This is a genomic window from Paenibacillus sp. JJ-100 (genome assembly GCF_948329825.1).
Lineage (GTDB): Bacteria > Bacillota > Bacilli > Paenibacillales > Paenibacillaceae > Paenibacillus.
The window spans coordinates 115344-576716 of the sequence record NZ_CAOJCM010000002.1 but is presented as its reverse complement, the minus strand read 5'-3'; the positions used below and the strand labels follow the sequence as shown (position 1 = coordinate 576716).

At 44.6% G+C, this 461373-nt stretch carries 435 protein-coding genes, 4 pseudogenes, 4 riboswitches and 2 other annotated features (2 of these 445 running past the window's edge); of the genes and pseudogenes, 366 read left to right on the top strand and 73 right to left on the bottom strand.

What is annotated here, in order from left to right:
• The 12 genes and pseudogenes from adhE to PQG66_RS09250 all read left to right on the top strand — a co-directional run.
• Positions 1-2060: the 3' portion of a bifunctional acetaldehyde-CoA/alcohol dehydrogenase gene (adhE, locus tag PQG66_RS09305; RefSeq protein ID WP_272037408.1), read on the top strand. 553 nt of this gene lie to the left of the window's left edge; 2060 of the gene's 2613 nt are visible here — the last part of the coding sequence; its start codon lies beyond the left edge, outside the window; it ends in the stop codon at positions 2058-2060.
• 517 nt (positions 2061-2577) lie between these two features.
• Positions 2578-2790 (top strand): hypothetical protein, encoded by a 213-nt coding sequence (locus PQG66_RS09300; RefSeq protein WP_272037407.1) that lies wholly within the window; start codon positions 2578-2580, stop codon positions 2788-2790.
• A 228-nt stretch (positions 2791-3018) separates the two neighbouring features.
• Positions 3019-5277, top strand: coding sequence for a formate C-acetyltransferase (pflB, locus tag PQG66_RS09295; protein WP_272037406.1), 2259 nt, complete (start codon positions 3019-3021; stop codon positions 5275-5277).
• 85 nt (positions 5278-5362) lie between these two features.
• Entirely contained in the window at positions 5363-6115 is a 753-nt protein-coding gene (gene pflA / locus PQG66_RS09290; RefSeq protein WP_272037405.1) for a pyruvate formate-lyase-activating protein, read from the top strand.
• 320 nt (positions 6116-6435) lie between these two features.
• Entirely contained in the window at positions 6436-8709 is a 2274-nt protein-coding gene (locus PQG66_RS09285; protein WP_272037404.1) for a stalk domain-containing protein, read from the top strand.
• A 313-nt stretch (positions 8710-9022) separates the two neighbouring features.
• Positions 9023-9493, top strand: a complete 471-nt coding sequence (locus PQG66_RS09280) for a Fur family transcriptional regulator (RefSeq protein WP_272037403.1) — start codon at positions 9023-9025, stop codon at positions 9491-9493.
• Between the two features lie 2 nt (positions 9494-9495).
• Positions 9496-9750 carry a membrane protein insertion efficiency factor YidD gene (gene yidD, locus PQG66_RS09275; protein WP_272037402.1) on the top strand — a complete coding sequence of 85 codons (255 nt, stop codon included), beginning with the start codon at positions 9496-9498 and terminating at the stop codon, positions 9748-9750.
• 433 nt (positions 9751-10183) lie between these two features.
• A pseudogene (gene metG / locus PQG66_RS09270) lies at positions 10184-12238 on the top strand (methionine--tRNA ligase); the annotation flags it as partial.
• A 251-nt stretch (positions 12239-12489) separates the two neighbouring features.
• Positions 12490-13557, top strand: coding sequence for a metal ABC transporter solute-binding protein, Zn/Mn family (locus PQG66_RS09265; RefSeq protein ID WP_272037401.1), 1068 nt, complete (start codon positions 12490-12492; stop codon positions 13555-13557).
• Between the two features lie 110 nt (positions 13558-13667).
• Entirely contained in the window at positions 13668-14426 is a 759-nt protein-coding gene (locus tag PQG66_RS09260) for a metal ABC transporter ATP-binding protein (protein ID WP_272038124.1), read from the top strand.
• Between the two features lie 49 nt (positions 14427-14475).
• A complete protein-coding gene (locus tag PQG66_RS09255) occupies positions 14476-15279 on the top strand; it encodes a metal ABC transporter permease (protein WP_272037400.1) in 804 nt (267 codons plus the stop codon).
• Between the two features lie 54 nt (positions 15280-15333).
• Positions 15334-16047, top strand: a complete 714-nt coding sequence (locus tag PQG66_RS09250) for a cytochrome c biogenesis CcdA family protein (RefSeq protein ID WP_272037399.1) — start codon at positions 15334-15336, stop codon at positions 16045-16047.
• 145 nt (positions 16048-16192) lie between these two features.
• Here PQG66_RS09250 and splB read toward each other — a convergent pair whose 3' ends face one another.
• On the bottom strand, positions 16193-17263 hold the full coding sequence (gene splB, locus PQG66_RS09245) for a spore photoproduct lyase (RefSeq protein WP_272037398.1): 1071 nt from the start codon (positions 17261-17263) through the stop codon (positions 16193-16195).
• A 189-nt stretch (positions 17264-17452) separates the two neighbouring features.
• Here splB and mntR point away from each other — a divergent pair, with 189 nt between their 5' ends.
• The 3 genes from mntR (at position 17453) to PQG66_RS09230 (ending at position 20831) form a co-directional block, all read left to right on the top strand.
• Complete coding sequence (gene mntR / locus PQG66_RS09240; protein ID WP_272037397.1) at positions 17453-17881, top strand: transcriptional regulator MntR; 429 nt, start codon at positions 17453-17455, stop codon at positions 17879-17881.
• 208 nt (positions 17882-18089) lie between these two features.
• A complete protein-coding gene (locus tag PQG66_RS09235) occupies positions 18090-19700 on the top strand; it encodes a family 10 glycosylhydrolase (RefSeq protein WP_272037396.1) in 1611 nt (536 codons plus the stop codon).
• Positions 19701-19829: 129 nt separating this feature from the next.
• Positions 19830-20831, top strand: coding sequence for a patatin-like phospholipase family protein (locus tag PQG66_RS09230; RefSeq protein ID WP_272037395.1), 1002 nt, complete (start codon positions 19830-19832; stop codon positions 20829-20831).
• A gap of 90 nt (positions 20832-20921) precedes the next feature.
• Here the strand turns inward: PQG66_RS09230 and PQG66_RS09225 are convergent, their stop codons facing one another.
• The gene (locus PQG66_RS09225) at positions 20922-21260 is read right to left on the bottom strand and encodes a hypothetical protein (protein WP_272037394.1); all 339 of its coding nucleotides are present in this window, start codon (positions 21258-21260) and stop codon (positions 20922-20924) included.
• A 5-nt stretch (positions 21261-21265) separates the two neighbouring features.
• On the bottom strand, positions 21266-22258 hold the full coding sequence (locus PQG66_RS09220) for a DUF1385 domain-containing protein (protein WP_272037393.1): 993 nt from the start codon (positions 22256-22258) through the stop codon (positions 21266-21268).
• Between the two features lie 317 nt (positions 22259-22575).
• Here PQG66_RS09220 and PQG66_RS09215 point away from each other — a divergent pair, with 317 nt between their 5' ends.
• The 5 genes from PQG66_RS09215 (at position 22576) to PQG66_RS09195 (ending at position 26758) form a co-directional block, all read left to right on the top strand.
• A complete protein-coding gene (locus PQG66_RS09215; protein WP_272038123.1) occupies positions 22576-23082 on the top strand; it encodes a YqhR family membrane protein in 507 nt (168 codons plus the stop codon).
• Between the two features lie 77 nt (positions 23083-23159).
• The gene (gene aroQ, locus PQG66_RS09210; protein WP_272037392.1) at positions 23160-23603 is read left to right on the top strand and encodes a type II 3-dehydroquinate dehydratase; all 444 of its coding nucleotides are present in this window, start codon (positions 23160-23162) and stop codon (positions 23601-23603) included.
• 39 nt (positions 23604-23642) lie between these two features.
• Positions 23643-24716 carry a M24 family metallopeptidase gene (locus tag PQG66_RS09205; protein WP_272037391.1) on the top strand — a complete coding sequence of 358 codons (1074 nt, stop codon included), beginning with the start codon at positions 23643-23645 and terminating at the stop codon, positions 24714-24716.
• A 39-nt stretch (positions 24717-24755) separates the two neighbouring features.
• Positions 24756-25313 (top strand): elongation factor P, encoded by a 558-nt coding sequence (gene efp, locus PQG66_RS09200; RefSeq protein ID WP_272037390.1) that lies wholly within the window; start codon positions 24756-24758, stop codon positions 25311-25313.
• Positions 25314-25504: 191 nt separating this feature from the next.
• Positions 25505-26758: an aspartate kinase gene (locus PQG66_RS09195; protein WP_272037389.1), complete on the top strand. Its 1254-nt coding sequence runs from the start codon at positions 25505-25507 to the stop codon at positions 26756-26758.
• Positions 26759-26835: 77 nt separating this feature from the next.
• Here the strand turns inward: PQG66_RS09195 and PQG66_RS09190 are convergent, their stop codons facing one another.
• Positions 26836-27576 (bottom strand): 2-phosphosulfolactate phosphatase, encoded by a 741-nt coding sequence (locus PQG66_RS09190; protein ID WP_272037388.1) that lies wholly within the window; start codon positions 27574-27576, stop codon positions 26836-26838.
• Between the two features lie 257 nt (positions 27577-27833).
• Here PQG66_RS09190 and spoIIIAA point away from each other — a divergent pair, with 257 nt between their 5' ends.
• The 25 genes from spoIIIAA to spo0A all read left to right on the top strand — a co-directional run bounded on the left by spoIIIAA (position 27834) and on the right by spo0A (position 49741).
• Positions 27834-28838 (top strand): stage III sporulation protein AA, encoded by a 1005-nt coding sequence (spoIIIAA, locus tag PQG66_RS09185; RefSeq protein WP_272037387.1) that lies wholly within the window; start codon positions 27834-27836, stop codon positions 28836-28838.
• The gene (spoIIIAB, locus tag PQG66_RS09180) at positions 28831-29349 is read left to right on the top strand and encodes a stage III sporulation protein SpoIIIAB (protein ID WP_272037386.1); all 519 of its coding nucleotides are present in this window, start codon (positions 28831-28833) and stop codon (positions 29347-29349) included. Before spoIIIAA ends, spoIIIAB begins: the two co-directional genes overlap by 8 nt.
• A gap of 29 nt (positions 29350-29378) precedes the next feature.
• Positions 29379-29582 (top strand): stage III sporulation protein AC, encoded by a 204-nt coding sequence (spoIIIAC, locus tag PQG66_RS09175; RefSeq protein WP_017687585.1) that lies wholly within the window; start codon positions 29379-29381, stop codon positions 29580-29582.
• Positions 29583-29613: 31 nt separating this feature from the next.
• Positions 29614-30003 (top strand): stage III sporulation protein AD, encoded by a 390-nt coding sequence (gene spoIIIAD / locus PQG66_RS09170; protein ID WP_123062262.1) that lies wholly within the window; start codon positions 29614-29616, stop codon positions 30001-30003.
• An 18-nt stretch (positions 30004-30021) separates the two neighbouring features.
• The gene (gene spoIIIAE / locus PQG66_RS09165) at positions 30022-31212 is read left to right on the top strand and encodes a stage III sporulation protein AE (RefSeq protein WP_272037385.1); all 1191 of its coding nucleotides are present in this window, start codon (positions 30022-30024) and stop codon (positions 31210-31212) included.
• A 32-nt stretch (positions 31213-31244) separates the two neighbouring features.
• Positions 31245-32084, top strand: coding sequence for a stage III sporulation protein AF (gene spoIIIAF / locus PQG66_RS09160; RefSeq protein WP_272037384.1), 840 nt, complete (start codon positions 31245-31247; stop codon positions 32082-32084).
• A gap of 15 nt (positions 32085-32099) precedes the next feature.
• Complete coding sequence (spoIIIAG, locus tag PQG66_RS09155; protein ID WP_272037383.1) at positions 32100-32738, top strand: stage III sporulation protein AG; 639 nt, start codon at positions 32100-32102, stop codon at positions 32736-32738.
• Positions 32739-32820: 82 nt separating this feature from the next.
• The gene (locus tag PQG66_RS09150) at positions 32821-33651 is read left to right on the top strand and encodes a SpoIIIAH-like family protein (RefSeq protein WP_272037382.1); all 831 of its coding nucleotides are present in this window, start codon (positions 32821-32823) and stop codon (positions 33649-33651) included.
• A 138-nt stretch (positions 33652-33789) separates the two neighbouring features.
• Entirely contained in the window at positions 33790-34260 is a 471-nt protein-coding gene (gene accB, locus PQG66_RS09145) for an acetyl-CoA carboxylase biotin carboxyl carrier protein (protein WP_272037381.1), read from the top strand.
• Between the two features lie 55 nt (positions 34261-34315).
• Complete coding sequence (gene accC / locus PQG66_RS09140; protein WP_272037380.1) at positions 34316-35659, top strand: acetyl-CoA carboxylase biotin carboxylase subunit; 1344 nt, start codon at positions 34316-34318, stop codon at positions 35657-35659.
• Between the two features lie 213 nt (positions 35660-35872).
• Complete coding sequence (locus PQG66_RS09135; RefSeq protein ID WP_090922519.1) at positions 35873-36283, top strand: Asp23/Gls24 family envelope stress response protein; 411 nt, start codon at positions 35873-35875, stop codon at positions 36281-36283.
• Positions 36284-36430: 147 nt separating this feature from the next.
• The gene (gene amaP / locus PQG66_RS09130) at positions 36431-36970 is read left to right on the top strand and encodes an alkaline shock response membrane anchor protein AmaP (RefSeq protein ID WP_272037379.1); all 540 of its coding nucleotides are present in this window, start codon (positions 36431-36433) and stop codon (positions 36968-36970) included.
• Positions 36971-36984: 14 nt separating this feature from the next.
• The gene (locus PQG66_RS09125; protein ID WP_272037378.1) at positions 36985-37218 is read left to right on the top strand and encodes a DUF2273 domain-containing protein; all 234 of its coding nucleotides are present in this window, start codon (positions 36985-36987) and stop codon (positions 37216-37218) included.
• Between the two features lie 211 nt (positions 37219-37429).
• The gene (gene nusB, locus PQG66_RS09120) at positions 37430-37882 is read left to right on the top strand and encodes a transcription antitermination factor NusB (protein ID WP_272037377.1); all 453 of its coding nucleotides are present in this window, start codon (positions 37430-37432) and stop codon (positions 37880-37882) included.
• Positions 37883-37978: 96 nt separating this feature from the next.
• Positions 37979-38836, top strand: a complete 858-nt coding sequence (folD, locus tag PQG66_RS09115) for a bifunctional methylenetetrahydrofolate dehydrogenase/methenyltetrahydrofolate cyclohydrolase FolD (protein WP_272037376.1) — start codon at positions 37979-37981, stop codon at positions 38834-38836.
• 61 nt (positions 38837-38897) lie between these two features.
• The gene (xseA, locus tag PQG66_RS09110) at positions 38898-40211 is read left to right on the top strand and encodes an exodeoxyribonuclease VII large subunit (protein ID WP_442955088.1); all 1314 of its coding nucleotides are present in this window, start codon (positions 38898-38900) and stop codon (positions 40209-40211) included.
• Complete coding sequence (gene xseB, locus PQG66_RS09105) at positions 40201-40458, top strand: exodeoxyribonuclease VII small subunit (RefSeq protein WP_272037374.1); 258 nt, start codon at positions 40201-40203, stop codon at positions 40456-40458. Before xseA ends, xseB begins: the two co-directional genes overlap by 11 nt.
• Positions 40430-41356: a polyprenyl synthetase family protein gene (locus tag PQG66_RS09100; protein ID WP_272037373.1), complete on the top strand. Its 927-nt coding sequence runs from the start codon at positions 40430-40432 to the stop codon at positions 41354-41356. The genes xseB and PQG66_RS09100 overlap by 29 nt, the downstream gene beginning before the upstream one ends.
• 278 nt (positions 41357-41634) lie before the next feature.
• Positions 41635-43542: a 1-deoxy-D-xylulose-5-phosphate synthase gene (dxs, locus tag PQG66_RS09095; RefSeq protein ID WP_272037372.1), complete on the top strand. Its 1908-nt coding sequence runs from the start codon at positions 41635-41637 to the stop codon at positions 43540-43542.
• Positions 43543-43571: 29 nt separating this feature from the next.
• The gene (locus tag PQG66_RS09090; RefSeq protein ID WP_272037371.1) at positions 43572-44417 is read left to right on the top strand and encodes a TlyA family RNA methyltransferase; all 846 of its coding nucleotides are present in this window, start codon (positions 43572-43574) and stop codon (positions 44415-44417) included.
• A gap of 87 nt (positions 44418-44504) precedes the next feature.
• Positions 44505-44990: a hypothetical protein gene (locus PQG66_RS09085; RefSeq protein ID WP_272037370.1), complete on the top strand. Its 486-nt coding sequence runs from the start codon at positions 44505-44507 to the stop codon at positions 44988-44990.
• Positions 44991-45079: 89 nt separating this feature from the next.
• On the top strand, positions 45080-45529 hold the full coding sequence (gene ahrC, locus PQG66_RS09080) for a transcriptional regulator AhrC/ArgR (protein WP_272037369.1): 450 nt from the start codon (positions 45080-45082) through the stop codon (positions 45527-45529).
• A gap of 23 nt (positions 45530-45552) precedes the next feature.
• Positions 45553-47271, top strand: coding sequence for a DNA repair protein RecN (gene recN / locus PQG66_RS09075; RefSeq protein ID WP_272037368.1), 1719 nt, complete (start codon positions 45553-45555; stop codon positions 47269-47271).
• A 120-nt stretch (positions 47272-47391) separates the two neighbouring features.
• Entirely contained in the window at positions 47392-48720 is a 1329-nt protein-coding gene (spoIVB, locus tag PQG66_RS09070; RefSeq protein WP_272037367.1) for a SpoIVB peptidase, read from the top strand.
• Between the two features lie 202 nt (positions 48721-48922).
• Positions 48923-49741, top strand: coding sequence for a sporulation transcription factor Spo0A (spo0A, locus tag PQG66_RS09065; protein ID WP_272037366.1), 819 nt, complete (start codon positions 48923-48925; stop codon positions 49739-49741).
• A gap of 184 nt (positions 49742-49925) precedes the next feature.
• Here the strand turns inward: spo0A and PQG66_RS09060 are convergent, their stop codons facing one another.
• Positions 49926-50738, bottom strand: a complete 813-nt coding sequence (locus tag PQG66_RS09060) for a FlxA-like family protein (RefSeq protein WP_272037365.1) — start codon at positions 50736-50738, stop codon at positions 49926-49928.
• A gap of 350 nt (positions 50739-51088) precedes the next feature.
• On the opposite strand from PQG66_RS09060, the gene PQG66_RS09055 reads away from it, so the two are divergent.
• The 3 genes from PQG66_RS09055 (at position 51089) to PQG66_RS09045 (ending at position 54056) form a co-directional block, all read left to right on the top strand.
• Positions 51089-52126 carry an NAD(P)/FAD-dependent oxidoreductase gene (locus tag PQG66_RS09055; RefSeq protein WP_272037364.1) on the top strand — a complete coding sequence of 346 codons (1038 nt, stop codon included), beginning with the start codon at positions 51089-51091 and terminating at the stop codon, positions 52124-52126.
• 251 nt (positions 52127-52377) lie between these two features.
• On the top strand, positions 52378-53028 hold the full coding sequence (locus PQG66_RS09050; protein ID WP_272037363.1) for a hypothetical protein: 651 nt from the start codon (positions 52378-52380) through the stop codon (positions 53026-53028).
• A 551-nt stretch (positions 53029-53579) separates the two neighbouring features.
• Positions 53580-54056 (top strand): hypothetical protein, encoded by a 477-nt coding sequence (locus tag PQG66_RS09045; protein WP_272037362.1) that lies wholly within the window; start codon positions 53580-53582, stop codon positions 54054-54056.
• 136 nt (positions 54057-54192) lie between these two features.
• On the opposite strand, the gene PQG66_RS09040 is transcribed toward PQG66_RS09045, so the two are convergent.
• Positions 54193-54792 carry a thymidine kinase gene (locus PQG66_RS09040; protein ID WP_272037361.1) on the bottom strand — a complete coding sequence of 200 codons (600 nt, stop codon included), beginning with the start codon at positions 54790-54792 and terminating at the stop codon, positions 54193-54195.
• Positions 54793-54965: 173 nt separating this feature from the next.
• Here PQG66_RS09040 and PQG66_RS09035 point away from each other — a divergent pair, with 173 nt between their 5' ends.
• Positions 54966-55178, top strand: coding sequence for a hypothetical protein (locus PQG66_RS09035; RefSeq protein ID WP_272037360.1), 213 nt, complete (start codon positions 54966-54968; stop codon positions 55176-55178).
• A gap of 85 nt (positions 55179-55263) precedes the next feature.
• Here PQG66_RS09035 and PQG66_RS09030 read toward each other — a convergent pair whose 3' ends face one another.
• Positions 55264-55581, bottom strand: coding sequence for a DUF2627 domain-containing protein (locus tag PQG66_RS09030; protein WP_272037359.1), 318 nt, complete (start codon positions 55579-55581; stop codon positions 55264-55266).
• Positions 55582-55814: 233 nt separating this feature from the next.
• Between PQG66_RS09030 and lpdA (PQG66_RS09025) the strand changes: the two genes are divergently transcribed.
• From lpdA (PQG66_RS09025) to lipB, 5 genes are all read left to right on the top strand, one after another.
• Complete coding sequence (gene lpdA / locus PQG66_RS09025) at positions 55815-57239, top strand: dihydrolipoyl dehydrogenase (RefSeq protein WP_272037358.1); 1425 nt, start codon at positions 55815-55817, stop codon at positions 57237-57239.
• A 140-nt stretch (positions 57240-57379) separates the two neighbouring features.
• Complete coding sequence (locus PQG66_RS09020) at positions 57380-58408, top strand: thiamine pyrophosphate-dependent dehydrogenase E1 component subunit alpha (protein ID WP_272037357.1); 1029 nt, start codon at positions 57380-57382, stop codon at positions 58406-58408.
• A 2-nt stretch (positions 58409-58410) separates the two neighbouring features.
• Positions 58411-59397, top strand: a complete 987-nt coding sequence (locus PQG66_RS09015; RefSeq protein WP_272037356.1) for an alpha-ketoacid dehydrogenase subunit beta — start codon at positions 58411-58413, stop codon at positions 59395-59397.
• Positions 59398-59477: 80 nt separating this feature from the next.
• A complete protein-coding gene (locus PQG66_RS09010) occupies positions 59478-60950 on the top strand; it encodes a dihydrolipoamide acetyltransferase family protein (RefSeq protein WP_272037355.1) in 1473 nt (490 codons plus the stop codon).
• A gap of 116 nt (positions 60951-61066) precedes the next feature.
• Positions 61067-61774 carry a lipoyl(octanoyl) transferase LipB gene (gene lipB, locus PQG66_RS09005; protein ID WP_272037354.1) on the top strand — a complete coding sequence of 236 codons (708 nt, stop codon included), beginning with the start codon at positions 61067-61069 and terminating at the stop codon, positions 61772-61774.
• 33 nt (positions 61775-61807) lie between these two features.
• Here the strand turns inward: lipB and prli42 are convergent, their stop codons facing one another.
• A complete protein-coding gene (gene prli42 / locus PQG66_RS09000) occupies positions 61808-61909 on the bottom strand; it encodes a stressosome-associated protein Prli42 (protein WP_188591092.1) in 102 nt (33 codons plus the stop codon).
• Between the two features lie 81 nt (positions 61910-61990).
• Between prli42 and PQG66_RS08995 the strand changes: the two genes are divergently transcribed.
• Positions 61991-63121 carry a M20/M25/M40 family metallo-hydrolase gene (locus PQG66_RS08995; RefSeq protein WP_272037353.1) on the top strand — a complete coding sequence of 377 codons (1131 nt, stop codon included), beginning with the start codon at positions 61991-61993 and terminating at the stop codon, positions 63119-63121.
• A gap of 87 nt (positions 63122-63208) precedes the next feature.
• Here the strand turns inward: PQG66_RS08995 and PQG66_RS08990 are convergent, their stop codons facing one another.
• Positions 63209-63346 carry a Z-ring formation inhibitor MciZ gene (locus PQG66_RS08990; protein ID WP_272037352.1) on the bottom strand — a complete coding sequence of 46 codons (138 nt, stop codon included), beginning with the start codon at positions 63344-63346 and terminating at the stop codon, positions 63209-63211.
• Positions 63347-63492: 146 nt separating this feature from the next.
• Between PQG66_RS08990 and PQG66_RS08985 the strand changes: the two genes are divergently transcribed.
• The 11 genes from PQG66_RS08985 to sigF all read left to right on the top strand — a co-directional run bounded on the left by PQG66_RS08985 (position 63493) and on the right by sigF (position 72167).
• Positions 63493-64086, top strand: a complete 594-nt coding sequence (locus PQG66_RS08985; RefSeq protein ID WP_272037351.1) for an NUDIX domain-containing protein — start codon at positions 63493-63495, stop codon at positions 64084-64086.
• A 2-nt stretch (positions 64087-64088) separates the two neighbouring features.
• A complete protein-coding gene (locus tag PQG66_RS08980; RefSeq protein WP_442955087.1) occupies positions 64089-65306 on the top strand; it encodes an endonuclease Q family protein in 1218 nt (405 codons plus the stop codon).
• Positions 65307-65445: 139 nt separating this feature from the next.
• Positions 65446-66075 carry a stage II sporulation protein M gene (spoIIM, locus tag PQG66_RS08975; RefSeq protein WP_272037349.1) on the top strand — a complete coding sequence of 210 codons (630 nt, stop codon included), beginning with the start codon at positions 65446-65448 and terminating at the stop codon, positions 66073-66075.
• 107 nt (positions 66076-66182) lie between these two features.
• Positions 66183-66650: a ferric iron uptake transcriptional regulator gene (fur, locus tag PQG66_RS08970; protein ID WP_272037348.1), complete on the top strand. Its 468-nt coding sequence runs from the start codon at positions 66183-66185 to the stop codon at positions 66648-66650.
• Positions 66651-66807: 157 nt separating this feature from the next.
• A complete protein-coding gene (locus tag PQG66_RS08965; RefSeq protein WP_272037347.1) occupies positions 66808-67050 on the top strand; it encodes a DUF4227 family protein in 243 nt (80 codons plus the stop codon).
• Positions 67051-67140: 90 nt separating this feature from the next.
• Positions 67141-68031 carry a tyrosine recombinase gene (locus PQG66_RS08960; protein ID WP_272037346.1) on the top strand — a complete coding sequence of 297 codons (891 nt, stop codon included), beginning with the start codon at positions 67141-67143 and terminating at the stop codon, positions 68029-68031.
• 197 nt (positions 68032-68228) lie between these two features.
• On the top strand, positions 68229-69053 hold the full coding sequence (locus tag PQG66_RS08955) for a purine-nucleoside phosphorylase (protein WP_272037345.1): 825 nt from the start codon (positions 68229-68231) through the stop codon (positions 69051-69053).
• A 220-nt stretch (positions 69054-69273) separates the two neighbouring features.
• Positions 69274-70449 carry a D-alanyl-D-alanine carboxypeptidase family protein gene (locus tag PQG66_RS08950; protein ID WP_442955068.1) on the top strand — a complete coding sequence of 392 codons (1176 nt, stop codon included), beginning with the start codon at positions 69274-69276 and terminating at the stop codon, positions 70447-70449.
• 142 nt (positions 70450-70591) lie between these two features.
• Entirely contained in the window at positions 70592-70945 is a 354-nt protein-coding gene (gene spoIIAA / locus PQG66_RS08945) for an anti-sigma F factor antagonist (protein WP_272037344.1), read from the top strand.
• Positions 70942-71397 carry an anti-sigma F factor gene (spoIIAB, locus tag PQG66_RS08940; RefSeq protein ID WP_272037343.1) on the top strand — a complete coding sequence of 152 codons (456 nt, stop codon included), beginning with the start codon at positions 70942-70944 and terminating at the stop codon, positions 71395-71397. Before spoIIAA ends, spoIIAB begins: the two co-directional genes overlap by 4 nt.
• 14 nt (positions 71398-71411) lie before the next feature.
• Entirely contained in the window at positions 71412-72167 is a 756-nt protein-coding gene (gene sigF / locus PQG66_RS08935) for an RNA polymerase sporulation sigma factor SigF (RefSeq protein WP_090922432.1), read from the top strand.
• 121 nt (positions 72168-72288) lie between these two features.
• Here the strand turns inward: sigF and PQG66_RS08930 are convergent, their stop codons facing one another.
• The 4 genes from PQG66_RS08930 to PQG66_RS08915 all read right to left on the bottom strand — a co-directional run bounded on the left by PQG66_RS08930 (position 72289) and on the right by PQG66_RS08915 (position 74524).
• Positions 72289-72699: a GNAT family N-acetyltransferase gene (locus PQG66_RS08930; RefSeq protein WP_272037342.1), complete on the bottom strand. Its 411-nt coding sequence runs from the start codon at positions 72697-72699 to the stop codon at positions 72289-72291.
• A 61-nt stretch (positions 72700-72760) separates the two neighbouring features.
• Positions 72761-73261 carry a GNAT family N-acetyltransferase gene (locus PQG66_RS08925; protein WP_272037341.1) on the bottom strand — a complete coding sequence of 167 codons (501 nt, stop codon included), beginning with the start codon at positions 73259-73261 and terminating at the stop codon, positions 72761-72763.
• Between the two features lie 134 nt (positions 73262-73395).
• The gene (locus tag PQG66_RS08920) at positions 73396-73662 is read right to left on the bottom strand and encodes a CD3324 family protein (RefSeq protein ID WP_272037340.1); all 267 of its coding nucleotides are present in this window, start codon (positions 73660-73662) and stop codon (positions 73396-73398) included.
• 613 nt (positions 73663-74275) lie between these two features.
• Positions 74276-74524, bottom strand: coding sequence for a hypothetical protein (locus PQG66_RS08915; RefSeq protein ID WP_272037339.1), 249 nt, complete (start codon positions 74522-74524; stop codon positions 74276-74278).
• A 290-nt stretch (positions 74525-74814) separates the two neighbouring features.
• Here PQG66_RS08915 and PQG66_RS08910 point away from each other — a divergent pair, with 290 nt between their 5' ends.
• The 24 genes from PQG66_RS08910 (at position 74815) to PQG66_RS08795 (ending at position 99210) form a co-directional block, all read left to right on the top strand.
• Complete coding sequence (locus tag PQG66_RS08910) at positions 74815-75471, top strand: stage V sporulation protein AA (protein ID WP_272037338.1); 657 nt, start codon at positions 74815-74817, stop codon at positions 75469-75471.
• Positions 75452-75880, top strand: coding sequence for a stage V sporulation protein AB (locus PQG66_RS08905; RefSeq protein ID WP_442955067.1), 429 nt, complete (start codon positions 75452-75454; stop codon positions 75878-75880). Before PQG66_RS08910 ends, PQG66_RS08905 begins: the two co-directional genes overlap by 20 nt.
• Positions 75881-75910: 30 nt before the next feature.
• A complete protein-coding gene (locus PQG66_RS08900) occupies positions 75911-77560 on the top strand; it encodes a spore germination protein (RefSeq protein WP_272037336.1) in 1650 nt (549 codons plus the stop codon).
• Between the two features lie 124 nt (positions 77561-77684).
• The gene (gene lysA, locus PQG66_RS08895) at positions 77685-79016 is read left to right on the top strand and encodes a diaminopimelate decarboxylase (protein WP_272037335.1); all 1332 of its coding nucleotides are present in this window, start codon (positions 77685-77687) and stop codon (positions 79014-79016) included.
• Positions 79017-79266: 250 nt separating this feature from the next.
• The gene (locus PQG66_RS08890) at positions 79267-79698 is read left to right on the top strand and encodes a peptidylprolyl isomerase (protein ID WP_272037334.1); all 432 of its coding nucleotides are present in this window, start codon (positions 79267-79269) and stop codon (positions 79696-79698) included.
• Positions 79699-79973: 275 nt separating this feature from the next.
• Positions 79974-81299, top strand: a complete 1326-nt coding sequence (locus PQG66_RS08885; protein WP_272037333.1) for a hypothetical protein — start codon at positions 79974-79976, stop codon at positions 81297-81299.
• 159 nt (positions 81300-81458) lie between these two features.
• A riboswitch (FMN riboswitch) is annotated at positions 81459-81635 on the top strand.
• Positions 81636-81977: 342 nt separating this feature from the next.
• Entirely contained in the window at positions 81978-83081 is a 1104-nt protein-coding gene (gene ribD / locus PQG66_RS08880) for a bifunctional diaminohydroxyphosphoribosylaminopyrimidine deaminase/5-amino-6-(5-phosphoribosylamino)uracil reductase RibD (protein ID WP_272037332.1), read from the top strand.
• Between the two features lie 12 nt (positions 83082-83093).
• Complete coding sequence (ribE, locus tag PQG66_RS08875; protein WP_272037331.1) at positions 83094-83762, top strand: riboflavin synthase; 669 nt, start codon at positions 83094-83096, stop codon at positions 83760-83762.
• A 96-nt stretch (positions 83763-83858) separates the two neighbouring features.
• Complete coding sequence (locus PQG66_RS08870) at positions 83859-85100, top strand: bifunctional 3,4-dihydroxy-2-butanone-4-phosphate synthase/GTP cyclohydrolase II (protein ID WP_272037330.1); 1242 nt, start codon at positions 83859-83861, stop codon at positions 85098-85100.
• A 114-nt stretch (positions 85101-85214) separates the two neighbouring features.
• Positions 85215-85682 carry a 6,7-dimethyl-8-ribityllumazine synthase gene (gene ribH / locus PQG66_RS08865; protein ID WP_272037329.1) on the top strand — a complete coding sequence of 156 codons (468 nt, stop codon included), beginning with the start codon at positions 85215-85217 and terminating at the stop codon, positions 85680-85682.
• 104 nt (positions 85683-85786) lie between these two features.
• On the top strand, positions 85787-86587 hold the full coding sequence (locus PQG66_RS08860) for a segregation and condensation protein A (RefSeq protein ID WP_442955065.1): 801 nt from the start codon (positions 85787-85789) through the stop codon (positions 86585-86587).
• A complete protein-coding gene (gene scpB / locus PQG66_RS08855) occupies positions 86556-87248 on the top strand; it encodes an SMC-Scp complex subunit ScpB (protein ID WP_272037327.1) in 693 nt (230 codons plus the stop codon). The genes PQG66_RS08860 and scpB overlap by 32 nt, the downstream gene beginning before the upstream one ends.
• Before the next feature lie 211 nt (positions 87249-87459).
• Entirely contained in the window at positions 87460-88209 is a 750-nt protein-coding gene (locus tag PQG66_RS08850) for a DUF2953 domain-containing protein (RefSeq protein WP_272037326.1), read from the top strand.
• Between the two features lie 182 nt (positions 88210-88391).
• The gene (gene ytfJ / locus PQG66_RS08845) at positions 88392-88871 is read left to right on the top strand and encodes a GerW family sporulation protein (protein ID WP_272037325.1); all 480 of its coding nucleotides are present in this window, start codon (positions 88392-88394) and stop codon (positions 88869-88871) included.
• A gap of 136 nt (positions 88872-89007) precedes the next feature.
• On the top strand, positions 89008-90207 hold the full coding sequence (locus tag PQG66_RS08840) for a D-alanyl-D-alanine carboxypeptidase family protein (RefSeq protein WP_272037324.1): 1200 nt from the start codon (positions 89008-89010) through the stop codon (positions 90205-90207).
• 57 nt (positions 90208-90264) lie between these two features.
• Positions 90265-90849: a nucleoside recognition domain-containing protein gene (locus tag PQG66_RS08835; protein WP_272037323.1), complete on the top strand. Its 585-nt coding sequence runs from the start codon at positions 90265-90267 to the stop codon at positions 90847-90849.
• Between the two features lie 49 nt (positions 90850-90898).
• Entirely contained in the window at positions 90899-91432 is a 534-nt protein-coding gene (locus PQG66_RS08830) for a spore maturation protein (protein WP_272037322.1), read from the top strand.
• A gap of 66 nt (positions 91433-91498) precedes the next feature.
• Positions 91499-92317: a S1 family peptidase gene (locus PQG66_RS08825; protein WP_272037321.1), complete on the top strand. Its 819-nt coding sequence runs from the start codon at positions 91499-91501 to the stop codon at positions 92315-92317.
• Positions 92318-92539: 222 nt separating this feature from the next.
• Positions 92540-93289, top strand: coding sequence for a pseudouridine synthase (locus tag PQG66_RS08820; RefSeq protein WP_272037320.1), 750 nt, complete (start codon positions 92540-92542; stop codon positions 93287-93289).
• A gap of 135 nt (positions 93290-93424) precedes the next feature.
• Entirely contained in the window at positions 93425-93952 is a 528-nt protein-coding gene (locus tag PQG66_RS08815) for a redoxin family protein (protein ID WP_272037319.1), read from the top strand.
• A 14-nt stretch (positions 93953-93966) separates the two neighbouring features.
• Positions 93967-95640, top strand: a complete 1674-nt coding sequence (gene resB, locus PQG66_RS08810; RefSeq protein ID WP_272037318.1) for a cytochrome c biogenesis protein ResB — start codon at positions 93967-93969, stop codon at positions 95638-95640.
• Positions 95637-96899: a cytochrome c biogenesis protein CcsA gene (ccsA, locus tag PQG66_RS08805; protein ID WP_272037317.1), complete on the top strand. Its 1263-nt coding sequence runs from the start codon at positions 95637-95639 to the stop codon at positions 96897-96899. Before resB ends, ccsA begins: the two co-directional genes overlap by 4 nt.
• A 141-nt stretch (positions 96900-97040) precedes the next feature.
• Positions 97041-97757 carry a response regulator transcription factor gene (locus tag PQG66_RS08800; RefSeq protein ID WP_272037316.1) on the top strand — a complete coding sequence of 239 codons (717 nt, stop codon included), beginning with the start codon at positions 97041-97043 and terminating at the stop codon, positions 97755-97757.
• Positions 97758-97812: 55 nt separating this feature from the next.
• On the top strand, positions 97813-99210 hold the full coding sequence (locus PQG66_RS08795) for an ATP-binding protein (protein ID WP_272037315.1): 1398 nt from the start codon (positions 97813-97815) through the stop codon (positions 99208-99210).
• Positions 99211-99484: 274 nt separating this feature from the next.
• Here the strand turns inward: PQG66_RS08795 and serA are convergent, their stop codons facing one another.
• Entirely contained in the window at positions 99485-101080 is a 1596-nt protein-coding gene (gene serA / locus PQG66_RS08790) for a phosphoglycerate dehydrogenase (RefSeq protein WP_272037314.1), read from the bottom strand.
• 201 nt (positions 101081-101281) lie between these two features.
• Positions 101282-101512, bottom strand: a binding site (T-box leader).
• A gap of 335 nt (positions 101513-101847) precedes the next feature.
• Here serA and PQG66_RS08785 point away from each other — a divergent pair.
• From PQG66_RS08785 to PQG66_RS08775, 3 genes are read left to right on the top strand one after another with little or no spacing between them, the layout of a single operon-like run.
• Positions 101848-102441, top strand: a complete 594-nt coding sequence (locus PQG66_RS08785; RefSeq protein WP_272037313.1) for a type II CAAX endopeptidase family protein — start codon at positions 101848-101850, stop codon at positions 102439-102441.
• On the top strand, positions 102438-102890 hold the full coding sequence (locus PQG66_RS08780) for a hypothetical protein (RefSeq protein WP_272037312.1): 453 nt from the start codon (positions 102438-102440) through the stop codon (positions 102888-102890). Before PQG66_RS08785 ends, PQG66_RS08780 begins: the two co-directional genes overlap by 4 nt.
• Before the next feature lie 23 nt (positions 102891-102913).
• Positions 102914-103732, top strand: coding sequence for a metallophosphoesterase (locus PQG66_RS08775; RefSeq protein ID WP_272037311.1), 819 nt, complete (start codon positions 102914-102916; stop codon positions 103730-103732).
• 59 nt (positions 103733-103791) lie between these two features.
• On the opposite strand, the gene PQG66_RS08770 is transcribed toward PQG66_RS08775, so the two are convergent.
• Positions 103792-104628, bottom strand: a complete 837-nt coding sequence (locus PQG66_RS08770; protein WP_272037310.1) for a polysaccharide deacetylase family protein — start codon at positions 104626-104628, stop codon at positions 103792-103794.
• Positions 104629-104722: 94 nt separating this feature from the next.
• Between PQG66_RS08770 and PQG66_RS08765 the strand changes: the two genes are divergently transcribed.
• The 54 genes from PQG66_RS08765 (at position 104723) to PQG66_RS08500 (ending at position 152673) form a co-directional block, all read left to right on the top strand.
• Positions 104723-105073: a hypothetical protein gene (locus PQG66_RS08765; RefSeq protein WP_272037309.1), complete on the top strand. Its 351-nt coding sequence runs from the start codon at positions 104723-104725 to the stop codon at positions 105071-105073.
• A 187-nt stretch (positions 105074-105260) separates the two neighbouring features.
• Positions 105261-105875, top strand: coding sequence for a genetic competence negative regulator (locus tag PQG66_RS08760; RefSeq protein ID WP_272037308.1), 615 nt, complete (start codon positions 105261-105263; stop codon positions 105873-105875).
• A gap of 48 nt (positions 105876-105923) precedes the next feature.
• Positions 105924-106622: a glutamic-type intramembrane protease PrsW gene (gene prsW, locus PQG66_RS08755; RefSeq protein WP_272037307.1), complete on the top strand. Its 699-nt coding sequence runs from the start codon at positions 105924-105926 to the stop codon at positions 106620-106622.
• 423 nt (positions 106623-107045) lie between these two features.
• Positions 107046-108392: a germination protein YpeB gene (gene ypeB / locus PQG66_RS08750; RefSeq protein WP_272037306.1), complete on the top strand. Its 1347-nt coding sequence runs from the start codon at positions 107046-107048 to the stop codon at positions 108390-108392.
• A 143-nt stretch (positions 108393-108535) separates the two neighbouring features.
• Entirely contained in the window at positions 108536-109192 is a 657-nt protein-coding gene (locus tag PQG66_RS08745) for a flagellar brake protein (RefSeq protein WP_272038121.1), read from the top strand.
• A gap of 63 nt (positions 109193-109255) precedes the next feature.
• Positions 109256-109480, top strand: a complete 225-nt coding sequence (locus tag PQG66_RS08740; protein WP_272037305.1) for a hypothetical protein — start codon at positions 109256-109258, stop codon at positions 109478-109480.
• 105 nt (positions 109481-109585) lie between these two features.
• Positions 109586-110290, top strand: a complete 705-nt coding sequence (gene cmk, locus PQG66_RS08735) for a (d)CMP kinase (RefSeq protein ID WP_272037304.1) — start codon at positions 109586-109588, stop codon at positions 110288-110290.
• Positions 110287-110874 carry a lysophospholipid acyltransferase family protein gene (locus PQG66_RS08730; protein WP_272037303.1) on the top strand — a complete coding sequence of 196 codons (588 nt, stop codon included), beginning with the start codon at positions 110287-110289 and terminating at the stop codon, positions 110872-110874. The genes cmk and PQG66_RS08730 overlap by 4 nt, the downstream gene beginning before the upstream one ends.
• A 135-nt stretch (positions 110875-111009) precedes the next feature.
• A complete protein-coding gene (rpsA, locus tag PQG66_RS08725; RefSeq protein WP_272037302.1) occupies positions 111010-112224 on the top strand; it encodes a 30S ribosomal protein S1 in 1215 nt (404 codons plus the stop codon).
• Between the two features lie 184 nt (positions 112225-112408).
• Entirely contained in the window at positions 112409-113731 is a 1323-nt protein-coding gene (gene der, locus PQG66_RS08720; RefSeq protein WP_272037301.1) for a ribosome biogenesis GTPase Der, read from the top strand.
• A gap of 11 nt (positions 113732-113742) precedes the next feature.
• Positions 113743-114366, top strand: a complete 624-nt coding sequence (gene plsY / locus PQG66_RS08715; protein ID WP_272037300.1) for a glycerol-3-phosphate 1-O-acyltransferase PlsY — start codon at positions 113743-113745, stop codon at positions 114364-114366.
• The gene (locus PQG66_RS08710; protein ID WP_272037299.1) at positions 114359-115399 is read left to right on the top strand and encodes an NAD(P)H-dependent glycerol-3-phosphate dehydrogenase; all 1041 of its coding nucleotides are present in this window, start codon (positions 114359-114361) and stop codon (positions 115397-115399) included. The genes plsY and PQG66_RS08710 overlap by 8 nt, the downstream gene beginning before the upstream one ends.
• Before the next feature lie 104 nt (positions 115400-115503).
• Positions 115504-115779 (top strand): stage VI sporulation protein F, encoded by a 276-nt coding sequence (locus tag PQG66_RS08705; RefSeq protein ID WP_272037298.1) that lies wholly within the window; start codon positions 115504-115506, stop codon positions 115777-115779.
• Between the two features lie 171 nt (positions 115780-115950).
• Complete coding sequence (locus PQG66_RS08700) at positions 115951-116130, top strand: DUF2768 family protein (protein ID WP_090917248.1); 180 nt, start codon at positions 115951-115953, stop codon at positions 116128-116130.
• Between the two features lie 82 nt (positions 116131-116212).
• Entirely contained in the window at positions 116213-116848 is a 636-nt protein-coding gene (locus PQG66_RS08695; protein WP_272037297.1) for a hypothetical protein, read from the top strand.
• Positions 116848-117201: a 2Fe-2S iron-sulfur cluster-binding protein gene (locus PQG66_RS08690; RefSeq protein WP_272037296.1), complete on the top strand. Its 354-nt coding sequence runs from the start codon at positions 116848-116850 to the stop codon at positions 117199-117201. Before PQG66_RS08695 ends, PQG66_RS08690 begins: the two co-directional genes overlap by 1 nt.
• A 59-nt stretch (positions 117202-117260) precedes the next feature.
• Positions 117261-118049: a hypothetical protein gene (locus PQG66_RS08685; RefSeq protein WP_272037295.1), complete on the top strand. Its 789-nt coding sequence runs from the start codon at positions 117261-117263 to the stop codon at positions 118047-118049.
• Between the two features lie 485 nt (positions 118050-118534).
• Positions 118535-120013: a stage IV sporulation protein A gene (gene spoIVA / locus PQG66_RS08680; protein WP_272037294.1), complete on the top strand. Its 1479-nt coding sequence runs from the start codon at positions 118535-118537 to the stop codon at positions 120011-120013.
• A gap of 229 nt (positions 120014-120242) precedes the next feature.
• Entirely contained in the window at positions 120243-121340 is a 1098-nt protein-coding gene (locus tag PQG66_RS08675) for a sugar ABC transporter substrate-binding protein (RefSeq protein ID WP_272037293.1), read from the top strand.
• Positions 121341-121417: 77 nt separating this feature from the next.
• Positions 121418-122935: a sugar ABC transporter ATP-binding protein gene (locus PQG66_RS08670; protein WP_272037292.1), complete on the top strand. Its 1518-nt coding sequence runs from the start codon at positions 121418-121420 to the stop codon at positions 122933-122935.
• Positions 122932-123918: an ABC transporter permease gene (locus PQG66_RS08665; protein ID WP_272037291.1), complete on the top strand. Its 987-nt coding sequence runs from the start codon at positions 122932-122934 to the stop codon at positions 123916-123918. The genes PQG66_RS08670 and PQG66_RS08665 overlap by 4 nt, the downstream gene beginning before the upstream one ends.
• 216 nt (positions 123919-124134) lie before the next feature.
• Positions 124135-124407 (top strand): HU family DNA-binding protein, encoded by a 273-nt coding sequence (locus PQG66_RS08660; RefSeq protein WP_272037290.1) that lies wholly within the window; start codon positions 124135-124137, stop codon positions 124405-124407.
• Positions 124408-124662: 255 nt separating this feature from the next.
• Complete coding sequence (gene mtrB / locus PQG66_RS08655) at positions 124663-124884, top strand: trp RNA-binding attenuation protein MtrB (protein ID WP_272037289.1); 222 nt, start codon at positions 124663-124665, stop codon at positions 124882-124884.
• A 193-nt stretch (positions 124885-125077) separates the two neighbouring features.
• Positions 125078-125623 (top strand): hypothetical protein, encoded by a 546-nt coding sequence (locus PQG66_RS08650; RefSeq protein ID WP_272037288.1) that lies wholly within the window; start codon positions 125078-125080, stop codon positions 125621-125623.
• A 107-nt stretch (positions 125624-125730) separates the two neighbouring features.
• A complete protein-coding gene (locus PQG66_RS08645; protein WP_272037287.1) occupies positions 125731-126582 on the top strand; it encodes a heptaprenyl diphosphate synthase component 1 in 852 nt (283 codons plus the stop codon).
• 25 nt (positions 126583-126607) lie between these two features.
• Positions 126608-127336: a demethylmenaquinone methyltransferase gene (locus PQG66_RS08640; RefSeq protein ID WP_272038120.1), complete on the top strand. Its 729-nt coding sequence runs from the start codon at positions 126608-126610 to the stop codon at positions 127334-127336.
• Positions 127329-128195: a UbiA-like polyprenyltransferase gene (locus PQG66_RS08635; protein WP_272037286.1), complete on the top strand. Its 867-nt coding sequence runs from the start codon at positions 127329-127331 to the stop codon at positions 128193-128195. The genes PQG66_RS08640 and PQG66_RS08635 overlap by 8 nt, the downstream gene beginning before the upstream one ends.
• A gap of 2 nt (positions 128196-128197) precedes the next feature.
• The gene (locus PQG66_RS08630; RefSeq protein WP_272037285.1) at positions 128198-128815 is read left to right on the top strand and encodes a UbiX family flavin prenyltransferase; all 618 of its coding nucleotides are present in this window, start codon (positions 128198-128200) and stop codon (positions 128813-128815) included.
• Positions 128816-129154: 339 nt separating this feature from the next.
• Positions 129155-130129, top strand: a complete 975-nt coding sequence (locus PQG66_RS08625; protein ID WP_272037284.1) for a polyprenyl synthetase family protein — start codon at positions 129155-129157, stop codon at positions 130127-130129.
• Positions 130130-130321: 192 nt separating this feature from the next.
• Positions 130322-130765: a nucleoside-diphosphate kinase gene (ndk, locus tag PQG66_RS08620; RefSeq protein ID WP_272037283.1), complete on the top strand. Its 444-nt coding sequence runs from the start codon at positions 130322-130324 to the stop codon at positions 130763-130765.
• 24 nt (positions 130766-130789) lie between these two features.
• Positions 130790-131581 (top strand): CheR family methyltransferase, encoded by a 792-nt coding sequence (locus PQG66_RS08615; protein ID WP_272037282.1) that lies wholly within the window; start codon positions 130790-130792, stop codon positions 131579-131581.
• A gap of 168 nt (positions 131582-131749) precedes the next feature.
• On the top strand, positions 131750-132919 hold the full coding sequence (aroC, locus tag PQG66_RS08610; protein ID WP_272037281.1) for a chorismate synthase: 1170 nt from the start codon (positions 131750-131752) through the stop codon (positions 132917-132919).
• Between the two features lies 1 nt (position 132920).
• Positions 132921-134015: a 3-dehydroquinate synthase gene (aroB, locus tag PQG66_RS08605; RefSeq protein ID WP_272037280.1), complete on the top strand. Its 1095-nt coding sequence runs from the start codon at positions 132921-132923 to the stop codon at positions 134013-134015.
• Between the two features lie 5 nt (positions 134016-134020).
• Positions 134021-134389: a chorismate mutase gene (aroH, locus tag PQG66_RS08600; RefSeq protein ID WP_272037279.1), complete on the top strand. Its 369-nt coding sequence runs from the start codon at positions 134021-134023 to the stop codon at positions 134387-134389.
• Between the two features lie 524 nt (positions 134390-134913).
• The gene (trpE, locus tag PQG66_RS08595; RefSeq protein WP_272037278.1) at positions 134914-136482 is read left to right on the top strand and encodes an anthranilate synthase component I; all 1569 of its coding nucleotides are present in this window, start codon (positions 134914-134916) and stop codon (positions 136480-136482) included.
• Positions 136483-136570: 88 nt separating this feature from the next.
• The gene (gene trpD, locus PQG66_RS08590) at positions 136571-137593 is read left to right on the top strand and encodes an anthranilate phosphoribosyltransferase (protein WP_442955086.1); all 1023 of its coding nucleotides are present in this window, start codon (positions 136571-136573) and stop codon (positions 137591-137593) included.
• Positions 137583-138374, top strand: coding sequence for an indole-3-glycerol phosphate synthase TrpC (gene trpC / locus PQG66_RS08585; protein ID WP_272037277.1), 792 nt, complete (start codon positions 137583-137585; stop codon positions 138372-138374). Before trpD ends, trpC begins: the two co-directional genes overlap by 11 nt.
• Positions 138371-139108, top strand: coding sequence for a phosphoribosylanthranilate isomerase (locus PQG66_RS08580; RefSeq protein WP_272037276.1), 738 nt, complete (start codon positions 138371-138373; stop codon positions 139106-139108). The genes trpC and PQG66_RS08580 overlap by 4 nt, the downstream gene beginning before the upstream one ends.
• A complete protein-coding gene (gene trpB / locus PQG66_RS08575) occupies positions 139105-140301 on the top strand; it encodes a tryptophan synthase subunit beta (RefSeq protein ID WP_272037275.1) in 1197 nt (398 codons plus the stop codon). The genes PQG66_RS08580 and trpB overlap by 4 nt, the downstream gene beginning before the upstream one ends.
• Complete coding sequence (gene trpA, locus PQG66_RS08570) at positions 140301-141107, top strand: tryptophan synthase subunit alpha (RefSeq protein WP_272037274.1); 807 nt, start codon at positions 140301-140303, stop codon at positions 141105-141107. Before trpB ends, trpA begins: the two co-directional genes overlap by 1 nt.
• A gap of 46 nt (positions 141108-141153) precedes the next feature.
• Positions 141154-142254: a histidinol-phosphate transaminase gene (gene hisC, locus PQG66_RS08565; RefSeq protein ID WP_272037273.1), complete on the top strand. Its 1101-nt coding sequence runs from the start codon at positions 141154-141156 to the stop codon at positions 142252-142254.
• A gap of 27 nt (positions 142255-142281) precedes the next feature.
• Positions 142282-143376 (top strand): prephenate dehydrogenase, encoded by a 1095-nt coding sequence (locus tag PQG66_RS08560; RefSeq protein ID WP_272037272.1) that lies wholly within the window; start codon positions 142282-142284, stop codon positions 143374-143376.
• Positions 143377-144060: 684 nt separating this feature from the next.
• Positions 144061-144654 carry an RNA polymerase sigma factor gene (locus tag PQG66_RS08555; RefSeq protein ID WP_090917194.1) on the top strand — a complete coding sequence of 198 codons (594 nt, stop codon included), beginning with the start codon at positions 144061-144063 and terminating at the stop codon, positions 144652-144654.
• The gene (locus PQG66_RS08550) at positions 144651-145286 is read left to right on the top strand and encodes an anti-sigma factor family protein (RefSeq protein WP_272037271.1); all 636 of its coding nucleotides are present in this window, start codon (positions 144651-144653) and stop codon (positions 145284-145286) included. The genes PQG66_RS08555 and PQG66_RS08550 overlap by 4 nt, the downstream gene beginning before the upstream one ends.
• 43 nt (positions 145287-145329) lie before the next feature.
• Positions 145330-145929 (top strand): histidine phosphatase family protein, encoded by a 600-nt coding sequence (locus tag PQG66_RS08545; RefSeq protein ID WP_272037270.1) that lies wholly within the window; start codon positions 145330-145332, stop codon positions 145927-145929.
• Between the two features lie 246 nt (positions 145930-146175).
• On the top strand, positions 146176-147294 hold the full coding sequence (locus PQG66_RS08540) for a hypothetical protein (protein ID WP_272037269.1): 1119 nt from the start codon (positions 146176-146178) through the stop codon (positions 147292-147294).
• 45 nt (positions 147295-147339) lie between these two features.
• Positions 147340-147846, top strand: a complete 507-nt coding sequence (locus PQG66_RS08535; protein WP_272037268.1) for a gamma carbonic anhydrase family protein — start codon at positions 147340-147342, stop codon at positions 147844-147846.
• Positions 147847-147869: 23 nt separating this feature from the next.
• Positions 147870-148049, top strand: coding sequence for an IDEAL domain-containing protein (locus tag PQG66_RS08530; protein WP_017687723.1), 180 nt, complete (start codon positions 147870-147872; stop codon positions 148047-148049).
• Positions 148050-148232: 183 nt separating this feature from the next.
• Positions 148233-148640, top strand: a complete 408-nt coding sequence (locus PQG66_RS08525; RefSeq protein ID WP_272037267.1) for a DUF2487 family protein — start codon at positions 148233-148235, stop codon at positions 148638-148640.
• Positions 148641-148832: 192 nt separating this feature from the next.
• Complete coding sequence (locus PQG66_RS08520) at positions 148833-149375, top strand: QcrA and Rieske domain-containing protein (RefSeq protein ID WP_272037266.1); 543 nt, start codon at positions 148833-148835, stop codon at positions 149373-149375.
• A gap of 15 nt (positions 149376-149390) precedes the next feature.
• A complete protein-coding gene (qcrB, locus tag PQG66_RS08515; RefSeq protein WP_017687726.1) occupies positions 149391-150062 on the top strand; it encodes a menaquinol-cytochrome c reductase cytochrome b subunit in 672 nt (223 codons plus the stop codon).
• A 22-nt stretch (positions 150063-150084) separates the two neighbouring features.
• The gene (locus PQG66_RS08510; protein WP_272037265.1) at positions 150085-150969 is read left to right on the top strand and encodes a menaquinol-cytochrome c reductase cytochrome b/c subunit; all 885 of its coding nucleotides are present in this window, start codon (positions 150085-150087) and stop codon (positions 150967-150969) included.
• A 141-nt stretch (positions 150970-151110) separates the two neighbouring features.
• Entirely contained in the window at positions 151111-151737 is a 627-nt protein-coding gene (locus PQG66_RS08505) for a DUF1405 domain-containing protein (protein ID WP_272037264.1), read from the top strand.
• Positions 151738-151803: 66 nt separating this feature from the next.
• Positions 151804-152673, top strand: a complete 870-nt coding sequence (locus tag PQG66_RS08500; protein ID WP_272037263.1) for a sporulation protein YpjB — start codon at positions 151804-151806, stop codon at positions 152671-152673.
• 126 nt (positions 152674-152799) lie between these two features.
• Here the strand turns inward: PQG66_RS08500 and PQG66_RS08495 are convergent, their stop codons facing one another.
• Positions 152800-153669 carry a YitT family protein gene (locus PQG66_RS08495; protein WP_272037262.1) on the bottom strand — a complete coding sequence of 290 codons (870 nt, stop codon included), beginning with the start codon at positions 153667-153669 and terminating at the stop codon, positions 152800-152802.
• A gap of 174 nt (positions 153670-153843) precedes the next feature.
• Between PQG66_RS08495 and PQG66_RS08490 the strand changes: the two genes are divergently transcribed.
• The 25 genes from PQG66_RS08490 (at position 153844) to PQG66_RS08370 (ending at position 178602) form a co-directional block, all read left to right on the top strand.
• Positions 153844-154173 (top strand): nucleotide pyrophosphohydrolase, encoded by a 330-nt coding sequence (locus PQG66_RS08490; protein ID WP_272037261.1) that lies wholly within the window; start codon positions 153844-153846, stop codon positions 154171-154173.
• A 50-nt stretch (positions 154174-154223) separates the two neighbouring features.
• A complete protein-coding gene (locus PQG66_RS08485) occupies positions 154224-154748 on the top strand; it encodes a tetratricopeptide repeat protein (protein ID WP_272037260.1) in 525 nt (174 codons plus the stop codon).
• Positions 154749-154841: 93 nt separating this feature from the next.
• A complete protein-coding gene (gene dapB / locus PQG66_RS08480) occupies positions 154842-155645 on the top strand; it encodes a 4-hydroxy-tetrahydrodipicolinate reductase (protein ID WP_272037259.1) in 804 nt (267 codons plus the stop codon).
• 17 nt (positions 155646-155662) lie between these two features.
• A complete protein-coding gene (gene mgsA / locus PQG66_RS08475) occupies positions 155663-156103 on the top strand; it encodes a methylglyoxal synthase (RefSeq protein ID WP_272037258.1) in 441 nt (146 codons plus the stop codon).
• Positions 156100-156789, top strand: a complete 690-nt coding sequence (gene bshB1, locus PQG66_RS08470) for a bacillithiol biosynthesis deacetylase BshB1 (RefSeq protein ID WP_272037257.1) — start codon at positions 156100-156102, stop codon at positions 156787-156789. Before mgsA ends, bshB1 begins: the two co-directional genes overlap by 4 nt.
• 160 nt (positions 156790-156949) lie before the next feature.
• Positions 156950-158110, top strand: coding sequence for an N-acetyl-alpha-D-glucosaminyl L-malate synthase BshA (gene bshA, locus PQG66_RS08465; protein WP_272037256.1), 1161 nt, complete (start codon positions 156950-156952; stop codon positions 158108-158110).
• Positions 158111-158145: 35 nt separating this feature from the next.
• Positions 158146-159447 (top strand): CCA tRNA nucleotidyltransferase, encoded by a 1302-nt coding sequence (locus PQG66_RS08460; protein WP_272037255.1) that lies wholly within the window; start codon positions 158146-158148, stop codon positions 159445-159447.
• The gene (locus tag PQG66_RS08455) at positions 159434-160411 is read left to right on the top strand and encodes a biotin--[acetyl-CoA-carboxylase] ligase (RefSeq protein ID WP_272037254.1); all 978 of its coding nucleotides are present in this window, start codon (positions 159434-159436) and stop codon (positions 160409-160411) included. Before PQG66_RS08460 ends, PQG66_RS08455 begins: the two co-directional genes overlap by 14 nt.
• A 354-nt stretch (positions 160412-160765) precedes the next feature.
• Positions 160766-161641, top strand: a complete 876-nt coding sequence (gene panB / locus PQG66_RS08450) for a 3-methyl-2-oxobutanoate hydroxymethyltransferase (RefSeq protein ID WP_272037253.1) — start codon at positions 160766-160768, stop codon at positions 161639-161641.
• Complete coding sequence (gene panC, locus PQG66_RS08445) at positions 161638-162549, top strand: pantoate--beta-alanine ligase (protein ID WP_272037252.1); 912 nt, start codon at positions 161638-161640, stop codon at positions 162547-162549. The genes panB and panC overlap by 4 nt, the downstream gene beginning before the upstream one ends.
• On the top strand, positions 162542-162925 hold the full coding sequence (gene panD / locus PQG66_RS08440) for an aspartate 1-decarboxylase (RefSeq protein WP_272037250.1): 384 nt from the start codon (positions 162542-162544) through the stop codon (positions 162923-162925). The genes panC and panD overlap by 8 nt, the downstream gene beginning before the upstream one ends.
• Before the next feature lie 117 nt (positions 162926-163042).
• Positions 163043-163666 carry a tetratricopeptide repeat protein gene (locus tag PQG66_RS08435; protein WP_272037248.1) on the top strand — a complete coding sequence of 208 codons (624 nt, stop codon included), beginning with the start codon at positions 163043-163045 and terminating at the stop codon, positions 163664-163666.
• 144 nt (positions 163667-163810) lie between these two features.
• A complete protein-coding gene (gene dinG / locus PQG66_RS08430; protein WP_272037246.1) occupies positions 163811-166672 on the top strand; it encodes an ATP-dependent DNA helicase DinG in 2862 nt (953 codons plus the stop codon).
• A gap of 205 nt (positions 166673-166877) precedes the next feature.
• Positions 166878-167531, top strand: a complete 654-nt coding sequence (locus PQG66_RS08425; protein ID WP_272037244.1) for a redox-sensing transcriptional repressor Rex — start codon at positions 166878-166880, stop codon at positions 167529-167531.
• Positions 167515-168822, top strand: a complete 1308-nt coding sequence (locus PQG66_RS08420; RefSeq protein ID WP_272037242.1) for an amidohydrolase — start codon at positions 167515-167517, stop codon at positions 168820-168822. Before PQG66_RS08425 ends, PQG66_RS08420 begins: the two co-directional genes overlap by 17 nt.
• A 43-nt stretch (positions 168823-168865) precedes the next feature.
• Entirely contained in the window at positions 168866-169396 is a 531-nt protein-coding gene (locus PQG66_RS08415) for a DUF5590 domain-containing protein (RefSeq protein ID WP_272037240.1), read from the top strand.
• A gap of 316 nt (positions 169397-169712) precedes the next feature.
• Entirely contained in the window at positions 169713-170240 is a 528-nt protein-coding gene (locus tag PQG66_RS08410) for a hypothetical protein (protein WP_272037237.1), read from the top strand.
• The gene (locus tag PQG66_RS08405) at positions 170233-171735 is read left to right on the top strand and encodes an AAA family ATPase (RefSeq protein WP_272037235.1); all 1503 of its coding nucleotides are present in this window, start codon (positions 170233-170235) and stop codon (positions 171733-171735) included. The genes PQG66_RS08410 and PQG66_RS08405 overlap by 8 nt, the downstream gene beginning before the upstream one ends.
• Before the next feature lie 136 nt (positions 171736-171871).
• The gene (locus PQG66_RS08400; RefSeq protein WP_272037233.1) at positions 171872-172744 is read left to right on the top strand and encodes a 3-hydroxyacyl-CoA dehydrogenase family protein; all 873 of its coding nucleotides are present in this window, start codon (positions 171872-171874) and stop codon (positions 172742-172744) included.
• Positions 172741-173946 (top strand): acetate/propionate family kinase, encoded by a 1206-nt coding sequence (locus tag PQG66_RS08395; protein ID WP_272037231.1) that lies wholly within the window; start codon positions 172741-172743, stop codon positions 173944-173946. Before PQG66_RS08400 ends, PQG66_RS08395 begins: the two co-directional genes overlap by 4 nt.
• Positions 173947-174047: 101 nt before the next feature.
• Positions 174048-175343 (top strand): asparagine--tRNA ligase, encoded by a 1296-nt coding sequence (asnS, locus tag PQG66_RS08390; protein WP_272037229.1) that lies wholly within the window; start codon positions 174048-174050, stop codon positions 175341-175343.
• Between the two features lie 29 nt (positions 175344-175372).
• Positions 175373-176068 (top strand): DnaD domain-containing protein, encoded by a 696-nt coding sequence (locus tag PQG66_RS08385; RefSeq protein WP_272037227.1) that lies wholly within the window; start codon positions 175373-175375, stop codon positions 176066-176068.
• A 226-nt stretch (positions 176069-176294) separates the two neighbouring features.
• Positions 176295-176795: an RNA polymerase sigma factor gene (locus PQG66_RS08380; RefSeq protein ID WP_272037225.1), complete on the top strand. Its 501-nt coding sequence runs from the start codon at positions 176295-176297 to the stop codon at positions 176793-176795.
• A complete protein-coding gene (locus PQG66_RS08375; RefSeq protein ID WP_272037223.1) occupies positions 176788-177240 on the top strand; it encodes a hypothetical protein in 453 nt (150 codons plus the stop codon). Before PQG66_RS08380 ends, PQG66_RS08375 begins: the two co-directional genes overlap by 8 nt.
• A 36-nt stretch (positions 177241-177276) precedes the next feature.
• Entirely contained in the window at positions 177277-178602 is a 1326-nt protein-coding gene (locus tag PQG66_RS08370) for a multi-tm2 domain protein (RefSeq protein WP_442955059.1), read from the top strand.
• A 123-nt stretch (positions 178603-178725) separates the two neighbouring features.
• On the opposite strand, the gene PQG66_RS08365 is transcribed toward PQG66_RS08370, so the two are convergent.
• The 7 genes from PQG66_RS08365 to PQG66_RS08335 all read right to left on the bottom strand — a co-directional run bounded on the left by PQG66_RS08365 (position 178726) and on the right by PQG66_RS08335 (position 186134).
• Complete coding sequence (locus PQG66_RS08365) at positions 178726-179379, bottom strand: methylthioribulose 1-phosphate dehydratase (RefSeq protein ID WP_272037219.1); 654 nt, start codon at positions 179377-179379, stop codon at positions 178726-178728.
• A gap of 2 nt (positions 179380-179381) precedes the next feature.
• Entirely contained in the window at positions 179382-180059 is a 678-nt protein-coding gene (locus PQG66_RS08360; protein ID WP_272037217.1) for a 2-hydroxy-3-keto-5-methylthiopentenyl-1-phosphate phosphatase, read from the bottom strand.
• Positions 180056-181279: a 2,3-diketo-5-methylthiopentyl-1-phosphate enolase gene (locus tag PQG66_RS08355; RefSeq protein ID WP_272037215.1), complete on the bottom strand. Its 1224-nt coding sequence runs from the start codon at positions 181277-181279 to the stop codon at positions 180056-180058. Before PQG66_RS08355 ends, PQG66_RS08360 begins: the two co-directional genes overlap by 4 nt.
• The gene (gene proC / locus PQG66_RS08350; protein ID WP_272037213.1) at positions 181272-182138 is read right to left on the bottom strand and encodes a pyrroline-5-carboxylate reductase; all 867 of its coding nucleotides are present in this window, start codon (positions 182136-182138) and stop codon (positions 181272-181274) included. The genes PQG66_RS08355 and proC overlap by 8 nt, the downstream gene beginning before the upstream one ends.
• 38 nt (positions 182139-182176) lie before the next feature.
• On the bottom strand, positions 182177-183424 hold the full coding sequence (locus PQG66_RS08345) for a glutamate-5-semialdehyde dehydrogenase (RefSeq protein WP_272037211.1): 1248 nt from the start codon (positions 183422-183424) through the stop codon (positions 182177-182179).
• A 31-nt stretch (positions 183425-183455) separates the two neighbouring features.
• Positions 183456-184559 (bottom strand): glutamate 5-kinase, encoded by a 1104-nt coding sequence (gene proB, locus PQG66_RS08340; RefSeq protein ID WP_272037209.1) that lies wholly within the window; start codon positions 184557-184559, stop codon positions 183456-183458.
• A 369-nt stretch (positions 184560-184928) separates the two neighbouring features.
• Positions 184929-186134, bottom strand: coding sequence for a pyridoxal phosphate-dependent aminotransferase (locus PQG66_RS08335; protein ID WP_272037207.1), 1206 nt, complete (start codon positions 186132-186134; stop codon positions 184929-184931).
• A 236-nt stretch (positions 186135-186370) separates the two neighbouring features.
• Here PQG66_RS08335 and PQG66_RS08330 point away from each other — a divergent pair, with 236 nt between their 5' ends.
• Positions 186371-187189, top strand: a complete 819-nt coding sequence (locus PQG66_RS08330; protein WP_272037206.1) for a carbon-nitrogen family hydrolase — start codon at positions 186371-186373, stop codon at positions 187187-187189.
• Between the two features lie 89 nt (positions 187190-187278).
• On the top strand, positions 187279-187461 hold the full coding sequence (locus PQG66_RS08325; RefSeq protein WP_272037204.1) for a hypothetical protein: 183 nt from the start codon (positions 187279-187281) through the stop codon (positions 187459-187461).
• A 397-nt stretch (positions 187462-187858) separates the two neighbouring features.
• Here PQG66_RS08325 and PQG66_RS08320 read toward each other — a convergent pair whose 3' ends face one another.
• A complete protein-coding gene (locus tag PQG66_RS08320; RefSeq protein ID WP_272037202.1) occupies positions 187859-188779 on the bottom strand; it encodes a LysR family transcriptional regulator in 921 nt (306 codons plus the stop codon).
• A 342-nt stretch (positions 188780-189121) separates the two neighbouring features.
• Between PQG66_RS08320 and leuC the strand changes: the two genes are divergently transcribed.
• From leuC to PQG66_RS08200, 24 genes are all read left to right on the top strand, one after another.
• Complete coding sequence (gene leuC, locus PQG66_RS08315; protein WP_272038118.1) at positions 189122-190543, top strand: 3-isopropylmalate dehydratase large subunit; 1422 nt, start codon at positions 189122-189124, stop codon at positions 190541-190543.
• A gap of 31 nt (positions 190544-190574) precedes the next feature.
• A complete protein-coding gene (gene leuD, locus PQG66_RS08310) occupies positions 190575-191177 on the top strand; it encodes a 3-isopropylmalate dehydratase small subunit (protein ID WP_272037200.1) in 603 nt (200 codons plus the stop codon).
• A gap of 290 nt (positions 191178-191467) precedes the next feature.
• Positions 191468-192877 carry an N-acetylmuramoyl-L-alanine amidase family protein gene (locus tag PQG66_RS08305; protein ID WP_272037198.1) on the top strand — a complete coding sequence of 470 codons (1410 nt, stop codon included), beginning with the start codon at positions 191468-191470 and terminating at the stop codon, positions 192875-192877.
• A gap of 254 nt (positions 192878-193131) precedes the next feature.
• The gene (locus PQG66_RS08300) at positions 193132-194541 is read left to right on the top strand and encodes an N-acetylmuramoyl-L-alanine amidase family protein (RefSeq protein ID WP_272037196.1); all 1410 of its coding nucleotides are present in this window, start codon (positions 193132-193134) and stop codon (positions 194539-194541) included.
• Positions 194542-194575: 34 nt separating this feature from the next.
• Positions 194576-195253, top strand: coding sequence for a GerMN domain-containing protein (locus PQG66_RS08295; protein WP_272037194.1), 678 nt, complete (start codon positions 194576-194578; stop codon positions 195251-195253).
• A 69-nt stretch (positions 195254-195322) separates the two neighbouring features.
• Positions 195323-198061, top strand: a complete 2739-nt coding sequence (locus PQG66_RS08290; protein WP_272037192.1) for an S-layer homology domain-containing protein — start codon at positions 195323-195325, stop codon at positions 198059-198061.
• Between the two features lie 161 nt (positions 198062-198222).
• On the top strand, positions 198223-198921 hold the full coding sequence (gene nth / locus PQG66_RS08285) for an endonuclease III (protein WP_272037191.1): 699 nt from the start codon (positions 198223-198225) through the stop codon (positions 198919-198921).
• 20 nt (positions 198922-198941) lie between these two features.
• Positions 198942-199214, top strand: coding sequence for an NAD/NADP transhydrogenase alpha subunit (locus PQG66_RS08280; protein WP_272037189.1), 273 nt, complete (start codon positions 198942-198944; stop codon positions 199212-199214).
• A gap of 389 nt (positions 199215-199603) precedes the next feature.
• On the top strand, positions 199604-203275 hold the full coding sequence (locus tag PQG66_RS08275; protein ID WP_272037187.1) for a dynamin family protein: 3672 nt from the start codon (positions 199604-199606) through the stop codon (positions 203273-203275).
• Positions 203276-203676: 401 nt separating this feature from the next.
• On the top strand, positions 203677-205449 hold the full coding sequence (locus PQG66_RS08270; RefSeq protein WP_272037185.1) for an ABC transporter ATP-binding protein: 1773 nt from the start codon (positions 203677-203679) through the stop codon (positions 205447-205449).
• On the top strand, positions 205446-207296 hold the full coding sequence (locus tag PQG66_RS08265; protein WP_272037183.1) for an ABC transporter ATP-binding protein: 1851 nt from the start codon (positions 205446-205448) through the stop codon (positions 207294-207296). The genes PQG66_RS08270 and PQG66_RS08265 overlap by 4 nt, the downstream gene beginning before the upstream one ends.
• A gap of 375 nt (positions 207297-207671) precedes the next feature.
• Entirely contained in the window at positions 207672-208859 is a 1188-nt protein-coding gene (gene purT / locus PQG66_RS08260; RefSeq protein ID WP_272038117.1) for a formate-dependent phosphoribosylglycinamide formyltransferase, read from the top strand.
• Complete coding sequence (locus PQG66_RS08255) at positions 208849-209307, top strand: GNAT family N-acetyltransferase (RefSeq protein ID WP_272037181.1); 459 nt, start codon at positions 208849-208851, stop codon at positions 209305-209307. The genes purT and PQG66_RS08255 overlap by 11 nt, the downstream gene beginning before the upstream one ends.
• Positions 209308-209639: 332 nt before the next feature.
• Positions 209640-210371: a CAP domain-containing protein gene (locus PQG66_RS08250; RefSeq protein WP_272037178.1), complete on the top strand. Its 732-nt coding sequence runs from the start codon at positions 209640-209642 to the stop codon at positions 210369-210371.
• Positions 210372-210600: 229 nt separating this feature from the next.
• Positions 210601-211476 carry a GDSL-type esterase/lipase family protein gene (locus PQG66_RS08245; protein ID WP_272037176.1) on the top strand — a complete coding sequence of 292 codons (876 nt, stop codon included), beginning with the start codon at positions 210601-210603 and terminating at the stop codon, positions 211474-211476.
• A complete protein-coding gene (locus PQG66_RS08240) occupies positions 211477-212451 on the top strand; it encodes an ABC transporter ATP-binding protein (RefSeq protein WP_272037174.1) in 975 nt (324 codons plus the stop codon). It begins immediately after the preceding gene.
• Positions 212444-213433, top strand: coding sequence for an ABC transporter permease (locus PQG66_RS08235; protein WP_272037172.1), 990 nt, complete (start codon positions 212444-212446; stop codon positions 213431-213433). The genes PQG66_RS08240 and PQG66_RS08235 overlap by 8 nt, the downstream gene beginning before the upstream one ends.
• 77 nt (positions 213434-213510) lie before the next feature.
• Positions 213511-215487 carry a DNA topoisomerase IV subunit B gene (gene parE / locus PQG66_RS08230; RefSeq protein WP_272037170.1) on the top strand — a complete coding sequence of 659 codons (1977 nt, stop codon included), beginning with the start codon at positions 213511-213513 and terminating at the stop codon, positions 215485-215487.
• Positions 215488-215499: 12 nt separating this feature from the next.
• Positions 215500-217962, top strand: coding sequence for a DNA gyrase subunit A (gene gyrA, locus PQG66_RS08225; RefSeq protein ID WP_272037168.1), 2463 nt, complete (start codon positions 215500-215502; stop codon positions 217960-217962).
• A gap of 228 nt (positions 217963-218190) precedes the next feature.
• The gene (locus PQG66_RS08220; RefSeq protein WP_272038116.1) at positions 218191-218637 is read left to right on the top strand and encodes a MarR family winged helix-turn-helix transcriptional regulator; all 447 of its coding nucleotides are present in this window, start codon (positions 218191-218193) and stop codon (positions 218635-218637) included.
• A 268-nt stretch (positions 218638-218905) separates the two neighbouring features.
• Positions 218906-219223, top strand: a complete 318-nt coding sequence (locus PQG66_RS08215) for an ArsR/SmtB family transcription factor (RefSeq protein ID WP_272037166.1) — start codon at positions 218906-218908, stop codon at positions 219221-219223.
• Positions 219216-221690 (top strand): FAD-dependent oxidoreductase, encoded by a 2475-nt coding sequence (locus tag PQG66_RS08210; RefSeq protein WP_272037164.1) that lies wholly within the window; start codon positions 219216-219218, stop codon positions 221688-221690. The genes PQG66_RS08215 and PQG66_RS08210 overlap by 8 nt, the downstream gene beginning before the upstream one ends.
• A 324-nt stretch (positions 221691-222014) precedes the next feature.
• Positions 222015-222449, top strand: a complete 435-nt coding sequence (locus PQG66_RS08205) for a MarR family winged helix-turn-helix transcriptional regulator (protein ID WP_272037162.1) — start codon at positions 222015-222017, stop codon at positions 222447-222449.
• 7 nt (positions 222450-222456) lie between these two features.
• A complete protein-coding gene (locus PQG66_RS08200) occupies positions 222457-223974 on the top strand; it encodes a DHA2 family efflux MFS transporter permease subunit (protein ID WP_272037160.1) in 1518 nt (505 codons plus the stop codon).
• Between the two features lie 148 nt (positions 223975-224122).
• On the opposite strand, the gene PQG66_RS08195 is transcribed toward PQG66_RS08200, so the two are convergent.
• The 3 genes from PQG66_RS08195 to PQG66_RS08185 form a co-directional block, all read right to left on the bottom strand.
• On the bottom strand, positions 224123-224476 hold the full coding sequence (locus PQG66_RS08195) for an MGMT family protein (RefSeq protein ID WP_272037158.1): 354 nt from the start codon (positions 224474-224476) through the stop codon (positions 224123-224125).
• 146 nt (positions 224477-224622) lie between these two features.
• On the bottom strand, positions 224623-225357 hold the full coding sequence (locus PQG66_RS08190) for an RluA family pseudouridine synthase (protein WP_272037157.1): 735 nt from the start codon (positions 225355-225357) through the stop codon (positions 224623-224625).
• Between the two features lie 2 nt (positions 225358-225359).
• Positions 225360-226223 (bottom strand): class I SAM-dependent methyltransferase, encoded by an 864-nt coding sequence (locus PQG66_RS08185; protein WP_272037155.1) that lies wholly within the window; start codon positions 226221-226223, stop codon positions 225360-225362.
• A gap of 269 nt (positions 226224-226492) precedes the next feature.
• Here PQG66_RS08185 and PQG66_RS08180 point away from each other — a divergent pair, with 269 nt between their 5' ends.
• From PQG66_RS08180 to PQG66_RS08170, 3 genes are read left to right on the top strand one after another with little or no spacing between them, the layout of a single operon-like run.
• Positions 226493-226945, top strand: a complete 453-nt coding sequence (locus PQG66_RS08180) for a flavodoxin (RefSeq protein ID WP_272037153.1) — start codon at positions 226493-226495, stop codon at positions 226943-226945.
• Complete coding sequence (locus PQG66_RS08175) at positions 226894-227757, top strand: hypothetical protein (protein ID WP_272037151.1); 864 nt, start codon at positions 226894-226896, stop codon at positions 227755-227757. Before PQG66_RS08180 ends, PQG66_RS08175 begins: the two co-directional genes overlap by 52 nt.
• A gap of 45 nt (positions 227758-227802) precedes the next feature.
• Positions 227803-228372, top strand: coding sequence for a nitroreductase family protein (locus PQG66_RS08170; protein WP_442955058.1), 570 nt, complete (start codon positions 227803-227805; stop codon positions 228370-228372).
• Positions 228373-228425: 53 nt separating this feature from the next.
• Here the strand turns inward: PQG66_RS08170 and PQG66_RS08165 are convergent, their stop codons facing one another.
• The 3 genes from PQG66_RS08165 to PQG66_RS08155 form a co-directional block, all read right to left on the bottom strand.
• Positions 228426-229883, bottom strand: a complete 1458-nt coding sequence (locus tag PQG66_RS08165) for a 4-hydroxyphenylacetate 3-hydroxylase family protein (protein ID WP_272037149.1) — start codon at positions 229881-229883, stop codon at positions 228426-228428.
• Positions 229884-230068: 185 nt separating this feature from the next.
• The gene (locus tag PQG66_RS08160) at positions 230069-231535 is read right to left on the bottom strand and encodes a HAMP domain-containing sensor histidine kinase (protein ID WP_272037147.1); all 1467 of its coding nucleotides are present in this window, start codon (positions 231533-231535) and stop codon (positions 230069-230071) included.
• Positions 231520-232206, bottom strand: a complete 687-nt coding sequence (locus PQG66_RS08155; RefSeq protein WP_272037145.1) for a response regulator transcription factor — start codon at positions 232204-232206, stop codon at positions 231520-231522. Before PQG66_RS08155 ends, PQG66_RS08160 begins: the two co-directional genes overlap by 16 nt.
• A gap of 192 nt (positions 232207-232398) precedes the next feature.
• Here PQG66_RS08155 and PQG66_RS08150 point away from each other — a divergent pair, with 192 nt between their 5' ends.
• The 5 genes from PQG66_RS08150 (at position 232399) to PQG66_RS08130 (ending at position 240594) form a co-directional block, all read left to right on the top strand.
• Positions 232399-233118 (top strand): YceI family protein, encoded by a 720-nt coding sequence (locus PQG66_RS08150; protein ID WP_272037143.1) that lies wholly within the window; start codon positions 232399-232401, stop codon positions 233116-233118.
• Between the two features lie 293 nt (positions 233119-233411).
• A complete protein-coding gene (locus PQG66_RS08145; RefSeq protein ID WP_272037140.1) occupies positions 233412-237782 on the top strand; it encodes a glycosyl hydrolase 53 family protein in 4371 nt (1456 codons plus the stop codon).
• Between the two features lie 176 nt (positions 237783-237958).
• Positions 237959-239002, top strand: coding sequence for an SPFH domain-containing protein (locus PQG66_RS08140; protein ID WP_272037139.1), 1044 nt, complete (start codon positions 237959-237961; stop codon positions 239000-239002).
• Between the two features lie 101 nt (positions 239003-239103).
• A complete protein-coding gene (locus PQG66_RS08135; RefSeq protein WP_272038114.1) occupies positions 239104-240078 on the top strand; it encodes a sugar kinase in 975 nt (324 codons plus the stop codon).
• 174 nt (positions 240079-240252) lie between these two features.
• Positions 240253-240594 carry a cupin domain-containing protein gene (locus PQG66_RS08130; RefSeq protein ID WP_272037136.1) on the top strand — a complete coding sequence of 114 codons (342 nt, stop codon included), beginning with the start codon at positions 240253-240255 and terminating at the stop codon, positions 240592-240594.
• A gap of 208 nt (positions 240595-240802) precedes the next feature.
• Here the strand turns inward: PQG66_RS08130 and PQG66_RS08125 are convergent, their stop codons facing one another.
• From PQG66_RS08125 to PQG66_RS08110, 4 genes are read right to left on the bottom strand one after another with little or no spacing between them, the layout of a single operon-like run.
• Positions 240803-241102, bottom strand: coding sequence for a metal-sulfur cluster assembly factor (locus tag PQG66_RS08125; RefSeq protein WP_272037134.1), 300 nt, complete (start codon positions 241100-241102; stop codon positions 240803-240805).
• A 24-nt stretch (positions 241103-241126) separates the two neighbouring features.
• Positions 241127-242359: a hypothetical protein gene (locus tag PQG66_RS08120; RefSeq protein ID WP_272037132.1), complete on the bottom strand. Its 1233-nt coding sequence runs from the start codon at positions 242357-242359 to the stop codon at positions 241127-241129.
• Positions 242360-242373: 14 nt separating this feature from the next.
• Positions 242374-243015, bottom strand: a complete 642-nt coding sequence (locus tag PQG66_RS08115) for a DUF2249 domain-containing protein (RefSeq protein ID WP_272037130.1) — start codon at positions 243013-243015, stop codon at positions 242374-242376.
• A gap of 17 nt (positions 243016-243032) precedes the next feature.
• Positions 243033-243266 (bottom strand): DUF2249 domain-containing protein, encoded by a 234-nt coding sequence (locus PQG66_RS08110; protein ID WP_272037128.1) that lies wholly within the window; start codon positions 243264-243266, stop codon positions 243033-243035.
• A 323-nt stretch (positions 243267-243589) separates the two neighbouring features.
• On the opposite strand from PQG66_RS08110, the gene moaA reads away from it, so the two are divergent.
• The 6 genes from moaA (at position 243590) to PQG66_RS08080 (ending at position 252875) form a co-directional block, all read left to right on the top strand.
• Positions 243590-244591 (top strand): GTP 3',8-cyclase MoaA, encoded by a 1002-nt coding sequence (gene moaA / locus PQG66_RS08105; RefSeq protein WP_272037126.1) that lies wholly within the window; start codon positions 243590-243592, stop codon positions 244589-244591.
• Positions 244592-244788: 197 nt separating this feature from the next.
• On the top strand, positions 244789-248505 hold the full coding sequence (locus PQG66_RS08100) for a nitrate reductase subunit alpha (RefSeq protein WP_272037124.1): 3717 nt from the start codon (positions 244789-244791) through the stop codon (positions 248503-248505).
• Complete coding sequence (narH, locus tag PQG66_RS08095; RefSeq protein ID WP_272037122.1) at positions 248495-249967, top strand: nitrate reductase subunit beta; 1473 nt, start codon at positions 248495-248497, stop codon at positions 249965-249967. The genes PQG66_RS08100 and narH overlap by 11 nt, the downstream gene beginning before the upstream one ends.
• 14 nt (positions 249968-249981) lie before the next feature.
• The gene (narJ, locus tag PQG66_RS08090) at positions 249982-250641 is read left to right on the top strand and encodes a nitrate reductase molybdenum cofactor assembly chaperone (protein WP_272037120.1); all 660 of its coding nucleotides are present in this window, start codon (positions 249982-249984) and stop codon (positions 250639-250641) included.
• Between the two features lie 14 nt (positions 250642-250655).
• On the top strand, positions 250656-251363 hold the full coding sequence (gene narI / locus PQG66_RS08085) for a respiratory nitrate reductase subunit gamma (protein WP_272038113.1): 708 nt from the start codon (positions 250656-250658) through the stop codon (positions 251361-251363).
• Positions 251364-252875: a nitrate/nitrite transporter gene (locus tag PQG66_RS08080; protein WP_272037118.1), complete on the top strand. Its 1512-nt coding sequence runs from the start codon at positions 251364-251366 to the stop codon at positions 252873-252875. It abuts the gene before it with no gap.
• A gap of 240 nt (positions 252876-253115) precedes the next feature.
• Here the strand turns inward: PQG66_RS08080 and PQG66_RS08075 are convergent, their stop codons facing one another.
• Positions 253116-253817, bottom strand: a complete 702-nt coding sequence (locus PQG66_RS08075) for a Crp/Fnr family transcriptional regulator (RefSeq protein ID WP_272037116.1) — start codon at positions 253815-253817, stop codon at positions 253116-253118.
• A 106-nt stretch (positions 253818-253923) separates the two neighbouring features.
• On the opposite strand from PQG66_RS08075, the gene PQG66_RS08070 reads away from it, so the two are divergent.
• Positions 253924-254664 carry a YwiC-like family protein gene (locus tag PQG66_RS08070; RefSeq protein WP_272037114.1) on the top strand — a complete coding sequence of 247 codons (741 nt, stop codon included), beginning with the start codon at positions 253924-253926 and terminating at the stop codon, positions 254662-254664.
• Positions 254665-254715: 51 nt separating this feature from the next.
• Here PQG66_RS08070 and PQG66_RS08065 read toward each other — a convergent pair whose 3' ends face one another.
• The 4 genes from PQG66_RS08065 to PQG66_RS08050 form a co-directional block, all read right to left on the bottom strand.
• Positions 254716-254868 (bottom strand): hypothetical protein, encoded by a 153-nt coding sequence (locus PQG66_RS08065; RefSeq protein WP_272037112.1) that lies wholly within the window; start codon positions 254866-254868, stop codon positions 254716-254718.
• Positions 254869-254961: 93 nt separating this feature from the next.
• Positions 254962-255384, bottom strand: coding sequence for a YlbF family regulator (locus PQG66_RS08060; RefSeq protein WP_272037110.1), 423 nt, complete (start codon positions 255382-255384; stop codon positions 254962-254964).
• 123 nt (positions 255385-255507) lie between these two features.
• The gene (locus tag PQG66_RS08055) at positions 255508-256191 is read right to left on the bottom strand and encodes a Crp/Fnr family transcriptional regulator (protein WP_272037108.1); all 684 of its coding nucleotides are present in this window, start codon (positions 256189-256191) and stop codon (positions 255508-255510) included.
• Between the two features lie 94 nt (positions 256192-256285).
• The gene (locus PQG66_RS08050; protein WP_272037106.1) at positions 256286-257278 is read right to left on the bottom strand and encodes a multicopper oxidase domain-containing protein; all 993 of its coding nucleotides are present in this window, start codon (positions 257276-257278) and stop codon (positions 256286-256288) included.
• A gap of 260 nt (positions 257279-257538) precedes the next feature.
• On the opposite strand from PQG66_RS08050, the gene PQG66_RS08045 reads away from it, so the two are divergent.
• The 8 genes from PQG66_RS08045 to PQG66_RS08010 all read left to right on the top strand — a co-directional run bounded on the left by PQG66_RS08045 (position 257539) and on the right by PQG66_RS08010 (position 264188).
• Positions 257539-258153, top strand: coding sequence for a hypothetical protein (locus tag PQG66_RS08045; protein WP_272037104.1), 615 nt, complete (start codon positions 257539-257541; stop codon positions 258151-258153).
• Positions 258154-258188: 35 nt separating this feature from the next.
• On the top strand, positions 258189-258839 hold the full coding sequence (locus PQG66_RS08040) for a hypothetical protein (protein ID WP_272037102.1): 651 nt from the start codon (positions 258189-258191) through the stop codon (positions 258837-258839).
• Positions 258836-259396 (top strand): hypothetical protein, encoded by a 561-nt coding sequence (locus tag PQG66_RS08035; protein WP_272037100.1) that lies wholly within the window; start codon positions 258836-258838, stop codon positions 259394-259396. Before PQG66_RS08040 ends, PQG66_RS08035 begins: the two co-directional genes overlap by 4 nt.
• Positions 259397-259493: 97 nt before the next feature.
• On the top strand, positions 259494-260231 hold the full coding sequence (locus tag PQG66_RS08030) for an SMI1/KNR4 family protein (protein ID WP_334220772.1): 738 nt from the start codon (positions 259494-259496) through the stop codon (positions 260229-260231).
• A 28-nt stretch (positions 260232-260259) separates the two neighbouring features.
• The gene (locus PQG66_RS08025; protein ID WP_272037095.1) at positions 260260-261561 is read left to right on the top strand and encodes a hypothetical protein; all 1302 of its coding nucleotides are present in this window, start codon (positions 260260-260262) and stop codon (positions 261559-261561) included.
• Between the two features lie 10 nt (positions 261562-261571).
• On the top strand, positions 261572-262036 hold the full coding sequence (locus PQG66_RS08020; RefSeq protein ID WP_272037093.1) for a hypothetical protein: 465 nt from the start codon (positions 261572-261574) through the stop codon (positions 262034-262036).
• Complete coding sequence (locus PQG66_RS08015; protein ID WP_272037091.1) at positions 262033-262650, top strand: SMI1/KNR4 family protein; 618 nt, start codon at positions 262033-262035, stop codon at positions 262648-262650. The genes PQG66_RS08020 and PQG66_RS08015 overlap by 4 nt, the downstream gene beginning before the upstream one ends.
• 827 nt (positions 262651-263477) lie before the next feature.
• On the top strand, positions 263478-264188 hold the full coding sequence (locus PQG66_RS08010; protein WP_272037089.1) for a DUF1361 domain-containing protein: 711 nt from the start codon (positions 263478-263480) through the stop codon (positions 264186-264188).
• Between the two features lie 130 nt (positions 264189-264318).
• On the opposite strand, the gene PQG66_RS08005 is transcribed toward PQG66_RS08010, so the two are convergent.
• Positions 264319-265344: a serine hydrolase domain-containing protein gene (locus PQG66_RS08005; RefSeq protein ID WP_334220764.1), complete on the bottom strand. Its 1026-nt coding sequence runs from the start codon at positions 265342-265344 to the stop codon at positions 264319-264321.
• Positions 265345-265453: 109 nt separating this feature from the next.
• Here PQG66_RS08005 and PQG66_RS08000 point away from each other — a divergent pair, with 109 nt between their 5' ends.
• The 7 genes from PQG66_RS08000 to PQG66_RS07970 all read left to right on the top strand — a co-directional run bounded on the left by PQG66_RS08000 (position 265454) and on the right by PQG66_RS07970 (position 271466).
• Positions 265454-266521, top strand: coding sequence for an ankyrin repeat domain-containing protein (locus PQG66_RS08000; RefSeq protein WP_272037087.1), 1068 nt, complete (start codon positions 265454-265456; stop codon positions 266519-266521).
• Between the two features lie 279 nt (positions 266522-266800).
• The gene (locus PQG66_RS07995; protein WP_272037081.1) at positions 266801-268102 is read left to right on the top strand and encodes an SPFH domain-containing protein; all 1302 of its coding nucleotides are present in this window, start codon (positions 266801-266803) and stop codon (positions 268100-268102) included.
• A gap of 3 nt (positions 268103-268105) precedes the next feature.
• Positions 268106-268837, top strand: a complete 732-nt coding sequence (locus PQG66_RS07990; protein ID WP_272037079.1) for a hypothetical protein — start codon at positions 268106-268108, stop codon at positions 268835-268837.
• 19 nt (positions 268838-268856) lie between these two features.
• Complete coding sequence (locus PQG66_RS07985) at positions 268857-269228, top strand: hypothetical protein (RefSeq protein ID WP_272037077.1); 372 nt, start codon at positions 268857-268859, stop codon at positions 269226-269228.
• Positions 269229-269307: 79 nt separating this feature from the next.
• The gene (locus PQG66_RS07980) at positions 269308-269850 is read left to right on the top strand and encodes a hypothetical protein (protein ID WP_272037075.1); all 543 of its coding nucleotides are present in this window, start codon (positions 269308-269310) and stop codon (positions 269848-269850) included.
• Between the two features lie 181 nt (positions 269851-270031).
• A complete protein-coding gene (locus PQG66_RS07975; protein WP_272037073.1) occupies positions 270032-270598 on the top strand; it encodes a cupin domain-containing protein in 567 nt (188 codons plus the stop codon).
• Positions 270599-270785: 187 nt separating this feature from the next.
• The gene (locus PQG66_RS07970) at positions 270786-271466 is read left to right on the top strand and encodes a hypothetical protein (protein WP_272037072.1); all 681 of its coding nucleotides are present in this window, start codon (positions 270786-270788) and stop codon (positions 271464-271466) included.
• 120 nt (positions 271467-271586) lie between these two features.
• Here the strand turns inward: PQG66_RS07970 and PQG66_RS07965 are convergent, their stop codons facing one another.
• A complete protein-coding gene (locus PQG66_RS07965; protein ID WP_272037066.1) occupies positions 271587-272471 on the bottom strand; it encodes a LysR family transcriptional regulator in 885 nt (294 codons plus the stop codon).
• A gap of 112 nt (positions 272472-272583) precedes the next feature.
• Between PQG66_RS07965 and zwf the strand changes: the two genes are divergently transcribed.
• From zwf to PQG66_RS07945, 4 genes are all read left to right on the top strand, one after another.
• Positions 272584-274107, top strand: a complete 1524-nt coding sequence (zwf, locus tag PQG66_RS07960; RefSeq protein ID WP_272037064.1) for a glucose-6-phosphate dehydrogenase — start codon at positions 272584-272586, stop codon at positions 274105-274107.
• A gap of 31 nt (positions 274108-274138) precedes the next feature.
• The gene (gene fsa / locus PQG66_RS07955; RefSeq protein WP_272037062.1) at positions 274139-274804 is read left to right on the top strand and encodes a fructose-6-phosphate aldolase; all 666 of its coding nucleotides are present in this window, start codon (positions 274139-274141) and stop codon (positions 274802-274804) included.
• A 62-nt stretch (positions 274805-274866) separates the two neighbouring features.
• Positions 274867-276285, top strand: a complete 1419-nt coding sequence (gene gndA, locus PQG66_RS07950) for an NADP-dependent phosphogluconate dehydrogenase (RefSeq protein ID WP_272037060.1) — start codon at positions 274867-274869, stop codon at positions 276283-276285.
• Positions 276286-276580: 295 nt separating this feature from the next.
• On the top strand, positions 276581-277684 hold the full coding sequence (locus PQG66_RS07945; RefSeq protein WP_272037058.1) for a metallophosphoesterase: 1104 nt from the start codon (positions 276581-276583) through the stop codon (positions 277682-277684).
• Positions 277685-277866: 182 nt separating this feature from the next.
• On the opposite strand, the gene PQG66_RS07940 is transcribed toward PQG66_RS07945, so the two are convergent.
• Complete coding sequence (locus PQG66_RS07940) at positions 277867-278886, bottom strand: hypothetical protein (protein ID WP_272037056.1); 1020 nt, start codon at positions 278884-278886, stop codon at positions 277867-277869.
• 173 nt (positions 278887-279059) lie between these two features.
• Here PQG66_RS07940 and PQG66_RS07935 point away from each other — a divergent pair, with 173 nt between their 5' ends.
• Complete coding sequence (locus tag PQG66_RS07935; RefSeq protein ID WP_272037054.1) at positions 279060-279632, top strand: 5' nucleotidase, NT5C type; 573 nt, start codon at positions 279060-279062, stop codon at positions 279630-279632.
• 33 nt (positions 279633-279665) lie between these two features.
• On the opposite strand, the gene PQG66_RS07930 is transcribed toward PQG66_RS07935, so the two are convergent.
• The gene (locus PQG66_RS07930) at positions 279666-280547 is read right to left on the bottom strand and encodes an AraC family transcriptional regulator (RefSeq protein WP_272037052.1); all 882 of its coding nucleotides are present in this window, start codon (positions 280545-280547) and stop codon (positions 279666-279668) included.
• 136 nt (positions 280548-280683) lie between these two features.
• Here PQG66_RS07930 and PQG66_RS07925 point away from each other — a divergent pair, with 136 nt between their 5' ends.
• From PQG66_RS07925 to PQG66_RS07905, 5 genes are all read left to right on the top strand, one after another.
• A complete protein-coding gene (locus PQG66_RS07925; RefSeq protein WP_272037051.1) occupies positions 280684-283368 on the top strand; it encodes an alpha-L-rhamnosidase in 2685 nt (894 codons plus the stop codon).
• A 523-nt stretch (positions 283369-283891) separates the two neighbouring features.
• Positions 283892-284197 carry a hypothetical protein gene (locus PQG66_RS07920; RefSeq protein WP_272037049.1) on the top strand — a complete coding sequence of 102 codons (306 nt, stop codon included), beginning with the start codon at positions 283892-283894 and terminating at the stop codon, positions 284195-284197.
• Positions 284198-284403: 206 nt separating this feature from the next.
• A complete protein-coding gene (gene licT, locus PQG66_RS07915) occupies positions 284404-285243 on the top strand; it encodes a BglG family transcription antiterminator LicT (RefSeq protein WP_272037046.1) in 840 nt (279 codons plus the stop codon).
• Between the two features lie 349 nt (positions 285244-285592).
• Entirely contained in the window at positions 285593-287503 is a 1911-nt protein-coding gene (locus PQG66_RS07910; RefSeq protein ID WP_272037044.1) for a beta-glucoside-specific PTS transporter subunit IIABC, read from the top strand.
• 61 nt (positions 287504-287564) lie between these two features.
• Positions 287565-289007: a 6-phospho-beta-glucosidase gene (locus tag PQG66_RS07905; RefSeq protein ID WP_272037042.1), complete on the top strand. Its 1443-nt coding sequence runs from the start codon at positions 287565-287567 to the stop codon at positions 289005-289007.
• 213 nt (positions 289008-289220) lie between these two features.
• Here the strand turns inward: PQG66_RS07905 and PQG66_RS07900 are convergent, their stop codons facing one another.
• On the bottom strand, positions 289221-290381 hold the full coding sequence (locus tag PQG66_RS07900; protein ID WP_272037040.1) for a S8 family peptidase: 1161 nt from the start codon (positions 290379-290381) through the stop codon (positions 289221-289223).
• 215 nt (positions 290382-290596) lie between these two features.
• Between PQG66_RS07900 and PQG66_RS07895 the strand changes: the two genes are divergently transcribed.
• Complete coding sequence (locus PQG66_RS07895) at positions 290597-291103, top strand: GNAT family N-acetyltransferase (protein WP_272037039.1); 507 nt, start codon at positions 290597-290599, stop codon at positions 291101-291103.
• Between the two features lie 65 nt (positions 291104-291168).
• Entirely contained in the window at positions 291169-292029 is an 861-nt protein-coding gene (locus PQG66_RS07890; RefSeq protein WP_272037036.1) for a Cof-type HAD-IIB family hydrolase, read from the top strand.
• 218 nt (positions 292030-292247) lie between these two features.
• Here PQG66_RS07890 and PQG66_RS07885 read toward each other — a convergent pair whose 3' ends face one another.
• The 4 genes from PQG66_RS07885 to PQG66_RS07870 all read right to left on the bottom strand — a co-directional run bounded on the left by PQG66_RS07885 (position 292248) and on the right by PQG66_RS07870 (position 296763).
• Complete coding sequence (locus PQG66_RS07885) at positions 292248-292970, bottom strand: HAD family hydrolase (RefSeq protein WP_272038111.1); 723 nt, start codon at positions 292968-292970, stop codon at positions 292248-292250.
• A 118-nt stretch (positions 292971-293088) separates the two neighbouring features.
• Positions 293089-294126, bottom strand: coding sequence for a zinc-dependent alcohol dehydrogenase (locus PQG66_RS07880; protein WP_272037034.1), 1038 nt, complete (start codon positions 294124-294126; stop codon positions 293089-293091).
• Positions 294127-294206: 80 nt separating this feature from the next.
• The gene (locus PQG66_RS07875; protein WP_272037032.1) at positions 294207-295445 is read right to left on the bottom strand and encodes an aspartate aminotransferase family protein; all 1239 of its coding nucleotides are present in this window, start codon (positions 295443-295445) and stop codon (positions 294207-294209) included.
• Between the two features lie 109 nt (positions 295446-295554).
• A complete protein-coding gene (locus tag PQG66_RS07870; protein ID WP_272037030.1) occupies positions 295555-296763 on the bottom strand; it encodes an MFS transporter in 1209 nt (402 codons plus the stop codon).
• Between the two features lie 306 nt (positions 296764-297069).
• On the opposite strand from PQG66_RS07870, the gene PQG66_RS07865 reads away from it, so the two are divergent.
• From PQG66_RS07865 to tyrS, 7 genes are all read left to right on the top strand, one after another.
• Positions 297070-297780 carry a pseudouridine synthase gene (locus PQG66_RS07865; protein WP_272037028.1) on the top strand — a complete coding sequence of 237 codons (711 nt, stop codon included), beginning with the start codon at positions 297070-297072 and terminating at the stop codon, positions 297778-297780.
• 176 nt (positions 297781-297956) lie between these two features.
• The gene (locus tag PQG66_RS07860; protein WP_272037026.1) at positions 297957-298160 is read left to right on the top strand and encodes a Dabb family protein; all 204 of its coding nucleotides are present in this window, start codon (positions 297957-297959) and stop codon (positions 298158-298160) included.
• Positions 298096-298278, top strand: a complete 183-nt coding sequence (locus tag PQG66_RS07855) for a Dabb family protein (RefSeq protein WP_334220763.1) — start codon at positions 298096-298098, stop codon at positions 298276-298278. The genes PQG66_RS07860 and PQG66_RS07855 overlap by 65 nt, the downstream gene beginning before the upstream one ends.
• 179 nt (positions 298279-298457) lie before the next feature.
• Entirely contained in the window at positions 298458-299927 is a 1470-nt protein-coding gene (locus tag PQG66_RS07850) for a protein adenylyltransferase SelO (RefSeq protein WP_272037022.1), read from the top strand.
• A 214-nt stretch (positions 299928-300141) separates the two neighbouring features.
• Entirely contained in the window at positions 300142-300582 is a 441-nt protein-coding gene (locus PQG66_RS07845) for an Imm63 family immunity protein (protein ID WP_272037020.1), read from the top strand.
• Positions 300583-300606: 24 nt separating this feature from the next.
• A complete protein-coding gene (locus tag PQG66_RS07840; protein WP_272037018.1) occupies positions 300607-301062 on the top strand; it encodes a DMP19 family protein in 456 nt (151 codons plus the stop codon).
• 58 nt (positions 301063-301120) lie between these two features.
• Positions 301121-301362: a binding site (T-box leader), on the top strand.
• A gap of 115 nt (positions 301363-301477) precedes the next feature.
• Entirely contained in the window at positions 301478-302737 is a 1260-nt protein-coding gene (tyrS, locus tag PQG66_RS07835; RefSeq protein ID WP_272037017.1) for a tyrosine--tRNA ligase, read from the top strand.
• 78 nt (positions 302738-302815) lie between these two features.
• Here the strand turns inward: tyrS and PQG66_RS07830 are convergent, their stop codons facing one another.
• From PQG66_RS07830 to PQG66_RS07815, 4 genes are all read right to left on the bottom strand, one after another.
• The gene (locus PQG66_RS07830) at positions 302816-303097 is read right to left on the bottom strand and encodes a YxcD family protein (protein ID WP_272037014.1); all 282 of its coding nucleotides are present in this window, start codon (positions 303095-303097) and stop codon (positions 302816-302818) included.
• A 5-nt stretch (positions 303098-303102) separates the two neighbouring features.
• On the bottom strand, positions 303103-303597 hold the full coding sequence (locus tag PQG66_RS07825) for a hypothetical protein (protein WP_272037013.1): 495 nt from the start codon (positions 303595-303597) through the stop codon (positions 303103-303105).
• 98 nt (positions 303598-303695) lie between these two features.
• On the bottom strand, positions 303696-304262 hold the full coding sequence (locus PQG66_RS07820) for a PadR family transcriptional regulator (protein WP_272037011.1): 567 nt from the start codon (positions 304260-304262) through the stop codon (positions 303696-303698).
• A gap of 172 nt (positions 304263-304434) precedes the next feature.
• Positions 304435-305010 carry a beta-class carbonic anhydrase gene (locus PQG66_RS07815; RefSeq protein WP_272037009.1) on the bottom strand — a complete coding sequence of 192 codons (576 nt, stop codon included), beginning with the start codon at positions 305008-305010 and terminating at the stop codon, positions 304435-304437.
• A gap of 219 nt (positions 305011-305229) precedes the next feature.
• Between PQG66_RS07815 and PQG66_RS07810 the strand changes: the two genes are divergently transcribed.
• The 21 genes from PQG66_RS07810 to PQG66_RS07710 all read left to right on the top strand — a co-directional run bounded on the left by PQG66_RS07810 (position 305230) and on the right by PQG66_RS07710 (position 332320).
• Complete coding sequence (locus PQG66_RS07810; RefSeq protein ID WP_272037007.1) at positions 305230-306744, top strand: carboxypeptidase M32; 1515 nt, start codon at positions 305230-305232, stop codon at positions 306742-306744.
• A gap of 134 nt (positions 306745-306878) precedes the next feature.
• The gene (locus PQG66_RS07805) at positions 306879-307886 is read left to right on the top strand and encodes an ABC transporter substrate-binding protein (protein ID WP_272037006.1); all 1008 of its coding nucleotides are present in this window, start codon (positions 306879-306881) and stop codon (positions 307884-307886) included.
• Positions 307887-307981: 95 nt separating this feature from the next.
• Entirely contained in the window at positions 307982-308776 is a 795-nt protein-coding gene (locus PQG66_RS07800; RefSeq protein WP_272037004.1) for an ABC transporter ATP-binding protein, read from the top strand.
• A gap of 83 nt (positions 308777-308859) precedes the next feature.
• The gene (locus PQG66_RS07795; RefSeq protein WP_442955085.1) at positions 308860-309621 is read left to right on the top strand and encodes an ABC transporter permease; all 762 of its coding nucleotides are present in this window, start codon (positions 308860-308862) and stop codon (positions 309619-309621) included.
• Between the two features lie 280 nt (positions 309622-309901).
• The gene (locus PQG66_RS07790) at positions 309902-310882 is read left to right on the top strand and encodes an aromatic acid exporter family protein (RefSeq protein ID WP_272037000.1); all 981 of its coding nucleotides are present in this window, start codon (positions 309902-309904) and stop codon (positions 310880-310882) included.
• Positions 310883-310964: 82 nt separating this feature from the next.
• On the top strand, positions 310965-311525 hold the full coding sequence (locus PQG66_RS07785) for an outer spore coat protein CotE (protein WP_272036998.1): 561 nt from the start codon (positions 310965-310967) through the stop codon (positions 311523-311525).
• Between the two features lie 225 nt (positions 311526-311750).
• Positions 311751-313001 carry a putative amidoligase domain-containing protein gene (locus tag PQG66_RS07780; RefSeq protein ID WP_272036996.1) on the top strand — a complete coding sequence of 417 codons (1251 nt, stop codon included), beginning with the start codon at positions 311751-311753 and terminating at the stop codon, positions 312999-313001.
• Between the two features lie 204 nt (positions 313002-313205).
• Positions 313206-316052, top strand: a complete 2847-nt coding sequence (gene mutS / locus PQG66_RS07775) for a DNA mismatch repair protein MutS (RefSeq protein ID WP_272036994.1) — start codon at positions 313206-313208, stop codon at positions 316050-316052.
• Between the two features lie 22 nt (positions 316053-316074).
• Positions 316075-318306 (top strand): DNA mismatch repair endonuclease MutL, encoded by a 2232-nt coding sequence (mutL, locus tag PQG66_RS07770; protein WP_272036992.1) that lies wholly within the window; start codon positions 316075-316077, stop codon positions 318304-318306.
• 17 nt (positions 318307-318323) lie between these two features.
• Positions 318324-319109 carry a class I SAM-dependent methyltransferase gene (locus PQG66_RS07765; RefSeq protein WP_272036990.1) on the top strand — a complete coding sequence of 262 codons (786 nt, stop codon included), beginning with the start codon at positions 318324-318326 and terminating at the stop codon, positions 319107-319109.
• On the top strand, positions 319090-320046 hold the full coding sequence (gene miaA, locus PQG66_RS07760) for a tRNA (adenosine(37)-N6)-dimethylallyltransferase MiaA (protein ID WP_272036988.1): 957 nt from the start codon (positions 319090-319092) through the stop codon (positions 320044-320046). The genes PQG66_RS07765 and miaA overlap by 20 nt, the downstream gene beginning before the upstream one ends.
• Before the next feature lie 556 nt (positions 320047-320602).
• A complete protein-coding gene (gene hfq / locus PQG66_RS07755; protein WP_090916826.1) occupies positions 320603-320845 on the top strand; it encodes an RNA chaperone Hfq in 243 nt (80 codons plus the stop codon).
• Between the two features lie 166 nt (positions 320846-321011).
• A complete protein-coding gene (locus tag PQG66_RS07750) occupies positions 321012-323681 on the top strand; it encodes a transglycosylase domain-containing protein (protein ID WP_272036986.1) in 2670 nt (889 codons plus the stop codon).
• 318 nt (positions 323682-323999) lie between these two features.
• Entirely contained in the window at positions 324000-324563 is a 564-nt protein-coding gene (locus PQG66_RS07745) for a DUF402 domain-containing protein (protein WP_272036984.1), read from the top strand.
• A 114-nt stretch (positions 324564-324677) separates the two neighbouring features.
• A complete protein-coding gene (locus tag PQG66_RS07740; RefSeq protein ID WP_272036982.1) occupies positions 324678-325649 on the top strand; it encodes an AAA family ATPase in 972 nt (323 codons plus the stop codon).
• Between the two features lie 115 nt (positions 325650-325764).
• A complete protein-coding gene (gene hflX / locus PQG66_RS07735) occupies positions 325765-327051 on the top strand; it encodes a GTPase HflX (RefSeq protein WP_272036979.1) in 1287 nt (428 codons plus the stop codon).
• An 83-nt stretch (positions 327052-327134) separates the two neighbouring features.
• Complete coding sequence (locus PQG66_RS07730; protein WP_272036978.1) at positions 327135-328388, top strand: methionine gamma-lyase family protein; 1254 nt, start codon at positions 327135-327137, stop codon at positions 328386-328388.
• Between the two features lie 82 nt (positions 328389-328470).
• Entirely contained in the window at positions 328471-328881 is a 411-nt protein-coding gene (locus PQG66_RS07725) for a MerR family transcriptional regulator (protein WP_272036975.1), read from the top strand.
• A gap of 134 nt (positions 328882-329015) precedes the next feature.
• Positions 329016-330344, top strand: coding sequence for a type I glutamate--ammonia ligase (gene glnA / locus PQG66_RS07720; protein WP_272036973.1), 1329 nt, complete (start codon positions 329016-329018; stop codon positions 330342-330344).
• A gap of 366 nt (positions 330345-330710) precedes the next feature.
• Positions 330711-331544 carry a hypothetical protein gene (locus PQG66_RS07715; RefSeq protein ID WP_272036971.1) on the top strand — a complete coding sequence of 278 codons (834 nt, stop codon included), beginning with the start codon at positions 330711-330713 and terminating at the stop codon, positions 331542-331544.
• Positions 331545-331873: 329 nt separating this feature from the next.
• On the top strand, positions 331874-332320 hold the full coding sequence (locus PQG66_RS07710) for a DUF5412 family protein (protein ID WP_272036969.1): 447 nt from the start codon (positions 331874-331876) through the stop codon (positions 332318-332320).
• A 118-nt stretch (positions 332321-332438) separates the two neighbouring features.
• On the opposite strand, the gene lexA is transcribed toward PQG66_RS07710, so the two are convergent.
• Positions 332439-333065, bottom strand: coding sequence for a transcriptional repressor LexA (lexA, locus tag PQG66_RS07705; protein WP_272036966.1), 627 nt, complete (start codon positions 333063-333065; stop codon positions 332439-332441).
• Between the two features lie 296 nt (positions 333066-333361).
• Between lexA and PQG66_RS07700 the strand changes: the two genes are divergently transcribed.
• The 8 genes from PQG66_RS07700 to PQG66_RS07665 all read left to right on the top strand — a co-directional run bounded on the left by PQG66_RS07700 (position 333362) and on the right by PQG66_RS07665 (position 340462).
• A complete protein-coding gene (locus tag PQG66_RS07700; protein ID WP_272036962.1) occupies positions 333362-333739 on the top strand; it encodes a LysM peptidoglycan-binding domain-containing protein in 378 nt (125 codons plus the stop codon).
• A gap of 95 nt (positions 333740-333834) precedes the next feature.
• Positions 333835-334044, top strand: coding sequence for a DUF896 domain-containing protein (locus PQG66_RS07695; protein ID WP_272036960.1), 210 nt, complete (start codon positions 333835-333837; stop codon positions 334042-334044).
• A 133-nt stretch (positions 334045-334177) separates the two neighbouring features.
• Positions 334178-334690 carry a hypothetical protein gene (locus tag PQG66_RS07690; RefSeq protein ID WP_272036958.1) on the top strand — a complete coding sequence of 171 codons (513 nt, stop codon included), beginning with the start codon at positions 334178-334180 and terminating at the stop codon, positions 334688-334690.
• Positions 334691-334718: 28 nt separating this feature from the next.
• Positions 334719-335510: an HAD family hydrolase gene (locus tag PQG66_RS07685; RefSeq protein WP_272036956.1), complete on the top strand. Its 792-nt coding sequence runs from the start codon at positions 334719-334721 to the stop codon at positions 335508-335510.
• 639 nt (positions 335511-336149) lie between these two features.
• Positions 336150-337112, top strand: a complete 963-nt coding sequence (locus PQG66_RS07680; protein WP_272036955.1) for an ABC transporter permease — start codon at positions 336150-336152, stop codon at positions 337110-337112.
• A gap of 12 nt (positions 337113-337124) precedes the next feature.
• A complete protein-coding gene (locus tag PQG66_RS07675; protein ID WP_272036953.1) occupies positions 337125-337997 on the top strand; it encodes a carbohydrate ABC transporter permease in 873 nt (290 codons plus the stop codon).
• Between the two features lie 38 nt (positions 337998-338035).
• Entirely contained in the window at positions 338036-339682 is a 1647-nt protein-coding gene (locus tag PQG66_RS07670) for an ABC transporter substrate-binding protein (protein WP_272036951.1), read from the top strand.
• A gap of 105 nt (positions 339683-339787) precedes the next feature.
• Positions 339788-340462, top strand: coding sequence for a GntR family transcriptional regulator (locus PQG66_RS07665; protein ID WP_272036949.1), 675 nt, complete (start codon positions 339788-339790; stop codon positions 340460-340462).
• Between the two features lie 159 nt (positions 340463-340621).
• On the opposite strand, the gene PQG66_RS07660 is transcribed toward PQG66_RS07665, so the two are convergent.
• On the bottom strand, positions 340622-341167 hold the full coding sequence (locus PQG66_RS07660; protein WP_272036947.1) for a cupin domain-containing protein: 546 nt from the start codon (positions 341165-341167) through the stop codon (positions 340622-340624).
• Between the two features lie 179 nt (positions 341168-341346).
• Here PQG66_RS07660 and metH point away from each other — a divergent pair, with 179 nt between their 5' ends.
• The 26 genes from metH (at position 341347) to PQG66_RS07530 (ending at position 368825) form a co-directional block, all read left to right on the top strand.
• Entirely contained in the window at positions 341347-344787 is a 3441-nt protein-coding gene (metH, locus tag PQG66_RS07655; protein ID WP_272036945.1) for a methionine synthase, read from the top strand.
• Positions 344788-344861: 74 nt separating this feature from the next.
• The gene (rnz, locus tag PQG66_RS07650; RefSeq protein WP_272036943.1) at positions 344862-345806 is read left to right on the top strand and encodes a ribonuclease Z; all 945 of its coding nucleotides are present in this window, start codon (positions 344862-344864) and stop codon (positions 345804-345806) included.
• A gap of 353 nt (positions 345807-346159) precedes the next feature.
• Positions 346160-346969: a TIGR01457 family HAD-type hydrolase gene (locus tag PQG66_RS07645; RefSeq protein ID WP_272036941.1), complete on the top strand. Its 810-nt coding sequence runs from the start codon at positions 346160-346162 to the stop codon at positions 346967-346969.
• A 7-nt stretch (positions 346970-346976) separates the two neighbouring features.
• Positions 346977-347798, top strand: a complete 822-nt coding sequence (locus PQG66_RS07640) for an Fpg/Nei family DNA glycosylase (protein WP_272036939.1) — start codon at positions 346977-346979, stop codon at positions 347796-347798.
• Entirely contained in the window at positions 347788-348636 is an 849-nt protein-coding gene (locus tag PQG66_RS07635; protein ID WP_272036937.1) for a deoxyribonuclease IV, read from the top strand. Before PQG66_RS07640 ends, PQG66_RS07635 begins: the two co-directional genes overlap by 11 nt.
• 18 nt (positions 348637-348654) lie before the next feature.
• Positions 348655-348996 carry a cyclic-phosphate processing receiver domain-containing protein gene (locus PQG66_RS07630; protein ID WP_272036935.1) on the top strand — a complete coding sequence of 114 codons (342 nt, stop codon included), beginning with the start codon at positions 348655-348657 and terminating at the stop codon, positions 348994-348996.
• A complete protein-coding gene (locus PQG66_RS07625; protein WP_272036932.1) occupies positions 348993-349310 on the top strand; it encodes a thioredoxin family protein in 318 nt (105 codons plus the stop codon). Before PQG66_RS07630 ends, PQG66_RS07625 begins: the two co-directional genes overlap by 4 nt.
• Positions 349307-350086, top strand: a complete 780-nt coding sequence (locus tag PQG66_RS07620; RefSeq protein WP_442955055.1) for an ABC transporter ATP-binding protein — start codon at positions 349307-349309, stop codon at positions 350084-350086. The genes PQG66_RS07625 and PQG66_RS07620 overlap by 4 nt, the downstream gene beginning before the upstream one ends.
• Positions 350087-350092: 6 nt before the next feature.
• On the top strand, positions 350093-351142 hold the full coding sequence (locus PQG66_RS07615) for an SAM-dependent methyltransferase (protein WP_272036930.1): 1050 nt from the start codon (positions 350093-350095) through the stop codon (positions 351140-351142).
• 186 nt (positions 351143-351328) lie between these two features.
• Complete coding sequence (locus PQG66_RS07610; protein WP_272036928.1) at positions 351329-352807, top strand: serine/threonine protein kinase; 1479 nt, start codon at positions 351329-351331, stop codon at positions 352805-352807.
• Positions 352808-352833: 26 nt separating this feature from the next.
• On the top strand, positions 352834-353856 hold the full coding sequence (locus PQG66_RS07605; RefSeq protein WP_272036926.1) for an SAF domain-containing protein: 1023 nt from the start codon (positions 352834-352836) through the stop codon (positions 353854-353856).
• A 59-nt stretch (positions 353857-353915) separates the two neighbouring features.
• Positions 353916-354629: a hypothetical protein gene (locus PQG66_RS07600; RefSeq protein ID WP_272036924.1), complete on the top strand. Its 714-nt coding sequence runs from the start codon at positions 353916-353918 to the stop codon at positions 354627-354629.
• Positions 354626-355456, top strand: coding sequence for a hypothetical protein (locus PQG66_RS07595; protein ID WP_272036922.1), 831 nt, complete (start codon positions 354626-354628; stop codon positions 355454-355456). Before PQG66_RS07600 ends, PQG66_RS07595 begins: the two co-directional genes overlap by 4 nt.
• A 7-nt stretch (positions 355457-355463) precedes the next feature.
• Positions 355464-357290: an ATPase, T2SS/T4P/T4SS family gene (locus tag PQG66_RS07590; protein ID WP_272036920.1), complete on the top strand. Its 1827-nt coding sequence runs from the start codon at positions 355464-355466 to the stop codon at positions 357288-357290.
• On the top strand, positions 357280-359346 hold the full coding sequence (locus tag PQG66_RS07585; RefSeq protein ID WP_442955053.1) for a hypothetical protein: 2067 nt from the start codon (positions 357280-357282) through the stop codon (positions 359344-359346). Before PQG66_RS07590 ends, PQG66_RS07585 begins: the two co-directional genes overlap by 11 nt.
• Positions 359347-359408: 62 nt before the next feature.
• Positions 359409-359894, top strand: a complete 486-nt coding sequence (locus PQG66_RS07580; RefSeq protein WP_272036916.1) for an ABC transporter permease — start codon at positions 359409-359411, stop codon at positions 359892-359894.
• Positions 359895-359910: 16 nt separating this feature from the next.
• A complete protein-coding gene (locus PQG66_RS07575) occupies positions 359911-360309 on the top strand; it encodes a hypothetical protein (RefSeq protein WP_272036914.1) in 399 nt (132 codons plus the stop codon).
• Positions 360306-360857, top strand: a complete 552-nt coding sequence (locus tag PQG66_RS07570; protein ID WP_272036912.1) for a hypothetical protein — start codon at positions 360306-360308, stop codon at positions 360855-360857. The genes PQG66_RS07575 and PQG66_RS07570 overlap by 4 nt, the downstream gene beginning before the upstream one ends.
• On the top strand, positions 360844-361824 hold the full coding sequence (locus tag PQG66_RS07565) for a hypothetical protein (protein WP_272036910.1): 981 nt from the start codon (positions 360844-360846) through the stop codon (positions 361822-361824). Before PQG66_RS07570 ends, PQG66_RS07565 begins: the two co-directional genes overlap by 14 nt.
• Before the next feature lie 96 nt (positions 361825-361920).
• Entirely contained in the window at positions 361921-363474 is a 1554-nt protein-coding gene (locus PQG66_RS07560; protein ID WP_272036908.1) for an ABC-F family ATP-binding cassette domain-containing protein, read from the top strand.
• Between the two features lie 39 nt (positions 363475-363513).
• A riboswitch (TPP riboswitch) is annotated at positions 363514-363623 on the top strand.
• Between the two features lie 246 nt (positions 363624-363869).
• The gene (locus tag PQG66_RS07555; protein ID WP_272036906.1) at positions 363870-364649 is read left to right on the top strand and encodes a thiamine phosphate synthase; all 780 of its coding nucleotides are present in this window, start codon (positions 363870-363872) and stop codon (positions 364647-364649) included.
• Between the two features lie 40 nt (positions 364650-364689).
• Positions 364690-365931: a glycine oxidase ThiO gene (gene thiO / locus PQG66_RS07550; RefSeq protein WP_272038109.1), complete on the top strand. Its 1242-nt coding sequence runs from the start codon at positions 364690-364692 to the stop codon at positions 365929-365931.
• Positions 365928-366131: a sulfur carrier protein ThiS gene (gene thiS, locus PQG66_RS07545; RefSeq protein WP_272036905.1), complete on the top strand. Its 204-nt coding sequence runs from the start codon at positions 365928-365930 to the stop codon at positions 366129-366131. Before thiO ends, thiS begins: the two co-directional genes overlap by 4 nt.
• Positions 366132-366192: 61 nt before the next feature.
• On the top strand, positions 366193-366960 hold the full coding sequence (locus PQG66_RS07540) for a thiazole synthase (protein ID WP_272038108.1): 768 nt from the start codon (positions 366193-366195) through the stop codon (positions 366958-366960).
• Positions 366957-368006, top strand: coding sequence for a ThiF family adenylyltransferase (locus PQG66_RS07535; protein WP_272036902.1), 1050 nt, complete (start codon positions 366957-366959; stop codon positions 368004-368006). The genes PQG66_RS07540 and PQG66_RS07535 overlap by 4 nt, the downstream gene beginning before the upstream one ends.
• A gap of 120 nt (positions 368007-368126) precedes the next feature.
• Positions 368127-368825 (top strand): response regulator transcription factor, encoded by a 699-nt coding sequence (locus PQG66_RS07530; protein WP_272036900.1) that lies wholly within the window; start codon positions 368127-368129, stop codon positions 368823-368825.
• A 142-nt stretch (positions 368826-368967) separates the two neighbouring features.
• Here PQG66_RS07530 and PQG66_RS07525 read toward each other — a convergent pair whose 3' ends face one another.
• On the bottom strand, positions 368968-369468 hold the full coding sequence (locus tag PQG66_RS07525) for a C40 family peptidase (RefSeq protein ID WP_272036898.1): 501 nt from the start codon (positions 369466-369468) through the stop codon (positions 368968-368970).
• Positions 369469-369865: 397 nt separating this feature from the next.
• A complete protein-coding gene (locus PQG66_RS07520) occupies positions 369866-370507 on the bottom strand; it encodes a thiamine diphosphokinase (RefSeq protein ID WP_272036896.1) in 642 nt (213 codons plus the stop codon).
• Positions 370508-370714: 207 nt separating this feature from the next.
• Here PQG66_RS07520 and PQG66_RS07515 point away from each other — a divergent pair.
• A pseudogene (locus tag PQG66_RS07515) lies at positions 370715-371041 on the top strand (trimeric intracellular cation channel family protein); the annotation flags it as partial.
• Between the two features lie 4 nt (positions 371042-371045).
• Positions 371046-371516, top strand: a complete 471-nt coding sequence (locus tag PQG66_RS07510) for a low molecular weight protein-tyrosine-phosphatase (protein WP_272036894.1) — start codon at positions 371046-371048, stop codon at positions 371514-371516.
• 259 nt (positions 371517-371775) lie between these two features.
• Here PQG66_RS07510 and PQG66_RS07505 read toward each other — a convergent pair whose 3' ends face one another.
• Positions 371776-372510, bottom strand: a complete 735-nt coding sequence (locus PQG66_RS07505) for an alpha/beta hydrolase (RefSeq protein WP_272036892.1) — start codon at positions 372508-372510, stop codon at positions 371776-371778.
• 256 nt (positions 372511-372766) lie between these two features.
• Here PQG66_RS07505 and pdhA point away from each other — a divergent pair, with 256 nt between their 5' ends.
• From pdhA to PQG66_RS07460, 9 genes are all read left to right on the top strand, one after another.
• Positions 372767-373834 (top strand): pyruvate dehydrogenase (acetyl-transferring) E1 component subunit alpha, encoded by a 1068-nt coding sequence (gene pdhA / locus PQG66_RS07500; RefSeq protein WP_272038107.1) that lies wholly within the window; start codon positions 372767-372769, stop codon positions 373832-373834.
• Between the two features lie 104 nt (positions 373835-373938).
• Positions 373939-374916, top strand: coding sequence for an alpha-ketoacid dehydrogenase subunit beta (locus PQG66_RS07495; RefSeq protein ID WP_272036890.1), 978 nt, complete (start codon positions 373939-373941; stop codon positions 374914-374916).
• 176 nt (positions 374917-375092) lie between these two features.
• A complete protein-coding gene (locus PQG66_RS07490) occupies positions 375093-376400 on the top strand; it encodes a dihydrolipoamide acetyltransferase family protein (RefSeq protein WP_272036888.1) in 1308 nt (435 codons plus the stop codon).
• Positions 376401-376403: 3 nt separating this feature from the next.
• Positions 376404-377819, top strand: coding sequence for a dihydrolipoyl dehydrogenase (gene lpdA, locus PQG66_RS07485; RefSeq protein WP_272036886.1), 1416 nt, complete (start codon positions 376404-376406; stop codon positions 377817-377819).
• Between the two features lie 297 nt (positions 377820-378116).
• A complete protein-coding gene (gene thyA, locus PQG66_RS07480) occupies positions 378117-378911 on the top strand; it encodes a thymidylate synthase (RefSeq protein ID WP_272036884.1) in 795 nt (264 codons plus the stop codon).
• Between the two features lie 88 nt (positions 378912-378999).
• On the top strand, positions 379000-379488 hold the full coding sequence (locus PQG66_RS07475; protein WP_272036882.1) for a dihydrofolate reductase: 489 nt from the start codon (positions 379000-379002) through the stop codon (positions 379486-379488).
• Positions 379489-379829: 341 nt separating this feature from the next.
• Positions 379830-381317, top strand: coding sequence for a glutamate synthase subunit beta (locus PQG66_RS07470; RefSeq protein ID WP_272036880.1), 1488 nt, complete (start codon positions 379830-379832; stop codon positions 381315-381317).
• 325 nt (positions 381318-381642) lie between these two features.
• Positions 381643-382131, top strand: a complete 489-nt coding sequence (gene fur / locus PQG66_RS07465; protein ID WP_293201458.1) for a ferric iron uptake transcriptional regulator — start codon at positions 381643-381645, stop codon at positions 382129-382131.
• 125 nt (positions 382132-382256) lie between these two features.
• Positions 382257-384557, top strand: coding sequence for a type IA DNA topoisomerase (locus PQG66_RS07460; RefSeq protein WP_272036878.1), 2301 nt, complete (start codon positions 382257-382259; stop codon positions 384555-384557).
• Positions 384558-384632: 75 nt separating this feature from the next.
• On the opposite strand, the gene PQG66_RS07455 is transcribed toward PQG66_RS07460, so the two are convergent.
• Both PQG66_RS07455 and PQG66_RS07450 read right to left on the bottom strand, forming a co-directional pair.
• Entirely contained in the window at positions 384633-385397 is a 765-nt protein-coding gene (locus tag PQG66_RS07455) for an HAD family hydrolase (RefSeq protein WP_272036876.1), read from the bottom strand.
• 44 nt (positions 385398-385441) lie between these two features.
• Positions 385442-386362, bottom strand: a complete 921-nt coding sequence (locus PQG66_RS07450) for an ArsR/SmtB family transcription factor (RefSeq protein ID WP_272036874.1) — start codon at positions 386360-386362, stop codon at positions 385442-385444.
• A 218-nt stretch (positions 386363-386580) separates the two neighbouring features.
• Between PQG66_RS07450 and PQG66_RS07445 the strand changes: the two genes are divergently transcribed.
• The 5 genes from PQG66_RS07445 (at position 386581) to PQG66_RS07425 (ending at position 392181) form a co-directional block, all read left to right on the top strand.
• Positions 386581-387762: an MFS transporter gene (locus tag PQG66_RS07445; protein ID WP_272038105.1), complete on the top strand. Its 1182-nt coding sequence runs from the start codon at positions 386581-386583 to the stop codon at positions 387760-387762.
• 84 nt (positions 387763-387846) lie between these two features.
• Positions 387847-388572, top strand: coding sequence for a phosphonate ABC transporter ATP-binding protein (locus PQG66_RS07440; protein WP_272036872.1), 726 nt, complete (start codon positions 387847-387849; stop codon positions 388570-388572).
• 71 nt (positions 388573-388643) lie between these two features.
• Positions 388644-389972: a hypothetical protein gene (locus PQG66_RS07435; protein WP_272036870.1), complete on the top strand. Its 1329-nt coding sequence runs from the start codon at positions 388644-388646 to the stop codon at positions 389970-389972.
• A gap of 14 nt (positions 389973-389986) precedes the next feature.
• Positions 389987-390685, top strand: a complete 699-nt coding sequence (locus PQG66_RS07430) for a response regulator transcription factor (RefSeq protein WP_090916668.1) — start codon at positions 389987-389989, stop codon at positions 390683-390685.
• Positions 390682-392181 carry a sensor histidine kinase gene (locus PQG66_RS07425; protein ID WP_272036865.1) on the top strand — a complete coding sequence of 500 codons (1500 nt, stop codon included), beginning with the start codon at positions 390682-390684 and terminating at the stop codon, positions 392179-392181. Before PQG66_RS07430 ends, PQG66_RS07425 begins: the two co-directional genes overlap by 4 nt.
• 101 nt (positions 392182-392282) lie before the next feature.
• On the opposite strand, the gene PQG66_RS07420 is transcribed toward PQG66_RS07425, so the two are convergent.
• On the bottom strand, positions 392283-393509 hold the full coding sequence (locus PQG66_RS07420; protein ID WP_272036863.1) for a glucose-1-phosphate adenylyltransferase: 1227 nt from the start codon (positions 393507-393509) through the stop codon (positions 392283-392285).
• Between the two features lie 195 nt (positions 393510-393704).
• Between PQG66_RS07420 and glgB the strand changes: the two genes are divergently transcribed.
• Together glgB and glgA are read left to right on the top strand one after the other, a co-directional pair.
• On the top strand, positions 393705-395714 hold the full coding sequence (gene glgB, locus PQG66_RS07415; protein WP_272036861.1) for a 1,4-alpha-glucan branching protein GlgB: 2010 nt from the start codon (positions 393705-393707) through the stop codon (positions 395712-395714).
• Positions 395711-397135: a glycogen synthase GlgA gene (glgA, locus tag PQG66_RS07410; protein WP_272036859.1), complete on the top strand. Its 1425-nt coding sequence runs from the start codon at positions 395711-395713 to the stop codon at positions 397133-397135. Before glgB ends, glgA begins: the two co-directional genes overlap by 4 nt.
• Before the next feature lie 173 nt (positions 397136-397308).
• Here glgA and PQG66_RS07405 read toward each other — a convergent pair whose 3' ends face one another.
• Positions 397309-398484 carry a M20 family metallopeptidase gene (locus PQG66_RS07405; protein ID WP_272036857.1) on the bottom strand — a complete coding sequence of 392 codons (1176 nt, stop codon included), beginning with the start codon at positions 398482-398484 and terminating at the stop codon, positions 397309-397311.
• Positions 398485-398681: 197 nt separating this feature from the next.
• Here PQG66_RS07405 and PQG66_RS07400 point away from each other — a divergent pair, with 197 nt between their 5' ends.
• The 3 genes from PQG66_RS07400 to PQG66_RS07390 all read left to right on the top strand — a co-directional run bounded on the left by PQG66_RS07400 (position 398682) and on the right by PQG66_RS07390 (position 401908).
• A complete protein-coding gene (locus tag PQG66_RS07400; RefSeq protein WP_272036855.1) occupies positions 398682-400142 on the top strand; it encodes an ABC transporter substrate-binding protein/permease in 1461 nt (486 codons plus the stop codon).
• Positions 400129-400851, top strand: coding sequence for an amino acid ABC transporter ATP-binding protein (locus tag PQG66_RS07395; RefSeq protein ID WP_272038104.1), 723 nt, complete (start codon positions 400129-400131; stop codon positions 400849-400851). Before PQG66_RS07400 ends, PQG66_RS07395 begins: the two co-directional genes overlap by 14 nt.
• Before the next feature lie 189 nt (positions 400852-401040).
• A riboswitch (cyclic di-AMP (ydaO/yuaA leader) is annotated at positions 401041-401234 on the top strand.
• Positions 401235-401236: 2 nt separating this feature from the next.
• Positions 401237-401908, top strand: coding sequence for a 3D domain-containing protein (locus PQG66_RS07390; protein WP_272036853.1), 672 nt, complete (start codon positions 401237-401239; stop codon positions 401906-401908).
• Between the two features lie 108 nt (positions 401909-402016).
• Here PQG66_RS07390 and PQG66_RS07385 read toward each other — a convergent pair whose 3' ends face one another.
• Positions 402017-402811, bottom strand: coding sequence for a polysaccharide deacetylase family protein (locus PQG66_RS07385; RefSeq protein WP_272036851.1), 795 nt, complete (start codon positions 402809-402811; stop codon positions 402017-402019).
• A gap of 164 nt (positions 402812-402975) precedes the next feature.
• Here PQG66_RS07385 and PQG66_RS07380 point away from each other — a divergent pair, with 164 nt between their 5' ends.
• The 17 genes and pseudogenes from PQG66_RS07380 to PQG66_RS07305 all read left to right on the top strand — a co-directional run bounded on the left by PQG66_RS07380 (position 402976) and on the right by PQG66_RS07305 (position 420116).
• Positions 402976-403305 carry a prenylated flavin chaperone LpdD gene (locus PQG66_RS07380; RefSeq protein WP_272036849.1) on the top strand — a complete coding sequence of 110 codons (330 nt, stop codon included), beginning with the start codon at positions 402976-402978 and terminating at the stop codon, positions 403303-403305.
• Positions 403306-403490: 185 nt separating this feature from the next.
• Positions 403491-404162: a PspA/IM30 family protein gene (locus tag PQG66_RS07375; protein WP_272036847.1), complete on the top strand. Its 672-nt coding sequence runs from the start codon at positions 403491-403493 to the stop codon at positions 404160-404162.
• Between the two features lie 95 nt (positions 404163-404257).
• The gene (locus tag PQG66_RS07370) at positions 404258-404659 is read left to right on the top strand and encodes a DUF350 domain-containing protein (RefSeq protein WP_272036845.1); all 402 of its coding nucleotides are present in this window, start codon (positions 404258-404260) and stop codon (positions 404657-404659) included.
• A gap of 31 nt (positions 404660-404690) precedes the next feature.
• Positions 404691-405197, top strand: a complete 507-nt coding sequence (locus tag PQG66_RS07365; protein ID WP_272036843.1) for a DUF4178 domain-containing protein — start codon at positions 404691-404693, stop codon at positions 405195-405197.
• Positions 405198-405208: 11 nt separating this feature from the next.
• Entirely contained in the window at positions 405209-405949 is a 741-nt protein-coding gene (locus PQG66_RS07360) for a DUF4247 domain-containing protein (protein ID WP_272036841.1), read from the top strand.
• A 363-nt stretch (positions 405950-406312) separates the two neighbouring features.
• Positions 406313-407878: a contractile injection system protein, VgrG/Pvc8 family gene (locus PQG66_RS07355; protein ID WP_272036839.1), complete on the top strand. Its 1566-nt coding sequence runs from the start codon at positions 406313-406315 to the stop codon at positions 407876-407878.
• Positions 407879-407898: 20 nt separating this feature from the next.
• Positions 407899-409041 carry a pentapeptide repeat-containing protein gene (locus tag PQG66_RS07350; protein ID WP_272036837.1) on the top strand — a complete coding sequence of 381 codons (1143 nt, stop codon included), beginning with the start codon at positions 407899-407901 and terminating at the stop codon, positions 409039-409041.
• Entirely contained in the window at positions 409041-409568 is a 528-nt protein-coding gene (locus PQG66_RS07345; protein WP_272036835.1) for a hypothetical protein, read from the top strand. The genes PQG66_RS07350 and PQG66_RS07345 overlap by 1 nt, the downstream gene beginning before the upstream one ends.
• Complete coding sequence (locus PQG66_RS07340; RefSeq protein WP_272036833.1) at positions 409569-410231, top strand: PAAR-like protein; 663 nt, start codon at positions 409569-409571, stop codon at positions 410229-410231.
• 27 nt (positions 410232-410258) lie between these two features.
• Complete coding sequence (locus tag PQG66_RS07335) at positions 410259-413543, top strand: hypothetical protein (protein ID WP_272036831.1); 3285 nt, start codon at positions 410259-410261, stop codon at positions 413541-413543.
• Positions 413509-414072, top strand: coding sequence for a hypothetical protein (locus tag PQG66_RS07330; protein WP_272036830.1), 564 nt, complete (start codon positions 413509-413511; stop codon positions 414070-414072). The genes PQG66_RS07335 and PQG66_RS07330 overlap by 35 nt, the downstream gene beginning before the upstream one ends.
• A gap of 93 nt (positions 414073-414165) precedes the next feature.
• Positions 414166-415275: pseudogene (locus PQG66_RS07325) on the top strand (IS3 family transposase).
• A 156-nt stretch (positions 415276-415431) separates the two neighbouring features.
• Positions 415432-415815, top strand: coding sequence for a ribonuclease toxin immunity protein CdiI (gene cdiI, locus PQG66_RS07320; RefSeq protein ID WP_272036827.1), 384 nt, complete (start codon positions 415432-415434; stop codon positions 415813-415815).
• Between the two features lie 518 nt (positions 415816-416333).
• A complete protein-coding gene (locus tag PQG66_RS07315) occupies positions 416334-418100 on the top strand; it encodes a CdiA family toxin C-terminal domain-containing protein (RefSeq protein ID WP_272036824.1) in 1767 nt (588 codons plus the stop codon).
• A gap of 7 nt (positions 418101-418107) precedes the next feature.
• A complete protein-coding gene (cdiI, locus tag PQG66_RS07310; RefSeq protein WP_272036822.1) occupies positions 418108-418506 on the top strand; it encodes a ribonuclease toxin immunity protein CdiI in 399 nt (132 codons plus the stop codon).
• Positions 418507-419275: 769 nt separating this feature from the next.
• A pseudogene (locus PQG66_RS25360) lies at positions 419276-419642 on the top strand (zincin-like metallopeptidase toxin domain-containing protein).
• A 132-nt stretch (positions 419643-419774) separates the two neighbouring features.
• Positions 419775-420116, top strand: a complete 342-nt coding sequence (locus tag PQG66_RS07305; RefSeq protein ID WP_272036820.1) for a hypothetical protein — start codon at positions 419775-419777, stop codon at positions 420114-420116.
• A 693-nt stretch (positions 420117-420809) separates the two neighbouring features.
• Here the strand turns inward: PQG66_RS07305 and PQG66_RS07300 are convergent.
• A complete protein-coding gene (locus tag PQG66_RS07300) occupies positions 420810-421100 on the bottom strand; it encodes an HNH endonuclease (protein WP_272036818.1) in 291 nt (96 codons plus the stop codon).
• A 220-nt stretch (positions 421101-421320) separates the two neighbouring features.
• On the opposite strand from PQG66_RS07300, the gene PQG66_RS07295 reads away from it, so the two are divergent.
• Together PQG66_RS07295 and mobB are read left to right on the top strand one after the other, a co-directional pair.
• A complete protein-coding gene (locus PQG66_RS07295) occupies positions 421321-422589 on the top strand; it encodes a molybdopterin molybdotransferase MoeA (RefSeq protein WP_272038103.1) in 1269 nt (422 codons plus the stop codon).
• A gap of 6 nt (positions 422590-422595) precedes the next feature.
• Positions 422596-423153, top strand: a complete 558-nt coding sequence (gene mobB / locus PQG66_RS07290) for a molybdopterin-guanine dinucleotide biosynthesis protein B (protein ID WP_272036816.1) — start codon at positions 422596-422598, stop codon at positions 423151-423153.
• Positions 423154-423646: 493 nt separating this feature from the next.
• Here mobB and xerS read toward each other — a convergent pair whose 3' ends face one another.
• A complete protein-coding gene (gene xerS / locus PQG66_RS07285) occupies positions 423647-424738 on the bottom strand; it encodes a tyrosine recombinase XerS (protein ID WP_272036814.1) in 1092 nt (363 codons plus the stop codon).
• A 221-nt stretch (positions 424739-424959) separates the two neighbouring features.
• On the opposite strand from xerS, the gene PQG66_RS07280 reads away from it, so the two are divergent.
• From PQG66_RS07280 to PQG66_RS07270, 3 genes are all read left to right on the top strand, one after another.
• Entirely contained in the window at positions 424960-425448 is a 489-nt protein-coding gene (locus tag PQG66_RS07280) for a GNAT family N-acetyltransferase (RefSeq protein WP_272036812.1), read from the top strand.
• Positions 425449-425547: 99 nt separating this feature from the next.
• Positions 425548-426321, top strand: coding sequence for an SDR family NAD(P)-dependent oxidoreductase (locus tag PQG66_RS07275; protein ID WP_272036810.1), 774 nt, complete (start codon positions 425548-425550; stop codon positions 426319-426321).
• A 27-nt stretch (positions 426322-426348) separates the two neighbouring features.
• The gene (locus PQG66_RS07270; protein ID WP_272036808.1) at positions 426349-427239 is read left to right on the top strand and encodes an aldo/keto reductase; all 891 of its coding nucleotides are present in this window, start codon (positions 426349-426351) and stop codon (positions 427237-427239) included.
• 512 nt (positions 427240-427751) lie between these two features.
• On the opposite strand, the gene PQG66_RS07265 is transcribed toward PQG66_RS07270, so the two are convergent.
• On the bottom strand, positions 427752-428396 hold the full coding sequence (locus PQG66_RS07265) for a LysE family transporter (RefSeq protein WP_272036802.1): 645 nt from the start codon (positions 428394-428396) through the stop codon (positions 427752-427754).
• A 201-nt stretch (positions 428397-428597) separates the two neighbouring features.
• Positions 428598-429347 carry a YqcI/YcgG family protein gene (locus tag PQG66_RS07260; protein ID WP_272036801.1) on the bottom strand — a complete coding sequence of 250 codons (750 nt, stop codon included), beginning with the start codon at positions 429345-429347 and terminating at the stop codon, positions 428598-428600.
• Positions 429348-429532: 185 nt separating this feature from the next.
• On the opposite strand from PQG66_RS07260, the gene PQG66_RS07255 reads away from it, so the two are divergent.
• On the top strand, positions 429533-430387 hold the full coding sequence (locus PQG66_RS07255) for a manganese catalase family protein (RefSeq protein WP_272036799.1): 855 nt from the start codon (positions 429533-429535) through the stop codon (positions 430385-430387).
• A 63-nt stretch (positions 430388-430450) separates the two neighbouring features.
• Here PQG66_RS07255 and PQG66_RS07250 read toward each other — a convergent pair whose 3' ends face one another.
• Complete coding sequence (locus PQG66_RS07250; protein WP_272036796.1) at positions 430451-430804, bottom strand: hypothetical protein; 354 nt, start codon at positions 430802-430804, stop codon at positions 430451-430453.
• Positions 430805-431010: 206 nt separating this feature from the next.
• Between PQG66_RS07250 and PQG66_RS07245 the strand changes: the two genes are divergently transcribed.
• Positions 431011-432456 (top strand): amino acid permease, encoded by a 1446-nt coding sequence (locus PQG66_RS07245; protein ID WP_272036795.1) that lies wholly within the window; start codon positions 431011-431013, stop codon positions 432454-432456.
• On the opposite strand, the gene PQG66_RS07240 is transcribed toward PQG66_RS07245, so the two are convergent.
• On the bottom strand, positions 432449-433081 hold the full coding sequence (locus PQG66_RS07240; protein WP_272038102.1) for a LysE family transporter: 633 nt from the start codon (positions 433079-433081) through the stop codon (positions 432449-432451). The genes PQG66_RS07245 and PQG66_RS07240 overlap by 8 nt on opposite strands.
• A gap of 133 nt (positions 433082-433214) precedes the next feature.
• Here PQG66_RS07240 and PQG66_RS07235 point away from each other — a divergent pair, with 133 nt between their 5' ends.
• The 3 genes from PQG66_RS07235 to PQG66_RS07225 are packed head-to-tail and all read left to right on the top strand — an operon-like array spanning position 433215 to position 437176.
• Complete coding sequence (locus tag PQG66_RS07235; RefSeq protein ID WP_272036794.1) at positions 433215-434831, top strand: spore germination protein; 1617 nt, start codon at positions 433215-433217, stop codon at positions 434829-434831.
• A 12-nt stretch (positions 434832-434843) separates the two neighbouring features.
• On the top strand, positions 434844-436058 hold the full coding sequence (locus PQG66_RS07230) for a Ger(x)C family spore germination protein (protein ID WP_272036792.1): 1215 nt from the start codon (positions 434844-434846) through the stop codon (positions 436056-436058).
• 20 nt (positions 436059-436078) lie between these two features.
• Positions 436079-437176, top strand: coding sequence for a GerAB/ArcD/ProY family transporter (locus PQG66_RS07225; protein ID WP_272036790.1), 1098 nt, complete (start codon positions 436079-436081; stop codon positions 437174-437176).
• 171 nt (positions 437177-437347) lie between these two features.
• Here the strand turns inward: PQG66_RS07225 and PQG66_RS07220 are convergent, their stop codons facing one another.
• The 3 genes from PQG66_RS07220 to PQG66_RS07210 form a co-directional block, all read right to left on the bottom strand.
• The gene (locus tag PQG66_RS07220) at positions 437348-437860 is read right to left on the bottom strand and encodes a DUF3231 family protein (RefSeq protein ID WP_272036789.1); all 513 of its coding nucleotides are present in this window, start codon (positions 437858-437860) and stop codon (positions 437348-437350) included.
• Between the two features lie 212 nt (positions 437861-438072).
• The gene (locus PQG66_RS07215) at positions 438073-439569 is read right to left on the bottom strand and encodes an amidase (RefSeq protein ID WP_272036787.1); all 1497 of its coding nucleotides are present in this window, start codon (positions 439567-439569) and stop codon (positions 438073-438075) included.
• Positions 439570-439752: 183 nt separating this feature from the next.
• Positions 439753-440730, bottom strand: coding sequence for a DMT family transporter (locus PQG66_RS07210; RefSeq protein WP_272036785.1), 978 nt, complete (start codon positions 440728-440730; stop codon positions 439753-439755).
• Between the two features lie 145 nt (positions 440731-440875).
• A riboswitch (FMN riboswitch) is annotated at positions 440876-441029 on the bottom strand.
• A gap of 144 nt (positions 441030-441173) precedes the next feature.
• On the opposite strand from PQG66_RS07210, the gene PQG66_RS07205 reads away from it, so the two are divergent.
• From PQG66_RS07205 to PQG66_RS07175, 7 genes are all read left to right on the top strand, one after another.
• On the top strand, positions 441174-441827 hold the full coding sequence (locus tag PQG66_RS07205; protein ID WP_272038101.1) for a CGNR zinc finger domain-containing protein: 654 nt from the start codon (positions 441174-441176) through the stop codon (positions 441825-441827).
• A gap of 198 nt (positions 441828-442025) precedes the next feature.
• Positions 442026-442865: a BglG family transcription antiterminator LicT gene (licT, locus tag PQG66_RS07200; RefSeq protein WP_272036782.1), complete on the top strand. Its 840-nt coding sequence runs from the start codon at positions 442026-442028 to the stop codon at positions 442863-442865.
• A 145-nt stretch (positions 442866-443010) separates the two neighbouring features.
• A complete protein-coding gene (locus PQG66_RS07195) occupies positions 443011-444879 on the top strand; it encodes a beta-glucoside-specific PTS transporter subunit IIABC (protein WP_272036780.1) in 1869 nt (622 codons plus the stop codon).
• A gap of 22 nt (positions 444880-444901) precedes the next feature.
• Positions 444902-446353, top strand: a complete 1452-nt coding sequence (locus PQG66_RS07190) for a glycoside hydrolase family 1 protein (RefSeq protein WP_272036778.1) — start codon at positions 444902-444904, stop codon at positions 446351-446353.
• Between the two features lie 591 nt (positions 446354-446944).
• Complete coding sequence (locus tag PQG66_RS07185) at positions 446945-448039, top strand: hypothetical protein (protein WP_272036776.1); 1095 nt, start codon at positions 446945-446947, stop codon at positions 448037-448039.
• Positions 448040-448112: 73 nt separating this feature from the next.
• Positions 448113-449036, top strand: a complete 924-nt coding sequence (locus tag PQG66_RS07180; protein ID WP_272036774.1) for a tyrosine-type recombinase/integrase — start codon at positions 448113-448115, stop codon at positions 449034-449036.
• A 106-nt stretch (positions 449037-449142) separates the two neighbouring features.
• A complete protein-coding gene (locus tag PQG66_RS07175) occupies positions 449143-450360 on the top strand; it encodes a chromate transporter (protein ID WP_442955050.1) in 1218 nt (405 codons plus the stop codon).
• A 151-nt stretch (positions 450361-450511) separates the two neighbouring features.
• Here PQG66_RS07175 and PQG66_RS07170 read toward each other — a convergent pair whose 3' ends face one another.
• Positions 450512-451441, bottom strand: a complete 930-nt coding sequence (locus tag PQG66_RS07170) for an L-lactate dehydrogenase (protein WP_272036772.1) — start codon at positions 451439-451441, stop codon at positions 450512-450514.
• Between the two features lie 344 nt (positions 451442-451785).
• Here PQG66_RS07170 and PQG66_RS07165 point away from each other — a divergent pair, with 344 nt between their 5' ends.
• Positions 451786-453066, top strand: coding sequence for a WD40/YVTN/BNR-like repeat-containing protein (locus PQG66_RS07165; RefSeq protein ID WP_272036770.1), 1281 nt, complete (start codon positions 451786-451788; stop codon positions 453064-453066).
• Positions 453067-453283: 217 nt separating this feature from the next.
• Positions 453284-453493, top strand: coding sequence for a hypothetical protein (locus PQG66_RS07160; RefSeq protein WP_272036768.1), 210 nt, complete (start codon positions 453284-453286; stop codon positions 453491-453493).
• Between the two features lie 426 nt (positions 453494-453919).
• Here the strand turns inward: PQG66_RS07160 and PQG66_RS07155 are convergent, their stop codons facing one another.
• Positions 453920-454483 (bottom strand): hypothetical protein, encoded by a 564-nt coding sequence (locus tag PQG66_RS07155; protein WP_272036766.1) that lies wholly within the window; start codon positions 454481-454483, stop codon positions 453920-453922.
• Between the two features lie 991 nt (positions 454484-455474).
• Here PQG66_RS07155 and PQG66_RS07150 point away from each other — a divergent pair.
• The 7 genes from PQG66_RS07150 to PQG66_RS07120 all read left to right on the top strand — a co-directional run.
• On the top strand, positions 455475-456254 hold the full coding sequence (locus tag PQG66_RS07150; RefSeq protein WP_272036764.1) for a phosphotransferase: 780 nt from the start codon (positions 455475-455477) through the stop codon (positions 456252-456254).
• A 30-nt stretch (positions 456255-456284) separates the two neighbouring features.
• On the top strand, positions 456285-457064 hold the full coding sequence (locus PQG66_RS07145; protein WP_272036761.1) for an HAD family hydrolase: 780 nt from the start codon (positions 456285-456287) through the stop codon (positions 457062-457064).
• A 24-nt stretch (positions 457065-457088) separates the two neighbouring features.
• Positions 457089-457565 (top strand): GNAT family N-acetyltransferase, encoded by a 477-nt coding sequence (locus PQG66_RS07140; RefSeq protein ID WP_272036759.1) that lies wholly within the window; start codon positions 457089-457091, stop codon positions 457563-457565.
• Between the two features lie 119 nt (positions 457566-457684).
• Positions 457685-458173, top strand: coding sequence for an AAA family ATPase (locus PQG66_RS07135; protein WP_272036757.1), 489 nt, complete (start codon positions 457685-457687; stop codon positions 458171-458173).
• 176 nt (positions 458174-458349) lie between these two features.
• Entirely contained in the window at positions 458350-458748 is a 399-nt protein-coding gene (locus tag PQG66_RS07130; protein WP_272036755.1) for a DUF2500 domain-containing protein, read from the top strand.
• A gap of 190 nt (positions 458749-458938) precedes the next feature.
• A complete protein-coding gene (locus PQG66_RS07125) occupies positions 458939-459688 on the top strand; it encodes an SDR family NAD(P)-dependent oxidoreductase (protein ID WP_272038099.1) in 750 nt (249 codons plus the stop codon).
• Between the two features lie 206 nt (positions 459689-459894).
• Positions 459895-461373, top strand: the 5' portion of a protein-coding gene (locus PQG66_RS07120) for a hypothetical protein (RefSeq protein WP_272036753.1). The gene runs 222 nt beyond the window's last position; only the first 1479 of its 1701 coding nucleotides appear in the window; the start codon lies at positions 459895-459897; its stop codon lies off the right edge, out of view.

Genomic DNA, 461373 nt, shown 5'->3' with positions numbered 1-461373 from the left:
TGGATCGTACCAACGCACTGATGAATCATAATGACGTGGCGCTCATCCTTGCGACAGGTGGATCAGGAATGGTACGTGCAGCATACAGCTGTGGTAAACCGGCACTGGGCGTAGGGCCAGGTAACGTACCTTGCTTTATTGAAAAGAGTGCAGACATCAACCAAGCGGTAACAGATTTGATTCTGTCGAAGTCTTTCGATAACGGTATGATCTGTGCATCCGAACAAGCGGTAATCATTGAAGAGCCAATCTTCGACCAAGTGAAAAAGAAAATGATTGCGAGCGGATGTTACTTCGTAAATAAAGATGAAGCGGCAAAATTGACAGCAGGTGCAATCAATGCAGAGAAATGCGCGGTTAACCCGGCGATTGTAGGTCAGTCCGCTGTGAACATTGCGAAAATGTGCGGCATTGAAGTGCCGGCGGGCACTAAAATTCTGGTAGCCGAGATAGAAGGCGTAGGTACGAAGTTCCCACTGTCGGCTGAGAAACTGAGTCCAGTGCTGGCTTGTTACAAAGTGAAAACGGCAAAAGAGGGTATTGAGCGTGCTGCAGAAGTGGTTGCATTTGGCGGAATGGGTCACTCCTCAGTTATTCACTCGAACAACGAAGAAGTGATCAATCAATTCGCAGATCGTCTGCAAACAGGCCGGATTATCGTGAACTCACCTTCGACCCATGGTGCGATTGGGGATATCTACAATACGAACATGCCATCACTAACGCTGGGGTGTGGATCGTACGGACGTAACTCAACATCTTCTAACGTAACTGCTGTGAACCTAATTAACGTGAAAAGGGTGGCTCGACGTACCGTGAATATGCAATGGTTCAAAGTGCCGAACAAAGTCTACTTCGAAAAAGGGGCAACACAATACCTTGCTAAAATGCCGGATATCACTCGTGTAGCGATTATTACAGATGCGATGATGGTGAAACTTGGATATGTCGAAAAAGTAGAGCATTACCTTCGTCAACGTCAGACACCTGTAGCGATTGAAGTGTTCTCTGAAGTTGAGCCAGATCCATCAACAACAACGGTAGATCGGGGTACAGCGATGATGGAACGCTTCCAGCCAGACTGCATTATCGCACTCGGCGGCGGGTCCCCAATGGATGCTGCGAAAGCGATGTGGCTGTTCTATGAATATCCGGATACAGACTTCAACAACTTGAAACAAAAATTCATGGATATTCGCAAACGGATCTACAAATATCCAAGACTCGGTACAAAAGCAAAATTCGTAGCGATTCCGACAACATCCGGTACAGGTTCGGAAGTTACATCGTTTGCGGTTATTACAGACAAAGAGCAAGGCAATACGAAGTATCCGCTGGCTGACTATGAACTGACACCAGACGTAGCAATTGTAGACCCTGAGTTCGTATACAGTTTGCCAAAAACCGCAGTAGCCGACACAGGTATGGACGTTCTGACTCATGCGATCGAAGCTTATGTATCGGTTATGGCGAATGACTACACAGACGGTCTGGCGATTAAAGCCATCCAACTGGTGTTCCAATACCTGGAGCAATCGGCACTGCAAGGTGACAAACTGGCACGCGAGAAAATGCACAATGCTTCCACAATTGCCGGTATGGCCTTTGCCAACGCGTTCCTCGGCATTAACCACAGCTTGGCGCACAAATGGGGCGGTCAGTATCATACCGCGCATGGACGTACCAATGCGATCCTGATGCCACACGTTATTCGCTACAATGCGAAAAAACCGACGAAATTTGCATCGTTCCCGAAATATTCGCACTTTGTAGCAGATGAGCGGTATGCTGAGATCGCGCGTATTCTGGGATTGCCAGCTCGCACAACTGAAGAAGGCGTGAACAGTTTGATTAACGCAATTCGCGATCTGAACAAAAAACTGGGCATCGAGGAATCGTTCCAGGAGATTGGATTTGACGCCAAAGATTTCGAATCACGTGTGGACTACTTGGCAGATCGTGCATTCGAAGACCAATGTACAACAGCGAATCCAAAACTACCGCTGGTAACCGAACTTGCTGAAGTTTACCGCAATGCATTCTATGGCAAGTTTGAATAACAGGCAGCATAAATAATTATCAACCTCTTCAGGCTGAGGCAATGGATTTAGGGTTCCCCACATCGGGGAGCCCCAATTGCCGTATCTTGGCCTAAAGAGGAGAGAAACAGGAAAGGAGGTGAGAACGGAAGGGGAACTCGCAAAAGAGATGGGCAGAAAAACGGAGGGGCGAAGCGTCCGTTTTTCAGGACCGACAGCCAGGACTTGTGCGAGGTTGAAGTGAAACGTCCGCAGGCGCAATGTAGACTAGGTCATCGCAGTGAGCCAGAATGGGCAGAAAAACGGAGAGATGAAGCATCCGTTTTTCAGTAGTAATCTAGTATTGCATGAACGAGGTCACACTAGTAATGCACTAGTGGGGCTGAAGCAAAGGTGAAGTCCGCGTAAGCAGCAAAAAAATGGGCAGAAAAACGGAGGGGTGAAGCCTCCGTTTTTCAGGACCCTCCTTCAAGCCCTGTAGTTGCTCCGGGCATAGCGGAGCAATGGTTCCCAAATCAGGTAGGAACGGAAGGGGGAGGTGGCTGTTTGCACAATAGAGGTTCTCACAATAACGGAGCGGGCAGGACAGACGGAAGAAGCGGAGCGTTCGCATTTATCAACGGATTTTCACTTTGGAAAAGTGAATGGAAAAAATCCGGGGATAACGGCGATCTGGAGTTGTCCTGCCCGCGGAGTGGCTAAGAGTGAACAATCCCTTGTCGTGCAATTGGACCACACCCAACTGGAGTGACATAGATTGCCTGCTTTGTGACAAAAATCACAGATGGTGAAACCCGCACGACGTATACTGAAATTGTAAGAAAAACATTCATTCCGCGGTTCCGGTTCCCCAGTAGAGAGATCGTGTTCCGGATTATGTGAAACAATTCACAAAAAATCGCGGCTCTGAACACTCCAAAATACGTTTATTGCAGCAATGCGAAGTTGTTCAGAAATCCAAATAAGCGGAGGGATTACGATGTCGGTGATCGAAAAAGAGGTTAAACAACAAACAGGCTGGAGAAATTTTAACAAAGGAACATGGACTAAAACGGTAGATGTGAATGATTTTCTCGTACACAATCTGTCTCCATACTATGGGGACGAATCATTTCTTGCAGGCGCTACTCAGAATACAAAGGAATTGTGGGATATCGTCTCCGATCTGACCAAAAAAGAGCGCGATAATGGTGGAGTTCTTGATGTGGATGTAAATACACCTTCTACCATAACATCTCACCAACCGGGTTACCTGGATCAGTCGAAAGAACAGATTGTCGGTGTTCAAACAGATGCTCCATTCAAACGTTCCATTCAGCCATTCGGTGGTATTCGTATGATGATTGATGCTTGTGAAGCATACGGTTTCGAAATGCCACAAGGTGTCATTGATATATTTACAAACATTCGTAAAACGCATAACCAAGGTGTATTCGATGCTTATACTTCCGAGATGCGTGCAGCACGTAAAGCAGGGATTATCACAGGTCTTCCTGATGCATATGGCCGCGGACGGATCATCGGAGACTATCGCCGGGTTGCCTTATACGGGGTAGATTTCCTGATTCGAAACAAAAAAGGTGAACTCAATGCACTGGAAGTCGATGTCATTGATGAAGATGTTATTCGACTGCGCGAAGAGTTGTCCGAGCAGATTCGTGCACTGCAAGAGCTGAAACAATTGGGTGAAATGCATGGCTTTGATATTTCTTTGCCAGCTACTACTGCAAAAGAAGCGTTCCAATGGCTGTACTTCGGTTACCTTGCAGCGATCAAAGAGCAAAACGGTGCTGCAATGTCCCTTGGACGTGTATCTTCTTTCCTGGACATCTACATTGAACGTGATTTGCAAGAAGGTATCTTGACAGAAGAACAGGCTCAAGAGCTGGTTGACCACTTTGTCATGAAACTGCGGATTGTCAAATTCCTGCGTACGCCGGATTACAATGAGTTGTTCAGTGGTGACCCGACTTGGGTAACCGAGTCCATCGGTGGCATGTCAATGAATGGTGAAACACGGGTAACCAAAAACAGCTTCCGCTTCCTGCATACACTGCACAACTTGGGTCCTGCACCAGAGCCGAACCTGACTGTACTGTGGTCCACGAAATTGCCTCAAGCTTTCAAGGATTATTGCAGTAAAGTATCTATTGAAACGAGCTCCATCCAGTATGAAAATGATGATCTGATGCGTCCAATCTACGGCGATGATTACGGCATTGCCTGCTGTGTATCTGCGATGAAGATCGGTAAACAAATGCAGTTCTTCGGAGCACGTGCCAACTTGGCAAAAGCGTTGTTGTACGCAATCAACGGTGGCCGTGACGAAAAATCGGGAGCACAGGTTGGCCCAGAGTATCCTGCGATTACAAGTGAAGTACTGGACTACAATGAAGTCATGAAACGCTTCAAACCAATGATGGAATGGCTGGCTAAACTGTACATGAATACTCTGAACGTGATCCACTATATGCACGATAAATACAGCTACGAACGGATCGAAATGGCACTCCATGACCGTGACATTCTGCGTACGATGGCTTGCGGTATTGCGGGACTGTCGGTAGCAGCTGACTCACTTAGCGCCATCAAATATGCCAAAGTTAAACCGATCCGTAATGAACAAGGAATTGCAGTTGACTTTGAAATCGAAGGTGAATTCCCTTGTTACGGGAACAATGACGATAGCGTAGACAGCATTGCTGTAGAGCTGGTTGAGAGCTTCATGGGCATGATTCGCAAACACAAAGCTTATCGTAACGCTACTCCAACTCAATCCGTACTGACGATTACTTCCAATGTGGTGTACGGTAAGAAAACAGGAACAACACCAGATGGACGTAAAGCAGGCGAACCTTTTGCACCAGGGGCTAACCCAATGCATGGTCGAGATAAAAAAGGAGCACTGGCATCCCTCGGCTCTGTAGCGAAACTGCCTTATGAACACAGCCTTGACGGTATTTCCAACACCTTCTCCATCGTGCCAAAAGCATTGGGTAAAGAAGATGCTACACGCAAATCCAATCTGACTGCGATGATGGATGGATATTTTGGTCAAAACGCGCATCACTTGAACGTAAACGTATTTGATCGTCAGCAACTGATCGATGCTATGGATCACCCGGAACAATATCCGCAATTGACTGTACGGGTGTCGGGTTACGCAGTTAACTTCATTAAACTGACACGTGAGCAACAGCTGGATGTCATTAACCGTACTTTCCACGGTTCGATGTAAGTCACTTTTCCATTAATCCAGTCTAGGTTACGAATTCAACATAAAATCAACGCATAGCGGATGCGAAAAGAAAGGAAGAGGCAGCATGGTTAAAGGACATATACATTCACTCGAAACTTTCGGGACCGTAGACGGCCCAGGCATCCGCTTCGTGCTTTTTATGCAAGGATGCCTGCTCAAATGTCAGTATTGTCATAATCCTGACACGTGGGCACTGGATGGTGGTAAAGAAATGACATTGGAGGAGGTAATGGCTGAAATCCAGCCGTACCTGTCCTACTACCGTAGCTCTGGTGGTGGACTAACCATTTCTGGCGGTGAACCTACCCTGCAAGCGCATTTTGTCGCAGAAGTATTTAAGGAAGTAAAACGTCGCTGGGGACTTCATACGACGTTGGATAGCAACGGGTTCAATGAACCAGACCGTATTCATGACTTGTTAGATAACACAGACCTTGTAATGCTCGATCTGAAGCATATGGATGACGAGAAGCATATCAAGCTGACTGGCAAATCCAATGAACGAACATTAAAGACAGCACGATGGTTATCCGATCATGGCCGAAAAATGTGGATCAGACATGTATACGTGCCTGGCATCCATGACCAGGAAGAGGATTTGTTGAATCTTGGTCGTTTTATTGGCACACTAAATGGCGTGGAGAAATTTGAAATTCTTCCTTATCATCAAATGGGGATCTACAAATGGGAGGCGCTTGGTAAAGTTTATCCGCTGGATGGCGTACCTTCACCAACCGAAGAGGAAGTTGAACGAGCATATCGTCTGATTGAGCAAGGCCGAGAGGAAACAGCAGGATTGGTTTGTTCAGGAGATTAAGCGAGTAATTATTCATAAGCAGCCTTTACGAACGATGTTTCGTAAGGGCTATTTTTAATTTTTTTCAAAGTAAACTCTAGTCTAAACAAACTGGGATACAAAAGATGGTGGATTTTGAACCAAATGTATCATTTAGAAATGTGCGTAGGAGAGCTTGTTTATATTAACACATCACTATTTTCATAGTTTTTCACACGTAATAAAAGTTTACAATTCTTATTCATGTTTTTTAGCAACTTTTCCCGTTTCGGAGCGTCTAATCATATGACTTTTAGAGGGGATATTAATAAAATGGGAGCAGAAGGAGCCAAAGACAAAGAATGAATTTGAAAAAGAAATTATCTATACTTACCGCTTTTGCTGTATTTCAGGCCTTTGCGGTCATTCCTGCGAATGCACAAACAGCAGAATCAAGCGATACTACGTCAGTGAATACTGCAAAAGTGAAATCCGTTGAGGTTTTGAAAAAAGAGCAGCCGATTAATGAATCTGAAGTAAAAACAGGAACGGCTACGCCGGCTACCAATCAACCTGGTAACACTCAACCCGCTAACAATGAAAGTACGATAGAGACGGAAACCGAAACTGAAACAACTGCTCCTTCCGGAACAGAAGCTAAGCCGGTTACTCCTGAAACAGATGAAGAACAAGGAGAAGGTGAAGATACAACCCCGACACCTGTAGAAGTGGAACAGCCAACGACAAATGGCGGGTCCGCTACTGCAAAATCTGGCGGTGATCTCACCCTTTACATGAATAGCAGCAAAATGGTTCAAGACGGGAAAACATATACAGCTGGACAGCCAATGGCCGTGAAAAAGGGTGTGTCATATGTTGCCATTCGCGCTTTGGTTGACCGGGTAGGCTATGATGTGAAGTACGACAATACCACCAAAGAGACGATTATTATCAGTGGTACAGACGAGCTTCGTTTTAAAACAAACAGTAAAGTGTATACCGTTAACGGTGAAGCTAGAACGATGAAAGGTGCTGCATATCAAGAAAAAAATACGTTTATGATTCCATTAACGTCGATTACACAAGCACTCAAAATCACATATACCGTTAATCAGCCTTCCAAAACGGTTGTGTTGAAGCTAAACTCGAAGCCGGTAGCCAGCTTTACGGTTCAAAAAGAAGTTTTTGCCGGGGAACCCGTGATCTACACTACAAAAAATAGCGCAGCGAACGGTCTGACCATTGTGGATGAACGCTGGACAGGACGCCAGGATTCTTTTGACGAGCCAGGGGTTTACAACGTAACCTATGCCGTTCAAGATTCAAGTGGTCAATGGAGTGATCCGTTCTCACTTACGATCAAAGTAGAGCGTCCTAATCTTCCGCCAGTAGCTATGTTTGTAACGGACAAGGAAGAGTACAAAATGGGTGAAAAAATCACCTATATTGATCAAAGTACAGATGATGAGAATGCGATTGAGAAAAGAGAGTGGGAAAATAACGCTCTTGCATTTTTCGTTCCAGGTCCTAAGACCGTATCTCTTACCGTTACAGATAAGCATGGTTTGACCAATACGTATACGAAAGTTATTAATATCACAAGTGAGACGCTCTATAGTATGTCTGATTTCAATCAATTGTTTACACCAGTAGGTGAGAAATTCTCGTTCAATGGCGGGGAAGTACCTGCTATGGAAAAGATACCATTTACGTACCAAGATGAGTCCAGCTTGCTGATTCGCAGTAACAGCCCTGAAACTGTTAACCAGGAAGGGATCGTCTACAAGGAATCTTCTATTGGACAGACACGTTTCATGATTCACCATGTCAACAATACGGGAAAAAGAGTGAAGATGTACGTAGTTGCAACGAACAACAATCCATATACTGCTGTGTTTGAACAGCAAAATATGGGTTTTGCAGGTCCAACTCCATTTGCTACGGTAGCTGGTAAATTGTCTATTGATAAATGGTTGCAATCCATGCAAACTGGCGCAGATCAGAAGAGAGTGTATATCGAGCCAGGACAAAGTAAACTGATCCTGACGGAACTTAACAACATTCCGATGAAAGAAGCACAGGTTATCTCACTTTACTCGGACGCTTTCAGTGATTATGAACTTGACTACAACGTTATCATGATTGAAGAAAATAAAGATCCGATGACCGAGTTGTCTTCATTGCCTGTTCTGGATCGCGACGGTGTTCATAACCGTGGGACTTATCCGAATGCAACACGGATCATTACGTATGATCAAGAAGTAGGCACGAAGCCAGCACGTCTCCCATTAGGAGATAATGCAAGTGATCCGAACCTTGTGGGGACAGATCCTATGGCGTATACCGATGCTTCTAACGCAGGTAACTTTGGTGTACTGTACAAAATTACTCTGAATAATGTTGCTCCGCGTACACTTATTTCATTTAATCCTCGCGGAGGCAAATATTATGGATCAGCACTTGTGAACGGTCAATTGGTACAGTTGTCCAGTAAATCCTTGAGTGCGCCGAATGAACAAGGTGTGCTGTATCGCACAGGTTCTTATGGAGAGAGTGTAACCATTATTTTCTCTGCAGCACCAGGCAGCAACTTGCCTGTAAATCTGCTGTTCACACCACTTCCAGCAGAGAAGTAAGGGAACAAGATTTAAGTGAATGTACGGTTTGGAGTGAAAGCTTATAATTTTTATACCCGTTCACCCCAAAAGTCGCTCTAATTATTCATCTTCTGAACCGTCAGAAAGGACTCCATGAAAATGGAGTCCTTTCTTCATTAAGTTGATATAAAAGGTGCAATGTACTTGGATTGTATACCTTCGTTGACTCTACACTTTATTTCATGCATTATTAGAGGTGGACGAATAGCACGAAATAGTTGCTTTTGTACAAGAAGAATATCGCATGATGAAGAATGCAAAAATGTTTGTATGACAGGAGGTGCTTTAAGTCATGCTTTCGACAGAACAAATTATAACGACGATGTCCTCACAGGGGTTACGGATAACCGACCAGCGCAAATCACTTGCCCGGTTATTTGCTGAATCACCGGGGTATCTTGCACCCAAGGACGTCTACGAATATATGGGTAAAACCTACAGCGGATTAAGCTTTGACACCGTATACCGCAATTTGCGTGTCATGCAGGAACTGGGTGTACTGGAGCAAGTCATTTTTGAAGATGGCGTGAAATTCAGGGCACATTGCAGTGAACATCATCATCACCATCATATGATCTGCCTGAATTGCCAGAGGACATACCCGATCGTTTTTTGCCCGATGCAGCTTGCTGATGCTCCAGAGCAATTTCAGGTTGTGGATCATAAGTTCGAAGTGTTCGGATACTGCAAGGATTGTGCTGAACATGCTCCTGCGAAGAAAGATTCGGCACACCAGCATGTGCATAGTCACGGAAAGAACTAGGGATGAAACTTTCACGCAGAATCGTGCAAGCTCCGATCCGGGTGTACCGCAATTACATTTCTCCCTTAAAACCGCCAACATGTCGATTTTACCCAACGTGTTCCGCGTATGCGATGGAAGCGATTGAGGTGCATGGTGCACTTAGAGGTTCTCTTCTAGCTGCGAAGCGGATTGCGAAATGCCATCCGTTTCATCCGGGCGGCGTAGATCTTGTTCCGCCAAAGGTAGAGAAAAAAGCTGCTGTATCGGAGCCTTAAAGTATAGTCGAGCTTGGCAATGAATGTATCCATGATCTGTACGTTCCTGAAGCTAACAGATTGGAGCTGCTCGGCCGTAAACTTGACAAGAAGGTTAGCATTTCAGTATATTTTCTGTATATGATTTTCCAGTGAAGGGATAAGTACAGACACACCCCCAGCGCAGAGAGCCGGAGAAGCTGAGAACCGGTCTGGGAGGAGGATGGAAGATGGTCCCGGAGGAACCTCTTTCGAGCGTACAACGAGCGACTTGTCGCTATTGTCGTAAGGCTGAGGCGTGATCCAGCGTTAATGGGCGGTCGAAAGACCGGATAAGCCTGCGTTTTGTGAAAAATGTGGGGAATTTGGGTGGTAACACGTGAGAGATACTCTCGTCCCATAGGGCGGGGGTTTTTTTGTATTTATTTTCAGTTAAGTAGCCTGGACCCATCAGGACATATCAAGGAGGAGAATAATGATGACGAACCAAAAAACATTTTATTTGACGACCCCAATCTATTATCCAAGCGACAAACTACATATCGGTCATGCGTATACAACAGTAGCTGGAGATGCGATGTCCCGTTACAAACGTTTGCGTGGGTACGAGGTACGTTATCTGACAGGTACCGATGAACATGGTCAGAAGATTGAACGTAAGGCTCAGGAGAAGGGACTGTCTCCTCAAGCTTTTGTCGATGAGATTGTAGTGGGGATCAAGGAACTGTGGAACAAACTGGATATCTCCAATGATGATTTCATCCGTACAACCGAAGAGCGTCACAAAACAGTAGTAAAGGATATCTTTGACCGTTTGCTGAAGCAGGGCGATATCTATAAAGGAGAGTACGAAGGCTGGTACAGTATTCCGGATGAAACATATTACACTGAAACTCAGCTAGTGGATGTAGAGAAGAATGAAAAAGGCGAGATTATCTCGGCTAAAAGTCCGGATAGCGGTCATCCGGTAGAACTCGTCAAAGAAGAATCATACTTCTTACGCATGAGTAAATATGCAGATCGTTTGCTGAAATATTACGAAGAGAATCCTGGTTTTATTCAACCGGAATCCCGTAAAAACGAAATGATCAACAACTTCATCAAACCAGGTCTTGAGGATTTGGCCGTATCGCGGACAACATTTGAGTGGGGTATCAAGGTTAAAGGCGATCCGAAACACGTCGTTTACGTATGGATTGATGCGTTGTCTAACTACATTACAGCACTGGGCTACGGTTCTCCGGATTCTTCATTGTACGACAAGTTCTGGCCTGCAGATGTTCATCTGGTGGGGAAAGAAATTGTTCGTTTCCATACGATATACTGGCCAGTTATGCTGATGGCACTGGATTTGCCATTACCGAAAAAGGTGTTTGCACATGGCTGGCTGCTAATGAAAGATGGTAAAATGTCCAAATCCAAAGGGAATGTAGTAGACCCGGTGACGCTGATTGATCGTTATGGTCTGGATTCCCTTCGGTATTACTTGCTGCGTGAAGTACCTTTCGGATCGGATGGCACATTTACACCAGAAAGCTTCGTTGAGCGTGTGAACTCGGACCTTGCGAATGATCTGGGCAACTTGCTGAATCGTACTGTCGCGATGGTAGACAAATATTTTGAAGGCAAAGCTCCTGCTTTTGCTTCCAATGTAACGGAGTTTGATGCTTCGCTGGAAGAGGCAGGACATGCAACGGTGGAAAAAGTAGAGCAAGCGATGGAGAACTTGCAGTTCTCTGTGGCACTGACGGCAATTAGTCAATTTGTTAGTCGCAGTAACAAATATATTGATGAGACACAGCCATGGGCTCTAGCACGTGATGAAGCGAAACGGGATGAGCTGGCATCTGTCATGTCTCATCTAATTGAAAGCTTACGTATTGCTTCCATCCTGCTCCAACCGTTCCTGACTCGCGCACCGCGCAAAATCTGGGAACAGCTAGGCATTCAGGAAGGTGAACTGACGGCTTGGGATTCAGCGAAGCAATGGGGTATGGTACCTGCTGGTAACGCATTGCACAAAGGCGAGCCAATCTTCCCGCGTCTTGATGCAGAGCAAGAGATTGCTTATATCTCTGAAGCGATGACAGGAGGCCAAAAGGCTGAACAGTCTAATCCAAACCAAACAGAAGCGGGATCAGAAGCTTCGGCACCAGCAGAACCTGTGGCTGCACCTGAAGGCAAGGAAGAGATCGGCATCGACGATTTTGCTAAAGTGGAGCTGCGTGTGGCTCAAGTTATTGCTTGTGAACCTGTTAAAAAGGCAGATAAGTTGCTTAAGCTGCAACTGGATCTTGGTTATGAAAAGCGGCAGGTCGTATCGGGAATTGCGAAGTTCTATTCGCCAGAAGAGATGGTTGGTCGTAAAGTGATCTGCGTGACGAACCTCAAACCAGTGAAGCTTCGTGGAGAACTGTCTCAAGGTATGATTCTCGCAGCTTCGCATGGCGACCAATTGACCTTAGCTACAGTGCCTGACAGCATGCCTAACGGTGCGCAAGTGAAATAGAGAAGGTATAGAGTATAGAACGAGTTTTTTTTACAGCCATGGTGGCTGATTGAAACAAAAGTGGTCCGAAGTGATTCGGACCACTTTTGTTGTTTTACAGTAGATCTGATCGCAGGTAAACAAGCATATACTGTTATGAACTCCGGACTTACGGAAAGAATGAATAGAACATAAGCCTTGACAAGCAAGATGATGTTACCTATAATTCTATCAGTAATGATTACGATTAAGTGATACGGAGTGAAGTATAAATGACATTTGATAAAAAGGGTAGACAGGCTGAGCGGAGTCAGAATCTCAAACTCAACAGAAGGAGTACATTCAAGCTTCTTTGGAGTAGTTTGCTCATCCTTACTTTGCTCGTATTGTCCGCATGCGGACAGAATAGCAATAATACAGCCAAGATTGTTGAAGACAAAGTGAATGTTGTAACAACATTTTATCCGGTATATGCATTTACTACGGCAATTGGTGGAGAGGATGCTAACGTTATTAACTTGCTGCCAACAGGTGTAGAACCTCATGATTGGACACCGAAGAGCCAGGACATCGTAAACACATCCAAGGCACAACTGTTCCTTTACAATGGAGCAGGACTGGAAGGCTGGGTACCGAACTTTTTGAAATCACTGGACAGTGATTCAAAAGTGAAATCCGTGGCAGTGAGTGAAGGTATAGAGCTGCTAACGGCCGAAGGGGATGACGGCCATGGACATGGACATGGCGAAGAGCATGGGGACGAACATGTTGATGATCATGCAGACGAGAGCGGCCATGAGGAACAGGTAGCTGACCATCATATTGATCCCCATACTTGGGTTAGTCCAAAATCTGCAATGATTATGGCAGAAAATATTAAGAATAGCCTCGTAGAAGTTGATCCTTCACACCAAGCAGGTTATGAGCAACGTTACGAAGAACTTCGTACTAAACTTGAGGCTCTCGATCAGCGTTTCACCGATGAACTCGCCTCAGTGCCAAACAAGGAAATTGTGGTATCACATCAAGCCTTCGGCTATCTTGCACGTGATTATGGCTTGAAGCAGCATGCCATCATGGGGCTTTCCCCAGATGCAGAACCGACAGGCCAAGACATTGTTAAGCTGGCTAAACTGGTTAAAGATGAGGGGATCAAGTACATTTTCTTTGAAGAGCTTGTCTCGGACAAACTAGCTAAAACACTTGCGAGTGAGGCAGACGTAGAAACAATGGTGTTAAACCCGGTGGAAGGGCTAACCCAAGAACAGGTAAAAAACAAAGATGATTATTTCACTCTGATGGAGAAAAATTTGCAAAATCTGTTGATCGCATTAAAATAAGAAGAATGAGAGTAAACGTCCAGAAGTCTTTGCTGTTTCATCGGCGAAGACTTTTGGAGTGTTATGCAGTATGTTTAGGTCATTTATTTATTACGAAGGGCGGCTTTGCCATGCAGCAAATCATGCCACTATGTCATGATCCAATTATCGAGATTGAAAATCTTTCGTTTTCCTATGGAGATCAGCGTGTGATTGAAAATCTCAATTTTATGGTGCAACAGCGAGATTTTGTGGGTATTATTGGTTCCAACGGAGCAGGGAAAACAACGTTGCTTCGTATGCTGGTAGGGTTACTGCCTCCTGCACAGGGGGATATCAAACTCTTTGGTCAGTCGATTCGCAAATTTAAGGATTGGAACCGGATTGGGTATGTGCCTCAAAAAAATGCATTTAATCCGTTGTTCCCGGCTACTGTGCGTGAGGTGGTCATGTCCGGACTATACAATAACAAAAACATGTTTCGCCGAATCTCCCGCCAAGCTCATCAACAGTCCATTGATGCGATGAAAGTGATGCGAATCGAAGATATCGCAAACAAACGCATTGGACAACTGTCTGGCGGTCAGCAACAACGGGTTTTTCTTGCTCGTGCACTGATCAATCATCCAGATCTACTCATTCTTGATGAACCTACGGTGGGAATTGATGCGGAGTCACAGGCTAGTTTTTTTGAACTGATTACACACATGCATGAACATCATCGAATGACGTTTCTGATGGTATCTCACGACATGGACCGAATGGAGAGTTATTTGGGCTCGGAAGCAGCCCTTAGTAATGGCAAGATCCACTTCCATGTACGGCATTCACATGAGATAGAAGATTGTGTAGAGACTAACCTGCAGCATACTACCGCGCAGGTACGCTAGTTATGTTTGTGGGCCATTAGATTAACAGGCCGAAGGAGTCGAGTTTGTTTTGGAGATATTATGGAGTGATTTTTTTCAGCGTGCACTTGCAGGTGGATTGCTTATCGGCATTACGGCTCCGCTGATCGGACTTTTCCTCGTATTACGAAGATTGTCGATGATAGGAGATACCTTGTCGCACGTCACAATCGCAGGAGTAGCGCTCGGTTTTCTGATCGAGGTTTATCCGATCGGTGTAGGTCTGATCTTTGCAGTACTCGCCTCGTTCGCCATTGAGAAGCTTCGCAAGGCATATAAAAGCTATGCGGAATTGTCCATAGCTATAATCATGTCTGGAGGCGTGGCGCTGGCATCCCTCTTTTTCACACTAGGAAAAGGGTACAACGCAGATGTGATGAGTTATTTGTTCGGCAGCATCTACACCCTGGATGCAACAGATCTGAAGTTGGTTGGAATTGTGACATTAATCGTTGTTATCGTCGTGGCTCTTTTACATAAGGAGTTCTTCTTGCTCAGCTTCGAAGAAGATGCGGCTGCTGTCACTGGACTACCGGTTAAAATTCTAAATATGCTGATCACGGTGATGACTGCTCTGGTGATTAGTACAGCGATCAAAATTGTTGGGGCGTTGCTGGTGTCGGCACTGCTAACCATCCCTGTAGCCGTCAGTTTGCTCATGGCTCGAAGTTTCAGATCAGCGATCATTCTCTCGGTCGTCATCGGAGAACTTGCTGTTGTAATTGGACTGGTTACAGCAGGGATATGGAATCTTGCCCCAGGTGCCACCATTGTATTATTGCTGATCATGATGCTGATCCTTACGATGATTGGAAAAAAAGGGTTTCGGGCTTGACCTCATCCAAACAATGATCAAGCAAGTGAGCCCGAGGAAGGGAGACATTGCTTCATGCCTGATGTTAATGTATGGCTGGCTTTTATTGCCGGCCTCGCTTCTTTTATATCACCCTGTTGTCTTCCACTATATCCTTCTTACCTTTCCTATATCACAGGAATGACTGTTCAACAGTTGAAGGAAGATCGTAATCAGCGGGAAGTACGTTTGAAGACGATGACGCATACATTGGCGTTTATTTTGGGCTTTTCCGCTGTGTTTTATTCGCTTGGTCTTGGTGCAGGATTATTTGGACAATTTTTCAATGAAAATCGGGATCTAATTCGCCAACTGTCAGCAATTCTTATTATGTTAATGGGGTTGTTTTTATTAGGCATTTTCAAACCTCAGTTTTTGATGAAAGAACGAAAGTTGGATATGAAGTGGAAACCAGCGGGGTATTTAGGGTCTTTTGTTTTTGGGATTGGCTTTTCCGCAGGATGGTCACCTTGTATTGGACCGATTCTGGCGACCATTATAGCAATGGCTGCAAGTGAACCATCCACATGGCTGACACTGATTACAGGATACACTGTAGGATTCGCGTTACCTTTCTTTGTTTTGGCATTTTTCATTGGCTCTACACGCTGGATTTTGCGGTATTCCAATGTCATGATGAAGATTGGCGGGGCATTGATGCTGCTGATGGGTATCTTGTTATTTACAGACCAGATGACCAAAATAACCATTTGGCTGCAGAAAATCACACCAGAGTGGATGATTATATAACAGTAGAACGACAGAATATAAAAAGACAGAATATAAGGTGAATCGTTTACCTGAAGCAGACTGCATCAACCAGATCATCTGGAGCATGCAGCCTGCTTTTTTAATTTGAACGTGTAAAATGTGAAAAGTTAAAAGGATATCTCTTTTAGGTGAAATAATCAATGTTCGCTAACGGGAAATGCTCGAAAATGCGTTCAGTGATAAACTCACGCAGAGCATCCTGTTGATCGTCTTTGTATACATATTTGTATTGGCCCCATCGGCCCCATTTCATTTTGCGCTTCTCAATATCCATTTCCAGCTTGGTTTTGGGATAACGTTTCTCTATAGTTGCTTTTGCCGTTTTAGTGAAACGATGCTGAATCATCTCAAACGTCAGATCTTTAGTTGCTTCTTCAGGCAAGGTATCCGCGAGTTTTTGCAGCAATTCTGCGTAGCCCTCTTGCCAGCCATCATACCAGATGATTGGAGCAATAATAAACCCGAGCGGATAGCCAGCATGGGCAATTTTTCCTGCCGCTTCGATCCGTTCTTCAAAACGTGAGGTTGCTGGTTCAAAGTTTTTAATAACATAGTCGGAATTCACGCTAAATCGAATGCGCGTGTGGCCATTATGCTTGATCCCCAGCAGAGGCTCTACATGGTGATATTTGGTGACGAAGCGTAATCGCCCATACTCTTCATCTGCCATAAAACGGATGAGGTCGCTAAGGTTCTCTGTGATATGTTCCAAGCCAACAGGATCCGAAGTACAAGCAGCTTCAAAGCGAGTGATTTCAGGTTTTCGCTCCTCGATATATCCCTTGGCTGCCTCAATGATTTCTTCGGTATTTACATATACGCGTACATAAGGTTTGGCGCCCAGTGTTGTTTGAAGATAACAATAATGACAATGCCCCATACATCCTGTAGAGATTGGAATAGCGTACTCCGCTGATGGTTTCGACTGGTCAAATTTTAGCGTTTTACGAACACCGACAACCAACGTTCGCTTGGCCATTCGATACTTCTCCTGCTCCGTCTCACCGGGCAGATTGGTGATTCGATTGTGAGAAGTTGTCATCTGATAAGGAATATTTCGAGAAGTCACCCATTCCATAATGCGTTTGCCTTTTTCATATTCTAATGCACCGGGTTCAAAGTACACCAAATCGGGAATAAAAGGTTTAGTGCCCTTTGCTTTTCGAACAGGGGGCTGGGCCACACTTGTGCTCACAAAATCACTCCTTTCAGTACGGAACTGAACTTAGTTTGCCTCTACAAAAGAAAAGTCACGCCTGCCAAATCCTTGTGGAATGAAACGGACTGAAATGGGTAGGACTTGCCAATGCACATTGATAACATGTATCATTAGAGGATAGGGACCTGGTACGAAGAACCGGTCAGAGAGAAGAGAGGGAAGCAGATGCCAACGCCCAGTATGGAAGATTATTTGGAGCGTATATACAAATTAATTGAAGAAAAGGGCTATGCTCGTGTGTCTGATATAGCTGAAGGACTAGAAGTACATCCTTCATCCGTGACGAAGATGATCCAAAAGCTGGACAAGGACGAGTACCTGATCTATGAGAAGTACCGCGGGCTGGTACTGACACCCAAAGGAAAAAAGATGGGCAAAAGATTGATGGAGCGCCATCATCTGCTCGAGGAGTTTCTATCGACCATAGGTGTGCAGGAGGAGAATATTTATAACGATGTGGAAGGTATTGAGCATCATTTAAGTTGGGATTCCATTACGTGTATAGAATCTTTGGTGGAATATTTCCGTCAGGATGAGAGTCGCCTGCAAGATCTGAGAAACATTCAGGAAATCATGAGTAACACGGACTCTTGAACCTTGAATTTATATGGTAACACGTAAGAAATGCTTCTCGCCAAAGGTAGGTATATGGCGAGGAGCATTTTTTATGTTTATGGATTGTATACGATATTTTGAGGCCACCCGTCATTTTACCAATTTCGCAACTAAACCACTCTGCTATGCGTCTATTAAACTAGTAGAATTTACCGCAAATTATAAAGATGCTGGAGGGTTGGATTAAATGAAGTTTCGTAAAGGACTCATGTTTTTACTTATTTTCGTACTTGCATTACAGACAACCGGTTTCACTGCTCAGGCAGCGGCCAAGAAAGAGATTGCAATTTTTCTGGATGGTCAACGTCTGGAAACGGATGTATCACCTTACATCATGCCCAAGGTGAACGTAACGATGGTCCCGCTGCGTGTTATCAGTGAAGGACTAGGTGCTACTGTTTTATGGTCTCAGGCAAACCGGACGGTGACGATTCAGAAATCGGACTCGATTATCAAGATGACGAGTGGGCGTCAGCAAGCCACAGTAGATAATGCGGTGGTCAATTTAGATGCTTCAGTGCAACTAAAGCAAGGTCGTGTGATGGTCCCGATTCGTTTTGTAAGTGAGAATTTGGGCATTCAGGTCAACTGGAATCAGACTGCCCAGACGATTGATCTGTACAGTGGAGATGTCATGAAGCCAACACCAGAACTGCCGCCAGTAACTCCTGCACAGCCTGGGGAAGAGGTCAAGCCGCCAGTGAACGATGAGATGCGTGGAGCTTGGATCTCAACAGTGAATGGAGACTGGCCATCATCTGGAGCCAGAGGTAATGTAGAAAAACAAAAGCAGGAGTACACAAGTCAACTTGATCAATTAAAAGCAATGGGGATCAACGCAGTATTTGTGCAAGTCAGAGCCAATGCAGATGCCGTCTATCCCTCCAAGCTAGTGCCTTGGAACAGTGTCCTGACAGGGACACAAGGCAAAGATCCGGGATATGACCCGCTGGCTTTCATGGTTGAGGAAGCACACAAACGTGGTCTAGAATTTCACGCCTGGTTTAACCCGTTCCGTGCAACCAATTCAGCATCGACTGCTAATCTGGCAGCTAATCATGTTTCCAAACTTCATCCAGAATGGATTGTGAATGCATCTGGTAAATTATACATTAACCCAGGTATTCCAGAAGCAAGGCAGCATATTATTGATGCCATTATGGAAGTTGTGAACAATTATAATGTAGATGGCGTTCATCTAGACGATTATTTCTATCCATCCAATGTAACCTTTAATGATGATGCTGCGTTCAAAGCGTACAATACGCTAGGTACAGCCGACCGCGCAGCGTGGCGCCGTGACAACATTAATCAATTTGTGAAACAGCTTGGTCAGAGCATTGACCGGGTAAAAGCGAATGTTGAATATGGCATTAGTCCATTTGGGGTTTGGCGGAACAAAGCGAATGATCTAACGGGATCGGACACCAAGGCGGGCGTCACCGCATATGACAGCATGAATGCGGATGTCAGAACATGGATCAAACAGGAATGGATCGATTACGTTGCACCTCAAGTGTACTGGAGCATGACTCTGAGTGCAGCGAGATATGACAAAGTCGTCGATTGGTGGGTGAATGAGGTAGCGAATACCAATGTAAAACTGTACATTGGCCATTCTCCATATAAACTGGGAACACCAGAGATTGGATGGCAGTCGTCTCAAGAAATTATTGATCAATTAAATTACAATAAAAAATACCCGTCAATCAGTGGGGATATTTACTTTAGTTCACAATATCTTACGAAAAACCCACTGGGCATCATCGAGCGTTTAAAAGCCTACTATGGGCTGTAGACTTCAACAAGAAATGATATAAATACAATCTCAATCTCTTTTCCATCATATCATGGTTATATAAACAACCCTCGTTCTCATACAGTGGCAATAGAAGCACGTCTGCCTGGGAGAACGGGGGTTTTTTTTGTGTTAATTAATGGAGTGTTTGAAGGTGGAGGGGTTAAGGGGATCTCACTTGCTGGTGCTGTACAGGGAGCGCAAGACTGCGGAATGAAGTTCAATCGGGTCGCTGGGACATCATCCGGTTCGATTGTTGCTGCGCTTCTAGCAGCTGGTTATCGAGCAGAAGAAATGAGAGTGATTATTGAGAGTACACCCTTTGCTTCGTTGCTGCAACGGTCACCCATTTTTAATACACGCTGGATTGGACCAGCAGCAAGGCTATTTCTTAAAAAAGGACTATATTCAGGCGAAGCGCTGGAAGCATGGATTCGCGAGATGCTTGCACAGAAAGGAATACGAACGTTTGGGGATTTGCCGCAGGGGAAGTTGCTCATTACAGCCTCCGATATATCCAATGGAAACATTCTAGTGCTGCCCGATGATATCCGGCGATTTGGCATCGAGCCTACTAAACTGGAAGTTGCCAAAGCGGTACGTATGAGTTGCAGTATCCCTTATTTCTTCGATCCCGTCATTATTCGAAAATCACCGAACATGTCCCGTGGATTATCCTTCCAAGATCAGTTTGTTTATGTGGTAGATGGTGGGTTGCTCAGCAATTTCCCACTCTGGTTGTTTGATGGAGAGCGCTCTGAATCAGGAGGAGATATCATTCCGGTAGTCGGTTTCAAGATGGTAGGCAAGACTGAAGTGGACCCCCCGCGAATCAAAGGGCCTCTAACCATGCTACAAGCACTCGTGGAGACCATGCTGACGGCACATGACGAACGTTACATTGAGCAGATCAACCGGTTTCGTACCGTAAAGATTCCAACACGTGGTATTAAACCAACCCAGTTTAATCTTTCCATGCAAGAAAGTACGAACTTATATCATGCGGGCTTGTCGGCCGGGTTGGAGTTCTTTAACGAATGGAATATGAAGATGTATAAAGAGCAGCTAGAGAAGCAGCGAAAAGAAGACCATAAGAAACTGGCGGATTCACCACCGCCGGTTCTTGTATAAACAAAATAAGCAATTCTCCTATTGATGGAGAATTGCTTACAAGGTACTTTTTTTGATCATAAACGTGTGGATTGACCAACGAATCGGTACTTAGTGATACTTGGGAATGTCCTCTTCGTTGTTTTTACCTTTTTGTCCTTGAATAACCTGGAAGGGGTATTCCTTACGTTTTTTGGACGAACTGCTTTTTCTGGTGGCAGCATTATGCTGCGCATTGATTTTAGCCATTGTTTTCGCCGAAGGTTTGATCTTCGGTGTTTTTGCTTTTCGTGACCAGCGAGCAGGTGGATATTTGTACAGCAGGAACACAACTCCGAACACGATTAGTGGGATGAGAATATTGGCCAAAGACAGCCTGCCTAATAATCCGATCAGCCCAAAAGCAGCCAAAATAATCAACGCCCAAAATAAAATACCCTGCTTATTCATATCATTCACCCTTTCACAGGATCAAATGTTGCTACAGGAACTTCAGTTGCAGTCGACACGTTAGCGAGCTTGGCATCCAGTTCACGCATCCGGTTAAATGAAGCGATGGAAACTTCCACTTGAGCATTGGTAGGCTCTTTGGTCGTGAGCAACTGTAGCCACAGACCTGGATATCCCAGATAGCGAAGTACAGGAATATCTCGAAGTGAGTTCGTAATTTTCAGCAACTCGAAAGAGATACCCAGCACGGCTGGCAATAAGAGCAGACGCTGTCCCATTCGTTCCCACAGGTTATCATATGTGAAAACGGAGTATAGGAATATACCGATAATAACAGTAAGCATGATGAAGCTGCTTCCACAACGGTAATGGAGCCTGCTGTACTTCTGTACATTCTCAGGTGTCAGTTCTTCTCCTGCTTCATATGCGCTAATCACTTTATGCTCCGCCCCATGATATTGGAACAGACGTTTGATCATAGGTGTCTGAGAGATTAACCATAGATAGGCAAGTAACAAAATCAGCTTGATGACACCTTCCAATACATTATGCAGGAATTGATTCTCGAATACATTTTTAAACAAGAAGTCCTCGATCACGACAGGAAGCAGTGTCAGAACAACCTTACCAAAAAGGAAGGACAGAATCGCAACAGCAGTCACACCAATAATCATGCTAAGGCTCCAGCCGGACCCTTGTTTTTCTTGTTGTTTTGCTTTTTCTTCCGGTTCCAGTTCATCATCAGCATAAGCGTCAGCAGAGTAGTTCAGATGTTTACTGCCCTTGACACTTGAATCTATAATGCTGACAATTCCGCGTAATAAAGGAATCCGCCGCAATTTCATGACCCAGGTCTTGTCTTGCTTGGGAACTTCCAGATACGTAATTTCGCCGTCTTTTCTGCGAACTGCAGTAACATTGACGTGTTTACCGCCAAACATTACGCCTTCGATGACAGCTTGCCCCCCGTAGCTGACAGGCTTGGATTGTTGAGGCAAATTATTCACCTTCCTATTCTGTTCTAAGCCTCTACAATGAAAGGCAGTTTATAACCTTATTGTATCGAATTTTGAGAGCAATTTCTAGTTTTCGAGAGAATCGCCAAGTGTTGCTGTTAAGATTGTCCTATTTTGAACATACTACGCCCTAGAACTGTGAAGAAATATCTAGCATTGTTGAAGGAAATGATCTTGCCAAGAAGGGGATATGGATAATGGCTAATAACCATGAAGATGTAATCAAAAATCAAAATCACGAAGCACAAACTGATGGTCATAAACAGCGCAAGGGGAAGGACGAACGTGATAAGGGAACTATGGAACGGCGTTCCGTTCCTAGGCAAGGGGATGCTCACTATTATACGAACCGGTTTTCTTTTGCGCTGGAGCTGGGGTTCTTTGCCGGGCTGATCTGGGGTGGTATCCACTGGCTGTTCCATCTTCTGCATTTTACCGTTGTACCTGTTGGTTTTTTGGCAGAGCCTTTTTTTAAACATAAGTTTATATATACTCCTGCAGGACATTTGACAGGCTGGCTTTGTTTCATCGTATTTTCCATCTTGGCTTCGCTGCTATATACCTATACCATTCGAAAATTAAAAGGACCATTCCCCGGTATGGTGTATGGGATTGTCTGGTGGATAATTCTCTTTGTTCTGATAGGCCCCAAACTAGGTATGATGAAACCGTTGAACCGGTTAACATGGGATTCAATTTTTACAGAAATTTGTTTCTTTCTACTCTGGGGGCTGTTCATTGGGTACACTGTAGCAATGGAGTATACGGACGAACGGAAACGGGAACCGGAGCATGCAGGGGCCTAGACGCAAAAAAGCTTCTCAATCCAGTGATGGCTGTGTTAAAATAGCAGTTGGTTATTTGCAGAGAGGGTGGAGCAGCAGTGAAACGAATTATTGTGATCAATGGCCCGAACCTGAACATGCTTGGTGTTCGTGAACCTGGCATCTATGGAACGCTTAGTCTGAAGGATATTGAAGACAACATTCGCAGACAGGCTGAGAAACTGGGAGTCTCCATCGCTTTTTATCAATCCAACCACGAAGGGGACATTATTGACCGCATTCATGCGGCAATGGGTGAGGCAGACGGAATTATGCTTAATGCCGGGGCGTTTACTCATTATAGCTATGCTATACGTGATGCAATCAACGCCGTGAAAATTCCTACCGTGGAGGTTCATCTATCCAACATTCATGCACGCGAAGCGTTCAGACATCATTCAGTGCTTGCAGCAGAAACGATCGGGCAGATTGCCGGATTTGGCGAAGTAAGCTATGAACTGGGATTGCTGGCTCTCGTGCGTCATCTGGACAAACTAACCTGAGCCGGGAACCCGGGAATGTGAGAGAAAGAAGGGTTACCGATGGAAAACAAACGAGTACACAAGTTACGCGAGGCGATGGCCGGGCGTGAACTCAAAGCAATGCTGATTACGAATCCGATTAATCGTCGCTATATGACGGGATTTACGGGCTCAGCAGGATATGTGCTCATTACTGAACAGGAAGCTTATTTGCTTACTGATTTCCGTTACATGGCACAGGCTTCCTCGCAAGCCCAAGGTTTTAACGTTGTGGAGCACGGTGTAAAACCGATGGATTCTGTTCGTGATTTGCTGGTAGCGGCGAATATTAATGAAGTTGGTTTTGAACAGGATTCGGTTACGTTTGGTACGCATGCTGCTTATGCAGAAACGTTGCAATCAGTTAAACTGAAAGCTGTATCAGGCATTGTGGAGCAGCTTCGTATGTTCAAGGATGCAGAAGAGATTGCAGTGATGCAACGTGCTGCAGATTTGGCAGACGCTACGTTTAGCCATGTCTTGCAATTTGTCAAACCGGGCATGACTGAACGTGAAGTCGATCTAGAAATGGAATTTTTCATGCGCAAGCATGGAGCAACAAGCTCTTCCTTTGACACGATTGTCGCTTCAGGTGAACGTTCTGCAATGCCACATGGTGTAGCAAGCAGCAAGGTGATCGGTCAGGATGAACTGATTACATTTGACTTCGGTGCGTTGCTGGATGGTTACTGTTCCGATCTGACACGTACGATTGCAACAGGTAATCCTGTACCAGAACTGCGTAAGATTTATGACATCGTCTTGGAAGCACAGTTACATACGCTGGAGAACTTGAAACCAGGTATGACCGGTCGGGAAGCGGATGCACTTGCACGGGATATCATTGCAGGCTATGGATATGGAGAACAGTTTGGACACAGCACGGGCCACGGCCTCGGTATGGAAGTTCATGAAGCTCCGCGACTGTCCAAGCTTAGCGATGATGTATTGAAACCTGGGATGGTTGTTACGGTTGAACCGGGAATTTACATTGATGGACTTGGCGGCGTACGAATTGAGGATGACGTTGTGATTACCGAGACAGGTATCCATATTTTAACGAAATCTGACAAGAAATTCACCGTTATTGGCTAACATACCACACATTTTTAATTATATCAGGAGGGATTTTTTGTGATTTCAGTTAACGATTTTAAAACAGGCTTGACCGTAGAAGTAGATGGAGATATCTTTACCGTACTTGATTTCCAACACGTTAAACCAGGTAAAGGTGCTGCATTCGTACGTTCCAAATTGAAAAACCTGCGTAACGGGAACACCGTTGAGCGTACATTCCGTGCAGGTGAAACGATTGGCCGTGCAATTATCGAAAACCGTGGAGTATCTTACCTGTATGCAAGCGGTTCGGAGCACACGTTTATGGATAACGAGACTTACGATCAATTTACGCTATCAAGTGATCAGCTGGAGTGGGAATTGAACTTCCTGAAAGAGAACATGAACGTGAAAATCGTTAGCTACCAAGGTGAAATCCTGGGTGTTGATCTACCTACCAGTGTTGAACTGAAAGTGGTAGAGACTGAGCCAGGGGTTAAAGGGAATACTGCACAAGGTGCTACGAAAAACGCAAAACTGGAAACAGGATTGAATGTACAAGTTCCTTTGTTTATTAATGAGGGCGATGTGCTTCTGATCGATACGCGCGAAGGTAAATACTCTTCCCGTGCGTAATTTGTAACTAAACGTAAGCTCTAACGTTTGAGGAAAACCCTTTGCCGACTAGTTGGCAAAGGGTTTTTTTGAAAAAAGATTAGCCTATCAGGCGCTTTCGTAATATACTGGGTTAAAGTCATTTCTCGCAGAGAATAATGACGAAAGATATCAATTGATGCATACTGCACAAGGTAGGGAGTGGATTTGCGTTGTCATTGTACGTCATGAAATTTGGGGGCAGCTCGGTCGGCGATACGGAACGTATGAAACGTGTAGCCGGACGTGTTGTGGAAAAAGCGGATGAAGGACATCAATGTGTTGTTGTAGTTTCGGCCATGGGAGATACAACGGATGAATTGATTGATCAGGCGAAAGTACTGAACAGTGATCTGCCTGCTCGTGAAATGGATATGCTCCTTACGACTGGAGAACAGATTTCCATCTCATTGTTATCCATGGCAATTCAGGCTATTGGACGCAAAGCTGTGTCCTTTACAGGATGGCAAGCTGGTTTCCGAACAGAACCAGTGCATGGAAAAGCCCGGATTCAGGATATTCGTCCTGAGCGTGTCAAAGCAGCTCTGGATGAAGGGAATATTGTTATTGTTGCGGGATTCCAAGGCATGACGGAAGAGGGCGAGATTACCACCCTGGGGCGCGGCGGTTCAGATACAACAGCTGTAGCGTTAGCAGCAGCCATTCAAGCTGATGCTTGTGAAATCTATACGGATGTGGACGGGATCTATTCCACAGATCCGAGGATCGTGAAAGTGGCACGCAAACTTAAAGAAATATCATACGACGAAATGCTGGAGCTTGCGAATTTGGGAGCGGCGGTATTGCACCCGCGTGCGGTTGAGTACGCGAAGCATTCCGGTGTACCTCTAATTGTAAGATCTAGCTTTAACCATAATGAAGGAACGGTAGTGAAGGAGGAAGCAGCAATGGAACAAGGCGTAGTAGTAAGTGGTATTGCTTATGATAAGAACGTCGCTCGTATCAGTATTTTGGGAGTACCGGATGCTCCAGGTGTTCTCGCCGAAGTATTTGGAGAATTGGCGTCTGAGCAGCTAGATGTAGATATCATCGTACAAAGTGGAGTGAAGGATGGCAAAGCAGACTTTTCGTTCTCGGTTGCGCTGTCTGATCGTGAGAAAGCTCTACATGTCATTGAAGGTTTGCACAGCCGTTTACCTTACCGTGAAGTGACCTCCGAGGAAAACCTGGTTAAAATTTCAATCGTTGGTGCAGGTATGGTGAGTCATCCAGGTGTAGCTGCTAAAATGTTCAAAGTAATCTCCGGTGAAGGCGTAAGCATCAAGATGGTCAGCACATCCGAGATCAAGGTGTCCTGCGTTATTGATGGAGAGAAACTTCAAGATGTAATTAGAGCTTTACACACAGCGTATGATCTTGATGCGACAGAGCAAGCAGTAATTGGTGGACCGCAAGTTCGCAGATAACGAATAGGTTCTAAATTAGAAGAGGTGTATCGTTGCCACTGGGCAACGGTACACCTCTTCTGTTCTACCATGACCGTTTACACATACTGCCTTCTATGAAATTTACGATAAGGTTTTAACTCACAGCCTTCTCTCATCTCTGGCACACAATCCAGCAGATTTAATTGAGAGCAGTAGGTAACATCATGCATTTTCCCCAGTTTATCCAGTCTCCTTGCACTGGATGATGTTCGGATTAGATCGGCTATATGATCATGACATGAAGACACAGCTTGATGCAGAATGATGCCAAGATCATTTAATTCAAGCGGAGAGTTGGACTGACGGTACAATTCTTCAATAATATATCCAGCACATAAGCCATCCTCCAGAGCAAATTCATCTTGCTCTCCAGCGCACAGTAATAGTACATTTCGTTGCAGCTCTAACAGAGCAGCAGCAACGGCTCTAACGTTTAACATAGCTCCTGCGAGAATATGTCTCGCTCGGGATGCTTTGATGAGAGCTCTAGTACCATCCGTCGTAGTAAGAATGATGACTTTGTGGGCAATGTCGCTACTCATATATTCATAGGGGGAATTCCCCACCTCGAATCCGTTTATTCTTTTGTCAAAACGTTCCCCACCACGAATGCTGTTCCCCACTATCATCTGCTTGGCTTGCGGAACGGTCTCTGTAGCGATAACACCTGCAGCATGATGAGCCAGAGCGGTCACAATCGTGCTTGTTGTCCGTAAAACATCAATGACGACCACACTCCGACCTTCCAGATCTACCGTACGCACTTCATTTACATTTCCTACAACGTCGACACGCACTCCCTACAACTCCTTTCTGTTCCAAGAATCAAGCATCTGCTTCTCAACTGGAACAGTCCATTCTTTCTGGAAGCACTATATGCATTCGTGCCTAGACAGGTGCCTAGACCAAAGAGGTCTATGAATTCTGGCTCTCATCAACCATTACGAAGAAATGATAGATTTCAGCGTCATAAAATGAATGTACAGGCATAAACTTGAGATATGAACAAGCATCAGAGATGCAATATGAAATATACAGTTGGAGGAGCCTACTCATGAACGTGAAATGGAGGGATCTTTTTCCGGAACCCATCCGAACGATGCTGGGCAGAATGCCGCCCACTCTAATGGAACAAGTGGAAGAAATCCGTATTCGAGAAGGTAGACCGTTGGAAGTCAATGCAGGGAACACGTACCACTTCCTTACCTCGGAAGGTTTACCAACGGGAAAACCAGAGGAAGCTTATATTCCTCAAAAAGAAGTCACCCACAGGCTACTTGATCTTATAAGCAACCATTCGCTCTATACGTTGGAAGAAGAACTGCGCAAAGGATTCATCACGATCCCCGGAGGACATCGAATCGGACTTGCTGGTCGGACGGTGCTGAGTGGCGGGCGTGTAGAATATTTACGGGATATCAACGGATTTAACGTCCGTGTTGCCCGCGAAGTGCAAGGAATTGCTGATCCGATTCTTCCTTATCTGCTGGATATGAAGAGTGGACAGGTATTCCACACCTTGATTATGTCTCCACCACAGCAAGGCAAGACCACATTACTACGAGATTTGGCAAGACAAATCAGCAACGGATCCAAGCTGAACGTTGGTGATGAGCTGAGACAGGGCGTACGTTCACGGCTCAAAGTTGGAATTGTAGATGAACGTTCTGAGATTGCTGGAAGTTACAGAGGTGTACCCAACTTTGATGTAGGCCCTCGGACAGATGTGATGGATGGATGCCCCAAGGCAGAAGGTATGATGATGATGCTTCGCTCCATGTCGCCGGACGTTCTAATTGTGGACGAGATTGGCCGTCCAGAAGATGCCGAAGCGGTTATGGAAGCCCTCCATGCAGGTGTTTCCGTCATTGCGACTGCGCATGGAAGAGATCTGGCTGAACTATCTGCAAGACCCGCTTTGAGGACATTGATAACAGAGCAGATGTTTCAGCGTTATGTGCAGTTGCAGCGGACGAGCAGAGGCATGAGCTTTCGGTTGGCTGATGGCAAGATGAGAGGTCTTCAGCATACCGAAGCAGGAGGTGAAGCCTTTGGTTAACATGCTTGGTGCCATATTGATTTTACTAGCCAGTACGCTCGCCGGTTTCTACAAAGCAAGGCAATATGCGTTGCGACCAAGGCAATTACGTGAGTTGATCGCAGCGCTACAACGGCTGATGACAGAGATCAATTATGGCTTAACACCGCTTCCTGATGCAATGAACAAGATGGGGGCTCAGACGAAAGAACCGATAAAGACTCTTTTTTTACACGCAGCTGCACAGATGGAGCCCCCACACGGTCTTACAGCCCGGGAGAGTCTTCAGAATGGTGTAGAGCAAGCGTGGGGAAGATCCGCCATGAAGTCAGACGAACGGGAAGTCATGATGCAGTTGAGTTTCAGCCTTGGCACCAGTGATCGTCAAGATCAGACCAAACATATTTCGTTAGCCATTCAGCAACTTATGCATGAGGAATCCCGCGCACAGGCCGATCAAATTAAGTATGAACGAATGAGCCGCAGCCTGGGGATGCTTGTCGGAGCGTTAATCGTCATTCTGATCTTCTGAAATAGCCGGGATAGCGAGGTGCCAAGGTCATGAATTTAGAAGTGAACGCAATCTTTCAAATTGCGGGCATTGGAATCATTATAGCGATGATTCATACCGTGTTGAAACAAATGGGGAAGGAAGATATGGCTCACTGGGTGACCGTAATCGGATTTGTCGTTGTACTGTTCATGGTCGTCCGAATGTTGGACAGCTTGCTGCAAGAGATTAAATCCATATTTCTTTTTCAATGAAAACGGTCATAAAGCCGGATGGTGGTGACCCGTGGAAATTATTCAAGTTGTTGGTCTGGCACTTATCGCTACTGTTCTGATTCTAGTCATCAAAGAACAAAAGCCGATGTTTGCCTTTCTCATAGCAGCAGCAACGGGTGTTGTTATCTTTATGCTGCTGATCGGCAAGATCGGTGCGGTGATTGAAGTGTTAAAGCGCCTTGCTGAAAATTCCGGCATGGAGAGCATTTATCTGAAAACGGTATTGAAGATAATAGGTATTGCTTATATTGCTGAATTCGGTGCTCAGATTGTTAGGGACGCAGGTCAGGAGAGCATCGCATCCAAGATTGAATTGGCCGGCAAAGTGTTGATTCTCGTACTCGCCATCCCAATCATTAGCATTATTATCGAAACCGTTATGAAACTGATGCCGGTGTAGAAAGGGCGTGCGGAGCATATGAAAATCTTGCATCACAAGCCGCAGTGGCGCCTAATGATTGTGCTGATGCTCTGCTTGATGTTCGGCCTGATCGGACATGTTGCTGCCAGCACGCCATCTACCGAATGGATGCAGCAGCAAGCTGATCAACTGCCGAAGGACCAGGTGGAGAAATATTGGGATCAGCTAATGAAACAATATGGTGGCCTTTTTCCAGAAGGAAAGACACCATCCTTCATGGATATGTTGATTCCCGGTAATGAGGGATTCAGCATGAAGTCAATATTTGCTGCCGTGGGTACGTTCGCGCTACATGAAGTTCTATATAATGGCAAACTGCTCGTCACCATCGTGATGTTAACCGTACTGAGCATGATTCTGGAGACATTGCAGACCGCATTTGAAAAGAACAATATCAGTAAAATTGCCTATGCGATCTGTTATCTAGTCATTATTATTCTGGCAATCAACAGCTTCAGTGTGGCTATCGGTTATGCAAAAGAGGCTATAGCCAGCATGATTAACTTTATGATGGCGATGGTGCCCCTTTTGTTCACACTGCTGGCTTCCATGGGGAATGTCGTAACGGTTTCTATGACTCACCCGCTGATTATTTTTATGATTCATCTCGTGAGTACACTGATCCATCTGCTGGTTTTCCCGCTTCTTTTTTTCTCGGCTGTACTACACTTGGTCAGTTCGGTTTCGGATAAATACAAACTGACACAAATGGCAGACCTTTTGAGAAACATAAGCGTAGCCTTACTTGGTATCCTGCTAACGATGTTTCTCGGTGTCATTTCAGTACAAGGAGCTTCAGGTTCGGTGGCAGATGGTGTCAGCCTCAAGGCAGCCAAATATATTGCAGGAAACTTTGTGCCTGTTGTAGGTAGAACTTTCGCTGATGCAACAGATACGGTCATCACCGCATCACTGCTGGTCAAAAATGCAATTGGGCTGACGGGAGTCATTATTATCTTGTTCCTTTGTGCTTTTCCGGCTATCAAGATTCTGGCACTGGCACTGATCTACAACGTGACGGGAGCGATTATGCAGCCACTAGGGGATACGCCGATTGTAGGTTGTCTGCAAGCGATTGGTAAAAGCATGATTTATGTATTTGCTTCCCTGGCCGCGGTTGGACTCATGTTTTTCCTGGCAATTACGATTCTGCTGACTGCAGGTAATTTAACCGTTATGATGCGTTAATTTTCTGCATACAGGGAAAGGGGCTGAAGAAGATGGGGTGGCTGAGCAACTGGCTGCAGGATCTGATCATGATCGTTTTGCTGGCAACGTTCGTGGATATGTTGCTTCCGAATCGTTCCATGGAACGTTACGTCAAGCTTGTGCTGAGCCTCCTCATCTTGCTCACTCTATTGTCTCCCATAACCAAGCTGCTGCGAAGTGATCCTGTAGGCGAACTGAAACGAGCCATGACAGCAATGGAGGCTCCGCAAGATGAGCAAACACTAGAGAAAATACTGGCTCAGGGAAAGCGAATGCAAGCGAGTGAGCAAAAGGAATCACTAAAGTGGACGGCCAAGGAACTGGCTAACGCCATGAAAGGACAAATTGAAGAAACGACTGGTGTGAAAGTTCAGTCTGTTGATGTACAACTGGTGATGAAAAAACAGGAGCTTGATACGGAAGTAGCAGCTTCTACGGAACTGCCCGTCATTCAACAAGTCATCGTCCAGCTGGCTCCTGAGGCTACAGGCTCAACTCCAGATTCGGAACGGGCAGAGCCCGTAAACAGTCAGCCCATGACAGGGACGACGGTTTCATCCGAGGATAATGAACGTGAGCAGGGTACTCGGCCGATTCAGATTGATCCGATAGAAATTACAAATGTGCAGATAGAGTCAAGAGGTGGAGAATCGAGTAGCAAGTCTCTCCCTGATACCCAGGCAACCGATTCATCGATCACCCGCGACTCTAGTGCAGGTTCTGATCATGAGCAAGCGAGTGCTTCTCCGTCTGAACACGCTGTACAGATTATTACGCTGTTAAAAGAAAAGTGGAAAGTCGATGCGAGTCAGGTTCGAGTGACCCAGATGGAAAACGCAGAAGTTCTCTGAGAAGGAGGGAAGCCGATGAAACAATGGTTCAAAAAGCTAGAAACCTGGTTTGGTGGCGGTGAAGGTGGTGCGAAGCGTAGTCAAACCTTACGTTGGCTAATCATTCTGGGACTGATCGGTGTAGGCATTATGCTGTTTAATTCTTTTGTCAACGTTAAAAAGATTGATTCTGAAAACATCGGTCGGGAACCACCGGAACAAGCTACATCCCTGTCAGCCATCCAGAGTGACGTGCTGGAAGAGAACCCTTTTCAGGCCATCGAGATTGCATTCGAAGACAAGATCAAAGGCGTGCTGGAAAATATTGTTGGCGTAGGCACGGTTGATGTGATGGTCACTGTCGATTCCACGGAAGAACTGGTGGTGCAGCGGAACGTAAAAGATTCACAGCAGCTCACCGAAGAGACGGATGCCAATGGCGGTAAACGACATATGACGCAATATACCCGAGACGGAGAGATTATTACCTATGAATTATCAGGAGATCAGACACCCATTGTAACGAAAAAGCTGAAACCGCAAATTCGCGGTGTGCTCGTTGTGGCGAGAGGTGCAGAGAACAAGGTTGTTAAAGATCTGATTACAGATGCTGTTGAAAAGGGGTTAAACGTAGCGGCGTACCGCATCTCGGTTGTTCCACGCAAGCAAGATTAACTGTTCCCTATACTCGCAAGGATCCTAAACTCACAAGAAATATGTTGTCAGAATCAACCCTATTTTGAGGAGGATATTCTAAATGAATAACAAACGTCAAACAATATGGCTCGTCTCTATGCTGAGTCTGATGGTTATTTTGTCCGCATATTATCTGTTTACTGAAGATTCGGGGCCAGTGAATCCACCAGTCGCGGATAGTCAACAAGTGGACGGTATGAAACAGGGCGAAGCAAAGGAAACAGCAGGTATTCTTGATCCAACAGAGGGACTGGTGGTTAACGAGGTTGTAAATAGCGGTGAAATTACCGATGATTCTGGCGCATTAGACCCGGCTGGAAGCCCGGCAGATGTCGAGGGACAGGAAGTAGGAAATGCAGAGAAAGCACCTGCAACGGAGTCGGGCACAAAAGAAGGAGAGACCCCAAAAGAGACAGAACAAGGCTCGGAAAAAGGAGCAGCGGCTACACCTGATACCGAGAATAAAACAGAGGGCGAAGCTGCTAAAACGGACGAAGAAGTTCTCAAAGAGATGGAACAGCAAAATACAGCCGCATCAGCTAGCAGTCAGTTCCAGAATTACCAGTGGCAACGTGAGGAAAGCAACAATCGCAAGTATGAGGAACTGATGACTATTGCAGGTGATTTAAGTAAGACACCGGAAGAAAATGCGAAAGCAACCGAACAGCTACGAGCACTGGAAGATAAAGAGGCGAAAATTACAAGCATCGAAGAAACCCTATCTCAACAATACTCCAACGCAATTGTGGAGGAAGAGTCGGATATGTATAAAGTCGTGGTTCTGAGCGATAAACTGGACGTTAAGCAGGCGGTATCCATCGTTGATCTGGTCATGAAAGAACTGTCTGTATCACAGAACAAAATCAGTGTGCAATACGTCACAGAAAAGTAATTAAGAATATGATATGGAGGCTCGAGAGCTGGTTAGACTCTCGGGCTCTTTCCATTTTTAATGATTATGATATAATACTAAAAGCCATATGACCGTCCTAGTGAGACTGGCATGATGCCGAAGGAGTGAATGATGGAAATGTTTAAACTAAGCGAAATCAAGGAACTGATTAAATTGGTTGATGAAAGTTCCCTTCAAGAATTGGAAATTGAAAATGAAGGATCACGTCTATCGATCCGCAAACCGGTTAAAACGGAATTCGTACAGGCTACTGCCGTACAACCACAGATGATTGCTGCTCCGCAGGTTCAACCTGCTGCTGCCGCAGTTGTGAATGAGGCTGCTCCGCAAGCCGATACAACTAGTCATTTACATAAAATTGTATCTCCAATGGTAGGTACGTTTTACAGAGCTTCCTCCCCGGAAGCGGGTCCTTTCGTCAATGTGGGTGATAAAGTTGTTGAGAAAACAACGGTATGCATCATCGAAGCCATGAAGTTGATGAACGAACTTGATGCTGACATCAAGGGAGAAATCGTTGAAGTGCTGGTTGAAAATGGACAGCTTGTCGAATATGGACAACCTCTCTTCCTGGTAAAACCGGAATAAACGGTTCTACTCGTTAACAGTAGTCGCATGAGCTTCGAAGGAGGACAATAACGAAATGAAATTCCAAAAAATATTGATTGCCAATCGTGGAGAGATTGCCGTGCGTATTATTCGTGCATGCCGCGAGCTTGGTATATCGTCAGTAGCTGTATATTCGGAAGCAGACAAAGATTCACTGCATGTCCGTCTTGCAGACGAGGCTTATTGTATCGGACCAACACTGTCCAAGGACAGCTACCTTAATTTTACAAACCTGATGAGTATAGCCACGTTGACTGAATGTGATGCAATCCATCCGGGATACGGCTTTTTAGCCGAAAATGCTGATTTTGCAGAAATTTGTGATTCCTGCAACATTACATTCATTGGCCCTTCACCTGACGCCATCACCAAAATGGGTGATAAGGCTGTAGCCAAACAGACGATGAAGGATGCAGGTGTTCCAGTCATCCCGGGATCAGACGGTCTTGTGGAAACAACGGAAGAAGCGATTATGATCGGTCGTGATATCGGGTATCCTGTTATCATCAAAGCTACCGCAGGTGGCGGAGGTAAAGGGATTCGGATCGCTGAAGACGAAGAGCAATTGGTCAAACAGATCACAGCTGCACAGCAAGAGGCTCAGAAAGCGTTCGGTAATGCAGGTGTATATCTGGAAAAATTCCTGACAGGCATGAAACACGTTGAAATTCAAATTATGGCTGACAAGCACGGCAATGCCGTGCATCTTGGTGAGCGTGACTGCTCGGTTCAGCGCCGTCGTCAAAAGCTCGTTGAGGAAGCGCCGTGCCCTGTATTGAATGAAGAAGTGCGTACTCTGATGGGAGAGGCTGCGGTTCGAGCTGCACTTGCGGTGAATTACTCTGGAGCAGGTACGCTGGAATTTTTGCTTAGCCCGAACGGTGAGTTCTACTTTATGGAGATGAACACACGAATTCAGGTTGAACATCCAGTAACCGAGATGGTAACGGGTGTCGATCTAATCCGTGAAATGATCTCCGTGGCAGAAGGTAACCCGCTCTCTTTCCGTCAAGAAGATGTAGTTATCAATGGATGGTCAATCGAGTGCCGGATTAATGCTGAAGACCCTAATCGTAACTTCATGCCTGCGCCGGGTAAGATTGGTTTTTATCTTGCGCCGGGTGGTCCTGGAGTGCGTGTGGACAGTGCGGCGTATCCTGGTTATACGATTTCACCGTTTTATGACTCCATGATTGCAAAGTTGATCGTTTGGGGGGCAACCCGTGATGAAGCGATCGCCAAAATGAAGCGTGCTTTAGCAGAGTTTGCTATAGAGGGTATCTCTACTACAATCCCTTTCCATCAAAAACTGCTGGATCATCCAACGTTTATTCGCGGGGATTTTGATATCAAATTTCTCGAAGAAAACGAGATTTAATCGTCATATTGGGCTTGTTTGTCATAAACTAGCCCAAATGATATAGTATGTAATAATAAGAGCGCATGTCTCCTGCATTGGATAAGCCCGCACACCTAGCGGAGTATGCAGGAGTTCCGGCAAAGCCGGACCGGGAGGGCTACGACTTTTTGCTAAACCGCAGTCCTGACGGATGGCCGCAAACTTATCTCGCGAAAGGTGTGTTAAACATTTATGAGTACACTACCGACAGAATTTGAACGTACGGATATCGGTGAAATCCAGATCGCACCTGAAGTTATCGAAGTGATAGCTGGACTCGCTACAGTTGAAGTTAAAGGGGTAGCAGGCATGAGCGGCGGATTCGCTGGCGGATTTGCAGAACTGCTCGGCCGAAAAAACCTTTCAAAAGGGGTTAAGGTTGAAGTAGGTCAACGCGAAGCTGCAGTAGACGTTTCTGTTATTATTGAGTATGGATACCGTTTGCCGCAGGTTGCTACTGAAATCCAACAAAACGTCAAGCGTTCGATTGAGAACATGACTGGACTTAACGTGAATGAAGTGAACGTACACATCCACGATGTTCAGTTCAAGAGCGCTGAAAAAGTGGAAGAGATCGACCTGAACACGCAACGTGTAAAATAAAAAAGAGCGATTTCCCCCGGCACTTCTGTCGGGGGTTATCCCGTCTTGGACAGGTCATTGGTAATTCGACTAGCTGGACAAGGTAGTTCGTGATATACCTTCTCCGCACGATAAGTAATGTGAGTGAGCAGGGAGGCTGTGCAGTTCGTGGCTAAAATACTGGATCGGCTTCTGTTGTTTATATACAGCATAAGCGTAGGAGCAATATCGGCAGCTGTCATTTTACTGATTAGCGGTGTGCTGCCATACGAATTGAATTATCAGCAGGAACAAAATATCATTGTGGCTTCCATTGTCGCAGCTGCGATTTTGTTTGTCCTGAGTTTACGTTTTTTCTACATCTCGATTCGGCGTGAACGTGGGTCATTGCCATCTGTGGATCAACGTACCGAGTTCGGGGAGGTACAGATTTCGATGGAGACCATTGAAAATCTCTGTCTGAAGGCAACTTCCCGTTTTCGTGAAGTACGTGACGTCAAAGCGCGCATTCGCGTAGTAGAGTCAGGATTGGAGATCAAGATTCGAGCAGTAGTGGATGGTGAGACACCTATTCCGGTGCTGACCACGGATCTACAAAAGGCGATACACGATCATGTACAAGAGATTACAGGGATTCCGGTTTCTTTTGTAACCGTGTATATTGCGAATGTGACCCAATCGCCTAACTACAAGAGTCGCGTGGAATGAGGTGAGTTTCACTGATGTTGTGGAAAGAGATTTGGGACAGCTATAAGGGACGTATTCTTGGTGTTGCTTTTGGTATCTTATTGGGATTTCTTTATGTGTGGATCGGTTTCTGGGATATGTTGTTCTTTGCACTCTTGGTGTTCATCGGTTATACGTTTGGCAGACGAAGTGATGCGAAGCTTGGCTCGTTTATTCCCTGGGGGGAGTTACGACAATGGCTTGGAGATCGCTGGCGTTTGTTTAAATAAACCTATAAGAACCCTGCAATATGTTTCTTCCGAAAATAGAACTGTAGTTTGAGTTGCCCGATTTTCGGAGGAAACGTTTTGCAGGTTTTTTTGTGAGAAGAGATCCCGATATCAAAGAAGACCCTTGGGTATCCTGTTATAGGATAGTGAAATGGTTCTTCATTTAAAATAGCATGATGACGCTCGAAGAGAGCGCTGCAGGAGGCAGGATATGAAAAGACGTTTAGCGAGGGAAATTGCAGTACAAAGTCTGTATCAAATGGAAATGAACGAAGTAAGTGCAGCTGAAGCGGTTGACATGTTGATTAATGAAGCGGCGGAAGAGAATGAGACGGAAGTTGAAATTCGTGATGAGGATGTCATGCGCAGCTATGTTACCGAGATGGTGCAAGGTGCATGGAGTCATAAGGAAGCCATTGATGGGTTGCTAGTGGATTATTTGAAAGGATGGCAACTTAGTCGTTTGTCCCGTGTAGATCGCCAAATTTTACGTTTATCCACGTATGAGATGGTGTTCCGTGATGATGTTCCAGCGAAAGTTTCGGTCAACGAGGCGATTGAGCTTTCGAAGTATTTCGGTACGGATGAGTCTGGGAAGTTTGTTAACGGCGTGCTGGGTCGAATGATTCAGGAAGTGGACAGCATTAAGCAAAAATTATCCTGAGATCAATCCAGAATAGAGTAGATAAGCCAACTTTTCTTTTGAGATCACATTCAGATCGTTTTATCTAATATATGTTCATATAAGGGAGAGAGAATAATGACAGCATCTATTATTAACGGTAAAGAAGTATCCCAAGAGCTCCGCGCAAGCATGACCGCAGAAGTAAAACAGCTTCGTGAACAAGGAGTAGTGCCAGGTCTGGCTGTGGTGCTCGTCGGGGAAGATCCAGCTTCTCAAGTTTATGTGCGTAATAAGGAAAAAGCATGTCATGACCTCGGTTTTTACTCTGAAGTACATCGTTTGGATGCAAGTACATCACAAGCGGATCTGCTTGCGCTCGTGGACAAGCTGAACAATCAGGAATCCATTCATGGCATTCTTGTGCAGCTGCCGCTTCCAAATCACATCGAAGAGAAAGCGGTAATTGATGCAATTGCTGTAGAAAAGGATGTAGATGGATTTCACCCTGTGAATGTTGGGAATCTTGTTATTGGTGATGATAGCTTGCTGCCATGTACACCTGCCGGTGTTATTGAACTAATCAAACGTACAGGACTGGAAATGTCCGGTAAACATGCTGTAGTTATCGGTCGTAGCAACATTGTAGGCAAGCCGGTATCCTTGCTGCTTCAGCGTGAAAATGCGACGGTAACGATGTGTCACTCTCGTACTGCTAATATGAAAGAAATTACACGTCAGGCGGATATTCTGGTTGTAGCGATCGGTCGTGCAAACTTTGTGGATGCGGACTATGTCAAACCCGGCGCAGTTGTCATCGATGTCGGCATGAATCGCCTGGATAACGGTAAACTCGCAGGGGACGTGGATTTTGAAAGTGTAAAAGAGGTTTCTGGACCGATCACACCTGTTCCTGGTGGTGTTGGCCCGATGACCATCACGATGCTGATGCAAAATACGCTGATCGCGGCAAAACGCGCTCACGGATTGGCCTAGGGATCTGTCTGTGGAAGAACAGAAAATCTATTCTATTAAAGACCTGAACCGATATATCCGGATGAAGCTGGAATCGGATCAGGTTCTGTCGGACGTCTGGTTGCGCGGAGAGATATCTAATTTCACGCATCACTCCAGCGGCCATATGTATTTTACTTTAAAGGACAAGGACAGTCGGATTAAATCCATCATGTTTGCGTCACATAATCAGCGTTTACCCTTTGTACCGAAGGAGGGGGCAAGGGTTATTGCGCGTGGCAACGTATCGGTCTATGAACGAGACGGGCAGTATCAATTTTATGCGACACATATGCAGCCAGACGGAATTGGTAGTCTCTATCTGGCCTATGAACAGCTGAAGAAGAAGTTGGAGGACGAAGGGCTGTTCTCTCCAGCTCGCAAAAGACCCATCCCTCGTTATCCACAAACGATTGGTGTGGTAACTTCACCTACAGGAGCTGCTGTTCGTGATATCATGATCACACTCCGCCGAAGATATCCTTCGGCTAGCGTTGTCTTGTACCCAGTACTTGTACAAGGCAAGGGGGCTGCACCATCCATTGTCAAAGCGATTAACAATCTCAATCGTATGGGTGAAGCGGATGTGCTAATTGTAGGCCGAGGCGGTGGATCACTAGAGGAACTGTGGGCTTTTAACGAGGAAATGGTTGCTCGTACGATTGCAGATTCAACGATTCCAGTGATCTCTGCGGTTGGTCATGAGACAGACTTCACCATCGCAGACTTTGCTGCTGATTTGCGTGCTGCGACCCCGACTGCAGCTGCGGAACTCGCTGTACCCAATCGCGCTGAACTGTTGGAACAGATTGCACGAAGACAGCGTCAGTTACAGAACAGTCTGAAACAGCGTGCTGTTTATCACCGTGAACGGCTGACTCGTCTGCAACGCTCCCCGGTACTGGTGCATCCGCGCAGAACGTTGATGCAGCATGCGGAACGTCTGGATATGCTGCATCAACGCTTGCAACGAAGTGTGGATACACGTATGAAATGGACGGTAGAGAAGCAGGAACGGTTACGGGCAGCTTTGCAACGTTTCAATCCCCGTGAGCAGGTGAATGCAGCTCATCGGGACAATGCCGCAGCTCGTAAGCAACTTGAGATTGCGATGCGATCCATCACACGTAGCAAACAACAGCAATGGAAGTCACTCGTACGACACCTCGATGCACTGAGTCCGCTAAAGGTGATGTCACGGGGGTACAGTCTCGTCTATGACGAGCATGAACAACGGCTAATTAAATCCTTAAAAGATGTACAACCGGGAGATTCGGTAAAGATCAAATTAGCGGACGGACAGCTTGACTGTCAGGTCTGGGGAATGAAGGAGGACAATACTATCCATGGCGAATGAACCGGAACTGAATTTTGAAGAGGCAATGGCGGCATTGGAGGATATTGTTAGTCAACTGGAACATGGAGATGTTCCTTTGGAGCAAGCAATTGATTTGTTTCAGCGCGGCATGAAACTTTCCCAGTTATGTGGTCTGAAGCTGGAACAAGTGGAACGTAAGATCGAGATGATCGTAGAAGAAGATGGAGAACTTCGCAAGAAGCCTTTTGGTACGACGGATGATGAGAGTGGTGAAATTCATGAGTAACCGTCCTTCATTCGAAGTCTACCTTCAAGAAGTAACTGGTGAAATTACTGAAGCTTTGCGGCATATCCTTCCCAAACACTGGGATGTGCCGCTTTCTTTGGTGGAAGCCATGCAGTATTCGTTAATGGCCGGCGGCAAACGGCTTCGTCCACTTCTGGTCGTTGCTGCGGCGGAAGCCTTCGGTGCGGAGCGGACAGCTGCGATGCCGGCAGCCTGCGCCGTGGAGATGGTTCATACATATTCTTTGATCCACGACGACCTGCCGGCAATGGATAATGATGACTATCGTAGGGGAAAACTAACGAATCACAAAGTTTATGGTGAAGCTACAGCTATCCTTGCGGGAGATGCACTGCTGACTCATGCTTTCTATAGCATTGTTCAGGCTGGTCGTCAAAGTGGGGTAGGTGCTGATGCGCTGTTGTCCATTGTTGAAGATTTAGCTGAACTTGCGGGAGCTAGAGGCATGGTTGGAGGCCAAGTCGCTGATATGGAAGGCGAACAAGGAATGACTGATTTATCTCAGCTCCAATATATCCATTTGCACAAAACAGGTGATCTAATTGTATTTTCGCTCATGGCAGGAGCTCGGATCGGTGGAGCAACAGAAGGACAGCTGGAGGCGCTACGCGTATTCGGCCGAGATCTAGGGCTCGCGTTTCAGATTCAGGATGATATTTTGGATCTGACGGGTGACGAGCAGAAAATGGGCAAAAAAACACAGAGTGACGTCCATCAACAGAAGGTGACCTATCCGTATTTCATCGGAATGGAAGCTTCATTGGCTGAAGTGAAATCGCTCACGCAATCTGCCAAGGATGCACTTGAGCGAGCCCAATTGCCAGATGCTTCAAGGTTAATGGAGATCGCTGATTACCTGATGAGGCGGGATCATTAAATTTTGCCTATCCCGCTGATTCAAAGTAAAATGTGTGGTGTAATAACTTTAATGGCTTTTTAGTGCCTAAAACAAACCAGTACTCATTATTCAAGAATACATAATTCAGAGCTATAGATATGAACGGGAAGCGAATCACCTCGTGATCAGGTTCAATGGGCTGCAAATTATGATTCTTGTTCGTTTATGGTATAATGGTTCAATGTTATTCAATCCATTAACATATGAAATGATACACATCTAATAAACAAACATTCTAGGAAAGCGGGGAGATTCTCGTGCTGCTTCCACAAATTAAACAACCCAGTGATCTAAAGGCGATGTCCCAGGATGATCTTGCTCTTTTATCGGCGGAAATCCGGCAGTTTCTGATTGAGAAGCTGTCTGTTACAGGGGGGCATCTAGCACCGAACTTAGGAGTGGTTGAGCTCACGGTGGCCCTGCACTACTGTTACAATAGTCCGTCGGACAAAATGATTTTTGATGTAGGGCATCAGGCATATGTGCATAAAGTTTTGACGGGCCGGATGGATCGCTTCGACACACTTCGTCAACACAACGGCTTATGTGGATTCGTTAAACGTAACGAAAGTGAACATGACGTGTGGGAAGCTGGTCACAGCAGTACTTCTCTATCTGCTGCGATGGGTATGGCTATGGCTCGAGATTTAAAAGGTGAAGATAATCAAGTCATTGCCATAATTGGCGACGGAGCACTTACGGGTGGTATGGCTTTTGAGGCACTCAATCATATCGGTCATGAACAACGGAAGTTGATGGTTATACTGAATGATAATGAAATGTCTATAGCACCCAATGTAGGAGCCATGCATAAATATTTGAGCAAAATTCGTTCGGATCGTCATTACTTGAAAGCTAAAGATGATGTAGAAGGAATTCTCAAAAAGATTCCGGCCATTGGTGATCGTTTGGCAAAATCAGCCAGCTGGATTAAAGACAGTGTCAAATATATGATGGTTCCAGGTGTTCTTTTTGAAGAACTGGGCTTCACGTATTTAGGTCCGATCGATGGGCATGACATTCCACAACTGATTGAAGCGTTCAAACAAGCGGATAACGTAGAAGGACCTGTACTGGTCCATGTGCTTACGACGAAAGGAAAAGGCTATCAGCCTGCGGAGGCCGATTCTCATAAATGGCACGGTATCTCTCCGTACAAAATTGAATCTGGTCAAGTGCTGAAGGCGGTTGGCAAACCGATGTATACCGAAGTGTTTGGTCAGACGCTCGTAGAACTTGCCAAAGAAGATGAACGCATAGTTGCCGTTACCCCTGCCATGCCTACAGGTTCAGGACTTATTCCGTTCAGTAAGGAATTTCCAGATCGTATGATCGATGTTGGAATCGCAGAGCAACATGCTGCCACGATGTGTGCGGCATTAGCAATGGAAGGTCTGAAACCGGTCTATGCGGTGTATTCTACGTTTATGCAGCGTGCTTATGACCAGATTGTTCACGATATCTGCCGTCACAATGCCAATGTAATATTTGCTATTGACCGTGCAGGTTTTGTTGGACCAGACGGAGAGACGCATCAAGGTGTATATGATGTTGCGTTTATGCGTCATATTCCGAATATCGTACTGATGATGCCAAAAGACGAGAATGAACTGCGCCATATGATGAAAACCGCGCTTGATTATAATGAAGGTCCGATTGCATATCGTTACCCGCGTAACAATGTGGTTGGTGTTCCTCTGGACGATGTATTGGTTCCAATACCTATTGGATCTTGGGAGCAGTTACGTCCAGCAGAAGGATATGCTATTATCGCCTCTGGTTCCATGGTTCAGCTGGCAGAGGAAGCTGCGGATACGGTGAAACGAGAAGGGATGAATGCCGGCGTTATTAATGCTCGTTTCCTCAAACCTTTGGATGAACAAATGCTGCGTGATTTGGCAGTCCGGGGTACAAAGCTGATTGTGCTTGAAGAAACCTCCCAAGCGGGCAGTATGGGAAGTGCTGTATTGGAATTCTACGCCGAGCAAGGTATGCATGATGTTCATGTGCATCTGATGGGCATCCCGGATCGTTTTATTGAACATGGCAGTATCAAGGAGCAACGTGAAGAAGTGGGTCTTACTGTGGAGAATGTATGTGCAGAACTCCGAAAAATGGCAGTTCAATCTTCATATGGAATGTCCAAAACACGTTTTCCTTCTTAGAAACAGAATGATGCGATAAGGAGAAATACATGTCACTCCCGAAAGAACGAATTGATGTACTGCTGGTGGAGCAGGGATACTACGAAAGCCGTGAAAAAGCCAAGGCTGCGATCATGGCTGGACTTGTGTACGCCAATAATGAACGTATTGAAAAAGCAGGCATGAAAATTCCGAGAGATGCTGAACTGAAGGTTAAAGGTTCAGTGCATCCTTATGTAGGCAGGGGCGGACTAAAACTTGAAAAAGCAATTCGTCACTTTAGCCTCGATATGAATCAACTTGTCATGCTGGATATCGGTTCATCCACCGGTGGTTTTACCGACTGTGCTCTTCAACATGGCACATCTCATGTATATGCTATTGATGTCGGGTATAACCAGCTAGACTGGTCACTGCGTAATGATGAACGGGTTACCGTCATGGAACGTACGAATTTTCGCTATGTTACACCCGAGGATCTGCATGGGCCTGTGCCTAACTTTGCAAGTATTGATGTGTCGTTTATTTCATTGCGAATCATACTTCCCCCATTGTTAGCTTTATTGCAGAGACCAGCGGATATTGTAGCTCTAATCAAACCGCAATTTGAGGCAGGGCGAGATAAAGTGGGAAAATCCGGTGTTGTCCGTGACCCGAAAGTGCACAAGGATGTTTTGCAAACGATGCTTCATTTTGCCAGTCAACTCGGGTTGCACCTGAAGGGACTGACCTTCTCCCCCATAACAGGCGGAGAGGGCAATATTGAATTTCTCGCTCACTGGCGTCTGGAAGTACCAGAGGCCGCACAACCAGAGAACGACGAGGCTTCACTAGATGCTCTTGCAGATCAGGTGGCCAAGGAAGCCGCTCATACTTTTACGGGAAACTCATCATAGGATGAGTTTCTTTTCGCTGGAAAGATGTTTTGAGAAAAAGGAAAACGGGTGTTCGATCTCGAATATGTTTTCTTGAGGTGAGCGGTGATGGATGGTCAATATGACACAATGGTTATTGGTGTATTAGCTGTCTGTTTAATCGTATGGTTGTTTCTGGCATTGCGCAGTTGGATGAATCGGCCCATTCCGGTAAACCTGGCTGAATTAAAACTTAATGAGAATATTCAAGATTCTCCTGCTTTGCAATTACTTGAAGCGAATGGCTATGAGGTAATCGGCGGGAAAATGAAAATACCTCTAGCCTTTGAGGCGGATGATTCTATTTTATATAGCAGGTTATTTATTGATTATGTTGCAGAGCGGGAGGATAGCCGATATTTAGTCAAAACATCCCGTCGCAGACAACCGCTTGAACGAAGCGGACCTGTTATAAGGGATCGCTTCCTGCCCCTTTTATTAATGTATCCAGGATGTGAAGGGCTGCTTTATGTAGATCTGGAAGATTCCGATATAATGGTAATCAGACTTATGGAATATCAAGAAGACGTGTATGATGGAGAGGATCTGGACTAATATATAGTAAGTGTTAAATATGGAATAAAACAGCATAGTGGTGGAGGTCATGACCACATCATTGCAATACATTTTAACTGGAGGCATGTATGAAAGGACAACGACATATCAAGATCCGTGAAATCATTAGTCAAAATGAAATAGAGACCCAGGACGATCTAGTCGAAGCATTGCGTCAAGCGGGATTTCAAGTTACACAGGCGACGGTATCGCGTGATATCAAGGAGCTTCTGTTGATCAAAATTCCGATGGATGATGGTCGCTACAAATATTCTCTGCCAACCGATCAGCGTTATAATCCGATCCAGAAGCTCAAACGTGCGCTCGTGGATAATTTTTTACACATTGATCACACCAACAACCTTGTGGTAATGAAATGTTTGCCGGGAACTGCGAATTCCATAGCCGCTTTACTTGACAATATCGAGTGGACTGAAGTGATGGGCACAATCTGCGGAGATGATACGATCCTTATTATCTGTCGTACAGAAGCTAACAGTGTTACTGTCATTGAGCGCATCATGGGATATATTGCCTAAATCAGCCGGAGGTGTTTTTGCAGATGTTAGTTACATTATCGATTCGCAATCTCGCCGTGGTGGAAGAAGTGGATGTCGTCTTTCATCCGGGATTTCATGTATTGTCGGGGGAAACTGGTGCAGGTAAATCCATCATTATTGATGCGCTCGGCTTGATTGCCGGAGGACGAAGTTCAGCGGATCTCATACGTTACGGATGTGACAAAGCAGAGATGGAAGCGCTGTTTGAAATGGAGCCAAGTCATCCGGTGTGGAGTACGCTAGAGCAGCTAGGTATTCACTGTGAACCAGAGGAGCATCTTGTGATTCGGCGCGAATTGAACACACAGGGCAAAAGTACGTCACGGATTAACGGACAACTTGTGAATCTAACGATGCTGCGCGAAGTGGGCGAGAAGCTGATTAACATTCATGGCCAGCATGAGCATCAGAGTCTGCTGCGTGCAGAAAGCCATCTCGGGCTACTGGATACGTACGGCTCTGAGACGATCGGCCCGGTAAAAGCGAAGTATCAGGAGCGATACAGCAAATTTATTGCGGCGGAGAAGGAACTTCGTGCACTTCAGGAGTCGAGTCAGCGGGCTTATCAGCTGCTTGATATGTATCGTTTTCAGCTTGAAGAGATTGCTGCTGCAGGCCTTACCCGCGGGGAAGATGAATTACTCAGCGAAGAACGGGTCAAACTATCCCATAGCGAGAAAATGATGGACAGTGTCGCTGGCGCTTATGAACTGCTCAGTGGACAACGAGGATTAGAAGCGGTAAGCATAGCTTTATCCCGAATTGAGGATATTTCCGGTTATGACAGTAAAGGATTGCAACCTATTGTGGAGCAATTGCAATCCGCTTTTTATCAACTGGAGGATGTCACATTTCAGCTTCGTGACTATCGGGAACGAATCGAATTCAATCCTGGCAGATTGGAAGAAGTCGAGCAGCGTTTGAACCTGATTTCTGGACTTAGACGTAAGTATGGAGATAGTGTAGAGCTCATTTTAAATTATTATGACCAGATTAGTCATGAAACCGACCAGCTTGAAAACAAAGATGAGCGTTTGGAGAAGCTTCGTACGGAGCGTGACCAATTGTTACTACTTGTGATGGAATCGGCTGAAGAGCTAAGTAAAGTGCGCAAGCAATGTGCGGAGGAATTGGCTGCTCAGGTGGAAAGTGAGTTAAAGGACTTGCAGATGGAACGAACGTCGTTACGTGTTCAGATTGTACCGGCTGAAGATCCAAAAGGCATCGAATGGAATGGACGACGTATTCGATTGAGTCGTCAAGGAGCAGATAGTGCAGAATTTCTGATCTCGCCGAACCCTGGAGAGCCACTACGTCCATTAGGTAAGATCGCTTCGGGCGGAGAGCTGTCTAGAATTATGCTGGCGATGAAGAGTATATTTGCTCGTCACGACCGGATTCCAGTCTTGATTTTTGACGAAGTGGATACAGGGGTCAGCGGGCGTGCAGCCCAATCCATCGCTGAGAAGCTTCATCGTTTGTCAGCTACATGTCAGGTGTTCTCCATCACACATCTACCGCAAGTTGCTTGTATGGCTGATCATCAATATTTAATTGAGAAACATGTTTATGATGGTCGTACGATGACTCAGGTGGAATCCTTGTCAGAGGAAGGACGTGTGAAAGAATTGGCGCGTATGCTCGGTGGTGTGGAAATTACAGAAAAAACGCTGCATCATGCGCAGGAAATGCTGAATCTGGCGGAAGCCAAAAAAGGGTGAAACGTACGGCTGGCGTAATGATTGACAGTAATAAAAGCCTGGGGGCAAGGTTATCTTATAGGTACGCAATTGGCGACCACCTTTCGTCAAGCGAAAGAAGCAAAGGGAGTGTGACAGCCATTGAATTCGCCCCTCAGGACAAAATTGCTAGGCCTTTTATTTGCTTTCTTTCTATGTGTAATTAGCCAGGTCATTCAGCCGATGCAAAGTTATGCTTCCCTGCCAGATGAAGTGCAGGTGTTTGCTGGCCGAAAAACAGACGTTAGACTGGCTGTACCTGCTGCTTCTAGTGCAGTCGTTGATCGGCCGGATATCGTTGGGTTGGATCATTCGTCTGGATTGAAGGTCTCTGGTCAGCAACCTTTGCATCTTCATCCTCAACAGACGGGGCACGCAAAACTAACCTTGAAATTATGGGGTAAAATTCCTGTCAAGACGGTTAATGTTAAAGTCATTCCTGATCTGCGCGTTGTACCCGGGGGTCAAACGATTGGCGTCAAGGTTAAATCTGCAGGTATTCTCGTTGTTGGACATCATCTTGTGCATTCCAGTCCAGATGAACAAAAATCACCAGGTGAAGCCGCAGGAATCAAATTAGGTGATTTAATTACCCATATGAATGGCCATAAGTTGGATGGTGTATCAGGTGTGTCTGAGGCTGTTGAACTTGCAGGTAAGAGCAATCAAAGTATTGACGTTGTTCTGAAACGAGGTAACGAGACCATTAAAACCAAGTTGACTCCGGCGTATGATTCGGAAGATAAGGCCTGGAGACTTGGGTTGTACATTCGCGACTCAGCAGCTGGGGTAGGAACGCTAACCTTCTATGCACCAGATCAAGGGGTATATGGGGCGTTGGGTCATGTCATTACAGATATGAATACACAAACGTCTATTGTTGTTGGAAGCGGACAGATTGTACAGTCCAATGTAACATCCATTTCCAAAAGTGAAACCGGTGATCCAGGTGAGAAAAGAGCTCATTTTCTCAAAGAAAGTAAAATTCTAGGAAACATTGAGCGTAATACAGCGTTTGGAATCTTCGGCAAGATGTCTCAAAATCCAGATCACAGTTTGTATTCGCAAGGTATTCCCGTTGCTTTTTCTCATGAGATCAAGGAAGGGAAAGCTGAGATTTTAACTGTGGTGGAGGGGCAGCAGGTGGAGAGATACTCGGTTGATATTGTTCACGTAGCCAATCAATCGGAACCAGCAACCAAAGGACTTGTACTACGTATTACCGATCCCAAGCTAATTGATAAAACAGGTGGCATCGTGCAAGGGATGAGTGGCAGTCCGATCGTTCAGGATGGTAAGCTGATTGGTGCAGTAACACATGTCTTTGTGAATGATCCAAAATCCGGTTACGGATGCTTTATCGAATGGATGCTTCAAGATGCAGGTGTGATGATGAAAAAAGAACAAGAGAAAAACCTTAAGGCTGGATAACAGCTTTAAGGTTTTTTTGTCGAAAGTGAACATATTATATCATAAGTTGAAATAAAATATTTATTATAAAGGATTAAGAAAAAAAAATAAAGAAAAATAATTTTCGACATGAGGAATTTCAATTGGTGTGTCGAAAATTAAACGTGTAAGGAAATGTACGAAATTGTAAAAGACGAGGTTCAAATAAAAGGAGGATACCGTTTTGCAAAAAATTGAGGTATTGCTGGCCGATGATAACCGTGAATTTACGAATTTGCTCGCCGAATATATATCCGAGCAGGAAGATATGGAAGTAACCGGTATTGCATACAACGGTGAGGAAGTGCTGCAATTATTGGAACAAACTCGGGATGTACCGGATGTGCTAATTCTTGATATTATCATGCCTCATCTGGATGGACTCGGTGTACTGGAACGCCTGCGCGGTCTGAACCTGTCTCCACAGCCTAAAGTGATTATGCTCACCGCATTCGGCCAGGAGAATATCACACAGCGTGCCGTGCAACTCGGAGCTTCCTACTACATTCTTAAGCCGTTTGACATGGAAGTATTGGCAAATCGGGTGCGTCAACTTGTTGGAACGCAAACGACAATGTCAACGAGCAACAGCTCATCTTCATCCTCCATGTTCATGAACAAGTCTAACGTTGTGCCAATGGGCAAACACAAAAATTTGGATGCCAGCATTACGTCAATCATACATGAAATCGGAGTTCCTGCGCATATTAAAGGATATCAGTATTTGCGCGAAGCCATCACGATGGTATACAACAATATCGAAATTTTGGGCGCTATCACTAAAACATTGTATCCGGCCATTGCTGAAAAATTCAAAACAACCCCGTCTCGCGTCGAACGTGCCATCCGTCACGCGATTGAAGTGGCATGGACTCGCGGCAACATCGACAGCATCAGCCACCTCTTTGGTTACACCATTAACATCAGCAAGTCGAAACCAACCAATAGCGAGTTCATCGCGATGGTTGCTGACAAGCTGAGAATTGAGCATAAGGTTAGCTGAAAGGATCCGGAATAAACAATAAGCACCTCTCCGACATCTCGCCACAAGCGAGTATTGGAGGGGTGCTTTTTTGATCCGTTGATCAAGGTAGATACTTGAGAAACCAAAAAGAAACGTTGAGTGAGAAATATAAGTTGTTGACAACAAAAATTACTTTGAACTATGTAAAACGAAATTGGGCTCTTTATATTCGAATATCTACAGATGAATAAGTCGAAGCCGTAGGAGCACTAGTACTGCTACCTATAGGACTTACTGGTAACTGTCCAGGTTTGTTGTCTTCTATAGTTTGTTCCTTTTTCTCTGATGGATTGGATGCTTTGGAGTTAAACTCATTTACTTCATCCTTGGATAAGGCTGAAGATGATGGGAACTGTTCTGAATTTTTCGGTGCGGATTCGTGAATTTCCGCTGCCAATTCACCAATTTTGTTACTTACTGTGCTTATTTGAGAGTGGATATCCGCTACTGCTTCTCTTCTGTTCTGAAAAACGGTTTGTTCAGCATTTTCCAGCATCATGGATTTTCCAAGATCAGTGCGGTTAGTGTCCTCTAGCACAAATCGATCAAACCGAGTTTCTCCCTCGATTGTATGAATCGAATTTTGCATTCTGTCTCGCATACCAACAAGCTTTCCCATCTGGTTATATGTCTGACTATTTTTGATGAGATGATCAAGTGAAGGTGACGATTGATCATCGGATTTAGTTGTCTGCTGTTGAGGCTTTTCAGGAAGTTGTCTTGATTTGTTCTTTTCTTCCAGCTCTTCCGCTTTAATCTGTGCAATCTGACTATCCAGCTGACCGATGGAAGTGGTTAGGTTTTTAATTCGTTCTGCTTTTGTTGTAGTATCTAACTCATCATTAGATTTAATAGCTTGCACTTGATCATTCAATTTTACTTTCTGCTCCATCAACCTCTGAATTTCTTTGTCTCGATTAGACATTAAACTAGCAGAAGTGATTGTACTCTTACTGGTAGGTGAAATTGGGTTCATATGCCTTTCTCCTTTTTTATATAGTCATAGTTATATATCGGAAAGGTAGGGAGATAAGTGAATATTTCTCTAACTCTTCATGTTAAGGAAAGTGTGTCATTTTCGTTGTAAAATGCAGTAGGTAGTTAAAACCTGGATAACTCAGTTGTTTTCAAATACATCTCGAAGTCCACATCTAGTTTCTTCATCGCACCTTCGATTGCTCGTTCAGAGCAGAACGCTAACAATGTAAGATAATATAGTCATTGTAATTTGAACAGATTTCCATTAAACTAAATAAAGATTAAACGATAATGAGAATCAATATCATATAGAAGAGACATGAAATGAAAGATGGAGGTCCTATACAGATGAATCAAGAATTGGAGCTTTATGATGTAACGATCATTGGAGGCGGCCCTGCGGGTATGTACTCTGCATTTTATAGCGGCATGCGTGATATGAAGACTAAATTGATCGAAGCACGCGACAGACTGGGAGGACGGATGCTTTTTTATCCGGAAAAGATGATCTGGGATGTTGGCGGGGTGACTCCGATTCTCTGTGAAGATCTGATCAAACAGCTTGAGCAGCAAGCACGTACATTCGATCCTACATTCGTATTTGAACAGCAAATTGAAGGGTTTGAGCGCCAGTCTGACGGAACAATTCTGTTAACAGCTGCTAATGGTGAACAACATTGGACACGCACAGTCATCCTTGCAATCGGGTATGGCATATATAAAATGGCCAAGCTGGAACTTGAAGGTGCGGACCGTTATGAAGTATCTAATCTTCACTATACGGTACAAGAACTGGAGCCTTTTCGCGGCAAACGTGTCCTGATCTCAGGCGGGGGCGATTCGGCTGTTGATTGGGCTAATGAGTTGGAGAGTTTGGCAGAGCAGGTTACAGTTGTACATCGACGGGATCACTTTGGTGGTTTGGAACGCAACGTTCTACGCATGAAAGAGTCTTCCGTAGACGTGCGAACGCCTTACGCGCTTGAGAAACTGCATAGCTTAAGTGGCGATAGGATTGAAGAGGTAACGATTAAGCATACAGAAAACGGGGAAACGGAGAGACTTGAAGTCGATGCAGTGATCGTCAATCATGGGATGAAGAGTGATTTCGGTTCAATCCGTCATTGGGGATTAGATCTAGGGGAGTGGCATGTCAGCACAACGGAGAGACTTCAGACGAATCTCCCCGGCGTATTTGCAGCAGGTGATTTTGTGGAATATGGAAGCAAGTTGTATTTAATTGCTGGAACTTTCACGGATGCAGCCCTTGCGGTTAATAGCGCTAAGCTGTATATGGACCCAGGAGCAGAGAAAGTCGCGTACGTTTCTTCCCATAACAGCCGTTTCAAAGAGAAAAATAAAGCGCTAGGTGTTGTGGAGGAGTAATAATGGTGGAAATACATAATAACTTCGGGAAGATCCCGAGGTTATTATTTTTGTTTATGGGGTATGAAGTGAGCAAGAATGCGCAAAATAGAACAGCTACGAATTGAAGAGCAGATTTAAAAAGAATATAATCTAATTTAATTAATTGTCGACACGTTTTTATGTTTTTGTAGGAAATATCGGCATGCATGTATCACCTAATTGTAGACTTGGTAACCAGATTACAAATCAACAAGAGTGGAGTGCAGCAAATGAAAAAAAGTTCGCCATCTGGCCAAAGTATTACATTCATTCAGCGCTTGCTTAATCATATGAATAAAAAACCAATTGCGTGGTCTAAAATTTATCTTGCCACGGCTGGTGCGCTTCATCGTTTATTCGTTGAGGGGCGGCGTAACCGTGCAGCAGCGAGAAGAAAACAGCAGGACATGCCCCTTAGTGCATTAAAATCCATGAAGCTCGAGCCAGGAGATATTGTGTACACACCAAGTTCTGAATCTACATACTATGCTGGGCATATGGGGATTATCGGTTTAGATGGAAAAGTATATCATGTACATCCATATGGACCGGTTTTTGCTGACACGTTGGACTGGTATCTTACACGTTTTTATGAAGGAGACCGTTTCATTGTGTTTCGTTCCAAACTTCGTCAAGTGGGAATTGGTGCAGCAGAATGGGTTCAGGAGCATTATAAACAGGTGAAGTTTTACCGTTTGCAGACGAACCTTCTTAGTATCGAGCGGAATTATTGCTCTAAATTTATATACCAGGCGTATAAATTCACTTCTGGGCTGGATCTGTGGGGACGAAAGTTTACTAAGATGAAGCAGGGGTTCATCTATCCGTTTCGTATTGAACGCTCATCGGATCTAGATGTGCTTGGTACATTTTATAAATAAAACAAGTAATAAGGTAAAACACTCATAAAATGGCTCATTCCTCACCTTGAGGGATGGACCGTTTTATGAGTTTTTTTTAATATGTACTGAGATAAAAACAGGAAAAACACCCAAAACGTCGAATAGAAATACGTGGTAGGCAAGCACAACTTGGAATCGTATACATAAAGTTAGGCACGATGTTTAAGAACAAGTGAACAAAAAAACGTCTAGAAAGCAGGCGAACAAGAAAGAGTGAATTCCAATATGAAATGGCAGGGCTTCTTACGAAAGTTTCGAGGTAAAACAAACGTAGTGAAGCTATCGGACTATACTCCAAAAAAGGAGAGGAGGAACTACTGTTCCATTTGCAGAACATACGTAAAAAGCATTATGTATTATGCAGCTCCACAGGGAAATGTTACAGGTGTATGCAGTTCTTGTAGGACTGTGGCGGAAGCAAGAGATATGATCCCTATATGATAAGAAATAATGCGCTTTCGAAACAAGAATATTTTGATTTATGCGCGTTTTTGTAGTACATTAGCAAATGTATTCGAAGGAGGATTCTAATGTACTCAGGGAGACAAGACGATACTTTATACATCATGACCTACACCTTAAATAGCGGTATCAAGGGTACGGTTCCACTGTCTAATAAGCAAATTGTTGAGTGGCTCGATTGTTATAGAAATGAGAAACGCTTTGTAACTGAGATCGGCAAGGAATTTTTTGGATTAAATGCAGGATTGGTTGCAGATTTTAAAGTTCAAAATCATTTATCCGATTATCAGCAGACGATTATGCCCTCTCAGCAGCAGGATAACTTGGAGCGTCTGTCCAGTGCTTATAAATCAACTGAGTTATTAATGAAGATTGATTGCAAATGCGGCACGGCTTACGTAACTGAATCTCCTTACAAGCGAACCAAATGGTATTGCACGAAGTGTAAAGAGATTGTATTCCTGGATTCTAAAAAAGGAATGGTAGAAACATCGCGCGGCGATGCATACTACATGACCAACAAATACTTTGTTTCCCGAGATTAATGGGAAGTGATAACTGAGGCATCGCTTACAGCGGTGCTTTTTTCGTGCCATTTTGTTATAAAAGTTGTATTTTGTAAATATGGAGGATGGGATTGTAATAAAAAAAAGCCCGATTGGGCTTTTAGTTAAGCGTTCCTTATGAAGTGCATTCCACTTTGTGAGGCGGAATAAAGCAGCAGCGACAGCGGGGCTCGTAAGCCTCAGAGTCACCAATCATGACGACTGGACCCAAGGTGACAGGTTCCCCATTGACGATCCGCTGTGTAAAAGCGGCATCAGGGCTGCCACAAACGGCGCAAAATGCAGACAGTTTTTCGATATCATCGGCCATCGCCAGAAGGCCACCGATATATCCAAATTCTTTTCCACGATAATCCATATTAAGTCCATCGACGATGACATGTTTCCCGCAGTAGGCTAGTTCAGAGACAAGCTCCATGATGGCACTGCTAAAAAATTGCACTTCATCGAAGGCAACAACATCGGCATCAATCGTCTGATTCAAAATCGACTCTATGGATTCCGGCGTTAATTGCCGGGGAATGGAATGAGCAGGCAGTCTATATCCGATCCGGCTTACGATTTCGTCCTGAGCGAACCGATCATCCTCAGCAGGTTTGTAGGCAACGACCTTTTTACGGCCAAATTGAATAAGCTTCTGACAACGGCGAATTAGTTCACCAGATTTTTCGCTGAACATGGGTCCAGTAATTACAGTAATACGTCCAGTTTGCACGATGCTGCTACCCCTCTCGCATACGGTATTCAAAAAAAGCGACCATTACAGATTACCACATCTCCTTCGCAAAGAGCCAGAGCTAATATGAATCAGTTTGTGTTACTATATGTATGGTTACCATGTGAGTTCCGAAAGTTTGAGCTTTGGAGATTTGAAAAGAGGTGTTACGAATGAATGAAGCATTAACTTCACTAAAACAGCGTTATGAAGATCTAAATAGACAGGGTAAACTGGACGAGCCCGCGCAGGCTTTATTTACAGAACTGCTCGCAGAGGCAGAGCGACTGCAGGCCAGCAATCTGACACTGCGCAGAACAATTCTAAAATCCTCTTCCAAGGAGTCGCGTATGTCCACCAAATTGCGAGATGCTTTATATGAATGAGATTAGTTGATCATTGTGGGAGCTATTCCGTGGTTGCTTCGTAACTACATTGCCGAAAAGTCCGAAAAAAACAAAAAGCCCGGAATTATGAACTGCTTCCGGGTGTTTCGAGCTGTTCCGTCTGTTTTTTTGAGCGAAAACGTGGACCAACATAATTGCGTTTGCGGTCGCGAAACAAAATCCAGCCGCCTAGAAAGCTCATGCCTGCGACAAAAAGCAGAAGTCCGCCCAGGAAGGAAAGCCACTGAAATCCGGGAGAAATCATGTCGTTTCCATGCTCTGCATAATATAAAAATAAGGCATCTTTCATCATAAGGAAACCTTTCATCGCCATTAAACCGGGGATGACGAGAACAATAATTGCGATAAATCGCGAAAAGACTATTTTCGTATTCATAAGCATTATACCCTTTCTGGCAGAGTCAACATAATTTAAAGGTTACGCTTACAGAGAATTCCTGTCTATATCATAGCTTGGAAAACGCAGGCTGTCCATGTGAGAATGGTCAAATTTTGAGTTGACTGCGCAAGGAGAGTACAATGAGTTATATAGAGGGACAGTCATAGCTAAGACAGCAAGAATCAATATATTAATATATATGCTACTAAAAACGAGGTATAGAGGAGAATTTAGAGATGCCAATACCGTGTGATGTTGCGATACTGGGTGGAGGTACGGGTGGATATGTCGCTGCAATCCGTGCCGCGCAGTTGGGAAAAAAAGTTGTTATTATCGAGAAGGACAAGCTGGGCGGTACATGTCTGCATCGGGGCTGTATTCCAAGTAAGGCATTGCTGAAAAGTGCGGAGATGTACGCCGAAATCCAAGACAGCGAAAGTTATGGTATTGAAACCAGTGGAGCTACACTTGTGTTCCCTAAAGTTCAGGGACGAAAGGATGCCATTGTCGAGCAGTTGTACAAAGGTGTTCAGTATCTGATGAAAAAGAATAAAATTGAAGTGGTTCACGGCAAGGGACGTGTCATCGGACCTTCCATTTTCTCGCCGCAAAGTGGTGCTGTAGCTGTCGAATTTGAAGATGGCGAGATGGATACAGTTGTTCCAACCAATCTAATTATTGCTACGGGATCACGTCCCCGAGTATTAACTGGGCTTGAATCCGATGGAAGATACATTATGAGCAGTGATGATGCACTTCGTATGGACGAGCTACCAGCTTCTATGATCATTGTAGGCGGTGGAGTGATTGGGCTTGAATGGGCCTCGATGTTGAATGATTTTGGCGTGAATGTAACGGTAGTCGAGACAGCAGCTCATGTGCTACCTGCAGAAGACGAGGATGTGGCTAAAGAAATGCAACGTTTGCTGGGCAAGCGGGGTGTGCGTTTCCTTACCGGCGCCAAACTGATCACGGACAGCTACCGAATCGAAGATCAGAACGTGAACATCGATGTGCAATTCGCGGGAGATAAGCTGGAAACGCTGACTGCTGAAAAAATGCTCGTGTCGATCGGACGTCAAGCTAACGTTGAAAATATCGGGCTTGAGAATACAGATATCAAAGTCGAGGGCGGTTTTATTGCAGTTAACAAAAACTTGCAGACTGGCGAAGGTCATATTTATGCCATTGGTGATTGCATCGGCGGATTGCAGCTTGCACATGCGGCTAGTCACGAGGGGATATTAGCCGTGAATCATATGGCTGGAGAGCCTGTGCATCCGGTTGAAGCTCATCGGATCCCGCGGTGTGTATATACACGTCCGGAAGCGGCAAGCATTGGTTTTACGGAGAAGGAAGCCAAGGAACGTGGATACGAGATCAAAACAGGCAAGTTTCCTTTTCAGGCAATTGGCAAAGCGTTGATCCACGGAAGTCGTGATGGCTTCGTGAAGGTGATTGCGGACGCCAAAACGAATGATATTTTGGGGGTACATATGATTGGAACTCATGTTACCGAATTGATCGCGGAAGCTTCACTCGCGCAGATGCTGGATGCGACACCGTGGGAAGTTGGACAAACGATTCATCCGCACCCTTCTCTGTCGGAAATCATGGGTGAAGCCATGCTGGCGGTGGACGGAAAAGCAATTGGGATGTGAGCCGCACAGAGGATTGAGAATGGTCCTTTTCTTTTTGGGGGAAAAGGGATTATAATAGGGTTAAGCCAAGTCTTAGTACCAGGTTATAAGATCGGGTAGTAAGATTGAATTAAGGCTCTGAATAAAAGGAGGTACCTCATATGAGTTCACAAGGTACTGCAGGTGCGGTCCATCGCCATCAACAGCTTGGACTTAGCGATGGAGAAGTATTGGATATGTACAAATACATGTTGCTTGCACGCAAGTTTGACGAGCGCTGCTTGCTTTTGCAGCGGGCTGGAAAAATTAACTTTCACGTATCCGGAGTAGGACAGGAAGCTGCACAAGTGGGTGCTGCTTTTGGTCTGGACCGGGATCATGATTATTTTTTACCTTATTACCGCGATTATGGTTTTGTTCTGGCTGTGGGCATGACACCGCGTGAGCTGATGCTGTCTGCATTTGCCAAAGCGGAAGATCCGAATAGTGGTGGACGACAGATGCCAGGCCACTTTGGTCACAAAAAGCTGCGTATCGTCACAGGCTCCAGTCCGGTTACAACGCAAGTTCCTCACGCAGTTGGATTCGCGCTTGCAGCCAAGATGAAAAAGGAGAAGTTTGTTTCTTTTGTCACATTTGGTGAAGGTTCAAGCAACCAGGGAGACTTCCACGAAGGTGCCAATTTTGCAGGTGTGCACAAGCTCCCTGTCATCATCATGTGTGAGAACAATCAATATGCAATTTCGGTTCCTGTTCACAAGCAGCTTAGCGGCAAGGTCTCTGATCGTGCACTAGGCTATGGTTTCCCTGGATTGCGCGTAGATGGCAATGATGCACTCGAAGTGTATGCTGCCGTGAAGGAAGCACGCCAGCGTGCCATCGCAGGTGAAGGACCAACACTGATTGAGGCAATGATGTATCGTCTATCTCCTCACTCCACTTCAGATAATGATCTGGCCTACCGGACCAAAGAAGAGGTTGAGGAGAACTGGAAGAAAGACGGCGTGCTTCGGATGAAAAATTATTTGATTGAATGCGGTATCTGGGACGAAGCCCAGGATGCGGATCTGGCTTCCCAGCTAGCGCTGGAAATGAAGGAAGCGACTGAATATGCAGACAACGCGCCATATCCGAAACCTGAGGACACTCTGACGCATGTCTATGCGGACAGCGAAGAAGGGGGACGGTAATCATGGCTATGATGGAATATATTGATGCAATCCGTCTTGCAATGAAAGAAGAGATGGAGCGCGACGAGAACGTGTTTGTTCTTGGAGAGGACGTCGGAGTCAAAGGCGGCGTGTTCACAACGACCAAGGGATTACAGGATCAGTTCGGTGAGATGCGTGTAATGGATACACCGCTGTCAGAATCGGCCATTGCGGGTGTGGCTATCGGTGCAGCAATGTACGGGATGAAGCCGATTGCTGAAATGCAGTATTCTGACTTTATGTTGCCTGCGACGAATCAGATTATTAGTGAAGCGGCAAAAATCCGCTATCGTTCGAACAATGACTGGAGCTGTCCAATCGTTATCCGTGCGCCAATTGGCGGCGGGATCTTTGGTGGGCTGTACCATTCCCAGTGTCCAGAATCGATCTTCTTCGGTACACCGGGTCTCAAAATTATCGCCCCTTACTCGGCGTATGATGCTAAAGGACTGCTTAAAGCGGCTGTTCGTGATCCAGACCCTGTACTCTTTTTTGAAAACAAAAAATGTTACAAGCTGATCAAGGAAGATGTTCCTGAGGATGATTACATCGTTCCAATCGGTAAGGCGAACGTACTTCGTGAAGGTGCAGATATTACGGTTATTGGTTATAGTCAGCCTTTGCATTTTGTGATGCAGGCCGCTGAGGAATTGGAACGCGAAGAGGGCATTACGGCACATGTACTAGATCTGCGTACACTGCAGCCGCTCGATCGTGAAGCCATTATCGCTTCCGCTCGGTTGACAGGGAAGGTGCTGATCGTACACGAAGATAACAAAACGGGTGGTGTAGGTGCAGAAGTTGCAGCCATCATCAGTGAGGAATGTCTATTTGATCTGGATGCACCTATTCAGCGTCTATGTGGTCCTGATGTACCGGCTATGCCAATTAGCCCTCCTATGGAGAAGTTTTTCATGTTGAGCAAAGATAAGGCTAAAGCAGCTATGCGTGAGCTTGCCGAGTATTGATCCGAGAAGGTACAATAATAACTATTAATGGATTAAAAACCCATATGAAGGTTAAAAGTAAAGTTTGGAGTGATAAATAAATGGCTGAACGTATGAAATGGATCGACGTCATCATGCCGCAGCTCGCAGAATCTCTGGTTTCGGCTACCATCGGCAAATGGTTGAAAAAACCAGGTGACCGTGTGGAGCAATACGAGCCGATCTGTGAAGTCATTACCGATAAAGTCAATGCCGAGATCCCATCTACTGTGGAGGGGATCATGGGTGACCTTCTGGTAGAAGAGGGAACAACTATTGCTGTAGGAGAGGCCATCTGTCGTATGCAAGTCGCTGCTTCCGATGAAGACACTGCAGAGCAAGTAACACCTCCTGCGAGTCAGGAGCATCAGGTGCAGCAAACCCAAGGACAGCGTGAGGTCATTCAATCTCCTGTCACCGCTTCAAACGCTGCTACATTTGATCCGAATCAGCCTATGCGTAATCGTTACTCACCAGCAGTTCAGTCTCTGGCAGCTGAACACGGATTGAATCTGCAGCACATTCAGGGAACAGGAGCGGGCGGAAGGATTACTCGTAAGGACGTACTTGCCTATGTTGCACAAGGAGGGCAGGGGAATGCACCTACTACGTCTGCTCAGTCTTCAGTAGCATCCAATCAAGTCACTCAATCGACTTCTTCGCCTTTCAGCGGAATCAGGGATACAAGTGTAACTACAGGGACTGCAGCTTCTAATAGTGGTTCCGGACAATCCATTCTTGCATCCGATGCGGGAGTTCCTGTGCGTCATTCGGGAATTCACCTGACGGAAAGTCCGAAAATACCTCAGATTGAAGTGGAAGGTGGCGGACAGGGGAGATCGGAATACTTTATCGATGTTACCCCTGTACGTAACGCGATAGCCCGGAATATGCGTCAAAGTGTATCCGAAATCCCACATGCGTGGACGATGATTGAGGTGGATGTAACTAACCTCGTCATGCTGCGCAATAAACTCAAGGATGAGTTCAAACGGAAAGAAGGCATTAACCTGACCTATCTTTCGTTTATGATGAAGGGTGTTGTCAATGCAATTAAAGATTACCCGATCATGAACTCGGTATGGGCGGTTGATAAAATTATCGTGAAGCGAGATATTAACCTGTCCATGGCTGTAGGTACAGAAGATTCTGTGCTGACACCGGTGATCAAACAGGCAGATCAGCGTAATATCGCGGGTCTTGCTCGCGAGATTGATGAGCTGGCTCGTAAAACGCGTGAAGGTACCCTGAAGCTGGATCATATGCAGGGCGGTACATTTACAGTGAACAATACAGGCTCTTTTGGTTCCATCCTGTCACAACCGATCATCAACTATCCACAGGCTGCTATTCTTACATTTGAGTCTATTGTGAAAAAACCGGTTGTCATCAACGATATGATCGCTGTGCGGTCGATGGCTAACTTGTGTCTTTCTCTGGATCACCGAATTCTGGACGGTGTGATCTGTGGACGGTTCTTGCAACGTGTCAAAGAGAACCTGGAAGGGTACAATATGGAAACGAAAGTGTATTAAGTTTATGATAGAACTAAGGGAAAGTGTATGTGCCACAGGCCGTGCACTTTTCTGACTGTCTAGAGATCATTATTTCATCATATAGTAAACCATGGGCAGAAGGATGTGGGGAAAACATGGGCAAACCGCTGAATGTGGCATACATACCAATGCTTGATTATGAAGCGGCATGGAATCTTCAAAAATCAATTGTTCGACAGCTGGATAAAGGTGAAGGCCCCGAACACATGCTACTTTTACAGCATCCGCCAACGTATACGATTGGAACGCAGAATCATCCGGAGCATCTGCTCTGGAGTGAGGAAGAGTTAAAAGCACAAGGTATTTCCTTGTTTCAAATTGATCGCGGCGGTGATATTACTTATCATGGGCCGGGTCAACTGGTAGGTTACCCATTATTGGTACTGGGACGAGATGAGAAACTGGATCTGCATCATTACTTGCGTACATTGGAACAGGTAATGATCGATTATCTTGCGGATCAGGGAATTCAATCTGGTCGTAAAGAGGGTTACACAGGCGTATGGATCGGTGATCTGAAGATTGCTGCGATCGGCATCAAGTTCAATCGCTGCAAGCATGGACGTGGTTTTGTGACGAGTCACGGTTTTGCTTTCAACATTACCTCAGGTATTCAGCTTGCCGGGTTTCAAGGAATCGTTCCATGTGGAATTCAACAGTATGGGGTGACGTCGCTCGAGGATATCACGGGTAAGTCATACTCGGTTGAGCAAGTAGCCTATGACATTGTGCCTTATTTTCAGCGTTTATTCCCGTATGATCTGAGTTGGGTAACGGAAAAAGAAGCCCTCCAGCGTCTGTAGAACAGAACATCGGAAGAGCTTCAGGGTGGGTGACTATCCAAACAATAGCGGTTCCAGCGCGATGAAAAGAGTGGAGCCAATCATGGCCGCCAGCATGAGATAGATCACAATTTTGAACCATTTCTTGTTTTGCATGAAGAGAGAACTCCTTTCAGACCTTTTAAACAAGCCATAGTACCTGTATTGTATCGTATCTACGATAGGGAGGAAAGTCTAATGATTAATGAACAACGTGTAATAAAGCAATTTATGGAATTGGTTCAGATTGATAGTGAGACAAAAAATGAACAAAATATATCGAAGGTGTTAAAGGAACAATTCGAAGGTCTTGGTCTTCATGTTTACGAGGACGATACGATGAATGAGACGGGTCACGGGGCGGGCAATCTGGTCGTTACGATGGAAGCTGCTGGCGTGGAAGGTGTTGAGCCGATGTTCTTCACTTGTCACATGGACACCGTGACCCCTGGACAGGGGATCAAACCGGAGCTGGGCGAGGACGGATGGATCCGCAGTGATGGTACAACTATACTTGGAGCGGATGACAAAGCGGGCATTGCAGCTCTATTTGAAGCGATTCGTGTCATTCAGGAGAATAACATTCCGCATGGCAAAATTCAGTTCGTGATTACCGTCGGTGAAGAGTCTGGCCTTGTAGGAGCTCGTGCGATGGATCCGAAGGATATTGATGCTAAATTTGGATATGCACTGGATTCGAATGGAGCTGTGGGTACGATCTGCGTAGCTGCTCCAGCAAGAGCTGAGATTCAAATGAAAATTTATGGGAAGTCAGCACATGCCGGTGTGAACCCGGAAGATGGAATTAGTGCAATTCAGGTTGCAGCCAAAGCAATTGCTGCAATGAAGCTTGGACGCATTGATAACGAGACGACAGCTAATATTGGCAAATTCCAAGGTGGGTCTGCTCTGAATGTGGTATGTGACTTCGTTCAGATTGAAGCGGAGGCCCGTAGTATTGTGCAGGAGAAAATCGAACAGCAGGTCGCCCAAATGCGCGAGGCACTGGAGACGACATGCCGGAAATTCGGTGCAACAACAGAGTTCCGTAGTGAAATCAAGTATCCTGCATTCGGTTTCCATGACGACCACGAAGTCGTGCAACTGGCACAGCGGGCGATTCGTAGTATTGGCCTGGAAACAAGCACGTTTGCTTCTGGTGGAGGAAGTGACGCTAATATTTTTAACGGATTTGGTATCCCAACGGTGAACTTGGCTGTAGGGTATGAAGACATCCATACAACTAAAGAGCGCATACGAGCGGCGGATATTGTGAAGCTGTCTCAAGTCGTGATCGCGATTGTACAGGAAACGGTTGCTAACAAGTAAGGACAGTAAACTGCCGATTTGATTACACAGAATTTAAAAGTCCGAATTCGGTTCAACCCGGGTTCGGACTTTTTGAACAACACTAGACTAGCTCTTTCGTCCAGCCAGCATGTCACTTAATTTGGTTTCGGGGCCCCATTCCCGCATCCATTGTTTAAGAATAAGCTGTACTTGTCTGGCTTGTCCGACTACATGTGCAGATTGAGGCGTGAGATAACTTTTCATTCAGTGAGTCCCCCTTATTTCTCGCATTACACTTGAGATAGTACGTAAGTTTAGATTCTTATAAGCTCACCATATGCCTGAAATTATCACTTTATACATCTCAGTTCGATTGAACTCATCACAAATGAAACGGAGTTGAACTATACATGAAATCCAGAACATCTGCTGAATCCATTTATGCGCCGCAACCGGCGAATCCCAAGCTTGATGAAGTAACGGTATCCTCTAAGGCGATCTTTGAAGGTAAAGTAATTTCACTTCAGGTAGATACTGTACAGTTGCCTAATGGGCAAACGGCGACCAGAGAAATCATTAAACATCCAGGAGCAGTAGCAGTACTGGCGATCAAGGGAGATCGTATGCTCGTCGTGGATCAGTATCGCCAAGCCATGGGGCGTACGGAAGTAGAAATACCTGCGGGTAAACTGGACCCGGGAGAACAACCCGAGGTGGCAGCTGCGCGTGAGCTGAAGGAAGAGACGGGCTATGAAGCGAAATCGCTGCGGCACTTGAGGTCTTTCTACACGTCACCGGGTTTTGCGGACGAGATCATTCACCTCTATATGGCGGAAGAGCTTGAAGCTGGAGAGATGGCACTCGACGAAGATGAATTTCTTGAAGTGGCGGAGATTACGCTAGAGGAGGCATACAGACTGATGGACGAGAATCGGATAAGTGATGCCAAAACGATGATGGCTGTGTATGCTTGGGAGATTTACAGAACGACAGGACGGTTGTAATGATGCAACATCAAGAGGGAATGACGAGACGATGGAATCCCTGTTATTCGGACCTGCATATTCATATTGGACGTACGTCCCGCGGTGAGGCAGTTAAAATTAGCGGCAGCCGCGACCTGACCTTTGAGAATATTGCCCTGGAGGCATCCACACGCAAAGGAATTCATCTCTTGGGAGTTATTGATTGCCATTCTCCTGTTGTGCAAAAAGATATTGAGGAGTTACTCCATAAAGGTACAATGTCGGAGATAGAGGGGGGCGGGATTGCGTATCAAGATACTACAATTCTACTGGGAACGGAGATTGAGCTCCGCGAACCTGAAATGAAAGAATTCCATATGCTGGCCTACTTCCGAGATCTGAATACGATGAAGTCTTTTACCACATGGATGATGCGTTATATGAAAAATGTAAACCTAAGCTCTCAACGTGTATATGTCCCTGTAACTGAGATGCAAGCAGAGATTAAGGCTCGTGGGGGCCTAATTGTCCCTGCACATGTATTTACACCGCATAAGGGTATCTATGGAAGCACAGCGCCACGTATGGCAGATGTGCTGGATACCAGCCTTATAGATGCGGTCGAGCTCGGACTAAGCTCAGACTCCTCCATGGCGAGTTACATCCGTGAAATGGATCATCTTCCTTTTCTGACCAACTCGGATGCGCATTCACTGGGTAAAATCGGACGGGAATATAATGAGCTTCACATTGCGTCCCCTTCCTTCGACGAGTTCCGAATGGCGCTGCGAGGGGAAGAGGGGAGGAGCATTACAGCCAATTATGGGTTGAATCCAAGATTAGGTAAATACCACCGGACGTATTGTGCAGCATGTGGCAGCGTAATGGACGAGAAAGATCTGTCCGCAGACCGATGTCCGCTTTGTGGAAGCCCAAAGCTTGTTCAAGGGGTGCTGGATCGTATTCTAGCCATTGCGGATCGGGAACAACCGGAGGTACCAGCAGACCGCCCGCCTTACTATTATCAGGTTCCACTAGAATTCATCCCTGGACTTGGCAAAGCCAAGCTTCGTCAGCTACTGGATCGTTTCGGCACAGAGATGGATGTGCTGCACCGGACCGATGAAGTTCAACTAGCTGAAGTCGTGGGTCCCATACTTGCTGAACTAATCGTGGCCGCTCGCAATGGACAGTTGGCATTGTCTTCTGGAGGGGGAGGCACGTACGGGAAGGTGACAGAGAACCTACGGAAAACGTAAAATCTAAAACAGGCAGCGTGTAACGATATGGACAAGAGGCATACAGGCGAGTTCCGGTTCATATGCTGAATCGTAAGGGATAATCAAGACCGAAATCATTCCTTGCAGCAGGATAACTGGAAAGGAGACCCGTACCTGTATGCGTTCTTCTTATTTTACGTTCAAGGGGCAAACCTCGTTATATGTATTTGTAGCTGTCTTGTTTCTGGTCGGTGTTATCTTTGGTGCATTAATGGTTAACGCTCTCTCACTAGAACAACGACAGGATCTTGAAGGGTATCTTGGTAACTTCTTCATGACCGTGCAACATAGTTCTCAGGGGATGGAGAGTACAGCTTACTGGGACATTGCGATGCTTCATCTCAAGTGGATCGGACTTATCTTCATTCTTGGTTTGTCCGTTGTGGGGTTGCCAGGCATACTCATTTTAGATTTTCTAAAAGGCGTATTGATCGGGTTTACTGTGGGTTATCTTGTGGGACAGTATTCATGGAAAGGCTTGCTGTTTGCACTTGTATCCGTAGCACCACATAATCTGTTCGTCATTCCAATCCTGATCATCTGTAGTGTGGCTGCCATGACATTCTCATTATATATCATCCGTAATCGCCTCTTAATGAAACGAGCACCAGGCCGCCAAAAACCATTTGCTTCTTATATTATTTTAACAGTCTTTATGGCAGTGTTGCTTCTTGGTGTAGCGTCTTTTGAAACCTGGGTTACGCCCGCTATGATGCGCTGGGTCACTCCAATGCTGCTTCCTGTCTAGCTTCTATGAGATGTCCTAAAATATTGACTTTAATATTAGACTCCCCCTATAATGGAAAGAGTGGGTTAAGTTGCAGTGTGCAGTGATTTCCTAGGGGGAGGGAGAAAATGGAAGCACGGATTGATAAAATTAAGCAGCAACTACAGTCCCAAGGTTATAAATTAACGCCCCAGCGGGAAGCCACCGTCAGAGTACTTTTAGAGAATGAAGAAGATCATCTGAGTGCAGAGGATGTATTCATGCTCGTTAAAGAAAAAGCTCCCGAAATCGGTCTGGCAACCGTGTACCGTACCCTCGAACTACTGAGTGAGCTGCATGTTGTAGAGAAAATCAACTTCGGCGACGGTGTAGCGCGTTATGATCTGCGCGGAGATACATCCAAGCATCACCATCATCACTTAATCTGCGTGCAATGCGGAAGTATGGATGAAATTCGTGAGGACTGGTTAGGGCCGCTTGAAGAACGACTGGAGCGGGAATTTAATTTCTCGGTAGTAGATCACCGATTGGACTTTCATGGAGTTTGTTATCGTTGCAAAGCTAAAAATGAACAAAAGCCCAAAGATGAAGAATAACATAGCCTATCTTCAAGCTCTCACCGGCGGTTTTGACGGGGGAGCTTTTTTGGTCCCGTACCTCGTGTGAGGTCTGTCGCTGTGGCATATTCCCGTCTGACATGTCATACCCTGTTTCAAGGGCATATTGGACTTGATGAGGGAAGGGGAATATCCAATGATTATATCTTTACGGAGAGGGCTCCGTTTTATACGATTTATTGTGTTTTTTGCTGCGCTTGTGTATTTGTTCTATCACATTATGGATTTCTTCAACGGCTGGATCTCACCCGTAGATCACTATCAGATACCATCTGGTAATGCAGTTAAGGTATTTCAGGAAACGGATTGGCCAGGCACTGGAGAAGCACGTCCTACGATGGCGGAGCGCCTAAGACTATTCTATTGGTACGGGGAATAGCTGCAAGGGGAAAGAGACTCCGGCAGCCAGGGATGCAAATACGAAAGCAGCCTGCCAATCGGCATTGCTGTCAGATGAGGAGTGTCGTACATGAATCAGACCATACACGCCTATGCTTTATACCTGGAAGAAGATAAGGGAATGTCTAGCAGCACGCTAGAATCTTATCTCCGAGATGTGGACAAGTTCGTGGAATTCGTGAAAAAGGAATACGATATTCGCAGGCCAGAAGAAGTTAGACGAACCCATGTTGTGTTGTTTGTAGGTCGACTCAAACAGGATGGTCGGGCGAATGCAACGATTGCCCGTAGCATCGTATCCTTACGATCCTATTTTCATTTTTTGATGCGGCGCGGCGAGATTGTACAAGACCCTACGTTTGACGTGGAGGCTCCCAAGGCTGACAAAACACCTCCTCAGGTTCTTACTCTTCAAGAGATTGAATTATTGTTGGCCTCCCCTGATGTTAGCTCTCCTCAAGGTGTTCGAGATCGCGCCATGCTGGAGTTGCTGTATGCTACTGGCATTCGGGTGTCGGAGCTAATTGCACTTGATGTACGGGACGTACAGCCGGAGATGCGCTTTATACGCTGCGGTGGAGCGGGTAAAGAACGAATTCTCCCCATCGGTGCACCGGCTGCGCATTGGGCCAAAGTGTATATCGAAGAGTTTCGTGAGCTTTTGCTTAAGGCTGGAACAGACGAGCAGGCCCTTTTTGTGAACGTATCCGGAAGGCGTCTGACTCGGCAGGGATTTTGGAAGCTGCTGAAAAAATCAGCAGTAGACGCAGGCATTTCAGGAGAGATTACGCCGCACACGCTACGACATTCATTCGCAGCCCACTTGATCGCTAATGGGGCGGATACTCGTGCAGTGCAGGACATGCTTGGTCATGTTGAACAACCAGGGCAACAATATAGCCAGCATGGACGTAAAACGATGAAAGAAATTTATGAAACCCATCATCCGCGAGCAAAATAATTTTTGGCGCACACTCTTCACAATTAATAGAGGATGAATGGCCCTTTTTAAGTTAAACTATATTGGAAACCAACAAAACGCCGTTATACATACGCAGGTTCCATGATTGGAATGGTTTCATGACACCATGACAAGCACAGGGTGTACCTGCCGATTCATAAACGGATCGTTTCTACTTTAAGGAGGAACAACATCGGATGACAGCATTAAACCAACAGATGATTTCAGAAGCAGCATCTTATATTCAAAGTAAAAGCTCCATCAAGCCGGAAGTCGGCTTGATTCTCGGCTCAGGTCTTGGCGTTCTTGCTGAACTGATTGAAGACGGCGTGAGCATTGCATATCAGGATATTCCACATTTCCCTGTGTCCACTGTAGAGGGACATGAGGGGGAATTGCTGATCGGCACCATTCAAGGACGTCCAGTCGTGATGATGAAAGGCCGTTTTCACATGTATGAGGGCTATGGCCCGGAACTGACCGCATTCCCGGTACGCGTAATGAAAGAATTGGGAGTAACCAGCTTGCTGGTAACGAATGCTGCTGGCGGTGTCAACACATCCTATCAGGCGGGCGATTTGATGCTCATCTCCGATCACTTGAACCTGACTGGCAAAAACCCGTTAATGGGGCCAAATGACGCTGCACTTGGGGTACGTTTCCCTGATCTGTCTGAAGCATATAGCCGCCGTCTGCGTGCACTAGCCAAGGATACGGCAGCAACACAAGGTTTTAATGTGCAAGAGGGTGTATATGCCGGCATGCTCGGACCCAACTATGAAACACCGGCAGAGATCAGAATGCTGCGTACGCTAGGTGCAGATGCTGTGGGGATGTCTACCGTTTCCGAAGTGATCGTAGCTCGGCATGCGGGTCTTGAAGTGCTTGGTATTTCTTGCATCAGCAACATGGCTGCTGGCATACTAGATCAGCCTTTGTCCCATGAAGAAGTGATGGAAACGACGGAACGTGTTCGTGAAGCTTTCCTGGCGCTTGTGTTGGCAGTTATCCCTAAGATGTAACAAGATGAACAGGTAAGCAGGACAACATTAGCTAGATATCAATTAAACGTGCTACAACTCCAAGGTCTGGAGGGGCACGTTTTTTTGCGTTATCTTTTTGTTGAAAAAAAGTTAAGTAAAACCTTCTTTTAATGGAATAATTTACTTTAAACACGCCGACAATGATTAGCAGTACATGCGAGGCCTAACCACCGCGCTATTCATTTGAGGAGGGAAACTAGTGAAAAAAAGAATAATGGCATCGTTCATGACCCTTTGTATTCTGCTGCCCCTAATGACATCATCAGCTCTTGCTGAAGAAGCACCAAAGGCTGCTGGAGGTGCGGAGTTGGCTCCATCGGCAACTTCGGCTATTTTGATGGATGCAGATACGGGGACCGTTATTTATGAGAAAAACAGCCATGATCAGCTGCCTCCGGCAAGTATTACGAAAATCATGACCATGTTGCTTACGATGGAAGCGATTGGTTCAGGTGAGTTGAAATTAACGGATAAGGTTAGAACAAGTGAGTATGCGGCTTCAATGGGCGGTTCACAGATCTTCCTGGAGCCTGGTGAAGAGATGAGCGTGGATGACATGTTAAAAGGTATCGCCATGGCTTCAGGTAATGATGCGTCTGTAGCCATGGCCGAGAAGCTGGCTGGCTCGGAAGAAGCCTTTGTACAGATGATGAATGAGCGCGCACAGGAGCTGGGCATGAAGGATACACGTTTTGCTAATGCGAACGGTCTGCCTGTGGCTAATCATTATTCCTCTGCACACGATATCGCAGTGATGAGCCGTGAATTGTTGAAGCATCAAGGCATTACAAAGTATACGGGGGCTTACCAGGACTACTTACGTAAAGACTCCGAGAAGCCGTTCTGGCTCGTGAATACAAACAAACTGGTGCGCTTTTATCAGGGAGCAGACGGTTTGAAAACAGGTTATACATCCGAGGCAAAATTCTGTCTGTCGGCTACGGCGTCCAAAGATGGACTGCGTGTAGTTGCCGTTGTTCTTGGCGAACCGAATACGAAAACCCGGAACAGTGAAGTCTCCGCCATGTTTGATTATGCGTTTGCACAATACACGATGAAGGCACTATACAAAACAGGTGATCTGCTGGGCAGTCTGAAGATTGAAAAAGGTGATGTTGCTGAGCTGCCGCTGAATGCTTCTCAGAACTACAGTGTTCTGATGCGTAAAGGAGCTAAGTCAACGGATATCCGGCATGAATTAATTGTGCCCACCGAAGTAAAAGCTCCGGTCAAGGCAGGTCAAAGCGTAGGTAAGCTCGTCGTTTACCAAGGAAACGAAGTGATTAAAGAATTCGACATTCAGGCCCCACAGGATGTGGGTAAAGCTGGCTGGTGGAAGCTGTTCAAGCGTACAACCTCCAATTTGTTCGATTAAACGGCAGGAAATGCCCTTCACCCTGTCACTTGAACAGTTTTTGTAGTTAAATAGGGGTTTTCTTCTAGTTTTGTCGGGGGGCAGGAAAAGCTTTTGGCAACGTAGAAATCCTTGTTCAAGACAGGGAGGAGAGTGGGCAAACGTGAATCTGAATGTGAACATGGAGCATCACCGCGGGATTTTGATTGTACGATTATCCGGGGAGCTGGATCACCATACAGCGGATATGGTACGGATGCAGATGGATGAAGCCATCCAGCGCAGACAATGTGAGCATCTTGTGCTGAGCTTGAAAGACCTGCAATTTATGGACAGCTCTGGTCTGGGTGTTATTTTGGGAAGATACAAATTGATCAAAAATAAAGGCGGAAAAATGGTTATCTGTGATGTGAATCCGTCAGTATACCGTTTGCTGGAAATGTCGGGATTGTTCAAGATCATGCCGATATACGAAAATGAGGGAACTGCTCTCTCAGGTCTGGAGGTCGTCTCATGAATGAAGGGACAGGAACAAATTTCATGAATCTGCAATTTGCAGCCAAGTCGGAGAATGAATCGTTTGCACGGGTGACCGTGGCGGCCTTTATCTCGCAGCTTGATCCCACGATGGACGAGCTCAGCGATCTGAAAACGGTCGTCTCCGAAGCGGTGACCAACAGCATCATCCATGGATACAATAACGATCCGGAAGGCGTTGTGACGATTCAGGCCGAGATTCGCGAAGATATGATTACAATCATCGTAGAGGATCGCGGTGAAGGCATCGAGGATCTGGATCTCGCCAAACAGCCGCTCTATACGTCCAAGCCCGAACTTGAGCGGTCGGGTATGGGCTTCACGATTATGGAAAATTTCATGGATGAATTCGAAGTCAGCAGCGAGCCCGGCAGAGGCACCTCCATCAAGATGAAAAAAAGGATTGAATCCAAGAAAGCATTGTATAATTAGGGGTTGGTATTCTTATGGATGCTGAAGTGAAACCATCTTCACAGACCTATTTGGACGATGCCGAGGTCAAACGGCTGATTGCGCTCAGTCAGTCGGGTGACCATGAATCACGGGATACGCTGGTGAACTGCAACATCAGACTCGTCTGGTCCGTCGTGCAGCGTTTTATGAACAGGGGATATGAACCAGAGGATCTGTTCCAGATTGGTTGTATCGGTCTGCTCAAGTCAGTGGACAAATTTGATCTCAGTTATGACGTAAAGTTCTCGACGTATGCGGTACCGATGATCATTGGTGAGATTCAGCGTTTCCTGAGAGATGACGGAACCTTGAAGGTTAGTCGTTCGCTCAAAGAGATGGCGAACAAAGTTCGCAAGAAGCGGGACGAGCTGTCCAAACATCTGGATCGACTGCCAACCATTAAGGAAGTTGCTGCTGAACTCGGGGTTACTCCCGAGGAAGTGGTATTCGCCCAGGAAGCGAACAAACCACCGACCTCCATTCATGAGACCGTATTTGAGAATGATGGTGATCCGATAACACTAATGGATCAGATCGCAGACGAATCTCAGGAGAAATGGTTTGACAAGCTGGCGCTGAATGAAGCGATTGGCGGTCTCAGTGAGCGAGAACGACTCATCGTGTATCTGCGATACTATCGAGATCAAACACAATCTGAAGTGGCCAGCAGGCTGGGAATATCCCAGGTGCAGGTCTCACGGTTGGAGAAAAAAATATTGCAATCCATTCGCGATCAGATCGCGCAGTGATTCAGGGCTGACCTATTCATCGGTATGGGTGAAGAATCATCATAATACGACAACTAACAACCTCAATTCGCGTTATTTAGCGATGAGGTTATTTGTCGTTTTAATATTTGTTTGGAGAAAGTTACTTCAGTTTCTTGGTGAAAAAGATTTCCAAAGGTTCGTCCTCAAGAATCAAACATCCTGAATCTCGATAGCCTAATTTTCTATAAAAATGTTGCGCCCCTTCATTTGCTAATGTAGACGTCATGACCAAAGGAAAACCTTGCTTCTTCATTTCATTTTCCCAGAAAAGAAGCGCTTTCGTACCTATTCCTTCATTTCGATGTGCATCTTCAATCCAAAGCATATTCATAAAAGGTGTGTTGTCCCAAAAAAAGCTGTACCGAATCCATCCAATATTGTTCTGTTCTTCATCTTGCATGATATAGATCTCATTAGCCAAAATTTTCGGTAGGATCAGGTTCTCTATAATATGGTGGTCTTGCTCTTTAATATATTCGTAGTGTGATTGATCTGCCGCAATGATCTTCATTATGATGACTCCTTCGTTCTTGAATTCTAAAATTCTGAAAAAAGCCTCAGTTGTTAAATGTTTATTTTAAAACTTTAAAGTATTGATAGATGAGCGTTTGACTGTCTTCTTTCTCCTCTTGTTCATAAAAATCTATATCGAATGATGTGTATACATTTTTCCAAAATTGAATTGCAGGCATGTTGGTTATAAGTTGACCAACAGCATATCTCCCAGGAAGATGTTTGAACAACGCTTTACATGCAGCCCTGCCTAAACCCTGCCGGCGATAGTTTTTCGTGATGAAAAATGAATTCAAAACATAATCAGCAAATTCTTGATTGGAGAAGGGGCCGCTTTGAACCAAAATGAAACCTATAATTTTTTGATCGTGCAAGCGTATAAAGTACGGTGTTAATCCTTCCTTTTCAAAGAACCAATCCAGTACATCTAATTCGAATAGACCATTTTGGGGATTCATCTCGATGTCTTGATTAAATTCGGACAAATCATGAAGGAATAATGTCATTACATTTTTTAGAATAGATTTATCTTGTTGTTCAGCTTTTGTAATTAGAATCACAAGCCGCTCCTCCTATAAAGTTATTTCTTCAAGCGTAGCAAAGGCGCATCTTAAAAAATATATAAAAGATAATTAGAAAAATTTATTGCACACAAAAAATCACACCATAAAAATATGATGTGATTTTTTATGCCTTACTTTTTTGAATAGATAATTTTTTTGATACTATCGCTGGAAAGACAATATTCTTCAGAGAGTGCAGTAATCGTTAATCCATCGGAATATTGTTGACGTATTGCCTCGTTTCTTTGGCTTAAATATGTGCGACTTCCCGAATTTTCTCCCCACTTCTTTCTGTGGCCTTCAGGTATTGGAATGTAAACCATGCTTCCTTGGATATATTTTTGTATTTCTGTTAATAGTTCTTCTGGTAAAATGACATCGGCGTTTACATATTTCATGATCGCTCTGCTCCTTAAAATATAAAATTCAAGGTTGCAAAGCCTATCCTATAAACAAATTACCGATTTGGATATTAAGACGGTTATTACCTAAAGCTCCATACAAACAACCGCCGTTGTTTATAGATCAAGACTTTGCATGGAGCATGCGGGACGCTTACTCATCATTTCAGACCTCACTTTCAAAAACCGTTTTAAATAACTTTCTAGAATAATCGGCGGTTTCCTGCATGTACTGTAAATTTACGAAGCAGCGGAGGGATGGAATCGGTAAAGGAGCGAAGCGTGCACGTTTATCACGGGATTTCCTCCTTGAAAAGGAGAGAATCAGAAATCCGGGGATAACCAGTGACCGATACCGATCCATCCCGTAGCGCCTCACCGCCCCTATGTTTTTTCTTCGATGCACGAGCTTTCTTTCCCCTGCCCCCACTCGCAAGTTTGATTCATTTCGTTTGGAAAAGAGAGGGCGGCAGACCAGCGGAGGGACGGAATCGGTAAAGGAGCGAAGCGTGCACGTTTATCACGGGATTTCCTCCTTGAAAAGGAGAGAATCAGAAATCCGGGGATAACCAGTGACCGATACCGATCCATCCCGAAGCGCCTCACCTCCCTATGTTTTTTCTTCGATGCACGAGCTTTCTTTCCCCTGCCCCCACTCGCAAGTTTGATTCATTTCGTTTGGAAAAGAGAGGGCGGCAGACCAGCGGAGGGATGGAATCGGTAAAGGAGCGAAGCGTGCACGTTTATCACCGGATTTCCTCCTTGAAAAGGAGAGAATCAGAAATCCGGGGATAACCAGTGACCGATACCGATCCATTCCGAAGCGCTCCACCGCCCCTATGTTTTTTCTTCGATGCACGAGCTTTCTTTCCCCTGCCCCCACCCGCAAGTTTGATTCATTTCGTTTGGAAAAGAGAGGGCGGCAGACCAGCGGAGGGATGGAATCGGTAAAGGAGCGAAGCGTGCACGTTTATCACCGGATTTCCTCCTTGAAAAGGAGAAAACCAGAAATCTGGGGATAACCAGTGCCCGATACCGATCCATCCCGTAGCGCCCCACCGCCCTCTACACTCTTTTCCAACTAAAATGTAATAAATTTGCACAATCTTCAAATACTAACCTAAATTACGCAGTAAAGGAGTGCTTTGGATGTCACAGACACCCACTCCAACGGTCTACGTTCGCATGCGCAGCCGAATTCGCATCCAGAGAGGGCGAGCGGTCAAATTGCGAGATATTGCCCACGTACTGGCCTCATCCGAGGATCAGGAAGACAGGCTGCTGGAGCTGGTACTATTGCGTCCCGGACCCGAGGACGGCAACCTGATCCTCATAGACATCTTGCAGATTATTCCCCGTATTCGGCAGTTGTTGCCGAATGCAAACGTGGAGTTGATGGGGGCGGGTCATACACTAGTTGAAGTGATGGCAGGGAATGGAAAGCCGTCCAAATCACTGTTTATTTTGGTATGGTTGCTGCTGTTCTTCGGCTCAGCGCTGACCATTATGAACTTCCATGCTGACGTCAATATGCAGGAAGTGCAGATTCGTATCGTGGAGATGCTCACGGGACACCGGGACGAACACCCGTATTTGTTTCAGCTCGCCTATTCCCTTGGTATTGGCTTCGGTATGGCTGTTTTTTTTAACCATCTGTTCAAGAAGAAGTGGAATGAAGAACCTACACCGCTTGAAGTAGAGATGTTCCTGTATCAGCAAAATGTGGATCAATATGTCGTGATCGAAGAGAGCGAACGCATGCATGAGAAGCATCACAGGGAGCTGAATGACGATGGGCGTGCTTAACGGAGCGATCAGCATTGTGCTTGGTATCGCCGGAGGCGTTGCTGTGGGGAGTGGAGTGATTGCCCTCATCCTTGTACTGGACATGATTCCGAGACTGGCCCAAGTTACACAGTCCTATGACAAGACGCATTGGTATGAAGGAGCTCTGATCGGAGGTTCACTGCTGGGAACGGTAGCGGATTTTTGGCATTGGAAGATGCATGGGGTTATATTGCTCAGTCCAATTGTCGGGTTGTTTTGTGGTGTATTTATCGGCCTGCTCGCAGCGGCGCTGACTGAAGTATTGAATGTATTACCTGTATTGGCCAAAAGGCTGGGGATGAGGTCATATTTGTTTGGATTTTTGCTCGCAATGATACTGGGAAAAGTAACAGGTTCATTGTTTGACTTTTTAATATATCAGAAGTGAAGGGGTATGACAGGTTAAAGGAGGAAGAAAATGGACGAACGCAAAGATCAAATGAAGCACGAAGAGCAAGGTGAAGGAAATACCGGAGAGACAACCCACAAGTCTCCCTATGAGATACAGAAGGAAGAAGAGGAGAGAGCATACCAGAAAAAAAAGCAAAACGAGATGTCCGATAGTATTGAGGAATCCATTCAGTACTGGCAACAGAACGATGGCATCTCTCCACGCATGAATGATAACAAAAATACGCTTAAACAAGTACTTGGGCTAGGTGAGTCCTTTGATGTTACGCTTAGGGAGATGGTGCTCGGTGGCAAACACGTAGGGCTGCTGATGTTAAGCGGCTTTGCCAAGGATGAAATTCTGCTGGAAGTATTAAATAGGTTGACGTATTTGTCGCCGGATCAAATATCTGAACATGCGCTCAAGTCCTATTTTGAATGTTACATTCCCCATATTCAAGTGGAGCGTGTGGAGAAGATGAGTGCCGTCATCAACAAGGTGCTGACCGGAATGAGTGCTTTTTTTGTCGAAGGAGATCGTGCTGCCATCATTATGGATACTCGGAGTTATCCAGTCCGGTCACCTGAAGAGCCTTCCCTTGAGCGAGTAGTTCGTGGATCACGGGATGGCTTTACAGAGACATTGCTGACCAATGTGACTCTAGTGAGGCGTAGAATACGAGACCCCGGGTTAAAGTTCGAGATTATGCAGGTTGGACGGAGAACGCAAACCGACGTATGTGTTGTATACATTGACGATATCGTGGATAAGGTTGAAGTGGATACGGTACGCGAAAAAATAAAGCGTATTGATATTGATGGCATTCCGGCTGCCGATAAACAATTGGAAGAAGCAATCATTAACAAAGGGTGGAATCCGTTCCCTCTGGTCCGCTATTCTGAACGTCCTGACGTTACAGCGTCACACTTGCTGGAAGGACGAGTTGTTATTTTTGTAGACACATCTCCCAGTGTGATGATCCTGCCTACAACCTTTTTTGATCTGTGTGAGCATGAGGAAGAAAACAGGCAGACGGCTTTGATGGGAACCTACCTGCGTTGGGTACGATTTGCTGGAATTCTGATCTCGCTGTTCCTGCTTCCGTTGTGGATGCTAATGGTCATCGAGCCCTCGCTCAAACCGATGGGACTGGATTTCATTGGCCCTCAGGAAAATGTGAAATTACCGATTATTTTGCAGTTTCTGCTCATTGAGCTTGGGGTAGACCTGTTGCGGATGGCTGCGGTTCATACACCAACACCATTGGCTTCGGCCATGGGTTTGATTGCAGCGATTCTGGTTGGAGATATCGCGGTGAAAACAGGGTATTTTGTTAATGAGGTTGTGCTATACATGGCTATTGCAGCGATTGGAATGTTTGCTACACCGAGTTATGAGCTAGGACTAGCCAATCGATTAGTCAGGTTGTTATTACTCGTGGCGGTTGCGATATTTAAGGTGCCGGGTCTGGTCGTAGGAACGACGTTACTCATTGTGGCCATGACGATTCACCGTTCTTACAACTCGTCATATCTGTGGCCATTTATTCCGTTTAATGCAAAGGCATTTGGCAACTTCCTGTTCAGGTTACCCTTGCTTGTCAGCAAGAAACGGCCGTCGTTCAACAAACCACGTGACAATACCAAGATGTCCGATAATCCTGATGGCGAACTGTGAAAAAGTAAAAAACACAAATGATGTTCCTAAAAATCCATTTATCTCTTCACTTTATTTGATATACTGGTATAAAATCAATGGAATAATAGCTGTTCCAGTATATAAAAAGTGAGGAATGCAGACGATGTATTTACACGGTACAAGTAGAATAAATGAGCACGGCCACCTGGAGATTGGTGGAGTAGACGTTACGGATATGAAGAAGCAATTCGGAACACCGCTCTATGTTGTGGATGAGCAATTGGTTCGTGAGCGCTGTAGAGAATATATGGAAGCATTCCGCGCTTCAGGTTTAGGTTTCCAGGTTGCTTATGCAAGCAAAGCATTCTGTGTAATGGCGATGTGCGCCCTTGTAGCGGAGGAAGGACTTTCTCTGGATGTCGTATCGGACGGAGAGTTATTTACAGCTCTGCAGGCAGGGTTCCCGGCCGAGCGTATTCATTTCCATGGCAATAACAAGACGCTGGAAGAGATTGAGATGGCTATAGATGCGGAGATCGGATGTTTCGTAGTTGACAATTTTAACGAGTTGCATCTGCTTCAAGCGGTCGCAGCCGACAAAAATTGTAAAGTGAACATTCTTCTTCGAGTAACTCCTGGCGTTGAAGCCCATACTCATGAATATATTTCAACAGGACAGACGGACTCCAAGTTCGGTTTTGATATTGGTAATGGTGCAGCCTTTGAAGCGATTGAACTGGCATCCAAACAGCCAAATCTGGTACTGCTGGGTGTTCACTCTCACATCGGTTCCCAGATCTTTGAAGTTGAAGGGTTCCAGATGGCGGTACAACGTGTCGCTGCATTTGCATCAAGTGTATATGAGCGCTTGAATGTGGCATTCAAAGTGGTGAACCTGGGTGGCGGGTTCGGCATTCGTTATATCGACGGAGATACACCGCTTGAAGTGGCTCAGTACGTGAAGGCTATTACGGATGCCGTGAAAAATCATTTTGCACAAATTGGTTATGCTGTACCTGAAATCTGGGTTGAGCCAGGCCGCAGCATCGTAGGTGAAGCAGGGACAACGCTCTACACTGTTGGTACTAGCAAAGACATCCCAGGCGTACGTAAATATGTAGCTGTAGACGGCGGTATGACGGATAACCCACGCCCTGCATTGTACGAATCCAAGTATGAAGCTGTGCTGGCGAATCGTGCAAATGAAACAGCAACAGAAACCGTATCTGTCGCAGGTAAATGCTGCGAGAGTGGTGATATGCTGATCTGGGATCTCGACTTACCTAAAGTGGAAAGTGGCGATTTGCTTGCCGTAGCTTGCACAGGGGCATATAACTACTCCATGGCGAGCAACTATAACCGGATTCGTCGTCCAGCGGTTGTATTTGTAAAAGATGGTCAAGGTGATGTGGTTGTACGCCGTGAGTCGTATCAGGACATTATTCAGAATGACCTTGTTCCAGCCCGTATTGGCAAACAGACAGTTACGCTTTAAAGAAACTTAAATAGACAGAAGAAGAAGGTGACTGAAACCAGTCACCTTTTTTCTGTCTCTATCTAGCAGAAATATTAATTGGAGTGATTTAGATTAAACAGCATCTTTCATGAATTTCAAAAATTTCTCTTATCCTTTTGCGATTCATCCCTTTTCGGTGTACACTAATAAAAGTGCTGTAATGCTTGACCATAAGTATAGTGTTACGTCACAACTAACCTTGCTCAAATTTGAAAGGAGTCATTTACATATGGCGAAACAAGCGAAAATTAAAATGGCAAACGGCGGAGAAGTATTGATTGACCTCTTCGATCAAGAAGCTCCAAACACAGTAGCAAACTTCGAAAAGCTGGCAAACTCCGGTTTCTATAACGGACTTGTGTTCCACCGTGTTATCCCGGGTTTTGTAGCTCAAGGCGGATGCCCTAGCGGTACAGGTACTGGTGGCCCTGGTTACACAATCAACTGTGAGATTAACCCGAACAAGCATGAGCGTGGAACCCTAGCAATGGCACATGCTGGTCGCAACACAGGTGGAAGCCAATTTTACATCTGCTATCAGCCACAGCCGCATCTGGATGGACAACATACTGTTTTCGGTAAAGTAACGAAAGGTATGGAGTTTGTTGATGCTTTTGAAGGCCGCGACAAAATGGAAACGGTTGAGGTTGTAGAAGTTTAATTCAATCTTCTGAATGACCATGAGTTTACTTCGGAACCCCTGATATCTTCTGTTACAGAAGTACCAGGGGTTTTGTGCATTTTTGACAGAAACATACGGTTTGATCTTGTTAAAAATAAGCTTATAGGAACTGGCGAGTACGTAAAACCTGGGTTACTCTAATTTAAGCTGCGAATCTCCATCATATTAAGCATCGAATGACATGGGGATTTGCACCATAAATGAGAAGTACATATGTAGCAACCTAACTGGAAAGGATGTTGTTGACTTTGAGCATGGATATGGTTCAGCAACTTAAATTACTTCAACACATTTATAGTGAGCGTACAATTTGGGACGAAGAGCTGCGAGCTGCAAGACAGACGGTGCCTGAGGATGTTTCTACAGAGCAATTACAGGCTTTAGAGGCTGCTGGACATGAACCTAATCGCTTCGAAAGACCGCAGCATGAGGATACGATCCGAGAGCTGAGAGCTCTGGCCGAGCGTTGGACACTTCAGAATGCTGCTCAGGCTTTTGTGGCTTCTTTATGGTCTGCCCCAATGATCTGGCGTTCACTCCTTACAGGAAAACTGATAGCAGCCAGCTTACCGGATCATGAATATAAACCGTATCCTTCCAGTCATAAGTGTCAGATTTGTGGTTTGGATGTAAATGACGGAGTGGATGTATCGCTTCAGTGGTACTGGCGGATGACAAATGGCACGCCACTGGATGGAAATATTCATGGACATGTATTGGCTCTGAGGGAGATGGCTGCTTCGCCGGAGATACCTGCTCCGACTGAATATGATCGCTGGACGCTCCGTGCATTGCTGACTGTACTGCGCAATCTGCCTCCCAAAACGCGTTACAGTAAGGCTGCGGAGGCGCTCAAAAAAGCACAACTGCTGGCTTCCAAAAAGATATATGTATACCGTGACTTGCTCGAGACACTGGCACTTGCAGGTATTCTGGATACACCGGAGCAACCGGGTATGATCACTGCGTTCACTAGTTATGCTGAACGTGACAAACGACCGAATACTCGTGTTGAGGTACAAGCTCCACTCGCATGGTGGGATTCATCTGTCGGGATTAATGAAAAGAATCTGTCGCGGATTTTCGGTGACCTCGATTGCAGTGATGTTTCGATTGAGGATAAGGATAAACCCGAACCGAATCCACCCGTGAGTAAGACGGTTATCGGTGCATTCGAAAGCAGACGAGGTGTTGCCACCAAGGCCAAAGTACCTAAAAAGTCTCCAGATGCTGGCACAGGTGAGGTTCAGCCAGGAGATGTATATGCTGTGAAAGTGCTTAGTGGGGCTTGGGTCACCGTGTACTGCCATGAGGTGAAGGATAAACGTGCCATAGTTGAATACTTGGATGGTGTGTTTAAAGATATGCCGGGCAAAGAAGAACTAATTCTGACTGTTCGACCAAGGCCCGATGAACGCTGGCAGTGTTCAGCTATTGGAATGGACTCTACAAGCTGGGTTAGGAGAGTAGCCCGGGATATGCCATCTCCTGATGCTGACCAGCCAGCACCAACAGGTATTCCGTTCCATCCTGCAAAGGATCTAAGGCACATGGCTAGCTGGTGTTTTCCTGATCTATAGAAAATGTATCCCTGACTTCCGGAACAAGATCCGTGTCTCGTGCGAGATGCGGATAAAATAATACATAAATGCTTATTAAAAGTTAGTATATGATAAAAAGAAACAAAAATAAATTGATTTTTTGACATTAAAGTGCTAACATCCAATTAATAACGAAAGCGAATCCTTCAGGGCAGGGTGAAATTCCCTACCGGCGGTGATGTCATGTTGAAGCAGCGTTTGTATTCAAAATTTTGCATCAACATAACAAAGTCCGTGACCTGTCTGCCTGCGGCAGATGGCTGATCTGGTGTAATTCCAGAACCGACAGTATAGTCTGGATGGGAGAAGGAGTGGGTGTATGCCAGTTAGGCTGCACTCCGCAGGAGTGATGTCGTACAACATTCAGCAACAAATGATGTTGTGCGGGGAATGCTCGCGGTTAACGAGTTTTCCGATGCATAATACCGTTTAATAGAAACTCTTTACCCTGTTGTTGCATGCAACTCTTTAGGTCTGATTTTGCATGCAATAAGGTATGTGTTTGTTTTCACTTACCTGCTATAAGGTTGGATTGAGTGTCGGTATTGTTGTGTTTCATCTCTCCTACAGATGACATTAGTCTTCCATCATCCCCATCGAACGGATCGTTCGGCGGGGATTTTTTAGTACAAGATTATAACCGCGGGGTGAACGGATATGGAAATGATCAATGATGAATTTTATATGGCGTTAGCACTGGATATGGCAGAACGGGCTCAAGGGCAGACGGGCATTAATCCCGTCGTAGGATGTGTCGTTGTTAAAGATGGAAGGGTCGTTGGCTTGGGAAGTCATCTGAAACGAGGTACAGGCCACGCAGAAGTACATGCACTTAATATGGCTGGAAGTGAGGCGGAGGGAAGCACCGTCTATGTGACTCTTGAACCTTGCAGTCACTATGGTAAAACACCACCCTGTAGTGAACGATTGATCCATGAGAAGGTCAAACGTGTGGTCGTCTGTTGTGAAGACCCGAATCCGCAGGTCTCGGGTACAGGCATCGGCATGTTGCGTCAACAGGGCATCGAGGTGGAAGTAGGTGTTTTGCGCGAACGCGGACGTCGGATGAATGAAAAATTTATCAAGTTTATTACGACAGGTCTTCCTTTCGTTACCCTTAAAACAGCATCTACACTGGATGGAAAAATCGCTACGCGCAGCGGAGATAGCAAATGGATCTCCAATGAGCCAGCACGGGAGATTGTGCATGCACTTCGTCATCGTCATCAAGGTATCATGGTTGGTGTAGACACGGTTATCGCCGATAATCCGGAGTTAACGACCCGTCTGCAAGTAGAGGGCATCAGCCCGGTAAGAATCGTTGTGGACTCCAAGTTGCGTCTGCCTGTAGGCTCCAAGATGGTCAAGGACGGCCTTGCACCAACATGGGTGCTCACGACCGACGAGGCCAGCCAGGAAGCGGCTGAACGTCTTGAAGCATACGGCGTTGAAGTGATCCGTTGCGGGCCTGGGCCGCGCGTGGATTTATTGCATGGGCTGAGCAAGCTGGGAGAGCGTGAGATTGGCTCCATTCTCCTTGAGGGCGGTGGTACATTGAACGGCGCGATGTTAGAAGCGCGGCTGGTAGACCGTCTGCTCATGTTTATTGCTCCGAAAATTGTGGGTGGATATGATACCCCTGGAAGTTTCCGTTTTGAAGGTGTCGAGCGGATGAGTCAGGCGATCCAATTGCATCAGCTGGAAATTGAGCAAGTTGGAGATAATATCAGCATTGGCGGCATTCCAGTTTGGCCAGAATAGGAGGACGATAGAATGTTTACGGGTTTGGTAGAAGAAGTTGGTCAGATCCGGCGCATTGGACGTAAAGGCGAGGCTTTAGTTCTGAACATCGGTGCCTCTGTCGTAATGGAAGATCTCAAGATTGGTGACAGCGTAGCGGTGAACGGGGTCTGTCTGACTGCAACCACGCTGGAAGGCGGAGGTTTCACTGCAGATGTCATGCCCGAAACGTATCGTCATACGAATCTCAGCCAGCTTCAATCCGGCAGTAAGGTCAATCTGGAACGAGCCATGTTGTCCGGCGGACGATTTGGTGGTCATATCGTGCAGGGGCATGTGGATGGGACAGGAGTTATCGTCAGAATCACGCGAGATCAGAATGCAGTTGTGTTCGAGATCAGGCCAGATGACAGTGAGCTGTTTAAATTTTTAATCCCCAAAGGCTCGGTCACTGTGGATGGGATAAGTCTAACGGTCGTGCAGGCGACCTCGGGTTCCTTCACCGTTTCAATCATTCCTCATACGATTGGAGAGACTGTATTACATGTGAAGAAGCCCGGCGATACCGTCAATATCGAATGTGATATTTTGGGCAAATATGTGGATCATCTGTTGCAGTATGGCAAGGGGCATGCAGAAACGCCTGCAAAAAAACCGCGTAGCATCAGTGAGGAGTTCCTATCCAATCACGGATTCGCTTAATCCGTCCATACAAAAATGAAACAGAATAAAATGGGGAACTTAGTTCCTTAACCGACCAAAAAATAAAAAAACAAACTGTTAACAGGGGGTGCACTGATGTCAGAACAATCTCAACCATCCGTCCTTGATTCAATTGAAGAAGCTCTTAACGATCTGATGCGTGGTAAACCGGTGATTGTGGTCGATGATGAAGATCGTGAGAATGAAGGTGACTTTATCGCTTTGGCGGAAAAGGCGACCCCAGAGGTAATCAATTTCATGATCACTGAAGGCAGAGGACTGGTTTGTGTACCGATTACACAGCAGCGTGCCGACGAACTGAATTTGAAACCGATGGTGCAGCAAAATACGGATTTCCATGGCACAGCTTTCACCGTTTCGGTAGATCATATGGACACAACAACAGGCATTTCAGCGCACGAGCGTTCGATTACGGTCAAAGGTCTAATTGATGCGAATGCCAAAAGCAGTGATTTTCGCAAACCGGGTCACATGTTTCCTCTGATTGCGAAGGACGGGGGTGTACTCCGCCGTGCTGGACATACAGAAGCAGCGGTTGATCTTGCAATCATGTGCGGGTCCTATCCCGCAGGTGTGATCTGTGAAGTGATCAAAGAAGATGGCACGATGGCACGACTTCCTGATCTGCAAGAGATTGCACGCAAACATGACCTGAAGCTGATTAGCATACAAGACATGATTCGTTACCGGAATGAAAAGGAACAGCTGGTAAAACGTGAAGTGTCTGTACGTATGCCAACGGATTTTGGAGAATTCCAGGCAGTGGCTTATACGAACGCAGTAGACCACAAAGAACATGTTGCTCTGGTTAAAGGTGAAATTGACAGTTCCAAGCCAGTCCTTGTACGTGTTCACTCAGAGTGCCTGACTGGAGATGTATTCCACTCTCACCGTTGTGATTGTGGTCCGCAGTTTGATGCAGCCTTGAAACAGATTCATGATGAAGGTAACGGCGTACTTCTCTATATGAGACAGGAAGGCCGCGGGATTGGTCTGATCAACAAACTCAAAGCGTATAAGTTGCAAGAAGAAGGGCTGGACACCGTGGATGCCAATCTGAAGCTTGGTTTTGCTGCTGATCTTCGTGATTATGGAATTGGTGCTCAAATTCTGAAAGATCTCGGTGTGCGTCAGATTCGATTGTTAACCAATAATCCGCGCAAGATTAAAGGTCTGGAAGGCTATGGATTGGAAGTTGTTGAGCGAGTTCCCATTCAGATGAAGGAGAATGTGGACAATACAGCTTATCTTCACACCAAACAATCGAAACTCGGTCATATGCTAGAGTTTGACGACATGGAGCAGAACGAGCATTAATTTTGAATGAACCTAGGGTTTGAATGTTGGGTTTCACTGTATGTAAATATTGGATATTTCAGTTAGTAATTGTAGCACCTATAACATGAACATATTGACAGGGAGATGACGAAAATGCCTAACTATTTTGAAGGACATTTAGTATCAGAAGGTTTAAAATACGGTGTGGTTGTTGGACGTTTTAATGAATTTATTACGAGCAAACTGTTGAGTGGGGCGCTGGATGCGTTCAAACGTCACGGTGTGCAGGACAATGAAGTGGATGTGGCTTGGGTTCCAGGGGCATTTGAAATCCCGCTAATTGCACAGAAAATGGCTGAAAGCGGCAAATATGATGCGATTATTACACTGGGCACTGTTATCCGTGGCTCCACGACACATTATGATTATGTCTGCAACGAGATGGCTAAAGGGGTAGCGGCGATCAATCTGAAAACTGGCGTGCCTACCATCTTCGGATTGGTTACTACCGAGAACATCGAGCAAGCGATTGAGCGTGCTGGAACGAAGGCAGGGAACAAAGGTTGGGATGCAGCTACAGCTGCTATTGAAATGGCGAACTTGACGAAACAGCTAAAATAGTGCTTATTTAATAGTAGTGCCCTGCTTAGCGCAGATCGAAAACGGGTGACCGGCTTCGAATGGCTGGCAGGGTTTTGTATTTTTCTGGCGGGAGGATTCGTCTAGTGACGGTAGTTACATACAAACTGGAGACTTTTGAAGGGCCTTTGGATCTGCTGCTTCATCTGATTGACAAGGCTGAGATTGACATCCAGGATATTCCCATCAGCGATATTACCGATCAGTACATGGCGTATCTGCATTCCATGCAGGAGCTGGAACTGGATATTACAAGTGAATTTTTGGTGATGGCAGCTACACTGCTGTCGATCAAGAGTAAACTTTTACTGCCCAAACCACCGGTAATCGAGGATTTCGAGGATTATGACTATATGGAAGATGAAGATTATGATCCGCGTGCCGAATTGATTGCACGTCTTATCGAATATCGCAAATATAAAGGAATTGCGCGGCATCTGCATGAACGAGAATGGGAGCGCAGTCTTATTTTTTCCAAAGAACCCGAAGATCTTCGCCCTTATATGCCTGTGGAGGAACAATCTAATCCGGTGCAAGGTCTGCACACTTCAGATCTCATTGCGGCGTTTCAGAAGGCTCTACGCAAGGCTGAGAAACGTACAACAGTCACTCGGATCAAACGAGATGAGATATCGGTCAAAGACCGTATACGCGAAGTGATCGGTGCCTTGCAGGGTGTCGGCCCTGGAGGACGCATATTATTTTCTAAGCTCATGGATGACCAGATGTATCGGCATGAGATTGTGGTGACCTTTCTCGCGGTGCTGGAGCTAATGAAGATGAAGCAGATTGTTTGTTATCAGGAACGGTTGTTTGAGGATATTGTTATGGAGTGGAGAGGGGAAACAACGAATCATGGATTTTCCGAAATTGAAGTCGATTATTGAGGGTCTGCTGTTTTTGTCCGGAGAAGAAGGCCTGAGTGTAAAACAAATTGCTGAGATCGTTGACCAAAGAGTCGAGCTGGTTACGGATGCAATTGAGGAAATGGCTCTCGATTTTTCCCGGCAAGGTCGGGGCGTACAGATTATGAAGATTGCTGGTGTCGTGCAACTCGGGACATTGCCGGAACACGCAGCATATTTTGAGAAGCTAGCCTATTCCCCTGCACGCACGTCATTATCTCAGGCGGCTTTGGAGACGTTGGCCATTGTAGCTTACCGTCAGCCTATTACACGAGTGGAGATTGAAGAAATCCGCGGTGTGAAATCCGAACGTGCAATTCATACGCTTGTGAACAAAGATCTGATTGTTGAAGTGGGGAGAGCAGAAGCGATCGGACGCCCCATTTTGTACGGAACGACCAAGTCGTTTCTGGATTATTTTGGACTCGCCTCGATTAAAGATCTTCCGGAACCAGGATTGTTTGAAGATTCTGAAAATTTGGAAGAAGAAACGCAATTATTATTTGATAAACTAGATATGCAACAGCCTGGCGCTGAGAATACTGATGTGCAGAGTGAGTTTGAATTTGAAGAAGGAACCGTGATGCCGGAAGAAGACAACGTATTTGATCCAAATGATGATTCTGAAGATTCATCGTCTTGATAAGAGAATAGTACACATATAGGGACAAAGTGGAGGTAAATCTGCTTTGTTTTTTTTTGTTCCTATTTAGATGTCATCTGCATAAAAAAGGTCTTATGTCCACGTCGGTGTGTTCGGAAGAAATTGGTCAAATTCATTGAAGCGTGAATTTTTTCCAGTATAGAATGCCATACTAGACATGAAAAGAATTGAGGGCTTGGAGGTAAGGCCTGTGTGGATCTGGTTTGGAGGAATCGGTTTGTTCGTCGCACTGCTGATTGCCGCGGTCCTCATCTCAAATGTTCATGTGCATGTAGTATTCCGTAAACATAAGAGCGATGACTATGCCAAAATCAATGTTCGAATGATGTACGGCCTCGTGCGGATGAATTACGAGATTCCGAGCATTATTTTTCGAAATATGAAAGAAGGCTTCCTGTTTAAAACCGAACACTCCATGAATCATTCCAGAGGAGAAGTGCTCGGGAGTCAGCGGGTGAACAAACGCAAAGTGGAAAATTGGGCAAATGAAGTAAAAGTCATGCTCAAAGCAACGGAAGCTCTGAAGATTTGGTTTAAGCAAACACTCAAACGAGTCCATATTACGAATCTGTTCTGGTCTACTGCCTTTGGAGTAGGTGATGCCGCTTATACGGCGATGTTATCGGGCTGGCTATGGAGTGTAAAATCGATGATTATTGGTTTTTTAACGTATCAGATGAGATTCAGGACGGTCCCTGACCTTGAAGTGCTTCCCGTTTGGTCAGATGAGATGGAGTTCAGAATGGAATTGGATTTTAAACTTCAGATTCGTATGTTGTCGATCTTTATTGCAGGGGGAAGGTTGCTTACCCGTGTGCTGCACGTTGAAGGAGGCTGGCGAATGTGGCTTAAGCTCCTCAAACAGGAACGTCAGAAGTTTAAAGAAAAGAAAAAATATAAGCATATTGTGGATAAAGAAGATCATAAATCCGGAACATAGCCGGTCCGTGAATTCAATTTTTTGTTAACTCCCAAACCACATCATACGGTCCCCTGTTTTGATTACATAACTCCATGTAAGTTTGGGGATGATATGTTTAGATCAAAAACCTATATAAGTTGAACAAATCATTTGAGTTAGTTCTACTTACGTAGCTTACATTGAAACTGGAGGGAATGCAGATGTCAGATCATCCAATTCAAGGCTTAATGGAAACAGCAATGGAAAATATCAAGGCCATGGTGGATGTCAATACAATCGTTGGCGATGCTGTAGAGACACCGGATGGTACCGTCATTTTGCCGATCAGTAAAGTTGGATTTGGCTTTGCGGCAGGCGGAAGTGATTTTAATGTAAGTGATGGAAAAGGAAGTGGCACATCGAGCACAACGGAACATGCTCATTCCGCGAAGGTCGCTTCTCCCTTTGGTGGCGGTAGTGGCGGTGGTGTATCCATCCGTCCAATCGCTTTTCTAGTCGTTGGCAAGCAAGGTGTGCACATCGTGCCGCTTGATAATTCCACGCACTTGTTTGAAAAATTGATTGATTCTACACCTTATGTCCTTGATCGTATTCAGGAAATGTTCCGTCAGCGTAATCATGGTACAACGGAACATGAACATGATGTTCGAGTGACGACGGATCGTACAACGTATAGCTAAGATATATGGTTAAATTGCTAATCCCTCTGGCACTACGGTGCAAGAGGGATTTTTGATGTTTTTAACGGAGAAGGACATACTCCAGATTGTCCGAACATAGGATAGTACAAGATTCCAAGGACCCGGAGGAATGTGGATGGGAAAATTAATGAAGGCTATTGTAGGAATGATTTTACCTGTATTATTGCTGTCTACCGTGGGGACACCGACTGTTCAAGCAACGGTTGTAGGACCATCTACGCATGCACAAAGTGCAGCCCTTATCGACGTGACATCAGGGAGAATTCTGTATAGCAAGGATGGGGACAAGGAGTTGCGGATCGCAAGTTTGACTAAAATCATGACTGCTATCGTTGCGATTGAGGAAGGAAAGTTAGATGCAAAAGTCAAGGTTTCCCCAACCGCTTTTGCCAAAGAGGGATCTTCGCTCTATCTCAAACTAGGTGAGGAAATGACGCTGGAAAATATGCTATACGGTTTGATGTTACGCTCTGGTAATGATGCTGCCTCAGCCATCGCTGAGCATATAGGGGGCTCCGAGGAAGGCTTTGTTCTTCTTATGAATAAAAAGGCAGAGCAGATCGGTTTGACACACTCCCATTTTATGAATCCTCATGGACTTGATGCAGACGGCCATTATTCTACAGCTAATGATATGGCAAAGTTAACAGCCTACGCACTCCATAACCCGGTTTTCAAACGCATCGTTGCGACGGAGAATAAATCAGCTCCGAATCCCAATGAAAGCTGGGAATATTCCTGGCATAACAAAAATAAAATGCTGGGTCTGTATGAAGGTGCTGACGGGGTGAAAACCGGATATACAAAAAAAGCATTCAGATGCCTTGTTAGTTCAGCGACTCGGAACGGACAACAACTCGCAGCAGTGACCCTTAATGATGGCGATGATTGGAATGATCACGCAAGGATGCTTGATTTTGGATTTAACAATTTTCCACTGGTTGAAATTGCTAGGCGAGAACAGCCTGTGCAGAATATGGAACTCGTAACGGGACGTGGATTTAAGTACCCTCTCGCCAAAGGAGAAGAGGACGCTTTAACCAAGAAGCTGGTTTTAATTGATAATCGTACGAAGAACCAGGATGTCACTAAAAAGGCGGAGGCTAATCAGTCTACTGACCCTTCATTTGGACTGGCAGGCCGAATTGATATGCAGCTGAGAAACGAACCTATCGGTTCCATTCCTGTGTATTACAAAGGCAGCTATATTCCACCGGAGCCTAAACTTGAAGATGCTGCATTGGGAAGCATCGGTGATGTGACAACTTGGCTTTCAGCATGGAAAACAGTGTTGAGTCGGTTATTATCTCCTTAATTCGAAATAGAAGGGCAAAGACTTGAGTGCTGTCAAGGTGTGAGGAGGAATGATGCAATGATTAATCTGATCTGGCTCATGATGATCTTGAGCGGGTTTGCTTTTGCAGCATTTAACGGGAAAATTGAAGTCGTCACCCAGGCAGCATTCGATGGTGCGGCGACGGGTGTGACGGTATGTTTTGGTCTGATCAGTGTGCTCGTATTCTGGATGGGAATGATGAAAGTGGCGGAAGATGCCGGTTTACTTGGACGGATTGCGAAGTTACTGGGACCTGTTGTTGGATTTCTGTTTCCCGACGTTCCGAAAAATCACCCAGCCATGGGGTATATCTTGTCCAACATGAGTGCAAATTTGCTCGGACTAGGGAACGCAGCTACACCAATGGGGATCAAGGCTATGCAACAGCTGCAAGAGCTGAATCCTGACAAACAAACAGCTTCGCCAGCGATGTGTACTCTGCTGGCATTGAATACAGCCAGTATAACGATTATTCCAACAACGCTGATTGCAATCAGGTTGAACTATCACTCTGCGAACGCCACAGAGATTGTAGGGACAACGCTAATGGCTACTATTATTGCTACACTTGCTGCCATTATGGCAGATCGCTGGTATCGAAGCAGAACCCTCCGCAGATGACCGCAAATAAAACCAGAGCGGTAATCCTAGCATGAAAGGATGAGTAACCTTGTTAACCTTCATTAACTGGATTTCCGTCTGGGCCATACCGGTTATTATCGCGTTTGTTCCATTATATGCGTTTACCAAAAAGGTTCCAGTCTACGAATCTTTTGTTGATGGGGCCAAGGATGGCTTCTCCACCGCAATCAGCATCATTCCACATCTTGTCGGGATGATGGTTGCTATTAGTGTCTTCCGTGCATCGGGAGCTTTGGATTATGTTATAAGTCTGATCGCTCCCCTTGTCTCCTGGATGGGAGTTCCAGGAGAAGTTCTCCCCCTGGGCATCCTACGTCCGTTAACCGGCACAGGCTCATTAGCTTTTACCACCGATCTAATAAAAACATATGGTCCTGATTCTATGATTGGTCGTATGGCTTCAACGATTCAGGGCAGTACAGACACAACGTTATATGTCTTGACGGTTTATTTTGGAGCAGTAGGTATACGGAATGGCCGTTATGCACTCAAAGTCGGGTTGTTTTCAGACGTTGTTGGATTCATTGCTGCACTAGCTATTTGTTTGATCGTTTTTGGTTAAATAAAAGCGCCTTTCCTTCCGATATATCAGTTATGCTAGAATGGTAACCGGGAGGAGAGTTAAAACATGAAGATGAATTGCAAACAGATACTCCGTTACGGATTAACAGGTATACTTGCCCTGACTTTAATAACAGGTTCGTCAGGACTAGCGGCTGCTCAGGCTGAACAGACGATACACTTCACTGGTAATTTTGACAAGACATTACGTGCTCAGATGGCGATTACTGCGGATTCTTTCCCAGTTGTGAATGTACGTTTGATTAAAGCAGATGAGCCGGATAAAATTTTTTATGATGTAGGGACATCGATCTTAATATCCCCTGATGAAGTGCTGACCAATTACCATGTTGTTCAAAGTTACGCCGAGATTTCTGACGGTGATAAAGGAACATTGACTGTGGCGAGTCCAGGTGCACTCAATCAGGTTGTCAAAGCGAAAATTATCAAAACAGATCCCGTAACGGATATGGCCTTGCTCAAGCTGGACAAGCCGATTGACGCTAAACCTGTGAAATTCGCTAATGCTAGAGATAATCAACCGGTCTACACAATTGGTTTTCCCAAAAATCCATCTGGAAATCTATTAATTTTGGATGATGATCTACCTGAGACATACAATACGATAGCAAAAAGCAGAGTGTATAGCTCACACGCAGTAGATGTTCATGGGAAAGCAGGCGTAGGCAACATTGTAAAAGCAGTGGCACAAGGCAATTCAGGAGGACCAGTACTTGATCAAAATTATCAGGTAATTGGTATGATGACGTTTGTATACAATGGACGGACCTATTTCATTACTTCTAAAACATTGCAGGATTTTGTGAAAGAAGCTGGGTCTCCGCAGAAAAAACCGATTGCAGTTGAAGGCAAAGTTTCAAGCTAATGTAATCTTTATAAACGATGTATACAAAGAAAGTTTACCTTTGCGTGGTCCGAACGAAAATGGACGTGGCATCGGTAAGCTTTTTTTGTCTCTAAGCGATCCAGTACCTATGCCTCAAACAGATAATTCGGCAATCATGACTGCCTGTTCATAAAAACATTGGATAATCCTTGTGATTTCCTGGTCGGATGGGTATCATTAGTGTGAGGTGACATGACAAACATGGAAAGATTACAAAAAATTATTGCACAGGCAGGTATTGCATCCCGCCGCAAGAGTGAGGAACTGATCCTGTCCGGCAAAGTGGAAGTTAACGGGGAGGTCGTAACCGAACTGGGTACGAAAGCAAACCCCGAAGAGGATATGATTACGGTCAATGGAAAACCGGTCCGTAGTGAGAAGAAAGTGTATTTGATGCTGAACAAACCCAAAGGGGTTATCACAAGTGCATCCGACCCGGAAGGTCGAAAAATTGTTTCCGATTATTTGAAGGGTGTTAAGGAACGTGTCTATCCGGTAGGGCGTCTCGATTATGATACAGAAGGGCTGCTCATTCTGACCAATGATGGTGAATTCGCCCATCTGCTGACCCACCCGAAGCATCACGTACCGAAAACGTATTTAGCGACCGTTAAAGGGATACCCCATGGTACGGAACTGGACAAACTCAAAAATGGAATTATGCTTGAGGATGGTATGACAGCGCCAGCGGAAATTGAATACAAAGATGTGGATACTGCAGGCAATGAGGCTGTGATTTCCATTACGATCTATGAGGGACGGAACCGTCAGGTAAGACGTATGTTTGAGGCAATCAACCATCCAGTAACACGACTGAAACGGATTTCGTTTGGTGGCATTTTGCTACAAAATCTGAAGCGTGGACTGACGCGTCACCTAACCAAAGAGGAAGTTAACAATCTGATTACACTTGCGAAATCGGAACCCGCCAAAAAAATGAAAAAAAGGTAATGTGAGGACACATAATTTTCATAAAACCGCCGCAATTTTGTGACGAAATTCGCTATAATTGTTCATAGGTTGTTCACAGTTATCTGTGACAAACAGGAAACAAATGAAATCGTCACATAAAAGGGGAGCAGCACAATGGGGAAATCAAGAAGAACGGTGCAAATCGTTATTTTGTGTTTGATCCTGGTGTTGGGCGGATACGCGATAACGACATCGGTATCCGGATCAAATGGCAAGCCAAAAGAAGGGGATCAAGCCCCTTCTTTTGAACTGCTGGGCCTGGATGGGCAAGTTCACACGGCTGATGAGTATAAAGGCAAAGCGATGGTTATCAATTTCTGGGGCACATGGTGTGAGCCTTGTGTGAAAGAGATGCCTGCACTTCAGGCGCAGGCTGACAAATGGAAAGATAAAGGTGTCCAATTTGTTGGAATTAACGTTGGAGAAGATCAGATGACGGTAGAGAATTTTGTGCGGCAGGTGGGTGTAACGTTCCCGATTATGCTAGACCGGGAGAAAAACTCAGTTCGAGAGTATGGAATTTCTCCAATGCCAACCACGTTTTTTGTATCTGAAACGGGTAAGATCTCCACAATTCATATCGGACAATTGGATTTAGACACACTTGACACTCAAATCTCACAACTGGCGAAGCAGCCCTGACAGGAGGTCTATTCGTGTTTCAAAATACGAAATGTGAGTGTGGTCATCAAAATCCCGTAGGAACGGTATTATGTGAAGCCTGTGGCAAGCCGCTGCTGGAGAATGATGCTCAGTCAAACGAAGTGCTGGAGATGCGTTATGATGGGATGGCACGGCGTTCACAACGCAGTAATCCCAATATCATTGATCGGATATGGAACTTTTTCTCATCCGTGAAAATTGCAGTTTATATGATCGTTATTACTCTCATTGGTTCAATACTGGGTACGATTTACCCTCAAGAGAGTACGTTTCTGAACATTGATCCTTCCGTTTATTACAAAGAAACCTACGGTCAATTTGGCCATATTTATTATCTTCTCGGACTGTCCCATACATATGAATCCTGGTGGTTTATTCTACTGCTAGTGATGATCGGGGCTTCGCTTGTAATTTGTAGTCTGGATCGTGTCCTTCCGCTGTATAAAGCACTACATAAAGTGCGCATACGAAAACATCTGCAATTCCTGACGAGGCAGCGTCTTGTCTATCAAGGATCTGTGAACGAGGCACCAGAAGAGTGGATTAAGAAAGCGGTTACGCCATTTCGAAAAAAGCATTATCGTGTTTATACGCAGGGGGATGCATTGTTTGCCGAGAAGCAGCGTTTCAGCCGTTGGGGCCCCTATGTGATTCATATTGGACTCATTATTTTTCTATTAGCTGTACTGGCCCGCGGACTTCCAGGTTTGAACCTTGACGAACACGTTGCTTTTCCAGAAGGGGAAATTAAGAAAATTCCGAACACTTCCATGTATTTAAAAAACGAGAAGTTTACTGTGGAGTTTTATAGTCAAGATGAAGTGCCAGAGCACTTCAAAGACTTGAATAAAACTATTCCCAAACTGTTTGAAACCAAGGTTGTTTTGTACGAATGTAAGGCTGATTGCTCGGATCCCTCGAAAAAACCTCAACTTGCTGAGGTTGCAAGACACGATGTTCAGGTGAATCATCCGCTTAATTACGAAGGTCTGAAGGCATATCAATTTGATTATGATCTCACGCCGACCATTCGCTCGGTTACACCGGATCTAGTCAATACAAAGACAGGAGAAGTATATGGATCTATCAAGATCGATATGATGGATACGCAGCGTTCCTTTGAAGCAGGGCCTTATCAACTAACAGTTAAGGAAAAATTTATGGATTTTGCGCTGGACGATGAGGGAAAGCCGAAATCTAAATCGCCCTCACCCAATGCTCCTGCATTTCTCTTTCATATAGAAGGTCCAGATCTACCTGAACAAGGGATTCAATATTTGTATTTTGCCAAACAAATCGACAAACAGCACTTTCAGCAGGATGAAATCAACCGCCAACTTGTTGGTGGGGATCTTCCTTTGCAGCTAGAGGTAGATAGTATGGATAAGGTAGACCTTATTCAATCAGTAAGTTACCTGAATATACGCGTAGATAAAGCAATGCCTTTTGTCTGGGTAGGTGCTGGCATTGTCATGTTGGGTCTTGTGATGGGTTTCTATTGGCATCATCGCCGCGTATGGATTCGATTTGATGATGAGCAGATCGCACTCGGCGGACATACCAACAAAAACTGGTTTGGTTTCAGACGTGAAGTTGCTAGCATTTTGAAACAAATGGATCTTGAAGTGGATGAGAAGTCGTTGGATAACGGGGGGAATCAAGCATGAATATACTGGATTTCAGTGGAGATGCATTTATAGTATCTTTTTTTCTGTATTGTGCTTCGTTTGTGTTATATGCCATTGCTGTAATGGGCAAGAAATGGAGTAACCGTGATCCGATTGACCATATGAATCGTTGGGGTAAGTTTGCCTTCATCGCTTCGACAATTGCATTAATTGCACATTTTGTTTTCTTCATAACCCGTTGGGTAGGAGCAGGCCATATTCCGGTAAGTAATATGTACGAGTTTATGTCCTTTTTGTCCATGATGATTATGGTTGCATTTATTGTCGTCTACGCCATTTATCGAAAATCTCTTCTAGGCTTGTTTGCACTCCCATTGACGATTATAATTATGGCTTATGCGGCCGTGTTTCCCCAGGAAGTTCAACCGTTAACGTCAGCGTTACGCTCCATTTGGTTGAAAATTCACGTTACACTAGCAGCATTGGGTGAAGCGTTTTTCGCTGTTGGTTTTGCAGCTGGATTTATGTATCTTCTTCGTACGGTAGACTTCAGTGGAAAAGATAAGTCCTCTCGTCGTCAACGTGGATGGGTGGAATTCACATTGATTACGATTGTCGTGGTGATCGCATTCCTCGGAACTGTGTTTGCCTTCCGTTCTGCTGGATATGAAGCCGTTTTCGTGCAGAAAACAGTTAGCATTGACACAAAGGGAGAGGAAAATAGTACAATAGAGAAAGTGATTTATCGTATGCCTCCTATTTTTGCTCCATATAATAGCGAAGTGGAGAGCATGAAACCATTTCTCGGAATGAAAGAACCTTTACTTGAAACGCCTTCTTGGATGAACGGAGTTAATGCCGGGCGCAAGCTAAATACGGTGGTCTGGTCAATCATCACAGGTATGATTCTATATGGAATAATTCGTTTAATTGTACGCAGACCGCTTGGACAAGTATTACAGCCTATGATGAATGGCATAGATGCTGATGACCTTGATGAGATCAGTTATCGGGCCATTGCGATCGGATTCCCTATATTTACACTAGGAGCTCTCATTTTCGCTATGGTTTGGGCACAGATTGCTTGGAGCCGTTTCTGGGGCTGGGATCCCAAAGAAGTGTGGGCATTGATTACATGGTTGTATTATAGTGTGTACCTGCACCTGCGTTTATCTAAAGAATGGAAGGGTCAGAAGTCTGCTTGGCTCGCTGTACTGGGCTTCTTAGTTGTCATGTTTACACTGGTTGGTGTGAATTTGATTATCTCGGGATTACATTCCTATGCTGGAGTAGAATGATTAAGGAATTCGGTGTAATTGGCAGGCAAAATAACGATAAATTTATGAGATTTCCCTTTTACAACGGGGGGATTCAAATATTGTTCGTAAAAAAGGAACATAATAGAATGATGAGGAGTATTGTAAAGGGGCTTGAGTGGCATGTCAGAACATGAAAATCGCATATTGGTTGTGGATGATGAAGAGAGAATCCGCAGACTACTTAAAATGTATCTTGAAAAAGAAGGTTTTGAAATTGATGAAGCGGAGGATGGAGAAACGGCACTTCGTAAAGCGACGGCTGGAGATTATGGTTTGATCTTGCTAGATGTCATGCTTCCAGGAATGGATGGCGTTGAAGTGTGTACTCGTCTCCGTCAGGTGAAGTCTACCCCTGTTCTTATGCTCACGGCAAAAGGGGAAGAGATTAATCGAGTACAAGGTTTTGAAGTAGGTGCAGATGATTATGTAGTAAAGCCATTTAGTCCTCGTGAAGTGATTTACCGGGTGAAGGCCATTTTGCGTCGTTCTTCTGCAACGGCATATCTTTCCAAAGAAAGTAACTCTAGTAATAACATTGTGTTTCCGCATCTGGTTATTGAACATGATGCTCACCGAGTGACAGCAGGTGGTGAAGAGATCAGTTTAACGCCTAAAGAGTACGAGTTGTTACACTATCTTGCAACTTCGCCTGACAAAGTTTTCTCTAGAGAAGAGCTGCTAAAGGACGTATGGAACTATGAATTTTTTGGTGATCTTCGTACCGTCGATACACATGTGAAGCGTCTCCGTGAGAAGCTAAACAAAGTATCACCTGAATCGGCAGCGATGATAACCACCGTGTGGGGTGTCGGTTATAAACTCGAAGTTCCGAAATAACTTTGCTTTCTGGAGATCATTAGTAGGGAAACTATGGATAACGATTATATGTCTCGTGGGTTGTGTACTTATAGCACTAGGTCTTTTTCTGTTGCCCTATATAGACACTAACTTTGCTGAATCGGAATCTAGAGACATCAAAAGGCTGTTTACTTATATCTGCATCATCGGATTCAGTTTAACTACGTTTTTTGCATTATTTCTGTTTACGAAAATTACACAGCCTATGCAGCAATTGATTCAGGCAGCCAATGCCATCCGTAAGGGGAATTATGGAACAAGGCTTTCACTCCGTACGAATGACGAAATTGGTGAACTTGCAATCACCTTCAATCACATGGCGGCTCAACTGGAAGATACGATTCGAAATCTGAATCATGAGAAAGAACATTTGGCCAGTGTACTGCGAAGCATGACAGATGCTGTAATCACCTTTGATGGTCAAGGGAAGGTCATTCTGACGAATCCACCAGGTGAGAAAATTATGCAGGCATGGTACGCCCTCGACTGGGGTCAAGAGGATGAAGGGCTGGATGGCTATCCTGCTGCAAATCCATCGCGTGATGTTCCAGAACCACTCATTCCCTTATTCAGGTTAGTGATGGAGCACGGGGGCGACCAGAACGCCAATGTTCATGTCCAGCAAGGAGTATGGTCTGTTCAGATGGCTCCCTTATATGCGGATAGTGTGGTGCGGGGCGCAGTAGCCGTTTTAAGAGATGTGACCGAAGAAGTGAAGATGGAGAAAATGCGTAATGACTTCGTCGCCAATGTATCTCATGAGATCCGTACCCCGTTATCGATGATGCAAGGATACAGTGAGGCTCTACTTGACGGTATGGCAACTTCACAGGAAGAGAGTGAGGAACTGATTCAGGTCATTCATGATGAGTCATTGCGAATGGGCAGACTCGTTAAGGACTTGCTTGATCTTGCCCGCATGGATGCAGGACATACAGATATGAATATGGGAGAAGTAGAGCTCGGAGAGCTTCTTGAACGCATTTACCGAAAGTTTATCGTGCGCTCGAAGGAGCAAGGCATTCAGCTTCAGTTTGAATGCAAACAGGAGGTCATTACACTTCAACAGGCAGACGAAGACAGGTTGGAACAAGTGTTCACGAATCTTTTGGATAATGCATTTAGACACACGCCTGCAGGTAAACATGTGAAGATTACTGTTGAGATTGTTACTTACCTGCGATCTTCTTATGCAAAGGTATGTATAAAAGATGAAGGGGTTGGTATTCCTTCATCAGACGTTCCTTATATTTTTGAGCGCTTTTATAAGGCAGATAAAGCTAGAGTCAGGGGAGAAAGCGTGGGAACAGGACTCGGTCTGGCTATTGTTAAAAATATCGTAGATGCTCATCAAGGTACGATTCATGTCAATAGTTTACTTGGTGAAGGCACGGAATTTATTTTGCAATTTCCCGTGGATTCTTCGAAATAGGTTAATTTCAAACAAAAACTGCTGAAACACCCTCTCATGGAGGGTGTTTTTTTGTTGAAGTATTTCGTTTAATCTTGTTCAACGTGGAACAAGCTATTCATTCTTTTATTCTTAAAAATGTTCCAGCTCTTATATTGGTGAAATGATAGTGGTAGCGGGTATCTAAAATAGGAACATGCAGGCAAATAAAAAGCGGGATCCTAATCGGATCCCGTCTTTGTTTACATGTAACAATGATGATAATGATGATTAAATGATGATATCAACTGATCGACTAATCAAGTACAATTTCTACCGCACGATTCAATTCAGGCAGGTCCGTTAGCTGAACCAGCACGTCTTTAGGAACAGCTTTATCAACAGTCAAAATCATAATCGCAGCACCGCCAATAATTTTACGACCAACCTGCATCGACGCAATATTCACATCGTTTTGACCAAGCAGGGTACCTACACGCCCAATAATACCTGGTTTATCGTTGTGAGAGATCAAAATTTGGTGGTTTTCCGGAGCGATATCTACCGGGAACTTGTCTAGACGAACAATTCGCTCGCCATATCCTGCAAGAAGCGTACCTGCGACACGGCGCTCTTCAGCATCTTGAGCGGTCACGAGAGTTACAGTAATCAGGTTTGTGAAGCCTTTTGTAGCTGAGGTTTGGCTCACAACGACATTTAAATCACGAATTTTAGCCAAATGCATGGAGTTAACAATATTAGCTTCACCGCCCAAATGTCTCGCCAGAACGCCTTTTACAATGTAACGTGTCAATGGTGATGTATCAACTTCGGACAGATCACCTGCATAGTCGATACGAATCTCTTGTACTGCATTTTGAGTGATCTGTGAAGCGAAACTTCCCAAAGTTTCCCCCAATTTGAAATAAGGTTGCAATTTGTTCATGACAGTCGGTGCAACGGCAGGCATATTCACGGCATTTTTGAACGGTTCGTTACGAAGAATGTGAAGAACCTGTTCAGATACGTCAATCGCCACGTTCTCTTGAGCTTCTACAGTTGATGCACCCAGGTGAGGTGTGACAATGATACTTGGATGGTTCAGAAACGGGTGGTCTGCTGCTGGCGGCTCACTCTCGAATACGTCAAATGCAGCCCCAGCAACGATTCCTTCATCAATAGCCTCCACAAGTGCCATCTCGTCAACTACGCCGCCGCGTGCACAGTTAATGATGCGCATGCCTTTTTTCATCACTTCGAATTGCGGGCGGGAAATCATATGACGCGTTTCCGGAGTAAGTGGAGTGTGCACCGTCATAAAATCTGCATTTCGGATAATATCGTCAACACTTGCTAGCTTGACTTGAAGTTTTTCAGCACGCTCTTCAGTGAGGAACGGGTCGTAAGCGAGAATGTCCATTCCAAATGCTTTGGCACGCTTAGCAACCTCACTACCGATTCTACCCATACCTAGTACACCCAGTGTTTTATTTCTTAACTCGACACCGAGGAATGTTTTTCGATCCCATGTACCTTGAACGGTTTTCGCGTACGCCTGCGGAATGTGACGTGCCAGTGCCATCATCATGGCAAAAGTATGCTCACAGGTTGTAATTGTATTGCCATCTGGTGCATTAATTACAATGATACCACGTTGTGTTGCAGGTTCTAGCTCAATGTTATCCACACCAACGCCTGCGCGTCCAATGACTTTAAGTTTGGTGCCAGCCTTCATAATACGTTCAGTAACACGTGTTTGGCTACGAACTAAAAGTGCATCATAATCACCGATAATGGCTACAAGTTCATCTTCACTAAGTCCGGTTTTCTTCTCGACAACGACATCATTTGCATCCACCAGCTGCTGAATTCCCAGATCACTGATTGGGTCCGACACTAAAACTTTGTACATGGTTTCTTCCTCCTTAGGTTTGTATATCTATTTTCGTCAAGGTCTGATCTCCCGCAGGAGACATATCCTTAGAACCGATAATTCTTCCCTCCAACAACGCGTTATCGTAGCAGAGGAGAAGGGTGAAAAGATAGGGTGATTCCACCGTTTTCTTGGATCAAAAACAATCAAAAAACTCTCAATCCACATACTGCTTGCGCAATAAGGGACGAGAGCTATCGTGGTACCACCCTAATTCACTGCCATTTCACAACGACAGTCTTAGCGGTCAATGAAGACCGAAGAGGATAACGGGTCTAAACCGATTGCACCTACTCCAATTTCAATGCAATAACTCAGGAGCGCTAAAGATCATCTGCTTGCCACCGATTCTCACCAACCATCGGCTCTCTGAAAGACTAAGCAACGTCTTATTTCCATCATCGTGTTTTACGTGACTAATTTTTTTCATAATGTATCATGGCTTACACGGGCATGTCAATAGGCTTAATTGTTTTAATTTGAATGTAACGAATAAGCTCTCAGCGTTTGGTGAAGAGACTTCATTCTCTTTCTTCAAACCATCTGTGACCTTATAAAACGGTTTATCCATGTTGTTTCATGAAACGACCTTCACCATTGTAATTAAGTAATGATTTTGGGTTTAATGCGGGACTTAGGACAGGCCTTGAACAGCATTGGTTTTTTGGCTATCATTTAGTATAATAACGGATTGGTCAATGAACTAAATATCTTCATCAAATAACTTAAGAGGATAGACGCATGCAATGAAAAACAAAAAAATTCCGAAGTTTAAAATCCAAAAGGCCGAACCTCAGCAATTAACCGAACGATTGCTATTAATCAACCTCTACTTTACCCAAGGCCTGACGTTGATTATAGGGATTGTATGGGTTTTGTTGCAGAAAAGAAATGTATTTGAAGTTCTGGCCTGGCCAGAACATTATCAATTTTTATGGTGGGCCCTTGGACTTGCAGGTATTATGCTAGTCATGGATTTGGTAATGTCTTATGTCATTCCTCAGGAAAGCATGGATGATGGAGGTATTAACGAACTGCTGTTTCGCGGTCGCCCAATCTGGCATATTGTATGTATAGCGGCTATGGTAGCTGTATGTGAAGAGTTGCTCTTCCGTGGTGCTATACAACATGCGATTGGTCCCTATTGGACTAGTATTTTATTTGCAGCTATTCACATTCGTTATCTTCGCCACTGGATTCCAACAGGATGGGTGTTTTTATCGAGTTATGGCCTGGGCTTTATTTATATTCAGTCCGGGACACTTTGGGCACCTATTTTGTGTCATTTTATCATCGACCTGATATCCGGGTTAGCGATACGTTTTCGGAGGGGATCATGAATCAGCCATTAAGCAGGATGAAAACATATGGCAGTCAGCGTCAACGTCACCTGGACAAAAAAGAGAAAAACGGGAGACGGACAGTTTCTCAGTCGAGTCTAGTTCCTGAAGTGGCAGCGACTGCCGAGAGCGTTGGTCTTCCAACGATTACTTCAGTTACGGTACCGAAGTCACGAGGGAAATCCAACACAGCGGCTCTGGAAAGCCCAGTTTTACCGCAGCGAGCACCAAGCCGCTCTAAAAAAACCACTAATCACAATGAAAGTTCAGTTTCCGTGGCCAGTTCATTACCAACTCGAACCGAGTTACATCCTTCAAGGCGTTTGAGATTGAGTAAAAAGTTTGTAAATTCACTCATTTTTATCTTTATTATGCTAACGGTTGGTTTGGTGTGGTGGGGAATTAAAGGTGCGCCTCCTTTAAATACATTCCTGCCTGTACCGTGGTAATGTTTGTTATCATTGGTTTAACTATGTTGGCCGGGGCTGTAATGCTCCTGTTACATATGTGGCGTGAGGCTCATACTTATGTAGTATCAGAGGATGAGGTAGAGCTGGTACATCTTCCTACATCATTTGACGGAGCCACGATTCTATACTTGTCCGATACACATGAGCGACTGCTAAAAATCAACGATGTAGAGAAATTTAGAGGCAAGGTTGATTGGGTGCTTATCGGGGGTGATGTAGCCCAAGAGGGGATTTCCTGGTCAATCGTTAGACAAAATATGAGTCTTTTGTCGAGTCTGGCACCTGCATTTGTAGTATACGGAAATCATGATAAAAAAGCGGGCACGGCTTACCTGTCAAAACTTCTAGAAAATTCTAACATACAGCTTCTTCAAGACAAGTCAGTTTTTTTGCACAAGGGAAAAGAACAAGTTCAGCTGGTTGGACTAGACTATCGTTCAAAACAGGGACAACTACTGTTCCAGAAAAATAGAGAACAAGGGCGGCGAACGAAAGAGGGAAATTCCACAATTGTGTTGGTCCACGATCCTTTGGACGCATTGAGATTAGATCTTGATGTGGATTTGGTATTAAGTGGACATACTCATGGAGGGCAAATGGTCTTGCCATTGTTAGGGCCAATTTTCCTGAACAAAGCTTATCGTGCCGTATCAAGCGGCTGGTTTTCCTTGAAACGCAGTATGGAAGATAAAAGGGATGGCAAAATGCTCGTTAGCCGAGGATATGGAACGAATCACCTTCCACTGAGGCTATGTTGTCCCGCAGAGATTCATCTCATTACATTACGTATGCCCACAGCCAAAAGCCCGGATCACTTATAGATCCGGGCTTTTTACTATCCTCTGCACTCTTCACATTAGCGAAGTTTAGTACGAGTGAATTAACGGGTCTTCAGCTCGATTTCACGCGGATCTACAAAGGAATACCCTTTCTGCTCAAGCTGCGTTAATAAATCGTCCAAAGCTTCGGCAGTCCAAGGTAGTTCATGCATTAAAATATTGCTTCCAGGATGAAGCTGATCTAAAACGTTCTGGATTACTTTATCGGGTTTGTTTTTAGTGCTCATATCCCAGTCAAGTGATCCGTTTGACCAAGTCATATATAATAAACCTGCTTGTTCGACAGCATCCTTAAGTTTGTCATTTCCGGAGCCGTAAGGAGGTCGGAAAAATTGAGGTTCGACTCCTATCGTTTCTTTCACAATTTTTTGAACGTCAATTATCTGTTTAGTAGCTTCGGAGATTGGCATTTTCTTCAAATCATCATGATTCCAAGCGTGATTGCCAATGATTTGCCCCCGATCATGGATCATTTTTAATAAATCAGGTTGTTTTTTAACACGATCTCCATTCACAAAAAAAATCGCTTTAGCATGATGTTTGTCCAAGGTGTTGATAATCGATGTAATCAATTTTTCTTCCTTAGGTCCGTCATCGAAGGTAAGTAAAACGACTTTTTTGGGCCGGGATGCATCGATAGGTTTTATTACATAATTGGAGTTCATATAGAACGCCTTATCGACAATTTCTTCCGAAACAGGTTCATCCAAAGTTTGTGTAACTGAAATAGATTTTGATTCTGGATTGGTCTCTTCAGCACTTGGTTTAGATACCGATTCTTCCTGTGATATTGAATCATATGCAGACGGATTCTGGGGACTGCAAGCAGACAAGAGAAAACTTAGCATTAGCAATAGTGATACGATTGGTTTCAACATTACTTCAACTCACTTTCCTGTATTTATACGGAATGATATCGAGTTCCTTAGCAAACACTACGTTTGATTCTAACACTTAAAGGAGGTTGGTGTAATGAAGGCGTCATCCTTTTTTTGGGGGATTGTCGTTGGCGTTGCAGCCAGTTCTTGGCTAGCAAAAGGCAAACTGCCCATGTTGTCTTCGAATTCTTCGCGGAACGTTGTTGACCAAGCTAAACATAAAATGATGGAGATGACTTTCCCCGGCATGGATAGTTTCAGCGGTAAAGCGGATCATCAGAGCGAACATCAACAAGCGGTATCCAAAGTCAGCAAACCGATTTCGCCAAAAGAAAAAGAAGAGAACATGAATATGCTCAAAGACTTTATACGTTCCAATCCAGATGTGAAACATGAGGTAGAGCAAATTTTGACCCAAACGAATACAACAATACCGGGTCTATAAACCGAAGTATCCATTAAGAATCATCCACATCTTGATTTGATGTGGATCGATTCTTTTTTTTGTTGATTTTACTGCGTGCATTTACAGGTATAAAATGATAACATAACTACATAGATTTATTTTCAGCACATATTGTTTTGTGCTTCATAATCTGTTATAAGACTTGCTTATAAAGGGGAGATCCTGTATGAAAATAGAACGACTAAGTCACGATAAGATACGGATTTTCCTGACCTTTGACGATCTGAGCGAGCGCGGAATACAAAAAGAAGATATGTGGCAGGAGTTACCGAAGGTACATGAACTGTTCACTGAAATGATGGACCAAGCTTATTCTGAACTTGGCTTTGATGCTACAGGTCCACTGGCTGTTGAAGTATTCGCACTTCCCGCTCAAGGGATGGTTGTCATTGTTACTCGTGGAAAATACGATCCGCAGCAATATGGTTCAGGTCATGAAGATGATCTTCCTGAAGAAGTATATGAAATGGAAGTTACATTGGAGCAAAGTGACTCCATCGTATACGTATTTAAGGATTTTGAGGTGCTGATTGAAGCCGCTCATATGTTACGTGAACATGTTACGGATGCGGGAAAACTGTATTCTTATAAAAATAAATGGTTCTTACATTTCGAACCGGAAGATGTGGATACCTCGAAACATGCGGCATTAATTGCTCTGCTCGCTGAGTTCGGGGAAGGTTCTTCTGTCACTCCGGCAATGATGGAAGAGTACGGAAAAGTAGTTATTCCTGAACAAGCGATTGATGTGATTTGCACTCACTTCAAACGTCAGGACTAAATAAACTCCGAGTTCAAACGCGTCACTAGTCAGGAGGAGGGAATTTCGGTGCTTTTGTTTTCGGTTCTAGCTGCAGCAGTAGCTCCGGGTCTCGCCTTGTTAACATACTTTTATCTTAAAGATCGGTATGATTATGAGCCACTTCACTTGATACTAAGAGTATTCCTAATGGGCATTCTGATTGTTCTACCCGTTATGATTATTCAACGTGGCATGATGTTGTGGCTCGGTGACAATCCACTTCTGGAATCAATTTTGATCTCAGGTGGGGTTGAGGAGTTTGTTAAATGGTTTGTGATTTACCATATCATATATAACCACACCGAATTTGATGAGCCTTATGATGGAATTTTATATTCCGTTGCCGTATCTTTGGGTTTTGCTACGGTGGAGAATGTATTGTATGCTATTGCGGGTAATGCATCGGTATCGACCATGTTTCTTCGGGCGCTTCTTCCTGTATCAGGCCATGCCATGTTTGCCGTAATCATGGGATATTATATGGGCAAAGCGAAATTTATTGCGGATACGAAGAAAAAACGCTGGTATCTCAGTTTGTCTCTGATTCTGCCATTTTTCTGGCATGCTTTGTACGATGTCATTATGAACATGATGGTGAATCACTGGATATGGTTCATTGCGCCTTTGATGGCCGGACTGTGGTATGGAGCAATTGGTAAAATCACGCGGGCTAACAACCGTTCGCCATTCCGTTTCGTGAAACGGGAGGAAGAGGTTAAATTATAAAAATAGGGACACACTGGGGAATATAGAGCGTTTATAACGCATGCCCCGGTGTGTTTTTTTGCTGTGTACATAAACCCGGGGGTAACAAGACATGAAACGGGGATAACGGATGACAAGAATCAAAATTAAAATCAGATGCAAGCAATGTGGTGAACGTTTTACGTTAAGAGGCAAGAAAGAGAGAGGGAGGATTGAGACTGGATTCAAACAATGCCTTTGTGATAACAAAGATCAATTTGATATTGAAGAAGAGGGCATGGCCTCAGGCTTTCCATTGAACTAAGTGATAGAAGGCAGTACTTAGTTATTGAGTTTGATACCGACTTCGAAAGGCAAAATTCGTACTGACTGGAAATCGCATGCATAAGAGGTCTTTCTTCGATCCACAATAAGAGCAGTGATCAGAAGAAAGGAGAATCAACCGTGTATAAACGATTAAGTTCAGTAATGTTTCCAATATTTGCAGTTCTCCTAATTGGTGCACTAGTGTGGGGCTATCAGGAGAATCAGGAGAAAAATGCGATATTGATTAAAGCGGAGAACCAATATCAGCGTGCATTTCACGATCTTTCATTTCACATGGACAAATTGCATTCAGAGATTGGTAACACACTGGCTGTCCATTCAAGTTCACAAGGCATGCATCGCAAAGGGCTCATGAATGTTTGGAGGCTTACGAGCGAAGCACAGAATGAAATTAATCAATTGCCACTGACCATGCTCCCGTTTAACGAGACAGAGGAGTTTCTCTCTCGGATCTCAAAATTTGCCTATCATGCTTCGATGCGTGACTTGACCAAAGAGCCGCTTAATGAAAAAGAAATGAGCAATCTAAAGACGTTGTATCAAAATTCTTCGGAAATTAATAAAAATCTGAAGGAAGTGCAGCAGAAAGTATTGTCTGACCGTCTTCGCTGGATGGATGCCGAGACCGCAATGGCGGCTCAAGAACAGACGAATGATAACTCGATTGTTGACGGTTTCCGTACGGTAAACAAAAAGGTACAGGAATATCCTGAACTGGATTGGGGTCCTTCGGTGTCGAATGTCTTTGCCAAGCGTTCTGTGAAGCAACTAAGCGGTCTGCCTGTATCCAAAGAACAAATTCAGCAGAAAGCAGCCAAATTTTCGGGTGTAGACAGCAGCATAATTGAGGTTCAGGAGAACGGTAAAGGAACAGATTGGGAATCCTATACTGCGACAGTCCAACATGACAGAAACGGTAAATTAATGATGGACTTCACTCGCAATGGTGGAATGCTTATTTCATATAGTGACACACGAACAGTTGGATCCAAAAAAGTGTCCCGACAAGAGGCAATGAAGCAAGCGGATCAGTTTCTTGTGAATAAAGGTTATAAAGATATGAAAGCTGTCAACTACGATGAGTTCGGTAATTTAGCCAACCTTACTTATGTGCGGAAACAAGGAGATACATTAATATACCCAGAGAAAATGTCTGTGCGTGTTGGTCTGGATACGGGTGAAGTTACGGGATTCCAGGCAAGTGACTACGTCTATGAGCATAGCACGAAACGTCAGATTCCCAAACCGAAGCTTACGGCCGAGCAGGCACGTAAAAAACTTAATTCCGATTTTAAAGAGAATTATGTCCGTAAATCGTTAATTAAGAATGACTATAGCAAAGAAGTGCTTTGCTATGAATTCGGGGGACGAATCAATGGTTCTCGTTACCGGATCTATATTAATGCGGATACAGGAATGGAAGAAGCCGTTGAAGAAATTAAACCGGTTAACGCCTCCTCTTAGGTTCAACATTATGTGAATTCTATAAGAACATTTAAAAACAGGCCATTCTATAGGTCTGTTTTTTCTTTGTTCCATGTGAATGAGGTCATGGTATAATAGTCCTAGTGATGAAGAAGTTAAATACATAAGCGGCGGTGAATGGATTGTTTCCTAAAATAAATGAAGTATTACATATTCAAATCGCATCAGCTGATGAAAAGGAAGAACAAAAAGAATACAAATCGCGTATTGCAGATATGGATCATAACAGCTTTTTAATTGAAGTTCCGATGCAACAAGGGAATATGGGCTCTTTGAAAAGACTGTTTTTAGGAGAAGAACTATCCATATTTTATATAAACGAGGACGGGGTCCGGCATTATTTTAACACTTACGTGACTGGGTTTGAAGAAGATGTTGTGCGTCTTGTTCGCATACGAAAACCCCTTCCAGAAGAGATATCCAAAATTCAGCGGCGCAGCTTTCTTCGCGTACACGCCAGTCTTGAACTTGCACTTCAGTGTGAAGATCATACGCGAGCAGTGGCCTTGACTGAAGACATTGGAGGCGGTGGGTTATCTATATACATTGATCCTGAAATAAAAGTTCAGGAAGAACAAAAATTGAAATGTTGGCTGTTGGTACCTTACCGTAATGGTGCAATTGATCATGTACAATTTGAGGCTGAAGTGGTGCGCGTTAAAAAGCTGGAATCAGGACGTGAGCTGGGTATGTTGAAATTTTCACAAATCACGGATTCGGAACGTCAGAAAGTGATTAAATTTTGTTTTGAACGGCAACTGGACTATCGTATGAAATAATCGAAATTACGCATAGACTGTACGCGTTATGGACAATCTAAACCAAAAATGGAGATTGGTTCTATGAAAAAACGTCCTGGTACACGAAAGCATGAGCAATTTTATTACACGATTTCGCAACGTGTAGAAGGGAGAGCGCTTGCTCTGATTGCGACGCTTCTGGTCCTGGCTGTCATTTACCAGCTGTTACTGCTTGTTCCTGATTTGAAGAAAGTGATGACAACGATTGATCGGCTTGAAGGTACTCCGATTCACATGCAGAATATATACAAGGACCGGGTTGGCTGATTTGTCTGTTTTTGCATCCATGTGTAGAGTGTGGTATAATTTTCACGATGACAGGCAATGCCTGTTTTTTTATTGAGGTTTATCGTTTGAGGGAGGAATGCCCCGTTGGCAAGCCAGAACACATCAGATAACGGGAAGATGAACGTTGCAATTGACGGACCTGCTGGTGCCGGAAAAAGCACGGTGGCCCGATTGGTTGCAGAGGAACTCGGCTACATTTACGTTGATACAGGCGCAATGTACCGTGCAGTATCCTTACATATGATTCGGGAGAATATACCTCCGGATGATATGATTCAGGTACTTCAAGAAGCCCAGGACTTGGTTATAGAATTACAACCAGACCGGGGTGGACAGAAAGTGTTCTGTAATGGGAAGGATGTAACTTCAGCAATTCGCTCCCGTGAAGTAACTGGGATCGTGTCTCGATATGCGCAAATCGAGGGGCTGCGTACGCAATTAGTGAATACTCAGCGGCAAATGGCTTTGCGCAAGGGCGTCGTTATGGATGGGCGCGATATCGGAACAACTGTATTGCCCGATGCTGAAGTGAAAATTTTCATGACTGCCAGTGTACAGGAGCGTGCGCTTCGCCGTTTCAAGGAACTGGAACCATCCGATGACCTGACGTTGGAGCAACTGGAACGAGACATTGCCACCCGTGATAAACTGGATGAGAACAGGGAAGTTTCCCCACTGCGTTGTGCAGAGGACGCAATTGTCCTAGATACAACGAAGATGAATATCCGTGAAGTGGTTGACAAAATCGTATCTTATTGCACAATGGTCAGAGGAGAGAGCAGTCTATGATTTACACTTTTTGCAAAACAGTACTGCGGATCATGTACACCATTCTTTTTCGCCTGGAGGCAGTTGGACGGGAAAATATCCCGAAAGACGGCGGCGTACTTCTATGCTCCAATCATATCAGTAACTTTGATCCGCCAACCGTTGGCATCAAAATTCATCGCCAAGTGAGATTCATGGCTAAAAGCGAGTTGTTTGATGTTCCGGTATTAGGACCGATTATCAAAGCTGTAGGTGCCTTCCCTGTTAAACGAGGAGGGGTGAGCAAAGAATCCATCAAAACCTCACTTAATATTTTGCGTGACGGTGAAGTGCTTGGCATATTCCCTTCGGGTAGCCGACACAATGATGGGGGAATTGGTAAAAAAGGAGCAGCGAGTTTTGCTCTCCGCAGCGGTGCCACTGTAATCCCTACTGCTATTATCGGCAACTACAAGCTGTTTCGTAAGATGAAAGTAGTATACGGAGCACCGGTGAATTTGGACGAGTTCAAGGAAGACACTTCTGGAGATGCTCTGGAACGAGCGACCGAGAAGATTATGTCCAAAATTAATGAAATGGTGAAAACAGGCGTGCCTAGCAAATAAGGCAGTCTGCAGAGAATGCATGTTTCCATATTTTTGTGGAAAGCTATATCCAGTGCATTCGCATGAAAGTGTTTTGAACTCTGCTAAGGCAGGTTTGAATATAATGGGGTTTTTGAATTGAGGAGGGTATTTGACATGTCGGAAGAAATTAAAAATCAAGAAGCAACCCAAGATGAGTTGGATCAATTCGTTTCCTTGAAAAAAGGAGATACTGTAAAAGGAACCATCGTCAAATTGGAAGATAACCAAGCTTATGTAAGCATTGGATATAAATATGACGGTGTTATTCCAGTTCGTGAACTGTCTTCACTCCACGTAGACAGCGCGTCCGATGCAGTAGAAGTTGGACAAGAAGTTGAAGCTAAAGTACTTAGCATTGACGACGAGAAAGAAAAACTCGTTTTGTCCAAACGTGCGATCGACAGTGAAAACGCTTGGGAGCAATTGCAAAAGCATTTTGAAGACCAAGACGTGTTCGAAGTTGTTGTAGGCGATGTTGTTAAAGGCGGTTTGGTTGCAGACGTGGGCGTTCGTGGATTTATCCCGGCTTCCATGGTTGAGCGTCATTTCGTTGAAGACTTCAGTGACTACAAAGGCCGCACACTGCGTGTTAAAGTGAAAGAGATCGATCGTGAGAACAACAAAGTGATCCTTTCCCAAAAAGACGTTCTGGAGCAAGAATTCGAAGCAAACAAAGCACAAGTCATGGCTGGTTTGCAAGAAGGTCAAGTTATTGAAGGTACAGTTCAACGCTTGACTCAATTCGGTGCTTTCGTTGATGTAGGCGGAGTTGACGGATTGGTACACGTATCCGAGCTGGCTTGGACTCACGTTGACAAACCATCCGATGTATTGTCCGAAGGTGACAAAGTCAATGTGAAAGTGCTGAAAGTTGATCCTGAGAAAGGCAAAATCAGCCTGAGCATGAAAGCTGTTCAACCAGGTCCTTGGGAAACAGCTGGTGACAAATTCAACACAAGTGACATCGTAACAGGTGTTGTAAAACGTCTTGTTGATTTCGGTGCATTTGTTGAAATCGCTCCTGGTGTTGAAGGTCTTGTGCATATCTCACAAATTTCTCACAAACACATCGGCACTCCGCATGAAGTGCTGAAAGAAGGTCAAGAAGTTCAAGTGAAAATCTTGGACATGAATCCTTCGGAGCAACGTGTAAGCTTGAGCATCAAAGAAACAGAAGAAGCTCCTGCTCAACCACAAAAATCAGAGCGTCCAGCAAGAAACAACGCTCCACGCGAAGAGATCAACAATCCGAACGTTTCCTTGAACAATCAAGGCATGAGCACTACGCTCGGCGAACTGTTTGGTGACAAACTCAGCAAATTCAAATAAGTTAAACATGCATGGTTCTTAGTTATATACTGCATATTTTGCTGAATAATAAAAGCAAGATCGGCGAGCCCTAGCGGGTTCGCCGATTGTTGTTATTGCGAGAGTTTCGTTACGAAACGTTAGCCAAGAGATAGCTTTTTTGCTATGATGATTAACGTAAGTATGGACAGGAGGAGTGGAATGTATGGCAAGACCAGTTGTGGCAATTGTCGGCCGACCGAATGTGGGTAAATCCACCGTTTTTAATCGGATTATCGGCGACAGACTGGCCATTGTGGAAGACAAACCGGGCATTACCCGTGACCGGATCTATGGAATCGGTGAATGGAACGGAAAAGCATTCAGTATTATTGATACAGGTGGTATCGAGATAGATGGCGAGGACGTCATCATGAAATCCATCCGTATGCAGGCAGAACTAGCGATTGAGGAAGCCGATGTCATTGTATTTATGTGTGATGCCAAAGCGGGTATTACACAGTCTGACGAAGAAGTCGCTGAGATGTTATACCGATCAGGTAAACCCATTGTTGTGGCCGTTAACAAAGTGGACAACATTGGACGCAGTGAGCTGATTTATGAATTTTACGGTTTCGGTTTCGGTGATCCAATCGGGGTATCGGGCAGTCACGGTACGGGAATTGGTGATTTGCTTGATGCCATTGTGGAGAAATTGCCTGAACTTGAAGAAGAGACATACGATGAAGACGTAATTCGTGTAGCCCTTATTGGTCGACCGAACGTGGGTAAATCCTCACTAGTGAACGCCATTCTTGGTGAAGAGCGTGTTATTGTCAGCGACGTTGCTGGAACAACCCGTGATGCGATTGACACTCCTTTTGAAAAAGACGGCCAGCGCTATGTGCTGATTGACACAGCAGGTATGCGTAAGCGCGGTAAAGTATACGAGACGACAGAAAAATATAGCGTAATGCGTGCAATGCGAGCCATTGAACGTGCCGATGTCGTTCTGATTGTCATTAATGGCGAAGAAGGCATTATCGAACAGGACAAGCACATTGCAGGTTATGCGTACGAAGCGGGTAAAGCCTCTTTGTTTGTAGTAAACAAATGGGATGTCGTGGATAAAACGGATAAAACGATGAAGGAATTCGAAACGAAGATTCGAGACCACTTCCTCTTTATGACATATGCACCGGTTGTCTTTTTGTCCGCACTGACAAAACAACGCTTACAAAAGTTGCTGCCTGTGGTACAACGCGTAGCAGAACAGCACTCTTTGCGTGTTCAGACTCATTTACTTAATGACGTGGTATCGGATGCCGTGGCAATTAATCCGCCTCCAACTGACAAAGGACGTAGAATGAGAATCAACTATGTGACTCAGGTCGCGGTCAAACCACCGACAATGGTTATTTTTGTGAACGACCCAGAGTTAATGCATTTCTCATATGAGCGTTACCTGGAGAATAAAATCCGAGCAGCGTTCGATTTCGAAGGAACACCTATTCGCATATTTACTCGGAGGAAGTCCGACGAAGGTTAGGGGAGAAGTTTGTGATTTTATCAATCGCAGCGATTGTGCTGAGTTATCTGCTTGGTTCAATCAGCTTTAGTGTACTTCTTGCAAAAGCAATACGGGGGATTGATATACGTCAGCACGGTAGCGGAAATGCCGGGGCAACGAATACACTGCGTATTCTGGGCAAAGGGCCGGCTATCGCGGTTCTGCTGCTTGATGTGATCAAAGGTATTGCAGCAGTATGGATAGGCATATGGTTAGGTGATGGGTCTCCGTGGATTGCTGCATTCAGCGGTATCGCTGCCATTGCAGGTCATAACTGGCCGCTTTATTTCCATTTCCGTGGAGGAAAAGGCATTGCTACAGCGATTGGTGTAATGGCTAGCCTGGCCTTCTTACCTGCATTATATGCTGGGATCATTGCGATTCTGTCCATCGTTCTGACTCGTTATGTTTCACTTGGTTCTTTAATTTTTGTAGCATTAACTCCTGTTTTCATCCTGATCTTGCCCGGTTACTCCATGAGTATATTCTGGGGCAGTCTGATTATTTGTCTGTTTGCATTCTGGAGACATCGCACGAACATTGTGAAGCTCGCCAAAGGACAGGAAAATAAATTGGGATCGAAGAAGCCTGGAGGTGGAAAGCGCGTTGTCTAAAAAAGTTGCTGTACTGGTTGCTGGCAGTTGGGGAACTGCTCTAGCCAGTGTACTCGCCTCAAACGAATTGGATGTGGTGATGTGGACACGTAGTGAAGAACAGGCAGCCGAAATCAACATACAACATACCAATACAAGATATTTACCTGGTGTAGAGCTGTCTCCACGTATTCGGGCGACCAATAATATGGAGGCAGCAGTTTCAGGTGCAACGGCTGTGTTAATTGTTGCCCCTTCGTCTGCAATGCGTGCGGTAACACATCAGTTTAAACCTTTCTATAAACCAGACATGTTGATTATTCATGCAACTAAAGGGTTTGAGACAGAAAGCCTGAAACGGATGTCCACAGTGATCTCCGAAGAGCTTGAATGTGAAGAAGGACGAATTGTCGTATTGTCTGGCCCAAGTCACGCTGAAGAAGTTGTGAAACGCTGTCCAACAACCGTAGTTGTGGCCGCACTGGATAAAGCATCTGCTGAGGCAGTCCAAGGATTATTTATGAATGCTTATTTCCGTGTGTACACTAACCGGGATATGCTGGGTGTTGAACTGGCTGGAGCATTCAAGAATATTATCGCGCTTGGGGCCGGAATGTCGGATGGACTTCAGTTCGGAGATAATGCCAAAGCGGCTCTGTTAACTCGTGGCCTTGCTGAAATTACACGCATTGGCGTAGAGATGGGCGCTAATCCATTAACCTTCTCTGGACTGGCCGGGATTGGAGATCTAGTTGTAACGGCTACGAGTCAGCATAGTCGGAACTGGAGAGCGGGTTCCATGTTAGGCCAGGGTCAGAAGCTGGACGATGTGTTACAGTCCATGGGGATGGTAGTTGAAGGTATTCGAACAACACAGGCCGCCTATTTTATTTCTCAAAAATATGGTGTCCAGATGCCAATTGCCGATCAATTGTATCATGTGTTATTCCAAAACAGACAGCCAAGGGATGCGGTTGAAGCCTTGATGGGCAGGGACCCAAAAACGGAGATGGAAGTGATGAAGCTGGAGACTTGGGAGCAGTGGCATTCCTGAGTTAATCGTTTCAAATCGTTTGCGCATAAATGATGAAGCTTATTCACCTTTTCCACGACAGACTCATATGATACACATGAGTATTGCCGGAGGAGGGGAGACGAATGAGCAACAACATTTCGAAAGAAGCGCTGAAAGCCATCAACAAAAAAACAGGTAAAACCATCACTGAAGGAGCTGTCAAAAAGCTGGCAAGCACAGTGAAACCATCGACGATGCACAATGAGGCTCAGCTGCGCCAGTTGATTAAACAAGTATCCGCTATGGCGAAAATACCGGTATCTGAGGATACAGTTCAGGATATTGTGAGTGCAGTCAAGAAAAGCGGGCTGAACCCAAGCAATATGGAATCGTTAATGAAGATGATGATGAAAAAATAATAAATGATGTCTGCTCACAAAGAGCAAAGGCATATCGAGAGCAAGCCCGCAATCGCTGGCTTGCTTTTTTTGTCTTTTTATTGGAAAAATACACGCTATTTCATGTTATAATAGTTGCAATTGTCACATTCTCGATGATGAATATCGGACTGAAAGGGAGACTGCTGGTTTATGAGCGCTATGGACAAGATGTGGCTATCATTGGTTGCCATCCTCATTATGGGGTTATCCGTATTTTTAATTACTTTTGCTCGTGCCAAAACGAAAGGGTTCGTGCGAGGCATCCTTTCAATCATTGCATTTTTAATTATGCTTATCGGTTTTTTTGGTGGAATCGCTTCTCTGACTTGATTTTCCATATAGGACAGAACATCCGCATAAGCGCATCATAAGAACGGACACAATGAAAAGACGGATGGGAGGAGTGTGATCTATGGCACAGCATGAAATAGAGGGGTGGGCGATGCGTTACCCAGTATTACATACGGCTTTGCTAGAAATGGTTGAGGCTTGGCATCGTCAGCCCCACACTTGGCTGCTAGGAGGTAGCTGCGGCCTTATGCTTCAAGGAGTAGAATTACAGCAAGCACCGCGAGATATCGATGTGTACGCAGATATTGCTGCGGCCAAAGCACTGCATTACTGTGCTCCTGGAAGAAAACTGGACGAGCCAGCGGTAGACAAAACAGGTCCTTACGCCTCACTGCTCAGCCATTACCAAGTTGGTGCATGCACACTGGAACTGGTTGGTGGCTTTGAGGTATGGGCGCGTGAGAGCTGGTATCGTACACAGATTGAGCATGTACTTGCTCCCAATGCATATGAGACTCATATTGACTCCTATCGGTTGCGATTGATGCCACTTGCGCATGAATTGTTATTTAATCTGCTCCGTGGACGTAAAGATCGGTATGTCCCCATCTCATTGCGAATTCGTGAAGAGCCTGAGGTTCATCAACCAGTAATGAATGCATTAATCCAACAGAATATATGGACCCCCCGCTTAAGATCAGAAGTTGAAGAGCTGGTCGGTTTTACTTGCTCCGGGGAAGCTGGGGAGGCGCGATAATGCAAAAAGTTATTACATTTTTACCGATGAATAAGTCCATCAGTGTCCAGTCAGGCACAACCATTCTGCAAGCAGCGCGTCGGGTTGGCGTTCGAATACCAACCCGATGTGATGGAAAAGCAGCATGTTTGATGTGTAAAGTAAAGGTGGGACAGGATGATCTGCATGCACTGCTACCTCCTACAGAAGCAGAAAAGCGGAAATTGGGGCAATCGCTGGAGGAAGGAATGAGGCTATCATGTCAAGCGAAAGTATGCGGACAACTATCGGTACATATTCCGGAAGACCCACTGAAAGCAGCCATACGAAAACAACTGGAAAGACAACAGCAAGAAGATGACTGGTTTGCATGAATAGGTTGAAATTCATAATAGCTCCTATTAACATCTTGATTTTCTCAAGGAGGGTGCAAATGCTTATTAAAAAGAGAAAAGAAACGCAAGGAAGACTTCGCCTGCGGCAAGCACAGCAGGTGTCTTTCCTTCTGCTGTTGATGATGTTGACGAGCGGTTGCTTGTATCCGGCTCAGAGCAACTCCGACCCCAAAACGGCTTATCGGGAAAGTGTTAATCGAATTCAGAGTGCGATGGATGCTTTTCAGAAGGACGAGGGGATTTTACCAATTTTGAACGCCGATGCGGATACACCAAAGTATGAGAAATTCAGAATAGATTTGCCCAAATTGAAGCAACATGGATATCTGGATGACATACCGGGAACGGCCTTTGAAAGTGGTGGTAGCGCTTACTTTTTGGTGCAAAACGAAGAAGTGGAGCCCACCGTGAAAGTGATGGATCTCCAGACGATGCAGAAGGTGAATGATGTTCAGCGCATGGTGAATCAATATAAATCCAACCATAATCAAGAACTACCTGCGGGTGAAGAGCTGTATCCGGGATTCCATGCGGTGGATATGGATAAAGCAGCGCAAGCAGGAACTCCTTCGATCACATTGAACAGTGTCTATTCGGGTCAGGAGCTGCCCTTTATGATGGATACACAAGGAACCGTATACGTGGACTATGCATTCGATATTATGCAAGCGTTGGAAAAAGAAGATGGTTCTTCCGATGCCGCGGATTCCGGCGATGTCTCAGATTTGCGTGATCATTTGCTCACACACTCGTATTTTGTCCCTGTGAAATCCGTGCCATATAAGCTGGAGAATAACACACCTGTCGCATATTTAGCCTCAAACTAAAGCAACAAAGAGAGGCAACAGAAAACAAAAGTAATCATACGATCTTAATTTAATCCGTCATATATAGAAGTGCCGATAGAGATGCCGCAATGATGCGAGTGTCTCTTTTTTCGTGATGTGGCAAGAGGAATCAGGGCGAGATAAGATGTCATATTCAACGGCGGACGTTCATAAAGTAGATTGAAATAAAGACGCGCAGTCCGGGATCGGAGGATGCTTCTAATGTCACCATCATGAGATAAAAAAACAAAAAAACACGTCATATTGCCGCATGCGGATACATAAGATGATACTAGTCCAATTGCATGTACGAGTTAACGCCGCTCTCGCCGGTTTCATCAGAATGCAACGTTCGGCGGCGGACGACTTCCGGGCACTCACAAAGGCGGCTCTACCGTTGCAGGGATTTCAGTCTTCTGATTGAAAAAACGAAGCGGATGCTCTTTAGCATTTTTCCTTCGGAGTAATTTAAGGAGGGGATTTCATTGGAGAAAGTGGACATTTTTAAGGACATAGCTGAGCGGACCGGAGGGGATATCTATCTCGGGGTTGTCGGCGCAGTCCGGACGGGAAAATCAACATTTATTAAACGATTCATGGAAACGATCGTACTGCCTAACATCGCAAGTGAAGCAGATCGTGCCCGTGCAGTGGATGAACTTCCACAGAGTGCAGCAGGTAAAACGATTATGACAACCGAACCCAAGTTTGTACCGAATAATGCAGTCCAGATCAAAGTAGCTGAAGGGCTGGATGTCAATGTTCGTTTGGTCGATTGTGTAGGTTACGCCGTGGAAGGTGCGAAGGGATACGAGGATGAGAATGGTCCACGCATGATCTCTACACCTTGGTTTGAAGAGCCGATTCCGTTCCAGGAAGCAGCCGAGATTGGTACGCGTAAAGTCATACAGGAGCATTCCACACTCGGTGTTGTGGTCACAACGGACGGAACGATTGCTGAGATTGCACGTAGTTCCTATGTGGAATCGGAAGAACGAGTGATTGCTGAATTAAAGGAAGTGGGTAAACCATTTGTCCTTGTCATTAATTCAACCCGCCCACGTAGTGAGGAAGCTCTACAGCTTCGGAGCGAGCTGGCTGCCAAGTACGATATTCCAGTAATGACGCTTAGTGCAGCTACCATGACAGAAGATGATGTCACAGGTGTGCTTCGCGAAGTATTGTATGAGTTCCCTGTACATGAGGTGAATGTGAACCTGCCGAGCTGGGTAATGGTGCTGAATGATACACACTGGCTTCGTAACAACTATGAGAATTCAGTGCGGGATACGGTAAAAGATATTCGCAGACTGCGCGACGTGGATCGAGTGGTGTCACAGTTCATGGAATATGAGTTCATTGATCGTGCTGGTCTTAGCGGCATGAATATGGGCCAGGGTGTGGCGGAGATTGATCTCTATGCACCGGATGAACTATATGACCAGATTCTCGTAGAAGTTGTCGGTATTGAAATCAGAGGCAAAGATCACCTGTTGCAACTGATGCAGGAGTTCTCTCATGCGAAGAAAGAATACGACCGCTTCGCAGAGGCGCTGGAGATGGTTAAAACGACGGGCTATGGGATTGCTGCTCCTTCGCTGGCCGAGATGGCTCTGGATGAACCAGAATTGATCCGTCAGGGTACGAAATTCGGGGTTCGCCTGAAAGCGACAGCTCCTTCGATACACATGATTCGTGTAGATGTGGAGTCGGAGTTTGCACCGATCATCGGTACCGAGAAGCAGAGTGAGGAACTGGTGAGATATCTCATGCAGGACTTCGAGAACGATCCGATCAAGGTATGGGATTCAGATATGTTTGGCCGTTCGCTGCATTCCATAGTGCGTGAAGGTATTCAAGGGAAAATCGCCATGATGCCAGACAACGCTAGATATAAACTGCAAGAAACGTTAGGGCGAATTATTAATGAAGGTTCAGGCGGATTGATCGCCATAATCCTTTAAGTTAATCCAAAGACCGTGAGACATCTCATGGTCTTTTTCTTGTTTTCTCTGCTTTTTACGGGGAATTGAAAAGAAATAGAAAAGCGATCGATCTGTCTTATGAAAAAAACTTAGTGAATTTAAGCTTTAAATCATTAAAACCTATTTACATACTAGGGATTAGCCGTTATATTAATATTCAACTATATTGTGATGGAAGTCACAGCGAGTGAAACAGGGGGAGAACGAGATGAAGACAACAAGTTCAAAATGGATATGGCTGAGCGTAGTATTGGTATTAACATTAGTGTTATCGGCCTGCGGAATCAAGAAAGAACCCGCTGCAACTCCTGCATCAGGATCAGCAGATGAGACACCGAAGACAGAAGTGGTCACTGGGCCTCTAAGCGGTAAACGGGTTGCGCTGATTATGGAATTTAACACAGGAACCTTCTCACAGCAGTATGTACAAGGGGTAAAAGAGGAAATCGCCAAATTCGGTGGTGAGCTTACTACCTTTGTTGCAGATAATGACAAAGCCAAAATGGTATCGTTGCTTGATAGTGCCATTAATCAGAAATTTGATGTTATTCTGACGGATCACGGTGATTCACTTCTGGAGCCAGGAGTAAAAAAAGCAGTAGAGCAAAACATCCCCGTCGTTGTTTTTGATGCAGCGATTAGTGTGCCAGGGGCTACTGTATTGTCCCAAGACGATCAGAAAATGGCCGAGCTGACACTCGAACAGATGAAAAAAGATATCAACGGTAAAGGAAATATCGTGAAAGTATGGGTAGCAGGTTTTGCACCAATGGAACGTCGTCAGATTGCTTATGATGCGTTTATGAAAGCGAATCCTGATATTAAAGAAATCGCTTCATTCGGATCAGCTCAAAACCCGGCGCTGGATACGCAAGCGAAGATGGAAGCTATCCTGAAACAATATCCAAAAGGTGAGATTACAGCCGTATGGACTGCGTGGGATGAATTCGCAAAGGGCGCTGCCCGTGCGATTCAGCAAGCTGGGCGTGATGAGATCAAGGTATATGGAATTGATATGAGCGATGAAGATTTGCAGATGATTCAAGATCCGAAGAATCCTTGGATTGCTTCCGCCGCAGTGGATCCTACCGATATTGGACGCGTACAAGTTCGTTACGCTTACCAGAAGCTGAATGGAGATCCAACTGAAGATTCTGTCGTGCTTACTCCGGTGTATGTACAGCGTGAGGCATTACCTGACAAACAAATCTCCACTTCCGAATTGTCTGAGTATGTAGAAGGCTGGGGAGGAAGTACCCAGGGGATCAAGGACTGGATGAGCGAATACGGAATTACTGCAAAGTAAGCAGCGTTAGAAGCGCGCCGCGAGGCGCGCTTTTTTTTAGGCGATAACAGGTCATACAGCTGATTGGAGGCAACATTATGAAAGACCCGATATCTCTGGAAATGGAACATATTCATAAGAAGTTTTCAGGTATAGCCGCGTTGAAGGATGTGCATTTCTCAGTCAAGGGTGGAGAGATTCATGCGCTTCTTGGAGCGAACGGAGCTGGCAAAAGTACATTGATGAAAATACTGTCGGGTGCATACCGACTGGACGAAGGTACAATTCGTCTTGACGGCCGTAAGCTCAATCTCAATTCGCCAAGAGATGCGAAGGCAAGCGGGATACACTGCGTATATCAGGAAGTCGATGCTGCACTAGTGCCGCAGCTGACGGCTGCCGAGAACATTATGCTTGATCAGTTGGCTTCATCTCAGGGTGGGTGGTGGAAAAGTCCAAAAGTATTGCAGCAACGCGCCAAGGATGCTCTGAAACAATTAGGTGCAGACAACATATCGATTCACCGAAAAGTAGCTGAGCTGACACTGGCAGAGAAACAGATGATTCTGCTTGCACGTATCCTGATTCAGGAGGCTAAAGTTATTATTTTTGACGAACCTACCGCTCCCCTGAGCCAAGAAGAAACGGACGCTTTTTTTCGCATTGTACATCTGCTGAAGGATCGTGGTGCAGCCTGCATTTTCATTACGCATCGCCTTGCTGAAGTAACGAATCATTGTGACCGGGTGACCATCATGAGGGATGGGAGTCATGTGTTTACAGGTGAGACAAGCGGACTAACGATAAATAATCTGGTTACGCAAATGTTGGGCAAACCTTTTGAAGAGGAATTTCCAAAGACTGAGGTACCTGTAGGTGATGTGATTCTGGAAGCGCGAGAGCTCCGGCGAGGGTTGAAGGTAAGAGGGGTGAATCTTGAGGTCCGCCGTGGTGAAGTGCTGGCAGTGGTGGGTCTCGTAGGTGCGGGCAAAACGGAATGCTCACGCTTGTTGATTGGTGCAGATCAGCTGGAGTCGGGAGAGATTCGGCTTCTTGGACGTAATGTATGTCTCTCTCAGCCTGCAGATGCCGCGGCTCTAGGAATTGTATCTGTACCAGAGGAACGACGCAAACAAGGCATTCTTATTCATGAGAATGTGGAGCGTAATCTGAGTTTGCCCATACTTTCCAGGCTGAGCACATTCGGGTTCATTAACCGCAAACGCGAGCGTCAGCACGCCGATTCTCTAGTAGAGCAGCTAGGCATAAAAACCTCGTCTGTGAAACAGGAAGTGAAATATTTGAGCGGTGGTAATCAGCAAAAGGTTGCTATCGGAAAATGGCTGCATACCGATGCGGATGTGTTTATCTTTGACGAACCAACAAAGGGCGTGGATATCGGAGCGAAAAGTGATATTTTTCGGATCATCAATGAATTGGCGCTGGCCGGAAAGGCAGTCATTTATTTCACCTGCGAATTGGACGAAGGTATGGGCATCGGAGATCGGATTGCGGTCATGTGTGAAGGGACTATCGTAAAAGAATTTAAGCGCGGCGAGACGAACCAAGAACAGCTGCTTTATTATGCAAGCGGTGGAGTAGAGGTGGAAGAATGAAGGACAAATCATTAGATTTTGCGTTCCGGTACGGAGCCATTATAGTCATTATAGGTGTTATTGCATTTTTCGGCATTAAGCTGCCGTATTTCTTTACTTATAGCAATCTGACGGATATTTTAGGTTCAATCTCCATCGTAACCTTTGTGGCGATCGGTGTAACGCTATCCCTTATTGTAGATGGTTTTGACCTCTCTGTAGGGGCGACGGTCTCGCTTACAACTGTGGTTACAGCATCATTAATGATCTGGTATCAACAGCCTTTGGCTGTCGTCATTATTGTACCGCTCATCATTGGGGCAGTCATTGGCCTACTGAACGCATTACTGATCGTTAAACTTCGAATTCCGGATTTGCTGGCAACACTTGCAACGATGTACATCATTGGAGGAATTCATAAAACGTATGCACAGGGATACACCATCTACAATCACATGCAGTTTCCGGATGGAAGCAAAGCTGCTGGAGAAATGGATGCAACGTTTCTTTTGATTGGACAAGGGAAATGGCTCGGTATGCCCATCTCGGTTATACTGCTCCTCATTGCTGTTATTGGTGTTCATATCTTTTTGACATATACGAAATATGGGCGGCAGATGTATATTACAGGCGGTAATGAAGAAGCAGCCCGGCTTTCGGGGATCAAAGTAAAGAAGGTACGTACGCTTGCTTATGTAGCAGCTGGAGTGTTTGCGGCTATTGGAGGTATCATCTACGCGTCCAAAGTAGGATCGGGGCAGATTGATGCTGGTTCTCCGTTGTTAATGGAATCTGTGGCCGCTGTGTTTGTTGGTTTCTCCGTTTTTGGCGCAGGCAAGCCGAACGTGATCGGTACCTTTATTGGTTCGGTTCTAATTGGCGTATTGGTCAATGGTTTGACCATGATGAACGTTCAGTATTTTACACATGATATTGTCAAAGGCGGGGTACTTGTACTGGCTTTGGCCGTTACATTTTATGTTTTAAACCGTAGCCGCACTTGAAATTGTGGGCTGTCTGTATTAGTATAAAATTTGTTCGGCGTCAGAAACCCCCGTGGTTTCAGGCGACTTCTGCCGGAAATGACTGTCAACCGCAGATGGAGATTGAGGTTCATCACTCAAAACGGTCACCGTTTTTCGTGTATGAACGTATATTTCCCTATAAAACGGAAACACAGTATAACATTCAGGACATTGATTCAGGAGGTGAAAAACAAAATGAACAAATCAGACTTGATTACACATGTATCCGAAGCTACTGAATTGTCCAAAAAGGATGTAACGAAAGCGGTTGATGCCGTATTCGAAGCAATCGCTGAGGCTCTTCAAAACGGAGACAAAGTACAATTGGTTGGTTTTGGGAACTTCGAAGTTCGCGAGCGCTCTGCACGTAAAGGACGCAATCCGCAAACAGGTGAAGAAATCGAAATTCCTGCGAGCAAAATTCCTGCATTCAAACCAGGTAAAGCTCTCAAAGACGGAATTAAATAAGATTTCTACATATTCCATATGTTAACAAAACAAAAAGACCGTGACTTGTTCACGGCCTTTTCTTTTGCCTACTAACGAGAGGTTGACACTGCTGCGTAGGGTTTTCGTTCTCTTTCGAAACCTTTCCCGTCTTTCTGTATTCGTGTAATCCTGTGACGATTATTTCTTGCAGCACACTCATCGGTACATTGTTGACAAATGAAACAATCTTAATCATCATTAACGCTAAGGAAACTAGAAAAGGGGACGTGCACGATGGATCATTCTACGGGCAATGACTATATCGTTATCAAAGCAGAAGAAAATGGTGTTCAGGTAATCGGATTAACCCGTGGACAGGACACACGTTTTCACCATACCGAGAAGCTTGACAAGGGCGAAGTGATGATTGCCCAGTTTACGACACATACCTCGGCTATCAAAATCCGTGGAAAAGCTAAGCTGATCACCAAGCATGGTGAGATTGAATCAGAGTAGACTGTACGATCCTAAAACAGGAATAAGAAGAGTATTGAGAGACTCTGACTAGGCTTAGTGAAATTGGCGTTCGTAATCAGATTGAGCCCAACAAATAAAAATTGCAGGCATAGCCTGCTTTTTTTCATTGTACAATGAGGTATGAGCCTTTACTGGACAGACTACACTAACAGGTAAAGGCAGGGAGGCGCATATGAAACCGGGAATGATTGTGGCTGCATCCATTGTGACAACGATTACGGCAGTCATCTTGCTCGTGGTTTTTCAGAGCTTGCATACACGTACATGGGGCGGAGAAAGGGCAGAGCCAGTTACGGCAACTCATCAGCCAATCCAGTTGACAAACGAGAATCTGGTGGATGTACTGAGTTCCCTTCATATGTCCACGCCAATCGCCAGAGTGGAATGGAAACAATCCATTTTGACACTCGACCTCAAAGTGAAAGGGAAGGACACCAGCTATACTGAAATTTATGAAAATATGGCTGCTCTAGCCGATCTAAGTTTTCGAACGGTAGACAATGTTGATCAGGTGCTGCTTCGAATCATGGCTGAAGATGAATGGATACATAAGCGTCACCTGCTACTTGCTGCGGATATTCGGCGTGGTGAGTGGCCATTGTATGCGATCGATATGCTTCGAACTTGGAAAAGTACCACGTTTTCAGAGGAATTGAAGGATTGGTTTCACCTCATGCAGACGGAACTGTGGAAGAAGCAGTTTGAAATGACAAGTTAGGGGTAATCAAATAGCAGGATTCAGTGCGTGTCCGATAAACATATGCTATAATATATAGGATTGTAGTGCAGAAATGGTCTAACAAAGCAAAGTCTCGGAGGATGAGAATGAATTCATATCGCGTACCCCAACTAGCAAAGAAATACACGGATTACGACATGATTCGACAACATACGGAAATCCCTTCATTTCCGGATAGTCGGGCCCGTCTGTTACAGGCATTTGTCGCCCGTACAGATGAGAAGATGGATCAAGAGTTGTACGCACTGGCCACATCGCTCGTTCAGTTGGCTATGGATACGCATGATCGAATTGATACAAGATCCGGTGATCGGGGAGAACAAGAGATGCGTTCACGTCAGTTAAATGTTCTCGCTGGAGATTATCTAAGCAGCCGATTTTACCAATTGCTTGCTCATGCAGGCAAAATTGAAATGATCGGCAAGCTCAGTGGTGCAGTTTCCGAAGTAAACGCTCGTAAGATGACGCTGTATGATCGGATGAAGAAGCTCCTCATTTCTGCTGATGAATACTTGCGTGAAACGGTACAGCTGAGAATGCAGCTGTTTCTTTCTTTTTCGGACATGATGCGTGATGAGGAGAAGTCATTGTGGACCAGCTTGTTGAAGGAGTTCAGCATTTGCGAAACGCTCACAGAAGAGATGAATCGCATGCGTGATAATCAACAAGCGCTTCATAGTTATGCATTCTGGCATATTTATGAACATGGCAATGACGGGGAACGCAAGTATCTACGTGAAATGGAGATCGAACCGCATGTATGGGGTTCTTTGGTGCTGAAATATAGCGTAAGGAAAATACTTCTGGACAAGCTTCGTGAATGCACACACCGCATTCAGCTTTTGCTGCAAGATGAGGAAAGTCTTCAGGATTTGCATGAGATCGAAGCAATTCTTGAGCCGTATCTGTCTTATGTGCAGACTTCACATGCGGAGTAACGGAAGATTGGGGGGAGACGAACGAATGGGTAGCGGAGAGACTAAACCGAAAGAAGAATTTGTCCATTCGGTTTTTCAGAGTATAGCCGGCAAGTATGACGTCATGAACGATATTCTGAGTTTCCGCAGGCATAAGGCTTGGCGTAAATTCACAATGAAGAAGATGAATATGTCCAAAGGCGATACCGGACTGGATTTGTGTTGCGGGACATGTGACTGGACCCTTGCCATGGCAGAAGCAAGTGAAACGGGGCACATGCATGGGCTGGATTTCAGCAGTAATATGTTAGAAGTAGGTCAGACAAAGATTGATGCTGTGAACCGTTCGCAGCAGATCACGTTAATTCAGGGCAATGCCATGTCATTGCCTTTTGAAGACGATACGTTCGACTATGTGACGATTGGGTTCGGATTGCGAAACGTACCGGATCTTAGACAGGTTCTTTCCGAAATGAAACGTGTTGTTAAGCCGGGCGGTATGGTAGTCTGTCTGGAATTGTCAAAACCGACTTGGCAGCCGTTTAAGGGGATTTATTATTTTTATTTTGAGCACATGTTGCCTAATATGGCTAAATTGTTTGCCAAACGCTATGAGCAATACAAATGGCTGCCAGATTCTCTGGCACTTTTCCCGGGAAGAAAGGAACTGGCGGACATTTTTGTTGAAACAGGATTGCAACAAGTGCAGGCCTATCCTTTGACCGGAGGCATCGCGGCACTGCATATTGGAACCAAGGAGAATCAGAATGCTTAGGAAAATTCGTATTTTTTTAGAAATGATCAAGATTGAACACACTCTTTTTGCTTTACCTTTTGCGTTTATGGGCGCTATATTGGGATCTATGGTTGTCAACAACACGTTCCCAAGCTGGATACAGATCATGTGGGTATTACTCGCCTTGGTTGGTGCACGGAGTGCTGCATTTGGTCTGAATCGCATCATTGACCAGGCAATTGATGCCAAAAACCCGCGTACTGCGATGAGAGCCATTCCAGCAGGTTTGCTGAAGAATGGTGAAGTTATTATTTTCGTCATTGTCTCGTTTATATTATTGTTCTGGGCATCATCCAATCTTAATGTCCTATCCATGCAGCTGTTGCCCATTGCGGTATTCATGCTAGTGCTCTATTCATACACTAAACGCTTCACATGGCTCTGTCACGTCGTGCTTGGCATGACAATTGGACTGGCTCCTCTAGGAGGATGGGTGGCCGTAACGGGTACGATCGATTGGACAGCGATGGTGCTGTACGTTACGATTGTATTCTGGACTGCTGGTTTTGACATTATTTATGCTTGTCAAGATCTGGAGTTTGACCAAGACGAAGGGTTGCACTCCATTCCTTCGCGCTTTGGTCTTGTTAAATCGCTTCAGATTGCTAAGTTTTTTCATGTGATTACGGCAATTGGTTTCCTTGCAATCCTGTTAATGACCGATCTGAGCTGGTGGTACGGTGCAGGAATGTTGATCACGTATGGAATTTTGCTCTATGAGCATTACATCGTTTCACCTAATGATATGAGTCGTGTACAGACGGCATTTTTTACCATGAACAGTGTGCTGAGTCTGGTCGTATTTACGTTTACACTTATTGATCTGGCGGTGAATTAAAGATGCAGCAACCGGAGAAACAACGACTTGTTGTTGGGATTACCGGAGCGAGTGGCAGCATATATGGCATCCGATTGATTGAAACGCTGCTTGATCTGGGTTACACCGTTCATTTGGTCGTCTCTAATGCAGGATGGCGTGTGTTAAAAGAAGAGATGGACTGGGATGTTACAAACCGGGAGAACATACTTCAAGAAAAGTTCGGCCATCGCGATGGGGTGTTAATCTATCATCCTGTGAGTGATATTGGTGCCTCGATCGCGAGCGGATCTTATCTGGCTGAGGGCATGATTATCATGCCCTGTTCCATGGGAACTCTCTCATCAATCGCAAACGGTTCTTCGGACAATCTGATGTCACGTGCAGCCGATGTTATGATGAAAGAGGGCAGGACTTTGATTCTAGTGCCGCGAGAGACGCCTCTTCATGCCATTCATTTGGAAAACATGCTTAAGCTCTCTCGCCTTGGTGTTCGAATAATACCGGCCATGCCTGCTTTTTATTACAAACCTCAGAGTATGGATGATTTAATATTATTTTTAGTTGGGAAAGTGCTGGATAGTTTGCGTATCCCGCATCAACTGTTTACAAGATGGGGAGAACCGGATGAACGGGGATGATATGGTCAAGCAGTACTTTTCTGGATAACTAGTTCAGAGATGTATGCCTTCTTGACATGTCCCCCTGACTCCCGGGGTATCGGTGAGTGCTGATGGTAGCGCAAAGATGTCCACAGTCTTGACCCATGCACCGGCAACTTCTGTACTTTTGATTCAGAACTAGTCGCAGCGTTTATTTCCCGAATATGGCATTCGAATTGGACTGGTAGGACGCTGTAGAAGAACACAAGCAGGAACGGCAAGCCATGGGTGATCATTTCTGCCTTTTGGCTCGGGCTTGCTGGAGGGGAAGGTAAGCATGGAATTTAGGACTGACAATACGCTGACACGGGTGAACGAATGAAACTATTGGACATTTTCGGATTGTTAAAAAAGGACATGGATTATATTGAAAAAGAACTCTATCGTAGTGTACAGGGTGAGCAACAACTGCTGAGTGAAACTTCACTCCATCTGCTTAAAGCAGGAGGGAAACGACTACGTCCTGTTTTTGTGCTCTTGGGCGGAAAGTTTGGTACATATGATATTGAGCGTTTGAAGCTCGTAGCTGTTCCATTGGAACTCATTCATTCTGCATCACTCGTTCATGATGATGTGATTGATAACGCTGGAACCCGTAGAGGAAAACCTACGGTCAAGTCTAAATGGGACAATCGGATCGCGATGTACACGGGAGACTATATTTATGGCAAAGCACTGGAACTGACGGCTGGATTAGCCGAACCAGCTATTCACCGTATTCTAGCCAAAGCCATGGTACAGATGTCCATCGGAGAGATGGAACAGATTCGAGACTTTTTTAATACAAGTCAGAGTGTGCGTAACTATCTGCTGCGTATTCGTCGCAAAACCGCACTTCTGATTGCCGTCAGCTGTCAACTTGGGGCACTTGCTACACGTGCACCTGAGCATATCTCTTCTCTTCTTTATACCTATGGATATAATATAGGCATGGCTTTTCAGATTCAGGATGATGTTCTGGACTTAATAGGCACGGAGAAGCAGCTCGGCAAGCCACCGGGAAGCGACATGAAGCAGGGGAATATCACGCTGCCTGTACTGTATGCGCTAAGAGAAGAGCATCTGCGTGAGCCGCTCCTGAAGGAGATTTCACGTGTACAACATGAAGAAGGTCGTGCAAGTGCATCTGATGCCATTGGAATGATTCGCCAAAGTCAAGGAATAGCTAAAGCAGAAGCCCTGGCTGACCGATATATGAAGAAAGCGCTCGATGCTCTTGACCAGCTGCCAAATATCAAGACAACCAAAAATCTGCGGGATATTGCTCATTTTGTAGTTAAACGTACCCATTAAGGGGATATTGTTTGACACTCAGAATCTAGTCGAGCTTCAAAAAGATCTCGCCAACCTGACTCACAATTCACGGGAATGTAAGGTACTGATGTGAAATTCCTCATTGGGAGGATATAAACTTGTATGTTACAATCAAAGGGATTGCGTTTACATAGTGATTAACTTTGAACCGTGAGTGAGGAGTGAATGGCAATGGATCGTACATTTTTAATGGTTAAACCGGATGGTGTGCAGCGTGGTTTGATTGGCCGTATTATCAGCCGTCTGGAGGACAAAGGATTCAAGCTCGTAGCAGGTAAATTGGTGCAGATGTCGGAAGAACAGGCCAAGCGCCACTATGCCGAACATGAAGGCAAGCCTTTCTTTGATGATCTGGTTCGTTTTATCACATCTGGGCCCGTATTTGCTATGGTCTGGGAAGGTGACGATATTGTGGCACTTGCTCGTATGGTTATCGGTAAAACAAATGTGAGGGAAGCTGCTCCGGGGACAATTCGTGGAGACTTCGCTAGCCACACACCACATAATCTCATTCACGGGGCGGATTCACCGGAAAGTGCATCTCGTGAAGCAGCCAATTTCTTTGAGCCTGACGAGCTGGTCAGTTATGAGAAGAGCATCGGAGCCTGGTTGTAATTATTAGCCAAAGGGTGATATACGATGCTGGAGCAAGAACAACTAGACCCGGATTATGCGGGATTCATTCGTAAAGTTAAAGAGAGCACAGGCATTGATCTTGCTCAATACAAGGAAGGCCAGATGAAAAGAAGGCTGACCACACTTCGGAATAAAAATGGCTTTGATACATTTTCCATGTTTTTTGATGCCATGCAGAAGGACAAGTCTTTATTCTATGAGTTTTTGGATCGCATGACCATTAACGTATCGGAATTTTGGCGTAACCCGAATCGTTGGGAAGTGTTGCGCGATGAGATTCTACCTGAGTTGATCGGTTCCAAACGCAAAGTTAAAGTGTGGAGTGCTGCCTGTTCAACAGGTGAGGAGCCATATACCATTGCAATGATTCTGGATACGATGGGTATTCTGAAAGAAAGTTCCATTTCGGCAACCGATCTGGATGAAGGTGCTCTCGCGAAAGCGAAGGAAGGCCGTTATATGGAGCGTTCTCTGAAAGATGTACCTCCTGAAATTGCGAGCCGATACTTTAAGCAGAACGGTATGATGTATCATATCGATGAGAAGCTTAAAAGTGCTATAAACTTCGGCAAACAAAACTTGCTGCTAGACCGTTTTGATGAAGGCTATGATTTGATCGTCTGCCGGAATGTCATGATTTATTTTACCGAGGAAGCCAAAAACCTGTTGTATCATAAATTTGCAGCCAGTCTGCGCCCGGGTGGGATGCTATTCGTAGGCAGTACGGAGCAGATTTTCTCTCCTGGACAGTACGGGCTGGAGACTGCGGAGACGTTCTTCTATCGGAAAAAATAAATCGGCATAATATACAACCGCCTGAGGTGCACATAGATGTGCTCAGGCGGTTGTTTGTATAAGAAAAGGTGGCTTTCTTGTCAAAGCGGATCAGCTATACTATAATAAGCAAAGAAATTATGGGATTTTAGCAATGTGAAGTTTAACAGTTTAAAGGGGGAACGTATTATGAGTTTACGTTATTTAACTGCAGGGGAAACGCACGGACCCCAATTGACCGCAATTATTGAAGGACTGCCAAGTAATTTGAATATTGACTTTGAAGAATTAAACTTCCAACTTCATCGCCGCCAGAAAGGGTATGGCCGTGGACGCCGGATGCAGATTGAGAAGGATCAGGCTACTTTTGTTGGTGGAATTCGTCACGGATATACGACAGGTGCTCCAGTAGCGCTCGTTGTTCAGAATAATGACTGGAAGCACTGGCAGAATATTATGAATATTGAGCCGATTGAAGGCAGTGATGAAGAGAAACGCCGAGTTCACCGTCCACGCCCTGGACATGCTGATCTGAACGGTGGTTTGAAGTACAATCTCAAAGACTTGCGTAATGTCTTGGAACGCTCTAGCGCCCGTGAGACAACCGTGCGTGTGGCATGCGGTGCTATTGCACGTCAGTTCTTGGCTGAGTTTGGCATTAAGGTTGCGGGACGTGTTATTCGCATCGGAGAGATTGAAGCTCCATACCAAGACCTTCCGATTGATGAATTGATCGCGGTGACGGAGGCTTCCTCGGTTCGTGTCACTGATGCTGAAACAGAGAAGAAAATGGAAGCATACATCGATCAGATCAAGCAGGAAGGCGACTCGATCGGTGGGATCGTAGAATGTATCGTTGAAGGTGTTCCTGTTGGTCTTGGAAGCCACGTACAGTATGATCGCAAGCTGGATGCCCGTATCGCTCAAGGTGTAATGTCAATCAACGCATTTAAGGGTGTGGAGATCGGCATCGGTTTCGAAGCAGGTACGATCCGCGGGTCACAGGTTCACGATGAGATACTGCATAGTGAAGATCGTGGATACCACCGTGCAACGAACCGTCTGGGCGGATTCGAAGGCGGTATGACAAACGGTATGCCGGTTGTTGTACGCGGAGTAATGAAACCTATCCCAACATTGTACAAACCGCTGCAAAGTGTGGATATTGATACGAAAGAAGCTTTTACAGCTCAGGTTGAACGTTCGGATGCGTGTGCAGTTCCGGCTGCCAGCGTCGTGATGGAACATGTCGTTGCATGGGAAATCGCCAAGGCATTCCTAGAGAAATTTGGCGGGGATTCCATGGAGGAGATTCGGGCGAACGTTGCTAGCTACCAAGCACAACTGGAGAATTACTAATATGCGTCAGTTGACAGTGCAGCTTGGGGAACGTTCATATCCAATAATGATTGGCAGTGGTCTACTGGCTGAAGCTCCCCGATATTTTGAACAGGTGGGCTTAACCAAAAAAAGTCCACTCCTGATCATTACAGATGATCATGTGGCTCCGAAATACTTGCCAACATTAGAGCAAACGTTGCGTGCAGCAGGATATGTTGTCGTATCCGCTGTAGTGCCTTCGGGTGAAACTTCCAAATCGCTTGCCGTTTATCAGGATATGATGACAGCAGCAATAGAAGGCAAACTCGATCGCAGTTCAGCGATCCTCGCTCTTGGGGGAGGAGTCGTCGGTGATCTGGCTGGTTTCGTTGCAGCAACATATATGCGAGGAATCAAGTTTGTTCAGATTCCAACGACGATTCTAGCTCATGACAGTAGTGTTGGGGGTAAAGTAGCCGTTAACCATCCGCTGGCTAAAAACATGATTGGTGCGTTTCACCAGCCGGAGCTTGTTCTATATGATGTGGACACGCTACAATCCTTGCCACCGAGAGATGTGTCAGCTGGTTTATCCGAGATGCTGAAGCATGGACTAATTCGGGATGAATCCTTCGCACACTGGTGTGAAGAACATGCCGAAGCGCTACTCTCCCTTGACCCGGACACACTCGGATACGGACTGGAACGTGGATGCAGCATCAAAGCTGAGATCGTCTCCAATGACGAACGTGAGAATGGAGAACGTGCACTGCTGAACTTGGGACATACAATTGGTCATGCCATTGAAGCCATTGCTGGCTACGGCGAGTTTCTTCATGGAGAAGCGATATCTATCGGCATGGCTGGTTCTGCACTCCTAGGCGAGAAACTTGGAGCGCCAGCAGGGCTATATGAAGATACTGTTCGTATGCTGCGTGCTCTTCGCCTTCCAGTTACATTGCCTGCGCACCTTGCCACGGATGATCTAATGGAAGCAATGATGCATGATAAGAAATTCCGTGAAGGGCACATGGTTTTTATTGTTCCTGATCGGATTGGTGCTGCCAGAATCGTGAAAGATGTGCCGATCACGGTTGTTCGTGAGGTTATCGAACTGCTCAGGAAGGGAGAATAATAGCAATGGTTACACGGGGGATTCGTGGGGCGACCACGGTTGAACAGAACAATGAAGAAGAAATTTTGAAAGAAACTGCCGTACTGCTTCAGGAGATCGTTGACCGGAATAAGATTGTACCGGAAGATATCTGTAGTGTATGGATTACGATGACTGGTGATCTGGATGCGGCTTTTCCGGCGAAAGTTATCCGCCAATTGGACGGATGGGAACTTGTGCCTCTCATGTGTGCACTGGAAGTGCCTGTACAAGGTGCCTTGGCAAAGTGTATCCGTTTCATGGTACATGTGAACACGACAAAAGCACAAAGTGAAATTCATCATGTGTACCTGAATGGAGCGCAGACACTGCGTCCTGATCTGGCAGGGAAATAAGACATTTGAATGGAGATAGTTGTCAAACTGATGATTATCTTGTATAGTGAAAGTTAGTTGAGTAGAGCTAAGATTGAGCTGAGAGCAGCTGAGTTTAGTTGAGTATATAGCAGAGTCCAGTGATTGGTAGCCGATGCTTCTGAAATCGGTCAACGCATTCACGGTATGTCTTGCTAAGATGAAGTACAGGAAAGAGAGAATAGGTGTCTACGGACATCGTATATTCGCATACGAAGGAAGGGACATTTCAAGTCATCAATTCTTGGGCGTTGATTCATTTCTCAAGGAATAAGGTGCCAATGTCCACGAGATGTTACCAAGTATGTATGATCTTTCATGAATAGGTGAAACCATGGAATAGTATGGATTAACAACCTTTCATTCATCTTACGTAAGTGTATAGGGACTTGTTATTTATGAAGCAGCATGCCTGAATACAGCTTATAACCAAACCTCTACCTCATGGTAGAGGTTTTTTGTCGTCATAAACTTTCTTCTACCTAAATCTGAAAGGACGTGATCTGATGATAACGCCAAACGTTAACCAAGTATTGAAAATGTCAAATGAGTATAATCTGATTCCCGTTGTTAAGCGGATTTTGGCTGATATGGAAACACCAATTCGAATCTTCCGCCGTTATGCGGATAATGATCGTGCGTTTCTGCTTGAAAGTGTAGAGGGTGGCATTCAATGGGCTAGATATTCCTTCATCGGTACAGATCCGTTCTTGATGATTTCGGCAAAGAAAGGACGTATTGTGGTCGAGGAAGCAGGAAAGACCCGTGAATTGCCGGGCAAACCGATTGAAGAGCTCAAAGCATTGCTTCGCAAATATCGGAGCCCGAAACTGGATGAACTTCCCCCTTTTACGGGTGGTGCGATAGGATTTTTTGGATATGACTTGTTGCAATATTATGAGAAGCTTCCAGCTCATGCACTGGACGATCTGAAAATGGATGACATTCGGTTTATGTTCTGTGATCAGATCATTGTGTTTGACCATGTGAAGCAGCATATGTTGCTTGTAGGCAATGTACACGTCAAGGACGGTGCTACAGATGAAGAGATTCGTCAGGCATACGCAGCCACCTGTGAGAAGCTTGAACAGGCAGCAGAGCGTTTGCAGCAACAAGGGCCAGGGGAAAACCTGAACCCGCGTTCCATCCCTGGCGATGTGGAGCTTGGAGACGTTCGTTCCAATGTGACGAAAGAGCAATTTATCGGCAATGTAGAGCAAGCCAAAGAATACATCCGTTCCGGAGACATTTTTCAGGTTGTACTGTCCCAACGTTTTCACATTGATACGGAAATATCGCCTTTACATGTGTATCGCGTTCTACGGACATTGAACCCTTCACCTTATATGTATTATTTGAAAATGGATGATGAGATCATCGTAGGCACCTCTCCTGAGGCACTGGTCAAGGTGGACGGCAATCGTGTAGAAACTCGTCCCATTGCAGGTACACGTCCAAGGGGAGCCACAGAAGCGGAAGATCGTGCACTTGCGGCAGATTTGCTGCAAGACGAGAAGGAACGAGCGGAGCATCTGATGTTGGTGGATCTTGGAAGAAATGATTTGGGCCGTGTATCCACTTTTGGCAGTGTGAAATGTGACATGTTTATGGAAATTGAGCGATACTCTCACGTCATGCATATGGTTTCGAACGTGACAGGTGAGCTAAGAGAAGACAAGGATTTCTTCGATGCGTTCCTTTCATGCTTACCAGCTGGAACAGTATCTGGTGCCCCGAAGCTGCGTGCGATGGAGATTATTGCAGAGTTGGAAAAGGAAGCACGTGGTGCCTACGCAGGAGCGATTGGTTACCTTGGTTTCTCTGGAAACATGGATGCGTGTATCACCATTCGTACCATTATTTTCAAAAAAGGAAAAGCATATGTGCAGGCGGGAGCCGGCATTGTATGGGATTCCGTACCTGAGAAGGAATATGAAGAGACAGTAAACAAAGCGAAAGCCTTGTTAAAGGCTATACGGACAGCTGAAGCGATGTTTCCTTCAAAAGTAGATGATCGCAAAATAAGTCTGGCTAACGCTGATTATTTCGTCACACCTACAACGGCAACGAACTGAGAGAGAGGAGAGACTGAACATGAACTTGAATCCAAGCATAAATAACGAAAGCGTACTGACTAAACCGCTGATTTCGCATCAAGAAGGAATGAAGCAAGGGCTTGCAAAAATTTTAGAAGGCCGTCATTTGGAGCAGGAAGAGGCGCGTGAACTCATGTATTCAATCATGAAGGGTGAAGCTACTCCTGCTCAAATCGGTGGGTTGTTGATGGGGCTACGTATGAAAGGGGAAACGGTAGAAGAGATTACTGGTTTCGCTCAGGCTATGCGCGGGCAGGGCGGACGAATTCTGACAGATGGCAGAGGTTTGCTGGATACGTGCGGAACTGGCGGATCAGGTATTCACAAATTTAACATTAGTACGGCATCCGCAATTATTGCGTCAGCTGTATCCGTGCGAGTCGCTAAACACGGCAATCGTTCCGCCTCAGGTAAAGCAGGCAGCGCAGATGTATTGGAGGCGCTTGGGGTTAATATTCACTTGAATGGAGAGCAGGCCAGACAGTGTCTGGATGAGATCGGCATCTGCTTCTGCTTTGCCCAGGTCTATCATCCCTCCATGCGCCATGCAGCTGCACCTAGAAAGGAACTTGGCGTACGAACCATTTTCAACATGCTCGGCCCATTAACGAATCCTGCGGGAGCAGATCGACAGCTCCTCGGTCTGTATGACCGATCACGAACACCAGTTATTGCAGAAGTGCTTAGCCGTCTTGGTTTGAAACGAGCGCTGGTCGTTGCCAGTCATGATGGACTGGATGAAATTAGTATCTCTGCGCCTACTCAAGTTTCTGAGCTGCGTAATGGTGAAGTACAGACCTATGATCTAGATCCGCGAGATGTGGGCCTGTCTCTACATCCACTTGAAGCAGTGCTTGGAGGAGATGCAGCACAGAACGCCGAAATTATACATCGAATCTTCCAGGGCGAGCGCAGTGCTTATCGGGAAGTCGTGCTGTTGAATGCAGGAGCATGCATTTATGTATCCGGGCTGGCAGACAGCATTGCAGAAGGTGTCAAACTTGCTGCTGAAGCAGTAGACTCAGGTAAAGCGGCGAGTAAACTCGAGCAGTTAATTCATACAACGGAGGCGTACAATCATGTATCTTGATCGAATTGTAGCAACAAAACATAAAGAAATGCAGGTTCTAGCAGAGTCTTTTAACATGAAAGAAGCCATGGAAAAAATTGAACAATTACCAGGTACACGGGGATTTGAACAGGCATTATCGAGTAGACGTAATCGGAGATTGGGGTTGATTGCCGAAGTGAAGAAGGCTTCCCCGTCGAAAGGGTTGATCCGTCCTGATTTTCACCCCGTCGATATTGCTTCTGCATATGAGCGCGCGGGAGCTGACTGCATCTCCGTCCTGACGGATGTCTCCTATTTTCAAGGCAGTAACGAATATTTGAAGGCTGTTCATCAAGCCGTTAACATCCCACTGTTGCGTAAGGATTTTATTATTGACGAGAAACAGATCGCTGAAGCTAGATTGCTCGGGGCCGATGCTGTTTTGTTAATAGCTAGCATTCTCACACCACAGCAGATTCGGCAATATCTGGATTTTGCTAAAAGCATCGGACTGGATGCGTTGATCGAAGTTCATGATCGTACTGAACTGGAAACGGTGCTGGAGATTCCGGAGGCGACACTGGTTGGTATTAATAACCGGAATCTCAAAACATTCGAAACCAGTCTAAACACGACCCTGGATCTAATGGCGTTAATCCCATCTGGCGTAACACTGATCAGCGAGAGTGGAATCAATGGTGCGGAGTCTACGAAACCCTTGATAGAAGCAGGTGTACACGGCATTTTGGTTGGTGAACATCTGATGCGCAAAGACGATGTTGAAGCTGCTGTCTATGATCTGATGGGGCCTAAACAATGAGCAATGCTAAATATGATGATTCAGGCAATGGTTCCTTTGAACAAGGAACTGTACAGCCAGCGGCCGTAAAAATATGTGGACTTCAGGACGTTGAAGTGCTAAAATCTATGATAAACTTGCCTGTGGATTATATTGGTGTTGTATTTGCTAACTCTCGCCGCCGTATTACTCCTGAACAGGCAGCTGAATTGAAATCGGTGTTGTTCGAGTGGTCAGTGAATGAGCGTCCGAAGCTTGCAGGTGTGTTCGTGAATCCGACGATGGAAGAACTGGAGCATGTGATGGAAACCGTGTATCTGGATGTCATCCAACTGCATGGTCAGGAACGTGCTGAATTTTGCCAACAGGTGAAAGAAAAATGGAATGTGGATGTATTCAAGGCGGTTTCTTTCTCGAAAGACGAAACGGCGCACAATCAGGACGAAATTGCATTGCAGAAGTTGGATACCTACGTGGGATGCGTAGATACAATATTGCTCGATACGTTTGATCCGTTATATGGTGGGGGTTCAGGCAAAACATTTGCCTGGGATCGTATACCTGCCTATGCTGAATGGGCTCATCAACATCGTATTTCGATGTTTGTTGCAGGCGGGCTTGCAGTCGATAATGTACAGGAATTACTACAAACATACAGACCTTATGGTGTAGATGTATCAAGCGGCGTTGAGACAGAGGGTCTTAAAGATATCACTAAAATCAAAGCATTTGTAGAAAGGGTGAAGCAGGCATGACGCATCAATTGCCAGACCAACATGGACGTTTCGGTACCTTTGGAGGCCGTTTTGTTCCTGAAACATTAATGAACGCACTAATTGAACTAGAAGAAGCATACAGCCGCTTCTCTGTAGATGAAGAGTTTAACAAGGAACTGAATTACTTGCTGAGTGAATATTCTGGACGGGAGACACCGCTTTATCACGCAGAGCAATTGTCCCGTCATCTGGGTGGACCCAAAATCTATTTAAAACGCGAAGACTTGAATCATACCGGTGCACATAAAATTAACAATGCGATTGGACAAGGACTACTTGCCAAACGGATGGGCAAAAAGAAAGTGATTGCGGAAACTGGTGCCGGGCAACATGGTGTTGCGACAGCGACAGTAGCCGCGTTACTCGGGCTGGAGTGCAAAGTGTTTATGGGCGAGGAAGATACCGAGCGTCAGCAACTAAACGTTTTTCGAATGAAATTGCTCGGAGCAGAAGTCATTCCGGTGACATCAGGAACCCGTACATTGAAGGATGCGGGTAACGAAGCACTTCGTTACTGGGTTAGCAACGTAGAAGATACATTTTATGTACTGGGATCTGTTGTTGGGCCACACCCATATCCAATGATGGTGCGAAATTTCCAACGTGTGATTGGGGATGAGACACGCCGTCAGATTCAGGAGATCGAAGGACGATTGCCGGATGTTATTGTAGCGGCTGTTGGTGGCGGAAGTAATGCGATTGGTATGTTCTATCCTTTTATCGGTGATCAGGATGTAAAATTGGTCGGTGTTGAAGCGGCAGGTAAAGGTGTGGATACCGATTACCATGCGGCAACGATGACCAAAGGTACACATGGTGTGTTTCAAGGTTCTATGAGTTATCTGTTGCAAGATGAATACGGACAGGTGCAACCGGCACATTCCATCTCTGCAGGTCTGGATTACCCGGGAGTGGGACCAGAGCATTCTTATCTGAAAGATATTAAACGAGCGCAATATGTTCCGATTACGGATCAGGAAGCACTGGATGCTCTGCAACTATTAAGCCGCACAGAAGGCATAATACCAGCGCTGGAGTCCGCTCACGCGGTTGCTCAGGTCGTAAAGCTGGCACCTGAACTGACAGCGGATGATGTTGTTGTCATCTGTCTTTCTGGACGTGGAGATAAAGATGTGGAATCGATTATGAAATATACGGGAGGGAACTTGTAATGAATCTGATGGACCAAACCTTCCAGCGACTAAAGGAACAAAATCGCACGGCACTCATGCCTTTTCTTACTGCTGGTGATCCGGATGTGGATACCACCATTGATATCATCAAGACACTTGAACAGGCCGGAGCCGACATCCTGGAACTGGGTGTCCCCTACTCTGATCCCTTGGCCGACGGTCCTGTCATTCAACGTGCTTCTGAGCGCGCATTAAAAAGTCAAATTACCATTCATACCGTGATGGATATTGCAGTCAAAGCGCGTGAGGAAGGTGTGAAAATACCTTTTGTTCTGTTCACGTATTACAATCCGGTACTCCAAACGGGGCTCGATGTTTTCTTTGACGAGTTGGTCAAACACGATATCAGCGGTATAATTATCCCGGACTTGCCGATTGAGGAGGCAGCAGATATACGTCGCCGTTGCGATGAGGCTGGAGTTCATTTAGTGCCGCTCGTTGCTCCTACATCGAACGCAAGAATGGAGCAGATTCTCTCCGGAGCGCGCGGGTTTATCTACTGTGTTTCATCCCTCGGTGTAACCGGCGAACGTGCATCATTTTTTGATGGAGTAGAAAAATTTATTGAAACGGTAAAAAGCTTGACTGACCTGCCTGTTGCCATAGGATTTGGTATCTCCAGTCACGAACAGGTCGCTCGTTTCTCCCGTATCTGTGACGGTGTTATCGTTGGAAGTGCCATTGTACGGCAGGTCGAAGAGGCCCTTCCGCTCCTTGAAAATGAGGCTACTCGTGAAGCGGGACTGTTGCAAATTCGTAACTTTGTGGCACAATTAAAAGGATAACCAAGTTCAGACGAACTGTAATTTTGAACAATAGGAGGCGGTCAAGTTGAAACCGAAATCCCAGATTGTTGATCTCCCCGTGTATAAGCCGGGCAAACCGATAGAAGAAGTGAAACGAGAGCTGGGGCTGGAGCAAGTCATCAAGCTGGCCTCCAATGAGAATCCGTACGGCAGTTCGCCTGCTGCACTTGAAGCAATTACGAAGGAAATGGCTAACGTCAGCGTCTATCCTGATGGAAGTTCTGTTGAACTGACGGAAGTACTTGCTGAACATTTGGGAGTAGAGCGAAGCAATCTGATTTTTGGATGTGGGTCCGATGAGATTATAGCGCTGATTACTCGAGCTTTTTTCCTCCCTGGGGATGAAACCATTATGGCGGATCAGACCTTCTCCGTATATAAGAGCAATGCAGACATTGAAGGTGCAGTAACGATTGAGGTGCCTTTGAAAAATGGAACCCATGATCTTCCAGCCATGCTGGCGGAAATCAATGACAAAACCAAAGCTGTCTGGATATGCAATCCGAATAACCCTACAGGTACGATTGTTACTGAACAGGATCTGATCACTTTTATGGATCAGGTGCCTTCCCAAGTGATGGTTGTACTGGATGAGGCTTATTATGAATTCGTCACGGATGAAGCTTATCCACAAAGCATTCCACTGATTGATCGTTACCCGAATCTGGTCGTGTTGCGCACGTTTTCTAAAATTTACGGTTTGGCATCTCTTCGTATTGGATACGGTATTGCCCGTCCAGAGGTCATTGATCTGATTAACCGTGTACGTGAACCGTTTAATACCTCCCGTTTTGGGCAAGTTGCGGCCAAAGCTGCTCTCCAGGATCAGGCATTTGTACAGGAGTGTTCTCAGCGTAATGCCGCAGATCGGGAATGGCTGCAGAATGAATTTTCCCGACTTGGCTTACGTTATTTCTCATCACAAGGGAATTTCATTTTGGTTGATGTAAATATGCCTTCCCTCACAGCGTTTCAGTCCTTGCTTAAACAGGGCATTATCGTGCGCTCGGGCTTTCACGTCTATCCAACTTATATTCGTGTGTCTGTGGGGACGGCGGAGCAGAATCGTGCTTTTATAGCAGCACTGGAGAACACACTGGCAGAGAGTGAGTCAGCCCGCCCTTAATACTGGCGATGGAAAGAGTGAGGATCAATGACATTAAAAATTGCTATGATTGGTGTCGGGCTCATCGGCGGTTCACTTGCGCTTTGCTTTAAAGGCAAGCCAGGGATCACCGTGGTGGGTTACGCACATTTGGAAGAATTAAAGGACAAGTACATAGCCAGCGGGGTTGTGGATGCTGCGACCCTCTCTCTGGAAGAAGCGGTGCAGGATGCCGACTTCATTTTTTTGTGTGTGCCTGTTGGTCTACTTGAATCTTATTTGAAACAATTATCCCGATTGCCACTGAAAAAAGGCTGTATCATTACAGATGTTGGCAGTACAAAAGCAACGATTGCAGCTTGTGCAGAGCATGTGCAACTTACCGATGCCTATTTTATAGGTGGACATCCGATGGCAGGCTCGGAACGGGCAGGTGTGGACGCAGCCTCTGCCGTATTATTTGAAAATGCCTATTATGTCCTTACTCCGTCCGCGCAAGTGCCTGAGGAGGCTTACCGTCGCTTGTCCGATCTGTTGGCACATACCCGTGCCCAGATTGTTCGAGTAGAGCCTTTGCTCCATGACGATATTGTTGGGGCAATCAGTCATCTGCCTCATGTTATCGCCGTTGCTCTCGTGAACCAGGTACGTGAGTACAATGAAACGAATCCACTCTATAAGATGCTAGCAGCAGGCGGTTTTCGAGATATTACACGGATTGCATCCAGTGACGCTATTGTATGGAGAGACATTTTGCTTAGCAACCGGGGAGTTTTGCTGGAACTGCTGAAGGATTGGAACGATCAGATGATGTCATTTACCGCTATGTTGGAACAACAAAATGGTGAAGGCATTGAGAAGGTGTTCCGTCAAGCACGCGAGTTCCGTAGCGTTCTGCCTGAGCGACGCAAGGGTATGATCTCACCTTTATTCGATCTCTATACAGATGTGCAGGATGCTCCGGGTATGATTGGCAAAATTGCAACAGAGCTTGGAGCGAACGACATCAACTTGAGCAACCTGGAAATTATCGAAAATCGGGTAGATGTGCCGGGGATCATGCGTTTGTCATTTCGTCAGGAAGAGGACATGGAACGGGCGAAGACATTGCTGGATTCTCTCGGATATCAAGTCTGGGTTTAGGCAAGGAAAGAGGGCGGTTGCCCTCTTTTTTTTGTGTTAATTCAGTATAAATTGTTTTAATCAGATCATAAAAAAGATGGAGATCATGCGCACGGCGTACGGCGTAATCTAACATTACAAATAAATGTAATCAAAGTGTTGACAAAATGAAAACGGATACATATAATAAAAGTACAGTATGGTTTCTCTCCACTCCTATCCAATAACTGTATTGCTCCACGTGAGCAATGGCCGCTTATGAAAGCGGTCTTTTTTTTTGTCTAAAAAGAAAATATATTTGTTAAACGAGCTTATAAAGTTACAAAAATAAAATTTTTATAAAAAAATCATATCATTTTTGTAACCTTTTTGAGACTTGTTACGTCTATAGGATATAAGGCTTTTTAATAAGCTCTTTCAAGAAGTCATGACAACGAATCTAGTCGCATATGAATGTCAAATCGGGTAAAAGTGGATAGCAATGGATTTGCCAGGAGGATGCAGACCGTTGTACAATGTTACTGTTATGTAAAAACGTTGGGGAAATTGCCATTACATAGGGGAATTTGGCGGAAGGGCCTTTATTGGCGCTGTACGCCTTTTTTATGCGGTCAAAACCGCAACTTTTTAATGCCTGTTCGGTAATATATGCATAGAGTCGAACGGGGAGAAGCACATGGATGGGCGAGGAGGGGTCGCACTCAAATGACGGATTCCCAGTTGATTCGAGAGATCAAGGAAGGTAACGTGGAGTTATATTCCGAGCTGATGAGTCGTTATCAGCGTAAAATACTGGCTTTCGTATATCATATGTTGAAAAGTTCCAATATGGAGCTGCTGGCAGAGGATCTTTGTTCTGAGACATTCTACAAGGCGTTCCGAAGTTTACATTCTTTCCGTGAGGTGGACGCTTCATTCTCCACGTGGTTATACACGATTGCGAGAAATACAGTATTGAGTGAGCTCCGCAAACAGCGTAGTGGAAATGTTCCGCTCGAAGAGAGCGGTGTAGTTCCGGTGGCTCCTATGGAGAATGCACCGGAACATGCTGTACTACGCAGCGAGCGTGTCATGCTTGTAAGGGATGCGATTAACAATCTGCCAGAGAAGCAACGCTCTGCGATTATACTTCGTGAGTATGACCAGCTAGACTACCAGGAAATTGCGGGTATATTAGGACAGAGCGTCAGTTCTGTAAAATCACTGTTATTCAGGGCAAGATCAAGCGTGAAAACACAGTTGGAGCCTTATTTCTTCGAGCCGATGTACGAGCCATATGAAGGGATGAAGAACCGATGAATTGCAATGAAGCCCAGGAACTGTTTGCACTGGTCTGGGATTTGCCGGACTCTCATCCGCAGCGAATTGCGTTTAAAGCACATCTCGCTGGTTGTGAAGAGTGTTCTGAGCAGTTTGACGTCTGGGAGGAAGCCCAGATATTACTGCATAGTATTCCGGTTCCAGTGACAGAACAGCAGGCAGAGAGAGTCAACCGAAACGTGATGGACCGGATTTACATGGAGTCCCCATGGTTATTGCCTGAAGAGGCGAAGGTTAATCGTTTCTCTGCCGTGATCCGTAAACATATGTCTTTGTGGATTGCGGCGTTCCTGGCCATTTTTTTATGCAGTTTCTTGTACATGGCGATGTTTAAGCCAGAGGTATCTGAGGCTGAAAAATCCAATGCCATGACAACGGGCATACTTGAAACTGGGGTTGCCGGAAGTACATCGTCATCCTCAGGATTATACAAGTACAACATTCCGCAGGCAGACCAAGGGAGCATCATTGAACCTTTTGTTGTAAGTATGAGTCCAGCTTATCCGCAGTACTGGATGGCTCTATCACTGCTTGCCATCGGGATGGCTTTATTTTCACTTGGACGCATGCATAGGTCAACGAATAAACGGAAACAAGGTGTGCGTGCGTAGGGTAGACAACCTGCGTTTGCCTAAGGAGAAATGAGGGATAGACGTGCGAATTGGACTTGTTCGTCATGGTCTCACAGATTGGAACGCGGCTGGCCGTATACAGGGTCAGACTGATATTCCGTTGAATGAGGTAGGTCGAAATCAAGCGGAGCGGCTTGGTATACGACTGCAGTCTGACGATTACCATTGGGATTATATTGTGACGAGTGGTTTATCTAGGGCACAAGAGACAGGTGAGATTCTTTCACGGATGCTTCATGTACCTATGCTTGAGCCAGACGCACGACTGAAAGAAAGAGGTTTTGGTCAGGTAGAGGGCCTCACTTCAGATGAGAGAGTTGCTCGCTGGGGGGAATCTTGGGATACACTTGATCTGGGGCAAGAGCAAATCAAGGACATTCAAGTGCGAGCACTAGCTTTTTTGAAGGACCTATGGTCTGCATACGCTGAGCAAAATGTACTTATCGTGACGCACGGTGCTTTTCTTGCTAACCTGTTAGCTGCGTTATTTCAAGACCAATACAACGAAAGAATAGGGAACCTGTCGCTGACCGTTTTGGAAAAAGAACAAGGTGACTGGATTCCGATTTTATACAACTGCACACAACATCTGTCTATGGAAGCTGCCGAACAATCTGAGTGAACAATACTCAGGTTGTTTTTTTTTATACTATTTGCCTTGATCTACGAGAATGAATGGCGGGTAGAGACTCTATCGTACTCTTTTTCTTCTGTTTGAATAATTGGAAGCATATGATGGTGTAAAACAAAAAAAATGCAAAAATAAGGTTTAGATTGTGCAGAATCCGTCAACCCTGTATACAAAACCACATGGTTTCAGGCCTTAATCAGCAGCCTGTAAACTGTGAACGGGCGAGGCGATGAACCCATGAATCTAGCAGATATGCTGACTTTTGCTGATATTGGTCAGCTTAACCGAATTGCAGACTACTATCAATGCGAATGCAAGCCCAACTCCAAACATGAACTCATCCAGAGCATCCTCACGACATTGGGCAGTAAACCTTTCTTTGAGCAGCAAGTGCGACAATTGGATCGAGCAGATCAACGTTTTCTGAACAACTTGTTATTTGATCCACGCCAATATTTTGGCATGGAGGAGCTCATCGCCATAGCCCGCCAATCGATGGATAAAAAGGAGAGTGAGACAGGTACGAATCCACGAGATCTGATCATTCGCTTTACCAAGAGCGGTTGGCTCTTCAATGGTACTACACAGCAAACAAGATATCTCTACCGGGTTCCAGAAGATTTGAAGCTAAGGTTTAGAGATGTACTATCAACTCATTTACGAGCAGGTATTGTCAAAACAACAGAGCCTTCCATGTATCGGGAGGAATATCATCTGATGGCGGACGATCTGAAGTTGTTCCTGAAGTTTGTACAGCAACATGAGATAGCGGTGAATGCGGAAGGCATGATGTACCGTCGATCTCAGCAACAGCTGATGGAGCATCTGTATATTTCTGAGGAACTGGTAGGCAGAGCCGGATGGCGCTTTGGGTATGGTCGCTCTTTCAAGGATTACCCTGACCGTTTTGCATTGTTGTATGATTACGCCTATCATCACCGGTTCATTCGTGAAGAGCAGAACTTGCTCAGACTGACGGCGGCTGGTGAAGACAAGCTGAATGCCGAGAATGCAGCCGAAATGATGCAGTTGTTTCGGTTTTGGTTAAGACTGTATAAAGGTGCTGTTCCAAATCTGACCTCGATTGTGTATTGGACAGGTGAATGTGCCGGCGAGTGGTCGACGATGGAATCACTGTTCGAGCAAATAGGTCCTTTTATTCAGCCTTTCTACTATGATGATCCAGAAGACATTTATAACAAGCGGATCATCAAAATGATGCTTCATCTAGGGTTAATACGAACAGGTGAGCATGACCAAGGCAAGACAGTGCAGATGACGACTTGGGGTTCCAGGCTTGCCGCATCTTGTCGATCTCTCTCAACTGAGGTTATACCAATTGCGTTTGACAAGTGAAGGACAAGTTGCTACAATCACTCCCAAAATGAAGGAGTGATATGAATGATAATTCCATACAATGGTATAAAACCACAGTTACATCCTTCAATATATATAGCTGAAGGTTCGAAATTGATAGGTGATCTGCAGATGGGGGAAGAGTCTTCTGTTTGGTTCAATGCAGTCCTTCGAGCTGATTTGGCACCTATTAAGATTGGAAAGCGCTGCAATATTCAAGATAATGCTGTAGGACATGTGAACACCAATCAACCTCTCATACTGGGAGATGAGGTCTCTGTAGGACATGCTGCAATCATTCATGGTTGTATCATTGGAACGGGAGCGCTGATTGGCATGGGAGCCATTATACTTAATGGCGCTGAAATTGGTGAGTATTCACTGATTGGAGCCGGTTCTGTGGTGACTGAGAATAGTAAAATTCCGCCCTATACTCTCGCTTTGGGTACGCCCGCAAGAGTGATTCGTGAACTGACTGAAGCTGATCTGCAGCGGATGTCCAGAACTGCACTGGGTTATGTGGACAAAGGAAGAGAATATAGGAGCTCTTAAATCCGTTTTGGAGGTGCATCCTATTGGATAAAATGAAAGTTACGTATGAAGTCATGTTGGGGCTGGCAGCTGAGATGGTTTGGGACGAGGCGCTTCGCAAACAGCGGAGTGAGAAGCTTTATTTGGAGATCGACAAAGCGTTGGCGACCGGAGACGAAGTAGCTTTCCGGAGTCTTACGGATGAACTGAGGACGATTAATTAACAGATCAATGACGGATCATATAGAATTAAAGCTTGATGAAGAAGGAATGCGCTGCCGCGTGTTCCTTTTTTTAATATACGTTTCCAAAAAACAAAATGAAATCTGGCTTTATACCACATGCTCATATATAATATAGGCATAAAATGGATAGGAAGGGGATATAGGGAATTGAAATTCAGTGAGATGAATCAAGACAGCTGGGCTGAACTGCAACTCTATCTGGATACATGCCTCGTTCCATTCACGGCTATGAGTGGTAAGCTATCACCGGTTGAAGCAACGGAAGCGCTGGAGCGGTTGCGAGATTTTTTGGATATGGTCGAGATTCCTTTTAAAGGAAGGATTATGACCTACCCAGCATATCATTATAGTAGTACGGAAATGTCAATGACATTAAATACCTTATCAGCTGAACTTAAAGCTTCGGGATTCAAATATGTGGTTATTATGACAGCAGATGGGTCATTTGAAGGCGTAGAAGTTTCCAATGCGGACTTGATTTTAAGTCACAAAGATCTCCTTCAGAACATGGAAAACAAGGATATTGCTCAATATGTTGGGGAATGTATACGAAATCTATGGAAAAAGTGACGTCTTGATGACAAATGTGACAAATTTCCAACAGTTTTTAATAACGCTTACACCAGAAGCTTAAAAATGTGTGACAAATTCTTGACGGTGTTCTAGGGCTACTATATGATTATGTATGTTCTAGTAAGTCGTGGAATTTCTGAAAATGAAACCGATTGAGAGAGTTGGCTGAAAAAGGGGGTTGGAGACAGTATGAGCAGTGAGCATGACCAGCACGAAGCCTCGATTAAACCGCCAAGCAGAATGGAAATGTCTCGCAGGCAGTTTTTGACGTACACGCTTGGTGGAGCTACAGCCTACATGGCCGCCGGTGCAATTCTTCCTATGGTCCGTTTTGCGGTGGACCCCATTTTACAGCATAAGGGAGAAGGAGCCTCTGTCAAAGTAGCTGAAATCAGCAAAATTACAAATGAACCTCAAGAATTTACGTTTGAATTGAAACAGCAAGACGGCTGGTATTTGAGTAATGCCTCGCTTGTGGCCTGGATTCGCAAGGATGAACAAGGTAAAATTTATGCGCTTTCACCTATCTGTAAACATTTGGGATGTACAGTGGGCTGGAATAGCGACAAGAATTACCCGAATGAGTATCATTGCCCTTGCCACGGCGCGCACTATGACAAGGAAGGGAAGAATCTTGCCGTAGCCCCGAAACCGCTGGATGAATATGTGGTCAAGGAAGAACAAGGTTGGGTTTATCTTGGCGAGATTGTTCCGAACACCCGAGTGAAATAGGAGGCGTGAATGTAGATGTTTAAAAATGTCTATGACTGGATTGATGAACGTCTTGACATCACGCCAATCTGGCGGGACGTTGCGGATCATGAGGTGCCAGAGCACGTTAACCCGGCTCATCATTTTTCCGCATTCGTATACTGTTTTGGCGGATTGACGTTCTTTATCACGGTAATTCAGATTTTGTCAGGCATGTTCCTGACGATGTATTATGTACCCGATATTATTAATGCTTATGCAAGTGTTGAGTATTTGCAAACGAAAGTAGCTTTCGGTCAGATAGTACGTGGTATGCACCATTGGGGAGCCAGTCTGGTTATCGTCATGATGTTTTTACATACGATGCGTGTTTTCTTTACAGGCTCTTACAAGGCTCCGCGTGAGATGAACTGGGTTGTCGGCATGCTGATTTTCTTCGTCATGCTGGGTCTGGGTCTGACAGGATATTTGTTGCCTTGGGATAACAAAGCTTATTTTGCGACAAAAGTAACACTGGAGATTGCCAACACCGTACCTTGGCTTGGACCGATTATCAAAGAATTCCTGCAAGGGGGAACAATCGTTGGCGCTCAGACACTAACAAGGTTCTTCGCATTGCACGTTTTCTTCCTCCCTGCGGTACTTCTGGTGCTTCTGGTCGGACACTTTATTATGATCCGCAGACAAGGCATTTCCGGACCACTATAAACCAAAGAAGGGAGGAAACGTAATGGCTCACGGGCACAAGAATAAGGATGAGGAAAAGATTATCTTTGTCGGTGATTCACGGGTTCGCAAAGGTTCGGGGTTTATTACTCCGCCCGACTATACGGCTTACCCCGGCAAATCAGAAGCTTTTATTCCTAACTTCTTGCTGAAGGAGTGGATGGTTGGTGTCGTTGTATTGGTCGGCATTCTAGTGTTGACCATCTCTGAACCTGCACCTCTCGGTTATCCGGCCAATCCAAGTGCATCAGTTATTCCGATGCCGGACTGGTACTTTCTTTTTCTCTATCAGTATCTGAAATACCCATATGCATCCGGAGATTATGTTCTACTCGGCGTATTGGGTGTTAGCGGCGTTGCATTTGGAGCTTTGCTTCTGGCTCCCTTCCTGGATACGGGAAAAGAACGTCGATTCTACAAACGTCCTATTGCTTCTTCTTTAATGATGCTGTCCATAATTTCAGTGTTCTATCTGACAAACGTAGCCTGGACTCACTATAAGCATGAGCTTGAAGCGACGGGTCAGAAGCCAGAGCATATTCAGCGGGAAGAGGAAGCCTTGGAGAAACATGAACAAGGGTTACCTACTTCAAATGCACCAGGACAGAAGGAAGAAGTTGCGATTGTTGACAAGGATAATCCTGCAATGGAAACGTACAAAAAGGCCGGCTGTATTGGCTGTCACGCAGCTGATATGAAAGGCCAAGGGAACGCACCTTCACTTCGAGGCGTCGGCGATAAGCATAGCCAAGAGGAGATTGTGACGATTATTAAAGACGGTTATAATGGAATGCCTCCAATGTATGAGCAAGCCATAGCCCAAGGTGTAACGGATGAGGAGATTACTCATCTGGCTGAATGGCTTGCGAAACAGAAAGCGGAACAGTAAAATCGAATTAATGAGAAAACCTGATCGTAATGCGGTCAGGTTTTTTTGAAGTCTTTTGGAGAAAACGTGGTATTGAGTTAGCAATTGAGGATTTAAGAATTTAAGAATGAGTGAAGCAAGAAGAAAGAAGGTGCAGTGCACGTGGCTTTATCGTTTTTTTGGAGCAAGGAATTTCTGACCAATCGGTACTTCCTATGGCTTTTATTCTGGTGTAATGCGCTAGGCACAGTATACGGCTATATCTGGTATGGCGAGCAGATGAAACTGACGCTAGCGCAGCAGCCTGCATGGCAGATCGTATTTGTACCAGACAGTCCGACAGCAAGTCTGTTTTTTACTTTAGCTCTTTTGTGGGTGTTGTATCCGGTCAAGTCGGTAGTTCTTCAGCGGATCGGACATGTCATTCAGGCTCTTGCGGTTGTAACCTCTGTGAAATATGGGGTATGGGCCGTATCCATTATTTTTGCAGGCTGGGCTCAAGGAGGCACGCAGCATTGGCAAGACTGGATGTTAATTGCTTCCCACAGTGCAATGGCGATTGAAGCGCTGATCTTTGTACGGTTCTTTGGGTTCCGTTGGTTGGCATTAATCGTGGCAGGTCTATGGACACTGCTGAACGATACAATGGATTATACATATGACATCTACCCGTGGCTGCCTGCAACGATGTATCAGCATGTAGATGCTGTTCGTAATTTTACATTTACATTAACCATCGCCAGTATTCTCGCTGCGTGGCTTGCGCTAAAACAGGCCAAAAGAGCATAAGCTTACACGTTTAGCTTGTTCTAACCGACTATCCCTCGCCATACATTGATGATGGGAGGGATGTCCATGACGAGAACATTCAGGAGTATAACGGGATGGCTGGCGGTATCACTCATGGCTCTGCTGCTTTGGACAAATACTTCATACGGGGTGTCAGCGCAAAGTGATGAATCTATTCCAAATGTGAACAAGAAAGTGTCCTCAAGTTATACCATTGCACAATTAAATGAAGAAGCTGCTGTACTATATCGCCGAGTGCTCGAAAATAATATGGAGGAAGTACGCGCAAGTATTACACGGATCAGTAACAGTCTGCAGCACATCTCATTCGAGGGTCAAACTTCGGTAGAGGGTATTCATGCGCTGTCAGAAACAGTGGTGGAAGTCAAGGAGGCGGCAGTCAAATTCAAATGGGATAAAGATTTCCTTCAGCAGGCTTCGGCCAAGCTCAGACTTGCAGCCGATAGTCTAGCGAATTCGGCCAAACCGCTCTGGCTCCAATATTATAAGATTGTGAAGAGCGATCTGGACGCGTTCTCGCTGGCAGCTAATGAGAACCAGAGTTCAACAATTCTGGCCAATCGATACGCTGTACTTGAGGAGCATTATGAAACGATACGTCCGGCAGCCATTATTCGGCTTGAGCCATATCAGATCGTACAAATGGATGCGTGGTTATCCCATCTCAAAGGTCTGTCGAATGCAAAGGTATCTGATACAACGCAGCTCAGGAGTATGATTGCTCATGGAGAAGAGCTGGTGAATCAATTGTTCGGACGAGAGAAGGATGAGAGTGCGTTTGTACCATTTGTTCAGGGTCCGGACCGCCGTGTGGCTGGACTAGTGATCAGTTCAGTAATTGTAGCTGTTCTCAGTTATGCGGGGTATCGGAAATATCATGCCCAGCAGAATGATATTTTTACATATCGTCACTAGGGATCAGTTCGTATTCTAGACAAACGTCTGTGAATCTGGAAAAGCCTCTTGCCGCACACAGTAGCCCATCTTGGCCTGGAATGCTGGAAGAGGTTTTTTGTTATGTTTTATGAACCAGAGCAGGCTTCAGCTTTCTTTGAACCCTTCACCATGAACATCGTGCACATCGTTAATTATGACAAACGCTCTAGGATCAATGGAGCGCACGATGGTCTGGAGCCTACGAAATTCTTGTCTGGAGATGACACAGTAGGCCATATGTTTTGCTTGTTTGGAGTATGCACCGATGGCTGGGATGAGCGTAACGCCTCGATCCATATCCTTCGTGATTTGATCCGCTATTTCGGGAGCATGGTCACTGATAATCATGAAAGCACGAGCAGAATAAGCACCTTCCTGAATGAAGTCAATCACTTTGGATGCGATAAATACGGCTACAAGCGTATAAAGAATTTTTTCCTTGGGAATGTAGATGAGTGAAAGTCCGATAATGACAAAGTCGATGCCTAACAGCACACGCCCCATACTCCAGCCATATTTACGGTTCAGGATCCGTGCGATAATGTCTGAGCCACCTGTCGTTCCACCCCAGCGGAAAACGATACCAAGGCCAGCTCCAAGGGTCACACCTGCGTACAAAGCGGCCAAAAGAAGGTCGTTCTCCGTATGTAAAGGTTCAATCCAGCCCTGAATGATCAGTTTCTCGAACAGCCATAAAAATGCCGTCAGTGCCCCAACCCCGATGCCAGTGTAGATCATCTGTCTGCCGCCCAGAACTTTAAGGCCAATGAGAAACAGCGGAACATTAAGGATCAATGTGGTCAGTGAAGGAGAAACACCGAAGGCATAGTTAATCAATACGGTGACACCGGTAAGTCCGCCTTCCATCAGTTGATTCGGTATAATGAAATAAAGTAGCCCGAAGGCATACAGGGCTGTACCCAGTAGAATAGGTAACACGAGCTTTAATTGAAACCACGTTTTGGCAGTGCTCATAAGATCCCTCTCTGTAATTGGATTAGAATGTGGAAGCAATCCTTCCCATCCTTAGTATACCTATTTCTATGGTCATTAAAAACGAATTTGTGCCGGATGATGGTGGAAGTGAACCTAAATAACTGATATTATTATGAACAAACACGACACCAGATAGAAGGGGAACCTGCTCTCATGGAAAAAAGTATGGCGGAAATGCAGCGTGAGGTTGATCTCTATATTTCCCAGTTCAAAGAGGGGTATTTCAGTCCTTTGGCCATGCTGGCCCGGATGTCTGAAGAGGTTGGGGAGCTTGCCCGTGAAGTGAATCACGAGTTCGGTGAGAAACCGAAGAAGGCTTCTGAAGCTGAGAATTCCATCGAACTTGAACTTGGCGATATTTTATTTATTACCATTTGCTTTGCAAACTCGCTTGGTATTGATCTGGCCGAGGCTCATGATAAGGTCATGCATAAATTTAATACCCGCGACGCAAATCGGTGGACTCCAAAACACACCGATTAGGCGTAAATTACATATGCTGTACCATCACCCGCACGGGGAGGGTCAGCTTGATGATGAAACCGGAAGATTATATGCAGCAGGCATATCGCTGTATTTTACAAAATGATTTTGAGCAGGCCATTCGCTGGTTCGAAGCGGCCATTCATGCTCACCCGGAACATGCCGAGTTGTATTATCGCTGTTCTATTACGCACGCCCGCAGTAAACATCTACTTCCTGCGCTGGAATATGCTCGCAAGGCGGTAGAACTGTCTGAAGGCACTGAAGAATATAGGCTTCATCTGCAGACACTTGAGGCAAAGCAGCTGATCATCAAGGCGAAATTGTTGCTAGAACAGTCTGCAAAAGAAACATCCAAGCCGTATGTTGAAGCGTCTATGCTTTTGCAAGAAGCGATTAGGTTAGATCCACTTTCTGTGGAAGCTTATGTGATGCTGGCGTTGGCCTACAGTGATCTGAATGAATATAGAAGTGCGCTGCAGGTGCTGCAAGATGCCATATTGCTTGATCCGCAGAATGGGCAGTTGCAACAGATGTTACAGGAAACGAAGCAACGTATGAGATCCATGCAATAATATTGATCTTCACATTCAAGCGATTGGATGGGGGAGAGCAGCATAGGTTGAATACATTAGATGAACTAATTTTTGTGAGGAGATGCAGCTAAGATGAGTGAAGTGATAAGAGTTGCCGTGATCGGAGCGGCTGGCCGAATGGGCCGTGAAGTGGTAAAGCTGGTATTACAGGATCCAGAACTGGAGCTTTCAGCCGCTGTCAACCGCTCCGGTGTTGGCACGGATGCAGGAACACTTGTAGGATTGCCAGAGTGTGGTGTGCTGGTAACGGATGATATTGAGATGGCTTTTGCCGAAACCAAACCGCAGGTCATGGTTGATTTTACAGTGCCTCAATTCGCGTATGCTCATACGGAGATTGCAATCCGCCATGGTGTAAGACCTGTCATGGGGGTTACCGGCTTCACGCCGGAGCAGATTGAGCAATTGGACAAGCAATGTCAGGAGAAAGGGATTGGCGGGCTGATCGCACCGAACTTTTCAATTGGCGCAATCTTGATGATGCGTTTTGCAGCACAGGCTGCCAAACATATGCCTAACGTGGAGATTATTGAATATCATGGCGATCAGAAGCTGGACGCTCCATCAGGTACTGCAATCAAAACAGCAGAACTGATCGCAGCCAATCGTGAGGAGATCCGTCAAGGAAATCCGAATGAGGAAGAAACGATTGAGGGAGCACGCGGGGGCTATTACAACGGATTCCGCATCCACAGTGTGCGTTTACCAGGAGTATTTGCGCAACAGGAAGTTGTATTCGGTGATTACGGACAGTCGCTGAAGATTCGGCATGATTCATATGAGCGTGCTGGTTATATGCCAGGAGTCAAGATCGGTATACAGAAGGTGCTGGAATATACAGGACTCATCTACGGCTTTGACCACTTTATTGACTAAAGGAGATTAAGATTGTCATGTTGAAAATTGCATTTATTGCCCATGATCGTAAAAAAGAAGAAATGGTAAACTTCGTTACAGCTTATGAACCTGTGTTTACAGAACATGAGCTTTATTCAACAGGTACAACAGGTCTTCGCATTATGGAAGGCACATCTCTAAAGATTCATCGTTTTGAATCAGGGCCACTGGGAGGCGACCAACAGATTGGAGCTTTGGTTGCGCAAAATGAGATGGACCTGATCATATTTCTGCGTGACCCGTTAATGGCACAACCACACGAGCCAGACATCAATGCACTGCTCCGCCTGTGCGATGTACAGGGAATACCACTGGCAACTAACATTGCTACGGCTGAGATTCTTGTCAAAGCGTTGGATCGTGGTGATTTTGGTTGGAGAGAGCTCGTACATAAGTACAAGCCGGAAGCGGGATTGAATACGGGGGACTCTCAATGAGTCTGGATATACTAGTCTTCGGAGCGCATGCGGATGATGCTGAGATTGGAATGGCTGGAACGATCGCTAAACATACGGCTGCTGGGTTGAAGGTAGGCGTATGTGATCTGACTCGTGCAGAGATGTCCTCCAATGGTACCGTAGAACGCAGAACCGAGGAAGCGGAGCAAGCCTCACGCGTCCTCGGTCTTTCGTGTCGAACAAATCTCGGTTTACCCGATCGTGGGCTCTATATCACACCAGAACATGTACAAGCGGTTACCGCAGAGATACGCAGACATGCACCGCGTATCGTTTTTGCGCCTTATTGGGAGGATCGGCACCCCGATCACATCATGTGCAGTAAACTCGTGCAAGAAGCGATATTTAACGCAAAGCTTCGAAACTATATGCCAGATATGCCTGCCGTGCAAGTGAAGGAAAGCTATTTTTACTTTATTAATGATATCGGTCCTACGGATTTAATTGTGGATATTTCGGAACACTACGATCAGAAGGAAGCGTCTCTTCGTTGTTATCGATCTCAATTTGAGCAAGGGGAAGGCATCGTATCTACACCGCTGAATCAAGGTTATATCGAACGGGTAAAAGCGCGTGATTCCTTGCTTGGGCAACGAAGCTTAATCCCATTTGCGGAAGGGTTTGCAACGATAACACCTTATGTGGTCAAGCAGTTTGGCGTCTAAACTAATGCAACTTATGTATATATAATATAGAATAACGTTTACACGTTGTCTGAAAGCTCTCTGATTGAAAGCTAATCATAAAACAAATCATGACATGTTAAACATTTCCGTTGCATGATATCAACCTACATAACGTAGGAGATCAAAGGAGTCCAACCGGATGGATCAAAAGCTAAAAATCGGAATTACCTGTTATCCGTCCCTCGGAGGATCTGGGGTGGTCGCAACGGAACTCGGCAAATTATTGGCCGAACAGGGACATCAGGTTCATTTTATTGCGAACAGCATTCCTTTTCGATTAGGAAAGTTTCAGAAAAATATTTTTTATCATGAAGTAGAGGTTAATGATTATTACGTATTTCGGTATCCTCCGTATGACCTGTCATTGGCGACCAAAATGGCACAGGTAGCGAAAACGCAGCAACTCGACTTGCTCCATGTGCATTATGCGGTACCTCATGCCGTGTGCGCATTTCTAGCCAAGCAGATGGTCGGAGACAATCTGAAAGTGGTCACGACGCTTCATGGAACAGATATTACGGTCCTTGCTCAGGATGAGTCCTTGAAAGACTTGATTCGCCTTGCGATCAATGAAAGTGATGCGGTAACAGCCGTCTCCCAGGATTTGATTCGTGAAACCGTTGAATTGCTAGATATCCAGCGTCCGATTGACCTGACTTATAATTTTATAGATAAACGTGTGTATTATCCTAGAGATGCAGCGAGTCTGCGTCGCGATTATGCTGCACCCAATGAAAAAATATTGATGCACATTTCGAATTTCCGCCCGGTCAAGCGAACACAAGACGTGGTGGAAGTCTTCCGTCAGGTTCAAGAACAGGTTCCTGCGAAACTGTTGTTTGTGGGTGAGGGCCCGGATTTGCCTAAAATTCAATGCAGAATTCAAGAACTGGGTCTGAGTGACAAGGTTCATTTCCTTGGCAGACAAGACGATATTGCCCATGTCATATCGATGGCTGATATTTTAATGCTTCCCTCCGAGAAGGAAAGCTTCGGTTTGGTAGCACTTGAAGCGATGGCATGCGGCGTACCTACGATTGGTTCACTAGCTGGCGGTATTCCGGAACTCGTTTTACATGGGAAAACTGGATTTCTCTCGCCAATCGGAGATACCAAGTCTATGGCTGAGAACGCAATACGTCTGCTGACTAGCGAAAAATTGGCTGCAGATATCCGGGAAGCATGTCTTCAACGTGCGCATCATGATTTCTGCAATGATTCAATTCGTCAGCAATATGAACAGATATACTATCGTGTGCTTGGAAGAGAAATCCCTAGTCTAAACCCCGTTTGCGGCTAGGGGGAGACCACAGCAGGCAAGAGAAGAGGTGAGATGTGGTGGTTCATTGGACACAAGCAGATGATGAAATGGCAAAACAAAGTGAAAAGGTACTCCAGCGATTAAATGAAGAAGGGTTCAAAGCCTATTGGGTTGGCGGTTGTGTCCGTGATGAATTGTTAGGGCGAGCTGTTGATGATATGGACATTACAACTTCGGCTTCACCGGAACAAGTCATGGGCATATTCGACGACTGTATTCCTACAGGATTACAGCATGGCACAGTAACTGTCCGATCAGGCGGTTATTATTTTGAAGTCACCACATTTCGTACAGAGTCAGAGTATCAGGATAATCGTAGACCTTCTGCGGTACAATTTGTTCAAAATATCCAAGAAGATTTACAACGGCGGGATTTTACAATGAATGCTCTAGCCATGCATGTTGATGGAACGATCGTGGATCCATTTGGTGGGCAGCTGGATATCAAGCAAGGGCTTGTGCGATGTGTAGGTCTAGCGGTTGAACGTTTCGGTGAGGATGCACTGCGGATGCTTCGTTGTATACGATTTGCATCGGTCTTTGATTTTAGCATAGCCTACAATACCTGGAAAGGGCTCGTCAATCAACGCGAATTGCTTCAGCATATTGCCATGGAGCGGGTCCGCACTGAGATGGTGAAAATGATGGCGGGTCCTCATCCTCAGAAGGGTCTGGAATTGTTATTCCGGAGCAAGGCATTAGAGTATGTTAAAGCTCCGGTAGATTCCAACAGATTCAACAAAGAGCTGTTAGTTGGGTTGGAGCATTTGACAGGGGAACATGTCTTGCTGCGATGGTCGTGTGTGTTATTAGCTGGCCGATATACCCGAGAAGAGGCAGACAAGCTGCTAAGACAGTGGACATTTTCAAATGAGCATCGAGTTCGAATCACAGGTGTGCTTCAGGTGGAAGAGTTGGTGACTACTTTTGTGGAGCAGCGTGTAGATGATAACCTGCTACGGGAAAACTGGATTGTTACGGTGCTCTCTTGTGGTGCTCAAGCCGCGAACGACTGGTTAATTTTGCAAAAGCAACTTCCCCAAAAGTGGCGTGACAGTTCGGAGCGGGCGCATGAACAGATGGCGAAAGTTCAAACTCATGCGGCCAGCTGGAGTAAATCCATGCCCGTTCACGAAATAAAAGAACTGCAAATCACGGGTGAACAGGTGTTGCAATTGGTAGAGCGTAAGGGTGGGCCTTGGCTCGGCCAGCTCATGAAACATTTGCTTAAGGAAACAGCCATCGGAAATATAATGAATCAGTATGAAGCATTGTGTACTGAAGTGAAACGGGTGACTGCAAATGACCAAGTCTGAGGATTTGTTACATATGTTACAAGAGGCGAGTGGACAATTCGTGTCTGGTGAAGAGATCAGCCGGCATCTGTCCATCAGCCGAACGGCAGTATGGAAACATGTGAATAAATTGCGGGACATGGGATATGAGTTTGAGGCTGTTTCGCGTAAGGGATATCGTTTGGTCACCAAACCTGAGAGTATCGATGCAACTGGGCTCCAGCTATCTCTAGGTACAAAGGTTTTTGGTCGTAAAGCAGTGATGCTAGGTTCAACCTTGTCAACACAGGGAGATATCCAGAAGCTTGCTGAAGAAGGAGAGGCCGAAGGTGCAGTCGTTTTTGCGGAAGAACAGACTGGAGGCCGAGGACGGTTTGGTAGAAAGTGGTTTTCTCCTCCTGGAAAAGGGATCTGGATGAGTGTGTTGTTAAGGCCGGAACTCCCTCTGCATCATACCCCCCAACTAACTCTTCTGACCGGAGTTGCCGTATGCCGAGCTGTTCGAGCTTGTACTGGCGCAGAAGCGGGGATTAAATGGCCCAATGATCTGTTGATCGATGGACGCAAAATGTGTGGAATTTTGCTGGAATCAGCGTTGGAGGACCATGAGGTTCGGTATTGTATTGCGGGTATTGGGGTTGATGCAAACTTTGATCCCCAGGATTATCCTGAAGACTTGAGGCAGATCGCAACATCGATCAAGATTGAAACAGGACAGACAGTGAATCGAACCGAGCTTGCGGCAGCCATTCTGACAGAGCTTGAACATCTCTATTTTCTATATCAAAAAGAAGGCTTTGGAGTTATCTCATCCCTATGGGAGGCTCTGTCGGTGTCGTTGAACCGAAAGATTACGGTTACGAATCCTCACGGTGTAATAGAAGGTACGGCTGTAGGATTGGATCCTTCTGGTGCACTAATCGTGGAAGGACCGGATGGAGAACGTGAACTTATAGTCTCTGGAGAAGTGAATTGGCAAAGCTGACAATTTGTCGAATCTTTACTGGTAATTTAACATAAAACGTGAAGTTCGAGCAGAACTTTGGTATACTGTTTTTCGTGAGGCGGTATCGGACGATTTAGACCGAGCTGCACTCCGTGGAGCAGTAACCTTTGTTCTGCTTGATGCGTTTTATTGTATTGGTAAGACAGCAATGGCAAGAAAAACAATGGAATAAGTTCAAATGTATTGTTGGATTCTGCTCTGAGCCGAAGAGGACCGAGACAGAAGGGACGATCGCAAGTGACTCTTTTTTGACTTTTCGGGACTTTTTAGTGGAAAACTAAAAGGTTTTTTTGTTGCGTTTAATTTGAAAAGGTGAGAGGGGCACAGGATAATATGGCCAATAAACAACCATTAAACATTGTGAAAATGAAAAAATACAAGCAGGATGGCATCCCGCTGAGCATGATTACAGCTTACGACTATCCAACTGCTCTGCTCGCCGAAGAAGCTGGCATTGACATGATTCTGGTGGGAGACTCCCTGGGTAATGTCGTCCTAGGTTACAATTCTACCTTACCCGTGACGATTGATGATATGGTGTACCATACTCGTTCCGTTGTGCGTGGTGCGGAAAATACGTTTATCGTGGCAGATATGCCTTTTATGACGTATCACGGCAGCGTAGATGAAACGTTGAAAGGTGTACGTCGTCTAATGCAGGAAGGTCATGCTCATGCAGTCAAAATGGAGGGTGGCATTGAAATTGCAGAGACGGTCAAAGCCGTTGTGCAAGCAGGTGTGCCTGTGCTAGGACATATTGGACTCACACCTCAATCGGTGAATCAAATTGGAGGTTACCGTATTCAAGGCAAGGACGCAGCAGATGCTAAACGTCTGATGGATGAAGCCAAAGCACTTGAAGCGGCAGGAGCCTTCGGCATCGTACTTGAACTTGTGACAGAACAAGTGGCTGAGGCGATCTCGAACGAATTGTCGATCCCGACGATTGGCATCGGTGCAGGTCGTGGATGCGACGGACAAGTGCTCGTTTTCCATGATGTGGTTCAATATGCCTCACCATATACGCCCAAACGATTTGTTAAAACCTATGGCGACGTAGGCAGTCTGATCCGCAGTAGTATCGAATCGTACGTAAAAGAAGTCAAAAATCGTTCTTTCCCTGCGGAGGAACATGTGTTCAGTGCGGCAGATGGTGTTGTAGACGGACTGTACGGACAACGTAAAGAAAAGGTGGAAACTCACAAATGAAAGTCATACGGACGATCGCAGAGTTAAGACAAGAACTGAACATTATGCGCAAAAACCATAATAACGACACTTCAGACTCTAGAGGAGTCGTTGTCGGGCTCGTACCAACAATGGGATACCTTCACCGAGGTCATGCCAGCTTGATGCAAGCTGCCAGGCAGCAGAGTGATATTGTAGTGTTAAGCATCTTTGTTAACCCGATTCAGTTCGGCCCGAATGAAGATTTTGACAGTTATCCACGCGACGAAGAACGGGATTTAGCGGTTGCTCGTGCGGAAGGAGTGGATATCGTATTTAGTCCCTCGGTGGAAGAGATGTATCCACAACCAACCCAAACAACGATAACCGTATCTGGGATTACAGAACGTTTATGTGGAGCATCCCGTCCGGGGCATTTTAATGGAGTGACTACTGTGGTATCCAAATTGTTCAATATTGTACAGCCACAGAAAGCTTTTTTTGGTATGAAGGATGCCCAGCAGGTCGCCGTTATTCAACAAATGGTTCATGATTTGAATATGCCTGTTGATGTTGTGCCTTGTCCTATTGTTCGTGAAGAGGATGGCCTGGCCCTGAGTTCTCGCAATGTCTATTTGAGCTCAGAATTGCGTCAGGAGGCGCTGGTGTTGTCTCAGGCATTACGCGCGGTACAGGAAGCTGTAGCGAGCAATACAGCCATCACAGCGAAAGACATTCGTCATATTCTTCGAGAACATATTAGCCAATCCGTGCATGCTGTCATTGATTATGCTGAAATTCAGTCTTTCCCAAGTCTGGAACCTCTTGCAGACGATGAGGAATTGAAGGCATATGGCGATCTTCTCATCGCACTGGCTGTAAAATTCGGTAAAACAAGATTGATTGACAATATACGCATTCAAAAAATGGAGGTGCTGTCCCGTGTTTAGAACCCTGATGAAATCCAAAATCCACCGTGCAACAGTAACGGAGGCCAACTTGAACTATGTGGGTAGCATTACCATTGATGAAGACCTGATGGAAACATCAGACTTGATGGAAAATGAAAAAGTACAAATCGTGAACAACAATAACGGTGCTCGGCTTGAAACTTATGTGATTCCTGGGCCACGCGGCAGTGGTGTCATTTGTCTGAATGGAGCTGCTGCTCGCCTTGTCCAGCCTGGAGATACGGTCATTATTATTTCTTATGCCATGATGTCACAAGAGGAAGCGAATGCCCACAAACCAACGGTGGTGTTCGTAGATGGGCAGAACAAACCGGTTCAGACGATGAAAAAGGAAGTGCACGCTACGATTTTGTAATCGGCTGGGAAGGGGAATGAAATCGGTGCATCCAGCAAAAAATGAATACAGGTCACAGCACTAATCCATTTTTCCAAGGGTGGGGATGCATCGATGTTCCAGCATGTTTTCGCCGAAATGAACGACATGTTAGATGAAATTATCAAGCGCTATCCTTCCGCTGAAGGTCTGGACAAACAGGAATTGCAACAGAAATGGAATCTGCTTAAACGCATGAGTGACGGGGTGCTGGATGAATGGCTGATGTTTGAAGAAAAGATGAGTCATCTTCGGGAGCAAGAGCTTGAAAAGCCAGCTTCTCTAGAACCAGAGCAGCAGGCCGTTACAGCTCTCCCTGAGGTTCATCTGGAATGTTTTAGCCGTGGACAGGGATACTTTAAGCTACAGATGTATACGCAAGCTATTGATCAATTCTCACGTGTCGTGGGGGATTACCCGGACAGTGCTTTAGCTCATTTTTATCTGGCACTCGCTCACTTAAGTTTGGAGCAGATGTATGAGTCAGAACTCCATTTGCAAACCATCATGATGCTTAATGGCTCCCCTAGACTCAAGGGACTGGTATGTAATGTTCTAGGGTGTATTCAAGCTAAACTTTCCAATCTGGAAGCAGCAAGCTCCTTGTTCGCTCAGGCCCTTCAATATGACCCAACGTTGACCGAACCTCTATATAACATGGAAGTTTGCAGGCTGAATAGAGGTAAACTTCAATATGCCAATCAGCTGATTGGACTAAATTGAGAAGGACTTTTGTCGGCATAAAGAACGGTGTTTCCTCCTTTAGCATAGCGGCGGGAACACCGCTTTTTTGTCGGTTAATTTTCAAATGTCCTTTTTTTTGCTATGCTGTAACATAGACTGGAATGGAAGGGACCGTATATTGCAATGAAATTTGCCGTTTTGGATTTCGAAACAACCGGCACGCAGTCCGACGGTGAGATTATACAGGCCGGACTTGCCATCATAGATCATGACTACAGCATAACTCAAATATATAGTTCTTATGTAAATCCGGGAGTGCCAATACCGCCTTTTATTACGGGGCTAACTGGAATTACAGATGAAGACGTAGCGGATGCTCCTTCACTCGAAGAGATGATGATGGAGATGGTGCCGCTTCTTGATGACGTGGTGTTGGTAGGTCACAATGTTGCCTTTGATTTTCATTTCTTACAGAATGCGCTTGATCGGTGCGGATATTTGCCGTTTACAGGCCGTATTCTGGATACCATTGATTTTTTGAAAATCACGTTTCCGTCGCTGGGTTCGTATCAGCTCGGGTATGTTTCTTCGGAATTTGGTTTTGAGCATGACCGTCCCCATCAGGCAGACAGTGATGCACTAGCGACAGCACACGTATTACTCAAATGTCTGGAGGAGCTTAGAGAACTGCCGTTAATTACAATTCAACGGTTAAGTGATTTGTTTGCTCCAGAGGATAGTGATCTTGGCTGGTTTTTTGACGGACTGCGCCAAGAGAAAGAGGCACAACCTATTCAAGACCTTGACGGACATACGTATTTCCGTCAGCTTGCACTTAACGTCAGTGACTGGACAGAAATTGGCGCACCGCGTGATGAGAAAGATAGGAACCCGCTTGAGGGGGTTAGCTTTGATCAGTTTATGGATCAAGTGAGAGCCAATCTCCAAGATACACTGGATCATTACGAAGAGCGCGAAGCACAGACTCAGATGTTTAGCAGCGTACGACAGGCTCTGGACGAAGAGAAGCACCTTTTGATCGAAGCAGGGACGGGAACAGGAAAATCACTGGGGTACTTATTACCCGCCATTTATGAAAGTGTAAGACAAGAGCAGAAGGTGATGGTAAGTACCCACACGATTAATTTGCAGGAGCAACTGCGAGAACGGGATATTCCAATGCTCACACAGGTGGTTCCATTTCCGTTCAAGGCTGCTGTATTCAAAGGCAGAGGACATTACTTGTGTCTGCGTAAATTCGAACACAAGATTAACAAACGTGAATTTGCAACGCCAAAAGAAGATTACTTCACCGCGGCACAAATGATCGTATGGCTTACCCAAACCGAGACGGGTGATGATGAAGAATTAAACCTCAGCGCACGCGGAGGGGATTTCTGGGAGACGGTACAGAGCGAATCCGAGTCTTGTCTCGGCAGATCCTGTCCGTGGTTCCGCAAGTGCTTTTACCATCGTGCGAAGCATGAGGCGGGACTTTCTGACATCGTGATTACGAATCACTCGAAGCTGTTCACGGATGTGAAGGCTGCTCATCAGCTACTGCCAGCATACGAAAGTCTGGTGATTGATGAGGCACATCATCTGGAGGATGTAGCAGGTAAACATTTGGGGCTTCATATGAAATACTTTACCCTTGTGCATACGCTGACTCGTTTGTTTAAAGACAGTCGTAATGGTCAGCTTCCGATGCTACGCTCCCAGCTGTCAGGGCATGAAAATGCTGTACACTGGGGTTCTATGGTTGATCAGATGTTTCCGCTCGCTGTTGAGGTGAAGGAGATGTGGGATCGACTGAGCGACGCTCTGTTTGGCCTGCTGCCCGAACGAAGTGATGCCTCTCCGGGAGAGACGGGACAGTTCTCACTTCGGATTAAAGCATCGCAGAAGCCTGCCAAATGGCAGGAATTGCAGGACCTGGAGAACCAAATTTATGTAACCCTAGGGGACTTGGTTCGCAAGGGTGATAAGTTGCTGTTAGAAGTCAAAGAAGATCAGGACGATTATCAGTCTGATAGTCTCATTACGGATATTACCGGGCTTCTCAAAGATTTAACAACAATCAAGGAAAATCTTAGATTCTTCATGCGTATGGATGACGCCAAGACGGTGTACTGGATGGAAGCTAGCGGTCAATTCCGCAGCAAGTCACTTCAGTTGTACGCTGTGCCAGTGGATGTGAGTGCGCAACTGAAAGAGATGTTTTTTGACAAAAAGAAAAGCGTTGTACTTACATCGGCTACGCTATCCGTGGATAAGTCATTCCAATTCATGATTGAACAGCTCGGCCTGCAGGAAGCTGCCGACAATAATCGGCTTCTGACATCGATGCTGCCTTCACCGTTCAATTATCGGGATCAGGCTTTGCTCGTTATTCCACGTGACTTCCCAAGTCTGAAAGGCAGCGTAGGAGATGCGCATTTCGTACAGATGCTCGTACAGTCTCTTGCCGAGACGGCGATTGCAACCCAAGGGCGCATGATGGTGCTGTTCACCTCCTATAAAATGCTTCGCCAAGTCTACGAACCACTGAAGGAGGCTCTATCTGGCAAAGACATCTCCTTGCTCGGTCAAGGAGTTGACAGTGGCAATCGATCCAAGCTGACGCGAAGATTCCAGGAAGCCAAAGCAGCAGTTCTGCTAGGTACGAGTAGCTTCTGGGAAGGCGTAGATATTCCAGGTGAAGCACTGACTTGTCTCGCTATTGTGCGTTTGCCGTTTCAGCCGCCTAATCATCCGCTGCTCGAAGCGAAAAGTGAATTGTTACAAGAGCAGAAAAAGAATCCGTTTATGAAATTGTCTGTGCCACAGGCGGTCATCCGTTTCAAGCAAGGCTTCGGTCGATTGGTTCGAACAGGCAAAGATCGAGGGATTGTCATCGTGTACGATACACGGGTAATCGAAGCTTATTACGGGAAATACTTCCTGTACTCCTTGCCCGGACCAAAGATGGAGCATATGCTTACAGAACAGATGGTACCACGCATTGCCGAATGGCTGGATCGTCCAGTCGTTGAACAAAATTAATCATCATTGTAAGCAATGGCATTGCAATGTACTCTGTTCAGGCGTTAAACTCGAAGAAGACTGCGATAAGCAATTTATTTATGGACTTATAATCCCGAGAATACGAGAGCATTCTGTATGGAAATAGCATGTTTTGCATGTGTACAGAATGCTCATCTTTTCAATGTTTTTTATTTTATTGTGGCACTGGTTAGGGGGAGCAAAAATGAAATCGGATAAAATATCAGAAGCAGTCGTGCGGCGTCTGCCTGTATATTTGCGTTATTTGAATGAGTTGGTTCAGAGGGAGGTATCAACGGTCTCCTCACAGGAGCTTGGACAACGACTGGATCTGAATCCTGCTCAGATTCGTAAGGACCTGGCATACTTCGGAGATTTTGGTCGTAAAGGAATCGGCTATGACGTTTCTTACCTGATTGAGAAGATTCGTCACATTCTCAAAATTGATCAACAGATTAATGTCGCTCTAGTAGGGGCGGGTAATCTTGGACAAGCCTTGTCCAATTACAATGCTTATCTCAAAGACAATATGAAAATTGTTGCTATTTTTGATGCATACGGCCCAAAGATTGGCAGTAAAATCAACAATTTGACAGTGCAACCGATGGAAGATCTTACAGAAGCGGTACAAAAAGATAACATTCGTATCGGGATTATTACTGTACCTGATACGGAAGCACAGAACGTTGCTGATCAATTGATCGAATCAGGCATTGAGGCAATTTTGAATTTTGCACCAACGATTTTGAAAACGCCCCCGCATGTTCGTATACATCATGCAGACTTTACAACAGACTTGCTGAGTCTGGCCTATTATCTGGAGAACGGGAAGGAAGAAGAGGATGACAACAACGAATAGATGGGTAATTCACAACGGTAAGTTCGCGACCAATGAAGGGGCAGACTGGACGGTTGTTCAAGGGTATATGGTTATTGAAGATGACAAGATTGTGCATATTGGTGAGACGCTCCCGGATGGAGATGAACATTTGACCAAAGTAGATGGTAAGGGACTTCTCTTCCTGCCGGGTCTGATCAATACGCATGGTCATGCAGCAATGTCTCTCCTTCGAGGGCATGGAGACGATCTAGCATTGCAAGTTTGGTTGCAAGAAAAAATGTGGCCTATGGAAGCGAAAATGACTTCAAAAGATGTCTATTGGGGAGCATCACTCTCCGTGCTTGAAATGTTAAAAGGTGGAACGACAGCATTCCTGGATATGTACGACCATATGGATCAAGTAGCAAAAGTGGTTGAAGAATCCGGAGCGAGAGCTGTATTGGCTCGAGGCGTAATTGGTCTGTGCTCGGAAGAAGAACAGATGCGTAAGCTGGAAGAGTCGGCTGCGTTTGCACGTGAATGGAATGGTCAGGCGAATGGACGGATAACAACGGTCATCTCTCCTCACGCACCTTATACATGCCCTCCTGATTACATAGAGAAGCTTGTACAGGTCGCACATGATCTAAATCTTCCCCTTCATACTCACATGTCGGAAACCTCACGTGAAGTGGAGCAGAATGTGACTGATTATGGCTTGCGTCCGGTAGAACATTTGGAGAAACTTGGATTTTTCTCACGTCCTTCACTTGTAGCACATGCTGTGCATCTGAACGATGAAGAGATTGAGATTTTGGCTCGTCATGATGTTGCTGTATCTCACAATCCAGGTAGTAACCTCAAGCTTGCATCCGGTGTGGCTCGTGTCCCTGCTCTGTTAAAAGCAGGTGTTACGGTTTCTTTGGGAACAGACGGACCTGCAAGCAATAACAATCTGGACATGTTTGAGGAGATGAGACTTGCCGCCTTGATTCATAAAGGGGTGTCTGGTGATCCGACTGCCGTACCTGCTGGGGAAGCGCTGTTACTTGGAACAACATATGGTGCGAAATCGGTCTTCCTGAATGAGACCGGAGCACTGCAAGTAGGCAAAAAGGCAGACTTTATTGCTCTGAATATTGAGCAGGCTCATTTCTATCCACATACAGATCTGATCTCGCATTCGATTTACTCGGCGTCTGCAAAAGATGTGGAGCATGTATGGGTCGACGGAAAACAAGTAGTGAAACATGGTGAATGTCTGACACTGGATGAAGAGCGCATTTTGCGAGAATCCCAGTTGGCCTTTGATCAGTTGCTCGCGCGCTAATAGCAACTTCAACGGCAGTATTTAGGGAAAGGAAGTTCGACTCTTGAAGAAAAAAAAGAAGTGGATATGGATATCGCTACTCATTCTGGTTCTGATCTTGTTTGGACTTCAGCGGTATTACGTCTACGTTACACAGGACCAGCGTAAGGAAGAGGCGTTAGCCATCCAGGTCGCTCAGGAGCAGCTGGGGATTACATCACCCGATGAACTCAGAAAGTACGTATGGGGCGATAAGAATGGTTCTGACAACATCTATTGGACGATGATTGCCAAAAATAAAGATAATCAGGATGTAATGGTCTGGGTAAAGTTTGATAACAATAATCAGCCTGTCCAAGGAAAAGGAGGGGTGCATAGCGAGTTACTGCAAAACGGGATGACCGAAGAGCAGATTCGCACCCGCTTCAGCTCCGAGATTCCAGGCGGGGAGATCAAACGGATCATGCCTGGAGTCGTTAATAATATTTACGTATGGCAAGTGTATTACAAGGATGGAAGCCATAACTATTATCGTTTTTATCGGTTCAGCAATGGGGAGCAAGTGGATCTGGTATATACGTTACCAAACAGCTAGTTCGGGTTTCCCTTTACTGAATATAAGTAATCTGCATGCCTGACGAAGAATGAGCAAAAACCGGCAGACGACACACTCGTTTGAACCGGTTTTTTGGCTTTTCTAAGAAGTTAGTTTGATTTAAATAGTTAAAATTAATAATTTATTCATATTTTCACCTTCGATATTGTATATACGATGTGATATACTCAGATATGTACTTAAGTTAATGATTAACGCAAACAAATCTGCAAATGTTTTTGCAGATCATCATGTACAGCTAAATATATAAGCCTATAGATTAAAGGATGGGCTCATTTTGGGAGGGGTAATTCATTTGAAGCTGAAAGTATTGCCTATTGTTCTAACTGCCGTTGTTTCTGCCGTCCTGTTGTTTGGAGGTTGGTTCATATATCGTCAAGTAGCCGTACAGAGTCCGATTGAAAAGATGGTTACTCAGTACGAAGGAGTCAATGATGTACAATTATCTATTAACCGCAATGATATACAAATGAAACTCGATTTGAAGCCAAATGTGGATTTAGGCAGACTGGTTCAATACCTTTATAAAGAAGGACAAGACCTGATCGGCTCGCGTACCCTTAAATTGGACGTTGTAGACCATTCCAATGAAGCGCTGGAAAACTGGTGGGGGGATGCGATGTTTACGGTAGCTCAGGCCATGGAGAACAAACAATATGCCGAGATCACGCCTACGTTGTCCAAGATGGCAACAGGAGGGATTCAAGTCAATACAGCAATGGATGATAACAATGTTTATGTGAGTCTGCGAGATGGAGATGCTAGCAAGCACATTATACTGCCGCGTGTGCCCGGCCAGATAGGAGTGTGGCCTAATGCCTAAATGGACAAAAGAAGCAGCCATAGGATTTATTCCTGTTTTAATTATTTTTCTTGCTTTTATTGGTGTGAATGTGGCTCCGATCCTGATCGCTGCATTGCTTGTGGGTGGTCTGTTATTCATGATGCAGATGCGCGGTGGAATTACGGTAGGCGCTGGACAAGAACGTAAACGGAAGAAAAAAGGACCTTCCAAACTAACGTTCGAAGAAATCGGAGGTCAAGACAGTGCCAAACAGGAATTAAGGGAAGCACTTGATTTCTTGATCCGTCATGAAGAAATACAAAAGTTCGGAATTCGACCATTGAAAGGTATTTTGCTTACGGGTCCTCCAGGGACAGGGAAAACGCTGATGGCTAAAGCGGCTGCCCATTATACCGATTCCGTTTTCGTAGCGGCTTCCGGCAGTGAGTTTGTTGAAATGTATGTGGGTGTGGGAGCCAGCAGAATCCGGGATTTGTTCAAAGATGCTAGAACACGTGCAGCCAAGGAAAATAAGGAAAATGCCATTATTTTTATCGACGAGATTGATGTCATCGGTGGTAAACGTGAAGGCGGTCAGCAGCGTGAGTATGATCAAACATTGAATCAGTTGCTCACGGAAATGGACGGGATTTATACATCTGACACCCCACGGATTTTGCTTATCGCTGCTACCAACCGCAAAGAAATGCTGGATAGTGCGTTGACACGTCCTGGTCGCTTCGACCGTCATATTCAGGTGGATTTGCCAGACAAAAAGGGTAGAAAACATATTCTGGAGCTGCACGCGGTGAACAAGCCGCTGACGCAGGATGTGGATCTGGAAAAAACAGCGGAAGAGTCTTATGGATTCTCAGGTGCACAGTTGGAGAGTGTCATGAATGAGGCAGCTATTTATGCAATGCGTGAAGGTCTGCTTCACATCGAACAGCGTCATCTGTCACTTGCGATTGATAAAGTAATGATGGGTGAGAAAACCGATCGTGAGTCGAGCGTAGAAGAAAAGAAACGAGTAGCTATTCATGAGCTTGGCCATGCCATTATGGCTGAGCTTGTACGCCCGGGAAGTGTGAGCCAGGTAGCTCTTAGTCCACGTGGACAGGCTCTTGGTTATGTACGTCATAACCCTCAGCAGGAGCAATTTTTGTACACTAAAAGGTTCCTGGAGGAGCAGATTATGATTGCTCTGGGTGGTGCAGCAGCAGAAGAGATGTACTACGGAGGGCGTTCCACGGGTTCACGCAATGACTTTGAGCAGGCGACCAATGTGGTTCAGACCATGATGGCATCTGGACTAACCTCTCTCGGGATCGTGAATATGGACATGGTGACTACGGAAGAACTGATGCGTGAAAATAAAGTGATTCTGCAAGACTTGATGGAACAGACCAAACGCCGGCTTGAGGAGCAACGGACAATATTCGACAATTCCCTTGACATTCTGATGCAAGAGGAAGTTTTGTCGGGAGAGCAATTTCGTTGTCAATTTCGTGACAGCGCACGTTTACCAGCATAAATTCTTTATGCTGGTTATTTTTTTTTACATTTCAGTCGTGCTAAGATATTATTAGTTGTTGGGTCGAAATTTGTAATTTTCGGCGAACAGGGTACAATAGAGAAATAGAGAAACCGAAAGGATGGAGAGCATAACCATGTTTTTTAAAAAAATAGGAGTTGTCGGCGGCGGTACGATGGGGCAAGGTATTTCCCAGATGCTCGCAGCCAAAGGACTTGATGTACTTCTAGTGGAACATACCACGCAAAAGCTTGATCATGCATATAACATGATTGAAACAAATTTGGATAAACAGCTCGAGAAATGGGCGATTACCAAAGCAGAGAAGAAATTGATTCTCTCCCGAATCACCAAAGTTGGGCATTTGGCTGAACTAGGTTCTTGCGATATGGTCATTGAGACGATCTCAGAAGATCTGGAAGCCAAAAAAGCAGTATTTAACCAACTGGATCAAGTATGTCCAAGCAATGTTATTCTGGCAAGTAATACGTCCACGCTGAGTTTGACTGAGCTTGCAAGCTCAACCAAATATCCAGAGCGTGTTATTGGTATGCACTTTATTCACCCGGTATCCCGGGTTGATCTTGTGGAAATTATTCGCGGACTTAAAACATCAGATAACACATTCGAAGAGACTCGCCGTTTTGTTGAAGAAGTTGTAGACAAAAAAGGGGTTATGATTTATGAATCCCCTGGATTTGTAACTTCCCGTCTGATCTGTCTGCTAATTAACGAGGCTCTGCATGTATTACAAGAGGGCGTCGCTTCTGCTGAGGACATTGATGAAGCAATGCGTATCGGTTATAACTTCCAGCACGGGCCGCTTGAAATGGCTGACCGCTTCGGACTCGATTCTGTAGAAGCTGCTCTCGAAAGAATGTTCCGTGAATTTGGAGAACTGAAATATCGTCCTTCAACTGTCCTGAAGAAAATGGTACGTGCAGGTCATCTGGGCGTAAAAACAGGAGAAGGATTCTTCAAGTACGACAAGGATGGTGACAGATTGTGAAAGTACTCGTAATTAATGCGGGGAGTTCCTCGCTCAAATATCAATTGTATAACATGGAAGATGAATCTGTTCTGGCAAAAGGTTTGGTAGAACGGATCGGAATGGATTCTTCCATTCTGACGCATAAACCAACAGGCCGTGAAGAAGTCACGGAAGTTAGCGAAATTCTGGAACATACGACCGCTATTCGTAAAGTCATCGACATTTTGACAGATAAAGAGAACGGTGTGTTGGATGCTGTTACCGAAATTCAAGCAGTTGGACACCGTGTCGTACATGGTGGTGAAGCATTTAAGGAATCGGCATTGGTTGATGAAGCTGCAAAAGCAGAAATCCGTCGATTGTTCGACCTAGCTCCACTGCATAACCCTGCAGCAATGATGGGGATCCGTGCGGCTGAGGCCAACATGCCTGGTGTACCACAGGTTATGGTATTTGATACGGCATTCCACCAAACGATGCCTGAGCATGCATATCTGTATGCTATTCCGCGCGTACTGTACAAAAAATATAAAGTACGTCGCTACGGCGCACATGGTACATCTCATGATTATGTAAGCAAAGCGGCAGCTGAGTACCTAGACCGTCCGTTAGAAGACTTGAAGATCATCACTTGTCACGTTGGTAACGGTGGTAGTGTAACGGCAGTTAAAGGCGGTGTATCGGTCGATACGTCGATGGGGATGACTCCACTTGAAGGTCTGATGATGGGAACACGCAGTGGTGACCTCGATCCTGCGATCGTACCTTATGTAATGAACAAAGAAGAGCTTAGTGTCAGCGAAGTGAGCTCTATGTTGAACAAACACAGCGGACTTCTAGCGATATCGGGTATCAGCAGTGATATGCGTGAAATTACAGAAGGTATGGAGAAAGGCGAGCCAAACTCTACGCTTGCATTTGAAATGTATGAATACCGTTTACGTAAATATATTGGTTCCTATGCTGCGGCAATGAACGGTGTAGATGTGATCGTATTTACAGCAGGTGTAGGTGAAAACTCCGTAGTTCTTCGCCAAAAAGTATGTGAGCAATTGACTTATCTTGGTGTTGAACTGGACGAAGCTCTGAATGCTATCCGTTCCGGTGAACCTCGCCGAATTACAACCGAGAATTCAAAAGTGGACGTTCTTGTGGTACCGACAAACGAAGAATTGGTAATTGCACGGGATACACATCGAATCGTATTGAATTCTAAGTAATCTAACGGTAAAGTAAATACAGGATGACTAGGGAGTGCAGAGGACAGGATCGAACCTGTCCGCTGCATTTTCAAATTTAGGGAACCAAGGGGAGATATGGCATGGATACGAATTGTGTAATTCGTAATGTGAACGAGCATGTGGGCGAGACCGTAACGATCGGCGCCTGGATTAATAACAAACGCTCTAGCGGTAAAATCCAGTTTTTGCAGTTACGTGATGGAACCGGATATATTCAGGGTGTAGTGGTTAAGAGTGAAGTCAGCGAAGACATCTGGAATGATGCCAAAAGCCTGACACAGGAAAGCTCTGTCTACGTGACAGGCATTATCCGTGAAGAACCACGCAGTGCGTCTGGATATGAAATGACTGTTACAGGAGTAAAGATCATTCATTTAACGGAAAACTATCCGATTACACCAAAAGAGCACGGTGTGGACTTCTTGATGGATCACCGTCATCTGTGGCTTCGTTCGACTAAGCAACGTGCCGTAATGATCATTCGTGCAGAGATTATTCGTGCCGTTCAGGAGTTTTTTGATGGTAACGGATTCACGCAGGTAGACCCGCCAATCTTGACGCCATCTTCTGCTGAAGGAACGACCAACTTATTCCATATCAAATATTTTGATGAAGATGCATATCTCACGCAAAGTGGACAACTGTATATGGAAGCCGCTGCAATGGCATTGGGTAAAGTATACTCATTCGGTCCAACGTTCCGTGCGGAGAAATCCAAAACACGTCGTCACTTGATTGAGTTCTGGATGATCGAGCCGGAGATGGCCTTTGTGGATCACGAGGAAAGCTTGCGCGTACAAGAGAAATTTATCGCACATGTCGTGCAATCTGTGGTGAAAAATTGCCGTGCAGAACTAGAATCTATTGGACGTGATGTTTCCAAATTGGAAGGAATCAAGGCTCCATTCCCACGTATTACGTATGATGAAGCCATTGAGTTTTTGAATGGACAAGGCTTTGACATTCCTTGGGGTGAAGACTTCGGTGCGCCTCACGAAACAGCGATTGCTGAAAAGTACAATACCCCTGTATTTATTACGCATTATCCGGCTGGCATCAAAGCATTTTACATGAAACCAGATCCAAATCGCCCAGAAGTTGTTCTGTGTGCGGATATGATTGCGCCTGAAGGTTATGGTGAGATCATTGGCGGATCGCAGCGTATCGATGATCCAGAATTAATGCAACAACGCTTCGAAGAGCATAACCTTTCGGATGAAGCGTACCAGTGGTATCTGGATCTGCGTAAATACGGATCGGTTCCTCACTCCGGTTTCGGTCTGGGATTGGAGCGGACGGTAGCATGGATTTGCGGACTCGACCATGTTCGGGAGACCATCGCATTCCCTCGTATGCTCTATCGTCTATATCCTTAATGTTTAACGGAAAAGAGTATATAGAAGACATGTCCTCCAAAGCTTGGTTAAGCGGAGCAGCTTACGGTATGGCCTCAGGGACAGCTCAATTACCCTATTCCTTATTGCGTTTTTATCATCAGCTTGGTTTGTCTGATGCAGAGGTGCTGCTTCTTATACAATTACTAGGGTTCCGTCAAGCGGAGTTTAAAGAATTTCCCACCCTTGAAGAGCTGGCTACACGGATGGGACTTGCTCCCGAAGGTATTGCCAGAATGCTGCAGCGCCTGATTAGAGACGGTTATATCACCATTGATGAGCATCGGGATGAAGAACGGGATATCCAGTATGAACGATACGACCTGCATGGTCTGTATGCCAAGCTTGCAATGTGTACAGCGGAAGAAGCAGATCAAGTCCGGTCTGAATTAATAAAAAGCCATGCCTCACGTTCAGATTCGAACACTGTTCAAAAAGAAGAGGAAGAGCGGAATATGTTCTCTATTTTTGAAAAGGAATTTGGTCGGCCACTCTCCCCAATGGAGTGTGAAACGATATCAGGCTGGCTGGATCAGGATCGATATCAGGAAGAGCTGATTCTGATGGCTTTGAAGGAAGCTGTTTTTGCAGGAAAAGTGCATTTCAGGTACATTGATCGAATATTGTTGGAGTGGAGTAGAAATCGCGTAAAAAATGTGCAAGATGCCAAAGCATATACGCAACGTTTTCGTAATGGTGGACGTTGATCAAGTAACAGGCCCAGTGATTCTGGGCCTGTTTTTTGAATGCATAGATAAGAGTGGCAACGAACGATTCTACTATTTTTGGAATTGCAGACTTCAGGGTATAAAAATTTTAATAAAACTTGCAGGGGTCGAATAACTAGTCGTCGTCTATTGATATGGAGAGGAGGGGAGAGTCATTGAAGAAGCGCTTGTAATTGAACAAATCCGTCAAGGCGATGCATCACAGATGCGTGTCCTGATCGACAAATACAGTCAGCATGTCTATCATGTTGCATATTCTGTCTTACGCAATGATCAGGATGCGCAGGATGCCGCTCAGGAGGCGTTCATCCAGATTTATAAATCTCTCCCCGATTACCGATCCGAAGGGTTCAAGACTTGGATAACACGGATTGCTTTTCACAAGGCAATTGATGCCAAACGCAAGCTGGACAGAAGAAGTGCTGAAGATCTCGGCGGGGAAGAAAAAATAGTCAATCTGCCAGGAAGAGATGAAGATGTGCTTAGCCGTATTATATATAAAGAACGGCAGGATAAACTTCGTAAACGAATTAACCAGTTACCTGCCCAGCATCGTGATATTATCACTGCGTATTATCTGAGTGAAAAAAATTATGAGCAAATTGCTCATGAGGCTCAGGTGGCAGTAAAAACGGTAGAATCTAGACTATATCGGGCCAGACAGTGGATTCGAAAACATTGGAAGGAGGAGGAGTGGCGTGAGTAAAGAAAAGATATTTACCGTTCAAGATTGGACGGACTATATCGAAGGTCGAGTGAACGGGAATCAGGCGATTCTGATGGAGCGGTTTCTACAGAATGAACCCGACGCGATGGAAGAATACCTGACAGCATTGAGCGCAGAACGAGATTATCCTGTATTACCTAATCCGAAAGAATTTACTGATACCGTAATGAGCCGGATTGTGAGTTTGCCTTCCTCTGGGCAAGTGCGTAGTACTCGTCGTGAACGAAAACGCCGCTGGTTCGAACATAGAGTGTTTCATTACGCCGTAGCAGCCTGTCTAACCTTGATTTTTCTCTCATCCGGATTGTTTGATAAGGTAGTGCCTTATCATCAATTCCAGGAAGATAACACTGCAGGTACTTTTACTGAAAAATGGACCGAAGCAGCTACCTCATGGCTTGATCGATTTAAGCCCAAACCTTAAGGGTTTCCCATGGCCTGAATAGAAAGGATGACGACTGTGCATTCAGATCGTAATAAACTACTTGCATTTTTATTAAACCTGTTTCCAGGGCTCGGTTTTTTGTATTGGCGGCGAAATGTCCGAGCTGTAGTCTACCCGTTGTTATTTTTCGGTACGGGCATTGGATTTTTCATGCTAGCCTTTTTGCTCAGTGAAAAGGATCTATTAATTGTTGGCTTATTAGGGGTAATCTTTGTCTGGTGTCTCAGCATGCTTGACATGATCATTGTATTGCTCTCAGCCCCCCCAGTTCGAGAAACGTATCACAACGGACAAGGTATGTATTATGGACATCCTGCACATCATCAGGGTTCTACTTATCCGGAGGGTTATGTTAGACAACACGAATCAACTGGACCTCCAAATGAGGAGAATATGCATCATCAAGGAGACCACGGGCAGCAAGAATACACAGGATATTCTGGCGAGACGTATGCTCAGTCTCAGCCAATGTACCGAAAAGGTAGTGAAGGGGAACGATTCTTTACCATTTTGCTTTCTTTTGTTCCTGGTCTGGGACATATGCATCTCGGGTTACTTCATCGCGGTTTGTCCTTTTTGATGGCGTTTTTTGGATCATTGGCTATGATGGTTTTTGTATCAGTCATTACGAATGAATCTGTATTTTTAATGTTTTTGCTCATATTGCCTGTGATCTGGGTTTATTGTATGTTTGACGCAGTTCAGCATGTACATCGCAAGCAGGCCGGTGAAATGTTGCAAGATCGGACGTTATTCGAAGAACTGGAGACAGGCAGAATCATGGGCCGACGCAGTAAAGTGTTAGCGACTCTTCTTTCAGCTTTTCCGGGAGCTGGACATATGTATCTCGGTTTGCAAAAAAGAGGACTACAGCTGATGTTTCTGTTCCTTGGCAGCATCTATATTCTCGATTTACTTCACTTATCTGTGTTTCTGTTTATGATTCCACTGATTTGGTTCTACAGTTTCTTTGATGGACTTCAGTGCTCCAGTCGTTATGGACGTGAGCCGCTAAGCGACCAGCCGGTCATCAAGGACTGGGTGCGACATCAGCGTTTAATTGGATTGGGGATTGCGGCGCTTGGTTTGTATTATTTAACGATTCGTCTGATTATTCCGCAACTGAGCGAGATGTTCCCGAATGTGTTCCTAACGTACGAGATACGTTCGTATTTGAATACGGTTATTGTTTCATTGTTACTAATCTTTGGGGGTCTAAAGTTGTTATTTGGAAAACAGCGCGAGACTGCTGCAGAATCAGGTATTAGCAGTACGAGTCGGACGAAGGATGACGAATTGGAGAGTCTCTTTTTGTTCAATGATCGGAATAATCGATTGTAAGAGTAAACGAAAAACACACCAGGGCTGCATTCGGAGCCGTTGGTGTGTTTTTCTATTTTTTTATAATGATTGAATTAGACCTTAGAAAGTTAAAGGAAAAGTTGGAACGGGCATGCCAAACGGTTATTTCTGTGCACCTTTCAGCAAGAGCTGACGATACATCACTTCGAATAAAAATTCGAAGGCTTCTAGATGACGTTTCGCTTCAAAAGCATCCTTACCCCAAGCATAGATTCCATGGTTACGTAGCAGAATTCCTGGAACACTAGTATCCAGGGCACCTGGCACCAGCTCGGCGATCGAAGGAATATGTGCGAAGTTTGGCAGAACCGGCACACGAATGGCTGCATTTTCCTCCCAAATGTTAAAAGCTTTGATCAGTTCAATGCCTTGAATGGGTACATGTCCTTCCTCACCAAAGTATTCGCTGATCAAGTTGTTATACACCGTGTGCACATGGAATACTGCGCCACAGCCAGTCAAACGATAGATTTCACAGTGGATCAACGTTTCGGCACTCGGCTTCAACGTAGTAGCTTCAACCGCTTTGCCTTCCTTATCGACAAAAAGAAAATCTTCCGGCGTGCGCAGAGACTTGTCTTTTCCTGAAGCCGTTACCGCAAAATAAAATTGTTCCGGGTCAAAGTCACCCACCCGCATGGACAAGTTACCGCTTGTGCCTGGAAACCAGTTCCGGCTTGCGAACAAAGCTTTGACATCAGCCAGTTCATCGAGAACCTGGCGTTTATGTTCAAGTGTAATCTTTTCAAACCCCATGTCTACAGCACTCCTTGTGATTGCTTCTGCTTCATATCTTCAATGATGTCATAAAAGGTCGTAAACGGAACATGATCTACTCCAAGTTCAACACATTTATCCGTGAGAATGGAGCGGGAGTAGACCAGATCCGCGATTTTAGCTCCTTCAAAGTCCGTTAGACTGTCCCCAATCAGAATCCGGTTATACTGTTCTTCGGGGAACGTGCGAATGACGGTCGTTTTACACATCCCGCAGCCGTTGTTACAAGGGGGCTGGCAGGGATGCGGCCATTCAATGCGAATATATTCACCCGAAAAATCTGCACCGTTACAGTACACATGATCCTGAGGAATATTGAAAGGCTCAAGTAATGGCTCTATGAAAAAGTCCATACCCCCGCTGGTCACATTGAATTCAATGCCTTCGCTGCGGACATACTCCAGGAATTGTTTGAATCCTTCCCGAATGCCTGCTTGTCCCAGGACAAATTCAACAATTTCGTCTTTTTGGGAGGAAGGTAGAAGAGCAAACATAGCGCCAACGCCGTCGCGCAGCGCTACTTTTTGTTCAACCGTATCTTTCATGATGGCATCGATGCCTTCTGGTTTGAAATGTTTCATAATGGCAACAATGTTGTCGGACAGTGTAATCGTGCCGTCAAAATCACAGAAAATGGCGGTTTTCTTGTCGCTTCTCATCGTTCGCCACCCCACAAATCGAGTGCGGCTTTCAGCTCGGGATGGTCCGTAGCATATTGCGCAAGAGGGATGGAGCGTCCAGCAGCTTCGATTGCCTGCAGGAACGCACGTCCACCTGCTTCGGTTCCCATCGGATGTCCGTGAATACCGCCGCCGGCATTGACAATAACATCTTTGCCAAAGTCCCTCAGAATCATCGGAACTAGTCCGGGATGAATACCCGCAGAAGGTACTGGCATACTTGTTCTTACAGGCAATTCCGATGTAAGTAATTGCTCAGTGATTGCCATGTTTTCTTCCTTTGGCATCGTAACGGAACCATAAGGTGAAGGGAACAGTACCAAGTCAGCACCGGCCAGGCGCATCAGTTGTCCCAATACCACAGACGCGGAAATACCGTAATGTGGAGATGGATACAATGCACCGGCCAGAGCCGGGTGAGCCATGATGGGTACGTTGATATCGGGATCACTGCTTAATTCGTGCAGCACATCGTAACCATAGGACAATACATTAAAGAGTAGAGCATTAGCTCCTGCACCGATGGCGCGTTCAGCCTGCTGTTTTAACCTTGAAGTAGGTCCGGTCAGATTAGCGGCGTACAGCAGTTTTTTGCCTGTCTCTTGGCGAGCCTGTTCGGCAGCCTTCATACAGACTTCAACTCTTTTTTCAATCGGCGTCAGCTTGTTCTCAAATAAGATTTCATCATCTTTGATCAGGTCCACACCGCCAAGAGCCTGACGAATAAACTGTTCTCTCAGTTCATTCGCATTGAGTCCAATAACCGATTTGAAAATACTCATGAGTAAAGGACGGTCTTGCACGCCGAGCAGATCCCGCACACCTGTAAGTCCAAACTTCGGTCCTGGGAATGCGCGCAAGAAGTTGTCAGAGAATCCGAGGCGCATCAATTTGATTCGTCCATCCATAGAGATTTTACCAAAGACGGTTACAAGTAAAGCCGGGATGTCTCGACTAAAGTTAATATCCGGATATCCAATCGTGATATCGGCATAACGTTCTCCTGCTACTAATCCTTCGGATTCATGCACCTCTACCTTGATCACTTCGCCAAGATGCTTTTGCATCGCTTCTCGTTGAGCTTGAGGCAGCTCAGTCCAACTGCCGACAGTCATTCCGATGGCAATGGATTGAGCCTTTTTGTGAAAATCTGCATGATCATCATGCAGACGATATGTCGCAGTACACATGTTATTCATGTTTTAATTCTCCTTCCAATGCAGCACCCATCTCACGAGATCGCTCTGCACAGCGGTTGACTGCTGCAATGACGTTTTCAAAGAAGTCTCCTTCATCCAGTGTTTTTAGTGCTGCCTGAGTAGCACCTCCAGGGGACGTCACATCACTCCGTAGTTTCATTGGTTCCATACCTGTGGACTGGACCATACGAGCTGCACCGAGGACTGTCTGAACCGTTAGATCACGAGATTGCTGGCTAGACAAACCACCGCGGATTCCGGCTGCAATCATAGCTTCCATAAGATAGTATACATAGGCTGGCCCACTACCGGAGATTCCGGTGAGCACTTCGAGTTTGTCTTCTGGAACGATGGTTACGATGCCTACGGCTTCGAAAAGAGTCATGACCGTACTGCGCTGTTCGTCTGAAATCTCTGCAGAAAAGGCAAGTCCGGTAGCACCGAGTCCAATCGTACTGGACGTATTAGGCATCGTTCTCGCAATCGGCTGTTTACGACCGAGCAGCGTCTGCATCGTACGGATCGAAAGTCCGGCAATGACGGATACAATCAGTTGATCCGGACACAACAGAGGTCCAAGTTCACGTAGCGCAGCAGCGGCATCCTTGGGCTTCATACACAGTACGATCACTGGAGAAGAAGCAAGAAGGTCGAGCGACTGTGAGGCGGTTCCAGTATGAACAGCATAACGGGTGCGCAGTTCCTCCTGCCGCTTCAGGTTGCTTCGATTCAGCATCGTAATATCCTGAGAACGAACGACATGACGGGATATGAGCCCACGCACGATGGCTTCAGCCATCGCGCCTGCACCGTGGAAAGTAATCTTTTGTTGTAACAGTGTCTGTTGCTCTTGGCTCATGTATTTCGTTCCTCCTATATAACTGGGTTACTCAAATATTATTGGCGAATCTGACCGCTGCCTGTAATCCGGTATTTGCTTGACGTAAGAGCAGGCAGTCCCATCGGTCCCCGGGCGTGAAGTTTCTGTGTACTGATTCCAATCTCAGCACCGTATCCGAATTCGAATCCGTCTGTGAATCGAGTGGAGGCATTATGATATACCGCAGCGGCATCCACTTCATGCATGAAGCGTTCTGCATGAGCAGTATCGCGAGTCACAATACATTCCGAATGTTTAGTACCATAGTGTGCGATATGTTGCAGCGCTTCATCCAAATTTTTCACAACACGAATGTTTAAAATATAGTCGTTATACTCAGTTGCATAATCTTCTTCTGTTGCTTCAAGTGCTGTCGGCACAAGGCGACGAACGGTTTCACAACCTTTGAGTACGACATTTGCTTCACGGAAGCGTTCAGCCAGAGAGGCAAGATGTTTCTCAGCATAATTCGCATGCAACAGTAACGTTTCCATCGAGTTGCATACGGATGGACGCTGTACTTTAGCATTCAAAGCGATGTCTGTCGCCATATCTTCATCCGCTGAATCATCCACATAGGTATGACAGATCCCAGCTCCGGTCTCAATGACAGGCACGGTTGCATTCGCAACGACTGTACGGATGAGAGAGGCGCCGCCGCGCGGAATGATGACATCCAGCAAACCGTTCAATTTGAGCATTTCATCCACCGAAGCTCGGTCCGCGTCTTCTACCAGTTGCAGTGCATCAGCAGGCATAGCTGTTGTCGTCAGCGCTTGGTGAAGCACCTCAACAATTTTTCGGTTGGAGGAGAGGGCAGAGGAACCGCCGCGAAGTAGTACGGCATTACCTGTTTTGAGACATAGGCCTGCTGCGTCAACCGTTACGTTAGGGCGAGCTTCATAGATAATGCCAATCAGACCGATAGGCACTCTTAATTTTTCAATGTGCAGACCATTTGGGCGTGTGAAAGTTTCCAGCACTTCTCCAACCGGATCAGGCAGTTCTGCAATCTGACGCAACCCTTCCGCAATGCCTGCTATACGCTCTTTGTTCAGTGCTAGTCGATCCAACATGGATTCAGGAGTACCCTGTTCCCTGCCACGGTTCAGATCCTCAGCATTCGCGGTGATGATCGCATCGGATGCGGCAATCAAGGCGTCAGCCATGACGCGCAGTGCAGCGTTCTTCTGTTCCGTAGTCAGTTGATTCAATTTGGTAACGACAGATTTAGCTTTACTTGCTTTTTCGCGGACTTCACTCATTATAAATTCCTCCTCATAAGTTAAGCTCATGTTATTTTAACGTAATCCATTCATCTCGATGAATGACTTCAAGTCTATGGATGGTATTGATTTGTTCCATGACTTCACCGCTAGGTAGTCCGGAGATTTGACGTAGCTGATCATCGTCATAGTTTACAATTCCACGCCCTAGCAACGATTCATCTGGACCGAGAACTTCGACGACATCGCCAGCATGGAATGTTCCCAGAACGCGTTTCACTCCTACGGGAAGCAGACTATGTCCACCATGAACAAGTGCTTCTTCGGCTCCATCATCGACAACGACTGTTCCTAGAGGTGTTGACATAAAGCCGAGCCATTGTTTTTTACGGGAGAGAGAAGCCAATTTCGTCTCAAAATAAGTTCCTTTACCTGATCCATCGACCGCAAGCTGCAGATCGCCAGGCTCTTTCACACTCCCTACAAAAACAGGTACACCTCCACGTGTAGCCACCTTGGCCGCATCCACTTTGGAACGCATACCACCTGTACCTACAGCTGATCCTGAACCGCCAGCATAAGCATATATTTCAGCGGTGATTTCAGGAATGCGATCATAACGTTTGGCCTCAGGATCTTTGCGTGGATCTGCGGTGTACAACCCATTGGTATCCGTCAAAATGATAAGATGTTGCGCCTTGACTAGGTTGGCCACGAGTGCAGATAACAGATCGTTATCTCCGAATTTCAATTCGTCGACCGATACGGTATCATTTTCGTTAAAAATCGGAATCACACGCTGTTTGAGCAGTTCTTCCACAGTCATACCGGCATTACCCATGCGCTTGCGGTTATGGAAGTCGGTGCGAGTCAATAAAATTTGCGCTGTAGTAACGCGGTGCGCTGCAAAAGCCTGTTGATATGCTTGCATCAACAAAGCCTGACCTACAGCAGCCGCTGCTTGTTTCTCATGTAACATCTTGGGCCGCTGCGGGTAACCAATCTCACGAAATCCAGCAGCGACTGCACCCGAGGTGACGAGTAACACTTCGTGACCCTGGGACGCAAGCGAGGCAATTTCATCTACAAAAAAGGATATCGCCTGGCGATCCAGACCGCCTTCCTCAGTGGTCAATGAACTGCTTCCGATTTTAACGACAATACGTGAAGTCATGATTTCACTTCCTTAAACATAATTGATCAGTGACGGCGAAGCAGTCTGTTTAGGTACAAAAAAAACTCTCGTCCTTTGGTTAAAAAGGACGAAAGTTCGTAGCTTCCGCGGTACCACCTTTATTGATGATTATATCATCCGGCTTCATGCCCTGTAACAGAAGGCACTGTCCTGTACGCAACAGGCCGCTCAGGGGTAGGTTTCGGAGAGAAGCTACGGTAAATTCTTGCAGCCTGATGGAATTTACTCTCTGTGCGCAGCTGGTTCTCTCGTACTGGTCCCGTCATCACGTTTCGTTCACTATTTCTTATAAGATACCATGGAAACTTAGCATATGCAAAGGGTTAGAAGCTTGCAATCCATTGAAACTTACTTGAATAGATTAAGTGTACCTATCCGTTCTGCTGCTTCCCGTAGTCGCTCTTCACCACTCAGAAGACCTATACGTATATAACCTTCCCCATGAGAGCCAAAGCCGATCCCTGGTGCAACAGCAACTTTCGCTTCTCTCAGCAGGATGTCAGCGAAAGCCGCAGAAGTATAACCTTCCGGCACGGGCAGCCATCCAAAAAAAGATCCTTTCGGTTTGGGAGCTTGCCATCCAATGGTTGAGAGAGCCTCGAAAAATGTATTACGACGGGATTCATAGCGTGCCACAAGTGAAGTGACGCAGTCTTGCGGACCAGTTAGAGCTTCTGCTGCGGCAGCCTGGATCCCTCCAAATAGACTGACATAAATATGATCTTGCAGCAGATTGATTTTGGAAATGATCTCTGCATTCCCCAGCGCGAATCCAACGCGCCATCCGGCCATGTTATACGTTTTAGATAACGTATAGAATTCAATGCCTACCTCTTTGGCTCCCGGAGCTTGTAAAAAGCTGACAGGACGATGTCCATCGAATCCAATCGCACCATATGCAAAATCACTTGCTACAACAATCTGATTCTTCAACGCAAACTCGACGGTATCCTCGTAGAAGGATAACGGAGCTGTTGCTGAGGTCGGATTGTTAGGATAGTTCAGGAACATGAGCTTCGCCTTGTGACGATCTTCGGCGGAGATCGCTTCGTAATCAGGTAAAAACGAGTTGGATTGCAACAAAGGCATGAAGCTCATACGAGCCTGTGCAAGAGCAACGCCTGACCAATAGTCAGGATATCCTGGATCAGGAACAAGACATACGTCTCCAGGGTTCAATAATACCTGAGGTAATTGCACGAGTCCGGTTTTACCTCCAAAAAGAATAGCCACCTCGGTCTCAGGATCGAGCTCGACATGGTAATCTTCTCTGTAACGCTGGGCGACAGCTTCCTTCAGGAAGGAATGCCCGCGAAACGGAGAGTATTTATGATAAAGCGGATTCTCTGCCGATTGCTGTAAGGATTGCACAATATGCGGCGGTGTAGGGGTGTCAGGGTTACCCTGGCCCAAATTGATCACGTCATGACCGTTCGCAATCTCGCGGTTAACATTTTGAACCAGGGTCGCAAAAAATTGCGTAGGTAGCTGTGACATGACATGGGCAGTCGGGATTGGAAAGGCTGAAGAAGATTTATTTTCAGAATTCGTCATCGTATTTATCACTCCGGATGTTCAAATATGGCAAAACGTTCTCATTAATTTATCACGTCAATCCCGAGCTGTATAGAGGGAAATGATAATACGGAGCAACGTTTATGTACAAAAGGGAAGTAGAGAATTCGAGTTTGTCCATGGAGTGAGGTGAGCATTTGTTGTAATACAGGTTGCGGATTTTGCAGGGATCAAGCTATGATATCAAGTATTACGGTTCGGAGGAGTGTTGGGTCATGACTGAACAACAAAGGGAAATACGGGTTGCTTTGATTCAAGGAGATATTAAGCTAGGAGATCCGGAAGCTAACCATGAACATATGAAGTATCTATTGGAACGTGCACTGGAGCTACATCCGGATCTGAAGCTGGCTGTGCTTCCTGAACTGTGGAACACAGGATATGCTTTGCCGCAAATTCATGAATTAGCAGATCCGGAAGGTCAGAGATCTAGAGAATGGCTGTCTGCTTTTGCAAAAAAACATCAAATTTCGATCGTTGGCGGCTCTATAGCCGAAAAGCGTGAGGGACAGATTTACAATACAATGTATGCTTACAATGAAGAAGGAACAGAATTATCACGTTACGATAAACTTCACTTGTTCCGGCTGATGAATGAGGAGAAATATCTCCAACCTGGAGCAGAGCCTGAAATGTTTGAAATCGGCAACGGTCTTACCGCCGGAGCGTTAATCTGTTATGATATTCGTTTTCCTGAATTAGCTCGAACTCTCGCGCTAAATGGTGCGCGTGCGCTCATTGTACCTGCCGAATGGCCGAATCCCCGTCTGCATCACTGGCGCACATTGTTAACCGCTCGTGCAATTGAGAACCAGATGTACGTGATTGCATGTAACCGTGTCGGGAAAGAGGGAGACACCGAATTTTTTGGTCACTCGATGATCATCGACCCATGGGGCGAGATTGTAGCTGAAGGCGGTGAAGATGAAGAGATCGTATCTGGAGTCATTCGCCCTGGTTTAGTTGACGAAGTGCGCGGACGTATTCCTGTGTTTGAGGATCGCAGGCCGAGTATTTATTTTAACGCAAAGTAAGTTTGATCTAAAAAAAGGTGAAATGCTGTTTATCGCTCCAGGAAAAGGGTAATTATTAATATCCCGTCACCAAGGAGGATGATCAATCAATGGACAACCATGTGAAAGATACGCTCAGGAGACTGGAACAAGGCAACAGAAGGGTAGATCACTTAAGAGCATTCTTAGAGAATGGTGCAGGAGACTTATCACCCCCGGAGTTTTCGGAGAAAGAAGACCGTACCATGGATCAACAGAACAGGCTGACAAGTGATCGGAATTTGCGAAAGTAAGGTTTAAGACTAGGCTTGAGCAAATTAGTTGAAGGTTGTGAGTCGTAATGATATGTAACAGGATAGATCAAGGCTATTCGTATATATATAGTCGGGTAAGATGAACATTGTATGAATCAAAAAAGAAGCATAAATACAGTAAAATGAAGGTTAGCAGATGAGTAGTGGTTGCTTAATTGCCATAGTTCAATACGTTAACAAGCAACATTGTACTGTAAAAAAATACTTTATTGATGTACAGGTCAGTTGTATCGACTGTCCTGTACATCGCTGAAGCTGTCCTGTCGTTGTGATACGACGTGGACAGCTTTTTAGTATGGGTTCGGAATCTCAGGTAGCTAGTGGCTAAACGGGTCACGGGTCAAAAAAAATTCACGCTCCTGCTTCACTTACCGGTTTAATTGGTCTTAGAAAGCTCCGAAACGGTTTGTTGAAAGGTCTGTATAAAAGCCTCGGCTGCCTTGGAAAGCACGCGTCCTTGACGATAAGCAACTACAAGAGTCCGGCTCGGCGTTGGATCAGCAAGCGGAACATAGACCGGCACAAATTCACTTCGAGGCGCACGAGCAATAAAACGAGGGACCAAAGTAATCCCCATGCCTGTGGCTACGAGTGATTGCAACGTTTCAATATTGGTGCTCTCAAACACGACTTGGGGGTTGAAACCGGCCTGTTCACAAAGATCAAATGTCAATTTGCGAAAGCCTTGCCCCTTTTTTAAAACAACAAATGGCTCATCCCGCAGTTCGTCTATTCGAACCGGTTGCAGCTGACCAGAGGCTCCTCGTTGAGCTAGGGGGTGATCAGGCGGGACAGCTAAATCAATTCGCTCCTCACCGATTGTAACATAAGACAAGGTCGGCTCCTGCAACGGTAGAGAGAGGAGGCTGAGATCCGCTTTTCCACTTGCTGTTAATTTTTCGAGGGTAATTCCGGAGTCCTCCAGCAGTGTAACTTCAATATCGGGGTAAGCTTGTTGAAACGCCGGGAGCACATGTGGTAACAGGTGAGAACCCGTAATCGGCATGCTGCCGACAACAACTTTGCCCTTACGAAGCTGCGAAATGTCCGACATCTCCTGACGTAGCAGTTCTACGGCATCCACAATTTTCTGTGCTTGTTCTACAAAAGTGACTCCCGCATGAGTGAGTTCTACCGTACTTGTATTGCGTTGAAACAGGAGTACGCCAAGTTCCTTTTCCAGCTTGGACAGTTGTTGGCTTAGTGAAGGCTGGGCTATATGTAATTTCTCCGCAGCTCTTGAAAAATTTCGTTCAGCTGCAATCTGCAGCGTATATTGGAGTTGTCTGAATTCCATACGTACATGTCATCCCTTTCATTAATGTCGTTATTATATCATTAAACTTGCTTCAATCGTTAAAGATGATGTGGAGCAAACGGAAGTGTTGACAGGGGCTGTAGGTGGACGTAATATAAGAGTTATATGATAATGATAATTGTTATCATTTGAAACCTCTGCTTACAACAGAGGTTTATTGTCGTTTGTTTTTTTATAGGATAAACCTATTACATCTATAGTTATTATATCTTGGAACAATGAAGGAAGGGGTGATATATTTATCTCATTCAAGAGCTTCTCTTTTTATACGAGCATGCACGAGGCTCTTCCAAGGACCGAACTTATGATGAGGTGAAGATGATGACTAAAAAAACGATGTTTGAAAAGATTTGGGAAAACCACGTGATTCATCAGGAAGAAGGAAAACCAAGCATCCTGTATATTGACCTGCATTTGGTGCATGAAGTAACATCCCCGCAAGCATTTGAAGGACTTCGACTAAGTGGCCGCAAAGTTCGCCGCCCAGAGCTGACCTTTGCAACGATGGACCACAACGTACCTACAAAGGATCGTTTCAATATTACGGACCCTATCTCCAAACAGCAAATTGACACACTGTCTCAGAACTGCCGGGATTTCGGTGTTAAACTATATGACCTGGATACGATCGACCAAGGGGTGGTTCACGTCATGGGGCCTGAACTGGGCCTGACTCACCCGGGTAAAACGATTGTTTGCGGCGATAGTCACACATCCACTCACGGCGCATTCGGTGCCCTTGCATTTGGTATCGGAACAAGCGAAGTGGAACACGTTATGGCAACACAATGTTTACAACAAGCGAAAGCTAAAACGATGGAAGTTCGATTTGTCGGTAAACGGAACCCAGGTGTTACAGCAAAAGATATGATCCTCGCGGTTATTGCCAAATATGGCACAGATTTTGCAACAGGTTATGTTATCGAGTACACAGGTGAATCTATCCGGGAACTGAGCATGGAAGAGCGCATGACTGTATGTAACATGTCTATTGAAGGCGGAGCAAGAGCAGGAATGATCGCACCGGATGAAACGACTTTTGAATATCTGCGTGGACGTGAATACGTTCCAGCAGGAGCGAAGTTTGACGAAGCAGTTGCAGCTTGGAAAGAGCTTGTAACGGATGAAGGTGCTGAGTTTGACCGTGTTGTTGAAATTGATGTAGAATCACTGATCCCGCAAGTAACCTGGGGCACAAGTCCAGGCATGGGTACAGATATTTCTTCGAAGGTCCCTGTACCAGCAGAGCTTCCTACTGAAAACGAACGTAAAGCAGCTGAAAAAGCGCTTGAGTATATGGGGCTTACCCCAGGAACACCGATGTCCGAAATTCCGATTGATTATGTATTTATCGGTTCTTGTACGAACGGACGGATTGAGGATCTGCGTGCAGCAGCAAAAGTGGCTAAAGGGCACACAGTTTCTAGCAATGTGACTGCAATTGTTGTACCAGGCTCTGGACGTGTTAAAATTCAGGCTGAAAAAGAAGGTTTGGACAAAATTTTCACGGAAGCCGGTTTTGAGTGGCGGGATGCGGGATGCAGTATGTGTCTTGCGATGAATCCGGACGTACTGCAACCAGGACAACGTTGTGCATCAACTTCTAACCGTAACTTTGAAGGACGTCAAGGACGCGGTGGACGGACGCATCTGGTTTCGCCGGCAATGGCGGCAGCAGCAGCGATTAAAGGACACTTTGTAGACGTGCGTGACTGGAATTTCAAAACAGAAGCGGTTATCTAAGGAATAACGGCCAGAAGGGAGAACGGAATATATGGAAGCATTTAAAACACTGCAAGGCATTGTTGCACCGGTAGACCGGGTTAATGTAGACACAGACGCAATTATTCCAAAACAATTTTTGAAGCGCATTGAACGCACGGGATTTGGACAATTTTTGTTCTACGAATGGCGTTTTGATGAAGAGGGGAACAACAATCCTTCCTTCGAGATGAACAAACCTCGTTATCAAGGAGCATCTATTCTGATTTCCCGTGCAAACTTTGGCTGCGGATCTTCACGTGAGCATGCGCCATGGGCGATCATGGACTATGGATTCCGTTGTGTCATCGCACCATCTTTTGCGGATATCTTCTATAATAACTGTTTCAAGAATGGCATTTTGCCAATAAAACTGTCCGAAGAGCAGGTGGAAGACTTGTTCCAACGTACAGCGAATCATGAAAACTACGAGCTTAATGTGGATCTGGAAAACAAAACAATTAAGGATGCACATGGGTTGCATATCGATTTTGATCTGGATGAACACCGTCGTCAATTCCTCCTGCAAGGACTGGATGATATCGGTCTGACACTTCAGCACGATGATGCGATTACTGCTTATGAACAGCGCCATGCAGCCAAACTCTTTGGTTAATTGAAGTTAGCATGCTAAGCCTCTAGTCGAGTAAGGGATATTTATATTCCTTATCAGACTAGAGGTTTTTTTGCTTAAGGGCGGATAGCGATTTATGTAATTCATTTCTCTATTAATCTATAGAAGTGAGTGTGTACTTTACGACTAATTATGACAAGGTTGTAATCGGTTCACGAGATATTATCTGATAGACTGGTTAGTAGATTATGGATAGGTACATAACGTTTTGCGGACTTCAGCATGAAAAGTAAGTCGAAATTTTAAAACTTCATAAGAATGGTGGATGTCGAATGAAAAAATGGGAGACAGCAGTCTTATTTGTTCTGTTTCTATGTCTTTTTCCGGTAATGGCTTATGCAGACCGCGCGCCTTCGATTGTGCTTGATGGAACCGCCATTCATCAGAAGGCGGGAGCAACTGCTGAGAACACGGGCAAAACGGTGATGGTTCCCATTCGCATTGTGTCCGAGAATTTGGGTTATGACGTGAAGTGGGATCAGGCCGCACAAACTGTGTATGTTCAGCGAGGGACGAACTCCATTGAAATGACTGCTGGAAAAGACGCAGCCTTAGTAAACGGCAATGTGGTCAATCTGGACGCTCCTCCACTGATTAAACAGGGTACTACTCTTGTCCCATTACGTTTTATAGGTGAGGGCATGGGATTGCGTGTTGGCTGGGACAATGGGACCAAAACGGTCAGTCTGTTCAGCATCCCACCTGTAGTAGATCAAGAGCCTGGCAGTGATTCTGAAGAGAAGCCTACCCCAGTCGGTCTGACAGAACTGCAAAGTATTAATTACAGTGGGGACCGTTTAATCCTGACAACGAATGGGACCATCAGTCCGAAAGTATCGAATATAAGTGGGCCTGAGCGAATCATTGTAGATCTGCCGAATACCACTTTTGCGCAAGCATTCTTGCAAGGGCAGTCGGCAAATTCCGATGGTAGCGGGTCAATCGCCGTTCAGGATTCTTCCCTAGTTTCTAAAATCCGGTATGCCACGTTCAGTCAGTCACCCTCAACTGTGCGAGTAGTTCTGGATCTGACGCAGAGTGCATCGGCAAAATGGTCACTAGGAGAAAACAATGTGCTGCTTATTGATCTTACACCTAGTACAAATGACACTTCTGCCACTAAACCCGCGTTACCAGAAAAAGAAGGTAAAAAGGTGGTTGTTATTGACCCTGGACATGGTGGACGTCAGTCCGGTGCGGTCAGCATAACGGGCGCCTATGAAAAAGATTTTAATCTAGCTGTAGGACTTAAAGTAAAGACGATCTTGGAAAAGAATGCTGACATTCAAGTTGTTACTACACGTCAGGATGATTCGGAGCTCTCGTTGCAACAGCGGGTGGATATAGCCAAGCTAAATCAGGCAGACCTCTTTGTATCTATTCATGGAAATAATTTTACGACGGCTGTTCCAAATGGAATTGAGACGTTGTACACACGGAAAGAGAGCGAGAGTTTAGCAGTAATCCTTCACAAACACGTATTACCCGCTACAGGTCTAAAGGACCGTGGCGTGAAAGTGGCAAGCCTGCATGTGACAAGAGAAACGGTAATGCCGGCTGTTTTACTTGAATTGGGATTTTTGAGTAATCCGACCGACGAAGCATTAATGTTAACGGAATCCTATCAAGACCAATGCGCGCAAGCAATTGTAAATGGAATCAAAGAATATTTAAGCTTATAGAACAGAATTTCGTAATTATGCATATCTGGCCTGTTCGTTGTTTCAAGATGTATGTTTGATAAAAAAGGAAAAAGTTAGACATTAAAATGTAAAAAAGCTTGATCTGCCAACGTTTTTTTTCTGTTATGTTGGAATATATTCGCAACTTTTGAGATTGGGAGGCGTCTAATAGGTGTCTGGTAATGCCCATGTGTTCAGAATGTTGCGAGATAGCAACATGCAGCAAAAAAATATGAGATTGGTAGGGGTGAAGGATGAAGAAGTTCGGTTTTTTGGTACTGTTATTTGTCTTTGGTTTCGTTTTGCCGGGCTACAGTCATGCAGCAGCAGACACGCATATAATCCTAGACGGGAAAGAGATTGTGCAGCCATCGGGAGCGAAAGCGGAAAACATCGACAGTAAAGTGATGGTGCCGATTCGTGTAGTGTCCGAAAGTTTGGGATACTCCGTGGACTGGAAGCAACAGTCTCAAACGGTGACGATTAGCAAAGACAACACTGCCATACAGATGATTGTCGGAAAAAAGAAGGCAACTGTGAACGGCAGTAACGTAGACCTGGATGCCCCGCCCCTTGTCAAAAAAGGTACAACACTAGTGCCTCTCCGTTTCATCGGAGAGCAAATGGGTCTTAAGGTGGGTTGGAACAACACCACCAAGACGGTAACATTAGTTACCCAGAACTCAGGCTCTGGAAACGGGACAACCACTCCTCCAAGTTCTGGTAATCAAGACGGAGATACGGAACAGGAAGGTCTTGTACTGGTGAACGGCATCAGCTTCAGTGACAATCGTTTTATTATTGCCACTAGCGGGTTGACGAAGCCGAACGTCTTCACGATGACAGGACCTGATCGAATTGTAATTGACTTGCCAAACACTGCTTTTGCTGACTCATTTAGTCAGGGTCATGCGCTGGACAACAATCAGAATGGTCAACTTGTAGTGGATGGCTATCCTGACGTGTCTCGCGTTCGTTATTCCTTATTTGACAATAGCTCTTCGACGATTCGATTTGTCATTGATCTGTCAAGTGCTAAGGGATACAGTGTACAGAATGACTCAGGAGTAGTTCTCATTGATCTGAACAATCAATCTGGCACACCTGCTCCACCAGTCGGTGGAAATGGTAAGAAGGTTGTAGTCATCGATGCTGGGCACGGCAACCAGGACCCTGGCGCAATTGGTGTTACTGGCAAAAGAGAAAAAGATTTCAATCTTGCCATGGCGCTGAAAGTGGAGGCACTGCTGAAAAAAGAATCAAAAATCGACACCATTTTAACACGTAGCGATGATACATTTCTTGCATTGAAAGAGCGTGTGAAAGTTGCACAAGACATAAATGCAGATATTTTCATCTCCATTCACGCGAACAGCGGGCCTGCTGCAGCAACGGGTGTAGAAACGTTTTACTCTCGCTCGGTCAGCAAGGAACTGGCTAATGTTATGCACAAATATCTCGTGAAGTCTTCCGGTCTGAAAGACAGAGGAGTTAAAATGGCCAGCCTCCATGTGACCCGTGAAACAACAATGCCAGCAGTATTGCTGGAAGGAGGATTCCTGAGCAACAAGAGTGATGAGGCTGTACTCTTTACGGAAACTTTCCAGAACAACGTAGCCAAAGGCATTGTTGCTGGAATCAAAGAGTATCTGGGAATTCAATAGGAAACATTCGTTATGCTGAGGAGGCTGAGTTAGAATGAACAAAAAAATATGGATCGCAGCTTTGCTGGTAACGGTAATGGCTGTAGCTGCTGGATGTGGAAGTAAACCGACAGCTGCACCAGTACAGACACAAAGTGAAGGATCAGAGACACAAACAGGGAACGGCGATACAGAGGTGCAGGATGAAGTAATTACCGAACCTGCAACAGCTGGTTCCGAGGAAACTACAACACCATCCAACTCGGCGAACGGAAGCACGGAAGGAACACCAAGTTCTGGTGAAACATCCACGGACAAGCCTTCTACAGAAAGTAAAGAGAAGAAGACGATTGAAGTGTTCTATACCGATCCGGAAGAGCTTGAGCTGCATAAAGCGTCAGCTGAAATCAGCTATGCATCGGAAGAGGACAAATATAAAGCTGCTTTTGCATCCTTGCAGCAAAACAAAGATGAAAAACTTGTCCCGCTGTGGTCCAAAGATATTGAGTTGAAATCGGTACAGTTTAATGACGGTGCGTTAACGCTGGATATTCATATGCCGGATACAGCTCGTCTTGGGGCAGGTGGCGAAGTGTTTGCACTGGACGCACTGAAACAAACTTTCTTCCAGTTTGATGAAGTAAAAACACTCGATCTGTTGGTCGATGGTCAATCATCCGAAAGTTTGATGGGACATGTGGAGCTTGAGCATCCAATGACAAGATCCAATTAAGTTATGCTTCATGCGTGGACCGTGGTCTCACGGAATTAGGTTGTTTTACATGAGAGAGGGGAATCATAGGTGACTTATAAATATAATCAACCATCGCACTCTAAAAAAGTAGTATCAGCCGTACTTGCAGGCATGATGGCCTTGAGCTCCGGTGGAGCTGTTATGGCGGCAGACTCAACACAAACGGAACAAGGTCAGACTTCGGCAGCAAGTAATACGGCTGTACCGACTGGTTTGTTCACCGACATCAAAGCCGGATACTGGGCTGAGAAACATGTGTATAAACTGGCGAACCAAGGCATTCTTCTCGGTAATAATGGTCTGTTCCGCCCAGGAGACGCGGTTACACAGCAAGAAGCGGTAACAATGGCAATTCGTTTTATGAATATGGAATCCCAATTGAACACTGACACAGCCGCGGCATTACCGACAAATATGGAAGTGGGGAACTATTTCAAGCCATATGTTGCGCTTGCACTTCAACTGGGACTTATAGATAAAACAGAGGAAGCAACAGCAGATGTGTCCAAATCAACATGGGGCCAAAAACCGGCAACACGCGAATGGATTACTAAATTGTTGATCCGCTCACTGAACAAAGATGCTGAAGCGAAGAGTCAAAATAATCAATCTACAGGTTTTGCTGATAATGCAAGTATCTCTGATAGTGCTAAGGGCTATATTAACCTCGCTGTTAGTTTGGATCTGGCTAAAGGGCTTGAAGGTAACAAGTTCAATCCAACAGGTTCCGTTACACGTGCGCAGCTCGCAACGTTTTTTAGCCGCGGAGAATCACTGACAGATACGCAGTATCCGAATACGACAACCGGTTATGTAACTGGATTGAAGGACGGGCAGATCACATTGGTTGCTGATGGCAAAGCCATAAACTACACGGTGAACAGCAACACGCCTTATTTTACGAAGGAAAGCGAGACACGGGTGTCTGCATCGGATGTGAAACTGTATACTAAAGTCCTTATTGTGGGTACAGCAGGTAAAGCCTCTTATGTGGAGGTAGTAGATGCCAAACCTCAGGTGGAAAGCATTGAAGGTACGTTTGCACGTTCATTGTCCGGTAATAAAATCGGATTGTTTGTGGGCGAGAATTATGAAACGTATTCTTATGATGAGAACACAGCATTCACGGATCAGAATGGCCAAGCCATTCAACTCTCTGACATAACAGCGAATAGCACGATTGAAGTGCAACGCGAGACGTTCTCTGCTGACAAAAAAACGGTTATGATCCGGGTGAAATCCGGAATTGTTAATAAAAGCGACAGCGGAGTGGTGCAGGAAGTGAATACTTCTGGAAAAACCATAAAACTGGTCAATGCTACCGGTGCAGCAGAACAATACACATATAGTGATAGCCTGATTGTTCGTTATCAAAATCGAATTCTTCCACTTTCTGAATTGAAGGCTGGAAGTGCTGTCAAGTACACCGTAAATGACAGTGTGTTACAAACGATTGAATTGTCTCAAGGGGTTGAACAGTCGATTCGCGGTACACTGGTTGAGATTGGCAGTAACCAGTCAACGTTGACATTCAAGCGTGATGGCGGATCACTAGAAGTAAAATTACTTAGTGATAAACCAGAAGTCATTATTAATGGTATTCAGGAAGCGAAACTCAATGACCTCATTTCAGATGCCAATAATGGAGATAAGGTTGAGCTTACACTAAATAGTGATGATCAGATCACCCGTATTGAGGTTGTTGGTCGTCAGATGGAACCTCTAAATGGCGCTTCGGTCGTATCTTACAATAATAAAACTAAAGTGCTTACTGTACTGGATGCAAATAAAAAGCCATACGTATTTACACTTGATGAAAAAACAAAATTGGATTACAACGCATCTAAGCCAACACTATCTGGGCTGGAGTCACTTTTAAGTGATGGACGCAAAGTGGATCTTACACATGTAGGAACTCGTGCGTTGTCTGTAAAGGTCATCTATAAGTATGAAGGGACCATCCGCAGTATTGATACTTCGAATAAGAAAATCAGTCTGTTGTCTGGCAACCAGACCATTACTGTTCCATACACTACGGTACCTTCGGTTGAAATCTACAATAAATCTAATGCGGGTCTGTCAGATCTGAAGATTGGTGATAACGTTGCGGTTACACTCGGAGTAAATCAGGATGCGGTGCAAAAGATTGCATTAAAAACAGTAGCTCAATTCGAATTGGAATCGGTGGAGTCGAATGGTCGGATTCGCGCCAAATCAGATGCCGTAACAAGCCAGTTCTACTTGGATCAGGCAGTAATCACCGGAGAGAGCGGTCAATCGATTACCACGTCCCAACTGATGGCAGGCAATTTGGTTAACATTACGCTTGAAGGAACAACGCCGAAGGTGGTTCAGGTTGTGAAACGAACACTGGCTGAAGTTACTGCCGTAGACGCCACATCTGTTACACTGAAGCAGTTCAATGGTGCCACAGAAAAGGTCGCTATAAGCGGTCCGGTAAAAGTTGTGAAATCAGGTTCCACATTAACGGATCTGACCAATTTAGTTGTTGGTGAACGTGTGGAAATGACAAAAGATACCGATAACTCTACGCGTTTCAGAGTGCTCACTGTTATGAATAAACAGTTCTGGTCTTATGATGGAGTAGGGAACCAAATTTTGGTTAAACGTGAAACGACGTCGGATACGAACTATCGTTTTACACTCGGTTCTAATGTATTTGTTCACCAGGGTGACAATACTTTAAGCGTGCAATCTCTTAGAGATAATGATAATATTGTATTGTATCTCTTGAACAATGTGGTTATGGAGATTCAAAAACAGTAATCGTTTCTTTAAGAGGATCAAAAGAATGACCGTCTTGATACGGGATCTTTTCCGTATCAGGACGTTTTTTTTGCAAGCTTTTCGGATCCCCGCCAAGCTACTTGGCTGAAGCTTGAAGTACGGCTCCGCAGGTGGAGCGAACTTGTGGGAGGTAGCTTTTCATGAATGCAGCGACAGTAAGACATATACTCGATACAATGGAAGCCATGTTTCCAGATGCACATTGCGAATTAAATCACAGCAATGCATTTGAATTAACAGTAGCGGTCCTTTTGTCTGCGCAGTGCACAGATGAAACAGTGAACAAAGTCACTGCAGATTTGTTTCAAAAGTACAAAAGCCCGGCGGATTATCTAGAAGTTCCTCTCGAAGAGCTGGAGCAGGATATTCGTCGAATCGGATTGTACCGAAACAAGGCCAAGCATATTCAGAACATGTGCCGAATTTTAATAGAGCAGTATGGCGGTGATGTACCGCAGGAACATGATCAGCTGGTTACTCTTCCAGGTGTCGGTCGTAAAACCGCTAATGTCGTCGTTTCCAATGCGTTTGGCGTGCCAGCAATCGCTGTAGATACTCATGTAGAACGTGTGTCAAAGAGACTCGGACTCGCTGGTTGGGATGACACTGTACTTGAAGTCGAGAAAAAACTTATGAAGCGCGTACCTCGGGATGAGTGGACTTTGACTCATCACCGGTTAATATTTTTTGGACGCTACCATTGCAAGGCTCAAAACCCCCAATGTCATATCTGTCCGTTGCTGGACATATGCAGAGAAGGGAAAAAACGTATGAAAACGTCCCAAATCAGGAAAGATAAGGAACGTGTGACTACCCGAAAACCAAAATTAAACTCATAAGCAGAAAAGGATGAATAACAATGAAATGCATTTCCGTGTACACTGACAATTTTGAAGCATTCTCCGATATTTTCGAACAGATCGTTGAGCAGGATATGGCTGAAAATGAAGAAAAAGAAGTTGAAGGCATTACCGTAAGTCACTCAGGTGATGTGCCCGAGCATTATCTTGAGCGTATGTCCACCAAGCCTGAGGTGGTTGTGATGAGAGACAAAGGCAGAGGCATTACTATTTTGCAGCATGGACAAGTTTTCGAAATTCTGTTGCCTACATTGGAGAACGTAGTATCTTAAGTTAGTTTGAATGGACTATGATCAAGAACCTGGCTGCAATGACATCGCCACAAGCTATCGTAAGGTAATTTGTCTGGTATGTCATGCATCCAGTTACTTGATGATAAACATTCTTTAATGATACGAAGATATGGACTAATACGTATGAATTACGCATAAAACCGACACGATCGGTTTTATTTTTTTATACATAGATGTTAGAAACGTATGAACGCCATCTTTGGATCAATGATCTCTTCATGAACTTATAATGATCTGGAATACATCTACATGGAGATTCCGGCGAAATCGTTCAAATTCAAACATGATAATGTTAAACTAGATGAGATATAACAGAGATTGACGTCGTAATGGACGTCAAATAAGAGGAGCCAGGAGGAAGGCCAGTCATGTCCAGAACCGATTACCCAGCAGAAATGGCCATACCTTTGTTATCACTGTGTGATGCAATGAAACAAACGGGGGATCATACTGCTGTAGAAGCACTAACCGATTTAATCCGTAAGGCAGAAACGAAACATCTGACGATTGCGTTCTGTGGGCATTTCTCGGCAGGCAAGTCGAGCTTGATCAACAGCTTGTGCGGTAAGCGTGTACTGCCATCAAGTCCCGTGCCTACCAGTGCCAATGTCGTGGCAATACGCAACGGACAGCCGAAGGCACTTATTTATATGTCACCTAACGTAAGCGCTGACAATAAAACAAGCACACTGGAAGTGTCTCCAGATGAATTAGAGGCGTATTGTAAGAATGGTGGGGCATACAGCTCGATCGAGGTATGGGATCATATTCCGTTGCTACAAGACGATGCTATGCTTCTGGATACTCCAGGTGTGGATTCCACAGACCGGGGACATAGTCTGGCAACGCACTCCGCACTGCATCTGGCTGATGTTGTGTTCTATGTCATGGACTACAATCATGTCCAGTCGGAAACGAATCTTTCTTTTGCCAAAAGTTTATCTGACTGGGGGAAACCGCTGTTTCTGATTGTCAATCAGATTGATAAACATCGGGAGCGAGAGCTTTCGTTTGACCAATACGTGGAGGGTGTAGAAGCGACCTTTGCAGCATGGGAGGTTCGTTATGACGGTCTGATGTTCACTTCTTTGCGTGACCAGCAGCATCGGTATAATCAATGGGAGCAGTTGCCAGAACTCATTACTCAGTTGATGAAAAGAAAGATTGAACTGATCTCGCACAGTTTGGTTCGTTCGGCAAGTCATATCACGGATCAGCATTTGAAACGTGAGGCAGGGAAAAGAGAAGAGGAAGAAAAGGAACTACTAGAGGAGATTGGCGGACAAGAAGGTATTGAACGATTAGAACGAGAGCTTACCCTTTTGGATGAAAAAGCAGCTGAGCTTCGAACCAAGCCTTCGCAAGTGCGTGAGAAGTTCAGGGCAGAACTTGACTCACTGCTTGCCAATGCGAATTTGACCCCAGCCGATATTCGAACGTCGGCAGCTCTTTATTTGGAGAGTCGTAAGCCGGGTTTCCGGGTAGGACTGCTGTTTTCTGGTGGAAAGACGGAGCAGGAGAAGCAGCGACGTGCTTCCGAGCTAGTTCGTTTGCTCCAAGATCAGGCCTCCAGTCAAGTAGAGGTACATATCCGAACGATGTTAAGACAGTTGGGTGAAGCGTATCAAGTATGGGATTCATCATGGGAACAGGTACTTAACACAGAACTGCCTGCAATTGACGAAGCATTGCTTGAACTGAAACGCAGTGTGAGTGCAGAGCTGTCGCCTGAATATGTTCTGCAATATAGCAAAGATGTCCGGGGCGAGATTGAGGCCCGGTATCGCAGGTCGGCCATGATGCTGGCCGACCGCATTCTGGAAGCGCTGGCAGCGCAAGGCGAAGCCGAGCTCCAGGCGCTTGACGCCAGCCGCGCAGCGCTGCTGGCGCAATCCGCGGCGGCGGCACGCTACACGGCGCTCCAGCGCGCCGCCGCCGAGGAGGCAGCAGCGCTGCGCAGCCTGCTGCCTCCTGCGGGCCCCCTCCCCTCCGGGCTATTGCCGGAGGTGAAGGGCCCGCACGTGCCCGCGCCTGAACCGGGCAAAGCTCCCGGTTCGCAGGCGGGCACGTCTGCGTCTGTGGCGGCGCAGCCACAGACGGAGGCCCCTGCGCCGCCGCGCAAAGCAGCTGCGCAGGGCGCCCCGGCGGCGGCTGGCGCGGAACGCCGCCGGCGCCTGGACGCAGCAGCGGCACGGCTGGAAGCCGCGGCTGCGCTGGTGGAGCCGTACCCCGCCATGGGGTCGGCGGTACGGGATCTGCGTGCACGCGCGGCTTCGCTTGCGGGCGGCACGTTTACCCTCGCGCTGTTCGGTGCGTTCAGCGCGGGCAAATCCTCCTTCGCCAATGCATTGCTGGGCGAAGCTGTCTTACCGGTATCGCCGCATCCAACGACAGCGGCGATCAACCGCATTATGGCTCCAGCCGGCGGCATGGAGCATGGGACTGCCCGGGTCCGCATGAAGACCCGGGACGCCTTCCAGGAGGATCTGGCATACTCCTTCCGCCTACTTGGACTTGGAGAGCCAGGAACGGAATGGCAGAATCGTGTGAAATCCCTTACGCCCCAGGATGTACATCCGGCAGGGCGCCCACACTACAGCTTCTTGCAGGCTGCGGCGGCTGGCTGGGAGGAAACAGCAGATCAGCTTGGGCAAGATGTGCTGGTGGATTTGAACGGTTATCGCCATTTTGTAGCGAATGAGAAGAAGTCTTGTTTTGTGGATTCGATTGATCTGTATTACAGCTGTGATGTGACTGAACAGGGAATCGTACTGGTGGATACACCTGGAGCTGATTCGGTTAATGCGCGGCATACAGGTGTAACATTTAATTATATGAAAAATGCAGACGCGCTTATATTTGTGACATATTACAATCACGCTTTCTCTCAGGGAGATCGGCAGTTCCTGAACCAGCTTGGGCGGGTGAAAGATAGCTCCGCGATGGATCAGATGTTTTTTGTGGTGAACGCCAGTGATTTATCTTCTTCGGAAGAAGAATTGGAACAGGTGCTTGATCATGTAGGGACAGAACTGCGGAAAAATGGCATTCGTTCACCGCGTCTTTTCCCGGTATCCAGTATGCTAGCCATGGAAGGCAAAATGGACGGAAACAGCGATCGGTTACAACAATCCGGTTTTATCCGGTTTGAAGAAGCGTTTAATCAATTCGCGGGCAAAGAGCTGGCTGATCTGGCAGTGGGCGGAGCCTCCGAGGAGATGGGGCGCGTCATCCAGCGGCTGAAGCAGCGTGCAGAGGATGCGGCGCAAGGCGAAGAAACACTGCGTCAGCGGCGTGATGAACTAGAGACGATTTCGGGTCAGTCACTCAAACGTATGGAACGACTGGCACAGCGCTCGATGAAGGAAGAGTTGTCACAAGAAACAAGCGAATTACTTTTCCATGTTAGACAGCGTCTTGCCTTCAGACTGGGTCAGTTTATGGCAGAAGCATTCCATCCATCGGTATTGAGAGAAGATCAGGGTAATCTGAAAGCAGCTTTCGCGGCCTGTGGCCGGGAGCTACTTCGCATGATCAGTATTGAACTAGAACAGGAATTACTTGCTACAACCCTTCGATTGGAGCAAGCGGGTCATGCTTGGATTGCCAAGCAAGTTACCGAATGTATCGATGAGGTGAAGCAGCTGACAGGTGGCATAGTGTTGTCTTTAACACTGGATGACAAGTGGAGTACGCCGGTACTGGACGCTATTCGGCTTGAAGAACCGTCGGACTGGAGAAACTACTGGAGTTATTTCCGTAATCCGAAACAGTTTTTTGAAGGGGATGGCCGTCAGCGTCTCCAGAGTGCACTTGAGCCTGTTCTTAAACAGATGATCATTGAAGTGCTCCCGGATTCAGAGCATAAGCTGGTACAGTTCTACGATATGCAGGTTCGTCAGTCTGTTCAACATCAAGCAGGCCAGCTTATTGAAAGACTGGATGAGGCCATTCGTGGCATACAAGATACACTTGAAAGCGGCATTCCTGCCGAGCAATGGGCAGCTGTGTCCGTAAAACTGGAACAAATGTTGAATTAGCTGAAGGTTCAGCCGATGGTTCAGTTCGCATTAAGGTGAATCGTTCGTGGCAAGTATGGCCTCGCTTTCTAAGTAAGCAGATCCATTGATATGTGATTAAATGTTGGAAACGTTTGTAAAAATATTTGATTTTTTGCAATCCACTGAAAATGTTGCAAAAAAGCATCAGAAAAGGCTCCCGTTGTAAAGGCATACGGGGAGCCTTTTTTTGGTATGAACAACCTGAAATAAAGAGAATATTCAAACATTTGATTGAAACTTAGGTATTGGTCTCTGTTAACGCGATAATAAGCTGAAAGTAGCCTGAATATGGGCTTTTATTCGCTTTGCCGCGAATGAGGGACGGTGATAAACTTCATAAATGTTCATATCATTTTAGGCAACTTTAGAGGAGGAGAAACATGGATGTTCTTAGGCAACTGCAAACCTATTATAGGGAGAGGCGAACGTATTTATTGGTATCAATCTTGTTCCTCGCCTTAGCGACCGCACTTGGATTGGTCTATCCCAACCTACTGCGAATTTTGATCGATGATGTCATTGTCGCTCGAAATTTTGAAGACGTTCCCATACTTGCTCTAACGGTGTTAGGAGTCGTTATTTTGAAAGCGGGATTGCAATTTTTACACGGTTTCTTTGGCGGACGTCTTGGTAACCATCTAGCTTACAGGCTCCGTAATGCATGTTATGAAAAGCTTCAATTTTTATCCTTCCGTTATTATGATACGGCCAAAACAGGTGACCTGATGTCCCGCCTCACGGGAGATTTGGAGGCCATCCGTAACTTTATCGGATTTGGTTTCGCCCAGATTCTCAACATGGTACTAATGGTTGTATTCGGCGCAATTATGATGATGACGATGAGCTGGCAATTAACGTTGCTGACACTCGTTTGTATCCCACTTCTTGCCTTCGTTGCGCTTCGATTCGAATCCAGAATTCATCCTGCGTTTCAGGAAATGAGACTTGCTTTAAGCTCTTTGACTACGGCAGTACAAGAAAACATAACAGGTGTGCGAACGGTTAAATCGTTTGCAAGAGAACCGTATGAAGTAGAGAAGTTTTCTACAAGAAATGAACGCTATAAAACAAATCAAATACATGCCGCCACATTATGGAGCCGTTATTTTCCGATTATGGAGATTTTGGCTTCGGTGAGTGTTGTACTTCTGCTCGTCATTGGTGGAAGAATGGTTATCCAGCAGACGTTAACTTTGGGTCAACTCGTTGCCTTCTTCAGTTTGATCTGGTACATAATTGGTCCGATGTGGGGTCTTGGCTTCCACATCAATAACTATACACAGTCCAAAGCTTCAGGTGAACGGGTGCTCGAACTGTTGAATACGCCTGTTGACGTGCAAGAGACGGAAGAACCGGTGATCGTGGAGTCAGATGAGGTTAAAGGTCATGTGACTTTTGAATCGGTAACCTTCGCCTACGGAAACAAAATGCCTGCTGTGACGGATATTAATTTTGATGCACCGCCTGGTTCTGTAATCGGTTTCCTTGGTGGAACAGGATCAGGGAAATCGACGATCATCCAGCTCTTGATGCGGGCTTATAATGTGAATTCCGGTTCGATCAAGCTGGATGGAATCAATATTAAGGAGATCGGTATTCGAAACTTGCGGAGCCAGATTGCTTCAGTGTTCCAGGAAACGTTTTTGTTCTCGTCCAGTATCCGGAATAACATCTCTTATGGATTGAAGAACGTGACCATGGATGAGATTATCCGCGCCGCCAAGTTGGCTAAAGCACATGATTTTATTATGGAGTTTCCCGAAGGGTATGATACGGTCGTTGGCGAACGTGGTATGGGGTTATCGGGGGGCCAGAAACAGCGGATCGCCATTGCACGGGCGCTGCTCAAAAATCCAAAAATTCTTGTGCTGGACGATGCAACGAGTGCCGTCGACATGGAAACGGAACATGAGATTCAATCAGGATTTCAGGAAGTTATGCGTGGAAGAACCACCTTTATCATTGCGCACCGAATCTCCTCTCTGCGTCATGCCGACGAAATTTTGGTGTTAGATGAGGGCCGTGTTGTACAACGTGGCAAACATACGGAACTCATTCAAGTGCCTGGACCATACCAGGACGTTTACAATATTCAATACGCAGACTACATTGCCCGCGGTAAGCGGGAGGCTGGGGAGCAGGTGAACTCATGAGTGCCGAAACGGTAACAGACAGGCGTGGGGTCCAAGAGACCTCGGATGCAAAACTGAATGAACGATTTGTTTACCAGGATGATGAAATCATTGAAAAACCATTTAATTGGCAAGAATTCGGTCGACTGTTTGCGTACATGAAACCGTATGCAAGGCAGCTCTTGCCGCTCGTTATTTTGATGATGATTCTCGGAACGATTACGAAATTGTCGGTACCTTTTCTGATCAGTCTGGCTATTGATAGAGCCATTGCACCACAGAGCGGACTACCTAGCATAACACTACTGTATCTGATTGCAGGTTCGATCTTGCTCTTGTATCTCATTCAGTGGGCGGCAAACACCTATCGAATTAAACTGACCAATATTATTGGTCAGCGAGTGATCTACGATTTACGTTCAGACTTGTTTAAACATATTCAGAAGCTGTCATTTAACTTTTTCGACAAAAGACCGGCAGGCTCTGTGCTAGTACGGGTGACCAATGATATTAACTCCTTGCAAGATCTGTTTACCAATGGTGCTGTAAACGTCATGATTGACTGTGTGCAACTGCTTGGTATCATAGTGATCTTACTATTAATTAATTGGAAACTTGGATTGGCCGTAATTATAACGGTGCCGATTATGTTTATCATATCTACCAAGCTGCGGGTTTTAATTCGTCGGGCTTGGCAAGATGTACGGATGAAGAACTCTCGGATTAACTCACACTTAAATGAATCGATTCAAGGAATCCGGGTAACACAAGCGTTCACACAGGAAAAAGAGAACATGAGATACTTTGACAATATGAACATGTCCAGCAAAAAGTCATGGGATAAAGCTTCTGCGATGAACCAAGGATTCGGTCCTTTAATTGAGATCACAGGTGGCTTCGGGACGTTAATATTATTCTGGTACGGTGCCCATCTTATTCAGAATGAAATGTTAACCGTAGGTCTGCTTGTTGCCTTTGCTAACTATGTGGGCAATTTCTGGGACCCGATCAATCGTCTCGGGCAGATGTATAATCAGTTACTTGTTGCCATGGCTTCATCTGAACGGATCTTCGAATTCATGGATGAGCAGCCTAATATCGCCGATAAAGAAGGAGCTAAACCTCTTCCTTCTATTAAAGGGGATATTGAGTTTGATCATGTCGTGTTTGAATATGAAAAAGGAAGACAGGCGCTAAAAGGAATTAGTTTTTCAGTAGCGGCCGGACAATCGATTGCGCTTGTCGGACATACGGGCTCTGGTAAAAGTACGATTATTAATCTCATTAGTCGTTTCTATGATATTACGGGAGGCCGTCTAACCATCGACGGATATGATGTGCGCGATGTTACTGTGGAAAGCTTGAGAAGCCAGATTAGCATCGTTCTTCAAGATACATTTATTTTCTCAGGAACGATCCGCGACAATATCCGGTTTGGTCGATTGGATGCGACCAACGAAGAGATAGAGGAAGCAGCCAAGGCTGTTAATGCACACGAGTTTATTATGAAGCTTCCGGGTGGATATGATACTGAGGTTGAAGAACGTGGTAACGTACTATCTATGGGACAACGGCAGTTATTATCCTTTGCACGTGCATTGCTTGCTGATCCGCTAATATTAATCCTGGATGAAGCTACAGCCAGCATTGATACCGAGACTGAACTGAAGATACAGGAAGCACTTAAGGTGTTGCTTAAAGGTCGCACATCCTTCATGGTAGCTCATCGTCTCTCCACGATACGTAATGCGGATAACATCATAGTGCTGGATCACGGAGAGATCAAGGAAGAGGGGAATCACGAACAACTGATTCAGAAACAAGGCGTATACAATGGACTGATTGAAGCACAATATCGGTTTTTATAAAAGAACATCATGGAATGACAAGAAATGACAAACACTTCTACCTATTTTGTTCCCACTGACTTGCTATCAGAAGCATCGGATGGTAAATACGGGGACAAGATGGTGAAGTGTTTTTTTGTTATGAGACTCGAGAGCGAACAGGAAGGATGCTAACTCGATTGGTAGTGTTTCGAAATATTTATTTCCTTGAAATTGGGAGTGGTGGAAAGAGTATCGAATCCAGAAATGAGATTTGTAAAAAATGATCGAAAAAACACAAAAAATCTTGTAAAATTCACAAGAAAAATAGGGAGTACTCTTGCAATCTTTAACCAAAACCCCGAGAATAGAGAGATAGATATAGAAGATTTCTCTTTGGGAGGATTGGAAAGAACTATGTGGGGTGCTCCTTTTTCGGCTCAAGCCAAAAAAATGCTGCTGCTTGGCAGCGGAGAATTGGGTAAAGAGGTCGTGATAGAGGCCGCACGTCTGGGCGTAGAAACGATCGCTGTTGATCGTTACGAGAACGCACCGGCCATGCAGGTCGCACATCGATCTTACTGCATCGACATGTTAGATGGCGAAGCATTGAAACAATTGATCCGTAAGGAACAACCGCATTACATCGTACCGGAGATTGAAGCCATTGCAACTGAGGCATTGCTGGAACTTGAGGAAGAAGGATTTTGTGTCGTGCCAACGGCTCGTGCTGCTCGTTTGACTATGGATCGAGAAGGCATTCGTCGTCTGGCTGCTGAACAATTGAATCTTCCCACAGCCGCTTATCTCTTTGCGGATAGTTTAGAACAGTTGCAAGAAGCTGTTCGTGAACTAGGTACACCTTGTGTTATCAAACCACTGATGAGTTCGTCTGGTAAAGGTCAGAGTGTATGTCATACACCAGAAGACGCAGCGAACTGTTGGGACATTGCACTCTCTGGAGCGAGAGGCAAATCGGTACGCGTTATTGTGGAGAGTTTTGTAAAGTTTGAGAGTGAGATCACGTTACTGACTGTTCGATCGGTATCAGGTACTGTATTTTGTCCGCCGATTGGCCACATCCAAAAAGATGGAGATTATATCGAATCGTGGCAGCCTCATGCGATGACTTCGGAACAATGGAAACAGGCATGTCACATTGCGAAGAAGGTTACGGATGAGCTGGGAGGGTACGGTCTATTTGGTGTTGAACTCTTCCTAACGTCCGATGGTGTGGTGTTTAGCGAAATTTCACCACGTCCGCACGATACGGGGATGGTCACGATGGTCACGCAAGACAGTTCGGAGTTCGCTCTTCATGTCCGGGCTATTCTTGGTTTTCCCGTCACAGAAGTACATTTGCTGACACCGGGTGCTTCAGCAACGCTGAAGGCCGATGTTGAAACATCTGAGTTCACCATAAGTGGGATTGAAGATGCGTTGGCCTTGCCTCGTACTCAGGTTCGTGTGTTTGGTAAACCTGAAACGAAACAAGGACGACGTATGGCTGTAGCCCTTAGTGCTGGAACAGATGTGGAAGAAGCTCGTAAAACAGCGGTTCAAGCCGCAAATATGCTGAAAGTGGAGGTAAATCATGTCCAATAATGTGGAGGCCCCTGTACTGATGATCCGAGAGTGTGAACTGCGAGATGCTGAAGCAGTAACGGGATTGATGCGAGAGGTCAGCTATCCGACAACGACCAATGTTATGAAAGAACGCATTGAAATTTTGGAGAGCAATCCGAACGCGTGCATGCTTGTTGCCGAAGTGGATGATCAGATTATTGGTGTGATTGGCTTGCAATGTGTTCAAAATCATGCGTACCCGGAACCTGCTGCCCAAATTACATCTTTAATTGTTGGTCAGGAGCATCGGGGAAGTGGCATTGGCCGTCGTCTTATGGCTCGTGCTGAAGACTGGGGCAAAAAGAAAGGTAGTAAGCAATTGTTCGTCACGGGCCCCAATCGCGAAGTGACTTCATCAGCTTATTCCTTCTATGAGCACATTGGTTTTCATAAAAAAGGCTATCGCTTCAGCAAGGTTCTTATATAGAACGTATCAATTAAAAGCATTTTTCACGGGATCTCGGATGTATGTGAGATCATGTGGATGAAAAATAGATGAAAGGCATTCAGCAGGTGAGAACTTGACTGAGTGCCATTTTTTTATTTGTAACACTTCGTAAGCAGCTTAATAGGAGTTGAAAAGAATATAGAAACAAGACCAAATATATTACCCGTTCCTTAGTATTTGGAAACATCCAATGATGACAAAAGAGTCACTTTTCCATTATTTTATAGGTTCACAATCTCCTGAGTAATTGATATACTCCTAGAGTAGTGATTACAAAATTGTAATAATTAATTCTAAGGAGATGAATGAATTTGAAGAAGAACTGGATGAAAAAAGTTGTGACTGGCAGTCTGACAGCTGCACTCGCCGTAGGGATTATGCTGCCTGCCTCCGTGTCTGCTGCAGATTCAACATATAAAGCATCTACGGTAACGACATACAAAGTGCTGAATGCAGATAACCTTAAATCTTATATTGAGCAATGGCTTAAACAAAACGGATATACTTTATCCGAAGGACAAGTTGTTGAAAAACCAGCAACTCAGCCTGAAGCTAAGCCTGAACCAAAACCAAGCACACCTGCTAAGCCAGTACAAGAAGAGAAGCCAGTAACGACAACACCAGACAAAAAACCTACAAACACAGGTAACAATGGTGGTTCTCAAAGCACACAATCCGATTTTGCTACACAAGTCGTAAAACTGGTGAATGCAGAACGTGCCAAAGCAGGACTTAGTGCGCTTGCATCAGATGCACTCTTGGACAAGGTTGCAGTAGCCAAAGCGAAAGATATGAGTGACAATAACTACTTTGCTCACCAGTCTCCGACTTACGGTTCTCCATTTGATATGATGAAACAATTCGGAGTTACTTACAACTATGCTGGTGAAAATATCGCTAAAGGCCAGAAAACGCCACAGGAAGTTGTAACAGCTTGGATGAACAGTGCGGGTCACAGAGCAAATATCCTGAGCAAAAACTTCACGCATATCGGTGTAGGTTACTATAACGGATATTGGGCTCAAGAGTTTATCGGTAAATAAGAGCTGAGAATGAATAATCGATCATTTATTTTATAATGAAAAGTCATACATCCACCGCCGTAAGGTTGTGGATGATATGACTTTTTATTTTTTTTCAGTTCGGGTAAACGGCTGTTATCGAATACAGGAACAAAATTTGCAAATTAACGTCAGAAGACTTATGTTATTTAGAATAAGCAGTATTCGAAAGCCATTATAAATTTTACGCACTTGACTGGAGATGTGATGGATGAAAAAGAACAAAAATCTTGATTCAGCACCTTGGATCTGGAGAAGTGTTAGCACCATAGCTATTTTATCAACTTTGCTACTATTATTTGGATTTGGTTACGCCATAAAAGATGTTATCTTTCCTCAGGGAGACTCCACATTAAACGATAGACAAAATAGTGCGGGATCATCGCAAGAAGCTCAAAAAGGCAGTAATCAAGCGATAGTAGAAGATGGAAAGATCCGGATGGCAGTCATCGGTGATTCTCTAGCCAGAGGAACGGGTGATGATGAGGGACTTGGTTTTGTTCGAAGAGCCGGCAATCTGCTTAAGGATAAGGGTTATGATGTACAAGTACTTAACAATTTGGGAGTGAACGGCCTCCGAACAGACGCTTTGTTAAGCAAGCTGGATGAACAAGGAGTTAAATACGTCTTGCAGCAATCCAACTTTATTATGCTCTCCATTGGTGCAAATGACCTGTTTCAGGGGGGACAGGTTCTTCAAGGTGAGGATCCACCAACGGCTGAGAAACTGGCTGCTGCCTTGCCTGAGACGTCAAAACGACTGCAGGAAATTTTAAAAAAAGTAAAAGAAATTAATCCGAATGCTCACATTGCGTACATCGGATTATATAATCCCTTTGGTAATGTGAAAGAGCTCGAGAAGCCGGGTAATGCAGTTGTTGCTGCGTGGAATGATGCGGCCCTGTCCATTTTAAACAATGAAGATAAAATGACACTTGTGCCGACCTTTGATCTGTTTGAGAATCATCTCGACGAATATCTTTCATCCGATCACTTTCATCCTAATGGTCAAGGTTATCAGCAGATCGCGGTTCGCATTGCACAGGAATATCAAGGGAATACACCGGCAGAGGGGAGCGTGAAATAAATGGCAGAGAAAGCGGAGAAGCAATATGATTCCGTCTTGTCCGTACAACATTTGAAGAAAAAAATTGGGCGAAAGTGGATCATTAAAGATGTCACTTTTGATGTCAAACCTGGTGAAATATTCGGATTTTTGGGACCTAATGGGGCGGGCAAAACAACAACGATTCGTATGCTGGTTGATCTAATCAAACCTACAGAAGGAAAGATTAGCGTCTGTGGTTATGATGTGAATCGGGACCCCGAGCGAGCACTGAAATATGTCGGATCCATCGTTGAAAACCCAGAAGTATATACATATTTAACCGGGTGGGAGAACCTCGAGCATTTTGCTCGAATGCAGCCAGGTGTGGATCAGGATCGTATTCAGGAAGTGGTAAATATCGTTCGTCTGGATCAACGGATTCATGATAAAGTCAGAACATATTCTCTCGGTATGCGTCAGCGACTTGGAATAGCTCAAGCACTGCTTGGGAAGCCGCGTCTCCTCATTCTGGATGAACCGACAAACGGTCTTGATCCAAAAGGGATTAAGGAACTGCGGGAATTTATCAAACAGCTTGCCAGTGAAGGCATGGCCGTTTTTGTTAGCAGTCACTTGTTAAGTGAGATTCAGCTTCTCTGTGATCGGGTTGCGATCATCAGTGCTGGCCGTGTGCTCGCGGTGGGCGGTGTAAACGAACTGATTGAAGACCATTCCAAGGTGGCTATATGGCATCTCACACCGTTAGAAGCAGGGCGTCAGATGTTAATCGATCATGGTATTACACTCGTCACTCGCCCTGCTGATTTTATGGATGACACCATTATTGCAGGGCTCGGAACAAATGCGGTTGTTGCAGAGATGCACGAGGAGATGATCCCCGAGTTGGTGACACAGATGGTACAGGCTGGTATTCAGGTTGAAGGTGTACAACGGATTCAGCCTACACTTGAACAGCTATTTTTAAAAATGACAGAAGGTGAATCTATTGAATAATATTATGCCGCTCATTCGTAATGAGACCATCAAAATGGTTAAGAAGAAACGTCTTTATATTATTTTCATCGTTCTGGCCATCCTTGTACCGATGTTCACGTATGCACAGATGAAATCAGCTCAAAATAATCAGGACAAATTCGGTGGTGACTGGAGGCTCGAATTGCAGCAGGCCATTACCGATAATCAGAACTCGCTTGGCAGCGACAGGGTACCCGAGGAATACAAAAAATATAGGACTGTGTATATCCAGCAAATGCAATATTATCTGGAAAATGATATCAATCCTAAAGAGCCAGGAGGAGTCACGTTTACAAGGGAGTTTATGAATAATGCCGTAGGGCTTTTTATTCCTCTTTTGATTATGGCGATTGCTTCGGACTTGGTATCAGGTGAGCGGACGACCGGTACGATCAAAATGTTGCTGACTCGCCCTGTTAGACGATGGAAAGTGCTTCTAAGCAAGCTTGTAACACTGATCATGTTTGTTTCCATCATTGTTGTATCTGCCTATGTGATTTGTTATGGCATATCTGGCGCTGTATTTGGATACAAAGGGTTCGGCATGCCTGTTTTTACTGGGTTCAAAGTGGTTGGCACCGATGTAGATATGTCTGCTGTACATGCGGTAAGTCAATGGCAGTACATGTTGATGCAAGCAGGTTTGATCTGGTTCGTAAGTATTATTGTCGCAATGTTGGCATTTATGGTGTCGGTTCTTGTTCGCAGTACAGCAGCAAGTATTGTTATTATGATGGCTGCCCTCATTGCAGGAACAATCCTGACGAATATGGCAGCTTCATGGGAGTCGGCCAAATATTTGTTTATGGTCAACCTTGAACTGCCTGACTATTTATCGGGTGGACTACCGCCAATTGAAGGCATGAATCTTGGTTTTTCCCTTATTGTGCTTAGTGTTTGGGGGGCTGCATCACTCGTTGTCTCATTCCTTGTCTTTACGAAACGGGATATCTTGAATTAAAATGGACAAGGATAAGAAAACATCTGTTTGCATTTTAGGCAATATTGTAGTTTCAAGTTAGAGAAGGGGGAGCATGAATGGTCGAGCAAATCGATATGTCGGCAAGTTCGACAGGCGGTGGACAAGGTGCCTCGTACGAAGCAGACGACATTCAAGTACTTGAAGGACTGGTAGCGGTTCGGAAACGGCCCGGGATGTACATCGGCAGCACCAGTACTTCAGGTCTACATCATTTGGTATGGGAGATCGTAGATAACGCTGTCGACGAGCACCTTGCCAAATTCTGCTCCAAAATCGATATCACGCTGCATAAGGACGGTTCTATTACAGTTCAGGATAACGGAAGGGGAATTCCGACAGGAATACATAAAACAGGGGTTCCCACTCCCCAGGTCGTGTTTACGATTTTGCACGCAGGCGGTAAGTTCGGTGGATCGGGATACAAGAAATCAGGTGGTCTGCACGGCGTAGGTGCTTCGGTTACAAACGCTCTGTCAGAATGGCTTGAAGTTGAGATCTTCCGGGATGGTAAAATTCATCGTCAACGTTTTGAATATTGGCAGGATAAAAAAGGGGTAGAACATGTAGGGGAACCCGTGACGAGTCTTGAAGTGGTTGGTAATACGAATCGCACAGGTACTAAAGTTACGTTCAAACCGGATATTCGCGTATTCCCTAATGGCATTCAGTTAAATTATGATACACTGGCAGAGCGTCTACAGGAAATTGCTTTCCTGAACTCGGGTCTGAAAATCGTTCTGAAGGATGAGCGTTCAGGTCATCAGGATGAGTATATGTACGAGGGTGGAGCAAGCCAGTTTGTAGAATATTTGAACGAAAACAAAGATGTGTTACATGATGTCATTCATTTCTATGCGGAGAAAGATGACATTGAAGTGGAGATTGCGATTCAATACAACGCGGGATATACCGAGACCTTAGCCTCTTTTGTTAACTCGATCCCGACTCGCGGTGGCGGTACACATGAGACTGGATTCAGAGCAGCATATACTCGTGTGATGAATGACTACGCTCGCCGCACCAGCATGATCAAGGAAAAAGATAAAAACCTGGAAGGTAACGATCTGCGGGAAGGCATGATGGCTGTCATCAGTGTCAAAATGTCAGAGGTGGAATTTGTCGGTCAGACCAAAGATCAACTTGGAAGTGCTAGTGCTCGAAGCGCAGTGGATTCTGTCGTTTCGGAGAACATTCAGCGATTTTTGGAAGAGAACCCGCAGGTGGCACAGACCTTGATTCGCAAAGCAGTGCAAGCATCCAAAGCAAGGGAAGCTGCGCGCAAAGCCCGTGATGAGATGCGTACAGGTAAAAAACGCAGTGAAAGTTCTAATCTGAATGGCAAATTGACGCCAGCGCAATCGAAAGATTTTACGCGCAATGAGTTGTTTATTGTGGAAGGTGACTCTGCGGGCGGTTCTGCGAAGCAAGGAAGGGATTCCAAGATACAGGCGATTTTGCCGTTAAAGGGAAAACCGCTTAATCCGGAAAAATCAAAGTTGGCGGATATCCTCAAAAATGAGGAGTATCGTGCAATAACAGCAGCGATTGGAGCAGGGATTGGAACTGAATTTGCGGTGGAAGACAGCAATTATTCTAAAATCATCATTATGACAGATGCCGATACGGATGGTGCACATATTCAGGTGTTGCTTCTTACGTTCTTCTACCGGTATATGAAACCGTTAATTGATGCGGGTAAAGTATATATTGCTCAGCCACCTTTGTACAAACTCACACGCAAATCCGGCAAGATGTCAACGGTAAGATATGCTTGGACAGATGAGGAACTTGCGAATTACATGAAAGAATTCGGCAACAATGTTGAGTTACAACGCTATAAAGGGCTCGGTGAGATGAATCCGGATCAACTGTGGGAAACGACGATGAATCCGGAGACAAGAGCTATGCTGAAAGTGGAGATTGTTGATGCCGCCAAAGCAGAACGTCGCGTTTCTACGTTGATGGGAGACAAGGTAGACCCACGCAAACGCTGGATCGTAGAGAATGTCGACTTTACAGAGTACGAAGAATAGAAGGTGCTTGGAATGAGTCTATCAGAACAATTTATGCCGGCCTTTCTCGAAGAGGTCGTAGGTGACCGTTTCGGTCGCTACTCCAAATATATTATTCAGGATCGCGCAATTCCGGATGTACGGGATGGATTAAAGCCAGTACAACGTCGTATTCTATACGCTATGTACGACTCGGGGAACAACCCAGAGAAGCCATACCGGAAATCTGCCAAAACCGTAGGGGACGTCATGGGGAATTATCATCCTCACGGCGATTCCTCGATCTATGAAGGTATGGTGCGAATGGCACAACCTTGGAAGATGGGGCATATGCTTGTGGACGGCCACGGAAACTGGGGTTCGCAGGACGATGATCCAGCTGCTGCAATGCGGTATACCGAGGCGCGTTTGTCATCGATTGCGATGGAAATGCTTCGTGATATTGAGAAACGCACTGTTCTGTTTAAGGACAACTTTGACAACACAGCCAAAGAGCCAGTCGTTTTGCCTTCTCGTTATCCTAACTTGTTGGTGAATGGCGTAAGTGGAATCTCTTCAGGTTTTGCAACCGAAATTCCTCCTCATAATCTGCGCGAAACGATAGATGCTTGTATTGCTGTGATGGAGAAGCCGTCCATCGAGCTTGACGAGATTATGATGTTCATGAAAGGCCCGGATTTTCCGACAGGCGGATTAATTATGGGCGGCGACGGTATTCTAGATGCATATCGAACAGGAAAAGGACGAATCTACATACGTTCCAAAACCGAAATCGAGAATATGCGTGGCGGTAAGCAGCAAATTGTCATTACCGAGATTCCTTATCAGGTCGTTAAATCTCGTCTGGTTACAGCAATGGAGAATATCCGTCTGGAGAAGAAAGTGGAGGGCATTGCTGAAGTCCGGGATGAAAGTGGACGCGAAGGGCTTCGTATTGTCGTTGAGTTAAAAAAAGATGCGGATGCACAAGGTATTTTGGCTTATTTGCTGAAGAAAACAGACCTCCAAGTCACATACAACTTCAATATGGTTGCGATTGTGAACAAAGCTCCGCAACAACTAGGACTGAAATCCATTCTCGAGGCATATATCGCTCACCAGCGCGAAGTTGTGACATTCAGGACGAAGTATGAATTGGAGAAAGCCGAAGATCGTGCTCACGTCCTGGAGGGGCTAGTGAAAGCCCTTAACATTCTAGATGAAGTGATTGCAGCGATCAAAGCATCGAAGAATCGTCAGGACGCGCAAAATAATCTGGTCTGGATGTTTGGTTTTACAGAGCGTCAAGCGGATTCTATTTTGACATTACAGTTGTACCGTTTGACCAATCTCGAAATCAATGCACTGCAAAAAGAACTGGATGATCTGATGAAGAAAATTTCACAGCTTCGATCTATTCTGGAGAGTGATCGCAAGCTGATTGGGGTTATCCGTAAAGAACTGTTGGAGATTAAAGAGAAGTACGGTATCGAGCGTCGTTCCGCGATTCAGGGTGAAGTAGAAGAACTCAAGGTAAATCTTGAAGTGCTGGTCAATGCAGAAGATGTATTAGTAACGCTGTCCAGAGAAGGGTACATCAAACGCTCGAGCATGCAATCTTTTACGCGGTCCGGTGGTGAACGTAGTGCTAGTGGAGTAAAAGAAGGAGATTATATCTCACAGGTGTTCAATGTGAACACATTAGAGAACCTGCTTGTCTTCACACAAAAAGGACAATACTTCCTTCTTCCTGTACACCAAGTGCCAGAATTCAAGTGGAAAGACCCAGGTACCGCCATTGTTAATGTGATTCCTTTGGCGAAGGACGATCGGATCGCCAGTGTGCTTGCGATCAAATCGTTTGAGGAACCGAATCATAGCCTTGTATTTGTGACACGCAAAGGGCAAGTTAAACGAACCGAGTTAAAGGAATATATTACGAAACGGTCCGGTGCAGTGGCAGCATGTAAGGTCGGTAAAGATGATGAAGTTCTGTCCGTGCATTTGAGTACAGGCGGTAAAGATATCATGCTGATTACCAAAGAAGCGATGGCCATTCGTTTCCGTGAGGATGAGGTTAACCCGATGGGACGCGTATCCGGCGGTGTTCGCGGTATTCAGTTAAAAGATAAGGATGAGATTGTCTCTGCACTATGGGTGGAAGGCGAAGAGGGTGAGGTAGCCATTTTGTCTGACCTCGGTTACGGTAAACGATCCTTGCTCCTGGATTACGCCTTGCAGAGCCGTGGGGGCAAAGGGCTGGCTACCTTTGAATTCAAGGAAGGTAAACGAGTTAAACCCAATGGAAGTCGCATCGCAGCAGCATTCTACTGTAGAGAGAAGCGTCAGTTCACGGTGATGACCAAAGAGGGACAAGCGCATCTCCTTTCTTCTGAAAGCCTGCCGATTACTGAACGCAAACATATAGGGAAATTACTTGTTCATGTAGACAAACAAGACGAAATTACGGATTTGATTCCGGATTTTAACGAAAATCAGCCGGAATCCTCAGTATAGATCGAATAAAAAAGACTCTTCGCACAGATCGCTGATTCTGTCGTGTGAAGAGTCTTTTTTTGTTGTTCCTGGGCGGATGAAGAGTGCGACTTCAAACGAAGTATAACAACCTTCGTCGATTACAGTCGATCGCTAGGAAATTGAAAAAACATAGCAGGAATGCGGCTTCAGAGCGCGAAAACTTAAGCAAATGAATTAACTATTCGTTGCTGGGAGGAGTGATGTTTGATGTATAATTCCGATTTTGCTAAGTGCTGGTTCAAATTAACCAAAGATTATAAATTGCATATGGATCAAGAATTAGCCCCTTCGTTGACAGAGGCACAGCTTGCTGTACTGGAGGTGCTAGCGGATCACGAGAAGATGAAGCCATCCGATCTGATTCCATTTCTGGCAACTACGCCTGCTGCTGTAACGATGCTTCTTGATCGTATGGAGAAAAACGGCCTCATTCGTAGAGACCGTGACAGTCAAGATCGAAGAATTGTATGGGTTTCACTGTCCGAAAAAGGCAGAATGGAAACGAAGCGCGGTATTACGATTCGTAATGAGTTTATGAATTCCGTACTGAGCAATATTTCCATGCACAATCAACAATTACTCATATATCTACTCGGAAAAATGACAACACCCAAAACGAACGTGCAAGAGCCTGCCTTAACCAGCTCAGGCTAATCTAAAGTGATGTGTCTAAGGGATTAGAAGATAGGACTTCAGCGAATGAGTAAATATTCTGTCTATACTGGCAATAGAATAAGCAGATCATTGCAACATACTCCTGGCTTCAGCAAGCTGGGAGTATATTTGTGTGGACTAAAGGGTCATGTATAAACATCTATAAGTAAACAATGAATGCTTGGTAGTTTTTTCTTACATCAAAATACATTTGACAACAAAATCGCTATATCGTAATATTACAATATAACAATTTAGGAGGATTACTATGGAGTTACCTGCTTTTGATAAGAATCAATTAAATATGTTTGATGAACCAGCAGAATTTCTTAAGGCACTTTCTCACCCCGTGCGTTTATGTATTGTTCGTGGGTTGATGCGCAAAAAGAAATGTAATGTTTCATATATGCAGGAATGTTTGGATCTACCACAATCTACGGTGTCTCAGCATTTGCAAAGGCTTCGCAGTGCAGGCATTGTTGCTACGGAGCGAAATGGTCTGGAAGTGAATTACGTACTAGCTGATCCTCGCGTGGAAAAGTTGGTCATGATCTTATTTGAAAAGGATGAATGCGAAGATGAATAAACGTAAAAAGGTCTTAATCGTGGGAGGTGTCGCAGGAGGTGCATCTGCTGCTGCGCGCCTCCGGCGTCTGGATGAACATGCCGAAATTATTATGTTTGAAAAGGGACCGTATATCTCCTTTGCCAACTGTGGCTTGCCTTATTACATTGGGGGTACGATTGAAGAACGTGCACGATTGCTTGTCCAGACACCGAAAGGAATGGAGGATCGTTTCAATATCGATGTTCGCACGCAGAGTGAGGTTATCGCTGTTGATTCTGCTAAACGGACTGTACAAGTACGTAGTGTCGAACGTGGTCTGTACGAAGAAAGCTATGATGAATTGATTTTGTCGCCTGGCGCTCGTCCGGTTGTACCTGATCTGCCAGGCAAAGAAAACCAACTGATATACACTGTCCGGAATATTCCGGATATCGATCGAATCAAAGAACAGGTAAGTTCGCATAACAACAAAAATTCGATCGTAATTGGTGGCGGGTTCATTGGTGTAGAAATGGCTGAGAACTTGAAGGAAGCTGGACTTGATGTAACTTTGATTGAAGGTAATGATCAATTGTTAACACCGTTCGATCCTGAATTGGCTGCTGTACTGGCTCAGGAGATGGAGCAGAATGGAGTAAAACTTTTATTTTCGCAACGTGTTCAAGGGTTCAGGACCTTAGATCAAGGCATTGGGGTAGAATTATCGGATGGCAATATGTTGTCTGCTGATCTGGTTATTCTGGCTATAGGGGTTACACCAGATACCTCGTTCTTGAAGGACAGCGGTGTGGCTCTCGGTTCACGAGGACATATCCTGGTCAACGAGAAGATGGAGAGCAGTGTTCCGCATATCTATGCCGTGGGCGATGCCATTGAAGTGAAGGACTACATTCACGGGACGCAAACAGCAATTCCACTGGCGGGTCCTGCAAACAAACAAGGACGCATCGTGGCAGATCAAATTGCGGGTCTTCCTACCACATATAAAGGGACTCAGGGAACGTCGATCATCAAAGTTTTTGGAATGACGGGGGCAACGACGGGGACCAATGAGAGAACGCTCAAACGTATGCAGAAAGAGTATCGTACGGTTACCGTTCATCCTGCATCTCATGCATCCTACTATCCGGGTTCAAGTGCAGTTACATTGAAATTGCTCTTCACTCCAGAGGGTAAAATTCTAGGTGCACAGGCCGTTGGTTATGAAGGTGTGGATAAACGGATTGATGATATTGCGGTAGCGATTCATTTCGGAGGAAATGTACGAGATCTGACGGAATTAGAACTTAGCTACGCTCCTCCATATTCATCAGCGAAAGATCCGGTAAATATGGTCGGATATGCTGCTGAGAACATGATTGAAGGCCGAGTAGAATCGTTCACCTACGATCAGCTATCGGAACGTAACCCTGCTGAGTCTTTATTGCTGGACGTTCGCAGTGATCTGGAGCACCGTAACGGGAACATTCCTGGCTCACTGTCAATTCCGGTCGATGAGCTTCGTCAACGTCTGGGTGAACTGGATGCTTCCAAGGAAATCTGGGTTTATTGTCAGGTAGGCCTTCGTGGTTACACCGCTTCTCAAATACTTCGTCAGCACGGCTATCGTACGAAAAATTTGAGTGGGGGCTACAAGACGTACCGTCAGGCACAATTCAAACCTGCAGTGGTATTAAGTGGAAGCAGCAATGGTGGCAACCCTAGTGATCAGAGTAATGACAATAGCGACATTAATGGTATCTCAAAAGAGCTTCACATTGATAACGAATTGAACGTATGTGGTTTAAGTTGCCCCGGTCCTCTGATTCAGGTGAAACAACAAATGGATCAGCTCACAGATGGGCAAACGCTGCGAGTGAAGGCTTCCGATCCAGGATTCTATGAGGATGTTAAAGCTTGGGCATCCATGTCGGGGTCTGAAGTCCTTAAGCTGGAGCGGGAAAAGGGCGGGGTAATCGAGGCAGTTTTAACCAAAAATACTTCACCTGTCACAAGCCAACCACAGCAACTGGAAAAAGGCAGCACCATGGTTGTATTCAGCGGTGAGCTGGATAAGGCTATTGCCTCGTTTATTATTGCCAATGGAGCAGCGGCTAGTGGGCGCAAAGTAACGATGTTTTTCACCTTCTGGGGTTTAAATGTCATTCGCAAACAAGAAATGTTGCAGGCACCAGTCAAAACGGGTATCGCTCGCATGTTTGATCTGATGTTGCCAAGCAACAGCCTCAAGCTCAAGCTTTCCAACATGAATATGTTTGGTGTGGGTGCCAAGATGATTCGAGGTCTAATGAAAAAAAATAACGTCGCTTCACTGGAGCAACTGATGCAATCCGCTATCGAACAGGGGGTTGAGATCGTGGCATGCCAGATGTCGATGGATCTGATGGGCATACAACGTGAGGAATTGATCGATCAGGCTGTCATTGGCGGCGTTGGATATTATCTCGGACAAGCGGACCAAGCGAATCATAATTTGTTTATCTAAAATTTAAAGTTCAATAATTAACTTAACTAAATGACAATTCAACCTCCTATTCCACTGTATCTGTATGCGTGGGATGGAGGTTTTTTTAACTGTCTGTGACTAATTGCATAATTTCATCGTTCAGGGTAAAGATACAAACGTACTGATTAGCTGTTATTATGCTTGCTTATATAGTATATAGATTACATTTCGTATGTACTCATATTGTTTTCTTTTTTTATATGTAAAGAGTTGACTATGTAAATATTTTTGTTATAATAATTAATTGTTCCCCTGATATTTCGTGTACGAAATATTATATTCCATAAGTAAAAGGGTGAAACAATGACGGATACGCATGAAGTATTTTATATTATCAACTCATTTCGACAAGTGAATCAGATGCTCTTCCGAGCTTTCTGGAACGAAAACAAAGAGATCGAGTTAACTTCGATTCAGTTTATGGTGTTATCCATCCTTAAGGAGCGACCTGCACTCGGTATAAACGAAATCGCTGATCTGTGTCACATGGGCAGTAGCTCCATGAGCGCTGTGGTAGAACGTCTCGTCAAAGGAGAATATATTGTGCGGACTCGTTCTGATGCAGATCGTCGCTCTGTGGTGTTACAAGTTACAGCCAAAGGGGAAAAGGCACAACAGGAGACACAGCAGCTATGGATGGAGCGTGTATCACCTATATTGGAGATTTCGAAGGAAGACCTGGAGAATCTGCTTCGGATTCATAGTCTGATGATTGAAAAGTTACAGGAAGAGAGATGAACAATCTATGAGCACAACAACTGCTACAGCTCCGTCCAGTGCGATGGAGAACATCAAGAAAGGCCCGATCGTAGCGGCCTTGTTGATTGGTGCCTTTGTGGCATTTTTGAATCAGACCCTGATGAACGTGGCTCTTCCTAAAATTATGGATGACCTCGGCATTGGGCCGAACAAAGCCCAGTGGCTGACCACGGGTTACATGCTTGTCAACGGGGTATTAATTCCGGTGACAGCTTACTTGATTGCCAAGTTTTCAACACGACAGATTTTTATAACAGCTATGACCCTGTTTACCATTGGTACGCTAGTCTGTGGTCTTAGTCCGAACTTTTCCATACTTATGGTTGGTCGTGTTATTCAAGCCGCAGGTGCCGGCATTTTGATGCCGCTTATGACCGTTGTGTTCCTGACGATCTTTCCGATCGAGAAGCGTGGTCAGGCAATGGGGACGATGGGGATTGCGATGATCCTCGCACCAGCGATTGGGCCGACGTTGTCCGGTTATATCGTTGAGCACTATTCCTGGAGATTGTTATTTTACATCATTTTGCCATTCTCTATCATTGCAACAGGGATCGGTATAGCTTTTGTTAAAAATGTAACACGTCAGTCCAAACCGAAACTGGACTCCATTGGTGTTATTTTATCTACACTCGGATTCGGTAGTTTGCTATATGGCTTCAGCGATGCCGGTACAGACGGATGGGGTAGCGCAATCGTTATCGGTTGCCTGGTTGTGGGTACCATCTCACTCATTCTGTTCGTTATTCGTCAGTTGACGACAGATCATCCACTCCTGGAATTCCGTATATTTAAATACAACATGTACACCTTAACAACGATCATTAACATGCTCGTTACAATGGCGATGTTTGCGGGGATGATCCTGCTTCCGATTTTCTTGCAAAATATCCGTGGATTTTCTGCAATCGAATCCGGCTTGCTCATGATGCCTGGTGCCATCCTCATGGGGATTATGTCCCCGATCACGGGTCGTATCTTCGATAAAGTGGGCGCACGTTGGCTGTCGGTTGCAGGTTTAGCGATTACAGCCATTACAACATGGGGTCTTAGCCGATTGGCGATTGACACCACGTATGGATACATGATGTTTATCTACACTGCCCGTATGTTCGGGATGTCCATGCTGATGATGCCAATTCAGACGGCAGGTCTGAATCAGTTGCCTCAACGTCTTAATGCGCATGGTACTGCGATGTCGAACACCTTGCGAACAGTGGCTGGGGCGATTGGTACAGCGATCCTCGTCACCATTATGAGTAGTAAGCTCAAGTCTCATCTGGGAGATATAATGGCTACGGGTACAATTGACCCGAATAATAAATCAGCGATGCTGGCAGCTACAGCAGATGCGACTATTTATGGGGTTAACTATGCCTTTACAGTGGCAACCTATATGACAATTGCAGCCCTGATTTTGGCCTTCTTCATCCAGAAAACGAAACCGGCGACAGAGCCGATTAACGCTGAGAAAGAAAAGGCAAAAACGGTGGCGACAGCATAATCAGACATGAACTGAAAGTTTGACGAAAAAGCTAAAAGCAAAGAGAACTCTTATCTGTAGTAGGATACACCTACTGTAGATGAGAGTTCTCTTTTTTGTTTTATTTTAATGATACGCTTCGGCATTTAAATGAATCCGTTACGATTCCCTAATCTTCGTTCTGGATAGAGGCCAACTTATGCAACAACCAATCTGGATCAGGATCATGTCCAAATTGCTTCAGATCAATACTGCCATCCAACTGGAATTCGACTCCTTCACTACCAAGCTCGATCTCCTGTATGGAGCGCAATTGTTCGTCGGATATAGCGATCTGTCCCTTCGCATTGACGACCCGATGCCATGGCAGACGTTCTTTACGACTCATGGAGTGTAAAATACGCACCACTTGTCTTGCTGCTCTCGGACTTCCAGCACATGCCGCAATCTGTCCATAAGTCATTACTTTTCCTTCTGGAATCGCCGCGATAATCGCAATAACCTGTTTCGTAAATGGGGTCATGACGCTTGGCTCCTAACTTTAAATTAGAATGAACCGTGTACTAGAATTGCAGTTACATGTATTCCCACAAAAAATGCCGCCCGGATGAGCATCCGAACGACAAGTTACAGTTGCAGACGAGTGCTGCGTCTGTGGAATTGAATTGCTTATAGACGGTTCATAGCAAAAGCTTCTTCGTATACCTGTGAAGGCCATTCAGCCCAAGGGAATTCTCGTACAGGCAGGGACTGAAGCGTAACTTCCTGTTTAGTCACTGGATGAGGGAACGATGCGATAACAGACCATAATGCAATTTGCTGCCCCGGCTTGTTCATTTTAGCGCCATATTTCTGATCTCCGAATAACGGACAACCGGCTTCTTTCATCTGCACACGTATCTGATGAGATCTGCCTGTATGAAGCTCAATATGAACAAGACTGTAGCGATCCGTTTCCCCGATGACCTGGTAGTCCAAGACAGCATCTTTTCCGCCTGGTGTACCTTTGGGTACTGCTGTGACCGTGTTTGTCTTACTGTCTTTCAAGAGGGTGTGCTTCAGCGTCCCCTGACTTGATGGCATTTTGCCATGAACAACCGCGCCGTAAATTTTACGGAAGTGTCGACCACGCACTGTTTCCGACAAACGAGAGGCCGCTTTGGAGGTTTTGGCAAAAATCATTGCTCCTCCAACCGGGCGATCCAGGCGATGTACTAGGCCCAGATAAACATTGCCCGGTTTGTTATATCGTTCTTTCAAATCTTGTTTGAGTAAAGAGAGCAGATCAGGGTCACCCGATGCATCTTCCTGAGTGGGAACATTCACTGGCTTGGTTATCCCTAACAAGTGATTATCTTCAAACAGAATCTCAATATCTCCGCCTTTTTGTATATCATGAGACATGATTAAGACTCCCAGCGGCCCAGAATACCGCATGGCAGATCCAAGCCGCTGCGTGTAATCGGCAATCCAATCTCTCCAGCTGTAATCTTGCCGCCATACTTGGCAGACATCGTCATCGTCAGCATGTTGCGCAGAACAGTGGAAGAAATCCCGGTTGTATATGAGTTCACAAGCATAAACAACGGGTTGTCCGAAAGAATCGTCATACAGGACTTCAAGAACGGATAGAGGTTCTCTTCCAGCTTCCATGTTTCACCGTTCGGGCCACGTCCATAGGATGGAGGGTCCATAATAATCGCATCGTACTTGTTACCACGGCGCTGCTCGCGTTGTACGAACTTGAACACATCATCCGTAATGAAACGAACAGGTCGGTCCCCAAGTCCCGATAGCTGCACATTTTCTTTGGCCCATTGAACCATACCTTTAGCTGCATCACAGTGTACAACCGAAGCGCCTGCGTATGCCGCCGCTACCGTAGCTCCACCCGTATAAGCGAACAGGTTCAGAACAGAGATGGGACGACCAGCGTTAGCAATTTTATCCATCATCCAGCTCCAATTGGCCGCTTGTTCAGGGAACAAGCCTGTATGTTTGAAGCTGGTCGGTTTAATATGGAATTTCAGATTTTCGTATCCGATTGTCCAGCGCTCAGGAATCGGTTTTTTCATATCCCAGCTTCCGCCGCCAGAAGAGCTGCGATGGTAGTGGCCGTGAGCTTGACGCCATTCATGGGTTTCATTTTCGAGGGGCCAGATGATCTGTGGATCGGGTCTACGCAGGATGACATCTCCCCAGCGTTCCAGCTTCTCGCCGCCTCCCGTATCGATCACTTCATAGTCTTTCCAGTTCTTAGCTACGTACATTATCGTTTATCCATCCTTCAAATTTCATTTGGATACTATTGTACAACAAATTAGGGGCTCTACGCCAGCTGGCCGTCTAGTATTCTGAAAGTGTCTTAAGCCATTTCGAAAGAATAGCAAAATTAGAATTCAATCAAAATAACATAAAATTAAATTTGACAATGATAATCATTATCATTTATGATTTTGATGCAGGAATATTTTAACGTTGCATATGAATTAGTTCGGCAACTCCTATAACATAACGAAACCAAAGTGAGGGACAATAGATGGCTAAATGGTTAGTGGCTTATGCAAGTATGACAGGGAATACCGAAGAGATTGCGGAACTCATTGTGGAAGGCATCACACAAAGCGGTTATGAAGTTGATCTGAAGTCTGTAACAGATTTTAATGCCGCGGAAGTTCTGAAATATGACGGATTTATGATTGGTGTCTACACATGGGGAGATGGTGAATTACCGGATGAATTTTTAGACTTTTACGAAGAACTGGATGAGCTTGATCTTAGTGGCAAGAGAGCGGCAGTTTTCGGAAGCGGTGATACTTCCTACGAACAATTTTGCGGGGCGGTTGATCTTACAGCCAAGAAGCTGCTAGAGCGTGGGGCGGAAGTATCATCAGAAATGTTGAAAATTGAATATAGTCCGCTGGAGCAGGAGAAAGAGATGTGCCGGGATTTCGGCAGACGTTTTACTGCGACAGACGTACAGGTATCCTGATGGAAATGCTGCAGCCAGATGGTTCTACCGTAACGGCACAGAGGAACAATGAGTTTCCTGAACGTTTGCTTGAAGACTACAAGCTGGAAGAAATGCTGCGCAGTCCGCATCGGTTCATCCGCCCTGAACCTTCTGCTGAGCAGCGTCCGGTACTCCAGTGGAGACATCGTGTGCAATATGCGGTGAGCCATGCAATCAATTATTTTTACAGTGTATCCCCCGACGTTCGTAAAGAAATCCCGATTCAATATGTACTCGAAAAATGGTGGCCAAGAAAGACAGATGGTTTCGATTCCATTCTTCATTACTGGGATGTCAAGCAAAAATTGATCGACGAGCTATCACTCGTCGTTGCGGCTAATGATGATTTGAAGCACCCCGCCATTTTGTTTGAACAATGGAAAACAGAAGTGCCTTCTCTACAGATGAGTTTGTCCATGATCTTTCACGCGGCCTGGCAGCCAGATGGTTGGGACAATCTATTGATTCAGAAGTATTTAGTTGTTCATGATGCCAACGTTGTGGAAGCCTTTCAACATATGGTTAGCGTCTTTTGCTGGGAAGCGTTTGGCAAGTTGCCAGGGATGATTGAAGTTTATTGTTTGTTGGAAGGACGTAAGATCAGGTATATTCCAGGTCGCCAATCGTTACAGCGTTCTATGGATTATATCCGTCTTGTTCGAGACAGTATGCCTAAGGCAGAAGAGCAAGTGTCGAGGCACTTTACTGCTAAAGACAGAATGCGAGTTCATGAAGAAGTAGATCGATGGAGAACGGAAGGGTCTAAGCCTCATAAAACATGGTTAATGTAATCGTTGAATACATTAGAATAACCGTTATACGGGGAGGGAACGCAGGTGAAAATGTTATATAGACAAGATAGCAGCAGCGGAAAAAGAAAAGCAGGAACATGTGAATTCAGCTCCATGCCTGTACCTCCATCGATCATTAGAAATCTTCTGGATGAAGCTGATCCCTCTTTATATGTTACGAGTCCCGTACCCTGGCGTTTTATGCTGTTTTCCGGTGAAGGAAGACAGCTATATATGGAAGCTGTCAGACAGAGTTATCCACCTCATCTGGCAGATCGCCACGGAGGCTGGGCCGCATATCAATATACCGAAGCGATCCCAGCCCACCTGGTCGTCGTTGCACCGAGCAATACCCAAGAGGATCATGTCCTGTCCGCGAAGGCATGGAGCAAACGATTCTGCATTCTGGCTGCGGAACAAGGTTTACATGCAATCTGGAAAATGAATGATTATCAGCAGCACCCGGTATTCATGAACTTGATGGGACTCAATTCCAAAGAAAGGGTTCTGGGCGTATTTCACATCGGTTATGGAGATCGGTGTGGATTATCTTCCGGTGTGGAGGTAGGGAAACCAGCCTCTGAACTCATGACGGTATACGACCATCTGGTCTGAAGGGCAACGAGTCTCTGAATTCGTTGCCCGCTAACTTACCGGAATTTTATATGCTATCGTACATGGTTTGCTAGGAATTGACGAACCCGTTCTCGTTGTGATGCATCATAAGAACCGGCTGAATATAAGCGGTTTGAGACCGTAATGGTATTACCAAAGAAAAATCGTTCAAACTGTGTCTGTCTGCCCCCAAACGAACCTGCCCCAAGTTCCCAGATCAGACGGAACAACGCGTTACGTTCCTTGGATTCCATGTCCGAGCCTTTGAGATAGAGATTCAGAGACTCAGCCGATCCGGAATGAAAATCCTCTTCCTGAGGAACCATGATCATACCGCTGGAACTAAGTAACTGTAAAATCTCAATCATCTCTGGATACAGTTTGGGGTAGATCAGATTGGCAGCCATCAGTGGTTTGGGTGCGGGCAGAATAAATCCTCTTCCGTCCGGTATAGCACCTGCTTCAGCAGCAATAGCCAGAGCTTTTAATGATTCGAGCCCCGCGAGAGCACGCGCTGTTTTTTCTACAACATGGGTTTCGTAATTCAAATCAAGCGTATCGATAAGTAATTGAATCGTTCCGAGTACAAATTCAGTTTTGGCAATATAACGGCTTAGCACCTGGTGTCCAGCATGGATGTGGAAATGACTTTCTTTAAAAAGTGTTGACGACATTTGCTCATCACCGGCAAAAAAGATACGATCATGTGGCACAAGCACATGGTCAAAGATGACGATGTTATCCATTTCTTCATAGCGTGAGCTTAAGGGATAGTTATATTTGGATTCATCTGCATACGTATCTCTAGAGATCAGACTGATGCCTGGCAGATCATTGGGAACGGCAAAAGAAAAAGAAAAAGGGTTTTCATCATCAAAAGGCGCAGGCGATGGAGAAGGATACACAAAAATTTCGTCAGATGTAGCGGCCTGAGTTGCCATCATGAACGCACCATTAATAATAAGTCCCTCATCTGTCCGATCCACAACTTTGGCTGCTATAGCATCTTCTGTCGTATCCAATTGTCCTGAAAGTTTGCTCGCATACGGTTGAATGAAGGCGTGGGATAACGTAATGTCGTTATCACGGCAATACGCATAATAATTTTTTAGATTATCGGCGTATTGAGGTGACAGCTCATTTAATAGATCGGCAGCAGTATAAAAGGCCATGATTGCTGTGTTCATGTAATCGGGTGAACGTCCCAGAAAACCGTGATGGGTCTGAGCCCATATCGTCATAGCCTCACGTCGCCTGCGAAGATCGTTGGCATGTGTTGGAGGCAGGAAGGACATGCCTACAGGTTTGCCATCCGCTGGGGAGTCGTACAACATCCGGTCTGTCACTTCGGGATCAAACTGGAGATCGTACATGTTCATCTGTGTTTTCATTAAGCCAGAAAAGGCGATATGCTCCGAGCGTTTGCCAGGAAGCAGTTCTCCTTTGTACCAGCATGGCACGGTCTGAGCATCAATTCGTTCACAATACTGTATGCCATTTTTAGCGGGCATTCATCTTCACCTCTGGGTTCTTGGTTCATGAGCACTCTCGTTTCTAACCCTATTCTACGTGAAAGTACTGTCTGGTGTGCTAACGACCAGAGATGAAAACTTGCATTAAAGTTTTAACTATAATTATCATTATTGGTAAAATACATAAAGAAAAGGAGCCCATCGGGGCTCCTTGAATATAGCAACTAAGCTTGAACAGTTGAACGATAGGCTTTCTCCGAAATCTGCATTTCCTCCTGCGAAACCCAGCGCGGCAAACTTAACCTGAACAAGCTTCCCTCCGGACTGCTGGAGACCAGAGTTAACTCACCACCTTGTTCATGTGCCAAGAGGCGGCTGTAAGTTAGTCCGAGACCCAGACCACGATTACGACGTTTTTTTAGCTCTCCCCGGTAGAAGCGTTCGAAAATCTTTGGCTGATCTTCTAACGAAATACCTGTACCATTATCTTGCACATCCACATGTAGCATGTTCTTTGCCGCACGCACATGTATATGGAACTGAGCTTGTTGCCCAGGAGGAGTTGCGTGCAAGCCATTGTTAAGCAAGTTTACGATAATCTGCTGTATTCGAAGCGCATCACCCATCACATACAGTGAGCCTTGCGGTACATGTAGCTGAACCTCTGGCATGTGTTCTTCATATGCAATCTTCCATTGGTGAACAATTTCTCCAACCAACAGTTTCAGATCGGTTCGTTCTTTGCGAACCGTAACACTTCCAGCAGTCATGGCATTATAATCCAATAAATCTGCAATCATACGCTCCATACGTTCGGACTCTTTCAAGGCGATATCTAGAAACTCTTTACCCTCTTGTGGATTGACCACGTCGTCCCGCACAGCCATAACCAGGCCTTTGATCGAAGTAACAGGTGTTTTGAGTTCATGACTGACTCCGGCGAGAGAAAGTGTGCGCCATTCTTCGAGTTGATGTAGACGTGTTGCCATATCACCAAAAGAGCTGACAAGCTCGTTGATCTCACGCTCTCGTGTGTTGAGCGTCAGACTTACATCGTAATTGCCACTGCGGATTTGTTGTGCAGCATAGGCCACCTGACGTATTGGTCGTGATAATTTACGGGATAGCAAGTAGATCGTAAGCCAGCCGCAGAGAATAAGACCTCCAAAAATCAGCGCAACAAGCCATATCGTCTCAGGCCCGAACGTGATAGATTGTTTGGATTGCATAACCCATACTTTACCCATAACTTGATTCCCATCAGCGATATCCACCATCACACCAGCATATTTGTTATTTCGTGGTTCGAGGAAATCATCCGAGAGCCGGTAATAGACGTCTTTTTGTTGCATTTCAGGCTGAGAAAAGACCAGTTTATTGTTCTGATCCAGTACCATAACGCAAAAATAGTGATCAGTATTAAACAGTTTTTCGCGTTTGCTAACAATCATGTTCAAATTAGGCGGAACCTGAAGTTGATGATCCTTGACGGTTACCCGGTCAGCAATCTCCAAACCGAGCAACTCAGCCGTCTTTAGACCTTTCTCTATCGAAGTGGTTCGTATCCAATAAAGCGCACCCGCAGCAATAACGGTGAACCCAATACATAGAATCAGGAAATATCGCAGCGTCCAATGTGACAAAATGGAGGTCGAACGCTTACGCCTTGATGATGTCAGTTGGCGATCCAAAATTGATACCCCATTCCTCGTAGCGTTCGGATTTCTCCCGTTTCGGTGGTCCAGTGGGAGAGGGCCTGACGCAGTCGTTTAATCGATAAATCTACGGCACGATCACTACCCTCGTAATCTAATCCCCATACTTGTTCAATCAGATGATCTCTAGTGAACGTGCGGTTAGGATGCTCGGAGAGAAAAAGAAGCAGAGACAAGTCACGCGGCGTCAGTGCAACTTCAGCACCATTCAGCAGTACTTGCTTCGCCGCAAGATCAATGACCAGATTGCCGAAAGAACGTCTGTCCTCGCCCCCAGAAGTCCAGTGCGGATTCCGTCGCAATACAGCATTTACGCGAGCAACGACTTCCTCGGGTACAAACGGTTTGCTCATATAATCATCAGCACCTGCATTTAACCCGTTAAGGCGATCTGATATATCGTCTAGTGCAGTTAACATAATAACGGGACAAGTGCTCTTTTCCCGGATAATTCGTAACAGATCCCATCCATCCATTTCAGGTAGCAAGACGTCCAGCAGTACAATGGAAGGATTCACAGAATCAAAAACCGTTAAGGCCGTCGGTCCATCTCCTGCAAGATATACTTCAAATTCAGCTTTTTTTAGATAAGCAGCCAAAACACGTGCAATTGCTTGCTCGTCTTCTACGATAAGTACAGATTTCAAACCAGGTGTTCTCCTTTCACAGACAAGCTTGTTTACTGATTTTACATGAGGCGAGGTATAAAGCCAATCCTGATTTGAGGTTTTGAAAAAGAAAGAAATCAATCTGATCTTGACTTCTTCCTGACACATTGGGCTGTTATGATGCAATCCATGGGCTAGGTTAAACCATACTGTACTGGAGGAATTATAGAGATGAGTAAAAAGACGAATACATGGATTATCACAGGGATCGCTGCAGTAGCCATCATTGGTGGGGGCGGTTACTACTTTACGAATAGTTACTTGGGAAACAACGTGGAGATCGAACAGGTCATCCCGGCAAGCACGGCAGCTTCTACTACTAGCGCGGATAGCAGCACAGGAACAACAGTGGATCAACAAAAGGTTGGAGCAGAGCAGTTGAACGGAGATTGGAATATCAGTCAGGGCTCCAAAGTATATTTCTCAGTCACTACTTCGCGGGAAACAGTAAATTTTGTAAACGAACAGGTTAATGGAAAATGGACAATCAACGTGAATGACCCTACTCAGTCAGAAGCTGAAGGAAAGATTGAGATGAACGGCATTGATTCTGGCAATGGTCAGCGGGACGAACATGTGAAGGATGCGGACTTTTTCGATATGGCTCAATATCCGCAAGCTACATTTAAAGCAACATCATTTGAAGGTATGCCTACCGAATGGACAGAGGGTGAGCCGATCGATCTGAATATGAAAGGCAACCTGACGGTAAAAGGTATCGAAAAAGAAGTCACGTTTGACGCCAAAGCGGTTTACGATAATAATGAATTGTTGCTATCAGGCACCACCATGGTTACATTTGAAGATTTTGGGATGGAGAATCCCCACTCCGTTGTGCTCTCAACTGAAAATGATATCGAAGTGCGTCTGGAATTGAAGCTAGCCAAATAAAAATAATCATATCTCGAATGAAATGAATCATAACGTGTGACTTTGCTAAATCTGTTGTGCTTCGCCTATGGGCGGACCAACAGATTTTTTAGTTTTGCTGGAATCTACAGATCTACAGATAAATGGATTGCAATGTAACAGATTATGATCAGGAAAGTCTACATGGTTAAAATAACTGCTGGTTCCTTTCAAAAATACCGTGTTGCTTGCATTCATGAAGCGCTTACAATGGGAAGGATTCATGACATTCATTGATCCAAGCACAAAACAAACACGAGAAGGGGAGATCAAGGGTGATAAAGAAGTACATATGCGGTTGTCTTGTTTTGTTGTTGCTATTCTGTGATCTGAGTCTGATTGCGAGACCAGCTGCGGCAGCAATATCTAATGTGGCACTGAACAAGACGGTAACGGTGAGTTCGGAATATAAAGAATGGGAGAGTAGCAAAGAGCATTTGGTGGATGGGAAAGCAGATACCCATTGGAGTGCACAAGCGGGAGTAACTACAGAAAAACCGGAGTGGGTTATGATTGATCTGGGAGAGATGTACAATCTTTCCGGAGCGGAAATCAAATGGAGAGAGGACACGCTAGTACACTATTTAGTCGAAACGTCAGCCGACCAGCAGCAATGGACAACGGTTGCGAATCAACGAAATAATACGAATTCACAACAGATAGCCAATCTGACGTTTAAGCAAAACGATGTACGTTATATCAGACTTCAATTATTTTTTTACAAGGAAGCAGGAGCGTGGCCTCAAATATTGGAGTTCAATGTTTGGGGAGAATCAGAGGGGATGGACCCAGCCGACATCGTGAATTATAATCCGGTTCAAGTAAACACGTTCCCGAGAAATGCCCCGGTTCTGCCCACAGAAGTGGAAGCCAACTATATTAATGGCAAATCGGGTATGGTTTCTGTGACTTGGGACCATATAATGGAGTCGCAATATGAAAAGACAGGTGAATTTTCTGTTACAGGTTCCGTATACGGTACCGTGAATAGACCTGAAGCCAAGGTCATCGTACAAGGGTATCGATCAGATTATGTGAGGGGCGTCGATATTTCCACTCTTACAGCGATTGAAGATAAGGGCGGAAAGTATATCGATCGCAACGGGACAGAACGGGATTTGCTCGATATTCTCAAAGATCGCGGTGTCAATTATGTGCGTTTGCGTCTGTGGAATGATCCACAAAAATCAGGTGGTTACAACGATAAGGCTGATGTGATCCGAATGGCTGTACGGGCGAAGCAAAAAGGATACAAGGTGCTGCTTGACTTCCATTATTCGGATGAATGGGCCCACCCCGGTCAACAGCTCAGGCCAAAAGCTTGGGAAACGTTAAATTTTGAAGAGCTGAAAAAAGCGGTGTACGATTACACTGTTGAAGTGGTTGGAGATATGAAGAAGGCAGGCGCCATGCCGGATATGGTGCAGATTGGTAACGAGATCAACAGTGGTCTCCTCAATGGATTAAGCAGCGATGTGAATTTTAAGGAAAATGCAGCTTTGCTAAAGCAGGGGATTGCTGGGGTTCGTGCAGTAGAAGGGAACAACATCAACGAAGCCGACCGGGCAAAGATCATGATCCATCTGGCCGAAGGCGGTAAGGTCGAGACATTCAAATGGTATTTCGAGAAGCTGAAGGAAGAAGGTCTTCATTCTGATTATGACATCATCGGACTTTCGTATTATCCGTTCTGGCATGGAACATTTGCTGATGTACAGAGAACGATGAACGAAGTGTCTGACATGTTTGGAAAAGACGTGATTATTGCCGAAACGTCCTATCCGTTCACCTATAAGAATGGGGACGCACACGGAAATATTATTGGATCCGATCAAGCGCTCCTTACTGGAGGGGCAACGTTCCCGGCAACCGTCCAAGGTCAACATGATGCGATCGCAGGGATTATGGACATGATTGCCAACGTACCAAATCATCGTGGTGCAGGTTTCTTTTACTGGGAACCCGCATGGATTCCGGCAGGTGTAGGCTGGATTGCGTCCGAAGGCGATGCCTGGGAGAACCAGGGCATGTTTGATTACGATGAGTTTCCAGCGAATGGTGGACATTCATATGAAGGTAGAGCGCTGCCGTCTCTTGATGTGTACAAAAGAGGGATGGAGCAGATGCCGGCAGACCGGCAACATCTGGCAGCAGCACTGACACGGGCGAGATCACTGGTAGAAAGTGATTTCACATCAGAAACTTGGGGTGCGCTGGAACCAGCGATCCAAGCTGCGGAGAGCGTATATGCTCAGGCATATACACCGGTCGGTGTAACTCAAGATACTACAAATGCAGCGACAGCATCACTCGAAAGTGTGATGTCACAGCTTGGTGTGATCAAACCGAACCTTGAAGATCTTGAAGCTGCTATTGAAAAAGCAAAAGCGTACCAGCAGAAGGACTGGTCATCTGCTACATGGACAACGTTCAGTAAAGCGCTGGAGCATGCGAAAGGGGTAGTGGCTGACCCGAGAGCTACACAGACAGATGCGAATAAAGCAGTAGAACGCCTTGAAGCAGCCGCTCGGGCTTTGTCAGACGTGGACAAAACACAGCTGCATCAGTACATTCAGCTCATGCAACAGGAAAATGCATCCGCATACACACGCCGAAGCTGGACGATCTTACAACAAGCTTTGCAGGAAGCTATTCGGGTCAGAGACAATGGTGCTGCACTGCAATCCGAGGTTAACTCAGCACTTGACACATTAAAACAAACCTTTACGGATCTGGTCAAGCTGGAAGCGTTGACGACGGGTAAAACCGCCACATCTTCAACAAGTGCGGGAAATGGCGGGGGGAAAGACAATTCTCCGGGAGGTGCAATTGATGACAATCCCAACACTTCATGGGGGACAGATCAGGGGCCGGGTGACAATACGTGGTGGACTGTAGATCTTGGACGAATAGCGAATCTGCGGAAAATCGAAATGTCGATGTGGAGCGGCGGTATCAAATATAGAATCGATACGTCCACTGATAATGAGCATTTCAAGACAGTGGTAGATACCACAAGTGATGTTGTCGTATCCACATCCCCGAGTCATGTTCTCCCAGAGGGAACGGAAGCACGATATATTCGTGTGACGATTAAAACAGGCCCGACATGGGTGGGGTTCATGGAATTTGAGGCTTACGGGACCTTCCCGGCTGACAAAACCCAATTAAAATCAACTGTTGATTCTGCTGAAGCGTTACAACAAGCGGACTACACGGCTTCAAGCTGGAGTGCATTCAACAACGTGTTGATTCAGGCACAGCAGTTGGTCCCAGATGTAGAAGCTACTATACAAGATTTAAGCAGTGTTGATCAAAAACTGAAGGAAGCAATTGCACAACTAGTACGCCAGACTACTAACCCAGGTACGGGACAGTCATCTCAGCCAGGTCATTCGTCGGGGCCATCCTCACCATCAACGAATCCTAACAATGCAGTAATTCCGACTCAACCATCACCTGATCATGAAACAGCGAGCGGTTCCATTCGTGTAAAAGGAACAGCGACAGGAGATGGATATATGGTGCGTCCAAGCACAGTAGATCTTGCTGAGGCTTTGAAATCGATGGACTCCGAGAAACGTACCTTGAAGCTGATCGCCGATGTACCTGACAGTTCAAAAGCAGTAACATTCCAAGTGTCAGCAAGCCAGCTCTCTTCATGGATTCGTTCAGAGAAGGTGCTGTTCGTCGATCTAGTCGTGGGCAAAACAACGATCCGTATCTCGCTTCGTTCACTGCCGTTGACGATTGCGGACTCAGCTGACACGCTGGATGTCGTTGTTGCGCAAGGTTCAGCAGAGAGAGTGTCTTCTGAACAGCGATCAAGTATGGCTAATCATTCAGTTATTCAAGTGGATATGCTCTTAAATAACAAGTCATTCCCGTGGGGCGACAGAGCGATTGAAGTTGTTCTATCCGATATAGAACCTGTGACAACCGCAGATACAGTGATGGTTGTGAACTTGATCTCTACAAGTGGGGAGTTGCAGCCTGTAATATACTCCAAGTATGACCAAGTGACAGCAACGATGGTATTCAAGCCGTCTCAACTTGGCAGTTATGTGATTACCAATACAGAAGTACCTCTAACAGACTTGCAGCGTCATGCCTGGGCTGTTCGAGAAGTGCAAAGTCTCTACAGTAAAGGTATCATTTCAGGAATGAGTGCAACACGATTTGATCCGCATGGTGAGCTGACCCGTGCGCAATTTTTGCAGATGATTGTTAAAGTGATTGGAAAAGCGAATCAGATTCACCCTTCGACAGAGCTGCCGACGGATGTGAAGTCCAATCAATGGTATGCAGAGGCGGTTCGCACTGGCCTTGCGATGAACATTGTTCAGGGCAGAGCTGATGGAACATTCGGCGCGAATGATCGTATCTCTCGAGAAGAGATGGCATTGATGCTGTATCGTGCGATGCAAGTGGCTAATCATGAGAGTAACTCGACCACTGTGCACGCTGATCAGATCCAGTTCAAAGATCAAGCAGATATAGCTAACTATGCACTAGAGGCTGTGACATCCATGATGCAACGGGGCGTCCTGAACGGCATGCCTGATAGCAGATTTGCTCCTAAACAAACGGCCAATCGGGCCCAAGGTGCAGTTGCAATAGCGCGATTGCTGGAGCAGTTGTATTAGAAACGGCAGCGTATTTCACAAAAAGCAAATTGAGATCTAAATGAGAAAGAGATCGAATTCAGAATTCGGTCTCTTTTTTTAGATAAAAACGTTAATGTCGTATTGACAATATCAAGAGTGTTTGTTATCATTTCGATAATATCAAAACGACATTATTGTGAAATGAGGAATGATTCATGTTTGGATTCCAATTTGTGAAGTTTCAACCGAGTGAATATGTGATGAAGGTGAAGAACGGCAGGGTGCAGCGCGAAGGCGTGGGTCTTTCTTTTTATTATTATGAACCGACGACTTCGGTCGTGGTATTGCCTGTATCTTCAGTGGATGTACCGTTTATGTTCGAGGAGATCACATCGGATTATCAGACGGTTACTGTACAAGGACAACTCAGCTATCGCATTATGGATTACCGCAAAATTACCCAGAGCCTGAATTACACATACAATTTGCGCAAAAATCAATATATGTCCGACGACCCCGGCAAACTGGATCAACGGGTGATCACCATTGCAAAAGTGCTCACCAAGAAATATTTGGAGCAGTTGCCGCTAAGAGAAGCCATTCAATCCAGCGAACGGCTCGCCAGTAGTATGAAAAGGGAAGTCGCGCAGCATGAAGAACTGGAGAAGCTGGGTATAGAGCTGATGAATCTGTCCATTCTAGCGATTCTCCCAAATAAGGAAACGATGCGAGCGTTGGAGGCACAGGCGAGAGAAGAAATTTTAAGACAGGCGGATGAAGCTTTATATGTGCGCCGCAACGCTTCGATTGAGCAGGAACGGCGAGTGAAAGAAAACGAACTGAATACCGAAATTGCGGTGGAGGCAAAGAAACAGCAAATTCGTGAAACTCAATTGCAGGCTGAGCGTTCGGTGAGACAGAAGCAGAACGAGATGGAGCAAGAGCAGCTGCAGTTTAATACAGCGATGGAGGAGCGTAAACAACAGTTAATTGAACTGACGATTGCGAATCAGAATGCTGAAGCGGACGCGAAGGCGTATGAGATTGCAGCTGTCATGAATTCGCTCCAACATGTTCAGCCGAATGTTTTGCAAGCGATGGCGAATATGGGCATGAATTCAGACAAACTGATTGCACTCGCGTTCCAGGAGTTGGCTGAGAATGCTGGCAAAATCGGGCAGCTAAACATTTCACCTGATCTGTTACAAGGGCTTATGACACCTGCAGAAGGAAGAGGTAAGGGAGGGGTGACACGATGATTCTTGGATGGGGAAAAGAAACCAAATTATCTGCTTCTAAGGCAAAGCCTGATCGCTCAAGTCGAGATAGTCAGAAAGGGCAGGCCAATCCAGATAGTCCCATGACTGAGCGCAAACTGATCCTGGTCAAACGAAGAACTCGGTTGGAGGAATTGATTGTCCGTTACAATACGGTCCAGCAGGCCCAGTTCTACATTGAACGTCTGGGTGCTGATTTCAGTGATTACATTCAGGAAGATCAGCGTTATCGGCAATCTATACAGCTTGCCCAGCAGCAACTTAGCCAGCTTGGACGTGTTCAGGTCATTGATCGGGAGCATGTACCGAATTTTATATTTGGTGAACAGGATATCGTTGTGGTGGTCGGACAAGATGGTCTAGTTGCGAACACATTGAAATATGTTACCGAACAACCGCTAATTGGTGTGAATCCAGACCCAATGCGGTGGGATGGGGTGTTATTGCCATTTACAGTCGAGGATCTAAGCTTCATCGTCCCGGATGTGATACGTAAGCAACGTGCACTGAAGGAGGTCACACTTGCCAAGGTTGAGCTGAATGACGGACAGTATTTGTACGGTGTTAATGATCTGTTTATTGGTCGGAAAACACATGTATCTGCCCGTTACGAAGTGCGTTTAGGGAACTCCATTGAAAATCAATCGTCCAGTGGGATTATCGTGTCTACAGGCATGGGATCGACGGGATGGTTCAAGAGCGTGATGGCTGGTGCTTCAGGCATTGTCAGTTCGGCAGCGTGGCAGCATATGAGCAGTGAGGAGGGAATGGCTTCTGTAGCAGCAGCCGAGTCAAGAGGAACAGCAGGCAGAACTGACTTTACGTGGGACTCTCCGTATTTATATTTTACGGTCCGTGAACCGTTTCCGAGCCGAACGACTGCAGCGAATCTTGTCTTTGGAAAGATTCATGCCAAGCAACCACTGCATATTGTTTCGCAGATGCCGGAAGATGGAGTCATTTTCAGTGACGGTGTAGAGCAGGATTTTCTGGAGTTTAATTCGGGTGTACATGCAACGATTGGGCTTGCAGAGAAGAGAGGTCGTCTGGTTATTTGAACGTGTTTCTTCTATTATAATAGTTGTGTATATTATATCGATACGTAGAGTACAGAAGCTATGCTTCAATCCTTACATTTTAGCCTGTGTTAACTTGATTTGAATCAAGGAGATGCAGGCTTTTTGGCGTTAAGATGTATACATTACCAGAACGAATCCAGGAGGATGATAAACATGAGTATCACATCGTTGCAAGAAGTCAAAGCATACAGTACAGAACGGTTCACAAAAAGGGTATTGTTTCAACAAGGAGGCGGAGTCTCCTTCGTGCTTCATTTCCTGCCAGGTCAACAGCTTCCAGTTCACAAACATCCTGGTGCAGAACTTACGTTACTCGTTGTAGAAGGTGAAGGTACACTGATTCTGGACGGAATAGAGCATGAGATACGACGAGAAGATGTGGTGTCCTGCGGTGGGGAGTCTGAATTCGCGTTCCATAACACCAGTGATGCGGAGGTTCGGTTGTTTGTGGTACTAAGTAAAGTGCCGGAAGCTTCCTATGCTAAGGATATTTGATATAAACAAGAACTGAAAGAATGAGGATAAGAGGGAACTCCGATTGGGGTTCCTTTTTTAAGTGCTGGAAGGGAATAAACACAAAAACGCACCTCGGCCTGATCTGAATGAATCAGAGCTTGAGTACGTTTTATGGGTCGTTCATCCGATTGAATTGGATGGTGTTGACGTCCTTATTACTGCTAACATCGTTAAGGATAAGCACCGTTTAAAAATATCCAAGCATTTCTTTAGCTTCTCTAGACATCAGCTGCGGAGACCATTGCGGTTCCCAGACCACTTGAACGTCAATATCAGTTTTGTCCATTTTTTGTTGTAAAACCCATTTGACTGCACCAACAATCGTATCATGGAGCGGACAGCCTGGTGTAGTGAGCGTCATGCGCACCTGTATGCGTTCATGCTCCTCTTTCACTTCATATACAAGGCCGAGGTCAACGATGTTGACGCCAAGCTCAGGGTCATATACTTCTTTTAAATATTCTAGCAATTGCGATGTTTGTTCCACCTTTTTCACTCTCCATCCATCTTGTTAACGTCTGAATACGAAGGCAATATTGGCTATATAGACAATCGAAATCATGGATAATAAGGTTCCGCCAACCATCATTACTTCAGCCAAATTGATCAATATACCGCTAACCAGCAGCAGGCTGGCTGCAACCATCGCTAGAATTCCCCAATGAATCCTTTGTTCACTTAACATGCTTGCCATGAGCGGGGTGCCAGGACGTCCTGCCAACTTGCCGTATTTGTAGGTCCACCATAGAAAAGGGACGATTTTTGAAGCATACCCGAGTATCGTCAGAGAAACCCAACCACCAAGGTAGACCCAGCCTGACAGAAGCACCACTCTCGAATCCAGCAGCAGTTCCAACCCCTGCGCACTATAGATTAAAAGAGCCATAGCATACACAGCCAAAGCACGACTTACGTAGACTGTCCAGCGTATTCCAGGTCCTGGATTGTTTTTGTGCCGTTTCTCCTGAATTTGTTCCAGATGATATACATAACAGATCAATGCAGCTGTCAAAAACAACAGGGCAAGCCAGAGTAAGACACCTTTAATTCCTGTCAGGAAGGCGAACACACCTGTAATGACAGCGGCATTCCATAGCAGAAGGACAATCTTTTGCAATCGGATAGAGAAATTATGAGACAAGTAAAACATCGGCAGCATTTTGTAGCTGAATCCGGTAATCAACATGCCAAACCACCCGAGGGTACCCATCCAAATATGTGCACCGAACAATCGTTCATGCAGATCATTCCAATCACCCACAGCAAAGTTCAGTCCCATCAGCATGCCGGATACTCCGGTAAGAACGAGATATAGACAAGCACATGCTGCACTGATCGTCACCGGATTCCATTGTGAAGCCTGGAATAGAGTGATCGCCATATTCAGGCCAAATAACAAGATGCCAGATAGTGCAAGCGTTGCTGAACCAGCAATCCAGATCACATCTGCCCGAATAAAGCCGACGAACATGCCTACAGCACCGATGGTAAATAGAACATAGTGACTGTATCCAAGTGTTGTACTGTAAATATTCGTTTGCAAAATGACGTGTATCAACTGGTACACAGCACCCATCGCCAGCATGGTAGCCCACCCAAGGACAAACAGATGAGCATGAAACCAGCCTTCGGGTCCTCTTAATTCATCACCGAGCCAGCCTGTCAGGGACAGAAGAGAGAAGGCGTGATACATTACAAATCCAACGATGCCCGTGCTTATAAAAAGAAACGGTAGCCGGGACATGGCTTGCCCCCCCCTTATCCCTTTTCAATTCTGACTTTGGCTGTACCATCGGCTTGATCCTCAACCGCATAGAGACAACCGTGTTGGTTCAATTCTTCAATTAAAAAAACAGGCACTCGGTCGTTGTGTATGAGGATAACTTCTCCCGGTTGACAGCGTTCCAGTGCGGCTAGTGTGCGCATCATAGGCTGAGGCGGTTCCAGACCACGATTGTCCAGAGTGATGGTCGGCTCCTGCATTGTCCATGTTTTGTCTGGTGTTGAAAGAAGATCGGATTCCGAGATGACAGTCATCTCTGGGGGATAGCCCTCACAGGAAGATGTGGCATCATCTAAGTCAGAGTTATTCAACGATGTTGAAGCTAATTCATGCCGACGTGTCGTGTTGGATTGAATCACCGCAGAGACTTTCTCAGCAGTGATTTTATTTTTTTTATGCACAAATGTAGTCACCCAATGATTGGATTCCTGACGCTCTGATGTACTGGAATATCCTTTTAGTTTAAGAATACCAAGCAGTGGGGTCGGCTTGAACGGTGCATGCAGGACGAATATGTCTTCATGTTTGAGTTCTTTAATGGTATCCATAATGAGCTGGAAAGGCTCTATCTTTTTGCTCAGGTGAGGACGTACGTCCAGTTCCACAATGTTTACCATTCCTTTGCATCCCCAATCTATCGTTTCGTAATTTTGACCTGAAATGTTATAGGACCCTGTTCGATATATTCCCACTCAAACCCGTCAGCATGTGTCGATTGAAACTGGAAACGAAGTGGTTTTGGATCATGATCATTGACCAACAACATGGATTCTTCAGACTGAAGGGCATCAAACGTTTCGAAAATAATCTTATGTTTCAAATGTGGCGGATACTCCGTGGCATTAATGGTTGCAGCGTAAGTGTTCATGCGTCATTCCTCCGAACCTGGGATTAGTGTGGTGTTGCAACTTGATTATAGAAAAGTAGGAAGTAAGGCTGTGTGACCTCGCTCACACCTTTAATTTTGTCATAATCTCGCCTTATTTAAATCAGAGTCCAGTTACCAGAAGGATTAAGAAGCTTCCATAAATATGAAACTGTGCGCTATGTTCCAGTTATTGTGATATTTTGCACAGTTAGCTGGGTTAGACATCTTTATGCTTAGCGTCATGATTCACAGACATGTGAGAAAGCAATTGTTCTCCTTCATCCAATCTCCTGAAAAGCACCCAAGAGAAAGGAGGTATTTGTATGGATTCAAAGCTAGTAGACCCGTTTGGACGTGTACATGATTATTTGCGGATATCGGTTACGGATCGTTGCAATCTGCGCTGTGTGTATTGCATGCCAGAAGAAGGGATGCAGTTTGAACCGACAGAACGTATCCTGTCCTTTGAAGAGATTACATCCATTGTCCAGGCACTTGCTCCGCTAGGTATACGGAAAATACGTTTGACTGGCGGTGAACCACTAGTCCGCAAGGGGTTAGATCAACTGGTAGGGATGTTATCTGCAATTCCAGGGATTGAAGACATTGCGTTGACGACCAATGGCATATATCTGGCAGCCCATGCAGAGATGCTGAAGGACGCAGGTCTGACACGTGTGAACATTAGTTTTGACTCGCTCAAACCGGAACGATTCGCTTACATTACAAGGGGCGGCAACCTACATCGTGTGTTAGAAGGCATCAAAGCCAGTCAAAAGGCTGGATTTCAGCCGATCAAGTTAAATGTTGTACTTATGAAAGGCGTAAATGACGATGAGGTAAACGATTTTCTACGCTTGACGCTGGATGATCCGATTGATATTCGTTTTATTGAATACATGCCGATCGGAGATTGTGGGGATGGTTGGAAGTCGGGCTATCTGTCACTTGAACATGTGCTGAAGACTTGTGGCGACAAGTGGAAATTCGAAAGATGCAGTAATGTGTATGGCAATGGTCCAGCAGATAGTTACCGGATCGTAGGAGCAGCTGGAACTTTTGGGTTGATCCATCCGGTCAGTAATCATTTCTGCGGAAGCTGCAATAGGCTTCGGTTAACGGCCGACGGCAATATTAAGCCATGTCTGTACTGGTCTGATGAATACAATGTTCGTCCCCTTGTTGGCAATGACCAAGCGGTACAGGATTTGTTTTACAAAGCGCTCGGCTCCAAACCCGAAACTCATGACATGGGAAAAGCCTTAAAGGGGCAACTGATTAACGGAACACCTACCCTGCGGCATATGTCGCAGATCGGAGGATAGGAAGAGTAGCAGGGCAAGAGTAGCAGGACAAGAGTAGCAAGACAAGGGTGGCAAGAGAACCATAGTAAGTCAAGGATGGCAGGTCTGGAAAAACAAACGTGTGCTACCAGTACAGCTTCGTTAGCAGTTTAAATCACGAACTTAAGTTTCAGGTGCGACATCGCATCTCTACAGGTCACAAATGTGGGAGGACAACAATGAGCAGTAAAAGCATGCCTTGGATGGGTAAACTGAAATATTTTGCCAAACGGGAAAAAAGCGCAGAAGGCTGGAGTGAGATGTCCCCAGTTAATCGGGACTGGGAAGACGTTTACCGCCGCCGTTGGCAGCATGATAAAGTGGTTCGTTCGACACACGGTGTAAACTGTACCGGCTCATGCAGTTGGCAGATTTATGTGAAAGATGGAATCGTGACATGGGAAACTCAGGCAACAGATTATCCGTCCACTGGTCCGAATATGCCTGATTTCGAACCTCGTGGATGTCCACGTGGTGCAAGCTTTTCGTGGTATCTGTACAGTCCATTACGTGTGAAGCATCCGTATGTGCGTGGTGCGCTTCTGGAGATGTGGCGTGAGGCTCTGAAATCTTATGGAGACCCTGTAAAGGCCTGGTCAAGCATCGCGAATGATCCGGTCCAAGTGAAAAGATACAAATCGGTGCGAGGTAAAGGTGGATTGGTTCGTGCGTCATGGGATGAAGTGACACAGATTATTGCAGCTTCCATGATTCATACAATCAAAGATTATGGTCCCGATCGGATCATTGGTTTCTCACCGATTCCTGCGATGTCAATGGTCAGTTATGCTGCGGGTTCTCGCTTCTTGTCTCTGGTAGGTTCACCATTGCTTAGCTTCTATGACTGGTATGCAGATCTTCCTCCGGCATCTCCGCAGATTTGGGGAGATCAGACAGATGTGCCGGAGAGCAGCGATTGGTACAACTCAGGATACATTTTGGTCTGGGGTTCCAACCTGCCGATGACACGAACGCCGGATGCGCACTTTCTCGCAGAAGCACGTTATCGAGGGACCAAAGTCGTATCCATCAGCCCAGATTATGCAGAATATGTGAAGTTTGCAGACACCTGGATGTCCGTAAAACAAGGAACAGATGGTGCTCTAGCGATGGCTATGGGACATATCATTCTGAAAGAATTTTATCTTGAGCATCCTACAGACTATTTCATGTCCTACGCGAAACAATACACAGACTTCCCTAATCTGTTAATTGTTGAAGAAAAGGACGGCGTACATATTGCTGGCCGATTCCTGCTGGGGGAAGACCTGGGTATACAGGGCAACAACATGGCATGGAAAACACTAGTATTCGATGAGAACACAGGGACATATGCCATTCCAAAAGGTAGTATGGGCTTCCGCTGGGGTGAAGAAGGTACGTGGAATCTCAAAATGGAACAGGTGGACACCGGTGAAGCCATTGATCCTAGACTCTCCATGCTAGGAGTGCATCATGATCTTATAACAATTCAACTGCCTTACTTCGATGATGAGGGGAAACACGTGATGGAGCGTCAGATCCCGGTACGCCGCATCTGGGCCGAGGATCGCTGGATTACTGTTACGTCGGTTTATGATCTCGTGCTTGCGAAATATGGTGTTGATCGTGAGATGACGATTTCAGCAGACTCTACTGAAATCATCACAGGAACCGTCGTAGAGACGGAAGAGGATAAACCATTTACACCAGCTTGGCAGGAGAAAATTACCCGAGTTGATCGGGATACGGTTATTCAGATCGCACGTGAGTTTGCTCAAAATGCTGTAGACACCCAAGGTCGCTCCATGATTATTATGGGTGCCGGGATCAACCACTGGTATAACTCCGATGTCATCTATCGTGCCATTATCAATCTGCTTCTCATGACGGGCTGCCAGGGAGTTAACGGTGGAGGATGGGCTCACTATGTTGGTCAGGAGAAACTGCGTCCGGCAGAAGGCTGGCAGACGATTGCATTTGCACGTGACTGGAGCGGACCTGCCCGTCTGCAGAACGGAACATCATTTTTCTATTTTGCAACAGATCAATGGAGATATGAGGAGACCCCAGTTGGAGAACTGACCTCGGCACTTGAGGGGGATCCGCGCTTCCAGCACGTTGCTGACTACAATGTCATGGCTGCACGCATGGGCTGGCTTCCATCCTATCCGCAATTTAATCGCAACTCGATAGATTTGCATCAGGATGCAATAGATGCGGGGGCAACGACAAAGGAAGAGATCGGAGCTTATGTGGCATCCGAATTGCAAAATAAAAATCTGAAATTTTCAATCGAACAACCGGATGATCCGGCGAACTTCCCGCGTGTTCTATTTGTCTGGAGAGCAAATCTGATCTCAAGCTCAGGCAAAGGACATGAATACTTCCTCAAGCATTTGCTCGGTGCAACGAATGGATTGCTCAATGATGATGATCATGGACTTCGTCCAGAGCATGTGGAGTGGGTAGAGGATGCGCCGGAAGGCAAGCTGGATCTCATGGTCAATATGGATTTTCGTATGGCAGGTACAGCGATGTATTCCGATATCGTACTGCCAGCAGCAACATGGTATGAAAAAAGCGATTTGAGCAGCACGGATATGCATCCGTTTGTACATCCGTTCAATCCGGCGGTAGCGACGCAGTGGGAATCCCGTTCCGACTGGGATACGTTCAAGGAAATTGCGCGTGTGTTCTCTGAAATGGCCGCCCAGCAGTTCGATGGTCCGCAGAAGGAGATTTTGGCTACCCCATTACTGCATGATTCACCGGATGAACTCGCTCAACCTTATGGGGAGGTTAAAGACTGGAGTGCAGGCGAATGCGATGCAATTCCGGGCAAAACAATGCCGCATATTCAGGTGGTTGAACGTGACTATGCTGCGGTCTATAACAAAATGATCAGTCTCGGACCGAATGTGAAGGATAAACCGATCGGTACGAAGGGAATGTCTTGGTCCGCAAGTGAAGAGTACGAAAAGCTGAAGGGCATTTTGGGAGTGAACCGCAAAGATGGTATCGGACAAGGATGTCCAGATCTAAGTTCAGATCGTAACGTCGCTGAAGCAATTCTGACGCTATCTACAACGACAAACGGCAAAATGGCTGTACGTGCGTGGGAGTCGCTGGAGAAGAAAACGGCACTACATCTGAAGGATCTGGCAGAAGAGCGCTCCGAAGAATGTTTTACCTTCGATGAGATCACATCGAAACCCAAAACGGTCATCACATCACCCGCATTCAGCGGATCGGAAAAAGGGGGACGGCGGTATTCACCGTTTACAACCAACGTGGAACGTCTGATCCCTTGGCGCACCCTGACAGGCAGACAGCAGTTCTATATCGATCATGCCTTACTGCGTGAATTTGGAGAGACACTGGCGACCTTCAAGCCCATTCTGAAACATACACCGTTCCATCCAAACAGTAAACGTCCGATTGAAGGCGGCAAGGAAATCGTGCTGAATTACATGACACCACATAATAAATGGTCTATTCACAGTATGTACTATGATGCTCAGCCGATGTTGACCTTGTTCCGAGGAGGTCCAACGATCTGGATGAACCATGAGGATGCAGAGGATGCCGGTCTGGTGGATAACGACTGGATTGAGTGTTTTAACCGTAATGGGGTCGTCGTGGCAAGAGCTGTCGTCACACACCGTATTCCTCGCGGAGTGGCCTTTATGTACCACGCCCAGGATCGTCACATTAATGTTCCGGGTACGAAAATTTCACAGACACGCGGGGGTACACATAACAGCCCGACTCGCATTCACGTGAAACCAACACATATGATCGGCGGTTATGCCCAGTTAAGTTATGGTTTCAACTATTATGGCCCGACAGGTAACCAGCGTGACCTGAATGTCATCATTAGAAAACTGCAGGAGGTGGATTGGCTTGAAGATTAAAGCACAAGTCAGTATGGTCATGAACCTGGACAAATGTATCGGATGCCATACTTGCAGCGTAACATGCAAAAACACCTGGACGAATCGTCCAGGTGCAGAGTACATGTATTTTAACAATGTCGAAACGAAACCAGGTGTAGGTTATCCGAAACAATGGGAAGATCAGGAACGTTATCGTGGTGGTTGGGAGATAAAAAATGGCAAGCTGGAACTGAAATCCGGTACACGTGCAAGACGTTTGCTCAACATTTTCCACAATCCGGATCAACCCACGATAGACGATTATTATGAGCCGTGGACTTATGATTACGAAAAGTTGACGAATAGTCCGATGAAAAAGCACCAGCCCGTAGCAAGACCGAAATCTCAGATCACGGGTGAGTATATGAATCTCGAGTGGGGTCCGAACTGGGAAGATGATCTCGCAGGAGCGCATGTAACGGGCTTAGAAGACCCGAACATGAAAGGTGTCGAGGAATCAATCAAAATGGACTTTGAACAGGTATTTATGATGTACCTTCCCCGAATCTGTGAACACTGTCTCAACCCGGCCTGTGTGTCCTCTTGTCCATCAGGAGCGATGTATAAACGGGAAGAAGACGGCATCGTGCTGGTGGATCAGAATGCTTGCCGTGCATGGAGATTCTGTGTGTCCAGCTGCCCTTACAAAAAAGTGTATTTCAATTGGCAGACGAACAAAGCCGAAAAATGTACACTGTGCTTCCCGCGGATTGAAGCGGGTCTACCCACGATCTGCTCCGAAACTTGCGTGGGACGTATACGTTATATCGGTCTGATGCTCTATGATGCAGACCGCATTGAAGCAGCAGCTTCGGTGGAAAATGAAAAGGATCTGTATGAGTCCCAGATGGATGTATTCCTTGATCCAAATGATCCTGAAGTCATCCGTGAAGCACGTGCTGCAGGCATTCCGGAAGACTGGATTGTTGCTGCCCAGCATTCTCCGATCTACAAAATGGTGATTGACTGGAAGATCGCCCTTCCCCTTCACCCTGAATACCGCACAATGCCGATGGTATGGTACATTCCACCCCTCAGCCCGATCACGAACCGGGTAGAAGGTCAGGGTAGTTCGTTGGAAGTGAACGATATTTTCCCAGCGATTGATAACATGCGTATTCCGGTTGAATACCTGGCTAACCTGCTTACTGTTGGAGATACAGGGCGTATTCGTGAAGTATTGCGCAAAATGGCGGTCATGCGGATTCATATGCGTAACCAGCAAACCGGCAAAACGAGTGAGTCTGACTTGCTGGATATGGTAGGCATGAGTGCGCAGGAAGTTGAAGATATGTATCGCCTGCTCGCTATAGCGAAATACGATGATCGTTTTGTAATCCCGCCAGCTCACCGTGAAGAAGTGGCAGATCTCTTCAGTGAACAAGGTAGCTGCGGTCTTGATTTTACAGGCGGTCCAGGTTCTTGCGGTGTATTCTCATAGGAAAGGAGACAACAATGATGACAATCGATATCGATTCAGAACTCATCGTGAAGCCGGGTGATGACACGGACACAAGGCGAATCGTCTGCAAGCTGATCTCCTATCTGCTGCAATATCCGGACACCGAGTGGAGAGAAGGATTGCAAGGTGTGCAGGAAGCCGTTCTTTCTGTCTCTGATGAACAAGTGAAACAGACGGTATTAACCTTCATCAGAGATGCACAAGCTACCGATGCTATTCTGTGGCAGGATGCTTATGTACGTTCATTTGACTTTGATAAAAAATCAAATCTGTATCTCACGTATATCGCCCACGGTGATGAGCGGGATCGCGGGCCGGCACTGATTGAGTTGAAACGGAGATATGAAGCGGCTGGTTTCTATATGGAAGCCAGCGAGCTCCCGGATTATTTGCCTATGGTGCTTGAATTTATTGCCGAAGCTCCCGAGATGGATGCAATCGGCGTAATTCATACCTGCTACAAAGCACTGGTCACGATGACGGAAAGTATCGCAGAGCAAAACAGTCCATACGGACCGCTCCTTAATTTAATGTTACAGGTGGTGCCCGAGCCGTCTGTTTCAGACGCACCTGGACCAAGTGAAGCACAGCAGAAACAAGCGTTTGGCGGTCTGAACGAGATCGTTGAACTGATGAGGAGGGGCAGTCGGTGAGTACACTGGAATTGATGTTATGGGGGGCTCTTCCATATATGGTTATTGTGTTCTGTATCACCGCGACCATCCGGAGGTATGTAACCAATCCATTTAGCTGGACATCGAAGTCGAGTGAGATGCTGGAAAAACGGTTGTTGCGTTGGGGAAGCTTACTCTTTCACATCGGCATTTTCGCCGTCATCTGTGGACATATTGCAGGATTGCTAGTACCGGTTGAATTCTATCGCTGGATCGGTCTAAGTGATGAAGCGTATCATATGGGCGCTGTGTTCGGTGGATTACCGGCAGGGATTATTGCTTTTGCTGGTTTGGTTATTCTGTTAGTACGTCGCTATACGGCTCGCAGAGTGCGGGCAACAAGTAGCGTTGGGGATTGGGTAGCACTGGCCATGTTGATCATTGTCATTGTGACGGGAATTGTGGCAACATCGGCCAATGCGGTAAACCATAATGGATTTGACTATCGTACGACGATCAATCCATGGCTACGCGGACTGCTGGTTTTCCAGCCTGATCCGGCTCTGATGCAGACGGTGCCCATGAATTTTAAAGTTCATATTCTGCTTTCCTTTGTGCTGTACTGTGTGTTTCCATTCACACGTCTCGTTCACATGCTAAGCATGCCGCTCGGATATCTTAGACGCAGCTATGTACTGTATCGCAGAAGAGATGGTGCAGTGTATCCGAATCAAGAACAACAAAAGGAAAGGGCGATGTAAATGCAGCAAAAAGGTAAGGTTCAACTGCCCTTGCAAACCGCAAGTCTCATTCTTGGTTTCATGGTATGGGTGATTTTGTCTTCTCTGATGCCTTTCATCAAGGAGGATATCACGCTTACGTCTTCGCAGCTCGCTTGGGCGACAGCCATTCCGGTATTGATCGGTTCGGTTGCTCGTATTCCGATAGGGTATTGGACGAACCGATACGGAGCGCGTAACATTTTCATGATCAGCTTTGTGTTGTTACTGGCTCCTGTATGGTGGGTAAGCCGTGCAACGTCCTTCAGTGATCTGGTCATTGGTGGTTTTTTTCTAGGAATTGGAGGAGCAGTGTTTTCTGTTGGAGTGACGTCTTTGCCGAAGTATTATCCCAAAGAACGTCACGGTTTTGTGAACGGGATCTATGGAATCGGTAACCTAGGTACGGCGCTATCCGCATTCGGAGCTCCTTTGATTGCTGCTCAGGTAGGCTGGTCGAAGACAGTATTACTGTACAGCATTCTTTTAATAGGTATGGCAGTACTTAATTTTGTTCTGGGAGATAAAAAAGAAACACGTGTTACGGTGCCTCTGATGCAGCAGTTAAAAGATGTATCTCGGAATAACAAGCTATGGCTGCTATGTTTGTTCTACTTCCTGACATTTGGTTCATTCGTGGCATTCACAGTCTATTTGCCGAACTTTCTGGTCACTCATTTTCAGATGGATAAAGTTGATGCAGGACTTCGCACCGCAGGGTTCATACTAGTGGCAACTATTATGCGTCCGGTGGGCGGATGGCTGGGCGACCGATTTAATCCATTCAAAATATTGATGTTTGTGTTCGGCGGACTGACGGTTGCGGCGATTGTGCTATCTTTCGCACCTTCCTTCTATATCTATACGGTGGGCTGTCTGACGGTTGCGCTTTGCGCAGGGACAGGTAACGGTACGATTTTCAAATTGGTACCTATGTATTTCGTTAAACAAGCAGGTATCGCTAATGGAATGATCTCGGCGATGGGGGGGTTGGGCGGTTTCTTCCCACCATTGATGCTAACGCTGCTCTTCAGCATGACAGGTCATTATGCAATTGGCTTCATGGCATTATCCCAGATCGCGCTTGTAAGTCTGGTGCTTGTCATCTGGATGTTCTATCAAGAGAAACTTCAACTATCTGCCAGCATTCTGGAGAATACGGTTGAAGCGATTCTAGTGACGGACACCAACAGTATTATTCGTTCTGTGAACCCAGCCTTTACGGCGGTTACTGGGTACACGGCTGAAGAAGCGATAGGACAGAAGCCGAGTATGCTGAAATCAGGCAAGCAGGATAAGAAGTTCTATGATCAGTTGTGGCAGGAACTACGAGAAAAAGGATACTGGCAGGGTGAGATCTGGAACCGGAAGAAGAACGGTGAGGTCTACCAGGAATGGCTTAGCATCACAGCGATTCGTAATGAAGCAGGAGAAGTTAAATATTATGCAGGTATGTTCAGTGATATGGGTAAACCTGACTTGACCATTGCCTGAGTAGTGATGTAAACCGAGAGAATTATCGGAAAAGTGATCCAACATACAGTAGAAGACCTTAACTTCATTTACAGTAGTTAAGGTCTCTTTTTGAATAAGGGATGATCAAACATTCACCGAATGTCTGATTATAATCACCTCAGTTTTGCTCAATTAACAGGTCTAACTGGGATGTGATGCTGAGAGTGAGGAAGAAAAAGATAGAAAGGAGCAACATGTTGAAGAAATGGCGTCAATGATTTAACCGTCCCGTTGTTCCTTTAATGCCTGCAGGTTGTGAATGATGATGCGACTGCGATCGACCTCAAGAAGCTCATCTTTCGCGAGTTGGTTCAATAGCCGATTGGCAGTCTCGCGTGTCGTTCCGATGGAATTCGCGAACTCCTGGTGTGTCATGGGCAGATTAATGACGATCTTATCCTCTTGTTGCTGACCATGCTGCTCCGCGAGCATGAGAAGGAAGGATAGCACCCGATTCCGAACATCCTGACCGGACAACACTTGTAATTTGTCTTGTAATTCGCGAATTTTATCGCCTAATACACGCATGATTTTGATGGCAATCGCAGGTGTGCAGAGCATAAGTCGTTCGAATGACTTGACTGGAATCGCAAGCAGGCTTGTTGGTGTGATCGCGACAGCGGTCGCAGGGTAGGGGTGTGCGTTGAAAAATCCGGTATGGGGAAACATATCCCCTGTTTTGAGAAAAGAGACGATCTGTTCATGTCCATTCTCATCCGTTTTGTATGCCTTCACGATACCAGTACGTATGAAGAAGACCGCTTCTTTTTCGCTGCCCTCACTAAAAATGACTGTTTTCTTGTTAATGCTTCGCGATATGGCGATTTCTTCAATCTGCTTCAATTCTTCAGGACTTAGATCCTGAAAAATAGGGAATTGTTGTAGAAAGTCAGCGGCGTTATCTTTATTCACTCGAGTCACACGGGTTCATCCTCTCTGGATCACTTATTCTATATATTGTTATTTCCTCTTCATATTGTTCATTGAACCTTTTGTACTGTTAAACCTGATCGGAGGTTGTGATCATTTGAAAAACAATGGGAGTACCCTCGCAAAACCAATCGTTATCCCCCATGAACATGGTGGGTGGGCCATGGTAAGCGTACCCTTTCTCGTAGGTGTGGTGGCAAGCAGTCCACAGTGGTTACACGTACCTCTGTTTATGGCTTGGCTTGGCCTTTATCTGACGGCATATCCTTTGCTACAATCGCTCAAACGAAATGCCAATCGTCAGCACTTATATAAATGGGCTGCCATTTACGGATCGATTGCTCTAATCTGTCTGATTCCGGCCGTCATTGGTCAATTATCGCTATTATGGTTTGGCCCTATGTTAATTGGACTGCTTCTGGTGAACATCTGGCATGTAAAACATAAAGCCGAAAGGTCACTGACCAATGATCTGTGTGCAATGCTGGTCTTCTCCCTTGGCGGAGCGGCCGCTTATCTGATGGGCAGCGGTAAATGGGACTATGGGATGGCCATCGTTGTGTTATTCTCCTTTTTACATTTTACAGGAAGTACGTTCTTTGTGAAATCCGTCTTTCGGGAACGGAATAATCCACGCTGGGTCCCATTAACACGTTTAGTCCATATGGCTCTACTGCTCATTCCAGCGGCCGTTGGATATCCGTGGATGGGGCTGGCATATGTATACTCCGCAGCACGTGCATTTCGATATGCAGGTCAAACGTTGCGTCCAATGAAGGTCGGCATTATTGAGATTATTGGAGCAGTGCAGTTCCTAACCTGGTTCATGCTGCTGTGAATCACATCGTTTTATCATAACGTGATTTAACTGCACGTCAGGTGATAAAGGTCACAACGTCATCGGATTGACATGAATACTGAATGGTAACGAATGGTACATCTCGATTAGCCAATATTGTTGTAAATCCAAGTCCGTCATCGGTGCATTCGCCGCTTTAAGTAGGGTACGGATACCATCCATAAAGATTTGACCGTTTACCATGTTTAAGAGAAAAATAGAGAAAAGAGTATCCTCTTAGGCTCCATTAGGAGACCGGATACTCTTTTTGTAATGCCATATAAAGTTATACGAGAGTTAGTGTTTGGAGCAGCTTCCACCGCAACCACATGATTCTTTACCCCATTCCTGGGGCTCGGGCAGACGATTTAATTCAATGGATTTCGTAAAGTAGTTGCTAATCTGCTGATGTAATTGGCTAAATTCACGCTGTGCATAGATAAATCTGCGAATCAGCGGATGATCATAAAGCGCACGTTCTTCCTCTTCATAGACTTGGATCTCTGATTCAAGCAATTCAATATTCTGATGTTCTTTCTCTTCGAGTGCCTGGTGTTTCTCCATAAAGCGTTCATATTGTGCTGTTGCATCCTCGTCTGCGGCAAACTGATCAATCATCTTACGCATTTCTTGGTAGCCTTCATCCTGTAAAAGTAAAGAGCATAGCTCCTGCATTTTATGCATAATGATTTGTTTATCCATTTTCACTACCGCTGTCATCTTGTCAGCCTCCTGAAAGTTCTTTTGTTGTTATTCACTTTATATGGTTAAAGGCACGTGCACTGTGACCATCCTCACAACCTAGGTGAAATGGTTTACATATGTTAGTGAATGCTCAAAACATTATGAGATCATATCTTTTAATTGTTGCAGCTGCAGAATTCGAATCTCATTCCCGTTGACTTGAAGCAGTCTCTGGTGCTGGAGGATATTGAGCTTTCTGCTGAATGTCTCGGGGGTGATCCCCAGAAGCAGAGCCATATCCTTTTTGAAAACAGGCAAACGTATCTCATGCGTTGCATGATTTCGGCTATGGAAATCGAGAAGCAGCTTCGCGATTTTTTGCTCCGTCGTCATGGAACTGAGGGAACTGTTCCATTCGTCGGCTTCACTAAGCATACGGGTTATGACGAGCAGGAAGTGATAAGCAAGTTTGGGGTCACGCTCAAGTAACTGATCAAAGTCCTGCTTACGTATGGAGCATATAATCGACTCCTCAAGGACCTCTGCGTTGCAGGGATGTGGTGCCTGATGTAATAACGAATCCTGTCCAAAAAAATCACCTAAGAACAGAAATCGGATGATATGCTCCTTGCCATTTTCATTATATTTGGTCAGTTTCACACTGCCTTGATGAATCACAAACAGGGTATCCGAATGCTCACCTTCCTGAACGACATATTCGCCTTTGTTATATTTGCGAGTATGGAGAAGAGAAGTCAGTAATGCAGCTTCTGCAGTCTCCAGATGTTGAAAGAGCGAAACTTTGGAGAAGCAGGCAGTGTTTCCTTCGTGTTCACAGATCATCTCTGAGTCACCTCTTTAAATGTCAATTGAATGTTGGTCGTTTGCAAAGTTGCAGGCTGTGTATTGTATCACACTAAGTCATGATCTTCCCTCATTAATGTGACATGGTTTCACCACCATGATCCTTGCCATCTTCCGTAACACGAAGTACGGCAGAAGCACCTTTATCTACGTGTTTGAATTGATGGGTTACGATCGGGTAGTCTCCTTCCTCTGTAACGGTGAACTCCACGACCGCGCCTCCGCTGGCCGGAAGCATTACAGTCTGGATACCATACTCCAGGTTTCTTGAATTACCGTCTGTGTACACGCGATCCATAATCGTACCTACCACATGAAAGGAAGAGACTTCATTCGGACCGGCGTTGCTCACATAGATACGTACGGTGTCTCCTACTTTTGCCAGCAGTGGATGTTCTTTCAGGCCATAAGTATTTCCATTAAAAACGACATACTCCGGTTCACCGTTTAAAAAGGAATCATAGTCATGCTCTTTGTACCATTCGCTCTGTACCAGGGTATATGAACGGTCAACGAGATGATCCGAAGGGTATCCTGCTTCAGGTTCAACAATAATCATGCCGTACATACCGTTGGCAATGTGGGCAAGAGTTGGTTTACTCCCGCAGTGATACATAAAAACGCCGGGCGACGTAGCTGGATAAGTGAAAGTATCTTCTTCACCCGGCTTGACATCGATAAATTTATTACTCGGGGAGGCATGAACGGCATGCATGTCCATTGAGTGATTCATGCGGCTATCTATATTTTTTAATGTGAAAACGATGGTATCCCCCTCTTTGACACGAAGGACCGGACCCGGAGAAGTTCCATTAAACGTCCAGGCATTATAGATGACGCCTTTTGAAATTTCTATATCAGTCACTTGGGATGTCATTTCGATATACACCGTTTGGCCTTCTCTTCGAATAACCGGATCAACAGGAGGCTGACTAGGTGCAGTCTTTGAGAAGGTTTCTTCATTTTGGATAGGCTGAACGGGACTTGTGGAATTGCAATGAGAGAGTGCAGCGGTGAAAATGGTCAGGATCAGAATGTATTTATAAATGTTAGATAACAAGAGCATAGAGTCACAACCTTTGCATACAAGTGATGAATTTCACAACGATAGATGTGAGAAATGATATGTTCAAGAATAACCTAAACTCAGCTTACGATATGCATGCGGTGCTAGGTGTGATGAAGAACACATTTGTGTAGGACTATCGGCGTTATTTTGAGAGATAGTGCTTGCATTTGTTGTGCTTAAATCAAGAGTTTCATATAATTTTAAAGAAGGTTAATATGGAACATTGTGGGATTAGGAGAAGAAGGGAGATGTTGCGCATGAAACGTTTCGAAGACGAGCCTGCATTTAAATACAGCTATTATGCCGTGCTTAAGCGCGGAGAACGAGTTGATGTCAGATGTCCAACATGTGGCGGGCATGCTTATATTGAATATCGAAATAGAGAATTGCGATGGAAATGTAGTGAGTGTTACGCACAAGCGGTCAAAGAAGAAGAATATGAGTATAAAGCCAAAGGATATTGTTCCGTATGTGAACGTTGGTTCAATGTCGAGGTGACGAATGAGAAGATGAAATCCCATTCGTTAGTACATATTACATGTCCTCATTGTGGGGCAGGCAATCAGGCTAAATTGCATAAACAAGCAGTCGGGCGAGGGTATTATCTAGATATTCGCCGTGGTAGAGATCCGATCTTTGATCTGGAATTATACTTTCTGGACTACATCCGAGGCAAGCAGATTTGGGCAGTGAATCGTGAGCATCTGAATTATCTGATAGCTTATGTCTCGGCTGATTTGCGGGTGAAGTATGGTGGATCAATGATCAAGACGGCCTCGCACAGCATACCTGCTTATATTAAAGAAGCCAAGAATAGGGAGGCTGTGACACGTATTTTGTCCAAAATGCAAATGCAGTCTAACGCAAGGTAGATTTATGATAACCAACATGAACAGGGGAAGAAAAGATGAATAAACGCGGTGCGTTTGGGATTGTTATGCTTGTTTTAGCTATGCTCTGTATTCCTGGATTTTTTATTATGCAGACGTATGGCTTATTTCAAAAAGAAAAGGTGTTATCCGATTATGCCATTGCTGTAGACGTCGATGGTAAATCTTATCAGACATGGCCGCTAATCAATGGTTTTGCAGCGATGGATAAACAAGATGAAGATCGTCAGTTCTACTACCGCATCGACATGAGTGGTCTTGAATATTTGTTTCAACTGGCTTACAAGGAGTATGAGGTAGAACCCGGAGGAGATAATCCGTTTTTGGCCGGTCAAGTCAACTACATGTATACCGATCATCAGTACGTGCGGAGTGAAAACAAATACACCAATGCCAAAGATTTCGTTACAGTATTAACGCTCGTGGACCGGGCGGGGAATATCATCTATACCTACGAACAAACCGGCAAAGGTGACAAAAATCTGATAAAGTCGATCATTCATCAGGGCATGAGCCGGACAAGTAATCGAGGCACAGAAGCCGCTCGTGATCCCTACTTGAATATTACGGCTTTATTTCGGGAGAAGTTGGGCATTAATGTGAAACTCGAGGTGGATGAAGAACATAAAATTGTTACAATCCGAATGGACAAAATGGAGGAAAAATGATGAATATGTATGGCGTGTATCACGGACCTTTGTATTTGGAAGGACTAACCAGTAGTGTGACCGAGAGTAAGAAACATGAGGTGGAATGGCAGGGTAAATTACAAACGCGTGATGGACATGATCAGTTTCATATTTTTTATTATGGTGACTTGGATGAAGACGATATGATCATGTGGCACGATCTGACACCATTGTTGGTATATGCCGAACATACGATTACGGGGGAACGATATCTGCTCATTGATTCGGCTAAGCACGGTTACGATGCGATGTTATGTGAGACGTATCCCGAGGAGGATGTAAATAACCGGCCTCTTCGTCCATATCTTGACATCGAGGGTGAGGATACCTTTGAAGTGTATCTGTCTGCATTTTACAACGTGCCATGGGATGAAGAATTCGGCGAAGATGTAGAGGAAGATGGCATGTATGAGCTCATTACAGGTGAGCGTGTGCATTTTAATGAGGTCAAGCGTAATGGTTTTGATGCATTTGCGATTCGCATTCGAAATTGTAAAGGTGTAGATACCGAGCTTATGCATGATGAGCTGGCATAGAGCAATTGGCCGAGTAATGTCACGTTAATCGGACGAATTCAAGTGATTGAACGTTTAAGTATTGAACTACGATGAGGAGTGAGGACGGTTGTATATAGTGTCTCGTGTGTTAAAGCCTGCCACGCATCAGGAGTTACAAGATGTGGAACAAGAACACGCCATCCGTCTGCCGCCTACTTATCAGCATTGGATGCAGCAATACGGGGAAGGGACGTATTCGGGTTGGATAAATATTCAGCGGCCCGATGCGGAGGTGCTACAACCATTTGCAGAATACGATCTCTGGGAGCACACAGAGCAAACGGTCATTAGCCAGCACCAGTTGCAAGAGTGTGTCAGCATTGGTAGTTCAGTCGATGGAGATTTCCTGGCAGTTCATGCGGGTGTAGATGGATTGATCTGGCTTCCACGGCATGATGAACAGATTACAGTATGGCCTTCTAATGATAGGTCTTTTGCTGCCACTCTTGATCAGATCTACTGCGGATATTACGGTAGGGACGAGCCTTACAGCCCCGCATACTATGAACCTTGGAATGGGGAGCGGCATCCTGTATTTTATCATTTTACGGGAAAAGAGAACGGTATCACGATGAGAGAGATGGCTCATCTGTGCAAGACGGACTTTACTTGGGACTTGGTTATAGAGAATGAATACACATGCAAGCTCTTCAAGGAGTCGATTGGTGGCTATATTCGTTTTAATATCGCGAATGGGCGTGAGATTGCCCTATTTTATGAGAATAATCATCCGACGGAGGCGCAAGAAGTAGACAGATTCGTGCAGAAGTTACAACACTATTTGCAGACACATTATTGCACTACACTGGGCTAGAACACATGAAAGAGGGGAGTGGGATGGTATGGATTGGCTAAATACAGAAGTTGCGGAGAAGTGGCGGAGTGAGGGCAAGCGCTATGCCAGTCAGATTAATGCATTCGTACATCAAATGCTTCAGGGAGAGCATCCGGATGAATCTGAACTGACAGATGATGCAAGGGATTCCATTAGTCATAAAGTGATAAATATGGTGCAACAGGCTAATCTTCAAGACGATGTGGAACGGCTTCGTGTAGAATTACCCGCGGCTACCTGGCCGCTGAGTAACCATTTTCAGGACTCCATGCAGCCTGTACAGGCCGTATGTTATCTGAACGAAGATACTGTACTCTGTAATACAGGATTATTCTCGAATCTTGGGCAGGTGTATACGCTGGATCAGCGTGGATGGTGGCGAAGTCCAGACGATACGTTTGCAGGTTGTTCCTCCAATGGTGATTATGTTGCTCTGGCCAATGGGGAAGGTGTGAGAGTCCTTCGTAAGCCTGGTCGAAGATTAGAAGGTGAACAAGTGGCATTTTATCGCTGGGAAGGAATTCAGAATCAGATCAAAGCAGTGCTACCGGAAGTCGAGTCCCTCGTAGATTCTGTCCATCCTGAATGGAAGCTTGAAAAGCTCATTCCATTGGATCAGGGGCAAAAGCTGCTTCTTCAATCTCAGTACGGAATCTATCTGATTGAACAAGAGAAAGTGACGATTCTTCATCCTGATGTGGCTGAGATTGTGGAGCACGGGTTCGAAGTTACACTGATCTCAATGGGTCATGCTGCGGTATCAGTCGACGATCGCTGGATCGCATGGGGAAGCCAGATGAGTAGCCATATCGTGCTGGATCGTGAGACCAATACGATGTACGAAGTGCAGCCAGAATCCAGCTATCCGCATTGTGTGACTTTTAGCGGAGACAGTGAAGTGGTATGGTTTAATGCCTGTCATTTCTACAATGGGGTTACCATTCAAGTTCATCTTGCCAACATTGTGAGCAGTGAACAGGAAGAACAATGGCCGATTATGGATGAGAATGCGCGTGTCTATGCCATGGTTGAGACGGAAGAAGGTATGGTGATTGGCGATGCGTACGGTTATTTGTATTGCATCAATCGTGAAGGGCAAGAGCTGTGGCGTCATTTTGTAGGCTCAACCATCTACTCTCTCGCCGTATCAGCTGGGAAGTCCAAGCTAGCTGTAGGAACATATGGTGGTATGTTACATATACTCGATCTACATTCGGAAAGTATGGATGAGTATGGAATTGGAACAGGTACTTTGCGTGAACAGGAGCGTTATATCATGTGGCGTGAACAAGACCCGCTGCGTTGGTAGATAGGGATAGATGAATTTGTTAAAGGGTGATGAGATGGAACGTTATGAGGCGATACAGTTGTTAAAATATCATGCCTTTGCTCACGATGATATTAAGCATCCTAAAATGGAACATGGTTTTCTCGGTAGTCTGCGACCTTTCCGTGGTCAGTTGATTGAAGAGAACTTCCATGAACTGATGACTATATTACGTGTGCTCGCTCCGGAGCTTTCGAATTCAGCATTGGATCGAGAAATCATGGCTTGCTTATGGAGTATTACTCATCTGGCGAGGGCATGGGCAGTTGAGCCTGAGGGTATGCTTCGAAGTAATCATCTGATCTCTGATGAGCAAGTTCAGCTAATGGAAGAGTGGCTTAATCTGTTTTCCTATGCAATTATGATCCTGATTGAAGATGGCGGAGAGCAAGAGGCATTTTGGGAATACCAACAATATCTAGCGAACAGAAGTGCAGACAGAGGTGAAGGGATATGAGTTCTGAGGCAGAAGCGCAGGCTGACATCAACGAGTTAAGGCAAGAATTGAACCAGTTATTAGATCATAAAATACAAGATGAAGAGATTCGGTCGCTATATAACACCTATCTTCAACTGCCGGGGGCGTCTGAGGAAGAACTGGACCAGTTCGAGAAGCAATATGGAGTTCGCTTGCCGGATGATTTCCGTAAATTTTACTATCATAAAGATGGTAGTGGTTATGGTCTGCATATGTTGTACCCAGGGGATGCGGATCAAGCCTCATGCCCTCCATTCTATTTAATGTCGCTAGATGAGATTCGGGAGACGAAACAATACTTCTGTGATGTAGATGAGAAGCTGGAGGAGCATTATGGGGAAGAAGAGCTTCGTCAATTAGATCCTGAAATCAAACCTTATTTGTTTCATAAACCATGGATTCCATTCGGAACCATGGCCGGAGGTTCGCTATATTTGATGTTGGATTTCGATCCAACAGATACAGGGACATACGGTCAGATTATTATGTATGTGCATGATCCGGATTTTGTATATTACGTTGCACCCTCGTTTACAGAGTTACTTCGCATGTCTAACCGCAATCTGAAACGGATGGATGAAATTGTATACTAGATATTCGATATAAATGACAACGATAACAGAAAATAAATAACAGCAGAAATAAAAAAAGGCAGAAATCTGCCTTAGCAGTTCCTGCAATTATACTCATCATTTGATCATAATGTGGACTCTTCAGGCTTTACCACTGGAAAAAACGGTGACCATGAAATCCTCCGGTGCCACCAGGTCCGCCGACGTGTGGCCCTCCGGGGTACCCAGAGAAATGCCCGGGATAGCCACCATGCCACCATGGTCCTGGACCTCCAATGGGATAAGGAAAAGGGAGAGGAACAGGTACAACTGATGGATAGGGATACGGGTAAGGGTATGGGTATGGGTAAGGTGGTGGAGGTGCCGGCGGATAATAAGGATAGGGATAACCTAAAGGTTGTTGCGTGAATGTGGAACCGGGAACATAAGACATATCACAAGCCTCCATTATCTGGATTGATGATACCAGCCTATGCGAATTCGTCTTTCTCTATCACAGCGAATTATAAAGTATAAGAGCGTGGGCTCCCATTCAAAACGGTTATTCTATGTATCATTCAGGTTATTATCGATAACATATAACAATGAAAAGGCGTTCGTAGCAGAACGCTTTTTTACGTTGATGTACATTATCAAAAACGTGATGTCACAAATTGTACCTGTTATTTGTTTTACTAGTACACAGAGTAATAGAGGAAACAATGCGAAGTGGATCGAAGGAGAAGCACCTAATGGATTTCCCCAAATTTGATTCTACTTTCGAACATGGTATGATGCTAATAGGTTTGAAGAGTAGTAAATATATGTAATATTGGATATGGAATTTAATACAAGTGAGGTTATATGCTTTGAAAAAACTGAATTATATGTACATGTTTATTTTTCTTAGTGCGGTTACAGGTGTAACGCTTGTTTTACACTATGCAGCAGCGGATTGGCTGAACCAAACATATTTCAACTTTCTGATCTGGAATCTGTTTTTGGGGTGGATCCCATTCCTGTTCTCATCGATAACGTATGGTTTAAGTCGATTGAAGTGGAAAGGAGCCTTGTTGCTCGCCATACCTAGTGCAATGATGTGGTTGTTATTTTTTCCAAACTCTTCTTATATCATTACCGATTTGCTTCATTTAACGACAAGAAGTTCAAGATATTTCTCTCAAAACACTACGGAGTATAAGTACTGGTATGATCTGATGGTAGTGTTAATGTTTGTTTGGGCAGGACTATTGGTCGGATTCGTATCAATGTATCAAATACAGCAAGTGATCTATGAACGGTGGGGACGGGCGTTATCATGGATTTTTGTAATTGGTGGAACAGCACTTGCAAGTTATGGTGTTTTGCTTGGGCGTGTGTATCGATTAAATAGCTGGGATGCATTTACTAATAGTGATCTGTTAATCAGTTTAATGCAAGAAAGTGTAAGGCGCCCCTCTTTGGCTTTCTGTGTGTTTTTTGGAACTTTTCTTCTGACAGTCTATCTCACGTTCTATTATTTACTGAATGCGAGAGGGGTTACTCCGCGGAATACGGAATCTTTTGATAAACAAATGTAGCTGGGGCTTCAATATCTATTACCATGGAATACAGGTGGCGTAGCCTTAACTAATGCCCTGAAAGTATGAGTTAAGGCTACGAGGAATGGTGAGATCAGAGTTTGGAATAAAAGTGAAAATGAAAGAGAACCTAGTCGCCGATCCGAGTCAGTTTCCACAGTTCAGGCGCAATTAATCTAGGGAATACATCAATCGGGGGTTTTTCCTTTTTGCGTTTATCATTGGTCAGTACAGTCACCAGCTCAAGCTCAGGAACAACATATACATATTGGCCTCCAAATCCTCGGGCATAGTAGTATTTCAGTGGCTTGTGACTTGCTGAATCGGTAGACGGAGATGCCGAGTCTGCATCCGGATTCTGACCTCCATATTTATCCACCCACCAGTGCCAACCGTAACTTCCGTGGTTCGGAGGACTGACTGTAATAAACGGCTCTGTGGAACGTTGGACAAGTTGACTAGATATGAGCTGTTTGCCTTCCCATACCCCTTCCTGGAGATAGAGATAACCGAATTTCAATAAGTCAGCTGGCAGTAATCGAAGTCCGAATCCACCCGTGTGTACACCTTGTGGATCTTGCTCCCATTCATAGTCGTGAATGTCCAGTGGACCAAATAAATGACGCTCCGCATAAGCTGCGACACTCATGTCTGTATGCTGCATCAAGATAGCCGATAGAATCTGGGATACTCCCGAATTGTATTCCATGTGTGTTCCGGGTTCATGACGCAAGCGCTGCTCCAGTGCAAAGTTGACCCAGTGATCTGTTCGTGTCATACGCGGAAACGAATTCTGACCTCCGAATTCATCCCAATTAAACCCCGCAGTCATGGTAAGCAGTTGCTCCAGTGTTATTGCTGGTTTACGAGGATCGGGATCCGATGCGAGGTGTGGAAAAAAAGTCGATATAGGCGTACTTGAATCGGGTAGGAGCCCTTGATCCATGGCCATACAAATGAGCGCAGAGATGATGCTCTTGGTACAGGAATTGATTTTAGCTATATGTGTCTCGGCCTGTGCATCTCGATAATGCTTGTACATGATGTCTCCACGTACACTGACCAGACAACTTCTAAGATCAAGCGGCGGGATGAAATGTTCTAATGTATGGTGAAGGTTTGAGAAGTTCATAGTGTCCTTTCTGTGCTTGTCCATATATTTTGGTGTGTGTTATCAAAATCATTGCCCATTATGTTAGCATATTCATCTGCACAGCTCAACAAACGAGGACTTCGCTGTTAATGGTTGCATAGGAGGTGATATTTTGTACAAAATCGGTAATCAAGGAACATTCAAAACGATACCTGATCAAGCGCTTGCAATCTATCAAGGGAATGTTGCCAGCGTAGAAACATGGATAGAGCAGGGGATCGACATGGAAGAAAAAATAGTGTTGAGTAAACATATTATGTTAAGCCCGCTTGATCTGGCCCTGATCTGTAATCAGCCAAAGGTGGTCAGACTGCTCGTGGAACGAGGAGTTGAACTTAATGGCAAAGACAACCCCGCTATACTTTATGCTGCCCGCTACTGTGGAGCTGATATGATTCGTTATTTGGTTGAGCATGGAGCCCAATTAGATGGATTAAGTCGTTTGAAATCCAGTGCGTATGATGAAGCGTATTACGGAAACAAAAAGAATATTGCGGTGTTGCACGAGCTAGGGCTGGACATTCGAAAATATGGTGGGAAAACGTTAAGGAAAGCAGTAGCGGATCATGATATGAAGATGATTCAATTCTTGCTGGACAAGGGTGTGAACATCAACTACAACGAACCGGATATGGTATATCCGTACCAAGCAACACCACTCACCGTCGCAGTGCGACTGAATAACATGCGTATGGTCCAATACTTGGTTGAACAAGGTGCGGATGTGACATTAAAGGAGAACGACGGAGAGAGGGCGTATACCATAGCGGTCAGTCAGAAAAATACGGAAATGGCTGATTATCTGCGAGCACAGGAGCCTGAAGCGTTTCATAATTTAAGTAATAAGCTATATGCGTTAAAATCATACAAGCTTCCAAAAACATTAATCCATTTTCTAACCGAAGGTTCGCTTAAAATTGAATTGCCGAGCCGACCGGCGGGTGCTCAATATATTGAATTCTTTTCGCTGATTGATACGATCGAGATGAAGATGGGGAGACAGAAGTTGCTGCGTCTATCTTGTGAGTTGGATCAGTACTCTCATATCCAGATCGTATGGAATCCAAGCAAAAAGAGGATAGGTTATGTCGACGTCGAACATCAGGAACACGGCATATTAGGTACGTTTGAACAATTTATGAGTCAACCTGAGATTTACATCGATCAGCTTCTGAATTAGATCAGATGGTTTTGTCATTTATAGAACCTCATGCATATATCGCCGTGGCGAAATGCGTGAGGTTTATTCAGGTTTTCTCACAGAGATGCCTAAATAGGAAAAATATCTCATGAAATATGAACTATACTAGTGCGAATGGAGGTTAGAAATGGTAAAATAGCAGTGCTTATGTGCGAAAATGAGCGATAGTTGACGAATATAATACGACGTGATGATTTTTTGGTGATAGTAAGAAAACTGCTGAATCCAGTATTTTAATCTGAAGTGAGGAATAGAACTATGGCTATAATTGATGTAATCAAGTATGATGGTTCGCCTGATGTATTTGCCTGGAAACACCCGGAAAGTGAGCTAGGAACATGGACTCAGTTGATCGTAAATCAGTCTCAAGAAGCTATCCTTTTCAAGGATGGAAGAGCCCTTGACCTGTTCGGGCCTGGGAGACATACATTAAGCACTGCAAACATCCCGATTTTGAACCGACTTATTAACCTCCCATTCGGCGGAAAGTCTCCATTTGCTGCAGAAGTATGGTATGTCAATCAAGTAAGTGCAATGGACGTCAAGTGGGGAACCGCGAATCCGATTCAGATTCAGGACCCGAAATATAATATTATCGTTCCTGTGAGAGCCTTTGGACAGATGGGCCTAAAAATTGCGGACTCTAGAAAATTTCTAATTAAATTAGTAGGAACCCTTCCGGAGTTTAATCAGGTCAATATGGTAAATTATTTCCGTGGATTAATCATTATGAATATTAACTCTATGCTATCTTCCTATTTAATACATAGAAAAGTAAGCGTGTTAGAGATCAATGCGTATATCGCTGAAATATCCCAACATTTTGCAGACACCATCGCTTCTACGTTCGAAGAATTTGGAATCGAACTCATTAATCTGTACATACACAATGTCAATCTTCCGGAAGAAGATCCATCCGTCATCCGATTAAGAGAAGCACTTGCTCGCAAAGCAGAGATGGATATCATTGGATACACGTATCAGCAGGAACGTTCATTCGACACTCTTGAGGGTGCAGCCAAAAATGAAGGAAGCATGCAATCCGATATTATGGGCGCAGGTCTTGGTATGGGCATGGGGGTTGGTCTAGGGGGTTCGTTCAGCAGCGGGATGTCGCAGATCTCCCAAGTGATGTCTACAACCGAGACCCCATCTGTCCGTCTATGTGAGCATTGCCATCATCCGAATCAGGAACAGAGTTCCTTTTGCAGCAAATGTGGGAAGTCATTAGGTGGAAAAACAGTAACGACGGCATGTAATAAATGTGGACATACGATGCAAAAAGGCACCAGGTTCTGCCCGAATTGTGGTGATAAGTATCATGCGTGTCCTTCATGTGGAGCCGATAATGCGGAGAATGCGTCCGTATGCATGGTATGTAATGAACCACTGCCGAGACCGTGTGCAGAGTGCAATCATATGAACTTACCTAACACGAAGTTTTGCGGTAACTGCGGCACAGCTCTTACGTTAAAATGCAGTCAGTGCCAACATGAAGTAAAACCGGGGCAGAAGTTCTGTCTGGATTGCGGAAACAATCTGCAAGAAGGAGGACAATAATTCGTGATTATGAAACGAAGCAATCTTCTTATTGCAGATATAATCTATGTCGTGTGTTTGGTCATCAGCTCGATGATTTCTTTTACGGTGTATAGTGACGGCTATCAATCCATCGCCTTCTGGATCAGCCTTATTGCGACTTATGTAGCGATTACGAGTCTGTGGATCTTTGTACGTTATGTCATGCGAAATATGGAACGCTTTAAACAATTTGTTCCGGGTTACACTGCAATTGGAGTCATCTTAGCCATATATTTGCTATGTGTGATTTTCTATGCGCTTTTTGTAGGTTTTGCTGATCATGTATTACGCTGGTTTATTTTGTTACATGCAGTAACGGCGGCTTTGACTTTTATGTTGTGTGCTATCGTATGGATCTATATTCGGTCGGCAAGACAGCATGAAACCAGTCAACAATTGAACGCAGCCGGTCTGTACTCCATTCAGAAAGCTTTACAACAATTGCTAAATAGTTTGGGGAACCAGTCCATTCAGGAGAGGAAATCCGTTGAATCCATTATTGAGCTGGTAAAGTATAGTGATCCGGTTATTCCAGCTTCAATGGAATATACAGATCATCAGATTTTGATTGAGATTGAATTGTTGAACGATGAGGTGCAATCACAGTTTGCTGCTGGAGAGCATCTAAATAAAGAACGTTTGGCTGCGCAAATATCTAGCATAAAATCTCGTCTATTAGAGAGAAATCAACAAATTCTTGCGATGAAATCTTGAACTGATTAGGGGGAGAAAAGTGAAACGTTTTTTTGGGATTATTTTAATCATCATTTCATCTATAACGATTTTAATGTCAATATTAATGATATCTGAGGGTACTGATTTAGCTGTTTTTAGTGTCGTGGTATTTTTTATCCCCGGTCTTGTTGTGTTTGTTACCGGAATAAAAATGTGTGCTCGCCCTAAACCTCGTCCAGAATTGGATCGATATTATCAACATTATGATCAAGATGAAGAATATTACGAGTACGAGTATGAGGATGATTATGATGACGAGCCACAGGAACCGATCTCGGTTAATTGCTCGGGTTGCGGGGCCAAAGTTAAGGTATATCCTAATTTGGCTTCCGATTGTGAGTATTGCGGGACAACGATGAGAATCTCGTAGTTGTGGGTATGCCGCCAAGTGCAGCCATTCTCCACAATGATGTAAACCACTTAGAAGGTGTTTATTTGGGGGAGACAACATGGTAAGAAAGTTTTTTGGACTGATATTTTTGATTTACGCAATCGGAATGCCTATTGCCTTTTTTAATGCGGGTAATCACAAACAGATCAAAAGTGATCCGATTACATTTATAGGGCTCGTCATCTTAGAGTTTGTTTTTATATTCTTTGCAAATAAATTACTCAGGAAAAAGAAGGTTTCTCAACAAAAGTATTACGGAGGGTACTCACGAATTGATTTAGGTGAGGAGCTTGGTCATGCAGATGACTACTCAAATGACTTCTCCAATAACTATTCTAATGATTACCCGAGTACAAGTAACTACTCGAATTACAGCAGTAACACAGTGGTCTATACAAATAATAATTCAGTCAGTTATACAGAGATTAATATTAACAATAATACCTATCATGAGGAAGAGCCTGACAAAAAGGCTGAAGCAAAGGTTGAAGAGCCACCAAGAAAAGTGACAATGACTTGTCCGGGGTGTGGAGCAAAAGTAAATTTGTACCGGAATCAGTTCACGGATTGTGATTACTGCGGTACGACAGTCGAGTCTTAATCCATGGTATGTTACACATTAATAACTGTAACAGTCTGATAATCTTTTTATTCAAATGAAGAACAAGACTCCTTTGCGGATCGCAACATTCCGTATGAAGGAACGGGTACAGTATTATCTCCTCAAGTCTAAGCATACATTACAACAACGAGATGTTTACCTAAGGAGGAGAATTAAACTGATGATGAATCCGTTCCTGCAAGCTCCAAACGTTCCGCTTGCTGCAGATTCGAATGCTGTGGTGAATTACAGGAGAGACGAGAACAACTTCGTAACACAGCTATTTGGAGAGCAGCTGCCAACCATTAAGAATGGATTTTTTAATGTATACCTGAGCAAAGGCATTATTGTGCAGCCCCATTGGCACACCAATGTTACAGAAACGGTTGTGGTGATCAGCGGTGAGATTACAGCATCGGTATTCAATCCATTCACACGTGAACGAATCACATATCGGCTGAAACCCGGACAGGTGGTTGTTTTTCCTAAAGGCTGGTTCCACTGGTTTGTTGCGGAGACTGATGGTGTTTATGTGCTCACTATATTTGATCAACCGACACCGGATATTGTATTTGGAGCAGATTTCCTGGCAGTGACACCTCCGGAGGTGGCTCACCGCGCTTACTGCTTGGATGAAGAAGCCTATGCCAGAGCGGTTGCTTCTATCCAAAATGATAAGATCCTAGGCCCGAATATTGGATGTGATTCCTCCGTTTCTGACGCCTCCACTCAAGCTTCCAAGAGCTAACTTCATCACTCCGTAAATCTGTATCAACTCTAAAGTTCCGATACTTTATCGTAATTCAAACCGGACTAGAAAACCTGTATCTGAAGTATTTTGGTTACAGGTTTTTTTTATCTGCCTTTGCGTACACCCGATCTACCTCCTCTCTGTTACTATAGAAGTATCACAAGAAGAATGGGGGATATGATTCATGACTATAACAGAAGAAAACTGGTTGGAAGTAGCAATGAGTTATGCACCGATCCTCATGTTTGATCAAAATGAACCATTTTATCCGGATCTCGTTGGTGTATCTCTGCTTGATCATCCTGGACCGTCCCCATCCTTTCGAAGAGAGATAATCTTTCCTTCTGAGATGGTACAGTATGTTATTGAGTATGCGATTTGGTGGGATTATGAGATTGGACATCTTTATGAAATGGAGCATGTATGGGTATATGTGGGACACGATGGGGAGGTTGTGGACTGTGAAGCCAGCTTTCATGGCAGGGTATTGAGAGGGATGTTAAAAGAAAGGGTTAATCTGGTTGGAGAGCATGTATGTCTATACTCACAGCCTGGCAAACACGCTTTCTCGCCGCTACCAGTTGTGTTTGAGTTGTTACCGAATTTGTATAGTGCAACAGGAGTCGAAGCGGGCTGTGACGGCTTGCTTGTAAATGAAATGTTTGCGCCTTTTTTCCAGACAAGCGAACAGATCGATGCACGGGTTAAGAGATATTTGCAAACCAAGGCGTTTGTACCATCGATGCAGTTTGAAGAGTACTTGCTTCAACCAGAGATGTTTATGACATGGGACAAGCTCTTTGAGCTTATTCCACAACGAATTAAAGATCGATTGAAAGAGCTGGAGCAAATGGAGGAATCTTAAACTCTAAAACACATGTAGTCAGTGGTGAGTGATCGATTTGTCAATAGGAAGCGAAAATACCAACAGCCTCAAGGGACTTCAAGGCACCCTGAGGCTATTTATCATGTTTCAGACAACGTGTTATCCTTTGAAAATAAGTTCCATGAAGCGATTGGCTGCAGAAGAGATAGGCATGTTCCTTTTGGTCATAATCCCGACATGAGAAGGGGGAAGAGGAACATCTAGTTGTATTTCGAAAAGGGAACCTTCTTCTAGTTCTTTGGAAATAAATTCGCGCGTGACATACGAGATGCCCAGACCACGACGAGCAAATTCAATGAGCAGATCAACACTGCCGACTTCAATCTCTGGTTTTAACGTGTAATTATAACTGTTGAATAGTTCTGTAATTGCCATCCGTACCCGGCTGTTCCGGGAGAACAGAATGAGTTTGTGTTCAAGCAGCATCTCAAGGGTGAGCACTTTTCCTTTTAGTTGGGCATACCGTTCACCAGCAACAAAACAATCCTTCAGCTGAATGCTCTCCCGCACTTCCAATTGCGGATCAACGATGGGCATGCGAACAACCCCGAGATCAATTTTGCCTTCCTTCAGAAACGTAATGACCTCTGGTGTCGTTCCATGGCTTAGATGCAATTTGATGTGAGGGTACTGATTATGAAACTCCTCTAAATACGATAACATGTAGTGTTTGAATAGGGAGTCGCTACCACCGATGCGGAGTTCCCCGTTGTCCAGATTTTTCAGTGCAGCCATCTTTTCCTCTGCGAGGGATATCAAAATCTGGGATTGTTCAATATAGGAATACAGACTGGCGCCTTCCTGAGTCAACGAGACTCCTTTGGAATTTCGATAAAACAGGGTGAGACCAAAATTATCTTCCAACTGTTTAATGGCATGGCTGACGCTTGGTTGTGTGATGTAAAGGGCTTTGGCGGCTTGAGTCAGGCTGCCTGTTTTGGCGGCCCAATAAAAGACTTTATATAGTTCATAATTTGTTGTCATAGATATCGTCTATAGCTCCTGTGAAATATATTAATTACTTGTATAGCTATAAAACGTATTATAGTGTAACTACAACAAAGAAACCAGAGTTACTTGGAAGGAGCATGGAAAGATGGAACCAACAACGATTGTTTTATTTGGTGCTACTGGTGATTTAGCTAAAAGAAAAATATATCCAGCCCTATATAATTTATATATTGAGCAAAAGCTTCCACAAACTTTCTCCCTGATCGGCATGGGCCGCAGAGAGTGGTCGGATGAATTTTTCCAAGCACAAGTGGAAAAATCTTTACATGAGTTTTCCAGACGTCAAGGAGACCATGAATCCGTTAAATCATTTGTAAAAGCTTTCCGCTATAGTGTATTGAATATCACACATAAGGAAGATTATATAAAGTTGCTGCAGTTGGTGGAACAAAGAGAGGCTGAACTGGGCATTCCATCCAATCGTTTGTTCTACCTCTCCGTTGGTCCAGAATTCTTCGAACCTATTGCCGAGAATATCCAGGCGAGTGGACTAGGCACTACACAAGGGTGGAAACGTCTTGTCATCGAGAAACCGTTTGGTCATGATTTACAATCTGCCCGTGATCTTAACCGCAAACTGAGTGAGTCGTTCACAGAGGAAGAGATCTATCGCATAGACCATTACCTGGGCAAACCAATGGTGCAGAAGCTGGAGACGCTTCATCAGAGCAACCCGATTATGAAGGCTCTCTGGAACAACCGTTACATCTCTAATGTGCAAATTACGGCGAATGAGACTGTTGGCGTCGAAGAGCGCGCATCCTATTATGATCATGTAGGTGCTGTGCGTGATATGTTTCAGAATCATATGCTGCAATTGCTTATGATGATGGCGATTCAGCTTCCATATAACAGCACTTCCGAAAATGTGGGACAGAAGAAAAAACACATTATGGAATCTATTCAGCCATTGCAAAAGCAGACTGTTGGTGCAAGTATTATTCGCGGACAGTATGCTGCAGGTAGCATTCAAGGAAAACCGGTGCACGCCTATAGAGATGAACCTGGCGTTGCTGAGAACACCATGAATGACACGTTTATTGCTGCCAAGCTGCAAATTGATGATTTTTTCTGGAGAGGTGTTCCGTTTTACATCCGTACGGGTAAAAGAATGAAGGAGAAATCCACAAGAATCGTGATTGAGTTCAAAGAACCTTCAGGGCAGGGGAACTTGATCAAGAACAACGGTTCGAAGCCAAACTTGCTTGTCATTGAAATGAGCCCAGATCAAACGATGACACTGCAGCTGAACGCGAGTGATCCTGATAACAAAGGTGAATTCAAACCGGTTCATATTGATCTTGCTCCAAATCAGGGAGATCTGGCAGAGGCTTATGAGAACTTGATTCGCGATGCGTTGCATGGTGATCCAACATTCTTTGCACACTGGGATGAAGTTGAGTTATCCTGGGCTTGGGTGCAGCCAATCTTGGATGCATTTAATGAAAATCTGCTGCCTCTTCACTTATACCCTGCAGGAAGCTATGGACCAGCGGAGTCGGATGCCATGCTTGAAGCGGAAGGTCACCACTGGTGGTTTGATGAGCCATTGGACCAATCTTCCGAGATTTCTAGTGATGTTCCATTAGCCGTTAATGGCAACATGTGAAAATAAAAAAAATTCAGGAGGTTATTTAATCATGAAATTTTTTATTGATACAGCTAACGTGGAAGACATTCAGAAAGCATATAAAATTGGGGTATTATCTGGGGTAACAACAAACCCTTCTCTGGTAGCTAAAGAAGGCGTGAAGTTTGAAGACCGCATTGAAGAAATTCTTCGTCTTGTGCCTGATGTGGAGTCTGTGTCCGCAGAAGTTACACCAGACGCGCTGACTGCTGAAGAAATGATTGCACAAGCAAATGAATTGATTAAAATCAACAACAACGACAAAAACATCACCATTAAACTGCCAATGACACTGGCAGGTCTGGAAGCTTGCCGTTATTTGACTAAAAAAGGTGTTAAAACAAACGTTACACTGATCTTCACTGTGAATCAGGCTTTGCTTGCAGCTCGTGCTGGAGCAACCTATGTATCTCCGTTCCTTGGACGCTTGGACGATATCTCAGAGGATGGTGTACAATTGGTATCCAAAGTAGCTGAGTTGTTCCGCATACATCAACTGGATGCTCAGATCATTGCTGCATCTGTAAGACATCCGGATCACGTTACACGTGTAGCTATGGCTGGGGCACATATCGCAACAGTACCATTTGCTGTGATCGAACAAATTTCCAAACACCCGTTAACAGATCAAGGGATGGAAAAATTCGCTGCTGATTGGAAGAAAACGGTGCAATAAGCAGCTGTATATTTAGATATAAATAAGAAGTAAACATAATTTATGACGTAATGGAGGACAAAATGAGTAAACAGCAAATTGGTGTTATTGGACTAGCAGTAATGGGGAAAAATCTGGCTTTTAATATTGAGAGCAAGGGCTTCTCGGTGTCGGTATTTAACCGTTCACCTGAAAAAACACATGATCTTCTGAAAGAAGCAGAGGGTAAAAACCTCATTGGTACGTTTTCTATTGAAGAATTCGTAGCGTCACTGGAATCCCCGCGCAAAATTCTGATCATGGTACAAGCAGGTAAAGCAACTGACGCAACGATTGAGCAATTGCTTCCTCATCTGGATCAAGGTGATATCATCATCGATGGTGGTAATGCATACTTCCCTGATACACAGCGTCGTAGCAAGGAGCTGGAAGCCAAAGGTTTCCGCTTCATTGGAGCAGGTGTATCCGGTGGCGAAGAAGGTGCTCTGAAAGGTCCAGCGATTATGCCTGGTGGTCAGAAAAGTGCATATGAGTTGGTTGAACCAATTCTGACGGCGATTTCTGCCAAAGTTGGCGATGATGCGTGCAGTACGTATATCGGACCTGACGGTGCGGGGCATTACGTGAAAATGGTGCATAATGGTATCGAATACGGGGATATGCAGTTGATTGGTGAAGCGTACCACTTGCTCAAATCCGTATTGAACGTATCTGTAGAAGAACTACATGAAATCTTCTCAGATTGGAATAAAGGGGAACTCGACAGTTATCTGATCGAGATCACGGCAGACATCTTCTCTAAGTATGATCCAGAAACAGGTAAACCGATGGTTGATGTGATTCTGGATGCTGCTGGACAAAAAGGAACAGGTAAATGGACAAGTCAAAGCGCACTGGATCTCGGCGTACCATTGTCCATGATTACGGAATCGGTATTCTCCCGTTTCTTGTCTGCCATGAAAGAGGAACGTATCGCTGCAAGTAAAATCCTGAACGGACCTAAAACAGAAGCATTCTCGGGTGACAAAAAAGCGTTCATTGAGAATGTTCGCAAAGCGCTGTTCGCAAGTAAAATCGTATCCTACGCTCAAGGCTTCGCGCAGATGCGTGCCGCATCTGACGAATATGGCTGGGATCTGAAATACGGTAACATTGCGATGATCTTCCGTGGTGGTTGCATTATCCGCTCACAGTTCCTGCAAAACATCAAGGAAGCATACGACAAAGATGCAGAATTGAAAAACCTGCTGCTTGATCCATACTTCCAAAACATCGTGGAATCCTACCAGGATGCATGGCGTGAAGTGGTAGCTGCTGCGGTGAAACAAGGTATTCCGGTACCAGGCTTCTCCAGCGCGTTGTCCTACTACGACAGCTATCGCACAGAGCGTTTGCCAGCAAACTTGCTGCAAGCACAACGTGACTACTTTGGTGCACACACGTTCCAACGTGTAGACAAAGAAGGTTCATTCCACTTCCAATGGATGGAGAACAATGAGTAATTAAGAAAGAAATAAGACACCTCTGTAACCTATTCCTTGAATACACTCAAGGAATAAGTACAGGGGTGTTTTCGATTTTGTTTATAGATTATATGCTTTTTTTGTGAGGAAACGAAGTAACGGGTCTTCAACTAATTAATTTAAAATTAAATATCATCAAATTGTTATAAAATGGACGTATCTGAAGCCCACAAAAGATGCTGGGTTCCCTGGATTTACGTTATACTAATTCAGACGGATTTGAATCCGTTAAAATTGCAGTACATAACTTTTTGAAGGTGGGGTTAAGCTAGGCATGTTTGTATTCATAGGGATCCTGTTTTTGCTTGTATATGGACTATTAGTATTCTACATAGGCTGGAGTGGTTGGAGCTGGATGAAGCCCGTTGTGGCGGCCAGATTTCGCTGGTTATATATTGTTGCCCTTGTATTTCTGGCTGTTTCCTTTATTTTGGCGCGAATGTTTGGCAGTATATCGTTTCTCGGTGTCATCGGATCCTACTGGCTAGCAGTGTTTTCTCTATTATTGCTCATATTGCCAGTTGTACACCTGACGCTGTGGTTGTTGCGCTTGACCCGCATTCCTAGACATCACGCCCACAAATGGGCGGGTGTAGTTACACTAGTGGTGCTCATATCTACAATGGGATATGGAATTTTTAATGCGTATAGTCCAGTAGTCAGACAATATAACATCCAGATTGATAAAAAAGTAGAAGGGATTGACAAACTGAACATTGTCATGGCTGCGGATATGCATTTCGGACTCTTGTCTGGACCGAACCATGCCGAACGTATGGTAGCGGAGATTAATGCCCTCAAGCCGGATCTTGTTTTATATCCCGGTGACCTGATTGATGACAATCTGGCCATGTATGAAGAGAGCGGTATTGCGGATATTATCCGTGAAATCAAAGCTACTTATGGCGTATATGCTTCACTAGGTAACCATGACAAGTTTGATGGACCTGTCGAGGAGATCATTGCTGCATTGGAGAAAAGTAATATGCAGGTGCTGTATGATGACCAAATTGAGCTAGATAACAAAATCACCTTGATCGGACGTAAGGATCGGACGGAAAAGGATCGGGCAGATGTATCCACGCTAATGCAAAATGCCGATCTGAGTAAGCCGGTGATTATGATGGATCATCAACCGTATGATCTGGATATTGCGGAGCAGAACAAAGTCGATTTGGTCGTATCTGGTCATACCCATCGGGGTCAGATTGCGCCTGCTCAGTTTATCACGCAAGCCATCTATGAGAATGATTGGGGCTACCTTCAGAAGGGCTCGATGCATTCCATTGTTACTTCAGGTTTCGGTTTCTGGGGACCGCCAATCCGGACAAGTAGCCGTTCCGAGATTGTACAGATTATCGTAACCTTTGAACAATAAAACAGTCCCTTCAGGAGAGAAGAGACTCACTCATAAGCTATAAGCTATCTTTGAGGTACACAATATGAAGAAAAGCTCCCATCTAACACAGGTTTGCAAGCAAACCTGTTGTTAGGAAGGGGGCTTTTTTGTTTGGCTCAGATGGTTAGAAAAACTGGGGATCTAGCCACGTAAATTTTCATTTAATTCCGTACGCCGTTTGCTGAGAAAGCTTCGAATGAATAGAATGCACCCTTTTTGTTGATCTTACCAATCAGTGTAGCGGCACCTTTTTTCTTGAAAGTGTATTCATTATCTTTGATATCCACGCTATATCCTTTTAGTTGAAGACCGAATATAGATTTAACTTTAGGTGCTGCAACAGAGAGAGCTTTGCTTTTAGTCAGTTTTGGTTTGGCAAAAGACTTTTTGAAATCCACATCATTGTTCCAGTCCTTACCAAGCTCGTTAGCAACTTTCCATACTTTCCCGCTTTTGCTTCCTATAAGTACATAATTCAGATCGCTGTCATCTTGATATTTCCATAGTGTGTCTTTGTCTTTTTGAGTAAGATTTGCATAGTCAAAAGATTTCAATTCTGAAATACCTAGTGTTTTAAGGGAGTTACGGGCTTTATTGGTCAGCGCCGCCTGAGTGTCCTTTATTTTGTATTGAATACTTGCAGATATTTGGTTGTTACGATCTACATCAATGTATAGACTTTGTTTAGGACCCCAGATGACCCAATAGTTCTTGAGTCCACCGTCGTTCACGTCTTGTTTTACCCGCCAAAAAGCTTCAGTTTCGAATTTGTTGTCTTTATCAAAAGATTTCAGAAAAGAGTCTACTTTCTTGCTCAAAGCTTGACCCATGATCTTATCAAGATCATCGGCTTTGTAAGAGATCATTGTGGAAGTAACTATGCCCTTTTTGGAATCATAGTGTAGACTGACATCAGCCTCCGCAGTGCCTGTCAACGTAGCATTAATTATCCAATTATCATCAAAGGCGGTATCTGCAGAAGTGAATTGAATGGTTTGTTTCCCAGCAACCGCTGTGATGGCATCAGTTAATTTTTTCGTTACTTTTTGATCAAGGTTCAGTGTGTTTTGCACCTCTTGAACCGTAGAAGATGAGGGTGATGCTGCCAAAACAGCAGGTGCTGAGGATAACAATAGTGTCATGGATGTGATCGCTGCGGTCATAGAAAAAAATTTTTTCAAGGTAATTCCTCCTGTTAAGTAAGTGTAAATATAAACCATAAGATTGACTGTTATTACTATTAACGTGGATAAAAACGGGAATGTTGCACAAAGTTATAAAAAAGGTCGTGTAAAAAGAATGACTCATTCATAGATGAAATGATATACTGTGTTGGAATCAGGGAGGAATAACGATGAAAAAACCGATTATTGCCGTGGATATGGATGACACGATCTGTCATCTGGTTAAGCGCGCTATTTATTATAACAATATAAATTTCCCGACCCATCCGCTTCAATATGAAGATATGGTGCACTGGGACACAAGGCATTTGCGTCACCCAGACTGTACACATGAGGTGTTTTACGGGCGACCAGGTCTGTTTGAGGAACTTGAGCTTTATGATGAATATGTTGTAGAAGAGTTACGGAAGCTGAATGAAGTTTATGATCTTATCATAGTCACGGCAGCAGAGCCGAGCACCGTCATGGAGAAATGGAACTGGTTGCAGATGCACGTGCCTTTCATTACAATAGAACAGTTTATTACGTGCAAACGTAAACAGCTGCTGACCTTCGATCTTTTGATTGATGATGGTCCGCATAATCTGATTCCCGCTTTGGAGAGTGGGCGAAAAGTAATCTGCATCCCGCATCCGTGGAACAGACAACAGCTTGAGCAATACGATATCCCTCAAATGTCTTCTTGGAAAAATGCGAAGGCCATTATTGATAAAATTTTACAACGTGCTGCTGTAAGAAGTTGACGTTGCTAAAAATAGTCACGATGATCCAGAGTCTCATGCTCTGGATTTTTTGCGATAGGCCAAAGGGGTCTCGCCTGTTATTTTTCTGAAGGCGGCATGGAAAGAATCCATGTCCCGGTAGCCGACCATTTCTGCAATTATACTCACTTTGTGACCAGAATGTTTTAACAGTTCACGACTTGTTCGAATACGCAGATGTTGTAAATATGACCCGAATGTCTGTCCTGTATGACGCACAAACATCCTTCCAATCTGCTTTTCACTCCACCTGGACATCTGCACCAAGTCCTTCATATAAATGCGTTCGGCGATATGCTGCTGGAGATAGTTAAGGATGACTTCAAAGTCGGGCGGAATTTGCTGGTTGTACGGTGAGTCCTGGCGAATCTCCTGTTGAAGCCGTCTGTATGTTGAGATAATTAATTGGATAACCAGTGTGTCCAAGAGGGTAAGAGAACCTAGTCCGGGAACAGAGAATTCACGGTATAACTGTACCATCAACTCTTCTATTCTACTGGAAGGGTCTGTAATCGAGATATAAGGTTGTCGATTTTGCTCCAAATCGATCAGATGTTGCACGATTTCTTCTTCCCGAAGAATGCTCTTCAGGTTGTGTATTAAATCTGCATCAAACAAGCAATTGTAGATAATTAGAGGTGCTTTCGTTGCATTAGTGGTCGCAGGACGAAAGACATGAGGAATGCCGATTGGAATAACAAATAACATGCCCTTGTTTACAGGCACAATATCTTCGCCTATGTGGTGAAAACCTCTGCCTTCAGCAACGTAACTGTATTCAATGAAATCATGGGTATGAAGAGGCAGTACAAAGTCTTCCGCGCAACGATTGACGAACAGCTGCCGCGTATGACTGAGAAAGGATTGGCTTTTAAAATGTTCCACTGACATATTCATCAACAGATCCTCCTTGCACAGATGGCTGTAATGGCTGATGAAAAAGTCCGTTTTACCGGATATTTCATGCCCTGGAATCGATATAATTATATCGTAACCCGCCAAGGAAAACCATGAGGGAGAGGATGAGTACAGCATGTTAAAGGTTAAAGACCTTCGCTGCGAATATCGAATCAATCCGATCGGTCTGGATGTAGAGTCACCGCGATTAAGTTGGAAATTAGAATCGGATCGCAGGAATTGTATGCAGTCCTTTTATCAGATTCAACTATCTCATACACCCGATTTTGCAATTATCGTATGGGATACACAAGCGTTGAAATCGGATAAGTCTGTTCATGTTGAACTGGACAGTTTTCAGCCATCGGCATATACCAGGTATTATTACCGGGTTCAGATCCGGGATGATGCAGGAGAGTCGTCAGGATGGTCAGATACCGCTTATTTCGAGATGGGGCGTATGGAATACAGTACCCATTGGACTGGGGAGTGGATCAAAGCTGCTACATCTGGTGAACAGGATTCGTCATGTCCGCGCATGCGCAGATGGTTTCAGATTATGAAGCCAGTTGTATCTGCAAGAATTTATGCGACAGCACTTGGACTGTATGAATTACACCTGAATGATAACCGGGTAGGCGAAGCTTATTTCACGCCAGGATGGACTACTTATAGCAAGCGTTTGCAATATCAGACATATGATGTGACACGCCAACTTCAGGTTGGTGAAAACGTGCTGGGAGCCTATCTGGGGGATGGCTGGTACCGTGGATATCTTGGCTGGAACAAAGAGCGAGAGATATTTGGTTCCACAACTGCATTGTTGCTGGAGCTTCATATCCGATATGTAGACGGATCTGAAGAAGTGATCTGCTCCAACGCGGAGTGGTCCGCTGCACCTAGTGCCATTCGCATGTCAGATATTTATATGGGGGAAACCTATGATGCACGTATGGAGAGTGGGTGGTCGGATAAATCAGAGGGCGATTGGACACCTGTTGAGATTCTACCGTATCCGAAGGAGATGATCATTGCGCAGGAGAATGTGCCTGTTATGCAGATGGAGCAGCTTCAACCGGTGGCTTTGCTGACAACGCCGCAAGGAGATCGGGTACTGGATATGGGACAAAACATGGTAGGTTGGGTGAGATTCAGCATTGAAGGAAAAGCAGGGCAGACTGTAGAGTTATACCATGCAGAAATTTTGGATCACGAAGGAGGCTTTTATACCGATAATCTTCGTGCAGCAAAGCAATGTGTCCGGTACACCCTTAAAGGGCAGGGGATGGAGACATATGAACCTCATTTTACATTCCAGGGATTCCGTTATGTGAAGCTGATTGGTTTTCCAGAAGAACTTGGTTTGGAGCAATTCACAGGAGTTGTACTACATTCGAGTATGGAACGTACAGGACACTTTTCGTGTTCCAGTCCGCTTGTCAATCAACTGCATCATAACATTTTATGGGGGCAAAAAGGGAATTTTCTGGACGTACCGACGGATTGCCCGCAGCGAGATGAGCGGCTGGGATGGACAGGAGATGCGCAAATGTTTATTAGAACGTCCGCGTATCTCATGAACACGGCCCCCTTTTTCACCAAGTGGCTGCGGGATTTACGCGCGGAGCAGGGGGAAGATGGACGAATTCCGTTTTTTGTCCCAGATTTGAGAAGCTCTGCCTCTGAAGGTTGGGGAGAAACAAATCATTCTTCAGCTGCCTGGGGGGATGCGGCTGTCATCTGTCCCTGGACCATATACGAAATGTATGGAGACACGAGGTTACTCAAGGAACAATATGAAAGTATGAAGAACTGGGTTGATTATATTTATAATCAGGGAGACAATCCTTTCTTGTGGAATACAGGCTTTCACTTCGGAGACTGGCTTGCATTAGACTCGAAACCAGGAAGTTATGTAGGGGCGACGGACCCTCATTATGTGGCGACAGCATTTTATGCGTACTCAGTATCCTTAACCCGTAAAGCAGCGGCTGCTCTTGGTCATTTGTATGATGTAGACTACTATGATGAGCTTCATCAACATATTGTGGAGGCGTTTCGACATGAATATGTCACTCCGGCAGGAGATCTCACGGTTCGGACACAAACGGCTCATGTGCTCGCCTTGCAATTTGATCTGCTTGACGCACCGTCTCGCTCTCGTGCTGTAACTCAATTGGTAAAGCTGCTGAAAGAGGCGGGTAATCATCTGACAACAGGCTTTGTAGGAACACCTTATATCAATCCAGTATTAAGTGACACAGGTCAGAATGATCTTGCCTATACGTTATTATTTCAGGAGGATTATCCGTCTTGGCTTTATCAAGTGACACAGGGAGCAACAACGGTATGGGAACACTGGGACGGGATGAGGGGGGATGGCAGTCTTTGGAGTGCAGACATGAACTCGTTCAACCATTATGCCTATGGGGCTATTGGAGAATGGTTGTATCGATGCGTGGCAGGCATTCAGCCTGACGAATTGCAACCTGGATTTCGGATGGTACATATCAGGCCGCAGCCAGGTCCTGGACTGGAATGGGCGGAGGGGAGTTATGAGACGATGTACGGTTGTATTGCGTCCAGCTGGCATCGGCAGAAGAGCAGTAACATGGAAATTTGCATTCAGCTCCCCCCTAATACGAGAGGTACGGTTCGTCTGCCCAATGCGGATCTTCACACGGTTCTGGAGAGTGGCAGACCTCTATATCAACGTGCCGAGATCCAAATTATGAACAAACGGGGTGCGGATGTTGAGCTGACATTAGGCTCTGGAAGCTATCGATTCACATTCAGTATAATGAATATTGAAGGTGAATGAGTTTAGATTCTTACAACCAATATGAAAACGCATTTGTACTTTTTTTGATTATTCTTCAATTTAATACGTTTTCCTTGGATGTTATATTTAATAAATAAGCCATAGTTTAGAAAATATTAGCGATGTTTTACGTATTATATTTGAAGTTTCACATCGAACGAACAAGAAGTTATTTATACTTTCTGCTTGTCTCCTGCTCTTGGTTTTGAGTGAAAAGGTAGGCACAAGAGAGGGCTTCATTCAACAACAAAATAGGCAAATAAGTACAAAGAGATTTCAAGCCTTTTCAGAGCAGGTTATGAAATCTCTTTTTTATTCGGCTCAAGGAAGGTATGATTATAGAATCTCACAACAAGGAATTAATGGAATAAGTAGGGCGTGAAATATATTGATACTGAAATTATGTTACGCTGCTATACAATGGATTCGGCAGCATTTTAATTTGTAGTTAAATACAGCTGACCAGCTTGTTTAAAAGTATTCAGGATCAGATTAAAATACTCTACTAGACAGGAGGATGCGCATGTACTTTTTAATGCTTTTATTGGTAGGTGTTGTATTGTGTTTATTATTCCCATATGGCCCCATCATCGTTGGAGGTATCGTCTTTGCTGTGGTTATTGATCAATACAGACAGACGATGTATATGCGTGAAGATATTCAGGCGATCAAGAATCATATGAAATTAATGACCAAGGAAGAGTCAGAAAATTACGAGGCAGATCAGACATACAAGGACATAGATCGAATCTCATCCGAGAGAATGGAGGTTATTAATCGTAAGATTGAGGCAGAATTGGATCGAGACAGAAAAAATCGAGACAATTGACAATGTTTTGTATATTTTCAGGGGAATGTGTGTATATCGAACAAAGCTCTGAGCGTTTTTTGCTTTGAGCGATTTTTTGTTGCATAAACCAGTGAAATGTAATACCATGAACGCACATATATCTTTACATTGAAGAGATAAGGGCATGTCCAGTAACCTCAAGACGAAGGTTTGGTTTGCCTTTTTCTGTATATTGGAGTGATGAAGTGAAAATCGAGAAGGTGTTAAACAATAATGCAGTAGTTGCTATCAAAGATGAACAAGAAGTTATTGTTATTGGTCGGGGAATTGCTTTCCAAAAGAAGGCAGGTGATATGATCTCGGATCAGCATGTTGACAAGATCTTTACTTTACAGAATGAAGATATGCAGGAGAACTTTAAGGCATTAATTGCAAGTATTCCGCTGGAGTACATGAAGGTATCTGAGGAAATTATTGCGTATGCGAAAATGAAACTCGGCAAGAAGTTGAACGAGAGCATATACCTCCACCTAACGGATCATATTCATTTTGCTATTGAGCGTTATCGCAACAATCTGCCCATTCGTAATGGGTTGTTATGGGAAACCAAGCAATTGTACAAGGAAGAGTATGAAGTGGGGCTCGAGGCATTAAACATGATTTGTGATCAATTTGGTGTGCTATTACCAGAGGATGAAGCTGGATTTATGGCTCTTCACTTTGTGAATGCGGCACTGAACGAAGAGATGCCTAACATTCGCAACATGACTCAAGTGATGCAGGAGATTCTGACGATTATCAAATATCATTTCAAAATGGACTTTGATGAGAATTCACTAAACTATAACCGATTTGTTACGCATCTGAAATTCTTTGCCCAGCGGTTGGTTAAGGGAAAGCATTACAGAAGTAACAATGATGAGGAATTGTTTCAGATGATTCAGAAGAAGTACCCTGATGCGCATAAGTGTTCAGTGAAGATCAAAAAGTTTATCGAAAATAACTACACCTATCAACTAACTGACGAAGAAATGATGTATTTAAGCATTCATATTGAGCGAGTCGTCAATGCAACTTCAGAATAACCATGCGACATGATAAATTAATTTTTGAAAAAAGAGCTTGCAAACATAGTCCAGATGTACTATGATGATCTCAAGAAGTAAGCGTATACAAGAACCAACGGATTGTGACTGTTGAATCAGGCAATTCCGAAGCCCTAAGGCTTAAGGTAAATCGTTATGCTTACCTTGAAATGCTAATCAAATATCTATGTGTACAGCCTTACAGGGTTGCAACCGTTAAGGGCAAAACCTGAATTGCTGAATAACATGACTGATCTCCGGTTATTTCCGAGACGTTGTGGTTGTTCAGTGGTTCAGGTTTTCTTTGTTTCACAAGCATGGGGAGTCTACTTAGAGAGGAAGAATGACAATGAGCAACTATGATCAATTAGCAAAAGACATTTTGTCACGGGTCGGTGGACCAGAGAACGTAAACAGTGTATTCCATTGTGTAACCAGACTGCGGTTTAAACTGAAAGATGAAAGCGTAGCCAAAACAGAAGAGCTTAAAAATATGCCTGGAGTCATTACCGTTATGCAGAGCGGAGGACAGTATCAGGTCGTCATCGGTAACGAAGTGCCTGATGTATATAAAGCAGTGGTTAAAGCAGGGAACTTGTCTGCTGAAGGTCAGGTGGACGTTAAGGAAGAATCGGGTCCTAAAGGTAGTTTGTTTAACCGCTTTGTAGATATGATTTCAGGAGTGTTTACTCCAGTTCTCGGACTTCTTGCAGCGACGGGAATGATTAAAGGTTTCACGGCTATGTTCGTATCCTTGGGATGGATTAATAACACTGAAGGCACGTATGCATTGTTAAATGCCATTGGGGATTGTTTATTTTACTTCTTCCCGATCTTCCTAGGATACACAGCTATTAAAAAATTCGGTGGAAGCCCATTCCTCGGTATGGCCATTGGTGCTTCGCTAGTCTACCCGACACTTGCGGGAATCCGTGAGGGTGAACCGTTGTATACATTGTTCACAGGCACTTTGTTTGAATCACCTATTCGAATTGAGTTTCTAGGTATACCTGTTATTTTGATGGATTATGCTTCGTCTGTTATTCCGATTATCGTAGCAACGTTCTTCGCAGTAAAAATTGAACGATTCTTTAAACAGGTTATGCCTAAAGTCGTTAGCAATTTCCTGGTTCCGTTTTGTACGTTGCTCGTTATTGTACCACTTACGTTTTTGGTTATTGGTCCGGTTGCAACATGGGCAGGTCAACTGTTAGGTGCATTTACATCTACTATTTACGGACTGAGTCCTTTACTTACAGGACTTGTAATTGGCGGTTTGTGGCAAGTGTTCGTTTTGTTTGGACTTCACTGGGGGCTTGTACCATTGGTGTTCGTTAACCTCGCAACCCTTGGTTATGATTCGATTCTGGCGTTGTCTTTTGCAGCCTCCTTTGCTCAAATCGGTGCAGTTCTCGCGGTAATACTTAAAACCAAGAGTCAAAAGATAAAAACACTCGGTGCACCTGCTTTTATTTCCGGTATATTCGGTGTAACTGAACCAGCGATTTACGGTGTGACACTGCCGCTCAAAAAACCATTTATTATGAGCTGTATCGCTGGTGGTATCGGTGGAGGTATCCTTGGTTTTGTCGGAACGAAAGGTTATATCATCGGTGGTCTTGGAATCTTCGGTTATCCGAGCTATGTTAATCCGACAGAGGGAATGGACTCCATATTCTTCTGGACTGTTGCCGCAACAATTATCGCATTCATTCTCGGTTTCATCTTGACGTATGTTGTTGGTTTCAAAGATCCAGTTGAAAAAACAGCTGCTCCGGCGCCAGTTCTTGATCCTAACCCAAACAACCGTTATGAAATTGTAAGCCCAATGGCTGGAGAAGTCGTTGAACTGAAAGAAATCAATGACGTTACATTTGCAGGAGAGCATATGGGTAAAGGAATTGCCATTCGCCCTTCGAGCGGCAAAGTTGTATCCCCAATTACGGGAGTTGTTCAAACCGTGTATCGCACCAAACATGCGATTGGTCTTGTATCTGACGATGGTGTAGAGATGTTAATCCATATTGGTCAGGATACGGTGCAATTGAAAGGTCAACACTTTACAGCTCATGTCAAAGATGGGGACCGTGTTAATGCAGGTGATCTGATTATGGAGTTCGATCTTCAAGCCATTAAAGATGCGGGTTATGAGACAGTTACTCCAGTCATTATCACGAATACTTCTAATTATCTGGACGTTGTCGCTACTAAAAACACAAGTGTGAACGAAAAGGATAAATTGCTGACCGTTCTCAACTAAAGTGAACTAGATCAGATCATGTGCAATCATAAACACATGTGATAGGAGGAGGAAGACTTCAATGTATGAACAAATGAAAGCTTTCCCAGACAATTTCCTCTGGGGAGGGGCAACTGCAGCGAATCAACTGGAAGGTGCTTACCTCGAAGGAGGTAAAGGGTTAACGACCGTTGACTTGATTCCGATCGGAGCCAATCGTTTTCCGATTGCGCTAGGCAACCTCGATTCGTTTGAACCCAAAGAAGGGGAGTTCTATCCTTCACATGAAGCAATTGATTTCTACCATCGGTACAAGGAAGATATTGCATTGTTTGCAGAAATGGGATTTAAGTGCCTCAGGCTTTCGGTAGCCTGGGCACGGATTTTCCCGAATGGCGATGATTCAGAGCCGAATGAAGCGGGACTTCAATTTTATGATGATGTCTTCGATGAGCTGTTAAAATACAACATTGAACCTGTAGTAACGATCTGTCACTTTGATGTACCTGTGAATTTGGTGAAAACCTATGGGGGCTGGAAAAACCGCAAGATGGTTGGCCTTTTCGAAACCTATGCCAAAACACTGTTCAATCGCTATAAAAACAAAGTGAAATATTGGATGACATTTAATGAGATCAACATGCTATTGCATCTGCCTTTTATTGGCGCAGGGATTGTGCTTGAGGAAGGTGAAGATAAAAATCAGGTGTTGTATCAGGCGGCTCACCATGAGTTGGTTGCAAGTGCGCTCGCAGTTAAGGCTTGTCACGAGATCATTCCAGGTGCACAGATTGGATGTATGTTAGCTGCGGGTACGGTATACCCTTATAGCTCCCATCCGGAAGATGTGTGGAAAGCGATGGATAAAGATCGGGAATCATTCTTCTTTATTGATGTACAGTCTAAGGGAGAGTATCCGGGTTACACCAAGCGTTTTTTCAGAGAAAACAACATCCGAATTGAGATGGAGCCAGAAGATGTAGATATTTTGAAGCAGCATACAGTAGATTATATCGGTTTCAGCTACTATGCAAGCCGCTGTACGAGCGCTGATCCTGAAGTATTAAAAAACTCTACTGAAGGTAACGTATTTGGTTCCGTGAAGAACCCGTATCTTCAAGCGTCAGAATGGGGCTGGACCATTGATCCTAAGGGTCTCCGCATTACGTGTAACCAGCTTCATGATCGTTACGGTAAACCCTTGTTTATTGTTGAAAATGGACTGGGTGCAACTGATGTATTGCTAGATAATGATACGGTTGAGGATGATTATCGCATTGAGTATCTGAATAGCCACTTTGCCGAGATGGCTGAAGCCATTCAGGACGGTGTCGAGCTGATTGGTTACACGAGCTGGGGCCCGATTGATCTGGTTAGCGCAGGTACGGGAGAGATGAAGAAACGGTATGGTTACATTTATGTAGACCGAAATAACGATGGAAGTGGAACGCTTCGCCGCGTACGTAAGAAGAGCTTCCATTGGTATAAAGACGTTATTGCAAGTAACGGAGCACAATACTTCTGATTAGGGATTTCGTGTTCGTATATGTTAAGAAGACAGAGAGCAGTCTCGTATTTCGGGATTGCTTTTTGTTTGGTGGAAAACATAAACGTTAAACTATGGAGTGTCTATGGTAGGCGTATGGACGCTCCATAGTTTTGTATTACTTGTTTCTATGCGGTGAAAGAAAGGACCATTCTTTATTTATTTTTGAGTGATACATGAGTCGATGTAGCATTAGGGAACTTGCAAACTTTGATAGGCATTCAGCCTTCCATATGTCCAATAGATGCCTGAACCGGAAACGGGATCAGAAGCGAAACATAATGCATCCCGGATTTGAACATTCGTCTTACCTTGGGCTGCAAGTAATGCAGCTACGCCAGCCACCTGCGGTGCGGCCATTGATGTTCCGCTAAGGTAAGCGTAGGAGCCACTAAGATATGTGGAGAGAATAACATCACCCGGTGCAGCCATATCTACCCAGGGGCCATAGTTGGAAAAGTTGGATTTCAGGTCAGAAGAGTTGGTGGATGCAACGGCGATGACGTTAGGGTATGATGCAGGAACGATCGGGAATGAGGTATTATCATTACCTGCTGCTGCAATAATGACGGCTCCTCGATCCCATGCATACTGAACAGCAGCCTGAAGGAAGGCATCTCCTGTTGGTCCACCCAGACTCAGGTTGACCACTTGAACTCCATTATTGGCTGCAAAAACAAGCCCATTGCCCACGTTACCAATCGTTCCTTGGCCGTTGTTATCCAGTACACGAATCGGCACGATGGAAGCAAGAGGTGCTGTACCTGCAATGCCAACACCGTTGTTGGTAATGGATGCTGCGATGCCAGCAACGTGTGTGCCATGACCGTTTCCGTCCTCAGGGATGTTATCGTAATCGACGTAATCGTATCCTGGTAAAAGCTTGGATGAAAGTTCAGGATGGTTCAACTGTACTCCTGTATCAATAATGGCAATTTGAATGGAAGGGTTACTCTGGTTCAGATCCCATGCAGCCGGCGCATTAATTTTGGTCAGATTATACTGGTAAGGGAAGAATGGATCGTTGGGTATAAATGAAGCTTCAACCAGATAGTTGGGATGTGCATGTTCAATGAGGTCATGGTCCTTATACTTTTTGAGCAACCGGTGCATTTTTTGGCGAGATTCGACTCGATACCATCCTAGGTCTTCATACGTTTCAGCGACTTTGCTTTTGTTTTTTCGGTGAAGAGAGTGCATCTGATCAGGGGTTGTGTCTTCTTTGAACTTAAGCAATAGCTGATTGGGTACGTGGGGGTGAAACTTACTAGCTGCCTTTTGGTCTGCATAACGAAGGGCGAACCAGGTGGAGATCATAATGAGAGATGCCAAGATGACAAACCATAACCACATTGGCTTTACCCCTTTCCGGATTTGGATTCTGACACGCCTTATCCTATGCGGACTCTATCAAAATGCGCGGGCTTTCTTCCAAATTGGTTGGAAGCACAGCTAGATTCATAGAGTTCTTTGAAAGAAGACGTTCATTGATCCAATGACTGGAATTCGTTAAGATGAGGAGACATCATAACGAAATAAGGAATGTGATATGCTTGACAGAACCTCAGATGAAACCGCATGTAAGACCTGTTCAATCCCACGAAATATCAGAAGCAATCGATTTTGCTATGCGTGTGCGTAATGAAGTGTTTCCTATGATCGATCACACGGTATTAACTAAAGACTTTCAGCAGTTTAACGAACATTATATGAATCGGAAGGATACGACATTTGTAGTTGCACGGTTGGACGAAGCAGGTATTATCGGCTCCATCGGTGTAATTCCTTATGATGATCGAATTCAGGCTATTAAAGGGCGGTATCCCGTGAACGCTGCTGCTGAGATTGTAAAATGTTATGTTGACCCTGCCTACCGCAGATACGGTATCGGTTCACTGTTGGTAACAGAACTGGAGCGGATTGTAACTCAAATGGAATATACCACGTTATATTTGCACACCCATCGTTTTTTGCCTGGAGCCGTGGGTTTCTGGGAACGTCAGGGATTCGCATATGTTGCGGAAGAGCAGAATGAATGGCAAATTGTACATATGGATAAACCTATCCAAATCTAGACCGGGGAGATATAAGAATGTACACAAGTCTGGTGGAGAAAATTATACAACTGGGGGAATAACAGATGAGCAACATTAAACCAAAAATCGTATTTATTGATGTTGACGGCACATTAGTAGACGATGACGGCAACATTCCTGTGTCTGCGCAAGAAGCTTGTAAACAAGCTCGCAAGAATGGACACCTACTATATTTGTGCACAGGTCGCTCCAAGGCTGAGATCTATGATTCGATCTGGGAGATTGGCTTTGACGGTATAATTGGAGCAGGCGGGGGATACGTAGAGTATGGTTCTGAGGTGTTATATCATAAAAAAGTAACGGCCGAAGATGTTCGCCATATGGTCGACTTCTTTAATGAGCACGGTATTGATTTCTATCTTGAATCCAATTCAGCATTATATGCAAGCAGCAATCTTCAAGCTCATCTAGAGCGTCGCATCTATGGAGATGTGGAGAATGATCCTATTGCACGGGAGAAAAAGGAAACGAAACCTCACCCGTTTATTACGGGGCTAACGTATGGTGAAACAGACTTATATAAAGAGGACGTCAACAAAGTCTGTTTTCTAGAAAGTCCAGTGGTTCCGTTTGAACGAATCAAACAGGAGTTCGAGGGGAAATTCGAAGTGATCCAGTGTACCGTTCCTGTTTTTGGAGAAGGTAGCGGGGAGCTGATGATCCCGGGAATTCACAAAGCGATTGCAATTGCTGATCTGTTAGCGCATCTCGGGATGTCACGAGAAGATACGCTCGCCATTGGCGATGGAATGAATGATGCCGAGATGCTGGAGTACTGTGCTATAGGCATTGCGATGGGCAATGCGAAGCCGGGGTTGAAAGCCATCGCCGACGACATTACGGGCTCCGTGGAAGAAGACGGCTTGTATCACAGCTTTGTGAAGTATGGGTTAATAGAGACATAATCCTTATACATTTTCAATACACCAATCTGGGCAGAAGTCTTGATATTTCGGTGTAACCTATTTCGACCGAAGATCCATATGATTTTGTTTCACAGAATATGTAGCATGCAAAACGTGAAGCAACTTCAATTCTTGGGAATTGAAGCTGCTTCACGTTTGTGTTTCCTGATAAAGTCACTAAGCTTGAATGAAAAATGGCTTCTTAAACCAGATCTATATTAAACTGATCTGGATAAGTCCGGTGTAGAGCTTTTAAAAGGTAGCGTATTCTTTAATGCCCATAGCTCATCATAACTGGAAATTTGCACATCAGCTTTGGAGAGATTTTGATCCCCCGAGCCTGGATTGCGGTATCCAATACAGCGCATACCTGCGCTTTTGGCGGCTTGAACTCCGTTACGTGAATCCTCAATAACGAGACAGTGTTCCGGAGAAATGCCGATCCGTTCAGCTGCCGCGAGGAAAATATCCGGTGCAGGCTTACCATGTTCAACCTCTTCACCAGTCATGCGCACTTCAAAGTACGACCCTAATCCCGTTTTCTCCATAATCAGATCAATGAGTGCTCGGGGGGATGAGGAGGCGACGGCAATGGGAATTTGCTGTTCATGCAGCCATTGAACCCACCGCTCCACGCCAGGCATGCCAACGAGTTCGGTATGAGCTAACATCTGTTCCATGACATGCTGCTGATGATACACAAGAATCTCTTCCAGTGGTACCTTAACCTGATACTTGTTGATGACTTGTTGCCACATGGATTCTAGTGTGACACCTACAAAAGAATGATGTTCTTCCACAGTAACCGCTGCCCCAAAATGATCAAATGAACTCCGCTCTATCTCAAAATAAATCGGTTCACTGTCGATCAGAACGCCATCCATATCAAAAATGACTCCTTGAATAGGCAAATGGTGATGCTCATTCTCCATTTGATTCATATCCTGACGTCCAGCTTCCTGGTTTGCTGTCATGCTGCATACCTCCTCTGAATGATGTCCCATCCGTTCTAGTGTAACTACTTTTTGTTCAGCATTCCAGCATGCTACAAAAAACGAACTAATTGGATTGCAGCACAACCTTAATGGCGTGAGATGAGGCCTGTAAGGTACGTCCTGGAATATCACATCCCAGTGTACGGAACGCTTCTTCATAATCTTCCAGCGGAAAGGAGTGGGTTATAATTTTTTTGGCAGGAATAATCTGTTGTTCAATCATATAATGTGCGGTGGCAAACGTTCCAAGGGAGTCAATAGAGCCAATAATTTTCAGGCTGCGATCCACAACTTCCTTCGGGTTAAAACACGTATTCCCATCCCGTAAACCAACCAGCATCAAATAGCCACCACTAGCGAGCTGTGACAATACTTGAGTGCCTACCACACCAGTGGTATCCACAATCATATCGACTTGTCCGGTTGTCGGAGCGATGTCTGCAATCGCCTGTTCAAAGGACGAATGAACTTGCCAGCGGTCTGGTGCTATGGAGCCTGCAATGGCTAAACGTTCTTCCGAGATGTCGACAAGACTTCCAGTTACGCCTTTGGAAGCAAGTGCGTAGCTGTAGAGGATGCCAATAGGGCCTGCTCCAAGTATAATCGTTCTGAAATTCGGCAACAAATGAATCTGGTTAATGCCTGTTAACATACAGCTTAGCGGCTCGGTTAGGGTAGCTTCTTCATAGCTAACATGATCTTTTAAATGATACAAAAAGCGATCTTCTGTCACGTAATAATCCGTGAACGTGCCATCTGCACTTACTCCCGTTTCCGTAACGGACTTGTGAGTACAGTGATTCTGTCTGCCGGTTCTGCACATCTCACATTGACCGCAGTAATAAGTAGGATCAATGACAACGCGGTCTCCTGGCCGTAACGTGCTGACTGCGGAGCCGACAGCAATCACTTCACCGGCTGATTCATGTCCAAGAATGACGGAAGGAATCGCGTGATATTTTCCGCTGACAATGCCTAGATCTGTTCCACAGACCCCGGTTGCTCGTATACGTACAAGTACCTGATTATCTCTGCTAATTTCGGGAATAGGCCGTTCCTCGAGTGCGACATCCCATGCAGATTTATATACTAAAGCAAGCATGATAGGACCTCCCTTAAATTTTTAGAACCTACATTGTTTCACACTACATTTTCTAGCTTAAAAGGACTGAATTTCTTTAATTAATGAACGCTGGCCAGCACTGAATCCAATCGACCAACAATCTCGACCAGTTCATCTTCGGTCGTTGTTAGAGAAGGACGTACTTTAACGACGTTTCCGAAGCCGTACCGTGAACTGCGCAGAATCAAATGTTGATCATCAAAAGCACGGTCGATGATTGCGTTGGTTTTAGGAGTATCGGGCTCGTTGTGATCACCTACGATTTCAAGTCCCCACATGAGTCCAACGCCGCGGGCTTCACCGATGCTAGGGTATTTCAAAGCGAGTTCCTGCAGCAGTCCGCCAAGCAGAATTCCTTTTCGCTTGACCGCATCCAGAAATCCCGGTTCTGAGACCACTTCCAGTGTGGATTTGGCAGCGGTGATTGAGATGAGATTACTGCCTGAGGTGAAAGAATGCTCATGTTTTTCCAGTACATTCAATCGGGATTGCATCAGTACTGCAGCTACAGGTACACCGATCCCGCCAAGCCCTTTGGCTAGCGTAATCATGTCGGGCTGAATATCAAATAACTCGCTAGCAAACATCGTACCTGTTCGTCCAACACCCGTTTGGACTTCGTCGGCAATGAGAAGTATATTGTTCTCATCACATAATTTGCGAAGACGCTTGAAATATCCTAGCGGCGGAACGATGTTGCCACCATTTCCGAGAATGGGCTCAATGATCATACAAGCAACCGAGCCTGAGCTGGCATACTCTATTGCATCAGATATCGCTTCAACACATTGATAACCGCATTCGCTATTTGCGCTTTTGAACGGACAACGATAACAATATGGTGCGGGTACATGAACCGCATTAGGAGCTGACGAATTAGGAAAACGCTTGCGTCTAAAAGCATTGCCTGAGATGCCCGTTGCGAATTGGGTTTGTCCATGGTGAGAAAGGTACAAGCTGAAAATGTCCGTTGATCCTGTATACTTCTGGGCAATTTTAGTCGCACACTCATTGGCCGTAGACCCGGTAATATCCCGCATCCATCCGGTATTGATATTGTTCGGAGCATACTCAATCAAGTGTTCCAATACTTCATTGACGTAAGGTTCGGTGAAGGAGGAAGACATATGTGTAAGATTGCCGACTTGTTCCTGAATTTTATTGACTACATGTGGATGATTATATCCCAAGGACAGATTAAACGTACCTGAGACGCCGTCTAGATATTCCACACCTGAATCGTCAATCAACTTAATCCCTTTTCCGACTATAAAGCGGTTATTGGTTAAAGTTTGCATTCCGATTCCTCCAATAAATTTAGTGTACTAGCTAGATGAACAATATGATGTATACCGGATGGTTTGGGCATCCCCCCTTTCAAGTGTTGAAGTCTGTAAGTAGGACAAGTTATATTTCTTTGGTTTGTTGTGGGAATGTAGAGCTCAGTGTTTCATTTCGTGCGTTCCACAGGTGGGAGAGGATCAGTGTCAGCAATAATAGCAAGCAAAATCCCGCTAATATCATAATGGTGCCGACAATCGGCCATGCGCTCATACTCCATCCCGTGAGGTACTGTAACGTTGCACCACCAATTCCGCCAGAGGCGATCAATATACTCGTTGTTCTTTCCGTCATGCCAGGAATTAGCACATTCGCATAGACGAGTGCGATGCAGAATAAACCAGACATAAATAATCCTGTTCCAAAGATCAGCCCATACGTTATCCATTGACCGGATACAAATACCATGGATACCGTAAACAGAAGTGTACCTATTGTGCTCCAGATCAAGAAGGGCATATAATTGACGGCTTCAGCGATTTTGCCAGAGAAAAGGCGTCCTACAATCATGGCAATCCACAGAATGGATACACTTAGGGAGGCGATAGATTCTTTCAATTCCAAACGTTCAACTAGAATAGACGGCAGGAAATTCATCAATCCCAGCTCCAGTCCCATATAAACAAAGAAAAAGACAACGAAGAGGAAGAGCAAGCCCAGATGTTTTTTGGAATAACTGACTTTGTTGGTCCCTTGTTGTGTCGTGTTTTCTCCAGCCTGTTCGAGATATTTTGCAGCAGGGCGAGGCATGGTGACCCATGGGACCATGAGGATCAGTGCACATGCAGCAACCGTAAAGAACGTCAGCTGCCATTGACCCAGCCAGATGAACAGAGCAGCTGCCGCGGGGATGAGAAGTGCGCCGAGGGCGAAAAATACATCCAGTTTGGACATCGCAACCGCTTTTTGATTTTCTGTAAATTCAATCGTGAAGGCACCAACGGAAGGTTCAATGATGCCTGAGCCAAAGCCCACAATAATAGTTAACAGAAGCAGGACGTTCCACGCAGGCAACCATCCGAGCACCAAATAAGCTGCAACAATGCAGATCAACGCGAGGGTAAGCATCCATTTTCGACCAATTTTGGCTGTCAATGAGGGTGATACAATCACACCGACAAGGAATCCGAGAAACTGCAAAAATAGTAAAAAGCCGCCGTCACTATAGTTGCGTTCATAATGAGGTAATAAAACAGGCAGAAGCGCACCAAGTACCACGCTAGTTATGCCGATCAACAGATAGAAGCCGCAGCTTAAAACGAATATTCTTTTCAAATGTCTACCTCCTAAGTGGATAACATTTTTATAAATAGAAATAATTGTTTATTTTATATATAACTTATACCATAATTTTCAAATTGTACAAGCTTTTTATTGTAAAATTATGTTAAAACTTAGCTGGAAGATCTTTTTTTGAGTCATCTTGTCCAAATATAAATTTGTTGTCGAAAGTGACTCTATTGCTTGGCTATTCATTTCATGAGAAGATGAGATTCAGTGCTCTAACTGTGAACAGATGATTGAGATAAAGGATGAAAGAACATATGAATATACAGATTAAACGATGAGAAGTGGTGAAATATGTTAATTAATAAATACATAAGTGAAACTGGACACTGGTCCCGCAGGGAAACAAACCGACGAATTGCAGCTGGAAGAATTACGATCAATGGCAGGGTATGTGTAAAAGGAGATACGGTTGCACCAGAAGACATTGTGCTGATGGATGGGGAGAAGATTCCAGACCGGAATCCGGAGGCCGTGTATATCGTTCTGAACAAACCTACTGGCATTACTTGCACGGCAGCTGAACATGTTGAGAGTAATATCATTCAGTATGTTAATTATCCTTATCGTATTTTTGCAGTCGGCCGGCTGGATAAAGCTTCAGAGGGATTGATCCTGCTAACTAATAACGGGGACATCGTGAACAAAATGATGCGTTCGGAGCATCACCATGAGAAAGAGTATCTTGTCACGGTAGACAAGCCAGTTACAGATGAGTTTATAAGCTCTATGTCACAAGGTGTAGAGATTCTTAACGTAGTGACCAAACCGTGTGAGGTATACAGGCAGAGCGAGAACGTTTTTCGAATTATTTTGACACAGGGGCTTAATCTGCAAATACGCCGAATGTGCAAAGCACTGGGATACAAGGTATTAAAGCTGGAGCGCATTCGGATTATGAACATTACACTGGATGAACGGTTGAAAAGAGGAGAGTGGAGACATCTGGATCATGAAGAGCTGGAACTGCTCATGTCTCAATTCGATGATGGTTCAACGGGATAGAAAGGGAGAACACGATCGGTTCGGGGGAAATCGTGTTCTTTCGGTGTGCGCGTTTTTATGTAAATGTTCAAGGTCAGCCTCTATTTGAGATCAGTGCTGGTTTAATCTACAATAAGCTAGACAGCTGTTGCTTGTAATATTTCCCTTCAATCGTGAAGGGTGAGGAGATGAGATGAGTGTTTGAACACTTGGTTATTTTTAAATTTAACGATAAAATCACTCTGGCCAAACAACAGGAGTTCTTAGCTCAACTGCTCGCATTGAAGGATCAAATTCCGGGTATTATCGATCTGACAGATCGATCTGACAGCGGGAGTGAATGTGACGGGGGAAACCGATCGTATTCAGGGATACACTCTTGGATTAAGGGTCACATTTGAAGATCAGGAAGCATTGCGAGCATATGGTCCGCACCCTGCACATCAAGCGTTTGTTTCTTCTTTGGATGGTTGGATTGACAATGTGATCGTAAGTGATTATCCAATCCCCTGCAAGTGAGCAAATCCATGGAGTATAATTCGGTTCGGTCAAACTCTCGGGATGATCATATCGGAAAAGAGAGGTTCTGAACATATTAATTTCATGCGACCACATAAATGAGTATGGGTTCACACATGCTACACGAAGATAGACGGAGAATATTAGGATTTCCTTGGTTAGGAGAAGGAGCGTAACCCATGAAAAAGAGTGATTCAATGGCAGGCTGGAATCTCGAACACAGCTATGCAGAACTGCCTCAAATATTTTACACAAGACAGAACGCCGTACCTGTACAATCACCAGAATGGATCATTTTTAATACAACCCTAGCGGATCGCCTTGGATTGAATGCTGAATTGCTACAAAATTCTGAAGGGGCTGCTATTTTCGCTGGGAACGAACTGCCTGATGATGCTCAGCCTCTTGCCCAAGCTTACGCGGGTCATCAATTCGGCAACTTTAATATGCTCGGAGATGGACGTGCTCTGCTGCTGGGTGAACAGATTACTCCGCAAGGGGACCGAGTTGATATTCAGTTAAAAGGTTCCGGAAGGACGCCATATTCCCGAGGAGGAGATGGACGTGCTGCCGTAGGTCCGATGCTTCGGGAATATATTATAAGTGAAGCAATGCATGGTCTAGGTATTCCGACGACACGAAGTTTGGCGGTTGTCACTACAGGGGAGAACATCTATCGTGAAACGGCACGTCCGGGAGCTATCCTTACACGTGTTGCATCCAGTCATATTCGAGTAGCTACGTTTCAATATGCAGCCCACTGGGGTTCAATCGATGACTTGCGTGCGTTAGCTGACTATACGATACTTCGTCATTTTCCACAGGTTCAGGAGAAAGAACAGCCTTATCTGAATTTACTATCGGAAGTGATCAAACTACAAGCGGAGCTTGTTGCGAAGTGGCAACGAGTAGGTTTCATCCATGGGGTAATGAACACAGATAATATGGCCATTAGCGGGGAAACGATTGACTATGGCCCTTGTGCCTTCATGGATACGTACAATCCAGCAACAGTGTTCAGTTCCATTGACAGGCAGGGCCGTTATGCTTATGGCAATCAACCGTATATTGCTGGCTGGAATCTGGCACGATTTGCTGAAACGCTGTTGCCTTTATTACATGAAGATGAAGAAGTAGCAGTTCAAATTGCACAGGATGCGATCGCTCAGTTCTCGGAGCAGTATCATCAACACTGGATCACGGGGATGCGCGCAAAGCTAGGTTTGTTCACAGAAGAAGTGGAAGACGAGATTCTGATCAAGGAACTTCTTGAACTGATGGAAAACTACGCGGCAGACTACACCAATACTTTCGTGGCGCTGACATTAAATAAACTGGGAACATCCAATCTGAATGATAAGCCAGATTTTCAGGCGTGGCATTCACGTTGGGAAGATCGATTAGACAGACAGACACAATCACGCGATGAAGTAATGCAGCAGATGAAACGAAATAATCCAGCCGTTGTTCCGCGTAATGCGAAGGTAGAGGAAGTACTGGAACGAGCAGAGCAGGATGGGGATTACAGCTTAATTCAACCTTTGCTTGATATTCTCCAAGATCCTTATGCGTATACGCCAGAACAGGAGACATACGGGGCTATGCCCGTAGCTTGTGATCCATCGTATCGAACATTCTGTGGGACTTAGAGAATGCTTATAGCCAGAGAAGAAAAGGATGAGCTGCCAACCGGCAGCTTTTTCATTGCAGTTAGAATGAACCGGTGCAGGGAATTTTACAGCGTATGAGGAAGTAAAGAAGAAGTAAAGAAAAGTAGAGAGGAAGTAGAGAGAAAGTTCGATAGAACGTATATGCATACGTCTTAAAAGAACACGTGGATGTTACTGAGAGAAGGTTGCTTTCATGTCCAAAGTATTAACGATGCACGAATTAACCGAAAGACTTCTTCAATTGCTCTCGAAGACTGTCTATTCAAAAGAACAGATGGAGAGTTATGTGAACCGGCTAGGTGAGTCATTCAAATGGGAAGGTGTGCCTTATGTAGAACTAGGTGAAACCTGTTATATCGTCACCATATATGAACGTGGTGTACCTTCGTTGACAAAAAAGCTGGAGCAGGTAGAAGAGGTGCTCTACTGGCTGTTGGAAGATATGATTTTTACAACCGCACATGTAACCTTGCTTAACAAGTATGGTGTAGATAACTTGACTACCCATCTCAAGTATACGAATGAGGTGTGGAGGGAACTGGAAGAGAACGTGCAGGCGGCATTTGAAATGATCGGTGAACCCTATTTAACCTGGCATCAAGAGGGTAAGCGCAGGGAATTAGAAAGGTATTAACCAAAAAAAGGGGAAATTTTCGATATGAGTGAACAAGTTATTCAGGATATCTGGTACGATTACGCGGTGGCTTTCGTCGATAAAAAAAACAAGTCTGAACAGGGGTGGGCCGCGCTTTCTGAGACTGAACAAGAGATTGCCGCGTTATGGCTGTTTGAGGCTGATGTCTACAATGGAGGTTTTATTCAGTTCTTTTGTAACTGGGGAGAAGAGGCATATGTTTGCATTTGCAGAGCCTTACAAGTCATTGGCGCCAATGAGGTTCTGGACAATATGAAGCAGCAGTTTGCTTGTTTTGAACATTTGGAAAATGACCCCAGGTTGAATGCGCTATGGGACATCCCCAAATATCTAGATGAGGAGCAGGTAGAACGTCTTGATGAGCTGGATCAGCTACTATGGAATAACGAAGATGAGGTTGCTTATAAGGCTTACACCTATTATCATGACCAGCTTGGGATTCAGTTATCAACAGTCTGAAAGGACTTGTGCTTGCAATGCTCATAACGTTCCGCTATACTGGCTATAATTAAATACATGAATTACGTTGATAGAGCGCAGTAGCGGCTTTGTCCCTGTTACAGAAAGTCAGGGGTTGATGGAACCTGATACATACAAGGGCTGCGAATTACACTCTGGAGTACTTGGGTAATGCCAAGCGGATGGGCAAACGATAACTTGCCGAGAGTGGTATGGACCACAGTATTCGAGCGTCTGAACGTTCGGAGAAGTTGTCCATGCAAACTGGGTGGTACCACGGTTATTCTAATCGTCCCTGTGTCTATGAAGACAAGGCGACGATTTTTTTGTGTCCAAAAATAGCCTTTACCGTGTGAACGCGTAGCAAGACGTAAATCATGATTGAATTTTTATGATAGAAAAGGGGTAGATGGAAATGAACATTATTGACGAACTACAATGGCGCGATGCCATCAATCAACAAACGGACGCGGAAGGGCTGCGTGAACTGACGGAGTCAAAAGCCATTTCACTATACTGTGGTGTGGACCCTACTGGTGACAGCATGCACATTGGACACTTGATTCCGTTTATGATGCTGAAACGTTTCCAACTGGCTGGTCATCGTCCGGTAATACTCATTGGAGGCGCAACAGGTACCATTGGTGACCCGAGTGGTCGTCAGTCCGAGCGTTCCTTGCAGACACTGGAGCAAGTACAGGCGAATGTGGATGCACTGACAGCACAGATGAAAAAACTGTTTGTGACTGAAGGAGACAATCAGGTTCGTATGGTCAACAACTACGACTGGACACATAAGATCAATGTGATCGAATTCCTGAGAGACTACGGGAAAAACTTCAACTTGAACACGATGCTGGCAAAAGATGTTGTAGCAAGCCGTCTTGAAGGTGGAATCTCATTCACCGAATTCTCCTACCAGATTTTGCAGTCTCTGGACTACCTGCACCTGTTCCAAACGGAGGATGTACAGCTGCAGATCGGGGGCTCTGACCAGTGGGGGAACATTACCAGCGGTCTAGATCTGATTCGCAAAAAAGAAGGTTCAGAAGCAAAAGCATACGGCTTAACGATTCCGTTGATGCTGAAGTCGGACGGTACGAAGTTTGGTAAAACGGCAGGCGGAGCGATCTGGCTTGATCCGAACAAAACAACGCCGTTTGAATTCTACCAGTTCTGGGCGAACACCGATGACCGGGATGTGGTTAAATACCTGAAATACTTCACATTCCTGAGCAAAGAAGAGATCGAGGCTTTGGCTGTGAAAGTGGAAACGGAGCCGCATAAACGGGAAGCACAGAAAGCACTGGCTGAGGAAATGACCAAGTTTGTTCACGGGGAAGAGATGTTGGAGCAGGCGAAGCGGATTACTGCAGCGCTGTTCAGTGGAGATATTCGTTCCTTGACAGCAGACGAGATCGAGCAAGGGTTCAAGGAGATGCCAACGTATGAAACTGACGGTGAATCCAAAAATATCGTAGACTGGCTTGTCGATCTTGGTTTGGAGCCATCGAAACGCCAAGCTCGCGAGGACGTGACCAAAGGAGCCATCTCCATGAATGGTGAAAAGATCACAGAACTTGAATTCACGGTATCGGCAGAGCACGCAATCGGCGGGAAATTCATCATTATCCGTAAAGGTAAAAAGAACTACAGCTTGGTAAAATTGAAATAAACTAATACAAATAATGAAATAAAACAGCCCCCTTTGGATAACAAAGGGGGCTGTTCTTCATATAAGTGATTTAACACTCTAATGTTGATTGACAATCGCGGTAATTTCCTCATCCAGATCCAAGGTAACATCTTCACGGTACGCACGTATGTTATACTCGCTGTGCAAATAACGAAGAATCGCTTCAATCATGTTGGATTCCACTAGGAACTGACTGCGTCCCTGAACCCACACTTCTGCGGAATACCCCGTATCTTCTTCCCAGCTTAGTTCCACATTCACGTCCGTAGGGCGTACACCTTTACGTTCTGCCATGTGAATGCATATCGCATTCACAATCTCATCCATGCTCAGTACCATAAATCTTAGTACCGACCGTTTCTGTTGTGGTCATCACGATCATCACGACGATCGTAACGGCCATCCGCTGCAGGTTTACGACGGTTTGTAATCGCTCTGAACAGTGCCATAGCCAGCATAACGACCAGCATAATAGCTGCTACGTTAACGAGCAATCCCAGAATGTTACCCAGTGCTCCCATGCCACCAAACAGTCCACCGAACAACATACCTGCCAGACCACCAAGCATCATGCCTTTCATAAATCCGCCCCCACCGCCAAAGAAGCCACCACTTTTATTTGCAGTTGAGCCATTGTTGGAAGTTTTACTGGAGTTGGACTGACTTACGTTACTGTCTGATTTCTTAGGTGTGTTGGTGTAGCTTTTCGTACCGGATTTAAAACCGCCGCCTCGTCTTGCATCAGCACTGTCTGGGTTCGCAACGCCAACCGATGCGAACAGTAGTGTGAATGCCATGAAAACCATCATTAGATGTTTAATTCCGAATTTTTTCTTCATTGTATAGATCGAAACCCCCTGATTAAAATTAGTGTATTACCCAAAATGGGCCTTACTCATGTAATACGGTCAAACTGCTACTACGTTTCAAAATTTAATTAAACTTTTGAATTGCTCGGACTCGGGTCGTGGATCACCGTCTGACCATCGAGAAGCTGGGTTACCCAGTTGCACCAATCCAAGCCGGTCTGGGCATGCATTATACCTTTTTGAACCAGAATGTAGCTTCCAAAATCCCGGTTGCCTACCCGAAGATTATCCTGCGGTATACGTGACTTCAACTCTTCAAAATAACGTATGCGCTCCATAAACCAGTTTTTGCGCTCGTTTAGAATACGTCTCATACTGCCGTCTTCGGCGATACCGACGCAGAGAATGCGAAGATTGAATTCATCGCGCGTCACGGGTGCAGTGACCGGAGTAATCATCCACTCCAGCAACTTCTGAATGCCTTTTTCCGTAACTGCATACATTTTTTTGTCCGGTTTGTCGGACTGTTGTACCCAGCGGGAGGCGAGTAACTCATCGTTTTCCATCTTGGACAGGAGTGGATAGATCTGGCTGTGTTTGGCCTGCCAATGCGGCTGAATCTTCAGCATTAGATCATAACCAGAAGACTCCTCGCGGGTAAGCAGCCCGAGCAATCCGTAGGAAAGTATGTTCATGCACATGTCTCCTTAATATTAGGGCTGGGTCAACGAAAACAAACATTTTGCATTCGTTGACCGCTTTCATAAAAGTGTACACTGAAACTGTATGGTTTGACAACCTGACAGGATAACTGCCTTAATTTAGACAAAAAAAGTGCGAACCATGAAGGCCCGCACTCCAAACCATTTAGAGAGATGTCTGTTGTTCATACCCGTCAGAAACAAGGTCTAACTCGCCTGTAGCAGAGTCAATGACCATGCCGTGAACAGGGATATTCGGAGGAAGTAACGGGTGTTTCTTAATAACTTCCACAGTTCCTTTTACCCCTTCGTGAACACTATCAAACCCTCGTAGCCATTTTTGCAGACGAATCCCGGAATTTTCTAGTGTGGACAAAACTTCTTCAGAAATACCACGCTCAACCATATGACCTATCATTGTCTCAGCATGTAGTGATGCCATACCACACTCCGTATGACCTACTACCAGCACCTCGTGTGCTTCCAATTCATAGATGGCAACCAGAACGGAACGCATAACACTACCAAAAGGTTGGGAGATAATTGCACCTGCGTTTTTGATGATTTTTACATCACCATTCTTTAGATTCATTGCTTTAGGCAACAATTCTACGAGACGAGTATCCATACATGTTATGATGACCATCTTTTTGGTTGGAAACTTGCTAGTCGTATACTGCTCGTATTCTTTAGTCTCGACAAATGATTTGTTGTAAGCCATAATCTCTTGAATGTTGTTCATGTTCATTGCCTCCTGTTATCCAATACGACGAGCACGGTGTCACTTGCATGAGATGCAGCTTGTCCTACACGCCTTTGAGTAGTTTGAATATCGTGGTCAACAGACCGCTTCATTCCTTTTTCTAGAAGAATTGCTTCTGTCAAAAGTTGATTATACGCAATGCAAAAAGTATCATCAATAGGGTGTACAAAATTTTTTTTGAAAAGGTGGGCGGTAACAATGGATAAACAAACCCAGCAGCAACTGCAATCTTTCCTAATTCTTGTTCGTAAAATTAAAAGTTATCACGAAGCCATTGGTCTACTTCACTGGGATTTGCGTACAGGTGCGCCCAAAAAAGGCGTTCCGACCCGTTCAGAAACCCTTGGCATGCTCTCCACAGAAGTATTTAAATTACAAACCTCATCTGAGATGAAGGCTTACTTGGATATTTTGACCCAGCCGAACGTACTGGACCAGCTTGAAGATATCGACCGTCGTCTGGTGGACGAATGCAAAAAGGAATACGACCGTAGTCAATCCGTTCCGCCGGAAAAGGTACAAGAATATACCATACTTACTGCGAAGTCAGAAACGGCATGGGAAGATGCCAAACATAGTAGCGATTATGATGGATTCTCACCATATCTCACAGAGATCGTAAAGCTCAAACAGGAATTTATTGACTATTGGGGTGTCAAAGATACGAGATATGATACATTGCTGGATATGTACGAACCGGGACTGACTGTGGAAAAGGTTGATGCTGTATTCGCTCGCCTCAAAGCTCGCCTCGTCCCATTACAGGAAAAAATCAATGCGGCAGAGAACAAGCCGAATACCGATTTCCTGAACCAGATCTTTGATGTCGAACAGCAGAAGAAATTCAGTCTGTTCATCCTGGAACAGATGGGATATGACTTTGAAGCGGGGCGTCTTGACGAAAGTGTGCATCCGTTCGCAACTGGCCTGAACCCAGGTGATGTCCGAATCACAACGAACTATCTGCAGAATGATGTAACAAGTGCAATATTTAGCTCCCTGCACGAAGGTGGACATGCTCTATATGAGCAAAATATTGATGAAGGTCTGGCTGGCACATTGCTTGCCGAAGGCACATCGATGGGAATTCATGAGTCCCAGTCCCGACTGTGGGAAAATATGATTGGACGTAGTCTGTCGTTCTGGACAAGGTACTACTCTGATCTACAACAGCATTTCCCACAACTAAATGAAGTGAAACTGGAAGATTTCTATCGTGCGATCAACCGGGTGGAGAGCTCACTCATCCGAATTGAGGCGGACGAGCTTACTTACAATCTGCATATTATTATTCGTTATGAGATAGAGAAAATGCTCTTTAATGAAGGGCTAGAAGTGAAAGATCTGCCACAAACATGGAATGCTAAATACAAGGAATACCTCGGCATAATGCCAACTAACGATGGTGAAGGTGTACTTCAGGACGTGCACTGGTCGGGAGGGGATTTCGGTTATTTTGCGTCTTACTCTCTGGGTAATATGTATGCTGCTCAGATCATGCACACATTGCGTCAAGAATTGCCTGAGTTCGACAGTCTAATTGCCGAAGGGAATCTGATTCCAATCAAAGAGTGGCTCACAGAGAAGATTTATCGTTACGGTAAGAGCCGTACACCTTCTGAACTAATCGTTGCTGTGACCGGTGAAGAACTGAATCCGGATTACTTGGCGGACTATTTGGAAGCCAAGTATGCTGAAATTTATAATTTGTAAAACGCTCGAATAGGGGCCAACCAGAACATTCTGGTTGGCTCTTTTTTTTGTGTTCAAGTTCTTAACCTTTTGATAGGCCTCGGCATATCCATAATAGAGAGAAACTGCTAAACCCAGTAAAGGAGGGAAATCAAATGAAGCATACGCCATGGTTTGTGCGGGGCATTGTGATTCTGTTGATTCTCATTGTGGCACTGACGAGCTGCAATAAAGATGAGAACGAAACAAAGGTTACCATCGGTGAAGTGACGCGCTCTGTATTTTACGCACCGGAATATGTGGCTGCGGCTCAAGGTTTTTTTGCTCAAGAGGGGCTAGAAGTCGATATACAAACAACGGCTGGCGGAGATAAGACGATGGCGGCATTGCTTGCGGGTTCCGTCGATATCGCGTTGGTGGGCGCAGAAACGTCCATCTATGTTTATCAACAAGGGGCGGAAGACCCCGTCATTAACTTTGCTCAGCTCACGCAGACGGATGGAACGTTTTTGTTCGCGCGAGATGCACAGGATCCCTTTGATTGGGATCAATTGAAACAACATGTTTTTCTTGGTCAACGCAAAGGTGGCATGCCACAAATGGCCGGAGAGTTTGTTTTGAACAAACATGGCATTAACCCGTCAACTGATCTCGAACTGATTCAGAATGTGGATTTTGCTAATATTGCATCTGCTTTTGCTTCAGGCACGGGGGATTTTGTACAACTGTTTGAGCCACAGGCATCCATTTTCGAACAGGAAGGCCGTGGGAAAGTGGTAGCGTCTTTCGGCACAGAGAGTGGGCATCTGCCATATACCGTGTTCATGACCAAACAAAGTTATCTGAACGACAACCCGGAAATCGTACAAAAATTCACGAATGCCCTGCATAAAGCTCAACGTTGGGTAGATTCTCATACGGCCGAGGAGATTGCCCAGGTGATTACTCCATTTTTCAAAGATATTGATCCAGCCATTCTCACAAGTAGTGTGAGTCGGTATAAGGAACAAGGCACGTATGCGACAGATCCGATCATAGATGAGCAAGAATGGAACAATCTACTGGATGTCATGAGTGCTGCCGGTGAATTAAAACAACGCGTTGAGCTGGGGCCCATCGTAGATTCATCATTTGCAGAACAGGCAAAGACACTTACGCCTTAAAATGAAGAAGGAAAACAAGTAAGATGAACAATTAAAACGTCGAAAGCAAGTTGATGAAATCGGGGAAGGAATTCAGGGGAAGGGAGTGAACAGTAATGCCTGATTCCAGGAACGTGATTCGACTGGAGAATATCTCCCAAGTCTATGTCAGTGAACGTGAAGCGTCACTAGTCATCGAGGATTTAAGTTTGGGGATAAACCAAGGGGAATTCGTGAGTCTGGTTGGGCCGAGTGGATGCGGCAAAACAACGTTGTTGTCCATTATCGCCGGTCTACTGAGCCCGACTCGGGGAGAGGTTGAAGTTGAAGGAAAACTTGTTCAAGGCCCCTCTGCCCGAGTGGGCTACATGTTACAGCAAGATTACTTGTTCCCCTGGCGCACCATTCTGGATAATGCACTCATTGGACTTGAATTAACAGGTAATCTGGACGCGAAGAGCAGGGAACGTACACGTGAACTTCTAGGCAGCATGGGGCTTGGCGGGACAGAGCAGCAATATCCCTCTGAACTGTCCGGGGGCATGAGACAGCGGGTAGCTCTCGTTCGAACACTTGCCACAGACCCCGCGATCCTTCTGTTAGATGAACCTTTCTCTGCACTAGATTATCAAACGAAGTTACAACTTGAAGATCTTGTCTCGGATACGTTAAAAGAGTTCGGCAAAACCTCTGTGCTGGTCACACACGATCTGTCAGAAGCGATTGCGGTTAGTGACCGGGTTATTGTACTGGATCGTAATCCGGGACGAATTCGACGCGAGTTCGAGGTTCCAGAACATATTCGGCTGGCACAGCCTTTTCATGCTAGGGAGCAGGCGGGCTTCAATGAGTTATTCCAGTCACTGTGGAGTGAGCTCGTTCAGTCTGGGGGAGGTGAGAAGAATATATGAGTCAGACCATTCCTCCAGAGCAAGAGAAGCAGGAAGTACGTGATCGTTGGCTCCAGACTCTCCATCATAACCATAAACGTAAAATGTCACGATGGAGGAACCATATCTTAGCAGTTCAACTGTCCTTATTAGTATGTATGTTTTTACTCTGGGAGCTGGCGGGCAGATTGCGGTGGATTGATGTACTCCTTTTTAGTTATCCAAGTAAAGTCTTTGCGCAGATTAGCAAGGACATTGCGGGTGGCGAGATATGGGTACATGTCGGGGTGACTGTGGGTGAGACGGTAGTCGGTTTTTTGCTGGGGACACTTGTTGGAACGCTGCTTGCTGTTCTGATTTGGTGGTCTCCTTTTTTGTCCAAAGTGCTGGACCCTTATATGGTTGTGTTTAATAGTATGCCAAAGGTAGCTCTGGGACCAATTTTTATTGTCATGTTCGGGGCGGGATTTACAGCCATTGTGATGACAACTCTGTCCATTACAGTAATCATTACTACACTCGTTGTATACAACAGCTTCAACGAGGTTGATCCGAATTATGTTAAGGTGATTCGAACGTTTGGTGGAGAACGCGCTGAGATTTTTGCAAAAGTTGTATTTCCTGCTTCATTCCCTACAATCGTATCTACCTTGAAAGTAAACGTAGGTATGGCTTGGGTTGGGGTGATTGTAGGCGAGTTTCTAGTGGCGAAGCAAGGGCTGGGATATCTGATCATTTACGGTTTTCAGGTATTCAATTTTACGCTGGTATTATCAAGTTTGCTTATTATCGCAGCCGTAGCTACAGCAATGTACCAACTGGTTGTATATGCAGAGCGGAAACTGTTAGCTGGCCGAAGATCGTAATTAAATTGTGTTGCATCATATGTAAACTCTTCTACATGAGTTATAACGTTGCCCCCAATTGTAAAATCAAGTAGGATATTTGATGGAGGAAGTACTTCGGGCTATGTTTCTGCAACCGGCATGTTTGGTGTGCATGCCGGTTGATGTCGTCTAGTTTGTAATAGGTTGAGTCATACTATTAATGAATGTTTATAACGACTTTCGGCAGGGGAATACATATGGAAACTGGTGATATATAGGCCGCGAACTTTTGTACAGCTTAGAGGAGATGGAATGTTAAATGGGGTTTAGAGTCATTAAAACGGCAATCGCAGCATTGATGGCTGTACTGATTGCGGACTGGTGTCGCTTGCCAGGACCGACTTCAGCCGGATTGCTTGCGATTCTCGGTGTAGATGTAACGAGAAAAAGGAGTATTCGAACGATATCGGCACGATTTTTTGCATCCGTAGTCGGTCTCCTGTTTGCAAGTGTGCTTTTTCAGTTCCTCGGCTTCCATTACTGGGTGCTCGCAGTATACATACTAACGGCTTTTCCCGTCATTGTACGGGCTGGCTTTAAGGAAGGCATTGTTACAGGTTCAGTTGTAGTGTTTCGGGTATTTAGCGGTGGGGAAATGAGTTTGCAAGTTGTACTAGTTCAGATTGCTTTGCTCTTGATTGGTTTAGGTTCAGCGATGGTTGTGAATCTGGCATATATGCCCGCAGCGGATCCGCAAATGCTGCAGATCCGTAAACGAATTGATGAACTGTTCTCGAAGATTTTCCAGGAGTTCGCAGCAACCTTGCGTAATCCCAATGAAGTATGGGCAGGCAAAGAATTAATTGAAGCGGATCAAGCAGTACTCGGTGGAATTGAAGCAGCCAAACGTTCACTAGAGAACCAGGTCATTCATCCGAATGAAGGATGGAGTGTATATTTTTATATGCGAAAAACACAGCTTGATTCCATACAACACATGATGCATCTTGTGTCACAGGTCTATGAAAAGATGCCTCATGCGGAGATGGTGTCCGAGTTGTTCGATCAGCTCAGTCAAGACGTGTTGAGGGAATCTTACACCGGGCGAACGGAAAAACTGCTGGCAGAAGTACAGGAAAAATTCAGACAAATGGAGCTGCCAGACACAAGAGAAGAATTCGAGATGCGTTCGGCTATTCTCCAGTTGTGCCACGAGCTTTCCATGTATCTGAAAATCGCCAAGAAGGACAAAGCTCCGTCTCCAATCTCGGATCGCTCCCAATCTGTAAACGAATCATAGAAAATAATAGAAAATAGTTGTCACCCTAGACGGATGTCCTGCATACACTTGTAGTGAATGATTGTATGGAGGAGGTTTAAAGATGTCATTGAGTCATAAACATCAATGTAGAGAGATTATCACGAAGGCGATCTGCGGCAAAGGTCGTAAGTTCTCTACCGTAACACATACCGTGACTCCGCCAAATGGTCCGACCAGTATTTTGGGGGCTTGGATTATCAACCACCAGTATGAAGCCGTATCAGCGGGGGACGGAATTGAAGTTATTGGTACTTACGATATCAACATTTGGTATTCCTATGACAAAAATTCGCAAACGGATGTCGCTAAAGAAACCGTATCGTATGTAGAACATGTACCTTTGTCTTATCTGGACCCGAAACACCGGACTTCCACAGTGGAGGTATCTGCGGATGCAACGCAGGAACCGAGCTGTGTGGAAGCCACAGTGTCCACAGGTGGGGGCAGCGTAATTATCCGGGTGGAGCGGGAATTCGCTGTAGAACTCGTGGCTGAAACCAAAGTCTGTGTAAAGGTGTGCACGGATGGCTGTGGTGATTACGAAGACAAGGATTATGACTATGGCAGCGTGGATGGAGACTATGATGATCTCGATCCAGACCTGCTGGATGATGAGTTGTAAATCACTCATTGAAACGGAAAAGCGAATGTATCATAACCTAGAGTATCATATGCGCCAATAGGTGCGATGAAGAGGGCGAAAGCCCTCTTTCTTTCATAAAATATTAAAAATGGGTTGTGACGAGCCTGATGATGTACCTGAAGTTTGTTAACGGGAAGGCTTCGCTGCTGCGGGGTCTTTTTTTGATAAGCATAGAGCATTTGACATGGCAAGAGGGGGGATGGTATGAACGTCAAGGAAGAAGCGGAAGATGCTGTCCATGCTTATAAGAGGCTTAGTTCGGAAGAACGGATTATGCGGTTGAAGCAAGTGGGTATTGAAGTGTTATCTACGAAGGATCAGCGCAGGCGAGAACCTGGGCTGCGTGTACGCTATGATGTTGATATCAGTTGTCTTCAAGCGATTCGGATCAGGAGCAGGGATACAAGCGGTATGGGGGCGAGGCAGGAAAGAGAGCTGGATCGTGAAGCAGCTTCATCCGTGTATAGACGTGTAGAGCGTCTTGCGATCAAAACCCTATACACATTGGGACTGAATCATGGAGCGGTTCGTTTGGAAGCTTCGGGTAATGGCGGATGTGCCGTCATTTCGGTTGATCCAAGCCCTTGGAAAGGTGTAACGAACCTTGCTGCACTTTACAGGGAGAGCTGGAACCAGCATCAGGCTTTGTTGAATGAGGAGAGGCAAGCGAACCGAATTCCTGTACTGGGCATGGACCCTGAGTTTCTGTTGGTACAGATGCCCGAGTCCAAAATTGTACCTGCTTCCAGGTTTCTTGAACGTACGGGTGTTGCGGGTTGTGATTCCGTTACGATTGGCGGCAGACGTGTATACCCTGTTGCGGAGCTGCGTCCTGCTCCGAGCACGGAACCGCGTGAGTTATTGTCCCATCTGATGCGGGCCTTCGCTGCAGCTTCTCGAAGCATAAGTGACTCGTCCCTGATCTGGCAGGCGGGCGGCATGCCCCAGCGAGGACTGCCGCTGGGCGGGCATATCCATCTGAGCGGTATACAACTGACTGGTGGATTGCTTCGTGCACTGGATAATTATTTGGCACTGCCCTTGGCGGTGCTTCAGGACCCGCGTGGATCAGGCAGGCGCCCAAGGTATGGAACCCTGGGGGATTTTCGCCTGAAATCCTACGGTGGATTCGAATATCGCACATTGCCGAGTTTTCTCGTTTCTCCGGTTGTGGCCAAAGGTGTCGTTGCTCTTGCAGGGCTGATTGCCAGCAGCTATGATCAGTTAATGCAGCGCCCTCTATCGAAAACAAAGGTTCATACTGCATTTTATGAGGGGCAGCGAGAGGTCATGATGGCGTGTATCCCCTCATTGATGGAAGAACTGAAGCAATTAAGCGGATACGCACGTTATGAACGCTACGCGAATCCACTGATACGACAGTTCCAACTGGGGCATACCTGGGATGAAAGCAGGGATATCCGCAAACTTTGGAATATTCGGCCAGGCTCATGAAGAAGCGGCATTTTTTTGTTATAATGAAAAATATGAATTTTGAATACGTTACGATACGGAAGATATGAAGCAGTTAATCCCTTAAAGGAACAGGGCGAATAGCCCAAACATAAGGCGGAGGTGCGTTCTTGGTACCTGACCGCCTTATTGCCTTCCAAGGATACTTCTTCCAGACATCATAGGAACGGACGGTGGATAGATATCATGGCTCAGTACACGCCAATGATTCAACAATATTTGCAAGTGAAAGCCCAAGCGCAAGATGCGTTTCTTTTTTTCAGACTAGGTGATTTCTACGAAATGTTTTTCGATGACGCCATCAATGCTGCAAGGGAACTGGAGATCACGTTAACCGCACGCAACGGGGGCACGGACGATAAGATTCCAATGTGCGGTGTGCCCTATCATTCCGCTGAAAATTACATACAGCGTCTGATCGAGAAAGGGTACAAAGTAGCGATCTGTGAACAGATGGATGATCCCGCAACAACCAAAGGCATGGTCCGCCGCGAGATCGTTCGTGTAGTCACACCCGGAACGGTAATGGAAGGTAAAACGCTGGGGGACAAGTCGAACAATTACATGGTGTGTCTGACGGGGAATCAGAATACGCTCGCTCTTGCCGCGTGTGACCTCTCTACGGGAGAACTCTACGTAACATCTGTTCCCTATTCCAAAGAGTGGCTCAAAGACGAGATTGGCATCTATGAGCCGTCTGAATTAGTGGGAGACGCAGCTCTGCTGGAGCTTGTAGAATCCGAATCATCTCCGATTGGACGGCCAGTCGTCTATACGGCATGGAACAAAAGCAAAGAAGACCTTGTGCGTCAGCAGTTCGGCGAATCGGTATGGGCAAGATTGGAGCCTGAACGTCAGGCATGTGTTGCTCGCCTGTTTTCGTACCTGAGTGAGACACAGAAGCGATCGCTTGGACAGTTGACGCAAATTTCTACGTATGAGCCGGACCATTATATGATTCTGGATCCATTTACACGGCGTAATCTGGAACTAGTCGAAACGGTGCGCGAGCGTTCCAAGAAAGGTTCGCTGCTGTGGCTGTTGGATCGCACGGAGACGTCTATGGGGGCCCGAATGATGAGGCGCTGGGTGGATAAACCCCTTTTGCAAAAAGGAAAGATCAATGAACGCCTGGAAGCGGTAGACACTCTCTATAACCAGTTTATTCTGCGTGAGGATCTGCGGTCTGAGTTAAAAGACATCTATGATCTAGAGCGTCTGGTAGGACGGATTGCTTTTGGTAATGCAAATGGTCGGGATCTGAACGCACTTAAATCCTCACTGGACAAAATTCCGAGTCTGCGACAACACTGTGCAAGTTCCTCTTCGTCAACCCTTCGACATATCGCTGAAACGATGGATGAATGCACTGATCTGCGAGATGCCATTGGACAGGCTATCGTGGATGAACCTCCTGCATCGGTTAGAGAAGGTGGACTTATCCGTGAGGGATACCATGCGAGACTGGATGAACTGCGCGAGGCTTCGGTGAACGGTAAGCAGTGGATTGCCGAGTTGGAAGCAAGAGAACGTGAAGCTACGGGTATTCGCTCGCTGAAAATTGGATACAACAAAGTGTTCGGTTATTATATTGAAATTACCAAATCCAATCTGGCTTCACTACCTGAAGGACGGTATGAGCGCAAACAAACCCTTGCTAATGCCGAGCGTTATATTACACCTGAATTGAAAGAGAAGGAGACACTGATTCTTGAAGCTCAGGACAAAATGGTGGATATCGAGTACAGCCTCTTTGCAGAGCTGCGTGATCGCCTGAATCAGGAGATCGCAAGGCTGCAGAAGCTCGCTGAGCAGGTGGCCGAGATTGATGTGTATCAATCGTTTGCGGTAATTAGCGCAGAGCGTAATTTTGTACGTCCCATCCTGACAGATGGATATAACCTGGTCGTAGAGCAAGGACGTCATCCAGTCGTGGAGGCTGTTATGCGGGATGGGGCTTTTATTGCCAACCAGACTGCGATGACCGAGGAAGAGGCGCGTATTCTGCTGATTACTGGGCCGAATATGGCTGGGAAAAGTACGTATATGAGACAAGTCGCACTCATCTCCATTTTGGCGCAGATTGGTTGTTTTGTGCCTGCAAGTCAAGCGGAAGTACCTATTATGGATCGGATTTTTACACGGATTGGTGCTGCGGACGATCTCATTGGTGGACAGAGTACGTTTATGGTGGAGATGGCAGATATTCAGGTTATGACCGAAAAAGCAACGCCGCGTAGTCTCATCATTATTGATGAGCTGGGTCGTGGAACTTCCACCAGTGAAGGTATGGCGATTGCACAGTCGGTGATTGAGTATGTACATGATGTGATTGGATGTAAAGCGCTCGTATCCACACATTTCCATGAACTGGCTCATCTGGAGGAAAGTTTGGACAAGCTGGCTAACTATTCTATGGCAGTTCAGGAGAGCGGAGACAAGGTGAACTTCCTGCGTAAGTTAATTGCGGGAGCGGCAAGCAGTAGTTATGGCATCTATTGTGCTCGGCTTGCGGGTCTACCTGACAGTATCATTGAACGTGCGAATGGACTTCTGCATGGCTTTGAACAAGCGGCATCACAGGTGGCTGTCGGCAGTGAATTTGTGCCTGATAGCAGATCCTTGTCCACACAGCAGTCATCGATGGAGAAGAGCGACTTCATGTCGTCTGCTTCTGAGGAAGATCCAGTAGTTCGAGAACAACTTAAGAATGAACAAGTTATGGGGATAGAGACGACAAAACAAGCTGGTGTGTCTACTTCTCAGGATAACGTACCAGAACACGTCAACGGGAGTAACAAATACAGTACGTATAATGATCATAATGATAGCCAGCCTGAGGTTGTACAACTCTCGATATTCGATGATGAAGAACCGGAGATTAATCATTCTACACGAACGGTCATCGTGGAGGATAAACCTGCCCGTGAATTGATTCGACATATGAAAGAGATCGATGTGATGAACATGACGCCTTTGCAGGCGATGCAAATATTAAATGATCTTAAAATGAAAGCACAGCAATTATCCTGAGTAACGGAGAGGAGGAGAATCTGTGGCGAACATTCATGTGCTTGATGAACATATTGCCAACCAGATCGCAGCGGGTGAGGTGGTTGAGCGGCCTGCATCCGTCGTGAAAGAGCTGCTTGAAAATGCGGTGGATGCGGGAGCCTCGAAAATTGAAGTCGCTGTAGAGGAAGGTGGTCTGCTTCGTATCCGGGTAAAGGATAACGGATCAGGCATCGAGCCAGATGATCTCGAAACAGCTTTCTACCGTCATGCGACTAGCAAAATAGCCCATGGCCGGGATCTGTTTCAGATCACTAGCCTCGGGTTTCGCGGTGAGGCACTGCCCAGTATTGCAGCTGTCTCTAAGGTTGAAGTGCTCACAGCTAGTGGAGACGACGGACGAGGACGACGTATCGTTATTGAAGGGGGCAAGCTCTGTGCGCACGAAGATGCCACATCACCACAAGGAACGGAGTTTGTGGTGAAGGAGTTATTCTACAATACGCCTGCGAGATTAAAATATATGAAAACCATCCAAACTGAGCTGGGGCATATCTCGGATGTGTTATATCGTATGGCAATGTCGCATCCGCATATTTCGTTCACTCTTCGTCACAATGAAAATACGTTGCTGCAAACGCTAGGGAATGGAGACCTGTTACAAGTGGTTGCAGCAATTTATGGGACGAGTGCAGCCAAAGCGATGTTGCCCATTCAGGGGGAAAACCTGGATTACAAGCTTAGTGGTCTGATTAGTCTCCCTGAGTGGACACGTGCGAATCGTGCGGGAATGTCAACGATTGTGAATGGTCGGTACATTCGTAACTACGGTCTGAACCAGGCAATTTTGAAAGCTTATCATACGCTGCTGCCTATTAATCGTTTCCCCCTTGTCGTCGTGAAACTCGAGATGCATCCTTCGCTTGTGGACGTGAACGTACATCCGGCGAAACTGGAAGTTCGGTTCAGTAAAGAGGCGGAGCTGTATGAATTTGTGGAAAACACATTGCGCGGTATTTTGCGGCAGGAAGTATTAATTCCACAAGTACGGAAGCAGCAAATCAGACGAGGAGATGACAGTTCATTTATCCAGGAACAATTTTTGTTCCCGCGTGGACCGGTGAAAGAGCAGGACGCAAGTGAAGGATATAGTCAACAAGGCCCTCTTGGTAAAGGACTAAAAGAAATGGAAGAGGCCAAAGAGATCAAAGAGATCAAAGAGACCAAAGAGACCAAAGAGATGAAAGGGACTCAAATTCACCATGCTGGCTATTCTTCATCCTCCTTCTCATCATCTAAAGTTATAGAAGACGAACATGCGGATCTGGATGCACCTGCGGAGTTGGATACAGGAACAGGCGCAGGCACTGGTCATGGAAAAACGGACACAGCAGCAGAGCAGATGGCTTCTGATCCGGTGCAAACGCCTCCTCTTCCCGAAGCACCGCCAGAATCCGTTCCGGTATATGGACCCACTGATCTATTGAGTGATGCTCAGTTCAGCAGAACCAACCATGCTGGAAGAAATGAGACAGAAACATATCAATCAGCTTCATACAATTCTCCAGTTAGTGAAAGCCGCACGGCATACTCTTCAGGCACAGGGCAAAGAACTGAACGAAGCTGGAAACAGGCATCCATGCCTGACCCATCCAAACTGGCCGCTGCAATTCAGTCAGATACTTCCATGCCTGCGTTCCCTGAACTTAGTCTGATTGGTCAGCATCACGGAACGTACCTAATTGCACAGAACGATGAAGGTTTATATTTAATAGATCAACATGCTGCCCATGAACGAGTGAACTACGAATACTTTTATGAGAAATTCGGTAATCCGACTCAGGCTTCACAGGAGTTACTGCTCCCTATTACGCTTGAATTCACACCTTCAGAGGCTGAAAAGCTGAAAGCAAGACTTACTTGGTTCGAACAGGCTGGGGTCTATTTGGAGCATTTCGGTGGACAGACCTTCCGCGTACGTTCTCATCCATACTGGTTCCCCAAAGGTGAAGAAAAGGACATTATTGAAGAGATGTCGGAATGGGTTCTCAGCGAACGCAGTATAGATGTGGCCAAGTTACGTGAAGCTGCTTCGATTATGTGTTCCTGTAAAGCTTCGATTAAAGCGAATCAGAAGCTTACGGATCAAGAGGCTGAAGTGTTGATACAGCGTCTGGGTTCATGTCGGCAGCCTTATACGTGTCCACACGGTCGGCCGATTGTAATTTCATTTTCAACATATGATTTGGAGAAATTATTTAAACGAGTGATGTAGTATTTTAGGGGGATATTATGTATATAACAACGGGTGACAAGGAGGCAGCTTCTCTGGTAGATCGTGCACGCGCGCTTGCTGCAGAGACTGGGGGCACCTATATACCGCGAAACAGAACGTCACTGCCTAATTTGCTGGATAAATATGGGATTCAGGAGATTTTGGTAGTGTTAAAAGGGAGAGCACGTTTGTTCCGGAAGGATGAGTCGGAGCTTGAATTTCATCCGAGTATGGGATTTGTGCGCGCCAAGCGTGTGTTAAGGGGAGAGTCTGATCCGATGCTGGAAGCGGGTGCTGTACTGAAAGGTGATACGGTTGTGGACTGTACGGCAGGATTAGGATCGGATTCACTTGTGTTTGCCGTTGCAACAGCTGTTCAAGGACGTGTTATTGCATGTGAAAGCTCTGAACCGCTCTATACACTTCTCCTCGATGGTATGTCACATTATGAGAGTAACGAACCTTCGATTGATGAGGCGTTCCGACGGATTGAACTGCGGAATATGGATCATTTGGAACTGCTGCGCTCCTTACCTGACCGGAGCTGTGATACGGTATACTTTGATCCGATGTTCCGTGAGCCGATGATGGATTCGAGTGCAATCCGACCTTTACGGGACTACGCCAATGCTCATGCTTTGGCAGAAGAGAGTATCATAGAGGCGAGAAGAGTCGCCCGCAAGCGAGTGGTTATGAAAGAAAAACGCGGCAGCGCAGAGTTTGACAGACTTGGATTCCAAGTGCTGGATCGGGCCAATGCAAAAACATTGTACGGAGTGATTAATGTTGAGATCGGAAGTTAATGCAAAACCGCAGCTACTGGTCCTGGTCGGACCGACAGCTGTAGGTAAAACGAGATTAAGCATCGAGCTGGCACAAGCGTTCAACTGTGAAGTGATCTCTGGAGATTCCATGCAGGTTTACCGTCAAATGGATATTGGAACTGCCAAAATCTTACCCGAAGAAATGAAGGGTGTACCCCATCATCTCATTGACATTCATGAACCTGAATATCCATATTCCGTTGCCGAGTTCCAGGAGAGCTGTACTCATTTAATCCCGGAGATCCATGATCGTGGCAGGTTGCCTTTTATCGTTGGTGGTACGGGTTTATACGTGGAGTCGGTTTGTTACGGATTTCAATTCTCAGACAGCGGATCGGATGAAGCATTTAGAGAAGAACAGTTCCAATATGCTGAGCAACATGGGGCTAAGGCTCTTCATGATCGTCTAAGAGAAGTTGACCCAGTGAGTGCGGATCGTCTACATCCGAATGATCAGCGACGTATTGTACGTGCACTCGAAATCTTCCATCTAACAGGAGAAAAATGGTCGGAGCAGCTAGCTGTGCAGAAAAAAGAGTCTCCATACGATCTGCTTATTGTAGGCCTAACGATGGATCGCCAAAAGTTATATGCACGAGTCGAAGAGCGTATTGATCTCATGATCGAGCAAGGGCTTGTAGATGAGGTGAAAGCACTACTTGAAAGAGGAGTCTCACGGGGGCACATTTCTATGCAGGGCCTGGGGTATAAGGAAATTGCTGCGTATTTGCAGGGTGAAGTCAGTTGGGAGGCTGCGGTGGAGTGGCTTAAAAGAGACACACGCCGTTTTGCCAAACGTCAACTGTCCTGGTTCCGTCACATGAAGGATATTCAGTGGTTGGATGTAACGGATACTGAGAATTTTGAAGGTCATTATCAACAAGTAAGCGAATGGATTACATCTAAATTTAACTGAATAAAGTTAGATGAAAACCCCTATCTTTTCAACGAAAAGATAGGGGTTTTTTCTTGTTGGGTAATAATAACTAGGGGTACAAAAGGAAAATAAGTCTCCGGTCTGATTCAAAAAGGTTGTTTCAGGATAAGATTTAAGTGATAAGCCTTTAAAATATATATTTTTAGAGTAACTAGAGAAGGAGATTTCCAAACAGTGAATTCTAAATATAGCAAGATGAGCCATCCTTATTGCTCTATGGTTTAAGCTGTTTTTGGAAGTATATTCTACTTGATTTATGTGATATGACTAGGTTATGTTACATAAAACTTATGAGAGTTTGTTTGGTCACCTGTGCTTTTCGTAGAATTTGTTCCTCTTTTGCAAATTTGAAAGGCAGTGTATAATGTATGAGTCTCCTGCTTGAAATGCCTCACCGATAAGGATGGCCAAACAGGGACATGGGGTTTTTGTGGATTATATGAAACTATTCATGATATAATAGCACGAAAGCTACTCAGCGATATTGAATATGACTTAAACTAAGAATTCAAATGAACCAATGGGGGTACGGCTAATGAACAAGTCCATTAACATCCAAGATACGTTCTTGAACCAACTGCGGAAAGAAAACATTCCGGCTACGGTCTATTTGACTAATGGCTTTCAAATCCGTGGGACAATCAAGGCTTTTGACAATTTCACGATCGTCATTGATAGCGACGGACGCCAGCAAATGGTATACAAGCACGCGATCTCCACGTTCACGCCGCAACGCAGCGTATCGCTGATGCAGCAAGACAACGGCGGCGAAGCTTAAAAAATCCGAAACCTTTTCATCAAACATTTCGTCTACATGTATAGGTATTGAAACAGAGCAACCTAATAAGGGTTGTTCTTTTCATTCCGGGCAAATTAGGCTTTTATAAGTTTGTGCTAACCAGAGAAATAGAAAACATGCAACTGAAAGGGAGTCAGGAGGTAACATGCCAAACGATCCGTTATCCAGGTCTAATAACCGAAACACCAATAACAAATCCAACCCAAAAGGGAAACCCAAGAAATCTAAAAAGAAAAAAATTACGGGGAGACGCGTTGGATGGACTTTGTTTTTCACTATGGCGGTGGCCATATTCTGTGCGCTGGGCGGATATTTGTTTATCTTAATTAGCGGAGAACGTCTGCTCACAGCCAATATGGATAAAACGACAATTAATGAGACATCCAAAGTATATGACCGTAACAACAATATTATAGGTGAGCTGTCCATTCAAAAATTGGAACCTGTAGAATCCGATGATATTCCAGAACTGGTCAAGGAAGCATTTATTGCAACTGAGGATAAACGTTTCTATGAACATCAGGGCGTGGATATCTGGGCCATCGGTCGTGCGGCCGTGAAAGATATTATGGCTCGTTCCATGGTTGAGGGCGGCAGTACGTTAACCCAACAATTGGCCAAAAATATGTTTCTATCACGTGATAAAACCTTCTTCCGAAAAGCGACCGAAGTATCGATTGCGATGGCGCTGGAACGTAAATTTTCCAAGGATGAAATTTTGACGATGTATCTGAATCGAATTTTCTTTGGTCACCAGCGTTATGGGATCAAGGCTGCATCGGAGTTTTACTTTGGAAAGAAAGATTTGAATGATCTGGAGTTATGGGAGATTGCTACACTGGCTGCTATGCCTAAAGGACCGTCAGCATACAACCCGCTCAGCAACCCGAATGATTCGAAAGCACGTCGTGCAGTTGTTCTTCAATTGATGTATGAGCAGGGTTACATTAGTGAAGCTGAGATGAACAAAGCGAAAGCTGTGGATTACAACTATACCCCGCCGAAGAAAGAGAGAAAATATCAAGCCTTCATCGATTATGTTTTACGTGAAGCGGAACGTGTAACAGGCATGACAGAAGACGATCTTAACATTGGCGGATACAAAATTTATACAACGATGGATGCACAGGCTCAAACCGCTATGGAGAATGCGTTCGCGGATGACAGTATGTTTGAAGCGAGCAGCGGAGAACAGCAGGTTCAGGGTTCAATGGTCATTATGAATCATGAGAATGGCAGTCTTGTTGCCTTGCTCGGCGGACGTGATTATCAAACCAAAGGGTATAGCCGTGTTACGCAGAGCCGTAGACAACCAGGTTCAGCGTTCAAGCCGATTGTATCTTTTGCTCCTGCGCTTGAGAGTGGGAAGTTCAATCCGAACTCACAGCTCAGTAATGCCAAACAATGTTTTGGTGACTATTGTCCAAGTAACCTGCATGGATACTCATCCACAATCAGCATGACCGATGCGGTTAAAAAATCGGAAAATATTCCGGCGGTTTGGTTGCTCGATCAAATCGGTGTGAATGCAGGTTTTAACTTTGCCAAAAGTGTAGGCATTCAGATGACAGAAGAGGATAAAAACCTGGCCATCGCTCTTGGAGGGCTGAGCAAAGGTACGAATACACTTGAAATGGCTCAGGCGTTCAGCGCATTCGCTAATCTAGGTGAGTACCGGCAGGCTTACTCTATCAAAGAGATTAAGGATAGTACGGGTAAAACGATCTATAAACACGATAAATCTGATACCAAACGAGTGATGAGTGAACAGAATGCGTACGACCTGACCAAAATGCTGCAAAATGTAGTGAATGATGGTACAGGACGTTCCGCTCGTCTGGATCGACCAGTGGCAGGGAAGACTGGAACAGTACAGAGCGGTATTGCGGGTAACCGATCCAACCGAGACGTTTGGTTCGTTGGATATACGCCAGAATGGACGGCCGCAGTCTGGATGGGGTATGACAATCCTGATGCGAATCACATGTTGAAAAACAGCAGTAAGCTGTCAGCATTGTTTTTTGCCAGAGTGATGGGGGATGCGTTAAAAGGTGTACCTGTGAAAGATTTCAAAGCGCCTGCTGGCGGACAGAAACCTCCTCCGGTACAAGAGCCGCAACAGCCTTCACTTTCAGTTAGTGGATTGAATGGGTCCTATGATCCTGCTTCGCAAACCGTATCACTCAGCTGGACGGGAACAGGAGATGCGAACACAACGTATCGTGTGTATCGGAAGGAAACTTCGGAAGCTCAATTCACACATCTAATTGATTCTGTCGGATCAACAAGTGCGCAGGATTTAAGTGCATTACCTGGTCTCACCTATGAATATTATGTAACAGCTTATGATGCGGCAACTGGACAAGAGACCAGCCCGACGAATACAATCTCGCTGATGATTGAAGCACAGGAGGTCGATCCGCAGCAACCAGATCCGGATATAGGCACAGATCCTGAAATGCCAGATATGGATAATCCGGATAATGGCGGAGTGGATAACGGTGATCCAAATGGTAACAACGGCAATGGAAGCGAGAATGGTAATAACGGAAATGGAAACGGGAATAGCGGCAACGGAAATAATGGAAACAACGGCAATGGCAACGGCAACGGAAATAATGGAGGAGCCGGTTCTGGCGATGGAGGACAGCCAGATGGAGGCCTTAGTCCGCCTGATCAAGGAACGACAGATCCCGGTAGCGAAGGCTCGAGTGATGATACGATAACAACGCCAGGGCAGATCGTTCCACCGGAAACAGGAACCAGTCCAGAGAACGGAGGAACGGAGGTTCAGTCCACGCCACCAGGAGGTTGAAAAGAGTAAATACCCTATAAATAAAATATAAGTTATATATTTCTTGAAGCTGCTTCCCCGGTTCTCCGGTGAAGCAGCTTTTTTATGTACATAAGGGTGACAAGTAATCCGAGAATAATCCGATGTGACACATATGTAACCATAAAGGGAAATATAAAGGGCTTGGTTTTGAGTGTATTGATTAAATATGGTAAGCTGTAGCTATTCGTAATACGTTTTGTAGAGCAGACTTGCTTGGAGCGGCTCTCTAACAGGCGTATAATTGTTCACCAATCTAAATGCAGATCACGGATCTGCAGTCGGCAAAGAGGGGTTCGTATGAAACGGAAATTCGGGGATCGCGCAAACTGGCGCCGGATTACGAACCGACAGTTTACATGCCGGTTCGTTCAATCCAAAATTTTTACAGGTTACATTACGTTATACACCATACAGGATTTGAAAGAACCTTTGTGGAAAACCTATGGAGGTACCACATTTTGTATTGCGGACAAAGGGTATTCTTGGCTTCAGTATTATCCGAAGGGAGAGCACTTTGTCGTCACAGCCATGTTCGATGATCACCAGCGGATTGTCGAGTGGTATATTGATACATGCCGTAGCCAGGGTATTACAGATCAGGGGGTTCCATGGTTTGACGATCTGTACCTGGATGTCGTTGTACTCAAAGATGGAGAGATCTTTTTGCTAGATGAGGATGAGCTTGAGGATGCCTTGTCTCGGAAGCATATTACGACAGGAGACTATGATCTCGCGAACAAAACAGCGAAGGAATTGCTGCACGCAATTGATGCTCATGTGTTTCCATACTTTCAACTATCTCTGAAACATAGACAGACGTTATTCGAGAATGGTGAATTTCGAAAGAATATTCAAGTCTAAAAATAAGTATTTCGAACTAAAACTTTTCATGTACATCCTTCTAATATCTGGACACCTGATAGAATACATTAATAATCAGGAGAGAACAGCCCGATAAAATAGAGGTGATGGCGAATGAACGGACGGGTCATGGCTGCAGGAGGGCAATCGGGAGGCAGACCATCCAGACAAATTAATGTGGTATTGCGTAACCAGGAGCCTCAAATACTTACAAAAGAAGAAGCACTCTCGGTACAAACGGCCAAAAGTATAACGAAGCATGCCCACTTTCAAGAGATTCAAGGTGAGCTCGAACAACTGGTTGGACTCGAAAATATTAAAGAACTCGTGTTTGAAATTTATGCTTTTCTTCAGATTGCACAGATGCGCTCTGAGGCAGGTCTGCTTAGTGGTGCTCACGTGTATCATATGATCTTCAAAGGCAACCCTGGAACGGGAAAAACGACAGTAGCCCGAATTGTTGCCAAAATGTTTCAGAAGATGGGTGTGCTCAACAAAGGTCATCTTATTGAAGTAGAGCGTGCCGACCTTGTAGGCGAATACATTGGGCATACCGCACAGAAGACCAGAGATTTGGTCAAGAAAGCACTCGGTGGCATTTTATTTATTGATGAAGCTTATAGTCTGGCTCGTGGTGGGGAAAAGGATTTTGGTAAGGAAGCCATTGATACACTGGTAAAATCGATGGAAGATCATAAAAACCAGTTTATTCTGATCTTGGCGGGGTACTCGGAAGAGATTGATTTCTTTCTACAGACGAATCCGGGATTACCATCTCGCTTTCCAATCCAGGTTGAATTTCCAGACTATACGATTGACCAGTTGATTCAAATCTCTGAAATGATGGCCAAAGAGCGTGATTATATTTTGATGCCACAGACCATACTCAAATTAAAGCAGCATCTTCTACAGGAAAAGAATGATTCGTTGCACGCATTCAGTAACGCTAGGTACGTAAGGAATGCTATTGAGAGATCGATCAGGCATCAGGCTGTTCGTTTGTTAGAGCAGTACTCGGATGGAAGTCCTGGGAAGCTGGAGCTGATGACCATTCGTACTGAGGATTTGAAGTTTGAACGAAAGTAAACGAGGAAAACCTTTCAACAAAGCCGACCGGTTTAACCGGTTCGGCTTTAGCCATGCTATTGGAAAATTTAGGTTTTAAGGCTAAAATGATATGAAAAAAGGAGCGAATGCATAGATGACAAATGGAACACACGTCACTGATACAACGAAGAAAGATCGTGCCATACTGGTCAGCCTGGTCACTGATGAGGTAAAGCGTTCAGGTATTAATCACGAATATTCATTGCAAGAGCTTGTGAAGCTTGCTGAAACTGCAGGAGTTGAAGTACTAAGTGTACTAACCCAGAACAGAGAAACGCGGGATACGAAGTGGTTTATTGGTAAAGGTAAGGTTGAAGAATTGCGTCTAGTCTCTGATGAACTCGGGGCAACGACAGCTATTTTTGATCAAGAATTGTCGGGGGCACAGGTTCGAAATCTTGAAGAGGCTTTGGATTTGAAAATTATAGATCGTACACAATTGATTCTCGATATCTTTGCTCAACGTGCTAGCACACGAGAAGGGATTATACAGGTAGAGCTGGCGCAGCATAGCTACTTGCTTCCGCGTTTGTCCGGTCATGGAAAAAACTTGTCAAGACTCGGCGGCGGCATCGGTACTAGAGGTCCTGGTGAGAGCAAACTGGAGACTGATCGTCGGCATATCCGCGGGCGTATTGATGATTTGAAACGTCATCTTGAAGAAGTCACACGTCATCGAAAACTGCACAGAGAACGTCGTAAAAAAACAGGCATTATTCAGGTGGCTCTCGTAGGTTACACGAATGCGGGTAAATCAACACTGCTCAAGCAGTTAACGTCAGCCGATGTATACATCCAGGATCAGCTGTTTGCTACACTGGACCCGACATCACGTACGATGGAACTTCCAAGCGGTAAAGAAATTGTGCTCACAGATACTGTAGGGTTCATTCAGAATCTACCTCATGATCTGGTTGCTGCTTTTCGTGCCACACTGGAAGAAGTCAATGAGGCAGATTTAATTTTGCACGTTGTAGACGCATCATCCGAGATGCGAGAAGATCAAATGCACACGGTTAATGAGATTTTGCAACAGCTTGGTGCCGGAGACAAGCCTCAGCTTGTGCTTTATAACAAGAAAGATGCTTGTTCACCAGAGCAGCTGGAGATGCTTCCATTGGATAAAAAACATATCAAAATAAGTGCGCTGGATGAAGTAGATTTGATCAAGGTACGTGAATTGATACAAGCTGAACTGACAGGAGATACAAAAAAATTCCGTATACCAGCCGAGCGTGGCGATCTAACATCGGTACTTTACAAAATTGGTGACGTTGTTGGTACAGAATACGATGAGAATGATGTCATTTACCAAGTTGAGCTGCAAAAAGGGGAGTATGAAAAGTTTAATTATTTACTTGAAGATTTCATTGAGTTGTAATATTCATGACATATAAATGTGATAAGTTGACACGAAACTGATTAATTCACCTCAGTTTCGTGTAGTAAAGGGGAATGAAGCAATTGGCAAGTTTTGATTCAACTATTGTAGAACTTCAACAACAGGTAGAACATCAAATTGAAGGGCGTTTGAAAGAGATTGATCGTATTGTGGATCACAATCAATGGAAGGTCATTGATGCATTTCAGCGGAAAAAGGTAAGTGATTTTCATTTTGCAGGGTCTACAGGTTATGGCTATAACGATCGTGGACGAGAAGTGCTGGATGAAGTATATGCGGATGTATTTGGTGCAGAATCTGCGCTGGTGCGTCCTCATTTTGCGTCGGGGACACACACCATCAGCACAGCTCTGTTTGGTGTACTGCGTCCTGGTGACGAACTGTTATACATCACAGGTAAGCCTTATGATACATTACATAAAGTAATTGGCCATCCTGGAGACGGTACAGGTTCGCTTCGTGATTTTGGTATCGGGTATGCTGAAACAGAACTAACATCGGCAGGGGAAATTGATTGGGAAGCGGTCGAGAAGCAGATCACTCCGGCGACAAAGGTTATAGGTATTCAACGTTCACGTGGTTATGACTGGCGTTCTTCTTTTACGATCGCTGAAATTGCGGATATGGTGACACGTGTCAAGGCACTGAAATCAGACGTTATCGTGTTTGTGGATAATTGTTATGGTGAATTTACAGAGGAACGTGAGCCTACTGAGGTGGGTGTAGATCTAATGGCAGGTTCGCTGATCAAAAATCCAGGTGGTGGGCTCGCCGAAACAGGAGGGTACATATGCGGTAAGGACAAATACGTCCAGCTTGCGGCATATCGTCTGACTGCACCCGGCATTGGGGGCGAAGTGGGTGCCATGCTTGGAACAACTCGTGGTATATACCAAGGGCTTTACATGGCTCCAACGATCGTTGGACAAGCCGTTAAAGGAAGTGTTTTTGCTGCAGCGATGTTTGCGGCCTCCGGATTTGTAACCAAGCCTGCATGGAACGAGCCGCGTACAGATCTAATACAGGCAGTACAATTCAGTTCTGCGGAGCATTTGATCGCATTTGTACAGGGTATTCAGCAGGCAGCAGCTGTGGACAGCCACGTAGTTCCTGAGCCATGGGACATGCCAGGATATGAGCATCCTGTTATTATGGCAGCAGGTACGTTTATTCAGGGAGGAAGTTTGGAATTATCAGCAGATGCACCTGTTCGTGAGCCTTTTATCGGATATATGCAAGGTGGCTTAACTTACTCCCATGTTAAATATGGAGTTTTGATGGCATTACAAGCGATGAAAGATCGCAATTTACTGTGAGTTTATCTAACACATCATTGACACAGTGCAAAAACTAAATGTACAATAGGGTCAAGAATAGATGACTGGAAGGTTGATGAAGATGGGCGACGAAATTCGTAGAAATATGGCCTTATTCCCGATTGGTATTGTTATGAAGCTCACTGACCTGTCCGCAAGACAGATTCGTTATTATGAGCAGCACAACCTTATTGTTCCTGCCAGAACTTCAGGTAATCAGCGCTTATTCTCATTTAATGATGTTGAGAGACTGCTAGAGATTAAAGCTCTGATCGAAAAAGGAGTTAATATCGCAGGGATCAAGCAAGTAATGAATCCTGTATCAAAAGAATCTGAAGAAGCAACGGTAATTACACCAGATACGGAAGTTAAACGCAGAGAGTTGTCCGATACGCAACTGCATCGTTTGCTGAAGCAACAACTTGTCTCCGGTAAAAGACCTGGTCAGGTTTCACTTATTCAAGGTGAACTTTCTCGTTTTTTTAACAAATAATAGTTGTTTCGTCCTAATCAAGACGGGTAAGTAGTTTTCATACTTCTGATGTCAGACTCCTTGACCCGTAGTATATTCTAATGTACAAATATAACATGCAAGCCAAATAAACAGATAAGAAAGGGAGAGGAATCATGAGTTATACAAAAGAAGATATTCTCCGCATTTCCAAAGAAGAAAACGTACGATTCGTTCGACTACAATTTACTGACTTGTTGGGAGCAATCAAAAACGTTGAGATTCCTGTTAGCCAGTTAACTAAGGCTTTGGATAACAAAATGATGTTTGACGGATCTTCCATCGAAGGTTATGTACGCATTGAAGAATCCGACATGTACCTCTATCCGGATCTTGACTCGTGGCTTATTTTCCCATGGGTTTCCGAAAATCGCGTAGCTCGTTTGATCTGTGACGTGTATTTGCCAGACGGGAATCCGTTCCCTGGAGATCCGCGCAATGTTCTGAAACGTGCATTGAAGGAAGCGGAAGATATGGGATATACCTCCTTTAATGTTGGACCAGAACCGGAATTCTTTTTGTTTAAAACAGATGAAAAAGGTATTCCAACAACCGAACTGAATGACCAAGGTGGTTACTTTGATCTAGCGCCAACAGATCTTGGTGAAAACTGTCGTCGTGATATCGTCATCACGCTTGAAGAGATGGGCTTTGAGATCGAAGCTTCCCACCACGAAGTTGCTCCTGGTCAGCACGAGATCGACTTCAAATATGCAGATGCTTTAAAAGCTGCGGACCAGATTCAAACATTCAAACTCGTTGTAAAAACAATTGCACGTCAGCATGGTTTACATGCTACCTTTATGCCTAAACCGTTGTTTGGGATGAACGGATCCGGTATGCACTGTAACCAATCTTTGTTTGAAGGCAGCACTAATGCGTTTGTTGATGAGTCAGACGAACTGGGACTTAGTAAAGCGGCACGTCACTACATGGCAGGTATCCTGAAGCATGCACGTGCATTTGCAGCAATTACTAACCCAACTGTGAATTCTTACAAACGTCTCGTTCCTGGTTATGAAGCGCCTTGCTATGTGGCATGGTCTGCGAGTAACCGTAGTCCGATGATTCGCATACCGGCTTCCCGTGGTTTAAGTACACGTGTTGAAGTTCGTAACCCGGATCCAGCGGCTAACCCTTATCTGACTTTGGCTGTTCTGTTGAAAGCGGGATTGGATGGCATCAAGCGTGAGCTTTCCTTGCCAGCTCCGATCGATCGCAACATCTACATTATGTCTGAAGAAGAGCGTGTGGAAGAAGGTATCCCAAGTTTGCCAGCAGACTTGAAAGAAGCGCTGAACGAATTAATTCGCAACGAAGTAATCTGCGACGCTCTCGGCGACCACGCATTGGCTCACTTCTACGAATTGAAAGAAATCGAGTGGGATATGTATCGTACACAAGTTCACCAATGGGAACGCGATCAATATATTACTTTGTACTAATAGCTGAATCCCTTGCGCCACCTGGCGTGAGGGGTTTTTCTTTTTGGGAAAAAATCATTACTAGTTGAAATAATACGAGAGTGCGATCAAAATGCTCACAAAAATTCTAATCTTGAAGGATTGGTTTATTGTAAACATCGAACTTATCCATGCTATTTTTCTGGATTTTAGAACAAAGCTGGGCATATACATCCGATGTAATTTGAATGCTGCTATACCCAATTGCTTTTTACGAATTTTATATCAGCTTCAGCTTCAAGCAACCTCTTCTCACCTTTTCTAATTCTTCTATTGAAAATTAATATATTGTCGATATAATGATATGGGACAATTTACCCATAATATACATAGAGGAGTTGCAGTAAATTGAGATGGTTTAAAAGTGTATTGTGTTTGATGCTGATCCTAGCACTAGGTTTTACTTTAAGTACTAATGAAACTCAAGCGGCATCAAAAAAGGTGTCTTTAAAGATTTCAAACGGAGGCAATTACTATGGAGAAGTCAAAAATGGTAAGCCTCATGGAAAAGGAACAGCCCAATGGGGTAAGAACAAGACCTATTCAGGAGATTGGGTTAATGGTAAACGATCAGGAATAGGTAAGTATATAGTCAAGGACTATAGTGAGAGCTACATGGATAGCATCATGGGAGAACTAGATAATGTGAGAACGACTACGTACATCGGAAAATGGTCTAATGACAAGATGAACGGTGAAGGGTTTTACCGTGACAACGTGAGAGCATTCCATGATGGGAATCAATTTGATGAAATTAATGAAGGTACATTTAAAAATAACAATTTTGTATCAGGTTACACTGTGGGTATGTACTCCAACAAAGATATTGTGTTTAGTTATAATAGTTCAGTAAGTGAGATTATTGTCCAAACAGATAAGTTCAATTTTCAATCAGGGACTTTCTCCAAGATGATTGAGAATAAAGAGTATCAGTACCTCACAGTTACCACACGAGATGCTAAAGGGAATGAAAAAATGATTGGACATGAATATAACATGGACGTACTGCCGCAAGTAAATGAGTACAAAACTAATAAAAGGAAAAATGGTAATATTGTTGAAGAGAAAGCCATTAAAGAATATGAAGTAGGGGCGAAGAAGATAGCAGAAGAGGTTGATAAAATATTAAATAAACATAAAGTTAAATTCGACAAGTTGTTGCCACAACTGTTTGTTAACTAAATCGTGGTTTTCAATTAAAGACTGGAATAGTAAAAGCATAGAAAAAGGCACGAATGGAACGCACAGCTGCATTGCACATGCGTCATATGATTGAGCGTTCCTTTTGTAGCCTTATTTTTGTGGTTTAATAAATGGGATGGAACGAAACAGTTCTGTAGTAAACAAGTATGTTCTAAAGTACAAATATTCTTTCATGTCCAGTCTCAATGACGAAAAAAGGTTTTCAAGTAAATTAAAAGAATGTTGAAGAATTGTACCTGCAATTATATTAAAAAGTAGCGAATATCAATACAAGTAGAGACTGTAGAGACTGGAGGCACAGGGATCGAGTGAGAAACAAGAAGAATAAGGCTTTTTGGATAAGTGGGATTCTAGTCTTCATAATAGTTATTGGAAGTGTATCGTTGTGGAACTGGTACTACGATTTAGAGAGGATCCCTAGAGGGGAAATTATTTCAGAGTCAGTTTCACCAGATGGTAAATATACGATAAAGGTAATGCATTCTAACGCTGGAGCAACCACTTCATTATCTATTCTATGTGAGCTCCAGTACAATGAGGGTTCAAATCCAAATAAAACAATATATTTTCAATATAAGGCTGAAAAAGCTTTTATTAGCTGGGAAAGTAATGAGGTCGTTTCCATAAATGGTATAAAACTAGTTGTCCCTGATGATGTCTATGATTGTCGGAAAGAAGAGAAGATAACATCAAGTCAGATCTTAATAGATCAGAAGGTGAAGCGATTAGCTCCCATAACACATTCAAGAGTATGACTGCAAAAGTGAACGAGTGAGACAAAAAGAGGTTGTCCTATAAATTAGGGCAACCTCTTCTGTATTGCATCAGTAAAAACATATTAACGATGTTTTATGAATTAGTAATCCAAGTGAATTAATGAATGTCACGGAAAAGACCGATCACTTTGCCTAAAATACTCACATGTTTCAAACGCAATGGCTCAAATGTTGCATTCTCAGGTTGGAGACGAATATGATCCTTCTCCTTATAAAATGTCTTAACCGTTGCCTCATCATCCTCAGTCATGGCCACAACAATGTCTCCATTATCTGCGGTTTGTTGCTGTCGAACAATGACATAATCCCCATTCACGATACCGGCTTCAATCATACTGTCCCCAACAACGGAAAGCATAAACACTTTTTGATCGCCTACATAATGAGTAGGGAGCGGGAAGTAATCTTCGATGTTTTCAGTTGCTGTAATTGGAACCCCAGCGGTTACTTTACCCACGACTGGAATTCGTGCAACGCTGTGGGCAAATTGATGAGAATGCTCTGACTCTTCCTGACTTAACAGCTCAATTGCCCTTGGCTTGGTAGGGTCACGTCTGATCAGACCTTTTTTCTCTAAACGATCCAAGTGTCCATGAACCGTGGAACTGGAAGCCAGTCCAACCGCTTCACCAATTTCTCGTACGGAAGGAGGATACCCCTTCAACCGGACTTCATTACGTATAAACTCCAGAATAGCCTGTTGCCTGCTGGATATCTTCGACATACCGTATCAACCCCATTTTAGTAACGTTTGGGAAAATTATAACATAGAACCTCCGTTCGTACAAACGTAAGTTCTAAATAATTTGCAAAATTTAAATATTTTTTGTCAATTGATCATGGATTGTAGCATAGATAGCTTAAATTTGAGTTTAAACAGATGAAAATTTTCGGAAAAAGGAATTTTTATAGTGGGAAAAAGAGCGAACAATTGTTCTAAAAAAGTTCTTGAACAAAACAAGTGTTCGTGTTATATTGTTTCCAAGAGATAGGAACAAACGTTTGGAGGCGGGATACATAATGAGATATTCAACTTATCAGAGCATTTATGAACCAGTAAATTCAGAGGTTGTGAATTCTAACATAGGGCAAATGAAAACAATATTAACACGTTTTAAACTTTCTAAAGGGCTAATCAAATTAGTCATTGCTTCATTAATTGTATTTATAGGCTGTAGCACTGTGCTAACGGTTTTTGCAGGTAATGAAAATGATTTGCTTCCTGGAGGGAAAATTGCTGTTTCCCAAGGTGAGACGTTATGGAGTATTTCTCTAGAGCATAAACCAGCGACGATGGATACACGTGTATATATAGAAGCAATCATAAAAGTGAATCAACTTGCATCAACGACAATCCAGACTGGACAAGTTCTGATTCTACCTCAGTTTGTTAAATAAAATTCATGTATACTTAATTTGACGCGCGCCAACTTGACAAGCTGCCTTGATCATGTCAAAGTTAATATGACTTTGTATTTTTGGAGGGGACAAGCTTGGATATAGATAGTCTGGTAGCACGTATTAACGAATTGGCTCGCAAGCAAAAATCCACTGGACTGTCAGAGGAAGAACTTACTGAGCGTGCTAAATTGAGAGAAATCTATTTGGGTAATATTCGTAACAATTTCAGACAACAGTTAGATTCGATCGAAATTGTTGATGATCCAAGAGGCCAAGGCCACCAAGGCAAACTCAAACATTAACCTTATTGAAACCTAAACATATCATTATGATATTTAGGTTTCTTCATGTTAGTTGAGAATGCTTACAATAAGGGGGAAAATCGGTTTGTTATTAAGCATATAAACCGATACATGACACATAAGGGGGATTCACATGTCGCGGCGTTCGTTCGAGAGAGCGGTTAGAAAAAATTCGAAACAATTAAACCAGCAACGTAAAAAAAGCGGTCAATCAGTGGTGGGAAATCCAGGTGAAAATATTTACAAAGGAAGAAGCTTGTTATTCCCGATCTTTCTAATTGGACTGGCTTTTTTATATCTATTCATGAGCACCTTTTTAGTGCAAGCTCCGATGACAACCTGGGATTGGGTCACGATGCTACTGTATGTCTTGTTGGCAGTTATTTTTATGCTTCGCCGTCCTTACATTAAAATCAGCAGCAACCGGATTATTACGACCAAAGGGAACCGTGAACGCTCCATTGGCGTTGATGATATTATCAAGTTCAGATTTGAACCAGGTACTGTTGTAATCGAGCATAACAGCCGTGGGAAAAGATGGGTTTTCACCAAGTTGTTAAATCGTTACGATACGGAAGCCATTACAGAACGTTTGATGCAATTTGCAAAAGCACACCAGATCACCGTAGAAACCATTGATAAGTAATTAATGTATAAAGGGGAAGATGATCGGAATGGCATTGAAAGCAATTATGTTCGACCTGGATGATACTTTATTGTGGGACGAGCGCAGTGTTCGAGAGGCTTTTCATGAAACTTGTGTAATTGCAGCAGCAGAAACGGGCATTGATGCTGAAGCACTCGAAGAGGCTGTTCGTAACGAAGCACGTGAACTATATGAATCCTACGAAACATTTCCTTTTACCAAAATGATTGGAATCAATCCTTTTGAAGGATTATGGGCGAACTTCACGGGAGGGGAGCAACCGGAATTTCGTCAGCTTGAACAGTTGGCTCCTATCTACCGGAAGGAATCCTGGCGACGTGGCTTATTAAAGCTTGGTGTTGATCGGGAAGAATTAGCTGAAAGATTGGCCTCACAGTTCGGCACAGAACGCAGATCTAGACCCCATGTTTATGAAGAAACGATGGATACATTACGTCATTTACAAGGAAAGTACAAACTGTTGCTATTGACCAATGGTTGTCCTGCTTTGCAACAAGAGAAGTTAGACGGTGTACCTGAGTTATCTCCATTCTTCGATGAGATCATTATCTCGGGAAGCTTTGGGAAAGGTAAGCCGGACCCATCTATTTTCGAACATGCTTTAAATAAACTGGGTGTCAAACCAGAAGAAAGTATGATGGTAGGCGACAAATTAACAACGGATATTCGTGGAGCGTTATCTTCGGGTATTCGAGCAGTTTGGATCAACCGTGAGAATAAAGTAAATAATGAATCCTACTCGCCAGATCATGAAATTAAACATTTATCAGAGTTAGAGGGCCTAATCGCTAATTTCTAAATATCGATTAATGTAAAAAAACTAATATCTGCTTTTTCATTGTGATCTAGTATGGGTTGTGGCATGGATGATGTTTTCTATCATGTGTCGCAACCCATTTTTTGTTTTTAACCTCGCTTGTAACTGTGTTATTAGTACATTGTTACAAGTGAGTTTTTATTTTTTACGAAAAAGATATTGAAATAAATAAATGACTGCTTTAGAATACAACTAACATACTAGTATGACTAGTATTTAATGTAACTGGTAAGTCATCAATTTCAATCATATTAACTCCAAGCGTTAGTTATTCGAATTTGTATCTTAATTATGATTAAAAATGATATATCTCCCTTCAGAAGAACCAGAAGAAAGACTTCATTTTTATCGTTTATATTGTAAGCGCTTCATTCCCGAACTTTTCTCTTAAAGAACCATCTAAAGTGAGTGCTCGATTGCAATGAAACTCTACTCGACTGAATGGTTATTTTACATAACAACTAATTCAAAACGATATTTTTACTTTGCAGTGGGGGTGAATGTGAATTGTGAATTGTGAATTGGACAGTGTATAAAGGCTTTTCAACTAGAAAAAAGAGAATTTGAATCCAATAAAACGATGTATTTGTTAATCAAGTTATGGATTGGAGTGAATAACACATGGAGTCAGAAACAGCAAAGGCAGCAATTCCTGTAATATCTGTACGCAAAGAAAACAGGCTGCGGACAGCAGCTGCGTTAATTCGTAAAGATTGGCAATTGTACTCGTTGTTAGTTCTTCCCATCATTTATCTGATTATTTTCAAATATGGTCCTATGTTAGGAAATATCATTGCTTTCAGGCGATTTGTACCGGGCGGAAGTATTTTTGGAGAAACATGGGTAGGTTTTCGTTATTTTAAAATGTTCATTGAGGACCCGACATTCTGGCGCGTGTTCAGTAACACCCTCATGCTCGGCGGACTTGCATTACTATTTACGTTTCCGATGCCGATTATTTTTGCATTAATGCTCAACGAGGTGAAGAGCAAACGATTCAAGAAGTTCGTTCAGACAGCCTCATATCTACCTCACTTCCTGTCCATCGTTATTGTAGCAGGTATGATTCTTCAATTAACTGCAGTGAATGGATCAATCAACGGACTTGTCGCTTTTTTTACAGGTGATAACATTCCTTTCATGCAGCGTGCAGAATGGTTCAGAACCATATATATCTCTTCTGAAATCTGGCAAGGTATGGGTTGGGGAGCGATTTTATATCTGGCTGCATTGACCACAATTGATGATTCTTTGTATGAAGCGGCTCGCATCGATGGAGCAAATCGGTGGAAACAAACGATCCATGTAACGATTCCAGGCATCCTGCCAACGATTGTAACGCTACTGATTTTAAATATGGGGAACTTCCTGGCCGTAGGCTTCGAAAAAATCTTGCTTTTGTATAATCCACTTATTTATGAGACTTCTGATGTAATTTCAACTTATTTGTATCGTGTGGGTCTTGAGTCCAGCAATTTCAGTTATGCCACAGCCATTGGTTTGTTCGAATCCGTAATTGGGCTGACTCTGGTTTTCTCAGTGAACGCAATCTCACGCAAATTGACACAACGAAGTTTATGGTAAAGGAGGAGCATCATGCAGGAATCCAGATCATACAAGGTTTTTAAAGTGTTCAATGTCATGTTCTTGCTGTTTATTGTTTTTATTACCCTGTATCCCTTCCTTAATGTGGTCGCCCAATCCTTCAGCAGTGAGGCATATATTAACTCAGGCAAGGTAAGTTTGTTCCCTCGGGGCTTCAATGTAGACACGTATAAAACCATATCCAAAGACAACATGTTCTGGTTGAATTATAAAAATACCATTATTTATACGGTCGTAGGTACGTTGATCTCCATGTTCATGACAACCATTTTTGCTTACGCATTATCTAAAAAAAGACTGATGGGACGTAAATTTCTGACGATGTTTGCCGTGTTTACAATGTTCTTTAGCGGAGGTCTGATTCCTAACTACGTTCTGATCAATTCTCTTGGTTTCAATAACACCATGTGGGCTCTCGTTGTCCCGGGTGCAATAAGCATATATAACATGCTCATCATGAAATCTTTTTTTGAGAACATGCCGGAAGAGCTCGAGGAAGCTGCAGCAATCGACGGTTTGAATACGTACGGTATTCTGTTGCGCATCATTTTGCCTCTAAGTAAAGCGGTCATGGCTACGATGGTGCTGTTCTACGCGGTTGGTCATTGGAACTCATGGTTTCCGGCCTTCTTGTATATGGACAAAAAAGAGCTGTTTCCGGTCACAATCTATTTGCGCAACATGATTGCCGGAGCAACTAGCGGAGCATCTGCTGGTGCGACCTCTGCGGATAACCTGACGCAGATTGCAGCTAATATCAAATCGGTAACTATGGTCTTAACGATCCTTCCGATCTTAACCATCTATCCATTTGTACAGCGTTACTTTGTAACCGGTATCATGTTAGGGTCTGTTAAGCAGTAATCATTGCACACATGGTGTTAGATTTTAAAACAAAGGGGATGAACGTGTTGAAAAGGAAGCCGCGTAAACTGATTGGAAAGATGATTTTGGCTATGACGATGTCAGCTGTTCTCGCTGCTTGTAGCAGTGGTGGAGCTGGAACGGGCCCAGATATTTCGGAGGTAGGCACGAAATCAGCGATGGAGAACTACAAAGTGGGTGATACCTTTAAAGCAACAGAACCGTTTAATCTTTCTATTTTATATAGTGACCAACCGACGTATCCATACAAAAAAGATTGGCTGCTTTTCAAAAAGATCACCGAGATGACAGGAGTTACCCTGGAGCCAACAATTGTGCCGATGAGTGATTATCCGCAAAAAAGATCGCTATTAATCAGTTCCGGAGATGCACCGCTTGTTATTCCTAAGACTTATCCAGGTGAAGAGGCTCCATTTGTATCCTCGGGAGCGATTCTGCCGATCAGTGATTACATCGATCTCATGCCTCACTTCAAAGATAAGGTAGAAAAATGGAAGCTCGAACCTGAACTTGAAGGGCTTAAGCAGGAAGATGGCAAGTATTACGTCTTACCTGGATTACATGAGGAAGTGTGGCCGGATTACACCTTAATCGTAAGGAATGACCTTTTCGAAAAGAACAACATCGCTATTCCTACTACTTGGGATGAAGTCTACACTGCTGCGAAGAAATTAAAAGAAATTTATCCGGATTCCATTCCATTCTCGGATCGCTTCGAGTTCAAAAGCACACTCAGCATTGCAGCTGTCGGATATGGCACTAAGGCTGGATGGGGTTATGGAAACGGATTGACTTATAAAGCCGATCAGGATGAATTTGTCTATACAGCGACAACACCGGAGTACAAAGAGTTGCTTACGTTCTTTAACAAAATGGTTGAAGAAGGACTACTCGATAAGGAAAGTCTCACACAAGACGATGATCAAGCTACACAAAAATTTGTTTCGGGCAAATCATTTATGATTAATGGAAACTCACAGACACTCGTGCTTCATCGGAATGATATGAATAAAACGTTGGGTGAAGGAAAGTTCTCGATTACCAAAATTACAGTTCCAGGAGGGCCAAAAGGACAGTTAATGTCGGGATCAAGGCTCGAAAATGGTGTAATGATTTCGGGGGAAATTAAAGATTCTGACAACTTCAAAGCCATTATTCAATTTATTGACTGGTTGTATTACAGTGACGAAGGTCAGGAATTCGCGAAGTGGGGTGTAGAGAACGAAACGTACACCAAAGAAGGCGGTAAACGCAAATTGGCAGAAGACATCAATTACAATGGATTGAATCCTAAGGGCACGAAAGACCTACGTATTGACTTCGGATTCTCTGGCGGTGTTTTTGCATACGGAGGAACAACTGATTTGCTACAATCCATGTTCAGCGAAGAGGAACTTGTGTTTCAGAAAAATATGAAAGAAATCAAAGAAGTTATTCCGGCAGAGCCGCCAATTCCGTATTCTTCGGAGGATCGTGAACGAGTAACGCTTCTTAGCACACCGCTGAAAGACTACACAGATCAGAATACATTGAAGTTTATACTAGGTGAACGTAAGTTATCGGATTACGATACTTTCATTAAAGAGCTGGAGAGTCAAGGGTTGTCCAACTATGTGAAGATGGCAAATGACACGTACAAGGTATACAAAGAAAACAAACAATAAAATGTATTAGAAAGAAGCCCAGCTACCGTTTCGCTGAAGATATTTAAGTGGAACGGTAGTTTGTGCTAAGATAAGGGAATATGGCTGAGAGAAAGAGGTCAAAGCATGGCATTTAATCAGAAAACGAGGGGCTCTACCCGAGCCTATTCTTATAATTTGTTAAAAGAACGAATTCTTCATTTGGAACTGAAGCCGGGCACCAAAATATCTGAGAAAGAGATTGCAGATGAATTACAGGTAAGTCGCACGCCTGTGCGAGAGGCTTTCATGAAGCTGGCAGAGGAAGAATTGCTGGATATTATCCCACAGAGTGGAACGATCGTTTCTCATATTAACCTGGAGCATGTTGAAGAAGGCAGGTTTACGAGAGAAAAGATGGAGAAGGAGATCGTCATGTTAGCCTGTGCCTCATTTCCGGACGAGTATGCTTTCAGATTAGAAACCAATATTGCGATGCAGGAAGTGTGTATGGGCAAAAAGAACTTTTACCGCTTGTTCGAGCTGGACGAGGAGTTTCATCAGATATTGTTTCAAGGTACCGGAAAGCTACGAACGTGGAAGATGTTGCAACAGTTAAACATGCCGTTTAATCGACTGCGATTGCTACGACTCGCCGAAGATTCGAATCTCGAAGTCATTATCTCTCAACACAAAGAGATCTTGAGATTGGTGACAGAGCGCCGGCCGGAACAAGCTGTACAGGTCATGGAAGCACATCTCAGACTGGTAGTGGTAGAACAGGAAATGTTAAAAGATAAGTATCCTCATTATTTTATTTAAGGTCTGCCAGAGTGGAGTTGTTGTTCATGCTCTTGTTTACCATACTTTTAGTCACCGGAGCGAACAAGACAAGACATAATATATCCAGAACCAAGTCAACCCCTGACTCATATGAGTTAGGGGTTTGATTGATATTGCATTTAACCTTGAACCTAAAGTTTATGCATTCTTGATAAAGGTTGGGTCCGGATAGGGATCGGCAATCCAGCCGTCTTTTTCGATGAACAGGCGTACCGCAATGATTTGTTTGTTCTCCATTAATGTGAAGAAGTGCGGGGTATTCTCGGGAACGGAAATAACGTCTCCAGGAGACAACTCGACATTAAAATAACCTGTATCATCTGTTGCCTTGATGACAAAGATCCCTTTACCGGCAACAATGGCCCGAATCTCATCCTCGGCGTGAGTATGGATCTCCTCGAATTTAGCGAGTTTTTCTTCAATATCAGGTGTTTGTTCGGAGAGAGTGATCACATCCCAGATCTGGTAACCACGACGAGCCGCTAGATCTTTGATCTCATAATCAAAGGTTTCCAATACTTCTTGCTTCTGGTCGTCGGTCAGACCAAAGTTATTTTGCAGATCAGGGCTTAATTTGGAAGCGTCCCACTTTTCAAATAAAACATCATATTTGTTCAAAAAATTTCGAACGTTCTCGTCTCCAGTGATGCGTTCGTTCGTATTTCGGATAACAATTTCAGCCATGTTCTTTCCCTCTTTTCCACTTGGATTAATTGATATTATAGCGGATTGCTCAAATTTTGTCGATTCACAATTCTACTTACATTCCCGTAAAACCGGGACTTTTCGGGAGAAAAACCGATCTTTCACATTAAGTAAGTTTCTGTTAAACTAAGATTTAACGTTTTGCGGGGGTGAAGGTATTGGATAAGCTTAGTCTACATGATGCATTAAAACAACGAATATTGATCCTCGACGGCGCAATGGGGACAATGATTCAACAAGTTGATCTGACCAGCGAGGATTTCGGCGGTGAAGATCTGGATGGATGTAATGAAATGTTGGTGCTTACCCGTCCAGACCTAATCCAGCGTATTCATGAAGAGTATCTGGAAGCAGGGGCCGATTTAATAGAGACCAATACATTCGGTGCGACTTCAGTCGTGCTTGCTGAATATGATATTCAAGATCGTGCACGGGAAATAAATCTGGAAGCAGCTAGAATTGCTAAGGCAGCGGTTGACCGCTTTTCCACACCTGAGTCACCCAGATATGTGGTCGGTGCGATGGGGCCGACAACCAAAACACTTTCTGTAACTGGCGGAGTGACATTCCAAGAGTTGGTCGACAGCTATTTCGAGCAAGCCCTTGCTTTAATAGAGGGAGGCGTTGATGCGCTACTGCTTGAAACTTCACAGGATACCCTCAATGTCAAAGCAGGAAGCATTGGCATTCAGCAGGCTTTTGACCAGAGTGGAACGAAGCTGCCTTTGATGATCTCAGGAACAATCGAACCAATGGGTACGACCCTGGCGGGCCAGAACATTGAATCATTTTATATATCCTTAGAACACCTTAACCCAATTTCAGTGGGACTAAACTGTGCGACCGGTCCGGAATTCATGCGTGATCACATTCGTTCCCTGTCTAGTATGGCATCAGTAGCTGTGAGTTGTTATCCTAATGCTGGCTTACCTGATGAAAATGGTAACTATCACGAATCACCAGATTCGCTAGCTCTGAAAATTGGAGCCTTTGCAGAACAAGGATGGTTGAATATTGCTGGAGGATGTTGTGGGACAACGCCAGCACATATCAAGGCAATGCGGGATATGCTCGCCCAATACCCCCCAAGGGAATTGAACGGTACACATCCACCAGCTTTGTCTGGGATCGACCCAGTGTATGTTGAGCAGGACAATCGTCCTTACATGGTTGGTGAGCGTACCAATGTATTAGGTTCAAGAAAATTCAAACGACTCATTGTCGAAGGAAAATACGAAGAAGCTTCAGAAATTGCCCGGGCTCAAGTGAAAAACGGAGCACACATCGTTGACGTATGTGTACAAGACCCTGACCGCGAAGAAACGGAAGACATGATCAAGTTCCTCGAACTGGTTGTCAAAAAGGTCAAGGTCCCGTTAATGATAGATACTACAGACGCCGCGGTTATTAATACAGCTTTACAATATTGTCAAGGGAAGGCGATCATTAACTCCATTAACCTTGAGGATGGCGAAGAGAAATTTGAATTGGTAACACCACTGTTGCATAAATACGGCGGTGCCGTGGTGGTTGGTACGATTGACGAGCGAGGTCAGGCGATCAGTCGTGAAGACAAGCTTGAAGTGGCCAAACGTTCGTATGATTTACTGGTGAACAAATACGGCTTGAAGCCTGAAGATATTATTTTTGATACTCTAGTGTTTCCGGTAGGTACGGGTGATGAACAGTATATCGGCTCAGCCAAGGAAACCATTGAAGGAATTCGTATCATTAAGGAAGCGATGCCGGAATGTCATACAATTCTAGGAATCAGTAACATTTCCTTCGGGTTGCCTGAAGCTGGCCGTGAGGTGCTAAACTCTGTTTTTCTGTATGAGTGTACCAAAGCTGGACTGGATTATGCCATTGTGAATACTGAAAAGCTCGAGCGCTATGCATCTATTCCAGAAGAAGAGCGCAGGCTCTCTGAAGAGCTTTTGTATAATACAAATGATGACACACTCGCTGCGTTTGTAGCAGCTTTCCGGAATAAAAAGGTGGAGAAGAAAGAAAAAATATCCAACCTTTCATTAGAAGAGCGTCTTGCATCTTATGTCGTTGAAGGGAGCAAAGAGGGACTTCTACCTGACCTCGAGCAAGCTCTCACCAAATATTCAGCGCTTGAAGTCATTAATGGTCCGTTGATGCAGGGTATGGAGGAAGTTGGACGGCTCTTCAACAACAATGAGTTAATTGTGGCTGAGGTGCTTCAGAGCGCGGAAGTTATGAAAGCATCTGTTGCTTATCTCGAACAGTTTATGGAGAAAAACGAAACTTCTGTTAAAGGGAAGATTATTCTTGCCACGGTTAAGGGAGATGTACATGACATCGGTAAAAACCTTGTGGAGATCATCTTATCCAATAACGGTTACCGTATCATAAATTTGGGTATAAAAGTACCACCTGAGCGTATTATTGAGGCGTACAGAGAAGAAAAGGTGGATGCGATCGGCCTTTCCGGTCTGCTCGTAAAGTCTGCCCAGCAGATGATCCTCACCGCTCAAGATTTGCGTACTGCTGGAATCGATGTACCTATTATGGTAGGTGGCGCAGCGTTAACACGTAAGTTCACGAAGAACCGCATTCGTCCAGAATATAATGGAATGGTTGTCTATGCGAAGGATGCTATGGATGGCTTGGATCTGGCGAATAAGTTGATGAATCCTGTTACGCGTGAAGCGATGCAAGCTGATATGGAAGCAGAAAAAGAAGCGGATGCTTCAAACGCAGGAGAAGTTCAGGCGCTTCCTGAGCTTACTCGTGTAGAACGTTCAGCCATTTCCGCTGATCATCCGGTTCTTGTACCACCTGATCTGGAGCGTCACACATTGCGGAATTATCCGTTATCACATATCCTGCCATATGTGAATATGCAAATGCTTCTTGGTCATCATCTGGGGCTGCGCGGCTCTGTTGAGCAGTTACTCGCTGCCGGTGATCCTAAAGCAACTGATCTGAAAGCAGTCGTAGACGGTATTATGCAGGAAGCGGTTCGTGATGGAATCATTCAGGCTCATGCGATGTATCGCTTTTTCCCTGCACAGTCGAGCGGCAATAGCATCATCATTTATGATCCGCAAGACACGAGCAATATCCTCCATACCTTTACGTTCCCACGTCAAAAGGTGGAACCATTCTTGTGTCTGTCTGACTTCCTAAAGCCTGTTGAATCAGGTGAAATGGACTATGTGGGCTTCCTGGTGGTTACTGCGGGACATGGTGTACGTGAGCTCTCAACGAGATGGAAGGAGCAAGGGGACTACCTACGATCCCATGCATTGCAGTCGGTGGCACTGGAAGTAGCAGAAGGATTGGCGGAACGTGTGCATCATATGATGAGAGATATATGGGGCTTCCCGGATCCGGCTGATATGACCATGAAGCAACGTCATGGCGCACGCTATCAGGGGATTCGAGTTTCCTTCGGTTATCCAGCCTGTCCTGATTTGGAAGATCAGGGGCCGTTATTCAAGCTGATGCAGCCTGAAGATATTGGAGTAGAATTGACGGAAGGGTTCATGATGGAACCGGAAGCGTCTGTGTCAGCGATGGTGTTCAGCCATCCACAGGCCAAATATTTTAACGTCGAAAAAGCATAAATTGGTAAGTTGTCAGCAAGCCCTCCGCATGGTCGGGGGTTTTTTGCTGGCAACAGAAAGAGGTGCGATCCAGAATGGAACTATATTTCCTGGGAACCAATGCTGGTGTACCAACGCTCCAACGGAATGTAACGTCCATTGGACTTCGTTTGTTGGATGAACGCAGAGCGTTGTGGTTATTCGACTGCGGGGAAGGAACGCAGCATCAGATTTTAAGTTCACCACTCAAATTAAGTAAATTAGAAAAAATATTTATTACCCATCTGCATGGCGATCATGTTTTCGGATTACCAGGCTTGTTGTCCAGCAGAGCTTATCAGGGTGGAACAACACCGCTTACGGTGTATGGTCCGCCAGGAACGGAACGGATGATTCTAACAACTTTGGAGCTAAGTCAATCCCGGTTAAATTATGAATTAAATATTGTGGAGCATACGGGTGGGATCGTATTTGAAGATGACAGTTTTATCGTGGAATCAGCTCTGCTGGAACATCGGATTGACAGCTATGGGTATCGAATTACGGAGAAAGATCGACCAGGCAGTCTCGACCCAGCCAAATTGGCAGAATACGGTCTGAAACCAGGCCCTTTATTCGGAAGATTAAAGCGTGGCGAAATGATTACACTGGATAGTGGCGAAACGGTACGTCCAGAGGATGTTCTGGGTGCCCCAAAACGAGGGATGGTTATCACCATTCTGGGGGATACGCGACCGTGTGATAACGTTGTGCCGCTAGCCCAAGATGCAGATGTACTAATTCATGAAGCGACTTTCATGCAAGATCTAGCCGATACGGCACATGAGTATTATCATAGTACTTCCAAACAGGCAGCGGAAGCGGCAAGGGCAGCGAATGTAGGTCTGCTCATTATGACTCACTTCAGCTCACGTTATAAGGATGAGGAACAACTTGAACCTCTTTTAGAAGAAGCGAAATCCATTTTTCCAAATACACGACTTGCGAACGAGCACCAGCTTATTCCTATTATTCATGGCAAGCAAAATACATCGCAATAGCTGAAGGGCCTAAAGATGGAGCAGGCCTTAATCAACTACCGGTAAAGTGCAGCGGGACTGAGGGAGAATGTTCCCAAGGTCCCTTTTGCAATCTTGTCTGAAAGCGTGTAGGATGGGCAATATGAGCAGGGAAATATTCTGAATTATTTTCCGGGAAAGCGCAGGAAATGACAAGCTTGTACAGAAGACGCGTGAGTCAAACCGTCTGAGTTCGATCTGGTTCGACTGGTTGTGTGTTTCTCCGAGATTGAATATTTTACATGCTTGAATACATAGATTGCAGGTGTTGTTCGTTACCTAATTTTTATTAATAGCATAAAATGTTAACGCAATGAAGGAAGGACGTGCTATGTATGATTAAAGCCTATTTGATTGATCTGGATGGTACGCTCTATCATGGAAGGCATCGTATTGATGGAGCTGATCGGCTCATCCAGACGCTGAAAGAGCAGGGGGTACCATTTTTGTTCGTAACGAACAATTCATCCCGTACACCTCAAGGTGTAGCCGATCATCTGAACGGGATGGGGATTGAAGCCGATGCATCAGAAGTATGTACTTCAGCGGTGGCTGCTGCTGAATACGTTGCGGCGCAATCTCCAGGGGCGAGAGTAGCGTGTATCGGGGAAACAGGACTGATTCAGGCTATAGAGGAAGCTGGTTTAATTCTGACGGAGGATCAGCCCGAAGTCGTGATTCAAGGTATAGACCGCGAATTTTCCTATCAAAAGTTAACGAAAGCACTTCGCTGGATTAATGGAGGAGCTCAATATATTTTGACAAATCCAGATCTTCAGCTACCGGGTGATGATGGATTAATGCCTGGTGCCGGAACGATAGGGGCTGCTATTGAGGCGGCAACCGGCGTACAGCCAACGGTGATTGGCAAACCTTCAAGCATTATTATGAAATCAGCCATTCGCAGGTTGAATAAGAAAGCTGAAGAAGTGGCTGTCATCGGAGATAATATGCGTACAGATATTGCTGCAGGCGTGGCTGCGGGTTGTGAAACATTGCTTGTATTAACGGGCGTGACAACTCATGAAAATATGGATGGGCATATTCAGGCGGTGAAAGCACGTCCAGATCATGTATTTGAAGATTTACATACACTGACTGCATGGTTAGCCAAACAGGCAGACCAGGCTTCCAAAAAGGAGTAGATAAAGAATGCCAGAGTTACCTGAAATGGAAAATTACCGGACATTATTGTCTGAGCATATACTTGATTTGCCGATTACTGGTGTAATTGTGAACCGCGAAAAAACGATTAATACACCTCCTGATGTCTTCATACAGGAGTTAACAGGCAATCGCATTGTTTTCGTGGAGCGCCGTGCCAAACATCTGATCTTTCATCTCGCAAACGGAAAACGACTTGTGTTACACCTTATGCTAGGTGGCATGCTGTTCTGGGGCACAGAGAACGAGCGTCCTGACCGCTCTACACAAGTGGAAATACAATTCGGAGAACATATTTTATTCTTTATCGGCCTACGTCTAGGTTACTTACATCTGATGACTTCGAAGGAAACGGAAGCGGCAATGTCTGATCTTGGTCCAGAGCCGCTGGATCGCCGAATGAATAAGGAGCGTTTTGCTGGGTTGCTTAAAGGGCGCAGAGGTACACTTAAAACAACGCTTGTAAATCAACATATCATTGCGGGCATTGGCAATTGTTACTCGGATGAGATTGCCTTTGCTGCTGGGCTAAGACCAAGCTCGAAAACTCAAAATATTGCGAACTCACCTGAATTGGTAGAGCGCTTGTATCATTCCATGCAATCGGTGCTTCGAGAAGCTGCATCTGAGGGTGGATATATGGAAATGCCACTGATGCAGGGAGATACCAAAACAGGGAAATTTGATGAGCAGTGCCGGGTCTACGACCGAGAAGGAGAGGCTTGTCCACGCTGTGGGGGAACGATCGAGCGAGTTGAAATTACGGGCAAAAAGGCATTTTTCTGTCCGAAATGTCAGCATGAAGCCTAAAACCGGCATCGGCGCACATGTCAGCACTAGAGGTGGATTTTTGCAGGCGGCCAAGCGTGCCTATGAGATGGGAGCAACGGCTTTTCAATATTTTCCGAAAAACCCACGCAGTCTCAATTTGAAACGTCTGGATCTGAAGGATGCTGCACTGTGCAGGGAGTGGTGCGAGGAGCAGGGGTTAGCATCCATTGCTCACTCTCCCTATCCCACGAATCCGGCACTTGGCATGACCCGTGGAGAGGCGGGGTTTCATGCGATTGTTTCTTCCATTCGTAATGATCTGGAGATCTCGGATGCATGCGGGTCTGTTGGAACGGTTGTTCATTTTGGCCACGTTCAAACGAAGGACCCACTGGAAGGATACCACAATTTGATTCAATGTCTGGATACCGCGCTGGAAGGGTGGCAGGGTGAATCTAAGATTTTGCTTGAAAATCAGGCAGGTGATCATGGCCCTATGGGAACAACTATGGAGGAGATGATCCAGATTCGCAAGCTAAGTCGGTACCCGGAACATATTGCTTTTTGCTTCGACACATGTCATGCTTTTGCTTCAGGGATGTGGACCACCGGAGATGAGGCGGCTTTGTTAGATAAGGGTCGGAAGCTTGGATATTGGAATGTTCTAGCTGCTGTTCACTTTAATGATTCCAAATACGCTTCAGGTCTGAACAAGGATAGACATGCGAGGATTGGCCAAGGGTATATCGGCTATGAATCGATGCAGAGACTGCTGCAATCGCCCGAAATTCAACAAGCCGTTGTTGTATTGGAGACAGAAACTGGAGAAGATGGAACGTACCGTGAAGATATACAGCTCATGCGTTCCTGGTTATAAGTTGGGAGGTGCAAGACGATGCATGTTTTTCTGGATGATTATCGTGCTTGTCCAAAAGGGTTTGTTCTGGCTACCAACGCAGAGGAATGCCTTTTATTGTTGAGAGAAGGCGAAGTAGACATTTTATCACTCGATTATGAGCTTGGTCCCGATTCCATGAACGGTGGCGAGATTGCTGCTGCGATTGTAAGGGAAGGGCTGTATCCACGTGAAATCTATTTGCATACATCGAGCATGTATGGAAAACGTCAAATGTACGAGATTCTGTATAGTAATAAACCTGAGTCCGTTGTTATCCATAACGGCCCGATGACAGGTGAAGTCATGCTTCGAGTGGCTGCGGAGGCTGAGGAACTATGAAGCCAATCACGTCTAAGATGTTGATGCGTGGTGTATGGGAAGGTGTACCACAGGCTGTGTTTATCTATACCCCGTTATGCGGAACGTGTGTGGCAGCACGCCGTATGTTGGAGGTTGCTGAGCATATGTTACCTGAAGGTGTTTTATATGAAATGAACATTCATGATATTCCTGAACTTATACAGCAGTTTCAGATTTCGAGTGTCCCAGCGTTAATGCTGTTTGATGGAGAGGTGGATGTGCCTTCAATGGTGTACCGTATGAATTCGGTTGAACATCTGCTCAATGAAATTCGGAAAGCGGTGTTGAAATGAGTATCGTTATGATGGAGCATGTTTCGCTTCGCCGTGAAGAAAATCAGATCCTGGATGACGTTCATTTACATATTCAACCAGGAGAACACTGGGTTATCTTGGGTCGTAACGGATCAGGTAAAACTACGTTGCTTGAGATGATGAATGGCTATATGTTTCCAAGTACAGGACGTATCGAGGTGCTCGGTAATGTGTATGGTCAGTGCGATGTGCGGGAGGTTCGCAAGGAAATCGGTTATATTAGTCAAACACTGATTGAGAAACTGACATTACGCGATCCGGTGTGGGAAGTTGTCGCTACAGGTGCCTATGCCTTTTTACGCTTTTATCAGACAATCCCCGATGAAGTGAAAGCCAAAGCGATTCAACTGCTTGATGAAATGGGTTTCGCGAAATTGGCAAATCAACCGCTTGGATCATTATCTCAAGGAGAACGTAAAAAAGTCATGCTGGCACGTTCGTTGATGGCTGAACCTAAATTGCTTATTATGGACGAGCCTTGTGCAGGACTAGATTTATATGAACGCGAGAAAATGCTGATCGAGATCGATCGTTTGCGCCAGCGAAATATAACGGTGGTATACGTCACTCACCATGTGGAAGAGATCGTGCCATTATTTACTCATGTCGCTTTAATCCGAGATGGACGCATTGCGTCGGCTGGACCGAAACATGAGATATTAACAGAAGATACAATTAAGCTTACGTATGATATTCCGGTAGAACTTCAGTGGCATGAAGATCGACCGTGGATACACGTACGTTCTGGAGGGTAACACAAGTTGAGTATACAATCGTCTAAGGGAGAATCAGATTTTTCCCGCTTTATATGCACTGCCAATCATGGTTTCGCGCCTTATGCGCAGGAAGAGCTACGCCGTACCTTTGGGGCAGTTAAGAGTTCCGTGCTCGTTCCAGGAGAAATTTTACTTGCAGGATTGCCAGCAGCAGAGGAAGAGGTCTCGGTTAGATTGCTACAACAATCCCCAACGTTTTTACGTCACATCCAGCCCGTTCAATTTCAAGAGAATGCAGAAGATGTGGAACAGTCTTTCGAAAAGCTAATTGCATTTATTACGAACCATAAAGAATTGTCGGGTGCTCAGGTCGTCATACAGACTCGCAAAACGGAAGGTTCTTTTTGGCATGAGAATGCCGCATCTTTAAAACAAACATTAACTGAAAAGCTGGTTGATCTAGGATGTGAGTGGGTCACTCGTGATGCTGATTATGTCATTTCGGTATTTGCGGCGGATGACATGTTGTATGCCGGTGTGTCTAGACCGGAACAGAACCTGTCAGACTGGAGCGGCGGAGCAATTCGATTTCAAAAGGAAGAGGGGCAAATTTCGCGAGCCAAGTTTAAGTTACTTGAAGCCGAGCAGACGTTTGGTATTGATTTTACTTCTTTTCACAGAGCTTTGGATATCGGCGCAGCACCCGGTGGATGGACATCGTTTTTGCTTGAGCGTGGTCTAGAGGTAACAGCAGTTGACCCAGCGAAAATGGATGCATCTTTACTGACGTCACCTAAATTAACCTTTCTGAAGAAAAATGCAGGTGATGTTCGTTTTCGTGAAGGTGAGTTTGACCTGCTTGTATGTGATATGAGTTGGAGTCCCAAGCTGATGAGCAAGCTTGTATCCGATCTCTTGTATAGTCTTCAATCCGGTGGAACCGCAATTGTAACGGTAAAATTGATGCATAAAAAACCACTTGCGCTTATCAAAGAAGTGATTGATACGTTCGAACGATCTCGTATGCAGATTCAACGTTCAAAACAGCTGTTTCATAATCGTGAAGAGATCACATTGTATATGGTTAAATATTAAGCATTTTTATTGTGGAATTTCTGCTTTACAATATATGATGATGTGTACTATAATGATACCAATATTAACCATCACAGTGCGAAATCCAAGGGAAAGCATCCCGAAAAGAACAAGACTGGAATCCCAGTTTTGTTTATTTTCGGAGAAGCTTTCCCTTTTTTGTGCTGTGTGAGAGGAGGTAAATCTATGAGACATCCGGCCAGGCTGGAACGAGGAAGCCTGCTGGGAGGGAGATATCGTATCCTATCCATTCTTGGTACAGGAGGAATGAGCCATGTGTATGAGGCTGAGGACCTGAAGCTACCAGGGAAAATATGGGCTGTGAAAGAAAGTGTTACGAAGATGCCCTATGAAGGTAGCATGGAGAGGGAAGCAGCTCTGCTAACATCACTGCGCCATCCGAGACTTCCGCAGATTGTTGATTTTTTTGCACCTGATGAAGAGGGATATACCTACTTGGTCATGGAATACATTGAAGGGCTCACTCTAAGTGACTATTTCAAGCAGCACCGTGGGAAAATTCCGATAGCGCAATTCACAGGATTTCTACATCAATTGTTGGATGTGTTCAGTTATCTACATAATCTGAATCCTCCAGTCATTTACAGGGATTTAAAACCGTCTAACATTATGATTACACCGGAGCATGAAGTATGCTTAATTGATTTTGGTATTGCTCGTAATTATAAAAAGCAGCATGTGGAAGACACAGTTAAACTAGGGACCGCTGGATTTGCGGCTCCGGAACAGTACGGTTCGGGGCAAACAGATGCCCGCTCAGATCTGTATGGTCTTGGTGCTCTGATGTTATATCTGATGACAAGCGGAGCTTATACCGAATGGATTCAAGGGGTAGAAAGTTCTATACGGAGTGATATTCCGCGAACTTACATCCCTGTTGCTAGGCGGCTGTTGCGATATGATGCTGAGGAACGGTTTCAATCGGCTGATGAGGTCAGAAAAGAGCTTCTTCGCATACCAGGATTAACAGCACCCGATTCAGATCGTCACATGACACTTAGTGGAGGGACGCGGGTGATCGCACTTATGGGTGCATCAGCTGGTGCGGGTGTAACGCATACAGCCATTGCCATAAGCCATTATCTGGAGAGACAGAACTTCAAAGTTGCCGTTATTGAAATGTCACCTCGCTCTCAATCCTTTACACGAATCCAGCATATAGTGCTAGGCAGTACACCAGTAGCATCCAGTAGGAAGTTTGTAGTGGATGGGGTGCATTATTGGAAGCAGTCGGGCCGAGCAGATATTTTATCATTGCTAGGGGGGAGCTATCAGTTCATCGTGATGGACCTCGGAAGCGGTCAGGATCAGAACCGTTTTGAGGAATTTCTACGTGCAGATCTGCCTATCGTTATCGGTTCAGGCGCAGAATGGAAGCAAGCAGAGATTAGTGCTTTTGTGCGTACACACCATCGCTATCCCCGGGAAAAATGGATATACTGTCTCCCTCTTGCTGCTGCAGATGCTGTGAATCGTATACGTAAAACGCTCGATACCTCCAATGTGTACGGGTTGCCTCTACAACTCGATCCTTTTGACAAGGAGTCACAGATGGATAAAGTGTTTTCACAAATTTTGGGACATTTAATGGCCAAACAGCCCCAGAAGCGTTCATTTTTTTCACGTAGAAAAATACACCAGTAGAGGAGATAACGAAAGGAGAGCCTTTTTTGTCCAAGTTAAGAAAACAAAGTCGTCAGTTGATTTTTGCAGGGCTGATTGGAGCAGGAGCTGTGGGTATAATTTTTGGCGGATACGTAATATACCAGTTCAAAACATCAGATGATGTTCGATCTGCTATAGAGACTCGTTATTTATCAGCCTATGAGGAGAAAGAAGCTGCACTGTTACAGCAGTGGAATTCTGGTGCCCAAGGTTGGGTCACGCTAAGAGATATTGAAGCAGGAGAACCTATACTGCCCAATGACATGAAGCTGATGGCTATACCTGATGCGCAAGCTCCTCGGAATTTATGGTCAAGTACGAAGAAGCTCGAAGGGCATTCAGCCAAGATTGAATTAAAAAAAGGAACAGCGATTACAACAGAGATGGTATATGAAGATACACCGGCACCACCAGACCTAAGAAATCGGGAACTGCAAGTTGTATTACTGCCTTCCTCACTTGCAAAGGGCGATATCATAGACGTCCGAATTCAGTTTCCCACAGGTCAGGACTATATTCTTTTATCCAAGAAAAAAGTGGAACAGTTAAATGCTGCAACACTTTGGATTACGATGACTGAAGAAGAGATTTTGTCGCTATCCAGTGCCATTGTAGATGCCTATTTACATAAAGCTTCAATCTACGCTTTAACTTATGTAGAACCACAATTTCAGACAGCGGCGATTCCAACATATCCGGCCAATTCCGAAGTATTGAAGTTGCTGGAAAGTGATCCTAATATTGTTCGTCACGCCGAACAAGAATTATCACGACAAGTTAGAAGCTCACTTGAAAGCTCGCTGGCTGCTTCCATGACAGCACCATCCAAAGGTGTTGAGCAGGATGTGGCGCAATCCTCGGTTACGTATAACCAGAGGCCCACACCACACGATTCATCAGAGGCAGACGGAACAATCTGGAGTGACGGTGACGGAAATAAGATAGCAGATCAAGTTGGAGATGGGACAGACGTCACCCAATCCGCCACAATGAATGAACAGCAACAACTTCTTATGGGAAATAAGTAAAACCATTCAATAATATATTCAGATAACAACATTAAAACGAGATTAGGGAGCGCTGATCAGTGCACATATGGATTTTTGCAGGTTTGTGTGAGAAAAATGATCTGATGTTATATCTGTGCAAAATACTTGCGTCTACAGGAAAGCGAGTTTTGCTAGTGGATGGTACACTACAGCAAAAATATGGATACAGCATTGGAGATCATCAGTTATCTTTACGGATTGCGGAGTTTGAGGGATTCGACATTGCCTGTCATTTTGTCACCTCCACAGCAGTTGAACATCATTTACAGATAAACGGTGAGGCGTTGGACAATTATGATTATGTGTTATATGACGTGGAGACGCTGCACTTTGCTTCGCGGAATCTATGGCTAACGGCAGACATCCGAGTTTGGGTGAGTAATTATGAAAGGTACAATCTGGAGCGAGGAAAAGGGTGGTTGGAACAGCTAATATCGGAGCAGGAACTTCCTGCAGAGTTGCTCTTCCAGCGGATGCTGATCAATGGTGTAGATTGTAGACTTGAAGCTCATTATTTATGGGCTTATCTAGAGGGTGGTCCATTTCAATGGTCTGGGGAGTCCTTGATCCTCCCTTGGGATGAACTGAGCGCTGCGGTCAAGCTTGAAAATGAACACCATCGTCGATTGGAACTGAGCCCGCTGTCTAGAAACTACAAAAAGTCTTTAAGTCGTATTGTGGAGCAGTTAACTGGTTGGGAGAAGGTTCGCAGCCGACATGCAATTAAAGAAGCAGGGAGGAAGAGAGCATGAGTACGGTTACGTTTTGGAGTCCGTTTTCTGAAATGGGCTGCTCATCGAGTGCTTTGATCGGTGCTTACGCGATGGCAATTCAGTATAGAACCAGAGTTCTCCTAGTTAATACCGGATTGGCGAACAGCGGTATAGAAGCAGGATTACATCAGGAAGAGAAAGTTTCGAATGATGTTGTGTATTCTTTCGAAGAGAACGGTTGGGACGCTGTTGAACGGCTTTTTCTGAGCGGTAGTCTGAGTAAGCACAACTTAAGGGATTACACGAAACCGCTTGTGAAGGATAGACTCGATCTTCTGACCGGAAGCATGAACAGGGGCGAGCGCACTACAAATGAGAATAGGAGGTTGTTGAAAACGCTGTTAGAGGCCGCCAATCAATGTTATGATCTGGTTCTTCTCGATGCAGGATCCACTAGTGTGGATTCACTATATATGGTGCAGCATTCAGACTATGTTGTTGTTGTTCTGAATCAAGATATGAGACATTTGGACATGTTTTTTAAACAGATTCTACCTGAACAATTGAGTGGAAATAATCTACACATTCTCATCAACAAGTATGATTCACATTCTCGCGCCAGTCTCTCCAATATTAAACGCAGCTTCAGGTACAAAGAGAGTCTGTCCGCTATCCCTTATCAGACAGGATTTCTGGATGCTATGAACCGCAGGGATGTAGCCAGATATCTGCAACTTGAAAATTGGAGTGAGAAGAAGGATGTCCGCAAAGGAAGTTTTTCCGACGGCATGGGTGAACTCGCTCGTCTGGTCATGGATGGTGCGGGTATGCGTACTGTGCTGAAGAGGCTGGAAAGGGGAGCCTGATTCTCCAATGGTATGGAACGCAATTGTAATTACATTGATATTGATTGCAGGTATGTATTATGTCTGGTACAAGTATCGGGGATTTCTTCGAGAGAAGAACGAGCGTGTACCTGAACGACAGTCATTTACGATTGAGACATTAATTGAAGAAGTCAAGAATTCATTGCATGCAATAAGCCACAGCCAGCTTGCCGACGCGGGACTGCATGAGGAAGAATATCGTCGTAGAGTGAATCAGCGTGCAGAGATGAGAAAAGCGTTAAAAGGATGTGTGTCTGGAAGCATCAGTGACAAAACGTATGTAAAAAATTTGATAGGTGACCTGTTGACACGGAGTATTGGTCTGAACAAATCCAATGTGGACGAAGTAATTATGTTCGCTGAACCCGAACGACTAACTGTTCAGGATCGATTTGAGATTGTGTTCTATTTGTACCGCCAACAATTTGGAACAGATGCACTCTCCAGAATGATTGATACCTATGATTTAGGTAAACTTAGAACGGAAGAAGGCTCGGAGGATGGCGGTAGTTATTACATCTCAGAGCAAGATATTCGGTATGTCTTTGATTGTGAATACCGAGAGCTGGGATTCAGAGAAAAGGTAGAAATTATTGTGCAGCGTGTATACCAGCACTACAAAGGGTTCTCGGTTGTCGATGAAATCAGGGATCAACGAATTGATGGTGTCAGCGGAGGTGTAAGTGGCGTTCTTGGAACGCTTCCAGATCTGCGTAACCCTATCTCAACTAGCTGGAATGATCTTGTTGACCATGCTTTTGAAGATGAGCATAAAGAAGAACCCCTAAGCGGCATGGAGAGTGTGTGGATCTTTTATAAAGGGAAGTCCATTCATTTATCTTTTTTGAGCTTCGGTAGCATACGAGAGTTGAAGCGGGTGTGCCAGAACATATATAAATATAATTATCCGGGTCAGCTGTCTGAAGCAAGCGGTTATAAAGTAAATGAAATGAAGGACGGTTCACGTGTCGTCGTTGTACGTCCTCCCTTTGCGGAATCATGGGCATTTTTTGTTCGTAAATTTGATATTCCTAATGCTTCTCTTGATCAGTTGATTACAGGTAACAACGCACAGTTACCAATCGAGTTGCTTCGATATTTAATGAAAGGAAGTCGGATTACAGCAGTGACAGGGGCACAGGGTTCTGGTAAAACGACATTGCTAATGGCTATGGTGAAGCATATCTACGCTTCGTATACCCTGCGTGTACAGGAGATGGCATTTGAATTGCAATTAAGACGGATCTATAGTCGTCGTAACATTCTGAGTTTTCGAGAGACAGAACATATATCTGGGCAACAAGGCCTCGATTTGCAGAAGAAAACAGATGGAACGGTAAACATTCTCGGTGAGGTTGCCAGTGACGAAGTGGCTGCCTGGATGATTCAGATGTCGCAAGTAGCGAGTCTTTTTACACTGTTCACACATCATGCTAAAACATTTCGTGATCTGGTATTCTCACTACGAAATTCACTCCTTAAAACGGGCATGTTTCAGCATGAGCATATCGCAGAAGAACAGGTTGTCAGTGTCATTAACTTTGATGTTCACATGAAAAAAGATGCGGAGGGCCGTAGATATATTGAGAGAATTACGGAATGTATCCCTCGCTCCCGCAATGAAGAGTATAATCAAGAGAACAGCGGGTTCACCTTTCGAAATGTTGTGGAGTATCAGCAAGGAAATTATGTAGCTACTGCCCCGATCTCTGCTACAAGCATCGCAGATATGCAGGATCAAATGACGCTGCAAGATGCCGAAAAGTTCGCACAGTTCATCGGACAACATTGGGGTGAGACATATGAACCTTAAATGGGTCTTATTGCTTGTGATAGGCATATGTGCAGTAGGATTCATCCTCACTCTACTCATTCTTCATTTGTTGCGGCGAAGAGTGAGTAGTTCCGAATATACTACCTCGAATATCATTCACATTCAGGGTAGAAAGTATAGAGATTGGGGATCATTCCTGTTACGGGCGTATCAGTTTGGTATGAAAGTGCCCTTGCTGTCAGTCTATATATTACAGGTGCAAAAAAGAATCTCATATCGTTATGCCAGAGATGAACCAGCATTGCGCAGAGTGACGATGACCGTTGTTCTTATCATTATGGGTGGTTACGGAAGTGTCAGTGTTGTATTGTTTTGGCTGCAACCCGGGCTAACGTTTATCATTCTCGCTATCCTGTGTGCGGTTGTGTTGAACAGTCTTGTGCTGGATATGTGTTTGAGTCGAATGGAGAAAAAACTGTTGGTTCAGATGCTGGATCTGTTTGCCGATGTAAGACACCGATATCATCAACATGGAATGGTTGAGGAAGCGCTGTATGAAGCATCCGAAGCGGCTTCAGGAGAAGCAGCAGAGCAGGTGAGACTAATCTATGAGGCGCTGACTTCTCCCGATCCGGATGAAGCTCTCGAGCGATATTATGAAATAGCCCCAAATCGTTTTCTTAAAGGATTTGCTGGTGTTTCTTATATGGTTATGGAGTTTGGTGACAAGGATAAAAAGCAGGGTTCCATATACCTTCAAGGATTAGGCAATCTGACTCAGGAGATTCATCTGGAAATTCTCAGACGTGACCGGCTTGATTACTTGTTGCAAGGGTTAAATGTCATTGCTCTTGCACCTGTGCTATTCACAGGTCCGATTGAACGATGGGCAAGAGTTAGCTTTCCTACGATGGATGAATTTTATCGCAGCAAACTGGGGTTTGTAACCAAAATATCGATCTACGTTATCATTATTGTCGCTTATTTGCTGTTACAGCGTCTTCAACAATACGATGAAACCCGCTATCGCTCTGGACAGAAGCAATCCAGACTGGATCGTATATTGTACAAGCAGGTGTTTTTGCGGAAGATGGCTATGCTTTTTGCCCCCAAACCCGGGACCGTTTCGTACAATCAGACCATCAGGTTAATGAGAGAGAGTAATACAGAGATAAAATATGAATGGCTGGCTATTCGAAGGTTGACGTCATTCATAAGTTGTGTGGTTCTAACTATTGGATTCATTCTGCTTCTGCATCAGGTTGAGCGAAATCACATATTACAGGATCCAATTAGGGATGATCGTATGTTTGGTGCAATGTCCGAGAATGATTTGGAAATAGCCAGACAGAAGACAACGCTTGATGAAGCCATCATGGCGTATGTTGACATGAAGCGTGGAGTTACGTACGAAGATATTGCTGATGCACTGCGATATCTCGCTCCAAGCCAGTTAGATCAGGATACACAAAACGCCACGATTCAGCGGATTACGGAGAAGATAGAGTCATATAACAACCAATATTTGCGATGGTGGCATCTTGTTTTGGCACTCGCGTTTGGTTTGGGAGGCTATTATCTGCCGCTATGGCTGATGATGTTCCAGCGTAAAATGAGAGGTTTGGATATGCGGCACGAAATCTATCAATTCCAAACCGTAATCTCCATTTTGAGGGAGATGGACCGTATGTCTGTGGAGGAGATTGTGGAATGGCTCAATCGATTCGCCGTTATTTTTAAAAGACCACTGCAAAAATGCCTGTTGCACTTCGAACATGGACCGGAACAAGCTCTTGAACAATTAAAAGAGGAAGTAGCCTTACCGGAATTCCAACGTTTAATTGATAAGCTGCATCTCGCTCTGGGTAAAATATCCATTCGAGAAGCTTTTGATGATCTGGAGAGCATGATGACTTTTTACTTCGAACAACGTAAACAGGAGTACAACAAAATCATTGATGTTAAAGCAGGCTGGGGAAGAACGATCGGCTTTACACCAATGTACGCTTTGATTTTCCTGTACTTGGTCATACCGCTGGTTGGAATGAGCTTTGTACAGATGAACATGTATTACGAGCAAATACAGAGACTGTAGTTCATGGCTTGTAAAGTGGATTCAAGAATTAATCATTCATATCATTACAGGAGGTTATTACTATGAATAATGCATCAAGTGCTTTGAAGGTGGCAGCGGGAATATTTTTGACAATTGCTTTGATTACGATTGTGGTTTTGTTGTTTATTTCGGCTCAGGAGGCAACCAAAACAGCGCAAAATAATTTCGCGGACATTCAGACAGAGCTGTCTCAGGCTGCATTTACGGTGTATGACGGCACGACAATTAGTGGGTCACAAGTGACAAATGCTTTACGTAAATATGCGGACAAGGATCAATTTGGCATTAAGGTAATTACAGGGAAAAACAAAGCTGGCCAATGGTATGGCAATCAACTCAACATTTCTCAGGATCTGAATAACGCCGATTATGGTTCAGTCATTGCGCCTGATGACAAGGTGGGTAGTATCAATCAGACCATGAGCGAAAAGGACAATCAATACGTTAATCCAAGCGGTAAGTTCAAGGCGGTTATCGTTAAAGACCGATCTAATGTTGTTAGGGGTCTGATCTTTCAACAATCCTGACTGGAGCTGGTAGAACATGTTCCGGAACACACAGCAGATGATGCTTTTCTGTACGGCGGTTGTCCTTTTTGTGACAGCCTGCCTGTACGGACAAGCGAACGTAAAGATGCTCAGGGGTGCTTTGAACGACAGGGTGAAAACAAATGCAGCTATGGAAGGCAGAATACATAATACACATCTCACAAGTGAGATAATCAGATATACCGGAGATGAAGTGCTCCATACCGTGCGACAAATGACAGGTACAGGCGTACAAGTTGAGGTGAATGGTTATGGGTATGTGATCGATCCGCTTATAGATCCATCAGCCATGATACCAGTTGAGTTAGACGGGAACTATCGACCCGACTACTATCGAAATGAATCGGGAGAATTGGTAAAGCTCTCATTTTGGAAGGAGGTACAAAGACAGTGATTAATGCTGCATCCAGATTGTTTGCCGTATTACTTGCCGTTCTCCTGCTCTATGTGTATCCAGCGGCTGAGACTGCTGAACGTCAGGATGATATCGCACGTTTGACAGCAGCACAGAATGTCACACGTTTTGTGGATGCTGTTCGTACTAAAGGATATATCTCACCTCGTATGCTGGCTGAGTTTCAAGAGCAGCTAGCTCAAACGGGTAACACATATGATATCTCCATGGAACATTTGCATAAAAAGTATGTGCCTCACTATTCAGATCCAATGGATCAGAGTAGCTTTACGGGTGCATATGAGGTTGTTCATGATGGATACTACTTGTCTCAGATTCAGGAACGTCTTTTCCCCATGTCCAGCTCGTTATCGATAGATGACCCCGGGCGCAGATACAAGCTAACTGTAGGTGATTACTTCACTGTAAGTTTAAAAAGCACCAACCGCACACCTTCGATGATGATACGCGAATGGTTACAAGGCACAGCCCAGGCTTCTGCGGTTTTTGCTTCATATGGGGGCATGGTATTGAATGAAGATTACTGAGCTTTCTATTGTATTTGTATTGATTTTTTTTCCGTTCTTTTATATCCTTACAATTCATTCCGATGATGCGCAAAAGGCTAATGAAATGGCTTATCGCTACAAAACAGCCCTTCAAACCGCTGTGATTGATGCTGGCGCGGTCATGCACCAAAATGAGAAACAATATGCAGAAGCAGGATATGATTCTGCCAAGTTTGTTAAAGCGGATAAAGAGCTAGCTTTGTCTACGTTCACCCAAACGATGGCACTAAACATGGGAATACAGGATGATCAGACAGCTATTCAACATATGTTTGACTATATTCCGGCAATCGTGATCCTTGATTACGACGGATATTATATTTTTGCCAAGGAAACTGAACTGACAGGGAAAATCGAAAACTCTTATAAACATGTGTGGAGCCCGAAAAAACCTTATACATATTCAGATTCAGATGGAAACAGTATTAATTTTACCCTAGACGGTTATGTACATGCGTTTGACGCTGGTGCAGGGAGGTGGATTGAAGGGTTTCAGCATGAATTAGCAGCCACTTCAACCATTTCTTTGTTTCAGGATTCAACAATCTTTGAGCAGGTGAGACGAAGCCGAATCGTAACCGGTGTTCAGAATGAGCTGGCAGATGTAATCAATAATCACAACGAATTTGCAAGAAAAAATGGAGTGTCTTATTTGTTTACGATGCCGCTAATCTCACAGGAAGATTGGTACAATTCGATTAATGATATTGGTATTATGGCATTTGTACAGGGGATTGCTGTAGGGGATCAGAAGGTTAACAATTATGCCATTGGCGGAGGCCGACTGGTCAAAAAAACAGCAGTTGTTGGTGGCGTTGATCCTGTAACAAATATTAAATATCATTATCCTGCCACATGTAACCCTGGATTTCGTGCTGATGAGGTGTTTACGCATCCAAGGCAGGCAGCAGCTAAAGGATATTTTGAATTTGATTGCTCTTCTTAAGGTACATACTTTCAGAATAGACAGAACCTGTGCTAAGATAGGGGTTTGTAAACTTGAAACTAAAGTAATGTAATTAGATAGGAGCAGTCTCATCTTATGAGTTTATTGTCAGTAGAGAACGTAAGTCACAATTTCGGAGACCGTACGTTATTTAAAAATGTTTCTTTTCGACTGCTTGCCGGGGAACGGGTAGGGTTGGTTGGAGCCAATGGTGCCGGGAAATCAACATTAATGAATATTTTGACGGGAAAACTACTTAAAGACAGTGGAAAGGTAGAATGGACGCCAAAAGTTCGTTACGGATACTTGGATCAACATACAAAGTTAACGCCAGGCAAGACGATTCGTGATGTCCTTAAAGATGCTTTTTTACCATTGTTGGAACTGGAAAAGCAAATGATGCAAATCACTGAACAGATGGCTGACGCTGATCCGGATAAGCTGGAGCAGCTACTTGAAGAAATGGGAGACATTCAGGAACAACTGGAACAAGGTGACTTTTATCTGATTGATGTGAAAGTGGAAGAAATGGCTAATGGTCTGGGATTGAATGCCATTGGACTTGATCGTGATGTTGCAGCGCTTAGTGGTGGACAACGCACAAAGGTACTACTTGCGAAGTTATTGTTAGAAAAACCTACTGCCCTATTATTGGATGAGCCGACCAACTATTTGGATGTAGAGCATATTGAATGGTTGACCAGATATTTGAAAGACTATCCATATGCATTTCTATTGATCTCTCATGATACAGAGTTTATGAATGAAGTTGTTAACGTCATTTATCATCTGGAGTTCGCAAAATTGACTCGATATGCAGCTAACTATGAGAAATTTCTGGAGATGGCGGATATGCAGAAAGCACAGCATATTGATGCCTATGAGAAGCAGCAGGAATATATTAAAAAACAGGAAGATTTCATTCAGCGTAACAAGGCAAGGGCTTCAACTTCGGGTCGGGCGAAAAGCCGTGAAAAGCAACTGGGCAAGATCGAGAGAATTGACCGCCCAGACGAAGCATTGAAACCAACGTTTAAGTTTAAGGATGCCCGTGCGAGCAGTAAGACTGTTTTTGAAGGGATAGATTTTGAAATCGGTTATACGTATCCGTTGCTACCCAAGATGACCATGACGATTGAACGTGGCGAAAAGATCGCGATTGTTGGATGTAACGGTGTAGGTAAATCTACGTTGCTTAAGACCATCCTTGGCAAAATCCCACCAATTAGCGGTAAAACCTTTTTGGGGGATTATCTCGAAACAGCCTACTTCGAACAGGAAGTGCGTGCTGGAAATATTACACCGATCGACGATGTATGGAATGAGTTTTCACACTTGACACAGAACGAAGTGCGGGGGCACCTTGCACGGTGCGGCCTCAAAAATGAGCATATTACTCGTCCTCTCAATATGTTGAGCGGAGGAGAACAAGCCAAAGTTCGATTGTGCAAGTTGCTCATGCGTGAGAGCAATTGGGTGTTGTTTGATGAGCCAACAAACCACCTGGATGTGACTGCAAAAGCCGAACTTCAGCGTGCATTGAAGGAATATAAGGGGACCGTTTTGCTGGTATCACACGAACCGGATTTCTATGAAGGCTGGGTCACCAAAACATGGAATGTTGAAGAATGGTCCGAAAATGTACGATGACAAAAAATACCGATTGTGATAATATAGGCTAGAACTTCATACGAACACTAGGGGGGCCGCACGTTGCGGCTGAGATGGAAGAATACGATTCCGGACCCTTCGCACCTGATCTGGATCATACCAGCGTAGGGAAGTGGCGCGTTTCAGTAAAATGAGTAAATAATGCTTTAATCATTGAAGCATATTTACTACACAGTGATGCATGTATTTCTTTACTGGATGAACAGTTATAACTATAACTGTTCAGCAGGTAAGATTATGCGGTCATTAGACTGAATCAATTTTTAAACGCAGCCACTCCCCTACGGGAGTGGCTTTTTTGGTTGTATACGTTTTTTGGTTGTATAGTCGTTACGTTGTTTTCAAGCCTGGAACTGAAGGGAGGGAAAGCAAGGTTGCATATCATAGAGATTGAAGATGAGATGCCAGAATCAACGGATCAATCCAAATATCCGTTGAAACAGCAGACTGAGAGAATAGCGGATAGGTGGAAACAAGATCGAGAAGAAAATGCACAAAAAGATGAACAACAATATGGAGAAGAAGACCTTCCTTCATTTGAGCTTCATGTTGTATCTACAAATAGAGGGGAACAAGCAGCGATGGTAACGGCGGCCAAGGAGATTTGGCCATGGGTTCACTACATTCATATTCGAGAAAAGCAGCTTTCGCTGCACGATCGAATGAATTGGGCTAAATGGATGGCAGATTCAGGCGTTCCCGCTTCTCGCATTGTAATCAACGGTGCAAATCCTTTTTCGTCCAGTGATTTTTACCAAGGAGTGCATTGGAGCCAAGATATGCTACAAAAGCAAAAGAAAACGTTAGCGAGCGAAATGAATAATGATCGGCAAATGAGATGGGGAGTTTCAATACATTCCATTGATGAAGCAAGAAACGCAGAAGAATATGGAGTAGACTATCTCTTTTTCGGTCACGTATATGCGAGTACGAGCAAGCCTGATCTAACAGCCAGGGGATTAGAAGCATTGGCGGAAGTGTGCTCTGGTGTGAAAATACCTGTTATTGCCATTGGAGGCATTCAGCCAGGCAACATCCAGGCTGTCCAGTCTGCGGGGGCCAGCGGAGCCGCTGTGATCTCAAGTGTCCTGGGGCAAAAAGACCCTGCCCACGCTGCGGTTCTATTTCAACAGGCTGTGCGAGCAGAGACATGAAAGGTGCAAACAATCAAGGAGATGAGAACTATTGAGAACTATGGAACCGATAGAACCGAACCAAACTATGAAAGCTGTCGCTCCATCAGAAGAACAAGGTAAATTTACGATATCATCACTTGAACGATCATCTGAATCATTGGAAGCTATGCATGCAGAAACAATCATTGTTGGCGGAGGAGTTATAGGGTGCGCGATTGCTTTTGAACTGGCATCCCGAGGACGGGAGGTACTTCTTGTTGAGCAATCCGAGATAGCCAGTGGAACTTCCAGTGCAGCTGCCGGCATGCTTGCAGCAGATAGTGAAGATTTTGCTCATCCGTTCATTGCACAAGCCGCTTATGAAAGCAGAGAACTATTAATGAAGCACAAAGATCAGATATCTGCATTAACGGGTATGGATTTTGGTTTGAGGCGCAGTGGATTTATCACACCGTTTCGCTCATATATGGATTTAAGTGCATACAAGAACAAACGCAGTAGTTCATCGAGTGGGGAGAAAACATGGTGGGATCGTAGTACAGTGCAACGAGAAGTGACATGGCTGAATCGGGATACGTATGGGGCTTATTACAGACCCATGGAGAGTGAGCTGCTACCAGTGTCATTGAGCAGAGCTTATGCAAGGTCAGCTCAAATGATGGGTGCGCGGATCTGTGAGGGTGTTCGGGATGTTCGTCTGATCGTGAATAAGGATGGAGTGCAGGGGGTGTCAACTGCTCAGGGAGAAATATCTTGCAAACATGTCATCATAGCAGCAGGTTTGCACGGAGAACAACTCATGGCTCAAGTGGGTGTAACATTGCCTTCAATTCCGGTAAAAGGAGAAATTGTTGCGATTCGTTTTCCCGCAGATCAAGCAACATACCGTCCTGATCGCACCGTATATGCAGAAGATGCCTATATCGTTCCGAAAGCCAATGGAGAGGTATGGATCGGAGCAACCAGTTTTCCAGGAAGAAAAGATCACAGCGTATCTGCGAATAGTGTGCAACGATTACTGGGCGCGGCCAGTTATTGGGTTCCGGGAATGAAGGATGCCGTATTTTTACGAGCTTGGGCAGGCATAAGACCATCCACCCCAGACAAACTGCCGTATGTGGGCAAATGTGAACAAATTCCTGGCTTATATGCAGCTTACGGGCATTTTCGCAATGGAATATTGTTAAGTGCGATAACAGGACGCTGGATCGCAGACATGTTGGAGGGCAAGAGTGCCGAAGAGATCGGGATTGAGGCCTTGTCGCCTGATCGTATAAATAAAAAGGGGGTTATGATGTGAACATTGTTGTAAACGGACAAAAGATGGAGATTGGGGACGAGTTAAATCGTGTTGACAAATTGCTACAATCATTCAACTTGCAAGTAAAGACAGTGGTTGTAGAGTTGAATCGCAATATTTTAACTAAAGACCATCATGAAACGACACCGTTAAGAGAAGGAGATCGACTCGAAATTGTCCACTTTGTCGGAGGCGGGTGATCTTGTTCATTAGGTTAGAGGAGTTTAATCTTTTAAATTGAATGCTGGGAGGCGCTTAATGATGTTAACGATTGGTCAATATTCGTTTGGATCGAGGTTGCTGCTTGGGACAGGGAAATTCTCGGACATGGAAGTTCAGAGCCAAGCTGTTGAGGCTTCAGGTACTGAAGTACTGACCTTTGCTGTACGGCGTCTGAATCTGGAGGAGAGTGGTAAGCAACACTTTTTGGACACACTCGATCTGAGCAAATATACGTTGCTACCTAACACTGCCGGAGCTTCGACGGCTGAAGAAGCGGTGAGAATTGCAGAGCTTGCGCGAGCTTCCGGACTTTGTGATATGATAAAAGTTGAAGTCATCGGAGACGGAGTGACGCTGCTTCCTGACCCGATTGAAACGTACAAGGCTTGCAGCATTTTGCTGGAAAAAGGATTTACCGTCTTGCCTTATATTTCAGACGACGTTATCTTAGCCAAACGACTCCAGTTGCTGGGAGTGCATGCTGTTATGCCAGGCGCCTCTCCGATTGGTGCAGGTAGAGGCATCATTAACCCATATAATCTGGAGATCATTATAGAACAAGCTGCCGTGCCTGTAATTGTAGATGCCGGTTTGCGCTCTCCGAAAGATGCGGCATATGCAATGGAACTCGGGGCTGACGGCGTACTGCTTAATACGGCTGTTTCAGGGTCAAATGATCCGGTTGCCATGGCTAAGGCGATGCGTCTCGGTGTAGAAGCAGGCAGGTTAGCATATACGGCAGGTATGATTCCTGTAAAGCGTTATGCTGCAGCAAGCAGTCCGGTGGAAGGAATGATTCATACATGATAGATCAGTTACATCATACCGAACAAGCTGATCGATACTCTCGGCAGGAACGATATGCGCCGCTCGGCAGAGAAGGTCAAGCAAAACTGAGTGACAGCAAGGTGTTAATTATTGGAGCTGGAGCACTCGGAACAGGCATTGCCGAAACGTTGGTTCGTTCCGGTGTTGGACAGATTACTATAGTAGACCGGGACTATGTAGAATGGAGCAATCTGCAACGGCAGCAACTTTACGTTGAACAGGATGCGATTGAGCGTATACCCAAAGCAATGGCGGCGGCTAAGCGTTTGTCGGCCATTAATTCAACTGTTCAGATCGAAGCCAAAGTAATGGATGTGCGAGTGGACGAACTGGAAGAACTTATCGGAAATACCGATTTAATTATGGACGCAACGGATAATTTTGATACCAGATTACTTATTAATGATATGGCTCAGAAACATCAAATCCCTTGGATTTACGGAGGATGTGTTGGCAGCTATGGCATTACATATACGTTTTTGCCTGGGGATACGCCTTGTTTGAATTGCCTTCTAGGGGAAGTGCCACTTGGTGGGGATACTTGTGATACTTCAGGGATTATACCTCAAGCGGTGCAAATGGTAACGGCAAATCAGACAGCGGAAGCGATGAAGTTGTTAAGCGGTAACTCGGCTGCTCTTAGACGTAAATTGTTGTCATTTGATGTGTGGCGGAACGAATACATTTCAATTAACGTTGATGGGGCGAAAAAGCAAGATTGTGCTTCATGTAGCCCAGTGGCAACGTATCCGTTTCTTTCTTCATCTAATCTGGAGAAAACGGATGTATTGTGTGGCAGAGATACTGTCCAGATCCGTCCTGCGCGTCGGCAACAGTTAGATTTGCAATTGACAGCGGAACGATTACAGAGGCTTGAGGAAGGGAAAGTGGAGATTAATCCTTTTTTGGTGTCATTCACAACGGGTGATCATCGACTGGTCATTTTTCAAGATGGCCGTGTTCTTGTTCATGGAACGAATGATACCGCCGAAGCACGTTCACTAGTGCATCGCTATTTCGGCTAATACGAATCATTAAGATTGACAGTCTGTTCCCGGCGGGAATGGACTTTTTCTTTTTAAGGCATCCTATCTGTACAGTCCATGCTAAGAAGCAGCGGAATACAGACGGGCCGGGTGAAAAATATGACAACAGTCATCTTTCTAGTAGGTACAGGGGAGTTAGTTAACCAGATAGAATGTATTTTGCAAGAAGAAGGATATGAGGTACAGCACATAGAGTGGGTTGAATTAAATGAAGATGTAGTTATGCAGTTTGATCGTCCGAAATTGATCTTATTGGTGGAGCAGAAGTCTAAGCAGATGTATCAGAATATACAAAATAAAGCAGCTTTGAAAAATTGGATGAATCAGGGTACACCTATACCTTTAATGGTTATCATTCCTGAGACCTCCCCTCAGTGGGTGATTGATTGGCTGGACTTCGGTGCTTATGATGTGATGGAGGAACCTGTGCATTGGAAGGTTTTCCTAGCCAAAATTCGCAACATACTTCGGTTGTTTGCAAAGGTCAAGCCTGATGGCGAAGAAACAGTCATTGTTCAAGACTTGAGAATAAATTTGCGTTCGAGAAGGGTAAGCCGAGAAGGGCAATACCTTAATTTGACCCCAAAAGAATATGAATTGTTGGAATTCTTAGCAATGCATTTGAACGAAGCCTGTACGAGAAGTGATATTTTGCGAGAGGTCTGGGGCTACGAGTTCGCCATGGATACCAATGTAGTTGACGTGTACATTAAACATTTACGGGTCAAAGTCGATAAAGGGAGGGATGTAAAGCTAATTCAGACCGTACGAGGAATAGGTTACATGCTTCACGGTTAATTCCATCCATTTTCGAGGTATACTTCAGCTTGGAGTGAGAGGGTTATTACGAGTATATGGTATATATGAAAATTCAAGATCATATAAAAAGACCGGATCCTATAGACCCGGTCTTTCGTATATCCGTTATAAAATGGAGACTTTATAGTACGCGACGAGCAGTAACATACGTTCTTTTCCACGTGCCAGAGTTCAAATCAGACAGGGTTACACCTGGTGAACCATAGGTATGAAGAAACTTCCCTTTACCTGCATACACCCCAACGTGTGTGACATTTGATCCAGTGGAGCGGCTGCCACTTGAGAAGAATACTAAATCACCAACACGCAGATTAGATTTGGAAACGTATTTACCTTCCTTGGATTGTTTTGCGGAAGTGCGCGGAAGGTCTACACCATACTTTTTGAAAATATACTTCATAAAAGAAGAACAGTCAAAGTATTTGGTTGTTTTCGTTGAAGCACCAAATTTATATGGAGTTCCAGTGAATTTTTTGCCATAGTTTACAATTTTCTGACCTTTGGATACAGATACCGTTGCCGCTTCTGCAACAGGTACATGCGTCATTAGTACAGCTCCGAAACCTAGTGTAGCGCACAACCCGACGGTTACGGCCTTTTGGACGAAGAAGTTGTTTTTCATGTTGTTTGTACCTCCAAAATTCGTTTTCGTTAAGTTGCTAGAGCGAGTATAACAGGTTTGTAACACCCTAGAAATTGGATGTCTTAGCAAAAAGACTGATAGATCAGTAATTTGGTTATGATTATTAAAATACGATTAAAAATGTCAAAAAATTAATTGTTGACGAATACCATCATGCGCTCAAAACAAAAATCCCCTTGATAATCAAGGGGATTTCTTCGTTTAAACCTATTTTTGCTCTTTCATTCAAGTTACAAAAATGTAATCATTCCGCACCGAAGCTTCAAGTCCAGACCAAACCGATCGCATCCAAATAAATCGAACTAACCGAACGTATCGGACTGGATTGAATTGATATTGAATCGATGAAGTTAATGTCTCCGATTGTTTCGAATGTTCAGTCTTTGCTCTGAATAATGAGCAACAGGCCGCTATCAATGGTAACAGTGCCTGATTCCTCCAGCAACTTGTTGCTGATTCCCAGAGATTGTCCCAAACGAATGGTTGCTTGATCCAAAGGATACATAAAACCCTCCAGACATATACCTGTAACCTCATGCGTTAGTGGAAGTAGTGAGACATAAGTATAGCCGCGCTGCTCAACAACAGCGTGTGAAGTGGTTAAGGTCATATAGTTATGCTCGTCCTGTAGTGCACAGGAAATATGATGCTGCATCGCACGAACCATAATATGAACATTCGCAAGAGTATGATCCATTCGTGTGCCTGTCGCTCCAAATATAAGAATGTGGGTAGGTTCGTGATCCAGGGCCGTTTCAAATGCCATTTCAGTATCTGTAAGGTCTTTATGAATCGGATCACAAGTAATAAACTCAACACTGTTGCTGCTTACAATCTCTCGTTCTTCTTCTGTAATCGAATCGAAGTCTCCTACAGCAATGTGTGGCTTGATCCCATGCTGAATCAAATATAACGCACCGCGGTCTGCTGCAATAATAATGTCATCGGGCTGAATTTCCCGAAGGAATTCTTTGGCGAGCTGGCCACCTGTGAATATAATGATACGTTTGTAATCCATATTATTTCATCCTTCCTTATTATAGAGGGAACACATATTGTTTTTAAAAGGGTAGTTCACCACGAACTGAACTGAGGTATAAAACGTTACACCAAACCAGTATAATCGACAAAATGTGGTTGCACAATTTCTGTACTCACGGATACAATGGAAGAGCCACATGCAGATGACTTAAAAAGTTAGGTTTGAGCAAGTTGGATTTAAACTGTGGCTGCTGTAATGACCGGGATCGGCGGAGGAATCATTCGGGATCTCCTAGCTGGACGTAAACCCTTCGTTCTTCGTGACGAGATTTATGCCGTGTGGGCGATGACTGCAGGGTTTGCAATCGGGACGGGCTGGTTTACAACAAACATCGGTCTGCTGATCTGTTTCGTGACCGTTGTCTTCTTACGGATGTGTTCGGTACATTATAAATGGAAGCTTCCGCGTCGTTCGCTAACATATAACGGAAATGTCAGTTTAAAGACTGAAAAACTTATTCCGCAGCATGTACCTTGGGTAATTCAAAAAATCTTAAACAAGGGGGATTAATAGTATGATTAACGTTGTATTTGTGTGTCTAGGTAACATTTGCCGGTCACCAATGGCAGAAGCTGTTATGCGTCATAAAGTTCTTGAGAAGGGGTTTGATGAACAAATTCGTATTGATTCAGCAGGTACAAGCGACTGGCACGTGGGCAAACCTCCGCATGAAGGAACCCGGAATCTGCTCGATTCCTATAAAATCTCGTATGCTAACATGACGGCAAGACAGTTTGCGAGTGAAGATTTTGTTCAGTTCGATTACATTATATGTATGGATAATTCCAATGCCGATAATGTGAGAAGCTTACCAGGTGGAGAAGAGGCAGAGATTATCAAGTTCATGGACTTGCTTCCGAACGAAAAGCTGCGAGAAGTACCAGATCCGTATTTCACAGGGAACTTTGAAGAGGTGTACGAGCTGGTGAATGCGGGTTGTGATGTATTATTGGACCGTATTATAGAAGAGAACTCATTATCCTGAGGGTAATAAGAGAAATACAAAAGAACAGAACAAGGAATAAGTTTTGTTGAAAGCTCACAATGGATTTTAACAGTTCAAATTGTAAAGCGTTCTTCTATGGTTAATGAAATGGCAAAGAAGCAGGAGTAAAAGTGATCTGAATATTCCTGCTTCTTTTTCAGATCACTAATGTAAGCGTTGACAATTGATTTGAGTAATTAGAAAGTAAAAAAAGAGCGGCTGATTAGCCGCAAGTTAAAAAAATAAGGAACATTGATACCTAACTTTCCTTTAAAAAGTATAACAATGCATCTGGTAGTTCCTTTTGCCAGAAGCCCCATTGGTGATTCCCGTCCTTCTCCTGATAGGAGACGAGAGCACCACGCTTCTCCAGCAAATCCCGAGTATCTCGGCTCAATTGTACAAAATCATACGTACCTGTGTCTGCTTCAAAGGCAGTCTCCTGCAGACCAACGATCATCCAGATGGACAGCCAGGATAAATCTTCGGCTGCTGCGTAGATCTCCTGAGAAGCGGAGTAAAATGCGCCGGACATGCTGATGACGCGGGTGAACAATTCGGGATACATTAGCGCCAAATGTAGTGAAACACTGCCACCCAATGAGTCACCGGCAAGGACACGTTCCTGCGGAGAACGTCTCACAGGATATTTCTCTTCTACATAGGGAATAATCTCTTCTGCAAAGCACTTCGTGTAATTTTTGAATCGATTGCCAAACGGAGCGTATTCTTGAGTTCTCACAGACACATCGACCTGAACTCCAACAATAATGAAAGGTTCTGCTCCTTCATCGAGGATTATACGATTCGCAGTGGTGGCAATTCGACCAAAATTGAAAAACTCTTCGCCGTCCTGACAATAAACCACGGGATAACTTAGTAGCTCATTGTAGCCTGGGGGAAGATAAATACGGAGAGTTCGTTTCTCGCCGAGATAACGACTTTCGATCTCTTCCTTCACAATTGTACGTTTCAAATAGCGGGAATCCGTCATAAAACGTCACCTTTCCGGGTAATTTTTTGCATTCGCCAGCGCAATACGGTAAGATTAACCTGGTGCGGGCAATGGGTCAAACATGCAAGCATGTATTATGCTGTTATACCAATATCAAGCGCCTGTTATACATACAATCCGAAAGGAAACATAAAAAAATTACGGATTTCTTTGACGTATGCAGTGAAACAGGTGTATAATAATAATATAACAGCGGAACTTGATATTCAAATTTTTTGTTGAGGTGAAGAAAAAAATGAGCAAGGTTCCTTATGAAGTATACACGGAGGATGTAGAAGCTCTGTCCGTGCTGTCTCCTGACGGTGAAATCGTTAATAAAGACATGATGCCTAAGCTTTCCGACGATCAATTAAAAGAAATTATGTACCGCATGGTATTTACCCGTACTTGGGATGACCGTGCAGTAAACCTCGGCCGTCAAGGTCGACTTGGTTTCTATGCTCCAGTATCTGGTCAAGAAGCTACAATGGTTGGTAGTGAGTTTGCCCTTGAAAAAGAAGACTTTATTGCTCCAGGCTATCGCGACATTCCGCAACTCGTGTGGCACGGACTTCCTCTTTATCAAGCATTCTTGTACTCCCGTGGACACCAACATGGTGGACAAATTCCAGATGGCGTTAATGTATTGATGCCACAAATCATCATTGGTGCACAAATTCTGCACGCAATGGGTATCGCTATGGGTTACAAATTGAAGAAACAAAAGCAAGTTGTTATCACATACACAGGTGACGGCGGTTCTTCAGAAGGTGACTTCTATGAAGGCCTGAACTTCGCTGGTGTATATAAATTGCCAGTAATCTTCTTCGTACAAAACAACGGCTATGCCATCACTACACCTTTTGCTAAACAAACAGCAGCGCTGTCCATCGCTCACAAAGCGGTAGCAGCAGGTATCAAAGGTGTTAAAGTTGACGGTATGGACATCTTCGCTGTTATCAAAGCGGTTCAGGAAGCTGCTGAGCGTGGACGTAACGGAGAAGGCGCAACATTGATTGAAGCAGTAACTTATCGTTTCCGTCCTCACTCTCTTTCTGATGATGCTTCCAAGTATCGTACAAAAGAAGAAGAAGCTGAGTGGAGCGAAAAAGATCCAATCGCACGTTTTGCTAAATATCTGGAGAAAAAAGGTCTTTGGACTGAAGAAGATACAGCACGTGTGAAAGAAGAAGCAAAAGCTAAAGTAAATGAAGAAATTAAAAAAGCGGAAAAAACCGAGAAAATGACGATTTCAGGCTTGATCGACAGCATGTTCGAACAAACGCCTAAGCACTTGGAAGAGCAAAAAGCAGATTTCCAATAAGTTTTTTCCGATAAAGCATAAACTTCCGGCACCCATAAGGTGTCTCGGTATACATGTATGAATTTGAATGTGAATCGTCAATGTTTAAGGAGGAAATGAAGCAAATGGCACAATTGAACATGAAAGAAGCAATCCGTGATGCGCTTCGCGTAGAGCTGAAACGTGATCCTAACGTTATCCTTTTCGGTGAAGACGTAGGTAATGTCGGCGGCGTTTTCCGTGTAACGGAAGGTTTGCAAAAAGAATTTGGCGAAGAGCGTGTGTTTGATACACCGCTGGCTGAGTCCGCAATCGGCGGTTTGGCTGTAGGTCTGGGTATTCAAGGCTTCCGTCCGGTAGCTGAGATCCAATTCGTAGGTTTTATCTTCGAAGCCCTTGACCAAATGGTTGTTCAGGCTGCTCGTATGCGTTTCCGCTCCGGCGGTAAATACAATTCTCCGATTGTTTTCCGTACACCATTCGGTGGTGGCGTAAAAGCGGCTGAGTTGCATACAGACTCTCTGGAAGGTTTGCTGACGCAAACTCCGGGTATTAAAGTAGTAGTTCCTTCTAATCCTTACGATGCAAAAGGTCTGATGATCGCTTCGATCCGCGACAACGACCCTGTATTCTTCATGGAGCACTTGAATCTGTACCACGCTTTCCGTGCAGAAGTTCCTGAAGAGGATTATGTAGTGGAACTGGGTAAAGCGAACGTAGTTCGTGAAGGTTCTGATGTTACGATTATTACTTACGGTATGATGGTTCATACTTCTGTAAAAGCTGCTGAAGAACTCGAAAAACAAGGTATCAAAGTTGAAGTTATCGACCTTCGTACGATCAGCCCGATCGATATCGATACTGTCATTGCTTCCATTAAGAAAACAAATCGTGCAATTGTAGTACAAGAAGCTCAAAAGAGTGCTGGTGTTGCTGCTGAAGTCATTGCACAAATCAATGAAAAAGCAATCCTGCATCTGGAAGCACCGGTTCTGCGTGTAGCTGGTCCGGATACAGTATATCCATTTGCACAAATCGAAGATACATGGTTGCCTAACCCGGCACGTATCGTTGCTGCGGTTAATAAAGTCATGAACTTCTAATTCAATCATCTGACATGCCGCAAGGCGCAGTATGGTGATTCACATCGCAGCTCACACTGCACTGTAAACAGCCATTAGCCCCTTGAGTAACCGTTATTTGCAGTAGCAGTAACCGTTGGTTCTTGGAGTTAAGGGTTGTTTTCAGGATTGAGCACATAATCAAGGAGGTTTTTCAGTTGGCTAAATTTGAATACAAATTCCCTGAACTAGGCGAAGGCCTACACGAAGGCGAAATTATCAAGATGCACATCAAAGTTGGGGACAAAGTAACCGACGATGATATCATCATGGAAGTACAGAACGACAAAGCGGTTGTTGAAGTTCCTTGTCCGGTTAACGGAACAGTAACTGAAGTTTTCGCTAAAGATGGTCAAATCTGCCGCGTTGGTGAAGTGGTTGCGGTAATCGATGCAGAAGGCGAATTGCCTGAGCAAGATGACGCTCCTGCTGAACAAGAAAAAGACGCAGCACAAGGCGGAGCTGATACTAGCGGTTCATCTGCAGCAGCTTCCAGCTCCAATGCAGCTCAAGAAGGTGGCAACAATAGCGTTCCTGCAGTCCCTGCAAAAGACGTTCTGGCTACGCCAAGCGTACGCAAATTTGCTCGTGAGCAAGGTGTAGACATCGCTCAGGTTAACGGCACTGGTAACAACGGTAAAGTAACCAAAGAAGATGTTGAATCCTTCAAAAACGGTGGCGGTTCTTCCGCAGCGGCATCTTCCACAGCTCCGGCTCAAGAAGAGAAAAAATCCGCAGCACCTGCAGCAGCAGCTGATCAACGCCTTGAAGAAGAGCGCGTACCGTTCAAAGGTATTCGTAAAGCGATCTCTAACGCAATGGTTAAATCTGCTTACACTGCACCACACGTTACGATCATGGACGAAGTTGACGTAACTGAACTGGTTGCATTCCGTACTCGCATGAAACCAATTGCAGAGAAAAAAGGTACAAAAGTTACTTACTTGCCATTCATTGTTAAAGCATTGGTTGCGGCTTCCCGCCAATTCCCTGCTCTGAACGCAATGATCGATGAAGAAGCAAACGAAATTGTATACAAAAAATACTACAACATAGGTATCGCAACAGATACAGAAAACGGTCTGATCGTTCCTGTAATCAAAGATGCTGACCGTAAATCCATCTGGATGATCGCTGATTCCATCCGTGATCTGGCAGCTCGTGGTCGTGAAGGTAAACTGAGCGCGAACGAAATGAAAGGAAGCACGATCTCCATCAGTAACATCGGTTCTGCTGGTGGTATGTTCTTCACTCCGATCATCAACTTCCCTGAAGTTGCAATCCTCGGAACTGGACGCATCAGCGAAAAAGCGGTTATTAAAGACGGCGAAGTTGTTGCAGCACCAGTAATGGCTCTTTCCTTGAGCTTCGACCACCGTATTATCGATGGCGCAACAGCACAGAACTTTATGAATTACATTAAACAGCTGCTCGCTAACCCTGAGCTGCTTGTTATGGAGGTGTAAGATATGGTAGTAGGCGACGCTTCTCTCAATATCGACACATTAGTAATTGGTGCGGGACCTGGCGGCTATGTAGCTGCCATCCGCGCTGCACAACTGGGCCAAAGCGTATTGATCGTAGACAAATCCGAGCTCGGCGGCGTATGTTTGAACCGTGGATGTATTCCATCTAAAGCTCTGATCTCCGCTGCACACCAATATGAGGCTGCACTTCACGGCGATGCTTTTGGTATCTCCGCTGAAAACGTAAAAGTAGACTTTGCTAAAACTCAAGAATTCAAAAATGGCGTTGTTAAGAAAATGACTGGCGGCGTAGCTGGTTTGCTCAAAGGCAACAAAATTGAAGTTTTCAGCGGTGAGTGCATGTTCATCAATGAAAACGAAGCTCGTGTATTTAACGATCACGAATCACCACGTTACAAATTCAAAAATGCAATTATTGCAACAGGTTCCCGTCCAATCGAACTGAAACCATTCCCGTTTGGCGGACGCATTCTGTCTTCGACAGAAGCATTGAACTTGCCTGAAGTACCAAAAAGTTTGATTGTAATCGGTGGCGGATATATCGGTGCCGAGCTTGGTCAAATGTACTCCAAATTTGGTGCAAAAGTAACAATCATCGAAGGTATGGATACGGTATTGCCAGGATTCGATAAAGACATGACTAGCCTGGTTGCTAAAAACATGAAGAAAACAGGCATCGATATCGTAACAGGTGCAAAAGCTGAAAGTGCTGAGCAAACAGATAAAGATGTAACTGTTAAATATTCTGTAAATGGTGAGTCCAAAGAAGTAACTGCAGATTACCTGCTGGTTACTGTTGGACGTCGTCCAAACACAGATGGAGAGCTTGGTCTTGACCTGATTGGTGTAGATGTTGACGAGCGTGGATTCGTTAAAGTCGATCACCAAGGCCGCACTAGCATCCCGCACATCTTTGCTATTGGTGATATCGTATCTGGTCTTGCTCTGGCACACAAAGCTTCTTATGAAGGTAAAGTGGCTGCTGAAGCAATCGCAGGACAACCGTCTGTAGTAGACTACAAATGTATGCCAGCTGTTGTATTCACAGATCCAGAGTGCTCCAGCGTAGGTTACACTGAAAAAGAAGCTAAAGAAAAAGGCTACAAAGTAAAAGCAGGTAAATTCCCTTATGCGGGTAACGGCCGTGCCGTATCTTTGAACCATGCTGAAGGCTTCGTGAAAATCGTTGCTGACGAAGAAAGCGGCCTAGTATTGGGTTGCCAAATCGTTGGTTTGGAAGCTTCCAACTTGATTGCTGAGCTGGGTCTTGCAATCGAAATGGGTGCAACTTTGGAAGATCTGGCGCTGACAATTCACGCTCACCCAACATTGGGCGAAATTGTGATGGAAGCAGCGGAATTGGTAATGGGTCACCCGATCCACATCATCTCCCGCTAAGTTCATTGAAGCATCGGATTCGTCCGGCATCATATGTAAATTCAAAGAGGCGAATGGCGCTAACGCGTTGTTCGCCTCTTTTTTAGTGTAAAGATTGAAGAAACGGAAGATTGGACAAAATGGTAAGGTTACATACCTTGAATTGTCGACGATCAAATATCATTCTATGCCGAGGCACAGTGGTTGTGTTAAACTGATATAATGATCAGGCATGATATGGAATGAAGTCAATTGAAGCCTGTGTATGTGTCTATAGGATAGAGTAAGTATGAAATACGATTGCGAGGAGATACCATCATGAAAAACTATCTCGATTTATTACAAGATATATTAGATCACGGCGTGCACAAAGGCGATCGTACTGGAACAGGGACACAATCTGTCTTCGGTAGACAGCTCCGTTACGATTTGTCTGAAGGCTTTCCGCTTGTAACGACCAAACGAATTCACTTGAAATCGGTTATTCATGAGTTATTGTGGTTTTTGAGTGGTGATACGAACATTGCCTATCTGAAAGAGAATGGCGTGAAAATCTGGGACGATTGGGCAGACGAAAACGGTGATCTTGGTCCAGTATACGGCTCACAATGGCGGACATGGGAAGCGCCAAACGGAGAAAAAATAGATCAAATTGCAGCTGTTGTTGATTCGATTAAAAATAATCCGGATTCCCGCCGTCATCTCGTGAGTGCTTGGAATGTGGCCGAAATTAACAATATGAAGTTGCCACCATGCCATTTTGCGTTTCAATTTTACGTGGCTGAGGGTAAATTATCCTGTATGTTAACGATGAGATCCGTGGATACGTTCCTAGGTTTACCGTTTAACATTGCCAGTTATGCGCTTTTGACGCATATGATTGCACAACAATGTGATTTAGAAGTTGGGGAGTTCATATGGTCTGGTGGAGATGTGCACATCTATTCTAATCATGTGGAGCAGGTGAAAACACAGCTAGAGCGCGAGCCATTTCCTCTGCCTAAGCTGATTATCAAGCGAAAACCCGATTCTATTTTTGATTACAAGTTTGAGGATTTCGAATTTGAAAATTATGAGCACCATCCTGGCATTAAGGCTCCAATTGCAGTTTAAGCACCTGATGCAGAGTCATTTTACTTTAAATGTTGAGCTTAAAAGCAATTATGAATTCACCTATTCCATGAAAGGAGTGTTATAACCTTTGAGTATTGAATTGGTATGGGCAATGGGGGAGAATGGTGTCATCGGACGGAATAACGCTCTTCCTTGGCGTTTGCCCAAAGATATGGCTTTTTTTAAGCAGCAAACTATGAATAAAACGATAATTATGGGACGGAATACGTGGGAATCGTTTGGCGGCAAACCCCTTCCCCAGCGGCGTAACATTATTGTCACCCGGGATTTGAACTACCAAGCTGATCAGGCTGAAATCGTACATACGATTGAAGAAGGGTTGAAGGTTACGGAGGGCGAGGAGGTTTGTGTTATCGGAGGTTCTCAGGTATATCAAGAGTTTTTACCGTTTGCAGATCGACTTGTTGTAACCAAAATTCATGAGACATTCGAAGGAGATACCTTTTTTCCAGAAGTGGATTGGTCGGAGTGGGAACTGAAGAAACAAGTCGTAGGGGAGCAGGACGAGAAAAACATATACCCGTTCACCTTTGAGTTTTACGATCGGAAAAAGTAAGAAATTAAAAGACACCAGCTAGCGAATTACTCGTGAACGGTGTCTTTTTTATGTTACCGAAAGCAGTTTAGCCGACAGAGTTGTGATGCAAGAGGTAGATTGATCCATTCAATATTAGTACGGTAATCTAACCTACATAAACGCTATGATGAACAAAACACAAATAATTATGCGAATTATCCATTTAATATTCGATAACGAAAATGCTACTATAATTGAAAATATCTTTGATTAAATTTTGTGATACAATAGACAAAAAAATTAGGTAAATGCGTAATCCGTTTCATATAAAGCAATGAGAATGAAGGGATTAAGACAAGAACGGATGGGGGAAACGTAAGATGTCTACACCTACTGGATTTATGGAATACAGACGGCAGCTCCCTGCGGATCGAGCGCCAATGGAGCGCATCAAGGATTGGGAAGAGTTTCATAAACATATGGCTGAAGAAGAGCTTAGAACACAAGGTGCTAGGTGCATGGATTGTGGTACCCCTTACTGCCATACAGGTATAGATATGACTGGCGGTACGTCAGGATGTCCGGTTCATAACCTGATTCCGGAGTGGAATAATCTTGTCTATCGTGGTTTGTGGAAGGAAGCGCTGGAACGCCTTCACAAAACAAACAATTTTCCGGAGTTTACGGGTCGGATCTGTCCTGCTCCATGTGAAGGATCGTGTACAGTTGGTCTGATTGGTCAACCTGTAACGATTAAAACGATCGAAGAGGCTATTATTGAAAAAGGATTTGAAGAAGGCTGGGTTGTCCCACAGCCGCCGGAGAAACGCACTGGCAAACGTGTAGCTGTAGTAGGCTCGGGTCCGGCGGGACTTGCAACAGCGGCCCAACTGAACAAGGCTGGACATACGGTAACCGTGTATGAGCGTTCGGATCGTATCGGTGGATTGCTGGTGTACGGAATTCCAACGATGAAGCTGGATAAAAAAGTGGTTCAGCGTCGTGTAGACCTCTTAGAAGCCGAAGGGATTCAGTTTATTACGAATACAGAGATTGGCAAGGATATTATGGCGCAAGAGCTTGTTGACGAATATGATGCTGTTGTTTTGTGTGGTGGAGCAACTAAACCACGTGAATTTAACATCGAGGGTGCGGACCTCAAAGGTGTGCACTATGCAATGGACTTCCTCAATGGCAGCATTAAAAGTTATTTGGATTCAAACTTGGAAGATGGTAACTATATTTCCGCGAAAGATAAAGATGTAATTGTAATTGGTGGCGGGGATACGGGTTCTGACTGTGTAGCCACATCATTACGACACGGCTGCCGTACGATTACACAATTTGGGACCCATACTCAGGCACCAATGGAACGCGATCCGATTAACAACCCTTGGCCTCAATTTCCAAATGTATATACACTGGACTATGCTCAAGAAGAAGCTAAAGCATTGTTTGGCCAAGATCCGCGTGAATTCTCCATCATGACGACCAAATTTGTGGGGGATGAAGAGGGCAATCTCAAAGAACTTCACACGATTCAAATAGAGCGTATCGTTGACGAGACCGGCCGGAAAATTTATCAACCAATCCCTGGCACAGAGCGAGTATTTCCTGCACAGATGGCGATGATTGCTATTGGCTTTGACGGACCGGAACAAACGCTTGTTGAGCAATTAGGACTTGAAACGGATCGTCGTACGAACGTTAAGGCGCGTTATGGCAGATACAACACCAATGTGGAAAAAGTGTTTGCAGCTGGTGATATGCGCCGCGGTCAAAGTCTTGTCGTATGGGCGATTAATGAAGGCCGTGAAGCTGCCCGTGAAGTGGATAAGTATTTGATGGGTGCAACAGTCTTAGCTTAAATTTTGTTAGTAAGCTTGTAGTGTATGTCCTTATGACTTCTACTAAACATATGGTTTGAATGAAGAAGAGAGTATGATAGAAGAACCCTCACATAGTGAGGGTTCTTTGTTCTTTGTGATTGGATTCCTTATCAATTAATTATCAGCTTCGTTCATTTCTTATGAAACTGTGATGTAAAGCATTGCATTTTGTAAGATAAAGACTTATTATTAAATTATAATTATTATAAATTAGATGATGGAATATTAGGAACTTGGAAACGGAATCTGGAGTAAAATGAAGATGAATAATCGGGTTCCAGATTTAAAACGGAGGTGCACCGGTATGGTGAATAGCCGGAATTCTATTTCAGAGCAGATTGATCTAATCAAACGTCAATTGGTTGATAAAGGATATAAACTAACCCAACAACGTGAAGTGACAGTACGTGTCTTGTTGGAACATGAGAAAGATCATTTTAGTGCGGAAGAGGTATTTCTACTTGTAAAGGAGAAATTCCCAGAGATCGGACTGGCTACCGTATACCGCACACTAGAACTACTTAGTGATCTGCAGGTTGTAGAAAAGATTAACTTTGGTGATGGAGCGGCTCGCTTTGATCTCCGCAGTACCGATGGCTCTCATCATCACCATCACTTGATCTGTACGGAGTGCGGAAGTGTTGAAGAAATCATGGAAGATGGGCTGCTTCGGTTGGAGCAACAGGTTTTACATCAATACGGATTTGCTGTTACAGACCACCGATTAGATTTTCAAGGTGTATGCAGAGAATGTAGACAAAAACACAAACTTAGTGAGCAAGCGGTCGGATAAATCATGCTGGACAGGTGCTCTTGAATTCAAAATCTGATATAATGAACTATAGAAGCAAGGGGCTTCCGTCGGCGGAAGGCCCTTTTTGCTGTCATTGCGGTCGGTATAGAAGGAGAGATGGACGGATGAAGACTCTGGTTATAGCGGAGAAACCCGATATGGGGAGAACCATTGCCGCCGTCATAGAACCAAAAGCCAAAAATAATCGCACGTATTTGGAAGGTGAGCAATACATCATCACTTGGGCGATTGGGCATTTGCTTGGGCTGGCTGAACCGGACGCCTATGATTCTAAATACAAACGCTGGAATATTGCGGATTTACCGATTATTCCTGATCAATTCAAAATTGTTCCGAATCCGAGAACAAAGGACCAGCTTAAAACCATTGGTGAACTGGCAAAACGAGCTTCAGGCATTGTAAATGCTTGTGATGCTGGGCGAGAGGGGCAGTATATTTTTGCCCTGATCCAGCAGCAATTGAAGCTACGTCAGCCGGTTAAACGTCTGTGGATATCGGATTTGACTGCTGAAAGTATTCGGCGTGGATTTGATGGATTGAAAGATGCTGCTGAATTCGAGAATCTGACTCGTGCTGCCCGGGCACGCAGTGAAGCGGACTGGTTAATTGGAATGAATGCCTCCCGAGCGTTCACGACAAGGCATAATGCACTTTTGTCAGTAGGGCGTGTACAGACACCTGTATTAGCGCTTATTTATGATCGGGAGATCGAGATTGAGGCGTTCCAGTCACAGACGTTCTATGAAGTAGCGGCCTGGTTCAAGCAGGAAGGTGTAGAGTACCGTGGGCTACGTCAAGGCGATAAATTGACGGATGCCGAAGCAGCAGAGGCCATTGCGACAAGTGTTAAGGGTAAGACTGGCCAGATTATTAAATATGAGGCGAAACAAACGAAGGAGTATCCTTACCGGTTGTATGATCTTACGCTTTTACAGCGTGAGGCGAATGCCAAGTTCGGTTATGGAGCCAAAAAAACGTTAGATATCGCGCAAGCTTTGTACGAAAAACATAAGGTGATCTCTTACCCGCGGACGAATTCAAATTATGTAACGGAACAAAATATTGAAGGAATGCATAAAACGCTAAATTTGCTCAAGAACGGTACGTACAGCGAATTAGCCTTGAATGCCAAGCCTGAACTAGTGCATAAAAACAATAAAGGGGTTTGCAATCCGAGCCGTGTGGAGGATCACCATGCGATTTTGCCAACACTGAAGAGACCTGGAACGTTGTCCAAAGATGAGCAAAATATTTATGATCTGATTGTGAGACGTTTTCTATCTCATTTCTATCCACCAGCTGAGTATAAGCAACATACTGTACTTACCGAAGTAGAAAAACATCAATTCAAAACGTCTGTAAAAGAGCTATTGTCCCTCGGTTGGAAGGTTGTACTGGGTTCGAGTGAGCAGAATCAAAGTGATTCAAAGAAGAAAAAGGCGAAGAAAAATAGCAGTGAAGAAGAGGAACCGGAAGAGTGGACGGATAAATCTTTTGCTGTGCAGCCTGACCTGCCCGTTCAATGTACAAAGAGCGAGTTTAAAGAGAAAGCTACTCAACCACCCAAAAGTTATACCGAGGGTACGCTGCTTAAGGCAATGGAGAGCGCTGGCAAACAGATTGAGAATGAAGAGCTACGTGATGCGATGAAGGACAGCGGTCTGGGAACTCCTGCTACACGAGCGGCTACAATTGAACGTCTCAAAAACGTAGGTTATATCACAATGCAAGGTAAGAAAATGCAGTTGACGCTTAAAGGACGAACTGCGATTGAATTAATCCGTCGTGCCGGTGTAGACTTGCTTACCTCGCCTGAGATGACCGGACAATGGGAGCGCCGATTACACCAAATTTCTAAAGGTGAGGCAGCACAGGACAAGTTCATGGAAAACGTCAAGAAATTCACGTTGTCCATAATCGAAAAGGTTCGAGTGCAGACCCCGGCTGCTGCAGATGCTTTTGGTGAAGACACACGTAGAGGTAAAGGAAAGGCCAGAACTCAAGGTAAAGCAGGGAATAATACGACCAATGGTGGGAGTGCTACCAAAACATCAACTGTAAAAGTAGCCTCGAGTACACGTCCATCAGGGAACACCAGTACTGCACGCTCGGGAACGCGGGAGATTCTTGCTTCGTGTCCTTCGCCAGGTTGTGGCGGTAATATTATTGAAGGTAAGAAGGGATATGGTTGTTCTCGCTTCAAAGAAGGATGTACCTTTGTCGTCTGGAAAGAATACGCAGGCAAAAAAATAACAACGACGATGCTGAAATCCTTGGTAGAAAAGGGGAGTACCCAAGTGCTTTCATTCAAACGTAAAGACGGTAGTACAGTGAAGGCACGTATTATTTTAAAGGATGCTGTCACGGGACAACTATCCGGGGAGAAGCAGGAAGCTTCATCTTAAGCTCACGTTACTTTATTATAAAAAAAGAAACCCTGGTATTCAAAAAAGACCGGGTTTCTGAATTGCAAAGAGCCCTTAACCAAGGGTTCTTTGCTGTTTTTGCAGTTGTAGATCCTCATGAATGACTGTAGGAACCTCTTCCAATGCAGTGATTGTATATAATGAGGTTTCTGGATTCGGCTGCAGCTCCACAATGTTATATTGCCATTCATTGGGCTGCTTAATGTAGATGCTGTGAATACCTGCTTTTACGGCAGGCATAATGTCTGTGCGAAGCGAGTTGCCAACCATCCACGTTGAACGACGTTCAAATGGCCCATTCGACAAAATGCCTTCGAGTGCCTCGATGTTTTTGTGCTGACGAATATAGATTCGATCATCAAAATAGCTCGAGAGCTTCATCTGATCAATTTTTCGCTGTTGAATGACGGTCTCTCCCCCTGTATACAAATAAAGAGAGTGTCCAGCAGATTTCAGCTCTTCCAACGTTTCGACCATATGCGGATAGGGCTCAACTTCTTGGGTATATACACTCATACCCAGTTTGCTGAGATACGTTTCTTCTTTAGTAGAAGTTGGACGAGCGTATTTTTTCGAAAAATATCGATACGTATCAATCAGTGACTGTGGAAAATGGTGACTTGCAAACCCGACTTTGTTCACGCCGGTCACATCTATTTCGAGCTGTTTCTCCCGGATCGATTGTGTAGTCAGGGCATGTCCGTCAAACCATTCCTGCATGTTCTCAAAGAATTCACCTAATACAAGATTGAAGTATTTGTTGCAGTACACTAGAGTGTCATCCAGGTCAAACAAAATATGTTGTTTCATTAAAGTCAAAGCTACTCACTCCTTGCTACAGGAATCCAATACGATTAATTGACTTAAATGCGAATGTAGGATTCCAGAAACATATTTAATTCAGATACGCCATCTGGCCGAATGCTGTATTTTTCTTTACGGTTGCTTCCCAGCAGATGGGTGCGTAACAATCCTGCAACGCGAAGGGCCATGACCTGATCCTTTACAGGGTCTTCGTCTTTGCCAAGCTCTTCACACATCTCCGAGAGTGATTTGGGTTCATCTGATACATATCTTAACAGTCGGAGTCTTTCGGGATCAGCCAAAGCATGCGTAAAGCGAAGCAAACATGTTGGCGGTTCATCTTCACTTGCTTCAGGTGTATCTACCGGATACTGTATGATCATCATGCCTTCATAAAAGCAATACATGTTAATTGGACGGTTGTGAACGGTTGGGAACAGAATCACTTCGTTTAATCCAAGAGTTGGTTCCACAATGACACCTGCAGTCGCATATTCAATTAACAGTTCAGGGCCCATTTTTTCAAGTAAAATGCGTTTTTCTTCAGCATCTTCTTCAAGCCATACACGATGATCTTCGCTAATAGTTCGGCAATAGTGCTGATCCCATAGTCGCAATAAAGGGACATAGCTGTTCCGAATACGCGTTGATTCTTCTATAGTAAGTGTAGGCATTAATGGTGATATGCGCGCAAACAATTCGTCAGCTGAAAGCTCAGCGAGCATGTCCAGAAATTCTTGATTCTCTGAAGTGGGGTTCTGATATGCTGCCCAAGCGAACAGGACATCAAAATCGTCAAATGGCCAAGTTGCAGCGGGTGCTAAAGCAGCTCGCACGTTGGAACTTAGCTTGCCTTCAACGTCCAGAATCCATTCAGGACCAATGTCCAGATGCTGAATCCACTTTTTCGTGACATAAACCAGAAAGCTGTTTAGCATTTCATATATCGGTGAGACATCAATTTTAACATGATAAGTCATAATGATGCAGAATCCTCCCGTCACATCTAGATATACACAGCGACTTATGTACTATTATGGCTTGTTTTACTGGGCGTTGTCCACTATAATGTTCAAGTCTGGGGCTGTGCCCTGTTTAAAGACAGAAGTACACATCGATATAAATGACAAACTAAAGATCGTCAGCGATGACGATTTTTCTTTGTTTGCGCTTGCAGGAGGAATGAAACGTCGTGTCCATGTTCAAATCCAAAATATCACCATCAACCTTAAACTATCTAATTCTAATAACCGTGATTGTGGCAGCTGGTATCAGTCAAGGACTATTGCTTCCTGTACTATCGATCTTTCTGGAACAGCAAGGGGTATCACCCGGATTAAACGGACTGAATGCTGCTGCGCTCTACATTGGATCATTCGCCATGACATTGATAGCTGAAAGACTACTGGGCGTGCTTGGTTTTAAAAAACTGATTGTTGGTGGACTTATTCTAGTTATGATTCCATTGATTCTGTTTCCGGCTTGGCCTGATATTAAAATATGGTTTGTGCTGCGCATCATTGTCGGGATCGGAGACAGCGCTTTGCATTATGCAGCACAGCTGTGGGTTTTACTGGTTACTACGCCAGAGAAACGAGGGCGTTATATATCACTATATGGCATGTCTTATGGACTTGGTTTCAGCATTGGGCCACTCGGAATCCAGTTACTCGCGTTCGGTGATGCTGTTCCGTTTCTAGTGCTGTTTGCTGCCATGGCGGCTGTACTTTTGCTGGTACTCTTCAAACTTCCGGATACCAAGCCGGAAAAAGCGGAGAATACTCATCTGCCGGAGCGGCGCTTCCGCAGCAGTTTTACTTGGGCATGGTATGCCTTGCTACCCGCTCTTCTGTACGGTTATATGGAGGCGGGAATGAACAGTAATTTCCCGGTTTACGGACTTCGAATCGGATATGAAACCAGTGAGATTGCTGCGTTGCTTCCTTTTATAGGGATTGGAGGATTGTTCCTTCAGCTTCCACTCGGGATGTTAAGTGATCGTTATGGCCGAAAAAAAATTCTCATGCTCGCCGGCGTGGGTGGCGGTATTGCATTTATGCTGGTTCCCATTGCAGGGACACATTTCTGGTTAACACTTATGTTATTGCTCATTGCAGGCGGTCTTGTGGGTTCCTTCTTTTCCTTGGGTTTAGCTTATGCCGCAGATATTTTACCCAAAGTTCTGCTTCCAGCAGCTAATGTTGTAGCCTCATTCCATTTCACCATTGGAAGTATTATGGGACCTAATCTTGGGGGACAGTTGATTAACTGGTTGTCGCCTGGAAGCATGTTTATCATGCTCGGCTTGATGTATTTGATTTTTGGTGTTACAGGGTTGTTATTTCGGCGTAACGGCGAAGAGAAATTTGTGTTAAAATAGAAGCTGGTGTTCGCATGGAAATTGATGTCCATTTCCGAGTACACTATATAGTAGGGAAAAAAATGGACAAGAGGAGACATCGCGATGATCAGAGTGGAGAATTTAAGCAAATCCGTGGGAGCGGATCGTATTCCGATTCTGCGTGATATTCGTTTTGATATGCAACAAGGGGAAATGATTGCGGTGGTCGGCTCCAGCGGGAGTGGTAAAAGTATGCTGCTGAAATGTCTGGCGATGAAAGAGAAATGGGATACAGGACGTTTTACAGTAGACGGCGTTGATATCTTGAAAGAAGGCTGGTCAGGTAAACAGAAGATTAGGCGAGAATGGGCATACTTGGAGCAGAATCCGCAATTGTATCCCAGAAAAACCGCGCTAAAAAACGTACTTATTGGACGTTTTGGCCAAACACCTTTATGGAGAATGGCGACAGGCATGGTACGATCCGATGACTACATGGGAGCGATGGATCACCTCGAAAGCTTGGGATTACTCGATAAAGCACATCAGATTGCTGAAAAAATGAGCGGCGGTGAGAAACAACGTGTAGCCATTGCCAGAGCACTTGCTCATGGTGCGAAAGTGGTTCTCGCGGATGAGCCTGTTATAGGGCTGGACCCACACACGGCTGATGCTGTCCTGGAAACACTGCGTAAATTGTGTGAAGAGGAACGAGCGACGGTCATTGCCGTCCTGCCGATTGAACTAGCGGAGAAGCATGCTTCCCGAATTTGGGGAATCGCGGAAGGTCGAATCGTTTTTGATATACGAGGACGACGATTAACCCAGCAGGAAAAAAATCAAATTTAGATGACTTTTGTGAGTGGTCAGGAACGTTTATATAGGAAGAATAGTGGGATAGTTTTGAATGGAAAACGAATATGAGTTATTTAATGAAAAGAGTGATGAGATTGCTTAAATCGCGATGGGGTCGCTACATGACTGCAGGCACGATGGCTATTCTGCTTGGAGCGATGTTGAGCGGCTGTACCTTTATCAGTGACCCCAAGCTTCTGATGAAACCGCCAATGATGTCTACGGACAAGGAAAAACTGTATAATATTGTTCAAAAGGAAACACCGGCTGAGAGTAAACTGATCCGGCCTAAAGATATGAGCAATACAAGTATGATTCGTGTGGAAGACTTGAACGGCGATGGCATACGGGAAGCTAGTGTTTTTTATGAAACACCCAATGAAGATGTGCGTATTCATGGTATGATTTTAGAAGAACAGGAAGGTTCTTGGGTCAAAAAGCTTACCTTTGATGTGCCAGGCAATGATCTTGAATCATTCAAAGTCATGGATGTAACGAATGATGGAAATCCGGACATTGTCGTTGGTGTTAGTCTACAGGATCAGAAAGCCTTAACTGCATATTCCTATAAGGGTGGGATATTGGAACAAGTGCTTGGTGGCCTACCTTATAATCAGATGATTATTGATGATATGCAAGGTAAATCACTGGACTTAAACGGAGACGGTAAAAGTGATTTTGTTGTTGTTTCTATCAATATGAACGGTTTCGCTACTATTGCGCTCTATCAGTATCAGGAAGACAGTTTTAAAGAAATGGATCGTTTGGTAACGGATTATACCGTCAAAGAGATATACAATGCGCTGGGCGGAGAGATCGCTCAGGATAGAGTAGGAATTGTGCTCGACGCAAATCTGGATGATCGAAGTTCCTTTACAGAGATCATGTATGTAAAAGACGATAAACTCATCAGTGCTTTCAAATCACCAGATCAAACCTATAGAGATGACAAAATTTTAAGCGGTGATGTGAATAATGATGGTATTATTGAGTTTGGATTAAAAGAAACACCAAAAGGCTGGGAACACTACGTATTTGATTCAAGAATGTGGTTTTATACGTTCTATCAATGGGATGGCGAAGATGATAAGAAGTTTGTATCCTTCCAGTTCCGGGATGATGCGGATTTGTTCCATCTTAACCTGAAGCCTGAATGGTATGGCAAGATCACGATTGACACCAAATCGGAGAAGGAAAAATATATTCGGTTTAAAATGATCAAAACGGATGAAACCGTAGCCGAGATCAAATATTTTACGTTTTCTCAGTGGGATCTTGAAAAGGGAAAAAGCTGGAAGGAGATTACGCGAACGAGAGATCGGGTAATTGCATCACGTGTTGCATCATCTGAGGCGGCCAAAGATGCATTAAACAAAAACTTCTCAGCTGAATAGAAAGGAAGAACTTGATGAGTAAAGTACTTATTCTTGAAGATGAAGAATCCATTCGCAGTTTTATCGTTATTAACTTAAAGCGAAACGGATTTGAAGTGCTGGAAGCTGGGGACGGCCATGAAGCACTGCGTATTTTGCAATCCGTTCCAGATATTGATCTTGCACTACTGGACGTTATGGTTCCTGGTATTGACGGATTTGAAGTGTGTAGACGGATTCGTGAAACGAATGAACGGCTTGGCATTATTTTCCTCACGGCAAAAGTTCAGGAACAGGACAAAGTATATGCCCTTTCGGTTGGAGCGGACGACCACGTAAGCAAACCGTTCAGCCCCACTGAACTGATTGCACGGATTCAATCTCTGTTGCGCCGAGTTAACGTACATCGTGAAACAGCCGCCAAAGTCACATTCCAATCCGGACCATTTTCACTTGATTTGATCTCTAAACAGTTTAAAAAGAATAATGAAGCGATTGAATTAACCCCAACAGAGTTTTCATTAATTCAGTTCTTCTTGGAAAAAGAAAATACACCACTAAGCCGTGACTTGCTACTGGATCACGTTTGGGGGAAAGAGTATATGGGTGATCCCAAAATTGTTGATGTAAACATCCGTCGTCTGCGTCAAAAAATTGAGAACAATCCTTCCGAGCCTGAATACCTGCAAACTGTATGGGGTCACGGGTACAAATGGAAGGGCCGGGATCAATGATAAAAAAAGGGATCACACGGCAAATCGTACTACATTACTTTATTGTCGTATTCCTCGCTTTGGTACTGCTTGAATTTGTGTTTATGCTAGCTGTGCAGCGGTATTATTACGAGAGTATCTACAATACAATCAGCACACATATTACCAATAACAGAGACTTCTTCGAACCGATTGCCAGAGTTAGTAATGGGGAAGAGGGCAATAATAATTTGTCCAGGCTTCTTGTTCGTCTAGCACTAGATAATACGGAACTGGAAATCCTGGATCTGAATGGTCGTGTACTTGCGAGTTCGACAGCATTTGAATCCGACAGGGCTGTGTTGCAAACAAGTGACATTATGCAGGCATTAAACGGTGACATGGGAAGATGGATTGGTAGACAGCCCGTTACAGGCGAATCAGTCATGGCAGTTGCTAATAAATTCGATCTGGGCGGTGAAAATACGTACATTGTACGTTATCTGACGTCCCTCGAATCGGTAAACTCCAAATTACTCGTTATGGGAATGCTGGCTATCGCTGTAGGAGTAGGTGTACTGGCGATCGTATTGATCATTAGTATTGGTATGGCCAATTCAATCGTGCGCCCTCTTAACAACATTACAGCGGTATCTGCTCAAATGGCGAAAGGGCGTCTCGACGTAAGGGTCAAAGGAAATTACAAACATGAGTTGGGTGAACTTGCTTCAACATTAAACTTCATGGCTCATGAAATTGTACGTAGTAATCAGATCAAAGACGATTTTATTTCTTCTATTTCTCATGAATTGCGAACGCCGCTGACCAGTATCAAAGGCTGGAGTGAAACGTTGGATTCTGGTGGATATGATCCGGAAGAAACTCGAATTGGTATGGGGATCATTGCGAAGGAAACGGAGCGTTTAATCGGATTGGTGGAGGAGATGCTCGACTTTTCCAAGCTGCAACAGAATCAGATGAAGCTGGTTAAGGGTACAGTTAATATTCGTGAGATTGTACAGGAAACGATGTTAAACGTATGGGCCAAAGCCGAACAGAAACAAGTTCATTTGAAGCTGGATACGGATGAGACTCATGCCTACAATGTTCATGGTGATGGCAATCGACTGAAGCAGGTATTCCTAAATATCGTAGATAATGCCATCAAATTCTCACACGAAAACTCATGGATCTTCATATCTGTGAAAGAAGAGAACGGTCAGATTGTAACTGCTGTGCAGGATACTGGGATTGGGATCAGTGAAGAACATCTGATCAAAGTAAGGGATCGCTTCTTCCAGGTAAATCACCAGAATGGAGGAACTGGCCTAGGTCTTGCGATTACACAAGAACTTGTAGAGTTACATGAGGGTACAATCACGATACAAAGTGAGCTAGGGTCCGGTACGACAGTAACGATCTCGTTACCCATGCTCGAACAAGAAGATCTGCCCATTCAAGAAGATACAACGAGTATAGAAGTGGAGCCTGAGAAATCATCAGATCCTCATCAAACTTCTGATAAAGAGAAGCTATAAATTTTTGTATTGAGCATCCGTGAGGACAAACATGAGTGGATTAAGGGGAAACGAAAAAGCGAGCCTGAGAAGGCTCGCTTTTTTAATATGTTAAATTGAAATTATGAGGATAGTTCTCCAGTACGGAGACGTCCGCTTTTCTCATAGACCTCTTTAAGGATGCGTACAGGTTGGCTACGAACGGCTGGTTTAGGTGCCACGATCTCGTTCGGGCCAACAACAACAATTTCATCACTGGTACCTTTCACAATAGCGCCATCCTTAATGATGGCTCCTTCGCCAATAATTGCGCGTTCAATGTGAACACCACGGCCTACGCGTGCATTTGGCATAATGACACTGTCCAGCACTTCAGATCCTTTACCCACCTCAGCTCCGCAGAAGATGACAGAACGTTCTGCACGACCTTCGATGGCGCAAGAGTCATGAACCATGGAAGAGAGATGTTCCATTTGCGTTTGTCTTGTTTTGATCGCACTAGGCTTGAAGCGCCATTCGCGGGTAAACATAGGCCAGTCTTCTCTTTGCAAGCTCCAATTCTCATCGTTATACAGCAGATCCATATGGGCATCCCAAAGGCTTTTAACCGTACCGACATCTTTCCAGTAACCATCAAAATTATACACGAAAAGTGAGTTGTTTTCCTTTAACATCTGAGGAATGACATCTTTTCCGAAGTCATGGCTGGAATCTGGATTCGCAGCATCTTCGAGTAGATGACGTTTCAGATATTGCCATTTAAACATGTATATTCCCATCGAGGCGAGGTTGCTTTTGGGTTCAGCCGGCTTTTCAGCGAATTCAGTCACACGCAGATTTTCATCTGCAGCCATAATCCCAAAGCGATGCGCTTCATCCCAAGGTACTTCCATAACGGAAATCGTGGCAGCCGCGTTATTTGCCTTATGTGCTTCAAGCATTTCACGATAATTCATATGGTAGATGTGATCGCCCGACAAAATGAGAACATTTTCGGGATTCTGTTGGTCAATATAGTCTATATTTTTATATATGGCATCCGCAGTTCCCGAGTATTCGTCATTTCCTGTATGATAAGATGGGAGCAAGGAGATGCCGCTCTCACTTGAATTACCATGTGTCCATGGTTCTCCTTGACCAATATGTTCGTGTAGCGATTCCGCCTGATATTGTGTCAGAACTCCTACCGTATCGATTCCCGAGTTGACGCAGTTACTGAGAGGAAAATCGATAATCCGGTAGTGCCCGCCAAACGGTACAGCGGGTTTAGCGATCCTTGAGGTTAAAGGAGCCAGTCGTTTTCCTTCTCCTCCCGCCAACAGCATAGCGATGCAATCTTTATTAAACATGATCGTTTCCCTCCCAAAATATTTGTGCAGTGTAGTACATTAGTAAACGAAAGCTAAGCTTCTGAAACGATAGTTATTGTAAAAATTCTGAAAAAATACATCATTTTTAAAACAACGCATTTTTCTTTTCAATTTGGCTAGAATGGGGTAATGATTAACGTTATATCTATTTCCTGAAGAAAAGAAGGTGATTCCTTGGCTATCGAACCGTTAACACAACCGGAAATTTTATCTGAGGACATTTATTTATTTCATGAAGGTAATCTTCATCACAGTTATCGTATATTAGGCGCGCATCCTGAGACTCGCGATCACCGTCAAGGGTTCCGCTTTACCGTATGGGCCCCGAATGCTGTCGAAGTTGGACTGGCATTAGACCGCAATGGATGGAAAGGTGAAAAGGAACCTTTATATAAGATACCCGAATCTGGATTTTGGACTCGTTTTTTTCCGGGAATTGAAGAAGGTACTTTATACAAATTTCGCATTTTAACGGAAGATGGTACCGAAATCCTTAAAGCAGATCCTTACGCATTTCATGCAGAGGTTCGCCCTCAAACAGCTTCTGTCACAAGTTCGATTGAAGGTTACAAATGGAATGATGGTGCGTGGAGACGCAAGCAGCGGGCGATGTATAATAAACCTTTACATATTTATGAAATGCATCTGGGAACGTGGAAACGCAAAGATGATGACAGTTTATATAATTACCGTGAGATGGCCGACTTGCTTATTCCTTATTTATTGGACATGAATTATACCCATGTTGAAATGATGCCCCTTAGTGAGCATCCTTATGACCTGTCATGGGGGTATCAAAACACAGGTTTCTACGCACCGACAAGCCGTTATGGGCAGCCGAAAGATCTCATGTATCTTGTGGACAAGCTACATCAGGCGGGTATTGGTGTATTGCTGGATTGGGTGCCTGCTCATTTTGCAAAAGATGAACATGGTCTGCGTCTGTTTGATGGAACTCCTTTGTTCGAGTACGCTGATCCGATGTTAGCCGAGAAACCAGGCTGGGGCACACTCAGCTTTGACTATTCCAAACCAGAGGTTCGCTCATTCCTTATTTCCAATGCGATGTACTGGATGGAAATGTATCATTTTGACGGACTACGTATTGATGCTGTTACAAGCATGCTTCGTCTTGATTTTGAGAAGCAACCAGGCCAATATCGAACGAATCATGAAGGTGGTCTGGAAAATAAAGAAGCTATTGTTTTTTTACAACAGTTAAACAAGACTATTTTTGAATACTTTCCTTATGCGTTAATGATGGCTGAAGAATCCAGTGCCTGGCCAATGGTCACTATGCCGGTTGATAAAGGTGGTCTGGGTTTTAACTACAAATGGAATATGGGCTGGATGAATGATACCCTGGATTACATAGAATCTGATTTTCATGAGCGTCCTTCCAAACATCATTTGCTTACATTCCCGGTTGTATACTCCTTTTCTGAAAATTACGTGCTTCCTCTGTCCCATGACGAGGTGGTACATGGTAAAAAGTCACTGTTGAACAAAATGCCAGGAAGTTATGAGCAGAAATTTGCAGGTATGCGCGCGTTCCTTGGTTATTTCATGACATTTCCGGGCAAAAAACTATTGTTCATGGGTGGAGAGTTCGGCCAATTCATCGAATGGAAAGATGAAGATCAGCTGGACTGGTTTTTACTGGATTATGACAGTCACCGCAGTCTGCACACGTTTGAACGAAAACTGTCGGAACTGTACGTCCGTGAAAAAGCTTTATGGGAGCTTGATCATTCCTTTGACGGTTATGAATGGATCACTCCAGATGATCATAGCCAAAGTGTCATTTCATTTGTGCGCAAAGGAAAAAAACCTGCGGATACACTCCTTGTGCTTATTAACTTCCAACCTGTCAGAAGGGAGCGTTACCGGATTGGCGTCATGCGTCCCGGTATGTATACCGAAATTCTGAACAGTGACCATTCAGATTACGGCGGTTCAGGGATAACTAATGATATGCAGATTCATACGGAAAAGATTCCATTTCATGGCCATCCGAACAGCCTGGAAGTGGATTTACCCCCTTTGAGTATCGTTATTTTGAAGAAAAATACACGACGTAAAACGAAGCCCATCGCTGAAGGTAGCGCTTCCGTAAAATCGAAAAAAAAAGTTAACAAAAAAGAGAGTATTTCGCTTAAATCAAGAAGGGGGAATCAAGCATGAAAATCTTATTTGCAGCCGCAGAGGCTCATCCGTTTATCAAAACAGGAGGGCTGGCTGATGTCATAGGGGCACTACCACAGGCATTGAAAAAAAATGGCGCAGATGTACGAGTGATCTTGCCTAAATATAAAGGAATTCCAAAAGAGTACAAAGACGCAATGAAGCCAGTCGCTGTTACAGAAGTGCCTCTGGGGTGGCGTAAACCTTATTGTGGTATTGAAATGTTGGAGCATGATGGCATTCCCGTATATTTTATCGATAATGAATATTATTTTGCTCGGGACGGAGTCTATGGCTACATGGATGATGGCGAACGATTCGCATTTTTCAACCGTGCTGTACTCGAAGTGCTCCCGCAGATCGGATTCAAGCCTGACGTTTTACACACGCACGACTGGCATGCTGGCATGATTCCGCTGCTTCTGAAAGCTCACTATGCGCACGATACATTCTATAGTGAGATCCGTACAGTGTTCACGATACATAACTTGTTGTATCAGGGAGTATATCCATACGAGTTATTCAGTGAGATTCTGGAGCTAGATGATCGCTACTTTACGATGGATGGTGTAGAATACTACGGAAACGTTAACTTCATGAAGGCTGGCATTGTATATTCCGACCACGTGACAACAGTAAGTCCTACGTATGCTAAAGAAGTACAGACTTCCTATTATGGTTACGGACTGGATGGATTACTTCGTTCTTTGGGAGAACGTTTCAGCGGCATTGTAAACGGAATTGACACCAAAAGTTACAATCCGGCCACAGATAGCAAAATCGCTGTGAAATACAGAACAAGCCTGGCCAAGAAAATTGAAAATAAAATTGAATTGCAGAAGGAATTGGGGTTGCCCGTTCGTCCAGACGCACCTTTAATGGTTATGGTAACAAGACTGGTCGATTCCAAGGGACTGGATCTGGTGTGCCGCGTTCTTGACGAGTTGCTCTATTATGATGATATTCAATTTGCCGTATTGGGTACCGGAGATTCCGCATATGAACATTGGTTTAGAGAAGCTGCGAATCGTTATCCGCTGAAAATGTCAGCTCAAATCACATTTAACGATGGATTATCCCGACGTTTTTATGCAGGAAGCGATATTTTTCTGATGCCTTCCAAATTCGAACCCTGTGGAATCAGCCAATTGCTGGCTCTTCGCTATGGGAGCGTGCCTCTCGTAAGAGAGACTGGTGGATTAAATGACACCGTACAAGCTTACAATGAGTTCACGAAGGAAGGTAACGGTTTCTCGTTCACGAATTTTAATGCACATGACATGATGAACACCATTCGGCGTGCAGAGGAGTTCTATCGTCAGCCGGATCATTGGAAGAAGATCGTTAACAATGCAATGAACGGAGAATATAGCTGGGATGTATCAGCAGAAGAGTATATGAGCATCTATCGTCGAATTTAGGGTATAGTGTCTTACATCTTTTAGAAACCGCAGTTCATTGAACTGTGGTTTCTTTTACAATAAGAAAAGGGCCAGCCTGAAGATAAACTTGATTGAATCATCAAGTCAGTTCAAGCTAACCCTGGTTTGTATGGGAAATTCATTGATTACTTAATGCATGAGGGGTGTCCGGTTTAACGGACAGCTTGCTCAAATTCTGCTCGTATAGCCTGCAGAAGTTCAGGCTTGCTCAATACATCGAACGCCGTTGCAGCCAGTGCTTTGGCACCCAGAATCATGCCGTCCAATGCACGTTCTTGCAGTGCGAGATCACGGAATTCAATGGAGTGCAGCGTATGAACTTCATCAACAACACGAATATAAGGATGAATAGCTGGACATCTCAGGGAAACGTTACCGATATCCATCGAACCGTGATCATTACCACGGACGATCTCATTCTGTGGAATACCCAGTTCGATCAAATTTTGACTGAATGCGTCTGAAAAGGTCTCATTCGTAACCATCTCATCATAAGATGTTTCATAGTTGGATGTCACGAGTTTACATCCGGTTTGAAGAGCGGCACCTTGTGCAATATGAATGACACGTTCCGTCAGGATGTTAAGTTCTTTACGTGTGGCTGCACGTACATAAAATTGTGCTGAAGCATAATCTGGAATAATGTTAGCGGCTTGTCCGCCACTATTAATGATTCCGTGAATACGGACAGTACTTTTCACTTGCTGTCTAAACGCGTTAATGCCGTTGAACGTTTGAATGACGGCGTCAAGTGCGTTAATGCCCTCATGTGGACTGGCAGCCGCATGTGAGGATTTGCCATGAAACTCAAATTGTACCGCGTCAATGGCCAGGGAAGTCCCTGATTTTTCATAGGCATAGAGCGGGTGAGCCATAAGTGCAACATCACAATTGTCAAATAGACCCGCTTCTGCCATTGGCACTTTGGCCCCGCGTGTTTCTTCCGCAGGTGTACCAAAAACTTTAATGGTTCCACCTACTTCGTCCACAACAGCTTTCAAACCTACGGCAGCGCCCAGGCTCATCATGCAGATCAAGTGGTGCCCGCAAGCATGTCCAATCTCCGGTAAAGCATCATATTCACATAAAAGGGCGATGGTGGGGCCTGCTTTTTTGGAAGCGTATGTCCCGATGAAAGCCGTATCGAGTCCAAGAATTGGAGCTTCTACTTCGAATCCATGAAAATTCAATTCTTCCTTCAAACGGGCAGAGGCCAGATACTCCTCGTTTCCAAGTTCAGGATGCGCTCCGATGTATGATGAAATGTCTTTGAAGCGGGAAGCATATTGATCAATAACGTTAAAAATATGTGTTTTATTTGGTGTCATAGGTGAACTCCTTAGAGAATTGAGAATAAGTCATAAAATTATAACATGTTTGCGATGATTTTTCAGAAGCAACTGAGTAAATTGGTTTCGAAAATCCATTGCATATTCATGCATTGTACTTTATAATGACTCAGTCATCAATAGAAATGGCACAATCATATGTAAAGTAATAATAGCATTGTAAGGGGAGAACAAGGTTGAAATTAATAAGTCGTTACACCGTAATGCTGTTAACGTTCCTTCTTTTTCTGACGGCGGTTGCACCTGCAGCACTGGCAAGCGGAACAGACAGCTCGAGCGGTAAAAAATTGGTGCTAGGAACGAGTGCTGATTTTGCACCCTACGAATTCCACAAAGTAATTAATGGTAAAGATGAAATCGTCGGGTTCGATATTGAGATTGCGAAGGAAATTGCGAAGGATCTCGGCGCTGAACTCGTTATTGAAGATATGGGCTTTGACGGGCTTCTGCCCGCACTACAAAGTGGTCGAGTTGATTTGGTCGTGTCCGGTATGACACCTACAGATGAACGTAAGAAAAGCATTGATTTCTCGGATACGTATTATAAGTCCAAACAAGTCATTATGGTTCGTAATGCTGACAAGGACAAATATCCGGATATGAAGTCATTGGAAAATGTCAAAATTGGTGTCCAGAAGGGCTCAATCCAGGAAACCATTGGACAGAAGATTCCAGGCGCGAAGTTGACTTCTTTGGACAAAATTTCTGACATCGTGCTTCAGCTGCAAACGAATCGTGTCGATGCAGCAATTGTTGAGGATACCGTAGCCGCTGGTTATCTGGATGATATGATCGGTCTTGCCGCAGCAGTTCCGGACGAGGAACAGGCTGAGGCAGCTGTCGGAATCCGTAAAGGTAACACAGAGCTGCTTACTGCAGTGAACAAAACGCTTGAGCGACTGAAAAGTGAAGATAAAATTAATGAAATGGTAAAAGAAGCAAGTCTCTTGATGGCGGATAAAGTCAACAAATCTCAAAACATTTTCCAACTCTTCTGGGAATATAAAGGCTTATACGCAACAGGTATCGGTTACACGCTTCTATTATCGGCTCTGGGTGTATTTTTCGGGGTCATTATCGGTCTGATTATCTGCTTGTTCCGTCTTCATAACATGGCGATTCTGCGCTTGATCGGTACAACTTATGTTGAGGTGATCCGGGGTACGCCGATGCTGGTACAACTCATGATTATCTATTACGGAGTATCGTTAACGTTTGGTATTAACTTCTCGGCACTTCAGGCAGGGATTATGACGCTTTCTATTAACAGTGGTGCGTATCTTGCCGAGATTTTCCGGGCGGGTATCCAAGGCGTAGATCGTGGTCAACTGGAAGCAGCTCGTTCACTGGGTATGGGCAGAGGCGCGGCGATGCGCTATATCATTTTGCCCCAGGCCTTTAAGGCCGTTTTGCCAGCCATCGGTAACGAGTTCGTAACGATCATTAAAGAATCTTCCATTATCTCCATTATCGGTATGGTGGATATTATGTATCAGGCAAGTGTAGTTAAAAATCTCACATTCCAGGGTCTGAACCCGTTCATTATTGCGGCAGCGATTTACTTTGTTATGACATTTATTCTGTCCAAGCTGCTCGGACGATTGGAAAGGAAGTTGGGTGCAAGTGATAGACGTTAGACAATTACACAAATCATATGGTAAAAATGATGTTCTGAAAGGCATTGACGTGTCAATTGCTAAAGGGGAGGTCGTTGTGGTCATCGGCCCTTCGGGTTCGGGAAAAAGTACGTTCCTGCGCTGTCTGAACCTGCTGGAGCAGCCTACATCGGGACAGATCGATTTTGAGGGAGTTTCGATTACCGACCCGAAACATAACATCAATGCAACGCGTGAAAAAATGGGAATGGTGTTTCAGCACTTCAACCTGTTTCCACATAAAACCGTGCAACAAAACATCACAATTGCTCCGATCAAGGTGAGAAAGCAATCTACGGATGAAGCCAACAAAATAGCCGAGGATTTGCTGAACACAGTTGGTTTGGCAGATAAAAAAGATGTATATCCTAATCAGTTGTCTGGTGGACAAAAGCAACGGATTGCCATCGCAAGAGCGCTAGCCATGCAGCCGCATGTTATGCTGTTTGATGAGCCTACATCTGCACTTGACCCGGAGATGGTCGGAGAGGTACTTGAAGTTATGAAGCGTCTTGCTGAAGGCGGAATGACCATGGTTATTGTAACTCATGAGATGGGTTTTGCTCGCGAGGTAGGAGACCGTATTCTGTTTATGGATGGCGGAGTTATTGTAGAAGAAGGTACACCTGATGAGGTGTTTGGAGCGCCAAAACATCCACGTACACGTGATTTTCTTGCAAAAGTCCTCTGATCATTCCATGTCTGTTATTCCGAAAAAGTACGATAAAGCGTTAGCGGATTTCACAATCTGCTAACGTTTTTTTTGTGTGTATACAGATAAAGGATATGGATAAAAAAGTAACAAATTTGTTATCTTTATATGGAGTTAAAATAACAATTACCAACATTTACTACATCAATAGGTTACAAACTTGTGATATATTGAATGCTGCCGAAACTTCTGAAGTGGAAGTGCGGGGGATGTAATGATGCAGATCGTGTGATTTTCGATTACACACTGCTTGGGGTGAATTAGGAATACATAATGCTTAAGCATGACAAGTAAGACCTATAGGGTGGTTTCCTACATCCGAATCCGACAACTAACCTCGCAGGCATAATGAGGGAGGAAGACCATGTATAACAAGAAACGTATAGCCAAAACAGTGATTGCACTTATGACATCAGCTCTATTCATTCAAGCCGTTCCGGCTCACGCGGATTCCGTTCATGTGGCCAAAGAAGGGGACACCTTCTACACCTTATCCAAACAATATGGCATTGCAATGAATACAATCATGAAAGCCAACCAAAACATTTCACCCTATAACATTTATGGTGGTCTGAAAATTACAATTCCAAATAACGAAAACAAATCCAAAACGGCTCCTACTCAAACGAAATCGCAGAAAAAAGCAGTTACAGCCGCAAGTTTGAATGTAAACACCGATAACAAAGTTGTACAGGCTTGGGGAAAAACGTTTGATTACAAGAAAACGCTTAACGTTAAGGCAACAGCTTATTCCGCTCATCCTTCAGAGAATGGCGGATGGGGACCGGTTGATTATTTTGGAAACCCGCTAAAACTGGGGACTATTGCAGTAGATCCCAAGGTAATTCCTTTTGGTACCAAGGTGCTTGTGACAGGACATACTCATCCAGGATTGCCGAAACAGGCTTTCGTCGCAACAGCTCTGGATACTGGTGGAGCCATCAAGGGGAATCGTATAGACATCTTTATTCCGGGTAGCCAACAGTTTGTAAGTACGTTTGGTTTTCAGGATATCGAATTGTATATTTTAGAATAAGTTATAAATCAACATATGTTCATCATAAACAGGGTGTTCTTCAACGTTGTAATGATAAGGATCTTCATTCATTTCATTACAAGCATGAAGAACACCCTGTTTAATTCATCACTTTTCTTTAGGAAGTTTCAGCATTTTATCCAGTGTAACTAATTCATATCCCCTATTACGTAATTCCTCAATAACTTCTGGCAAAGCGTCAATCGTGCCTTGCAGATTCGAGCCTGTTCCTCCTCCAGCATGCTGCAGTACGATTGAGCCTGGTTTCACTGCTGAAAGAATATTCTGTTTGACTTCCTCCTTAGAAAGCCCCTTCCAATCCAGAGAATCAACATTCCAGTTTACGATGCTATAATGCTGCCTAGCCGCCCAGCGTAGTTGCTCCTCATTAATGTCACCATAAGGTGGACGAATCATTTTTGGCGTATAACCTGTCAAACGATTGATAATATCCCCAGTATGTAAAATTTGTCGGCGAAATGCCGTCATCGATAGTTTGCTGAATTCAGGATGGTTATAGCTGTGATTCCCAACAACATGTCCCTCTCTGACCATACGTTTTACGAGCTGCGGGTGTTTCTCTGCACGGCTACCTACCACAAAAAAAGTGGCGTGAACTTTATACTTTTTCAAAATATCCAAGACTTGAGGAGTGAACCTCGGATCAGGAACATCATCAAAGGTTAACGCGACCTGCTTGGTAGAAGGTCCATTCGTCTTGAACGTATCCGCATATTTCTGACGAAGTTGCCCTAAAGTCAGTTGCTCTTCTCTAACATCTGTGCTGGACGGAATCGTGTTAGGCTTATTTGTTATATTCTGAGAAGACGGAACAGCAGAAATCGAATAGATTCCTGAGCAGAGAAAGATAACGATTGCGAGCATGATGAGGCGTATGCGCATTTTGACAGCCTCCTTTGAGTGGAAATCGGTATAATGACGTTCTCTTATGGTATGCCCGTTGTGAGTTAACCTTATTCTCCTGTGAGAAGTCTCATTGCACGAACTGGCCCGCAAAAGTCATAATTCCACCATATAGCAAATACAGAGAAGGATAGGTGAAGTAGATGAGTACATATGATCCGATGTCGATTCGATTAGAGGTGCTTGAGGCTGGAAGGGACAAGATATTTCTGATCACTGGTGGAAAGGCTCATGTTGGCGCCGTGGCCACATTTTATATTGATCAGGAACGAGTTAGCGGAACGACAGTACAAATTCCAGGTCATAAAGAGCAAGAACTGTGTGAGCGTCTTGCCCGTAAAGCGGCTTTACAATTAAATGTTACGGTAACAGTCATCATGGGTATTCATTTTGATCATATTACACGAATGCAAATTGATGAAATCGTGCAGACTGCGGAGAGGCTAATGAATGAACATTTGAATCAAAATTAGTGTGAAAATTCAACGTGTTCTTCTTAGGGATGACTTTGCGATATACAGAATGTTTAACAGTGATCTATCTTATACTAAGAGCAACGATCAAGTTTTAGTTTTTTTTTGTAAAAATGAAACGAGTTGCAGATTGCTACGTATGTATCTCTATATACAATGCACTATCCACTGGGAGGAATAACCTAATGTCCATTTTTAAAAGATTACGTGACCTGACGATGTCTAACATTAACGCGATTATTGACAAAGCTGAAGACCCAATCAAGATGACGGATCAATATATCCGTGATATGCAAGAAGATCTTGAAGATGCCGAGAAAGCTGTTGCTGCTCAGATTGCTATCGAGAAGAAGTTCAAGCAATTGTTCGAGGAACAGGAAGCTCTTGTGAAGAAACGTGAAGAGCAAGCACACACTGCAGCTCGTGCACAGAATATGGACCTTGCGCGTCGTGCTCTGGAAGAGAAAAAAGCAGCTGAACAGAAAATGGTGGAATACAAAACCAGCTACGATCAAAACAAAGCGTCCGCAGACAATCTTCGTGGTAAGCTCGATGAGATGCGTAAACAATTAACGGAAATGAAAAACAAACGCGAGACATTGGTTGCTCGTTATAATGCAGCCAAAGCACAAACGGAAATTAACAAAGCCCTCAATGGCTTTAGCTCCGACACAGCAAGCGCAGGCATGAAACGCATGGAAGAAAAGATGATGCAGATGGAAGCTCAAGCTGAAGCCAGCAACGAGATGTCTTCCAAAGGCAAGTCGCTCGATGAAGAGTTCGAGAAACTTGGCAAGGATGCGGCTGTTGAGGATGAACTTGCTGCACTCATGAAACAGTACGAAAATAAAAACTAACACCTTGGCGTTCAGCAGGGTTAACTAGCGGAGGAGAACAGCGTTTCTCCTTCGTTTTTAAATGCGGATCATGTTGATAAGTGGGGGCTGTGTAAATGGATTTGAATATTTTAGCGATGCTGGTCTGGACTGTTTCAGGTTCGGTTTTGCTGTTTGTACTGATGTATGTAGATTCACTTTTTACGAAATACAAGGATTTTGCTGAAGTCAAGGCTGGAAATATGGCCGTTACGACACGTATGGTAATGAAGTTATTTGCCCAAGGATACGTGCTTGCAACGTCGATCTCCACTGCTGGACATCTTGGAGAAGCGCTACTCGTTTCCGTTGTATCATTTGTTATTTTATTAGTTCTGGAAAGTGTAGTTCACTTTATGATTCGCAAATGGGCGACTTTGGATTTGGACACGGGAATACAGCAAGGAAAAACAGGGTATGGATTGTTCTCGGGCGCTCTGCATATTGTAGGTGCATTGATCATTGCAGCTTGCCTGTAAACCGATAAGATTAGGAACAGGAGTAATTGGCATGAGTGTATGGAAACGTATTAAAGGAATACTAACGAAGCCGGAGCCTCCTAAAGCTGAGAAAACAATGCTTCAACTTGCTCCTGGTGATATATGTGAAGTGTCTCTGGTCACCTATGAAGTCGTTGGCAGGGTACAGAATCGGGCTCGTAATGCAGTCGTATTAACGCTGCAGGACGGAAGTTCTTTCCGATACTTACATGTGGAAGAGCGTGAGATCACGCGTTATGCCCTGTATACACCTATTGACGGAAGACTTGACGCCCCTGACGAGGTGCCTACTATTCTCGAACTAGATGATCATGTGTATCACTTGGAGGAAGAGTATGGAGGAATGGTGCAGACCATTGGCAGAACACCTTATGGTCAGGCTGGAGAGCAGCTTGTGTGGCAGTATCAATCGGATGATAACAAACTTCTTCGTGTGGAATGGCAAGACAGAAGGTTTAACCTCTACGAAGGTGAGTCCATTCTTCCTGCGGATATCAAAGTGATTCGTTCGAACTAGGAGAGGTTCCAATGAAAAAACGCTTGGCACATGGATTAAAATTAATGCTGGTCCTCAGCCTTGTGATGTCTCTATTGTCTGCGTGTGGTGTCGCTCCTTCGGTTCAGGATACATATCCACTCGAATCGGTAAGCGGCAGCGGTCAATCCACGTCTTATGTGTATCGGGCGGCAGATCGAACAGTTCCAGAAGTGGCAACGGAACTGTCTGATCAACGAAAACCGGATCAGATTTCGGCTGAAAGTACGGAGCGTATGTTCTTGGTGTATCAGGACCAATATTATCATCTTCAGCAAGATCCCGATAAGCCAGAAGATACTTTGGTGGAAGTAGATTCCAAGGAATATGTTCGTCAGAACTACAGCTCTTCGTTCTTGCAAGGGTATCTGACAGCTACTTTAATTGGTAGTTTGTTCGATTCCTTGGGTGGAGGCGGATCTGGTAACTATCGGGGATACACGGAACGGGATACGTACAAACCGAAAGCTGGATCTTACCGAGCGCCAACGAGTAATGACAAAAAATTGGCCCCGCCCCTTACGGTTGAGCGGAAGGGTTCCATTACACGTCGCGGCAGTAACAAGGACACAAGTGTTGGTTCTGGTGGCGGGTTGTTTGACCGTAAAAAGGAACAGAGCAGAGGAAGCATTGATCGCAACAAAAGCAGCGGCGGGTTGTTTGATTCACCGAAAAAATCCTATAAGAAGCCAAAAACCCGAGTTGGCGGCGGCCGAATTATGAGGCGTAGATAGCAAGCGAATAATAGTTTGGCTGCTAAACCATAGTTCAATGTAAGAACAGTGAAAAGGTAAGGTGGATTTATCTCTGCCAGTACATATACCTTGTAGCTGTTCTTTTTTGATGTAGGTATAAAAGCACTGATTTCTGATTGAACTTATGCTCAAGTAAGAATGTGAAGGGTAGGAATAAAGAAGGAGAAGCAAATTTGCTTCTCTTTTTTTGTGCGCATATAGGAATTTATGGAATATGAGCAAAGTCTTAATTTATATCCTTTTTTAAACAATTTAAGGAATATGTATTAATAAACACGTGTTATAAGTCGATAAATAGTAAATTAAAGCATCAGAATAAAAAAATAGTAAGTAGGTGAGGTCATGACACTCGCGACAATCAGTTACGAGCAATTGCAGATACATCCATTCGAGATTCGCATACATCAAGTTTCCTTACACATGAAAGTTCATGACCACGGGAAGTTACGTTTTACCGGGGTGATTCCGGAGGAAAAGGAAGAGCAGTACGTACGTATGGCCGATGAGAGTACTCCGGTTGAACTGTTCTATAGGGATGAACATGGACAAAAGCAGCGGTTATTTCACGGGGTCATTCTGAAGCTTCAGGTTAAGGTGGAGAATCAGGTGTACTGGCTGGAAGCGGAAGCGATCTCTCATACATATGCCATGGATATCAAGCGCGAGACACGTTCTTTTCAGAATGCATCCAGTTTGATTCCAGATGTCATGCAGAAGATTAGTGCACGCTATCCAGACGGTCAGACTTTCAATACGTTCATGGAAAAGAAAAAACTTGGAGCCTACACGCTTCAATACCAGGAGACGGACTGGGAATTCATGAAGCGACTAGCATCCCATTATCATACCGTGTTGATTCCTGTATCAACAGAGAAACGTGTTCGCATCTATCTAGGTATACCCGAGCAACGGGATGCAGGTAAGTTGGAAGCGACGCATTACCGTATGTATAAGGACATGCTGACGTATCAACAAGAAGCGCAAGACGCTAGTGCTCTTAGTGAACAGGACTATATCCGGTATGAAGTGAAGGTCCATGACCGAGTGTTGCAATTAGGGGATGAGGTTCAGTTCAAAGGGCACAGGCTCAACGTTTTTGAAATTCGGACTGAAATGCAGCAGGGACTGCTTATCCACCATTATGTCCTCGGGCATATGAAGTCAGCTTATCAACGGAAGCGATATAACTCTCGCCTTGTTGGTGCATCCATTTCGGGAAATATTATGGACGTTGTCAGAGATGAGGTTAAAGTCCAGTTAGACTGCGATCAGGAATGGAGTTTGGCAACGGCCAATCTGTTCCCTTACTCTACGATGTATGCTTCAGATGATCAGACCGGGTGGTACTGTATGCCTGAAAAAGGAGATAGCATCCGCCTATACTTTCCAAATGCAAGGGAGGCAGAGGGGATCGCACTGAGCTCTGTTCGCAAGAAAATACCAGAGGAGGCCATGTCCCCATCGGCTACGTCGCCAGCAAAAGCCCAGACCCAGACTACCCAAGCGGGAGGTGGTGGAAGAGGGACCACCACAACAATTGTTCAGCAAGAGCAATTGCAGCCCGTTATGCAATTTGACAAGGACCTAAAAGAAGACCTGATGGCCAATCCCAACACCAAATTCCTGCTTACACCGACGGGTCAGAAGATTACGTTTGAGGAAGATAAAATCACCATTACTGGGGCGACAGGAGGAGCGACTCTGACGTTGACCAGTGCGGGAACCATTATCCTGAACTGTGAAAACAAAATTACTCTTCAGGCAAGTAAACAAATTGAATTGGCATCTGAATCCGTCGTCATGCTAGCGAACCAGATTGATCTCTCAACGAAGGATGGAAACGGCAGCTTAACTATTGACCAAGGTCAGGTCGTTATTAAGGGGATTGAGATATTAATGAACCAATAAAGATAGTGAGGAGCTAGATCATGCATCAGGTGGAGCTATGGCAGCAATTTTTAGAGCAGGAAGTGCTGCCACTTCGGAATAGCAAGATACAGGAATTGAATGCCTATTATATTAGGCACAGGCAAGAGATACTACAGGGCATCGTCTCTCTATTCGACGCGTTCTGTGAACAAGTGAGGCTCCAACAAGAACTGGGTGAGCTACAGGCGTGCAGTACGATTCATGTATCATTGATGCGGACCAGATTGAACCAGAGAGATCCTGCTTATATGATTCACGCAAGTGACCTGCACCGTGAGGGTGAGGTTTCTGCGAGAGGAATGATATATGATGCAAGCTGGATTTATCGTTACATGGAACAGTGGTTTGAGGAATGTGAGAACAGTCGCAAGAGATATATGAACCGGATTGATCAGGCTGCTCTTCATGCGTGGCAGGCAGGACAGTTGTATCCATTCCATGTCTATATGGTACACGCAGTCCGCTTGGCGATGGATGACATTCGTAAACTGGATTCATTCCAAAATGTAGACAAGTACATAGAGTTTGAAGTTCGTGTTGGCGAATATCAGGATCATGAGGTGACTGAATCAGTCTACCGAATGAGTGGGAAACAGCGCAGCTCCATAACTTGTAGAGGATGGTTGGAGAGCAAGCTACCCAGTGAATACATCTATGAACATATCAAAGGTGTAGATCTTTCGCAGGGGGAATATGAGCAACTGGATTTCAATTACGCTCGATTCGAAGAAGTGAAACTCAGTAGGAGCCACATGGCGGAGACGAGCCTATTGGGCACTCGATTTATGGGTTGTGAATGTGATCATGTCAATTTTGCAAAGACGCTTTTGTATGATGCTGACTTTCGGGAGTGTGATCTGAGGGCGGCTAGGTTCGATGGTGCTCTAGGCGGTCGTAATACATTCGTGGAAACATATAGTCTGTTCTATGGTATGAACGGAGTCCAGTTTCAGGGAGCGAACCTGAGTCATGCAAGCTTTCGGTATGCGAAAATTGCGGGTGACTTTATAGGTGCACATCTGGACAATGTAGATTTTACCGGAGCAGATTTGGCTGGGAGTCGAATGCTTAAACAAGATCGTTTCCGGGTGCAGTTAACTGCAGAACAGCGCACTGCTATTGAATGGGTAGGGACAGATTGATGAGAGAAGTAAACCTCTACGTAATCGAACATGACAGACGATTACCTTCTAACGGAGCCAGCCTTCAATGGCCAGAGCGGATGCTTCAAGGTTATGATCATGCTGCTGAGGAGGAGATCGTTTATGTGAAAAGTGGTCAGTCTTTTTCTTCTTCCAGTTTGCTTGCGCAATATCCTTTGCTATTGCTCAGTGAGGAGTTATCTAAGATCGTCATGAAGTTTGCACCTGAGATCACTTCCAAAAGAGTTGTGGTCATGGACACGGAGAAGTATAACCAGTCGTTCTACCACTGGATGGATCTGCCCAAGGCAACGTGTATCTCGCCCGATCAAGCCTTGATCCAGAGCGGGCAGGTTATGAGCATAATGGCTGATCTGAGCGGACTTGAACGTACACCTGCATTCACCATTCCGTATTATCGGACACAGTTGATGATTGTTCGTCTTGAACTGGCAGAACGACTGCTGCGAGCCGGTATATATGGGTTGAATGTCAGACCAATTCAGATCACAGAAGGAGACATGTAGATGGATGCTAGAGAAACAATCTTAACAAAGGATACGCTAAATAAACTGCTTAGCTCCCCATGGAGGAGTGAAGATACATATGTTACAGCAGGAGCTTATATGTACTGTACGTTTGGAACCCATGAAGAGGTATTGAATAAACTAGAGCCGAATGGGGTGTACATTAATGGTAGTCCGATGTTAACGGTAGAGGATTGTGCTACGTCCACATCCGAGCCAGATACGATTCACGGAATACCTTATACGAAAATGGGAGAGGAAATCGATGGGAATTTCTATTCCTTCGGGTATTGCCGGAGTGAACTGCATCCGATGAAGCTAGCTGAACGTATTACAGGACCCCAATCGGATCCTTCGTTTATTATTGATCCCGATCCAACAGAACCAACAGCTGGACAACCCATCTATCCTTGTGCACCTGTAATTATGCCCACCATCTCTGCTTCTGCTCAAAACAAATTGATGTCTAAGCCTTCGTTAAGTTCATTCGTAGAGGCATTGGCTGGGGCAAAACAACAGTGGACGAATGGGAGCTCGAATGTGTCCATTCAGGGAGTACCGGCACTGACGAGTAAGTCTTGCTTGTTCTGTTCTTGTGGAGGGCAGATACGTTTGTTAACGAATGGCATGGATCCGGCTCCTCCGGAATTTGCTGTGAGGTAAGACTGGCATAACGGAGGAGGATATTAAGTGGATGTAATTTATCAAGGAGACGGATTTGAATTACGATGGCCCTACAAGATTAAGGATCTGAATAGTTTTCGAATTGAACGAGGGTTCAATGCACATACGCGATGTGTTTTTACAGCCCGTATGAGCGAAGAAGAGGCAGAACATTGCCTCTTACATAGTTCTTTTAACGACAGCCTCGTTCTGCAGAAACCAACGGATTCCAGACCCGAGGACTGGTTCGCCGGAGGGATTATCAGAGTCGATGTACAGATGGAAGACGGAATCCCCCATTTAGAAGTTGAGGCCCTGTCCCGTACGTATAGCATGGATATGCAGCGGAGAAGTCGTTCGTATCAAAACAAACATCTAACCTATACTGAAGCGATTCGCCAGCTGGTTCGGAATTATGCTTCTGGAGACGCCCAGAATATGGCGACAAGTGATCAGGCTACTATTGGTGCTCTGTTGGTTCAATATGAAGAAACAGATTGGGATTTTCTGAAGCGATTGGCTTCCAGGGTGGGAACAGTCATATTACCGGATGTCTCTATGGATGCACCCCGTGTGTACTTTGGGGTCCCGGATTTATCCTGGGGTAAGGAGCTTCATGTCCGCCGGTACAAGGCAATGAAAGATCGCGCTGTATATGAGGAGCTTCGAGCTAATGCGGAGGGTAAAGATGCCGAACGGCTCGTCGAGGCCGATTTTGTTAGTTACCAGGTTATCAGTGATCAATATTGTCAGGTTGGCGATGATGTATCATTTAAGAAACAGATGTGGGTGGTCTCGGAGTCGGTGATAAGCTACTCCGCAGGTGTATTGCAATATGAATACGTTCTGGTTAAACGCCAGAGCTTGCGTCGGAAATCCCGCCGTAATGATCGACTTCAAGGCATGTCTTTGGAGGGTCGCGTGATCAAACGGGCCAACAACATGGTGAAGGTACATTTAGATATCGATGATGACCATGATGATCAGGGAAACTGGTGGTTTCCTTATTCGGGAGAGGGCAACAATATCTTTCACTGTTTGCCGGATGAGGGGGCCCGCATTAAAGTCTATTTCCCCAGTGGTACTGAGAAAAAAGCGATGGCTATTAATTCTGTTCGCGGCGGCGGCGAGGAAATGAAGAGTCGGACGGTGTTCCAGAAACCTTCGACCAAAGTATTTGAGATGCCTGGTGAGGCCAAAATGCAGTTGGGAGATGACGGGGTATTATTTGAAAAGGGGACCGTTAGCCTGCATCTGGATGGAGGGAATATTACCCTCAATGCGAGTGAGGATCTTCTCGTTGTGGCCGGAAGCCGGATTGAAGTTGGCAGTGGTGGTGAAGCGAGCGTTCTCGAATCTCTTCGGATCCGTGCTGAACAGCAAATATTATTCCAGACGAATACGGATCAGTATGTTACCCTTAATGGTAATCGGATGGGGATCCAGAGTGCCAAGATTGACTTCCAGAAGATTGAAGTGGCGTTTGAAGATCTGTTAACGGACAAAGAGCTGGAAGAGATGTATATAGATTCACTCGCTGAAGGGGAAATTTTAAAACAAGAGATTGATCGATCGTTACAACTTAAGACGGCTTCTTACTTAACCGAAGGCGAACGAGCTAATGTTCGTAAGCAAGTAGCTGAGACGGCGAAGACTGATCCTGGATTGAAGGATCAGACCAAAAAGTGGCTAAGTGGTAAGTCTTCCGAAGACATAAAAACCACGTATCAACAAAAGTATAACAAGCAGCCCGCCCCAGAGCCGGACAAGAGAAATAATAAAGAAAGAGAAGCTGAAAAACAAGCCGAACTGGTGAAGCAACAGAAGGTCTACGATCAGATGGACCAGGATCGAACGGCGATCTATCATTGGAAGCAGCAATCGATGAAAGTGATGGAAGACGGGAAGAAAGCAGGCAAGTCATACGACGAGATCCATGGGATGTTGCCTACTCCTCCGGTGCTGAGGAGCCAAGGGGCTTCTGCAACGGCGGAGCCGAGCGGACAGCCAGGGATCATCCAAAAGTTCGTGGAATCTAGCGGAATCGGGGACGTATTCGAGAAGATCAGTCCTTGGCTGGCAGAGATGGAACTTGCCTATGGTATCCCACAAAAGCCGGATTATTTGAGCAAACAAACACAAAAAACGGTATACTTCTCTAGGTACACATTCGAAAAGCTAATCATTGATCCACAAATAGTGATCGCAGAATTGAACATTATATTTGGTGTGGTCGTCATTATAGCCACGTACCCGATAAGTGGGCCATTGCTGTATTTGCTAGCTGCAGCGGATCTTGCGCTAGGCGTCTCCACCATTGTGGTGAACGTAGAGAAATTGATTGACCTGAAGAACGGAAATCCCAATACGAATCCAACGTTTCTAGGCATGGATCAGGATCTGTTGGATAAGTTGAACATTGCGTTGACGGTTGTGAACCTGGCCGTGCTGGCCAAGCATGGGCTAAATAAGGCCGCGGACAAGCTGGTAAATAACCAGAATAATCTGGCTTTGAGTGATACGTGGGCGGCTTGGAAGCAGCAGGTTTCTCATGTTCCGACCATACCTAGCCGTAAGACTGGACCGACGATTGCAGCTAAAACGAAACCTTCTAAAGGGGATTTAGGTGGTCCTGGTAAGAATCAGCCCATCGATGAGTTTAATGATTCGCATCTATATGATGAGGCTAGTAAGGGACGGACAAGTACGGTTAGTAAGGTGGAACCCCCTCCTAAGATTGAGGGGACGGGGAAAGGTCCTGTATCAATACCTACCCTTAAAAAGGTTGATTGGAATGAATACAAGCGTGTAGATGATTATAAACCCACATTTATGGATGAATTTCAAGAAAAAGAATATAAAGTTGCATCAAAGGATTATGATGATATTAGAAGTGTTGGTATGACTGATATTGAGCAGGTTGCAAAAAATACTGGTATGACAATAGAAGAAATTAGGGCTATGAAACAACACATGTTTTTTGATACACATAACATTCCTTTAGATAATCAAAGTTATAGAGTTGGCCACTTTACTCCTGATTTAGAGGTTGGGTTTATATGGAAAGAAGCACAAAAAGGTGAGCTGGATCCAAAACAAAAAAAGTGGTTTCAAGAGTTAGCTAAACACGAACTAACTGAAAGTGAAAAAATGAAACAAGGCTACCCTTATAAAAATCCTGGTTCGTATCAAAAAGATAGTGATGATTTTGGTTCAGATCCACCTGGTGCACATGATGTAGCTTCTGATCAACCTTCATTTGAACTCCCTGGAGCATATGACTATTATTCGGAAAAAGTTTTTGGGCAATAAAAATAGAGAGGATGGAGCGAAACAATTGATGGAAAATTTTAATCAGGCAATTAAGCGTATTTCTGCAATAGATTGGAGTTGTATTGGAAACAAGCAAGCAAGATCGCATGTTCATTTGAGTAAAGAATACTTAAGAAGAGCATCAATATTTTTCCGATATTATCCTGGTCCTTGTAGGTATCCTTTTATTATCATTTCAAATTCGATAACTAAGTCACAAGTGAGTGTTGATGAATTACAAATAATAAATGAGATTGACAATAGTTATGTTAAAGAAATTGCTACCAGTTATTTAGAGTTAAACGCACTCATTGATGAAGGAAATAAGATTGCTATTGATTATAAAGATTTGTTTGAGCCAGCAATAAAGCTATATGAAAGAGGAGGCCATTTCTTTATAAGGGCAGGTTATTTGAATGTAGCTGGTGCTACTGATCTTCTTTCGCTAGCAACTCGAGTTGAAAGGGAACCACTAGATATTAGTGATGAAACCTTGGATTCGCTAGATAATGGTTGTGCCGACTATTGATACATTTTTCAAATGGATCGGCTACACTTAGTTGGACAGAAAAAATAAGGGCTTGTAGAATAAATCTATCAAATAAAGGAGCGGATCTCTACAATGCCTAAACAACAACGACGCACATTCACAACCGAGTTCAAAAAACAAATGGTGCAGCTCTATGAAAACGGCAAGCCCAGAGCTGCTATTGTTGATGAATACGATCTCACCGCTTCGGCTCTGGATCGCTGGATTAAGCAATCCCAGGGCACGGGATCTTTCAAAGAGAAAGACAACCGTTCACCTGAAGAAAACAATTAATCGCTATGCGTAAAGAACTAGAGCGTCTACGGATGGAGAATGACATTTAAAGCAAGCCGCGCTGATCATGGGACGAAAGTAGCTATCATCCAGAATAACCGTGATAAATACTGGTATCAGCAATGTGCAGCGTTCTCGAAATCGCCAAAAGTACGTTCTATTATGAAGCAAAGGAACAGCCCAAAGAAGATGAATGTACAAAAGCCATCGTGGAGATCTTCCAAAAGAATCGAAAGGCCTACGGTACGCGAAAGCTGAAAGTAGCACTTCAAGAACGAGGATTCATCGTCTCTAGACGCCGTATCGGCCGAATCATGCGAGAACAGGGCCTCGTTTCCACGTATACCATTGCCCAGTTTAAGCCCCACAAAACGGCTTGTAATGAGGCAACGACGGCAATTGTACTGGATCGTGCGTTTGAACAGAAGGAAACCAAACGTTTCGTTGTCAGCGATCTCACGTATGTGAAGGTCGGTCATCGGTGGCATTACATTTGTGTGCTCATTGACCTGTTCAATCGAGAAATTATTGGCCACAGTGTAGGTCCGCATAAGGACGCTGCTCTGGTTTCACGAGCCTTTGCAACGGTAGAAAGCGACTTAAGCCAAATCCAGTGGTTTCATACCGATCGTGGGAGTGAGTTCAAAAACCACACGATGGATCAGCTTCTAGACACGTTTGATATCGGCCGATCCCTCAGCAAGAAAGGATGTCCCTACGATAACGCCGTGGCTGAAGCCACCTACAAAATCATGAAAACGGAGTTTATTTACCAGATGGAATTCCGAAACCTCCGTCACTGAATTGTACGACTACATCAACTGCTTTAACAGGCACCGACTTCATGGACTATTGGGGTACATGACGCCTGTTCAGTATCGCCAAGAAGCCCTTAAAAAAGTTGTCTGATTTAATGTTGACAATCCAAGGTCTCCAAGTAATATGGTCGAGGGTTATGTTAATATAAATGGGGAAAACTTAAGTTTATGGGTTTTAAAGATAAGATTACAGCTGAGATCACCAACTTTTTTCCTGTACTTGATTAATATTTATAGGGGGATTTATATGGAAGATGAGATTTTTATAATTGAAGATTTTTCGGAAAAGGTAGAACTTATGAGATTATTTTATAAAATAATAGGTGAAGGTAAATTTATTCAAACTATGAACCATTTTAAAAATGGTGAAGGTTTTGGGATTGATCCAGTGTGTTGCACTTTTGCCCATAAATATCATCCAGGAGAAGAAGGATATTTTGGGGAACGGGGTGTTTGTTTTAGTTTGCAACCTCCAATGGCTGAAATTGAAGAAAATGCAATTGTAGACTACGAGACATTTTTTAAGTATTTAATTGAAGCAAGTGAGGATTATTTAACTCGTAATCCGAATGATACAGTTCAAGTGGAAGCTTGTTTGGATGTAATTAAAAATAAATTTATGATTATCTAACGCTAAGAACGACCTATGTTTTCTTGAGATTGCTGGTTATCTTTCATACTTTAGTAGATATGTTTCGGGCTACCTAGTACCAAATGAATCAATCATTCAACCAATAACGCGCTTAGCCCATATAATACCCGTATAAAGATTTTGTCATTTCACTTGAAAAATATAGCTTAAATAACGCTTCAGTGTGACACAGAACAGGTCGATTATGGTCAGATACCACCGTAATTGACCTGTTTTTTGTTATCTTCGTTTTCCCACAGGTTTTTGAAAATGTACGTGACTGTAGAGATGCGTCACCCCGATATATGCTGTCTGAAGCCATCGCAACAAAAAGGCAGGATAGCCCGACTATTATTATTGTCAGGAATTTTCTACAAATTGTCTACAACAATCTGGACGTAAGCCACGATGGTTATCGTGAACGAACAATCCGGTGACGACCAGTTGACCTAGGTAGATATGGATACGTGTCAGGCTAGCCGCCTTCCCTAGCCAAGATTGACTTCCAGAAGATCGAAGTGGCGTTTGAAGATCTGTTAACGGACAAAGAGCTGGAAGAGTTGTATATAGATTCACTCGCTGAAGGGGAAATTTGGAATGAAGAGGTCGAACTATTTAAAACATTAAAAGTTCCAGTTCAGCTGACGGATGAGCAACGAGCCGGCATTCGTAAGCAGGTAGCTGAGACGGCTAAGAATGATCCTGGATTGAAGGATCAATCCAAGAAGTGGCTAAGCGGTAAGTCTTCCGAAGAAATAAAAACCACGTATCAACAAAAGTATATTAAGCAACCCGCTCCAGAGCCGGACAAAAGAAGCGATGATGAAATAGAAGCTGAAAAACAAGCCGAACTGGCGAAGCAGCAGAAGGCCTACGATCAGATGGATCAGGATCGAACGGCGATCTATCATTGGAAGCAGCAATCCATGAAAGTGATGGAAAACGGGAAGAAAGCAGGCAAGTCAGACGAGGAGATCTATGCGATGTTGCCTGCTCCTCCGGTGCTGAAGAGTCAGGGGGCTTCTGCAACGGCGGAGCCGAGCGGACAGCCAGGGATCATCCAGAAGTTCGTGGAATCTACTGGAATCGGGGACGTATTCGAGAAGATCAGTCCTTGGCTGGCAGAGATGGAACTTGCCTATGGTATCCCACAAAAGCCGGATTATTTGAGCAAACAATCTCAAAAAACGGTATACTTCTCTAGGTACACATTCGAAAAGCTAATCATTGGTCCAAAAATATTGATCGCAGAATTCAACATCATGTTTGGTGTGGTCGCCATTATAGCCGCGATCCCGACCGGTGGGGCATCTCTGTATTTGCTGGCTGCAGCGGATATTGCGCTAGGCGTCTCCACGATCGTGGTGAACGTAGAGAAGTTGAATGACCTGAAGAACGGAAATCCCAATACGAATCCAACGTTTCTAGGCATGGATCAGGATCTATTGGATAAGTTGGGCATCACGTTGATGGTGATAAACCTGGCCATACTGGCCAAGCATGGGCTGAATAAGACGGCGGATAAGCTGGTAAACAACCAGAATAATCTGGCTCTGAGTGATACTTGGGCGGCATGGAAGCAGCAGGTTTCTCATGTTCCGACCATACCTAGCCGTAAGACTGGACCGAAGATTGCAGCTAAAACGAAACCTTCTAAAGGTACATTAGGCGGTCCGGGTAAGAATCAGCCTATGGATGAGTTTGATGACTCGCATCTGTATGATGGGGCTAGTAAGGGACGGACAAGCACACGTACTGATGGGACGGGTGATGTTAAATACAAAGAGGGGTATTATTTAGAACACTTAACTGGAGAGATAGAAAAGGTTACAGAATGGAAGGGTGTTAGCGGTGGTCATAACTACGAAGAATTTAAGAAGTTTTTTAGCGAAAATGGGAAGTATTCATTACAAGTGGTGAAGAAATTAGAACATCCCGACGTTCCTGGCATTTATGATTTGGAATATAGAATGATGGTTGAAATAAAAGATTATACAGGGAAAGGTACTGGTAAATTTAAATATATACCCAAGGAAGATAAACCACCACATAAAAAAACTATATATGATCCTAATGTTATTTCTAATGACGAAATTATACGATTAGGAAAAGAGGCAATGGAAGAAGGAATCAGTAGACTACAGATCGAAAAACTAGAGGCTCAGAATAAAGAAATGATTCGCGGAACCTCAAGTAATGGATTAAAATTTGAAGCGATAAGAAATATAGAAACAGGTGAAATAGAAAATTTTTGGCCTGTTTTAAAATTTAGTAATGGGATGTGATTATACATTGAGTAATTATACGGAAGAACGTCAAATGTTAAGAAATTCATTTAAATATCACAAATTAGAAAAGAGCTACATTACAACCGTTTTAGTACAGTTTGTATTTGACTATGATTTTATTGAAATTTTAAAAGGATTTCTGAATGAATATTTACTGAGAAGGGACACTATTGGTGTAGTTTATTCAGATGAATTTGAAGTTGGCGATGAAGGTTATTTTGGGGAAAATAAAGTTTTATTTTATTATGGAATTGATGACGATTGGTACGATATTGTTACATATGATGAATTATGTAATTACTTACAAGTAGCATGTGATTTTTTTATTGAAAGAAATAAAGAAAAGGCAGAGGAAGCAAACAAATATTTGATTCAAATTAAAGAAAAATACGGTGTGGAATAGTTAAACATAAAATTACAGTGCTTTGAATTACACGAGAGCATAAAATATATTGTGTAAAGAAAAAAAGTAAAACCTTTTCTAGTAGAATTGAGTTACCACACAGCAATTCAGACAGAGGTCTTCCCTATGAATCATTTTACAATAATTTAGTTTAGGCTCTAGTCACATGAGTCTGCTATGAATCATCTACTCGAAACCTAGCTTACAGCATTTCTAGATTATGAAAAAATATGACCGCGTTGGCGTGAATTTAGGCAATTCTCGTTATGGATCAACGCTATTCTGTTACAAAAAACAGGTCGATTATGGTCAGATACCACCACAATCGACCTGTTTTTTATGTTATGTCAGCATTCTCGCAGTTTTGTGAAATCAATCGCAACTCTAAAATACGCTCGAGATAGGGTAGAGAAGATATACTCAATCCTTTTTAGGATATATAGCACGTCAATTAGTAGTAAGAGCGGTTGTGTTAACTGTTTAGCTGTGAAGAAAGTAACTCTAATGACAATCAGTTAATTTATCGGGTAGGGGACTATTGCGGAAAACGTGGAGAAGTTGAAAAATTTAAAGAACGGAATCCAATAAGACGGCGGACAAGCTGGTAAACAACCAGAACAATTCGGCTCTGAGTGATACATGGGAAGCTTGGAAGCAGCAGCAGGTTCCTCATGTTCCAGCTATAGCTAGCAGTAAGACTGGGCCGAAGATTACAGCCAAAACCAACCCTTTTAAAGGAGCTTTGGGTGGTCCTGGTAAGAATCAGCCTATGGATGAGTTTGATGACTCGCATCTATATGATGAGGCTAGTAAGGGACGGACAAGCACACGTACTGATGGGACGACTAATCTTGATTATATAGAATGGGCAGATATGCCCGTAAGTGGTCAACCTCGTTTAACGGTAGATGGATTAAGAATAGTGAGCGTACGAGATATGAAACAATTTAAGAGGAAAATGTATTACCAGTCAAAGCCGCAGGAGGCTTTGACCCTTATACTGGACAAATAGTATTAAGACCTGATGCTTCCTTGTTAAGTGCCCTTCATGAATCTTATCACGTCAAACAATTCAGCAGCTCGGAAAAGAAAATTATCTCAAGTTAACTACATTAGAGAGAGAAGAATATGTTTAATATGAAATCATGAAAATAAGAGTAAGTTTAGTGCTGAAGAGTATGCGAAGTACAAAGATATATCTTTAAAGTAAGAAATGGACAATGGCCTCTACCAAGTTGGAAAGGATTTGAGGAATAGTGAGCGAAGAAATGAAAACAAATCTAAAAGCAAGTCAAGCGATACAAATAGCAATGGAATATCAGAAAAGGTATAATTTATATGGTGTCATTCATGATGATATAGAGAGATCTGTGAAGTTCTATAATGAATTCTATAGAGTTAAAGGAAGTGCATGGCTTGTTTTGGCCGACATAACACCGAAGGTATATGAAGGTGATGATGAAATTACTTTTGTGATTTCTGATGAAGCGGGGGAGGTTGACCATATACTGGATCATAATGGGATTCCTCATCGCTACCATTTATCTAGTAATAGAGAGTACACTGATGAGGAGTTTGAAGCCATTTTTAATGAGGATGATGATGAATAAACATTAATAAGTTTTTATAGGAGCTACCTATGTCGAATGAATTCATCATTCATCAAGAGCATAGTTAACCCATGTAATACCCGTTTAAGGATTTCTTTATTTATGTTGTGACATATCAAATAATTTAAAGTTAAACAAAGCTCTGCAGATACATCAAACGGGTCGATTATGGTAAGTTATTACCATGATTGACCTGTTTTTAGTTATTCTCTTTTTCATACAGGCGTTTGGAAATGTACTTGAGTATAAAGATGTGTCACCTCGAAATAAGCTGTCTGAAGACGTCCTAACAAAAAGGCAGGATAGCCCGACTTAAGGAATTATCTATAAATTGTCTGCAATTAATTAGCTATGACCAGTATAAACGACATTTCTGGAAGACTAATATTACAAAGTCGCTTGGATGAATAGAATATTAAATGTTATAGTGACGGAATTATCGTCAGAATCAGAGGTTTTCGTCGATTTTCTAACGCTGATACCCATTTCGCTGGATTCACACTTGTCAACAACTTTTAGTTCGGACAAATAGGTAATACCTAATACCACCCCATAGCACAAAAGGATGTCATGAAAACCGGACATATCAAAAGCCTCTACTTAAAGATGAAAGGTCTCTTTTAAAATATGTAGAAAGTTAAGTTTAACCAAATGAACAACTTCTTAACTAAAGAAAATACGCAAGAAATCGTCTCACGATTTGCGAACATGATTGGATTTGCGTACTCGGGGAATCGTGGAGGCAGGCTGCTTCCGAATCCACCGGATAAATGGGATCATTCGTTCATCTTCTCTCAGGGACTGAAGATCAGTTAGGCCAAGGGTTACAATATCGCGATTGGTATATAATGAATGAATTTGTTTGTGACAAGGTATACATAGGTTGGCTGTTGGCAAAAATGTTCCGCCAATTTCTTTGGGTGTCAAATGATGAATCGTAGTTTCCACAGGTTTTCTTCCGCATAACTCGCATTGTTCATTCATGTCCTTGGCCTCCTCTTGTCACTTGTAGTATGAGCAGATCATATAGGTTTCATGTTGGATGCAGACGATTACATATGAACTTTAAAATAGAAAGACCTGTCCTCATCGATGAGTCAGTGAGCGATATACTTGTCATCCTGCGGCATTCGGGCTACACTTTTTTAAATGAGAAAAGCTCAGGAGGTAAGTTACTGTGAAACAAGGTTCCCATTCTTATGATATGAACACTCCCAAATTTCATCGTACAGCTGTTCAAGTACCTGAAGCACAAGCCAGAATTGCAACCCATGTATCTGCAGGGCGAGTTGAACATGTGTCACTTGCGGAAGCGCATGGCCGCACACTAGCGAAGTCCATTACAGCGCCACATGCATATCCTTTTTTTCGTAGATCAGGTATGGATGGTTTTGCGATTCAAAGTGCAGACACGAATAAGGCTACAAGTGAACAACAAGTATGGTTTCGGGTGATTGATGAAATTCCTTGCGGCTATGCTTCAGAACATTATATTACACCAGGGACGACAGCAAGAATCATGACTGGTGCTCAGGTTCCGGATGGCGCGGACGCAGTTGTGATGATGGAGATGACGGAAAGCAAGCAGGAACAAGGTGAGCACTGGATAGCGTTGAAACGTCAGATCCAGGAGGGAGCGAACATAACACCCATTGGACTTGAAGTACAGGAAGGAGAGCAATTAATCGAAGCAGGTACAGTGATTGGAGCAGGTGAACAATCTGTACTGGCGACGTTTGGTGTAGCAGAAGTACCGGTCTTTGAACGGCCTAAGGTGGCTATTTTTGCTACAGGTACGGAGTTGCTTGAAGTCCATGAACCGTTACAGCCGGGCAGAATTCGAAATAGCAACAGCTATATGCTTCGGTCCTTGGTGATTGAAGCCGGGGGAGAGCCAGTCATGTATGGAGCAATTGCTGACGATGTGGATACTGCAAGAGCCAAATTGGATGAAGCGATTCGAGATAATGATATCGTTGTCACGACAGGCGGTGTGTCCGTTGGAGACTATGATATAATGGGCGATCTTGTGCTGGAGAATCAAATGCAGCTTCTTTTTAACAAAGTCACTATGCGTCCAGGTAGTGTGACTACAGCTGCGGTGTACAAGGACAAACTTTTATTTGCATTATCTGGAAACCCGGGAGCATGTTTTGTAGGATTTAATCTGTTTGTGCGTCCAACACTTCGATCTATGCAGGCTGATGCCCATCCCTATTTAGAAGAGTGGAATGTCATCTTGGAAGACGAATACGCCAAAGTGAACAATTTTACACGTTTTGTACGCGGACGTACGATCATTCGTGATGGAAGAGTATACGCGGCTCCGGCAGCTTCCCGTGTGGATGAATCCAGTGTCATGATTACGATTAAGGATAGTGATTGTCTGATTGTTATTCCACCTGAGAAAAAGGGCATTGCAGCAGGCGAACAGGTCACCATTCTCAAGATTCCAACCGGGCAAACCAGGTAGCTGGGTATGAATAAAAAGAGTACCGTAAAGCCAAAAATCATCCAAGTGGTAGGGTACAAAAATACGGGTAAAACAACGATGACTTCTGCGTTAATTGCTGGCCTTGCTGCCAAAGGCTTAAAGGTTGCCGCCATTAAACATGATGGACATGACCATTTTGAGATGGATCAGGAAGGAACGGATTCTTATCAATTTGGTAAGGCTGGAGCATCAGCAGTGGTAGTTGTATCTCATAAGAGAACAGCAATTCTAAAGCAACACACCACTGGACTTGAGGATATGTTAGGCCAGCTCTCCGACTATGACTGGATTGTAATTGAAGGTTATAAGGAGGCCACATATCCCAAATTAGTGATGGTACGGGAAACCCATGATCTGACTCTGGCAAACGAGCTGCAACATGTTGTTGGCATTGTATTCGGGTCTCAAGAGTTGCTAGACGAAGTAAACGTAGGAGCAGAAGGGAAGAATTCTCTAACCACCCATGACAAAGCAAAATTTCTGTTCAATGAATGGGAAACGATTGTAGAGGCTGTGCTTCGAATAAACTCAACGAATTCATAGAGTTTCACGATAATAGAGGTTAATAACACGTGTATAACGTAATTAAAGTTATGTAAACCAAAATTCCATTGTCTATTTTAGTACAACAGAAAAGGTAATTATTTCAGATAAATTTTTGGAATTTCGGATGTTGAAGGGATCAAGTTAGCAAAACTGTAGAACAGCTATAGTACTTCTATAGATGCTATAGTAATGCCAAATAGTAATATTGCAGAGAACGGCTTAGAACTGCTGTGGAATTATAGTTATCTATACATCGTACGAGTTAAACAGCAGGCTGTTAACGAAGTGATCAAATATACTTAAGCTCCATGAGCTTTTAGTTCATATACAGTAATACCTAATGCAGTAATACGTAACATGATCCGTTTAACAACCTACTGTCTCGTCCGATGAAAAAGTTACGTCTTCTATGCAAAATACTAAAATGTCTATAGTATCTTAATATATCCATCTATATAAAATACTTAAAATATCTAACGAGTAGTTACACTTATGCGTCGTCTGCTACGCGGCGTTCAATCGCTTCCGACATCGTTTTGTCGGTCAGATGTGCATAAATCTCAGTTGTTTCGGTAGAAGCGTGACCAAGCTGCTCTTTTGTTTTATAAATATCATTCTGCAAATAATAGTCAGTGGCAAATGAATGTCGTAATTTATGCACGGTGAGATATGGTTTGCCGAAACATTTGGCATATTTCATAATCATCGCCTGAATGGCACGTTTGGTCATCCGACTACCTTCGGATTCTCCGTTACGCAGAGCGATAAAGAGAGCTTTTTCTCGTTTAGGTGTACGATAACGTAATTGCCGCAGGTTCATATAGATTGCTAATTCATCTTTGGCCTGTTCTCTGAAGTAAACCGGGGTTTTAAACGTTTCATCATTATTACCTTTGCGATAAACATATAGCATTTTGTTACCTAGATCGATGTCATCCACGTTAAGGTTGACGACTTCTGATACACGAAGCCCTGAATTTAGAATCAAGCTGGCAATACAAGCATCTCTTTCTTTGTTCAGCTCATGTGAGTAGAGAGCCTGTTTGTTCTTCTGCATATCTACTGCATATCCCTCAAGAATGTAACCTATAAATTCAAGTAACTCGTTTTCTTCCAAAATCTTACCCTTAAGCTTGGCGGCGGTATCTTTCGGCTTATGAGTGCGCTTGATTTCGATCTTGGCCATAATGTTACGTTTAAGCAATGGATAGAAATCCTCGTCTTCAGCAATTTGGCTCAAATAATGAAATAATGAGCGGAGAGAGGAGAGTTTGCGTGATACCGTAATTCTCGAATTCGTTCCTTCGCGTCGGGTGGTGAGAAATAAGCGGTACGCTGTCACAGAATCCATGCGGAGGACTTCAAGTTCTGTTAAAGTAACCCCTTGGTTAGACTCAGCTTGAGACAGCCCTTCTGCTCGTAACCAACTGAAAAATGTATCATAATCTCTTAAGTACTCCAGCAGAGTAGACGGGGATAAGTCAGGCAGTTTATAGTCAATGAATTGCTGAACAAACCAGGGCATGGATGGCAGTTTTTCATCGAGTTTGCGGCGGTCGATCTCTTTTTGCACGTTGGTCAAGTTCGGCACCTCCATGGAAATGAATTTTTTAATAAAGTATATTTAGTGTACCATAATTTACATCCAATCATCTGATTTGATTCTAGTAAATGGTGTGGTGTGAATGAAGATTTACATAACGGTTGTGCTGAGTTCGTTGTACCAGGTTGTTGCCCTTCATTATATAAAGGTTTACAGTATGATATACATGCAGAATATGCAGACCAGAGGAGGCGAACCAAATGAATATGCAGATTGAGCTGGTTCCCCGCGAACGTAGTCAGGTCATTCGGCATCTGATGCAATTTTATCTTTATGATTTTACGAAATATCTGAATATTGATGTAGATCAGGATGGTATTTTCCCAGAGTATCCTGGTCTGGATGCATTCTGGACGGAGAAAGAGCGCAAATTTCCTTTTTTGATTACAAGTGATGGTTCGCCAGCGGGTTTTGCACTTGTTGAGAAGTTGGAACCTGGGAGCAAAGACAATGACTACTATTTGACCGAGTTCTTTGTGATGCAAAAATATAGGCGTAGCGGAGTTGGAACGAGAGCCGCATATGAATTGTTTAGGCGTTTCCCAGGGAGATGGAAGGTGACCCAGGTTAGAAACAATGTGATTGCACAGGCATTTTGGCGTAAAATTATTGGAGATTACACCGGAGGACGGTTTAGGGAAAAATTTCATCCGGAACTGGGTAATCCCAGCCAGTATTTTATGACATGAAGTAGCAGTAAAATCTACCCTATTATAAATGGCATCTGCGCTGCACTTATATAACGTAGCAAATTAAACAAAAGTGGAATTTGGACAAGGGGGCTTAAGATGATGAGACCGGCATTTCATCTGGATGGTCAAACTGCATTAGTTACAGGCGCAGGCAGAGGCATTGGCAAAGCAATTGCTATGGGATTAGCAGAATCAGGTAGCAATGTTGTGCTTGTATCCCGTACAATGAAGGAGATTGAAGAGACAGCAGCAACTATTGCTGAGCAGACGGGTCGCCGTACTTTGGCACTGTGTGCAGATGTAACTTCAAAAGAGCAACTAGAAGAGACTTTTCAAATGGCCATTGCTGAGATGGGACGTATTCATATTCTCGTAAACAATGCGGGGATGAACATTCGGACGCCAGCGCTGGAAGTGACGGAAGAACAGTGGGAAACGATCATGCAAACGAATCTGAAATCAGCTTTTTTCGCTTCGCAACTCGCGGGTGAGCATATGAAGCAATATGGTGATGGTAAAATTATTAATATTTCATCAGTAGGCGGCCAAACAGCACTACGTACTGGAGTCGTATATGGATCTACCAAAGCAGCATTAATCCACATGACGAAGGTTCTTGCTATGGAGTGGGGAAAGTACGGGATTCGGGTGAACTCGGTCGGACCATGGTATTTCCGAACACCGCTAACTGAAAAGCTGCTGGATGATCCACAATATTTGCAGGAGATTGTTAGCCGTACACCGCTTGGACGTGTAGGGGAATTACCAGAAGTTGTTGGTCCCGTTGCTTTTCTTGCTTCAGATGCAGCTGGTTATATCACAGGTCAGACTTTGTTAGTCGATGGTGGTATGTCTATTTACGGTTTCTAATTTTCTGAATGTTGGAGGAGGATTATCATGGAACTTCGGACTTATGGAAATACCGGAATGAAAGTCAGTACCCTTGGTTTTGGTGGCTCTGAGATTCGGGACGCATCCAAAACGGACGTCGAAAAGTTGCTTAATCGTGCATTGGATGCAGGTCTGAATATGATCGATACAGCAGAATGTTATGGAGACAGTGAGGAAAAGATCGGTGACGTGCTGGCACATCGCCGAGATGAGTACTATCTTTTTACCAAATGTGGACATGCAGCAGGTGTGAACGGCCCGGACTGGGACGCCAAGGTGCTGGAACAGACCATTGATCGGAGTCTCAAGCGTTTGAAAACAGACTATGTCGATGTTGTGCATCTGCACAGTTGTTCGGAAGAGGTGCTCAGGCAAGGCGATGTGATCGAAGTGTTGCAACGAGCAAAAGAGGCAGGAAAAACTCGTTTTATCGGGTATAGCGGAGATACAACAGATGCATTATATGCTATTCGTACAGGTGTATTTGACAGTTTGGAGACATCGTTGAATATTGCTGACCAGGAAGCGATTGAACTGACTTTGCCTGAGGCACGTAAAAGAAACATGGGGATCATCGCCAAAAGACCGATTGCCAATGTGGCATGGATGTATGATACGGTGACAGAAGATAACTATGCTTATGACTATTGGAAGCGTTTAAATGAATTGAAATATGACTTTTTGACCGAAGAATCTCAGCGAGCGGTGGAATTTGCATTGCGGTTTACATTAAGTACCGAAGGGGTGCATACCGCCATTGTGGGTACCGCCAAGCCTGATCGTTGGAAGCAGAATGCCGATTTGGTAGCGAAAGGACCGCTTGAGCAGGAGCTATATGATGCCATTCGTGAACGCTGGAGAAAAGTATCGCGAACTGACTGGACAGGTTGTATCTAACCTGAATAATCAGTAAAAGTCTACGAGCTCATACCTTTCACAAGTTATAACGACCAAAAAACTGCCTTGATCGGCAGTTTTTTTGTGCTCAAAAATCTGAAATGAAAATAATACTGATGGACCGATATCCAAAGCAGTAAGATAGTATTATTTTCAATATATGAAAAATTCATAAAAGGAAGCATCAAATCAAGAAAACTCGATGCATTCAATGTGAAAGTTCAACGATCGGTTGCGAAATGATCCAGATTTATTAGTATATATTAAAGATTCAACATATGAAAAATTCACAATAGAAAGAAATAATTCGCACCTTTGTTACTCATCTACATACATCATACAATCGTACTCCTTATTTACAAAAACACTGTAAAAAGGAACTTCCACAAGCTGCTCTAGAAGTCAACAAAAAAAGCTACTCTTTCTGCGAAAGAGCAGCTTTTTCAATACGTATTTGCTTGAAATGAGTGGTACATCGCTTCAATAGAAGCCTGTTCTAATGTGGGTCATTTCTATATGATATATTGCCATAGTGCGATGACAAACTTGTACAAAAAGTAGAATGCAAATCCAAGCAGAAGTACTCCTGCGAGACTGGAAACGAATTGAATTGTCTTCGCACTCATCATTTTACGTGTGATGGAAACGATAGAAAGTAGACCTAGATCATGCAGGAGAATACCGCATAGTATTCCCATTGCTGCGAAGATGAAACTTAGCTTGCCTGTGGATTGATACGAGTCCGATAACACGACCCCAAAGACAGAAACCCAAAACATCAGATTACCTGGGGAGATCGCAACCAGTAAACCATTACGATAAGTCCGCCAAAAAGAAGGAGGAGTTTGAGCTGCTTTTCCAACCGAGGTAGTGAGGTTTACATTTGAATTGCGTATAGAGTCATAACCTAAATAAGCCAAAAATCCAGCACCAGCCAGCCATAATGGAATCTGAACCCATGGAATGGACAGCAGCGCAGCGAATCCAAAATACATTGCAACAATCAAAGCCATATCCAGTGTCATTCCTCCCAAGCCAACTGCCCAGCCATGAAGGAATCCGTTGCGTAGCCCCTGCTTGGTCATCTCTACCGTGATTGCTCCTACAGGCATGGCTATAGCAAGTCCAATCAGGATAAATTTCACATAAATCTCCATAGTCATTTCCTTTCTAAAAGGATGGGTTACAGGGAAATTATAGCTTGTCTACTTGTCTTGCTTGTCCATTCATTCATCTGCTTGCTCTAGCAGTTTACGTACGTCTACACCTGGAGTGAAAATAAAAAAAATCGCTCTCCTCAAATTATCGGCTGGTATACAGCTTATTCAGAGGAGAGCTTGTTTAGAATGCGACTGATTTTATTGTTTTGCGTTTTGTTCCCGCAATGAGTGTAAAAAAGGACATTTAGATGGAGCGGTATCATCATCTCGCAGAAAATATTGTTTATACTCCAGATTTCCTTCCGCTCCGTACTGCTTTAATTCAGGATGTGCTGGGACAGTGTCATAAGCAGCCAATCGAGTACGAATTCGTGGAGAGATCGCTGCTGCTCTTTGAGGTTGTGCGTTCCATAGATCCAATACCCAGCGTGGTGTTAAAGCGAGCATGAAATAGGGGAAGTTCCGACTTTGTCGTGATCTGTGTGCTGGCGTACCACAGTAGACAAAGTACCGTTCGTCGTTGTAGCAAAATTCCCACATAGGATGTTCAGGATCTTCAGGAATATCGCTCGGCCAAGGCTTGTTATCCAAACCTCTGGTTTTGCTTAATAAGTTCCAGAACACTTTCTCATAGCCCAATACATCCCTTATCTCGTTTTCCTTCTCAAAAAAGATAACGAGTGAAGAATATTCTCCGAAAGAACGTGAAGATTCTCCATATTCCGTAAGAATGCGCGACAGATGATATTCGGCTGTTTCGTTTTCCGAATTTGGCACAAAACCAAATCGAAGGTGACCCAAGGCAAAGGCTTGAGTCGCTGGAATGCAGGGAAACCGGGCTTCACGGTCACTCATTTTGGAAGAAAACAATTGGTGAGCATCCCTCTTCCAGGCTTCGAGAGGAAGCTCTTCGCTCTCTAATTCTGAAGATGAAAACAACAACGACATGAACAGTCCTCCTTTACCTATAGGATATAACCCAGAGCTAAAATGGTGACTGTCTACTACAGCTTTTCTTTTAAAATCCGCTATACAAATGATGAACACCCAAAGATTGTTAACTTAGCGACTACATACAAATAGAAAGTTCGTAGAAACTAGAACAGTAAACTAACTTAGAATGGAGGACACCCATGTTTTTCTATCGTGAGGATCTGATTAACCTGATCGTTCCGGATAAGCCTGACCCAGCAGCAGCAAAAGTTCTGCAAGAAACCCTTGGTGGTCAGTTTGGCGAAATGCGGACGATGATGCAGTTTTTCTTTCAAAGTAGTAATTTTAGAGGAAATGCCACACAGTATAGAGATCTGTTACGAGGTGTTTTTCTGGAGGAGTTAAGTCATATTGAACTTGTTCAACAAACGATTAATCAATTGTTAACCGGAGCAGGAGCAGAAGGAGCGGGAGATGCAGGTGTGGATGGTGCTCCGCTCGATGAAGCTATTAAACATGCTAACCCACATCATTACATTATGGGAGCTCAGAGCTCTCTGCCCGTAGATGCAGCCGGCAATCCATGGCTTGGGAATTATGTATATGATCACGGAAATCTGGTAAGTAACCTGCTGGATAATGTGGTTTTAGAATCTACAGGTGTGCTACAAAAATCACGTATTTACGAGATGAGCAGCAACAAGGCGTTTCGGGAAACGTTAGCTTTCCTGATTGTTCGAGATAATGCTCACCAAAATGCATTTGCTAAAGCCCTGGAGACCTTAGGCGTGAGTTGGGGAAATATATTCCCAATCCCTAATTACGATATCAACAAGTATCCGGAGTGTCGGAAATATGTTGATCTGGGTTTCCATAATGCTCAGTTCAATTTCCGATTGGACAGCACACGTATCGCTGAGATTTTCAGTGGTCAAACGCCGAGTCGAAATGGCGGCGAACTGCAAGTGATCGATCCGCCACAAGGATATCCACTTCCTTATATGCCGGAACTTCCGAATGAACATAGTCCAGGCTTACATGATCTTAATGCATAAGAAGATACAATCCCAAAAAAGGAGCCAATATAATGGCTCCTTTTTACATTATTGCTTTCTATGTTATTGTTGGCGATTTTGGTTTGAATACGTGCCAAAAGATTGACCGTTGGCTGAAATGTTAGGGGTGTTGTACGGCTGCTCCAGGTAAGATACATGCTGAGATGATGTATTGGCAAGTTGTTGTGCAAGGCTAGAGATCTGTTGCAATTGTTGGATAGCCGTTTGATGTCCTTGCAGAGCGGTTTGAATAATATGAGCTGCTTGTTGCTCACGTTGTGCCAACTGTTCAAGTTGTTGAGCATTGCTTTGTTCTTGTCTCAAAAGTTGTTGATATTGCATGGATGCCTGTTGTGTTTGCTGCGTGAGCTGTTGAGCAAGCTGAGTGATTTGTTGAGTCTGCGAGAATTGATTCATGTTTAAAACCTCCTATGTGATTTGATTTACCTGAGTAGTATGTAAAGAGGTTCTAGGAAATATTCAACCTGCATTCTCTGAAATCAATTCATTTCCTGGTGCCATCCACTAGATATCTACCGGATCTTTTGTATGAACATTTTCACTGGAAATTGGGTAGGCTAAACGAAAGCAACATCAAATTGATACAGAAAAGGAATGACAAAATGAGTAAAGCATCAAGTAATTCATCAGAAGAGAAGAAACTAAAGTGGTGGCAATTAAGTTTGCTTGGTGTAGCAGGAACGATTGGGACCGGATATTTTCTGGGTTCCAGCCTTGCCATTTCTATTGGTGGTCCTGCTGTGTTGATAGCTTATATCTTCGCGGCTTTGGGTACATATTTAGTTTTTGATGCGCTCGCAAAAATGACGGCAGATCACCCGGAGCAAGGGTCATTCCGTTCCTATGCGAAGAATGCTTTTGGAAGCTGGGCTGGCTTCGCCAGTGGATGGTTCTATTGGTTCTCTGAATTACTCATTATGGGGAGTCAATTAACCGCATTATCCATTTTCTCACGGTTCTGGCTTCCATCGGTACCCCTATGGATCTTTGCTGCCGGATTCGGAATTGTGGGGATTTGCATTGTGTTTTTTGGCAATAAAGGGTTTGACCGCGTTGAGAATGTATTGGCAATCATTAAGATTGCAGCCATCATAATGTTCTTGGTGCTTGCCATTGGTCTTCTCGCAGGATGGATTGGAGGAACCAAGTATGAACATAAAGTACCGATGGATATGGCTACGATTTTTCCAAAGGGTGGAGTAGGCCTGTGGTCTGCGTTTTTGTTTGCGTTCTATGCCTATGGAGGTATTGAAGTGCTTGGAATCATGTCATACCGGCTGCAAAAACCCGAGGAGGCACCCAAAGCGGGGAAAGTCATGCTCATTGCACTATCAACTGTATACGTTGTTTCTATTGGACTGGCGTTGATTATGGTTCCGCTGAATGCATTCAACCCCAAAGAGAGCCCATTTGTTCTAGCTCTAAGCAGTGATCATCTGGCGTTTGTTCCACATCTTTTTAATGGCGTTTTGATTGTGGCAGGATTTTCAACCATGACAGCGTCTCTCTATGCTGTTACATCTATGATTATTACTTTGGCACAGGAGGGTGATGCTCCGAAGTTGTTCTCTAGAAAATGGAAGGAAAAATACCCTTTTTTCGCTCTTTCCATCATTGGCTGTGGGTTAATTGGAACGATCATTATGTCTCTTTTGCTTCCCGGAAAAGTATATGAATACATTACGACTGCAGCAGGACTGATGCTTCTGTATAACTGGTCGTTGATTTTGCTGTCCGCCGGCAAACTTTTGAAGTCAGGGAAGTTCGATAAAGTGAAACGATGGTTAGGTTTGTTGCTTATTGCTACAGCGGTAACCGGGACGCTTTTTCATACACTCAGCAGACCAGGATTCTATATCAGCTTGCTGCTTGTCTCATTGATTGTCATTAGCGACATCATTGTACAGCGAATTCGTAAAAAAAAGTCCTCAACAAAAACATCCAACTCCCAGAAAGAAGAAGATGAAGAACATGAGCAGAGTGCGACAGAGACGAGCAGTTTTCACATTACTGGTATTCGTCTACGCAAAAAAAGAAAACTTAAATAAAGAATAGAAATTGTATGGCTTTATATCCAAAGTAACATCCAAAACAGACTAAAGAGAGTCCGGAGATTATAGATATTCCTTTAAGGACATTAGGTGTTAGATATTTGCGAAATACACTTACTGCAGTTGCCATGAACACATCCCATAAGAGGACGCCAAAAATAATCGCCCCACTATAGATTAACAATTGATCCATAGGAGAATCATCCACTGCTTTGGCGAGTACAGAGCCGTAAATTCCTAGCCAGAACATGATGGAAAGGGGGTTGAATAGTGACATCAGGAATCCTTGAGTGAAAGACTTGGAAAGTTGAGAATGATCCCCTCTCATCTGAGAGGGAGCATGTGCTCCTGAACTTTTAATACTATCCACACCCGTATAGACCAATACAAAGCAACCAAACAGCCACAAAAACACCTTCACAAATGGAAGTTCAAGCAAATGCACAACGCCAAAATACACGAGCAGCATGTAAATGATATCCGCTGCGATTGCACCTAGTCCCACAAACCAGGCCGGCATAAAACCACCTCGGACCCCCTTGTCCAATTGTGCTGCATTAATGGGACCCATAGGTGCCGAGAGTGTGAGTCCTAAGAAAACATAACCTAGTAGTATATAAATAAGAATGCCCTCCTTTCCATACTGTATCAGTATATTCTTCAAGGTGTTTTTGTAGGACAAGATTAAAATAGGCAGTGAATATTTTTTGGACAAAAGATCCATATTATTCAGAAAACACAAAGAGGGTGATTGTATGCTCATACGTTGGATGGAAAAGGTATTAACATCACAGAAAAAAGAAGAACCATCCAATATACGAACACAGCATTCCGAAAGTATAAATGGTTCACTAGACAATAACCTAAATACCATTACCAAGGCATTTGAGTATAGTCCTGATTTTGTGGTTCGTGAGTTCATGCAGCCTGATACAAAAACCGCATCCCTTGCTGTGTGTTATATGCAGGGATTGACAGATCCATCACTTCTAGTGGAGCTAATGGATAACGTAATCCAAATGGTGAATAGTAATACTTTATTCGAAGAATCAGAACAGCCGGTGGATGCCTTAATGAAAAAAGGATTATCTTCGGGTGGCATCCAAAGTCTGGATACCTTCTTTCTTGTGTATGAAGCTATACTGACAGGTCATGTCGTTATTTTTATGGAGGGTGTACAGACTGTAATGTCAGTAGCAATCTCTGGAGGTGCAAGAAGATCAGTAGAGGAGCCCACATCCCAAACAGTGGTCAGAGGTCCCAAAGAAGGGTTTACAGAAGAGATCTCAACCAATATCACACTGGTTCGAAGAAAGTTACGGACACCGGACCTCAAGTTTGAAAAGCACACGATTGGTAAGTACACACAAACCTCAGTCGTATTAGCATACATTCAAGGCATAGCCAAACCTGAAATCATAGAGGAAGTCACGAGAAGGTTAAAAGCTATTGACACGGACAGCATACTTGAGAGTGGTTACATAGAAGAATTCATACAGGACGCGCCTATTACTCCATTTCCTACTCTAATTAATACAGAAAGGCCTGATACGGTTGCAGGTAGTCTTTTAGATGGACAGTTTGCGATTCTTGTGGATGGAACACCATTTGCGCTGATTGCCCCAGTTAACTTTTTTAATTTCTTTCACGCTCCTGAGGATTATTACCAGAGATATGATATTTCAACCTTTCTCAGGGCTCTTCGATTAATCTGTTTTCTGGTATCTTTATTGCTGCCTTCCACTTATATTGCACTCACCACATTTCAACAGGAGATGATCCCTACTACCTTATTGATTAATTTGGCAGCACAGCGTGAAGGTGTTCCTTTTCCAGCTTTGATTGAAGCATTACTTATGGAAGTTACGTTCGAGGTAATTCGTGAAGCAGGGGTACGAATGCCAAGAGCAATTGGACCGGCAATTTCCATTGTTGGAGCATTGGTTATAGGCCAAGCTGCTGTGGAAGCTGGTTTGGTTTCAGGGGCAATGGTGATCGTGGTATCCTTCACAGCGATATCCAACTTTGCTTTTCCTTATATCAGTATGGCTACAGCAATACGATTAATGCGTTTCCTATTTATGGTGATGGCAGGCACGCTTGGGTTGTTTGGCATACTCGCGGGAGCAATACCATTGTTGTGTCACTTGGTGTCGCTGAAGTCATTTGGGATGGATTATCTCACACCATACAGTCCATATTACAAATCGAACATGAAAGACGTGATACTGAGAGTCCCCTGGTGGGCAATGAAGAGTAGGCCGAACGAAACAGCAGATTCAACTAATATAACGAGACAGGCTGCACATCAATACCCATCAGGGTCTGATAATATTATAGATCGTATCAATGATTCCGAGCCGGGACAATGAAGGAGGACATTCGTGAATCGACGTAATTTCATATCCATAGTGCTGGTCTCAGTAATGTCCATGAGCGGTTGTAGTAATCACATCGAATTGAATGACTTGGGCATTACGACCGCAACCGGGTTTGACAGACAGAACGGAAAGTGGAATATTACTTACCAAATAATTACACCTCCAGCGAGCAGTGCGAATGGTACTTCAACTGGTGGTTCTCAAGCACCCGTTGATACCTTCTCATCGGAAGGCAAGACGATACCGGAAGCGCTGGCCCGCAGTAGCGTTAAGAACTCCAAAAAGTTATATTTTGCTCATTCCAGCGTCATTTTGATCGGTGAAGGTGCTGCAAAATACGGGATTGCAGAGATCATGGACCACTACTTCCGGAATATTGGATTGCGCGAAACAGTAAAGGTTATCATTGCAGATGGAGAAGCCAAAGAGTATCTTGAAAAATTGATTCCTCCAGAAAAACATCCGGGTCGTGCCCTATCGGAAATTTTGGAACGGAACCAAGAGGAAGGGGCGTTCTATCCTGTGATGAATCTTCATGAGATTGGTTTGAAAATCACTTCAGATAGCGGTTCTGCCGGGATTCCCACTCTAACAATGCCAAGACCAGCTAATAATATGAATTCAATCGACAGTTTTAAGCAGACGTCAACAACTGGAAAATTAAGAATCGATGGACTAAGTGTGTTTAAGAGGGACAAAATAGTCGGAGTGCTCAATCAGAAGGAAAGTTTGGGGATTTCATGGTTAACGGATCGTGTTAAACGAACGAACCTAAGCTATGTCGGGGAAAATGGAGAGATTAACTCATTCAATGTGAGAAAAGCAAATATCAAAGTTATACCAATAAAGTCAGGACGGCATTATAACGTTCAGGTGAATGCAAAAGTTGAAGCTGAGCTGGACGAGAGCACCTCGAAGAAAGATTTGACTAGCTCGCATACGATCAGTGAATTGGAGCAACAAGCGGAACAAACCATCAAAGCACAGATCCTACTTGGTTGGCAAGCAAATCAACGGCTACATGTCGATATGTTGGGGATTGCCAATAGAATACATCAAAGAGATCCACAAGATTGGAAAAAAATGAAAGACCATTGGCCACAAGAACTGGCACAAATGGACATTCAGATTAACGTGGATGTTAGTCTGAAAAAAGTAGGTTTACTTCAGGACTCGTTTAGTAAAATGCTTCAATCGGACAGTTCAGAACAAGACTAATATCAAGGAGATGTACATGGATGTCAACTCGAACTCTTCGCGTATCCGAATTAGCAGTTTGTCTTGCCTTGTTCGAAGTTGGAAGTACTACATTATTCCTGATTGGGGGGGAAGCCAAGCAGGATGCTTGGATTGCCATGCTTGCAGGAGCTGTTGGTGGCTTGTTGTTATTAATTCTTCACTTGGCTATTCACCACCAAGACCCTGAACTGGATCTGTTTTTATTATTTCGCCGTTATATGGGAAAGGTATTGGGGACCGTATTAAACCTTTCATTTATAGGTTATTTTGCCTATGAAGCTTCTCGAAATTTGCGTGATTTCAGTGAAGTTACTCAAATGACGCTGCTGCTTCGGACACCCATGTGGTTGATCAGCCTCATTACGATTATGATTGTTTCCAACGCTGTAAGATATGGCTATCGTGTGTTGTTTCTAATTTGTATGATTCTTTTCCCCCTTATTGTTCTGGGATATGCGTTGATCATCATTTTGATTCCTTCAACTGGCCTTTTTCACCCGGAATTCAGTTTGCCGATCTTGGAGAATGGTTTGACTCCTATTTTCAAGGCTGCATTTCCGGAGATTATTTCTTTTCCCTTTGGGCAAGTTGTGTTATTTTTAGTTTTCTATCCTTATGTGCGTAAAGATAAGAATTTAAATAAGGTAGTGGTGACTTCTTATATCCTGGTTGCTATAGGATTAACATTTATCAATCAACTTATTATTTTCGTACTCGGTCCTCAGATTGCTACATATAGTACGCTTCCGCTTCTGGAAACCGTTCAATTAATTGAGCTGGGCGAGGTGTTTGAACGGATGGATGCATTATTTACGTTGCTTCTTTTTCAAGGATTAGGTATCAAAATGGTTGCATTTCTACTTGGGGCCGTTATTGGGTTGGAGAGAGTGACCGGAGCGAATTATAAGAAATGGGTATTGCCACTGGGGATCATTATGTATGGTCTGTCTTTCATATCACCGACTTATACAGAACATATAGAGGTGGGGCTAGGTGCTGCCTTGATTTATTCATCTCCAGTATTTCAAATGATCCTCCCGATATTATTATTCATAGTTATTCTAGTGAAGAAAAAAACGAATGTGAACAAAAAATAAAGCCAGATTGATTTTTTCCATGACATGTCCATAACGACTCAGGCTAGGACTGGGCCGTTTTTTTGTTAACAAAATCAATAGGATAACAAAAGACAAAGAAGGAGAATGAAAGCTTCTCCTTCTTTGTCTCAACATTTCATTACAGAATTTTGTTAGCTTTTCAGGTTATATCTACTCCGAATCCGGTCTTTTGACTTGAAGCGGAGGTGGGATAAGCCAACCTTTTTCTTTATTCATTTGAAGAATCCGGAGGCCTATAGCCACTTTGGTCGCGTGATATTTGGCAAACAGAGCACCGATATCTTCTCGGATCGATTGTCCAATTGTTTGGCTCGCCGCAACCAGGCCTAGGGATGTATCAGCAGTCACTTTGGCAGCAATTTCGGGATCAGTGAATCTGGCACCAACCGGAATATCCTCAAGCTCTACATGTGGTCTTTCCGGAAGCGTTGGTGCAGGGGCAATACCATTTTCAGTTAGCAATGTGTCGCATTCTTTCACTTCAAGCTTGGCTTGATCCAACAAGTCATTAAGAATTTTCTTCAGATCTTTATCTCCTGCATGGTTTAAGTAGGCTTGATAGCAAGACACAGCACCTTTGGCTATCGTCGAGCATTGCCATACACTAAAGATCTCACCATAATGCATTGGTTCATTTTTGGGGTTACCACCTAAAATACCCATTTGTATTCCCTCCCAGAAGATCGTTGTCAACAAAAATTATGTTCTCCGTCGAGCAACAAGTTTATGCATCAGAGGAAGGGATGGATAATTAATTTCCGAAGACAACATCATATTTATTATGTAAACTAAATCAAATGAATGAGGAGTGGTTGTAAAAATAAAGATGAAAAAGACCAGCAATTTCGTTCTGCTGGTCTTTAACCTAATGTATCTTATAACGGAAACAGCGGATTCCCATTCATTCCGATCCAAAGATCTGATTTTTCAAGCTGACCAGCCAAATGTAATAGCCAATCTTCGTGTCCCTTCGTAGCCATAACTTGAACGCCCATTGGCAAACCTTCGGGAGTGATATGTACTGGCACACTCATCGCTGGTTGACCTGTCAGATTCGCCAACTGTGTAAAAGGAGTATACGTAAGGCTCGGTTCAAACATATCATAGATGAGCCGTTGCTGCTGGGTCTTGTCCAACTCGCTAACCCGCATCAGGTTACGAATCTGTTCGTCATGAGGTGTCAACTCTCCGATTTTTGGCGCAGCAAAAGCATTGACAGGTGTAACATAGAAGTCATAGCGCTCGAACAGTGTGGACATCTGAGCTGCTGCTACATCCCATTCCGCCAAACTATGTACAAATTCAGCAGCGGATACTTTTTTGCCAGCTTCAGCGAGTACCCACGATTCAATCTCCATATCATCTGCGGTGAGTAAACGACCTAAGCTATGTTCCATCGATGAGATCATCGCGGCCATCTCACCGCTGTTCATCATATAATAGTTTTCCATCAGGCGTACGCCATTGACTGGACTTAGTTTTTCCTCCACATGATGGCCCTGAGCTTCCAAGAAACGAACGAGTCTCATCACGGCCTCTTTGGCATCTTCGCTGACAGGTGTACCGACAGGTGAATCGGTTGTGTACGCAATCTTCAGTTTTCGCTGATGCGGATAATTCATATCAGCAAGATAACTCCCTGGGAATAATGGAGCTTGGAATGCTGCTTCAGGCTGAATGACTTGCAAGGTATCGAGCAGGGCAGCACTATCCCTTACCGAGCGGGACAACACAAAGTCAATGGAAGCACCTTGCCATTGCCGACCTACACCGGGCCCCACCGGTGTGCGCCCACGAGTTGGTTTAAGTCCAAACAATCCGCTGAAGGAGGCTGGGATTCGAATGGAACCTCCGCCATCACTTGCTCCGGCTAGGGGGACAATTCCTGAAGCTACAGCAGCGGCAGCGCCACCACTTGAACCGCCTGGAGAATGGTTCACATTCCATGGATTGCGTGTAGGACCATGAAGTTGGGGCTCAGTAATATTTTTCAGTCCGAATTCCGGTGTATTCGTGTGACCGATTACAATAAAGCCTGCTTCTTGCAAGCGTGTTACGAAATTCGAGTTCCTTAGAGCACGATGCTCGCTGAATAGACGCGAACCTGAGGTAAGCTTTTCACCTTCCAGAGACTGAGAAATATCTTTTAAAAGTAAGGGTACACCCGCGAAAGGTTGTTCTCCAGGTCGAACTGTGCCAGCTTCCTGCAGAGCACGGGATTCATATGTACGAATGACGGCGTTAAGTTGGGGGTTGACTTCTTCCAGACGGGCGAAAGCGGCTTCGAGCAATTCAACCGGAGATACTTCCCGGGCGCGAATCAACTCGGCAAGTCCTATGGCATCATAGGAGGTATATGAGAATGAAGACATCGATTATCGTTCCTCTCTATAAATAGTTCATGTACAATGCAAGTTTGACGCATCGTACCACTTCAAATGTATCACCTCTAAGGACAAAAGACAAAACAGGTCTTATTAAGAATAGAAAAGCACTGCTCACCTCGAAGGTGTAACAGTGCTTGAGTGATTAAACCAGTTGATAAATAAAAATGGTTACTCTGTGCGAAGTTTAGGAGCAGTATCCGAAATGGGTGTAGTACGTTCCTGTTGTTTGGAGATCGCAAACAGTGCGATCCAGATTAAGATAAAGCCCAGCAGTTGCTCCCATGTAATTAATGTTCGGAAAGCAATCCAGTTCACAAGCACACCCGCCATCGGGAAACTAAGTTCTGCGAGCGTTGCAACAGAAGCTTTCGTGGACGACAAGCCTTTATAGTATAGAAGCAGACTGAGCAAACCTGGGAGTAGTGCCTGCCCGAGAATATTCAGAATAACGGCAGCTTGGGCTCCTGTACCTGCTGGAAGTGTCCACGGAGCACCTTCATTCCATGTCATGAAGAACAGCAGTGGAAGCGCAACGACGAATCGGAGGGAGGTGACCGTTTCGTATCGTGCCTGCCCCAGCATCAGTCGTCCCATAACGGTAGATCCGCCCCACAAAGCTGCGGCACCTAGAGATAAAAGACTGCCAGCATGAATCCAGTTGTTCCAACTACCTATCGGTAGTGTGAAGCCAAAGGTAAGCAGATATGTTCCTACCAGCGCAATAATGAACAGTCCTCCAAAATGGCGTGGTAGGGTTTCTTTTAACAAGAACTTCGCCAGTACGATAGCGAAGAGTGGCTGCATTTTTTGCAATAACAATACTGTATTGGGATCGTTATGTGTCAGCGCCAATGTGAATAGTACGGTCGCTAGTGCCGATCCACCCCAAGATATAAAGATGACGGCGATCCAGTGCCGCAGTCGTAACTGCTTCAGATCATCACGAAATTTCCATAAGACTGGAATGGCAATCAGGCTGACGATAATGTGTTCAATAAGTACAATCTGTGTAGATGTCATCGTTTCTAGCAAAAGGATGCGAAATAACGGATCTACACCCCAGAGGGCAGCACCAATGACTACTAGCCAAAAACCGGTGCTACCACGCTCCTTGCGATAGATCGTTGATGATGATGTGTTTTCCATATTCAGGACTCCTTCGTCAGAACACGGAATCTTCAGTTGGTAAAATCGACAAAATCCCCCGTACTGGCGTACGCCAAATAAACGGGGGACCATTCAAAGACAAGACGATGGGGAAGAAGACTTCCCGAATACGGCCTGCCATTGTGTTGATCTTCTCTCATCCGGACTATACCGTCGGCCTTGGAATCTCACCAAGTCAGTCGCTGTAAGAGCCAAAGAAGCACAAACAGCGAGTCGCGGGCTGGTTCTACTAGAACATCACCGCCGGTTGGGAATTGCACCCTACCCCGAAGATCCTATTCAATTAATTAGTGGATGTGTATTAAACAAGTTGTAACCTTATGAATTCCATCTTATCCTTGTAAGCGCTAGCAGTTCAAGTGTTTTTAGAAAACAATACTCCAGCTTCCTTGCTGTCGGCGGAGCAACACAATTTGACCGGCATGGTAAGCATCGTGCAAAATCCATTGAGCAAGCATTTTTGTCCATTTTGGTATTTAATGGATAGATTATGGACAGATTTTGTAAATAGTGATTATAACGATTGGCGTGGCGGTGAGCGGTCAGAAGACAGGATCGGAAAGGTGAGCTGGCAGCAACAATTTTTGGATCGTTGGCAATTAAGAGCCCCGATACCGGCATCAACTGAAGACGAAGTTATCATGAGAAGGTTCAGAGATGATTTACACTCTTTAGCGATACGTTTGTCTGCTGGAACGCCCTTAACGGATAAGGAGAAAGCCTGGTTAAACGGCATTATGCAAGTAGGCGGAGTAATCAGACAATTGATATCAAAGGAAAAAGGACTGGAAGTTATACACGTTCCCATCCATTCTCACTGGACTCAAGTCATGGCAGAGGTCGCAGCTGATTTTACGATAACTCTGGTAGAAGGTGAAGGAAAGAGAATTCGAAGCTGTGAAAATCCAGACTGCCGCTGGATATTCTATGACGCGACTCGCAGCAGGACACAGAAATACTGTGATGATAAAATGTGCGGCAATCTTATGAAGGTGAGACGTTATCGAGCTCAACGCAAATTGGACTCTAATCAGCTAATTGCGAAGTCTAACCGTAAAGAATCAAAGTTAGAATAAGACATGTTGACAAATATAACGCTTTCTACTAAGATAGCCTTATAAGTTAATAATGAATTTAATCAGGATTGTTACTGATCAGCAGGCAAGACCGATTGATGATGCACACATGTAGAACGAGACTTCATGTATGCATAATTAATGGTCTTTTTTTTGTTTCTAAATTCTGGTAACGTTTCATTTTAAAAGGAGACTCCAATGAAGATCACACGGATTATTAACAATAATGTCGTCTGTGCAGTGAATGATAGACGTCAGGAGATGATGCTCTTAGGCAGTGGCATTGGTTTTCAGAAAAAAAAAGGAGACGATGTGGACAGAAGTAAGATTGAAAAGGAATTTTTTCTGAAATCCAAAAATGTAACAGGCAAGTTATACGCCCTGCTGGCGCAAATCCCAATGGAATATATTCGTGTGTCGGACAGCATTATACAATACGCCAAGCAGTCCCTGAATAAGGAGCTAAATGAAAATATATATCTAACATTAACCGACCACATTAATTTTGCAGTGGCGCGTTATAAACAGGGTATGAATTTCAATAATGCTTTATTGTCTGAAATTAAAGCGTTTTATTCCAATGAATTTCGCGTGGCGATGAAAGCCCGAGATATGATTAATGAGGAATTTAACATTGCATTACCGGAAGATGAGGCTGGGTTCATAGCGCTTCACATTGTTAATGCAGAACTGGGATCCGAAATGGAAGAAACCATGAAGATCACGCAGTTGATTCATAAAGTCTTGAATATTATACGATATCAGTTTAATATTCATTTTAATGAAAGTTCGCTTCATTATTCCAGACTTGTCACCCATTTGAAGTTTTTCGCTTATCGCTTATTCAACAATACGGTTGTGAAAAGCGGCGATAGTGATTTTCTCCACATCATTAAAGAAAAGTATGCTAAAGAGTATCAATGTAGCCTTCGAATTGCACAGCTGATTCGAGTAGACTATGGTAAAGAGTTAACAGAAGATGAATTGGTGTATTTAACAGTTCACATTAAAAGGGTTATTGATGAAGAGAACGATTGATTCATCAAGCCATATAATGAGTATACTAGGATTGTTACTGGTGAGGCAGGCAAGACCTAGAGTTCCATCGTGTATAGAGCTGATCTATATTCGATAGAATTCTAGGTCTTTTTTTATACAAAAATTTGTTAAGGGGGAATTGTACATGAAACATGAGAGCACAGCCGCCGAGATTTTAAAACTGGTCGGTGGAGAAAAGAATGTAGACAGTGTAACACACTGTGCTACGAGACTGCGATTTAATCTTAAAGATGAGAAAGTCGCGAACGGTGAGGCATTAAAAAATGTACAAGGTGTTGTTGGTGTTACTAGCAGTGGTGGCCAGTATCAGGTCATCATCGGTAACGATGTAAATAACGTGTATAAAGCGCTCACACAACAGGGGAACTTTGCAGGCAAAAATGATGCGCAAACTGTGAAAAAAGGTAAAGTTAGTACGCTTCTGGATACTATCTCGGGGATCTTTACGCCGATCCTGCCAGCCATGATTGGTTGTGCCATGATCAAAGCCGTTCTTCTTATTTTAAAAACGTTTGATCTCGTTGATCTGGATGGACAATTTAATACAATAATGACCTTTATCGGTGATGCTGCTTATTACTTCTTGCCGATGCTGCTTGCTTGGAGTGCGGCAGTCAAGCTTAAAGCTAACGTGGGCTTTGCTTTAACGATCGCGGGTGTTTTGCTGCATCCTACCTTTGCAGCTTTGATGACAGCAGGTGAGCCGGTTTCGTTTTTGGGACTGCCTATCACTCCGGCGACGTACACTTCGTCGGTTATCCCAATTATTTTAGCGGTATGGATTTTGTCGTATGTTGAACGCTTTGCCGATAAGTATTCTCCCTCGGTTATTAAATCTATTCTTAAACCGTTGATTGTTATTCTTGTTATGGCTCCACTAACGCTGATTGTACTCGGTCCGATCGGTGCCATTGCGGGTAACTACCTTGCGTCAGCTGTTTCTTTTGTCAATACACATGCAGGATGGTTAGTATCTGGTATTATCGGTGGAGCATTCCCGTTCCTGATTATGACAGGCATGCACTATAGTTTAGGTCCTGTTGTACTTACTGCTTATGCACAGACGAAGACCGATAGCATCGTTGGTCCAGGTATGCTCGTGCATAATATTTCTCAAGGTGCAGCTGCCCTTGCGGTTGCTCTACGAACCAAGAATAAAGCATTTAAACAAGTCGCATATTCGACTAGCGTAACCGCCCTGCTTGGAATTACCGAGCCCGCTTTGTTTGGTGTGAATTTACGTCTGAAAAAACCACTGATCGCTGTAATCGTAGGTGGAGCTGTAGCAGGTATATATGTCGGATTGTTTGGTGTAGCTCGCTCAGCTCTAGGGATTGCAGGTATAGCTACGCTACCGGCATTTATTACGGATCATCCATGGAATTTGGTTCATGCCGCGATTGGTTGTGTGATTGCATTTATCGTTACGTTCGTAATGACGCTTATTTTAGGATTTGAAGATGTACCTGAGGATGGAAAAAATCAAGAAACAAAAGAAAAATCCTCTTCGAATAGCGACCGTACACCTGTTGCTGACGTTTCTGAACATGTCCTCATTGCTCCAATGTCGGGTAAAGTTTTGGAGTTATCAACGATTAAGGACGAAGCTTTTGCAACTGGAGCTATGGGAAAAGGGATTGCTATTGAACCTACGGTTGGAAAACTCGTTGCGCCAGCAGATGGTGTGGTAACTGCGGTATTTCCCACTTCCCACGCGATTGGGATAAGCACGAAGAAAGGTGCTGAGCTTCTCATTCACATTGGTATGAATACCGTAAAGCTCAAAGGGGAGCATTTTAAGGTTCATGTCCAAGAAGGGGATGAAGTAAAAGCTGGGGATTTGCTTATTGAGTTCGATACGGATGCAATTGCATCAAAAGGCTTTGATCTGACGACACCGATTATTGTTACGAACACGGATGATTTTGTTGATGTAATTACTACTGACAAAACATCGATTACAATCGGTGAAAAATTGGCCCAAATTATTTAAGCATTTTAAGGAGGAACTACACATGAGTAATAAAAAAGGTTTCCCAGATACTTTTATGTGGGGCGGCGCAACCGCAGCGAATCAGTACGAAGGTGCCTGGAATCTAGATGGTAAAAAGGCAAGTACCGCAGATATGATGACGGGCGGTACCCATACCGTTCCCCGGCGCATTACGATAGAGATTGAAGAGGGAGTTCACTATCCTTCTCATGAAGCCGTAGACTTTTACCAACATTACAAGGAAGATATCCGTTTGTTTGCAGAGATGGGATTCCGATGCTATCGAATGTCTATTGCATGGTCCAGAATTTTTCCTAATGGGGATGATGCGGCGCCGAATGAAGCAGGACTTCAATTTTACGACAATGTATTTCATGAATTGAAAAAATATAATATTGAACCTATTGTTACGATCTCACATTACGAACCGCCGTTTGCTTTAACACAAAAATTCAATGCTTGGGCTTCTAGGGAAATGATTGATTGTTATGTGAGATATTGCGAAGTGATTTTCAATCGTTACAAAGATATAGTGAAGTATTGGATTACCTTTAATGAAATTAATAGTCTGATTGTTCCAGCAGGAGCTTATCTGGCAGGAGGACTTCTGGTTGATAAGCAAGGTGGCGTATTTAACAATACAGCAGTCGACAGCACGGAGTTAAGATTTCAAGCGTTGCATCATCAATTTGTGGCGAGTGCCAAAGCGGTCAAGCTTGCAAATGAGATCAATCCAGACTTCAAAGTTGGCTGCATGATTAACTACAGTCATGGTTATGGGAGCACATGTAAGCCTGAAGATATGTTACAAGCGCTGAGAATGGATCAGATTAATAATATGATGAGTAGTGACGTTCAAGTTAGAGGAGAATATCCTGAGTTTGCCAAGAGATACTTTGAAGAAAACAATATTCACATTCAAATGGCTGAAGACGATGAAGGAGTTCTTAAACAAGGTTGTGTTGATTTTTATAGCTTTAGTTACTATAAGTCTCATGTGGTGGGTACGCGACCAGAAGGGGATGAGACGCAAGGTAATGTTTTTGGTGGATACAAAAATCCATATCTGAAAGCTACGGATTGGGGATGGCAGATTGATCCTGTTGGACTTCGGTACGTTCTGAACCATGTATATGACAGGTATCGCATCCCGATGATGGTTGTAGAGAATGGTCTGGGTGCAGTAGATGTTGTTGAAGAGGACGGGACCATTAACGATACGTACCGAATTGAGTTTTTGCGTGCGCACATTGAACAAATGAAAGAAGCCGTTCGAGATGGGGTTAATCTAATCGGCTATACAGCCTGGGGTTGTATCGATATCGTCAGTGCGTCTACCGGTGAAATGGCCAAACGTTACGGATTCATATATGTCGATAAGGATAACGAGGGCAAAGGCACGTTGAAGAGAAGTAAAAAGAACAGTTTCTACTGGTATCAAAAAGTGATTGAATCGAACGGAGAAGATCTATAATTAGGAATTAGAGTTCTTTAAAATAATTCACGTCTATTTTGAATCATTTTCCCAGAAATATAGATTGAGCAACTTATCATGTTGTATAACATGATGCAAAGAATGGAGCCGCTAAATTTAGCGGCTTTTTATTTTCGAACCACATAAGTGAGATTTAAGTGGAATTTCTGATTGATTGATGGCTTGCTGAAGGCGGGCTTAGACGAATTAACGAAAGAGACGACAGCGAAAAAAGACGAAAAACTTCGTCATTCACAACAGTTCATCTAACAACTATAAATAGCACATTATACCTTATAAAAACCATTAAAAAAACTGCGCATAATATAAATTATACGCAGTTTTGATTTAAATCCATTTTCATTATGAGTCACAGGCGACATATCATGAACAATTTCGAGTTGAAAGCACATCGTATGCCTTTTCCTCCCCAATGTTTACTGCTTAAATCGTCCCCATGATAAGAATCTGATCCGATAGAATACGAGTCTGCTTCGACAGATCACCAGGCCAAGGGTTGCGGCTAAACGGAATATGAAATATATTTGGAAGGTGTGATATGTCACGAGAACCAAAGAGAGGGGCTTACTTATGAACGTACTATTACATAACAATAATTTAGATGAACAGTCGTCACATTTCGGATTTGCACTCGCGGATTCAACCGTTCTCTCAAAAGCGAAGCTTGTCATATCACATGACGGGCGTGAGGATGATATCCAACTGGACATCGATCCACAGCGGCATCTGGAGGATGGCCGCAAAGTATCCGTTATTGCACAGCAATTAAAAATGCCGATTCAGCGCGAAGATACACAGATATTATATGGACAGGAGTTATCTTACGTTCAATATTCCGTTCAACTGACAGAGAACAGTAGCATTTCGATAGATTCAATGCAAGGAATAAGTCAGTCTATTGAACTTGATCTAGCCCCCTACGAAAAGGGAGAGTATGAGATTCGAATTGCCTTGCATCGCAAGACACCTCGAATTGCGGAAGGTCCGTTAGAACCGGAGCAATTGGCGATGGTCAAATACGCGCAAGTTAATACAGTACACATAACCATATTTCCGGCAGAAGCTCCATTGCTTGAGTCGGAATCCGCCGCGTCTTGGACCCGAAATCATCATGTCTTTGACTCTTATGGTAGAAGAGGTTTCATCCTTGCCGACCTGGATCGTCTCAGCAAGCGTGTGGAGGAACTGTTTGGGCCAGGCAATCATAACCTAATTGAATATTTCTCAGAAGGCCGAATGGATGTATTGCTGGAAGAAGGATTAATGGTCGTCGTATGGGGGGTGACCCCGTGGTGTTATTCCCTTTACTCACCGCCACATGAGCAGGCTGCTCACGTGCTGGCATTGGACAAGCTTGGGGATGGACCGGAGCGGCAAGCTATCTACTACATTGACCCCGATGTACAGCAGTTAAGCATCATTCCGGCGAACGAACTGGCGTTATGGGCTAATTGTATCCGAAAAGAATGGCCTGTTATTGATATTTCTGGTGAAGGTGAAACATTGCACTTGGATCTATACGTTCAAATCGCCGAATCGGTAAATGATCTTCATGAAAGTCCAATCCCAACGTTTGTCATGAAGCGCAGTGTCGGCAAACCCGAGACGATTTTGCTCATGTCGGATGTCGCTATTGTGGAAGAAGTCGATTTTCCAATGAGTTAGGTAATGATTTTCTAGCATGGATAGATAAATTAGAGGTTCAATTAAGAGAATTCAATGGAGGTGAAGACAGCAGATGATCATGGAAGAAATACGGGAACAGTACGCTGATGAATTGGAAGCTTTTCATATCTGGATGAAGGACGCTGGATATACTGGACATACCGTCAAATCCTACACGGGAGACGTGGTGGAATTCCTGATCTCCATTCAGGGGAAATCACTGGAGCAGGTGAAGAAGCTACATGTACTTGCTTATCTGTCTCGTGCACGTGAGCGTGGCGTGAGTGATGCTACTCGTAATCGCAAACATGCAGCAGTCAACTGCTTCTACAAATCTCTCATTGAACTTGAAGTATTGACGAATAATCCGGCTTCTGGCATTAAAAAGTCTAAAACGGATAAAAACAGAGCTCCTGTCTTTCTCGATGAAAGTGGTTTAACACGTTTTCTGGCATCGGTTGAAGGCAAGTACCGTACGCGTAATCTAGCGGTGTTTTTACTCATGGGTTATATGGGTCTACGGGTTGGAGAAGTTCATGCACTCAATTGCAAAGATTATAACCCTGAGCGGCGCACGCTGGATGTGTTCGGTAAGGGACGTAAATGGCGTTCAATTCCAGTTCCTGAAACAGTGGCAGAAGTATTATCTCAGGCTCTTGAGGAGCGATTAGTCCCATGGCGCGGGGAGAAAGAAGAAGCTTTGTTTATATCGCAAAAAGGAAAGCGTCTATCTATTCGCAGTATTCAGCTCATTTCTACAGAAACGTTTGAACGCTTCCAGCAAGAAGCGCCAGCACATCAGCGTCAGAACTATTCCAGTCATAAGTTACGTCACTCATTCGCCACCATGATGTTACGGCGAGGAGCGGACCTGCGTACCGTGCAAGAGTTGCTTGGACACGCGTCCATTCAGACGACAACGGTGTACACTCATGTTACCAGCCGTGAGAAAGAAGAGGCGATGGCTTTGCTGGATGTAAAACTCCCCGTTAGTTGAGACATAATGTAAACAATAATAAAGGCTCTTCCACGTCGCGGTTATCTACAGACAAATGAATATAGATGCACAGCAGCAAATGATCTTGTAGGAGAGATGAGTGAGCATGAATGAAGGTAAAAAAACTTCGGACCATCAAGATCAGAGCGTTCCACCCAATCGGTGGATGGCTCTCTGGGAAGTGCTGATCGTTGCTGGAAAATTGGGACTGACGTCTTTTGGAGGTCCAACAGCACACTTGGGTTATTTTCATAACGAGTATATACGTAAACGGAAATGGATGGATGAACAAAGTTATGCTGACCTTGTTGGTCTGTGTCAATTCCTCCCTGGACCAGCCAGTAGCCAAGTAGGGATTGGAATTGGTGTCATGCGTGCAGGATTGCTTGGTGGAATCATGGCCTGGATCGGATTCACACTTCCATCCGTGCTCGCTTTAATTCTATTTGCATTTGTGTTAAAAGGATACGATGTAGGTTCTGCCGGTTGGATTAGCGGATTGAAAATCGTAGCTGTAGTCATCGTAGCACATGCCATTCTGGGAATGGCTCAGAAGCTTACACCTGACAAGGGCAGGATTACCATCGCTGTATTGGTGGCTGCGACAGCATTATTATGGACTGGACCTTACATTCAGATCATTCTGATCGTATTGGCAGGTTTGATCGGTTGGAGGATGTATCGTAACCTACCAGCTATCCCAACAACCAAATTAAATGTGCCAATCCATCGCGGCTTGGCTGTGATCTGTTTAATTCTCTTTGCAGCGTTGCTCGGAATACTGCCAATTCTGCGCCAAACGACAAACATGGAATGGGTGGCTTTATTCGATTCCATGTATCGAGCAGGCTCGATGGTATTTGGCGGTGGTCATGTGGTGTTACCTCTGCTAGAGCAAGAACTGGTACCTCATGGGTTTGTGAGTAAAGATGATTTTTTGGCAGGGTATGGTGCAACACAAGCGGTTCCTGGTCCTCTGTTTACGTTTGCCTCCTATCTCGGAGCTGTCTCCATGGGCGGAGTAGGGGCAATCGTCGCTACGATTGCTATATTTTTGCCGGCTTTCTTACTCATTATCGGTGCGCTGCCATTCTGGAATGCCATTCGCAGTAATCCGCATATGCAAGGTGCACTCGCTGGAATCAACGCAGCAGTCGTAGGTCTTTTGCTCGCTGCCCTTTACCAGCCGTTGTGGACAACAGCTGTACTCTCGCCAGTGGATTTTGCGATGGTAAGTGTGTTATTTGTACTGCTTAATTTTTGGAAGTGTCCACCTTGGGTCATCGTCTCATTAGGCATCATCGGTGGTATTATTGCAAACTAAAATTTACGCCATTATTATTATGTAAACTAAAAAAGTGTATTTGCAGGGTTACAAGGTAAGATCAAATCCTTCAAGATAAAAGAGACCATTCAAAACGCTATATAGTGTTTTGAATGGTCTCTTATTTTGCATCAAGTAAGCTTATTTCAATCTACACAAGTTTATTAATCTCTTCTTTTAATTTATTTGCAGATGCCTGGAACGCTAATTTCTCTGTTTCATTTAAAGGGAGTGGCAGAATTTCACGAACACCATGACGATCTACAACGCAAGGAACGCCCAGATATACATCGGAAACGCCATTATAGTCTTCAAGCAACGTAGATACGTTCAAGACAGATCCTTCATTGCCCAAGATTGCTGCGACAATACGGTCCAGAGCAAGAGCAATTGCATAGGAAGTGGCTCCTTTAGCATTTATTATTTCGTATGCTGCATTTTTGGTGCTCTCAAAGATCTCTTCCTGCGTTTTTTCATCGAGTTCAAGGTCAGTTCCTGCAACGTTGGCAAGACTCCATACAGGTACCTCGGAATCCCCATGTTCACCGATAATATGAGCATGGATACTGCGAGGATCGATCCCCTTATTTTTACCAATCAAATAACGAAACCGTGCGCTATCCAGCAATGTGCCAGAGCCGATGACACGGGAAGACGGCCAGCCACTTTGTTTCCAAGAAGTATAGGATAAGATATCAACTGGATTCGTAGCGATCAGTAGAATACCATGAGAGTTGACTTCAGTAACCCGATGAATAATATCTTCGAAAATGCTTGCATTTTTCTTCAACAAATCAATTCGAGTCTCGCCTGGTTTCTGAGAAGCTCCCGCAGTAATGATGATAATATCAGCATCTTTGCAGTCCGAGTAGTCACCAGCCCATACTTTTACGCCTCCGGTAAATGGCAAACCATGGTTCATATCCAGCATTTCGCCGGTTGCTTTATCATGATTAACATCCATGAATACCAACTCGGAACAACGCTGTCTAAGCATAAGCGTGTATCCGGTTGTTGTCCCTACTGCACCCATACCGATAATAACGACGCGACTGGGCTTCAATACTGCACTAGTTGTCATAATCTTATCCACTCCTTTTAGGGTATACTACCCTCCATATTAAGGTATTTGGTCGTATAAAGCGAGTCTTTGTCTATAACTTATCTCACACTTGATCCATATTGCATAAAATATGACGGTTAGTGTTGTGGAAATACAGCAATAAAAATAATAATTTGTCATACATATAACATGGGAGAACAATAAACGACATTATGTTTTGTCGATCGGCAAGATTCCAAGCGTACGAGCCTTTAGACCTTGGTTTGTGATAGAATAGGAGCAGTGGATTCTAATGAATCGTAAATATAAGCCATCACTGACGCAAGGGCGTCTTACTGGTGGGTAAGAGAGGTGGAGCCCACTTGCAATCGCAATGGAAAAAACTCGTTCAGACAGTTTTACTGTCTATAGGTATCATTATTTTGCTTACAGCTTGTACGAAAACGGAACAACCGGCCGCTAACGAACCTCCAGATCAGCAGGAGGATGGCGGTAACATTGGTCAGACTCTTACTGTAGTGCCTCCGGCAATCAACAATACGCAATCAGCGGAGATGGCTAAATATCAAATTCAAACTCGTTTGACGGATTTTCAGTTGATTAACGAGAGTGGAGGCTTGGCCTGGGGGGTCACCCGTAATGCACTTCGGCTCTATTACACTGAAGATCAGGGTAAGACATGGACCAATATTTCACCTGCAGAAAACGTACAATTCCCCGCTAATCCGAAGTATGGAGAGAGTATTTATTTTGTGGACCGTATGCACGGCTGGATTGTTCGAGAGGGTATGGGAGGAACAGATACAATAGTACTTCGCACCAATAATGGGGGAATAAGTTGGAGTCTGTCATCACTCTCCAAGACGGATAAGATCTCAGCCATCTCTTTTGTCTCTCCAGAGAGAGGTTGGATTCTAACAACGTTAAACACAGGTATAGGTAAACAGGATAAAAGCCTCTATCGCACGCAGGATGGAGGAATGACCTGGGAGAAAATGACCTCAAGTGGAAATGGAGAAACAACGACAACGGGCGAAATTTCAAAACGCGGTTATACGACAGGCATGACGTTCTCAGACGCGAAACACGGCTTCCTGACCGCTATTGAGTTTGGTACACCTAAACTGTATGTAACGACAGATGGGGGAGAACAGTGGCGGGCAGGTACGTCTTTTTTTGAACGGGACAAATTCAGTCGGTGTGGTAATTTTAATATTAGTGCTCCTGAGTTCTTTGGGCGCGAAGCGAAATCGGCCTGGATGGCCTTATCATGTTCTAGCGGAGAGACCACCTCTTTTAGCGGTTTCTTCACAGCAGATGGTGGACGAACCTGGAAACATCACTCGTTTACACTGGACAAGCAAACCGGAATAAACCGTAATATGGCACCTGTTTTTCGTAGCTCAACCGATGGCTGGGCTATGCAGAAAGGTATTATGTATTACACTACGGACACAGGGAAAACATGGAAAAAACATCCTGAAAGCAGTGTTTTAAAAAAGATCTCTGAAGATTATCCGGAAATTGTGAAGATGCAGATGATATCACCAAAGCTTGGCTGGATTTTGGTCGAGAATACAGATGCTAAACGATCACTCCTGTTGCAGACGTTAGATGGGGGAAAACACTGGGAAGTGCTCTAACCTACGGCTTCTTGTTTATAGCGTTAGTAGGGGTTAAGTTCGAGCGTACTCTAAGTCATTTGGGGTAACATAGAACAAGCACAAGGGGGAAGGGGAAGTCTCGAATGAGATTTTCCCTTTATTTTTATTTTATTTTTTTGATACATTGTGAATTAAATCACAAATACTTAACGCATATGATGTTATATTTAACTCAACAAGAAAAGGAGTGATGAAGATGAGAACCAACGGTCAAACTCAATTCACGCAGGCAGATGAATTAACCAGATACATGCTTCACTTATGCTACACATGTGACGATGCCAATCGGTGCACAACCGAAGAAGCAGTGAAGGCTTGTATGGCTGCCCACACAGAAACCGACGAGCCGAAACAAGCGGCAGGTGTTGATGTAACTCGCGAGTTTATGGACATGATGTATGCTTAGTAAACAGATTGGAACTAAAAAAGTTGTTATATCAACGAACTCCCCCCGAAAGGGGGTTTCTTTTTGTGAAAAATCACAGAAAAATCACATATCCTGCAACACATTTATATTCAACGGCTGCTTTAGGATTGGAAGTAAAGGAAAGTGTTGAGTTTAGACAGGAATTCGTTTGTTAGCGGAAAGAAAAAGAAGAGCTGAATAAACAGCTCTCCTTTATTGATGCTTACTTCTTTCGGGTAGGCATCTTTATTACAAAGAATAGTAACGACAAGAAGAATAGAGCTTGCGAGACGTTGACAAATATTCTAATACTTTCGCTTGATTCTTTTATACCGAATAAGATATCAATTACGGACACCAAACCTGTAATTATCAGTATGGTCAGTGATAGTATATACACGTTTAGTCCCCCTTAAATATTGGGCTTTACAGCAGGAAGAAGACAATAGCTCTAGCGGCTGGATCGCTTAACCATGATGGAACACCAACGGCTTTTAAAGCATTGGAGAGGCCATCCTCTGCGGTACCTGTAAAGTCTACCATGATGTCCAACGCCTCCATAAGTACCTGATAACTCAAATAAGTTTTAAGAGTAGTTTTTGCACCATTTGTTAATGGCAATTTATCTACATACACTTTAATTTGTTCATTCCAAGCACGTGAACCAACATTTTTGAGTTTTTTAATCAATTCTTGTGCTACTTCTTTTGCTAGTTTGGTTTTCCAACCCTGTGTAGTAACATCGCCTGCAGTGGATGTAATACCAAGTTCAGCGCCAACAGTTCTAAAGAGAGTATTGTAATCTACTTGTCTAAGTTCCAGTTCAATTCTTTTGTCTAGGTTGATTGTGCCAGACGGTAATTCGATTTGTGTTCCCGAATTAGTAGAATTTCCATTCGCAACTTGAGCGCTGGCAAAAGCGGGTAAAGTGAATGAGGACAATAAGAGTGCGGATAATGATGCGATTCCCAGTTGCTTAAGTTTTTTCATAGAACCATACCTCTTTTCATAGAATTTAGTTGATACAGGAATATTATAACATTAGGAATCTATATTTGCAAAATATAGGTATATTGTCATATATATTTACATTTATTTTACAAAAATGAACAACTCACTATTAAATCAGTGAATGATTAATAGTCTATTTTTAAATGAAGAAGGGTAATTCTTTGACGTTTTTAGGTGAATATTTGTAAATGTTAAAATCGGGCGAGAATGAAGCGAAGACCCGTAGAACATGGCATATGACTGGGACGTTCCTTTTCTCACTTTTACCGATCCCTTAAAAGCTAGATTTTTAGCTATACTTTCTTTTTAGAAAATAAAAAGTAAAGAAGCACAATAACCAGGATGCCTAAAACTGAATAAACGATCTTGAACGTATCATTCTCAAGTCGAGTCACAAAAAAAAACACCAATTGCAATAGCAAGGATTAATAGACCAAAAGGAACTCTGTTTTTCAAATTAAAATCTCCTTTTGTATATATTTGGTTGAATTATAGCATATTTTGGTATGAGATGTCCTTGTATCAAATATTTCAAATAAAGGGCTCAAGCAACTGCAAAATGGCTAAGTGCCTATACAGGAGATAAGTTGTTATAGATGGAGACAAATTTTATAATTTGTCTAAAGGAGATTCTGTAGGAACAACATGGGCGAATGCATTTAGGACGTAACACTAACATCATACATATCACATTAAGTCCTTCCTTCAATTGATCTGATCGTATTCTCTGAGAGACTACTAAAGCTGGACAACTATTTTATTTGAGAACTCCGTCTTTGAGCATAGAGTTTAAATTGATTATAGAAAATTAATTACGCCACTTGATATTAATCGTTTATATGCCATGTCTATGGCGACATTGACGAAGCAATATGAATTGTGATAGTTTCCTGGTTAATGGAAGAAGAAGACATGTTAAAGTGAGAAGTGGATAAAGCCTGGTTTTTAGCATGAGGGAGGATGTCATTGAATGCAACTTGCAGATATTCCGCAAGAAATACTGGCGCGTATCGGCCATATCAAGCAAATCATGTTACCTCGGCAAGGACACACATCTACGGTAGCTATACTGGATACAGCAGAACAGAGATATGTGATTAAAAAAACGGAGCATGAACTCTATAATAATTGGTTGTCGGATGAGTATAAAGCCTTACAAATTTTGCAAGACACAGGGTTGCCTGTTCCCAAAACATATTCATTTTATGAAGATCATCAATCCAGGTGGTTGTTGATGGATTATGTAGATGGAGTCACATTGAGGGGATTTCTCGCCAGTCAACCAGGACGCTTGAAGAAAGAACAAGCAGTTTCCAGTTTCGGCCGTTGTCTTAAGCAAATTCATGAGTACCCTTGTCCTATCGAATGGCAACATGCGGGCTATACTTGGCTCGATCGCATGCTAACAAAAGCGCAACATAACCTAGTTCATTACGATGTTGACGGGAATGAAGAATTGCTTACATATCTCAAAGAGAACAGGCCCAGTTTCGTCAAACCCACCTTAATTCACGGAGATTTCACTATGGATAATGTCATTGTCCGTAATGGCGAGATTGTTGGAATCATCGACTGGGCCGGAGCTGCCTGCGGCGACCCGAGATATGATGTGGCCTTAGCCATTCGGCCGAAAGCGAATACATTCGAGGATGAACGAGACAAAAGCATCTTTTATGAGGCGTATGGTAGAGGGAGATTGACTGAAGAAGAATATCGATATTTCGAAGAAGGATTATACAACTTTTTCTAGACATGTACAGAAGTTGGACAGGGGGGACTTATGAATTTTTCGATAATCGTTGTGGATCTGGATGGAACACTGCTGAATGTGAATAAAAAAGTGTCTGAGCGCAGCTTAAAGTCGATCTTGCAATGTGCCAGTCGCGGCATAAAATTCATTTTTGCTACGGCTCGTCCGCCCAGGGCAGTGAGGACTTTTTTACCTGAAGAGCTACTCGAGTTAGGTTCCTTTGTCTATTATAATGGCGCATTGATCGACTGTAAGCATACCGGAAATAACAATCATGTGTCCATTACGCCGGAGTTAACAGCTGAGGTGTTGGATTATTGTCTCACATGTAACCCGGATCTGGACATCAGCTTAGAAGTGAAGGACGAATGGATGAGTTTGAAGCCCTATGATGCAGAGACGTTAATGAAAGTCAAAGGACACCCCGTGGTCAGATCACTGAGCGATCTGAAGCAACAAGCTGCCTCCAAAATTATCTTCTCAGGTAGCATAGATAGACAAGCTTTTTTGGAAAAATTCGAAACCAGACTAAATATCTTGATCACAGATGAAGGTGAGTTAACCCAGATTTCAGCACTAAATGCTTCCAAAGAACACGCCGTTTCGATGATCTGTGAAGCCATGGGAAAGACCTTGCAAGATGTCATGGTGTTTGGAGATGATGCGAATGATATCGGGTTGTTTGATCAGTGTGGCTGGCCTGTTGCGATGGGAAATGCCATTGAAGACTTGAGAAACAGAGCCAAAGAGATTACAGATACGAATGAACGAGATGGAGTTGCAATCGTTTTGGAAAGACTGTGTTCTTAATTATATACATGGGGGATTGCTGGCATGGATTATATTGTAAGGAAAGCGGTGGAAAAGGATATCTCCGGACTCTGTTCTATCCGCAATAATGAGGCATTATTTCGATCGTATTTGAATCAGCAGGAGAGCAATCAAGTCATATTCACGGTAGCAGTAACTGATGACATGCATCATCTTATTCTGGGGTTTGGTGTTCTCAAACTTCACGGCATACACATCCCCAAGCTAAGTGATCTTTATGTGAAGAAGGAGTTTCGTGGTCGAGGAGTTGGATCAGCAACAATAAGGTACCGGGAGGAATGTGCTATAGAGTTAGGGTATATCGAGAAGTTTGTTAGTGTTGATCCGGTCGAGAATCCTAAAATGATTAAGTTAATCTCGAAACATGGTTATCAAGCGATCTCGGAACCTTACCCTAAAAAGGCTGTTTATTACAATGAAGATGGTTCAAGTTACGAGAAAGAGTACATACGAATGGATCTGAAAAAGAAGCTGTTGTAATGGCGAGATCGTAGTAATGGGAGGGCAAGAGAGATCAGACTCACGATACGCCTCTATTGAAAGAGTTTGTATTGAACCAGATTAAAACTAATTTAGCGTAACAGCGGAGGAGAAGCAGAATGACTAAACTACCTTTATTTGTAGTCACAGGTGCGAGCGGTACAGGGAAAACCACCGTATCTTCGCATGTTCGCGAGCTTTTACCTGAATTTGACGTTTTTGATATGGATATTATCGACAACGTTGATTGGCAGATTGCGAAAGAGAACTGGTTGCGTGTTGCTTATAGTATTTCATTAAGCGGAAGAGGCACCGTTTTGTGTGGCACCATGGTACCCGAGAATATCGCATCCTCCAATTACATCGAGCGATTTGAGCGTATTCTATTCATTAATCTTCATTGTGATGATACCACGCGTGAGACTCGCTTAAAAGCACGCGGCTGGAACAAGAATGCGATTGAAGATCATCGTAATTTTGCGAACTGGTTGGTCCAGAATGCGGATACTGCTTTTAATCCGGCGATGCCTACGATTGATACAACGAATTTATCTTCAGAAGAAGCCGCGAAACAGATTGAGCAGTGGGTGAAGAGGAATTGGAAGTGAGTTATCAATATATTAAGGCGACTTGGTAGGAGGCACTTCAAAATATGATATCTAACTAAGCAATACGATGTAAATATTTCATCAGGTTAACAAGTTCTGTGTTCGTCCGCATATACATGTACAGAAGACGGGTCAAGACTCCGGCTGTCCGAAGTGAATGAACGGAGGGGAGAGATATGGGCATTGAATCGTCCTGGATGTTTGATTTGTTTGGAACGGTCTTTCCAGTTGCTTTTGTCCTGATTCTGGCAATCGTGGTGTTATCGATGGGCAAAGAAGTATGGAGGTGGGGGCGTAATAATGCAGAGCCTCTGCTAACCGTACACTCTCGCATCACCAGCAGACGGGTGAAGATGAGCCAGCCTTCTTCGGAATCTGGCAGCGCGGTTGCTGCACGAACGATGTATTACGTCACTTTTGAGGTGGAGAGCGGAGATCGGATGGAATTCAAAGTGAATGGCGAAGAGTATGGCATGTGTGCGGAAGGAGACGAAGGGAGGCTTTCGTTCAAAGGAACCCGGTATATTGGATTTGAACGAACAAGTCGACTCTATACCGAACGTCTGCGTGGTTAGAAACGGAACAGCTTACGCCCAAGCGGCGTGAGTTTTTTTGACGTAGTTGGAGACAAGCGTTTCTTAATGGGGTGAACGTGTTTGTATATAGATATAGGGTTAATGGAAGACCGATAGGAAGTGAACTAAACAATAGCGATTATATTCTAACCAGAGATTAAACAGATATCATACCAGAGGAGGAATCATGATGTCATTCACAGATCAAGTTGTTGTTGTTACCGGAGCTGCTCAGGGGATCGGGCGAAGCGTTGCTGAGGCCTATGCCGTTGCTGGTGCCAAGGTTGTACTTGCAGATGTTCAGGAAGCCGAAGGTGCGGCAGCAGCGGCATCCATACGTAATGAAGGCGGAGAGGCCATATTTATACAGTGCGATGTGCGCAAAGAGCATGATATTCAGCACCTGTTTGGCACAACAGTGAAGGAATTCAACCAGATTGATGTACTGGTAAACAACGCTGGCGTCTCCAGATGGAAATCACCCTACGAGCTGTCGGTTGACGAATGGGACGATGTAATGAACACCAACGTGAGGAGTTGCTTTCTGGCAAGTCGGGAGGCTGCGCGATATATGAAAAAAAATGAACATGGTGGCGCCATTGTGAACATGGCTTCTACTCGTGCCTTCATGTCTGAGCCGGATAGCGAAGCATATGCCGCTTCCAAAGGTGCAATTACTGCGCTGACCCATGCGATGGCAGTCTCACTTGGTAAAGACCGAATTCGGGTCAATTGTATCAGTCCCGGTTGGATTGAGACTGGAGACTTGTCCAAACTCAGCACGGAAGACCATCAACAGCATCCATCCGGCCGAGTCGGTGTACCTTCGGATATATCCAGAGCCTGCTTATATTTAACCGACCCTGCTAATACATTTGTCACTGGGACTAATCTCGTAATTGATGGCGGTATGACCCGAAAAATGATATATGAGGACTAGATCCGGGATATAGACTCGGAGTAGCTCCATAGGGTCTCAATTGAATAACCATAAGCCCAAGTTAAGCACTTGGGCTTATTTGTTTTTGGTAGGTCGGTTGCTATAATGAATGTGATTTTACAACAGAACAGGAATGGAGGGAGTGTATGTTCGGGAAAACTTCCCGGAAAGTATTTTGGCTGTGTTTACTGATCGGAGGAATGATAATGATCGGGATCAAGACACCTGCCGAAGCCGATGATGCGGATATACGCGCAGCTTGGGTATGGCAGGCGCAATCTGTGAAGAGTGCAGGAGATGAGCTGCTATCGAATGCGGCAAGACATAAGATAAACAGACTATATGTGAACGTTGATATGACCATATCCAAAGAGGAATACCGATCATTTATTGCCAATGCTAGTCGTAAAGGTATTGCCATCGAGGCATTGGGTGGTGACCCATCATGGGGGGTTCAAGGACGAGAGGCTCCTATGCTGCGATTAGCTTCGTGGGTTAATAACTACAATCAGGCTGTAGAGCCAAATGAACGCTTTGATGCGATCCATCTGGATGTTAAACCCTACGTGCTTCCTACATGGAAAGTAGACGCCACGCCGCTGATAGAATCCTGGATTGGTAATATGAAGCTGTTACTGGAACAGGTTGAGCAGGATGGTGGAATCGCTGTACATGTGGATCTGCCTTTTTGGCTAGATTCTTATACCGTCAAAGGGAGCAGAGCAGATGAGGATGCAGATAACGAAGCGCTGTCACACTGGTTTATTCAAAATGTTGATCATGTGACTTTACTCGCTTACCGCGATAATGCGCAAGGTAATAATGGTATTATACGTCTGATCGAACAGGAAATGCTGTGGGCAGACGCGAATGGTACGAGTGTTACCGTAGGGGTAAACACGAAGCCAATGCCTGGTGAAGAGTTTACGAGTTTTGCTGGCAAAGGCTCCTTACAGCTGGAGAATACTCTTCAAGAGGTCGCCGCTGCATTCCGAGAGCACAAGTCCTATGCGGGTTCTGCTGTACATGATCTGACGTATTGGGGTGCGCTGGAACCGAATGATCTGCCTTCTCCTGAAAAACCTGCAAATCCGCCTGCAAGTGCCCCTGAAATTCGGGGTACCTATATTTGGGAGGCTTCGCAAGTGACGGATGATGGGGGAGATCACATTTTGACTTTTGCGAAGCAGCAGAACATCAATTGGTTATACGTGCGTCTTGATCTGGATCAGCCGTACTCCAGTTACCGTAGTTTTGTAAAAAGGGCAAAAGCCCAAGGAATCGAAATTCATGCTATGGGTGGGCATCCGATCTGGGGGAAAATGGAGAATCGGCCTCGAATCAAACGCCTGATTGATTATGTGAAGAACTATAATGCCGAAGTTGAGCCAGATGAGCGGTTCGAAGGTATCCATCTGGACATAGAACCGTATACTCTGCCGGATTGGGACGCCAATCGAGATACACTGCTGGCCGAGTGGGCATCCAACATTGCATTTTTCCAGGAAGAAACAAAGAAAGACAGTAATCTGGAAACAAGTGCAGATCTTGCCGTATGGCTGGATACTTTTCAGTTACCAGGCAGGGATGTCTCTGTGACCGAATTCATGATTGATACGCTTGATCATATATCTCTGATGGCATTTCGCAATATTGCAGAAGGATCCAACGGCATTGCAGCAGTT

Excerpts from the sequence above, each read along its gene's own strand:
- PQG66_RS08705 (WP_272037298.1), top strand. The coding sequence starts at position 115,504 with ATGAGCAACAACATTTCGAAAGAAGCGCTGAAAGCCATCAACAAAAAA.
- PQG66_RS09205 (WP_272037391.1), top strand. The coding sequence starts at position 23,643 with ATGGAAAACAAACGAGTACACAAGTTACGCGAGGCGATGGCCGGGCGT.
- PQG66_RS07805 (WP_272037006.1), top strand. The coding sequence starts at position 306,879 with ATGAAGCATACGCCATGGTTTGTGCGGGGCATTGTGATTCTGTTGATT.
- asnS (WP_272037229.1), top strand. The coding sequence starts at position 174,048 with ATGGATACGAATTGTGTAATTCGTAATGTGAACGAGCATGTGGGCGAG.
- recN (WP_272037368.1), top strand. The coding sequence starts at position 45,553 with ATGTTAGTTACATTATCGATTCGCAATCTCGCCGTGGTGGAAGAAGTG.
- PQG66_RS07470 (WP_272036880.1), top strand. The coding sequence starts at position 379,830 with ATGTCTACACCTACTGGATTTATGGAATACAGACGGCAGCTCCCTGCG.
- PQG66_RS08330 (WP_272037206.1), top strand. The coding sequence starts at position 186,371 with ATGACTGAACAACAAAGGGAAATACGGGTTGCTTTGATTCAAGGAGAT.
- PQG66_RS08045 (WP_272037104.1), top strand. The coding sequence starts at position 257,539 with ATGAAACGTTTCGAAGACGAGCCTGCATTTAAATACAGCTATTATGCC.
- spoIIIAG (WP_272037383.1), top strand. The coding sequence starts at position 32,100 with ATGAAACAATGGTTCAAAAAGCTAGAAACCTGGTTTGGTGGCGGTGAA.
- PQG66_RS08365 (WP_272037219.1), bottom strand. The coding sequence starts at position 179,379 with ATGGGGTTTGAAAAGATTACACTTGAACATAAACGCCAGGTTCTCGAT.
- PQG66_RS08380 (WP_272037225.1), top strand. The coding sequence starts at position 176,295 with ATGCGTGTCCTGATCGACAAATACAGTCAGCATGTCTATCATGTTGCA.
- PQG66_RS08040 (WP_272037102.1), top strand. The coding sequence starts at position 258,189 with ATGAATAAACGCGGTGCGTTTGGGATTGTTATGCTTGTTTTAGCTATG.
- PQG66_RS08205 (WP_272037162.1), top strand. The coding sequence starts at position 222,015 with ATGACGGATACGCATGAAGTATTTTATATTATCAACTCATTTCGACAA.
- PQG66_RS07575 (WP_272036914.1), top strand. The coding sequence starts at position 359,911 with ATGTTCCGGAACACACAGCAGATGATGCTTTTCTGTACGGCGGTTGTC.
- nusB (WP_272037377.1), top strand. The coding sequence starts at position 37,430 with ATGAAAAGACGTTTAGCGAGGGAAATTGCAGTACAAAGTCTGTATCAA.
- PQG66_RS07460 (WP_272036878.1), top strand. The coding sequence starts at position 382,257 with ATGAAGACTCTGGTTATAGCGGAGAAACCCGATATGGGGAGAACCATT.
- rpsA (WP_272037302.1), top strand. The coding sequence starts at position 111,010 with ATGTCGGAAGAAATTAAAAATCAAGAAGCAACCCAAGATGAGTTGGAT.
- xseA (WP_442955088.1), top strand. The coding sequence starts at position 38,898 with ATGAAGCTGGAATCGGATCAGGTTCTGTCGGACGTCTGGTTGCGCGGA.
- PQG66_RS09225 (WP_272037394.1), bottom strand. The coding sequence starts at position 21,260 with ATGAATAAGCAGGGTATTTTATTTTGGGCGTTGATTATTTTGGCTGCT.
- panC (WP_272037252.1), top strand. The coding sequence starts at position 161,638 with ATGAAAGTCATACGGACGATCGCAGAGTTAAGACAAGAACTGAACATT.
- PQG66_RS07430 (WP_090916668.1), top strand. The coding sequence starts at position 389,987 with ATGAGTAAAGTACTTATTCTTGAAGATGAAGAATCCATTCGCAGTTTT.
- PQG66_RS08695 (WP_272037297.1), top strand. The coding sequence starts at position 116,213 with ATGGCACAGCATGAAATAGAGGGGTGGGCGATGCGTTACCCAGTATTA.
- PQG66_RS07215 (WP_272036787.1), bottom strand. The coding sequence starts at position 439,569 with ATGTCTTCATTCTCATATACCTCCTATGATGCCATAGGACTTGCCGAG.
- spoIIM (WP_272037349.1), top strand. The coding sequence starts at position 65,446 with ATGCGTTCTTCTTATTTTACGTTCAAGGGGCAAACCTCGTTATATGTA.
- PQG66_RS08490 (WP_272037261.1), top strand. The coding sequence starts at position 153,844 with ATGGAAAAAAGTATGGCGGAAATGCAGCGTGAGGTTGATCTCTATATT.
- PQG66_RS08580 (WP_272037276.1), top strand. The coding sequence starts at position 138,371 with ATGAGCAATGCTAAATATGATGATTCAGGCAATGGTTCCTTTGAACAA.
- PQG66_RS07145 (WP_272036761.1), top strand. The coding sequence starts at position 456,285 with ATGAATTTTTCGATAATCGTTGTGGATCTGGATGGAACACTGCTGAAT.
- PQG66_RS07885 (WP_272038111.1), bottom strand. The coding sequence starts at position 292,970 with ATGAATCAAATGGAGAATGAGCATCACCATTTGCCTATTCAAGGAGTC.
- PQG66_RS07645 (WP_272036941.1), top strand. The coding sequence starts at position 346,160 with ATGATTAAAGCCTATTTGATTGATCTGGATGGTACGCTCTATCATGGA.
- PQG66_RS07875 (WP_272037032.1), bottom strand. The coding sequence starts at position 295,445 with ATGCAAACTTTAACCAATAACCGCTTTATAGTCGGAAAAGGGATTAAG.
- PQG66_RS07930 (WP_272037052.1), bottom strand. The coding sequence starts at position 280,547 with ATGAATATGTCAGTGGAACATTTTAAAAGCCAATCCTTTCTCAGTCAT.
- aroC (WP_272037281.1), top strand. The coding sequence starts at position 131,750 with ATGAGTTTACGTTATTTAACTGCAGGGGAAACGCACGGACCCCAATTG.
- dinG (WP_272037246.1), top strand. The coding sequence starts at position 163,811 with ATGAAATTTGCCGTTTTGGATTTCGAAACAACCGGCACGCAGTCCGAC.
- pflB (WP_272037406.1), top strand. The coding sequence starts at position 3,019 with ATGTCGGTGATCGAAAAAGAGGTTAAACAACAAACAGGCTGGAGAAAT.
- PQG66_RS07725 (WP_272036975.1), top strand. The coding sequence starts at position 328,471 with ATGGGCGACGAAATTCGTAGAAATATGGCCTTATTCCCGATTGGTATT.
- leuD (WP_272037200.1), top strand. The coding sequence starts at position 190,575 with ATGGAAGCATTTAAAACACTGCAAGGCATTGTTGCACCGGTAGACCGG.
- PQG66_RS07390 (WP_272036853.1), top strand. The coding sequence starts at position 401,237 with ATGTATAACAAGAAACGTATAGCCAAAACAGTGATTGCACTTATGACA.
- PQG66_RS08550 (WP_272037271.1), top strand. The coding sequence starts at position 144,651 with ATGAATTGCAATGAAGCCCAGGAACTGTTTGCACTGGTCTGGGATTTG.
- PQG66_RS07890 (WP_272037036.1), top strand. The coding sequence starts at position 291,169 with ATGAGCAACATTAAACCAAAAATCGTATTTATTGATGTTGACGGCACA.
- PQG66_RS08275 (WP_272037187.1), top strand. The coding sequence starts at position 199,604 with ATGTCCAGAACCGATTACCCAGCAGAAATGGCCATACCTTTGTTATCA.
- hflX (WP_272036979.1), top strand. The coding sequence starts at position 325,765 with ATGACAAATGGAACACACGTCACTGATACAACGAAGAAAGATCGTGCC.
- PQG66_RS08645 (WP_272037287.1), top strand. The coding sequence starts at position 125,731 with ATGAATTCATATCGCGTACCCCAACTAGCAAAGAAATACACGGATTAC.
- PQG66_RS08870 (WP_272037330.1), top strand. The coding sequence starts at position 83,859 with ATGTCAGAACAATCTCAACCATCCGTCCTTGATTCAATTGAAGAAGCT.
- licT (WP_272036782.1), top strand. The coding sequence starts at position 442,026 with ATGAAGATCACACGGATTATTAACAATAATGTCGTCTGTGCAGTGAAT.
- PQG66_RS07300 (WP_272036818.1), bottom strand. The coding sequence starts at position 421,100 with ATGAATGAACAATGCGAGTTATGCGGAAGAAAACCTGTGGAAACTACG.
- PQG66_RS08955 (WP_272037345.1), top strand. The coding sequence starts at position 68,229 with ATGACAGCATTAAACCAACAGATGATTTCAGAAGCAGCATCTTATATT.
- der (WP_272037301.1), top strand. The coding sequence starts at position 112,409 with ATGGCAAGACCAGTTGTGGCAATTGTCGGCCGACCGAATGTGGGTAAA.
- PQG66_RS07790 (WP_272037000.1), top strand. The coding sequence starts at position 309,902 with ATGGGGTTTAGAGTCATTAAAACGGCAATCGCAGCATTGATGGCTGTA.
- PQG66_RS08965 (WP_272037347.1), top strand. The coding sequence starts at position 66,808 with ATGATTATATCTTTACGGAGAGGGCTCCGTTTTATACGATTTATTGTG.
- PQG66_RS09020 (WP_272037357.1), top strand. The coding sequence starts at position 57,380 with ATGAGTTCACAAGGTACTGCAGGTGCGGTCCATCGCCATCAACAGCTT.
- PQG66_RS07920 (WP_272037049.1), top strand. The coding sequence starts at position 283,892 with ATGTACTTTTTAATGCTTTTATTGGTAGGTGTTGTATTGTGTTTATTA.
- PQG66_RS08335 (WP_272037207.1), bottom strand. The coding sequence starts at position 186,134 with ATGACGAATTCTGAAAATAAATCTTCTTCAGCCTTTCCAATCCCGACT.
- PQG66_RS08890 (WP_272037334.1), top strand. The coding sequence starts at position 79,267 with ATGGCGAAACAAGCGAAAATTAAAATGGCAAACGGCGGAGAAGTATTG.
- PQG66_RS09045 (WP_272037362.1), top strand. The coding sequence starts at position 53,580 with ATGTACTCAGGGAGACAAGACGATACTTTATACATCATGACCTACACC.
- rnz (WP_272036943.1), top strand. The coding sequence starts at position 344,862 with ATGGAACTATATTTCCTGGGAACCAATGCTGGTGTACCAACGCTCCAA.
- purT (WP_272038117.1), top strand. The coding sequence starts at position 207,672 with ATGTGGGGTGCTCCTTTTTCGGCTCAAGCCAAAAAAATGCTGCTGCTT.
- PQG66_RS07785 (WP_272036998.1), top strand. The coding sequence starts at position 310,965 with ATGTCATTGAGTCATAAACATCAATGTAGAGAGATTATCACGAAGGCG.
- PQG66_RS07850 (WP_272037022.1), top strand. The coding sequence starts at position 298,458 with ATGAAAAAGAGTGATTCAATGGCAGGCTGGAATCTCGAACACAGCTAT.
- PQG66_RS07740 (WP_272036982.1), top strand. The coding sequence starts at position 324,678 with ATGAACGGACGGGTCATGGCTGCAGGAGGGCAATCGGGAGGCAGACCA.
- PQG66_RS08560 (WP_272037272.1), top strand. The coding sequence starts at position 142,282 with ATGACATTAAAAATTGCTATGATTGGTGTCGGGCTCATCGGCGGTTCA.
- PQG66_RS07235 (WP_272036794.1), top strand. The coding sequence starts at position 433,215 with ATGCTCATACGTTGGATGGAAAAGGTATTAACATCACAGAAAAAAGAA.
- PQG66_RS08885 (WP_272037333.1), top strand. The coding sequence starts at position 79,974 with ATGGATATGGTTCAGCAACTTAAATTACTTCAACACATTTATAGTGAG.
- PQG66_RS07530 (WP_272036900.1), top strand. The coding sequence starts at position 368,127 with ATGACAACAGTCATCTTTCTAGTAGGTACAGGGGAGTTAGTTAACCAG.
- gndA (WP_272037060.1), top strand. The coding sequence starts at position 274,867 with ATGAGTAAACAGCAAATTGGTGTTATTGGACTAGCAGTAATGGGGAAA.
- PQG66_RS08135 (WP_272038114.1), top strand. The coding sequence starts at position 239,104 with ATGACTGAGCGCAAACTGATCCTGGTCAAACGAAGAACTCGGTTGGAG.
- PQG66_RS08525 (WP_272037267.1), top strand. The coding sequence starts at position 148,233 with ATGAATCAAGACAGCTGGGCTGAACTGCAACTCTATCTGGATACATGC.
- PQG66_RS08905 (WP_442955067.1), top strand. The coding sequence starts at position 75,452 with ATGACGATGGGCGTGCTTAACGGAGCGATCAGCATTGTGCTTGGTATC.
- PQG66_RS07425 (WP_272036865.1), top strand. The coding sequence starts at position 390,682 with ATGATAAAAAAAGGGATCACACGGCAAATCGTACTACATTACTTTATT.
- PQG66_RS09285 (WP_272037404.1), top strand. The coding sequence starts at position 6,436 with ATGAATTTGAAAAAGAAATTATCTATACTTACCGCTTTTGCTGTATTT.
- PQG66_RS07435 (WP_272036870.1), top strand. The coding sequence starts at position 388,644 with ATGAGTTATTTAATGAAAAGAGTGATGAGATTGCTTAAATCGCGATGG.
- PQG66_RS09035 (WP_272037360.1), top strand. The coding sequence starts at position 54,966 with ATGAATGAAGCATTAACTTCACTAAAACAGCGTTATGAAGATCTAAAT.
- PQG66_RS08765 (WP_272037309.1), top strand. The coding sequence starts at position 104,723 with ATGAAGGCGTCATCCTTTTTTTGGGGGATTGTCGTTGGCGTTGCAGCC.
- PQG66_RS07205 (WP_272038101.1), top strand. The coding sequence starts at position 441,174 with ATGGTAAGCATCGTGCAAAATCCATTGAGCAAGCATTTTTGTCCATTT.
- lpdA (WP_272037358.1), top strand. The coding sequence starts at position 55,815 with ATGCCAATACCGTGTGATGTTGCGATACTGGGTGGAGGTACGGGTGGA.
- PQG66_RS07535 (WP_272036902.1), top strand. The coding sequence starts at position 366,957 with ATGATAGATCAGTTACATCATACCGAACAAGCTGATCGATACTCTCGG.
- PQG66_RS07340 (WP_272036833.1), top strand. The coding sequence starts at position 409,569 with ATGGATGCTAGAGAAACAATCTTAACAAAGGATACGCTAAATAAACTG.
- PQG66_RS07245 (WP_272036795.1), top strand. The coding sequence starts at position 431,011 with ATGAGTAAAGCATCAAGTAATTCATCAGAAGAGAAGAAACTAAAGTGG.
- aroB (WP_272037280.1), top strand. The coding sequence starts at position 132,921 with ATGCGTCAGTTGACAGTGCAGCTTGGGGAACGTTCATATCCAATAATG.
- PQG66_RS08025 (WP_272037095.1), top strand. The coding sequence starts at position 260,260 with ATGGATTGGCTAAATACAGAAGTTGCGGAGAAGTGGCGGAGTGAGGGC.
- PQG66_RS07925 (WP_272037051.1), top strand. The coding sequence starts at position 280,684 with ATGTTAAAGGTTAAAGACCTTCGCTGCGAATATCGAATCAATCCGATC.
- PQG66_RS07935 (WP_272037054.1), top strand. The coding sequence starts at position 279,060 with ATGAAAAAACCGATTATTGCCGTGGATATGGATGACACGATCTGTCAT.
- PQG66_RS08015 (WP_272037091.1), top strand. The coding sequence starts at position 262,033 with ATGAGTTCTGAGGCAGAAGCGCAGGCTGACATCAACGAGTTAAGGCAA.
- PQG66_RS08495 (WP_272037262.1), bottom strand. The coding sequence starts at position 153,669 with ATGAGCACTGCCAAAACGTGGTTTCAATTAAAGCTCGTGTTACCTATT.
- PQG66_RS08615 (WP_272037282.1), top strand. The coding sequence starts at position 130,790 with ATGCTGGAGCAAGAACAACTAGACCCGGATTATGCGGGATTCATTCGT.
- PQG66_RS08520 (WP_272037266.1), top strand. The coding sequence starts at position 148,833 with ATGAGCAGTGAGCATGACCAGCACGAAGCCTCGATTAAACCGCCAAGC.
- cdiI (WP_272036827.1), top strand. The coding sequence starts at position 415,432 with ATGGAAGATGAGATTTTTATAATTGAAGATTTTTCGGAAAAGGTAGAA.
- PQG66_RS07225 (WP_272036790.1), top strand. The coding sequence starts at position 436,079 with ATGTCAACTCGAACTCTTCGCGTATCCGAATTAGCAGTTTGTCTTGCC.
- nth (WP_272037191.1), top strand. The coding sequence starts at position 198,223 with ATGAATGCAGCGACAGTAAGACATATACTCGATACAATGGAAGCCATG.
- PQG66_RS08820 (WP_272037320.1), top strand. The coding sequence starts at position 92,540 with ATGGAAAGATTACAAAAAATTATTGCACAGGCAGGTATTGCATCCCGC.
- fur (WP_293201458.1), top strand. The coding sequence starts at position 381,643 with ATGGTGAATAGCCGGAATTCTATTTCAGAGCAGATTGATCTAATCAAA.
- PQG66_RS08120 (WP_272037132.1), bottom strand. The coding sequence starts at position 242,359 with ATGTCCCGGCTACCGTTTCTTTTTATAAGCACGGGCATCGTTGGATTT.
- PQG66_RS09150 (WP_272037382.1), top strand. The coding sequence starts at position 32,821 with ATGAATAACAAACGTCAAACAATATGGCTCGTCTCTATGCTGAGTCTG.
- PQG66_RS07825 (WP_272037013.1), bottom strand. The coding sequence starts at position 303,597 with ATGAAGAAAAAATTCGGAATTAAACATCTAATGATGGTTTTCATGGCA.
- PQG66_RS07635 (WP_272036937.1), top strand. The coding sequence starts at position 347,788 with ATGAAGCCTAAAACCGGCATCGGCGCACATGTCAGCACTAGAGGTGGA.
- PQG66_RS09090 (WP_272037371.1), top strand. The coding sequence starts at position 43,572 with ATGTCACTCCCGAAAGAACGAATTGATGTACTGCTGGTGGAGCAGGGA.
- PQG66_RS07220 (WP_272036789.1), bottom strand. The coding sequence starts at position 437,860 with ATGGGTATTTTAGGTGGTAACCCCAAAAATGAACCAATGCATTATGGT.
- PQG66_RS08265 (WP_272037183.1), top strand. The coding sequence starts at position 205,446 with ATGAGTGCCGAAACGGTAACAGACAGGCGTGGGGTCCAAGAGACCTCG.
- PQG66_RS07880 (WP_272037034.1), bottom strand. The coding sequence starts at position 294,126 with ATGCTTGCTTTAGTATATAAATCTGCATGGGATGTCGCACTCGAGGAA.
- mutS (WP_272036994.1), top strand. The coding sequence starts at position 313,206 with ATGGCTCAGTACACGCCAATGATTCAACAATATTTGCAAGTGAAAGCC.
- xseB (WP_272037374.1), top strand. The coding sequence starts at position 40,201 with ATGGCGAATGAACCGGAACTGAATTTTGAAGAGGCAATGGCGGCATTG.
- PQG66_RS07495 (WP_272036890.1), top strand. The coding sequence starts at position 373,939 with ATGGCACAATTGAACATGAAAGAAGCAATCCGTGATGCGCTTCGCGTA.
- PQG66_RS07800 (WP_272037004.1), top strand. The coding sequence starts at position 307,982 with ATGCCTGATTCCAGGAACGTGATTCGACTGGAGAATATCTCCCAAGTC.
- PQG66_RS08360 (WP_272037217.1), bottom strand. The coding sequence starts at position 180,059 with ATGAGAAGCGACAAGAAAACCGCCATTTTCTGTGATTTTGACGGCACG.
- PQG66_RS07160 (WP_272036768.1), top strand. The coding sequence starts at position 453,284 with ATGAGAACCAACGGTCAAACTCAATTCACGCAGGCAGATGAATTAACC.
- PQG66_RS07665 (WP_272036949.1), top strand. The coding sequence starts at position 339,788 with ATGGCATTTAATCAGAAAACGAGGGGCTCTACCCGAGCCTATTCTTAT.
- PQG66_RS07360 (WP_272036841.1), top strand. The coding sequence starts at position 405,209 with ATGAAAAAACGCTTGGCACATGGATTAAAATTAATGCTGGTCCTCAGC.
- serA (WP_272037314.1), bottom strand. The coding sequence starts at position 101,080 with ATGTACAAAGTTTTAGTGTCGGACCCAATCAGTGATCTGGGAATTCAG.
- sigF (WP_090922432.1), top strand. The coding sequence starts at position 71,412 with ATGGATGCTGAAGTGAAACCATCTTCACAGACCTATTTGGACGATGCC.
- PQG66_RS07445 (WP_272038105.1), top strand. The coding sequence starts at position 386,581 with ATGTTCAAATCCAAAATATCACCATCAACCTTAAACTATCTAATTCTA.
- PQG66_RS07910 (WP_272037044.1), top strand. The coding sequence starts at position 285,593 with ATGAGCAACTATGATCAATTAGCAAAAGACATTTTGTCACGGGTCGGT.
- PQG66_RS07820 (WP_272037011.1), bottom strand. The coding sequence starts at position 304,262 with ATGAACATACTTTCCTACGGATTGCTCGGGCTGCTTACCCGCGAGGAG.
- PQG66_RS07895 (WP_272037039.1), top strand. The coding sequence starts at position 290,597 with ATGAAACCGCATGTAAGACCTGTTCAATCCCACGAAATATCAGAAGCA.
- mntR (WP_272037397.1), top strand. The coding sequence starts at position 17,453 with ATGCCAACGCCCAGTATGGAAGATTATTTGGAGCGTATATACAAATTA.
- PQG66_RS07385 (WP_272036851.1), bottom strand. The coding sequence starts at position 402,811 with ATGCGCATACGCCTCATCATGCTCGCAATCGTTATCTTTCTCTGCTCA.
- PQG66_RS08355 (WP_272037215.1), bottom strand. The coding sequence starts at position 181,279 with ATGAATAACATGTGTACTGCGACATATCGTCTGCATGATGATCATGCA.
- PQG66_RS07945 (WP_272037058.1), top strand. The coding sequence starts at position 276,581 with ATGTTTGTATTCATAGGGATCCTGTTTTTGCTTGTATATGGACTATTA.
- PQG66_RS08675 (WP_272037293.1), top strand. The coding sequence starts at position 120,243 with ATGAAGACAACAAGTTCAAAATGGATATGGCTGAGCGTAGTATTGGTA.
- trpA (WP_272037274.1), top strand. The coding sequence starts at position 140,301 with ATGAATCTGATGGACCAAACCTTCCAGCGACTAAAGGAACAAAATCGC.
- PQG66_RS08210 (WP_272037164.1), top strand. The coding sequence starts at position 219,216 with ATGAATAAACGTAAAAAGGTCTTAATCGTGGGAGGTGTCGCAGGAGGT.
- PQG66_RS08985 (WP_272037351.1), top strand. The coding sequence starts at position 63,493 with ATGAAATCCAGAACATCTGCTGAATCCATTTATGCGCCGCAACCGGCG.
- PQG66_RS08960 (WP_272037346.1), top strand. The coding sequence starts at position 67,141 with ATGAATCAGACCATACACGCCTATGCTTTATACCTGGAAGAAGATAAG.
- PQG66_RS09125 (WP_272037378.1), top strand. The coding sequence starts at position 36,985 with ATGTTGTGGAAAGAGATTTGGGACAGCTATAAGGGACGTATTCTTGGT.
- PQG66_RS08540 (WP_272037269.1), top strand. The coding sequence starts at position 146,176 with ATGAATCTAGCAGATATGCTGACTTTTGCTGATATTGGTCAGCTTAAC.
- PQG66_RS07595 (WP_272036922.1), top strand. The coding sequence starts at position 354,626 with ATGAGTACGGTTACGTTTTGGAGTCCGTTTTCTGAAATGGGCTGCTCA.
- PQG66_RS08270 (WP_272037185.1), top strand. The coding sequence starts at position 203,677 with ATGGATGTTCTTAGGCAACTGCAAACCTATTATAGGGAGAGGCGAACG.
- PQG66_RS07185 (WP_272036776.1), top strand. The coding sequence starts at position 446,945 with ATGAACGTACTATTACATAACAATAATTTAGATGAACAGTCGTCACAT.
- PQG66_RS07505 (WP_272036892.1), bottom strand. The coding sequence starts at position 372,510 with ATGACGGATTCCCGCTATTTGAAACGTACAATTGTGAAGGAAGAGATC.
- PQG66_RS08200 (WP_272037160.1), top strand. The coding sequence starts at position 222,457 with ATGAGCACAACAACTGCTACAGCTCCGTCCAGTGCGATGGAGAACATC.
- PQG66_RS07590 (WP_272036920.1), top strand. The coding sequence starts at position 355,464 with ATGGTATGGAACGCAATTGTAATTACATTGATATTGATTGCAGGTATG.
- PQG66_RS09260 (WP_272038124.1), top strand. The coding sequence starts at position 13,668 with ATGCAGCAAATCATGCCACTATGTCATGATCCAATTATCGAGATTGAA.
- PQG66_RS09265 (WP_272037401.1), top strand. The coding sequence starts at position 12,490 with ATGACATTTGATAAAAAGGGTAGACAGGCTGAGCGGAGTCAGAATCTC.
- PQG66_RS07375 (WP_272036847.1), top strand. The coding sequence starts at position 403,491 with ATGTCCATTTTTAAAAGATTACGTGACCTGACGATGTCTAACATTAAC.
- bshA (WP_272037256.1), top strand. The coding sequence starts at position 156,950 with ATGGATCAAAAGCTAAAAATCGGAATTACCTGTTATCCGTCCCTCGGA.
- PQG66_RS08995 (WP_272037353.1), top strand. The coding sequence starts at position 61,991 with ATGATTAATGAACAACGTGTAATAAAGCAATTTATGGAATTGGTTCAG.
- PQG66_RS08035 (WP_272037100.1), top strand. The coding sequence starts at position 258,836 with ATGATGAATATGTATGGCGTGTATCACGGACCTTTGTATTTGGAAGGA.
- hfq (WP_090916826.1), top strand. The coding sequence starts at position 320,603 with ATGAACAAGTCCATTAACATCCAAGATACGTTCTTGAACCAACTGCGG.
- PQG66_RS07420 (WP_272036863.1), bottom strand. The coding sequence starts at position 393,509 with ATGTTTAATAAAGATTGCATCGCTATGCTGTTGGCGGGAGGAGAAGGA.
- tyrS (WP_272037017.1), top strand. The coding sequence starts at position 301,478 with ATGAACATTATTGACGAACTACAATGGCGCGATGCCATCAATCAACAA.
- thiO (WP_272038109.1), top strand. The coding sequence starts at position 364,690 with ATGGAACCGATAGAACCGAACCAAACTATGAAAGCTGTCGCTCCATCA.
- PQG66_RS07170 (WP_272036772.1), bottom strand. The coding sequence starts at position 451,441 with ATGACAACTAGTGCAGTATTGAAGCCCAGTCGCGTCGTTATTATCGGT.
- narI (WP_272038113.1), top strand. The coding sequence starts at position 250,656 with ATGTTATGGGGGGCTCTTCCATATATGGTTATTGTGTTCTGTATCACC.
- PQG66_RS08800 (WP_272037316.1), top strand. The coding sequence starts at position 97,041 with ATGTCAGAACATGAAAATCGCATATTGGTTGTGGATGATGAAGAGAGA.
- PQG66_RS08140 (WP_272037139.1), top strand. The coding sequence starts at position 237,959 with ATGTTTGGATTCCAATTTGTGAAGTTTCAACCGAGTGAATATGTGATG.
- scpB (WP_272037327.1), top strand. The coding sequence starts at position 86,556 with ATGGATTTTCCGAAATTGAAGTCGATTATTGAGGGTCTGCTGTTTTTG.
- qcrB (WP_017687726.1), top strand. The coding sequence starts at position 149,391 with ATGTTTAAAAATGTCTATGACTGGATTGATGAACGTCTTGACATCACG.
- fsa (WP_272037062.1), top strand. The coding sequence starts at position 274,139 with ATGAAATTTTTTATTGATACAGCTAACGTGGAAGACATTCAGAAAGCA.
- lysA (WP_272037335.1), top strand. The coding sequence starts at position 77,685 with ATGTATTTACACGGTACAAGTAGAATAAATGAGCACGGCCACCTGGAG.
- PQG66_RS07845 (WP_272037020.1), top strand. The coding sequence starts at position 300,142 with ATGTCCAAAGTATTAACGATGCACGAATTAACCGAAAGACTTCTTCAA.
- PQG66_RS08665 (WP_272037291.1), top strand. The coding sequence starts at position 122,932 with ATGAAGGACAAATCATTAGATTTTGCGTTCCGGTACGGAGCCATTATA.
- spoIIIAE (WP_272037385.1), top strand. The coding sequence starts at position 30,022 with ATGAAAATCTTGCATCACAAGCCGCAGTGGCGCCTAATGATTGTGCTG.
- PQG66_RS08730 (WP_272037303.1), top strand. The coding sequence starts at position 110,287 with ATGATTTACACTTTTTGCAAAACAGTACTGCGGATCATGTACACCATT.
- mobB (WP_272036816.1), top strand. The coding sequence starts at position 422,596 with ATGAATAAAAAGAGTACCGTAAAGCCAAAAATCATCCAAGTGGTAGGG.
- PQG66_RS07345 (WP_272036835.1), top strand. The coding sequence starts at position 409,041 with ATGAGAGAAGTAAACCTCTACGTAATCGAACATGACAGACGATTACCT.
- PQG66_RS07365 (WP_272036843.1), top strand. The coding sequence starts at position 404,691 with ATGAGTGTATGGAAACGTATTAAAGGAATACTAACGAAGCCGGAGCCT.
- thyA (WP_272036884.1), top strand. The coding sequence starts at position 378,117 with ATGAAAAACTATCTCGATTTATTACAAGATATATTAGATCACGGCGTG.
- glnA (WP_272036973.1), top strand. The coding sequence starts at position 329,016 with ATGAGTTATACAAAAGAAGATATTCTCCGCATTTCCAAAGAAGAAAAC.
- PQG66_RS08115 (WP_272037130.1), bottom strand. The coding sequence starts at position 243,015 with ATGGTAAACATTGTGGAACTGGACGTACGTCCTCACCTGAGCAAAAAG.
- PQG66_RS09085 (WP_272037370.1), top strand. The coding sequence starts at position 44,505 with ATGGATGGTCAATATGACACAATGGTTATTGGTGTATTAGCTGTCTGT.
- PQG66_RS08060 (WP_272037110.1), bottom strand. The coding sequence starts at position 255,384 with ATGACAGCGGTAGTGAAAATGGATAAACAAATCATTATGCATAAAATG.
- PQG66_RS07765 (WP_272036990.1), top strand. The coding sequence starts at position 318,324 with ATGTATATAACAACGGGTGACAAGGAGGCAGCTTCTCTGGTAGATCGT.
- PQG66_RS08055 (WP_272037108.1), bottom strand. The coding sequence starts at position 256,191 with ATGATCTGTGAACACGAAGGAAACACTGCCTGCTTCTCCAAAGTTTCG.
- PQG66_RS08635 (WP_272037286.1), top strand. The coding sequence starts at position 127,329 with ATGCTTAGGAAAATTCGTATTTTTTTAGAAATGATCAAGATTGAACAC.
- PQG66_RS08185 (WP_272037155.1), bottom strand. The coding sequence starts at position 226,223 with ATGTACGTAGCTAAGAACTGGAAAGACTATGAAGTGATCGATACGGGA.
- PQG66_RS08420 (WP_272037242.1), top strand. The coding sequence starts at position 167,515 with ATGACAACAACGAATAGATGGGTAATTCACAACGGTAAGTTCGCGACC.
- PQG66_RS08050 (WP_272037106.1), bottom strand. The coding sequence starts at position 257,278 with ATGCTCTTGTTATCTAACATTTATAAATACATTCTGATCCTGACCATT.
- PQG66_RS08240 (WP_272037174.1), top strand. The coding sequence starts at position 211,477 with ATGGCAGAGAAAGCGGAGAAGCAATATGATTCCGTCTTGTCCGTACAA.
- PQG66_RS07565 (WP_272036910.1), top strand. The coding sequence starts at position 360,844 with ATGAAGATTACTGAGCTTTCTATTGTATTTGTATTGATTTTTTTTCCG.
- PQG66_RS07970 (WP_272037072.1), top strand. The coding sequence starts at position 270,786 with ATGACTATAACAGAAGAAAACTGGTTGGAAGTAGCAATGAGTTATGCA.
- PQG66_RS07450 (WP_272036874.1), bottom strand. The coding sequence starts at position 386,362 with ATGACTTATCATGTTAAAATTGATGTCTCACCGATATATGAAATGCTA.
- yidD (WP_272037402.1), top strand. The coding sequence starts at position 9,496 with ATGAAACTTTCACGCAGAATCGTGCAAGCTCCGATCCGGGTGTACCGC.
- PQG66_RS07580 (WP_272036916.1), top strand. The coding sequence starts at position 359,409 with ATGAATAATGCATCAAGTGCTTTGAAGGTGGCAGCGGGAATATTTTTG.
- PQG66_RS08215 (WP_272037166.1), top strand. The coding sequence starts at position 218,906 with ATGGAGTTACCTGCTTTTGATAAGAATCAATTAAATATGTTTGATGAA.
- ribH (WP_272037329.1), top strand. The coding sequence starts at position 85,215 with ATGCCTAACTATTTTGAAGGACATTTAGTATCAGAAGGTTTAAAATAC.
- miaA (WP_272036988.1), top strand. The coding sequence starts at position 319,090 with ATGTTGAGATCGGAAGTTAATGCAAAACCGCAGCTACTGGTCCTGGTC.
- PQG66_RS08920 (WP_272037340.1), bottom strand. The coding sequence starts at position 73,662 with ATGAAATATGTAAACGCCGATGTCATTTTACCAGAAGAACTATTAACA.
- ccsA (WP_272037317.1), top strand. The coding sequence starts at position 95,637 with ATGAATATACTGGATTTCAGTGGAGATGCATTTATAGTATCTTTTTTT.
- accB (WP_272037381.1), top strand. The coding sequence starts at position 33,790 with ATGTTTAAACTAAGCGAAATCAAGGAACTGATTAAATTGGTTGATGAA.
- PQG66_RS08300 (WP_272037196.1), top strand. The coding sequence starts at position 193,132 with ATGAAGAAGTTCGGTTTTTTGGTACTGTTATTTGTCTTTGGTTTCGTT.
- PQG66_RS07180 (WP_272036774.1), top strand. The coding sequence starts at position 448,113 with ATGATCATGGAAGAAATACGGGAACAGTACGCTGATGAATTGGAAGCT.
- PQG66_RS08345 (WP_272037211.1), bottom strand. The coding sequence starts at position 183,424 with ATGAGTGAAGTCCGCGAAAAAGCAAGTAAAGCTAAATCTGTCGTTACC.
- PQG66_RS09060 (WP_272037365.1), bottom strand. The coding sequence starts at position 50,738 with ATGAACCCAATTTCACCTACCAGTAAGAGTACAATCACTTCTGCTAGT.
- PQG66_RS08555 (WP_090917194.1), top strand. The coding sequence starts at position 144,061 with ATGACGGATTCCCAGTTGATTCGAGAGATCAAGGAAGGTAACGTGGAG.
- PQG66_RS08670 (WP_272037292.1), top strand. The coding sequence starts at position 121,418 with ATGAAAGACCCGATATCTCTGGAAATGGAACATATTCATAAGAAGTTT.
- PQG66_RS08485 (WP_272037260.1), top strand. The coding sequence starts at position 154,224 with ATGATGAAACCGGAAGATTATATGCAGCAGGCATATCGCTGTATTTTA.
- pflA (WP_272037405.1), top strand. The coding sequence starts at position 5,363 with ATGGTTAAAGGACATATACATTCACTCGAAACTTTCGGGACCGTAGAC.
- PQG66_RS08385 (WP_272037227.1), top strand. The coding sequence starts at position 175,373 with ATGTCCTCCAAAGCTTGGTTAAGCGGAGCAGCTTACGGTATGGCCTCA.
- dapB (WP_272037259.1), top strand. The coding sequence starts at position 154,842 with ATGAGTGAAGTGATAAGAGTTGCCGTGATCGGAGCGGCTGGCCGAATG.
- PQG66_RS08990 (WP_272037352.1), bottom strand. The coding sequence starts at position 63,346 with ATGAAAAGTTATCTCACGCCTCAATCTGCACATGTAGTCGGACAAGCC.
- PQG66_RS08900 (WP_272037336.1), top strand. The coding sequence starts at position 75,911 with ATGGACGAACGCAAAGATCAAATGAAGCACGAAGAGCAAGGTGAAGGA.
- glgA (WP_272036859.1), top strand. The coding sequence starts at position 395,711 with ATGAAAATCTTATTTGCAGCCGCAGAGGCTCATCCGTTTATCAAAACA.
- PQG66_RS07155 (WP_272036766.1), bottom strand. The coding sequence starts at position 454,483 with ATGAAAAAACTTAAGCAACTGGGAATCGCATCATTATCCGCACTCTTA.
- PQG66_RS08080 (WP_272037118.1), top strand. The coding sequence starts at position 251,364 with ATGCAGCAAAAAGGTAAGGTTCAACTGCCCTTGCAAACCGCAAGTCTC.
- PQG66_RS07620 (WP_442955055.1), top strand. The coding sequence starts at position 349,307 with ATGAGTATCGTTATGATGGAGCATGTTTCGCTTCGCCGTGAAGAAAAT.
- spoIIIAC (WP_017687585.1), top strand. The coding sequence starts at position 29,379 with ATGAATTTAGAAGTGAACGCAATCTTTCAAATTGCGGGCATTGGAATC.
- ndk (WP_272037283.1), top strand. The coding sequence starts at position 130,322 with ATGGATCGTACATTTTTAATGGTTAAACCGGATGGTGTGCAGCGTGGT.
- PQG66_RS07260 (WP_272036801.1), bottom strand. The coding sequence starts at position 429,347 with ATGTCGTTGTTGTTTTCATCTTCAGAATTAGAGAGCGAAGAGCTTCCT.
- PQG66_RS08770 (WP_272037310.1), bottom strand. The coding sequence starts at position 104,628 with ATGTTGAAACCAATCGTATCACTATTGCTAATGCTAAGTTTTCTCTTG.
- PQG66_RS08195 (WP_272037158.1), bottom strand. The coding sequence starts at position 224,476 with ATGACCCCATTTACGAAACAGGTTATTGCGATTATCGCGGCGATTCCA.
- parE (WP_272037170.1), top strand. The coding sequence starts at position 213,511 with ATGGTCGAGCAAATCGATATGTCGGCAAGTTCGACAGGCGGTGGACAA.
- moaA (WP_272037126.1), top strand. The coding sequence starts at position 243,590 with ATGGATTCAAAGCTAGTAGACCCGTTTGGACGTGTACATGATTATTTG.
- prli42 (WP_188591092.1), bottom strand. The coding sequence starts at position 61,909 with ATGCAAAACAAGAAATGGTTCAAAATTGTGATCTATCTCATGCTGGCG.
- PQG66_RS07795 (WP_442955085.1), top strand. The coding sequence starts at position 308,860 with ATGTCACGATGGAGGAACCATATCTTAGCAGTTCAACTGTCCTTATTA.
- PQG66_RS07275 (WP_272036810.1), top strand. The coding sequence starts at position 425,548 with ATGATGAGACCGGCATTTCATCTGGATGGTCAAACTGCATTAGTTACA.
- PQG66_RS07840 (WP_272037018.1), top strand. The coding sequence starts at position 300,607 with ATGAGTGAACAAGTTATTCAGGATATCTGGTACGATTACGCGGTGGCT.
- PQG66_RS07210 (WP_272036785.1), bottom strand. The coding sequence starts at position 440,730 with ATGGAAAACACATCATCATCAACGATCTATCGCAAGGAGCGTGGTAGC.
- PQG66_RS07540 (WP_272038108.1), top strand. The coding sequence starts at position 366,193 with ATGTTAACGATTGGTCAATATTCGTTTGGATCGAGGTTGCTGCTTGGG.
- proB (WP_272037209.1), bottom strand. The coding sequence starts at position 184,559 with ATGACTTCACGTATTGTCGTTAAAATCGGAAGCAGTTCATTGACCACT.
- zwf (WP_272037064.1), top strand. The coding sequence starts at position 272,584 with ATGGAACCAACAACGATTGTTTTATTTGGTGCTACTGGTGATTTAGCT.
- PQG66_RS07135 (WP_272036757.1), top strand. The coding sequence starts at position 457,685 with ATGACTAAACTACCTTTATTTGTAGTCACAGGTGCGAGCGGTACAGGG.
- PQG66_RS08740 (WP_272037305.1), top strand. The coding sequence starts at position 109,256 with ATGAAAAAACGTCCTGGTACACGAAAGCATGAGCAATTTTATTACACG.
- PQG66_RS08180 (WP_272037153.1), top strand. The coding sequence starts at position 226,493 with ATGGCTAAATGGTTAGTGGCTTATGCAAGTATGACAGGGAATACCGAA.
- PQG66_RS08005 (WP_334220764.1), bottom strand. The coding sequence starts at position 265,344 with ATGGACAAGCACAGAAAGGACACTATGAACTTCTCAAACCTTCACCAT.
- PQG66_RS07905 (WP_272037042.1), top strand. The coding sequence starts at position 287,565 with ATGTATGAACAAATGAAAGCTTTCCCAGACAATTTCCTCTGGGGAGGG.
- PQG66_RS09280 (WP_272037403.1), top strand. The coding sequence starts at position 9,023 with ATGCTTTCGACAGAACAAATTATAACGACGATGTCCTCACAGGGGTTA.
- PQG66_RS08785 (WP_272037313.1), top strand. The coding sequence starts at position 101,848 with ATGAAAAACAAAAAAATTCCGAAGTTTAAAATCCAAAAGGCCGAACCT.
- PQG66_RS08220 (WP_272038116.1), top strand. The coding sequence starts at position 218,191 with ATGTATAATTCCGATTTTGCTAAGTGCTGGTTCAAATTAACCAAAGAT.
- ahrC (WP_272037369.1), top strand. The coding sequence starts at position 45,080 with ATGAAAGGACAACGACATATCAAGATCCGTGAAATCATTAGTCAAAAT.
- PQG66_RS09050 (WP_272037363.1), top strand. The coding sequence starts at position 52,378 with ATGAAAAAAAGTTCGCCATCTGGCCAAAGTATTACATTCATTCAGCGC.
- PQG66_RS07625 (WP_272036932.1), top strand. The coding sequence starts at position 348,993 with ATGAAGCCAATCACGTCTAAGATGTTGATGCGTGGTGTATGGGAAGGT.
- aroH (WP_272037279.1), top strand. The coding sequence starts at position 134,021 with ATGGTTACACGGGGGATTCGTGGGGCGACCACGGTTGAACAGAACAAT.
- ytfJ (WP_272037325.1), top strand. The coding sequence starts at position 88,392 with ATGTCAGATCATCCAATTCAAGGCTTAATGGAAACAGCAATGGAAAAT.
- PQG66_RS07670 (WP_272036951.1), top strand. The coding sequence starts at position 338,036 with ATGAACGTGTTGAAAAGGAAGCCGCGTAAACTGATTGGAAAGATGATT.
- PQG66_RS07630 (WP_272036935.1), top strand. The coding sequence starts at position 348,655 with ATGCATGTTTTTCTGGATGATTATCGTGCTTGTCCAAAAGGGTTTGTT.
- PQG66_RS08405 (WP_272037235.1), top strand. The coding sequence starts at position 170,233 with ATGCCTAAATGGACAAAAGAAGCAGCCATAGGATTTATTCCTGTTTTA.
- PQG66_RS07980 (WP_272037075.1), top strand. The coding sequence starts at position 269,308 with ATGGTAAGAAAGTTTTTTGGACTGATATTTTTGATTTACGCAATCGGA.
- accC (WP_272037380.1), top strand. The coding sequence starts at position 34,316 with ATGAAATTCCAAAAAATATTGATTGCCAATCGTGGAGAGATTGCCGTG.
- PQG66_RS07195 (WP_272036780.1), top strand. The coding sequence starts at position 443,011 with ATGAAACATGAGAGCACAGCCGCCGAGATTTTAAAACTGGTCGGTGGA.
- ribD (WP_272037332.1), top strand. The coding sequence starts at position 81,978 with ATGGAAATGATCAATGATGAATTTTATATGGCGTTAGCACTGGATATG.
- trpE (WP_272037278.1), top strand. The coding sequence starts at position 134,914 with ATGATAACGCCAAACGTTAACCAAGTATTGAAAATGTCAAATGAGTAT.
- spoIIAB (WP_272037343.1), top strand. The coding sequence starts at position 70,942 with ATGAATGAAGGGACAGGAACAAATTTCATGAATCTGCAATTTGCAGCC.
- PQG66_RS07305 (WP_272036820.1), top strand. The coding sequence starts at position 419,775 with ATGAAAACAAATCTAAAAGCAAGTCAAGCGATACAAATAGCAATGGAA.
- PQG66_RS07965 (WP_272037066.1), bottom strand. The coding sequence starts at position 272,471 with ATGACAACAAATTATGAACTATATAAAGTCTTTTATTGGGCCGCCAAA.
- PQG66_RS08020 (WP_272037093.1), top strand. The coding sequence starts at position 261,572 with ATGAATTTGTTAAAGGGTGATGAGATGGAACGTTATGAGGCGATACAG.
- PQG66_RS09215 (WP_272038123.1), top strand. The coding sequence starts at position 22,576 with ATGGAACGGCGTTCCGTTCCTAGGCAAGGGGATGCTCACTATTATACG.
- PQG66_RS09100 (WP_272037373.1), top strand. The coding sequence starts at position 40,430 with ATGATGAGAGTGGTGAAATTCATGAGTAACCGTCCTTCATTCGAAGTC.
- PQG66_RS08660 (WP_272037290.1), top strand. The coding sequence starts at position 124,135 with ATGAACAAATCAGACTTGATTACACATGTATCCGAAGCTACTGAATTG.
- spoIIIAF (WP_272037384.1), top strand. The coding sequence starts at position 31,245 with ATGGGGTGGCTGAGCAACTGGCTGCAGGATCTGATCATGATCGTTTTG.
- PQG66_RS08190 (WP_272037157.1), bottom strand. The coding sequence starts at position 225,357 with ATGTCTCATGATATACAAAAAGGCGGAGATATTGAGATTCTGTTTGAA.
- PQG66_RS09235 (WP_272037396.1), top strand. The coding sequence starts at position 18,090 with ATGAAGTTTCGTAAAGGACTCATGTTTTTACTTATTTTCGTACTTGCA.
- PQG66_RS08930 (WP_272037342.1), bottom strand. The coding sequence starts at position 72,699 with ATGAAGATCATTGCGGCAGATCAATCACACTACGAATATATTAAAGAG.
- PQG66_RS08065 (WP_272037112.1), bottom strand. The coding sequence starts at position 254,868 with ATGGTAAACGGTCAAATCTTTATGGATGGTATCCGTACCCTACTTAAA.
- PQG66_RS07355 (WP_272036839.1), top strand. The coding sequence starts at position 406,313 with ATGACACTCGCGACAATCAGTTACGAGCAATTGCAGATACATCCATTC.
- PQG66_RS08980 (WP_442955087.1), top strand. The coding sequence starts at position 64,089 with ATGCAACATCAAGAGGGAATGACGAGACGATGGAATCCCTGTTATTCG.
- mgsA (WP_272037258.1), top strand. The coding sequence starts at position 155,663 with ATGTTGAAAATTGCATTTATTGCCCATGATCGTAAAAAAGAAGAAATG.
- PQG66_RS07700 (WP_272036962.1), top strand. The coding sequence starts at position 333,362 with ATGAGATATTCAACTTATCAGAGCATTTATGAACCAGTAAATTCAGAG.
- PQG66_RS09135 (WP_090922519.1), top strand. The coding sequence starts at position 35,873 with ATGAGTACACTACCGACAGAATTTGAACGTACGGATATCGGTGAAATC.
- fur (WP_272037348.1), top strand. The coding sequence starts at position 66,183 with ATGGAAGCACGGATTGATAAAATTAAGCAGCAACTACAGTCCCAAGGT.
- PQG66_RS08110 (WP_272037128.1), bottom strand. The coding sequence starts at position 243,266 with ATGAACACTTACGCTGCAACCATTAATGCCACGGAGTATCCGCCACAT.
- PQG66_RS07250 (WP_272036796.1), bottom strand. The coding sequence starts at position 430,804 with ATGAATCAATTCTCGCAGACTCAACAAATCACTCAGCTTGCTCAACAG.
- PQG66_RS07685 (WP_272036956.1), top strand. The coding sequence starts at position 334,719 with ATGGCATTGAAAGCAATTATGTTCGACCTGGATGATACTTTATTGTGG.
- PQG66_RS07680 (WP_272036955.1), top strand. The coding sequence starts at position 336,150 with ATGGAGTCAGAAACAGCAAAGGCAGCAATTCCTGTAATATCTGTACGC.
- PQG66_RS09055 (WP_272037364.1), top strand. The coding sequence starts at position 51,089 with ATGAATCAAGAATTGGAGCTTTATGATGTAACGATCATTGGAGGCGGC.
- PQG66_RS07265 (WP_272036802.1), bottom strand. The coding sequence starts at position 428,396 with ATGGAGATTTATGTGAAATTTATCCTGATTGGACTTGCTATAGCCATG.
- PQG66_RS07750 (WP_272036986.1), top strand. The coding sequence starts at position 321,012 with ATGCCAAACGATCCGTTATCCAGGTCTAATAACCGAAACACCAATAAC.
- folD (WP_272037376.1), top strand. The coding sequence starts at position 37,979 with ATGACAGCATCTATTATTAACGGTAAAGAAGTATCCCAAGAGCTCCGC.
- PQG66_RS08835 (WP_272037323.1), top strand. The coding sequence starts at position 90,265 with ATGATTAATCTGATCTGGCTCATGATGATCTTGAGCGGGTTTGCTTTT.
- PQG66_RS07150 (WP_272036764.1), top strand. The coding sequence starts at position 455,475 with ATGCAACTTGCAGATATTCCGCAAGAAATACTGGCGCGTATCGGCCAT.
- PQG66_RS08510 (WP_272037265.1), top strand. The coding sequence starts at position 150,085 with ATGGCTCACGGGCACAAGAATAAGGATGAGGAAAAGATTATCTTTGTC.
- PQG66_RS08320 (WP_272037202.1), bottom strand. The coding sequence starts at position 188,779 with ATGGAATTCAGACAACTCCAATATACGCTGCAGATTGCAGCTGAACGA.
- PQG66_RS07815 (WP_272037009.1), bottom strand. The coding sequence starts at position 305,010 with ATGAACAACATTCAAGAGATTATGGCTTACAACAAATCATTTGTCGAG.
- PQG66_RS07350 (WP_272036837.1), top strand. The coding sequence starts at position 407,899 with ATGCATCAGGTGGAGCTATGGCAGCAATTTTTAGAGCAGGAAGTGCTG.
- PQG66_RS09010 (WP_272037355.1), top strand. The coding sequence starts at position 59,478 with ATGGCTGAACGTATGAAATGGATCGACGTCATCATGCCGCAGCTCGCA.
- PQG66_RS08840 (WP_272037324.1), top strand. The coding sequence starts at position 89,008 with ATGGGAAAATTAATGAAGGCTATTGTAGGAATGATTTTACCTGTATTA.
- PQG66_RS08760 (WP_272037308.1), top strand. The coding sequence starts at position 105,261 with ATGAAAATAGAACGACTAAGTCACGATAAGATACGGATTTTCCTGACC.
- mtrB (WP_272037289.1), top strand. The coding sequence starts at position 124,663 with ATGGATCATTCTACGGGCAATGACTATATCGTTATCAAAGCAGAAGAA.
- PQG66_RS08630 (WP_272037285.1), top strand. The coding sequence starts at position 128,198 with ATGCAGCAACCGGAGAAACAACGACTTGTTGTTGGGATTACCGGAGCG.
- lpdA (WP_272036886.1), top strand. The coding sequence starts at position 376,404 with ATGGTAGTAGGCGACGCTTCTCTCAATATCGACACATTAGTAATTGGT.
- PQG66_RS08150 (WP_272037143.1), top strand. The coding sequence starts at position 232,399 with ATGAGTAAAAAGACGAATACATGGATTATCACAGGGATCGCTGCAGTA.
- PQG66_RS08780 (WP_272037312.1), top strand. The coding sequence starts at position 102,438 with ATGAATCAGCCATTAAGCAGGATGAAAACATATGGCAGTCAGCGTCAA.
- PQG66_RS07780 (WP_272036996.1), top strand. The coding sequence starts at position 311,751 with ATGAACGTCAAGGAAGAAGCGGAAGATGCTGTCCATGCTTATAAGAGG.
- PQG66_RS08535 (WP_272037268.1), top strand. The coding sequence starts at position 147,340 with ATGATAATTCCATACAATGGTATAAAACCACAGTTACATCCTTCAATA.
- panB (WP_272037253.1), top strand. The coding sequence starts at position 160,766 with ATGGCCAATAAACAACCATTAAACATTGTGAAAATGAAAAAATACAAG.
- PQG66_RS08500 (WP_272037263.1), top strand. The coding sequence starts at position 151,804 with ATGACGAGAACATTCAGGAGTATAACGGGATGGCTGGCGGTATCACTC.
- leuC (WP_272038118.1), top strand. The coding sequence starts at position 189,122 with ATGACTAAAAAAACGATGTTTGAAAAGATTTGGGAAAACCACGTGATT.
- PQG66_RS08690 (WP_272037296.1), top strand. The coding sequence starts at position 116,848 with ATGCAAAAAGTTATTACATTTTTACCGATGAATAAGTCCATCAGTGTC.
- PQG66_RS09250 (WP_272037399.1), top strand. The coding sequence starts at position 15,334 with ATGCCTGATGTTAATGTATGGCTGGCTTTTATTGCCGGCCTCGCTTCT.
- PQG66_RS07830 (WP_272037014.1), bottom strand. The coding sequence starts at position 303,097 with ATGGTACTGAGCATGGATGAGATTGTGAATGCGATATGCATTCACATG.
- PQG66_RS08325 (WP_272037204.1), top strand. The coding sequence starts at position 187,279 with ATGGACAACCATGTGAAAGATACGCTCAGGAGACTGGAACAAGGCAAC.
- PQG66_RS08305 (WP_272037198.1), top strand. The coding sequence starts at position 191,468 with ATGAAAAAATGGGAGACAGCAGTCTTATTTGTTCTGTTTCTATGTCTT.
- PQG66_RS08295 (WP_272037194.1), top strand. The coding sequence starts at position 194,576 with ATGAACAAAAAAATATGGATCGCAGCTTTGCTGGTAACGGTAATGGCT.
- PQG66_RS08425 (WP_272037244.1), top strand. The coding sequence starts at position 166,878 with ATGAAATCGGATAAAATATCAGAAGCAGTCGTGCGGCGTCTGCCTGTA.
- PQG66_RS09015 (WP_272037356.1), top strand. The coding sequence starts at position 58,411 with ATGGCTATGATGGAATATATTGATGCAATCCGTCTTGCAATGAAAGAA.
- PQG66_RS08775 (WP_272037311.1), top strand. The coding sequence starts at position 102,914 with ATGTTGGCCGGGGCTGTAATGCTCCTGTTACATATGTGGCGTGAGGCT.
- PQG66_RS07585 (WP_442955053.1), top strand. The coding sequence starts at position 357,280 with ATGAACCTTAAATGGGTCTTATTGCTTGTGATAGGCATATGTGCAGTA.
- PQG66_RS07405 (WP_272036857.1), bottom strand. The coding sequence starts at position 398,484 with ATGACACCAAATAAAACACATATTTTTAACGTTATTGATCAATATGCT.
- PQG66_RS07610 (WP_272036928.1), top strand. The coding sequence starts at position 351,329 with ATGAGACATCCGGCCAGGCTGGAACGAGGAAGCCTGCTGGGAGGGAGA.
- PQG66_RS07810 (WP_272037007.1), top strand. The coding sequence starts at position 305,230 with ATGGATAAACAAACCCAGCAGCAACTGCAATCTTTCCTAATTCTTGTT.
- PQG66_RS07270 (WP_272036808.1), top strand. The coding sequence starts at position 426,349 with ATGGAACTTCGGACTTATGGAAATACCGGAATGAAAGTCAGTACCCTT.
- PQG66_RS08100 (WP_272037124.1), top strand. The coding sequence starts at position 244,789 with ATGAGCAGTAAAAGCATGCCTTGGATGGGTAAACTGAAATATTTTGCC.
- PQG66_RS08455 (WP_272037254.1), top strand. The coding sequence starts at position 159,434 with ATGACCAAGTCTGAGGATTTGTTACATATGTTACAAGAGGCGAGTGGA.
- PQG66_RS07525 (WP_272036898.1), bottom strand. The coding sequence starts at position 369,468 with ATGAAAAACAACTTCTTCGTCCAAAAGGCCGTAACCGTCGGGTTGTGC.
- bshB1 (WP_272037257.1), top strand. The coding sequence starts at position 156,100 with ATGAGTCTGGATATACTAGTCTTCGGAGCGCATGCGGATGATGCTGAG.
- PQG66_RS07175 (WP_442955050.1), top strand. The coding sequence starts at position 449,143 with ATGAATGAAGGTAAAAAAACTTCGGACCATCAAGATCAGAGCGTTCCA.
- gyrA (WP_272037168.1), top strand. The coding sequence starts at position 215,500 with ATGAGTCTATCAGAACAATTTATGCCGGCCTTTCTCGAAGAGGTCGTA.
- PQG66_RS07995 (WP_272037081.1), top strand. The coding sequence starts at position 266,801 with ATGGCTATAATTGATGTAATCAAGTATGATGGTTCGCCTGATGTATTT.
- PQG66_RS07660 (WP_272036947.1), bottom strand. The coding sequence starts at position 341,167 with ATGGCTGAAATTGTTATCCGAAATACGAACGAACGCATCACTGGAGAC.
- PQG66_RS08245 (WP_272037176.1), top strand. The coding sequence starts at position 210,601 with ATGAAAAAGAACAAAAATCTTGATTCAGCACCTTGGATCTGGAGAAGT.
- PQG66_RS07440 (WP_272036872.1), top strand. The coding sequence starts at position 387,847 with ATGATCAGAGTGGAGAATTTAAGCAAATCCGTGGGAGCGGATCGTATT.
- PQG66_RS08400 (WP_272037233.1), top strand. The coding sequence starts at position 171,872 with ATGTTTTTTAAAAAAATAGGAGTTGTCGGCGGCGGTACGATGGGGCAA.
- PQG66_RS07190 (WP_272036778.1), top strand. The coding sequence starts at position 444,902 with ATGAGTAATAAAAAAGGTTTCCCAGATACTTTTATGTGGGGCGGCGCA.
- PQG66_RS07370 (WP_272036845.1), top strand. The coding sequence starts at position 404,258 with ATGGATTTGAATATTTTAGCGATGCTGGTCTGGACTGTTTCAGGTTCG.
- PQG66_RS07560 (WP_272036908.1), top strand. The coding sequence starts at position 361,921 with ATGAGTTTATTGTCAGTAGAGAACGTAAGTCACAATTTCGGAGACCGT.
- PQG66_RS07865 (WP_272037028.1), top strand. The coding sequence starts at position 297,070 with ATGTTAATTAATAAATACATAAGTGAAACTGGACACTGGTCCCGCAGG.
- proC (WP_272037213.1), bottom strand. The coding sequence starts at position 182,138 with ATGAGCCAAGAGCAACAGACACTGTTACAACAAAAGATTACTTTCCAC.
- PQG66_RS07675 (WP_272036953.1), top strand. The coding sequence starts at position 337,125 with ATGCAGGAATCCAGATCATACAAGGTTTTTAAAGTGTTCAATGTCATG.
- PQG66_RS07295 (WP_272038103.1), top strand. The coding sequence starts at position 421,321 with ATGAACACTCCCAAATTTCATCGTACAGCTGTTCAAGTACCTGAAGCA.
- PQG66_RS08910 (WP_272037338.1), top strand. The coding sequence starts at position 74,815 with ATGTCACAGACACCCACTCCAACGGTCTACGTTCGCATGCGCAGCCGA.
- PQG66_RS08280 (WP_272037189.1), top strand. The coding sequence starts at position 198,942 with ATGAAATGCATTTCCGTGTACACTGACAATTTTGAAGCATTCTCCGAT.
- PQG66_RS08435 (WP_272037248.1), top strand. The coding sequence starts at position 163,043 with ATGAACGACATGTTAGATGAAATTATCAAGCGCTATCCTTCCGCTGAA.
- PQG66_RS07900 (WP_272037040.1), bottom strand. The coding sequence starts at position 290,381 with ATGTGGTTATGGTTTGTCATCTTGGCATCTCTCATTATGATCTCCACC.
- spoIIIAA (WP_272037387.1), top strand. The coding sequence starts at position 27,834 with ATGAACGTGAAATGGAGGGATCTTTTTCCGGAACCCATCCGAACGATG.
- lexA (WP_272036966.1), bottom strand. The coding sequence starts at position 333,065 with ATGTCGAAGATATCCAGCAGGCAACAGGCTATTCTGGAGTTTATACGT.
- PQG66_RS08685 (WP_272037295.1), top strand. The coding sequence starts at position 117,261 with ATGCTTATTAAAAAGAGAAAAGAAACGCAAGGAAGACTTCGCCTGCGG.
- PQG66_RS07510 (WP_272036894.1), top strand. The coding sequence starts at position 371,046 with ATGATTAACGTTGTATTTGTGTGTCTAGGTAACATTTGCCGGTCACCA.
- PQG66_RS07640 (WP_272036939.1), top strand. The coding sequence starts at position 346,977 with ATGCCAGAGTTACCTGAAATGGAAAATTACCGGACATTATTGTCTGAG.
- PQG66_RS07745 (WP_272036984.1), top strand. The coding sequence starts at position 324,000 with ATGAAACGGAAATTCGGGGATCGCGCAAACTGGCGCCGGATTACGAAC.
- PQG66_RS09030 (WP_272037359.1), bottom strand. The coding sequence starts at position 55,581 with ATGCTTATGAATACGAAAATAGTCTTTTCGCGATTTATCGCAATTATT.
- PQG66_RS08815 (WP_272037319.1), top strand. The coding sequence starts at position 93,425 with ATGGGGAAATCAAGAAGAACGGTGCAAATCGTTATTTTGTGTTTGATC.
- trpB (WP_272037275.1), top strand. The coding sequence starts at position 139,105 with ATGACGCATCAATTGCCAGACCAACATGGACGTTTCGGTACCTTTGGA.
- PQG66_RS07130 (WP_272036755.1), top strand. The coding sequence starts at position 458,350 with ATGGGCATTGAATCGTCCTGGATGTTTGATTTGTTTGGAACGGTCTTT.
- pdhA (WP_272038107.1), top strand. The coding sequence starts at position 372,767 with ATGAGCAAGGTTCCTTATGAAGTATACACGGAGGATGTAGAAGCTCTG.
- PQG66_RS08825 (WP_272037321.1), top strand. The coding sequence starts at position 91,499 with ATGAAGATGAATTGCAAACAGATACTCCGTTACGGATTAACAGGTATA.
- PQG66_RS07330 (WP_272036830.1), top strand. The coding sequence starts at position 413,509 with ATGACTATTATTCGGAAAAAGTTTTTGGGCAATAAAAATAGAGAGGAT.
- PQG66_RS08165 (WP_272037149.1), bottom strand. The coding sequence starts at position 229,883 with ATGCCCGCTAAAAATGGCATACAGTATTGTGAACGAATTGATGCTCAG.
- PQG66_RS07280 (WP_272036812.1), top strand. The coding sequence starts at position 424,960 with ATGAATATGCAGATTGAGCTGGTTCCCCGCGAACGTAGTCAGGTCATT.
- PQG66_RS07520 (WP_272036896.1), bottom strand. The coding sequence starts at position 370,507 with ATGGATTACAAACGTATCATTATATTCACAGGTGGCCAGCTCGCCAAA.
- PQG66_RS08130 (WP_272037136.1), top strand. The coding sequence starts at position 240,253 with ATGAGTATCACATCGTTGCAAGAAGTCAAAGCATACAGTACAGAACGG.
- trpD (WP_442955086.1), top strand. The coding sequence starts at position 136,571 with ATGAAGCAAGGGCTTGCAAAAATTTTAGAAGGCCGTCATTTGGAGCAG.
- PQG66_RS07255 (WP_272036799.1), top strand. The coding sequence starts at position 429,533 with ATGTTTTTCTATCGTGAGGATCTGATTAACCTGATCGTTCCGGATAAG.
- PQG66_RS08625 (WP_272037284.1), top strand. The coding sequence starts at position 129,155 with ATGAAACTATTGGACATTTTCGGATTGTTAAAAAAGGACATGGATTAT.
- PQG66_RS08650 (WP_272037288.1), top strand. The coding sequence starts at position 125,078 with ATGAAACCGGGAATGATTGTGGCTGCATCCATTGTGACAACGATTACG.
- PQG66_RS08640 (WP_272038120.1), top strand. The coding sequence starts at position 126,608 with ATGGGTAGCGGAGAGACTAAACCGAAAGAAGAATTTGTCCATTCGGTT.
- PQG66_RS08255 (WP_272037181.1), top strand. The coding sequence starts at position 208,849 with ATGTCCAATAATGTGGAGGCCCCTGTACTGATGATCCGAGAGTGTGAA.
- PQG66_RS07380 (WP_272036849.1), top strand. The coding sequence starts at position 402,976 with ATGAGTACATATGATCCGATGTCGATTCGATTAGAGGTGCTTGAGGCT.
- PQG66_RS07125 (WP_272038099.1), top strand. The coding sequence starts at position 458,939 with ATGTCATTCACAGATCAAGTTGTTGTTGTTACCGGAGCTGCTCAGGGG.
- PQG66_RS07975 (WP_272037073.1), top strand. The coding sequence starts at position 270,032 with ATGATGAATCCGTTCCTGCAAGCTCCAAACGTTCCGCTTGCTGCAGAT.
- narJ (WP_272037120.1), top strand. The coding sequence starts at position 249,982 with ATGATGACAATCGATATCGATTCAGAACTCATCGTGAAGCCGGGTGAT.
- lipB (WP_272037354.1), top strand. The coding sequence starts at position 61,067 with ATGGGCAAACCGCTGAATGTGGCATACATACCAATGCTTGATTATGAA.
- PQG66_RS07140 (WP_272036759.1), top strand. The coding sequence starts at position 457,089 with ATGGATTATATTGTAAGGAAAGCGGTGGAAAAGGATATCTCCGGACTC.
- ribE (WP_272037331.1), top strand. The coding sequence starts at position 83,094 with ATGTTTACGGGTTTGGTAGAAGAAGTTGGTCAGATCCGGCGCATTGGA.
- PQG66_RS08700 (WP_090917248.1), top strand. The coding sequence starts at position 115,951 with ATGAGCGCTATGGACAAGATGTGGCTATCATTGGTTGCCATCCTCATT.
- trpC (WP_272037277.1), top strand. The coding sequence starts at position 137,583 with ATGTATCTTGATCGAATTGTAGCAACAAAACATAAAGAAATGCAGGTT.
- PQG66_RS07690 (WP_272036958.1), top strand. The coding sequence starts at position 334,178 with ATGTCGCGGCGTTCGTTCGAGAGAGCGGTTAGAAAAAATTCGAAACAA.